Genomic DNA, 438,662 nt, shown 5'->3' on the forward strand with positions numbered 1-438,662 from the left:
TTCTGCGAGAGATCCACATGGTGACCCGCCGACCTTGCCCGATCATGATCAGCTTGTGGTGATCTGACACGCCGAGCGGGCAGGATAGCCCTCGTGCCGACGATCCCCGCCTCCACCAAGACGTCCCTGGCGCAGCGGCTGTGGCTGCATGCCAAGGAGAACTGGCCGCAGCTGAGCAGAGTGGATGTCCGCTATCACGGCCAGTTCGCCTACGTCGAAGGTGAACTGGCCGACAGCGCCCGGCTGCCGTTGATGCGGCTGCGCTACAGCGGCTCGGCTCACTACTGGGGACTGGCGATCCATACCCCCAGCAACGGCAAGTACCAACCCACCCCCTGGTTCATCGGCACCCCACAGGAAGCCCTCGACCTGGCCTGCGACCTCTACGTGACCCCCCTCACGGACTGACCACACCAGATCCGAAAGTCAACCCCCGAGAGACTTCCAGGCAAGGCCACTAAGCCAGGCGGTGGCGGCGGCCGTTGTTCGCTCTGGCCGGCTCGAAGGGGATCGAGTCCGGCTGCTCCGTGCGCTGGCGGCGCTGCTGGACGATGCGGGTCGCCAGGATCGCCGAGGTCAGCAAGGCGATCGTCAAGGAGGTGCCCAGGACGTCCGAGGCGGGCTTCGACGGGCGGATGATCGGCTGGTCGCGCAGGGGAGCCGTGAGGTCCTGGGCGAAGGGGTTGGGCCACAGGAGGTCGATACGCGGCTCGTCGGTGTCGGCCGTCTGGATCTTGATCGGGCTCGCGGTCGTGTCCGGCTCGCGGGGATCGGTCTCGGGCGGTGTCGGGCCGTCCGTCGGGAGGGTCGTCGTCGTCGAGTCCTTCTTCTCCCGCTTGTTCGGCTTCGCCGTCGGAGTGGGCTTGGCGGAGTCCTCGGGGGACGGGGTCTCCAGGACGTGTTCGGGGTCCTTGTTGCGCTGCTGGGCGTCCTGATGCTCGCAGGCCAGCACGGGGAGGCAGACCTCGCTGAGGGTGTTGGGCAGCAGTTCCTGGTCCGAGGGAGTCGGCTGGGGCTGCCCCGACCTGGTGGGGATCGTCGTCGGGACCGCGTCGCCCACCGTGCCGAGAAGATCGTCGGCAGTGCCGCCGACCTTCTTCGTCACGGGTTTGAGCTTGTCGCCCGTGAGGCTGTCGACCGTGCCGGTGACCGCCTCCACGACGTCGCACAGGCCGTTCGTCACCCCGGACAGCAGCCCGTCGCCGCGTTTGCAGTCGACCGCCTCGGCCAGCGCGGGCGAGGAGACGACCGGGATCGCGGCCAGCGCCAGCGCGAGAGCTCCAGCCGAGATCGCGGTCCTGCTGCCCATCCGTCCCCTCCTGCGTCGCTTACGGGGGAAATCTTTATGGACATCGACGGTGTGTCGCAGGCGTTTTCCGGCTAAAGTTGCGATTCGGTATCGACGCGTGACACGCGAGCATGACTCTCGTTCGCTCTCAGTCGAGCGACGACACGTCATCCAGGGCCTCACGTATCTCTCGCGGCAACACCACGTCCTCGGCGGTCAGTGCGCCGGCGAGCTGAGCGTGCGTACGGGCACCGACGATAGCGGAGGCCACGCCCGGCTGGTCGCGAACCCATGAGAGCGCCACCGCCAGCGGCGAGACCCCGAGCCCGTCGGCCGCGGTCATCACGGATTCGACCACACGACGGCTGCGTTCGTCGAGATACGGGCGGACAAAATCGGCGAAATGTGGCGTAGCGGCCCGCGAATCGGCCGGGATGCCCGTTCGGTACTTCCCCGTCAGAACCCCCCTGCCGAGCGGCGACCAGGCCATCACGCCCGCGCCCACGTGCTCGGCGGCGGGCAGCAGCTCGCGCTCCGGCTCGCGGGCCAGCAGGGAGTATTCGGCCTGGGCGGAGGTGATCGGGATGCGGCCCGGGATCGCCCGCTGCATGACCGCGGCGGCGGCCAGCTGCCAGCCGGCGTAGTCGCAGACGCCGGCGTAGACGGCCCGGCCCGAGGAGACGATCGCGTCGAGCGCCGCCATCGTCTCCTCCAGCGGCACCTCGGCGTCGTAGGTGTGCAGCTGCCAGAGATCGATGTAGTCGAGGCCCAGGCGGTTGAGTGAGTCGTCGACCGCGGCGATCAGATGGCGCCTGGAGGCGTCACGCGGCCGGCGGCCCGACGGCGTCACCACCGCCTTGGTCGAGATCACCAGCTCCGAGCGCGGCACCGAGTCGCGCAGCAGCCGGCCGAGCAGCCGCTCGGCGTCGCCGCCCGTGTAGACGTCGGCCGTGTCGACCAGGGTGCCGCCCGCGCTCATGAAGGTGCGCAGCTGCGCCGCCGCGTCGTCGGCGCTGGTGTCACGCCCCCAGGTCATCGTGCCGAGCCCCAGGCGGGACACCGACAGGCCGCTCCGGCCGACATAGCGCTGCTCCATGATCCCGCCAGGTTACCGCCCGGGTGCGTCAAACGCCGTGATCCACGCCTGCGACACTTGGTCGGTGACCACCCTCCTTCTCGCCCGCCACGGGCTCACCGCACTCACCGGGCCGGTGCTGGCCGGCCGCACTCCCGGAGTGCATCTGAGCGAGGCGGGCCGGGCGCAGGCCGCGGCGCTGGCCGGGCGCATCGCGGGCGTCCGGCTCGACGCCATCGTCTCCAGCCCGCTCGAACGCTGCCAGGAGACGGCCCAGGCCGTCGCCGAGGGGCGCGGCATGGCCGTACAGACCGATGAGCGGTTCGTGGAGTGCGGTTACGGAGCGTGGACGGGGCGGCCACTCAAGGAACTGGCGAAGGAGCCGTTGTGGCAGGTGGTGCAGGCGCACCCCAGCGCGGTGACATTTCCGGAAGGGGAGGCCTTGACGGAAATGCAACACAGGGCCGTGGCCGCCGTACGGGAGTGGAATCAACGCCTGGGGGAGAAGGGAGTCTACCTGGCGTGCAGCCACGGAGACGTGATCAAGGCCATCGTCGCCGACGCGCTGGGGCTCCACCTGGATCACTTTCAGCGGATAACTGCAGATCCCGGAGCTCTCACCGTCATTCGCTATGCCCCCTTGCGCCCCTTTGTTCTCAGGCTTAACGATATGGGGGAATTGCAGCTTCCCGAGGATTCGGAGGAGAAAGACGGGGGAGAAAAACTCTCCGGGAGCGATGCCGCCGTCGGCGGTGGACCCGGAACCACGTAAGGTCAGGCTATGCCGGTCTTCGACTACGACCCACCAGAGAGGTTCGTGGCCGGTGCCTTGGGGCAACCGGGCGCGCGAGCCTTCTTTCTGCAGGCCAGAGCCGAGGGCAGACTGACCACGGTAGCGCTGGAGAAGCTGCAGGTGGCGGCGCTCGCGGGCAGGCTGGACGAGCTGCTCGACGAGGTGCTGCGCCGCAGCGGGGGCACCGCGCACGTGCCCGCCATGGCGCCCGCCGACCTGACGGACGACAAGCCCCTAGAGGTGCCTGTCACGGAGGACTTCAGGGTCGGCACCATGGCACTGGCCTGGGATCCCGATACTTCACAGGTGGTGATCGAAGCGCAGGAGATCATCGACGAGGAAGCCGTCGAAGCACCCGAGCCCGCCATGCTGCGGGTGCGGATCAGCGCCGGGGTCGCCCGTGCGTTCACCCAGCGGGCGCTCCAGCTCGTCGCTGCGGGCCGACCGGCCTGTCCCCTTTGCGGGCAGCCACTCGACCCCGAGGGACACGTCTGCGTCCGCCTCAACGGCTATCGCGGGGGTGAGGCGACATCATGAGCGCTCCGGAGAGCGAACCGGCTACGAGGCCGCCGTCGCACCCGTCGCCCATGGAGGACGAGGAGGCGCTCAAGCTGCTGCGCGACGGCCGCCTGGAAGTGGCGGGCCGCCTCGTCGAGGCGACCAACATGACGCTCTACTGCTCGATCACGCTCGGTGAGCGCACCGCCGCCTGCGTCTACAAACCCGTACGCGGCGAGCGCCCGCTCTGGGACTTCCCCGACGGCACACTGGCCGCCCGCGAGGTCGCGGCGTTCGAGGTCTCCCAGGCGACCGGCTGGCAGATCGTGCCGCCGACCGTCCTCCGGGAGGGCCCGTTCGGTCCAGGCATGTGCCAGCTGTGGATCGACACCGAGCGTGAGGTCGACCTCATGCGCCTCGTACGCAGCCGCAACCCGGTGGTGCGGCGGATGGCGGTGTTCGACGCGGTGGTCAACAACGCCGACCGCAAGGGCGGCCACCTGCTGCCGCTGCCCACCGGCCACGTCTACGGGGTCGACCACGGCGTCTGCTTCTCCGCCGAGGACAAACTACGTACCGTGCTCTGGCAGTGGCGGGGCAAGCCGCTGGCCCGCGACGCCGTGACCACGCTGACCAAGCTGGAGCGCGACATCGAGTCGGGTCAGCTCGGCCGCAGGCTGCGCGAGTTGCTCACGCTCGCCGAGGTCGAGGCGACCTGGAACCGGATCAGGCGGCTGCTGGAGACCGGCCTGCACCCCTACCCCTCCCGCGAGTGGCCGGCCATCCCGTGGCCGCCCATGTAGACCGACGCGTCAACTGGCCATCCCCCGGCCGCTCATGGAAAACCGTTTACTACGCTTTGCCCTATGTGCACGGTGATCGTGAAGACGGGTCAGCCGCTGACGCTGATGGGCGTGCGAGACGAGTTCGCCGACCGGCCCTGGGAAGGGCCGGGAGAGCACTGGCCCGAACACCCCGGCGTGGTGGGCGGGCGCGACCTCAAGGCGGGCGGCACCTGGCTGGCCGTCGACCCCGCCCGGCGCCGCGCCGCCGCCCTCCTCAACGGGCACGGACGGCCCGCGGCCGAGGCCACCAAGATCTCCCGCGGCGACCTGCCGCTCCTCGCCGTCGCGGCCAATGACCTGCCCGATGTCGACCTGACCTTCTACGACCCCTTTCACCTGCTGCTCGCCGACCTGACGCGGGTGCGGCTGTTCAGCTGGGACGGGGAACGGCTCAGCGCCTCCGAGGTCCCCGACGGCACCAGCATGATCGTCAACACCGGTCTCAACCCGGAAGACGAACGGGTGGCCGCCTTCCGGCCGCGCTTCGAGAGCGCCGCCGACTGGCGCGAGCTCATCGCCGCCGCCCCCTCCTCCGACCCGGCGGCCCTGATCATCCGGCACGAGCTGCCCGACGGCCGCGTCTTCGCCTCGCTGTCGGTGACCCTGGTCACACTGGCGGCGGAGGGCGTGACGTACGAGTTCACGGACCTGACCGCTGATTCTGGACGGATAGGCTCAAAGGCATGAGATCGTGGTCTGCCCCCGCCATTCCCGCGCTTCCCGGTGAGAGCGTCCCACTGCGGCTCTACGACACGGCGGCCGGGCAGGTCCGGCAGAGCGACCCGGGTCAGACCGCCCGCATGTACGTCTGCGGCATCACCCCCTACGACGCCACCCACCTGGGCCACGCCAACACCTACCTGGCCTTCGACATGGTCGGCAGGGTGTGGCGCGACATGGGCCACGAGGTCCACTACACCCAGAACGCCACCGACGTCGACGACCCGCTCCTGGAGCGGGCCGAGCAGACCGGGGTCAGCTGGCAGGACCTGGCCGAGCGGGAGATCGAGCTGTTCCGCACCGACATGGAGGCGCTGCGCATCGTGCCGCCGCGCGAGTACGTCGGCGTGACCGAGGTCGTCGGCCGGGTGGCCGAGCTCATCGCCAAGCTGGCGGCCAAGGGCGTCACGTACGACCTCGACGGCGACGTCTACTTCAGCGTGGCGGACGCGCCCAAGTTCGGGCAGGTGTCCGGCTACAGCGAGGAGCTCATGGTCGAGCTGTTCGGCGAGCGCGGCGGCGACCCCGACCGGCCCGGCAAGCGCCACCCGCTCGACTGGCTGCTGTGGCGGGCCGAGCGGCCCGGCGAGCCGTCATGGGAGTCGGCACTCGGCCGCGGCCGGCCCGGCTGGCACATCGAGTGCACCGCGATCGCCCTCGACAACCTGGGCGCCGGCTACGACGTCGCGGGCGGCGGCAGCGACCTGATCTTCCCCCACCACGAGTGCGGCGCCTCCGAGGGGCACGCGGCCACCGGGGAGTGGCCGTTCGCCAAGTTCTACACCCACGCCGGGATGGTGGCGCTCGACGGCGAGAAGATGTCGAAGTCCAAGGGCAACCTGGTCTTCGTCTCCAAGCTGCGGGGCCGGCACGACCCGATGGCGATCCGGCTCGTGCTGCTCGCCCACCACTACCGCGAGGACTGGGAGTACGTCCCGGCCCAGCTCGCCGCGGCCGAGGCCCGCCTCGCCAAGTGGCGCTCGGCGGCCGGGCTCGCCACCGCGCCAGAGGCGGGCCGGTTGCTGGCCGAGGTGCGCGAACGGCTCGCCGACGACCTCGACACCCCGGGCGCGCTGGCCGCCGTCGACGCATGGGTCGAGCGAGCCCTGTCCGAGGGCGGCTCGGACCCGGCGGCGGCGGCCCTGGCCCGCGACCTGATCGACGCCCTGCTGGGCGTCGCACTCTAGTCGTTCAGGTGCTCAGCCGGGCCAGCGGCTCGTCGGCGGACAGCTCCGCCGCGAGCCAGTCGATCGTCCGGCGCAGCCCCTCCGCCGCCGGGACCACGGCCCGCCAGCCCAGCCGTTCCGCCGCCAGCGACGTGTCGGGGCGGCGCACCCGGGGATCGTCCGCCGGTCGGTCGATGAACTCGATCGGCGACGACGACCCGGTCAGCTCCTTGATCAGCGCGGCCAGTTCTATCATGGTCAGCTCATCCGGATTGCCGATGTTGACCGGCCCGGCGAAGTCGCTGCCGGCCATGGCCAGGATGCCCGCCACCGTGTCGTCGACGTAGCAGATGGAGCGGGTCTGCGTGCCGTCCCCGGTGATCGTGATCGGCTCGCCGAGCAGCGCCTGCCTGATGAACGTCGGTATCGCCCGGCCGTCGAACGGCCGCATGCGCGGGCCGTAGGTGTTGAAGATGCGCACGATGCCGGTGTCGGTGCCGCGTGAGTGGCGGTAGGCGGTGGTCAGCGACTCGGCGAAGCGCTTGGCCTCGTCGTAGACGCTGCGTGGCCCGACGGGGTTGACGTTGCCCCAGTACGTCTCCCGCTGCGGATGTTCGAGCGGATCGCCGTACACCTCGCTGGTGGAGGCCAGCACGAACCGGGCGCCCTTCTCACGGGCCAGCCCCAGCGCGTGGAGGGTGCCGACGCTGCCCACCCGCAGCGTCTCGATCGGATAGCGCAGGTAGTCGGCGGGCGAGGCCGCGGAAGCGAAGTGCAGGACGAGGTCGAGCCGATCGGGTACGTGCACATACCCGGTCAGGTCGCACTCGATGATCCGGAAGGCCGGCCGGTCGATCAGGTGCTCGACGTTGCGCGGCCCGCCGGTGAGGAAACTGTCCATGCAGACCACCTGCGCCCCTTCGTCCAGCAGCCGCTCGCAGAGGTAGGAGCCCAGGAACCCGGCGCCGCCGGTGACCAATGCCCTCATGACGTGACCTCCAAGGCGGCGTCGACGACTTCGGAGACTTCGATCCTCAGCAGACCCGGGTCGGGCGCCGCGCCGTGCGGGTCGCCGTTGCGGCCCGCCCACAGCGCCACGTGCCGCCACCCCGGCGGCGGGCCCCACAGCGCGGGCGAGACCGGCCCGAACAGCACCACCGACGGCACGCAGAACGCCGTCGCCAGATGGGCGACGCCCGTGTCGCCGCAGACCACCAGCCGGGCCCTGCCGACCAGCTCGATCAGCCCCGCCAGGTCGGTACGCCCGGCCAGCATCCGCTCCGGCGGCAGCCCCGCCAGCTCGGCCACCTCGCGGGCCAGCGGCACCTCGGCCGCGTTCCCCGTGACGACCACGTCGCCCAGGGCGGCGGCGACGCGCGCGAACCGCTCGGGCGGCCAGCGCCGCGCCGGGTAGGCGGCCCCCGGGTGCACGATCACGGGTCCCGTCCGGTCGGAGAGGCCGAGTGTCAGATCCGCCGGATCGGCCTCGATGCCGTACCACCGCAGCAGGTCGCACCAGCGCCGCACCTCGTGCACGCCGTCGCGCCACGGCGGCCCGGTGCCGTGGCTGATCAGCCGTCCCGGATCGGTACGCCGCAGCGCCCCGACGCTCTGCGGGCCCCGGCCGTGCAGGTTGACCGCGATGTCCGGCCGGTCGAACGCGACCGGACCGGGGCCCGACACGTCGATCTGCGCGTCCACGGCCCCGGTCAGGGGCAGCAGGGGGCCGAGCCCGGCGGGCGCGGCCAGCGTGATCCGGTGCTCGGGGAAGCCCTGGCGCAGGGCGCGCAGCGCGGGTACGGCCGTGAGCAGGTCCCCCAGGCCCAGCCCGCGCAGCGCGAGGAGTTCTAGGGCCATGACGTCTCCGTGGAAGGGCAGACGACGAGCTCTCTCACCTCGCATCCGGCGGGCTGGGTGAGGGCGAAGACGATGGTCTGGGCGACGTCGGCGGGGTTGTTCAGGCCCGCCTCGGGCCCCGGCCGGTACTGTTCGGGACGGCCGTCGAAGAAGCCGGTCCGCATGCCGCCGGGGATCAGCAGCGTCACCCCCACCTGCCCGCGCAGCTCGACGGCCAGGGCGCGGGTGAACCCGACGACGCCGAACTTCGAGGCGCAATAGGCGGACGCGTCGCTCAGCGGGCGCAGCCCGAGCGTCGAGGCGCAGGTGACGACCTTGCCGCGGGAGCGCGTCAGGTAGGGCAGCGCCGCCCGTACGACCGAGGCCGTGCCCAGCAGATTGACCATGATCACCCGGTCCCAGTCGTCGGCGGGGACCTCGGCCAGCCGCCCGCAGGCGTCGATCCCGGCGGCGGTGACCACGGCGTCGAGACCGCCGGCCCGCTCGGCCAGCTCCGTGACGGCCCGCTCGGCTCGCGCCCGGTCGGCCAGGTCGGCGATCGCGTGCTCGACGTCCTGCTCGGGCTCCCGCACGTCCACGACCAGCGGCCGCCAGCCCTCCTTGCGCACCGCCTCGGCCGTCGCCAGGCCGAGCCCGGAGGCACCTCCAGTGATCAATATGTTCATCGGATCTCCCTGATGAGGTTGGTCGTCGACCGCCCCGGCAAGGTGCTGAGCACGACGGTCTCGGCGCCGAGCCGCCGCAGCACGGCGGACTCGGGCAGCACGTCGCCCTCGTAGTCGCCGCCCTTCACCCACACGTCGGGGCGGAGCCGCTCGATGACGGCGGCGGGTGTGTCCTCCTCGAACACCAGCACCGCGTCCACGCAGCCGAGCGCCCTGAGCACCTCGACGCGGTCGCGCGCGTCCACGACGGGCCTGGTGGGGCCCTTCAGCCTGCGCACCGACTCGTCGGAGTTGACGCAGACGACGAGCGCGTCGCCGAGCGCCCTGGCCCGCCGCAGCAGGCTCACGTGCCCCGCGTGCAGCAGGTCGAAACAGCCGCCGGTGGCGATCAACCGCCCGCCGTTCGCGTGGGTCAGCTCGGCCACCTCCAGCGCGGTGCGCGGCCGGTCGCCGAGCCGCTGCTCGGCCAGGCGGGCGCCGGGCCCGCGCTCGGCGCCGCCGACGGAGGCGGCACCGCCGCGTTCGATGAAGCGCGAAGCCGCGGCCACGCCGGTCGTGACCGCCTGCTGGGCGTCCGCGCCGCCGCCCAGCGCGAGAGCCGCGGCGCCGGCGAAGCGGTCGCCGGCCCCGCACACGTCGCGGACGGAGGCGAGGACCGGCGCGGGCACCCGCCTGGCCGGGCCGCCGCCCCGCAGCGCCAGGGCGGCGCCCCGGGGACCAAGCGTGACGGCCACCGCCTGGGCGCGCAGGTCGCGCAGCAGGTGGCGGGCCGCCTGGTCCGGCCCGTGGTACGGGTGCGAGCAGAGCTGCCTGGCCTCCGGCTCGCTGGGCGTCAGCAGCGCGCAGCCGGGCACCGGCTCCTCGCCCCTGGGATGCGGGTCCCACACGATCGGCGCCTCGGCCGCGCGCAGCAGCCCGCGCGCCACCCCGGCGACGCCCCGTCCGTAGTCGGAGACCAGCACCACGGCGGCGCGGCCGAGGGCCTCGGCCGTCTGGGAGCCGGGGGCGTACCCGGCCCGGCCGTTGCCCGTGTCCATCCTGAGCAGCGTCTGGTCCCTGGCCCGCACCCTGGTCTTGCGCACCGTGCCGCCGCGCAGCGGGAGGCGTACGAGATCGACCTCCGCCGACAGCAGCCCGCACAGGCGGCGGCCCGGCGGGTCGTCGCCTATGGCGGTGATCAGCACGACCTCGGCGCCGTCGCGGGCGGCCAGCAGCGCGGCCAGCCCCGCGCCTCCCGGGCGGGCGCGCTCGGCGGCGACGTCCAGCACGGGGACGGGCGCGTCGGGGCAGAGCCGTTCGGTCTCGCCCTCGATGTCCAGGTCGAGCAGAGTGTCGCCGACGACGACCAGGGGTCCCCTCATAGGGCCTCCTCGACCGCGTCGCACAGGAGGTGGATCATGGCGAGATGCACCTCCTGTACGGTGCACACCTCCTCGGCGGGCACGGCGACGGCCTCGTCGCACAGGGCGGCCAGCGGGTTCGGGGCCGGCCCGGTCATCGCCCACGCGATCACCCCCCGCTCCTGCGCGGCCAGTGCCGCGGCCAGCACGTTGCCGCTGCCGCCGCTGGTGGACAGGCACACCAGGACGTCTCCGGGACGGCCGTGCGCGCGTACCTGCCGGGCGTACACCTCCTCGGCGCCGAAGTCGTTGGCGATCGCCGTCATCGACGAGGTGTCGGCGTGCAGCGCTATCGCCGAGTACGGCGGCCTGTCGGCCCGGAACCGGCCGACCAGCTCGGCCGTGAGGTGCTGCGCCTCGGCCGCCGAGCCGCCGTTGCCGCAGGCCAGCAGCCTGCCTCCGGCGCCCAGCACCCCCGCGAGCTTGCCGCCCCACGCGCGGACCGTGGCCGCGTGGTCGTCGACCCTCGACAGGGCCCACCAGAGTTTCTCCAGATGCGTGTCCATGTTCAGCCCCCATAGTTCAGCTCGTTCAGCCCCCAAGAGCGGCGAGGCGGCCTACCTTGCCGTCGATCACCTGCGTGTACACGGCCTCGGTCTGCTGCGCGACGCGGGCCCAGCCGTACCTCTCCTGGGCGCGGCGTGCCCCGGCCGCGCCCAGCGCCCGGCGCCGGTCCTCGTCGGCGAGCACGTCGCGCAGGGCCCTGGCCAGCGCGCGCGGGCGGCGGGGCGGCACCAGCACGCCGCAGCCCGCGACCGTGTCGAGGTGGCCGCCGACCGCGGAGGCGACGACCGGCACGCCGCACGCCATCGCCTCGACCGCCACCATGCCGAACGGCTCGTACCAGGGCACGCAGACCACCACGTCCGCCGAGCGCATGAGCGCGGGGACCCGCTCGCGGGAGACGCTGCCGATCACGTGCACCCGGTCGCCGACGCCGTATCCGGCCGCCAGCTCGCGCAGCCGCGCCGCCTCCTCGCCGTCCCGCTGACCGCCGGCGATCACCAGGTCGGCCCCGGGGAGCCCGCGCATGGCCTGGATCACGGTGTCGACGCCCTTGCGCGGCACCTGGCGGCCGATGCTGAGCACCATCGGACGCCGGGCGCCCACCGCCAGGCGCGGCGCGACCGGGCCGCGGGGGCAGAACTCGGTCAGGTCGACGCCGCACGGCACGACCGCGACGCGCTGCTCGGGCACGCCCATCGCGCGCAGCTCGTTCACCTCGTCGCCGCAGGTGGCGATCACTCTGTCGGCGTGGGCGCCGATCTCGCGCTCGGTCGCCAGGCGGTGTGCGGGGCTGGTGTCCGCGCGGCCCTGCCAGCGCCGCTTGACCGTGCCCAGCGCGTGGAAGGTCTGCACCACCGGCACGTCCTCGGTGGCCTGCAGGGCCGCCTGCCCGCTCATCCAGAAGTGCGCGTGCGCGACGTCGGGCCGGCGCACGGCCCAGCGGTCGGCGAGACGGTCGGTGAACTCCGGCATGTACAGCGGGAGATCGTCCTTCGGGATCGGAACCGCGGGCCCGGCCGTGACGTACTCGACCGTGACGCCGGGCGCCAGGGGCGCCGAGTCCGGCTGGGCCGGATCGGAGCGGCGGGTGTGGACGACGACCGTGTGCCCGCGCTCTCCCAGCGCGACGGCCAGCGCGGCGACGTAGACGTTCTGGCCACCTGAGTCGACGCTGCCGATCGCGGCCAGGGGGTCCGCGTGTTCAGAGATCAGATCGACATTCACTGGTCAGCTCCCTCACTGCCTTGACCACCTGCTCGCTTGTCACCTGTGACAGACATGGGTGCCCGGGGATCGGGCACTCGCGTGCCCTGGTGTCCCGGCAGAGGGCTCGCTGATCGCCGAGGAGCACCGTGGGCACTCCGTAGGGGGCCCACCGGGCAGAGGGGACGACCGGGGCGAACAAGCTCACGACAGGCGTACCGACCGCGGCTGCCAGGTGCGCGGGGCCGGTGTTTCCCGCCACGAGCACGCCGGCCCGCTCAATGAGGGCTGCCAGCTGTGAAAGCGTCGTTCTTCCGCCGAGGTCGACCGCAACATCGTGGGCGACATAGGCGGTGAGCTCGCGCTCCTTGCCTGTCACGACGACCCGGTGCCCGTCTTCGGCCAGCTCCCGGACCGCCTGCCGATGCCGTTCGGCAGGCCAGGTCCTGGCGGGAGCTGACGTCCCCGGGTGCACCACTACGTACGCGCCTTCGCCGGCGCCTGTGCCGGTATCTACAAGGTTCCCGATAACGTGCCCGATATCCGGAAGGGGGTGCCGGACAGCGAGTTTTCCCTGATCATCGGGCGGCAATTCGAACCCGGCCGCCCGCGCGAGCGCGAGCATCCGCTCCGCCTCGGGCACGTCGCGGCTCTCGTCCACCACGTGACGGACGTCCAGGAGCGAGCCCGGGTAGTCCTCGCTGATCGCCGAGATCCGCCGTACACCGGCCAGCCGCAGCAGCAGGGCGAGCGGCAGCGCCGACTGGTGGAACGAGGTCAGGATCAGCGCCTCGTCCACCCCTGTGACCTGCTGGACCAGCTCATTGACCCGGTCCATGTCCATCGGCGGCGGGTCGTGGTCGATCCACGGCGCCCGCCACTCGATCACCCGGTCGACGCCGGGCAGCAACTCGGCGGCGGCCCTGCCGCGCGGCCCGGCCAGCAGCACCACCTCGCGCGCGCCCGCCCGTACGGCGCGTACGGCGGGGCCGGCGAGCAGCACGTCGCCCGCGTCGTCCAGCCGGGCCACGAGCACCCGGCCCCGGTCCGGCCCGCCTCCTGGAGGCTGTCGGCGCGTGGACGGCTCCCGGTTCACGGTCGGCTCCTGGTGCGCGGGCGGCTCGCTCGCCGTGGCCGACGTCGTTAGGGCGCCCGGTACATTCATCGCCGGACCCTCCATTCCCCTCGCAGCCGGTGCGCGCAGGCGGTCGGCGGTATCGCCACGCTGGTGACGGCCATCCGCAGGACCTCCGCGGGGGTCCGCGGCCCCGGCGCGATCCGCGACCAGGCGAACTCGGCGCTCAGCACGGCCCACCCGGCGGCGGCCAGAGCCGCGATCACGGCCAAGGGCCCCGGCCCGGCCGGCACGGTCGAGCGCCGCCTCCGCCCGGCTGGCACGGTCAGGCGCCGCCCCCACATGGTCGGTACGGTCAGGCGCCGCCCCCGCACGGGCGGCACGCTTAGGCGCCGTTTTCGCCCGGCCTGCTCCCTGTTACGGGCCGCCCAGGCCGCCGTCAGGGTGGCCGCCGTCAGGGTGGCCGCGGTGCAGCCGAGGCCGGTGGTGAGGGCGTGGCGGCGCAGCCGGCCCGGCGCGCCGCCCAGCGCCGCCCGCCACGACGGCCCGTGCAGCCGCCGCATGAGCGCGTCGTCGGCGTTGCCGCGCTGGAACCGCACGCTCGACCAGAACCCGTCGTCGCGTACCGGGTGGACCGTCACCCGCTCGCCCCTGACCAGCCGGTGCCCCGCGCTGAGCATGCGCAGCGCGAGGTCGGCGTCCTCCCGGTAGGCGCGGGGGAAGCGTTCGTCGAACCCGCCGGTCGCCTCCAGGGCGCTCCTGCGGTAGGCCATGTCGGCGGTGATCCACTCCGCGGCGGACAGCCCGGCGGTGTTCCGCTCGGCGTCCGTCGGCCGGCGGCCGGGCGGTAGCGGCACCTCGACGCGGCCCTGGCTGCCCGCCACGTCATCGGTCAGCTCCGCGAGGTCCGCCCACACGGCCTCGGCCCAGCCCGGCCGCGGGACCACGTCGTCGTCGAGGAAGGCGACCCACGGCGTGTCCGCCGCCCGCCACCCTGCGTTGCGCGCCGCCGCGGGCCCCCGGCCCCACGACCGCACGACCCGTACGCGCTCGGGCACCTCGAGCGGGCCCGCCCGGCTCGCTGGACGGTCGTCCACCACGATGACCGGCAGCCGGGTGCCCACGGCCGCCAGCGTGGCGCCCAGGCTGGGCCGCCCGATCGTGGGGACCACCACGGTGATCACGAGGCGAACACCTGCCCGCGCCGCACCAGGTACGGCCCCAGGGCCAGCACCTCGACCGGCGAGGACCCGAAGCATTCCAGCGCGTCACGCGGATCGTCCACCATGGGCCGTCCCGCCGTGTTCAGGCTGGTGTTGACCACCACCGGCAGGCCCGTACGGGACTCGAAACAGGTCAGCATCCTGGCCAGCAGCGGATCCGCCGCGGGCGAGACCGTCTGGATGCGCGCGGTCCCGTCCACGTGCACCACCGCCGGTATGCGCTCCCGCCAGTCCGGATGGACGTCGTGCACGAACAGCATGTACGGCGAGGGCACCGGCCCCCGCCCGAAGATCTCCGCGGCCCGCGAGTCGAGCACCATGGGCGCGATCGGCCGGAACTGCTCCCTGCCCTTCACGTCGTTCAGCCGCTCGGTGTTGTTCGGGAACCCGGGATGGGCGAGCAGCGAGCGGCGGCCCAGCGCCCGCGGGCCGTACTCCGAGCGGCCCTGGAACCAGGCGACGATCCGGTCGGCGGCCAGCTCGGCGGCGACCGCGGCGGCCAGGTCGGCGGGCCGCGAGTACGGCACCCGCGCCACCTCCAGCCAGGCGCCGAGCTCCTCGTCGGTGAAGCCGCGCCCCAGGTCGGCCCCGGGCATGGGCGCGGCCGGCTCCCCGTACGCCCGCGCCAGGTGCAGCGCGCCGCCCAGCGCGGTGCCGGAGTCCCCGGCGGCCGGCTGGACCCACATCTCCTCGAACGGCCCCTCGGCCAGCAGCCGGGAGTTGGCCACGCAGTTCAGCGCGACGCCGCCGGCCAGGGCCAGCCGCCGCTCGCCGGTGCGCTCGTGCAGCCAGCCGATCAGCTCCAGCAGCACCTCCTCCAGCCGCGCCTGCACGCTGGCGGCCAGGTCGGCGTGGTCGGCGGTCCACGGGGCGCCCCGAGGCAGGGCCTTGGCGTAGGTGTTCCAGTCGACGGGGTCGGTACGGAAGCCGCCGTCGCCGGTCGTCCGGACGAACTCGCGCAGCGACTCCAGGTGGCGCGGCCGGCCGTAGGAGGCCAGGGCCATCACCTTGTACTCGTCGCAGGAGCGCAGGAAGCCCAGGTGCTCGGTGACGTCCTCGTACATCAGCCCCAGAGAGTGCGGCAACTCCTGCGCGGCCAGCACCTCCAGCTCGCCGTCGCGGTAGCGGCCGGCCAGGTGCGAGACGTTCTCGCCGCGCCCGTCACAGACCAGCACCGCGCAGTCCCGGTAGGGCGAGGCGAGCCCGGCCGAGGCGGCGTGCGCCACGTGGTGGGGGACGTAGCGCACCTGGGCGGGGTCGAGGCCGGGCAGGGCGGTGGCCAGGAAGTTCGGCACCCGCACGGCGTACCTGGTGCGCAGGTCCTCCCAGTCGCCGTCAGGGCGCTGGCGGACCAGCGACGGGTCGTAGGAATAGGCGACCGCGTCCAGATCCTCGGGATGGAGACCCGCCTCGCGCAGGCACCAGGCGGCCGCCTGCTCCGGCAGCTCCCACGCCGAGAAGGGCAGCGGGCGCTTGCCGTGCTTGCGGCGGCTGAACCGTTCCTCCTCCGCGGCGGCGACGATCCGCCCGTCGGCGACCAGGGCGGCGGCCGGATCATGAAATATCGCGTTGATGCCGAGAAATCTCACTACGTTCCTCCCCCGGGACGTAGGGAGTGGCTACCGAGAGAAGCGGCTCTCAAACCTGGCCAACCCCTCTGTAGTGCGGAAACAGGCTGACGGTCCTGCGGTTGGTCACGCTGAGTAGTTGTTTGTGGAGGGGGCCCTCGGGTAGCTGGCTGACAGCGCGACGGAGGTGAAAGTTGTTCGAACAACGTCGTCCCGGAGCGGTGCTCTTCGACCGGGACGGGACCCTGATCAAGGACGTCCCCTACAACGGCGACCCCGCCAGGGTCGAGCCGATGCCGGGCGCGCTGGAGGCGCTGGTGCGGCTGCGCCGGGCCGACGTGCCGGTGGCGGTCGTCACCAACCAGTCGGGCGTGGCCAAGGGGTTGCTCTCGCCGGATGAGATGGATCAGGTGAACGCCAGGGTCGAGGAGCTCCTCGGCCCGTTCGACGCGTGGGCCATCTGCGTGCACGACGACTCCGACGGCTGCACCTGCCGCAAGCCCGCGCCGGGCCTGGTGATCAGGGCGGCGGCCGTCCTCGACGTCAGCCCGCGCGACTGCGTCGTGGTGGGCGACATCGGCAGGGACATGGAGGCGGCCAAGGCGGCGGGTGCCAGGGGCATCCTGGTGCCGACCGGCGAGACCCGCAGGGAGGAGATCCAGCAGGCCGCCGAGGTGGCCGAGGACCTGTCCGACGTGGCGGATCGCGTGCTGAGCGCCGTCGCCCAGGCCGGCGAGGCGGCCCGCGTGAGCGCGGGCGCCGCGGTCTGGTCGCCGCTGGTCGGCTGGAGCCGTTGGTGAGGATCCTGCACTGGCATGTGCACGGCTCGTGGACCAGCTCCTTCGTACGCGGCGAGCACGACTACGTGCTTCCGCTCGTCCCCGGCCGGGGACCGGACGGCCGGGGACGGGCGAAAACCTTCGACTGGCCGGAGCGCGCCCGCGAGGTGGCCTGGGACCGGCTGCGCGAGGAGCACATCGACGTCGCCGTCTACCAGCGCCCGCACGAGCCCGAGCTGGCCCGCGAGTGGCTCGGCCGCGACGTGCCGGGCGTCTACGTGGAGCACAACACGCCCGCGGGCGACGTGCCGCGCACCCGCCATCCGCTCGCCGGCCGCGCCGACCTCACGCTGGTGCACGTCACCCACTTCAACGAGCTGTTCTGGGACAGCGGCAGGGCGCCCACCCGGGTTATCGAGCACGGCATCCCCGACCCCGGCCACCTCTACACCGGGGAGCTGCCCAGGGCCGGCGTGGTGGTGAACGAGCCGGTCCGGCGCACCCGGGTGGCGGGGACCGACCTGCTGCCCCGCTTCGCCGCCGAGGTGCCGCTCGACCTGTTCGGCATGGGGGTGGACGGCCTGCCGTACGGGGCCTACGACCTGCCGCAGGCGCGGATGCACGCCGAGCTGGCCAGGCGGCGCGTCTACCTGCATCCCTACCGGTGGACCTCTCTCGGGCTGGCCCTCATCGAGGCGATGACGCTCGGCCTGCCGGTCGTCGCGCTGGCCGTCACCGAGGCCGTCGAGGCGGTGCCGCTCGACGCGGGCGTGCTCTCGACCCGGGTGGACGTCTTGGCCGAGGCGCTCAGAGGCTTCGTCGAGGACCCGAAGCTCGCCGCTCAGACCGGCAAGGCGGCCCGCGCCGCCGCGCTGGCCCGTTACGGGCTGCCCAGGTTCCTGGCCGATTGGGATCGCCTTCTTGAGGATGTATGACCGGAAAAGTGATGGGTAGGGCCATTTGGCATGATGCCAATAGATTGGTCGCATAAGGCCGCCTGCCTGGTCGAAGACCCGGAATTGTTCTTCCCGATCTCGCCCGAGGGGCTGGGCCACGCCGAAGCGGAGCGCGCGAAAGTCATCTGCCGCGACTGCCCGGTACGTGAGCCCTGTCTCGACTACGCGCTCAGCACCGGACAGGCCTACGGCGTCTGGGGCGGCACCGACCCGTCGCAACGACGGGAGATCATCCTGACATCACCTCGGCGAGAAAGCGTTGGCGCTCGCCGTCCTCGAGGTGGTCGCTGAACAGCACGCCGTCGAGGTGGTCGACCTCGTGCTGCAGCACTCTGGCCAGCACACCCAGCGCCCGCACGGTCACGCCCTTGCCGAAGGCGTCGCGGCCCCGAGCCGTCACCATGTACGAACGTTCCAGCGGCCACCACAGGCCCGGCGCCGACAGGCACGCCTCGTCAGCCGTGACACGCCGCTCCGACAGCTCCAGCCGCGGATTGACCAGGCATCCCGACTTGCCGTCGTAGGAATAGACGATCACGCGTAGCGGCACCCCGATCTGGGGCGCGGCCAGCCCGGCGCGGCCGGCTCCCGCGCGCATCGTCGCGGTCAGGGACTTCACCAGCCCCCGGAGTTCGCGGTCGAAGTCGTGAACCGGCGCCGCCACCGAGCGGAGCACCGGATCGCTGAACATGCGAATAGGGCGGACTGTCACCGCAACTCCCCGATAGGCCGCGTGGTCTGCGGTGGTGCTTCCCACGCGCCTTCGGGATCAACCGCCAGGGTTCTGGGTTGTAGCACCGCGGTAACGGTTCTGGGTTGTAGCACAGCGGTAACAAAGGAGACCCAGCGGCGAAACCGCCCGAAAGCACTATCTCATCTGTGATCTCACTTCCGGCTCATGGACCTGTGATGTTTGGCCGGGCGCTCGGGGCCCGGCCAAGCCCACCACCACGGGGGGTGTCCGCGTGAACGCGCTTCCCCTCGACGACCCGGCGCGTGAGCTGGAGACGGCGCCGGACGCGCTGTCCGGCTTCACCGTCGGCGTGACCGCCACCCGGCGGCGCGAAGAGTTCGGCGCGCTGCTCGAACGGCGCGGCGCACGGGTGGTGAGCGCGCCCGCCATCAGGCTGGTGCCGCTCTCGGAGGACTCCGACCTGCTGGCCGCCACCCGGCTCAGCCTGGCCGGCCCGGTGGACGACGTGGTGATCACCACCGGCGTCGGCTTCCGCGGCTGGATGGCGGCGGCCGAGGGCTGGGGCCTGTCGGCCGACCTGGCCGACCACCTGACCAAGGCCCGCCTGCTCACCCGCGGCCCCAAAGCCAGGGGAGCGGTGCGCGCCGCCGGGCTGAACGACCACTGGACCCCCGCCACCGAGTCCTGCGAGGAGGTCAAGCAGTACCTCCTGGCCCAGGATCTGCACGGCCGCCGCATCGCGGTGCAGCAGCACGGCGAGCCGCTGACGGAGTTCGTCGAGGTGCTGCGGGAGGCCGGGGCCGAGGTGATCGAGATCCCGGTCTACCGGTGGCTGCCGTACCGCGACCCATCGCCGCTGCGCCGCCTCATCACCCAGACGCTCTCCGGCGCCGTGGACGCCGTGGCCTTCACCAGCGCGCCCGCCGTACACGCCATGCTCGGCGCCGCCCGCGCCGAGGGGCTGGAGGAACAGTTGCTGGCGGCGTTCGGCGACCGCGTCGTGGCGGCCTGCGTCGGGCCGGTCACCGCCGGGCCGCTGGTCACGCGTGGCGTACCTACCCTGCAGCCCGAAAGGTCCCGCCTCGGCGCCCTGGCCAGGGCACTGGCCAGGCACCTGCCCGAACACGGCGTCACCCGGCTCGTGGCGGGCGGGCACCGGCTGGAGATCCGCGGGCACGCGGTGGTCGTCGACGGCGAGCTCAGGCCGCTGCCGCCCGCGCCGATGGCCGTGCTCAAGCGCCTGGCCGACAAGCCCGGCAATGTGGTCTCCCGCACCGACCTGCGTACCGTGCTGCCGGGCAGCCTGTCGCGCGACTCGGCGGAGCACGCGGTCGAGATGGCGATCACGCGGCTGCGGCGCGCCCTGGGGCCCGCCGGGATCGTCGAGACGGTGGTCAAGCGTGGTTACCGGCTCGCCTGCAGCCACGAGACGGCGTCCCCGTGACGTCGTCCGCGCCCCAGGGGGCCACTCCCGTTTCTGGCGCGCCGATTCCGGGCGCGGCCGCACAGGTCGGTTCGAGCGCGTTGGTGCCGGTCGCGTCGGCAGAGGCCTCTTCGAGCGCTTTGGCGTCGGTTGAGGCTGCGGGGGCTGGTTCGAGCGCTTCGGTGCCGGTCGTGTCGGTGCGGGTCGGTTCGAGCGCGTCGGTGTCGGCTGCTTCTGTGCGGGTCGGTTCGGCCGTGCCCACGTTGGTTCTGGCCGCGCATGGGACGCGGAGTGCGGCGGGGGAGCGGTCTCTGGCCGACCTGGCGGCGGCGGTCAGGCGGGCGCGGCCCCGGCAGCGCGTGGAGTTGAGCTACCTGGAGATCAGCTCGCCCCTGCTGGCCGACGTGCTGCCCGCCGTCCCCGGGCCTGTGGTCGTGGTGCCGCTGCTGCTCGCCGGCGGCTACCACGTGCACATCGACCTGCCGAACGTCGTCGCCGAGCACCGCCCTGACGCGCTCGTCGCGCCGCCGCTCGGCCCGCACCGGCTGCTCACCACCGCGCTCGCCCGCAAGCTGGCCCGCGCGGGACTGGGCCCCGCCGACACGGTCATCCTGGGCGCGGCGGGCTCCTCGGACCCGGCCGGGCTCGCCGACGTCCGTGCCGCCGCCCACCTGCTGGCGGTACGGCTGGGCCGCCCGGTAACGGCCGCGTTCACCTCGGCGGGCAGCCCGTCACTCGGCGAGGCCGTGGAACGTCTCAGGTCGGGTCCGTTGCCAGGCGAGGCCGTGGAACGCCTCCGATCGGGTCCGGCGTCGCGCCTGGCGGTCGCCTCGTACCTGCTGGCGCCCGGCTTCTTCCACGGCCGCCTGGCGGAGGCGGGCGCGGACCTGGTCAGTGATCCGCTGGGAGCCGACCCGGCCGTGGTGGAGCTGATCTGGCACCGCTTCGACCAGACGACGACCCGGGCGGTCGTACCGAACACCTGGAGCGCCGTACAGACCGCTTAGCTCGGCTCACCCGCCGCCGACGGCGTCCCTGGCCGTGACACTTCAGGGCCCGGGACACCCACGGCCGCGCACCCACGGCCGCGCACCCGCGGCCGCAGCGCTCACGGCCGCGACGCCCGCGGTCCCGGCGCTCGCGATCCCGGGGCCCCGATTCCGCCTCCCACGATCCCCGACGCCCGCAACTCCGGCACCTGCGATCCCGACGGACGCCATGGTCGACGGACGTCGTGGTCGGTGGTCGGTAGGGAGGGTGGGCGGTGCAGTCGGGGGAGTGTCAGGCAGGCGTGGGTTCGAGGCGGAGTTCGCGGACGATCTCCTGGGCGCCGGCGTCCCGGGACGGCCCCGCGTCGGCGCCCACGAACATCTCGATGTAGGCGTGGTGGAAGCACCCCGCCAGCAGCAGCCGGGCGGTACTCTCCGGGTCGACGCCGGCGGCCACCCGTCCCAGACGCTGCTCGCCCTCCAGATAGGCGGCCAGCGGGAGGATCTCCGCCATCGGCCCGAGTCCGTGATCGCGTACGGCCTGCCGGAAGCGGACGGTGACGGACGGCGAGGTGAACGCCGGCAGCGCCACGGCCTGCACATCCGTGTAGTAGTCGATGCCCGCCCGCACGATGGGCAGCAGGTTGTCGGTGACGCTGCCCCTGCCGACGCGGTGGGACAGTCCGTGCAGGATGCTGAGCCAGAGCGGGAGCCGGTCCTGCAGCAGGGCGAGGAAATGGTCCACGGAGCCGCCGGGACGGTCATCCCTGAGAGAGAGCGCCATCTCCAGGATGCGTCGCCGGGTGTCCTGACTCCTCTGGTGCGGGTCTACGTGGGAAGTCGCCATGGTTGGCCTAACGTGCGCAGTCACATGGGGAGGTTCACATGGGGAGGTTCGCGTGGAGAGGTTCGCGTGGGTAGGTGCAACGTGGCATTCGCGGCCGGGGTCCTCGTGACGAGCCGGTCCTGGGGTTCCAACTTGGTGCAAAGTTGTATAGCTACTGATTATTACCTGAAACTTCCAGAAAGTTCGGTAAACAAAGGCTGCGAGTCAGCTGTCAGTGTCGCGGTCCCGGCGCCGCAGGTAGCGCTCGAACTCGGCGGCGATCGCGTCGCCGCTGGCCTCGGGCAGCTCGGCGGCGTCCTTGCGCTCCTCGAGCTCCTTGACGTATTCGGCCACCTCGCTGTCCTGGGAGGCGAGCTCGTCCACGCCGTTCTCCCAGGCGCGGGCCTCCTCGTCGAGATCGCCGAGCGGCATCGGGATCTCCAGGAGGTCTTCGAGGCGGCGCAGCAGCGCCAGCGTGGCCTTGGGGTTGGGCGGCTGGGCCACGTAGTGCGGCACCGACGCCCACAGCGAGACGGCGTCGAGGCCGGCGTCGCCGAACGACTGCTGGAGCACGCCCACGATGCCCGTGGGACCCTCGTAGCGGCTCAGCTCCAGGTTGGTCGAGCGGGCCAGGTTTTCGTCCGTGGCGCCGCCCAGGATCGGCACGGGGCGGGTGTGCGGCGAGTCGTTGAGCAGCGCGCCGAGCATCACGGCCAGCTCGACGCCGAGCTCGCGGCAGACCTCGATGATGTCGGCGCAGAACGACCGCCACCGCATGTTGGGCTCGATGCCGCGCAGCAGCACCACGTCACGCTCGACGCCCGGTGGCCGGGCACGCAGCAGCCGCGTCGTCGGCCAGATGATGGAGCGGGTCAGGCCGTCGCCCATCTCCACGACGGGCCGGGTGACCTGGAAGTCGTAGTAGTCGTCGGGATCCAGCTCGACCAGCGGCTCCGCCTTCCAGGCGGACTCGAGGTGGGCGATCACACCACTGGATGCCTCGCCGGCGTCGTTCCACCCTTCGAACGCGGCTATGAGCACCGGGTCGACGAGCTCGGGGAGCCTTTCGAACTCGATCACGTGTCGCCTCCTCTCTCCGCTGTCCAGCTAAGCCTATGCGGTGAGGAGGCGGTCATGTCACGGAGTAACGATGATCAGTCATCGTCGCGGAGCGACCGGTCAGACGCCGCCACGCGCCGACGGCCCGGGCGCCCTCAGGTCAGGCGCTCGCACTCGGTACGGGTGAGGGTCAGGCGCGGAGAAAGCCGGATGCTCGGACTCGGTACGGGGTGAGGGCCAGGCGCGGAGAAAGCCGGACGCTCGCACTCAGTACGGGGTCAGGCGCGGCCGCCGGGGGTGCTGTGGACGATCAGCACGTCGCAGGAGGCGCGGTGGGCCACGTGCGAGGGCACCGAGCCGAGCAGCCGCCCCGCCAGGCTGTTGAGCCCGCGGTTGCCGACGACCAGCAGGTCCGCCTCGTGCGCGGCGGCCAGCGTGATGAGTACGTCGACCGCGTCGCCCTCCTCCGCCGCCAGGACGACCTCGGTCGCGCCGGCGGCGACGGCGTGCTCGCGGGCGGCCCTCAGGGCGTCGTCGGCGGGGGTGGAGCCGCTCACCTTGTAGGCCAGGTCGCCGAGCCGGTCCGCGGCGGCGGCCCGCTCGCCGGCCCGCATGGGCAGGTACGCGCACGCCAGGACGAGGGTGGCGCCGGTCGCGCCGGCCAGGGACGCCGCCGCGGAGACGGCGCGGAAGGAGGAGGCGGAGCCGTCGGTGCCGGCCAGCACGGTGCGGTAGGCCATCGGGAACCCCTATTAGACATTTGGTCAAATTGTCTTCTTGGCAGAATAGCCGTCCGCTCAAGCCTTTCTGCACAGCCGATAAGCTCTAGCCCATGAGCAGCTCCCCGTCCTTCCGTGAAGTGTTGTCCCAGCGAGTGATCGTCGCCGACGGGGCGATGGGGACGATGTTGCAGGCCCAGGACCCCACCCTCGACGACTTCGAAGGTCACGAGGGCTGCAACGAGGTGCTGAACGTCACCCGTCCCGACATCGTGAGCGGCGTTCACGACGCCTACTTCGCCGTGGGCGTCGACTGCGTGGAGACCAACACCTTCGGCGCCAACCTGGCGGCCCTGGGCGAATACGACATCCCCGAGCGGGTCTTCGAATACTCCGAGGCGGGCGCCAGGATCGCGCGCGAGCGGGCCGACCACTGGTCGACGCCCGAGCAGCCGCGCTTCGTGCTCGGCTCGATGGGTCCCGGCACCAAGCTGCCGACCCTGGGGCACCTGCCCTACCACAAGCTGCGCGAGTCCTACCGCGAAAACGCGGCGGGCCTGATCGCGGGCGGCGCCGACGCGTTGATCATCGAGACCTGCCAGGACCTGCTCCAGGTCAAGGCCGCCGTCATCGGCGCCAAGCGGGCCGCCGAGGAGTCCGGGCGCGACGTGCCGATCATCGCCCAGGTGACGATCGAGACCAACGGCGCCATGCTGCTGGGCTCCGAGATCGGCGCCGCGCTGACCGCGATCGAGCCGCTCGGCGTCGACCTGATCGGCCTCAACTGCGCCACCGGGCCGGCCGAGATGAGCGAGCACCTGCGCTACCTGGCCCGGCACTCCCGGCTGAAGCTCTCATGCATGCCCAACGCCGGCCTGCCGGTGCTGACCTCCGACGGCGCGTACTATCCGCTCGGCGCCGACGAGCTCGCCGACGCGCACGAGACCTTCACCCGCGACTACGGCCTGTCGCTGGTCGGCGGCTGCTGCGGCACCACCCCCGAGCACCTGCGCAAGGTCGTCGACCGGGTGCGCGGCAGGCAGCCGGTCGCGCGCCGCCCGCACCCCGAGCCGGGCGCCTCCTCGCTCTACCAGACCGTGCCGTTCCGCCAGGACACCTCCTACCTGGCCATCGGCGAGCGGTGCAACACCAACGGCTCCAAGGCCTTCCGCGAGGCCATGCTCGAAGGCCGCTGGGACGACTGCGTGGAGATGGCCCGCGAGCAGGCCCGCGGCGGCGCCCACCTGCTCGACCTGTGCGTCGACTACGTGGGCCGCGACGGCGTGGCCGACATGAAGGAGCTGGCGTTCCGGCTGGCCACCGCCTCCACCCTGCCGATCATGCTCGACTCGACTGAGTCGGAGGTGCTGCGGGCCGGCCTGGAGATGCTCGGCGGGCGCGCGGTGGTCAACTCGGTCAACTACGAGGACGGCCGCGGCCCCGACTCACGCTTCCACAAGACGATGACGGCCGTACGCGAGCACGGCGCCGCCGTCGTGGTCATGTGCATCGACGAGAACGGCCAGGCCCGCACGGCGGCCGAGAAGGTACGCATCGCGAGCGAGACCATCGACGACCTCGTCGCCAACTGGGGCATGCAGGTGTCCGACATCATCGTCGACTGCCTCACCTTCACCATCGCCACCGGCATGGAGGAGAGCCGCCGCGACGGCCTGGAGACCATCGAGGGCATCCGCGAGCTCAAGCGCCGCTACCCCGACGTGCAGACCACGCTGGGCCTGTCCAACATCTCCTTCGGCATCAACCCGGCCTCGCGCATGGTGCTCAACTCGGTGTTCCTCAACGAGTGCGTCAACGCCGGTCTCGACTCGGCCATCGTCCACGCCTCCAAGATCCTGCCGATGTCGCGCATCCCCGACGATCAGCGTCAGGTCGCGCTCGACATGGTCTACGACCGCCGCCGCGAGGGCTACGACCCGCTGCAGCGCTTCATCGACATGTTCGAGGGCGTCGACGCGACGGCGCTGCGTGAGGGCAAGGCCGAGGAGCTGGCGGCGCTGCCGCTGTGGGAGCGGCTCAAGCGGCGCATCATCGACGGCGAGAAGAAGGGGCTGGAGGCCGACCTCGACGCCGCCCTGGAGCAGCGGCCCGCCCTGGAGATCATCAACAACGTGCTGCTCGACGGCATGAAGACGGTCGGCGAGCTGTTCGGCTCCGGGCAGATGCAGCTGCCGTTCGTGCTGCAGTCGGCCGAGGTGATGAAGACCGCCGTCGCCTACCTCGAACCGCACATGGACCGTGTCGAGGGTGAGACGAAGGGCCGCATCGTGCTGGCCACGGTCAAGGGCGACGTGCACGACATCGGCAAGAACCTGGTCGACATCATCCTGTCCAACAACGGCTACCAGGTGGTCAACCTCGGCATCAAGCAGCCGGTCTCCGCGATCCTGGAGGCGGCCGACGAGCAGAAGGCCGACGTCATCGGCATGTCCGGCCTTCTGGTGAAGTCGACGGTCATCATGAAGGAGAACCTGGAGGAGATGAACTCCAGGGGCATCGCCGACCGCTACCCGGTGCTGCTCGGCGGCGCCGCCCTCACCCGCGCCTACGTCGAGCAGGACCTGGCCGAGCTGTTCGCCGGCGAGGTCCGCTACGCCCGCGACGCCTTCGAGGGGCTGCGGCTCATGGACTCCTTCATGGCCGTCAAGCGCGGCGTCGCCGGGGCCACGCTGCCGCCGCTGCGCGAGCGCCGGGTCAAGACCGGCGCCGTCCTGACCCGCACGCCGGAGGAGGAGCTGCCCGCGCGCTCCGACGTGGCCGCCGACAACCGGGTGCCGGTGCCGCCCTTCCAGGGCGACCGCATCGTCAAGGGCATCTCGCTGAGCGACTACTCCGCCTTCCTCGACGAGCGGGCGCTCTTCCTCGGGCAGTGGGGCCTCAAGCCCACGCGCGGCGGTGACGGCCCCGGCTACGACGAACTCGTCGAGACCGAGGGACGGCCGCGGCTGCGCATGTGGCTCGACCGCATCCAGACCGAGGGGCTGCTGGAGGCGGCCGTCGTCTACGGCTACTTCCCGTGCGTCAGCGAGGGCGACTCGCTGATCATCCTCGACGAGGCCGGAGACGAGCGCACCCGCTTCGCCTTCCCGCGCCAGCGCCGTGACCGGCACCTGTGCCTGTCCGACTTCTTCCGCTCGCGCGAGTCGGGCGAGGTGGACGTGGTCGGCTTCCAGGTCGCCACGATGGGCGGCAAGATCTCCGAGGCGACGGCCGAGCTGTTCGCCAAGGACGCCTACCGTGACTACCTGGAGCTGCACGGGCTGTCGGTGCAGCTCACCGAGGCGCTGGCCGAATACTGGCACGCCCGGGTCCGCGCCGAGTGGGGGATCGGCGGCGAGGAGTCGCTGGACGACATGCTCAAGGTCAACATCCAGGGCTGCCGCTACTCCTTCGGCTACCCGGCCTGCCCCAACCTCGAGGACCAGGTGCAGCTGTTCCAGCTCCTGGACCCAGAGCGGATCGGGGTCACGCTGTCGGAGGAGTTCCAGCTCCACCCGGAGCAGGCCACTTCCGCCCTGGTCGCCCACCACCCGGAGGCGAAATACTTCAACGTCTGAGTACTTTCAACGTCTGAGTACTTTCAACGTCTGACCCGGCCCGAGCGCCGCTCATCCGGGCGGCCTCCGGGCGCTGTGGGGCGCTCGTCCGGCCTCGCTCTCGGTCACGCCCGTGGGTGAGGCCCCGGCGCTCGCGATCTTCTCGTCGGCGGTGAGAATGGCGGGACGGGTGCCGTCGCGGTGCCGTACACGAACTGATCGGGGGATGCATGGAAGCCGTCTTCTTCGACATGGACGGGTTGCTGGTCGACAGCGAGAAGGTGTGGCTGGAGATCGAGACCGAGGTGATGGCGCGGCTCGGCGGCGAGTGGACGCTCGATCACCAGGCGCACCTCGTCGGCGGCTCCATGGAACGCACCGTCGCCTACATGCTCGCCGTCTCCGGCTCGTCCGTCTCCCCGGAGGACCTGCGCGAGTGGATGATCGACGGCATGGTGGCCCGCCTGGCGGACGGCGTGGAGCTCATGCCCGGCGCCTCCGAACTGCTCGACGCCGTACGCGAGGAGGGCATCCCGGTCGCCCTGGTGACCTCGTCGCTCAGGGAGATCGCCGACGCGGTGCTCAAGGGCGTCGGCCGTGACCGGTTCGACGCCATCGTGACGGCCGACGACGTGACTCGCACCAAGCCCGACCCCGAGCCCTACCTGACGGCGGCCGAGCTGCTGGGCGTCGACCCGGTGCGCTGTGTCGTCCTGGAGGACTCGCCCAACGGCGTGGCCGCCGCCACAGCCGCGGGCTGCGCGGTCGTAGGGGTCCCCAGCCTCCTGCCCATCGACCCGGCTCCCGGCCGCCTCGTGGTTCCATCCCTGACGGACGTCACGATTCCCACCCTCCGCGCGTTGATCCCCTGACCCAGCTGATTCCTCTGTACGGGCCGATCCCCCTGTACGGGCCGATCCCCCTGAACAGGGCGGCGGTCCGAGCGGGCCGATTCCCTGGCCGCGCCTCCGGCTGAGGGTTCGTCGAAACCGAGGAGCGCGCGTAACGGCGGCCGGCCACCATCCGGTCAGAGGCCGTATTCCTGGAGGCCCTCCGCCCCGTGCGGCGGGTGGCGGGTTCCCCATGCTTGCCGTACAAAAAAGTAAAGCTTTCACCCCGGCAAGAGGGCGACCCCCAACCGAAGGCAAGCCGATCCCCTAAGGGAGGGCCGGTACTTGGGGAGGAGGGACGGCGGGAGGGAGCGTGCCAGGATGGGGAGCACAGCCACATAACAAAGGGGCGGCGAAATGACTTTTGAGCAGATCTACTGGTTGCCGCTGTGCGCCGGAGTGACCATCGCGGGGCTGGTGCTCAGTTTCCTGGCCTTCCGGCGCAGAGGCGCGGCGGCCGGCATGAGGATGGCCGCGTGGGCGCTGCTCCCGCTGGCCGCCTACCTGACCGGCGCGTTGCAGTCGTTGTGGACCATCGGCGCCACCATCGTGAGTTTCGTGACGAGCCTGATCTTCAACCCCCTTGTCTGGGCGGGCGTCGCCGTGACCGGGTTGTCCGTGGTGCTGTTCGTGGCGTCGGGGTTCATGCGCGGACGGAAGCTGAAGCTGGCGCGCGACGGCAAGCCGGGCAAGGCCGCGGAGGCCCCGGCCGCGCCGCAGCAGCGCGCTGTCGGCCAAAGGGCGGGGCAGCCGGCCGGACAGGCGCCAGGGCAGGCAGCGGGACCGGTAGGAAAGCCTGCCGCGGCAGCGCCGAAGAAGAACAACGACGATGACTTCTCCGACATCGAGGATATTCTCAAGCGCAGGGGCATCAGCTGATCCGAGGTGTGTCACAGTTCCGAGACGCAACCGGGACGGGGTGTAGACAAACTTCCCAAGATCGATACGAATGAGTTTCGCGTCAATCACAGTTGAGCCACATCCCGCCCTGAGGGGCTGGTCATACCAGCTCAGGCCATAGATTCTGCCTCCTGAGGACGCGACTAGCGACTTCACCAGCGCGGCGCATAACCTGATCGGGACCGCCGCCCACTCGGACGACGTCGTCTGGCATCCAGGGGGCCATTGGCATGACCGCACCGCTCGATGTTCCGGGCTCGGCTATCGAAGCCGGACCGGAAACCGTTCTGGAGGGCGCGGACTCCTCAGTCATCCGAGGGCGTTCCCTTGGCCAGATCGCATGGATGCGGCTGAAGCGCGACAAGATCGCCATGATCGGCGGCATCGTCATCGTCGTGCTGATCCTCGTCGCCATCTTCGCGCCGCTGCTGGTGTCGTGGTTCGGCCACCCGCCGGCGGAATGGCACCGGGAGAAGATCGACCCGGCCATCCAGGCGCCGCTCGGCACGTTCGGCGGCATCAGCTCCGACTTCCTGTTCGGGGTCGAGCCCACCACCGGCCGCGACCTGTTCAGCCGGATCCTCTACGGCGCGCGCATCTCACTGCTCATCGCGTTCTTCGCGACACTGCTCTGCGTCCTGCTCGGCACCGTGTTCGGCATGATCGCCGGTTTCTTCGGCGGCTGGATCGACACGATCATCAGCCGGCTCATGGACATCTTCCTCGCCTTCCCGCTGCTGGTGTTCGCGCTGGCGCTCGGCGGGGTGATCCCCGACAAGGCGTTCGGGATGTCGGGTGACACGCTGCGGATCAGCCTGCTCGTGTTCATCATCGGCTTCTTCAACTGGCCCTATATCGGGCGTATCATCCGAGGTCAGACGCTATCTCTGCGTGAACGGGAGTTCGTCGACGCCTCCAGGAGCCTGGGCGCGCGCAACCACATCATCCTGTTCAAGGAGATCCTGCCGAACCTGCTGGCCCCGATCCTGGTCTACTCGACGCTGCTGATCCCGTCGAACATCCTGTTCGAGGCCGCGCTGTCCTTCCTCGGCGTGGGCGTACGCCCGCCGACCCCGACGTGGGGAGGCATGCTGGCCGAGGCGGTCCACAACTACGACGTGGCGCCCAACTTCATGCTCTTCCCCGGCCTCGCGATCTTCGTCACCGTGCTGGCGTTCAACCTGCTCGGCGACGGCCTGAGGGACGCCTTCGATCCCAAGGCTCGATGACCTCGTGAGTTATCCCGCAAATTTTGGACTCCTAGTTACAAGGGGTGTGTCAGGTCGATGAAGATAAAATCCATGGCGTCGGCGGTCGCGATCACCGCTGCTCTCGCCCTGGCCGTCTCCGCGTGTGGTGGCGGCGGCTCTGCCAAGAAGACCGGCGGTGCCACTGCCGAGGCGCCCGCCAGCCAGTACAACGCCGGAGTGACGCAGGTCGTCAACCCGTCCGACAAGACGGGCGGCACGCTCCACATGGGCATGCCGGGCGACTTCGACTCGGTTGACCCCGGCGACCAGTACTACGGCTACGCCTGGAACTTCTCCCGCCTTTACACGCGCGCGCTGACCATGTTCAAGCCGGTGCCGGGCAAGGAGGGCCTCGAGCTCGTCGGTGACCTGGCCGAGGGCCTCGGCAAGGCCAGCGACGGCGGCAAGACCTGGACGTACACGCTGCGCAAGGGCATCAAGTTCGAGGACGGCACCCCGATCACGTCCAAGGACGTGAAGTACGCCGTGGCCCGCTCGCTGGACAAGGAGATCCTGCCCAGCGGCCCGACCTACTTCAACGACTGGCTCGACAACGGCGACTACACCGGCCCGTACAAGATGAAGGACAAGCTCGACTCCTGGAAGGGCGTCGAGACGCCCGATGACCAGACGGTCGTCTTCCATCTGAAGAAGGCCTACGGCGGCTTCGACTACTTCGCCATGCTCCCGTCGACGGCCCCGGTGCCGGCGGCCAAGGACACGGGCACCAAGTACAAGGAGCACCCGGTCGCGACCGGCCCGTACATGTTCAAGGCCCACGAGCTCGGCAAGCGCATCGAGCTGGTCAAGAACCCCAACTGGGACGCGGCGACCGACCCCAACCGCAAGCAGCTCAACGACTCGATCGAGGTGCTGCTCGGCCAGAACGAGGACGACCTCGACCAGCGCCTGCTCTCGGGCAAGATCGACGTCAAGATCAACAGCACCGGCGTGGGGGCCAACGCCCGCAAGACCGTCCTGACCGACGACAAGGTCAAGCAGTACGCCGACTCCGCGCCGCTCGACCGCACCTGGTTCACCAACCTCAACGCCGACGTGCCGCCGCTGGACAACATCCACTGCCGCAAGGCCGTGCTGTACGCCGCCGACCGCTCCGCGATCCAGGGCGCCTACGGTGGTCCCGACGCCGGTGGCGAGATCGCCCTCAGCCTCATGCCGTCGAAGATGACCGGTTACGAGAAGAACGACCTCTACGGCGTCGAGGCCAACCCCGGCGGCGACGTGAACAAGGCGAAGGAAGAGCTGAAGGCCTGCGGCCAGCCCAACGGCTTCAGCACCACCATCTCCTTCCGCGTCGAGCGCGCGGCGGAGAAGCAGACCGCCGAGTCGCTGCAGCAGTCGCTCGGCCGCGTGGGCATCAAGCTGGAGGTCAAGGGCTTCCCGCAGGGTGACTACTTCAAGCTGTACGCCGGCAAGCCCGACTTCGCCAAGAAGAACGGCCTGGGCCTCATGGTCTACGGCTGGGGCGCCGACTACCCCGAGGGCTTCGGCTTCTTCCAGCAGATCGTCGACAGCCGCGTCATCCGCGCCGCCGGTAACACCAACCTCGGCGTGAAGGACCCGGAGATCGACAAGCTGGTCGACCAGGCCGCGGCCGAGCAGGACGCCACCAAGCGCAACTCGATCTGGGCCTCGGTCGACAAGAAGGTCATGGATGACGCGTTCATCCTGCCCTACGTCTGGGCGCACGGCCTGTTCTACCGGCCGCCGACGCTGAAGAACGCGTTCGTCAGCCAGAACTTCGGGATGTACGAGTTCCTGACGCTGAGCACCCAGTAACCCGGTCCGGGAAAACCTCCGGAACGTTCGTCGAAAGCAGGTGAAGGCTTCGGCGGCCGGGCCCACAAGGCCCGGCCGCCATAGCCGAGATCAGTGGCCACATACATCATCAGACGGTTGATAGCGGCCGTCATGCTGCTCTTCGTGGTGAGCATCGCGACGTTCGCCATCTTCTTTCTCGTCCCGCGGCTCGCCGGGATGTCCGCTGACGACCTCGCTTCCCGCTATGTGGGCAAGGCCGCCAACGACCAGATGATCCACGAGGCCGCCGTCAGGCTGGGCTTCAACGACCCGCTGGTCGTGCAGTACGGGCGGTTCGTGAAGGGCATCTTCGTCGGTGTCGACCGCAACTATGGTCCCGGCGTCGAGCACTGCCCCGCCCCGTGCCTCGGCTACTCCTACGTCACCCAGAACCCGGTGCTGCCCGACCTGCTCGACCGGCTGCCGATCACCCTGTCACTGGCGCTCGGCGCCGCCGTGGTGTGGGTGGTGTTCGGCGTCTCGACGGGCGTGCTGTCGGCGCTGCGGCGCGGCAGCTTCTTCGACCGCCTCTCGATGGGTGTGGCCCTGGCGGGCGTGTCGCTGCCCATCTTCTTCACCGGCATCGTGTCGCTGGCCATCTTCCGCGACCAGCTCGGCCTGGTCGGCGACGTCGCCGACTGGGTGCCGTTCTCGGAAGACCCGCTCACCTGGGCGAACAACCTCATCCTGCCGTGGGTGACGCTGGCCTTCCTGTACGCCGCCGGTTACGCCCGGCTCACCAGAGCGGGCATGCTGGAGACCATGTCGGAGGACTACATCCGCACGGCGCGGGCCAAGGGCCTGCCCGAACGCATGGTGGTGGTCAAACACGGCCTGCGTGCCACGCTCACGCCCGTGATGACCATGTTCGGCCTCGACCTGGGCCTGCTGCTCGGCGGCGCGGTGCTGACCGAGAGCACCTTCTCGCTGCCCGGCATCGGCAAGTACGCGGTCGACGCCATCAACAACAACGACCTCCCCCAGGTGATGGGCGTCACGCTGACCGCGGCGATCTTCATCATCCTGGCCAACCTGATCGTCGACCTGCTCTACGCGGTGGTTGACCCGAGAGTGAGGCTGACGTGAGCGAGAGCCCCTTTCTCGACGTCAAGGACCTGAAGATCCACTTCTCGACCGACGACGGCGTGGTCAAGTCCGTCGACGGGCTGTCCTTCAGCCTTGAACGCGGCAAGACCCTGGGCATCGTCGGCGAGTCCGGATCGGGCAAGTCGGTCACCAGCCTGGGCATCCTCGGCCTGCACCGCGGCAAGAGCGCCAACGTCTCCGGCGAGATCTGGCTCGACGGCGAAGACCTCATCACCGCCTCGCAGGAGCACGTACGCCGGCTGCGCGGCCGCAAGATGGCGATGATCTTCCAGGACCCGCTGTCGTCGATGCACCCCTTCTACACGGTGGGCGACCAGATCATCGAGGCGTACCGCCTCCACCACAAGGTCTCCAAGAGCGTGGCCCGCAAGCACGCCATCGACATGCTGGGCCGGGTCGGCATCCCCGAGCCCAAGCGCCGGGTCGACTCCTACCCGCACGAGTTCTCCGGCGGCATGCGCCAGCGCGCCATGATCGCGATGGCGCTGTCGTGCGACCCCGAGCTGCTCATCGCCGACGAGCCGACCACCGCGCTCGACGTGACCGTGCAGGCGCAGATCCTCGACCTGATGCGCGACCTGCAGCGTGAGTTCAACTCCGCGCTGATCATCATCACCCACGACCTGGGCGTGGTGGCCGAGCTGTCCAACGACATCCTGGTCATGTACGCGGGCAAGTGCATCGAGTACGGCTCGGCCGAGGACATCTTCTACCGGCCCGAGCACCCCTACACCTGGGGACTGCTGGGCTCGATGCCCCGGCTCGACCGGGAGCCCACCGAACGGCTCCTGCCCGTCAAGGGCACCCCGCCGTCGCTGATCAACGTGCCATCGGGCTGCGCCTTCCACCCCCGCTGCCCCTACTCCGACCAGACCGACGGTCAGTCCAAGGCGGAGATCCCTGCCTTGATCAACACCGACCCCGGCCACCTGGTGCGCTGCCACCTGAGCAGGACGCAGCGGCGGACGCTGTGGGAGAACGAAGTCAAGCCAGTGCTGGAGACGCAGTGACCACCTCGAACGAGCCGCTTCTTTCCGTCCAGGACCTGGAGAAGCACTTCCCGGTGACCAAGGGCCTGCTCAAGCGGCAGGTCGGGGCCGTCAAGGCGGTCGACGGGATCAGCTTCGACGTGTTCAAGGGTGAGACGCTCGGCCTGGTGGGGGAGTCGGGCTGCGGCAAGTCCACCACCGGCCGGCTGGTGACCAGGCTGCTGGAGCCGACCGCGGGCAAGGTCGTCTTCGAGGGCCGCGACATCACCCACATGAGTCAGGGCAAGCTGCGGCCGCTCCGCCGCGACATGCAGATGATCTTCCAGGACCCCTTCTCCTCGCTCAACCCCCGCCACACGGTCGGCACCATCGTCGGCGCCCCGTTCCGCATCCAGGGCGTGCAGACCGAGCAAGGGATCAAGAAGGCCGTCCAGGACATCCTCCAGCTGGTCGGGCTCAACCCGGAGCACTACAACCGCTATCCCCACGAGTTCTCGGGCGGCCAGCGCCAGCGCATCGGCATCGCCCGCACACTCGCGCTGAAGCCCAAGCTGATCATCGCCGACGAGCCGGTCTCGGCGCTGGACGTCTCGATCCAGGCCCAGGTGGTCAACCTCCTGGAGGACCTGCAGAACGAGCTGGACCTCACCTACGTGGTCATCGCCCACGACCTGTCGGTGGTCCGCCACATCAGCGACCGGGTCGCGGTGATGTACCTCGGCAAGATCGTGGAGATCGCCGACCGCAAGCGCCTCTACAGCAGCCCCATGCACCCCTACACCAACGCGCTGCTGTCGGCGGTCCCGATCCCGGATCCCAAGGCCCGCGCGGACGGCGACCGCATCAGGCTGACGGGCGACGTCCCCAGCCCGCTCAACCCGCCACCGGCCTGCCGCTTCCACACCCGGTGCTGGAAGGCCCAGGACATCTGCAAGACGGTGGAGCCGCCCCTGGAGGAGCTGGCCAGCGGTCACCGGGTGGCCTGCCACTTCCCGGAGAACGCCCCCGCCCAGGCGCCGGAGACTGCCGCCACGACCTCCTGACGCCGGTCGGCGGATGGGAGCCCCACCGCCGACCGGTCTCCTTTGGATCAGCGGATGCCGCCACCACCAGATCGGCGGCCGGCGGCCGTCACGGTGAAGATCAGGAAGCGGCACCCGGTGTCGCGAGGCCGGTCTCATAGGCGAGGACGACCGCCTGCACGCGGTCGCGCAGGCCCAGCTTGGTGAGGACGTTGCCGACGTGCGTCTTGACCGTCGTCTCGCTGACCACCAGCTTCCGGGCGATCTCCGCGTTCGACATCCCCTTGGCGATCAGCCGCAGCACCTCCAGCTCCCGCTCGGTCAGCCGGTCGAGCCGCGCCGGGGTCGCCTGCTCGTACGCCGACGGCAGCCGCTTGGAGAAGCGGTCCAGCAGCCGGCGGGTCACGCTCGGCGCCACGATCGCGTCGCCCGCCGCCACCACCCGGATCGCCTGCACCAGCTCGTCCGGCGGCACATCCTTCAGCAGGAACCCGGAGGCGCCCGCCCGCAGCGCCTCCACGATGTACTCGTCCAGGTCGAACGTCGTCAGCACCAGCACCTTCGGCACGTGCGCCGTCGGCGCCGCCTCCCGCACGATCCTGCGCGTCGCCTCGATGCCGTCGACCCCGGGCATCCGGATGTCCATCAGCACGACGTCGGGCAGCAACGCCCGCGTCTGCTCCTGCGCGTCCTTGCCGTCACCGGCCTGCCCCACCACCGTGATGTCGGACTCGGCCTCGAGTATCAGCCGGAAACCGGTGCGCAGCAGCGGCTGGTCGTCCACCAGCAGCACCCTGATCGTCATGGTGAGTCCTTCAACGGGAACCTCGCGCGCACCTCGAAACCGCCCCCCGGTCGCGGACCGATGCTGAGGATTCCACCATAGAGGGCAACTCGCTCGCGAATGCCCACCAAACCATGCCCTGGCGGCCCGGAGAGGCTCGCCGGCCCCCGCCCGTCGTCCTCCACCCGCACGTCCAGCTCACGCGGACCATGGCATACGGTCACCACCGCCTTGGCACCCGCGCCCGCGTGCCGCAGGCTGTTGGTCAGACCCTCCTGGATCAGCCGGTAGGCGGCCAGATCCACCCCGGCGGGAATCGGCCGGGCATCACCCTCGACCGACAGCCGCGTGGCCAGCCCCGCCTCCCGCATCTGCTCCACCAGCGCCGGCAGATCGTCCATCCCGGGCTGCGGCCCCAGCTCGGCCCGGGCGTCGGTACGCAGCACGCCCACGATGTTGCGCATCTCGCTCATCGCCATCCGGCCCGTGTGCTCGATGGCCGACAACGCCTCACGCGCCATGTCGGGATCGGCGGCCAGCACCCGGCGCGCGGCCGCCGCCTGCACCGTCATCACGCTCACGTGATGGGCCACGACGTCGTGCAGCTCGCGGGCTATCCTCGACCGCTCCTCGGCCCGCGCGGCCCGCGTGTCGGCCGCGTAGGCGCGCTCCAGCCGGGCCGCGCGGTCCTTCAGCTCCTCCAGGTACGCGCGGCGCAGCCGCAGGCTCCGCCCGGCCCCCCAGACCGCGAGCAGCACGATGAACGCCACCAGGTGCTCACTCCAGTTGCCGCCGGTGACCGGGCTCAGCGCCCCGGCGAACGCGTAGGCCAGGAACGACAGCAGCAGCGCGCACAGCGCCACGGCCAGCCCCCGGAGGGAGGCCACCGAGTAGAGCAGCACCAGCACCGGCGCCGCCGCCACGCCGGAACCGTAACCCAGCCCGGTCAGCAGCGTCTCGGGCAGCAGCCCCGCGCACAACGTCGCCAGCGGCCAGCGCCTGCGTACGGCGACCGGCGCGCACGCCAGCAGCACCAGCACGGCGCCGAACGGGTCGGCGCCCCGCGTCTCGCCGACCGCCTGCCCACCACCGGGCTCCAGCAACGCCGAATCGGCGGACAGGAAGAGCCAGACCGAGACCGCGGCCAGCGCCACGGCGAACAGGGTGTCGTGGAACCTGGCCCGATCGATGCGCACCGCTTCACTGTAGGTCCAGGTGAGAGCCCGGAACCTCCTCCCAAGGGAGGAGAGCCGGACTCCTACAGGCTGTCCATGACCGCCCGCCGGCCGCTCCGGACCGTGCCACTCGCACCTCGTTCGTGGCCGCCGGGCGGTTGCTCCGCAGCAGGTGGCCTACAGCTCGTCCGTGGCCGCCCGGCGGTTGCTCCGTACGGTGTCGCCCGGCTGCCGGTCCGGCACCGGCGGCGGGGTGCCGCCGAACTCCGGGCAGATCGCCTGGTGGTCGCACCAGTCGCACAGACGGCTGCGCCGCGCCCGCCACTCGCCCGTCTCCAGCGACCGCTCGATCGCCGTCCACAGCGCCCGCACCTTGCGCTCGGTGGCCAGCAGATCGGCCTCGTCCGGCGCGTACCGCAGCACCTCGCCGCCACCGCCCAGGTAGACCAGCTGCAGCAGCCTGGGCACCTGGCCGCGCAGCCGCCACAGCACCAGCGCGTAGAACTTCATCTGGAACAGCGCCTTGGCCTCGAAGTCGGGGCCCGGCGCGCTGCCGGTCTTGTAGTCGACGACCCGCACCTCGCCGGTCGGCGCCACGTCGAGCCGGTCGACGTAGCCGCGCAGCATGAGGCCGCCGTCGAGGACCGCCTCCACATAGAGCTCCCGCTCGGCGGGCTCCAGCCGCGTCGGGTCCTCCAGCGTGAAATAGCGCTCCAGCATCCCCCGCGCCTGCGCCAGCCAGGTCGCCTGCTCCTCGTCATCGGCGAACATCTCGGCGTAGTGCGGATCATCGGACAGCAGCCGCTCCCACTGCGGCTCCAGCAGCTCCAGCGCCGCCTCCACCGAACGACGCGGCGCGGGCAGGTCGTACAGGCGCTCCAGGACCGCGTGGATCACCGTGCCGCGCACGGCGGCCGCCGAGGGCTTCTCCGGCAACTGGTCGATCACGCGGAAGCGATAGAGCAACGGACAGGTCATGAAGTCGCCCGCCCGGGAGGGGGAGAGGGCTCCGATGATCACCGGTTCGGTCAACGTCATGCACCGCACTCTAGGTCAAGAGCCCGACAGAATAGGGCCCGCGAAGCCGGGAGCACCTCGTCCGGCGCGTAGCATCAAGGCAGCGGACAGCACGTAATGAACGGCAAGGAGCGCGGTGAGCGAGCAGAGCCCGCAGCAGGAATTTTCCGGTCTTCGGATGGGAAAGCCGTTCGGCATCCCGGTTTACGTGTCGTGGACGTGGTTCATCGTCGCGGCCTTCATCACCTGGATGTTCGGTGATCAGGTGCGGGCCATGCTGCCCGAGCTCGACGCCACAGCGGCCTACGCCGTCGCCTTCGTCTTCGCCGTACTCCTCTACGTCTCGGTCCTGCTGCACGAGCTGGCCCACAGCGTGCTGGCCAAGTCCTACGGCCTGCCGGTCCGCCGGATCACCCTCTACCTGCTCGGCGGCGTGTCGGAGATCGAGAAGGAGCCGCCGACCCCCGGCAAGGAGTTCATGGTCGCCGCCGCCGGCCCGGCCCTGTCGCTCGGCCTGGCCGGGATCGGCCTGGCCGCCGACGTCTTCCTGATCAACGGCGGCGGCATCCCTGAGGTACTGATCTGGCAGCTCTGGCTGGCCAACCTCATCGTCGGCGTGTTCAACCTGCTGCCCGGGCTGCCGCTCGACGGCGGCCGGATGCTGCGCGCCGGCGTCTGGAAGCTGACCAGCAACGCCGGCTCCGGCACCATCGCCGCCGCCTGGGGCGGCAGGGTACTGGCCGTGCTGCTGGTGGTCGTGCCGATCGCCGCGCCGCTGATGAGCGGGCAGGAAGTGGACCTTCGCGACGTGCTGTGGCCGCTGGTGCTGGCCTCCTTCATCTGGCTCGGCGCCACCCAGTCGCTGCGCGTGGCCCGCATCCGCGCCAGGATCCCCCAGGTCAACGCCCGTACCCTGGCCCGCAGGGCGATCCCCGTCGTCGCCGAGACACCGCTGTCGGAGGCGCTGCGCCAGGCCGCCGAGAAGCGGGCCGGCGCCCTCGTCGTCGTCGATCATGAGGGCCGCCCCGTCGCGATCGTGCACGAAGCGTCCGTACAGGCCACTCCCGAGCACCGCCGCCCCTGGGTGAACGCCGGCTCCATGGCCAAGTCGCTGGAGCCGTCCATGGTGCTGGCCGCCGACCTGACGGGAGAGGCGCTCATCGACGCCATGCGCGAGTCCCCGGCCGGCGAATACCTGCTCGTGGAGCGCGGCGGCGAGATCTACGGCGTGCTCGCCACGGCCGACGTCAACCGCGTCTTCAGCGGCGTCTGATATGTCCCACTCGTATAACCGGCAGCCCCCGGCTAGTGTCGTGTCCAGTGATCAGGTGATTCCGGATCGCACCCGGCGGTTCGAGGATGAGACGGCTGGCCGATAGTGTTCTGTCCGGCCAGGTTTATTGCGGTCCACCGGTCCACCGGTTCACCGAATCGAGACGGGGGCGGCCGCGACGCCGCCTCGCCGTATGGGTATGCGTATGGCTGGTGGCCGGCACGGCAGTGCGGGTGCCGTGATAACGCCGGCTTCCGGGGAGGAGAATTGAGTGACCGAGCGCAGCGAGGGCACCGATGAGCGCAGCGCGGTCGTCATGAAGGAGGAGTCATGACGGGCCAGGGCTTCGGGGCGGTACGTCCGCTTCCCGGAGATGGGCTGGTCGCCTATCTGGGCGGGCTGTTGCTGGTGTGCGACGCGGCCGAGGCCGCGGCCGATGAACTGCTCAAGGCACTACGCGAGACGGCCGCCGCCGGGGGCGACGGCAGAGCGCTGGCCAGGCGCGCCGCTCAGGTGCTCGCGGCCAACATGACCGGCGACCCCGCCACCTGCGCGGTCGCGGGACCGGTCGACGGCGGCGTGGCCGTCCTGGTCAGCGGCTCCGCCTCGGCCACGGTCACCACGGCCTCCGGCGAGACCCGGCTGGCCGGCAGCGACTCGCTGACCTGGGCCGACCGGCTCATCAACGGGCCGGTCCAACGCGTCTCGCTGAGCCTGCCCGGCGGGGGCGAGCCGCATCCCGCGGTCAGCTTCGACGGCGGCGTGGTGCACGGCGGCGGGCTGATGGGCGACTTCGGTGAGGTCGCCGAGCGGCCCGCGGCGCAGTCCAGGCCGCTGACCAGCGAACTGCCCAACACCGCCCTGCACTTCGAGCCCGACCTGGTCGTGCCGCCTCCGGTGCAGATGGCCCCCTATCCGCTGTCGGGCAACGACCAGCCCGCCACCCCCTCGGCGGCCGGACCCTCGGGCCCTCAGCCTTTGTCAGGCCCGCAGCCGTTGTCGGGCCCCCAGCCCGCCTCAGGGCCGCAGCCGCCGCCTCCCGCGCTGGAGCAGCAGCCGCCGTTCCTGTCTGCGGTCCCGGACCCGCCGCCCCCGGCCGAGCAGCCGAGCGGGTTCCCCACCTACGACGAGCCCGCACCCGCGCACTCCGGCAACGGCACGATGCCCGAGTACGAGCAGCCCTCTTCCCCCTACGACCAGCCGCGTGAGCAGTACGACCAGCCACGCGAACATTTCGAGCAGCCCTCTTCCCCCTACGACCAGCCACGGGAGCACTTCGAACAGCCCCGCGAGCTGTTCGAGCAGCCGCCGCCTCCGCCCGCCCAGGAGGAGCACGGCGACCGGCAGCTCGTCTACGGCGTCGACTGCAAGAACGACCACTTCAACGACCCACGCGTGCCCTACTGCGCGGTCTGCGGCATCGCGCTCGTCCAGCGCACCCTCGTGCCGTACAAGGGGCCGCGGCCCCCGCTGGGCGTCCTCATCCTCGACGACGGCACCGCGCTGCCGCTGGAGAGCGACTACCTGCTGGGACGCGACCCCGAGCGCGCGCCGGAGGTGGCGGGCGGCACGGCCAGGCCCGCCAAGGTGACCAGCCCCGACGGGTCGGTCTCCCGCAGGCATCTGCGGGTGGCGCTCGACGGCTGGGACGTCAACCTCGTCGACCTGGGGTCGGTCAACGGCACCCAGATCCAGCCGCCCGGTGACCCCAACTTCTATGACATCCCGCCCAACGAGCCCGTCACCATCGTCCCGGGCACCACGGTCCGCGTCGGCGTCTCCCGCACGATGCGCTTCGAGGCCCACCGGGGATGAGCCCTTCGTCCTGAACCTTCCCGAATCTTGCTGAACGCCCGTACTCCTGGTGGGAGTGCGGGCGCTCTGCTGTGACCCGCCACCGTGCACCGCCCGCCGACGCGCAAGCCGCCGCCGTGCATTACCCGCCACCGGCCGTAGACGGAGCCGCCGCCGTGCGCCAATGGGCCTGTGCGCTAGGCCTCCGTGCGCCAATGGGCCCGTGCGCCGGGCCCCCGTGCGCCACCGCTGGCCGCCCAGGGCTGAGGGCCTTCAGGAGAGCCTTAAGGAAGGCGACGTCGGTCCTCTCGCCTTGGGGCTTCTCGCTCCTGGGCCCTCGCGTCTCTGGGGCTTCCCGCTCCTGGGACCTCTCCGGTCCCGGGGCTTCTCGTACCTGGGCCCTCGCGTCCTCAGCCCTATCCGCTTCGGCCGTGCCGTCTCGCTTTCGGTCGCGGATCTGGCTCATTTCCGGGCGGCCGACGCCGGTCGGCCAGGAGCGTGCCGGACGTCGCAAAGGGTGCGGTCAGGGGGTCGTCCGGGCGAGGCACGCGCTCTGGAGCTCGTACGGCTGAGGTGCGCGTTCAGGAGGTCGCACGGCTGAGGTGCGCGTTCAGGAGGTCGCACGGCTGAGGTGCGCGTTCAGGAGGCCGTCCGGCCGAGAGTGGGCGTTCACGAGGTCGTACGGGCGAGATAGGCGTTCACCAGGTCGTCGACCGGCAGTGACAGGTCGAGGGCGACGCCGCGTTCGTCGGGGCCGAGTGGTTCGAGGGCCGCGAACTGCGAGGTCACCAGTGACTCGGGCATGAAGTGCCCGGGCCGGTGCGTCACCCGCTTCCTGATCATGTCGATGTCGCCGTCGAGGTGCAGGAAGCTCACCTCGGGGGCGGCCTCCCGCAGCAGGTCGCGGTAGCGGCGCTTCAGCGCCGAGCACGCCATCACGGCCCCGGTGCCGGCGCGCTCGGCGAGCCAGGCGCCCACCGCGCGCAGCCACGGCAGCCGGTCGGCGTCGTCGAGCGGCATTCCGGCGGTCATCTTGGCGACGTTCGCGGGGCTGTGGAAGTCGTCGGCGTCGGCGAACCGCACCCCGAGGCGTTCGGCGAGCGCGGCACCGACGGTGGACTTGCCGCATCCCGTCACCCCCATCACGACGATGAGCTGCGGGCGGGGTGAGTCGTCCATGCGGGGCAACCTCTCGGGCTCGGATGCGCGTCAGACTAGACAGCTTGCGTCATATCAATCAAGCTGAGAAGTCGAATAAATCATACTTTTGAAGCATGTGAGGCGTGTGAGCAGGGGCGTCACGAACGAGAGTCTGCACCGCAGCGTGCTCGGCGAGCTGGGCGCCCTCGTGGTCGCGGGCGACTACGCCACCGGTCAGGTGCTCAGGATCGAGCAGCTGGAGGCCAGGTTCGGGGTGTCTCGTACGGTCGTGCGCGAGGCCGTACGAGTCCTGGAGTCGATGGGCCTGGTCAGCAGCCGCCGGCGCGTCGGCATCACGGTGTCGCCCAGGACCTCCTGGAATTTGTTCGACCCCCGCGTCATCCGCTGGCGGCTCGACAGCGGCGAACGCGCCTCGCTGCTCCGCTCCCTCGGCGAGCTCCGCCGCGGCGCCGAACCCGTCGCCGCCGCGCTCGCCGCCACCCATGCCACCCCCGAGCAGTGCGGCCGGTTGACGGAGGCGGTCATGCGGATGGCCGTCCACGGCAGGTCCGGCGACCTGGAGTCCTACCTGGCCGCCGACATCCTGTTCCACCGGACGCTGCTCGAAGCCTCGGGCAACGACATGCTCGGCGCGCTCACCACGGTGGTCACGGAGGTGCTGGCGGCTCGTACGCACCACCACCTGATGCCGGCCTTCCCGGAGCCGGCGGCGATCCGCCGGCACGCCGAGGTGGCCCAGGCGATCCAGGCCGGAGACCCCGCGGAGGCGCAACGTGCGATGGGTGACATCGTCGACGAGGCGACAAGCGCCATGCTCGGGCCAGACGTCTGACGCGCAGTGGTCGCGGAGCCGGCCGGCCACTGGGCGTCTCAGCAGAGGACGGGCTGACGCGCGCCGGTCACACAGCACAGCTGACACACGCCGGTCGGGGAGCGGCGGCTGACACGCGCCGGTGGCGGAGCGGCAACTGACGCGCTGTCAGCGGAGTGGTGCCGCTGATGCGTGATCGCGTCGGCGATGCGACATTGGCGTGGGCACACTCCTCGTTCCCTAGGGCGGCAAGATGTGAAATATGCCGACGATTACCGCGGTGCCCGGCGGTCGCTGCGGGTGTACGAACTAGGCGGTCCGCAAAGCCGCTTCCGCGGCAAGCAGGCCGGCTATTCGCCAGGTCACGCGCTGATCCGGGCCTCCGGGCCGCCGATCGCCGGGGAGAGCCCCTGAGCAGCGGGGTCGCGCGAGCCGCGACCCCGCCGCAGGCGTCCGGAAGGCCGCCTTCACCCGTTCTGTGGAAATCCCGTAATTTCCAAGTTTGGGCATAGAAAAGCGGCGAAGAATCTCCTGGAACCGCAGCACGGAAACGGCCGCCGCACCCATCGGACTCACCCGTAGGTCATTCGTATTCTTGCGATCCGGCCCGTACCGAACCCGGCCCGGCGGCACCCGTCATCCGCGGGAGAACGCCTGCACGCCGCGTAACAGCCGGATGGCCGCCTCCAGCCCGCTGGCGGCCTCCAGAGCCCGGCCCGAGGCAGTGGCGAAACGGCTCAGCAGGTGCTCCTCCCGCTCCCCGAAGCGGCGCCCCGCCACCCACAGGAACACGTGCTCCCTCGTGGCGAGCGGCACCGGCATGGCCAGGAAACCGGGCTCGCCCATCGACGCGTCCGGCACGATCAACAGCCGGACGGACCGCGTGGCGAGCGTCTTGAGCACCCCGGACTCCTGCAGCCACGGGCGTACCCGCAGCGGATCGACCGGGGGCGCGTGCACATTGACGGCCTGGGCGACCTCCCGTAGCGCGTCCACCCGTACGAATCCCGCGTAGGCCGTTCCGGTGACCGCCGCGGCGGTCCCGCTCAGCCTGTCGATCAGTCCCGCGGGGTCCAGGCAGGAGAACGAGGCGATGAGTTCGCGCATGGCGACGTCGACACGGTTGTAAGTCATCGCTGTATCCCTCAGAGGAGGGGGAAGTGAGATCGCGCAGTATGATCACGCGTATCTCAAGGGCGGTGACCCCGAGTCTCGCCGTCGCCGTGTCACTTGACCAGACCCCAACTGGAAATCGGGATTTCCGGTCAGCGGGGGCGCAGGCGGAGCCACTCCAGCTCGTCCGACCGGGTCCCGTCCTCCCTGGGGAACAGCTCGCGTTGCGTCGACTCCTGGACGAAGCCCGACCGCTCCAGCACCCGCTGCGAAGCCTTGTTGCCCACCTCGGTCCCGGCCACGATCCGGTGCAGCTGGGTGTTGGCGAAGGCCCAGTCCACCAGCAGCCGCACGGCCCGCGTCATGAACCCTCTGCCCCGGAACTCCGACCGCAGCGAATATCCGATCATGCCCTGCCCGATCAGCGGCACCACCTGCACCAGTTGCACGTGCCCCGCGAACCTCCCGGAGATGGCATCCTTGATCGCCAGCTCGATCCGCTGCCCAGACACCCACCAGTAGCCGGTGTAGCGGCAGCGCCGCTCGTTGTCCTCCAGCGTGGTACGCGGCCCGACCGCGTAGGCGGCCACACTCGGCTCCCGCATCATCGCGTGGAACTCGGGGGCGTCGGCCACCTCCATCGGTGTCAGCCGTACCACCCCGTCGCTCAGCTCGCCGCCGTCGAAGAACGGCAGGTAGGACTCGGCCGCCAGGCCGGAGTCGCGCCGGATCCGGGCGAACGTGATGATGTCGGTGCGGCGCCCGTCACGCCCGACCTTGGCGTCACGCCTGCGCCCCTCCTCCTGGAAACCGGCCTTGTAGGCGACTCGCAGGCTGGCGATGTTCTCCACGGCGGCGTGCAACTCCACGCGCTCGACGCCATGGTCGAACAGCCACTCGGTTACCGCCCGCGTCGCCCGGCTCACCACGCCCTTGCCGCGCGCCCACGGCGCGGCCAGGTAGCCGATCGCCGCCACGCCCCACGGATCGGGCGGCTGGACGCCGATGGCACCGACGTAGTGGCCGTTCTCGGTGATCGTGAACTCGGCGCCGCCGTCCGCCCACTTCGCCTCCGCCGCCCGCAGGTAGGCGCGCGCGTCCTGCAACGTGTACGGCGACGGCAGGGTGTACAGAAACCGGGCCGTCACCGGGTCGTCACACGCGCGTACGATCGCCTCGGCGTCGGAATCGGCGGGACGTCGCAACACCAGGGGACCGGTAGAGATCACCTCACGGGGGAACATCCCTCATAGATATCGCGCGTCAAGGCGTGCTCGAAAGCCCTATAACCTTGCCGACATGGGTTTCCGCAGGCATGGGCCGTTCCAGGCGGGGGATCAGGTGCAGCTCACCGACCCCAAGAACAAGCGCCACACGATCACGCTCAAAGAGGACGGCGTCTTCCACACGCACAAGGGCGCCATCCCCCACAGCGACCTGATCGGGCAGCCCGAAGGCTCCGTGGTGCGCTCCTCCGGCGGCACCCAATATCTCGCCTTCCGTCACCTGCTGCAGGACTACACTCTGGCCATGCCGCGCGGCGCCGCCGTGATCTACCCCAAGGACGCCGCGCAGATCGTTGGCATGGCCGACGTCTTCCCCGGCGCCCGGGTGATCGAGGCGGGGGTCGGCTCCGGCGCGCTGACCTGCTTCCTGCTGCGCGCCGTGGGCCCCGAAGGTCACGTCACCTCCTACGAGCGGCGTGAGGAGTTCGCCGACGTCGCGCGCAAGAACGTGGAGAAGTTCTACGGCGGCCCCATGGACGACACCTGGCGGCTCGTCGTCGGCGACCTGGTCGCCTCGATCGACGAGGTGGACGTCGACCGCGTCATCCTCGACATGCTCGCCCCCTGGGAGTGCGTCGACGCCGCCGCCAAGGCCCTCACACCGGGCGGCGTCATCTGCTGCTACGTGGCCACGACGACCCAGATGTCCAAGACTGTCGAGGCGATTCGCGATCACGGGAGTTTCACCGAGCCCCATGCGTGGGAGACCCTGGTTCGCGACTGGCATGTCGAAGGGCTCGCGGTAAGACCGGATCATCGGATGATCGGCCACACCGGTTTCCTCGTCAGCGCCCGTCGCATGGCGGACGGTGTGGCACCGCCACCACGCCGCCGACGACCGAAGGGGACCACTGAGGAACTATGACAATTTGGCCACGAGGGTGCGTTGGTGCGTGACACGGGAACAGATCGCCGTGTTCCTATGCTGCCAGTATTAAACGCACTATTAGGGATTATTCGCCGAACACTGAATGTCACACGACGAACACTGCCCGGCCAGGTTACGGAGGGGCCCGAGATAGGTAAGGTCCTTAGTAGTCGCCCTCGACTGGGAAGGAGGTGACGGGGCGTGGCAGCTCGCGATGATGCTGAGGCTCGAGCCGCGCAGCGCGAACGGGAGGTCGCTGATCTTTCAACACAGGTCTCCTTCCTCCAAGAGGAGATCACCGCGCTGAGGCGGAAGCTGGCCGAGTCACCCCGTCAGGCCAGAGTCCTTGAAGAGCGTCTCCACGAGGCGCAGGCGAACCTCGCGGCCGTCACCGGCCAGAACGAGCGCCTGGTCGCCACACTCAAGGAGGCCAGGGATCAGATCGTTGCCCTCAAGGAAGAAGTCGACCGGCTGGCACAACCGCCATCCGGGTTCGGCACCTTCCTGGAGGCCAGAGAAGACGGCACGATCGAGGTGTTCACCGGCGGCCGCAAGCTGCGGGTGAACGTCAGCCCCGCCGTCGACGTCGACTCGCTCCGGCGTGGCCAGGAGGTCATGCTGAACGAGGCGCTCAACGTGGTCGAAGCCCTCGGCTACGAAGAGGTCGGCGAGATCGTGATGCTCAAAGAGCTCCTCGACCAGGGGCAGCGCGCACTGGTCATCTCGCACGCGGACGAGGAGCGCGTCGTGCGTCTCGCCGAGTCACTGGTCGGGCAGCCGATCAGGGCGGGCGACTCGCTGTTGCTCGAACCCCGCTCGGGCTACGTCTACGAGCGGATTCCCAAGTCCGAAGTCGAAGAGCTCGTGCTCGAAGAGGTCCCCGACATCTCCTACGAGGAGATCGGTGGCCTGATGCGGCAGATCGAGCAGATCAGGGACGCCATCGAGCTGCCCTACCTGCACGCCGACCTGTTCCGCGAGCACAAGCTGCGCCCCCCCAAGGGCGTTCTGCTCTACGGCCCGCCCGGCTGCGGCAAGACGCTCATCGCCAAGGCCGTCGCCAACTCCCTGGCCAAGCAGGTCGCGGAGCGCACCGGCCAGGAAGGCAAGAGCTTCTTCCTCAACATCAAGGGCCCCGAGCTGCTCAACAAGTACGTCGGCGAGACCGAGCGGCACATCCGCCTGGTCTTCCAGCGGGCTCGCGAGAAGGCCTCAGAGGGCACCCCGGTGATCGTGTTCTTCGACGAGATGGACTCGATCTTCCGCACCCGAGGCTCCGGCGTCTCCTCGGACGTCGAGAACACCATCGTTCCCCAGCTCCTTTCGGAGATCGACGGTGTCGAGGGCCTGGAAAACGTCATCGTCATCGGCGCCTCCAACCGCGAGGACATGATCGACCCGGCGATCCTGCGGCCCGGCCGCCTGGACGTCAAGATCAAGATCGAGCGGCCCGACGCCGAAGCGGCGAAGGACATCTTCTCCAAGTACCTCATCTCCGAACTGCCGCTGCACCCCGACGACCTCGCCGAGCACAGCGGTTCCCGCGAGGGCACCATTCACGGCATGATCCAGAGCGTCGTGGAGCGCATGTACACCGAGAGCGAAGAGAACCGCTTCCTCGAGGTGACCTACGCCAACGGCGACAAGGAAGTCCTCTACTTCAAGGACTTCAACTCCGGCGCGATGATCCAGAACATCGTCGACCGGGGCAAGAAGATGGCCATCAAGCAGTTCCTCGAGAGCGGACAGAAGGGCCTGCGGGTGCAGCACCTGCTCACGGCCTGCGTGGACGAGTTCTCCGAGAACGAGGACCTGCCCAACACCACCAACCCGGACGACTGGGCGCGCATCTCCGGCAAGAAGGGCGAGCGGATCGTCTACATCCGCACGCTCGTGTCGGGCAAGCAGGGCGCGGAGGCGGGTCGCTCCATCGACACCGTCGCCAACACCGGCCAATACCTGTAAGAGGCTGCTGAGAAGGGCCGCGCGGATCTCCGCGCGGCCCCTTCTCATGCCGCCCCATCTTCTCCGCGTCGCCGAGGGACCCGTGTGAAAATTGGGACCAACGGAACCAAAGTGATCGTTGTGCCGTCCAACTGGGCGTGCAACCACCCAACCGGCCGAGGCGCTCATCCGGAGAAGGCCGGCTGGCCGAACTCGATCTGCTCAGGTTCGTCGCCGCCCTCGCGGTGCTGGCCTTCCACTACCTGATCGCGTTCGCCTCCGTCTGGGGAGACCGGCCCGCCGAGCTCTTCCCCGCCGTCGCCCCGTTCGCCGGGCTCGGCATCCTGGGCGTGGAGTTATTCTTCGTCATCAGCGGCTTCGTCATCCTCATGAGCGCGTGGGGGAGGGGGCTCGGCGCGTTCGCCCGGAGCAGGTTCGTCCGCCTCTACCCGGCCTACTGGCTCAGCCTCGCCGCCGTCGCCGCTCTCTACGGCCTCACCGGCATCAAGGTGCTCGACCCCAAGCTTTCGCCTGGCGAGTATCTGGTGAACGCCAGTATGTTCCAGCGGCTGTTCAAGGTCCTGGACGCCAGCGGCGTCTACTGGTCCCTCTGGGCCGAACTCCGCTTCTATCTCCTCATGGCCATCCTCGTGATCATCGGTGTCACCTACGGTCGCGTCCTGATCTTCGCCGGTGTCTGGCTGGCCGCCGCGCTCGGCGCCGAACTGCTCGGCAACGAGGTGCTCAACGAGATCGTCATGCCCCGCTACGCTCCCTACTTCGCCGCCGGCATGGCCCTCTATCTCATCCACAAACACCGCAACGCCGTGCTGCCCTGGCTCTACGTCGCCTGCGGCTACGTCCTGGCGGTGCACTCCGCGCTCGAACGCGTCCACGGCCGGATCAAGGTCGCCGGATTCAAGAGCATGCCCGTCAGCGACCTCAGCGTGATCATCACCATCACGGTCATCTTCGCCGCGATGTCGTTCGTCGCCCTCGGCGTGTTCCGGCTACGACCGTCCAGAACGCTCACAGCGCTCGGCGCGACGACCTACCCGCTCTACCTCTTCCACTCGGTCGTCGCCGTGGCTCTCATCCCCATCCTGGCCACCAGAATGGCCCCCTGGGCCACCGCCCTCACCACCACGCTCGCGGCCGTGCTCCTGTCCTACCTTGTCTACTCCCTCGCCGAACGCCCCATCCAGCGTCTTCTTAAGCCCCGCGCGCGTCCACAAACCCCCCCAGTTCCCGCCGTAAAGGTGGAAAAGACTGCGGTGCCATAACTCTGTGACCCTGGGGCACTGTGAAGGGCATAGGCTCGGGCATATAAACGGCGGATAGGCAGATCCGGACGAACAGAGGGTGTTGCATGACGGTGCGTCGGGTGATGGGCATCGAGACCGAGTACGGCATCTCCGTACCAGGTCAGCCAGGCGCCAACGCGATGGTCACCTCCTCGCAGGTGGTGAACGCCTACCTGGCGGCCTCCGCCGCCAGGGCGCGCAGGGCGAGGTGGGACTTCGAAGAGGAGAACCCGCTGCGCGACGCCCGCGGCTTCGACCTGGCCAGAGAGGTCGCCGACCCCAGCCAGCTCACCGACGAGGACCTCGGCCTCGCCAACGTCATTCTCACCAACGGCGCCAGGCTCTACGTCGACCACGCCCACCCCGAATACTCCACCCCCGAATGCACCAACCCGCGCGCCGCCGTCATCTGGGACAAGGCCGGCGAACGCGTCATGTACGACGCCGCCCAGCGGGCCTCCGCGATCCCGTCCAACGCGCCCATCCAGCTCTACAAGAACAACACCGACGCCAAGGGCGCCAGCTACGGCTGCCACGAGAACTACCTCATGCGGCGCGCCACCCCCTTCGCCGACATCGTCCGCCACCTCACCCCGTTCTTCGTCTCCCGCCAGGTCGTCGTGGGCGCGGGCAAGGTCGGCATCGGACAGGACTCGCGCGGCGAAGGCTTCCAGATCAGCCAGCGGGCCGACTTCTTCGAGGTCGAGGTGGGCCTGGAGACCACGCTCAAGCGGCCGATCATCAACACCAGGGACGAGCCGCACGCCGATCCGGAGAAGTACCGGCGGCTGCACGTGATCATCGGCGACGCCAACATGTCGGAAATTTCGACATACCTGAAGTTGGGCTCCACCGCCCTCGTCCTCGCCATGATCGAAGACGGCTTCCTCAGCCGCGACCTCGCCGTCGAGAACCCCGTACAAGCCCTGCGCGCGGTCTCCCACGACCCCACCTGCCGCTACGAGATCCCCCTGCGCGACGGCCGCAAGCTCACCGCCATCCAGCTGCAGATGGAATATCTCGAGCAGGCCCGCAAGTACGTCGAGGAACGCGGCACCGCCCAGGAAGAGATGAACAAGGACATTCTCGACCGCTGGGAATCCGTCCTCACCCGCCTGGCCGAAGACCCCATGCAGCTCTCTCGCGAACTCGACTGGGTCGCCAAACTCGAACTCCTCGAGGGCTACCGCACCCGCGACTCGCTCACCTGGTCCCACCCCCGGCTGCAACTCGTCGACCTGCAATACTCCGACATCCGCCCCGACCGCGGCCTCTACAACCGCCTCGTCGCCCGCGGACGCATGCAGCGCCTGGTCACCGAGGACGACGTCCAGCGCGCCGTCGAGAACCCACCCACGGACACCCGCGCCTACTTCCGCGGCCGCTGCCTGCGCCAATACAGCGAGTCCGTCGCGGCCGCCTCATGGGACTCGGTCATCTTCGACATCCCGGGCCGCGAATCCCTCCAGCGCGTACCGACCCTCGAACCACTGCGCGGCACCAAGGCCCACGTGGGCGAACTCTTCGACCGCTGCCGTACCGCCGCCGACCTGGTCGCCGCCCTCACCGGCGGAGACTAGCCGCCGTACGTCTCCGGGCCGGGCCGCCTCACGTCGCGCGCCCGGCCATGGGTGTTCTTCCAGCCCAAGACTTCCGGCTCCCAGACTTCCGGCGCCCGGGTTTCCCGGCCCCCGGAGGCGTCCGGTCAGAGCAGGCCGATGCCCAGCGTCAGCGTGCCCACCGCCAGCGCCGCGCCGCCCACCACCGTCAGCCCGATGAGCTTGCTCGGCTTGGTGTCGCTGGGACGGACCACCGACAGGAAGAAGCCGAGCGGCATGAGGATCGGGGCGGCCACGATGAGGATGCGGACCAGGCTCTTCAGGCCGTCCGAAAGATCCGCCTGATCCACGTAGAGCATCGCCACGAGGCTGAACAGCACCAGCACGCCCGCGTGAGCGTGGCCGGCCCGCCAGAGGCTGCGGCGCACCGGGTTGTCGTTGTAGCCGGGCACGTTCCGCATGAGGAACGTCAGCAGCGAGACACCGCCGAAGGCCACCGCCGGGACTGTGATGAGAAGCACACCTGCCGTGCTCAGGGACGAGGGGGACATCGAAACCTCCTGTGGGACAGGGGCCTCATTATTGGATAGGGGAACTATCTAGTCAAGTCGGCAAGATCGCGGGGCCTTGGGCGCGAAATGTCGCCCGGTTCGGGGAAGATATGCCTAGAGAGCAGTCCCCCAAGCGGAGGTAGGTAGGACATGGCAAGCAAGGACACGGGTGGCCAGAAGCAGGCCGGTCGGCGCGAGAGCGAGGTCGAGGAGACCGAGGCTTCGGCGGCGCCGGATGTGCAGGAGCGCCAGGAGAAGCTCACCGACGATGTCGACGCGATTCTGGACGAAATCGACGAAGTTCTCGAAGAGAACGCAGAGGAGTTCGTTAGGTCGTATGTGCAAAAAGGCGGACAGTAGGGGATAAAACGGACAAAAAGAGGGGGGAAGTGGGTGGAAGTGGGTGGTGTAACTAAGTGGTGCCCGGACTGTAAGGAGGTGAAGGGAGTTTCTGAGTTCGGGCTCAACAAGCGCATGAGTGATGGGCTTGCACGGTACTGCAGGGAATGCTTCAAGGTCCGCTCTCTTCGGAGCTACCGGAAGCGCAAGGCCGAGCAGGGGAAGACTGTTCGCGAGAAGGTCGAGGTTCCTGCTGGGCACAAGTACTGTCCGCGATGTGCGGAAGTTAAGGCGTTGGATGGCTTCGGGCGCAATCGTGCCAGCAACGATGGGTTGACCGATTACTGCAGGCCGTGTCACTCGCGTGTGATGCTGGAAAACAAGATCAAGAATCATGGCAGCCAGCGGAACTACATGCTCAAGCTCCGCTACGGCATCACCGAGGACGACTTCGAGCGCATGCTTGCCCAGCAGAATGGACTATGTGCCATCTGCCAGGTGGTTCCGGGCGTGTTTGTGGATCACTGTCACGCCAGCGGGCTGGTCCGCGGGATTCTCTGTTTCAACTGCAACAACGGTCTGGGGCATTTCGGTGACAACACCGTCCTGCTCGAGCTCGCGGCCCACTACCTCGACGGCGAAATCTTCTGGCCGGAGTTCGTGGTCCTGCCTGAGCAGCGGCGGAGTGAGATGCCCGTGGCGCCGACCAGGACCTACCACCTGTCCCAGCGTTATCGAATACGTCACGAGGACGTTGAGCGCATGATCGCCGATCAGCATGGATTGTGTGTCGTGTGCTGGGGTCGGCCGCCTGAGCATGTCGATCACTGCCACCGTACGGGCGATGTGCGCCACGCGCTCTGTCTGCCGTGTAACTCGGGCATCGGCCAGTTCAGAGACGACTCGGGCGTGGTGCGGCGCGCGTGGGCCTACATCGAGGCGACGGTCGAGTGGCAGGACATCGAGGATGCGTCTGAGGAGGAGATCCAGGAGTTCATCCGCGCCGATGAGGAGATGCGGTCCGAGTTCTATGAGCGAGCGGTCCGGGTCTGATCCGGTGGGGCGTATTCGACGGCCACGCCGAGGAGGCGGACCGGCCGGTTGAGGTCGAAGCGGTCGAGCACGGTGAGGGCGGCGCGGGACAGCTCGGCCGCGTCGGTGGTGGGTGAGGGGAGCTTCGACTGGCGGGTGCGGGTGAGGAAGGGCGCGAATCGCACCTTTACCGAGACGCGGACGATCACTCGTCCGGCGGCGGTCGCGTCTGAGGCGACCTGTCGGGCCAATGTGGCTATGTGGGTGAATATTTCGGTTCTGTCGGTGAGGTCGTGCGGGAAGGTGATTTCGCGGCTGTGCCCGCGGGCGACCCAGGGAGTGGTGACGACCTCGGCTTCGCCCTTGCCGAGGGCGAGATAGCGATACCAGGGGCCGTTGGTGGGGCCGAAGCGGCGGGCCAGGTCGGCGGGGTCGGCGGCGGCGAGCTGGGCGACCGTGTCGAGTCCTAGGTCGGCGAGCTTTTTGGCGATCTTGGCGCCGATGCCCCAGAGCGCGTCGGTGGGCCGGTCGTTCATGACCTCGGCCCAGTTGTCGCCGGTGAGACGGTAGATCCCGGCGGGTTTGGCGAAGGCGGAGGCGAGTTTGGCCTGGTGCTTGTTGTCGCCGATGCCGACGGAGCAGTACAGGGCGGTTTCGGCCAGGACGGCCTGCTGGAGGGCGGTGGCCAGCGCCTCGGGGTCGTCGGTCCGGGCGCCGATGAACGCCTCGTCCCAGCCCCAGATCTCCACCAGGACGGGAAACCCGCGCAGCGTGGCCATGACGCGCTCGGACGCGGCCTCGTAGGCGGGCGGGTCACTGGGCAGGAAGACGGCGTCAGGGCACCGTTTGAGCGCGGTGCGGAGCGGCATGCCGGAGTGGACGCCGTGTTCGCGGGCTTCGTAGGTGGCGGTGGCGGCGACGGTGCGCGGCTGGGTGGGGTCGCCGGAGCCGCCGACCACGACGGGTCTGCCGCGGAGTTCGGGGTGGCGCAGGATCTCGACGGCGGCGATGAACTGGTCGAGGTCGACATGCAGGACCCAGTCCTTGGTGGACATGTCTCTCAGAGTAGGACGTGCAGCACCCAGTCCCTGGTGGACGCGTCTCTCAGACGGGCCCCAGTCCCTGGTCGACGCGTCTCTCAGAGTTACGACCTCGAGCACGATTGGGAGTAGGACGGCCTTGCCTGAGGTGTTCGGGTGATGGGGGATCACCCCCCGTGACGTTCGGCGGCGCGGTCGGAGACCAGGGGACCGATGGCCCGGATGGTCTCCTCCAGATCGTCACGTTCTCCGGTCCAGCGCAGTAGGACGGCCCATTTCTTGCTTTCGGCGATGGCGTGCTCGACGCATATGCGTTCGGAGGACTGTTGGCGGCGGGCTTGCTCGAAGGCAGCGATGATCTCGGGCGGGGCGTCTTTGCCGGGTCTTTTCGGTGGGACGCTGACCTGGTCGGGGTGAGCGTTGTGCAGGCCGCGGTAGCCGCTGTCCATCTCCACCTGGACGTCGGCGTCCCGGCTTGCCGGCTTGGGACGGCGGACTTGGAGCTCGCTGCCGTCAATGCGCAGCTTGATCCCTTTGGAATGGGCGTAGGCCGACACATCGGCCAGGGTGTGCAGGCGCATTCTCTGCGGGGTGGCATAGCCGCGTCCGGCCAGCAACGGCCGCACTTGGCCGATGGTCGATGGTGGAGCGGTGCACGCCATACAACGCGGCCAAGGCAGTGACCGGCAGTCCGGTGCGCATGAACGCCAACGTCACCAGCGCCCGGTCGACGAAGACCAGCGTGGGCTTGGGACCCGCGATCTACTTGAGACAGATCCCGCCTCGACTGCCAAGATCAAGATCTGCCTGAAATGCTCAGTTGAGCAGCGAACATCGGCTCCAGGGCGTTCAACATAAGCGTTCTGCAGCGCTCCGTTCCGCCGGCAATCCTGCCCGCCATCGCCAGCGAGACGCAGCCGTGCAGGAAGGCCCAGATCGTGTCGACCGCGCCGGGGGGATCGGCCAACTCGGCGCCCCGCATCTGCGCGATGCCCTGCAACGCGAGGCGGAAGATACGAAAGGCGTTCTTGGCCTCCCGTGGGGTCTCGGCTGTGCCGAACGGCACCCCATCCATGCCGTTCATCGCCTGGTAGAGCTCCGGGGAGGCGAACGCGAACGCCCAGTACGCCTCGGCCATCGCGACCAGCCGCCCCTCAGGGGAGCCCTCCGCCGCCAGGCGCAGTTGCTCAGCGAGTTCGGCGAAGCCGAGCATCATCAGCTCGACCAGCAGATCCTCCTTATTGGAGAAGTGCTGGTACAGAATCGGCGCGCTGTATTCGAGCTTGCCGGCGATGCGGCGGATCGTGACTGCGTTCCAGCCTTCCTGGGAGGCGATGACCCGGGCTGCCTCCAGCAGTCGGGCGCGCATCTCCTCCCGCTCCCGCTCACGCCGCTTCTTGCTGGCGCTTGGTTCGGGCTGGGTCTTCGTCGTCACGATGCGTCCTCTCTCTTGACGCCGACATCCTATCGCCGGTCTAATTCCTAACAATGTTAGATCTATGAACATCGTTAGGGGAACAGCATGATCGTCGTGTTCGGCGGGACGGGCAGACTCGGCCGTCAGATTGTGGAACAACTCCGCCAGGAGGCAAAGGCAGTGCGCGTCGTCACCCGCGATCCGGCCACGGCGAACGCGGTCCAGGGCGTTGAGGTTGTCGCGGGCGACGTGCACGACCGGCGCACGCTGGTCCGAGCCGCGACCGGGGCCGAGGCGATCGTCTGCACCGTCCAGGGCGGCAACGGCAAGGGGAACAACGGCCCCAAGGGCATTGAGGGCGCCGGGATCCCCAGCCTCATCGGCGTCGCACGCGACACCGCGGTCGAGAACTTCGTCTACATCTCCTCCGCCAGCGCCCACGCCGACAGCCCCGTCGAGTTCTTCCGGCTCAAGTTCGAGGCCGAGTGCTTACTGCGCACCAGCGGCCTGCCGTACTCGATCCTGCGGCCCACCCACCTGATGGACACCTGGGTGGAGATGCTCACCGAGTCGATCACTAAGCAGGGGAAGGCCACCGTATTCGGCTCGGGCACCAACCCGGTCTCATGGGTAGCCGGCAAGGACGTCGCCAAGGTCGCCGCCGCGCTCGCCATGCGCCCCGGCGAAGGCTGGTCCGCCGACCTCGGCGGCCCCGAGGCGCTACCGCTCACGAAGGTCAACGAGCTCATCGCGGCCTCGCTGGGCCTGAAGATCAAGGGTGAGAACAAGATGCCAGTCGGGATGCTCCGCGTGATGAGCCCGCTGACCAGGCCGTTCAACGCGGTCCTCGCCCGACAGATGCAGATGGGGGCACTGCTGGACACCCGGCCGCAGATCGTCGACTCCAGCGCGGTCTGGGCCCGGTTCGGCGAGCCGCTGTCCCTGCCGACATGGCTGGAGATCAACCACCCGAGCGGCCGGGAACGACTCTGACGTTCTGCCGCCCTCGGCGCGTTCCCCGTCCACCCGCCGCAATTCAGGGAAACGACCATCACTTGAGTCAGCCTGTCAGCAGGTCCCGCCCACTACCTCTCTACACCAGCCCCGATCATCGTGCGAGAGGTCATTAGGACGTGCGGGACCCGGACCCCGGTGGACACCTCTCTCAGAGCAGGCGGCCGTCGCGGTAGAGGAGGGAGCGGCGGGGGAGTGCCCAGGCGGGGGCGCCGATGGGGGGTTCTTCGCCTTCGGGGACGACGGCCTGGATGAGGGCGTCGTCCGTCCCGAGGGTGACCAGGGTGCTGGTGCCGAGGTTCTCCAGGACGGAGACGGTGCCGGGGAAGGCGTCGGGGCGGGCTTGGAGCAGGAGTTCCAGATATTCGGGCCGCGCTCCGTACACGAGATCTCCGCCGGCGATGCCCGCGGGGGCGGGGAGGGTGGCGCCGGCGACGTGGAGGGTGCCGGAGGTGATCTGGCCGGGCAGCAGGTTCATGGGGGTGGAGCCGATGAAGGCGGCCACGAAGGGGGTGGCGGGGCGCTGGAACACCTCGGCGGGGGTGCCGACCTGGGTCATCCGGCCGTGGGACATGACGGCGATGCGGTCGGCCAGGGCGAGGGCCTCGGCCTGGTCGTGGGTGACGAAGACGGTAGTGACGGGCGAGCTCGCGCTGCAGGCGCTTGAGGAAGGTACGGGCGTCGAGACGGAGCCGGGCGTCGAGGTTGGACAGCGGCGGTGCGCAGGAGGGTGGTCTTGCCGCAGCCCGACGGGCCGAGCAGGGCGAAGAACTCGCCGTCGGCGATGGTGAGGTCGAGACCGTCGAGGGCGCGTACTCCGCCGGGGAACACCTTGGTGAGGCCGTGCAGCGAGATCACCGTTTGATCCCTCCGTGGAAGCGGAAGCCGTACCGCTGGGAGACGAACAGGTACATCGCCACCACCGGGAGCGAGTAGAGCAGTGAGAAGGTGGAGATGAGCTCGAGTCTGGGTGAGCCGCCCTCGGTGTAGAGGGTGTAGAGGATGACCGAGCCGGGGGCCTTGTCGGGGTCGCGCAGCAGGATGAACTGGAACAGGAATCCGCCCCACACGCTGGCCAGCGCCCAGACGGCGATGGTGGCCAGGCCGGGCCGTACGAGGGGGATCACGATGTGCCGCAGGATCTGCAGGGATGAGGCGCCGAAGACGCGCGCCGACTCCTCGTAGGTGGTCGGCGTCTCGTCCATGAAGTCCTTGAGGATGAAGATGGCGGCGGGCAGCAGGCCGCCGGAGACGACGAGGATGACGCCGAGGTGGGTGTCGATGAGGTCGAGCCTGGTGGCGAGTTCGAAGATGGGCACCATGGCGGCGGTGCCGGTGACGACGGACGACAGCAGCAGGAGCAGATAGAGCAGCACGTCGCGGCCGGGGACGCGGACCCTGGACAGGGCGTAGGCGGCGAGTGCGGCCAGGACGACGACGAGCGCGGCGGCGCCGCCGCCCTGGATGAGGGAGTTGCGGATGGAGCCGAGGGCGTAGGGGTTGTCCAGGATGGCGGCGAAGTTGCGCAGGGTGAAGTCCGGGATGGAGGTGGTGATCGCTGGGGTGGCGTCGAAGGGGGCGCTGGCCAGCCAGAGCATGGGCAGCGCGAAGAAGGCCAGGACGATGGCGATGAACATGGTGGCGGCGAGCCGTCCGATGGTGTGCCGGATCATGCCGGTGGCCTTCCCGCCGTGCGGCGCCGGCCGCGCAGCAGCCGCAGGTACGCCAGGGCGAAGACGAGGTTGATGAGCAGGATGAGGAAGGACACGGCGGCGCCCACGCCGAGTTCGCCGCCTTTGAGGGCGATGTTGTAGACGTAGACGGGCAGGATCTCCGAGCGTCCTTCCGGCCCGCCGCCGGTGAGGACGAACGGGGTGAAGTCGTTGAAGGTCCAGAGGCTGATCAGCAGCAGGTTGGTCAGCACGTGCCGCCGGATGAGCGGGAAGACGACGTCGCGCAGTTGCTGCGGCACGGAGGCGCCGGCCAGGCGGGCGGTCTCCAGGTGCGAGGGTGGCACGTTCTCCAGCGCGGCGGCGTACAGCATCATCGAGAAGGCGGTGCCGCGCCAGATGTTGAAGACGATGATGGACGGCAGCGGGTAGTCCAGCAGCCAGCCCAGGCCGGGCGTGCGCAGGAGCGCGTTGAGCGTGCCGTCGTCGCGGTCGAGCAGGGCGAACCAGAGGAAGCCGACGACCGTGCTGGGCAGGATCCACGACAGCAGTACGACGCCTTCGACGGCCCGTCGTAGCGGCCCGCGGCGCGTGCGCAGCAGCCAGGCGAGGGTGAAGCCGAGCCCGGCCTGGCCGAGGACGGCCGAGCCGCCGACGTAGACGACGGTGAGCCACAGCGAGCTGAGGAAGCGTGGGTCGGTCAGCGTGGTGATGTAGTTGTCCAGGCCGACGACCTGGGGGTCGGCGGCGGCCAGGCCGGTGAGGCGATAGTCGGTGAGCCCGAGGTAGATCGTCCAGAGGGCGGGGAAGACGAGGAAGACGGCGATGAGGACGAGGGCGGGCAGGATGAACCCGGCCGCTCGCGTCCTGCCGAGCCCCACCGCGTCAGTATCCATGGCGATCCTTCGGATCGCGGTTCGGTCGCTGGGATCCTGTGCCTTCCCTCGTCTCTCCGGTCGCTTCGCTCCCTGCGTTCCTCAGTCCAGGCCCAGGCGCTCCCTCACGGTTCATGGCGCTCTCACCCGGCGACGTGGTCCGCGCCGCCTACCAGTTCTTCCAGCTTGGTCTGGTAGGCGGCGGCCGCCTCGTCGGCGGTTTTGCCGCTGACGATCGCCGCGGTGGCCTCCTGGAGGGCGACGGAGACCTGGGGGTAGACGGCGAGGCCGGGGCGGTAGGCGGTGATGGGCAGCACCTTGTCGGCGATGTACTTCAGCATCGGGTCGGCGGTGAGGACCTCGCTGTTGACGTCGCCGCGGGAGCTGATCCGGGCCTGTCCGGCCAGCTGCGACTTGGTGGCCGCCGCGGAGTGCATGAACGCGAGCAGTTCCCAGGCCAGCTTGGGGTTCTTGGAGAAGGGGTTCAGCACTCGTACGGCGCCGCCCGACATGCTGGCGAAGTCCTGGCCGCGGATGGCGCCGCCGGGGTTCTTGGCGGGGATCTCGGCGTAGCCGACGGCCGAGTCGCGGTCGGCCATGGGGGCGACCCCGGCCTTCGGCTCGATGACGGATCGCCAGAAGTAGTCGCTCTCGGCCAGGATGCCGATCTTGCCGGCGGCGAACTGGGCGAAGGATTTGTCGCGGCCCTTGGCCTCCTGCTGCAGTTTGGGGTCGCTGAGCCCAGAGGCGTAGAGCCGCTGGTAGAAGCCGAGGACGTCCTTCATGGCCCGGGTGGCGCCGGTCCACTTGCCGTCGGCGTAGATCTCGGACCCGGCGGCGGCGAGGAGGGGGAGCACGCCCTGCATGGTGGTGGCCTCGCCCATCGCGGTGCCGGCGTTGATCTGGATGGGGGTGGGCACGCCCGCGGCCTTCAGCCTGCCGCCGGCCGTCAGGATGTCCTCCCAGCTCGTCGGCTGCCATGGGTCGGGCAGGCCGGCCTTCTTGAACAGGGTCTTGTTGTAGAACAGGACGCGCCCGTCGGTGCCCTGGGGCAGGCCGTACTTCTTGCCGTCGAAGACGCCGAGCCCCTGTACGGCCTGCGGGATCTGTGACCAGCCCTCCCAGGAGTCGACGGCGGGCCCGCCCAACTCGACCAGCGGCTTGATGTAGCCGGCCTGGGCGAACTCGCCGACCCAGATGCCGTCGAGGTCGATGACGTCGGCTCCGGCCTTGGACTTGAGGTCGAGCGCGATCTTGGTCTTGTACTGCTCGTCGTCGACCCCGCTGGGCTGGAAGAGCACCTTGACGTTGTGGTGGGTCTGCTCGAAGCCGGGGATCACCCATCGCTTGATCCAGTCGGCGGACTCGGAGTTCTTGCCGCCGGAGATGGAGTTGGCGGTGATGACGAGGGTGATGCCCTCCCCTCCTGCGGGCGCGCCGCTCCCGCAGGAGCAGAGGGACACGATGGCGAGAGCCGCGATCACCGCAGGTCGGCTGGGGAGTCGCATGTCGGCCTCCTGTTCAGGACGTGCAGACATACCGACAATCGCACGGCCTCTACTGGGCGTAAAGAAACGATCTGGTGACCGGTTCGCCGTGGGCTGATCGTGGGAAGTGCAGACAGCGACGCAACATGAGTAGGGTCCCCTTTAGGGACAGTGACGTTTGGGAGGGAGTCGCGTGGCATCGCACAGGGATCTGCCCGTCGGCTTGATGGACCAGCTTTTCCACAACACCGGAAGTTCCTCGTTCACCGAGTTCGTCGGTTCGCGCGCGCCAGGGCTGCTTCCGGTGCGTGGTGAGATTCTGGCCACGCCGATCGGCGACCAGGTTCCGCACGCGACCACGATCGTCGCCGCCACGTTCGCGGGTGGCGTGGTCATGGCGGGCGACCGGCGGGCGACGTCCGGCAACATCATTTCTCAGCGTGACGTGGAGAAGGTGTTCAGGACCGACGATTATTCGTGCATGGGCATCGCCGGCACGGCCAGCACGGGCATCGAGATGGCCAGGCTCTACCGGGTCGAGCTGGAGCACTACGAGAAGCTGGAGGGCCGCACGCTATCGGTCAACGGCAAGGCCAACCGGCTGGCCGCGATGATCCGCGGCAATCTCGGCATGGCGATGCAGGGGCTGGTGGTGGTGCCGCTGTTCGCCGCCTATGACGCGGAGCGCGACGGCGGGCGGATCTTCAGCTACGACGTGGCGGGCGGCCCCTACGAGCGTGACCGGTTCGACGCGATCGGTTCCGGTTCGATTTTCGCGCGGGGGGCGCTGAAGAAGCTCTACCGCGATGGGATGTCGGCGGACGACACGGTGATGGCGTTGATCCAGTCGCTGTACGACGCGGCGGACGACGATTCGGCCACCGGCGGGCCCGATGTGACGCGGAAGATCTGGCCGATCGTCTCGGTGATCGACGCCGACGGCTTCCGCCGGTTGTCGGACGACGAGGTGGCCGGCTACGTCGAGCAGATGCTCGAGCTGCGCCTCATCTCCCCTGACGGCCCCATCGCCCCGCTGCGCTAGAAAGGACCCCTTCCGTGTCCATGCCTTTTGGATATGCGTCCCCTGAGCAGATCATGCGGGACAAGGCCGACTACGCGCGCAAAGGCATCGCGCGGGGTCGCAGCGTCGTCGTGCTGCAGTACGAGGACGGCATCCTGTTCGTCGCGCCCAACCCGTCGCGGGCGCTGCACAAGGTCAGTGAGATCTACGACCGCATCGGGTTCGCGGCGGTGGGTCGTTACAACGAGTTCGAGGAGCTCCGGCTGGGCGGCATCCGCTACGCCGACATCAACGGCTACACCTACGACCGCTCCGATGTGACGGGTCGTGGGCTGGCCAACCTCTACGCCTCCAACCTGGGCCGCATCTTCACCGAGTCGATCAAGTCGCTCGAGGTGGAGGTCGTGGTGGCCGAGGTGGGTGACACGCCGGAGGGTGACGCGATCTACCGGCTGACGTTCGACGGGTCGGTCTTCGACGAGCACGGCTTCGCGGCGATGGGCGGCCAGGCGGAGGCGGTGGCGACGCGGCTGAAGGAGGGCTACCGCGAGGGCATGCCACTGGCCGCCGCGCTGGAGGTGGCGCTGATGGCGCTCACGGAGCCCGGTGGGGAACGCCCGCCGGTGGGGCAGCTGGAGGTGGCGGTGCTGGACCGCAACCGCGAGCACCGCAAGTTCCAGCGGCTCGCGGGGCCGCGCCTGGAGCGTCTCCTCGCCGCCACCCCGCCCGCTGCCACTCCGCCCGCCGCCGGCGGCTCTCCGCTCGAATCCGACGCCGGCTCCGACACCCCGCCTCCGACCGGTCCTGAGGGCGACGTCGACGACGGCTCGCCGCCGCTCTAGGCCACCGCCTCCGGGAGCGCGCGATGAGCCGATGGCCAACGCTCCGGGAGTGCGCGGCCGGCCATGGCCAATGATCCGATGGCCAACGCTCCGGCAGTGCGTGGCTCGGGTGCTCTGATCTCGTCTTGCTCGGGCGGGCGATCTTCGCCCGTCCGAGCTTTTTGTCGTACAGGGCCGGCGTCCGCCCGGCTGGACAGGGGATCGGGCGGACGCCGGCACGAGACGGCCCGCGAGTCCTGGGGAGTGTGACCTGGTTCACACGTATTTGGGCGAACCGTCGAGCGGGAACAAGGATCTCAGAAGGCGTGAAGAACCCGATGCGTACCCTCCTCGCCGGCGCCGCCGCCGCGACCGTCGTCCTTACGGCCGCCACCGCCGCGAACGCCGCCACCACGGGCCTGCCCAAGTTCAAGGCGCCCAAGACCTTCGGCACGACCTTCCAGGCCGACCCGAAGCACGACTTCACCAAGCACATCTCCCCCCGCCACGACGGCATCCTGCGTGGCCTGATCACGCACCTCAGCGGTGACACCGCCGAGTACACGCCGGTCAAGTGGAAGAAGGGCACCATGACGGAGGGGCAGTTCGTCACCCCGCCCGAGGGTGACTCGATGGCCTACTCCTCGCGGATCGCCAAGAACGTGGTGTTCCTGTCGGCGTTCGGCTGCAAGGTGGCCGAAGGCGACCTCACGGTCGGCAAGAAGGACGCTCTCGGCAGCAAGCGCTGCTCGCGGTCGGTCCTGATCAAGCGGCACAAGGGCAACGCCCACCCGTCGCTGATCACGGTCTACAAGGGCGAGATCGTCCAGGTCCAGGAGATCTACACCCCCTGACGCCCCAAGCGGCAGTACGAGCGGAAAATGACGCCGGTGTGACCATCCGGCGGGGCCGCCTCGCGAGACGGACGGAAGCCCGCGAGGGAAACACGGGGAAGATCTCTCCCGCTTGACGATCCGTGGGCATAGTGTGAGGTGATGGATCGTCGCATCTTCGGGCTGGAGAACGAGTACGGCGTGACCTGCACGTTCAGGGGACAGCGCAGGCTGTCCCCCGACGAGGTCGCGCGCTACCTGTTCCGGCGGGTCGTGTCCTGGGGCCGATCGAGCAACGTCTTCCTCCGCAACGGCGCACGTCTTTACCTCGACGTGGGCAGCCATCCTGAGTACGCAACACCCGAGTGTGACAACGTCATCGAACTCGTCACCCACGACAAGGCCGGCGAGCGCATCCTCGAGGGACTCCTCGTCGACGCCGAGAAGCGGCTGCGCGAAGAGGGCATCGCCGGTGACATCTACCTCTTCAAGAACAACACCGACTCCGCGGGAAACTCCTACGGCTGTCACGAGAACTACCTGGTCGGCAGGCACGGCGAGTTCGGCCGGCTGGCCGACGTGCTGATCCCGTTCCTGGTCACCCGGCAGATCATCTGCGGCGCGGGCAAGGTGCTGCAGACGCCGCGCGGCGCGGTCTACTGCGTGTCGCAGCGGGCCGAGCACATCTGGGAGGGCGTCTCCTCGGCGACGACCCGGTCCAGGCCGATCATCAACACGCGCGACGAGCCACACGCCGACGCCGAGCGGTTCCGCCGTCTGCACGTCATCGTCGGCGACTCGAACATGAGCGAGGCCACCATGCTGCTCAAGGTCGGCGCCACCGACCTGGTGCTGCGCATGATCGAGGCGGGCACGGTGATGCGCGACCTGTCGCTGGAGAACCCGATCAGGGCCATCCGCGAGGTGTCGCACGACATGACCGGGCGGCGCCGGGTGCGGCTGGCCAACGGCCGTGAGGCGTCGAGCCTGGAGATCCAGCAGGAATACCTGTCGAAGGCCAAGGACTTCGTCGACCGGCGGGGCGGCGACCCGATCGCGCGCCGGGTGCTGGAGCTGTGGGAGCGGACGCTGCACGCGGTCGAGACCGGCAACCTCGACCTGGTGGCGCGCGAGATCGACTGGGTGACGAAATACCAGCTCATCGAGCGTTACCGCAAGAAGTACGACCTGCCGCTGTCGTCGCCGAGGGTGGCGCAGCTCGACCTGGCCTATCACGACGTGCACCGCAAGCGCGGCCTGTTCTACCTGCTGCAGAAGCGCGGCTCGGTGGAGCGGGTGGCGTCCGACCTGAAGATCTTCGAGGCCAAGTCGGTGCCGCCGCAGACGACCAGGGCGCGGCTGCGGGGTGAGTTCATCCGGAAGGCGCAGGAGAAGCGGCGCGACTTCACCGTCGACTGGGTGCATCTCAAGCTGAACGACCAGGCGCAGCGCACGGTGCTGTGCAAGGACCCGTTCCGCAGCGTCGACGAGCGGGTGGACAAGCTCATCGCCGGAATGTAGCGACTGGTTTACCACGGCCCTACTTCGTTGTCGGATAGGGTGACGCGAATCTGACGTCTTTCCGAGGGAAATCCATGCGCCGCGCTCTGGCCGCTCTGGCCGCCGTGCCTTTGATCTTCTTCGCCGCCGCGTGCGGCGGCTCCGACTCGGGTGCCAACGGAGCCGCCGCCACCGCGAGCAGCGCTCCGGGCAAGGTGCAGGTCACCGGCAATGTGGGCGCCAAGCCCACGGTGACCTTCCCCGCCGGCTCGCCCGCCACCAAGTCCTCCTACGAGGTGCTGACCCCTGGCACGGGCCCGCAGGTGAAGAGCGGCGACAAGATCATCATCAACCTGACCGTCTACAACTGGGACGGCAAGCAGAACGCCTTCCAAGGCTCCTCCTACGACTCCAAGGCGCCGGAGACCATCGCGGTCGACCAGCAGCTGCCGCAGGTGCTGCAGGACGGCTTCTCCAAGGTCAAGCACGGCGGCCGGGTGCTGGCCGTGCTGGCCGCCGACGCCGCTCAGCAGCAGCAGGGCCAGCAGCCGCAGCCGACGAAGGTGTTCGTCGTGGACGTGGTCGGGGCGCCGCCCGCGGCGCTGAAGGCGGCCACCGGCAAGGAGGTCGGCGAGAGCATCAAGGGTGTCAAGGTCGTCAACCCGGGTGGTGACAAGGCGCCCGAGCTGACCACCAAGACCAAGGACAAGCCGTCCAAGGACCTCGTGGTCAAGACCGTGATCCAGGGCACCGGCGCGAAGGTCAAGGAAGGCCAGACCGTGGTCGCCCACTACACGGGCAAGATCTGGGGCACCGACAAGGTCTTCGACTCCAGCTGGACCAAGGGTGAGCCGGCCTCGTTCCCGCTCGCTAACGTGATCCAGGGCTGGCAGAAGGGCCTGGCCGGGGTTCCGGTCGGCAGCCGGGTCGTGATGAGCATCCCGCCGGACCTCGGTTACGGCAAGCAGGAGCAGAACGGCATCCCGGCCAACAGCACGCTGGTGTTCGTGGTGGACGTACTGTCGGCTTACTGACGGGTGATCTGATAACGCGGTAGCATCTCCGGGCCCGGCGACGACACCGTCGCCGGGCCGCCCGCTCGGGAGGGGTCCGATGCGCCGCCGTACCGCCGTGCTGCTGTTACCGCTGGCCCTGCTGACGGCCTGCACCGGCACCGAGACGGGCGATCCCGAGCTGAAGGTGGGCGGCCGGTTCGGCGCCAAGCCCACGATCGTCTTCCCGGCCGGCAAGCCGGCGGCGGGGCTGCAGGTGGACCAGCTCACCGAGGGCAAGGGCGCGCCGCTGGGCAAGGACGACGTGGCGATCGTCCAGTACACCGCGCACGTCTGGGACGGCGGGGAGAACCGGCTCGTCGACTCCAGCTTCAACCGCGGCGCCCCCGCCGCCTTCCCGGTCGGCCGGCTGATGCCCGGCCTGGACCTGGCGTTGCGGGGCCGCAAGGTGGGCAGCAGGGTGATCGCCGCCATCCCGCCGGCCGACGGCTTCGGCGCGAACCCGCCGCAGGGGGTCGGCTCGGGCGACGACCTGTTCTACGTGATCGACATCCTCGGCGCGCACCCGAAGAACGCCTCGGTCAAGGGGCGGGCCGGGTCGCTGGCGGGCGTGCGGGTGACCGGCGGCGCCCGGCCGGGGCTCTCGGTGCCCGCGACCGCGCCGCCCCGCCGGTTCGCCGCCAAGGTGCTGGCCAAGGGGACGGGCCGCCGGACGCGCGCGGGGCAGCTGCTGGTCACCCAGTACGAGGGGGCCGTCTGGGGGCAGCGGCGGATCTTCGACGCCACCTGGAGCACCGGGCAGCCGAAGGCGTTCACGATCGGCGACGGCAGTGTGATCAAGGGCTGGGACCGGGCGTTGGTGGGCGTCCCGGTCGGCAGCCGCGTGCTGATGATCGTCCCGCCCGCCTACGGCTATGGGCCCACGGGCCGGCCCGCCTTCGGCATCCGCGCCGCCGACACGCTGGTCTTCGTGGTGGACGTCCTGGCCGCCTACTGAGACGTCCTGGCGGCCTGCCGAGATGTCCTGACGGTCTGCTGTGATGGTCCTTGTCGTGTGCTGGAGCGAACGGGGCGGGGTCAGGGCGTCCAGACGTACGGCGTGGTCGTGGTCACCGTGTGGAAGCCCAGGCGTCCCAGGATCGGCCGGCTGTCGTCCGAGGCGTCCACCTGGAGATGGTCCACCCCGGCCGCCACGGCGAGCTGGGCGCGCCGGGCGACCAGCGCGCGGTAGATGCCGCGCCCCCGCCACTCCGGCAGCGTGGAGCCGCCCCAGAGCCCGGCGAAGCCGGTGCCGGGCATGTGCACCAGCCAGGCGGCCGACACGACCCGGCCGTCCGCCTCGGCCACCAGTACGGCGATGCCGCCGGGATCGGTCGTGACCCGCTGGATCAGGTCCTCGCCCAGCCAGCTCCAGTCCTCGCCCCAGACGGCCGACTCCATGGCGGCGATGGCCCGCAGGTCGGCGTCGGCGGTCACCTGCCGGATGGTCACGCCCGCGGTCAGGGGCGGCGCGTCCAGCATCTCCTTGGCGACGCCGACCAGCACCGTCTCCCGCTCCTCCGGCGCGAAGCCCGCGCGGACGAGCCGGTCCGGCAGGTCGGCGGGCAGATCGTGGGCGCGGGTCTTCCACTCCACGGCCTCGCCGCGGGCCGCGAAGTGGTCGCGCTGGCGGGCGATCAGCGCGTCCAGCCGGTCGCCTTCGACGCCGAGCACGGGCGGGCCCTCGACGAAGCCGCGGAACCTGCCGGTGACGCGCAGCAGCGGGCCGTCCATCTCGTACGCGAGCCCGTCGGCGGGGTGCTCCGGGACGCGCAACCTGGTGCGGTCGTAGGCGGTGAGAAGGGGGGAGGGTTCGCTCACGGGGAGAAGCCTAGGGGGTGCGGCCTGCGCCGGGAGATGGCGGTACGGCCGCCAGCGGGAGATGGCGGTGCGGTCCGCGGTGGAGAGGGGCGCCTAGACTCCCGCTGTGAGCGATGACGACCTCGAGGCCCTGGCGCTGCTGCACGATCCGGTGCGGCGCAGCCTGTACGAGGCTGTGGCGGGCAGCGGCGGCGACCTGGGCCGGGGAGAGGCGGCCGAGATCACCGGGGTGTCCAGGACGCTGGCCGGGCACCACCTGGACAAGCTCGTCGACGCCGGGCTGCTGGAGAGCGCCTTCAGACAGCAGGAGAAGAAGGGCCCAGGCAGCGGGCGGCCCGCGAAGGTCTACCGCAGGGCCGGGGGAGAGCGGTCGGTGAGTCTGCCGCCGCGTGACTACGTGGCGCTCGCCTCGGTGCTGGCCGAGGTCGTCGACTCCCTCGGCGCCGAGGAGGCGGCCGAGAAGGCGGCGCGCGCGGCGGGGGAGCGGCTGGGCCGGGGGCGCAGTGAGCCCGTCGAGGCGGTGCTGCGTGAGCGGGGTTACGAGCCCTACGCCGAAGGCGGCACGCTGCGGATGCGCAACTGCCCCTTCCACGTGCTGAGCCACGAGCAGCCGCTGCTCGTGTGCTCCATGAACCTGGCCCTGTGCCGGGGGGTGCTCGAAGGGCTCGGCGACGATCCCGGGCGGGCCCGGCTGGATCCGCGGCCGGGCGAGTGCTGCGTAACGCTTTCTAAAACAAAAGAAGATTGACATAGAAGGACGAGGGGTGGTGTGCTGAGCGTCATGCATCTAGCCGAGCTGAACATCGCCCACATGCGCGCCCCGATCGACAGCCCCGAGCTGGCCGAGTTCGTCGCCGCGCTGGAGCCCGTCAACACCCTCGCCGACGGCTATCCAGGATTCGTGTGGCGGATGAAGGAGAGCGACGAGGATCCGACCGCGACCCTCACGCACGACTACGGCGACCACCTGCTGCTCAACTTCTCGGTGTGGGAATCGCTCGACTCACTGTGGAACTTCGTCTACCGCAGCGCCCATCTGGACGTGCTGCGCCGCCGCAGGGAGTGGTTCCTGCGGATGGCCGAGCCGTACATGGTGATGTGGTGGATCCCCGAGGGTCACATCCCGACCCTCGCCGAGGGCATGGCGCGCCTGGAACGCCTCAAGGCCGAGGGACCCAGCCCCGAGGCGTTCACGTACAAGGACTCCTACGACAGCAGCGAGGCCGCGCACCTGCCCGCCGCGGCCGAGGCCAGGAAGTAGGCCAGATCCTCCTCCAGGGACCGGCCCATCGTCGAGAGCCTGACCGGCGAGTCGCGCAGCGCCTCGTGCAGGCCGCCGACCGGCACCGGCACCAGCTCGTGCCGGACGGCCAGCAGCTCGGACTGGTCCCTGACCCGCTCCCCGAACTCCCCGGGCAGCAGCGGCACCGCCACCCGCGCCGGAGCCAGCGCGACGCGGCCGTAGGCGGTCAGCGAGTGGTGCGAGACGCCGAGGTGGCGCTCGCGCAGGTCGCCCTCGCTCACCCGCAGCGCCGCCACCGGGCGCCCGCGCAGCACCGCGGCGGCGTTGACCGCCTCGCCCGCCGAGACGCCCGAGAAGCCCCACCGCGTGCCCGTGCCGAGGTTGCCGGGCCCCTGCGTGACGATCGCCACGTCGGCCTCCAGCACGTGCCTGGCGGCCAGCAGGCCGGTATGGACGGTCACCGCCTCGACGTCGCCGCCGAACGCCTGTCCCACCGTCACCACCCCGGCCAGCCAGTCGATCTCCCGCAACTTCGCGCAGGCCATCGAGAACCAGGCGGGCAGTGCGCCGCCGTCCTGCATCACGTAGGCGACGCGTACGCCCGGGCGCGCCTCGTACAGGCCGCACAGGATCGGCGCCAGGGCCGAGTGCAGGTCGGCGACCACCACCGGCATGCCGTCGACCGAGTCGGCCTCGCGCAGGACCTCGTGGAAGGGCGAGTCCTGCTCGTCGGCGCCGAGCACGGTGGCCTGCAACGGGGTGTAGCGGGCCTTCACCAGGTGCCCGGGTCCCTGCGGATCTTCCGGTAAACGGTTCGGGACTGCCACCACCATGGCGTAACCTCCCGTACCGAGACCCATCGCGAGTGCCGTCGTGTTGAGCAGGACCTCGTCGCCGGGTTCCGGACGGCCCACCAGGAGCGGATAGGCCAGTGCCCGGTACGTCCCGCCGGGTTCGACGCCCGGCTGGTGGTCCCCTCCGGAGACGGCGACGTCCAGTTCCATGGCTCCCGGCCACTCGCGCCGGATCCGCACGACCTCGCCCTTGCGCCATCTGATCACTCGGGCAGGGTAGCGTCGTTGAAGGAGGAGTGAGGCAGGATGTCGCGCCGCAAGACCGAGCGATTGCTGAACCTGGTGATCTGCCTGCTCGCCACCCGCCGCCCTTTGTCGGCCGAGCAGATCCGCCAGGCCGTCCCTGGCTATGACCGGGACGGCGACGAGGCGTTCCAGCGGATGTTCGAGCGCGACAAGAACGAGCTGCGCGAGATCGGCATCCCCATCGACGTGGTGCGCGACCCGTGGGAGGACGAGCCCGGCTACCGCATCGAGCGCCAGTCCTACGAGCTGCCGGAGATCACCCTGGAGGCCGACGAGGCCGCCGTGCTCGGCCTGGCCGCGCAGGTGTGGCAGCGCGCCAGCCTCGCCGAGGCCGCCTCCGGGGCGCTGCTCAAGCTGCGCGCGGGCGGCGTGGCCACCGACGAGACCATCGGCGCCGGAGCGCTGGAGCTGCGCCTGGACACCCGCGACCCGGCCTTCCCCGCGCTGTGGGACGCCGTACGCGACCGGCGCCTGGTGCGCTTCGACTACCGCAGCGCCGGCAGCGAGAGCGTGCGCAGCCGCACGGTCGAGCCCTGGGGTGTGGTCAGCCGCCGGGGCCGCTGGTACCTCGCCGGGTTCGACCGCGGCCGCGACGCGCCGCGCGCCTTCCGGCTCAGCCGCATCACCGGGCAGGTCGCCACCGTCGGCCGCCCCGGCTCGGTCGAGGTGCCGCCCGGCGTCGACCTGCGGGCCATGGTCGGCTTCCCCGAGGAGCCGGTCGAGGGGCGCACGGCCGTCATCCGCGTACGGGAGGGCGCCTGCGAGGGGCTGCGGCAGCTGTCCACGGCCGTGCGGGCGGGCTCGGACGGGTGGGATGAGGTCGAGCTGGGTTTCACCGACCCCGAACGGCTGGCCGGCTGGATGGCCAGCCTGGGCGCCGACGTCGAGGTGGTCGGGCCGCCCGACGCCCGCGAGGCCGTCATCCGCCGACTGAAGGGAGCGCTGGCGTGAGTGGATCCGCCGACCGGCTGCCGAGGCTGCTCGCGCTGGTGCCGTACCTGATGTCGCACCCGGGCGCGCAGCTCGGCGAGGTGGCCGGGGTGTTCGGGCTGAGCGAGAAGCAGCTCATCGACGACCTGCAGCTGGTGTGGATGTGCGGGCTGCCGGGCCACACGCCCGGCGACCTGATCGACGTGTCGTGGGACGGCGGCGAGATCCTCATCGACAACGCCGACACCATCGCCCGGCCGCTGCGGCTGGGCATCGACGAGGCCAGCGCGCTGCTGGTCGCGCTGCGCATGCTCGCCGCCATGCCGGAACTGGCCGAGGTGCCCGGCGACGCGCTGCCCCGGGTGGTCGCCAAGCTGGAGCGGGCCGCCGGGGAGGGCGCGGCGGCCGTCAGCAGCCAGGTCGCGGTCGACGTCGACGCCACCCCCGACGCGCTGCTGCGCGTGCGCGAGGGGCTGACCAGGCGGCGCCGCCTGTCGCTGCGCTACTACGTGCCGGGCCGCGACGAGGTGACGCCGCGCGAGGTCGACCCCATGCGGCTGGTCGTCGTCGACGGCCGCACCTACCTGGAGTGCTGGTGCTATCGGGCCGAGGCGATGCGGCTGTTCCGGTTGGACCGGATGCTCGGCGTCGACGTGCTCGAGGTGGCCGCCGACCCGCCCGCCGAGGCCGAGCCGATCGACGTGGCGCAGGGCGTGTTCCGGCCCTCGCCCACCGACGAGCTGGTCGAGCTGGAGGTGACCGCCGCCGGACGCTGGGTGGCCGAGTACTACCCGTGCGAGGAGGTCACCGAGCTGGGCGAGGGGCGGCTGCGGGTGGCGCTGCGGGCCCGCGACGAGGACTGGCTGCTCAAGCTGGCGCTGCGCCTCGGCGACACCGGCAGGGTGCTCTCGCCGCCCGCGATGGCCGAGCGGGTGCGGGAGGAGGCCGAGCGGGCTCTGAGCCGCTACGCTCACCGGACATGACCTGGATCTTCGTGGCGGCCGGGCTCGGCGTCGCCGGGCTGGCCGCGCTCGGGTTCGCGGGTGTACGACTCCTGTCCGCCGCGCGTAGTCTGAGCAGTGAAGTAGCCGAGGCGCGGGCCCAGCTCGAGCCGAGGCAGGCCAGATTGAGGCACCGGGGGGATGAGACCTACCCTCCGGCAGCGTACGATCGTGGCTGAAACAGCACTCGCTCAAAAAGGACGTTTCATGGGAAACCTCGGACCCACTGAGCTTCTGATCATTGCCGGCGTGCTCGTCCTGCTGTTCGGTGCTAAGAAGCTGCCGGAGATGGCCAGGGGCCTCGGCAGGTCGATGCGCATCTTCAAGTCGGAGACGGCCAAGCTGCGCGAAGACGACTACGACGACCGGCCGGCCACGGTCGAGACGGCGACGCAGACGACCGCCCAGCCGCAGCCCGCGCCTCCGCAGCCCATCCACGCCGCGCCCGCGCTGTCGGTGGAGGAGCAGGCTCGCCAGTTGGAGGAGCAGGCCGCCAAGCTGCGCGCCAGCGCCGACAAGAAAGCCTGACCCTGCCCCTCCTCGCACTCCTGGGACTGCTAGATGGCGCTGCTCAAGAAGTCGAGCGGAGAAGGTTCGGCCCGCGATCCCGAGGGCCGCATGCCGCTCATGGATCACCTGCGGGAGCTGCGTAACCGGCTGCTCATCGCGACGATCGCGGTGGTCGTCGGCATCGTCATCGGCTGGATCTTCTTCGACCCCGTGTGGGCGATCCTCAAGGCCCCTTACTGTGACACCGTCCAGTCGCAGCAGCTCGTCAAGGGCCACTGCAGTCTGGTCTACAGCGGCATCTTCCAGTCGTTCTTCATCACGCTGAAGGTGTCGGCGATGATCGGCCTGGTGCTGGCGTCGCCGGTCTGGCTGTACCAGATCTGGGCGTTCGTCACGCCCGCGCTCTATCGCAACGAGAAGCGCTACACGGTCGTGTTCCTGCTCCTGGCGATCCCGCTGTTCGCCCTGGGCGCGGTGCTGGCCTACATCATCATGCACACCAGCCTGGGCTTCCTGCTGGGCTTCTCGCTCGACGACACGGTCGCCACCATCGGGATCGACGACTATCTCGACTACGTCCTGATCATGATCGCCATCTTCGGGGTGTCGTTCGAGCTGCCGCTCTTCCTGGTGTTCCTCAACGTCATCGGGGCGCTGTCGCACGCGACGGTGGCCAAGCACCGGCGCATGGTCATCTTCATCATGTTCGTGTTCGGCGCGGTGATCACGCCGGGTGGCGATCCCTTCGCGATGATGGCCCTGGCCGCACCCATGATCGTCCTGTTCGCGGCGGCCGAGTTGTTCATGTACGTACGCGAGCGGCGACTGCCCGCCGGCGAGGACTTCTCCCACCTGTCCGACGACGAGGCGTCACCGCTGGAACAGGATTCCGAAGCGGACCGATAGGCGATAAGTTCCGGGCGTGGCCCCTCAACTCGTCCTGCTCGTCAACCCCGCCGCCCGAGGCGGCCGGACGGTGCGCCTGCTCGGACCCGTGGCCCGGCGCCTGCGGGCGGGCGGCGCCGAGGTGTCGGTGATCGTCGGTGACAGTGCGGCCGACGCGCTGGAGCGCGCCTGCGCCGCCGTGGCCGAGCGCCCCGACGCCCTGGTGGCCTTCGGCGGCGACGGCCTGGTCCACCTGGCCGTGCAGGCCGTCGCCGGGACGGACGTGCCGCTCGGCATCATCCCCGTGGGCACCGGCAACGACATCGCCACCGCCCTGGGCGTGCCGCGCAAGGACCCGATCGCGGCGGCCCGTACGGTGCTGCGCGGCCGCTCCCGCCTGATCGACGCCGCCCGCGTACGCGCGGGCCGGGCCGATGAGCTGTTCGCCGGGGTGGTGTGCTGCGGGTTCGACTCCCGGGTGAACGAGCGGGCCAACGGGCTCACCTGGCCGCCGGGGATGGCCAGATACCTGCTGGCCACCGTCCAGGAGCTGCGGCGCTTCCGGCCCATTCCCTTCCGCGTCACCTTCGACGACGGCGAGCCGATCGAGCGGGAGGCCATGCTGGTCGCGGTGGGCAACACCTCCTCCTACGGCGCCGGGATGCGGGTCTGCCCCGACGCCCGGCCGGACGACGGGCTGCTCGACGTGATGATCCTGGAGGCGGTGTCGACGGCCGAGTTCGTCCGGGTCTTCCCGAGCGTCTACCGGGGCTCGCACGTCTCTCACCAGGCCGTGTCCGTCAGGCGGGTGCGGAGCGTCCGGCTGGAGGCGCCCGGCGTGGTGGCCTACGCCGACGGGGAGCGGATCGGGCCGAGCCCGATCACGTGCGAGATCCAGCCAGGGGCGCTGCGGGTCATCACCTGAGATCTACAAGGTAAAGGCGCATGGGCCGTACCAGAGGTCAGACCCCGACCCGTTGCGGGGCGGGCGGGTCGGCGGGCAGCGGGGGGCTGGTCCTGAGGAACACGGCGAGCAGTACGGCGAGGGCCATCACGCCCGCCGCCGACAGGAACACCACGTGCACACCTGACAGCAGCGCGTCCACCACCCGCTCACGCGCCTGCGGCGGCACCGCCCTCGCCAGGCTCCCCGCCCGGGTTCCGGGCGGCAGGCGCGACTCGGTGGCCCGGTTCAGCGCGATGCCGAAGATGGCCGCGCCCAGCGCCGAGCCGAGCACCTGGACGAAGCGGATCGACGTGGTGGCCACGCCGAGCTGGGAACGCGGTGCCGAGTTCTGCACCAGCATGACGACGATGCCCAGCACCATGCCGAACCCGACGCCCATCACGAACAGGTCCAAGCGCAGCGTCCAGGCGGACGTGTCCGTCTCCAGGCGGCTCAGCAGCACCATCGCGGCCGTCACGCAGGCCATGCCCGCGATCAGGAACGGCTTGGTGTCGCGACCGCGCCCGATGAGCAGGCCGGAGATCGTGCCCGACACGACCATGCCGATCGCCATCGGGATGAGGTACAGCCCCGAGTCGGTGGCTTTGACGCCGGCCACCGCCTGCAGGTAGATGACCGTGTAGAAGATGCCGCCCGCCATGCCGAGGCCGGTCAGGAGCTGCAGCGGCAGGGCGATCCTGAGCGTCGGGTGGCGGAACATGGAGAAGGGCAGGATCGGCTCCGCCGCGGTGAGCTGGCGCCAGGCGAACGCGGCGAACAGCACCACGTCCAGGCCGGTGAGCGACAGGATCGTGGCCGAGTCCCAGGCATAGGTCTTGCCGCCCCACTCGACGACCAGCAGCAGCAGGCAGGCCGCCGCCGCGATCAGCGCCGCTCCCGGATAGTCGATGCGGTGGCGCAGCCCGCCGTCGCCGAGCCTGATCGCGATGGCGGCCGACACCAGGACGAACAGGCCGACCGGCAGGTTGAGGTAGAAGATCCAGCGCCAGGTGGCGTGGTCGGTGAACACGCCGCCCAGCAGCGGGCCCGCCACCAGGCCGAGTCCGGCGATGAGGCCGCCCGCGCCGCCCGCCGAGGCCCGCTGCTGGGGCGGGGTGAGGTGGGCGGCGACGATCATGGTGACGCTCATCAGGCCGCCGCCGCCGAGTCCCTGCACCGCGCGGAAGGCGATCAGCTGCCCCATGTCCTGAGCCAGCGCGCACAGCGCGGACCCGGCCAGGAACAGGCCCACGGCGCCCAGATAGACGTGCTTGGCGCCGTAGACGTCGCACAGCTTGCCATACAGCGGCAGGGCGGCGGTGGCGGCCAGGGAGTAGGCGGTCACCAGCCAGGGCAGCCGCTCCAGGCCGTGGACGGGGTCGAGCTCGCGGACGATCGACCAGGACGCGGTCGCGACGATGTTCTGGTCCAGCACGGCCAGGATGAGCGTGAGGAGCACGCCGACCATGGCGATCCGTTTCTGCGCTTCGGTCATATTCGTAGACTGGGTCAAAATTTAGACCTGGTCAACTCCGTTAGGATGGGCGCTGTGGAAGAGGGGTTGCGCGAGCGCAAGAAACGGGAGACCCGGCAGAAGATCCACAACACGGCGATGGAGCTGTTCACCCAGCGTGGATTCGCCGAGGTGTCGGTCCTGGAGATCGCCGAGCGCGCGGGAGTCTCCAAGATGACCGTCTTCAACTACTTCCCCACGAAAGAGGACATCGTCCTCGACGTGATGGGGGAGGGCTTCAACGACATCGCCCAGATGGTGAGCGGCCGGCGGCCGGGTGAGTCGCTGGTCGAGGGGGCGCGCCGCGAGTTCCTGGAGCGGCTGGCCCGCCACGCCCCCGAGACCGGGCTCGACGACGCTCCGGCCTACATGGCACAGCTGCAGCTGTTCAGGAAGACGCCCTCGCTGGCGGCCAGGCTGCTGATGTTCCACATCGCGGCCGAGGCGGCGATGACCGAGGCCATCGAGCGGGAGCGGCCCGGCGACCCGCGCGCGCCGTTCGCCGCCGGGCAGCTCTACGCGCTGCTGCGCACCCTGCAGGTGCAGAACAGCCGGCGCATCTACCTCGGGCAGAGCGCAGAGGAGGCATACCCCGACGCGGTCGCCGCAGCCAACGCCGGTTTCGACCTGCTGCGCGGGGGCCTGGGCGACTATCTGGCGGGCTAGCCGGGACGGACCGGAATAGCGATTTCGGTAGGGTGACGGGTATGACGAGTCCAGCGGAGCGGTACGCGGCCTTCCGCGAGAAATACGGGGACGACGGAGCCGCTCTCGGATCGTTCCGGGGCCTCTACGACTTCGAGCTCGACGACTTCCAGGTCGACGGCTGCCGCGCTCTGGAAGCGGGCGACGGGGTGCTGGTGGCCGCCCCCACCGGCTCCGGCAAGACGGTGGTCGGCGAGTTCGCCGTCCACCTGGCCCTGGAGCAGGGGCGCAAGTGCTTCTACACCACTCCGATCAAGGCGCTGTCCAACCAGAAGTACAACGACCTGGTCAAGCGCTACGGCACGGCCAAGGTCGGGCTGCTGACCGGCGACAACAGCGTCAACGGCGAGGCCCCGATCGTCGTCATGACGACCGAGGTGCTGCGCAACATGCTCTACGCCGGCTCGGCCACGCTGGGCGGGCTGGGCTACGTGGTCATGGACGAGGTCCACTACCTGGCCGATCGCTTCCGCGGCGCCGTCTGGGAAGAGGTCATCATCCACCTGCCCGAGTCGGTCCGGCTGGCGGCGCTGTCGGCGACGGTCAGCAACGCCGAGGAGTTCGGCGAGTGGCTGGGCGAGGTACGCGGCGACACCACGGTCATCGTCGACGAGCACCGGCCGGTGCCGCTGTGGCAGCACATGATGATCGGCAACCGCATCTACGACCTGTTCATGACCGACGACCTGACGCCGCGCATCAACCCCACGCTCATGCGGGTGACCCGCGACACCGAGCGGCTGACCGCCGGGCGCGGCCGGCGCGGCTACGGCCGGCCGCAGCGTTCGCGCCCGCCGGACCGCGCCCAGGTGATCGAGAAGCTCGACTCCGAGGCGCTGCTGCCCGCGATCACCTTCATCTTCTCCCGCGCCGGCTGCGACGCGGCCGTCCTGCAGTGCCTGCACGCCGGCATCCGGCTCACCGACGAGCGGGAGCGGCACGAGATCCGGCAGCTCGTCGACGAGCGCACCGCGCACCTGCCCGACGAGGACCTGTCCGTTCTCGGCTACCTGGAGTGGCGCGACTGCCTGGAGCGCGGCCTGGCCGCCCACCACGCGGGCATGCTGCCGGCCTTCAAGGAGGTCGTCGAGGAGCTGTTCACCCGCGGCCTGGTCAAGGCGGTCTTCGCCACCGAGACGCTGGCGCTCGGCATCAACATGCCCGCCCGCAGCGTGGTCATCGAGAAGCTCGACAAGTGGAACGGCGAGACGCACGCCGACCTCACCCCGGGCGAATACACCCAGCTCACCGGCCGGGCCGGGCGGCGGGGCATCGACGTCGAAGGCCACGCCGTGGTGCTCTGGCAGCCCGGAATGGATCCGTTGTCGGTCGCAGGGCTCGCGGGGACCCGCACCTATCCGCTGCGCTCCAGCTTCCAGCCCTCGTACAACATGGCCGTCAACCTGGTCGGCCAGTTCGGCCGCGAGCGCGCCCGCACGCTGCTGGAGGAGTCCTTCGCCCAGTTCCAGGCCGACCGGGCGGTCGTCGGGCTGGCCAAGCAGCTGCGCAAGCACGAGGAGGCGCTGGAGGGCTACCAGGAGGCGATGACCTGCCACCTGGGCGACTTCCCCGAGTACGCGGCGCTGCGCCGCCGCCTGACCGACCGCGAGGCCGAGCTGTCCAAGCAGCGCGGCGCCGCGCGCCGGGCCGCGGCCGTCAAGTCGCTGGAGGCGCTGCAGCCCGGCGACGTCATCCGCGTGCCGGGCGGGCGCCGGGCCGGGCTGGCGATCGTGCTCGACCCGGGCCGCAACCCGCGCGGCACCGGCCCCAGCCCGCTGGTCCTGACGATCGGCAAGCAGGTCAAGAAGCTCGACCCGGCCGACTTCCCCGTCCCGGTCGAGCCGATCGAGAAGCTGCGCATCCCGAAGAACTTCAACGGCCGCTCGCCGAAGGAGCGCGCCAACCTCGTCTCCACGCTGCTGGCCAAGATCGGCGACCGCGACCTGGGCAAGCCCACCAGGGCCCGCGACCACGCCGTCGAGGACGAGGAGATCAACGAGCTGCGCCGGCGGATCCGCCAGCACCCGTGCCACGGCTGCGACGAGCGGGAGGACCACGCCCGCTGGGCCGAGCGCTACCACAAGCTGCAGCGCGAGACCGAAGGGCTGCGGCGGCGCGTCGAGGGCCGCTCGCACGTCATCTCCCGCACCTTCGACCGGATCTGCTCGGTGCTGGAGCAGCTCGGCTACCTGCACGACGAGGCCGTCACCGACGAGGGCCGCCGCCTGGGCCGCCTCTACACCGAGCTCGACCTGCTCACCGCCGAGTGCCTGCGCAGCGGGCTGTGGGAGCAGCTGGATCCGGCGGAGCTGGCGGCGTGCGTGTCGGCGCTCGTCTTCGAGTCGCGCAACGCCGACGACGCCCGCCGCCCCAAGATCCCCGCCGGGCGGGCACAGGACGCGCTGACGGCCATGATGCGCCTCTGGGGTGAGCTGGAGGGCATCGAGTCCGACCACGGGCTGTCCACGATCCGCGAGCCCGACCTGGGGTTCGCGTGGGCGGCGTTCCGCTGGACCAAGGGGCACAGCCTCGACGCGGTGCTCATGGACGGCATCAACGGCAACGAGCTGGCGGCGGGTGACTTCGTGCGCTGGGTGAAGCAGCTGATGGACCTGCTCGGCCAGCTGGGGCACGCCGCTCCGCAGGGGAGCAAGATCAAGCAAACCGCCGCCAAAGCCATGGACGCCATGCGCCGGGGGGTGGTTGCGTATTCGTCCTTGTCTTGATGCGTTGCGTCTCCGTCTTGATCTGTTGCGGCTCTGTCTTCAGGTCTAAGGGCTGTTTTTCCCTGCTTTACGGCAGAGCACGGTGGGGCCCACCCGCCATACGGGGCGGGCCCCCGTCCAGGGGCACGCTCCTGCGGTTTACGGGGCCGGGCGCCGTGACGTGCGTCCTGTTGGCCAGGGCCTTCCTGGCCGACTGACCGTCCGGTCAAGGTGATGTAGTGGGCTGTATACGCAACGTCACCGTGTAGTCAGTTTCCCGGCGATTCGGTATGGACATGCCCAGGTCGAAGCGGGTTTTGACAAGCCGGAGGTCGCCATGTTCGCTCTCATCGCCGCGGTGCTGTTCCTGCTCGCGCTGATCTTCGAGATCGCCAACGTTGCCGTGGGCGGCGTGCTCACGGCCACCACCCTCAGCACCGCCGGACTGCTCTGCGTCGCGCTGCACCTGATGGGGCTGGGGGCAGCCTGGAAGCCCCTCAAGCGGTAGCCGGAACTCATTGGAGCCGCGTGCGGGCCTGGCCTCCCGTGCGCGGCTCCGTCGCGTCAGGGCACTGCTCTGTTACGCCAGGGCTCTGTTACGCCAGGGCTCTGTTACGCCAGGGCGAAGCGGACCTCGCGGGTGGCCGGGTCGGCCTGGGTCAGGCGTACTGAGACCTGCTCGCCCAGGGGGAGCGGGCCGTCGCAGCGGGCGATCACCGCCGGGTCGGCGATCTGGACCTGGCCGCCCTCGCGGCGCTCGTCGACGTCGATCACCATCGCGTCGAACGCCTGGCCGACACGGTCACGCAGCAGGAACGCCTCCACCAGGTCCACGCAGGCGCGCTCCACCGCGCCCGCGCGGCGGCCGGTCCCGGACATGATCTCCGGCAGGCCCGTCAGCGCCTCCGCCACGTCCTGCGGCACCGGCTCGCCCGCGGCGATCGCCAGGCAGATCTCCGTCGCGTAGCGGTCGACCAGGCGCCGCAGCGGCGCCGTGACGTGCGCGTACGGCGCGGCCACCGCGGCGTGCTCGGCCAGCTTCGGCGGCTCGCCGTTGAAGGCCACGTAGCCGGCGCCGCGCAGCAGCACCCTCGACTCGTGCAGGAACGCCGCCTGCTGCGGGTTCTTCGGATCCAGGTCGTGGACCACGTCGCCGTAGGAGGCGCCGCCGGGCCACGGGACGCCCAGCGCGTCGGCCACCCGGCGTACCTTGTCCAGGTCGCCGCTGCGCGGCGCCGGCAGCACGCGCAGCACGCCGATCTCCGCGTCGAGCATCATCGAGGCCGCCGCCATGCCGGTGAGCAGGGAGATCTGCGCGTTCCACGCCTCGGCGGGAAGCGGCAGCCGGTATTCGAGGCGGTAGCCGTCGCCGTCGGGCACCACCTCCTGCTCCGGGGTGGGCAGGGTGACGCCGCCGCGCTCGCGTTCGAGCTCCAGCCGCAGCCTGCCGATCTCGGCCAGCAGACCCAGCGCGCCGCCCGCGGTGTCGGTGTCGATGGCCGCCTGCACGTAGGCGTAGTCGAGCCGCTCGCGGCTGCGTACCAGGCCCCGTTGTACGTCGGCGCCGACCGTGCGGCCCTCCGCGTCCAGGTCGATCCGCCACACCGCGGCCGGGCGGGTCACGCCGGGCAGCAGGCTGGCCGCGTCCTCCGACAGCACCTTCGGGTGCAGTGGCACCTTGCTCGCGGGCAGGTAGACGGTCTCGCCCCGGGTGCGCGCCTCGGCGTCGATCGCGCCGCCCGGTCGTACGAACGCGCCGACGTCGGCGATCGCGTACCAGACGCGGTAGCCGCCGCGCAGCCGCTCCAGGTGGACGGCCTGGTCGAGGTCCATCGAGCCGAGCGGGTCGATGGTGACGAACGGCAGCTCCGTCATGTCCTTGCCGCCGAACCTGGGCACCGACGCCACCCAGTCGGCCTCGTCCAGCACGGCTCTCGGGAACTCGCCGGGCAGCCGCTGCTCCCGCCGGATCCGCTCGAACCCGTCGTCTAGGCGGGCGGGGACGTCGCTGGGTACCCGGATGTTCGTCACAAGGGCAACCTATCGTCACAAGCTCCTCGGCCTGCTCCGCATGAGCTCCCCAGCGTGGCGGTGGGGGCCTGACGCGCGGTCATGCCTGGCCGAGTGCCTCCAGCAGGCGGTTGAGGGGGCTGTCGAGGCCGTACTGGTCGGCCAGCCGTACGAGGGAGTCGGGGTCGCGGGGCTTCTGCGGGAGCGTCAGGTCGGCCTCGGGCAGCGGCGCGTCCGAGGCGACCGCCACCACGGCGGGGGCGACCCGCAGGTAGTCGCGGGCGGCGGCCAGCTTGGTGCGGCTGCCCGCCGGGAAGCCGTCCGTGGCGCCCCCGTCGAGGGCGTCGAGCAGCGCGCCGAGCGAGCCGAACCGGGTGATGAGCGCGGCCGCCGTCTTTTCGCCGACGCCCGCCACGCCCGGCAGGCCGTCACTGGGATCGCCGCGCAGGGTCGCGAAGTCGGCATAGGTACGGCCGGGAATGCCGTACTTGCCCGTCACGAACGCCTCGTCGACCGTCTGCAGGTTGCGGATGCCCCGCACGGTGTACAGGACGCGCACCGGGCGGGCGTCGTCGACCAGCTGGAACAGGTCGCGGTCGCCCGTCACGATGTCGACCGCCCCGCCGGCGCGGTGGGTCAGCGTGCCGATCACGTCGTCCGCCTCGTAGCCGGGCGCCTCCAGCCGGGCGATGCCGAGCGCGTCGAGCACCTGCTCGATGACCGCGATCTGCGGCACCAGCGCGTCGGGCACCTCCTCGACGTCGCCGTGGGCGACCCGGTGCGCCTTGTACGTCGGGATGGCGGCCACCCGGAAGGCGGGGCGCCAGTCGGCGTCCATCGTGGCGACCAGCTCGGTGGGGGAGTGGTGGCGCACCAGGGTGGCGATCATGTCGATGAGGCCGCGCACCGCGTTCACCGGCGAGCCGTCGGGCGCGGTGATCGACTCCGGGATGCCGTAGAAGGCGCGGAAGTACAGCGACGGGGTGTCGAGAAGCATCAGCACCCGCCTATGGTCGCACCTCCGCAGGTCGGCCGCCCACTCCCGGCCCGGACTCCCCAGTCCCGCTCAGCTCTCGCCCAGCCCCCCGCCCAGTCCCACCGCGAGCAGGCAGGCGTCGTCCTCCGGGTTGGGGCCGCCGATGCCGGCCAGCAGCCGGTCCAGCCCGGCGTCCAGGTCGCGGCCCGGCAGCTCGCAGGCCGCCGCCGTGGCCAGCGCCAGGCCCTCGTCGATGTCGCGGGTGCGCCGCTCCACCAGGCCGTCCGTGAACAGCAGCAGCACGTCCCCATCGCGCAGCCGCGTGGTGGCCAGGCCGTACGGCTGGTCGGTCGCGCCGAGCAGGACGCCCTTCGGCTGGCCCAGCGGGCCCGCCACGCCGTCGCGGACCAGGATCGGCGCCAGGTTGCCCGCCTGGCTCCAGGTGAAGACCCGGCTCGCGGTGTCGAGGTGCCCGATCACCGCGGTCGCCGTGGTCTCGTGCAGCCGGTGCATGACCAGCTCGTTCAGCCAGGCCAGCAGCCGGTTCGGCGGCTCGCCGGTCATCGTCAGGCCGATGAGGGCGTGGCGCAGCTGCGCCATGTGCGCGATGGCGGGCAGGCCGTGGCCCGAGACGTCGCCGATCGCCAGCAGCACTCGGCCGTCGGGCAGCGCCGCGGCCTCGAACCAGTCGCCGCCCAGGTTCGAGGTCTTCTCGGCCGGCACGTAACGGACCGCGATCCGGGTGCATGGCAGGTCGAGGCAGCCGACCGGCTTGGGCAGGATCGCCTCGCGCAGCGCCAGCATCACGTGGCGCTCCTCGGCCGCCTTCTCGCGGGCCTCCAGCAACTGACGGCGCGACTCGGACATGATGCGCTCGGCACGGCGGCGGCCGGTGATGTCCTGGACCACGCCGTGCACGCCCTCCGGCCCGCCGGGCGCCATCAGCGGCTCCAGCACGACGCGTACGTTGCGCAGCTCGCCGCCCCGCCGGATGCGGAACTCGGCCTGCACCGGCTCCACGCCCTGCACGACGCTCCACAGGAGCTGGTCGAGCGCGCCCAGGTCGCCGGGCTCGACGTGCGCCGCCAGGTCGGGCAGGCGGATCGGCCCGTCCTCCCGGTCCCGCCCGAAGATCAGGTAGACGTGGTCGGACCAGGTGGCCGTCCCGGTGTGGAGGTTCCATTCGGCCCAGCCCATGTTGCCGAGGCGTTCGGCGTGCGCCAGGCGTACGGCGAGCATCTCGGCGTCGCGCTCGGCCGCGGGCGGCTCCGCGAGTTGCCGGACCAGGTCGGCCGCACTCATCGGGCGGCGCTGGTGGCTACCCCAGACGTCGACCATGAGCCTCTCTCTCGAAACGCGGGTGGAAGGGGACAATTGACACCACAGTACGTGACCGTCTGTGGGCGGAGTGTAGCCATGGCTTACCGCGTTGTGAGAGCTTTTCGCGGATTTTAGGAGGAGCGGTCCGAGTAGATTGTGCCTGTGACGTCCTCAGACTTGTATCCCGTGTCCCGGCTGGCCGCCGTCCAGGAGGCCACCGCGAAGTCCGGCCTCGACGCCCTTTTGCTCACCCCTGGCCCCGACCTGCGCTACGTGAGCGGCTACGACGCCAAGCCGCTCGAACGGCTGACCTGCCTGGTGGTTCCCGCCGCCGGCGAGCCCTACATGATGGTGCCCCGGCTCGAACTGCCGGCCGCGCAGGCCTCGCCCGCCTCGCGGCTCGGCCTGGACTTCGTGGCGTGGGACGAGACCGACGACCCCTACCGCATCGCCGCCGCGCGGCTCGGCGGGGTGGCCAAGGTGGGGCTGGCCGACCGGATGTGGGCGATGGCGTCGCTGCGCTTCCGCGAGGTCATGCCGGAGGCCGAGCAGGTGCTGGCCGGGAGCGTGCTGCGCGAGCTGCGGATGCGCAAGTCCCCGGCCGAGGTGGCGGCGCTGCGCGAGGCGGGGGAGGCGATCGACTCGGTGCACCGGCGGGTGCCGGAGTTCCTGCGGGCCGGGCGCACCGAGCGTGAGGTCGGCCGGGACATCGCCGAGGCGATCCTGGCCGCCGGGCACGAGACGGTCGACTTCGTCATCGTCGCCTCGGGCCCCAACGGCGCCAGCCCGCACCACGAGGTGTCGGACCGGGTCATCCAGGCGGGCGAGCCGGTCGTGGTCGACATCGGCGGGCAGTTCCACAGCGGCTACTGCTCCGACTCCACCCGTACGTACTCCGTCGGCGCCCCGCCGGCCGACTTCGCCGAGTACTACGAGGTGCTGCGCCGCGCCCAGGACGCCGCCTGCGCCGCCGTACGTCCGGGCGTACCGTGCGAGTCGATCGACGCGGCGGCCCGCGACCTGATCGCCGAGGCGGGCTACGGCGACTACTTCATCCACCGCACCGGGCACGGGATCGGCGTGGAGACGCACGAGGAGCCGTACATCGTGTCCGGCAACGCCGAGCCGATGGAGCCGGGCTTCGCCTTCTCCGTCGAGCCGGGCATCTACCTGCCCGACCGGCATGGGGCGCGCATCGAGGACATCGTGGTGTGCACCGAGACCGGGGGCGAGCGGCTGAACGTCACCTCCCGGGAACTGGTGATCGTCTGACGGTCCCGTGACGCCTGCTCACCGGCCCCGTGGGCGGGCCGGTGAGCGGCGAGCGGGGCGCGCTCTTCAGGCGATGGTGAAGAATTCCAGCAGTTCCGGGGCGAGAGACTCAGGCGCCACGTTGTGGGTCTGGCCCTCCAGGATTCTGTGGACCGTACGGGGCACGGTTTCGGCGACCGCTCTTCCCGCCTCGGCCATCCACCGAGGGCTGTCCCCACCCGTCAGTACGAGCACGGGTTGCGCGATCGAGGCGAGGGCCTCGGCGGGCAGGGCGTTCCCCGGCCCCAGGACGGCGGCCTCGTACGCCAAGGTGTGGGCGATCTCCTCCAGCTGCGGCCAGGAGGGCTGGACACGCATCGCGGCCACCGCCTCGACGGGGACCTCGGCGGCCGCGACCATGAACAGTTCGATCGCCTCCGCGCGCCGGCCCCGCTTGACCAGGTCTTCCAGCCGAGCCGCGAAGTCGTACGGCAGACTGGGTGCGCTGTCGTCGACGTGGTACGGCGGCTCCCACACGGCGAGTTTCGCGATGGCCAGCCGCGGAGCGGCGGCCAGCGCCAGGGCGGCGCCCGAGGAGCCGCCGAACACCATGGCCGACCCGCCCGCCGCCTCGATGAGGGCGGCCAGGTCCTCGATCTCACGCTCGACGGCATAGGGGTGGGTGTCGCCGCTTTCGCCACGTCCGCGACGGTCGTAGTCGAACACGGTGAACCATGACCCCAGCGCCTCGGCCACACCGCGCAGGGTGGGGTGAGTCCGGTCGGTGAACGCGCCGTGGACCAGGATGACGGCCGGCCCGGTCCCGGACCGGCCGAACGCGATCGGCGTGCCGTCGGCCGAGGTGACCTCGCCGGTCACGGGATGGCTCATGGCAGGGCCCCTCAGCCCTCAGGGGTCGCCAGGCACAGAGCGGCCCAGTGGTGACCGTCGAGGTCGGCGAAGCCCCGCTGGTAGCGGCCCGCGACGTTCAGCGGCTCACCGACGGCGGTCGCACCCGCCGCCAGCGCCTTGTCGACCAGCTCGTCGACCTGCGCGGGGTTGTCGAGGCCCAGAACCATGATCACCTGTGTGCTCTTGGTCGGGTCGGCGACCTCCGTCCTGGCGTAGGAGGCGAACGTCGGCTCCGTCAGGAGCATGACCTGGGTCTGCTCACTGATCACCACGGACGCCATGTCATCGGTCGCCCCGAAGAAGGGGAAACCGAGCTCGCCGAAGAACGTCTTCGACCGGTCCAAGTCCTTGACCGGCAGGTTGACGAACAGAGTGGTGGACATCGCTGGGTCCTTTCCTCAGCACCGCGTCTTGCGAACAACTTCAGTCTGCTGATCAGGAGCCCGTGTCGCTTGGACCCTGGCGCCGTCCGATTGGCTTTCCGTGCCAGGGCTCTCAGCCGGCCTGTATGAGGCATGCGCGGCGATACTCGGCGGGCGGCAGCCCGTACGCGTGCCGAAACAAACGGCTGAAGTGGGCCGAGTCAGGCAGCCCCCATCTGGCCGCGATCACGCTCACCGAGGTGTCCCGGAGGGCGACGTCGGCCAGGTCCTTGCGGGACCGCTCAAGCCGCCGATGTCTGATCCAGGCGGCCACCGTGGTGTCCTGCGTCTCGAACAGCCGGTGCAACTGCCGCACGGACACATGGTGCGCGGCCGCGATGGTGGCGGGGTCGAGGCCGGGCTCGCCCAGGTGCTGTTCGATGAAGGTGTGGACGCGCAGCAGCAGCGTTCGTGATCGCGACTCCACCGTCAGCGTGTCGCTCTGCTCGGCGCGTTCGGCGACGGCCGTGGTGACCAAGTCCGTCACCACGGTGGACAGCCGCGCCGCGCTGGCCGGTTGATAGGTCTCCAGATCCAGCGCCACCCTGCGCAGCAGCGGTGCGGCGAGGGCACCTGTTCCGCCGTCCGTGGCGATCGGAACGGCCGTGAGCTTCGCGATGGAATCGACGGGCAGAGCCAGCATCTCCCGGGAAAAACTGAACACCGCCAGATGCACCGCCGAGTCATAGGCCAGCTCGTACGGCCGCGCGAAGTCGTAGATCGCGAACTCGCCGCGCCGAAGCTGCGCCTCCCGGCCGTCCTGCGCCAGAAGCGGCCGGCCCGACATGGCCAGCACCACTCGATAGAGCTCGGGGCTGTCGCGGCGGATCATGCCAGGCGTCCGGTGAACGCTGTGCGGCGTCGAGGTCTGGACGACGCCGACACCCACCGAACCGAGTTGCCCCGCGTCGATCGCGCCCCGCAGCGGCACGTCCGGATCCATCCGCATGTCGAGGGGACCGAGCGTGTCACAGATGATGCTCCGCCACTCGTCGTATCTGCGCGCGGCGGGCACGTCACGGGTACGAATCAGGACAGCCATCCCCACCGCCCTCTCCGTCGGCCAAACCCCGCCAATGCTAATGATGCCTTTCAGCGGCGGACAACGCTGACTGCTGCGCGCATCGGGCGGCTGGAAAGCGGTTACCGCCACTTCGCTGCAGGTTTGCGATGAAAAGAGGTGTATCAGAAGCCTCCGCGCGTGCTCTGGGAAGTCGAGGGGCAACGGAGGGAGAGGGGATGTTCGTCGGGAGAGCAACGGAGCTCGCCCTGGTGCGCGGGGAATTGCGCGCCGCGGGCAAGGGCGCCGTGCGGCGGATGGTCATAGAGGGGCCCGAGGGCATCGGGAAGACGGCGCTGCTCCGCCAGGCGCTCGGTGGAGAGGCGAATGTGCGGGTGCTGGCGGCGAGCGGGGACGAGGCCGAGCGGCACCTGCGGTACGGGATCGTCCGCCAGCTCGCCGACCAGCCGTGGTCCGTCCTGGACGGCACCGGGCCGGCGAGCACAGGACCGACAGCGACCGGACCAAGGGGGGCCGGATCGAGGGGGTCCGGGCTGGGGAGGGCCGGACTGCGGGAGGCTGGACTGCGGGGGATCGGGCTACCGGGGACCGGGCTGAGGAGCGCCAGGCTGAGGCGGAGCGGCTTGGCGGGTGCGGCGACCAGGAGTGCGGCGACCAGGGGCGCGGCGGCGCGGGACCTGTGGTCCGTGGGGGAGGCGCTGTGCGAGCTGGTCGGGCGTCTGCAGGCCGACGGGCCCGTCGTCGTGTTCGTGGACGACGCCCAGTGGGCCGACAGGGCGTCGCTGCGGGCGCTCGGCTACCTGCTGCGCCGCCTGCGCACCGGCCGCGTCCTCGTGGTGGTCAGCTGCCGTGGCACCGCCGCCGCGTGGCTGCCGGAGGGGCTGCGGCGGCTGCTGACCGGCGACGGCGGGCTCCGTCTCGTCCTCGACGGCCTGTCCGCCGCCGACCTGGCCGGGCTTACGCCGGACCCGCTGACCGAGCGCACCGCCCGGCGGCTGTGTGAGCACACCTCGGGCAACCCGCTGTACGCCCGCGAGCTGCTCGCCACCGTCGCGCCGACGACGCTGGCCGACCCGGGTGCCCGGCTGCCCGCTCCCGACGCCTACGCCCGGCCCTTCACTCGCCGCCTGCGCGCGTGCGGTGCGGAGACGCGCGCGCTCGTCGCCGCCTGCACCGTGCTCGGCGAGCCCCATCCCCTGCATGTGGTCGCCTCCGTGGCCGGGATCGTCGGCGAGCCGCTGGCCGCGCTTGAAGAGGCGGTCGACGCCGGGCTGCTCGACGAGCGCCCCGGACGCTTCGTCGCCTTCCCCGACCCGCTCGCCCAGGCCACTGTCTACGGCTCGCTCGGCGCGGGCACCCGCGCACGGCTGCACCTGGCCGCCGCCCGGCTCGTCGAGCACACCGGTACGGCCCTGCGTCATCGCGCCGCCGCGGCCGGTGGACCGGACGAGCAGCTTGCCGAGGAGCTGGCCAGGTACGCCGCCAAGGAGGCCCAGCACGGCCTCTGGCTCGACGCCGCCACCCATCTGGAGCTGGCCGCCGGGCTCTGCGAGTCCACGGCCCGGCGCGACGAGCTGCGTACCGCGGCGCTGAGGCACCTGCTGCTGGGCGGCGACGCCGTCCGCGCGGCCGAGCTGGCCGCGGTCCCCAACGCCGATCCGCGGCCCGCGCGCCGCTACATCCTGGGACGGCTCGCGCTGGCCGCCGGCCGGCTCGACGAGGCCGCCGACCTGCTCGCCGCCGCGTGGCGGAACCGCTCACCCCGCTTGGCCGCCGACACGGCCGAGCAGCTCGCCTGGCTGCACCTGGTCAGGGGGAATCGCGCCGCCGCGGCGACCTGGGCCCGCCTGGCGGCCGAGCAGCCGATCCAGAGCACGACCGGCCGGCCGTACGACGTGCTGGCCCTGAGCACGACCGGCCGGCCGCACGAGGTGCTGGCCCCGAGCGCGACCGGCCAGCTGTTCGACGTGCCGACCCTGAGTGCGACCGGCCGGCCGCACGATGTACCGGTGCCGAGCACGGGTGCCCTCGGTGGCGGACCTGCGGCAGAGGGCATCCAGGCGGCCGTCGGGTTTCTGCGGGAGGGCGAGGCGGGCGCGGCAGCCGACGTGCTGGTCAGGGCCGTCGTGGCGCGGGATGAGGCGGGGCTGCCGCACCACCGCCTGATCGGCGGCGCGCTGCTGGCCGTGGCCGAGCACTGCGAGGGGCGCTGGGCGGACGCGGTGACCAGGGCGGAGCGGGCGCTGGCCGAGGCGGAGGGGCTCGGCCAGCGCTGGCTGCTGCCCACCCTGCACGTCGTCTGCGTCGCCCCGCTGGCCGCGCTCGGTGAGCACGAACGGGCCCTCGCCCACGCCACCGCAGCCAGGGCCATCGCGCGCTGCCAGCGCAACGTGATGGGCGAGACCCAGGCGGACCTGGCGCTGGGTTTGCTCGGTGCCGGTGCTGGTGCTGGTGCCGCGCCGGCGGGCGCCGACGACCCGTTCGTCCCCGACCACCGGCCGCAGCTCATCGAGACCCTGGTCGCGGAGGGACGCCTGGACGAGGCCGAGGCCGAGCTCGCCACCCTGCCCGGCGACGGCGCGCGGGCGCGGGCGCGGCGGGCTCGGCTCTCCGGGCTGCTCTTGGCGGCCAGGAACGTTCCAGCGGAGGCCGAGGAGAGCTTCACCGCCGCCCTGAGCTTGCTGGAGGGCGCCGGCTGCCTGCTGGAGGAGGCCCGCGTCCTGCTGGACCTGGGCCGGTTAATGCGGCGTACCGGAAGACGCAGGGCGGCCGCCGCCCGGCTGCGGGCCGCCGAGGCCGTCTTCACCCGGCTGGGGGCCCGCCCACTCGTGGCCGGCTGCGCGCAGGAGCTGGAGGCGTGCGGCCTGGAACAGCAGGGCACCGTACGGCTGGGACTGACGCCTCAGGAGTACAGCACGGCCAGGCTCGTCTCCGACGGCCTGACCAACCGGCAGATCGCCCGGGAGCTGCTGATCAGCGTCAAGACCGTCGAGTATCACCTGGGCAAGATCTACACCAAGCTCGGCATCGGCTCCCGGGTCGCGCTCGCCGCCAAGCTGGCCGCGCTGGAGGAGAGCGCCTGACGCCCCCCGCTGAGGAGACCACGACGCCTGAGGCCACGACGCCTGAGGGGAACACGACGCCTGAGAAGGCCACGACGCCTGAGAAGGCCACGACGCCGCGCCGGAGGAGGGGACCGGCGCGGCGTCGTACATCTGGTTATATGCGCGTCCATGAGGTGACGATCGGCGCGCCTCCATCGGGGGTGACGCGGAGGCGGAGCGGGCCACGGACCAGACCGTCGGCGGTGAAGCGGCCCAGCTCGTCGGAGCGTACGAGAAGCACCTCGTCGGGCCGCTGGAGGCCGATCTCCGCGGGCCCCTCCGGCGACAGCCGCCCCACCAGGCGGGCCGCGGAGACCTCCAGCTCCACCGCCACGCCGCCCGCCTCGAACGTGAGCAGCCGCGGCTGCCCCGCCCCCCTGACGACCCTGGCCGAGGGCTCCTCGTCCCAGGAGTCGAAGGTGAGCGCGGCCAGCTCGGCGTCGAGCGTCCGCAGCGTGAACGCCTGCATGGCGTCCTCGAGCAATGCGGGCGGGACAGGGTCGAGCACCTCGGCGATCTCCCGAAGCTCGTCTTCCAGCTTGCCTTCCGGATCGCCTTCCAGGTCGGCTTCCAGCTGGTCTTCCAGGTCGAAGCTCTCATCGTTCATTCAGCTCACCTGCGTATTCCGGTCACTCCGCGCTCCGCCACCAGCGTGCGGAGTCGCTGGAGGCAGCGGGCCCTGATCGGGCCGATGCTGCCCACCGCGATGCCCAATCCTGACGCGATCTCCTGATAGGTGGGGCGCGGAGAGGCGATCAGCAGCCGCAGCAGGCGGCGGCAGCGATCCGGCATCTCCTCGAAGGCGGCCCACACCACCAGCGCGCGCTCGGCCTCGGCGACGGCCTCCTCCGCCTCCAGCATCAGGCGCTCGGGGGAGCGCTCGTCGATGTCCGCCCCCAGCAGCCCCATGTCGCTGATGGGCGTGGCCCGCCCGCTCGCACGGATCACCCGCAGCGCCTCGTGCCTGGCCGTACTGGCCAGCCAGGCCCCCACCTTGTCCGGGTCCCTGAGCCGGGTCAGGTTCTCCGCCAGCCGGAACCACGTCGTCTGGCAGACGTCCTGCGCGTCGGACGCGTTGACGAGATAGGCGCGCGCCACCGCCCACACCAGGCCGCTGAGGCGCTGGTAGAGCTCCTTCCAGGCACCGGAGTCCCCTTCCGCGGCTGCTCTGACGAGGGCTGCGGTCTCGTCCACGGCGGTCCTTCCCTGTCCTGGAACATCCTGGAGCATGATATTTCGTGAGACGCTCCAGAACAGGGAGTGGTTGAGTCATCGCAGAAAACCACTGAGATCGGGTATCGCCAGCTGTCCCGCGATGAGCTGCCCGGCCGCCTGCCGAGACGTCACCCCGGCTTCCGACATGCGCGCCGCGATGAGTCCGGCGATGAACGGCGTGGCGAACGACGTGCCGCTCCACTGCGCGATCCCGCTGAACTTGACCACGTCCCCCTCCGCCAGCGGCGCGACGCAGGTACAGCCCGGATACAGCGGGACGACCGGGTGGAAGCGGCAGGTGGTGTTGTGCGGGTAGTCGTACTCGTAGTCGCCCGAGGTATAGGCGTTGATCAGGCGCTCACCCGGCGCGTACACCGTCACCCAGTCGCCGTAGTTGCTGAAGCACGCCCGGCCGAGCCCGTCCTCGCGCAGCGCGCCCACCGAAAGGATCGCGTCGCCGGTGGTGTTCACCGCCTCCGCGGCGAACGCGGCCGGCCAGAAGGGGACGGTGTCGCCGTCGTTGCCGGCCGCGGCCACCAGCAGCGTCTCGGGGTGCGTGGCCAGCTCGTCGATGAAGTCGGCCAGGCCGAGCAGCGCCTGGGCGTCGTTCGTCCTGGTGCCCGCCGACAGTGACAGCACGTCGGGCCAGCCGTGGGTGTCGAGCGTCTGCAGCAGGAGCAGGCCCAGCTGGTCCTCCTCGACCGCGCCGCCGTACGGGAAGCCGTTGAGGACGCGTACGTCCGTACTGGGCGCCACGCAGCGCAGCACGCCCGCGATGAACGTGCCATGGCCGACGTACGGCTTGATGAAACCGTCGGCGTCCACCTCTTCGGCCAGGGTGGTGACGTCGCCGTCGACCATCGGGATGTTCGGCTGGCCGGAGCTCTGCGCCAGCCACTGGTGGTCGAGGTAGTCGTGCACCAGCCCGGTGTCGATCACCGTGACGTGCGCGTTCTCACCCCTGTCGCGGCCCGCGATCGGCGGCTTGAGCGGTTCGCCGCTGGGCACCGGCTCGTCGCCCGGGCACAGGTTGACGCCCGAGACCGTGACGAAGTGGACCAGCGTGCCGGGGATCTTGGCCTGCCTGAGCACGGCCAGGGCGCGGAAGACGTCCCGTGATCCGATGGACAGCCGGCGTACCGTGACCCGCCCCGCGTCCCGGTCCGGCGGCCAGACCACGCGGACCGGCTCCGCCGACGGGAGACTCGCCTGAATGCCCTGGATGGCACGTTCCACGTCAGGCGCGCGTACCAGGACGTGCTCGGCGAGATAGGCGAACTCCGGCAGGACGTCGGAGTCCGGGGTCGCGCCCTGCGGCCCGGCCACCGCCACCCTGCCCGACGGCAGCGCGTCGTTGAGGATCTCGAGCTGTTCCCAGAAACGCATGTCGCGTCCGTTGCGTGGTGTGCTCATCTTTCAGGACCTCCTCGATGGGTGACTGCGGGCCTGCCATGTATGAGCGGCGCACCCCCTTCCTGATACACGTGCCGCGTGGACGCCCGGATGACCCGCATCTACCATCGACTCCGTGTCTGGGGAAACGGCGAGGGATTCCCGGATTCCGGATGATCCGCACGATGTGCTGGCCATGGTGTTCGCGCGTCCGCGACAGGCCATGACGGCCGCCACCGCCATGCTCGCCGACGGCCGCGGGCCGTACGAGAGCTCGATAGCGCGTCAGGCGATCGGCATCCTGCGCCGCGAGTTCGGCGACCTCGACGCGGCGATCCGCGAGCTGCGGCAGGCGGTACGGCTGGCACGGCGCTCCGGCTCGGCCGACCGCGAGGCCGACGTGCTGGCCACGCTCGGCATCGCGCTCCTCCAGCACGGCCGCACCAGGCCCGGCCTGTCCGCCCTCGACACGGCCGCCGCCCTCTCTTTAGGCACCACCCGGGCGCGGGTACTGTTCCGGCGGGCCGGCGCCCGCTGGATCCTCGGCCGGCACGGCGAGGCGCTCGACGACCTCGAGATCGCCGCTCCGGCGCTGCTCGGCGCGGGCGACACCGTGTGGGCGGCCCGCGCGCTGACCCTGCGCGGGCACGTCCGGCTCGCGCGCGGCTCGGTCACCCTGGCGGAGGAGGACTTCCGGGTCGCGCAGCGGATGTTCGCCACCACCAGCCAGGAACACGACTCGGTCGTCGCCGTCCAGAACCGCGGCGTCGTCGCCTTCCGCGCGGGTGACCTGCCGCTCGCGCTGGACCTCCTCGACGAGGCCGACCGTGGCTTCCAGGCGCTCGGCACACCCATGTTCGACCTGGCCGCCGACCGGTGCGCGGTGCTGCTGGCGGCCGGGCTCGCGCGCGACGCCCTGGCGCAGGCCGACGGGGCCCTGCGGCACCTGGCCCGGCTGCGCGGGCAGGCGACCATGCGGGCCGAACTGCTGCTCCTCGCCGCCAGGGCGGCGCTGCTGTCCGGCGATCCGGGTACCGCCCGCGCGCGGGCGGGGGAGGCGCGCACCCTGTTCGCGGGGCAGCGGCGCGCCTGGTGGGCAGCGCATGCCCGGCTCATCCTGGTCCAGGCGGCCCTCGCGGAAGACACGGCCTTGGCCGGGGGCGTGATGCCTTCTGGTTCTGTGGTTGGGCGGGCGGTGTCTTCCGGTCCTGTGGTCGGGCGGGAGGCCGGAAGTGCGGTGTCTTCCGAGTCTGTGGTCGGGCAGGCGGTCGGGGGTGCGGCGCCCGCCAGGCCGCTGGCGGAGGCCAGGCGGGTGGCGGAGAGGAGGCGGTTGGCGGAGGCGCGGCGGCTGGCCGTCAAGCTGGCGGAGCTCGGGTCGCCTGAGGTGTGGCAGGCGCACCTGCTCGCGGGCCGTGCGGCGCTGGCGCTCGGCAGACGGCGGGCGGCCGATCAGCACCTGGCGCAGGCGGCGCGGGCCCGCCACCGCGGCTCCGCGACGGCCAGGGCGGGCGGCTGGCTGGCCGAGGCGCTGCGTGCGGAGGCGGCCGACCGGCCCCGGCGGTTGCTGCATGCCTGCCGGGCCGGGCTGGCGCTGATCGAGGAACACCGCCTCGCGTTCGGTTCGCCGGAGCTGCGGGCCCTGGCGACCGCCCACGGGGCCGAGCTGGTCACGCTCGCCCAGCGGCACTGGCTGCGCGCGGGGCGGCCCCGGAGGTTGCTCGACTGGACCGAACGATGGCGGGCGACCTCGCTGGCCGTGCCCCCCGTACGGCCGCCGGACGACCACTGGCTGCTCGCCCAGCTCGCCGCGCTGCGCGAGACCGACCATCTGCTCGGCCGGGCACGGTCCGAGGGCGCCTCGTCGGCGGCCACGCTGGAACGCGACCGGGACCGGCTGGAGGCACGGGTACGCGCCGCGACCCTGCGCGTGCGCGGCGTCGACGGTCGCGCTGACGGCCGCGCCGATGGTTGCGTCGACGGTTGCGATGACGGCCGCGAGGATGATCGCGGCGACGGGTCGGCCCCCGGCGGTGGGCGGCTCCTGACGGCGGTCGGCGGAGGAGAGCTCCTGGCGGCGATCGGTGGCGGCCGGTTGGTCGAGCTCGTGATCGTCGACGGTGTGTTGCACGCGCTGCTGTGCGGCGATGGGCGGGTACGCCGGTTCACGGTGGGATCGGCCGCGTCGGCCGTCACGGAGATCGAGTTCGCCCGCTCGAGACTGCGGCGGCTCGCGTACCAGAGCCGCGCCGACCCACGCGAACTCGCCCGCCTCGGAGCCCGACTGGAACGCGCCCTTCTGGGCCCTGTAGCGGGCCGCCTGAGCGACGGACGCTCGAGCGGCGAACGATCAGCCCTCGGGCGGCCGGATGGCCGGTCGTCAGTTCTCGGGCGGCAAGACGGCGCACGGTCAGTCCTCGGGCGGTCTGATAGCGAATGGTCAGTCCTGGAGCGGTCGGATGGCCAGTCGCCGGTCTTGGGGCCGTCAAATGGCGGACGGTCAGTCCTGGGGCGGTCGGATGGCCGGTCGCCAGACCTTGGGCGGTCCGGCGGTGGGTCGGCCCCTGCCGGGTCGCGAGCCTGTGAGCCGCTAATCGTGGTGCCGCCCGCGACGTTGCACGGGGCGCCGTGGGGGTTGCTGCCCGCGCTCCGGCGCCGGGCCTTCAGCGTGGCGCCGTCGGCGGCGGCCTGGTTGCGCGCCAGGTCGGTCGTCCCGCCCGCTGACGGGGGCGTGGTGCTCGTACGCGGCCCCGGCGTGGCGAACGCCGACGGCGAGGTACGCTCCATCGCCGCGCTGTACGCCGAAGCCGCAGAGCCAGCCGCTGGTCCGGCCCCAGGCCTCGCCATCGGACCTGCCACAGGCCCTGCCAGCGGGTCCGCCGCTGGTCCGGCCACCGGATCCGCCACCGGACCGACCACCGGCCCCGCCACCAGGTCTGTCACTGCGTCCTCCATCGGGTCCTCCACTGGGTCCGCCGGGCCGGTCACTGTGCTGGCCGATGGTTCGGCGACGGCTCAGGGGGTGCTGGGGGCCATCGACGGGTGTCATCTCGCGCATCTGGCGGCGCACGGGACGTTCCGGGCCGACAGCCCCTCCTTCTCCTCGCTGCTGCTGGACGACGGCCCCCTCACCGTGTACGACCTCGAACGGCTCCGCCGCGCCCCCTACCGGCTCGTGCTGTCGAGCTGCGACTCCGGGCAGGTGGCCGCGGTCGGGGCCGACGAGGTGCTCGGGCCGGCCACCGCGCTGCTCCACCTCGGTACGGCCGGCATCGTCGCGAGTGTCGTCCCGGTGAACGACGCGGCCGCCGTGCCCGTCATGGTGGCTCTGCACGACGGGCTACGGCGCGGGCTCGGCCTGGCGGAGGCGCTCAGTGAGGCCCGCGGCGACGACGTCTCGTTCATCGCGATCGGGGCGGGTTAAGGCGCGGGTTGAGGGGGCGGGTTGAGGCGCGGACTGAGGGGGCGGGTTGAGGAGGCTGAGGAGCAGGCCCACAAGTGGCGGAAAGGATGGCTGACAGAGCGGCCCGAACGGTGGATGCTGAACACGGTGGATGACGTGGGGGTGACAGTGCGGCGTGACTGTGGGGGTGCTGCGGCCGTGTCCTTACCTTGATCAAATGTGGATGATCATGTGAAAATTCGCCAGTAGCGGCAGAAATGCCGGTTTGGGGGGTCGTCGCCCATGATCCGCATGCCGATCGAGCGGCTCTAGGATGCCGGACGACGAGTTGAAAGAAGCGTACGAGCTGGGCTCGGCGTGCGCGCTCGCCGCGGAGTGCGGCCGGGATCTACGTCGTTGCGCCCAGATGTACGGCGGGCTGTTCCCACGGGCGGTCTTCGACTCCGACTTCTACACCGCGCTGGCGCTGACCGGCGCCTTCAGCGCCCCCTGGGCCACGTCCGAAGCGCTCAAGATCGTCAACCGGACGTCGCTCTGGGTGTCGGCCGTCGACCGCCTGGTGGACCACACGACGACGACGCGTTCTCAGGTGGAGGCGCTGATTCGCGACTGTCTGGACGTGGCCGACGGCGCGGCGCCGCGGGCCGCGGTCACCCGCTTCCTGGCCGACCTGCGCGACGAGCTGGCGACGGTCAAGGACTTCGAGGACCTCCACCCGCTCTGGCGCGACCAGCTGGCCGGCATGTTCGACGCGATGGCCAGGGCGTGGGTGTGGCGTGACACCCGGGCCGTCCCCACCTTGGCCCGTTACCTGGACAACGCCGACAGCCGGGGGTCCTGCTTCGTGGATCTGTCGCACTGGATCTACGCGGGCGACGAGTGGGACAGGCGCCATCTGGAGGAGCTGCGGGCCGTCAGCGCGCACGTGCAGCGCTATCTGCACCTGCTGGGCGACCTCGCCTCCTACCGCAGGGACGTCAGCTGGGGCGGCCTGAACGTGCTGATGCTCGGCGTCAGCCACGCCGAGGTCACGAACGCGATGGGGAAGCTGGCGCGCGAGGCGCTGGAACTGCTCAAGCCGGTACGCGAACGCAGTCCGCGCACGGCCGCCTACCTGCGGCGACAGATCGGGTTCAACGCCGGTTTGTACGGTATTTCCGGCTAGGCCCTCTGAAGCCGTTACGGTCTCGCAACCTCCCATGACAGGGGCCTTTACCCTTGGATGAACGGGATGCGAATAACTGGTCTAGATACGACAAACCGTGACATATTGATTCCCGAGGATGATTGTGGCTTGAGTGGAATATGTGGCGTTGCTAGGGTGTCTCGATGCCAGGCACGTGGCTCGACCTTTTCTCTGCGCCTTGACAGGTTCCACTGACCACGGCTCCTCGGGGCGGATTTGTGCATGCGCGGCACGGCCGCGGAGGGATGTACAGGCGGTGCTGGATGGACTTCGGTCGCTCTGATCGATGGCGGTTGCCGACCGCGATCAAGATTCTGATCGCGGGCGGGTTCGGCGTGGGCAAGACCACCATGGTGGGCGCGGTCTCCGAGACCCGTCCCCTGCGTACGGAAGAAGCGCTCACGCATATCGGCGTGGACATCGACGACCTGTCGGGCGTCGAGGCCAAGCCGACCACCACCGTGGCGATGGACTTCGGCCGGATCACGATCCGCGACGACTACATGCTGTACCTGTTCGGCACGCCCGGCCAGGAACGCTTCTGGTTCGTCTGGGACGAGCTGGCGATGGGCGCCCTCGGGGCGGTGGTGCTGGCCGACACACGGCGGCTGGCCGACTCCTTCCCGGCCATCGACTACTTCGAGCGGCGCGGGCAGCCGTTCGTGGTGGCGCTCAACTGCTTCGACGGCGCGCGCCCCTTCACGGTCGGCGAGGTACGGTCGGCGCTCGGCCTCGAACCGGAGATCCCGATCGTGCGCTGCGACGCCCGCAAGAAGGACTCCGGCCGGGAAGTGCTCATCACGCTGGTCGAGCACGCCATGCGCCAGGGAGCCACCCCGGTCGGGACCATGTCGTGACCATCACCGGCTACCTTTGACCGATGGAGGAGATCGACCGCCAGATCGTCACGCTGCTCGCCAGGGACGGCCGGATGAGCTTCACCGATCTGGCCAGGGAGACCGGGCTCTCGGTCTCGGCGGTGCACCAGCGGGTGCGCCGGCTGGAGAAACGCGGAGTCGTGCGCGGCTATGCCGCGATCATCGACTATGACGCGATCGGGCTGCCGATGACGGCGTTCGTGTCCATCAAGCCGATCGACCCTGCCGCCCCCGATGACGCGCCTGAGCGGCTGGCCCACCTGGCCGAGATCGAGGCATGCCACAGCGTGGCGGGCGACGAGAGCTACATCCTCAAGGTGCGCGTCGCCACGCCGCTGGCACTGGAGGAGCTGCTGCAGCACATCCGCGCGTCGGCGAACGTCTCCACACGCACCACCGTCGTGCTGAGCACCCCCTACGAGCACCGGCCGCCCGAGGTGGCGGGCGACGGCGCCGACGGTCCGGCGCCCGCTCCGGCTTCCCCTGCCTGACGACGGGCTGCCGGTCCTGGGCGGGCTCGCGCTGTCCGACGATGGGCCGCCAGACCCGGATGGCCTCGCCTCGTTCGACGACGGGCCCCCGCTGCAGCTAGCGGGATCTGTTCGGCATTGCCGAACTGCGCTACGGTGTGGGGCGTGGGAGAGACCATCCAGTCCGTCGAACGGGCCGCCGGCATACTGAGGCTGCTCGCCTCCGGCCCGCGCGAGCTGGGCGTGGCCGAGCTGGCCCGCGCGATGGGCCTGCCCAAGGGCACCCTGCACGGCATCCTGCGCACGCTCGTCCATGTCGGCTTCGTCGAGCAGGACGAAGCCACGGGCCGTTACCGGCTCGGCGGCACGCTGCTGCACCTGGGCAGCAGCTACCTCGACGTCAACGTGCTGCGCACCCGCTCGCTCAACTGGGCCGACGCGCTGGCCGGGCGCAGCAGGGAGAGCGTGTGGATCGGTACCGCGCACGAGGGCGGCGTCCTGGTGGTCCACCATGTGTTCAGGCCCGACGACAGCATGCAGGTCCTGCAGGTCGGCACCCTGCTGCCCGCGCACGCGACCGCGCTGGGCAAGGTCCTCCTGGCGTACGACCCGTACGGCGACGCGGGCGCGGCATTCCACGCGCCGTCCGCCCCGGAACCCACGGCATCACATCGTACGGCGTTCGCCACAGCGCCCAGCGCAACACCCGGCACACCGTCCGCCATAGCGCCCAGCGCAACACCCGGCATGCCGTCCGCCACAGCGCCCAGTGCGGCGGCAGGCGGCGAGCTCGCCGTCGAGGGGTTGGCCGCCTTCACGCCCAGGACCCTCACCCGCGCCGACGACCTGGCCAAGGAGCTGGAGCTGGTGCGCGGCCGGGGATGGGCCTGCGACGTGGAGGAGCTGGTCGAGGGCGAGGTCTCCATAGCCGCTCCCATCCGGGACGCGCGCGGCGTCACCGTCGGCGCCATCGGCGTCAGAGGCGCGGTCGAGCGGCTGGCCGAGGGCGGCGAGCCGAGCATCACGATCGTCTCCTACGTCCGCGACGCCGCCCGCGCCATCACCCGCGACCTGAGCCGGTGACGTGTTGACACGCCCGGCCCGACCGCAGCTAGGATTTGGCAACCGTTCGGTAATGCCGAACACATCGAAGTGAGGAAGCCGTGCCTGGACCGCATTACGTCGCCGCCATCGACCAGGGCACCACGTCGAGCAGGTGCATGGTGTTCGACCAGGACGGCCGGATCGTCTCGGTGGCGCAGCGGGAGCACCGGCAGATCTTCCCCCGGCCCGGCTGGGTCGAGCACGACGCCGCCGAGATCTGGGAGGCCGTCCAGGGCGTGGTGGCCGAGGCCGTCACCGGCAGCGGCATCGACTTCGGCCAGCTCGTCGCTCTCGGCATCACCAACCAGCGCGAGACCACCGTCCTGTGGGACCGCGACACCGGGCGGCCCGTGGCCAACGCGATCGTCTGGCAGGACACCCGTACCGACGCCCTGGTCCGGTCCCTGTCCGAGCACGAGCAGCTCTTCCGTGAGAGGGCCGGGCTGCCGCTGGCCACCTACTTCGCCGGGCCGAAGATCCGGTGGCTGCTCGACGAGACCCCTGGGCTGCGGGAGCGGGCCGAGCGCGGCGACGTGCTGTTCGGCACCGTCGACAGCTGGCTGATCTGGCGGCTGACCGGTCGCCACGTCACCGACGTCACCAACGCCAGCCGTACGATGCTGATGAACCTCCGCACCCTGAGCTGGGACGACGAGCTGCTCGCCGCGCTCGGCGTGCCACGCGCGATGCTGCCGGAGATCCGCCCCTCCGCCGAGGTCTACGGCACCACCGGCGACGGCGTGCCGGTGGCGGCGGCGCTGGGGGACCAGCAGGCGGCGCTGTTCGGCCAGACGTGCTTCGGGCCGGGCGAGACCAAGAGCACCTACGGCTCCGGCAGCTTCCTGCTGATGAACACCGGCACCGAGCCCGTCGCCTCCAAGCACGGGCTGCTCACCACCGTCGGTTATCAGATCGGCGACGCCCCCGCCACGTACGCGCTGGAGGGCTCGATCGCCGTCACCGGCTCGCTCGTGCAGTGGCTGCGCGACAACCTCGGCCTGATCTCCAGCGCCGCCGAGATCGAGACCCTGGCGGGCACCGTCGAGGACAACGGCGGCTGCTACTTCGTCCCGGCGTTCTCCGGCCTGTTCGCCCCGCACTGGCGCTCCGACGCGCGCGGGGTCATCGCCGGGCTGACCGGGTTCGTCACCAAGGGGCACATCGCGCGGGCCGTGCTGGAGGCGACCGCCTGGCAGACGCGCGAGGTGGTCGACGCGATGAACGCCGACGCCGGGCTCGCGCTCACCTCACTGCGCGCCGACGGCGGCATGACCGCCAACAACCTGCTCATGCAGATCCTGGCCGACGTGCTCGCGGTGCCCGTCGTACGCCCGATGGTGTCGGAGACCACCTGCCTGGGCGCCGCGTACGCGGCCGGGCTGGCCACCGGCTACTGGCCCGATACCGACAGCCTGCGGGCCAACTGGCACAAGGCGGCCGAGTGGCGGCCGAAGATCGGCCAGGACGTCCGCGACCGCGAATACCGCAACTGGCGCAAGGCCATCGACCGAAGCCTCGACTGGAGCACGCCATGACCACGACCGCCTCCCGCGCCGAGACCCGCGAGGAGCTGTCCAGGGGCACCTACGACCTGCTGGTCATCGGCGGCGGGATCCTCGGGACCTCCGTCACCTGGATGGCCGCCCAGGCGGGCCTGCGGGTCGCCATGGTCGACGGCGGCGACTTCGCCGGGGCCACCTCCAGCGCCTCCTCCAAGCTCGTCCACGGCGGCCTGCGCTACCTGCAGACGGGCAACGTCAAGCTGGTCGCCGAGAACCACCGCGAACGCCGGGCGCTGGCCGGCGACATCGCCCCCCACCTGGTCAAGCCGCTCTCCTTCGTGGTGCCGGTCTACCGGGGCGGCCCGCACGGCGCCGCCAAGCTGGGCGCGGGGGTGTTCCTCTACTCGGCGCTGTCGGTGTTCGGCGACGGGCTCGGCCGGGTCATCACCCCGCACCAGGCGCTGGCCAGGGTGCCCGCGCTCCGCTCCGAGGGGCTGCGCGCCGCCGCCGTCTACGGCGACCACCAGATGAACGACAGCCGGGTCGCGGTGATGACCGTGCGCGCCGCCGTCGACGCGGGCGCGGTCGTGCTCAACCACGCCGAGGTCGTCGGCCTGCGCGAGAGCGGCGGCACGGTCTCGGGGGCGGAGCTGCGCGACCGGCTCGACGGTACGGAGTTCGGCATCGGGGCCGGCCTCGTACTGAACGCCACCGGCCCGTGGGTGGACCACCTTCGTCGGATGGAGGACCCCGGGGCCGCGCCGAGCATCCGCCTGTCGAAGGGCGCCCACCTGGTCATGCGCCGCCACGAGCCGTGGAAGGCGGCCCTGACCACCCCGATCGACAAATACCGTGTGTCCTTCGCCATCCCGTGGGAGGACCACCTGCTGCTCGGCACCACCGACGAGGCCTACGAGGGCGAGCCCGCCGACGTGCGCGCCACCGACGCCGACGTGGCCCAGATCCTCGACGAGGCCGGGCACGCCGTACGCGAGTCGCAACTGCGGCGCGAGGACATCACCTACGCCTTCGCCGGGCTGCGCGTGCTGCCGGGCGGCCCCGGCGGCGTGTCGTCGGCCAAGCGGGAGACGGTGCTCAGCCGGGGCAAGGGCGGCATGCTGTCGGTGGCGGGCGGCAAGTGGACCACCTACCGGCACATCGGCAAGCTCGTCCTCGACATGCTCGCCCACCTGCCGGGCCACCCGCTCGGCGACGACCTCGCGGCCATCCTGCCCGCCATGCCGCTGCCCGGCCTGGCCAGCCCGGACGCGGTCGCGATGCGCCTGTGGACCGACCGCGAGCCCGGCACCCGGATGGACCCGCTGGTGGCCCGCCACCTCGCCTCGCACTACGGCTCGATCGCCTTCGACCTGGCCAGGCTCATCCGCGACACGCCCGCGCTGGGTGAGCGGATCCATCCGGACGGGCCGGACATCTGGGCGCAGGCGGTCTACGCGCGCGACCACGAGTGGGCGGCGACGGTCGACGACGTCGTACGGCGCCGCACCACCCTCACGGTCCGCGGCCTCGACACCCCGGAGGTCCGCACCCGCGTCGAGACACTTCTCACGGGCGGCCCGGTTCCCGCGTCCTGACCACCGCGAGGGCCCTCACCGCGAGGGCCCTCACCGCCAGGGCCGGTCGCTGTCCAGGCCCGCTCCCAAAGCGCCCACTGCCAAGGCGCGGCGGGTTCGCGGGCCCGTCAGGTCTGTTCGTAGCGGGCGCGCAGGCGGGTCTTGGCCAGGTCTGTCGCCCCCAGGTGCTCCAGGCCGTTGAGAGCGGCCCCGACGATCGGCGGGACGTCGGCGACCACCAGCTTGGCCCGCGGCGCCCTGGCGGCGAAGGAGGCGTCCAGGAGGGCCGTGAGGAGCGGGTCGCGGGCCCGGAGGATGCCGCCGCCCAGCACCACCTCCGTGGGCGTCTCCAGCAGGTCCAGGCGGCGCAGGCAGACCTCGGCCAGCACGGTGATCTCCTCCGCCTGGCGTTCCACCAGCGATCTGGCGATCGGGTCGCCCGCCGCGGCCGTGGCGAAGACGCCCGGCGTGAGCTCGTGCAGGCGGCCTTCGTCCAGGCGGCCGAAATGGAGCTCCAGGATCAGCTCCTCGACCGTGCGTACGCCGAAGTGCCGCGTGCACAGCTCCGCCAGCGTGGTCGCCGGACCGCGACCGTCCTCGGCGCGGGCGGCGTGCCACAGCGCCTCCTCCGCGACGCCCTGGCCGCCGCCCCAGTCACCGCTGAGGCGCCCGAGGGCGGGGAAGCGGGCCACCTCGCCGGTGGGGGAGACGCCGACCGCGTTGATGCCCGCACCGCACACCACGGCCACGCCCCAGGAGTTCGAGGCGCCCGCCCGGAGCAGGGCGAAGGTGTCGTTGCGGACGGAGATGTCCGGGCCGAAGCCCCGGCGGGCGAACTCGCGGGCCAGGGCCTCCTCCTCGACCGGCAGATCGGCCCCCGCCAGATAGGCCGCCACATGATCGAACCGGCCCACGACAACAGGCCGATCGGGAGAGCGGTCCGGGGAGGGGTCCGGGGGGCGATCAGCGGAACGGTCCGGGGAGGGGTCCGGCGAGCGATCAGCGGAACGGTCCGGGGAGGGGTCGGCGGAGTGGTCCGGCGAGCCGTCCGGGCCGATGGCGCCGTCCGGCGGCAGTTGCGCGAGCGCCTGCCGTACCGCCTCCTCCACCGCGTCCAGCGCCGCCGGAACCCCGTCGCTCTGCGGCGCGAACGGCCCCGCGCGGCCGGTGGCCAGCACGTCGCCGTCCTCCGTGACCAGCGCCACGTCGGTCTTGCTGTTGCCGCCGTCGACCGCGAGGACGAGCCTGCGGTGCTCCACTACCTCACCGTCCACGGAAGGTAGGCGTGGTTGGCCTCCAGCAGCAGGCCGGTCAGCTCCTCGGCGGTCGCGTCCTGCCCGATCAGGGGATGGGCCAGCAGGGCGTCGCGTACGCGGTCCGCGCCGCCATGCAGGGCCGCCTCGAGGGCGAGCGTCTCATAGGCGGACACGTGCGCGATCAGCCCCGCGAACAGCGGCTCGACCGGCGGCACCGGCAGCGGCGCGGCCCCGTCGGCGGTGACGTGCGCGGGCACCTCGATCACCGTCTCGTCGGCCAGGAAGGGGAGCGTGCCGTGGTTGCGGATGTTCACCACATGGGTGCCGGGACGGTCGCCGAGCAGGGAGGCGATCAGTGCGACCGCCGCCTCGGAGTAGTAGGCGCCGCCGCGCTCGCCCAGCAGCGCCGGCTTCTCGACGACCGACGGGTCGGCGTACATCTCCAGCAGCTTCGTCTCCATCGCCGCGACCTCGGCCGCGCGCGACGGCTTGGCCCGCTGTTCCTCCACGACCGCGTCATGATCGTAGAAATAGCGTAAATAGTACGACGGCACCACACCGAGCCGGCGGAGCAGCTCGGGGCGCCCCAGGCCGTCGGCCAGCGACTCCGCGTGCTCGGCGAGCAGCGACGGCAGCACGTCCTCGCCGTCCAGGTACACGGCCCGTTCCCAGGTCAGGTGGTTGAGCCCCACGTGGCCGAGCGAGATCCGCGACGGCGGCACGCCCAGCAGGCCGGCGACGTGGCGCTGGAAGCCGATCGCCACGTTGCACAGCCCGATCGCCCGGTGCCCGGCGTCCAGGAGCGCGCGGGTGACGATGCCGACCGGGTTGGTGAAGTCGACGATCCACGCCTGCGGCGCGTGCGTACGCACCTTCTCAGCGATCTCCAGCACGACCGGCACCGTGCGCAGCGCCTTGGCCAGCCCGCCCGCGCCGGTCGTCTCCTGCCCCACGCAGCCGCAGCGCAGCGGCAGCGTCTCGTCCACGTCGCGCGCCGCCTGCCCGCCCACACGCAGCTGGAACAGGACGACCTGGGCCCCCGACACGCCCTCCTCGACGGACGAGGTGGCCAGCACCCGGGCCGGATGCCCGGCATGTGCCAGCATGCGGCGCGAAATCCCAGAAACAACCTCAAGTCGCGATAAATCGGGATCTATGAGTGCGATTTCCGAGACCGGCAGCTCGTCGCGGAGCCGCGCGAACCCGTCGATCAGCTCGGGCGTGTACGTCGAGCCGCCCCCCACCACGGCCAGTTTCAACCCTTCACTCCCGTCAATGTCACGCCCTCGATGAAGACCTTCTGGGCGAAGAAGAACACGATGATCACCGGTGCCATGACGAGCAGCGTCGCCGCCATGGTCAAATTCCACTGCACGCTGTGCAGCGCCTTGAACGAGGCCAGCCCCACCGACAGGGTCCAGCTGTCGAGGTTGGTGGAGGCGTACAGCAGCGGCCCGTAGTAATCGTTCCAGCAGTAGAAGAACTGGAACAGCGCCACCGCCGCGATGCCCGGCCGGGCCATCGGCAGGATCACCCGGATGAGCGTCCTGAAGTCGGTGCAGCCGTCCACCCGCGCCGCGTCGGTGTACTCGCGCGGGATCGAGAGCAGGAACTGCCGCAGCAGGAAGATCGAGAACGCGTCGCCGAGCAGCATCGGCAGGATCAGCGGCAGCAGCGTCCCGGTCAGGTCCAGCCGCGCCCAGATCAGGTAGATCGGCACCGCGACCACCTGGGGCGGCAGCATCATCATGGTGATGACCAGCAGGAACGCCAGCCTGCGCCCCGGAAAGCGGAACCGGGCCAGCGCGTAGGCCACCGGGATCGACGACACCAGCGTGAACAGCGTGCCGGTCACCGCGTAGATCATCGTGTTGCGCAGCCACAGCAGGATCGGCGACTTGGCGAACACCTCGCCGAAGTTGCCCCAGTTCCAGCTGTGCGGCCATAGTTCGTCGGTGAGCGTCTGGTTGTCGCTCATCACCGCGGTCAGCAGGACGAAGACCAGCGGCCCGATGAACGCGATCCCCAGCGCGACGGCCGTCGCGTGCGTGGCGATCCAGTACAGCACCCTCCTGGTACGGCCACGCCGCTCCCGGGCGCGCCGCCCGGCGGCCCGCGTGGGGCGCGCCACCAGCGTGGCGGTCATTCGGCCACCTCCTCGAACCCGCGGAACTGGCGCAGCAGGATCAGCGTGAACACCATCGACGCCGCGAACAGCACCAGCGCCAGCACACAGGCGTAGCCCATCGCGTAGTCGCGGAAGCCCGTCTGGAACAGCCACTGCGGCAGCGTCAGCGTCGACATCTCCGGATAGCCGGGCACGAACGAGGTGCCCGGCGCGTCGGTGACACCCGCCGCGACCCGGGAGGCGATCATCGCCTGGGTGAAGTACTGCAGCGTGTAGATGACGCCGGTCACCGCCGAGAACATCAGCACGGGACGGATCGTCGGCAGCGTGATGCTGCGGAACTGCCGCCACGCCCCTGCCCCGTCGATGGCCGCCGCCTCGTACAGGTGCTTGGGCACGTCCAGCAGCGCCGCCAGGAAGATCACCATGACGTTGCCGACGCCCCACATGGCCAGCAACGTCAGCCCCGGCTTCGACCAGTCCTTGTCGCCGAACCAGTCGGGCCCGGAGATCCCCACCAGCGCGAGGATCCGGTTGACCGGGCCGGTGGCCGGGTTCAGCAGGAAGACGAACGCCACCGTCCCCGCCGTCACCGGCACCAGCGACGGCAGATAGAACACCGTGCGGAAGAACCCCACGCCCGCCTTCAGCTTCGTCACCAGCTGCGCCACGCCCAGGGCGAACAGCACCTGGGCGGGCACCATGACGACCACCAGCCAGGCCGTGTTCCCGATCGAGATCCAGGCCCGCTCGTCCTGCAGGAAGTAGCGGTAGTTGGCCAGGCCGTTGAACTTCAGCGAGAACAGGTCGTAGTTGAAGAAGGAGAAGTAGACGGTCGCCAGCAGCGGATAGGCGAAGAACACCCCGAACCCCACCAGCCACGGCGACAGCCACAACAGGGCACGGAACCCCTCCCGGCGCCTGAGCGGTACGCCCGCCACCTCAGCCGCCCGACAGCTTGAACTTGGCGTCGATGGTCTTGTCCACGCCCTTCAGCCCCGCGTCCAGGTCCTTGACCGAGCCCTTCTCCCACGAGGTGATGAACCCCTGCAGCGCCTCCTGGTTGAACACGCTGTTGACGTGCGCCGGGATCGTGCTCGTCTTCGGGTTGGCGAAGATGTCGAGGAAGGTCTGGAAGTGCTCGTCCTTCTTCAGCGCGGGCGACTCCAGCGCGGCCTTGGTGGTCGGCACGTTGCGGATCGCGTTGGCCAGCGTGACCAGCGCGTCGGTGTCGGTGGTCAGGTACTTCACCAGAGCCCAGGCGGCCTCGGGGTTCTTGGCGCCCTTCGGCACGCCGATCACGGTGCCCGCGGTGAAGCCGCTGCCGTACAGGTCGGGCTTGGCGTCGTCGACCGGCATGGGGGCGGTGCCGTAGTCGAGCTTCGGCGCCTCGTTGGCGATCATGGCCACCCGCCACTCGCCGTCGATGCCCATGGCGACCTTGCCCTGGTAGAAGGGGTGCTTGCCGGAGAACTCGTCGCCCAGGCTCTTGCGGAACTTGTCCAGGTTGGCGTAGCCGTACCAGTCGACGAGCTCCTTCTGCCAGTTCAGCAGCGTCTTCCAGGCGGGGTCGGAGCCGATCGCCGAGGTGCCGTCGGGGTTGGTCCACTTGGCGCCGACCATCGCGCCCCAGTGACCCGCGGTGTTCTCGTAGTACTGGCCGCTCGGGATGAACCCGGCGACCTTGATGGTGCCGTCGGGGTTGCGGACCGTGAGCTCCTTGGCCAGCTTGGTCAGCTCCGACAGCGTCTTGGGCGGCTGCTTGCCCTTCATCAGGGCCTTGTTGTAGTAGAGGCCGTACGCGTCGGTCAGCAGCGGCATCACGCACCGCTTGCCCTCGTACTGGGTGTAGTCGTTCACGACGGGCGGCAGGCCCGACAGGTCGACGCCGTCCTGCTTGATCACCGGGTTGAGGTCCTGGAACACGCCGCTCTTGCACCAGGTCGCCACCGAGTCGGTGGTGAAGGACGAGGCCACGTCCGGCGGGCGGCCACCGCGTACGGCCTGGGTGATCTGCTCGTCCTGTACGCCCTTGACCAGCTTGACCTTGATCTGCGGGTACTTCTTGTTGAACCCGGCGATGGCGTCGGTGAACGCCTTCACCTCCGAGTCCGCCGAGAACCCGTGCCACAGCTCGATGGAGGCGGCCGGCAGCGCGGTCGGCGCGGTGCCGCTGGGCTTGGACTGGGAGCCGAGAGCAGGACCGCCCTCTTTGCCCGCGGTACACGCGGCCAGAGTCAGGACGGCGAGCCCTGCGGCCGCCAAGGGGACGAAGCGCACGGGGGGTGCCTCCTCATGACGTTACTCATGTGGGTTGTGGAGCTCAGGGGGTTGGGACCGTAGAGCCGAAGACCTCGTCGCGGACGAGGTCGAGGGCGAGGTCGAGCGCGCCGGCGAGGACGGGGTTGCCTTCGACGGACGACAGGCGCAGCCGGGGCCGCGGGATGGTCAACGCGTGCAGCTCGTGCTCGACCAGCTCGCGCAGGGGTTCGCCGCCCGACAGCACCACGCCGCCGGTCAGCACGATGAGCCCGGGATCGATGACGGAGGTGATGGCGGCCAGGCCCACCGCCAGCCGCGCGGCGATGTCGCGCAGCCCCGCCCTCGCGTCGTCGGCCTTCTGGCCCGTCTGGTGGTCGTCCGCCGCGCGCACCGCGTTCGCGATGGCCTGGCGGAAGTCCGTGCCGCGCACGCCGTACGAGCGCAGCAGCTTCAGCACGGCCGGGCCGCCGGTGAGCGCCTGGTAGCCGTGGTTGGCGTAGCGTCCCGCCTCGCGGGCCGTCGGCGCGCCCGGGGTCGGCATGTAGCCGACCTCGCCCGCGCCGCCGGTGGCGCCCCGGTGCATCCGCCCGCCCAGCACGATGGCCGAGCCGATGCCCTCGTCGGCCCACAGCAGCACGAAGTCGGAGTCGCCGCGCGCGGCCCCGTGCGCCATCTCGGCCAGCGCGACCAGGTTGACGTTGTTCTCCACCGACACCGGCACGCCGAGTCCCTTGGCGAGTGTCGGCACCAGGTCGCCGATCTGCCAGCCCGGCATGTCCTTGGCGGTGGCGTAGCCGAGCCGGCCGGTGGACGGGTCGATCGCCGCCTGCACGCCGATCACCACCCGCCGCAGCGGGCCGGGGGAGCCCGCGCCGTCGAGGGCCGCGCGCAGCCTGGCGACCAGCTCGCCGCCCGGCCGGCGCGGGGTGGGCAGCGTGTACGAGCCCACGGTCGTGCCGGTGATGTCGGCGACCCTGGCCTCGATCCGGGCGGGGGTGACGTCCAGCGCGCCCACGTAGGCCGCCGCCGGGTTGATCCGGTAGACCTCCGCGGTACGGCCGGGCAGCCCCTCCCTGATGCCGTCGAGCACCACCAGACCCGCCTCCTGCAGACGGGACAGCAGTTGCGAGGCCGTCGGCTTCGACAGGCCGGTCAGGGTGCCGATCTCGGGGCGGGTCAGCGGGCCGCGCTCCAGGAGGGCCTGCAACGCCGCGCGATCATTGATGGCGCGGAGCAGACTGGGAGTACCTGGTACCGGACCGCTCAACTTTCACCCCTTGACCCGAAGTTAGGAAACTTTCCTAACTTGATGCGAACCTAAGAGGCCCGGAGGGTTTCGGTCAAGGGGTGAAACCAAGCCGTGACCGGATGCGGGCCGGGATGTCGCGCGGGAAGATGGGAGTGCCTCAACAGGCATGCTAATGTCGTCGTTTGTTGTAACAACAAGCAGAATGGCCCGGAGTGTCCCATTAACAACAATAATGGTCAGGCGGCAACTCGTCAAACAGAGCTCGCAAGGGAGCAGGAGTATGTCGCCCGCCTCTATGCCCGCCTCGACGCGTTGCGTGAACGCACCCAGAGCCAGCTGAAGGAGGTGCTCGGCGCCGGCGCCGTCGGTACGCAGCAGAACAGGTCGGAGCGCGACACGTTCGCCGGCATGTACGCCGCCCGGCTGGCCCGGCTCTGGGCGGTGGAGCGCGGGCTGGTGTTCGGCCGGCTCGATCACGTCGACGAGGGCAGGCTCTACATCGGCAAGCTCGGCATCACCGACGACGAGCAGGAGCGGTTGCTCATCGACTGGCGCGCGCCCGTGGCCCAGCCGTTCTACCGCGCCACCCCGGCCGCGCCCATGGGCCTCACCAGGAGGCGGCACCTGCAGACGAAGGGCCGCGCGGTCATCGGCGTCGACGACGACCTGCTCGACTTCGACACGCTGACCGACGAGGACCGCGCCACGCTCAACGGCGAGGCCGCGCTGCTGGCCGCCCTCGACGAGCGGCGCACCGGCCGGATGCGCGACATCGTCGCCACCATCCAGGCCGAGCAGGACCGCGTCATCCGCGCCGACCTCAACGGCGTGCTGGTCGTCCAGGGCGGTCCTGGCACCGGTAAGACCGTCGTGGCCCTGCACCGCGCCGCGTACCTCCTCTACACCCACAGGGAGCGCCTTGAGCGTCGCGGGGTGCTGATCCTCGGCCCCAACCTCACCTTCCTGCGCTACATCGAGCAGGTGCTGCCCTCGCTGGGCGAGACCGACGTGCTGCTGTCGACGGTCGGCGAGCTCTATCCCGGCCTGACGGCCACCGCCAGGGACCGGCCGGAGGTGGCCGCGATCAAGGGCGACCTCCGCATGGCCGAGGTGATCGAGCGGGCCGTACGCGACCGGCAGCGGGTGCCCCGCAAGCCCGTCGAGCTGAACCTGGGCCGCTACACCCTCACCATCGACCGCAACATGCTCGAATCGGCCAAGAACAAGGCCACCCGCTCGCGCCGGGCGCACAACCAGGCGCGCGCGGTGTTCGTCAGGTCGCTGCTCAACGCCCTGGCCAGGCAGGCGGCCAAGAAGCTCGGCAAGGGCCTCATCGACGACGACGAGCTGGCCGACCTGCGTGAGGAGCTGCGCACCGAACAGCCGGTCAAGACCGCCCTGAACAGGCTCTGGCCGTACCTGACCCCGCAGCGCCTGCTCCTCGGCCTGTACGGCGCGCCGGAGCGGCTCGACTACGCGGCCGCGGCCCTGACCCCGCAGGAGCGCGCGCTGCTGCGGCGTGAGGGAGGGGAGTGGACCGAGTCCGACGTGCCGCTGCTCGACGAGGCGGCCGAACTGCTCGGCGAGATCGACGAGCAGGTGCTGCGCGCCAGCGCCCTGCAGGCCGAGGAGGAGCTCGCCGCGGCCCGGCAGGCGGCCGAGCACGAGCGCGAGGCCGAGCTCGCCTACGCCCGCGAGGTGCTCGAACTGACGGGCCTGTCCGACGTCATGGAGGCCGAGCGCCTGGCCGAACGCCAGCGTGGCGAGGGGCCCTACCTCACCACCGCCGAGCGGGCCGCCGCCGACCGCGCCTGGGCCTACGGTCACGTGATCGTGGACGAGGCGCAGGAGCTGTCGGCCATGGCCTGGCGGGTGATCATGCGGCGGGTGCCCACCCGGTCGATGACGATCGTCGGCGACATCGCGCAGACCGGCTCGATGGCCGGGGCCCGCTCGTGGAACCAGGTGCTCGACCCCTACGTGGCGGGCCGTTGGCGCCAGGAGCGGCTCACCGTCAACTACCGCACGCCGGTGGAGCTCATGGAGGTCGCCGCCCGCGTGCTGGCCACCATCGACCCGGCGCTCGAGGCGCCCGCCTCGGTCCGCGACAGCGGCGCCGAGCCCTGGTCGGCGCCGCTGTCCCAGTTGCCGGAGCTGGTCAAGGCCGAGGTCGGGGAGGGCGGCAAGGTCGCCGTGGTCGTCCCCGACGCGCTGCTCGGCGAGCTCGGCAAGGTGATCTCCGACACGGTGGAGGGGGCCGCCGTGGTCTCCTCCCGCGCCACCCGGGGCACCGCGGCGCTCGACGCCCCCGTGGCCGTGCTCGGTGTGACCGATGCGAAGGGGCTGGAGTTCGATTCGGTCATCGTGGCCGAGCCGGACCTGATAGCCTCGCAGTCGCCGCGCGGCCTGAGTGACCTATATGTCGCTCTCACCCGGGCCACCCAGCGGCTCGGCGTCGTCCACGAGCGGCCGCTGTCAGCCCTCCTTTCGGGGGCGCTGGGCGGCTTGCCAAGCCGCGCGTCCGGGCCGACAAATGGGCATTAGATCGCTTTAATGCGACAACGCAAGCATGTCCTACCTGCGGAAACTTGATGTTTCTGCTGATCGGGACACGGTTGACATCTGAGGTGGAGTCGGTAGTTTGCTGCGCAGTCCAGCACGGGACTTGGCCGGTTGGCCGTCTCTGACATCGTCGGATCCTGCGTCCGTGACGGAGCGTGACTCCGTCCACACAGCCAGGTGCAGGGCCGTCGGTCCGTCGAGTCGGGGCACCCCAACCGGGCGGGGGGTTGGACCCGGGACGGGCCCGGGAGCCCAGTAGACAACGGAATTCCGCGCTCGCCGCCGACGAGACGGGTCCGGTCCGAAGGGTTTCCGGGCCCTCTTCCCTCTCGTGCGCAGGATCGCCATCAGCGCCGGGTGGTCCCGTCAGGTCACGGGATCACCCTGCCGCTCCTTTCGCCGCCGCTCCTTTCGCCGCCGCTCCTCGCCGTTCTCGCCGACCCCTATCCTGGGTCGTCCAGCGCCTGGGACCCCTATTTGCGGATCACCGGGTGCCGCGAGGGCCGAATCGCTGCCCGGGGGCGGTAGCGTTTTCGCAAGCAGGCGTGCGAACGGCGAGGAGAATCCCGCGTGGTGCAGGACAAGACGGGCCCACCGCCCACTGGCGGCGGAACCCCGCACACCCCTGACTCGACCACGCCCGAATCCGGCCCGCCCGTTCCGCCCGCGTCTCCGTCCGGCACGCCCGTGCCGGCCTCGGACGGGTCCGCGTCTCCGTCTGGTACGTCCGCTTCCGTCCCCGGTGGGTCCGCTTCCGTCCCCGATACGTCCGCTTCCGTCCCCGGTGGGTCCGTTCCCGTAGGGCGTGGGGTTCGGGAGTCCGGGCGGGTGCTCATGGCCCGGGTGGCCGCCGCTGTGGCCGGTGGGGGACTGCTGTTCCTCGCCTTTCCGCCCATCGACTGGTGGCCGGCCGCGCCGCTCGGCGTCGCGCTGATCGTCGCCGCCCTCTACCGCGTGCGCCCCCGGCGCGCCGCCTGGCTCGGCTATCTGGCCGCCGCCGTGTTCCTGTTCCCCACCCTGGCCTGGGTGCGCGCGATCGGCGACGACGTCTGGCTGATGCTGGTCGGCGTCGAGAGCCTGTTCTACGCCGTGATGGCCGCCCTGGCCGCGCTGGTGTTCCGCCTGCGGTTGTGGCCGCTGTGGTTCGGCGGGCTCTGGGTGGCCATGGAGTGGGCGCGCGGGCTGTTCCCCATCGGCGGCTTCCCCTGGGCGCGGCTGGCGTTCAGCCAGGGCGAGTCGCTGTTCACCGAGTACGCCGCGCTGGGCGGGGCGCCGCTCGTGTCGTTCGCCGTCGCGCTGTGCGGGGCCCTGCTCGCCTACACGCTGCTGCGGCGGCCTCCGGACGCCCGGCGTGTCACCGGGCGGCTCGTCCCGCTCTCGCTCGCTCTGGTCGTGCCCCTGCTGACCCTGGCCGTGCCGAGGCCGGGCGATGAGGGGCGGACGGTCAACATCGGCATCGTGCAGGGCAACGTGCCGGGCCGCGGTATGTACGTCATGGGCGACGAACCCGCCGTTGTCCTGAAAAATCATGCCAACGAGACCAAAAAGCTGGCGCAGGCCGTACGAGACGGGAAACTCGCCAAGCCCGACATCGTGGTCCTCCCCGAGAACTCCACCGACATCGACCCCTACCGCGACGCGACCGCCCGCCAGATCATCGACGACTCCGTGAAGGACGTCGGGGTGCCCACGCTGGTCGGCGCGGTCGTGGCGATCGGCGAGGAGAACCGCGCGACCCGCAGCCTGGTCTGGGACCCGGTGACCGGACCCGGCGCCTACTACGACAAGCAGCAACTGGTGCCGTTCGGCGAGTACACACCCTTCAAGGAGCTCGTGCTGGCCCTGTGGGAGCGGGCCGGTCTGGTGGGCAGGCAGTCGGTCCCGGGCACCAAGCCGGGCGACCTGAAGATGGGGCCGGTGACGATCGGCGCGGTCAACTGTTATGAGGTGGCCTACGACGGCACCGTGCGCGGGACCGTCAAGACGGGGGCCACGCCGCTGGTGGTGCAGACCAACAACGCCACCTACGCCGAGTCCAACCTGCCGCCGCAGCAGCTGGCCATGTCGAAGCTGCGGGCCGTCGAGCACAACAGGGCGGTCGTGACGGCGGCCACCACCGGCATCTCGGCGTACGTCACACCTGACGGTAAGGTCTCCTGGCAGACCCGCGAGCTCGTGGCGGACATGAACGTGGTGAAGGTGCCCGTGCGCACCCAGGCGACGGTCGCGACCCAGATCGGCGCGTTGCCAGAGTGGGCGCTGGCGTTGATGGGAGTGGCGGCCGCCGGGGTCGCCGCGTGGCGTGTCAGGCGCAAGGCGACCGGTGAGGAATGACTGATCATGGAGACTCTTGGCCGGATACTCATCGTCATACCGACCTACAACGAGCGCGACAACCTGCCGCTGATCACCGAGCGGGTGCGCACCGCCCTGCCGGACGCCCACGTGCTGGTGGTCGACGACAACAGCCCCGACGGCACCGGTGAGATCGCCGACAAGCTGGCCGACAAGGACGACCACGTCCACGTCCTGCACCGGGCGGGCAAGGAAGGGCTGGGCGCCGCCTACATCGCCGCGTTCCGCTGGGGCCTCGACGAGGGCTACAACGTGCTGGTGGAGATGGACGCCGACGGCTCCCACCAGCCCGAGGAGCTGCACAAGCTGCTGGAGGCGGTCTCCGACGGCGCCGACCTGTCGATCGGGTCGCGCTGGGTGCCCGGCGGCAAGGTGGTCAACTGGCCCGTCTCCCGCGAGCTCCTGTCCAGGGGCGCCAACATCTACACGCGGCTCATGCTCGGCATGTCCGTGCGCGACGCGACCGCCGGGTTCCGCGTCTATCGCGCCGCGACGCTGGAGAAGATCGGGCTGGCCGACGTCGAGTCGCAGGGCTACTGCTTCCAGGTCGACCTCACCCTGCGGACGACCAGGCACGGCCTGCGGGTGGTCGAGGTGCCGATCACGTTCGTGGAGCGGACCGTCGGCACGAGCAAGATGAGCAGCCGCGTCATGGCCGAGTCGTTCTGGCGCATCGCCGTCTGGGGGCTGTCCGGCCTGCCCGCCCGGCTGCGCGGCAAGCGCGGCTGAGAACCTGTGGCCACCCTCAGGTAGCGGCGGAACGGTTAGGGCGCGCCGGGCGTTGTCATTGTGTACACGGCCTTTAGGTACGTCGTGTGCGCGGTCCTTTGGGTACGCCTTCAGATACGTCGCGTAGATACGTCGCGGGCGCGGATTGGGGAAGACGATGCGGCTCCTGCTTTTCCTGGCCTTCCTGATCGTCCCGGTGCTGGAGATCTGGCTGCTGATCCAGGTCGGCTCGGTGATCGGCGGCTGGACGACCGTGGCCCTGCTCATCGCCGACAGCCTGCTGGGCGCGTGGCTGGTACGGCGTGAGGGGCGCAGGGCGTGGCGGGCGCTGCAGGACGCGCTGCAGTCCGGCCGGATGCCCGACAAGGAGCTCGCCGACGGCGGCCTGATCCTGGTGGGTGGCGCGCTGCTGCTGACGCCGGGGTTCCTGAGCGACGTCCTCGGGTTCCTGTGCGTGCTGCCGGTCACGCGGCCGGCGATGCGGCGCCTGGTGTCCTGGTTCTTCGACCGCCGGGTCAAGAAGATGGCGGCGGCCTCGCCGTACGCGCACCTCTTCTCGGCGCCGGGCGGCGGGCCCGTCGACGGACACGTCAACGCGCGCGGCGCCGGTGTGGTGCACGGCGAAGTGATCAGAGAAGACCGCGAGCCGTCCTGACCGCGAGCCGCCCTACGGCCGGTAAGGCTTGCTGACCGGCGAGCCCCACTGGCCGCGAGACGGGCCGTGAGCAAAAGAGACGGGCCCTGAGCAAACGAGACCGGCCCTGAGCAATGCGAAGCCCCCGGACAAGGTGTCCGGGGGCTTTCACCGTGAGAAGGTGTCAGGCGCTCTTTCGACGCTGGGCCCGCAGGACCGCCAGCCTCTCGTTGAGCACCTCTTCCAGGTCCTCGATGGACCGTCGCTCCAGGAGCATGTCCCAGTGCGTCCGCGGGGGCTTCGTCTTCTTCGACTCCGGCTGCTCGCCGTCGACCCGAACCGCGGTAGCGCCGCACATGCGGCACTCCCAGGTCGCGGGAATCTCGGCCTCGGCGGCAAGCGGAACCTCGAAGCGATGGCCCTTGGGACAGGTGTAGGACACGTCCTGGCGCGGGGCCAGATCCGTGTTACGGTCGTTCTCGTAGCTGGTTGCCCCGAGCCGGGTGCCACGAAGCGCGCGCTCGCCCATGTTTAAATGCCTCCTACAGGGCCCCCATCGTGAGGGGTCTGTCTCCCACGGTGTGTAACGCTTGGTACCGTGATGGGATTCCCCCCTGCGGGGTGATCCAATCGCTCTCTTCCCGAGGAGTTGCCCGCAACCGGGCTTCCGTCGGCGTTTTGGAGCTCCGGGCCACGTGAGGGCCATGGTGGTTCCTGAGACAGTTCGCGAATCGGTCTGACCGCAAGGCGCCCTTTGCTCGCTCCCTGTAATCCGGGACACGATCGGCCGGGTGGTGGTCGCGGGACGGTAGCGCCTGACGGTAGCCAAGGGACGCGGGCCCACAAGACCGCCCCGCCGGGGACGAGCGCCCACCGGCGGGGGACAGCGGGTCTAGCGCACGCCGTACAAGTGCTCGATGGCGAGCTGGTCCAGGTGCTCGAACGCGGCGCCGCGGGCGGCCAGCGCGTCGATGTCGGGGGTGAAGGAGCGCACGTCGCGCCAGCTCTCCCCGTCGGCGAGGGTCGGCACGGCCAGCTCGTCGAGCCGGGCCGCCGCCAGCGCCTCCCGCACCTCAGGGTCGGCGCGGAAGGCCCGCACCTTCTCCCGCAGGATCAGGTAGTTGCGCATGCACGCCGCCGCCGACACCCACACGCCCTCGTCGTCCTCGGTGCGCGGCGGCTTGAAGTCGAAGTGGATCGGGCCGGAGAAGCCGTTGGACTCCAGGACATCAACGGTCCAGAAGGCGCCCCGGGCGTTGCCGGCGCCGAAGCGGAAGTCCTGGTCGTAGCGCGGGCCGTTCTGCCCGTTCAGGTCGATGTGGAACAGCTTGCCGTGCCACAGCGCCTGCGCGATGCCGTGCGCGTAGTTGAGCCCGGCCATCTCCTCGTGGCCCACCTCGGGGTTGAGCCCGACCAGCTCCGGGTGCTCCAGCTCGTTGATGAACGCCAGCGCGTGGCCGATGGTGGGCAGCAGGATGTCGCCCCTCGGCTCGTTGGGCTTGGGCTCGATCGCGAACTTGAGGTCGTAGTTGTGGTCCAGCACGTACGAGCCGAGCACGTCGAAGGCTTCCTTGTAGCGGTCGAGCGCCGCCTGGACGTCCTTGGCCGCGCCGCTCTCCGCGCCTTCCCTGCCTCCCCAGCACACGTACACCTGCGCGCCCAGCTCGGCGGCCAGGTCGATGTTGTCCATCACCTTGCGCAGCGCGAAGCGGCGCACGTCGCGGTCGTTGGAGGTGAAGGCCCCGTCCTTGAAGATCGGGTGCGAGAACAGGTTGGTGGTCGCCGTGGTGACCACCAGGCCGGTCTCCTCCAGCGCCTTGCGGAAGGCGCCGACCCGCTCGTCGCGGTCATGGCCGTCGAAGTCGAACACGTCGTTGTCGTGGAAGTTCACCCCGTACGCGCCGATCTCGGCGAGCTTGCGCACGGCCCGGTCGGCGGGCATGGGCGCCCTGGTCGCCGGTCCGAACACATCGACTCCCGCCCAGCCGACGGTCCAGATGCCGAAGGAGAAGCGGTCCTCGGGGGTGGGCGTGTAGGGGTCTACGCTCATGATCGATCCTCTCGGTGGTGCTGCCAGCCGGCCGTACGGTCGCGCAGCTCGGCGTACTGGTCACGGACATGGGGAGTGGGTGGCCCGTCGTACTCCTGGACCGGCTGGGCCGTCCAGACGGGCGGTTCGGGCGTGCCGGCCAGCGCCCAGGCGGCCTGGCGGGCCGCGCCGAGCGCCACGTATTCGGCCGGCTCGGGGACGGCGACGGGCTTGCCGAAGATCTGGGGGGCGATGCGGCGCACCGCCTCGGACTTCGCGCCGCCGCCGATCAGCAGCACGCGGCGCGGTCGTACGCCCTGCGCGGTCAGGTGGTCGATGGCGTCGGCGAGGGAGGACAGCAGCCCCTCGACCGCCGCCCGCGCCAGGTTCTCGCGCGTGGCGTTGCGGGTGGTCAGGCCGGTGAGCGTGCCCGAGGCGTCCGGCCGGTTCGGGGTGCGCTCGCCGTCGAGATAGGGCAGCAGCGTGAGGCCGCCGGCGCCCGGCGGGGCGGCCAGCGCCAGCTCCGACAGCTCCGCCAGCGAGCAGCCGATCATCGAGGCCGCCGAGGAGAGGATCCTGGCCGCGTTGAGCGTGGCCAGCAGCGGCATGAAGCGCCCGGTCGCGTCCGCGAAACCGGCGACCATCCCCGACTCGTCGGCGGCGGGCACCTCGCTCACCGCGAACACCGTGCCCGAGGTCCCGATGGACACCGCGACGTCGCCGGGCCGCAGCCCGAGCCCGAGCGCCGCGCCCATGTTGTCGCCGGTGCCGGGCCCGATCGCGGCGCCGCCCGGCAGGTGCCCGACGATCTCGTTCGGCGCGGCCACACGGGGCAGCTCGACCTCGTGACCGATCGCGGCCGACACGAACTCGGGCAGATACTCTCCCGTCGCCGGGGACCAGTATCCAGTGCCCGAGGCGTCGCCCCGGTCGGTCGTGAAGGCCCGGCGCTCGCCCAGCCGCCAGGTCAGCCAGTCGTGGGGCAGCAGCACGGCCGCGGTGCGGGCGGCCGACTCCGGCTCGTGCTCGGCCAGCCAGCGGAGCTTGGTGACCGTGAACGAGGCCACGGGCACGCTGCCGGTCAGCTCGGCCCACCGGGCCGGGCCGCCCAGCTCGGCGGTCAGGCGGGTGGCCTGCGGCGCCGACCGCGTGTCGTTCCACAGCAGGGCGGGCCGCACCACCTCGCCGGAACCGTCGAGCGCGACCATGCCGTGCTGCTGGGCCGCCACCGCGACGGCCGCGGCCCGCTCCAGCAGGTGCCGCCCCTTGTCGAGCGCGCTCTCCCAATGGTGGGGATGGCACTCCGTGCCGTCGGGATGCGGGGCCGCGAACTCGTCGACCACTGTGCCGTCACCGGCCCGGCACAGCACGATCTTCGTCGACTGAGTCGAGGAGTCGACCCCGGCCACCAGTGCCTCTGTCACCAGGACTCCATATTAGTCAACTGTATGGATTAAATAGCCTAACAGACCAGCGAATCACCAGGAAGACCCATTAGTCTTAGATTGTGACAAAACCCAGGGAAGGGCCGCTCCGGCACGCCACCATGCGCGAACGCAATCTCGCCGTGGTGCTGGAGCAGGTCGTACGCTGCCAGCCGGTCACCCGTGCCCGGCTCGCCGAGCAGACCGGGTTCACCAAGACCACCGTCTCCAACCTGCTCGCGGTGCTCGAAGGCGCCGGGCTGGTCCAGGACGGCGCGCTGGTCCAGGGCGGCGAGCGCGGCCGGCCCGGGATCGCCGTCTCGGTCAACGGCGACGGCGCCGCCGCGCTCGGGCTGGAGATCAACGTCGACTACCTCGCCGCGTGCGTACTGGACCTGGGCCGGCGCACCCGCTACCACCAGCTCGTGACCTTCGACAACCGGGGGCGTGCGCCCGAGTCGGTGATCTCCTCGCTGGGGCGGCTGGCCGCCGAGGCCGTCGCCGCGGCCGCCGGGCAGGGCCTGGCGGTGGCGGGCGCGACGGTCGCCGTCCCCGGCCTGCTCGACCGGGAGAACGGCCTGGTCCGCCGCGCCCCGAACCTCGGCTGGACCGACGTCCCGGTCAGTGCCCTGCTCCGCGACGCGCTGCCCGACCTGCCGATCCCCGCCACCCACGACAATGAGGCCAACCTGGCCGCGCTGGCGGAGCTGTGGTTCGGCGACGGCGCGCGGCACGGCGGCTTCATCCACGTCTCGGGTGAGATCGGGATCGGCGCCGGCATCGTCATGGACGGTCAGGTGCTGCGCGGCACGCACGGGTTCGCCGGCGAGCTCGGCCACCTCGTCGTGGAGCCGGGCGGCGCGCCGTGCACCTGCGGCGGGCGCGGCTGCCTGGAGCAGATCGCCGGTCAGGACGCCATCCTGCGCGCCGCCGGGCTGCCCGCCGTCACGGCCACCACGGCGGCCAAGCCGGACGGCCCGATCAGGGAGCTCCTTGACCTGCTGGAGCGCTCGGACCAGCGGGCGCTGGCCGCGCTCGACGGCGCGGGCCGGGCACTCGGCGCCACCCTCGCCTCGGCCGTCAACCTGGTCGACCCCGGCGCGATCGTCCTCGGCGGCATCTTCTCGCCGCTGGCCTCATGGATCGGCCCGGCGGTCGAGGCCGCGCTGGGGGAGGGGAGCGGCTCGCTGCGTACCGCCGTACCGCCGGTGGTCGCCTCGGAGCTGGCGGGGAACGCCGCGGTGCTCGGCGCGGCCGGCGTGGTGATCGAACGCGTCATCGGCCACCCGGCCCTCCTGCTGTCCCCCTAGCGCCTTCACCGACGTAGCGCCCTTCACCGACGAGCGCTCACGCCGATGTCGCGCCCTTCACTGCTGGGCTCACCGATGGGCGGCCGCGGGCGTGCGAGTCGGGGAGCTCGGCGCCGTGGATCGTGCGCGCCACAGCGCGACGGCCAGCCAGAGGCCGCCGACGGCGATCAGCGCGCCGTGCGCGATCCGCAGCGAGTACGGCCCGAAGAACTGCGGGATGAACAGCGCGAACCCCACTGCGAACGGCACCCCGCTCCACCTGGCCAGCGTGCCGGACCGCCACACGGCCACCGCCGCCATGACCGCCCCCACGCCCAGCAGCGCGAGCCCGGCGGCGAACATGGTCACCGCCACCGGCCCGAACCGGAACTCCGCGGCCAGCTCCATCAGCGCCGGAGCGTGGTCGCGCAGCGACCGGCGGGCGATGACGTTCAGCCCGAAGTCCTCGGCGCCGTAGTAGGGCAGGGTGAGGCCCGCGCCGATCCACGTCACCGCCGCCGCCCGCAGCGACAGCCGGTCGCCCAGCACCTGGTGCAGTCCCAGGACGGCCAGCCCGGTGAGGATGAAGCCGATCATGGCGGCCAGGTGGCCGTATACCCACGCGCCCGACGCCATGGCGGCCGCGTCGTCGCCGGACGGCCGCACGGCCGGATAGATGAGGAACAGCACACCGCCGGCGGCGAAGGCCGCAGAGGTCAGCCGGGCGTTCATGGTCACTCCAAAGGGGAAGGGCATTGCTCTCTTGTGTGAGCAATGCTCTCCCTTTGGAGCGTTGATGTCAAGAGCGGTGCTCTCGCTTGGCGAGCAGGGGTACGAGGGTGCGGTCGCCGAGGCGGGTCATCGCGGCCAGTGGCTTCGTGGCCGCGCCGACCAGTAGCGGCAGGCCCGGCTTGCCCGTCGCCCTGGCCAGGGCGGGGCCGAGGGCGGCCATCATGGCGGTCAGACCCGGCAGCGGCCTGATCCACATGGTGATCTCCTTGATCAGGCCCTGGTCGTCGAGGTGCAGCAGGGCCGACTCCTCGATCTCCTGGCGGCCCAGGCGGGCGGTGGCGGCGAGCATGCGGGTTCGCTCGTCGCCCACGTCCGTGTGGTAGCGCAGATCGGACAGGGCGCTCATCGCCGCCGTGAACAGGTCGCGTACCTGCTCCTGGCCGTGGAAGGTCGCCGTGGCGCTGAGGGGGGAGTGGAAGATCACGTCCGGCGCCAGGGCGGACATGATCGCGTTGACGTTCTTCGCCTCGCCGGCCTCGCGGTAGGCGCGGGCAGGTGAGTCCTGAATGTGAACTGTCATGAGTTCACTTTATCAACCCACTATGCTGGGGTCGTGAACAGGTTCGGAGAGATGCACTGCTCCATCGCTCAGGCCGTCGGCGTGGTCGCCGAGCCGTGGACGCCGTTGATCCTGCGGGATCTGTTCCTGGGGGTGTGCCGGTTCGACGATCTCGCGGAGGATCTGGGCATCTCGCGCAACCTGCTGACGCGGCGGCTGGAGCGCCTGGTGGAGTCGGGGGTGGTGGAGCGGCGGCCCTATCAGGAACGGCCGGTGCGCTTCACGTACACGCTGACCGAGGCGGGTCGTGACATCGTGCCCGCGCTGTTCACGCTGATGGCCTGGGGGGACCGCTGGGCGACCCCGCCCGGCGGGCCGCCCGCGCTGCTGGTGCACTCCTGCGGCGAGCAGTTCACGCCGGTCGTGACGTGCCCGCACTGCGGGGGGCGGGCCGACGCGGACACGGTGCGGGCCGTAGGCGGCCCCGGCGCCGCTCAGGGGCCCGGCACGATGGTCCTCGCCGCCCCCGGCAGACGCGACGAGCTCGCCCCCGGCGGACGCGACGGGGCCGCCCCGCAAGACGGCGAGGCGGCCCCGTAAGACACGGCAAAGGCGTCAGATCCGCGCGGGCACCTCGTTGCCCGCGTCGCGGATGGCCTTCGGCAGGTTGACCATGGCCAGCAGGACGAAGCCGATCACGAAGAAGATGATCATCGAGATGATGGCGATCCGGTAGCTGTTGGTGAGCTGGATCGCGATCGTCACCGTCAGGGAGCCGATGAACGCCGACCCCTTGTCGCTGATCTGCAGCAGGCTGAAGTATTCGGCCTCCCGCCCCTTCGGGATCACCAGCGAGAACAGCGAGCGCGACAGCGCCTGGGTGCCGCCCAGCACGATCGAGATGGCGAACGCGAGCAGGTAGAACTGCAGGGCGGCCTTCTCCTGCAGGAAGTACGCGATCAGCACGATCACCGTCCACACCACCAGGCTGCCCAGCACCGTGTGCTTGGTGCCGAACCGGCGGGCCAGCCAGCCCATCAGCAGGGCGCCGAAGAACGCCACGAACTGCACCATGAGGATCGCGCTGATCTGCGTCTCCTTGCTCAGCTTGAGCGCCTCGGAGGCGAAGGCCGAGCTGTTGCCGATGACGGTCTGCACGCCGTCGTTGTAGACGAGGTAGGCCACCAGGAACAGCAGCGTCAGCGGATATTGGCGCAGCTCGCTCAGCGTACGGCCGAGCTGCCTGAAGCTGCCGCCGACAGAGCGCAGCGCCGTGCTCTCGTGGGCCGCGACCGGCCGGTTGCGGAGTCTCAGCAGGGGGACGATCGTGAAGATCGCCCACCACAGGCCCGCCGACATCATGCTGATCCGCACCGACATGCCCTCGTCCAGCCCGAAGCTCTCGTGCTTGAGGTAGAGGACCAGGTTGAGCGCGAGCAGCACGCCGCCGCCCAGGTAGCCGATCGCCCAGCCGCGCGAGGAGACGCGGTCGCGTTCCTCGGCGGTGGAGATCTGCGGCAGGAACGAGTCGTAGACCACCACGGACGAGCCGTAGGCCAGGTTGGCCAGGATGAACAGCACCCCGCCCAGCATGTAGCGGTCGCCCTCGAGGAAGTACAGGCCCACGGTGGCCAGCGCGCCCACGTAGGCGAAGCCGCCGAGCATCTCCTTCTTGCGCCCGGTGTGGTCGGCCAGCGCGCCCACGACCGGCAGGAAGAGGATCTGCAGCAGCACCGCCACGGTCAGCGTCAGCCCGAAGAAGGCGGCCGGTCTGATGTCGGCGCCCAGCACGTCCACGTAGCCCAGGCCCGGGTTGGCCTCGGCCAGCTTGTCGAAGTCGGTCGAGCAGGTGGCGGCCGCGATTGAGGGGAAGTCCTTGGCGCAGGCCGCGGTCCTGGCGACCGAGATGAGGTACGGGCTGAGGAAGACCGAGATGATCGTGGTGTAGAAGGCGGAGTTGGCCCAGTCGTAGACGTACCAGCCGCGTTGTTCGCGCCTGCGTGCCGAGGGAGAGTCGGCGGTGTCGTCGGGAGCCGCGGGGGGTGCGGGTACGGGCATGTGTCGTGTCGCTCCTATGCGGCCATGCGGCCCGGATGCCACAGGCCGCGACGCTCCAGCACGTCACGCAGGCCGGTGACGTTGTCGGTCATGACACCGTCGACGCCGAGGTCGAGCAGGTGCTCCATGCGGGCGGGGTCGTTGATCGTCCATACGTGCACCTGCATGCCGATGGCGTGCGCCGTACGGATGAGACGGCCGGTGGTGACGCGCAGGCCGCGGAAGCCCACCGGCACCTGCGCGCAGGGCACGCCCGCGCGCTTGAGCCGGGTCAGCAGCCGGCCGTAGCCGGAGGTGGACGCGGCGGCGCGCAGTGCGGCGACGCCGCGCGGGCCGAGCGCCGAGCAGACCTCCCGGCCGAGCGCGGCCCTGGCCAGCACCAGGCGCTCGTCGGAGAAGGAGGTCAGGCAGATCCGGTCGTAGGCCCCGGTGCGCCGGACCGCCTCGGCGAGCGGCGCGATCGCGGCGGCCTCCTTCACGTCGATGTTGAAGCGGATCTCCGGCCAGCCGCCGAGCAGATCCTCCAGCAGCGGGATCTCGTGCACACCCCCGATGCGCGCCCGCCTGACCGTGCTGTAGGGCAGCTCCGAGATGCGGCCGCGCCGGTCGGTGACCCGGTCGAGGGTGTGGTCGTGGAAGGCGAGCAGCACGCCGTCGGCCGTGGCGTGCGCGTCGGTCTCCAGGTAGCGATAGCCCAGCCGGACGGCCTGCTCGAAGGCCGCGACGGAGTTCTCGGCGCCCTCGGCGGCGCCCCCGCGATGCGCGAAGGCCAGCGGGCCCGGATGATCGAGAAACGCGAAGCGGCGGCTGAGCACGTCCTGAAGTATGCCTTCCGTGGGTGAAAAATAAGGTTACGAATCAGGGAGATTCTGCCATTCCTGGCGCCGGGCCTCGGCCAGCGCGATGGCGGCGGCCACTGAGACGTTGAACGAGCCGACCCGCCCGACCTGCGGGATGTAGCAGACCCCGTCGACGGCGTCGAGCAGGGCCGGTGAGCAGCCGTGGTCCTCGCTGCCGACCACCAGGCACACGTCGCGGCCCAGGTCGGCCTGGTGCAGGGGCACGGCCTCGGCGGTCAGTTCGATGGCCAGCACGGAGTAGCCGTCCTCGCGGGCGGCCTTCACGGCGTCGACGGCGGGGACCGGCTCGTGCCAGGTGACCAGCCGCTCGGTGCCGAGTGCCGTCTTGCCCGCCTTCGGGTTGGTCGGCGGGGTGGCGTTGCCCGCCAGCCAGATCTGGTCGACGCCGAACGCGGCGGCGCTGCGGAAGATCGAGCCGACGTTGAACGGGCCGGTGACCGACTCGAGGATCAGCGACAGCCGGTTCGAGGTGTTTCTGCGCCAGGTGCGGTTGAGCCGCTTGACGTCGGTGGGGCGCAGCTGCCTTCTCATCGGGTTACCTTCAGGATTCGGTAGGCGGCGCGGGAGGCCGCGCGGCCGGCCTGCCAGCCCTGCTCGCCGAGCCAGCGCTGCAGCGAGTCGGAGCCGAGGTGCTTCTGTACGACCAGGTAGGCGACGCCGTCGGGCGTCAGCCGGGTGAGCCAGCGGGTGAGCATCTCGTGCAGGGCGGGCTTGCCAATACGGATAGCGGGATTAGACCAGATAGCCCGAAATTTCACGTCATCGGGTACCTCGTCGATATGCAGCGACCTTACTTTGTCAAGGCGCGCGGCCTGGGCATTGCGCGCCGTGAGCTCCACGCTGCGCCGGTTCACATCCACGGCCCAGACGGTCGCGCCGGGCGCCCGCGAGGCCATGGTCAGCGCGATCGGGCCGTAGCCGCAGCCCAGGTCGAGCAGGTCGCCCTCCTGTGGCGGCGGCGGGACGCTCTCCAGCAGCACGCGGGTGCCGAGATCGACCCGCTCGGGCGAGAACACCCCCCGGTCGGTCTCCAATCGCAGGTGCAGGTCGGGCAGCACCAGGTCGACGGAGCCCGGCCGGCTCGCGGTCCGCGGCTGTTCGGAGAAGTAGTGGGCCACGTGCCAAAACGTTACGGGATCCGGGCACCGAACAGGACCGCGGCACCCGCCACCAGCAGTCCGGCCACGATGGCGGCCACGATGAACCACTGGGTGACCTCCTGGTCCACCAGCTTGAAGCCGAGCGAGGTGCCGATCTGCTCGTAGACGTCACGCAGCTCGCTGCCGGACTCCGCGGCGTAGGCCCGGCCGCTGGTGCCGTCGGACAGTGACTGCAGGGTCTGCTTGTTGACCGGCACGTTCACCGGCCGGCCATCGATGGAGACGGTGCCCTCCTGCGTGCCGTACGCGATGGTGGAGACCGGCACCCGGGCCTGCTGGGCGGCGTCGATGGCCTCGTTGACGCCCCGGCCCGAGGTGTTGTCGCCGTCGGACAGCAGCACGATCGCGGCCGGTGGCGGGTCGGTGGCGGCCTGCTGGTCGAAGGAGCGCACGGAGTCGAGCGAGTTGAACACCGCCTCGCCGATCGCGGTGCCCGGCCGGGTGGTCAGGTTGCCGATCGCGGTCACGACGGCCTGGTGGTCGGTGGTGGGGGCGATGACCACGTTGGCCGAGCGGGCGAAGGAGACCACGCCGACGTTGAAGCGGTCGGGCAGCTCCCTGGCGAACGCCTGGGCGGCCGCCTTGGCGGCGCTGATCCTGTTGGGCTGGACGTCGTCGGCGTCCATGGACAGCGACACGTCCAGCGCGATCATGATGGTGGCCCGGTCGCGCGGCACCTTCACCTGGTCGGCCGGCTTGGCCGCGCCGATGACCAGGAGCGACATCATGGCCAGGAACAGCAGCGGCGCCACGTGCCGCCGCCAGCCGGGGCCCGCGGGCGCGACCAGGTCGAGCAGCGCGAGGTTGGTGAAGCGCACGGTGTAGCGGCGCCGGGCGAACTGCGCCACGACGTATCCGACCACGAGCAGCGCCACCACCGCGAACAGCCACAACCACGCCGGCGACAGAAAGGTCACCCTGCCTCCTTTTTCGGCATAGGGCCATTGTCGCGCTGTTCGACGCTGGTCCTGCTACGCACGTGCCCTCCGATGGGCGAGATGGGTCATGCGCCGCTGGCGGAGGACGAACTGCGCGATGTCGAACACCCAGTCCCTGTCGGTCCGCAGCACCAGGTGCGCCACACCGGCGCGGCGCAGCGCGGCCTTGGTGCCTTCGCGTTGCAGTGCTGCGGCTTCGGCATAGTCTCGGCGTACTTTAGGGGAAAGGTGCACTTCGCGTACGTGCCCGCTCTCGGGGTCGGCGAACGCGACCCGGCCCACATCGGGGAGTTCGAGCTCGCGCGGATCGATGATCTCCACGGCCAGCACCTGGTGGCGGGCCGACAATCGCTTGATCGGCCGCTCCCAGGGCCGCTCGGCGCCGGGGTCGAGCTCGGGCTTGGCGTCGAGGAAATCCGACACGATCAGCCGCATGCCGCGCCGCCTGCGGGTGGCGGCCAGCACGTCGATGCCCTCCGCCAGGTCGGGCGCGTCGGGTACGGCCTGCCCGCGCGGCGCGTCCATCAGCGAGTGCAGCAGCCCGTACAGGGCGGGCCGCCCGGTGCGCGCCGGCATCCGGTGCACGAACTCGTCGTGCAGCACCAGCGCCCCGAACCGGTCGCCCATCCGGCTGGACAGGAACCCGATCGCGCCCACCGCGGCCACCACCAGGTCGCGCTTGTCGCTCTCGGCGGTGCCGAAGTCCATGCTGGGCGACAGATCGGCCAGCGCCCACGTCTCCAGCTCGCGGTCGGCGATCAGGTCGCGGACGTGCGGCACGGTCGTGCGGGCGGTGACCGCCCAGTCCATCCGGCGCACGTCGTCCTCGCCGGGCACGTAGACGCGGCTGTCGCCCGCCTCGCTGCCCGTTCCCGGCAGCAGCCCCAGGTGAGCGCCGTGCAGCAGCCCGTCGAGCCGCCGGGTCACCGTCAGCTCCAGCCGCCGCAGCGCCTGCTCGGCCGTCCTCATCGGCCGCGCTCCGTTTCCGTCATCGGTTCTGGTTCCAGACGACGAGGGGCGGCGGTACGGCGTGCAGGATCTGCCGGACGACCTGTTCGGGATCGACGCCGTCGGCCAGCGCGTCGAAGGTGAGCATCAGCCGGTGCGACATCACGTCGACGGCCACGTCCCGTACGTCGTCGGGCAGCAGGTAGTCACGGCCGCGCAGCAGGGCCAGGGCGCGCCCGGCGGAGACCAGGCCGAGCGTGGCGCGCGGGCTGACGCCGATCTCGATGGTGTCGGCCAGCTGGCCCAGCCCGTACTCGGCGGGCGATCGGGTGGACATGACCAGCCGTACGACATAGTCGGCGACGAGCTGGTGGACCGAGATCTGCTCGGCCGCCTCCTGCAGCGCCATCAGCCGCGTGGGGTCCAGCACGCGCTCGGGCGTCGGCGGGGTGACGCTCATGCGGTGCAGGATCTCCAGCTCCTCGTGTGCGCTCGGGTGCGGCACCCGTACGCGGAACAGGAACCGGTCGCGCTGCACCTCGGGCAGCGGGTAGACGCCTTCGGACTCGATCGGGTTCTGGGTGGCCAGCACGATGAACGGCTTGGGCAGCTGGTGCGTGACCCCGGCCAGCGTGACCTGGCGCTCGGCCATCACCTCCAGCAGCGCCGACTGAACCTTGGCGGGCGCCCGGTTGATCTCGTCGGCGAGCAGGAAGTTGACGAACACCGGACCCAGTTCGACGTCGAACTTCTCGTTGGAGGGATGGAACACGCGGGTGCCGACGATGTCGCTCGGCACCAGGTCCGGGGTGAACTGGATCCGGGCGAACGTGCCGCCCACCACCGTGGCCAAGGTGGACGCGGCGAGGGTCTTGGCGACGCCTGGCACGCCTTCCAGCAGGCAGTGACCGCGGGCCAGCAACGCGACGACCAGCCTCTCGACCATGTGGTCCTGGCCGACGATCACCCGCCGGACCTCGTCAAGGGTCTGACGCAGCACGGCCGCATCGGTTTCGTCTGGCAAATCTTCGGCGACGCTCATGACGCCATTCCACCAAACGTCCCGCAAACGTGCACGGCGCCGGTCTGTGCTTTCATGGCAAACGTGGCCAGTCCGCTGCAGTACGGAGATCCGCCCCGGCTGGGGCCGTTCGTGGTGCAGGCCCGCCTGCACTCGGCGCCGGCCGGTTTCGTCTACCTCGGGCAGGGGGCGGACGGGCGCGCCGTCTCCCTGGCCGTGCTGACCCGGGGCGCCGCCTTCGACGCCGCCGCGCGCGAACGGTTCGTGACCGTGATGCGCGAGGCCGCGCCCGCCGGCATGCGCGGCTGGCTCGGCCGGGCCACCAAGACGCGCGCCGCGGTGCTGGACGGCGCGCCGGAGGTTCTGGCGATGGAGACCGGCACGGCGCCCTGGGTAGCGGTGCCGTACGCGCCGGGCCGGCCGGGGGCCGAGTGGTTCCTGGAGCCGGTGATGGTCGGCGGCACCCTCATCGGCCAGGCGCACGGCCCGGACTTCGTGCCGTACTGGCTGACCGACCGCGCTCCCGCCCTGCCCGGCCAACCGCGCGGCCGCCGGCCGCTCACCGAGACCCGCCGGCGGGTGCTGCTGGCCGCGCTGGCGCTGGCCGTGCTGTTGCTGCTGGCCACGGTGATCGCGTTGCTGCTGATCATGGGCAGGGAGGACGCCGAGCCGCTGCCCAGGCCACTGCCGCCGACGAACTTCCAGCCGACGGCGCCCCCTACGCCGGCCTCGCCGGAGCCGCAGCAGCCGACGCCCAGCCAGACGCCGGCGCCGAGCAAGAGCGGGCAGGGCACGCCGGGGCCGTCGCCCGGCGAGGACACGGGAGACGGCTCGCCGCTCTGACCGCTGTTAAATGGTTTGAGCCTCACGTTACGTGAGGTTCTAGCGTCCGTGGGCATGGAATTCATCGTTCAAGACACGCTCACGCCCATGGCCGAGCTGCTGGCGCAGCCGCTGGAGCGGCGCACCGACCTGCTGCGCGAGCTGCTCGAGCCCATCCGCCAGGTCATCCCGGTGCCTGGCGACATCGTCGACATCCACCACCAGGGCAGCGGCTTCCGGGTGGACGCCGAGGACCCGCGGTATCTGCCCGCGCTCCACGCCATGATGGAGGCGGACGTCCTGGGGCAGATCGAGGGCGAGCTGCACCGGGCCGCCGATCGGCTGTCCCACCTCAAGCTGCCCGAGTCGTTGCGGGTGCTGTTCGTGCTGGGCGATCCCGGCAGCGAGCAGCTGATGAAGGTCACGGGCGGCTACTACGGGATGGGCAGCTCGCCTGGCCTGCTGTACCTGCTCGGCTGGCCGTCGGAGGAGATCATCGGCAGGATCGCGCACTGTGCCGTCCACGAGTTCCACCACCAGGCGCGCTACACCAACGTGCCGTGGCACCCGACGGTGGGGGAGCACGTGATCTCCGAAGGGCTGGCGGAGGCGTTCGTACGGGAGCTGTCGGGGGTCGAGGCCATGGGGCCGTGGTCGTCGATGGTCAGCGGCGAGGAGCTGGAGCGGGCCGACGAGAAGATCATGGCCGACTTCGACCTGGAGGGGATGCACCTCACGTCCGCGTACGTGCTGGGGGACACCACCGTGGCGCGGTTCGGGCAGGAGCCTCGCGGTATTCCGGACATGGCGGGATATGCGGTGGGGTTGCGGCTGGTGGACGCACACCTGGCCGCCACTGGGATGACGGTCGCGGAGAGCACGGCACTACCGCTGTCGCAGCTCGTACGGCGGGGCGAGGCTTCGTCTTAGCCGGGTGAGGCCAGATCTCGGCGGGATGATCTCAGCGGGGCGAGACGAAGCCCGACTCGTAGGCGGCGATCACGGCCTGGGTGCGGTCTCGCGCGCCCAGCTTCGTGAGCACGTTGCCGACGTGCGTCTTGACGGTCTCCTGGCTGACGACCAGCTCGGCGGCGATCTCGCCGTTGGACAGCCCCCTGGTCATCAGCCGCAGCACGTCACCCTCGCGGCCCGTCAGCCGCCCGATGCCGGGCACCGAGGCGGGCCGGGCGGCAGGGGACTGGCGGCCGGCCAGCGTCCGGATCGCCGCCGGGAACAGCAGCGACTCCCCGGCCGCCACCAGCTTGATCGCGTGGACCAGCTCGTCGGGCCTGGTCCGCTTGAGCAGGAACCCGCTGGCGCCCGCCCGCAACGCCTCGTAGACGTAGTCGTCGTTCTCGAACGTGGTGACCACCAGCACCTTGGGCGCCTCGTCCATGGCCACCAGGCGCCGGGTGGCCTGGATGCCGTCCACGGCGGGCATGCGTACGTCCATCAGGACCACGTCGGGCCGCTCGCGGCGCACCACGGGCACCACCGCGGCACCGTCACCGGCCTCGCCGACCACGCTCAGCCCCGGCTCGGCGTCGATGATGACCCGCAGACCGGCCCGGATGAGGTCCTCGTCGTCGGCGATCACGACCTTGAGCGTCACGAGCCCGCCCGCCGGAACGTCGCCCGCCGGGGCGCCGCCCGCCGGGGCGCCGACCGTGGCTGTGCCGATCGCCGGGACGCAGACCGTGGCGATGTCAACCATGAGGGTGTCGACCATGAGGGGGCCGACCATGGGGGTGTCACGGAACCGACCGTAGTGGCAGCCGGACGGACACGCGCCAGCCGCCCTCCACCGGTCCCGCCTCCAGATCGCCGCGCAGCAGCCGGACACGCTCCCCCATACCGGTCACACCCCGACCACCCGACCGGCCGCCGGATCCGGCGGCCGACCGGCTGTCCGGTTCCATGCCCGGCCGCTTGGTCTGCGCGCTTGACCGATGGGTCTGTCTGGTCTGTGCGCTTGACCGACCATCCAACCGGGCGCCGGTCGTGGCGGTCCCGTTGGTGATCTCCACTCTCAGGTCGTCGTCCTGTACGGCGACGGCCAGGCGTACCGGCCCCTGACCGTGTTTGATGGCGTTGGTCAGTGCTTCCTGGACGATCCGGTAGGCCTCCCTGGAGACCACGGCGGGCACGCCGGTCAGGTCGCCCACCTCGGGGCGCACGTCGGCGCCGGTGGCGGTGGCGAGGTCGCCGAGATCGGCCAGTGTCGCCTGCGGCGGCCCGGCCTCCGGGGGTGGGGAGCCGTCGCGCAGGACGCCGAGGACGTGGTCGAGATCGTCCAGGGCGGCGCGGGCCGACTGCTCGATGGCCGCCAGGGCCGTCCTGGCCGTCTCCGGGTCACGGTCGAGCACCCGCCCGGCCGCGGCGGCCTGGAGGGTGACGACGCTCAGGGCGTGACCGACGGAGTCGTGCAGTTCGCGCGCCAGGCGGTTGCGCTCGGCCAGCGTACGGGCCTGACGCTCGGCCGCGGCCAGTCGTTCGCCCGGGGTGGGGCCGAGCAGCGCGGGGGCCAGCCGGGCCAGCAGGGCGCCCCCACCGGCCGCGACCAGCACCACCGCGCCCAGCACGACCAGCCCGAGCAGCGGCCAGCCCAGTGCCGCCCAGCCCGGCTCGACGTCGAACCCCAGCAGGCGCGCGGGCCCGCCGACGAACGGCACCGCGAACGTGAAGACCGTGAACGGAATCCCGGCCAGCGTGAACCCGCTCGCCACGCCGCCGACTCCCAGGTGGAGGGTGTACCAGGCGGTCGTGCGCCACCGTTCCTCCCACGACCGGCGCGCCTGCCTGGGCGGCGTCTCCACGCCGACGCCGAGCAGCCCTTGAGCGGCGCTCACCTCCAGCGCCCGTACCGGCAGGAACAGCCCGGTCAGCGTCACCACCGGCAGCACCGCCACGAACACCCCGAGCTGGGCGGGCAGGAACATATTGACCGACTGGCCCTGGAGCAGGCCCGACGTCAGGACCCCGGCCATCATGTACGGCATCAGCAGCGCGCCGCCGAGGATCAGGCACGCCCATCGCCGGGGCAGGTTCCATCTCACACTCGCGATTGTATGTCGATGGTTATTCGCTCTCGGTGGAATGCGCCTTTAGAGAAATGCGCCCCCAGCGAAAAGGAGCTGGAATTCCGGCGGTCCGGGTCTAGCGTCGTTGAATAGTTCGAGAGAAAGGCGATTCCATGACGGAGACCCAGCGCGCGGCCTGGCCTGACCAGGTAAGCCAGCGCCTGCTGAAGGAGCGCATCCTTGTTCTCGGCCAGGAGGTCGACGACGAGATATGCAATCGGCTGTGCGGCGAGCTCCTTTTGCTGGCGGCTGAGGACCCGAATCGGGACATAACGCTTTACATCAATTCGCCCGGCGGATCGGTGACCGCGGGGATGGCTCTTTACGACATGATGCAGTTCGTCCCGTGCGACGTCGCGACGGTCGCGATGGGCTTCGCCGCCTCCATGGGGCAGCTGCTGCTGTGCGCCGGCGCCCCCGGCAAGCGCTACGCGCTGCCCAACGCGCGGATCGTCATGCACCAGCCGCTCGGCGGCATCGGCGGCTCGGCCAGCGACATCCAGATCCAGGCGGAGAGCCTGCTCTACACCAAGCGCAGGCTGGCCGAGATCATCGCCCAGCACACCGGCCGGCCGTTGGAGCAGATCCAGGCCGACTCCGACCGCGACCGCTGGTTCACCGCGCAGGAGGCGCTCGAATACGGATTCGTCGACCACCTGGCCGAGGGGATGAACTGACATGAGCGGACGTTACGTGCTGCCCTCGTTCACCGAGCGCACCTCTTACGGCATCAAGGAGATGAACCCGTACAACAAGCTGTTCGAGGACCGGGTCATCTTCGTGGGCACGCCGATCGACGACACCAGCGCCAATGACGTGATGGCGCAGCTGCTGACGCTGGAGTCGCTCGACCCCGACCAGGACATCAACATGTACATCAACTCGCCGGGCGGCTCGTTCACCGCCATGACGGCGATCTACGACACGATGCAGTTCGTCCGGCCGGAGATCCACACCGTCTGCATCGGCGAGGCGTCCTCGGCCGCCGCGGTCCTGCTGGCGGCGGGCACGCCCGGCAAGCGCGCCGCCCTGCCGCACGCCCGCATCCTGCTGCACCAGCCCGCCACCGAGGGCGGCCGGGGCCAGTCGAGCGACATGGAGATCCACGCCAGGGAGATCCTGCGCATGCGCGACCAGCAGGAGGCCATGCTGGCCCGGCACACGGGCAGGACGGAGCTGGAGGTCAGGAAGGACATCGAGCGGGACCGGATCTTCACCGCCGAGCAGGCACGCTCGTACCACCTGATCGACGACATCTACGCCTCCCGGAAACGGACACTGACCACCACCCGCTGAGGCGTGGAACCGGACGCTGGCAGCCACGCCCGCTGAAGCACGCAGTGGCCGCCGGCCGCCTCGGCCGGCCGATCACGGCCACGTCGGCCACCTCGGGGTGGCGGCCGAGCACCTCGGCCACCGAGGCGGGCCGCCGGCGGCTGCCTGCTGAAGTGCGGACGCGTGAAGTGCGGACGCGGCCACCGACGGCGAGGACGAGGACGCGCGGGGCGGCCTGCTTTGAGCCTGGTGTGTAGCGGCCGTCCCGCGCCCTTCGGGACCAAAGGGGCATCCCACCTGACCTACTGCGAAAGCAGGACATATACGCTTCTGGCGGTTATCGGGGGAAATCGGGGGAGTGGCGTGCCGCTGGAGCATGTGGTGTTGGTGTTGGTGGCTGCCCTGTGCGCGGGCTGGGTCGACGCCGTCGTGGGTGGTGGCGGGCTGGTGCAGTTGCCCGCGGTGATGGTGACGGGCATACCGCCCGTACAAGCGATGGCCACCAACAAGCTCTCCTCCGTCTTCGGCACCGCCTCGGCCGCCGTGACCTACGCGCGCACCACGAAGCTGGACCGGGCGGTCGCGCTGCCCGGCGTGGGGCTGGCCGTGGTCAGCGCCGGGCTGGGCGCCCTGGCCGCGGCCGCGATCTCGGCCGAGGTGCTGCGCCCCGCCGTGATGGCGGTGCTGGTCGGTGTGGCCGCCTTCGTGACGCTGCGTCCGGCTATGGGCTCGGTGCCGCAGCCCCATCTGCGGACGAACGGCCGCGTCGTGGCGGCGGTGACGATCGCGGGCGTGGGCATCGCCTTCTACGACGGCATCATGGGGCCGGGTACGGGGACCTTCCTGATCATCGCGTTCACCACGATCCTCGGGCTCGACTTCGTGTCGGCCTCCGCCTCGGCGAAGATCATCAATACCGGGACCAATCTGGGCGCGCTGTTCGTGTTCGGCTGGCAGGGTCACCTGCTGTGGGGGCTGGGCCTGGGGATGGCCGTCTGCAACGTGGCGGGCGCGCAGCTGGGCGCCCGCATGGCGCTCAAGCGCGGCACGGGCTTCGTCCGCGTCGTGCTGCTGTGCGTGGTGGTGGCCATGGTGATCAGGCTGGGCTGGCAGCAGTTCGGCTAGGACCCGACCGGCAACCGTCAACCGGTTCCGACCCGACCGGTTCCGACCCGACCGGTCCCGACCCGATCGTTTAGGATCCGACCGGCTCGGTCGTACGAGTGCGTAGCGCGGTCGCGGCCAGCGCCACGAACGCGGCCAGCAGCGCCGGTACGGCCAGTGCCCGCGGCAGCCCGGAGAGTTCGGCGATGCCCCCGATGAGCACCGGCCCGGACAGGAACCCCAGATAGCCGATGCTCGCCACCCTCGCCAGCGCCCGCCCCGCGAACGCCGGGTCACGATGCCCGGCGGCGGAGAACACCTGCGGCACGATGCACGACAACCCCGCCCCGAAGCACCCGAACCCGGCCACCGCCGCCACCGGATGCCCGATCGTCAGGGCCAGTCCCAGCCCGGCGGCGGCCAGCAGCCCGCACCCGCGCACCAGCGCCACCGGCCCGAAGCGGGCGGCCAGCCGGTCCCCGGCCAGGCGTCCCGCCGTCATCATGATGGAGAACGCCGCATATCCCGCCGCCGCGAACCCCGCGGACGCGGCCAGGTCCTCCCGCAGGTAGACCGAGCTCCAGTCGGCCGCCGCGCCCTCGCCCACCAGGCAGCAGAAAGCCAGCACGCCGAGGAAGAGGATGCCCTTGGGCAGCCCCGGGTGTACTCCGTCGGCCGAGATCACCGGGGCAGGGCGGGAGCGTAGCGCCCAGGCCGCCGCCCACGCGGCCAGGAGCGCGATCACCGCCCCGACGGACAGGAACGTGACGGCGGGGGAGAGCGCCAGGTGCGCGAACAGTCCGCCGGCCGCGGCGCCGGCGAACCCGCCGATGCTGAACACCGCGTGGAAGGACGACATGATCGGCCGTCCCCAGGCGCGTTCCACCTCCACCGCGTTGGCGTTCATCGAGACGTCCAGCACCCCGTGCACCACGCCGAACCCGAACAGCGCCGCGGCCAGCGTGCCCAGGTTCGCGGCGTAGGCGGGCAGGACGAGCACGACTCCCTGGAGCAGCGCGGCCGGGATCATGACGCGGCTGCTGCCGTAGCGGTCGACGAGGCGGCCGACCGCCTGCATGCCCACCACCGCTCCGGCGGCGATGGCCAGCAGCGCCAGGCTCAGCCGCCCGTCGCTCAGCCCGAGGTTCTCCTTGATGGCCGCAATCCGGGCCGTCCAGGTGCCCACGGCGGCCCCGGCGAGGAAGAACAGCAGATAAACGGCGACCCGGGCGCGGCTCACGGCGACTCCTGAGCGAGACGGGCGGTGACTCGGGCGCGGTTCAACGGCGACTCCTGGACGAGACGGACGGCTACTCGGGGCCGCTTCACTGGGACTCCTGTACGAGGCGGACGGCGACCCCGGCGGCCGCCAGGGCGTCGTGCTGCTCGCGCGGAATGCCGTCGTCGGTCACCACCACGTCGAGCCGCGAGATCGGGCAGACCGCGCCGAACGCCGTCCTGGCGAACTTGCCCGAGTCGCACGCCACGATCACCCGCCTGGCGGCGGCGATGGCGGCCTGCTTGACGGCCACCTCCGGCAGGTCGTGGGCGGTCAGCCCGTGCTCGGCGGACAGTCCGCAGCAGCCGATCACCGCCGTGTCGAAGCGCAGGGCCTTGATGGAGGTCTCGGTCAGGGGGCCCATGAAGTTCAGCTCGCCCTGCCGTACCTCTCCGCCGGGCAGCACCAGACGTACGCGCGGCGCCGCGGCCAGCAGTGACACCGACTGGAGCGCCAGCGGCAGCACGGTGAGCCGGCGGTCCAGCAGCGCCCGCGCCACTTCCAGCGCGGTCGTGCCACCGTCGAGCAGCACCGCCTCGCCGTCGGCGATCAGCCCGGCCACCTCGGCGCCGATCCGCTGCTTGGTCTCGACCGCCTCGCGCTCCCGCACCCCGAACGGCGGCTCCTCGCCGCGCAGCAGCAGCGACAGAGCGCCGCCTCTGACCCGGCGGAGTACGCCCTGCTGGGCCAGCTCGTCCAGATCGCGGCGGATCGTCATCTCCGACACGCCGTGCTCGGCGGCCAGCTCGGCGACCGAGACGCTGTCGTGGGTGCGGAGGGCGTTCATGATGGACATCACACGTTCCATGTGTTCATACAAACACGAATAATGTGCGCAATACAATGGGGGCCATGCGCGCCAGTCGTCTGCTCTCCCTCCTGCTGCTCCTGCAGGCGCGCGGCCGGATGACCGCCACCGACCTGGCCGCGGAACTGGAGGTGTCGGTCAGGACCGTCTATCGCGACGTCGAGGCGCTGTCGGCCGCCGGCGTTCCGGTCTACGCCGATCGCGGCCCGGCGGGCGGCTACCAACTGCTCGACGGCTACCGCACCCGGCTGACCGGGCTGACGGCAGAGGAGGCGTCGTCGCTGTTCCTGGCCGGCCTTCCCGGGCCCGCGGCCGAGCTGGGGCTGTCGGAGGTGGTGGCGAGCGCGGAGCTGAAACTGCTGGCCGCGCTGCCGCCCGAGCCGCGCTCGCACGCCTCCCGGATGCGCGAGCGCTTCCTGATGGACGTACCCGGCTGGTACCGCGACGCGGACGACGTGCCGCACCTCAGCGAGGTGGCCGCGGCGGTCTGGGAGCAGCGGCGGCTGCGGATGACCTACCGGCGCTGGGGCCAACAGGACGTCGAGCGGGAGGTGAACCCCTACGGGCTCGTGCTCAAGGGCGGCTCCTGGTACCTGATCGCCGCCCCCGACGGGCAGACGCCGCGCACCTACCGGGTGGCGCGCATTCTGACGCTGGAGACCCTGCCCGGCGGGTTCGACCGGCCCGAGGGCTTCGACCTCGGCGACTTCTGGCAGGACTATTCGCGCGAGTTCCGCGAACGCATGTACACCGCCGAGGCCGTCATCAAGGTCGCCCCCGGCACCGACAGCCTGCTCGCGTACACGATGGGCAACGACGTCGTCACCGCCGCGCTGGCCGAGGGCGGCGAGCCGGACGCGGAGGGCTGGCGCACGCTCACCGTACCGATCGAGTCGCTCACGCACGCCCGCTGGCTGCTGCTGCGGCTCGGGGCGAGCGTCGAGGTGCTCGAACCGCCCGAACTGCGCGCGCTGATGGCCGAGGCGATCGCGGAGCTCGGAAAAATCTACGGCTGAATCCGGGAGATTCTGCCACGATGCCCCACATGTATCTCATCGCATTCGTTGGCGCGTGCATCTTGGTGGCGATGGTTCCCGGGGTGAGTACCGCGATCATTCTCAGACAGACCCTGCGGGCCGGGCGCGGTTCCGGCCTGGCCGCCACCCTGGGCAACGAGGCCGGCATCCTGATCTGGGGGCTGGCCGCCGCGTTCGGCCTGTCGGCGCTGGTGCTGGCCTCGCAGGTGGCCTACGACGTGATGCGCGTCGCGGGCGCGGTGCTGCTGGTCGTGATGGGCGCGCAGTCGCTCTGGCAGGCCCGCCGCAAGGACGCGCCGCCGGTCGAGGTGGACGCGGTCAGCGGGCGGCGCAGGTCGTTCCTGGCCGGATTCGGGACCTGCCTGGCCAACCCGAAGGCGGCGGTGTTCGCGATGTCGTTCCTGCCGCAGTTCGTGCCGCGCGGGCAGAACGTCCCGCTCACCCTGGTCACGCTCGCCGTCGTCTGGGTGCTCGTGGACCTGCTCTGGTACGGCCTGCTCATCTGGACCGTCGCCAAGGCCAAGGCGTTTCTGGGCCGCCCGGCGGTCAGGCGGCGGTTGGAGCAGATCTCCGGCGTCGTCCTCATCGGCCTCGGCCTGAGGCTCGTCCTGGATTCGCGATGACGGGCCGCTGGACTACGTTAAGGGGATGACGAACGACCTGGCGACGCTGATGCGGCAGGCGCAGGACGAGGATCCGCTGCGGGCGCTGCAGGCCACCACTGCCTTGCGGCACGAACTCGAGCGCATGGAGGCGGTGCAGGTGCGCCGGGCCAGGGTGGCCGGGCTACCGTGGGCGCAGATCGCCAACGCGATCGGGGTGAGCAAGCAGGCCGTGCACAAGAAGTACGGCAGGGGCTAGCGTTCGGTTCCTCAGCGTGCGCGCCATTTGTCGAGGAGCTGGGGCAACTCCCGCTCCACGAACTCGAAGTAGTCGCGCATTCTGGCCAGGTTCGCGCCGGCCACGGTGCCGTCGCCGCCGACCGCCTCGACCGCGGCCGACGCCTCGCCGGTGATCTGCCGGAAGATCGGCATCTTGGTCAGCGTGAGCTCGTACCAGGCGTCGTCGGGCAGGCGGTAGACGTCGCGGCGGGATCCGGGCACCGGCTCGCGCACCACCAGGTGCATCTGCGTGAGCAGACGCACCGCGCCGGATATGGCGGCCGGGCTGACGCCGAGCCGCTCACCGAGCTCGGCGGCCGTCAGCGTCCGCTCCTCGGCCGCCATCATCGTGAACAGCACCCGCGCGGCCATGGGCGGCAAGCCCCAGTCGGAGAAGATCCGCGCCATCCGCTCGACCGTGTGGCGCACGGCCTCCTCGTCACGACTCACAGGCGGATTCTACGGGCTTCACAAACGGGCGAAACTTCCCGCGTGTTTGCGCAGGGTGAGGGCGGCGAGGATCACCCTCACCGCTTCCGGCCCCTCGTCGCAGCCGAATGCGGAGGGTGCGCCCGTCAGTCAGGGGCCTTCACGGTGGCGATGCCGAGCGTGCTGGTCATCGGGAGAATGCCCGCCTCGAAGACGGCTCCCAGGACGGGCTGGATGAGCTGAGCCAGCCGATCGGCGCGCTGCTCGCCCAGCTGCCGCCACGGCTCGGCGGCCAGGTCGTCGGTCATCCGCTCGACCTGGTCGCGCAGCGCCCGGCCCTGGTCGGTGGCCTGGCCCTCGGTGTCCACCAGGCCGCGCCCGGCCAGCCGGTCCTGGGCGGCGGCCCACTCGCTCTCGCTCCAGCCGCGCCCGGCGAAGTTGGCCACCGGGGCGCCGCCGACCGCGGCCAAGGAGACCAGCGACTCACACGGGTCCAGCTCCGCCGCCTGCAGTGCCACCAGGTGGCCGTCGCCGCGGTGCTCACGCAGCACGGTGGCGGCGTGCCAGAGCGCCAGGTGCGGCTCATCGGGCCAGGGCAGGTCCAGGTTGGCCGCGGCGAACGGCCGTCCGCCCACCGTCACGCTCTCCGCCACCCGCCGGGCCAGCTCGGCGGCCTCGCCGAGCGCCCCGACCCCGTCGCCGAGCAGGGTCCGATAGGTACGGTCCACGGCCCGATGGCGGGCGCGCAGCACCTCTGCGGGACTCGCGGTGTCCCAGACGGCCGGAACGTGTTCGGCGATCGTTCGCGGGCTGAAGCTGTAGTAGGTGGCGAAGGCCAGGTTCGTGCCCGCGCGGCCCAGCGGCGCGGTGCGGTAGGCGAAGTAGCTCGGCCAGCGCGACTCCACGTCGTAGCCGATCGCCGCCGCCTCCTCGAAGGCCTGCGGGGAGAAGTACAGCGCCGCGTGGATCGGCTCCAACTGGTGCCACATGCGCCGGGCGAGTCTGCCATCGATGGACATGCCGATTCCTCACTGTCTAGGTAAGCTATGACAGTGACGATAGACTCCTGGCGCATCACTGGTCAATCGCAAATAGACAGTTATGTTGGCCGGTGGGTGGAGCTCGCCGTCCTCCTGGTGAACGTACTGGCCGTGGGCGAGGCGCATGGGCGCGATCTTGAGCCGCCGACCGGCGGGGCCGCGCGCCGTGCCGCCGTACTCGATGCCACGGCCCGCCTCGAGCGGCCGCCCGCCGGGGCGCTGACCGCCGCCGACGCCGACCACCTGGCGGAGGTGGCCGCCGAGCTGCGGCCCGTCTTCGGCGGCGGTCCCGATTCCGTCGCGTCGCTCAACGCGCTGCTGGTACGGTACGCGGCCGTCGCCCACCTGAGCGGAGAGCCGCCCATGCTGGCCTTCCACCAGCCGGGAGCCTCACTGGTCGACGCGTGGGCCGCCGACATCGGCACGGCGCTGGCCATGGTGATCGGGGTGGGGCAGGGGGTACGGCTCCGGTCGTGCGAGGCGGAGGGGTGTTCGCTGGTCTTCTTCGACGTGACGCGTAACGCCTCGCGGCGGTTCTGCGGGCTGTCGTGCCAGAACCGCGCCAAGGCCAGCGCGTATCGCGCCCGGCGGCGGACCTAGGGTAGCCATGGTTTCCCGGGTGGTTCGTCACGCAACCGGGCTCCATCCGTGTGACGGTCCGTGGTGGCTGGTGCCCTTTTGGAGGGATACCCCCTTCGGGGGGTGGAGAGAGGGCGGTTCGTCGGGGCGGAGGTCCTATGGAGGGACATCCTCTTCGGGGGGTGGAAGAAGGTGGTCCCTCGGGGCAGAGGCCCATGGAAGGGCACCCCCTTCGGGGGAGGAAGAACGGAGCCAGGGCTGGGGGAGTGGCGGGCCAAGCGAGGGCTTGGCTTGGGGGGTAGGCAGGTGTGGCGGGGAGGCTACCGGCGGTTGAGGGCGAGAGGTAGCACGACGTGGTCCACGAGGCGCCGGGCCAGCTCGCTGTCGACGGGCTCGCCGCTCACCAGCGCGCGGAAGAACAGGACCGCCGGGCCCACCTGCCACAGCAGGTCGGTGTCGGCGCTGCGGGACAGCTCGCCCCTGGTCCAGGCCCGCTCGAACACCTCCAGCGTCAACCGGCGGCGCGTCGCGACGTAGTTCTGCTGCACTGCGCGCGCCAGGTCGGCGTTGTGCAGGATCTCCCCGACCAGCCCGGCGACGACGTCGCTCAGCCGGGCCAGCTCGCCCACCAGCGACTCCATCAGCCCGAGCAGATCGGCCCGCAGCTCACCCGTGTCGGGCGCCACCGGCGTGGTGGAGACGGCGTTGACGAATGCCGCGACCACCAATTCCGCCTTGGACGGCCAGCGCCGGTAGACGGTGTGCTTGCCCGCCTTCGCGCGTGCGGCCACGGCGTCGATGGTCAGCCGGTCGTAACCGGTTTCGCGCAGCACATCGAGCACGACGCCGAGCAGTTCGGCCTCGCGCGCCGGCCCGCCCCGCAAGGGCGTCACGGACATGACTTCAAGAGTAGGCGTCAGCGCTGCCAGACTGTCAGGTCCATAGTGATGTAGTTGCTGTCACCCTCGCTGACCTTCGTCACCTTGACCAGACCGATCGTGCTCTGGCCGAAGACGCACACCAGCCTGCCTTTGGCCTGGTCGGCTTCATAGCTGCTCATGTACTTGGTGTTGTCGACGCACGCCTGGTAGGTGCCGTTCTGGCCGGAGTCGAGCACGGCCATCTTGTCCGCGCGCAGGCCGATGGCGCTGTATTCGACGTCGCCCTCGTTCTCCTTCGGGTGAGTGGGGTCGTCGGTGAAGTTGACCCCGTAGTAGCGGGTCACGTCGATGCCCTTGTACGTGCCGAGCAGCGTCCCGGCTTTCGCCCCGGCCACCGAGCCTTCGGTCGCCGTGCCCACGGGACTCGGCGTGGTCTCATCGGTGTCGGGGGAGGGGCCGGTGGTGGCCGTAGTCGCCGGTGCCTGTTGGGTGACCGTGACGGTCGCGGCGGGCTGAGCGAGCGGAGTGCCGTCGGCTGCGCCCGGCATGATCAGCACGGCCGTGACGGCCGCCGCGACCACCGCGGCGGCCACGGCGGCGCCCGCCACGACGCCGAGCCCGAACGTGCGCCGCGTGCGGGCCGGGGGAGGCGAGGGCGGGGCCGCGTAGGCGGGCAGGGCGTGCGTGAGAGGCGGCGGCAGCCACTCGGGCCCAGGGCCGGGCTGCGCGTAGCGTTCGAGCTCGGCGACCAGGGCGCGTGGCGTCGGCCGGTGCGCGGGGTCCTTGGCCAGGCAGCGGGCGATCAGGTCGCGCAGCTCCGGTGGGCAGCCGTCGAGCTGCGGCTCGTCATGCACCACGCGATAGAGCACCGCCGGGTCGGGGCCTTCACCGAACGGCGTACGGCCGGTCGCCGCGAACAGCGCCAGACCTCCCAGCGCGAACACGTCGACCGGCGGCGCGGCAGGATGCCCGAGCGCCTGCTCGGGGGCCATGAACAGCGGCGTGCCGATGCGGATGCCCGTGCCGGTCAGCGGGGTCGCGTCGACGGCCTTGGCGATGCCGAAGTCGATGACGCGGGGACCCTCGGGGGACAGCAGTACGTTCGAGGGCTTGAGGTCGCGGTGCACCACCTGTACGGCGTGGATGGCCTGCAGCGCCTCCGCCACGCCGCAGACCATGGTCAGGACCGTGTGGGGCGGGAGCGGGCCGTGCTGGGCGACGGCCTTGTCCAGCGAGGGCCCGGGTACGTAGGCGGTGGCCAGCCAAGGCGTCCTGGAATGGGGATCGGCGTCGACGACCGGCGCGGTGTAGAGGCTCTGCACCCGCAGAACCGCGGCGACCTCCTGCTGGAACCGCCGCCGGAACTCGGGGTCGCCGGTGTATTCGGCACGGATCACCTTGACGGCCAGGCGCCTGCCGCTCTGGGTGCTGGCGAGGAAGACCTGCCCCATGCCACCGGCTCCCAGCCGCGCCACCAGGCGATAACCGCCGATCTCGGGAGGGTCTTCAGGGGCGAGGGGTGTGAAGGGGGGATTCACCATCGCACTTTACCATGCTAGTAAATCTACATTGTAAAGGCATATCGCCAACATCTCATCAACCCGATTCTGGGCGCGATCTCCTTCGAGCGGGTGCCGCGTCGGCTGCTGGGGCGGGTCAACGCGCTGGGAGACTCGCTGGCCTCGGCTGGGATTCCGCTGGGCCGGCTCATGGCCGCCGCCGGGCTGTCGCCGGTGCTGGTCGTGTGCGGGGCGGTCTACCAGAATGTGGGCCAGTGCTCCGGCGTTCCCGCCAGGGCGCGAGGGTACCCGGACCTTTCGGGTTTGTCTGCAGTTTCCCTCATACAGGTTGTTTCTGCTGCTCGATGTACTGCGTGAGTACGGTGAGCGGTGCCCCGCTGACTGGCCCGGCGAAATAGGAACCAGGCCAGAAATGTCCGCCCTAGAGGTATGTGCGGACGTGTGTGCTGTATTCCTTGCGAAGTATCCGGGCTGATACCCCTTTCAGCGAATTGACGAGTTTGGACAGGGCGACCTTGGGCGGGTGGTGGACCAGCAGGTGGACGTGGTCGTGTTCGCCGTTGAACTCGCGCAGTTCGGCCTCGAAGTTCGGCGCATACCTCGCGCATGAGTTCCTCGCGGCGGACCAGTATCCCGTCGGTGAACACCCCACGCCGGTACTTTGTCACGAACGCCAAATGGGCATGAAGGTTTATAGGCGACATGTCGCCCCCTTTTCAAATCGGTATTGGCATTCCATCGCGGTGACATAAACCAAACGATATGATCAGTGCGTGGAGAAGGTGAAGCGGACTCGTGCGCATGTGGCGCGCTTGGCGTTGGACAAGCGGCAGGCAGCTGTCTTGGACGGTCAAGCCCACACCGCGCGTGCCGTGTGGAACCTGCTGCATGAGTTCGCGACCTTCCGTCAGGGCCGCCTTGCGTCGCTGAAGGAGTGTGACGCGGCGATTCGGCGGGCCCGCCACGAGATCGAGTGGATGGGGCAGTTGCCCGCTCAGGCCGCGCAGGCCGTGCTGAAGACCTACCGGCAGGCGTGGGCGAACTTCTTCAACCCCGCCCACCCGGCCGAACGCCCGACGTTCAAGGGCCGGTTCGGATGCCGAATGGCCGTGGACGTCCCCCAGGCCCGCGACTTGCAGATCGCCAGGATCAACCGCAGGTGGGGTGCGGTGAACCTGCCCAAACTCGGGCGGCTGAAGTTCCGGTGGACCAAAGACCTGCCCGGCCTCACCAAGGGCGGACCAGCAGGGAGGATCACCGGGGCTCGACTGGTGAAAGACGCCCACGGGTGGACCATCGCCTTCCGTACCGAACTGCTCGTCTCCGCTCCCGTGCCGCACGCCGGGCCGAAGGCCGGCATGGACCGGGGCATCGCGGTCCCGCTGGCCTTGTCCACCGGGGAGCATCTTCGGCACGGCCCGTGGCTGTCTGGCGGGCAGCGTGAGCGGTTGTTGCGGTTGGAGCGCAAAAGCGCCCGTCAGCGTGCCAGCCGCGGCAAAGGCGACCCGGTGTCCAACCGGGAACGCCGCACCTACGACCAGATCGCCCGGCTCCGCGCGACAGCCAAGCGCCGAGTGGTCGACTGGCAGCATCAGAGCACGACCGACCTCGCGCGGCGGTTCAGCGCGATCGTGGTCGAAGATTTGAGAGTCACCAGCATGATGGCCTCGGCGTCCGGGACGGTGCAGGAGCCGGGGCGGGGCGTCGCTCAGAAGCGGGGCCTGAACCGGTCGATCGCGGATCAGGCGTGGGGCCGGACGGTGGAGTTGCTGACCTACAAGGCTGCCGACCGCGGCGGCCTGGTCGCCACGGTCGACCCGTACGGCACCAGCCAAGAGTGCCACCGCTGCCACACCACCACGAAAGGATCACGCGAGACGCAGTCGCGGTTCGCGTGCAAGAACCTGGCGTGCGGATGGATCGGCAACGCCGATACCAACGCCGCCCGAAACCAGCTTCATCGGTACAACTCCGCCGCCGGACGGGCGGTCACAGGACGTGGAGACTCCGCGATAGCGGGGCCTGCGAAGCGTCAAGCATCCTGTCCCACAGTCTCGCCCGCACCCGCGCTGCGAGCTGCTGCCTAAGCAGCACAGGAACCCTCCACACTTATGTGGAGGAGCACGTCAATTCCTCACCATCGGGCTGCTGATGACCCGGGTCGCGCCGTGAATGGCGGCAGATGGACCAATCTCGTGGCGCCGTACCCGCATCAGCGGAAAGCACCGGCACGGAGCGCAGCCTCACCTCAGCCCACATGGACGTCCCAGCGGGGGATGCCAGCCCCTGCGGTCTGTCCGGCGAGCACTAATCTGTGGACGTGTCCTCCTACCTCACCCTCAGCGCCGCCATCGAGCACGAGACGGAGGCCCGCCGCTCCCGTTTCGTCTGCGCGGTAGCCCCGGCGAGGACACCAGCGGAAGCCTCGGCCTTCATCGCCGAACGCCGCCACCTGCACCCGAGCGCCTCCCACAACTGCACGGCCTACGTGATCGGCGACGACCGGAAGGGCGACGACGACGGCGAACCAGGCGGCACGGCGGGCACCCCCATGCTCCAGGCCCTGACCGGCAGAGGCTTCAACGACGTGGTGGCGGTGGTGACCCGCTACTTCGGCGGCACCCTTCTGGGCGCCGGCGGCCTGGTCCGCGCCTACAGCTCCGCGGTGACGGAGACCCTGGACCAGGCGGTACCGATCCGCATGATCCCGGCGATGCTCTTCGAGGTGACAGTGGCCCACGACCAGGCGGGCCGCGTAGAGAACGACCTAAGGGCATCGAGACACCCCGTCAGGGAAGTGTCCTACGGCAGCAAGGTCGTCTTCACGGTGGCGGTGGCGGACGACGAGACGGCCACCTTCATGGACTGGCTGGCCACCCTGACGGCGGGGAGGGCTCAGGTGACACCGGGCAACAGAATCCACGTAGCCGGTTGAGAACAACGCCGTAACAGCAACCAGGAGCGTCATCCCTCGAGGGCGTACTGCATGACGCGGAACTTCGCTTGCGCCTCGGCGAGTTCGGAGCTCGGGTCGGAGTCGCCCATGATGCCGGCGCCCGCGAACAGCCGCGCCCGGCGCCCCCGGACGATCCCCGACCGCAGCGCGATCCCCCACTCCCCGTCCCCGTGCGCGTCGATCCACCCGACCGGACCCGCGTAGCCCGCGCGGTCCATCCCCTCCAGCTCCCGGATCACCTTGATGGCGGTGTCGGTGGGCGTGCCGCCCACGGCCGCGGTCGGGTGCATGGCGGCGACCACGTCGAGCACCGACGCGCCGTCGGCCAGGCGCCCGGTCACGTGGCTGGCCAGGTGCTGGACGTTGGGCAGCATGAGCAGTTCAGGCTCGTCGGGCGTCTGCAGCGACGAGCACAGCGGGGCGAGCGTCTCGCGTACGGACGCGATCGCGCACTCGTGCTCGTGCCGGTCCTTGGCCGAGGCGAACAGCGCCGCGCCGCGCGCCAGGTCGTCGGCCGGACCGGTGCCGCGGGGCGTGGTGCCGGCCAGGACGAGCGACTCGATCTCCTTGCCGGTGCGCCGGATGAGCAGCTCGGGGGTGGCGCCGACCAGGCCGGCGACGGAGAAGGTGTAGCAGTCGGGATAGCGCTGTGCGAGGCGGTCGAGCAGGAGGCGTACGTCGATCGGCCGCTCGGCCGTGGCGATCAGGTCGCGGGCCAGGACGACCTTCTCCAGCTCGCCCTCGCGGATGCGCCGGGTGGCCTGGGCGACGACATGCTCCCATTCGGGGGCGGACAGGCTGCCGTCGCCGTAGCTGATGCGGCCCGGATCGCGTACGGGAGTGAGGGGTTCGAGGCGCGCGTCGCCGATGGTGGTGAGCCAGGCGCGGCCGGCACGCCGGGCGAGCACGGCCTGCGGCACGACGAGGACGGAGCCGGCGGCGTTCTCGTCGAAGGTGAAGGAGCCGAAGGCGACGGGCCCGACGCCGGGCATGCCACCGGGGCCGTCGAAATAGCCGTCCATGTGGGCGTCGCCGAACAGGTCGGCGAGCCACCGGCTCGCCCAGGCGAACCGGTCGGGACCTGCGGGAACGGCCACCCGTGCGGCCTCACCCCAGCCGACGAGTCCTTCGCCGTGCCGGATCCAGGCATAGGGGGCGGCGGTCCGGGGCAGGGAGGCCAGCAGGTCACCGGGGTCACCTATGGGGGCGGTGCGAACCGGTAGCGGGCGGGTGGTTCCGAGCGCGACACTCACCCAGACACTCTATGCGGGAACTGAACACGTTCGACTGGGACCCCCGTGAATGACCGGTTACGGTCAATGAACCCAGATAAAGGGGGAACCCGCATGATATTCGGAGCATCCTCATCGGATCAGGACTGTCAAGCAGCGATATGAACACGGTCCCGAGATGGCAGATGTTGCCTTGACGACATAGTCGGCCTCCGCGCCCATCCCTACTTTGGGCCGCATGATCACTCGTCTCGCACCCCTCTTCGCCGCTGCCCTCGTTCTTCTCGGTTCCGGTACGGCACACGCGTCGTCCTCGGCGGAGCCTGTCCCAGAGGTCATGGCGGCGTTGGGAGACTCGATCTCGGCGGGGTTCAACGCGTGCGGCTGGTACGTCTCGTGCACCTCCCGCTCCTGGTCGGCGGGGGACAACGCCGAGGTGACCAGCCACTACCTGCGGCTGGCCGGGCTGAGCCGGACGATCACGGGGCACAACCGCAACTTCGCGGTGCCCGGGTCGACGAGCGCGGACCTGATGGGTCAGGTGAAGCAGGCGATCACCGCCAAGGCGACATACGTCACAATCCTTATCGGCGCTCAGGACGCCTGCAAGCCGGCGGAGAAGGACATGACGCCCGTAAGCGTCTACCGGCAGCGGCTCGACGCGGCTCTGGCGGAGTTGCGGGCCGGGGTGCCGGGGGTCAGGGTGTTCTTCGCCAGCATTCCCGACCTGCGCCGGTTGTGGCAGGTCGGCAAGAGCAACGCGCTGGCGCGCACGTTCTGGACGCTCGGCCGGATCTGCCCCACGATGCTGGCCTCCCCTTCGTCGGCCAAGCCCGCGGACGTGGCGCGGCGGGCCCGGGTGCGGGCGCGCGTGATGGCCTACAACCACGAGGCCGCCCAGGCGTGCGCGACGCTGGGAACCGCGTGCCGTACGGACGGGGGCGCGGTGTTCGCCTACCCGTTCACGCTCGACCACATCAGCAAGTGGGACTATTTCCACCCCAACCCCCAGGGGCAGCGGGCCCTGGCCCAGCTGACGTTCAAGAACGGCTTTGAGTGGATCGACGTGCTCTGAGCGGCGCTGGTCATCTGAGCGGCGGTCAGCGGCACTGGGCGAGCATGGCGTTCTTGTCCGCACGGGTGACGGGCAGGTCGTACTTGAGCGCGACCTGCGCGAAGCGGGTGACGTAGGCGCAGCGGATACGGTGTTGCGGCGGCAGCCAGCCCGCCGGCCCTGAGGCGTCCTTCTGCTCGTTGGCGGCACCGTAGACGGGCAGCAGGTTGAGCGGGTCGTTGGCGAAGTCCACGCGCTTGGACATCGACCAGCGCGGCGTGCCCATCCGCCAGCCGTAGGCGAGCGGGATGACGTGGTCGACCTGGATCTCGTCGGCGTGGTCCTTGCGCCAGTCGATGGTCCGGCCGGTGTAGGGGTCGGTCAGGACGAGGGAGACGACCTCGCAGCGGGAGCCCTGGCGATACTTGACGTCCTGGCCGTCGCGGGCGAGCAGGTCGTCGCGGGTGCGGCAGCCGTTGCGGGCGTACGGGACGCCGGTGGCGGTGTCGGCCCAGTTGTCGCCGTACCTGGTGCGCTCGTAGCCGGTCTTGGGGCCGCGGCCCTTGACCCGGAGCCGCTTGATGAGGGTGCGGGCGCTGGCCCGGTCGGCGTCGGTGGCGATGGGGGCGAGTCCTGGGCGGGTTCCGCTGGTGTTGGTGAGGGGGCTGGCCGCGGTGGCCGGGCTGGTCTTGGTGCCGCCGATGAGGGAGACGACCAGGACGCCCCCTGCCAGGAGGGCGACCGTTTCCTTTGTGCTCAAGTACGCCTCCGGGGATTCTTGGGCACAGGTTCTCTAGAGATCAATTCCCGACATTGTGGTGTTTGACACAGTGAGAGGTTTGAGGCGGCAGAGAGAGGGGTGTGTGGCGCGCGGTCCTGTTGATCCGGATGTGGATCTTCATGGGCGGTGGCCGTTTTCTCAGTTGCGGAGTAATGATGTAAGCAACTGAGAAGGGTGTCGTCATGGATGATTACTCTCGCGTCGTCTCCTCGGTGGCGGCCGAGCTGCTGCCGAGGGTGGCCAGTGTTCGGGCGGATCGGGGCAGCGGGTCGGCGGTGGTCTTCACGGCCGACGGGTTCCTGCTGACGAACGCGCACGTGGTGGGCTCCTCGAGGGCGGGCACGGTGGCGTTCGCCGACGGGTCGTCGGGTGAGTTCCTGGTGGTGGGGCGCGATCCGCTGTCGGATCTGGCGGTGATCAGGGCGCAGGTGCCCACGCCGGAGCCCGCCGTCCTGGGCGACAGCGACGAACTGGTGGTGGGACAGCTCGTGGTGGCGGTGGGCAGCCCGCTGGGGCTGGCCGGTTCGGTGACGGCCGGCGTGGTGTCGGGACTGGGACGGTCGTTACCGGCCCGGAGCGGTCAGGCCGTACGCCTCATCGAGGACGTGATCCAGACCGACGCGGCCCTAAACCCCGGCAACTCGGGAGGAGCGCTGGCCGACTCGCGGGCGCGGGTGGTCGGCGTCAACACGGCCGTGGCCGGCGTCGGGGTGGGGCTGGCCGTGCCGGTCAACAGCACGACGCGGGGGATCATCGCCACGCTGATCAAGGACGGCCGGGTACGGCGGGCCTACCTCGGACTGGTGACCTCGCCGGCGCCGCTGAGCGAGCCGCTCCGCCGGCGGACCGGGCAGGACAGCGCGCTGCGGGTGGTGGAGGTGATGCCCGGATCGCCCGCCGACCGGGCCGGCCTGCGGGCGGGGGATCTGGTGCTGAGCGCGGACCGCCATCCGGTGGGCGACGCGCAGAGCTTGCAGCGGCTGATGTTCGCCGAGGCGATCGGGCGGCCCCTGCCGATCACGGTCCACCGCAACGGGGCGCTGGTGGACGTCATCGCGGAGCCGGTCGAGCTGACGAGCCGCGCTTAGCCGGCCGTCAGGAGGACCACGGAGTCTGCGCGGGCTCGGCCGGCGCCGGTGCGGATTCCGCGGGTGCCGGTTCGGCCGACGCCGGTTCCGCGGGCGTGGGCGGCGTCGGCTTGACGTAGGTGCCGTTGCGGCGGGCCAGGAGCTCCTCGAACAGGGCGTCCCACTGCGCGCCGATGACGTCCACGTCGTACGTGCGCGCCGTCTCCAGCGCCCCGGCCGCCAGGCGGCGGCGCAGTTCCTCGTCCTCGATGACGCGCAGGAGCGAGGTGGCGAGGTTGGCGTTGGTACGCGGCTTGACCAGCAGCCCGTCGACCTCGTCGGTGATCATTTCCTTTGGCCCGTGCGGGCTGTTGAAGCTGACGATGGCCAGCCCCTTGGCCATGGCCTCCAGGATGGTCATCGGGAAGCCCTCGTGGCGCGAGCTGAGCACGAAGACGGACGCCTTCTCCAGCTCGGCGCCGACGTCGGAGGTGGCGCCGGGCAGCTCGATCTGGCCTTCGAGACCCGCGTCGATCACCTGCTGGCGCAGGTTGTCCTCCTGAGGGCCGGCGCCGTAGATGCGCAGCTTCCAGTCGGGGTGGGTCTTGGCGACCTCCTCCCAGGCGACGATGAGCCGGTGGAAGCCCTTGAGGCGGGTCAGTCTGCCGACGGCGATGACGACCTTGGAGTCGAGCTTGGCCACGTCGCCGGTCATCGGCGGCACGGCGTTGGGGATGCGGATCAGCCGCTTCGGCTTCTTGGGCAGGGCGGCGCGGTAGTCGCGCAGGTCGGCCTTGGTGAGGGTGGCCAGCGCGTCGAAGCGGCGGTAGCGCCACTTGATCAGCTCCTGCACCGCCTCCGGCTGGGTACGCAGCGCGACGTGCTCCTGGCCGATGGTGATGACGCTCGGCAGCGCTAACTGGGCCATCGCCAGGTTGAGGCCGGGCCTGGTGGAGATGAGGATCCCGGTGTCGAGCGAGCGGATGTAGCGGGCCAGCTTCAGGTCGGTCCACAGGTTGAAGCGGTGGAACGCCGACTCCTCCGGCGGGATGAGCTTGCTCGGCCGCTTCGACAGCATCGCGCGTACCGGGTCCGGGCCGGGGTTCAGCCGGTCGTCCAGGAAGCGGAACTTGACCCGCGGGTCGATCGGGAAGAAGGGCTCCTCGGCCTCCTTCAGGATGCTGACGATCTCCACGTCGTGGTTCTCGGCCAGATAACTGGCGAGGTTGAAGACGGTCCTGATCGTGCCGCCCATGCCGTACGCGTGCAGGATCAGGATTCTGACCTTGTCCGTGGACGGCGGCGGCGCTTTGCGCACCTTGCGGCGGTTGTAGCCCTTGTACAGCCGGACCATCGCCGACCTGCCCTTGCGTGCCAGTGCGCGCACCTGAGAAGTCCCCCTTGAACCGAGAGTGTCACTACACAAGTGGCCAATGGCGATGTGTGCGAATTCGCCACCGGCTTATTGTCCCGCTTCGGTGGAGTGTCCTGTCCATCCCCGAGGACTAACCCCACGCATGATCTATAGACGTTGCAAATCCTCTTAAGGTTGCATCCGTGGCCGATGTGTTGGATCCGGGGTGTGTGGGGGGTGTTCGGCCAGCAGCCCGAGTATCACGTCGATGGCCTTCTCGAGCTGGGTGTCCGTGCCCGCCGCGTAGTCCTGCGGGGTGATGTCGATCTCGATGTCCGGGTCGGTGCCGTAGTTCTCGACCTGCCAGCCGACGTCGTCGAAGGCGAAGGAGAACTCTGGCTGTGTGGTAACAGTGCCGTCGGCCAGCCGGTGCCGCGGCCAGATGCCGATGACCCCGCCCCAGGTTCGCTTGCCGACGAGCGGGCCGAGGCCGCGCAGCTTGAAGGTGTGGCTGAAGATGTCGCCGTCGGAGCCGGCCCATTCGTTGGTGATGGCGACCAGCGGACCGCGCGTCGACTCCGGCGGGTAGGGCTCGGGATCACCCCAGCGGGGATAGTCGTAGCCGAGTCTGCGGCGGGCCAGCTTCTCCAGCAGCAGCGCCGAGACGTTGCCGCCGCCGTTGAAGCGGACGTCGACGATGAGCGCGTCACGGTCGTGCTCGGCCAGGAAGCCGCGGTGGAACTCGGCGAACCCGTCGGTGCCCATATCGGGAATGTGTACGTATCCGACGCGGCCGTCCGAGCGCTGATGGCAACGGGCGCGGTTGAGGTTGACCCAGTCGCGGTAACGGGCGGGCCCTTCGTCGGCGATGGCGCGGACGACGGCGGTGAAGACGCGCTCGCCGCGCCGCAGGGTGAGCTCGACCTCCTCGTCGGCCTGGTTGACCAGGCGTTCGTTGGGGGTGGCGGTCTCGCCGATGGGGGCGCCGTTGATGGCCAGGACCGCGTCGCCCGGCCGTACGTCCAGGCCGATCCGGTTGAGCGGGGAGGTGGCCTCGGGGTTCCACGCGTCGCCGGTGACGATGGCGCCGATGTGGTAGACGCCGTCGCGATAGTCCCAGTCGACGCCGAGCTTGCCCTGCGTGTAGTCGGGGCCCGGCCGGTACTCGCCGCCGCTCTCGTAGGCGTGGCTGGTGGCCAGCTCCCCGTGGAGCTCCCACAGCAGGTCGGAGAACTCGCCGCGGGTGCTGACGCGTTCGACGAGCGGCAGGTAGCGCTCGTAGACGGCGTGCCAGTCGACGCCGGCCATGTCCTCGGTCCAGAAGTTCTCGAGCTGCAGGCGCCACGCCTCACGGAACATCTGCCGCCATTCCGTCGCCGGGCAGACCGACACCTTGATCCGGGACAGGTCGATCCACCCGGTTTCGCGGCCCGGGGTGTCGCCGTCGTCGTCGGGCGTCTCGGCGGCCTTCAGCACGCGCAGCCGGTCGCCCGCCCGGTACAGGAGCGTTTTGTGATCGCGGCCCAGCTCGAAGTCGCTGACGCCGCGGGCGAAGGTCTCGCGCTCACCCTTGGTGAAGTCGTACAGGTCCAGGATGCTCTCACCCTGCAGCGGGCTGCTGAGAATGAGCGCCTTGCCCGGCAGCCCGGCGACCCGCTCGTAGCGGCCTTCCGGCAGGGGGAACGCGGTGACGCGGCGGGCCAGGCCCTCGAGGTCGACGCGCAGCGGCTCGGGCTCGCCCTCCTCCTCTTCCTCTTCCTCCTCGTCCTTCGCTCCCAGGGGGCGGGGCTGCGGGACGAACGGGTCGGGGACGTCCCGACGCAGCGCGATGGCGTAGGGGCGGGTGCCGAGGGGGAAGCCGAGGTCGAACTGAAGCTGGTCGTAGACGGGGGAGAAGACCCGCTGGCCGATGAAGTAGAGATAGCGGCCGCGCGGGTCGAAGGCGGGGCGGGAGTCTTCGAGCAGGGGCTCGGTGGCGGCGACGGTCTGGCCGGTCGCGGGGTGGTGCAGCATGATCGCGGCGGTGTGGGCGTTCAGCGGGGTGGCGTACGCGAGCCAATGGCCGTCGTGCGACCAGGCGGGGTCCGCCGGCGGGCCGTGCGGGTTGGCCTCGACGAGTACGGCCCGCCCGGTGGCCAGATCGACGAGGTGCAGCTCGTCGCGGTGGTTGGTCACGGCGACGCGGTCATGGGCGGGATCGGGCACGAGCGCGGTGATCCGCCCGAGCCGGGCGATCTCCGGGGCGGCCGGGTCGCCGAGGATGACCAGCTGTTCCTCGTCACCGTCGTCACTGGCGGCGGCGATGAGGCGGCGGCCGTCGTTGAGGAAGGTCAGGAAGCGGTAGCGGACGCCGTCGGGCTCGCCGTGCTGCCGGACCGGACCTTCCCAACCGGCCATGGTGTACGCCTTGCCGCGCGCGGTGACGGCCAGGGCGCTGCCGTCGGGAGTGAGCGTGGCGCTCTCGAGGTAGTCGTCGGCCTCCACGAACCGGCGGTTGCGCTGGGTCCTGGAGCTGGCCAGCCGTACGTCGATCCGCTGGGGCGCGTCCTCCGGATCGAGCAGGTAGAGGTCGGCGCCCGCGTGGTAGACGAGGCGGTGGCCGTCACCGGACAGATTGCGCGCGTAGTAGTCGTCGTGGTGGGTGTGCTTGCGCAGGTCGTCGCCGTCCGGAGTGCAGGAGTAGACGTTGCCGACGCCCTCGTGGTCGGACAGGAAGCAGACGCGGTCACCGCTCCAGCACGGGGACGCCAGATTGCCGGGCAGCCGGATGAGCCGGCGGAAGCGGCCTTCGCCGTCGGGGTCGATCCACAGGTCGCCGACGGTGCCGCCGCGGTACCTCTTCCAGCGCGCGGGGTCGGCGGTGTTGCGGCCCAGGACGATCATGCCGCGGGGGCCGTGGGCGATGGAGTTCGCCGGTCCGTACGGCAGGCGGTGCGGCACGCCGCCCGGCGCGACCCGGTGCAGCCACTTGCGGCCCTCGAACGGCTGGCACTCGTCGCTGGCGTACAGGATGCGGCCCTCGGGGTCCCAGCCGGTCACGGTGCAGCGGGCTCCGTGATAGGTGACCCGCCGGGCCGCGCCCCCGTCGGCGGGCATGACGTACACCTCTTCCGGGCCCTCCTCGCGCCCGACGAAGGCGAGCTGGTCGCCGCGCGGCGAGATGCGCGGGTAACCGGCCTCGGCGAGCCCGGCGGTCAGACGGAAGGCGCGTCCCCCGAGGGCGGAGACCATCCACAGGTCGTCCTCGGCCGCGAAAACGACCACGTCCTGGAAGATAGAGGGGAAGCGCAGGTAGGCGGACATGTGTGCTCCGTGATCAGGCAGCCGGGACTCCGGCCGCGGCTGCCTGATCCTTTCACCGCGTCAAGCCATGTCCGGTTTCTTGGGCTCCTTCTTGGCGTCCTTGGCGTCCTTGTCCTGGCGGGCGGGCTTGATCGTCTGTTTCTTGGTCTTGCCGGTCTTGGCGGCCGGCTTCTTGTTCGTCTGTGCCATTGGTTCCCCCTGAACGGATGATGTGGGATTAGTACATCAACCGCCTTAGTACCCATTTCCGGAAGAAAACCGACATGTGAAGTAACTGTCGGCGGACGACTGGTGACATATCGTTACCTTCGGGCGGGACGATCACCGAAGGGCCGCGACCACCACACGCCCTCGCCATGCGACAGGCCGGGCAGCGCCAGCTCGAACTCGCGCACCGCCAGGGCCGGGATGTCACCGCTGACCAGCCACACCGCCTCCCGCGGCACGGCATCGGCCACCACGGCGCCCAGCGCCGCCAGCCGTACGGTCGCCGCGCTCAGCGACTCCGGCGGCACCTCCAGTTCGAAGCGGTGGCACGGCTCGTACACCCGGGTGCCCGCCTGGCGCAGCGCCCGCCGCAGCACGTTCGTCGTCCGCCCCCGGAAGTCGGCCGCCGTGGTGACCGGGCTGTCGTAACCGGTCCTGGTCAGCGTGACCAGGAGGTCGGTGACCGGCCAGCCGTGCGGGCCCTCGGACAGGGTGTCGCGTACGGTGTCCTCGATGGCCCGGTGGAAGGCCAGCGGCAGCGACCCCAGATCCACGCCCAGCCGGTATCCGACACCGGACCCGATCGCGGCGGGCTCCACCCGCAGGCCGACGGTGGCGACGAAGTCGTTGCGGCCGTGGCGGGCGATCTCCTCGACGACCTCCGCCCGGCGCGCGGGCCGTTCGAGATAGACGGGCCGGGTCGGCTCGAACACCGCCTCCACCCCGAACTCCCCGGCCAGCGTCTCGGCGATGACCTCCTTCTGCACCTCCCCATAGAGCAGGACCGACGTCTGGCCGCCGGGCAGGGCGCGGGTGCCGATCAGCGGATCCTGCTCGGCCAGGGCGGCGAGCGCGGCATGCAGCCGGCCCTCCTGCCCGGGAACCCGCGGCCTGACCACCGTCTCCAGACTGGGCGCAGGGAAGTGCCCACCCTTGGACGCGTCCTCTGGTGAGATGCCCAGGCGCCTGTCCGGCGCGGTGTCGAGGTGGTCGTCTGGTGGGGTGCCGACGCGGCTGCCTGATGGGGTGCTGAGCTGGTCGCTTGGTGGGAGGCCGAGGTGGTCGCCGACCCGGACCTCGGGCACGCCCCACACCTTCGCGATGTCCCCGGCCACCGCCTGCGACTCCGCCGACCCGGCCACGCGTACCGCGGTCGGCCGCCCACCGTACTCCTCCACCGTCCCGTCACGGCGCAGGCGATGGAAGGGCACCCGCTGCCGCGCCCGCAGCACGCCGGACCGCATCCGCAGATAGGCGACCTTCTCCCCGGCGGCGCCCCGCTCGATAGCGAACACGGTCGCTTTGAGCGCCTCACCCGACGCGGCCGTGCCTGACTTAGGCGAGCCCGCCACGGCTGTGCTCGCTCTGGGCGTGCCCGACCCGGCCGTGCCCGCTATGGCGGTGCCCGCTATGGCTGTGCTCGCTCCGGGCGTGTCCGGCATGGCCGTGGCGGGCAGCAGCCGGAACCCGTCGAGCAGATCGCCGACACCCCGCCCGGTCATCGCCGACCCGAACAGCACCGGATGCAGCACCCCGTCGGCGCACTGCCGGGCCATCGCCGCCCACACCCGCCGGCCACTCGGCGCCCGCCCCTCGACGAGCGACTCCAGGATGCCGTCGTCATGCTCGGCCAGCATCTCAGCCACCTCGCCGCCGACCGCCTCACCGCCAAGGAGGGAATCGCCGGAACCGTCCGCCTCGTCCGGGCCGATGATGCGGCGCGTGCGGGCATCCGGACCGCCGATCTCCTCGACGGTGTTCAAGGCGACGGTGTACGGCGAGAGCCATCGCCGGATGTCCTCCAGCAGCTCCCGCTCCCGGGCCCCGGCCCGGTCGATCTTGTTGACGAAGATCAGCGTAGGCACCCGCAGCCTGCGCAGCGTCTTCATCAGCAGCCGCGAGTGCGGCTGAACCCCTTCGACGGCCGACAGCACCAGCACGGCGCCGTCGAGCACGCCGAGCGCGCGTTCGACCTCGGCCACGAAGTCGGCGTGGCCGGGTGTGTCGATGAGGTTGACCCGTAGGTCGCCCACGGTGAAGGAGGCGACGGCGGTGCGGATGGTGATGCCGCGGCGCCGCTCGATGGCCCCGCTGTCGGTCTGTGTGCTGCCGTCGTCGACGCTGCCCAGCCGGTCGATCGTGCCGGTCTGGAACAGCAGCCGCTCGGTCAGGCTGGTCTTACCCGCGTCTACATGCGCGAGGATGCCGATGTTGAGGATGTACATGCGTGGTCGAAGCCTCGAGAACTCTCGTGCCAATGGGGCGCTGGGAGACTCGAAGGCACCGCATTACCTGCTCCTGCTGGTCGGCGTCAGAAACGGCCTCATGATGTCATCTGCGTCGGCCGCGCTGCCAATGATTATTCGCGGCTCACCCGCTCGCCGGCCCGGAGAGGCCGGAGAGGCCGAGCAGTCACAGGCCGGAGAGCCCAGAGCTGATCGCGCCCCACGGGCCGGAGAGGTCGAGGTGCCGCGCTGTCACAGGCCGGGGAGGCTGAGTTGCCGCGCCTGTGGTGCGGGCTCGGGGTGGGCCGGTGGAGCGGGCTCAGCACGAGGCGGGAGGCGGCGGGCTGAAGCCGCGGTCGCCCGGCCGACACCGTGGCGTCGGGCCAGCTCCTTGACCTGGTCGGTGATGCGCTGCTGGTAGGCCTGCGGCGCGTAGGCGCCCCTTCCGTACAGCTCCAGGTAGCGCGGCACGAGCCGGGGATGCTCACGCGACAGCCACTCCAGCCACCACTCGCGCGCCCCGGGCCGCAGGTGCAGGACGATGGGCGCGAGGTGGGTGGCGCCCGCCTGGGCGATCTCCTTGACCGTGCGTTCGAGCTGGTCGGGGGAGTCGGTGAGGTACGGCAGGATCGGCGCCATCAGCACACTGCAGGAGATGCCGTGGTCGTTGAGCGTGGCGCAGACCTCCAGTCGTCGGCGCGGAGCGGGGGTGCCGGGCTCGACGGAGCGCCACACATCGGGGTCGACGAAGCCGACCGACACGCTGGCGCTCACCTGGGTGACCTCGGCGGCCTCGGTCAGCAGGTCGAGGTCGCGCAGGATGAGCGTGCCCTTGGTGAGGATCGAGAACGGGTTGGCGGCGTCGCGCAGGGCGGCCAGGATGCCCCTCATCAGCTGGTAACGGCCCTCGGCCCTCTGGTAACAGTCGACGTTCGTGCCCATGGCGATGGGGCCGCCGTGCCAGCGCGGCGCCGCCAGCTCCTTGCGGGCCAGTTCGGCGGCGTTGACCTTGACCACGATCTTCGAGTCGAAATCGGCGCCGGCGTCGAGGTCGAGATATTGGTGGGTCTTGCGGGCAAAGCAGTAGACGCAGCGGTGGCCGCAGCCCCGATAGGGATTGATGGTGTGCTCGAACGGGACCCGGCTGGCCGCCGGCACCCGGTTGATGATCGAGCGGGCCTGGATCTCGTAGAAGGTCATCCCCTTGAACTCGGGAGTGTCGAACGTGCGGGTGACCGCGCCGCGGGCGAACAGCGGCACGGCCGGATCGTCCCGGCCGGAGTCGGCCAGGCGCAGGTTGTCCCAGCGCATCCCATGATTAGAACAAAGGTTCGACGAAGATCGCAAATGAAAAGAGGTGGCAATTACCTGCTTGGGCGGGGGCTAATGATCTTCATGGTTGGGCAGAAACCCGGCACAGAGCTTGCGTTCCGGAGGTGCACCCATGGCCTGGTCGCAGGACGAGGAGCGGATGCTGGCGCAGATCGAGCAGCACCTCGTCGACGACGATCCGCGACTTGTGGCGAGGTTGGAGTCGTTCAACGAGCGGGCTCGTCGCAGCGAGGAGAAGGTCGACGGGCAGTCCGGCCGCCGGCGCAGGCCGCGCCGCTCGACGGTCATCATCCTGATCAGCTGGCTGTTGATCGCCACTCTGGTCGCGACGCTACTGATCATGGTCCTGCGCCACGAGGCCGCCACGGCACTGGCGCTGGCCGCCTCGCTCTAACGCATCTCCCGAAATATCCGGCGTTTTGTGACGCCCGTGCGCCAGACGCCGTACGTCAGACGCCGTACGTCAGACGCGAGACGCCGTGCGCAGTGCGGTAGACGCCTGACGCAGTGTGTCGGATGCCAGACACCGTGTGCCGTGCCCGCAGGCCGTGATCTCGCCCGCTGGAGACACAAGTCCTATTGCTCCCGGAATACTCGCATGCGTATAGTCGCCCACGAATATTCGTCTACGAGGATGGTGTGGGTGGCGCAACGACGCCGGGTGGCCAATCTGCTGGCCCTCGCCGTGCTCACGGTGGTCGCGGAACGGCCGATGCATCCGTACGAGATGGCATCCGTCCTGCGGGCCCGTGGTAAAGACCGCGAGACGCCCATCAAGTGGGGCTCCTTCTACACAGTGGTACGCAATCTGGAGAAGCACGGTTTGATCAGGGCCACCCAGAGCGCCCGGCAAGGGGGCCGGCCCGAGCGGACCGTCTACCGCATCACCGCCGACGGCCGCGAGGAGGCCGAGGACTGGACGCGCGAGCTTCTGGGGACTCCTGAACGGGAGCCGACGGGGTTCGAGGCCGGGCTGTCGGTGATGGGCGGGCTCGACCCCGAAGAGGTCACCGCGCTGCTCCGGCGGCGGCTCGCCCTGCTTCGTGACCGGATCGCCGTCCAGCGCGAGACTCTGGAGGTCGAGCGCGGCGAGATCCCGCGGCTGTTCCTCATCGAGTCCGAATACGCCCTGGCCATGAGCATGGCCGAGGAGGCGTGGACCGGAGCGCTGCTGGCGGAGCTGACGATCGGCACGTTCCCCGGCATCGACCAGTGGCGGGTCTACCACCAGAACACCCGCCCCGCACCGGTCACGACTGGCCCCGCGACAAGGGGTCACGCGGACGAGATCGGCACGGCGGAAAGAGCCCGCCTGGACAGAGGCGGCCTGGCGGGCTGATCAGGTCACAGGTGGCGCAGGAAGGTGGCCGCCACCGGGGCCGCGACCTTGCCCCCGGTGCCGCCGCCCTCCACCACCACGGCGAAGGCCACGTCACCCTTGAACCCCATGAACCAGGCATGAGTCTTGAGCTTGTCGCCGGTGCCGTACTCCGCCGTGCCCGTCTTGCCGAGCGTGCCAGAGGGCAGCCCGGACGCCTTGGCGGTGCCCTTGGAGACGACGGCGGCCATCATGGCGTGCAGGTTGGTTTTGACGCCCTCGGGCAGCGGCTGTTCGGCCGCCTTCTGCTTCAGGTCGGGCACCAGCGTGGGCGGCCGCCAGGTGCCGTCGGCGATGGCCGCCGCGACCGAGGCCATCGACAGCGGACTGGCCGTGATCCTGGCCTGCCCGAACGATTCGGCGGCCAGTTCGGCGTCCGACTCCGCCTTGGGGAAGCTCGCCTTGGTGGCCGACACCCCGATGTTCAGCGGCTGGTTGAATCCGACGTCCTCAGCCGTCTTGAGCAGCTTGTCGGCGCTCAGGCGCGTCTCGGCGAGCGGCGCGAACGTGGTGTTGCACGAGTGCGCGAAGGAGTCGAGGAACGACAGCGACCCGAACTCCTCCTTCTCCGAGTTGCGGATCTTCAACCCGCCCACCGTCGCGTACATCGGGCAGGTCACCTTGTCCTCGGGCGACATCCCGGCCGCCAGCAGCCCGATCGCGGTGACGGCCTTGAACGTCGAGCCCGGCGGGTATCGGCCGTCGAGCGCCCGGTTGAAGCCGCCCTGGTTGTTGACCACGGCCAGGATCTCGCCGGTGCTCGGCTTGATCGCGACCATCGAGGTGGGCTTCTTGACGTCCTTGACGGCGGCGACCGCCGCGGCCTGCGCGCGCGGGTCGAGCGTCGTCTTCACATCCTCGCCCTCGCTGCCCTCGATCGTCTGCAGCGTCTTGTCGCCGACCTTGATCTCGGTCGCCGGGGTGCCGGCCAGCTGCTTCTGGAACGTCGCCTGCAGCCCGTCCCGGCCGATGGCCTGGCCGACCTGGTAGGAGGAGCCGAGCTTGGCCACGTCCTTCTTGGTCGCCTTCTCGAGGTAGCCGACGAGCTGTTGCACCGACCCGCCGGCCGAGCCGTCGTCGATGCGGCCGCCGTCGGCGTCGGTGATCTTCGCCCGGTCGGGCCAGCGCGTCTTGAGCGCGAACGTGGCGCCGGCGGTCAGCGACGGGTGCAGGGTCTTGGGCGTCCAGTCGACCTTCCAGGCGCGATCGGCCACCTTCAGGTCGATCTGTCCCTCGTAGGTCCAGTCGCCGATGTTCTTCAGCTTCAAGGTCGTGGTGTACGGCACGTGGGCCCTGTCGTCGCCGGACTTGGTGACGGTGCCGAGCTTGACCGAGGTCGACTCGACCGCGAGGCCGGTGCGCATCTGGTCGTACGCCGTCAGTTGCTGCGGCGCGGCCAGCGTGGCGCTCATGGCCGCCTTGTCACCCGACTGCCAGGCGGCGGCGAAGAGCCGCGCCGTCTCGGCGGGTGTGCCTCTCGTATGAAGCACGTAGTACGCGCCACCGGCAGCGGCCCCCGCCGCCAGCACGGTGACGCAGGACACGATCGCGATGGTGCGGCCACGCGCCACTGGTCAGCCCCCATGGTCATCGACAGGTTGCAGAGCTTAGCGACAAATTAGGACATATTGCTGGCAGCTTTGAAGCTCGACGCATAGGTCGGCACGTACTCCTGGCCGGACAGCTCCCGGATCGCGGCCATGATCTCGTCGGTCACCCGGCGGCGGTCGCGGGCCTTGCTGTGGTCGCCCTCGAACCGCATCGGCGCGCCGATCGTGATGCCGATCCTGGCCGGGCGCGGCACCTTGGCGCCGACCGGCAGCACGCGTTCGGTGCCGCTGAGGGCCACCGGCAGCACGGGCGCGCCCGTCTTGAGCGCCAGCCAGGCCACGCCGATCTTGCCGCGGTAGAGGCGGCCGTCGGGGGAGCGGGTGCCCTCGGGGTGGATGCCGAACAACTCGCCGCGGTCCAGCAGGTCGGCGGCGGCGTCCAGCATCTCCTGCGCGGCGTGCGCGCTGTCGCGGTCGGTGGGCAGGCTGCCGCCCAGGCGCATGAACCAGCCGGAGACCGGGTTGCCGGAGAAGTATTCCTTCTTGGCGGCGAACGTCACGTGCCGCGGCAGGAGCGCGGGCAGCAGGTAGGAGTCGAGCACCGACAAGTGGTTGGCGGCGAGAATCGCCGGTCCCGTCCTCGGCACGTGCGCCGCGCCGGAGATGTGCGGGCGGCACATCGCATGGGCGATCGGCGTAGCGGCGAACTTGACCACTTCATATAGCAACGGGCTCTCCTGGATGATCGGCGGTCCGGCCACCCACCCTAGAGCAGGCGCCCCGGCCGGAACCGGGGCGCCTGAAAAGCCTAAGGCCGATGTGGCGGTCGCCTCCTCGGCGAGATGCACAACACGGCTCCAGCCGAACGGTATTCCGTGAAGGCGGTAATTTGCGGCCCGGGGGACACAGACCACATCGGCCATTCGATGCTAACGGACATCCGGCGGCACGTATTCCACCGGCCTAAAAGAAACGGTCAGGTTCTGGTCCAGTGTGGCTGGGCGACGTCGAAGACCCGCAGCTCACGGCCACGCAGAGCGACCTCCGCGAACTGCCACAAAATCGCCCCCGTCGGCGCGTGGACGACGATCGAGGGCCCCAGCGGCATCTGCAGCAGCCCGCCGCGCCAGCGCGGCACCCCCGGCGCCAGGAACCGCTCCAGCGGCACCGCGTGCACCGAGGCCACCTCGTGCGCGTCGGCGACCGGCCGCTGCTCCCCGCCGAAGGCCACCACCGGCGTGATGACGAACCCCGAGTCGGTGACGAAGTCGTCGAGCAGCCCCGCCACCTCGACACCGGTGACGGCCGTCTCCTCGGCCAGCTCCCGCAGCGCCGCCTCGACCGGCTGCTCGCCGTCGTCGAGCCGCCCGCCCGGCAGCGCCCACTGCCCGGGATTGCGTCCGCGCGGCGCCCGCCTGATGAGGATCGTGTACGGCAGGCCGGCCGGATCCTTGAGCACGCACACCGTCACGGCGGCCCGGCGCACCCCCTCGGCCGGCGGCACCTCCCGGCGGTCGAAGGCGGTCAGGCGGGTGGCGACCAGCTCACGCAACTCATCGATCGGAGGAAGCACCAGCACAGGATCTCACGCCCGCTATATCCACCTATGTCATTCGAGACAGCGCTTGCCGGGCGTCCAGAAGGTGTCATTCGAGACGGCGCTTGCCGGGCGTCCGGAAGGTGTCAGTCGAGTCCGCGCTTGCCGGGCGTCCAGAAGGGCTTCGTCCGGACGTCCCCGCGCTGCCAGCCCCGTTCGCGTACGAGATGCGCGCGGACGGCCTGGATCGTCCGGGCCTCCCCGGCGAGGTAGGCCACCCCGGGCTCGTCCGGCAGGTCGAGCTTCCTGACGGCCTCCACCAGCAGCTCGGAGTTCGCGGCGGACGCTCCGTCGCGGCAGACCCGGGTGAGCTCGCGCGGCAGGTCCAGATGGTCACCGGGCCCATCGGCCTCCACGGCCCCGAACACCGTCTCGCCCAGCGGCAGCGCGCGCAGCATCGCGCCGAACGCGACCGACGCCGTCTCCTCCCCGGCGAACAGATGGTAGGGCGCGGGGCGTACCACGAGGCTGCCTTCCGGCTTGGTGAAGGCGATCTCCTGGCCGGGGTGGGCGTTCCTGATCCAGGTCGTGCCCGGTCCGTCGCCGCCGTGGTCGAAGCCGATCAGCTCGATGGTCTGCCAGCTGGGGTCGTGGTGCCAGATCGAGTACGTACGCAGGGCGTCGGTGATCTCGCCCCGTAACCACGTACGGGCGGCGAAGATGTCGTTGACCGCCAGCCGGACGTGCTGGCCGGGGGTCCACTTCAGCTCGCTCAGGGCCTCGCCGCCGATCCTGACCTTCCGCATGCGCGGCGTCACCTGCTCGGTCTCCAACACCTCCCCGACGACGAACAGCCGGTCGCGCAGCGCGCGGGTGATGGTCGTCTTCATTTCCAACTCCTTGCTGAGTGCGGACGCGGGCTTAGTGCGTACGGGCTGCGCGTCTACGCGCTAAGCGCGTACGGGCCGCTGCGCGCGTACGGGCTAAGTGCGTGCGGGCTGTGTGTGTACGGGCTGTGTGCGTACGGGCTGAGCGAGAACGCGCGGGCGGGCTGTGTGCGGACCTGTGGCCGGGCTGAGCGCGGACCTGTGAAGCTGAGCGCGGATGGTCAGCGGCGGCGGGGGTCCAGCTGCTCGATCCGGCGGCGGGCCTCGATGAAGATCGTCTGGATCTCGTCGACCACCCGGGGATCGCCGTGCGCGTGGGCGAGCGTCTTGACCGCGGCCTTCACCAGGCGCAGGGCCGGGCCGATGATCTCGGCCGCCTCGGGCTCGCGGAACATCCCCCATTCGCCCCGGCTGGCCGCCCGCGCCCAGAGCCGGTCGATCTCCTCGGCCTGCTCACCGACCACGCTCTGGCCCGCCTCGGTGATGTGGTGCACCTTGCGGCCCTCGTCCGCCTCGACCCGGACGAGGCCCTCGTCCTCCAGCATCTGCAGCGTCGGGTAGATGGAGCCCGCGCTGGGCTCGTACGTCCCGTTGAACCGGTCGGCGAGGCGGTTCATCACCTGATAGCCGTGGCCGGGCTGCTCGGCGAGCAGGGCCAGGATCGCCAGGCGCAGCTCACCGGGCCCGAAGAAGCGCCCGGTCGGCCCGAGACCGCCTCCGCCGGGCGCGCGGCGTGCGTTCATCATGGCTCGGATGCTATATCGAACGATATAACGAAGTAAACCTCAGCTCCGCGTCAAGGCCAGCCCCTGTGCGTCGTGGCGGACGGGTGGGGGGCACGCTGCTGTGGTCGCAGTGGACCGCGTAAGCCTCAGCTCCGCGTCAAGGCCAGCCCCCGTGCGTCGTGGCGGGCGGTGAGGGTCACGCCGCTGTGGTCGCAGCGAACCGACTGCAGCAGGGGAGTGTTGGACAGGACGGTGACACCGGGGTCCGCCCAGCGCGCGGCCGTGGCCGCCGCGTCCGCGCCGGGCAGGACCAGGCACGCGTACGTGGCGTCGGCCGGCCGCGGGCCGTGGTCGAAGCCGACGGTGAACACCTCGGCGGCCAGCGTCGCGGTGGACCCGGTCGCGGTGATGTCCGCCCAACTGCCGCTCCGGCGCTCCACCCGCGCCGAAAGGGGCTCCCGGTCGGACAGCGGCAGGTAACCGATCTGCCCCTGATGCACGAAGGACCCGGTCGTCCCCGGCCCGGTGGCGAACGGGCCGGTCGTCAACGGGCCGGTTGCCAGGCGCTGGTCGATCGTCGTCACCACCCTGTACGCGGCCGACGGCGCGGTGATCCCGGCCCCCAGCGCGACGAAGACGTCGTCGAAGCAGAACCACGCCTTCCAGCCGTCCGTGATCCGGTCGGTCCCCGCAAGGCGCATCACGGCCACGCCGTGGCGGCCGTCCGTCCAGCCGCCGACGTCCGGTGACGCGCCGTGCCGGTCGTTGGGACGGGGGAGGAGCGCCGCCGGGTCGGGGGGTTGCTCGGCGGTCACACCGGGCAGGCGCGCCCAGTCCCACAGTGGGATGACCCCCCGGTAGCTGTCCTCCGGCCCGTCGCCGACCCGGATGGGGGCGACGCCGTCGCCGAGGTGGCGGCCACGCAGGTTCTCGCCGTTCATGCTCTCGGTGGGCGCGGTACGGGTGGACGACATGCGCACCGACACCGACCAGCCGGGCCGCCGGTGCACGAGGTAGTCGGAACGTGGGTAATAACGACACCCAACGGGCCCGGCAGCGGGTCGTGCGGCCTCGGTCCTGGCAGCGGGCTGTACGCCTTCGGTCCCGGTAGGGAGCCGTGACGCCTTGGACCCGGCACTGGACCCGGGAGCGGGTCCCGCAGTGGCCCCGGGAGTGGAGCTGGGAGCGGGCTCCGCAGTGGTCCCGGCAGTGCGTTCCGCGGTCGGCTGTTCGGCCTCGGCCAGGCGTTGTTCGAACGCCGCCAGTTCGGCCTGCCGGGGCGCGCCGGACGCGCGCAGGCGGCGGATCGCGGTTCGCAGGTCGGGGGTGGGTCGGTGGGCGTCCGCCCGGGTGATGTTGCGGCCCATGGTGGTGAAGTCGAAGGCGCCCCCGTGTATCGCCCACTGCAGGCCCTCCAGCAGGAAGTCGGTGAAGAAGCCCACCTCGGTGCCGCCGAACGCCCACGGTGTGCCGTACACCACATAGATCCACAAGCCCAGGTCGGCGGCCAGCGCGAAGCCGTAGCCGCCGGAGTAGAGCTGCGCGCCGTGCTGGTGGAAGCTGAAGTCGTCCTGGATGCCCTCGCCGTGGGTCGGCCGCAGGGTCGTCGCCATCCGCGCGACCGCCGAGGAGACCAGGTCGGCGTCGTCCACCAGCAGGCCGTGGCGCAGGACGACCGCCTGGGTCCAGACGAGGTTCTGGCCGGTCATCTCCCCATGGCCCGCGCAGCCCGCGAGCCAGGTGCCCCAGGCCGTGCGCTCGGCCGGGTCGAGCCGGTCGGCGAGTAGCAGGAGGGCGTCTCCGGCCAGTTGGGGAGCGGCGATCTCGTTGTACCACCAGTTGGCGCTGCGCGGCCCGCGGCGGCGCCAGGCGTCCAGGGCGGTGAGCGCGCTGGGATGGTGCTGCGGGGAGAGCGCCAGGGAGAGGGCCCTGGACAGGTGTTCCAGCGGTGCCCAGTTCCGGCCGTCGCCCCGGTCGGCGTAGTCGAGGTCCGGCCAAGTGCCATCAGTCCCGAGCCGGTTCACCAGAGGAGTGGGCCCGTCGGCGCCGGGACCGGCCGGTGGGTTGGCGACAAGGCTGGTCGGGAGGCCGGGGATGGGGCCGGTTAGAAGGGCCGGGTCGGCCAGGCCGGTGGCCGCGCCGACTGCGGTGGTGCCGGAGGCGGTGTCCAGCAGTTCGTGCCGCAGCCGGCCCCTGGCCGTTTCGAGGGCCGTGGCGACGGCCGTTTCGAGATCTGGCATGTCGCTCCTCAATCGTGGCGCAGCAGGGCGAAGGCGCGGTCGGTGCGGTGTACGGCCTCCGGCTCTACTTCCGCCAGCGCGCGCCCGTCGGCCAGGGACTGCCAGTTGTACCTGGCCAGTACCCGGTGCGCGGCCAGCACCTGCGCCGCCAGCAGCGAGGCGGTGAGGGCGTCGGGGATCTCCGGGGCCTCCGCGAGCGCGGCGGTCAGGGCGTCCTCATCCATCGACATGTGATGCAGCAGGCGGGCGGCCACGCTGGGCGTGCCGAACACCATGCGGCGAAAGGCGATCACCTCTGGCTGGTCGTTCAGCCCGGTGACCGGGTCGTGCCGGGCCAGGGCGTCGAGGAAGTGCCGGTGCAGCGCCGTCAGCGGATGCTCGCCGGCCGTGCGCTGCCGCACCACCCGCGCGAACTCGCCCTGGTGGTCGCTGATGCGGTGCAGGACGAGGTCCTCCTTGGCCGGGAAGTACTTGAACAGTGTCGGCTTCGACACCCGCGCGGCGGCGGCGATCTCGGTGACGGGGACCTCGTCGAAACCACGCGCCAGGAAGAGCGAGATGGCCGCCGTGGAGATGGCCTCGCGCACGTGTTCCCTCTGCAACTGCCGAAGTCCTGTCATGTGGTCACTCTACCAAAGTGTTAACCTGGTAAAAGTATTAACCGAGTTAACTGGAGGTGGAATGACCACGCTCGACGAGGAGAGGCGATACGTCGAACAGTGCGGAGCCGGGCTGCGCAGGATGCTCGACGCGGCACGGGACAACGTGATCGTCGGCGAGAGCGTGGCGGGCGACCGCTACAGCGCCGAACGGCTCGGCCGCCACCTCAAGAGCCTGGCCAAGGAGCTGAGCGAGGAGCCCGAGGGCCCGCCGTTCTTCGGACGGCTCGACTTCGGCGGCGATTCCGCCGAGCACCGGGGGCGCAGCTACCACATCGGCCGGCGGCACATCACCGGCGAGCACGGCGGCCCGCCGGTGGTCATCGACTGGCGGGCGCCCGTCTCGCGGGCGTTCTACCGGGCCAGCGCCCGCGACCCGCTGGGCGTCGAGGTACGCCGCCGATTCGGCTGGGCCGGCACCACGCTCACGTCGTTCGAGGACGAACGGCTCGCCCAAGGCCAGGAGACCGAGAGCCGGATCCTGGCCGCCGAGATCGAACGGCCGCGCGTCGGCCCGATGCGCGACATCGTCGCCACCATCCAGCCCGAGCAGGACGACCTGGTCCGTGCCGGGCTGGAGGAGTCGATCTGCGTGCAGGGCGCACCTGGCACCGGCAAGACGGCCGTTGGCCTGCACCGGGCGGCGTTCCTGCTGTACGCGCACCGGCAGCGGCTGGAGCGCTCGGGGGTGCTGGTGCTGGGTCCCAACCGGGCCTTCCTCGGATACATCTCGGCGGTGCTGCCCGCGCTGGGCGAGGTCGACGTCGAGCAGACCACGCTGGAGCGGCTGCTGGGCACGGTCGCGGTCACGGCCACGGACAGCCCGGCCGCCGCGCTGGTCAAGCACGACGCGCGGATGGCCGAGGTTTTGCGCAAGGCCCTGTACGGGCGCATCGGCAAACCGGTCGAACCCGTCTCCGTCGCCGACGGCTCCTACCGGTGGCGGGTCGGCGAGGACGAACTGCGCCGCATCGTCGACGACACGCGGCGCGAGGCCATGCCGTACGCGATCGGGCGTGAACGGGTGCGCGCCCGGATCACCGAGCTGATGCGGCGCCAGGCCGAGCTGCGCGGTCACACGGGCAACGCCGTCTGGACGCGCAAGATCGGCAAGGCGCTCACGCCGTTCCTGGACGAGATCTGGCCGGCCGTACGCCCCGAGGAGCTTCTGTGCGCGCTGCTGAGCGACCCGGAACCGGCCGCCCCGATCCTGACGGCCGACGAGCGGGCGGCCATCACCTGGGCCCGGCCGCCGCGCGGCTACAAGAGCGCCAAGTGGTCCGAGGCCGACCTGGTGCTGCTCGACGAGATCGCCGGGCTGCTGGAACGGCCGCGCGGCTACGGCCACGTCATCGTGGACGAGGCGCAGGACCTGTCGCCGATGCAGTGCAGGGCGGTGGCCAGGCGCAGCGAGCACGGCTCGATCACCGTGCTCGGCGACCTGGCGCAGGGCACTACGCCATGGGCGGCCGTCTCCTGGCCGCGGCACCTGGAACTGCTCGGCAAGCCGGAGGCCGGGATCGTCGCGCTGACGACCGGGTTCCGGGTGCCCGCGGTGGTGGTCGGCCCGGCCAACCGGCTGCTGGCGGCGCTCGAGGTGGACGTGCCCGCCACCACGTCGTACCGCACCGACGGCAGGCTGCTCGTCACCGAGGTGATCGAGCTGGAGAAGGGGGTCGTCGCGGCCGCCCGTGAGGCGCTGACCTTCGAGGGGTCGATCGGCGTCATCGCGGCCGACGCCGACGCCGGCCCGCTCACCGACGCCCTCTGGAACGGCGGCCTCGACATCGGCGAGCGGCTGAGCGTGGTGCCCGCCTCGATGGCCAAGGGCCTGGAGTACGACCACGTGGTGCTGGCCGAGCCCGCCGCCATCGTCGAGGCCGAGGCGCGCGGCCTCAACCGCCTGTACGTCGCGCTCACCCGCGCGGTCTCCCGGCTGGATGTGGTGCACTCCCGGCCGCTACCTCTCGATGTCTTTACAGCCCCCGAAATCACCTGAATTACCAGATGTCGTAGCCTGATCCGCTCGACAGGACGACCGACACGGTGTGTGATGGCCTCACGTCAGGAACGGGCCGCCGACTTGGTTGTGTTCTCGAGAGGAGCCCAGATCGTGACCTCCCCCCAGGATCAGCCCCCGGGCGACGATCCGTCCCGCCGTGAGGCCCAGTGGGCGCAGCAGCCGCCCCCCGGGCCGCCGCCTCCGCCCCCCTACGAGCAGGCGCCGTACGCGCAGTCCGGCCAGAAGTCGGCCGGGCAGTTGCTGTCGATCATCGCGTTCGTCTGCGCGGCGATATCCCTGCTGTTCATCCCTATTCTGTTCGGCCTGGCCGGGATCGGGCTGGGCATCGCGGGCCACACGCGCGGCGAGACGCTGGGCAAGTGGGCCGCGGTCACCTCGGGTGTGGCGATGATCCTCGGCATGGTCATCGGCTACATCGTGGTGTCCAACATGAACACCTGATCCCGCCGTCCCCTGCCTGCCGCCCGGCCAGGACGGTGGGCAGGGACAGCACCTGGAAGGTTCAGCGGAGCGGTCGCGCGGCCGGCAGGCGGAGCCGGTCGACGGCCTCGCGGCGGGTCTTCTCCGGGCGGCGGTCGTAGCGGGCCGTGGTCGCCGGTGACGAGTGGCCGACCAGCGCCTGGGCGGTGGCCAGGTCGACGCCCGCGTCCAGCAACTCGCCGATGAAGGTGCGACGGAAGTCGTGCGCCGTACGCCGGGCCGCCCCCGCCTCGCCCAGCCGCCTGGCCAGGATGTCGGCGATGCCCTGCCCGGTCAGCCCGACGGGGCGGCCCTCGCGCATCCGTACGCGGCCCATCCTGCTGATCGGGCTGAACAACGCGCCCGCCTCGTCGCCCCGCACCGCCAGCCACCGCTCGACCAGCCCGATCGCGTCGGTCGTCAGGTAGACCATCCGCTCCTTGTCGCGCTTGCCGCGGACCCGGAGCGAGCGGGCGCCAGGGTCGTAGTCGGACAGCGACAGGCCGCCGATCTCGGCGCGACGGCAGCCGGTGGAGTAGAGCACCGCGATCAGTGCCGCATCACGGATCCCGGCGGGTGAGTCGTCGCAGGCCGACAGGGCCGCCCCCACGACCTCCGGTGGCACGTGGTGACCGGTGGGCAGGCGGCTCTGGCGTACCGGAGCCAGGTCGGAGGCGCGCGCGTAGTCCTCCGCGCTGCTCTGCCCGAGCCGCCACGCCTCCTTCAGCACCCGGCGCAGCGCCACCAGGTGCTTGTTGACGTAGGCCGCCGACCAGCCTTGATCGGTCAGCAGGGTGCGAATGCGTACCGTGTGCTCGTAACGCAGCAGATGCCATGGCTGGCCCGCGCCGCTGGCCGCCTCGTCGCCGGTGAGCAGGCGGGCCAGCCGGTCGAGGCAGCCGCGCATCGTGCGGCGCGACTCGGGGCTGGTCAGCGAGTCGAGATAGACGTGATAGGGGTCGCGGGCCGGCTCGACGAGCGTGGTCGGCGGGCCCGGTACGGCGGGCAGGCTCACCCGGCGATCTTAGCCCCGGGATCACTCTTCGAGGCGGGTCACGGCCTTCAGCAGGCGGTCGACGTCAGAATGGTCGTTGTAGTGCACCAGGCCGACCCGCACCGCGCTGCCGGAGTCGCGGATGCCCAGCGCGCCGGTCAGCTCCCAGGCGTAGTTGTGACCGTTCCACACGTTCACGCGGCGCGCGGCCAGCGCCTCCGCGACCTCGCGAGGGGTGCGCCCGGCGACGGTGAAGTAGGCGGTCGAGGTACGCCTGGCGGGCTTGCCGTACAACGTGACGTGCGGCATCGCCTCCAGGCCCGCGATCAGCACGGCGAACAGCTCCTGCTCGTACACCTCGGCCGCGGACAGCGAGGTGAGCAGCCGCTCCCTGCGCGTCCCCGTGCCGGGGACCATGGTGGCCAGGTGGTTCACCGCGGCAGTCACGCCGGCCAGATCGGCGAAGGGGGACGTGCCCCACTCGAAGCGATCCGGCACGGTGTCGGGGGAGGAGGCCAGCTTGTCCGGTCTGATCGTCTCCAGCAGCGCCGGATCGGCGATGACCGCGCCGATGTGCGGGCCCGACCACTTGTAGGCGCTGGTGGCGTAGAAGTCGGCGCCCAGCTCCGCGATGTCTACGGGGCCGTGCGCGGTGGCGTGCACGCCGTCCACGTAGGTCAGCGCCCCCGCCGCGTGTGCCAGCGTGGTGATCGCGGTAACGTCCGGGCGGGTGCCCAGCACGTTGCTCGCGGCGGTCACCGCCACCAGCTTGGTACGCTCGCCGATCAGGTTCGTGTACTGCTCCACCGGCAGCTCCCCGGTCGCCGGGTCCACCTCGGCCCAGCGGATCGTCGCCCCGGCGCGCGTGGCGAGCTGTATCCAGGGCCGTACGTTGGCGTCGTGGTCGAGCCGCGAGACCACCACCTCGTCGCCGGGGCCCCAGCCCAGGGCCAGCGCGCCGGCCAGGCGATAGGTCAGCGTCGTCATGTTCGGCCCGAGGATCACCCCGTCCGGCAGGCCGCCGACCAGGTCGGCCACGGCCGCGCGGCAGGCCGCCACGATCTCGTCGGCGCGGTGGCTGGCCTCGAAGGCGCCGCCCGCGTTGCCGATACCCGTACGGTAGGCGCTCACGATGGCGTCGATCACCGACTGCGGGACCTGAGTGCCCGCCGCGCCGTCGAGATAGGCGTGGCCGTCGTCCAGCGCGGGATAGGTCGCGCGTACCGATTGAACAGGGAATTTAGCGACCGGAAATTTAGTGGCAAAGGGCATGATGTGTTCATGCTCACCCTGAGAGAGCTCAACCGGGCCACCTTGGCGCGGCAGCATCTTTTGCGCCGCCACCAGGGCGGCGTGGCCGCCGTCGTGCACCGCCTGGCCGGGCTGCAGGCGCAGGAGCCGCGCCCGCCGTACCTGGGACTGTGGACCCGGGTCGACGGGTTCGCCCGCGCCGACCTGCACGCGGCGCTGCGCGCGCGGACGCTCGTGCGCGCCACCATGATGCGCGCCACCCTGCACCTGGTGACCGCGGCGGACTTCGCCGAGTTCCGGCCCCTGTTACAGCCGCTGCTCGCCGCCGCGGCGCGCCGCTTCCCGGAGGTCGACTTCGCCGCCGTCGCGGTAGCGGCGGAGCGGCTGCTGGCCGAGGGGCCGCACACGTTCAACGAACTGCGGCCGAGGCTGGAGAGGGAGTTCCCGGGCGCCTACGACCGGGCGCTCGGCTACGCGGTGCGCATGATGGTCCCGTTGATCATGGTGCCGACCGAGGACCGGTGGAGCTTCCCGCGCGAGGCCGCCTTCGCCCTGCCGGGCATCGAGCTCGCCGCGGAGCCGGACATCGGGACGCTCGTCGAGCGGTACCTGGCCGCGTTCGGCCCGGCCACCGCCGCCGACATGCAGACGTGGTCGGGGCTGAGCGGGCTCAAGGCCGTGCTGAACGGCATGCGCGACCGGCTGGAGGTGCTGGTGGACGAGCGCGGCCGGGAGCTGTTCGACCTGCCCGAGGCGCCCAGGCCGGAGGAGGACGTGCCGGCGCCGGTCAGGTTCCTGCCCGACTTCGACAATCTGATGCTCGGCCACGCCGACCGTACCCGCGTGCTGGCCGAGGAGCACCGCGGCGAGGTCGTCACCAAGAACCTGCGCGTCCGCGCCACCTACCTGGTCGACGGCTTCGTGGCCGGGACCTGGCAGATCAGGCGCACGGGTAAGAAGGCCAAGCTGCTCCTCACGCCCTTCACCCCGGTGCCGACCGAGGCGCTGGAGGAGGAGGCGATGGCCCTGCTGGCCTTCGCCGAGCCGGACGCGGAGGCCCGCTCACTTGAAGTAATGAGCTGATTCTGATTTGTTCGGGGCGGAGGTATGAGCCATGCCGCAGCTGACCGCCCTGGATGCCCAGTTTCTCCATTTCGAGACGGCGACGAACATCGCCAACATCGCCGGCCTGGCCATCCTGGACGGCGATCTCAACCGCGCCGACCTCCAGGCCCTGCTGGAACGGCGCCTGCCGTACGTGCCCGCGTTGCGGCGCAAGCTCGCGTTCGTGCCCCTCGGGCTGGACCACCCCTACTGGGTGCAGGAGGACGACCTCGACCTCGACTATCACGTACGGGAGATCGGGCTGCCGCCGCCCGGCGACGACCGGCAGCTGGCCGACCAGGTGTCCCGGCTGCACGCCCGCCGCCTGGACCGCCGCCGGCCGCTGTGGGAGATCTACCTGATCCACGGCCTGTCCGGCGGCCGCATGGGGCTCTACACCAAGATCCATCACGCGGCCGTGGACGGCATCGGCGGCGCCGACGTACTGGCCGCCCTCCTCGACGTGGGCCCCATACCCGCGCCGGCGCCCGCGGTCGCGCCCGAGCGCGACTCGGAGCCGCCGGGAGCGGCCGAGATGGTCCTGCGCGGGCTCGCCAGGCTGGCCGGCAATCCGGCGCAGGCGGTGCGCTTCGCCGCCCGGGCGATGCCGCACCTGGACGAGATCCCCGTCGTGTCGTCGCTGCCGGGCAGCCGGATGGTGTCGGGGCTGGCCCGCCGGGTCGCCGGCTCCGGGCAGGCCCCGGAACTGCCGTCGCTGCCCGCGCCCAAGACGCCGTTCAGCGGGCCGGTCTCCGAGCATCGGCGCTTCGCGTTCGTCTCCTTGCCGCTGGAGGAGATCAAGCAGGTGCGCAAGGCGTTCGGGGTGACGGTGAACGACGTGGTGATGGCCGTGTGCGCGGGCGCGCTGCGCCGGTGGCTGGCCGCGCACGGCGGCGTCCCGCGTCAGCCGCTGATCGCCGGGGTGCCGTTCTCGCTGCGGGAGGCGGGGACGGGTGGCAACCAGGTGACGTTCATGACGGCGCCGCTGGCCGTCCACCTCGAGGATCCCGTGGCGCGGCTGCAGCAGGTGCGGCTCGCCATGCAGCGGATCAAGGACAGGTTCTCGCTGGCGCCCGCGCGGTGGCTGCGCGAGCTGAGCGAGTCGATGCCCGCCGCCCTCATGGGGCTGGCGTCCAGATCGGCGTTCGGCCTGGTCGGGCAGACCGCGCCGCCCATCAACGTGGCCATCTCGAACGTACCGGGCCCGCAGTTCCCCCTGTACGTGTGCGGCGCCCGGCTGCTCACCCACTACCCGGTCTCGGTGATCACCGACGTGAGCGGCGGGGTGAACATCACCGCCTTCTCCTACGACGGCTCCCTGGACATCGGCGTGGTCACCGACCGGGAGATGGTGCCCGACGCGTGGGAGCTCGCCGACGATCTGCGCGGGGCGCTGGACGAACTGCTCAACGCGGAACGGAACCTGCCGCAATAGCGCACGCTGCCCCGTTTTCTACCGGCGGCTTTTACCGGTCGCCGGGCGGGCGCCGAGCATGGCCGGGCAGCGGGTAGCGTGGAAGACGATGGTGGGACTGAGGCCGGACACGCGTCTCGTCGCCTTAACGAGTATGGCGGCGAGTTCACTCTCGCCCTGCCCCGCGCGGCCACGGCGAACCTCTTACGACGGACAGGTGCCGAATCACCCGCGCGCGGGAAGTAACCGATGATGGCCATCTTCGCCCCCCGGGCCGCGGTCGTCCAGCCGGACCCGCGCATCAGGAGCAGCCGGACAGCGTGGTCGGCGACGACCCGTTGCGTCTCCCGCTCCCTCGCCCCCGAGGGACTTCTTGGTCCGAGATCGATATTCGCCAGTCGAACGACCCGAGCGAGGAGAGTGTCTTGTCCCAAGCAGCAGAGGTTCTCGAGCTAGACGAAAACATCGCCGACGGCGCCCCCGTCGCCGGCGCTGACTCGGTCAAGGCGTACCTGAAGGAGATCGGGCGGGTGCCGCTGCTCACCGCCGAGCAGGAGATCGACCTCGCCAAGCGGATCGAGGCGGGACTGTTCGCCGCCGAGCGCCTCAGCACGGAGGCCGATCTGCCCGGTCAGCTCCGCGCCGACCTCGAATGGATCGCCTGCGACGGCCTGCGGGCCAAGGAACGCATGCTGGAGGCCAACCTGCGCTTGGTGGTGTCGATCGCCAAGCGCTACACCGGCCGCGGCATGCTCTTCCTCGACCTGATCCAGGAGGGCAACCTCGGGCTGATCCGTACGATCGAAAAGTTCGACTACCGGCTCGGGTTCAAGTTCTCCACCTATGCCACGTGGTGGATCAAGCAGGCCATCACCCGGGCGATGGCCGACCAGGCGCGGACGATCCGCATCCCGGTCCACATGGTCGAGATGATCAACAAGGTGGCGCGGGCGCAGCGGCGGCTGTCCGGCGAGCTCGGCCGCGAGCCCACGCCCGAGGAGATCGCCGTCGAGACCGAGCTGCCCATCGACCGGGTCGCCGAGGTGCAGGGCTACGGCCGCGAGCCGATCTCCCTGCACACGCCGCTGGGCGAGGAGGGCGACAGCGAGTTCGGCGACCTCATCGAGGACACCGAGGCCGTCTCCCCGGCCGACGCGGTCTCGTTCACCCTGCTCCAGCAGCAACTGCGGGCCCTGCTCGACGAGCTGTCCGAGCGCGAGGCGGGCGTCATCTCCATGCGGTACGGCCTGAACGACGGCAAGCCGATGACCCTCGACGAGATCGGCAGGATCTACGGCGTGACCCGCGAGCGGATCCGGCAGATCGAGGCCAAGACCATGTCCAAGCTCCGCCACCCGTCGAGGGCTCTGGCGCTGCGCGAATACCTCAGCTAGGACGGGTGGCCCGTACCCCGGCCAGGACGGGCGGCTCAGCTGGGACGGGCGGTCAGCCACGTCCGGTCGGGGGTCAGGAAGCGGTCCACGACCAGCCCGGACTCGGCCAGAGCCGTGGTGAGCTGGTCGTCGCTGAGCGGCCGCTCGACGATCGACTGGGTCCAGAGTCGGCCGTCGGTCTCGTACCTCAGGGTGAGATTCACCAGATCCCGCCCTGACGGGGCGAACTCGGTGATCGTGGTGGTGAACCCGGACCGCCCGAAGGTCGTCCCCACTGACCAGGTGGCGCGTACGTCCAGCGGAATCCACTGGATCACCACCACGCCGTCGTCACGCACGTGGCGGCGGCAGCAGTCGAGGAAGCGCCGCCTGGTCGAGACCAGCGGCACATGAATGAGCAGCGAGGCCAGCAGCACGGCGTCGAAGCGCCGCTCAAGCGCGAGGTCCTCGATCCGCGCGTGTACCCGCTCGGCGCCCTCGACCCTGGCCAGCATCTCGGCCGACTCGTCGACGGCCACCACGTCGTAGCCGAGGGCGGTGAGGGCATGCGTGACCCGGCCCGTGCCCGCGCCCAGTTCGAGGATCGACCCGCCCGCGGGGACGCCCCGCTGAATGATCTCCGGTTCGCCCGCGGCGTCGATCGCGGCGTAGAACTCCACCGGTGAGCCGTCGGAGGTGAACACCCCCGGTCCAGTACCCGTGTTCATAACCGCACTGTAGATCGGAAAGGCGGCCCACCGGGGTAATTCCCATTTCCGCTTCATCCTGTTGAATTCCTGTGAACTCCGTGACGCCGGATGCAATTGACGAACAACATCGGTTGGTTCATGCTGGGCGGTGTTGGCGGCCAACGGCCCCGGGATTCCGCGGCCGACCTGCTATTCCGTGACTAAGCTGCCACGTCCTGTGCCGTTCTCTTTACCATGCGCTTTGTCCGGAGGTGTAATGGAAATCGAGAGCACCATAAAGAAGATTCTGGCGACCGAATTGTTCGTCGAGACGCCGGCCGAGGAAATCAGCGACCACGAGAGCCTGCGCGACATCTACGGGCTCGATTCTCTGGGATTCACCGAACTCCGCGTGCAATGTGAGGACATCTTCGATGTCCGCGTCTCCGACGAGGACTTCGTACCCGAGAACTTCCGTACCATCGCCGCCCTCGCCGCGCTCATCCGGCGTCTGCAGGGCGGCGGGACGTGAACCACGCGGGCCTGACCGCCGCGTCGCCGTCCCACAGCCTGCACCTGGATCACTACGGTGGCAGCCGGCTTCCGTTCGTCTCGGTCGGCGGCCGGGGCGTGCGGCTGCGGCTGGCCGAGCGCGGCGGCGCCGGGGAGCCGTTCGAGGTCATCGACGCCTCCGGCGGGTACGCCAGCGCCTGCCTCGGGGCCGGGCACCCGGCCGTGCTGCGCGCGTTGACGCGCGCGGCGACGGATCTCGGGTACGCGACGGACGAGATCGAGGTCGCCGAACGCACCCGCCTCCTCGCCGCGACGCTCGGCCCCGGCGGGCTGTGGCGCGACCACTTCCCACCGGGCGAATACCACGCGGCCGGCCGCAACTCCGGCTCCGAGGGCATGGAATTGGCCGTGCGGCTGGTCCTGGAGTCGAGATACGACCATCGACGGACGCGGCCCGACCCGGAGCGGGGCGGCCGCGATCTCGTGCTCGCCTTCCAGGGCGCGTGGCACGGATGGACGGGCGCGCTCACGCCGCTGCTCAACCGGCGCCACTTCCGCGCCGGGCTCCCGGGGATGGCCGCCGACGGCCAGTACGGGCTGACGGTGGAGCACCTTCCGTTCGGTGTCCCGGAGCCGTTACGCGAGTTCTTCGACCGCCACGGAGAGCGCCTGCTGGCCGTGGTCGTCGAGCCGGTCCAGGGTGACGCGGGCCTGCTGGTCCCCCCGCCCGGCTACCTGCGGACCCTGGCCGCGCTCGCCGCCGAGCATGGGGCGTTGCTGGTGGCCGACGAGGTCCTCACGTTCGCCAAGACCGGCCGGTTCTTCGCCATGGCGGACGAGGACGGCCCGATTCCCACCGATATCACCGTCATCGGCAAGAGCCTCGGCATGGGCGTGCTGTCCACCTCGATGGTGATCGCCAGGCGGTCGCTGTCCGTACGGCCGTCCGGTGCCGTGGCCACCTCCGACCTGCGTCCGCTGACCTGCGCGGTGATCCACGACGGCCTGCGGCTGATCGAGGAGGAGAAGCTGCTCGAACGCTCGGCCGAGCTCGGCGCGCGGCTGACCGCGCTCCTCGGCCGGGAGGTGCTCGACCGCTTCCCCGAGACCTACCGCGGGCTGCGGGGTACGGGGCTGCTGCAAGGGCTGGAGCTCACGGAGGACGCGGCGGACCGGCTGCGCGAGCTGCGGTCGCACATCATCAGGGCGGGCTGCTACATCGAGTTCATGGCCGGGGCGGGGCGCCGCTCCCACGGCCTGCCGTACGTCTTCCCCACCATGCGCGTGGCGCCACCCCTGGTCACCAGCCCAGCCGAGGTGGAGGAGCTGGTCGCCGCGATTCGGCGGGGAACGGCGACGTTCCTCGGTACGGCGGCTCGGTGAGCGGGCCGATGAGCGCCTCGGTGAGTGGGCCGCGGCCGCTTCGCCGCCGTGTCGAGCACGTGGACACCGACGCCGCGGGGGTGGTCCACTTCACCCGCTACGCCTCGCTCATCGAGACCGCGCTGCTGGAGGACCTGGAGGCGATGGGCGTCGGCACCCGCCTGATGAGCGAGCACCAGCTGCAGCCGGCCGTGACCGAACTACGCATGCGCTACGGAGCCGCCGCCCGTTTCCCCGACCGGATCGAGGTACGCGCCGACGTCGACCATGTGGGCGGGGCCTCATGGCGGGTCTCCGGCACGGTACGCCGCCTGCCCGATCCTCCGGACGACGGGGCCGGGCCGCTGCTCGCCTCGGGCACGCTCGTGCTGTGCCTGGTCAACGCGGCCGACGGCCGTCCGGCGCCGCTGCCCGCCGCCTTACGCGCCGCGCTGCGCGCCCAGCTGAGCGAAGAGAGGGCCGATGGCCGAGACGGGTGACTCGACCCTGGGATTCACGGAGATCAAGCAGTGGCTGCGGCACCGCCACCCCATGATCTACATCGATCGGGTGCTCGACTACGTGCCGGGAGAGTACCTGCGCAGCATGCTGTCGGTGTCCGGCACCATGGACGCCATCGCCGGGCACTTCCCCGAGCGGGGCATCTACCCCGGCAGCCACCTGGTCCAGGCCATCGCCCAGTCGGGCATCATCCTCTACCAGATGAGCACGTCGAAGCTGGCCGACGACGAACTCACGCTCATCGGCTCGGCGCACAGCCGCTTCCACCGCATCGTGGTGGTCGGAGACCAGGTGATCTTCGACGTGCGCAGCGACAGGATCATCGGCAACACCTTCCACTTCTCCTGCCGGGCGACCGTGGAGGGCGAACGGGTGGCGGCCTTCCGCGGCTCCCTCATCCGGGTCACGGTCGAGCAGCTCGGGCGGCGGCTGTGGTGAACGTCTGGGTCACCGGCATGGCCTGGTCCACCGCCCTGGGCGACAGCCTGGCCGGGGTGTGGCAGCGGCTGCTCGACGGGGACGACGGGTTCCGGGAGGTACCGTCGGAGCACCGGCTGCGCAACCCGCTCGCCGCGACCCTGGCCGACCCGTCGCCGGAGCTGAAGCCGTCATCACGGCAGCGGGCCCTGGCGGAGAGCACACTGTCGCGCGCACTCGCCGATGCCGGGCTCACGCCCCGCTCGTTGGACGTCGGCGGGCCGTCCGGGGTCGTCCCTGGCGCGGTGGTGGACCCGTACCCCGTGCTGGGCACCAGTTTCGGGGCGCATCTGGACGACGAGGACGGGGATCTGTACCAGTGGGCGGTCGACGTCGCCGCTGCCGTGGGGCTGCGGCTGCCGCCCGTCGCCGTCAGTACGGCCTGTTCGTCCGGGTCCGACGCGATCGCGGTCGGCGCCGAGGTGGTGCGGTCGGGAGCCGCCGAGGTGAGCGTGTGCGGCGCGGCCGACGTGGTCACCCCGGCCAAGCGGCTCGCGCACACCGTACTGGGCACGATGTCGCCCACCCGGCTGCGCGCGTTCGATCGCCGGGCCGACGGGACGCTGCTGGGGGAGGGCGCGGGATTCGTCGTACTCGAACGCGAGGAGTCCGCCCGCGCCCGAGGCGCCGAGCCGTACGCGGTGCTGGCCGGAACAGGGGTGGCCAACGACGGAGCGGGCATGACGGCGCCCGACCCGGCCGGCAGCGGAGTCGGCCTCTCCGTGCGGCGCTGCCTGGCCGCCTCCGGGATCGCCCCGGAAGACATCGCCGTGATCAACGCCCACGGGTCCGGTACACCTGTCAACGACGCCGCCGAGTCGGCCGCCTTGACCGGGCTGTTCGCGGGGTGCGCGGCGCCGCCTGTGGTGTTCGCGACCAAGGGGGCGCTGGGGCACACCCTCGGCGCCACCGGCGTGCTGGAGGCCATCGCGGTGGTGCTGGCGCTGCACTACGGCACGGTGCCGCCGGTCGCGGGCCTGGAAGAGGTGCTGGAGGGGTTCCCCCTTCCGGTCCCCGCCGGTCGGCCTGGCGGGCTGCGGCCCGGGGCGGGGCTCAGCCTGACGCTCGGCTTCGGCGGGTTCATCACGAGCCTGGCCTTCACCCGGGGAGCGCGGCATGTACGGTGATCGCCCCGGCCTGGCCACCCTGGCGCACGGGCTGTGCGAGACCGGCGACCTGGCGGCGGCCGGGCGCCGGACCGCCTCCTTCTACGCCGACCCGGCGGCCTGGCTCGTGGTGGCCGCGGTCGAGGCGGCGCTGGCCGGGGCACCGGAGGCGGTGCGTCGGCGGGTGGCCGAGATCGGCGCCCTGGCCGTCAGCGACCACGGGACCCGCCCCACCATGCGCTCAGTCGCCGACACGGCCGCCCGGGGCCGCGTCTCTCCGCTACGCTTCGCCGGCGCTAACCCCGGCTCGCTCGCCGGCTTGCTCTGCATCACGCTCGGCTTCCGCGGCCCCAGCCTGCTGGTGTGCATGCCGCCGGAGCGCGCGGGGCCCGTCGTGGCGCTGATCGCGGCCGGCTGGCTGGCGACGGGCCAGTGCCGCTACGTCGCCGTCGCCGAGCACAGCGAGAACAACGGTCACCACACCGTCGCCGCCCGCATCCTGGCCCCGGCAGCAGATCGCCACAACGCCGCCGCGCGGGCGCGAGCAGCGAGGCGCGGCGATGCCGATGGCCAGATCCCAGGTCCGGGATGAGCGCCGACGACCTTGGCCCGACGCTCGGCGAGGTGGAGACCTACCTTGCCGAGCGAGCCGTTGACGTCGACGGCGGTGACGGTGACGGTCGCGACGGCGGTGGCGGCGCAGAGCCTGGCTCGGCGACGCCCGTCGCGGCCCTCGCCGAGGTGTTCGCCGAGCTGACCGATCGGCTGGGGAACGTGGTGGTTCTCGCTCTGCCGAGCGGGACGGCGCTGCTGCGGTATCTGTTCGGCGCGCTCCACGGCGGAGCGGTGCCCGTCGCCGTCCCGCCCGCCATGCCCGCGGGTCGCCTGGTGGAGGTCGCCCGTCGTCTCGGCGCGCGCCTGCTGGTCACCCCGTACGGCAGGGCTGTTCCCGGTACGGCGGTCAGGCGCTTCGGCCGTACCGCTGTCGCCCCGCTCCCCGGTCCCTGGCAGTACCACGAGCCCGGCCACGTGATCATCCTGACCTCCGGGACCTCCGGTATCTTCAGCGGCTGCCTCCACCGGGCCTCGTCCCTGTTCCGGAACGCCGCCAGGCACGCCGGGGCGGTTGGGCTGCGGAGCGACGACACGATGCTGGTCACGCTGCCGCTGAACTTCTCCTACGCCCTGGTTGCCCAGGCGCTGGCGGGCCTGGTCACCGGTGCCCGCCTGGTGGTCACCGGGCCGCCGTTCAGCCCGCGGGGCTACCTCGACGCCGTACGCCGCCACGGCGTGACAAGCTCCTCGCTGACCCCCTTCCTCCTGCGGAACCTGGTGCCCGGTGCGCCGCCCCGGGGCCTGCGCATGCTCACCGTGGGCGGCGACGCCCTGCCGTCGGAGGAGGTCACCGCGCTGGTGCGGGCGCGGAGCGACCTGGAGGTGTACATCACGTACGGCCTGACGGAGGCGGGACCACGGGTCAGCACCCTGGCCGCGCATCTCGAACCCGCCCACCGGCACGGCTCGGTCGGCCGCCCACTGCCCGGCGTCGGGGTGTCCCTGCGGAACGTACGCGACGGGGTGGGGGAGTTGCTGGTGACCTCCGACACCGTGCTCGTGCGGCGGGTCGGCGCCACCGACGGCCGTACCGCTCCAGGGGAGGTCGCCACTGAGGGCCGCGCTCTCGACCGCCATACCGCTCCCGGGCAGATCGCCACTGAGGGCCGCGCTCCTGACCCCCATACCGCTTCGGCGCAGATCGCCACCGGGGATCTGTTCCGTCTCGACTCGGATGGCTATCTCTACTTCGGCGGCCGCATGGGGGACTCCTGCGTCGTGGACGGGGTCAAGGTGTCGCTGCCGTCGGTACGCCGCCTGGCCATGGGGCTGCCCGGAGTCGTGGCCGCGACCACCCGCCTGTGCCCCGGCCGCCGGACTGGGCACGCCAGTGACGATGGGCAGGGCACGCACGCGGGCGAGCACGGGCGCGGCACGTACGCGGGCGACGATCGGCGCAGCAGGTACGCGGGCGACGACGAGCACACCGAGCACGACGGGCAGCGGTTCGTCCTGGAGCTGTACATGCGCGACGCCACCGATGACGCGGTACGGCGCGTCCGGGCCGAGCTGCACCGCTTCCTGCTCCGCGCCGAACGCCCCTGCCGGATCCGGGGCATCCCCGCCCAGGAGACCGCTTACAAGTGAGCCGGCGGCCTACAAGGAAAACGGTCGCCTACAAGCGGGACGGATCATCGTCGATGTAGGCGGCCAGTTCGCGCACGGTGGGATGCTCGAAGACGGCCCGGACGGGTATCTCCACCCCGAACTCCCCGATCACCGCCGCCGCGATCCGGACGGCCATGAGCGAGTGGCCCTTCAGCTCGAAGAAGTCGTCATCGGCGCCCAGTTCCTCGCGCTCGAGCACCTCACGCCAGATCGCGGCCAGCCGCCGCTCGGTCTCGGTCTCGAACGCCCCCCGGGAGCCGGTTCCCGAGGTGAGCGTGTTCGGGTCCGGCAGCCGGTTCCGGTCGATCTTCCCGGTCGCGGTGAGGGGGAGCTTGTCGAGCATGACGTACGCGGCGGGCACCATGTACGCGGGCAGGACGGATGCCACATGGCGATGCAGGCCCCGCACATCCACCTTCGCCGCCGAGACCGGCTCCAGATAGGCGGCGGGATGCACGGTGCCCTGCTCGTCGCTGAAGACGCCGACGGCGGCCTGCGCCACGCCCGGCTCGGCCCGCAGCACGGCCTCGATCTCGGCCAGTTCGACACGGGCGCCCCGGATCTTGACCTGATGGTCGCGGCGGCCGAGGAACACCAGCGCGCCGTCGGGCCGCCTGCGCGCCAGGTCCCCGGTCCGGTACGTACGCAGGCCGGACTCGTCCATCGCCGAGAAGACCGCGGCGGTCTCCGCGGGCCGTCCCAGGTAACCGCGGGCCAGGAACCGGGTCCTGATCCAGACTTCACCCTCGTCATCGGAGGCATCCGATGCATCCGAAGCATCGGATACATCTGACGCATCGGACACATCCGAAGCATTCCACGCATCCGAAGCGTTGTCGGCTCCGCGCAGCAGGGTCTCCACCCCCGGGATGTCGCGGCCGATGGGGATGTCCCCGGCGCAGTCCGGTTCGACCAGGTGGAACGTCGCCACGGTCGTCTCGGCCGGGCCGTACATGTTGTAGACCGCCGTTCGCGGGAAATGGGCGCGTACCTGGTCCACGGTGGAGCTGTGCAACGGCTCCCCGTACAGGCTGACCGCCCGCATCCCGAGGTCGGGCGGCTCGCCCGCGCTCTCCCGGGCCAGCAGCAGGCGGCGGATGAGCGTGGGCACGCAGAACACGTGCGTCACCTCGCGGCCGTCCAGCCACGGCAGGAGCTCGGCGCCGTCGGGCTTCACCGTGGGCGGCGGGATGACGATCGCGGCGCCGGCGTCCAGGGCGCTGAGGATCTCCAGGTAGGCGGCGTCATAGCTGAGGCGGGCCAGCTGCAGCATGTGGGATCCGCGACGCAGCCCCGTCTCCGAGGCGAGCCAGCGGGCGAAGTGCAGGAGGTTCCCGCTGCGCTGGACGATGCCCTTGGGCCGGCCCGTGGAGCCCGAGGTGTAGACCAGGCAGCTGGTGTCCTGTGGCACCGTCTCCGCTCGCGGCCCGGACGGCGCGGCCGAGACGACCGCCGCCTCGTCGCCCTGAACGGTCACCACCGCGGGAGGCGACCCTGCCGCTCGGTTGCCCTGGACGGTCACCCCTGCTGGAGGCGACCCTGCCGCTCGGTTGCCCTGGACGGTCACCCCTGCTGGAGGCGACCCTGCGGCCCCTTCCGCGCCGTTCGGCGTCGTCACCAGGCCCGTCGGGTGACAGTCCTCCAGGATCGCGCGGTGGCGGGCGGCGGGCTGGTCCTCGTCGAGCCAGACGAAGGCGACGCCGGCGGTGAACGCGGCCAGCATCGCGGCGATGCCGGTCGCGCCGTCGGGCAGCGCCATCGCCACCACGTCGCCCGGACGCAGGCCCGCCGCCACCAGCGCCTCGCGGTAGCGTTCCATCCGCGTGGACAAACCGTGGTAGGTCAGGACGCCCTCGGCGGACACGACCGCCGGGCTGCCGGGGGCCTGGGCGGCGTGCTCCGCGACCCGTCGGCCGATCTCCGCGTCGAACATCATTCTCCCTCGGCGATGAGTCCCGCGGCGGCGACGCGGGTGATCTCTTGGACGACGAAAGCCTCTCCTTGCCGTACGACGAAGTGGCCGGTGGGCACCGACCCGACCGAGCAGGCGCCAGTGGTGTAGCGGCGCCACGCGGTGACGTCGTCCGGCGACAATGCCGGGTCCTCGGCGCCCACCAGGACGCGGACCGGACAGGTGAGCCGCGGCTCCACGGATGCCGCGTACCCCTGCAGGAGCCGCAGATCCACCCGCAGATCCCGGAGCACGAGCGCCTCAGCCGCCGGATCGTCCAGCGCCGCGCCCACACCCCCATCGCCGTCACGCAGGTACGACAGCAGGGCCCGATCCGCGCCGTTCGCGGCGTAGAGGTCGAGCGTCTCCGCCCAGCGATGCGGTGGCGCCGACGAGATGAACAGGCAGGCCGTGGGGGGCGTACCCGGCGCCGCCCTGGCCGTCTCGAAGGCGAGCAGGGCGCCCAGGCTCTGGCCCACCATCATGTACGGCGGCGCCACGTCCGTGAGCGCGGCCGCGATCCGGGCGGTGAACGTCGCGAGATCGGCCACGGGGGGTCCGGACCGGTCGCCAGGCCGGGGCATCCGTACGGCCAGGACCTCGACGTCGTCGGGCAGCGCGCGGGCGAGGGAGGCGTACGACAGCGCGTCACCGCCGGCGTGCGGGAAGCAGACCGCGCGCAGTGCCGCGCCGGGTCTGCGGCGCGGCGTCCAGAAACAGGCCGCCGCCGCTGACGTGCTCACGAAGCCTCTCCCGGTGGTTCGGCGGCCACGAAGAACACCATCGGCTCGCCCGGAACCGGCGCGACCGGGCCAGACACATTCGGGCCCGGTGCGGTCGGGTCGGGTGCGTCCAGGTCCGTTGCGGTCGAGCCGGGTGCGGTCGCGCCCGTTGAGGTCAGGTCCGGTGCGGTCAGCTCCGGTGCGTTCGGGGCCGGTGTGGTCAGATCCAGTACGTTCAGGGACGGGGCTTCGGCGGGGGAGGGCTCGCCGTTCCAGAGGAAGGTGCCGGGCACCAGGAAGCCGGGCAGCCGCCGGCGGAGCCGGGCGCGCAGTTCGGGCCGGGCCGGGCGGGTAGCACCGGGCACGGCGGTGAGGCGGGCTGTGAGCTCGCCGCCGTCTCCCATCGACACCTCGGCCGCCGCGACCGACGGTTCGTCGAGCAGCGCCCGCTCGATCACCTCGGCCGACACCCGGCAGCCACGCACCACGAGTTCGGCGTCCGTACGCCCCAGAACATCCAACCCGCCGACGGCCCCCATGCGGCCGAGCAGCCCCGTGGGCGTCTCGTCGAGCCAGACCTCGCCCGGCACCCCGTACGGCAACGACACCCCATGCTCGTCGCGGACCGACACCCGAACCTGCCGCGCACCCCCGCCGAGCAGCGCGTACGCCCCGGACACGGGCTGCTCGGGGTCGCCGCACAGCAGTCGCAGCACCCGCACGTAGTCATCGGCCAGCCCCGTGACCGTCTCCTCGTCGAACAGGTCGGCGTTGAAGGAGACCTCCATGACCATGTCGTCGTCGGCCTGGTCCAGGAGGTGGACCTCCAGGTCGAAGCGGGTGGCGGGCTGCGAGACGTCCCGGCCCCAGAGCCGGGCGCCGAGGTCGCCCCAGCGCGTCTCGGTGCCGTACGCCGGAGTGACCAGCATCTGGAAGATCACCTGGACCAGCGGGATGTAGGAGGGGTCGCGCCGCAGGGACAGCCGGTCGACCAGGACGTCGAAGGGCAGCAGGTCGTTGTCGTAGGCGTCGAACAGCGCCTCGCGGGCCGCGGCGAGCACCGCGAGGAAGCTCGGATCCCCGGACAGATCCATCCGTACCGGCAGCGTGCCCACGAAGAAGCCCACCGTCCCGGCGAACTCCGGCCGCGAACGCCCGGCCACGACCACGCCGATCACCAGGTCGCTCGTGCGGGAGTAGCGGGCGAGCAGGACGGCGAAGGCGGCGTAGGCGACGGTGTACGGCGTGACCCGGTGCGCCGCGGCGAAAGACCGCAGCGTGGCGGTCACGTCCACCGGCACGGGCCTGACGAGCAGGCCGCCGCGGAAGTCCTGGATCCTCGGCCGCGGCCGGTCGGCGGGCAGCGTGACGAGTTCGGGCGCGCCCGCCAGCCGCCGCCGCCAGTACGCGAGCACCCGCTCGGCCGCGGGGGAGCCGGCCAGCTCCTCCTGCCGGCGGGCGTACTCGAGGTAGCCGGCCGGCGGCGGGCCGAGGGGCCGGCCCGCGTACAGCAGCCCGAGCTCTTCGTCGATGATCGGCACCGACCAGCCGTCGATCACGATGTGATGCACGCACAGCAGGAGCACGTGCAGCTCGGGCGTGACGCGCAGGAGGTGGGCCCGGATCAGGTCGTCCCGCGCGAGGTCGAACGGCCGCGCCGACCACAGCCGGGCGAACTCCGTCGCCGCCGCGTCCCAACCAGGCTCGCCCGCGAGATCGGCCGCCGTCGACTCCAAGCCGAGATCGGTGCTGGGCAGCTCGACGTCGAAGGGGGTGCCGCTCACCACCGCGCGGGCCACCCCGCCGTCGGCGGGGAACCTCATGCGTAACGCGACGTGCCGGTCGGCCAGCGCGCCGAGGGCTCGGCGCAGCGCCGCCACGTCCAGCGGCCCGCGCAGCTCGTAGCCCCGGAAGACGTTGTACTGCGGCGAATCCGGCGCGAGCTGCTGGAGAAACCACAGCCGTTGCTGTGCGGGCGACGGCATCGGCTCGTGTTCTTCCGGCATCGTCTCCTCACCTGTGAGAGAGGCGAAGTGGCTGGTGTACCGGAGATCTCTGCAAGGAGGCTCTATCAGCCCTCCGGGCTTGTCAAGCGGCCGGTCGGCGCAGCCCCTCCAGGCAGATCTGGATGATCGGCTCGGCCAGCTCCGCCGCCGGTAGCCCGGGATCCACCAGGCACTGCAGCAGGCAGCCCTCGATGGTCCCCACGATGACGGTCGCGTGGCGCTCGTCCAGGCCCTCACGCAGCACGCCTTCCTTCGCGGCCTGGCGCAGGAGCTCGGTGATCACGGCCCGCGCGTCGCCGTAGACGGCCGCCATGTCCACCAGCGACCCCTCCGCGTCACGGGAGGCCGCCCACAGGTCGACCATGATCCGGGCGGGCTCGCGCCGCGCGGTCAGCACGCCGAGCACCTCGCGTACCATCTCGGCCAGCCGCTCCAGCGCCGGCCCGCACCCGTTGAGCGCCCGGTCGAAGATGGCGGCCGACATGGTCCGGTAGCCTTCGAAGGCGGCTTCCAGCAGCGCGTCCCTGCTGTCGTAATAGAGATAGACGCTGCCCTTGGCGATGCCCGCCTCGGCGGCGATGTCGTCGATGCGGGTGGCGGCGAAGCCCTTGCGGGCGAACACCCGCACCGCCGCGGTGAGGATCTCTTTGCGTCGCGCGGCCTTGTCGACCGTCCTGGGGGACATATGATCATTATGACTGACCAGTCAGTCAATATCCAAATCGGGATGCGGTCTGTCCGTTTCCCCATCTAGGGTGCTGACAGTGAGAGACGTACGGCTGCTGCCCAAAGCCCACCTGCACGTTCACCTGGAGAGCACGGTACGCCCCGAGACCTCGCGCGAGTTCGGCGGGCCGTCCGGGCGGGGCGGGCCGTTCGCGACGTTCCGGGAGTTCGCCGACCATCGGGCGCTGGTGCGCGGGCGGCTGCTCACGGCCGAGCACTTCCGGCGGGTGGCGCTGGAATTCTGCGAGGACGAGGCGGCCCAGGGCACGCGCTACGCGGAGGTGTCCTTCACCGCGGCCTCGCACGGCGAACGGCTCGGCGCGCCGGAGATGCCGCTGGAGGCGGTGCTGGACGGGCTGGCCGAGGGGTCGCGCCGCTACGGGATCGAGTGCCGGGTGCTGCTCGACCACTCCCGGCGGCGCTCCGTCGACCGGCTCTGGCAGACGTTGCGGCTGGCCACCCGTTACGAGGCGGTCGTCGGCATCGGGCTGGCGGGCGACGAGAGCCACCCGGTGGCCCCGTTCGCGGAGGTGCTCGACGCGGCGCGCGACGCCGGGGTGCGCCTGGTGCACCACGCGGGGGAGTTCGGCGGGCCGGACAGCATCCGCGAGGCGCTCGCCATCGGGCACGCCGAGCGGATCGGGCACGGCGTCCGCGTCCTGGAGGACGAGGCGGTGGTCGCCGAGGTGCGGGAGCGCGGGGTGCCGCTGGAGGTCTGTCCCACGTCGAACGTCCTGCTCGGCGTTGTCCCCAGCCTGGCCGAGCATCCACTGCGGCGGCTGAGCGCGGCGGGGCTGGCGGTCACGCTCAACACCGACGGCGAGACCGACCTGGCCGGCGAGTACGCGCTGGCGCGGGAGGTCTTCGGGTACGACGACGCGGAACTGGCCGGGTTCGCCCGGGCCTCGATCGACGCCTCGTTCGCCGAGGAGGAGCTCAAGGCGGAGTTGCGGGCGGGGGTGGACGCCTGGCTGGCGGACCCGGACTCGGACCCGGACTCGGCTTCGGCTTCGGCCTCGGGTCGATAACCCGCCGCGCTCGCTGACGCTGAGGAGGGGTGCGCTGACCGTCGGGGGTGCGGTCAGCGCTCGGCGTCCCCGATCAGTCCGAGTGGCTGTCCTTGGTCACCGTGCCGTCGGTCGCGTCAACCGTCATGTCCTGCTTGGACCCGTTGGGCGGAACCACGTCCACCTCCCAGACGATCTTGTCCCGGTGGCTGTCCAGGTTGATCTCGGTGATGCGGCCCCCCGGCACGGCCGCCAGGATCTTGGCCGCCGCCTGCGCGTAGTCGATCTTGGCGGCCTTGACGCGGTCGAGGTATCGGGCCTTGTCGCCGGCGTTCTCGTCGTCCTCCGCCCTTGGGCCGCTGACGACCTTGGCCTTGTCCGATTCGACGTCCATCTGGTGTTCGACGCCCTTGTCGTCGACGACCTGCACCTCCCAGAGGCCGCCGTTCTCCTCGGTCTCCATCGAGACGAGCGTCGAGCCGGGCACGGCCTTCATCGCGGCCTGCCCCACCTCCTCCAGCTTCTTCTTCTGCGAGTCGGCTTGGGCGCCGTACTTGGGCGTCTCGGTGGCGGCGATGTACGGCGTGGGAGGAGCGCCGAACGGCTCGGTCATTTGACGGGCGTCGCCCCCGCAGGCGGTCGCTGTAAGCAGCGCCGCGCCGGCCAGAGCGCCCCCGATGATCGTTTTAGTCATATGGCGACACTTATCATTTCCGCAGGTCGAACGGTGTGAACGACATGACCGACGCCGCGGCGCGGACTTGGCTGTCCGGCCCGCCGTGTCCGATAGTGGGCGCCATGGCTCCTTCCTTGATCGTCGCCATCGTGGGCGACTTCGACCCGACATTCCCTACGCACGCGGCCACGAACGACGCGCTGCGTCACGCCTCGGCCGAGCTGGGGATCGAGATCGAGATCCAGTGGCAGGCGACCGAGCCGCTGGAACGGGATCTGTCGGCCGTACGCGCCGCCGACGCCTTGTTGTGCGCGCCCGGCAGCCCGTACCGCAGCCTGACCGGGGCCGTCGCCGCCCTGCGTCACGGCCGCGAGCAGGGCGTCCGACGCTGGGCACCTGCGGCGGCTTCCAGCACATGGTGATCGAGTACGCCCGCCACGTGCTCGGGTTCGAGGACGCCCAGCACGGTGAGTACGACCCCTACGCCTCGGAGCTGTTCGTCTCCGCGCTGACCTGCTCGCTCGCCGGCAAGACCATGCCCGTCAGCCTCGTGGAGGGCTCGCGGGCAGCCGAGTTGTACGGCCTCACGGAGGTCGAGGAGCAGTACTACTGCGACTTCGGCCTGGAGCCCGGCCATCGGCGAACCCTGCACGACGGAGGATTCCGGGTGACAGGCGTCGATGAGGAGCAGGAGGCGCGGGTGCTGGAGCTTCCCGGACATCCCTTCTACGTGGCGACGCTGTTCGTGCCGCAGGCCCGATCGACACCGGAACAGCCGCATCCGCTGGTCACCGGGCTGCTGCGGGCGGCTCTTCAGAGCAGGGGCTGAGGGAGGACCTACCCGACCGTGTGATGTGCGAGCGGGTGCGGTCCGACCAGCATGGAGGAGATCGCGGGCCCGTACCCGGAGGGAAGGAACCGTCAGATGACCGAGGAGCGACCCGAGCTGCCGCGCGAGGAATGGCGCCAGTTCTTCGACAACCTGTCAAGGCAGTACGAAGGCTCGGACGTGACCGTCGAGGTGCTGAGCCGGACGTTCGGCGATCTCATGCAGGCCGAGAAGCTCCCGCTCGCCTATCTCGAGTACGACGACAAGGATGACATCTTCACCGTGGCGATAGGCGGGCGGGACGGGCGGTATCCGGTGGTGCTCGCTCACCTCATCCAGCGGCCGCAGACGATATTCGCCGATACCGTGGCGCCCGACATGCCCCGGGCCTTCGACATCGTGGACGCGGAAGGCACGCAGACGATCATCATGCTCCACGATCCCGCGGTGTGGAGCGGCGCGCCGACCTTGTGACCTCAGCTCAGCGCCCCGTCGGCGCGCCGCATGATCGAGGCGATGGCGGCCGGGTGCGTGAGGTGCGGGTGGTGACCGGTGCCCGGGATGGTCGTGACGGTGGCCGGGCCTGGGTCGGCGATCAGCGGATCCAGCTGCCCGGCAACGAGGTGGACCGGGACCGACACCGTCTCGCTGAGCAGGGCTTGGAGAGCGGCGCGTTCGGCGGGCTGGTTCGCGTCCCGGAGCAGGCGGGCCGTACGGTGGGCGACGCCAGGCCGGTGCAGCTGGGTGGCGGCGCTCGCCACGGCCCGGCGGGCTTCGTCCGAGGAAGTGCCATCGCCGAGGAGCGAGGTCGCGAGACGGTCGGCGGAGATCCTCTTGAGGAGCGGCGTGGCGAGCGCCGGTGTGCGGAGCGGTCTCGGGGCCGCCTCCTGGAGGAAATAGGGGGAGACGAGGACCAGGGCACTGAGGCGATCGGGATGGGCGGCGGCGTAGCGGAGCGCCGGTGCGGCGGCCGCGGAGTGGGCGACGATCACGGGCCGGGTCCGTACGGGCGCCAGCAGATCGGTGAGCCAGGCCAGCGGGGTGGCCGAGGTGGGGGCCGAGCGGCCGAGTCCCGGCAGGTCGGCGACGAGGGCGGGTGCTCCGTCCAGTTCGCCGAGCACGCCCTGCCAGGACTCGCCGTCGAGGGGGAGTCCGTGCAGGAGTACGAAGCCGGGCGAGGTCCTGTCCCCGGCGACGTAGGTACGTGATCCGCCGACATCGTGGAAGCCGCCGGGAAGCACGGCCGGAGCCGTCCCGAACCGGTCCGCCACCAGCCGATCGGCCCAGCGGCGCAGCGCGGTCTCGACAGGCGGCTGCCGGAGCCCGGCCGCCTCGGCGACCCGCTCGGCTGAGGCGGTGTCGTAACGGTCCTCGGTCAGGAAGGCCAGGGTCTCGGGGTTGGCTCCGGTCAGCGCGGCCGGGAGGCGGCGAATCAGGGACACGGGCACGAGGGTTTTCGGCGCGCGTACACCCAGGTGGGCCGCGAGCAGGCGCACCAGTTCGGGCAGGTTCGGGGTGTTCTCGTCGAGCACCCAGTGCAGGCCGCCGGGCTTCGGGTCGTGCTCGGGGATCGCGGCCATGAACGACGCGAAGTGATCCACGGTCTCCACGGGCACGAACGTGCGGGCGGTTCCCGGTAGCGCGGGAAGTCGGCCGTTCCACAGGTCGCGGACCACCTCGGCCAGGCCGATGTACTGCCCGGCCTCGCCCGTGGTCGAGTGACCGATCACGGTGCTTGGATTCACCACGGTCAGTGGGACCCCCAACTGCTCCGCGACGACTCGTACGGCGGCGTCCGCCTCGGTCTTGGAGCCTTCATAGGCCCCTTGGCCTCGGTAGAGCTCCGCCAGCTCGGCTTCCGGGAGCGGGTACCGCTCTCGCGGGCCCAGCCCGACCCGGTAGCCCGACACGTGGATCAGCCTGCGCAGGCCGGGCCGGGTCGCGGCCCAGCGCAGCACGTTGAGGGCGCCCTCGACGTTGACCGTCCTGGCCTCCTCGCGCCCCAGCCCGAACCGGTAGACGGCGGCGGCGTTGACGACATCCCGTACCCCGGCGAGCCGCTCGTCGTCCACCGCGCTCAACCCCAGACCCGGACCGCCCGTGAGATCACCGGCCACGACCATGAGCCGCTCGACGTCCGCGCCATGACCTTGCAGCCAGGCTGGCAACTCGCCTCCGCCACCCGCACCCGTACGGTCCCGAGTCGGTTCGCGGATGACGGCCGCGACCGTGCGGCCCTGTTCCAGCAGGCGCAGCACCGTCCACCTGCCGATGAAGCCGGTCGCCCCGAACACCACCGCGTCCGGCTCGCTCCCCGAAGTCTCGCCCATCTCACATTCCTCTCTAGACCGATCTACATAATCTGTGGACAACAAAAAACGCCCGACCTCCAGCGAAAAGGATCAGGCGGTGTCGAGCAGTTTGGCGATACGTCGGCTGGTCTGTTCGATAGGGGTCCGGCTGCGACCGGCGCGGGCCAGCACGAGCGCGCCCTCGATCAGGGCGAGCACCGTAGCCGCGAGCTCATCCGCCTCGGCCGTGTCATGACCATCGGCCCGGAGGGCGTCGGCCAGCGCCCGCTGCCAGCCCGCGTAGATGTCCCCGCAGATCGGCTGCAGGACGTCGTTGGTCGCGGCGACCTCCAGGGCCACCGTCGCCACCGGGCACCCCTTGGCGTAGTCGGCGGCCACCATCCTGTCGGCCAGCGCCGCCATCAGCGCCCTGACAAGATCGCGGGAGCTGGGCGCCGTCGAGGCCAGCTCGACCACGATGCCGTCGACCTCGCGCCCGGCGGCGGCCAGGGCCTCGCTGACCAGCTGGTCCTTGCCGCCGGGAAAGTGGTGATAGAGCGACCCTCGAGGAGCTCCCGCCACCGCGAGCACCTCATTGAGCCCGGTGCCGTGGTAGCCCTTGGCCTCCACCAGCGTCCGAGCCGCCTCGATCAGCCGCGCCCGCGTCTCATCACCCTTGACCGCCACGCCACCGAGAATAGACCGATCTGCATAATTCGCAAATCATCCCATGCCGACGATGGTCTTCACGATGTCGCGCGGCGGGTCGGCCAGCCCGCGTGCCACGGCCTGGGACAACGGAACGGTCTGCGTCGGCAGCCGATCGACCCGGATCTGCCCGCCGTGCAGCAGAGCGACCGCGGCCCGCAGGTCGGTGTCCCATCGGTGGGAGGCCGACCCCACGACCCGCTTCTCGCCCAGCACCACGTCCAGGGTGGGAAAGGCGGCCGGGTCCGGCGACACGCCGAGCAGGACCACGCTCCCGCCGCGCCGGCACAGCGACAGCGCGCTCTCCACCGCGGCCGCCGGCCCCGCGCTCTCCACCACCGCGTCGGCGCCGCGCCCATCGGTCAACTCGCGTACGGCTTCGAGGGCGGCCTCCGGCGCCACGCCGACCAGGCCGAACGACCGGGCCAGCGCGCGGCGGCCCGCATCCGGGTCGACCGCGACGACCGTCGCCGCGCCCCGGCACCTGGCCACCTCGGCGACCAGCAGGCCGACGGCCCCGGCGCCGACGACCGCGACCACGGCCCCGGACACGTCGCCGGCCTTGTCGAGCGCGCGGACGGCGACCGCCGCCGGCTCGGCGAAGACCGCGACGGCGGGGGGCAGGCCATCGGGCAGCGGGACACAGCGCGCGGCCGGCGCCACCAGGTATTCGGCCAGGCCGCCGTCGTCCTGCAACCCGAGCGCCGCGCCACGCTCGCACAGCGGGTACTCGCCGCGGGTACACCACCAGCAGTGGCCGCAGCCCAGCACGACGTCCGGCACGACCGCGGTGCCGGGGGCGAGGCTCACGCCGGGGCCGGCCTCCGCCACCACGCCGACGACCTCGTGCCCCAGGGTGAGCGGCGCGGTCCGGCCGGTCAGCGGGTGCGGTTCGACCGGCACCACGACCGGCCCGAACCGGTATTCCTCGATGTCACTGCCGCACAGGCCGCACAGCGTGACCGCGATCAGGACCTGGCCGGGACCCGGCGCGGGCACCTCGGTCTCGACCAGCCGCACGTCGCCGCGCCCGTACCAGCGCAGCGCCGCCATCCGCCCCCTGCTCGCGGCCGGTTCGCCGACCACGCTCACGGCCGGGTCCCGGACAGGCGGGTGGTGACGTCGGCGCGTTCGGTGAGACCGGGGGCGAGCTCCACCCCCAGCCCCGGTCGTCCCTCCAGGCTCACCCAGCCATCCTCCACCAGCGGCAGGCCGGTCGCCAGCTCTTGGTACCAGGTGTGCTGGAACGCCCGTACGCTCTCCTGGATCAGCGTGTTGGGCTGGCTCAGGGCGAGATGGACGCACGCCGCGAAGGAGATCGGGCCGGTGCAGTCGTGCGGCGCGAAGGGGATGTCGTACGAGTCGGCCAGCGCGGCGATCTTGCGAGCCTCCGTGAGCCCGCCCGCCCAGCCCATGTCGATGATCGCGACCCGGATCGCCGATCGCTCCAGTAGCGCGCGGAAGGACCGCTGCCCGGTCAGCGTCTCGCCGGTGGCCAGCGGCGCGGACGTCGACGCCTGCAGCGTCGCGTAGGAGTCGTGGCTGTCGGCTCGCAACGGGTCCTCCACCCAAAACGGATCGAACCGCTCCAGCTCGCGCACCAGCCCGACGGCCGCGTACAGGCTCCACAGCCCGTGCAACTCGACCATGACCTCCATCTCGGGCACGGCGTTCTTGATCTCGTCGAGCACCCGCAGACCGGCGCGCAGGTCCGCCCGGTCCAGCCGCATGCCGCCGGTACGCTCGGCCGCCTGGTCGAAGGGCCACACCTTCATGGCGCGGAAACCCTCCTCCCACAGGGACTTGGCCAGCTCCGCCGGCCGCTCCAGGAAGCCCCGCAGATCGTCGTACGCCGACGCCGCCGCCAGCCCCCAGTTGGACACGGCCTGGCGCGGCTCGTTCTTGATGTAAGAGGAGCCGGCGCAGGTGTTGTAGACGGGGAGGCGGTCGTGGAAAGGCCCGCCGAGCAGGCCGGACACCGGCTGCCCCGTGGTCTTGCCCAGCAGGTCCCACACGGCGAGGTCGACCGCGCCGTTGCCGCGCGTCTCCACGCCGCTGCCCTGGAAGCCGACATGGCCGGTGAGCAGCCGGCGCAGCCGCTCCGGGCCGGGCACCGGCGCGCCGACGAGGAGGGGTGCGACGGTCTCGTGCAGGTAGGCCTCGACCGCCTCGGCCCCGAAGAACGACTCGCCGAGGCCGGCGTGCCCGTCGTCGGTGTGCAGTCGCACCAGCAGCACGTTGGGCTGAATCGAACAGCGGATGGTCTCCAGTCCGCTCACGACGGCTCGGGTACTCATGATTCCAGGACCGTATCTGGTAAGACCAGTAATCCGCAAGAAACAAATCACTCCCTTGACAGTGGCGCTACTGCCAGCAAAGCTCTAGCAATCTGGTAAGACCACAGTCCGGACGGATGTTGAGAACTATGACGTTGACCGGCAGACCTCTGGCGATCACCATGTGGGACTTCTCCTGGCTCGAACGGCGCTGGGACGGCGCCGGGTACGAGGACTGGGACCGCGCGCTGGACGAGCTCGTCGAGCGCGGCTACGACGCGGTGCGCATCGACGCCTTCCCCCACCTGGTGGCGGCCGATCCGCGGCGGACCTGGCGCCTGCTGCCCGTCTGGCACTTCGAGCAGTGGGGCGCGACCGAGCCGGTGTCCGTGCGGGTGCTGCCCGAGCTGCTGGAGTTCATCCAGGCGTGCGCGAGCAGGGGTCTGCGGGTGGCGCTGTCCTCCTGGTTCCGCCGGGACGAGCTCGACACCCGGTCCCGGATCCGGACCGCCGCCGACCTGGCCGCCGTCTGGGACCTCACGCTCACGGCCATCGAGGACGCCGGTCTGGCCGACGCGATCTACTTCGTCGACCTGGTGAACGAGTGGCCGCTGGCGATGTGGGCGCCCTTCCTGTACGGCAACGACGCGGACGCCGCCGCGCTGTCCCGAGCGGACGAGCGGGTACGAAGCTGGACGCGCGAGGCGATCGGCACCCTGCGCGCCAAGCATCCGCGCCACCGCTACACGCTGTCCTTCGCCACCGAGACCACCGGCGCCGACGGTGAGGACCTCACCGAGCTGGACCTGCTCGAACCACACGTGTGGATGACGCCGCAGGCCACCGGCTTCTACGACGAGATCGGCTACGACCTGGAGCACTCCCAGTTCGACCCGCGCGCCTACGAGCCGCTGTCCGGCCCGGCCGAACGCCTGTACCGGGCCGACCCGGGGCGGTGGGCCGGCGGCCTCACCGACCACATCCAGCGCGTCGCCGAGTGGTCGCGGTCGGCCGGCAAGCCGCTGGTTACGACCGAGTGCTGGGCCATCGTCAACTACAAGGACGGGCCGGGCCGGGACTGGGGCTGGATCAAGGAGCTGTGCGAGGTCGGGGTACGCGCCGCGCTGGCCACCGGCCGCTGGGAGGCGCTGTCGACCAGCAACTTCTGCGGGCCGCAGTTCGCCGGAATGTGGCGTGACGTGGCCTGGCACCGCGGCATGACCGACGCCATACACGCGGGGGCAACCGAATTCACCGCCGTTCCGTGAACGGCCTTCTCCGTGAGCGGCCCTCTCTCTCCGAGCGGCCCCTTCCCTGAGCGGCCCCTTCCCTGAGCGGTCTCACCCCACAACGGCTCGTGTCCTGAGAGGAACGAACACATGAGTGCCATCCCCCGTCGAGACCTCCTGCGCGGCGCCGCCCTGCTCACGCTCGGTGGCGCGGCGAGCCAGCTCACCCTGACCGGGTGCGGGTCGTCCGAGGAGCAGGCCGGCTCCAGCAAGACCGGGCCACAGGGCCAGGTCGTCGTCTGGATGCACGAGGAGCCCGCCAACACCAAGTACTTCAACGCCAAGATCGCCGAGTACCAGAAGCAGTTCCCGAAGGTGTCGATCAAGCCGCTGTACGTCCCGATCGCCAACCTCGACACCAAGCTCTCCACGGCGTTCACCACGGGCGCGCCGCCCGACCTGATCAAGGTCGGCGCCTGGACCCTCGCCGAGCGGGCCTCGAAGCAGCAGCTCGCGCCGTTGCCGCCGGCGGAGTTCGGCGCCGCGTCCATCGACGCGCTCAAGGGGAAGTTCGAGGCCAACGCGTTCGCCGCGCTGACCTACGAGGAGCAGGTCTACGGCACGCCGATCGACTTCAACTCGGTCCACCTGTGGTATCGGCGCGACCGCTTCGAGAAGGCGGGGCTCGACCCCGACAAGCCCCCCACCACCTGGGAGCAGGTCGCCGAGTTCAGTCAGAAGCTCACCAACGCCGACGCCTCCCAGGTCGGGCTCCAGTGGCAGCTCGCCGACAACATCTGGGCGATGCTGAACTTCATCCCGCTGATCCGCGGACTGGGCGGGCAGATCATCGACGAGAGCTCCCGGCGCGGCACGCTGAACACGCCGGAGGGCATCAAGGCGCTCGAATACTACGGCAGCCTCGGCAACCCGAAGCTGAGCGACCCGGTCGGCGCGTTCGGCCTGTTCGCCAAGGGCACCTCGGCCATGCTGATGTCCGGCCGGTTCACCTCGAGCCTCATCCCGGCCATCAACCCCAACGCGAAGCTCGGCCAGACCTTCGACAGCGCCCTCGTGCCCAGCTGGGAGGGGAAGGAGAAAGTGGCCGCCGGCTACTCCTGGGGATGGTTTGTCGCCAAAAAGGCGAAAAATCCGTACACGGCGTGGCATTTCATTAACTGGCTGCTTAACGGGGACAACGTCAACCAGCAGCTGGCCGCCACCGGCCTGGTCACGCCGACGGCCGGCTGGCAGAAGCTGCCCGCCGCGAGTGACAAGGCCAGCCAGCAGCTGGAGCAGCAGATCCCGTACACCGACTTCGGCCCGGTGCTCCCGCAATGGACCGAGACGATCAAGGCGCTGCTCGACGCGCTCGAATCGGTGATCCACAAGCAGGCGCCCGCCCAGCAGGCCGCGACCGCCTTCGACGCCGCGGTGGGACGGATCCTCAAGTGATCGGCAGCAAGGCCCGCACCATGAGCGCGGTCGAGGCCCGCGCCGGCGCGGGCCTCGCCGCCCCGGCGATCGTGTACTTCGTGCTGTTCTGGGCGTTGCCCGCGCTCGCCGCCCTGTACCTGAGCTTCACCTCGTACGACCTCTCCGGCACCCCGCAGTGGGTCGGGCTCGACAACTACCGCGAGATGGTGACGAGCGACGAGTTCTGGAGCAGCGTGTGGGTGACGCTGCTGTACACGGTCTTCGCGGTGGGCCCGACGATCGTGATCGCGCTGGTCGTGGCCGTGCCGCTGGCCAAACCCGGCAGGTTCCGTGCCTGGCTGCGCGGGCTGGTCTTCATTCCCGCGGTGATGCCGCTGGTCGGCGCCACCGTACTGTGGCAGGTGATCTACTCGACCGGCGGCCTGGCCGACGCGCTCGCCGGCGCGGCCGGGGCCGGCCCCCGGCCCTGGCTCACCGACTCCGACTACGCCATCTGGGCGCTGCTCGTGATGGTCATCTGGAAGTACGTCGGCCTGTACGTGATCATCTTCGTCGCCGGGCTGCAGGCCCTGCCCGCCAACGTCTTCGAGGCCGCGGCCATCGACGGCGCCCGCACGCTGCGTACCTTCTTCCTGGTCACCGTGCCGCTGCTGCGCCGGACCTTCACCTTCGTGATCGTCGTGGCGGTCACCGGGGCCATGCAGTCCTTCGTGCCCGCCTACTTGCTCACCAAGGGCGGACCGGTCAACGCCACCCAGGTGCTGCCCCTGTACCTCTACAACAACGCGTTCTCCTTCTCCCGCTTCGGCTACGCCTCCGCGATCGCGATCGTGCTGCTGGTCGTGCTGCTGGTGTTCGCCTTCACCCAGTTCACGTTGGTCAGGAGTGACGAGGAATGAGCGGACGAATGAGAATCGGCCGGTCGCTCAGCGCCGTGGCCCTCATCGGCTTCGTGGCGCTGATGCTGCTCCCGCTCTACTCCATGATCGTGCTCGCGTCGGCGCCGGACGACACCGACCTGTCCGGGCTGCGGTTCACCGGTTTCGCGCTGTTCGGCAACATCGGCGAGATCATGTCCGACGGCCGGTTCCCGCGCTACCTGATGAACAGCGTCCTGATCGCGTCGGCGGTCTCCGTGCTCGACGTGGCGATCTCGGCCGCCGCCGGGTACGCGCTGGCCCGGCTGCGCTTCCCCGGCCGGGCCGCCCTGCTCAACCTGGTGGTCGTCGCGCTGTCCCTGACCCCGGCGATCGTCATGATCCCGGTGTTCGTCATGCTCAGCGAGATCGGCTGGCTCAACAGTTACCAAGGGCTGATCGCGCCGTTCGCCGCCAGCGCGCTGGGCGTCTTCCTGGTGCGGCAGTTCGCGCTGGGCATCCCCGTGCAGATGCTGCACGCCGCGCGGGTGGACGGCGCCAGTGAGCTGCGCATCTTTCTCCGCATCGCCGTACCGCTGCTGCGGCCGGCGCTGCTCACCGTGCTGCTGCTGCAGTTCCTCGCCCAGTGGGACAACCTGATCTGGCCCTTGATCGCGGCCAGTGAGCAGGACCTGTGGACGCTGCCGCTGGCGCTGTCGTCCTTCGAGGGGGAACACGGGATCGTCTACCACCTCCAGACCGCGGCGGCGCTCATCTCGATCCTGCCTCCGCTCGTCCTGTTCTCCTTCCTGCAGCGTTACTACGTCTCAGGTCTCACCCTCGGAGGGGTCAAACGATGACCGACGGCATCCGCGTCGAGCGGGTCACCAAGCGCTACGGCAACCAGGTGCTGTTCGCCGACATCGACCTGCACGTACGGGACGGGGAGTTCCTGGTGATCGTCGGCCCGTCCGGCTGCGGGAAGTCCACGCTCATGCGCATCGTCGCCGGCATCGAGCCGGTCAGCGCCGGCCGGGTGACGGTGGGCGGGCGGGACGTCACCCACGCTCACCCCGGCGACCGCGGGATCGGCATGGTCTTCCAGGACTACGCCCTGTACCCGCATCTGAGCGTCGAGGGCAACCTGGCGTTCGGGCTGCGCGCCCACCACGTGCCGAAGGAGGTCATCCGTCAGCGGGTGGCCGACACCGGTCAGGCCCTCGGGCTCACCGACCAACTCAAGAAGAAGCCCGGTCAGCTCTCCGGCGGCCAGCGGCAGCGGGTCGCGCTCGGCCGCGCCATGATCAGGGAGCCGGCCGCGTACCTGATGGACGAGCCGCTGTCCAACCTGGACGCCGCGTTGCGCGTGCAGATGCGGGCCGAGCTGATCGAGTTTCACCGCCGCACCCGGGGCACCGTCCTGTACGTGACGCACGACCAGGTCGAGGCCATGACCATGGGAGATCGGGTCGCGGTGCTCAACGAGGGCGAGTTCGCGCAGATCGGCACCCCGGCCGAGATCTACGAGAAGCCGGCCAGCGTGTTCGTCGCCACGTTCCTCGGCAGCCCCCGGATGAACCTGCTCGACGCCACCGTACGCCCGGCCGACGCGCACATGGAGCTGACCAGCGGCGAGCTGAGCTGGCGGCTGCCGCGCGAGGGATTGCCCGCGGACCTGCCCGAGTCGGTGCGGATCGGCTTCCGGCCCGAGTCGGTACGGCTGCCCGTCGACACCGGTACTCCAGCCTATGAGCTGGCGGCGACCGTGTCGTACCGAGAGAACCTCGGCAACGAGAGCATCTTCCACCTCCGCGACAGCACCGGACGGACCATCATCGCCCGCCTGCCGCCCCGCAGCGGGCCGCGCGACGGCGAACACGCGACCTTCCAGGTGCCGCTCGCCGATCTTCATCTCTTCGGCCCTGATGGGCGGGCGTGCTGGCACGGCACCGAACTCGCCGACGACGGCCAGCCGCTACCGTGGTCGGCATGACCGCTGGGCGGGGGAGAAAACCGTCGACGACGAACCTCGGCACACTCATCGCCGTACTCGAGAACCGGATCCTGACCGGACAGTGGGCACCCGGTGCCCGGCTGCCGTCCGAACGCGATCTGGCGGCCGAGTTCACCGTCAGCCGCCCCGTCATCCGGGAGACGCTGAAGGCCCTGCAGGAGCGCGGGCTGGTCGAGGTCTCGCCGCAGCGCGGCAGCTTCGTCCGCCAGTACACGGCCGAGAACCTGATGCGGCCGATGAACCTCGCGGCCCGCGCGGCGGGCGTCACGGCCCGGCAGCTCATGCGGGCCCGCGTCATGCTGGAGACCGAGGCCGCCGGCCTGGCCGCGACCAACGCCACCAAGCAGGACCGGACCGACCTGCTGCGGATCCACCAGCTGTTCGCCCAGCCGGGCAACGTGCACGCCAGGGCACGCGTCGACCTCACCTTCCACGAGACCATCGCGCGGGCCTCCGGCAACCCGGTGATCCACATGATGTTCACCGCGATCCAGGACCTCACCTACGGCCTGATGCTGCGCAGCCTCAGCGACCGCGAGGTACGCGCCGCCGGTGAGCCCCTGCACACCGTGATCCTGGAACACATCCTCGACCGCGATCCCGACGGGGCCCGCGAGGCGATGCGACGGCACCTCGACATCGCCGGAGACCTCTATGGGCCGGACATGGACACGAGCCTGGCCGAGGTCATCGAACACCAGCTCGCGGCGCCCTCGGCCGAGCTTTTGGCCGACGACAACGTGACGGCGGACTCCACACCCGCCTGACACGTCACCATGGCACCGCCGTGTGGAGATGATGTAGGAGACCAGCGCCGGGGCTGCGCGCCGCGCTGGAGCATGCCTGCGCCGAAGCGGCCTGGCCCCCGACGTACGCGCCGAGACCGACGACCTGGCCCTGCTGGCCGAATTGGTCGAGCACGGCTTCGGCATCGCCGTCATGCCGCGCTCGGCCGCCCGGCGTCTGGGCCCGCGTCTGGTCACGCTCCCCCTGCGCCACCCCGCCCCGGGCCGCCCTCTGACGCTGATCTGGCGCCGGGACCACGTCACCGCCCAAGCCTCCCGTCACCGGCCATCGGTAGGGCAGACCGGCCGCCGCGCGGCCCAGCACACCCCGGTGCCTGTACGGGCTTGTACGGATGATTCGGCCAGGGCTTCACCGGCCACCGCGTTCTCGTCAGCGTGGTTCCGGCAACCACCCGTCGCGGAGCGCATGGGCTTCGCGCGAGCAGAGAGGGGAACCCCGTTGTCCAGACTCGTCAAGGTCGCGTCCGCCGTGGCGGCGCTGTCCGGAGTTCTCGCGCTGACGGTCACGGCGGCCCAGGCCGTGGCCAGCTCCCAAACAGGCACACAGACCAGCGCGCAGTATTTCACCGGCGAGAGCGGCCCCTGGACCGCCCAGACCATCGGCGCCTGGGGGAACATCCCGACGGCGTCCGTCAACATCACCGTGCCCACGGGGACGACGCGGTTCGTCGACGCCCGCTTCACCGCCGAGTCCGTCTGCGTCGGCACAGCCGGCGCATGGTGTTCCGCGCGCATCGTCGTGGTCAACTCCGCCGGGACGACCACCGAGCTGCAGCCGGTCGCGGGCACGGACTACAAGTTCGACAGCCCCGACGGCGCCGAGGAGGCGCATGCCCTCGAGCGTTTCTCCCCCTCTCTGGGCCCCGGCACCTACACGGTCCGGGTGCAGGCCCTGCGCATGTCGGGCATCAGTCAGTTCATCCTCGACGACTACGCGTTCACGGTCGGTCTCGTCGAGCCCTGAGGCGGGCTGGGAAGCTGCCGGGACATGACCCCGTTCGTCCCGGTCACGGGCAGGGGGGACGGTAGGGCAGACCGGGCATCCGGCGGGCCCATTCCGCCGGGCTGATCACAGGGTAGGCGAGCGCGCATGCCTGCCGGGCGGCGCGGCCGGGGTCGGTCTCCCAGAGACGGACGGTCGCGTCGACGCCGCCGGTGGCCAGCGTGCGGCCGTCCGGGCTGAACGCGGCGGCGTACACCCGGTCGGTGTGGCCGCTCAGCGTGACCGTGGCGTCCGGCTGGCCGGCACGCGTGAGGTCCCACAGGTGCACGGTGCCGTCGAAGCCGGCGGAGGCCAGCAGTTGGCCCCCCGGGTGGAAGGTCACGGCGGCGACGGCGCTGGTGTGGCCGATCAACGGCACGGGCGGCCGCCGGGCGGGCCGGGCGGCGATGTCGTGGAGCAGGACCACGCCGTCGGCGCCCGCCGAGGCCAGCCGGCGGCCGTCCGGGCTGAACGCCACGTCGTTGACGGCGTTGCGGTGGCCGGTCAGAGTGGCGGTGACGGCCGGGTGGCGGGTGTCGGTGACGTCCCACAGCCGTACGGTGCGGTCGGCGCCTCCGGTGGCCAGGGTGCGGCCGTCGGGCGAGAAGGCCACCGCGAGGACCGTGTCGCCGTGCCCGGTGACCGTCGCCAGCGGCCGCGGGTGTCGCGGATCGGCGACGTCCCACGTGCGCAGGGTGCGGTCAGCGCCCACGGTGGCCAGGGTCCGCCCGGACGGATCGAAGGCGGCCGAGTACACGTTGTCGGTGTGGGCCTTGATGGTGGAGAGTGGGCTGGCGCGCCGGCCGTCGCGCACCTGCCAGAGCCGGACGGTGAAGTCGAGGCCGGCGGTGGCGAGTACCTTGCCGTCCGGTCGCCACACCGCCCGGACGATGCCATCGGTGTGGCCGACCAGGACGGCCCGTGGCGTGGGCGGGCGCCCGGGGGCCAGGCTCCACAGCCGCGCTGTCCGGCCGGCCCCCGTGACCAGGGTGCGGCCGTCGGGGCTGATGGCGACCGTGTAGACGGTGCCGTCTTGCCCGCCGATCAGCGGCGCCCGCAGGTCCCACAGCCGGATGCTTCCGTCTCTGGAGGTGGTGGCGAGCGTTTCACCGGAGGGCTGGAATTCTGCGGCGAGGACCGTGTCGGCGTGCCCGGTCAGGGTCAGGGGGATGCTCGCGGGCCGCTGGAGGTCCCACAGCCGTACGGTCATGTCGTAGCCGCCGCTGGCGAGGCGCCGGCCGTCCGGGCTGAACGCCAGCGCCGCGACGCCGTTGGTGTGTCCGGTGAGGGTGCCGATCGGCTTCGGCGCCCGCGGGTGGGCGACGTCCCACAGCCGTACCGTGTTGTCGAAGCCGGCGGTGGCGAGCGTGCGGCCGTCCGGGCTGAACCGCGCGGCCAGGATCGCGGCGGTGTGGCCTTCGAGGTCGGCCAGGCGCCGGGGACGGCGCGGGTCGGCGACGTCCCACAGACGCGCGGTGTTCCCGGGCCCGGCGGTGGCCAGGACGTCCGCGGCGGGGGCGAAGACCGCCGTGGTCATCGTGCCGGGCTCGACGGGCAACTCGGCGGCCAGGTGCGGACGCGAGGGGTCGGACACGTCCCACAACCTCGGAACGCCGTCATGGCCCGCCGTCGCCAGGGTGCGGCCGCTCGGGCTGAACGACACGTGCCGGATGCCCTGGGCGTGGCCGGTCAGCACGGCCAGCGGGCGCGGCGCGCGCGGGTCGGCCACGTCCCACAGCCGGACCGTGCGATCGTCACCGGCCGTGGCCAGCACGCGGCCGCCGGGGGCGAACGCCACCGCCAGCACCGCCCCGAGGTGGCCGCGGAGCACCGCCAGAGCCCGCGGACGATGCGGACGGCGCACGTCCCACAGGCGCGTTGTCTGGTCGGTGCTCGCCGTGGCCAGCAGGCGCCCGCCGGGCTGGAACGCGGCCCCGTAGACGGCGTTCTCGTGGCCGGTCAGCAGGGTCGCCGGCATTCCGGCCACCGCGCTGAGCAGGCCGCCTCTGGCCTCGGCGGTGGGGAGCAGCCGGTAGGCGGCCAGGGCGAGCTGCGCGGCCAGGCCCGGGTCGGTGACGCGCAGTGCGCCGGTGTCCGTCGCCGTCTTCCGCGAGAGCGCCTGGTCGCGCTGGTACGTGGCGGTGCGCTCCGCGTCGGCGGCGGCACGCTGCGCGCGTACCGCCACACCGGACGCGACCAGGGCCAGAACCAGCAGGGCCGCGAGCGTGGCGACGGCCTGGTGCAACCGGCGGGTCCGGCGCCGGGACTGGCGAACGCCCGCCTCCAGGAACTCCCGCGCGTCCGCCGGGAGCCGCCCGCCATAGCCGGCGGCCCACTCCTGCGCCGCGACCAGGCGCCCGCCGCGATACAGCGCGTCGGGGTCGCGATGGAGGCGTGCCCAGGCCGCGGCGTCGGCGGCAAGCCGGCGCGCGACGACCAGCCCGGCACGGTCGGCGTCCACCCAGGACCGCAGCAGCGGCCAGGCGCGCAGCAGGGCCTCATGGCTGATCTCGACAGTGTCCTCGCCCGCGGTAATGAGCCGCCGCGCGACGAACCGGTCGAGTACCTCCTCCATCTCGGCCGCCTCCTCGCCGTCGCAGCCGTCGAGCAGCTCGGCCACGGTGGCCCTGCGCCGGGTGTCGGCGGCATCGGGCGCGACATGCACCAGGTGCAGGAAGAGGCGGCGGGCCAGTTCGCGGCGGCGGCCGATGAGCCCGTCGTGGACGGCGTCCGCGCTGGCCGCCACCGCACCCTCGATGCCGCCCACCGCGTGGTAGGCGGCCACGGTCAGGCTCCGGCCCTGACCCTGGCGCCAGGTGGTGTACAGGGCGTGCGACAGCAGCGGGAGCACGCCGACCTCGTGCGCCCCGCCGTCCGCGGCGACACCCCCGGACGGGGCGACCTGCCGCAGCAGCAGCTCGACCAGGCCGTCCTCGATCTCGACGCCGGCACGCCTGGCCGGCTCCACGATGGCCTCGCGCAGTTCGGCCTCCTCCATCGGGCCGACGGCGAGCTGGCCGTCCTGCGCGAGCGCGACCAACTCCGGATGCCGCAACGCCGCCGCGTAGAAGTCGGCACGCAGCCCCAGCAGCACGAGCGCGCCGCCGGGCGGCGCGGCCGCGGCACGCACGGCGGCGATGAAACCGCGCCGCTCCGCCTCGTCCCCGCACTCGGTGAACACCTCCTCGAACTGGTCCACCACCAGCACCAGCGGCCGATCGCCGGCCCCGGCCCGGCCGGCGTACCGGGCGGCGGCCCCGGGATCCTCGCGGACGACCGCGGCGATCTCGCCCGCCGGCACGTCGGCCAGGGCCGCCAGCCGGGCGGCCAACTCGGCCACCGGCCGCGCACCGGGGACGGTCACGACCATCGGCCAGTGCGCGGAATCGGGCAGGGCGCCATCGCGGAGGGCCGCGACCACGCCGGCCCGCAGCAGGGAGGACTTGCCCGACCCGGAGGGCCCCACTACCAGCCGCACGCCTCCGCCCGCCGCCCTCATCCCGGCCACCTGCTCGAGCAGCCGGCCGGTCAGCGCGCGCCGCCCGAAGAACCAGCCCGCGTCCTCCGGCTGGAAGGCGGCCAGCCCCCGATACGGCTCGGGACCGGCGACGCGGCGGCCGGGAGCCCGCCGTACCCGCCGCCAGGCGGCCAGCCACGCGCCGGCCTCCGCCGGATCGGCCACCCCGCACACTTCCAGCACCCGTACCAGCAGGTCACGCGACGACGTGGCCGGTAGTCCGCGGCCCGCGAACCAGTCGCCGAGGGTGCTGTGCGCGCCGTACGCGCCGGCCTTGGTCGCCACTTGCCGTACGGTCAGACCAGCCCGCTCGCGCAGCGACGAGAGCTCGCGCGCGAACTCCTGGCGGGTGGCGATCCTGCCCGGATCAGAACGGCCCGGATCGGCGTCGGCGGACTCGGACACACGGCCTCCTCTGCAGTCATGCGGCTACGCGCCATCGGCCGGCGCCACCTTTATGTCGCTGGCTGATCACAACTGGTTACAGCCGCCCTGTACGGGCTTGTACGGATGATTCGGCGGCCGTTGCGGAGCGGGGGCATGACGCCTCACGGTCGGCATATCGGCGGCCGGTATCCGGAGCCGACCACCCTCACTCCTGGTCCCGGACAAGTCAGTCGAACATTCACGGAGGGTCCACGCCAATGACAGCATCGACTTCCGCTCACGGCCGGCTCGACGTGCGGCGAATACGGCGGCGAGCGGCATCGTTCATCGCATCCGCGCTGATCGTCGCGGCCGTTCTCCCCGCCGACGCGGCCCGCGCCTTCGCGGACGTCGCCGTGAACCTGCAACTGCGCGGCGCCTACGGCTCTGTGAGCATCCGCGTCAACGGATCACCGACCGGCACCTGCTCCGTCTCGAACTGCCAGTACATGGTGCCCGTCGGATCAACCGTGCGATTGACCCCCGACGGAGACATCACTTCCTGGGGTCCCGGGCCCTGCCAGTACGTGTTCGGCACCCAGCCCTGCAGCTTCGCGGCGCTGTCGAACACCAGTTTCCAGGTGGTCTTCCTCGGCTAGGACGTTCCCTTCCCGGCCTTTTCGCAGTCCACCTTTCGATGGATCCTCACGCGAGCAGCCGGCTGTCGGCCTCAGCGTGACACCGACGGCGATGAGATCGGTCAACGTCAAGCGTGGCCGCCCACGGTGATCGGGCCGAGCGTCAGCTGCGGCTCGCCCTCCAGGATCTGTCCGGTGAGCGCCACCTGCTCGTCGAGTTCGCGCAGCTGGGCGGGGGTGAGCTCGCGCAGCGACTCCACCGTGAAGGCCAACCGGCGGCCGGACCGCCGCTGGTGCCACACCCCCGCCACCTGCCCGTCCACGAGCAGCACCGGGAAGTTGCCCGCCTGGCCGCCGTTCAGCGCCCGCGCGGCGGCCGGGCCCGGGTATAGCAGCTCGCGCGGCCTCCCGGCCACGACATAGGCATCGAAGTACGGCAGCAGCCGTACACCCCTCGGCGGCTCGTCCGGTACCTCGGTGTCACCGGCCGCCACCCAGGCCGGAACACCATCGAACAGCACCTGCTCCGGCCCGGCCGCCGCGAAGCCCGCGGCCGCCCACTTGACCGGCGCCCCGATCCACTTGGCGAACTGCTCGGGCGTGGCGGGACCGTACGCCCTCAGATAGGCGTTGACCAGCTCAACCAGACAGTCGTCGACCGGCTTGACTGTGTGGCAATCCGTGGGCGGGGCGATATAGGTGACCTTGCGCCCCCTCGCCGGGCCGAACACGAACGACCCCCGGTGCGCCGCCGTCGCCATGGCCTGCCGCCAGCGCGGCCACATGGTCTGGAAGGCCGGCATGACGAGGTCTCCGGCCCACGGTCCCGTGGTGGCCACGACCGCGTCGCTCAGCTCGTCGATCGTCAGGGCCGCTCCGGTCATCAGCACCTCGCGGATCGCCTCCACGACCTGGTCGGTCTGCGCGGAGGTCAGGCGTACGTCGTGGGCGAACACCGAGTGCGCGACCGGTAGCGTCGACAGGGCTCCCACCCACACCGGCAGGTCGCGGGCGGGCAGCAGGTGTACGGTGCCGCGCGGGCCGTGCGTCTTGACCAGAGTGCGCTCGCCCCACAGCGCCTCGCGCACCCCGGCGCGCGTGACGCCCTCCAGGCGAAGGCCGATCGACAGCTCGGCCGCCGACATCACCTGGGCATGGGCGCCGCACATGGCGGCGACCACGTTTGCCGGAGTGGCGTCCTTCGCGGGGGCGGCCAGGCCGTGCCGCTCCAAACGCCTGGCGCTGACCTGGGACCACGACATCTTCATCATGAGACCGACCCTAGGGAGGAATGCGGCAAGATTCGTTCCGCGTTTCGGGCGGTCGCCGGGCCGTTTGGTTCCGCTTTACGAGCGGGCTCAGGGCCGGTGGGCGCGGACGATGAGGTCGGCGGCTTCGGCGGCGATGGCGTGCCGTCGTGCGGCTGGCAGGGGCAGCATGCCGTACGCCGTCTCGACCCGCGCGTCGGTGATCACCAGGTGCAGGAACTGGCGGGCCGCCCTGGCCGGATCCGGCACCCGCAGCCTGCCGTCACCGTCGCAGGCGCGCAGGTAGTCCCCGACGTCGCTGTCCAGCGACGAGGAACTCGCCCGCCAGGTGCGCTGCAGCTCCGGATGGTGACCCACCTCCGCGATGGTCAGCCGGTGCAGCGCCGCCACTCGCGGCGACAGAGCGATGTCCAGCGTCCGCTCCCCGAGCGCGGTCAGGTCCGCTCCCGGATCGCCGGTGAGGGCTACGGCCTGGCCCGGCGTGCCTCCCATCGCTGACCTTGCCTCCTGGATGGTGGCGAGGAAGAGCTGTTCCTTGTCGCCGAAGTGGCCGTAGACGGTCTGTTTGCCCACGCCCGCCGCCGCGGCGATCGCGTCGACGCTCGCACGGGCGTAGCCCAGGTCGGTGAAGACCTGGATGGCGGCGTCGAGGATGGCCCGGCGCTTGGCCGGTGAGCGTCGCGGGCCGTGGTCGGCCATGGCTTGTCCCCACTTTCGTCGAATAGGTACTAGTCTACGAGACTAGACGGTCTAGTCTAGTTTGGAGGGCGCATGGACGCCGATGTTGTGGTGGTCGGAGCCGGACCTGTGGGTTTGCTGCTCGCCGCCGAGTTACGGCTGGCCGGGGTAACGCCGCTGGTGCTCGACCGGCTCGCCCGGCCGACGAGCGAGCCGAAGGCACGCGGAATCGGGCCGCTGGCCGCGGAGGCGCTGCGCCGCCGCGGGCTGGGGGACGACCTGGCGAAGTTCCAGGAACAGGGGCTCGCCGACAAGGCACGCGACCACGGAAGTGAGAAAGGGCACTTCGCCCAGATCCACAAGATCGACCCCGACCTCCAGGAGGAACCCGAGCGGATCGGCGCGCTGATCTGGCAGCCGGACCTGGAACGGATCCTGACCGAGCACCTGGCCTCGCTCGGCGTCACGGTCCGGCGCGAACACGAGGCGACGGACCTGGACCAGGACGACTCCGGCGTCACCTTGACCGTACGGACGCCGGAGGGGGAGCGGCGCGTCCGCGCGGCGTACGTGGCGGGCTGCGACGGCGGCCGATCGACCGTACGGAAGCTGGCCGGGTTCGACTTCCCCGGCACCGCCCCCACGAGCGTCGTACGGCGGCTGATCGGCGACATCTCGGGCATGGAGCGGCTGCCCGCGCCGGGCTGGCAGCCGGCGGGGATGTTCATGAGCGCGCCCGGCATGGTGGCGACGGTCGAGCACGACGGCTTCCCCGAGGACCGCGACGTGCCGCTGACCGGGGAGGAGATGCGCGACAGCCTGCTCAGGGTGACGGGCGTGGAGGTTGAGGTGACAGCGGTCCGCGACACCCTGCGCTTCACCGACGTCGCCCGTCAGGCGGCTACCTACCGGCTCGGCCGGGTCCTGCTCGCGGGCGACGCCGCCCACGTCCACTCTCCCAACGGCGGCCAGGGACTGAACCTGGGGCTGATGGACGCGGTCAACCTGGGCTGGAAGCTGGCCGCCACGGTCACCGGGCGCGCACCGGACGGCCTGCTCGACACCTACACCGCCGAACGTCACCCCGTAGGCGCCGCCGTCCTGCACAACACCCGCGCCCAGTCGGCGCTGCTGCGACCCGGAGCGCACGCGGCGGCCATGCGCGACATCGTGTCGGACCTGCTCGACCTGCCGGAGGTCAACCGCTACTTCGGGCGGCTGCTGAACGGGCTCGGCACCCGCTACGACCTCCCGTACCCGGCAACCCATCCCCTGGCCGGCCGCCCCTGCCCCGACCTGCGGCTCACGCTGCCTTCCGGCGGCACGCGGGCCCTCGCCGAGCTCGCCACGTCGGGCCGGCCGCTGCTCGTCCACGCGCCGTCGCAGCCCGAGATCGCGCAGGCGGCGGCCGCTTGGCGAGGCGCGCTGGATATCGTCGAGGCGACCGTCGAGGACCGTGACGGCCTGTCGGCCGCCTTCGTCCGCCCCGACGGCACGGTCGCCTGGGCGTCCGGCCCCGGCCCGGCCGACACCACCACCCTGATGGCGGCCTTCCACGCTTGGCTGCCGCCTGCCTGACGCCTCAAGCGGCGGGTCGCTATGGGGCATGGTCGGTGGTCCGTATGGCGTGACGCCTTCTGCCCGGCGGTCGGCGAGGCATGGCCGATCGCCGAGCATCCAGAATTTCTTGACAACAACTTTTTTCGGTGCCATCGTTTCACCATGTACGAAGTGGCGGTGATCGAAGACCCCGCGGCAGCCGAGGCGTCGCTCGACCCGATGCGGTCGAAGCTGCTGGCCGAGCTGGTCGAGCCCGGCTCGGCCACGTCGCTGGCGGCCAGGGTCGGCCTGGCCAGGCAGAAGGTCAACTACCATCTGCGCACGCTGGAGCGGCACGGGCTGGTCGAGCTGGTGGAGGAGCGCAAGAAGGGTAACGTCACCGAGCGGGTGATGCAGGCCACGGCCGCCTCCTTCGTGATCTCCCCGGTCGCGCTGGCCGCGGTGCAGCCCGATCCCGAGAAGGCGCCCGATCGGCTGTCGGCCCGCTGGCTGCTCGCCGTCGCCGCTCAGCTGGTCCGCGACGTCGGGACGCTCATCACCGGCGCCACCGAGGCTCGCAAGCGGGTGGCGACGTTCGCGATCGACGGCGAGGTACGGTTCGCCTCGGCGGCCGACCGCGCGGCCTTCGCCGAGGAACTGGCCGACGCCGTGACCGCGTTGGTGAGCAAATACCACGACGAGACGGCCGAGGGCGGTCGCGACCACCGGTTGGTCGTCGCCGTGCACCCGTCGCTGAAGGAGCGCTGAGGTGGGACATTCCTTCGAGCTTCCCCAGGAGGCCGAGGTCGGGGCGACCCCCGAGGAGGTGTGGGCGGCCATCGCGACCGGCCCCGGCATCGACTCGTGGTTCATGGGCCGCAACGAGGTGGCCGACGGCGTCGTGCGTACCGCCTTCGGCCAGTACATCCCCGAATCGACCGTGACCGCCGAGGAGCCGCCCGCCCGGTTCGCGCACACCAGCGCGACGGCGGAGGACGGCCGGTTCGTCGCCTACGAGTTCCTCGTCGAGGGGCGCGATCAGGGCAGCACCACGCTGCGCATGGTGACCAGCGGCTTCCTGCCGGGCGACGACTGGGAGGCCGAGTTCGAGGCCATGTCCAGAGGGCTGGAGATGTTCTTCGCCACCCTGGTCGCCTACCTGACACATTTCCGCGGCCGGACCGCCACGCCCGTCACCGAGTTCGGGCCGCCCGTCGCCGACTGGCCGCGCGCCTGGGAGATCCTGTACGACGCGCTCGGCACCCCGGGCCACGCCAAGCCGGGCGACACCGTACGGTTCGCGCCCGCCGGGCTCCCCCCGATCGAAGGCGTCGTCTACTACGCCAACGCCCAGACGCTCGGTGTTCGGACCCCGGACGCGCTCTACCGGTTCCTGCAGGGGTTCGGCGGCTCGATGGTCGCCGCGCACCACCTTTTCGCCGGCCCCGGCGACCAAGGACCGGCCTGGCACGCCTGGCTCGATCATCTTTTCGCCGAGCGAAAAGCCTGAACAAGGTCACAGCCCACGTAGAGGACCTGTCGTCGGGCGCCGCCCTGGCCCTGCGCGGCGGGGGAGGCGGTGCCCGGCGAGCGGAGTTCATTCCACCTACGGCGGTCGCGTGACGCTCAGTCCAGTGCGGCCACGTGCTCGGCCAGCGCGGCCGCCAGGGTCCGCTCGCAGGTGGCGGCGTCGTCGGCGGCCCAGCACACGTAGCCGTCGGGCCGCAGCAGCAGGGCGGCCGCGCCCAGGTCGTCCGCGCACTTGGCCCGTACGAGATCGACCCGCGCGGGCAGCCGGAACTCGGCGGGGACGATCCCGGCCAGGTCGAGCAGGACCGCGTGCCCGGCGCCGAACAGCCCGGACAGCCGGGTCGACGCCGAGCCGACGAGCAAGTCGGCGTCCGGCACCCGCTGCCCGGCCAGCGGATGCTCGCCGCCGAGGTCGTAGCCCAGCGACAGGCCGGACATCAGGCCCGCCATGTGGCGGTTGGCGTCCGGCAGCCGCAGCAGGTCGCTGAAGATCTCGCGCAGCGCGGCCACGTCCGCGCTGGGCCGAGGCATGCTCAGTACGCGCTGAGCGGACGTGTGGTGCAGCACCTGGGCGGCCACCGGATGCCGTTCGGCCTGGTAGCGGTCCAGGAGGCCTTCGGGCGCCCGGCCCTGGAGGGTCGCGGCCAGCCGCCAGCCGAGGTTGATCGCGTCCTGCACGCCGAGGTTCAGGCCCTGCCCGCCGAACGGCGGGTGGATGTGCGCGGCGTCGCCCGCGAACAGCACGCGCCCCGCCCGGTAGTCCGCCAGCTGCCGCGTCGCGTCGGTGAAGCGCGAGGAGTTGTCCACCGCGCGCAGCACGGTCTCCTCGCCGTAGACGGCCCGTAGCGCGGTGGCGACCTCCTCCTCCGTGACCGGCGCGTCGCGGTCGTAGTGTCCCTGCTCCTCGCTGCCGAACGTCAGCCGGTAACGCTCGCCACCGATGGGAACCAGCATCGCCCAGTAGCCGCCGCCCTCGCGGACCAGGCTGCTCATGTGGCCCAGCGCCGTGGGGACCGACGCCGACGTGGCGGACAGCCGGACGTCGGCCAGCACCGCCACGAACGTCCCGTCCCGGCCGGGGAAGGGCAGGCCCAGCAGCTTGCGTACGGTGCTCCGCCCGCCGTCGCACGCCACCAGGTAGTCGGCCCTGAACCGCCGCTCACCGGTGCTCACCGTCACCCCGTCGCCGTCCTGCTCGACCGCGGTGACCCCCGCGTCGCGCAGGACGCGCGCGCCCCGGGCGGTCGCGGCCTCCTCCAGGACCTCCTCGATCTCCCACTGAGGAACCGCGATCGGGTACGGATGCCGGGTCCGCCACGGCTCGCAGTCCAGCGGCACCGGCAGGGCCGCGAAATGGCCACCGATCGGTTCGCGTACCAGAGCCCGGCTCAGCAGCGGCTCCACCAGCCCGCGCAGCTCCAGCAGCTCCAGTGTGCGGGGCTGGACGGCGCCGCCCTTCATCTGCTCGATGCGCTGGGGCAGCTTCTCCAGCACGAGCGTGTCGACCCCGGCCAGCGCCAGCTCGTACGCCAGCATCAGGCCGGTCGGCCCGGCACCCGCGATGACCACCTCGAAGTCCTTCATGACCCGCCCTCTTCCCGTGGTTTGATCGTCTGAGTGCGAATATATACCCAGTGCAGAAAAAGTCCAAGTGCAGATTTCTGGTAAGGTGACGAGCGTGACGAACGAGCCCGGACTGCGCGAGCGTAAGAAGCAGCGGACACACGCCGCGATCTCCGAGGCGGCGATCGAGCTGTTCCTGCGGCACGGGTACGACCAGGTGTCGGTGGCCCAGGTGGCGGAGGCGGCCGAGGTGTCCAGGCGCACGCTGTTCGCCTACTTTCCGGCCAAGGAAGATCTCGTGGTGCAGCGGTTCGCCGACCACGAGACGGAGAGCGCCCGGGTGGTCGAGTCCCGCGCGGCGGACGTCACACCGCTGGAGGCGCTGCGGGTGCACTACCTCGACGCGCTGGCCAGGCGTGATCCGGCCAGCGGGCTCAACGACATACCCGCGATCGTGGCGCTCTACCGGATGGTCTTCGAGACCTCGTCGCTGGCGGCCCGGATGCACCGGTTCCAGGCGGCGGCCGAGCAGGCACTCGCCAATGCGCTGCGGGAGACGGCGGGCGTCGATGAGCTCAGCGCCCGCGTGGCGGCCGTCCAGATCCAGGCGGTCCACTGGACGCTGACGATTGACAACGCCATGCGGCTGGCGGGCGGCGAGAGCGCGGACGAGCGCTACCCGGGCGCGGTGAGCGACGCCGAGCGGGCATACGCCCTGCTGGCCAACGGGCTGGGCCACCTGGGCGCGCCAGACCGGGCCTGAGCCCCCTGGGCGCCGCCGTTCGGCGAATCGGGGAGCGGCGTGGAGAGCGGTCGCCGGTCGGTGAATCGAGGAGCGACGTACCGGGTGAACCGGGTCATGGGTGGCTGCCGTTCGGTAACGGCAGCCACCGTTGTTCGTTACGCCGCGAGGGCGTTCTCCAGGAGTGGCCGGTGGCGCAGCATCCACGCCGCCGCCCGCGCCTGCCAGGCCAGGGCCCACAGCGGGTCCGGGTCCGTACTCTCGGGCGTGATCCGCGACTTGACCGCCACGAACGCGCAGTCACGGATGGCGAACTCGATCATCCGCGTGACGAAGACGGTCCCGTGTTCCGATGGCTGATGATCGCATCGGGCGCGGAGCTGTGGAACGGCCACCGCTGCCACACCGCGTCCGGCGGCGGCCGGAACCCGGCCGTCGCGTCGTGGAGTTCGCGCAGCAGGCGGCCCGCCTGCCACACGCCCTCGTCGGACCAGGCGTGCGGATGGACGAAGTCGCCGTCGATGTAGGTCACGGCGTCTCGTCCCTCCTCGTCGTAACCGTCGCCGACCAGGCGGGGGCTCCCGCTGAAGCCCGCGTTCTCCAGGTGCAGCAGCAGCGCGTGGACGCTGTCCGTCCACGGCCCGGCCGGGCGCAGCACGACGTCGCCGTGCCGGACCACCGGCGTGGGATTGCCCTCGGCGCCCAGCAGGGGCTCGAAGGATGGTTGGGAAGACACTCTTGCTCCTCGTGATCGTGATGGAAGATCACTCCAACGCGAGGAGCCCGGTACGCCTCAGGCGACCTCTCGCGTCGAAGTGTGAGCCGAGACTTCGCCGAGGACCTTGGTGGCCATGTGCCACACCTCCTGCCGGATCGCGGGGTACCGTCCTGGCCGACGCTGCCACAGCCGGGGAGGGCTGAGCAACGCATTTGTCCGCCGGTGCGGAGAAGCCCGGCGGGCGTGGCAATTCGGGTCGTGACCGCTTTCGGTCGGCATCGGGTTTGGACCGGTATCGGGTTTAGGCCGGTATCGTCGTCAGGCGTCGGGCCGATGATCTAGGGGGATCCGTGACCGAGCCGAGCCTGCTGTGCGTGCACGCGCATCCTGACGACGAGGCGTTGTGGACCGGTGGAACGCTTGCCCGGTTCGCCGACGCGGGCGCCAGGACGGGCGTCGTCACCTGCACGTGGACCGAGGGCACGCGCCGGGTCGCCGAGCTGGCGCGCTCGCTGGAGATCCTCGGCGCGGGCGAGCCGCGGCTGCTCGGGTACGCCGATGGCAACGCCGGGCTGTCGGCGCCGGGCGCCGCCCGCTTCGTCGACGCGCCGCTGGACGAGGCGGTCGGGCGGCTGGTCGGGCACATCCGAGACTTCCGGCCCGATGTGGTGATCACCTATGACGGGTACGGCGGTTACGGCCATCCGGATCATGTCCACACGCACCGGGTGACCCTGGCGGCCGTCGAAGCCGCCGGGTACGACCAGCTCTATCCCACCGCCGGCCCAGCGTGGCGGCCGGGTGCGCTCTATCTGGTGACCCTGCCCCGGTCGATCGTACGGTCCGCCTGGGAGGACCTCTTCGGAGCCGCGCCCGGCGGCGACCAGACGCTTCCCGGGATACCCGACGACGAGATCACCGCCACCGTGGACGTCCAGCCATGGGTGGAGCGCAAGTGGGCGGCGGTGCGGGCGCACGAGTCGGAGATCGAGCGCGGCGCGTCGATGGGGCTGCTGACCGCGCTGCCCGAGGCGACACGCGACCGGCTGCTCGCCACCGAGTGGTACACCGGCGGCGACCCGAAGCTCAGCCTGCTGGTCTGACGCCCGCGCGAGCGATGGCCGCCTCGATCCCGTCGAGGACCACGGTGAGCCCGGCGGCGAAGGCCGGTCGCGCCTTGTCTTCCAGGTATGTCGTGGCCTGCCCGGACCGCGGGGTTTCACGGGACGGTGGGGGAGGCGGGTCGTCGGTCTCGATCCAGGCGACCATCGGGAATCGTTCGGCGAAACCGGGGGCGACCTCTTCGAGCAGGGCCGATCGGGCGTACCACCACTCCTCGTCGGACACCCCGGTCGCCGCCGGCGCCTGCCGTGACTCCGCGACCGTCCTGGCCGCGCCCCGGACGAAGTCGGTCAGCAGCGAGACGACGCCCCGCAGCGGTCCGGCGCGCAGCCCGGTCGCGCGCAGGACGCCCACCATCGTCTCCATCATCACGAACTCGTTGGGCCCCAGCACCGGCCGCGCCTGCGACACCTGCAGCACCCACGGATGACGTACGTAGAACGCCCGGACGTCCTCGGCCCACGACGTCACGGCCGCCCGCCAGCCCGGTCCGAGGTCGTAGCCGGTGGGCAGCTCGGCCAGGGCGCGGTCGTGCATCAGGTCGATCAGCTCGCTCTTGCTGGGCACGTACGTGTAGAGGGCCATCGCCGTACGGCCGAGGCGTTCGCCCACCGCGCGCATGGACAGGGCCGCCATGCCCTGCTCGTCGGCGACCGCGATCGCGGCGTCCACGATCATGTCCACGCTCAGCCCCGGCTTGGGGCCGGGACCGGTGCGCGGCTCCGGCCCCGTCGCCCGCCACAGCAGGGCCATTGAGCGGCGCGCGTCTCCCTGGCCGGCGAAGACCACCACCTGACAACCCCCTGCGGACGCGATAATCCCTAACGCCATAATCTCCTTACGCCATAAGGATATCAGCGGTGATCGCCGAAGCGCGGAACGGTGCGCGGTGGCTGCCGGGGCAGGCTGATCAGGCGCAGGCCGGCCGACACCATGGTCCAGCCGAGCGCCGTCACGCCGGCCGCCCACCTGGGCGGGAGCTCACGCCGGCAGTCTCGGAGCAGGCGCCACCTGGTGGCCTCGGCCCGTAACTCGGCGGCCCTGTGGCGTTCGGTGTAGAGGTGCATGTCGGGGTGCATGTGCCGACCTCCTGGAAGTCTCGGGGGCCATGACGCTCAGGCCCGGAACGGGAATCCGAAGAACTGCAGGGCGACGTGCTCGCGCCCCTCGGTGTCGCCCGCCGCCTCGGCGGCTTTGCCGCGCGCCCACCACTTCTCGGCGACCGCGTCCATCTCCTGGCCGAGCAGTCGCAGCTCCTCGGCGGTGAGCGAGGCCAGGTATTCGCTGGCGAACGCGGCGCCGCGCCACTCGGCGGGCCAGGCGGGCTGCTCGTCGAGGTAGCGCTGGTACATCTCGTCCTGGAGCCGGGAGGCCACGCGGGACAGGGCGGTGCGGGCGGCGACGATCTCCGGGCCCTCCTCCGGGGCCGGGGCCCGGGCGCTGACGTGCTGCGCGGCGATTTGCCACCAGCGCTCCCTGCCGTCGCCGGTCTGCGGCGCGGCCTCTTCGATGAGGCCGTGCGCGGCGAGTTTGCGCAGGTGGTAGCTGACCAGGGAGACGGCCTCGTCGACCTGGTCGGCCAACTGGGAGGCGGTCGCCGTGTCCGCCACGATCAGAGCCCGGTAGAGCTTCAACCGCAGTGGGTGCGTGAACGCCTTGAGCTCGTCGAGATCGCTGAGGCGGCGGGTCTCGTGCTTGGCCATGGCTCCACCCTAGAAGCGAAAGAAAAATTGCGCAAATAAAGTTGCGCATAACAAGCCATCGCCCAGAGGGCCGTGGGTGGTTCGGGGGCCCACTGCACCGTGGTGGGTTCGAGGGCCGACTATCGCGGGCCCAGTCGCGGGCCGGCATGGCCAATCGCCTCGACCGGCTGGAGGCGGCGGGGCTGGTCGAGCGGCGTCTCGACCCGGCCGACCGGCGCAGCTTCCGCATCGCGCTCACCGAGGAGGGGCGGCGGGTCATCGACGCCCCGCTCACCGAGCACGCCGCCAACCTGGCCCGGCTGGCCGCCGGCCTGCCGCCGGACGACGCGACCGAGCTCACCCGCATCCTGCGCGGCCTGCTGACCCCACCCGGATAGAGCCGCCCGCCTGGAGTTCCTGTGTGGCCATTGACATAAAAACCCTCTTTTCCTACTGTTTATGTAGGCATTCAAGGGAGGCGCGATGTCCCACTCCACTCACCCGAACCTCCGCGACCAGTGACGCGCAAGCGGATCCATCTCGCGGCCCACTTCCCCGGCGTGAACAACACCACGGTCTGGGCCGACCCCCGCTCCGGCAGCCAGATCGACTTCGCCTCGTTCGCCCACCTGGCCAGGACGGCCGAGCGGGGCAAGTTCGACTTCTTCTTCCTGGCCGAAGGGTTGCGGCTGCGCGAGCTCAAAGGCCGCATCCACGACCTCGACGTGGTCGGCCGCCCCGAGGCGCTCACCGTGCTGAGCGCGCTCGCCGCCGTCACCGAGCGCCTCGGGCTCGCGGGCACCGTCAACGCCACCTTCAACGAGCCGTACGAACTGGCCAGGCGCCTGTCCACGCTGGACCACCTCAGCGACGGCCGGGCCGCCTGGAACGTGGTGACCACCTCCGACGCCTTCACCGGCGAGAACTTCCGGCGCGGCGGCTACCTCGACCGCGCCGACCGCTACACCCGCGCCGCCGAGTTCGTCCGCCTCTCGCGCGAGCTCTGGGACTCCTGGCAGCCGGGCGCGCACCTCGTCGACAAGAGCCAGGCCCAGTTCGTCCGCCCCGCCGCCATCGGAACCGTCCACCACGAGGGCCCGCACTTCACCGTCGAAGGGCAGTTCACCCTGCCGCGCGGCCCTCAGGGGCATCCCGTCATCATCCAGGCGGGGGACTCCGACGAGGGCAGGGAGTTCGCCGCCGCCACGGCCGACGTGATCTTCAGCCGCCACGGCACGCTGGAGGACGGCCGGGCCTTCTACGCCGACGTCAAAGGCCGCCTGGCGCGCTATCACCGGGAGCCGGACCAGCTGAAGATCATGCCCGCGGCCACGTACGCGCTGGGCGACACCGAGGAGGAGGCCGCCGAGAACGCGGCCGCCATCCGCCGCCAGCAGGTCGGCCCGCAGACCGCGACCGCCTTCATCGAGCAGGTGTGGGGTCGTGACATGTCGGCCTACGACCCGGACGGGCCGCTGCCGGACGTCGAGCCCGACCTGTCGGAGGGCGTCTCGCAGGGGCGGGTGCCGTTCGGCGACCGGGCGGCGGTGGCCGCCAAATGGCGGGCGCTGGCCGAGGAGAAGAAGCTGACGATCCGCGAGCTGGTGATCGAGGTGACCGGGCGGCAGACGTTCGTCGGGACTCCGGCGGGCGTGGCCCGGCAGATCGACGAGCATGTGCAGGCGGACGCGGCGGACGGGTTCATCCTGGTGCCGCATCTGACGCCCGGCGGGCTCGACGAGTTCGTGGACCGCGTGGTGCCGCTGCTGCAGGAACGCGGCGCCTTCCGTACCGACTACACCGGCACCACGCTGCGCGAGCACCTGGAGCTGCCGTGACAGCGAGCACCGTGACAGCGAGCACCGTGACCATGCCCACCAGAAGGATGGTGCCCCAGTGACCCTGCATCTCGCCGTCGCGCTGGACGGCGCCGGCTGGCATCCCGCCGCCTGGCGCGAGGCGTCCGCGCGGCCTGAGGCGATCTTCTCGGCCCGCTACTGGGCGGCGCTCGTGGCCGAGGCCGAGCGGGGGCTGCTCGACTTCGTCACGATCGAGGACTCGCTCAGCCTCCAGTCGACCCTGCCGGACGGGCCCGACGCGCGGGCCGACCAGGTGCGCGGACGCTTCGACGCGGTACTGCTGGCCGCCCGGCTGGCGCCGCTCACCAGCCGGATCGGGCTGGTGCCGACGGCCACGACCACGCACACCGAGCCGTTCCACGTGGCGATCGGCATCGCCACGCTCGACCACATCAGCGGCGGCCGAGCCGGGTGGCGGCCGCAGATCTCGGTCAGAAGCACCGAGGCGGCGCATTTCGGGCGCCGCCCGTTCCCCCGGCTGGACGGGCCCGTCTCGATCGATGACGAGCACGTCCGGGCGCTGTTCGAGGAGGCCGCCGACGCGGTCGAGGTCGTACGGCGGCTCTGGGACAGCTGGGAGGACGACGCGGAGATCCGCGACCTGCCGACCGGCCGTTTCATCGACCGGGACAAGCTTCACTACATCGACTTCGCCGGGCGGTTCTTCTCGGTGCGCGGGCCGTCGATCACGCCTCGGCCGCCGCAGGGCCAACCGGTGGTCACGGCGCTCGCCCACGCCCGCCTGCCGTACGAGTTCGCCGCGGGCGGCGCCGACGTCGTGTACGTCACGCCGCACTCCGCAGACCAGGCACGCGCCATCGTCGAGGAGGTCAGGGAGCTGTCGGCGGAGCTGCGGGTCTTCGCCGACCTGGTGGTGTTCCTGGGCGATGACGCGGCGGAGCGCAAGGCCCGCCTCGACGGGCTCGACGGGGCCGAGCTGCGCTCCGATGCCGCGATCTTCACCGGTACCCCGGAGGAGCTGGCGGAGCTGCTGCTCCAGTGGCGGCGGGCCGGGATCGAGGGGTTCCGGCTGCGTCCCGGCGCGCTGCCGTACGACCTGGAGGCGATCACCCGGGGGCTGACGGCGGAGCTGCGCGGGCGCGGGGCGTTCAGGCGCTCGTACGAGGCCACGACGCTGCGCGGGCTGCTCGGCCTGCCGCGCCCGGCCAGCCGCTACGCGGAGGTGTCATGAAATTTCTGGCCATCACGTTAATCGTCCATAACGACCAGCGGTCGCACACCGAGCGGTTCCGCGAGGTCGTCGACAACGCGGTGCTGGCCGAGGAACTGGGCTTCGACGGGTTCGGGGTGGGGGAGCGGCACGAGCGGCCGTTCATCTCCTCCTCGCCGCCGGTGGTGCTGAGCCACATCGCGGCCAAGACGTCCAGGATCCGGCTGTTCACCGCGGTCACCACGCTGAGCCTGCTCGATCCCGTACGAGCCTTCGAGGACTACGCCACGCTCGACCACCTCTCCGACGGCAGGCTGGAGCTGATCATCGGCAAGGGGAACGGGGCGGCGCAGGCGCAACTCTTCCACGTCACCGCCGAGGACCAGTGGGACCGCAACCGCGAGGGGTACGACCTGTTCCGCCGCCTCTGGCGGGAGGACAAGGTCACCTGGGCGGGCCGGTTCCGTCCCGCGCTGACCGAGGCCGAGACCTGGCCCCGGCCGCTCCAGCGGGCGATCAGGGTCTGGCACGGCAGCGCCACCAGCAAGGAGTCGGTGGACCTGGCCGCCTACTACGGCGACCCGCTGTTCTCCGCGAACGTCACCAACCCCATCGAGCCGTACGCCGACCTGATCGACTACTACCGGAAGCAGTGGGTCCGTTACGGGCACGACCCGGCCGACGCGCTGGTCGGGGCGGGGACGGCGGGCTACTACGCGGCCCGCACCTCGCAGGAGGCGATCGAGACCTACCGGCCGATCTTCGACGCCCGGCTGGCGCTGTTCGCCAAGCTCGGGATCGAGCCGGTCTTCGCCACGCTGGAGGACGCCATCGAACGCAGCTCGATCCTGGTCGGCAGCCCGCAGCAGATCATCGACAAGGTCCTGCGCTATCACCAGCGGTTCGGGCACGAGGTCATGCACCTGCACGCCGACGCCGACGGGCTCACGCCCAAGCAGCACCGGGACGCGCTGGAGCTGTTCCAGGCGGAGATCGCGCCCGTACTGCGCCAGGAGATCCCCAGCAGGCCGTTCCCCGGAGGTGCCGCGTGACCCTGTCCATCCTCGACCTCGCCCCCATCCCCTCCGGCGGCACCGCGCGTGACGCGCTGCTCAACACCCTCGACCTGGCCCGGCGGGCCGAGACGTTCGGTTATCGCCGCTACTGGCTGGCCGAGCACCATTTCGCCCCCGGCGTGGCCAGCTCGGCCCCGGCCGTGCTCATCGGCCTGGTGGCGGCGGCCACCGAGCGGATCAGGGTCGGATCGGGAGCCGTGCAGCTCGGGCATCAGACGCCGTTGTCGGTGGTGGAGCAGTTCGGGCTGATCGACGCGCTGTATCCGGGCCGGATCGACCTCGGCATCGGCCGCTCCGGCCAACGCCGCGCCGAACTCGCCGCCGAGGCCGCCCCGGCCAAGCCCGCGCCCGCCACCCTGGCGAAGCCCTCACCTCACGGGGAGGCGGGGCGGGTCGTCGATGGGCTGCTCATTCCGCCGCCGTTCGACTGGTCCAGGCTCGCCGCCCACCCGCAGCTGGCCTTCCACGCCTCGCTGCTCCAGCAGCCCGGCGCTCAGACGCCCGACTTCGCCGAGCAGATCGACGACGTCATCGCGTTCCTGAACGGCGACCACCAAGCGCACGCCGTCCCCGGCGAGGGGGCGGAGGTGGAGCTGTGGATCCTCGGCAGCAGCGGCGGCCAGAGCGCCCAGGTGGCGGGCGAACGCGGGCTGCCGTTCGCGGCCAACTACCACGTCAGCCCGTCCAGCGTGCTCGAAGCCGTCGAGGGCTACCGGAAGGCGTTCAAGCCGTCGAAGGCCCTGGCCGAGCCGTATGTGATCGTGTCGGCCGACGTCGTCGTGGCCGACGATGACGCGACCGCGCGCGAGCTGGCCAAGCCGTACGGGCTGTGGGTACGCAGCATCAGGACCGGGGCGGGCGCCAGGACGTACCCGACACCGGAGGAAGCCGACGCGCACGTCTGGAGCGCCGAGGACCTGGCGCTGGTGAAGGACCGGATCGACACGCGGTTCGTCGGCACGCCCGAGGCCGTCGCCGAGCGGCTGCGCGTGCTGCGGCGGGTGACGGGCGCCGACGAGCTGCTGGTCACGACCATCACCCACGACCACGCCGCCCGCGTACGCTCCTACGAGCTGCTGGCCGACGCCTGGGACGGCCGCGCATGAAGCGGACCCTGGTCGTCCTCATGCTCGCCCTGGCCGCCTGCGGTTCCCAGCCGTCCGCCCAGCAGGCCCAGAGCACCACCCTGACCTGGGCGATCGAGACGCAGCCCATCACCCTGAACCCGCAGCAGTGGGCGCAGAACAAGGTCAGGCTGCTGGTGTTCAACCAGTTCGACGCGCTGCTGTCCCGCGGTCGCGACGGTTCGTTCCAGCCGTGGCTGGCGAAGTCATGGAAGGTCTCGGCCGACGGGCTGACCTACACCTTCGAGCTGCGCGACGACGTGACCTTCCACGACGGCACGAAGTTCGACGCGGCGGCGGTCAAGGCCAACCTGGAGCAGTTCCTGGTGCCGGGCTACAACGCGGCGGTCGCGGCGATCCAGCTGGCCGCCTTGGACAAGGCCGAGGTGGTCTCGCCCACCACGGTGAAGGTCACGCTCAAGAAGCCCGACGGGCTGTTCCTCGACTTCCTGTCCTCGCCGTACGGCGGGCAGGTCTCGCCCAAGTCGCTGAAGACGGCCAAGAACCTCAAGTTCGGCGGCACCGACCTGGTGGGCACCGGGCCGTTCATCCTCGACCGGTACGTACAGGGCCAGGAGCTCCACTACCACCGCAACCCCGCCTACAAGTGGGCGCCGCCGAGCGCCGGGCACCAGGGGCCCGCCTACCTCTCCGAGATCACCTACCGCTTCCTGCCCGAGGCCGCGGTCCGCGTCGGCGCGCTCACCTCCGGCCAGGTGCAGGTCATCGAGGGCGTCCCCGCGACCGACGTGAACCTGATCAAGAAGGAGCACGCCTTCCAGACCGCGCTCAACTCGGGCACCTCCTTCATCTACTACTTCAACGTCTCGCATGCCCCGTTCGACGACCAGCGCGTACGGCAGGCCTTCCGCGAGGCCGTGGACGTCGACGCCGTCCTCGCCTCCGTCTACCAGGGCACCGCCACCAGGGCGTGGAGCATCGTCGGCAAGGCGAGCCCGTTCTACGACCCGTCGCTGGAGCACACCTTCGGCGGCGACACCGCCAAGGCCAACGCGCTGCTCGACGAGGCCGGCTGGCGGCAGCGCGACAGTGAGGGCTTCAGGGTCAAGGACGGCAAGCGGCTCACCGTACGCAGCGTTTCCGCGGCGCCGTACGTCAGGGACCGCCGCGACATCCTCGCCCAGGCCATCCAGGCCCAGGTCAAGCAGAGCGCGGGCATCGACTTCCAGGTGAAGATCGTCGACCAGGGCACGGCGCAGAAGGCCGTGGACGAGAACCAGTACGAGATCTTCGAGAACTCCCGCGGCGACTCCGACGTCGGCGCCGCGCTCAACCTCATCCTGCCGAGCAAGGGGGCCATCAACCGCACCCACTTCTCCGACCCCCAGGTGGACAAGTGGCTGACCCGGGCGTCCACCACCGCCGACCAGGCACTCCGCAAGGACCTCTACACGCGGGTGCAGCGCGCGGTGGTGACGGAGAAGGCCGTCGCCTTCCCGATCTACGTGCCCGCCGACCAGCTGGCCGCCCAGAACAGCGTGCGCGGTCTCGGCTTCGACCCGGGCTCGGGGACGCCGCGCAACGCCTATGACGTCCAGGTCGGCACATGATCAAACGTCTGGGCACCGGGCTGGCCGTGCTCTGGGCCGCCGCCACCTCCTCCTACGTCGCGCTGCTCCTCGCCCCGGGCGACACCATCGACATCCTGATCGGCGACGGCGCCGACACCCCGGAGATCCGGGCCAGGATCGTCGCCGAATGGGGGCTCGACCGTCCCGAGGTGGTCCAATACCTGTCCTACCTGTGGCGGCTGCTGCACGGCGACCTCGGCCGCTCCTACCAGCTCCAGCGCGGTGTCGGCGAGATCCTCGCCGCTCAGGTGGGCCCGACGCTCCAGCTCACGCTCGCCGCCGCGGCGAGTGGGGTGACACTCGCCGGGGTCATCGCGCTGGCCACCGCGGGCCGGGGCCGCTGGTCGCGCGGTACGGCCTCGGCCGTCGAGCTGGTGTCGGTCTCGGTGCCGCCGTTCCTCATCGGGATCGTGCTGCTGTCGGTGTTCTCGTTCACGTTCGGCTGGTTCCCGGTCTCCGGCGCCTCGGGGCCGCAGGCGCTCGTCCTGCCCGCGCTGGCGCTCGGCCTGCCGATCGCCGGCGTGCTCGGGCAGGTGCTGCGCGGCGGGCTCGAACGCGCGCTGGAGCAGCCGTTCGCGGTCACGGCCAGGGCGCGCGGGCTGACCGAGCGGGCCCTGGTCGCCAGGCACGCGCTCAGGCACGCGCTGATCCCGGCCGTGACGCTGGCCGGGTGGTTCACCGGCACGCTGCTCGGCGGGACGGTGATCACCGAGGTGCTGTTCGGCCGCCCGGGGCTCGGCCAGGTCGCGATGCAGGCCGTCACGGGCCGGGACATGCCGGTCGTGATGGCCGTGGTGCTGCTGTCGGCGATCGCGTACGTGACCATCAGCACGCTGCTCGACCTGGCCTACCGCGCCATCGACCCCAGGATCGGGGGCTGAGCGTGCCGGCCAGGATCCTCGTACCCGTTGTCTTCCTGATCCTGCTGGCGCTGGCCGTCGCCGTGCCCGGCCTGCTCACCGGCGTGGACCCGCTGTCGGCCGACCCGCTGCGCGCGCTGACCCCGCCCGGCGGGGCGCACTGGTTCGGCAGCGACCACCTCGGCAGGGACGTGCTGTCCAGGGTGGTGTACGGCGCCCGGCACTCGCTCAGCATCGGCGTCTCGGCCACCGCCGTGGCCGTGACCTCCGGCATCCTGCTCGGCCTGGCCGCCGGGCTGTCGCCCAAATGGCTGGACGAGGCGCTGGCCCGCTCGTTCGACGTGCTGTCGACCCTGCCCGAGCTGCTGCTGGCGCTGCTCGTCATCGCGATCACCGGCCCCGGCACCGGGAGCGTGATCTTCGCGATCGCCGTCGCGCAGATCCCCAACTACGCCCGGGTGATCCGGGCCCAGGCCTTCGTGGTCCGCCACGCCGGGTACGTCGAGCAGGCCGTGACCTTCGGCCGCTCCCGCGCGGTCATCACCGCCCAGCACGTGCTGCCGAACGTACTGGGCCCGATCCCGGTGCTGGCCACCATCGGGCTCGGCCAGGCCGTCATCGGCGCGTCGGGGCTCAGCTTCCTCGGCATGGGACCCCAGCCGCCGGCCGCAGAGTGGGGCGCCATGCTCGCCGAGGCCCGCAACTACCTGCGCGTCGCCTGGTGGGAGGCGCTGTTCCCGGGCGTCGCGATCACCTTGACCGTCGTCTGCCTGACCGTGCTGGGCCGGCGGCTGCAGCGCCGCTTCGAGGGAAGGACGCCATGACCACGTTCCAGGAAGAGCACGCGGAGACCGGCCGCGCGCCCGTCTCGGACATTCCGCTGGTGTCCGTGGCGGATCTGCGGGTGAGCTTCGGCGGGACCGAGGTGGTGCGCGGCGTCTCGCTGTCGGTCGCGGCGGGGGAGTGCGTGGCGATCGTCGGCGAGTCCGGCTCCGGCAAGAGCGTCACCGCCCGGTCGCTGCTCGGCCTGGCCGGGCCGGGCTCCCAGGTCGAGGCCCGGACGTTCGACCTGTCCGGCAGGGACGCCCGCGCCTTCCGCCCGGCCGACTGGCGGCGGCTGCGCGGCGGGTTCGCCGGGCTGGTGCTGCAGGACGCGCTGGTCTCGCTCGATCCGCTGCGTACCGTGGCCGCCGAGATCGGCGAGGTGCTGACCGTACACGAGGTCGTTCCCCGCGCCCGGCGCCCGGAACGGGTGCTGGAGCTGCTCGACGCGGTCGGCGTCCCCGACCCGGCCGCCCGCGCCCGTCAGCACCCGCACCAGCTGTCCGGCGGGCTGCGGCAGCGGGTGCTGATCGCCTCGGCCATCGCCGCCGAGCCCAAGCTGATCATCGCGGACGAGCCCACCACCGCGCTCGACGTCACCGTACAGGCCCAGATCCTGCGGCTGCTCGCCGAGCGCAAGGCCGCCGGGACGGCACTGCTGCTGATCAGCCACGACCTCGCCGTGGTCGCCTCGATCGCCGACCGGATCCTGGTCATGAAGGACGGCCGGGTGGTCGAGGAGGGGCCCGTCCGGAGCGTGCTGTCGGCGCCCGCGCACGACTACACCCGCTCGCTGCTCGCCGCCGTCCCCTCCGCCGCCTCCAGGGGCACCCGCCTGTCGGGCGGCCCGCCGCTCCCGCGCCGCGCCCCGAACCCGTCCGCCCAGGTCCTCGCCGCCACCGCCCTGACCAGGTCGTACGGACCGCGCCGGGTCGTGGACGACGTCTCCTTCACCCTGCACGAAGGCGAGACGCTCGGCATCGTCGGCGAGTCCGGCTCCGGCAAGACCACGCTCGCCAGGCTCGTCCTCGGCCTGCTCGAACCCGAGACGGGACGGGTGAGCCTGCACCAGCGGCAGTGGAGCGGGCTGCCGGAACGCAAGCGGCGCCCGATGCGGCAGCGCGTCCAGCTCATCTCCCAGAACCCGCTCGACTCCTTCGATCCCCGCCACACCGTCGGCCGCCTGGTCGCCGAGCCGCTCGCCCTGCCCCGCCGTGAACGCCGGGCGCGGGCGCTGGACCTGCTGGAGCGCGTCGGCCTGCCCGCCGCGTACGCCGACCGCCACCCCAGAGAGCTGTCCGGCGGCCAGCGCCAGCGCGTCGCCATCGCCAGGGCCCTCGCCCCCCGCCCCGACGTGCTGGTCTGCGACGAACCCGTCTCGGCGCTCGACGTCTCCATCCAGGCCCAGGTGCTCGACCTGCTCGCCGAGATCCAGGCCGAGTACGGCACCGCCCTGCTGTTCATCTCCCACGACCTCGGCGTCGTCCACCACGTGAGCGACCGGGTGCTCGTCATGAAGGACGGCCGGGTGGTGGAGGAGGGCGCGGTCGAGCAGGTGTTCCAGCGGCCCCGACACCCCTACACCCGCGCCCTGGTGGACGCCGTGCCCCGCCTCGGGTAGTGGAAGGTGGAGTGTGCCGGCTCGGCCTGCCTCAGGCCGACGGTGGTCATCGCCGGGTGCCGGCCGTACTGGCGTACTCGAACGGTTCGTGAGCTCAGTCCAGCTGGATCACCGACAGCCAGTTGCCCGCCGGGTCCTTGAACCAGGCGATCAGCGGGCCGCTCACCCGGTTGACGCCCTTGTCGTCGGTGCCCTCCAGCCGCTCGAAGACCACGCCGCGCGCCACCAGCTCGTCCACGGCTTTGTCGATGTCACTGACCGGGAAGTTGAGTATCGTGAACGTCGCCGGCGTGTGATCCTTTTTCGGGTAGACGATCGTGTCGCGGTCGCCCGCGATGTGCAGTGTGAGGATCCCGTGGTCCTCGGAGACGCGCAGGCCGAGCGTTTCGCCGTAGAACCGCTTGGCGGCCGGGATGTCGTCGGTGGAGAAGCCGCTGAAGGCTCTGGTGTTCTCGAACATGATGGTTTCCTTCCGTCACAGGGGACGTAGAACCCGGGCCGCCGAATTCGACACGTTTCGAGGGGGAAATTTTGGACGGGCTGCTGCGAGAGCTGGCGCCGCAAGTCCTCGGCGCGGTCGTCCGGCGCTACGGCGACTTCGACCTGTGCGAGGACGCCGTGCAGGAGGCTCTGCTCGCGGCCGCCGTCCAGTGGCCCGACGAGGGTGTGCCCGCCAATCCCAAGGGCTGGCTGATCACTGTCGCCGCCCGCAGACGGATCGAGCTGTGGCGCAGCGAGTCCGCCCGGCGGCGCAGGGAGGAGTCCGCCGCCGCCCTGGCACCGCCGGAGCCGGACCCCTCGCCCACCGTGGACGACACGCTCACACTCCTGCTGCTCTGCTGCCATCCCGCGCTCACCACGGTCTCCCAGGTGGCGCTGACACTGCGCGCCGTCGGCGGGCTGACCACCGCCGAGATCGCCCGCGCGCTGCTGGTGCCCGAGCCGACCGTGGCGCAGCGCATCAGCCGCGCCAAGCAGCGCATCAAGAGCAGCGGCGCCGAGTTCACGCTGCCCCCGGAGGACGAGCAGGCCGAGCGGCTGGCCGCGGTGCTGCACGTGCTGTACCTGATCTTCAACGAGGGCTACACCGCCAGCTCCGGCGGGACGTTGCACCGCGTGGAGCTGTCCAGCGAGGCCATCCGCCTGACCCGGCAGCTCCACGACCGCCTGCCCGGCGACGGTGAGGTGGCCGCGCTGCTCGCCCTGATGCTGCTCACCGACGCCCGCCGCCCGGCCCGCACCCGGCCCGACGGCGAACTGGTGCCGCTGGCCGAGCAGGACCGCGGCGAATGGGACGCCGAGGCCATCGCCGAAGGAGTCCAGCTGATCACCAAGACGCTGGCCGCCGCGCCGCTCGGCCCCTACCAGGTGCAGGCGGCCATCGCGGCCGTGCACGACGAGGCGCCGCGGGCCGAGGACACCGACTGGCGGCAGATCCTCGCCCTGTACGACCTGCTCGACGGCATCGCGCCCGGACCCATGGTCACGCTCAACCGGATCGTCGCCGTCGCCATGGTCCACGGGCCGCTTGCCGGGCTGGAGGGGCTGGCGAAGGCGGAGACCGATCCGGCGCTCGCCGGGCATCATCGGGTGCCGGCCGTACGCGCGCATCTGCTGGACCTCGCGGGCGACCGGGAGGCGGCGCGCACCCAGTACGAGCTGGCCGCCCGCCGCACGCTCAGCCTCCCCGAACAGCGCTATCTGGAGTCACGCGCCGCCCGGCTCTGACCGGCCTCGCCTCAGCCGTCGAGGTGGCGCAGGATGGCCAGCACCCGTCTGCTGTAGGCGGGGGTCACCGGCAGGTCGAGCTTGTCGAAGATGGCGTTGACGTGCTTCTCCACCGTGCTCAGGGAGACGTGGAGGTTCGTGGCGATCGCGGCGTTGGTGAAGCCCTCGGCGAGCTGCCGCAGCACCTGCGACTCGCGTTCGCTGAGCGTACGCAGCGGGTCCACGCGGGTGGTGCGGGCGAGGAGCTGCCTGACCACTTCGGGGTCGATGACGGTGCCGCCCGCGCGGATCCGCTCCAGGGAACCCAGGAAGTCCGCCACCTCCGACACGCGGTCCTTCAGCAGGTAGCCCATGCCCTCGGTGGCCTCGGCGAGCAGCTTGGCCGCGTACGTCTTCTCCACGTACTGCGACAGGACCAGCACACCCACCGAGGGCCAGCGCGCGCGGATCTCCAGCGCCGCGCGCAGGCCCTCGTCGGAATGGGTGGGCGGCATCCGCACGTCCACCACCGCGACCTCCGGCCGGTGCTCGGCCACCGCCTCGATCAGGGACTCCGCGTCGCCGATCGCGGCCACGACCTCGTGCCCGGCCTCCTCCAGCAGCCTGATCAGGCCCTCACGCAGCAGTACGGCGTCGTCGGCGAGGATCAGCCGCACGATGCCGCCTTCGGGAGGGTCGCGCAGATCCTGGTGCCGCCGCCGGGCGGGCTGTCGACCTCGAACCGGCCGTCGAGCGCCATCACCCGCCTGGCCAGCCCCGACAGTCCGCCGCCCGCCGGGTCGGCGCCGCCGCGGCCGTCGTCGGAGATCACCACGCGGACCGCCCGCTCGTCCTCGCTCAGCACGACCAGGATGTCCCGCGCCCGCGCGTGCTTGACCGCGTTGGTGATCGCCTCCCTGGCCACGAAGTACAGGGCGGTCTCCACCTCCGAGACGGGCCGTCCGGCCAGGCCGTAGTCGACGGTCACCGGCACGCACGAACGTTCGGCGACACCGGCCAGCGCCGTGCGCAGGCCCAGCTCGTCGAGCGCGGTCGGGTAGATCCGCCACGCCACGCTGCGCAGCTCGTCGAGCAGTTGCCGGGACTCGGCGTACGCCTGGTCCACCAGCTCGGCCGCCCCGGCGGGGCTGTGCCGGGCCCGCCCGAGCAGCATGGCCAGCGCCACGCCGCGCTGCTGCACGCCGTCGTGCAGGTCCCGCTCGATCCTGCGCCGCTCGTCGTCGACCACCCGCACGATGCCGGACCGGCTGACGGTCAGCTCGGCGATGCGCCGCCGCATCAGCTCCTGCGGCCCGGGACCGAGGAAGCGTACGGCCAGCCGCCGCTCGGTCGCCACCAGCAGGCGGCACCAGAACCCGCCCAGGGCCAGCATCAGCACCCCGCAGGCCAGGCCGACCGCCCAGCTGTGCATCGACAGCTTGATGCCCGGCAGGTCCAGCGCCACCGGCGCGTAGTCGCCGGAGAACAGCACCCACGTGCTGCCGCCCAGGAACAGCAGGGCCAGGAACAGCAGCGCCAGCGCGAGATAGCCCCCGAGCACGCCGACCAGGGCACGCAGCGCGAGATAGCCGTGACCGGACGCGGCCCCGTCGGTCTCCTGCCCGAACCAGGCGGCCAGCCGGGCCCGTTCGAGCGCCACCATTCCCGGCGCCCACCTGTTCCGGTACGGCCAGGCGAAGGTCCACAGGGCGAGGGCGGCGGCTCCGGTGACCAGCCCGGCCAGCACTCCGGTGAGCTGCCTGAAAACAATGCCTGCCACGGACGCGAAGTCTAGGCGCTGCGGCGGTCCGGCGGCGTGGCACGCCCGGCGAGCAGGCGTGGGGCGCCGGTCAGGCGTCGACTTGTCCGTGCCGCCGGTCAGGTGTTGACTTGTCCGTGCTGCGCCGGTCAGGCGTCGACGGGCAGGCGGCGGGCGGCCACGCCCGCCCAGCCGAGGCCCAGCGCGGTGATCAGGAGCACTCCCGCGGCCCCCGCGCCCGCCGCCACCAGCCCGGCCGCGCCCGGGATGAGGATCTGCCCGGTACGGTTGCCCGCGAGCCGGAGCGACATCGCCCGCCCCCGCAGACCGGGGGGCGCGGACTCGGCGAGCCACGACATGGTCATCGGCTGTCCCACCCCGAGCCCGAACCCCAGGACGAGCAGCACGCAGGCCAGCAGCCACAGCGGCATCGGCAGCGGCGTGAGCGCCATGGCCAGGGCCGCCGCGACGGTGCCGGCGACCAGGAGGCGCCGTCTGCCGAAGGCGTGCGAGAGGCGGCCGAGGAAGAAGCGCGACCCCATGGAGGCCACGCCGCGGATCGCCAGCAGGACGCCCACCACGCCTGAGGCGAGCCCTTGCTCGGCGCCCAGCGCCGGCAGGTAGACGAGCGTGATGTCGACCGCGGCCAGCACCACGCAGCTGGTCACGAGCGCGTGCGCGAGACCCGGCAGCCGCAGCAGCGAGCGCACCCCCGTGGCTTCGCCGCCGGCCCGCGCGGTGGCCCGCGGACTGCCGGTCAGCAGCGCCGACAGCCCGACGAGCGCGGCGGCGAGCCCGCAGGTCCACAGGTAGATCCGGCCGGTGTCCGGGATGGCGTGGGCGCCGCCGAACACGATGATCAAAATCGGGCCCATGGCCTGCCCGAGCGAGGCGGCGAAGGTGTAGTGCCCGAAGGCGGTGTCGTGGCGGCCACGCTCGGTCATGTTGGCCACCATCGCCTGCTGGGCGATGACACAGCCGAGATGCCCAGTGCCGAGCAGGACGCCGCCGGCGATCAGCCCGGGGATCGTGTGGCCGAAGGCGAGGAAGGCGGCGCAGGCGGTCGTGAGCAGGATCGCGCCCGCCACGGCCATGCGCCGCTCGCCGTACCGGTCGGCCGCCTGACCGGCGGGGATGGCCAGGAGGAGCGGCGCGACGGCGAAGCTGGCGCCCAGCACGCCCAGCCACGCCGCTGAGACGTGCAGCTCGATCGCCCCGTACGACATGGTCGGCCGCAGCACGAACGTCACCACCTGCGTTCCCACTGAGTGGGCCAGCAGCAGGGCCATCTGATTACGCCGATGCCAGGTGATCACGCACTCCAGCCGGTCGCGCGCCTTCTCCACGGCCACCTGTACGTCACGGCCTCAACCTATCGCAACAACCCCATAAGGCGAGAAAGGGCGAAATGTCGGATAAAACGCCATCGGTGGGAACAGGCCTTCCGGTGGCATCTGGCCGGGCCGTGGTCTACCGCTACGTCAAGGGGCGGTTCATGAGGGAGGTCAGCTGGTGAATGTCGTGGCGGGCCCGCAGGGCCGCGATCGCCTCTTGATCGGGTGGCTGGGTGGCGGCTATTAGATCGGCGAGTTCGCGGAGGTAGTGCTCGTGGCCGGACGGGGAGACGAGGAAGAGCATTCGCGCAGGCTTGGGGCCGGGGTTGAAGAAGGCGTGCGGGCAGCCGGCGGGTACGAACATGACGCTCCCCGGACCGCCTCTGAACACCGGCGTGCCGGTGTCCGACTCCCACGTCCGCCAGTCGCCGTCGGCCTTCTCGCGTGGATGGAAGGCGAGCAGGTCGAGCTCCCCGTCGAGGATGTAGAAGACCTCCTCGGCCGCATGATGCAGATGCGCCCCGACGTCGAATCCCGGTGCGATGTCCGCCTCGAACATGGACCAGCGGTTCGACCGCTCCGCACCTAACTTGACCGTCATGCCGGCGGTCTGGATCCGGTGTCCGGCGCCAGGCCCGAGCAGCAGTCCATCGGTCGGGTTCGGGTCGTTCATGGCTTCCATCCGGTTGCCTCCAGCCAGTTCTCCAGCGTCATCAGGCCCGGGTGGGCGGCCCGTAGCGCTGGGAAGTCGGGTTCGTCGTCGTCGCGGTCGCCGAGCCAGGCGAACATCCCGGCCACCTGCTCGTCGAAGGCCCGCACCTGCTCGATGGGCACCTGATGGAAGCGGCTGGGCAGGCCGCCGGCCCGGCCGAAGGCCTCGGCGATCGCCTGAGCGGACAGGCAGTCCCCGGCGATCTCGAGTTTCCGGTCGATGAACTCGTCGGGCTGGTCGAACGCGATCGCGGCGAAAGCCCCGATGTCCTGCGTCGCGATCAGCCGTACCCGCGTCTCTGGCCGTACGGCGAGGTTGACCGCCAGCTCGTCGCCGTCCACGACCGGGCGGGTGAGGGAGGTGAAGTTCTCCATGAACATGACAGGCCGCAGCACGGTGGCCGGTAGCCCGAGCGAGTCGACGCGTTCCTCGATGCGGGCCTTGCTGTCGTAGTAAGGGATGCCGCTCACCAGGCCGGCGCCGCTGATCGAGCTGTAGACGAGATGCCCGACGCCGGACTTCTTGGCGATCTCCGCCACCGCCTTGCCACGCCGTTCCTCGGCGATCACTCCTTCAGGGGTCACCTTGGGCCCGGTGAGCATGGTCAGCACCAGGAAGACGCCGTACGCGCCGTCCATCGCCGCCCGAAGCGACGCCGCGTCGTCCAGGTCGCCGGTGACGAGGGTGGCTCCCGCCGCCTGCAGCGTTTCAGCGCCCGGCGAGCCGGGATTCCGCACCAGGGCGCGCACCTCCCAGCCACGATCGAGCAGCTGGCGCGCGGCCGCGCCACCCTGCTGGCCGGTGGCCCCGATCACCAGCACCGGTCCCTTCTGCTGTGCCATATGCCCTCCTTCGCCCGAAAGTGACAATGATCAGGCTAACGACGAAGAGGCGGCCGATCCTGGTACAGATACTGCTAACCTGCCGGTCGGTTCACCGTCCACGGGAGCTGTGTGGAAAGCGGCCACGACAACGGACAGGCGGCGCGGCGCGCCGAGCTGGGTGCCTTTCTGCGCGCCCGGCGAGCCCGGCTGCGGCCGGGAGACGTGGGGCTGCCGGAAGACGGCATACCGGGGCGACGCCGGACCGCCGGCCTCCGGCGCGAAGAGGTCGCCGAGCTGTCCGGCGTCGGTGTCACCTGGTACACCTGGCTGGAGCAGGGCCGGAACATCTCCACGTCGGCCCAGGTGATCGACGCGCTGGCCCGCGCGCTCCTGCTCGGCCCGGACCACCACCGGCACCTTCGGTACCTCGCCGGTCTCGCCGCCCCGGACCGGGAAACCCCCTCCGATGACGTACGTCCGCGACTGCGCCGCTTGGTCGACGCCGTGGCTCCGAACATCGCCTCCATTTATGACGGCCATTTCGACTACCTGGTGTGGAACCGGGCGTACGCGCTAGTCCGCCACGATCCAGATAGGTTTCCCGCCGATCGGCGAAACCTGCTGTGGATGATGTTCACCGACGAGGAGAACCGGGCCCGCATGACCCGATGGGAGCCGGCGGCGCGGGCCGTCCTCAGCCAATTCCGGGCCATGGTGGGGCAGCGTCCGGACGACCCACGGTTCGCCGACATCGTGGCCGGATTGACCGCGGCGAGTTCGGAGTTCCGGGAATGGTGGCACGAATACCCGATCCGCTCCTTCAGACCCGCGACGATCGAACTCGATCACCCCGAGGCCGGGCGGATCGAACTGGAGATGTTCCAGGTCCGTTTGGTCGAGCGCCCCGACCTGGTGATGGTCGTACAGGTGCCGGCGAGTCACGCGATGCTCCAGCGGGTCACCTCCATGCTCGAAGCCCCATGATCTCCGTGGCGGGCGCGAGGGATCAGCCCTTGTAGTTGAAGATCTGGCGCAGCGTGTGTTGCACGGTGACCAGGTCCTTCTGATCTTCCATGACCTGGTCGATCGACTTGTACGCTTCCGGGTGCTCGTCCACCAGCGCCCCGGCGCGGTCGGCGTTCCAGACGCGGCTGCCCATCGCCTCGGTGAGCGAGGCGGCGGTGAGCTTCTTGCGCGCCTCGGTGCGGGACATGCGCCGTCCCGCACCATGGGAGCAGGAGTTGTAGGAAGCGGCGCTGCCCAGGCCGGTCACGATGTAGGAGCGGGTACCCATGGAGCCGGGGATGATTCCCTCGTCCCCGCTGGCCGCCTTGATCGCACCCTTCCGGGTGATCCACATGTCGCGGCCGTGGTGGCGTTCCATCTGGGTGAAATTGTGATGGGCGTTGATCGTGCGCAGCGCGGCACCATGACCGACGACCTGGAACAGGGAGGCGACCAGCACCTCGGCCATGCGGGCGCGTGAGGCCATGGCGTAGCGCTGGGCCCACAGCATGTCCTCGATGTAGGCGGTGAACTGCGGCGTGCCCTGCACGAGGTAGGCCAGATCCGGGTCGGCCAGCTCGATGAACCACTGCTTCATCAGCTTCTTCGCCTGCGTGATGTGCATGGTGGCGAGCTGGTTGCCGATGCCGCGCGAGCCGGAGTGCAGCACCGTCCACACACGGTCGCGCTCGTCCAGGCAGACCTCGACGAAGTGGTTGCCGGAGCCGAGCGTCCCGAACTGCGCGATGACCGTGTGCTCCTGCTTGCCCGTCAGCGAGGTGCCGGGTGTGCCGATCGCGTTGAGCGAGGCGTCGGTGGACGGGTCGTCATGGCCCTGGCCGACGCCGGCCGGGATGCGCTGCTCGATGAGCGGCATGAGCGCGGCCAGGGTGTCGGGCAGGTCCGCGGCGGTCAGGTCGGTCTCGGTGGCGACCATGCCGCAGCCGATGTCCACGCCCACGGCCGAGGGGATGATGGCGCCCTGGGTCGGGATGACGGAGCCGACGGTGGCGCCCATTCCGACATGGGCGTCCGGCATCAGCGCGACGTGGCTGGGGACGAAGGGCAGGCGGGCGGCGCGGGCGGCTTGTTCGATGGCGTCCGGCTCGATGTCGCTCGCCCATGAGATGAGTCCGGGTGCTACCCGCTGCGGCATGAGGGGCTGCCTTTCTGGTCGATGATCTCGTAGCAGCGTATTCGACGGGAGTGCGGTGATCGCTACTGGTTTGTTGGGCGGCGAGCCACCACGGAGAGGACGGAGCTCCGCCAACCGCGCTCGGGGCGGTCGGCTGTGGCACCTTGGGCGGTGGTGGGCGAAGGTTCCCGCCATCGGAGGAGTGATCACTATGCGGCATCTCGGCATCCTCGCCCACAGCACCGAAGGGGCGGCCCTGTGCTTCCTGGCCTACTGCCAGGAGGGGTTTCGCCGGGTGGGCCGGCACGAGCATCCCGACGTGACCCTCGACTACATCGCCTTCGGCTACAGCATGCCCGCCTGGGACGCGGGCGACCACGACTCGATCAGGGCCACGCTGGCCGTCAGCGTCGGGCGCCTCGCCCGCGCCGGGGCCGACTTCTTCGCCTGCCCGGACAACACCGCCCACCTGGCGCTCGAACGGCCCGGCGAGGACCTCGCCCTGCCCGGCCTGCACATCGCCGAGGTGGTCGCCGACCAGGCCGTTCGTGAGGGGCGGACGAAGGTCGGTGTCCTGGGTACGGCGTACACGATGGACGGCCGGCTCTATCCGGAGGCGCTCGCCGCGCGTGGGATCGCGGCGGAGGTGCCGGATCCGGACGACCGGCGGATCATCAACGAGATCATCTTCGCCGAGCTCGTGAGCGGGGTGTTCACCGAGGAGTCGCGGCGGGAGTACGTCCGCGTCATCTCGCGGCTCGCGGAGCGGGGGTGTGACGCCGTGGCGCTCGTCTGCACCGAGATCCCGCTCCTGGTGACACCCGAGGCGTCGCCGCTGCCGACCCTCGACTCCACCCGCCTCATGGCCGTCGCCGCGTACGAGGTCGCGGCCGGTCACCGGCCGCTGCCCACCTGGCGTGGCGGGGTTTCGGCCACTCCCCGGAGCTGACCGGTCTTTGTCAGGTAGGCAGAGGAGAAGTCCGAGAAGGGCATGATGCTGTCGGACAGATTTGCTCCGAAAAGCTCGGCTCCGGCGAGGAACACGCCGTACATCCTGGCTCGCGGCAGGTAGGCGTCGCTCAGGTCGGCGTCGCCGAGCCGGGCGTGTGACAGGTCGATCCACTCCTGCTTCGGGTGGGCCGGACGGACCCGGCCCAGCACGGTGAGCATGGCCCGAACATCTCTGGCCTGCCCGTAGTTCTTCTTGGTCGACGTGCGGCCGTTTCCCACGACATAGCTGGCGAGAACGTCAACGGTCGTCTGCCGGTAGTCGGGGACATCCCTGCCGATGTTCTCGAGGGCGTAGGCGGCGCCGATCCGCACCTCCATGCTCGCGCTGCCGAGTTGTTCGACGGCCTTGGTGAATCGGTCGGTGACCTGGCCCTTCTGCGCGACTTCGAGGCCCTTCCTGGCGATCAGCAACTCCTCACGGGAGGCCTCGACCGATTTCGCGGTCTGCGCCAGTCCCTGCGCCGTCAGCAGCAGTCCGCCCAGCACGGCGATGGTCGCCGGGATCTGCAGCAGGGTGGTGACGAACTGGCGCCGGCTGTCTTGGGCCGCGCGGTGCAGCTCAGCGCGTTCTATGGGTTGGAGAGTGGCGAATTCCGCCCGGGATAATGGAGCGGTCGCCCGTTCTTCGGGACGCCAACGGAACCACGTCATGAGCGGATCGTGCGCTCAGGTCCGCCCGTTGGCGAGAGTAGACCCCTACTCAAGTTGAGCGGTGACGACGCTCGCGGGCGAATGTTGTGGCATCCCTCCATGCGTGTCCCGGGACGTTGTGGTGTGAGATCAGATCCGCACCTACGAGAAGTTCCACGCACCCACGAGAAGCACCTATGAGAAGTGGAGGCGGCGACATGCCGAGGCTCACCGGGGGAAAGGGTTTCCCCACCGGCGACATCGCCCGGATCAGCGTCTTCGCGGCGCTGATCGCCGCGCTCGGCCTGCCGGGCACCCTGAACCTGTTCGGCAACGCGGTCCCGATCACGCTGCAGACGTTCGGCGTCATGCTGGCGGGCACGATCCTGGGCTCGTGGCGGGCCGCCCTGGCCGTCGCCGTACTGCTCGTGCTGGTGGCCGTCGGCCTGCCGTTGCTGGCGGGCGGGCGTGGCGGGCTGGGCGTGTTCGCGGGGCCGTCGGCCGGGTACCTGATCGGCTGGCTGCCCGGCGCGGCCGTGACCGGCTGGATCGTCGAACGCGGCGGCCATCGCCCCGGCATCGTACGGCTGGTGGTGGCCTGTGTGGTCGGCGGCATCGGGGTGATCTACCTGATCGGTCTGCCCGTGCAGGCGGCTGTCACCGGCGTCCCGCTGGGCCGGACGGCGCTGCTCAGCGCCACGTTGTTCCTGCCCGGTGACCTGATCAAGGCGGTGCTGGCGGCGATTGTGACGAAAGGTACTCAACGGGCATACCCTGACGCGGTCCCGGCCGTGCATCGCGAACGGCTCCGCGCCAGCAAGGAGGGCTGAACCGGTCATGCCGGTCGCCGCACAGGTATTGCGCCACGCTTCCGACCACCCGCACCGTCTCGCGGTGTGCGGCCCGGCGGGCGAACTGAGCTACGCCGAGCTCGCCCGGCGCGTCCGCGACACCGCGGCGCACCTGACCGCGCCGGGCTTGGCTCGCGGGGCGCTGGTCGCGATCAGTCTGGCCGACCCGGTGGACCAGCTCATCGCCGCACTGGCGACGGACCTGGCGGGGGGTACGCCACTGCTGTGCGACCCGGCCTGGGACGAACGCGTACGGGCCGCGATCCCCGCGGACCGCCACCTCGACAGCCTCCCGCCCGCTGGGGCGAACGACGTTCTGTCACCCGCCGAGGCGGGCGCGGGGTCATCCGCTGAGACGGGCACGCTGGTTTCTCATGCGGCGGCGTGGCCGCAGCCGGAGGACGGCGATCGGGCCTGGGCGTGTTTCAGTTCCGGGAGCACCGGCCGTCCCCGGGCCGTGGTGCGCACGCGCGCGTCCTGGACCGCGTCGTTCCCGTGGGTGAGCGAGCTGGCCGGGATCGGGCCCGGCGACGTCGTCCTGGTGCCAGGACCCCTGGGCTCCTCCCTGTACGGCTTCGCGGCCGTGCACGCGCTGGCCGTCGGCGCCACGGCTCTGGTGCCGGGCCGCTGGTCGCCCGGCGCCCTGGGCGAGCAGCTCAGCCGGGCGACCGTGGCCCACCTGGTGCCGCATTGCCTGCCGGCCGTACTGGACGCATTGGAAGAGGGCGCCCCGCTGCGGACCGTCGTGATCGGCGGGGCGGCGCTGCCGGCCGGGCTGCGGGAGCGGGCGGCGGACGTCGGCGTACGGGTGGTGTCCTACTACGGCGCGACCGAGCTGTCCTTCGTGGCCGCCGACGCCGACGGCGCGGGGCTGCGCCCTTTTCCGGGTGTGGAACTCCAGGTCAGGACCCTGCCGGGCCAGACGCTCGGCGAGGTGTGGGCGCGGTCGCCCTGGCTGGCCGAAGGCTATCTGGCCGGTGCGGCGGGCCCGCTGAGGGTGGACGGCGAGGGGTGGATGAGCGTCGGCGACGTGGCGGAGCCGTACCTGCCGGGTGAGGTCCTGCGGCTGCGCGGCCGGGGCGACGGCGCGATCCAGACCGGCGGCGCCACGGTCGTGCCGGAGGACGTCGAAGAGGTGCTCAGGAGCGTGCGGGGGGTGGGCGACGTCGTGGTGGTCGGCTCGCCGCACCCGGACCTGGGCGCGGTGGTCACGGCGATCGTCGAGGTGGGCGCCGGGACCCCGCCCTCCCGGGCCGCGCTCGAGGCCGTGGCCCGCGGCGGGCTGGCCGCGGCGCAACGGCCCCGCCGCTGGTACGCGGTGGACAGCCTGCCCCGCACCTCGGCGGGCAAGCCGGCCCGCGGCCTCCTCACCGCCCGCCTGGCCGGCGGCGACCCTGACCTGTGGCGGCTCACCTGATGCGATCGGACATCGCGCCGGTCATCGTGGCCGCGCGCCGTACGGCGATCGGGACCGCCGGGCACGCCTTCAAGGAGGTGACCGCCGACATGCTGGCCTCGCCCGTCATCGAGGCGCTGGCCGGTGACGTCGCCGGCCTCGGCGTGCCGATCGAGGACGTGGTGCTCGGCAACTGCATGGGTCCGGGCGGGAACCTGGCGCGCGTGTCGGCGCTGGGCGCGGGGCTGGGCGAGGCCGTTCCCGGCGCCACGGTGGATCGGCAGTGCGGCAGCGGGCTGGCCGCGATCCTGATGGCGGGTCAGGCCGTGGCCAGCGAAGAGATGGAGCTGGTCATCGCCGGTGGGGTCGAGAGCGCCTCCACCGCGCCGCTGCGGGCGTACCGGGGGAGCCCCGCCGTGCCGTACGAGCGGGCGCCCTTCACCCCGGCGGGCCACCCGGACCCGGACATGGGCGCCGCGGCCGAGGCGCTGGCCGCGGCGCGTGGCGTGGATCGGGCCCGCCAGGACGACTACGCGCGCGCGAGCAACGCCAAGGCGGTGGCCGCGCGGGAGGCGGGACGGTTCTCGGCGGAGGTCGTCGAGGTCAAAGGGCGGACGGAGGACCAGCGGCCCCGGGTGTTGCGGCCGGAGTCGATGTCGCGGTTGCCCGCGGCGTTCGTCCCCGGAGGGACGGTGACGGCCGGGAACTCCTCGCCGGTCAGCGACGGGGCGGCGGCGGTCGCCCTCACCACGGAACGCCTGCGCGCCAGAGCCGGGCTGCCGGGCCTCCGGCTGCGGGGCGGGGCCGTCGTCGGCTGTGATCCCGCCTTGCCCGGCTGGGGTCCGGTGCCCGCCGTACGACGGCTGCTCGGCCGTACCGGAGTGAGCATGGAACAGATCGCGGCGGTGGAGATCGTGGAGGCGTTCGCGGCCCAGACGCTGGCCGTCACCGACGCGCTCGGGCTCGACCCGCTCGGCGCCGACCGGGACCGGGTCTGCGCCGACGGCGGCGCGCTGGCGCTCGGCCATCCGTGGGGGGCCACCGGAGCCGTTGTGGTCACCCGGCTGTTCACGCGGCTCGTACGGTCGGGCGCGCCGCCGGGGACGTTGGGGCTGGCGACGGCGGCGGTCGGGGGCGGCCTCGGCGTCGCCGCCCTGTTCGAGGTGGTGTGAGCCAATGAGCGAGCCGGTTGAGATGCCTGAGCGGTGTGAGCCGGTCGAGATGCGTGGGTGGTGTGGGTGATCGAGCTGGACGGCGTGCGGGTCCGGCTCGGGCAGCGTGAGGTGCTGTGCGGCGTCACGGCCCGCCTGCCCGAGCGGCGTATCGGGGTGATCGGGGCCAACGGGTCGGGCAAGAGCACGCTGGCCCGGCTGCTGAACGGCCTGGTCCTGCCGACTTCCGGCACCGTCACCGTCCTCGGCGACGACACCCGCCGCCACGCGGCCAGGATCAGGCGGCGCGTCGGGTTCCTGTTCACCGACCCGGACGCGCAGATCGTGATGCCGACCGTGGCCGAGGACGTCGCGTTCTCCCTGCGCCGGCACAAACTGCCGCGCGAGGAGGTTCAGCGCCGGGTCACGGCCGTGCTGGACAGGTACGGCCTGGCGGGCCACGCCGACCACCCCGCCCACCAGCTGTCCGGCGGCCAGAAGCAGCTGCTCGCCCTCTGCTCGGTCCTGGTGCTCGAACCCGAGATCCTCGTCATGGACGAGCCGACGACCCTCCTGGACCTGCGCCACTCCCGGCTGGTCGCCGACGTGCTGCGCCATCTGCCGCAGCAGGTGGTCGTGATCAGCCACGACCTGGCACTGCTGGCGGACTTCGACCGCCTGCTGGTGATGGACGAGGGACGGATCGTGGCCGACGCCGCGCCGCCGGCGGCCATCGACCACTACCGGAAGCTCATGTCGTGAACGGGCTCACCGGCGCCTACGTCCCGGGCGGCTCGCCGCTGCACCGCCTGCCCGCGGGGGCCAAGCTCGCGGGCCTGGCGGCGTGCTGCACGGTGCTCGTCCTGCTGCGCCCACCGGTGTCGATGGCGGTCGCCGCGCTCGTGGTGGGGGTGCTGTTCGCCGTCTCGGGGGTGGGCGCGGCGGCGGCCTGGGCGCAGGTGCGGCCGGTCCGCTGGTTCGCGGTGGCGCTGTTCGCCGTGCAGACGGTGTTCGCGGACCTGCCGTCGGCGATCACCTCGGTGTCCCGGGTCGTCCTGGCCGTCGCCCTGGCCGGGCTGGTCACCCTGACGACGCGGACGGAGGCCATGATGGCGTTCCTGGAACGCTGCCTGTCGCCGGCGCGCTGGGTGGGGCTGGACCCGTTCCGGCTGTCGTTGCTGCTGTCCCTCACGATCCGCAGCGTGCCGGTCATGGCCGAGCTGGCGACCCGCGTACGGGAGGCGCAGCGCGCCAGGGGAGTGCAGTGGAGCGTGCGGGCCTTCGCCGTGCCGCTGGTGGTGAGCGCGCTGCGGCACGCGGACGCGCTGGGCGAGGCCCTCAGCGCCCGCGGCCTGGACGACTGACCGGCCGAGCGACTGGACGATTGACGGCGGTCACGTGTCGATGGGCAGGCGTCGGGCGGTCACGCCTGCCCAGCCGATTCACCGGGCCAGCAGGCGCGCCACCGCCGTGCTGAGCATCCGTACGCCGAGGGTCGACCCGGGCTCGAGGCCGGTCACCTTGCGGGCGCGCTGCAGCCGGTAGTCCAAGGTACGCGGATGGATGCGCAGCGCCGCCGACGCGGCCGCGCGGTTCATGTTGTGGCGGTAGTAGGCGTGCAGGGTCGACACGAGGTCCGGCCCGTTGGACAGCCGCCGGGCGAACGCGCGCAGCCACGCGTCGATTTCCGGCGTGTTCGCGACGGCCATCTCGACGAACAGGTCGGCGAGGACGTACAGGCGCGCCGGCCGGTCCTCCGTCGGCGCGACCCGGCTGGCCTCCCGCGCCCAGGTGAGGGATTCGGCGAGCCGGCCGGTCACGCCCTCCACGGAAGCGATCTGGCAGGGCCGCCCGAGCAGCGCCACCGCCGAGCGCACTTGGTGCAGCGCCACCGTACGGTCCACGGTGCCGGGCGTCAGGATGGCCAGCTCGCCACGGCTCAGCCAGGCGACCAGCGAGCCGGCGGCGAGCGCGCTCACCACGGCGGAGCGGTCCTGCTCGGGCACGGCGGGGGCGGGGACACGCACCACCGTCAGCGCGTAGTGGGCGGCCACCAATGGCCGCAGCGAGTCGGCCAGCCGCGGCTCCACCGGCTCGTCCGCGAGCAGCGCGCGGGCGAGCAGCTCGTTGCGGGTGGCCAGCGTCCGTGACCGGCCCACCCCATCGGTGTACCCGTGCAGGTACGCGCTTCTGGCGCGGACGCCCTGCGCGCCGATCCAGCCGAGCATCCGCAGCAGGTCGTCGCCGTCCTCCGGGCCGGCCACCCGGTGGATCTCCTGGAGCGTGAGGTGCGTGTGCAGCCCGAGTACCCGCTGCTGCGACAGGACGGACAGCCCCAGCTCGGCACGCTGGCGGCCCACCGACGAGATCGTCGACAGGTCCTCGTCGTTGAGCGGCAGCCGCGCCGGCGCCAGGTCGAGTCTGCGGGACCGGATGAAGACCGCGAAATCGTACATGCTCGCCTGGTGGTCGCGCTCGCCGCCAATAGTCGGGATGTCCTGGTATTCAGGGATTTCGCGCAGATACGCCGACACGGCGTTTCGCGCGTTGTCCTCCACCTGCTCACGTAACGACGCGAACAGTCCGCCCACGTTCCGTTTCCCCGTTTTCCCCGTCAACCCGTGCCCCCTTCAACGGTCAGGTTCGGTGCTTGCCCCCCGCGTATTCGTCGGCCCGCTCGTCGTGGATCAATGCTCCTTACGCGAACGCGCAACAGCGCGTGTGACCTTGTGTCGCCGCCACGAAGACCTGCTCGCCGGGCGGATTTGATACTTGGCAGGCCGCGGCGTGGTTCGGCTGCGGCGCCATCGACCGCTCGACGAAGGGATCGGTATGCGACTGCGTCATCTCGTCCTGACCGTGCTGCTGGCGTGCCTGGGCGCGACCTGGCTGGGCGCCTCACCCGCCCAAGCCGCACCGCTCACAGTCCAATCGGTCGACGCCTACCTGGGCGGCGTCGACCTCAACGGTTACTGCAGGTCGATCGGGTACGACCATGCCAAATTGGTGGGCACCCATTTCGATGGCTGGCGGTGCGTCAGCGGCAACGACGAAGTCGGCCTCTCGGTGGCCAGTGCCTGCCAGTGGCAGTTCAGTCCGCTCGTGGCCGCCGGCTATCCGGTCACCGCGTCGACCAACGGCACCAGCGCCGGCGAGTGGAAGTGCCATGCCACGCCGGGAGTGACCGAGTTCTACAAGGGCATGAACCTCGCCGGTTTCTGCCAGTCGATCGGCTACAACGGCGCGAAGCACTTGGGCGACAACGTGACCGGCTGGGTCTGCACCAGGAACGACGGTCAGATCCGCCTCGACCTGCATGCGGCCTGCACCTGGCAGCACGCTGACAAGGTCGCCCAGGGATGGACCTTGGTAGGGGTCTGGGAAGGCTACGGCGACTCGTTCAAGATCAATTGTCGGGGCTTGCACGCCTGACGCTCACCTGATCAGCGCGCCGGTGGTGCCGATACGGGTGCCACCGGCGCGCGCTCATGCGTTGAGCGGGCCGCTCGGCGTCACCGTTATAAGCCTGGAAAAGCTGAAATTTCGGATAAAACGCTATAGGTGGGAACGCGCCTCACGGCGAGCTGCTGGTGTGGGAGCATTTGGGCACCATGCGAGCCATGCTGCCGTTGCGATTAGCGCGGTCGGCCCTCTTCGCGGCCGTCTGTGTGACGCTGGCCGCCCTGGCCCACTGGTTCGCCGACGGCACTCTGCCGGGCCCCGGCCATCTCGCGCTCGGCGCCGGGCTAGTAACGGCGGGCGCCGCCGCGCTGGCCGGCCGGGAGCGCGAACCGGTCCTGATCGCTGTCCTGCTCGGCTCGGCGCAAGTCCTCCTGCACGGGCTGTTCTCCTGGCACGACGCACCCGCGCCCATGCCGCCTGGACACGGACCGGCCGCCGACATGGGCATGGTGCTCTGCCACCTCACCGCCGCTCTGGTGACCGGATGGTGGGTGGCCAGGGGCGAGACCGCGCTGTGGGCGGTGTTGCGGCGGCTGGCCGTACGCCTGCTCCTGGTCCTGCCGTCGTGCCCCGCATACCCACTCACTCCACCGGCGCCCGCCTATCGCTCACCCGGCGGACCGTACGAAAGCGTCCTGCGTCACGCGGTCGTCCGGCGTGGACCCCCGCTCCCGGCTGCCCTCTGAACCCCGTCCCGCAGCCACGTGGAGATCACCATGCCGTCAACCCCCCAACGCCGTCGACCCCTGCCCTTCGGCACCTGAGCAGCCGTGTCCACTTTCCGAGGCGGGGCGACGCCGGCCCGCCGATACGCCGTCGTCGCCGTGGCCGCCGGAGTCCTGGTGCTGGTCGCGGCCCTGCTGTTCGGCGGAAGCGTGCCGCAGCCGTCGATCCCGGGCCTGCCCAAGGCGGGACCGTTCACCGACTGGGGGATGCCCCTGGCCCGGTTCGCCTATGACCTGTGCGCCTTCGCCACCGTCGGAACACTGGTGGCCGCCGTGATCCTGGCGCCGCGCGGCACGCCGCAGGCCGCCGCCTGCCTGCGCGCGGCCGGCCGCTGGGGGCTGGGCTGGGCCACCGCCGCGGTGGTGACGTACCTGCTGACGATCTCGGAGGTCGTCGGCCTGCCGCTCACCGACCTGTTCGAGAGCCCGTCGATCCTGTCGTTCGGCACGACCGTCCCGCAGACCCAGGCGCTGCTCATCGTGGCCGCGGCGGCGGGGATGGTGGCGATCGGCACCAGCCTGTGGCGTTCGCCCTGGTGGAACGCCTTCCTGCTGGCGGTCGCCGTCTTCGCGATCCTGCCGCCCGCCTACGTCGGCCACGCCGCCTCGGCGGGCGACCACGACATCGCGATCTCCGCGCTGATGGCGCACCTGGCGGCGGTGGCGGTGTGGGTGGGCGGCCTGGCCGCCGTCCTGGTCCACTTCCGGCGGTCGGACCGGCTCACGGAGGTGGTGCCCAGGTTCAGCACGCTGGCCCTGGCCTGTTTCGGCGCGGTGGCCGTGTCGGGCGTGGCCAGCGCCTGGGTACGCCTCGACGCCGTCGCGCAGCTGTGGCAGACCCGTTACGGCCTGCTCATCCTGGCCAAGGCGGCCGCGCTGGTGGCTCTGGGCGTCTTCGGCCGGAACCATCGCCGCCGTACCGTCGCGGGCCTGGCCGAACGCCCGGTGCGGCGCACGTTCGTCCGACTGGCCACTGGTGAGGCGATCGTCATGGCGGCGGCCGTCGGGCTCGCGGTCGCCCTGTCACGCACCCCGCCGCCGCCTTCGGAGGGCGGCGGCGGCCACGATCACCTCCTGCTGGAGTACAACCTGCCGCCCTTCTCGATCGGCGGCCTGCTCACCGAGATCAGGCTGGACCCGCTGATCCTGCTCCTGCTGGCCGGCCTCGCGATCGGCTACCTCGTCGGGCTGCGCCGCCTGGCCCGCGACGGGATCGTGTGGCCGCCGGGCCGTACCGCCGCGTGGCTCGCCGGGCTCGCGGTGCTGGCGTTCGCCCTGCTCAGCGGGGTGGGCGGCTACGCCCGCGCGATGCTGTCGGCGCAGGCGCTGCAGTACGGCCTGGTCGCGCTCGTGGCGCCGCTGCTCCTGGCGCTCGGCGCGCCGCTGACGCTCGCCGCCCAGACCACCACGGACCGGTCCCAGTACGGCGACGTGACCCGCGCGATCCTGGACAGCCGCCTGGCCTCGCGGCTCACCCACCCGGTGACCGTCGCCGCCGCGCAGATCGTGCCGATGGCGGTGCTGTACGGGACCGGCTGGCTGGGGCAGTCGTTGTACAGCTACGCGCTCCATCTGCTCACCCTGGCGGTGCTCTTCTGTGCCGGGGCGTTGTGCTTCTGGGTGCTGGCCGGGGTGGATCCGCTGCCGCGCCCGATCACCTGGGTGGCGCGGGTGCGGCTGCTCGCGGTGGTCGCCGTGGCGCAGTTCGCGCTCGGGCTGGCCCTGCGGTTCGGGGCGGGGGTGGGCGTGGACTGGTTCACGCTGGTGTCGCCGCCGGGGGTGTCGGACCTGTCCGCCGACCAGCGGACCGCCGGGCTGACGGTGCTGGTCGTCGCGGTCGTGGTGCTCGTGGCGCCGGTGGTACGACTGACGTCATGGCGGCGGGCCGCTCAGCGGAGAAGGGCGCTCGTCTGAACGACGGTGGTCAGCCGCCGGTCGGTACGTTCGTCTGATCGACGGTGGTCAGCCCGCCGCTCAGTGGAGGAGGACACTCGTCTGATCGACCGTGGTCAGCCGCCGTTCGGCGCCGGTGATCTCGTACACCGGCCCGGTCAGTGTCACCGACCTCTCGGCGACGACGTCGGTGACGGAGCGGCGGACGGTCACCGTCACCTCGCCGGGCTCGACGACGCGTCGGCCGTCGCGCCCGGTGAAGGCCAGCAGCCGCGTCGGCACCTCGAAGCCGACCGACACCCGCTCGCCGGGCGCGAGCTCGACGCGCGCGTATCCGACCAGCTGGGCGACGGGCCGGGTGACCGAGGCGACCACGTCCGACGCGTAGATCTGCACGATCTCCGCGCCCGCCCGCTCACCCGCGTTGCGGACGACGACCGAGCAGCGGATCGACCCGTCCGCCGCCGGAGCGGTCCCGGCCACGGACACCTCGTCGTAGGCGAAGCTCGTGTAGCTCAGCCCGTGACCGAACCCCAGCTCCGGAGCGGGGTCGATGTTGCTCACCGAACCGGCCGCGCCGAGCCGGGGATGCAGATAGCTGTACGGCTGGCCGGCGGCTGAACTGGGCATGCTCATCGGCAGCCGCCCCGACGGGTTGACGGCTCCGCTGATCACCCGGGCTATGGCGCCCGCGCCCTCCTCGCCGGGGAAGAACGCCTGCACCACGGCGGCGGCCTCGCGGAGGATGCCCGGCACGGCGTAGGCCCGGCCGGTCAGCAGGACCGCCACGACCGGAGTCCCCGTGGCGAGGACCGCGTCGGCGAGTGCCTGCTGGGCGCCGGGCAGGTCGAGGGTGTCCACGTCGCAGCCCTCGCCGGAGGTGCCCCGGCCGAACAGGCCGGACCGGTCGCCGAGCACGAGGATCACCACGTCGGAGGCGGCCGCCAGATCCACGGCTTCGCCGAACCCCGCGCGGTCGCCGTCGTCGACACCCGTGCCGTGCGCGACCCGCAGCACCGCGTCCGGGAACTCCGCCCGCAGGGCCTCGAGCAGCGTGGGCGACTCGATGCCCGGCTCGACCTCGGGAAAGTGCGGCAGGACGTGGTTGACGAAGGAGTAGCAGCCGAACAGCGCGGTGACGCTGTCCGCGTTCGGGCCTATGACGGCGATGCGCTGTCCATTGCCGTCGCCGAGGGGGAGCAGGCCGTTGTTGGTCAGCAGCACGATGGACTCTTCCGCCAGCCGCCGCGCCAGCGCCCGGGATTCGGCGTCGTCCAGGTCGACGGGCCCCGAAGGAGCGGGCTCGTAGTTGTCGTCGAGCAGGCCGAGCTTCGCCTTCTGCAGCAGCACCCGGCTCAACGCCCGGTCGATCAGCGATTCGGCGATCCGCCCGCTCGACACGGCCTGCTTCAGCGGCGCCAGATAGGCCACCCCGGTGGGGAGCTCGACGTCGATCCCCGCCGTGAGCGCCTGTACGGCGGCGTCCTCGGCGTCGGTGGCGACGGCGTGCAGCGTGTGCAGGAAGGCGACCGCGAAGTAGTCCGCGACGACGGTGCCGTCGAAACCCCACTCGTCACGCAGGATCCGGGTCAGGTAGTGGTCGTCCGCGGCGATCGGGATCCCGTCGATCTCGGCGTAGGAGTTCATCACCGAGCCCGCCCCCGCGTCCCGGATCGCCACCTCGAACGGGAGCAGCAGCACGTCGGCCACCTCACGCGGCCCCGCGTGGACCGGGGCCAGGTTCCGCCCGGCGCGGGAGTTCGAATAGCCGACGAAATGCTTCAGCGTGGCGATCACGCCCGCGGACTGGAGCCCCCGCACGTACGCCGCCCCGATCGTCGCGACCTCGTACGGATCCTCGGACACGCACTCCTCGACCCGCCCCCACCGCTGGTCGCGAATCACGTCGAGCACGGGAGCGAGCCCTTGATGAATACCGAGCGCGGCCATGCTCGCCCCGATCCGCCGGCCCATCCGCTCGACCAGCTCGGGGTCGAAGGACGCGCCCCAGGCCGGCGGGACCGGATAGGTCGTCGCCTGCCAGGCCGCCAGCCCGGTGAGGCATTCCTCGTGCGCCAGTGCCGGGATGCCGAGGCGGGTGTGGTCGAGGAGCCATCGCTGCCGCGCGGCCAGCAGGGTGCTCGCCCACTCCGGATCGACGGGCCGGGTCCCGTAGTGCCGGGTGATCTGCCCGAGTCCGTGGCGGGCGAACTCCTCGAACGCGACGTCCTCGCCCTGCATCGAATCCTGCAGCGGCGCGACGACACCCTCTTCGCGATTGACGTTCAGCCACACGCCCACGAGCTGCGCGAGCTTCTCGTCGAGCGACATGTCGGCCAGCAGGTCGCCGACGCGTCGCGCTCGACGCTCATCGATCGTCATGCACGCACCCTCACTGTTGATCCGGCGCGCCCGGTTCGGCGCGGGCTTCCGTCATCGCATCGGAAAGTTTCCGGATAGTTTTCCGAAAGAATGCCGTGACATTGCCGTTTCGTTACGGTAGATTCCGACTTGTAGTCGTGTCAACACTTGCCGCATGCGCCTCATCAGCCCAGTTGGATAAGCGTCTGCGGGCCAGACGATTTTCCGAAAGTCGGCAAACGGGAGGTACTGTGCCCCGACCCACGCTCTCCGATGTCGCGGCGGCGGCCGGGGTGTCGGTCCCGACGGTCTCGAAAGTGCTGAGCGGCAAGAAGCACGTCTCCGCCGCCACCCGCGGCAAGGTGCTCGAAGCGGTCCGCGCCTCCGGGTACGAAGCGCTCCGCCCGCCCAGCGCCCCGCAAGTCGGCCTGGTCGACCTGCTCATCGACGGGCTCGGCTCGCCCTGGGCTGAGGTCCTGGTCAAGGGTGCGGAGCAGGCGGCCGCGCGCTGGGGGTTCTCACTCGTCGTGACCTCCTCCGCGCGCGCCGACTTCGACCTGCGGCGCTGGATCGGGATGGTGCGCAAGCGCGGCACCGACGGCATCGTCCTGGTGCTCTCGCGCGCCAACCAGGAGGAGATCGCGGCGGTCGAAGAGCTGCTGCGGGTCCCGCTGGTGCTTCTGGATCCGGTCGGCAAGCGCGACCCCCGGCTCTCGACCGTGGGCGCGACCAACTGGTCGGGCGGGGTGATGGCGACGACCCATCTCCTGGAGCTGGGGCACGAGCGGATCGGCTTCATCGGCGGGCCGCTCGACACGCAGTGCACCCTCGACCGCTACGAGGGCTATCTGGCCGCGCACCGCACCTTCGGCGTCGAGCCGTCGGCGGACCTCACGCGGTTCGCCGACTTCCAGGTCTCCGGCGGCAAGACGTTCGGCGCCGAGCTGCTCGACCACCCCGACCGGCCCACGGCCATCTTCGCGGGCTCCGACCTGCAGGCCGCGGGCGTCTACCAGGCGGCGGCCGAGCGTGGCATCCGCATCCCCGACGAGGTGTCCGTGGTCGGCTTCGACGACTCCCCGCTGTGCGAGATGCTGTCCCCGCCGCTCACCACGGTCCGTCAGCCGCTCGACGACATGGCCAACGAGGCGGTCCGGCTGATCACCGAAGAGCTGGCCCACCGCAGGGGCTCGGCCGGCACCCGGATCGAGCTCGCCACGAGCCTCATCGTCAGAGGCAGCGCGACGCGCCGACCCGGGTGACGCCGGGGTCCAGAGGCAGCGCGGCGCGCCGACTCGCGTGACGTCGGGGTCGATCAGCGAGCGAAGCTGGGGAAGTGCTCGTCGGGCAGCGGCAGGCCGGGGGTGAGGCCGAGGGGGTCGGTCAGCACGTGCGCCGGTTCGGCGGCGAAGACCGCGTCGGCGTCCATGTAGATGACCACGTGCGCGATGCGCGGGTCGTCGGTGAAGTTGGGCGTGGCGCAGTGCGCCAGGTACGAGTTGTGGAAGGTGCAGTCTCCCGCCTTCAACGGGACGGTCACCCGCTGCCGCCACCGCAGCTCGGGCGCGATCCGGAAGAGGTCCTGGCCGTCCGTCAAGTCCTGGGCGCGCAGGTCCTGGAGATCCTGCGAGCCGGGCACGAACGTCATGCAGCCCCGCTCGACGGGCACGTCGACCAGCGCGATCCAGGCCGACAGGGCGTGCCGCGAGCCGGTGTGCGGCCAGTACGGCTGGTCCTGGTGGAACTCGGTGGCCGCGCCGTTGTGCGGCTTCTTGATCAGCAGCTGGTCGTGCCAGAGCCGCAGCGGCACGCCCGCCAGCTGGGTCGCGAGCGCGGCGAGCCCCGGGTGCAGGGTGAGCTCGCGCAGCGTCTCGTCGTGCTGCCAGAGCTGCAGCAGCTGGACGAAGATGTCGCCCTCCCGGTTGTCCCGCACGGTCTCCTGCGCGGCCAGCGCCGCCTTGGCGTACCGGGCGGCCTCCGCACGCGAGATCACCTGCGGCAGGTGGATGAAACCGTCACGTCGGTACGCGGACACCTGAGCGTCGTCAAGCATGTTCTTCTCCCTTGTCGGTGGTGCCTCCACTCTTGCCGGGCGGTGCCGGGGCGGGCTAGGACGGGGGTTGCTCGCATGTAGCACAATCCTGATGTGCACCGCGTACGACGTGACGACGTCTTCACCCCCGACCGGCCGCCCGTGGTGGCGGAGCGGCACGAGCTGGCCGCCGACAACAGCGCGCACAGTCACGACTTCCTGGAGCTGGCCGTGGTCACCAGGGGGACGGCCACGCACGTCTCGGCCATCGGCGAGCAGGAGCTGAGCCGCGGCTCGGTCGCGCTGCTGCGACCGGGCGACTGGCACGGCTACCACGACTGCCGCGGACTGGTGGTGCACAACGTGTATGTCGGTCCGGAGATGTTCCAGCGGGAGCTGGCCTGGCTGCGGGCCGAACCCCACATCGGCAGGCTGCTGCACCGTTCGGGGCATGTGTCGCGGCTGGACGACGGGGCGCTCGCGGTGGTGGAGGCCGCGCTTCCGGCGGCGGTGGGCGGGCACATCACGCAGGTGGGAGCGCTGCTGTGCCTGCTGGGCGGGGCGGCGGCCTCACTGGCCTCACTGGCCTCGCTCGGTGAGCCCGCCGCCGGGAGCGCGGGGACGCATCCCGCGGTGCTGCTGGCCGTACGGGAGCTGGAGGGCGACCCGCGGCGGGACTGGTCGGTGGACGACCTGGCGGCGCTCGCGCGCGTCTCGGCCGCGCACCTGGCCAGGACGTTCACCGCCCAGCTCGGCATCTCGCCGATGGCCTACCTGAACCGGCTGCGCGCCGAGCGGGCGGCGGCGTTGCTCATCGAGACGGACCTGCCGGTCGCGGCGATCGGCAGGCAGGTGGGGTGGAGCGACCCCAACTACGCCAGCCGCCGCTTCCGGCAGTTCTTCGCGATGAGCCCGTCCGGCTACCGGGCCAGGTTCAGCGCACCTGCGCCAGCGCCGTGACCAGCGCCATGATCAGCGCCATGACGAGCGCGGTGGCGGGCGAGGGTCAGCGCACCTCCTCCAGCTCGATGACCAGCGCGGTGGCGGGCTTCAGCGCCGGGGACGGCAGACCGAGCCCGGCCAGGACCGAGCCCCGCAGGCGCACCGGGGCGGCCGTCCACTCCGGCAGCCCGACACCCGTGGGCAGGCGGCCGGCCACCCGCACCTCATAGACGGCCTCGGGGTCCAGTCCGGGCAGGCGCAGCGGGGCCGGCCCCATGGCCACCCGGGAGGCGAGCTGGACGCAGGCGAACACCGCGTGCCCGCCCCGGACCACGCCGTGCAGCAGCACCGCCGGGTCGGGATGGTCGGCGCGGACCACGGTCCCGCCGTGCAGCGTCGGCCGCAGCCGCTTGTGCAGGGCGATCCATTCCGCGAGCTCCTCGCGTTCGGCCTCGCTCGTCGAGGTCAGGTCCCACTCGACGCCCATGTGGCCGAACAGCGCGGTGGCGCAGCGGAACGACAGCGGCAGCGACCGGCCGGTGACGTGGTCGCGGGGCGCGCCGACGTGGCTGCCCATCAGCTCCGGCGGCACGAGCAGGCCGGTCCAGCGCTGGATCGCCTGCCGGTCGAGCGCGTCGTTGCTGTCGGAGGTCCAGACCCGGTCGGTACGGGCCAGGATGCCGTAGTCGATCCGCGCGCCGCCGGACGAGCACGACTCGATCTCCAGCCCGGGATGGCGGCGGCGCAGCTCGTCGATCAGCCGGTACGCGGCCACGGTCTGCGCGTGCACACCCGCCACGCCGTCGTGGACGGGCTCGGCGATGTCGCGGTTGTGGTCCCACTTGATGTAGTCCAGCTCGTACTCGCCCACCAGCGTGCTGATCCGGTCCAGCAGGTAGGCGAAGACCTCCGGCCGGGCCAGGTCGAGCACGTGCTGGTTGCGCTGCGGCGGCGGGAGCCGGTCGGCGCGGCCGAGCACCCATTCGGGATGTTCGCGGGCGAGGTCGGAGTCGAGATTGATCATCTCCGGCTCGAACCAGAGCCCGAACTGCATGCCGAGCTTGCGCACGTGCTTGGCCAGCGGGTGCAGGCCGTCGGGCCACACCCCCTCGTCCACGTACCAGTCGCCGAGCCCGGCCTTGTCGTCGCGGCGGTGCCGGAACCAGCCGTCGTCGAGGACGAACCGCTCGATCCCCACCTCCGCGGCCCGGTCGGCCAGCGCCAGCAGCCGGTCGAGGCCGTGGTCGAAGTAGGTGGCCTCCCAGTTGTTCAGGGTGACCGGGCGGGCCGGGCGCGGGCCGCGCGAGCGCAGGTGACCGTGCAGCCGCCCGGCCGCCGGGTCCAGCCCGGAGTCCGACCAGGTGAAATAGACCAGCGGCGTCTCGTACGTCTCGCCCTCGCCCAGGATGATCTCGCCGGGCGCGAGCAGCTCGCCGGCCGCCAGCAGCGTCACGCCCTCCGGCAGCCGCTCGACGTAGTGGATGTGGTCGCCGCTCCATCCGGCGTGCGCCGCCCACACCTCGCCGTGCCGGAACCCGAACCCGCCCGTTCCCGCCACCAGCAGGCCCGTGCCGTCGTGCCCGGTGCGCCCGCGCCGGTTCTCCCGCGACCAGACGCCGTAGGCCAGCGGCCGGCGCTGCGGCACCTTCTCCAGCGCCCACCGCCCGGTGAAGTCGAGCAGCTCATCCGCCCGCGCGGGCAGCGGCAACGCGCAGGTCAGCTCCTCCACGCGGTACGGTTCGGCGGCGGTGTTCGTCAGCGCGTGCCGCATCGTGACCACGCCGTTGGCGTCCATGGCCAGCTCGCTCACCAGCCGGAGCCCCGCCCGATCGTCGGTCGCGGTCACGGTCACACTGCCGCCCGCACCGGGTACGGCCCGCGTCTCGACCGGGCCGTAGAGGTTCCACCTGACCGGCCGATGCGCGGACGTACGGGCTCCTGACAGGCCCGGTCGGCCGTACCAGCTGTCGCCCTGGAGCGGCACCAGCGGCGGCGCCGGCGTCAGAGAGGCCAGCGCGGGCAGGAGCTGCTCCTCGGCGACCGCACCGATGTCGGCACCGAAATGGCGCACCCGCGGCAGGCCGGAGCCCGCGACGTCAAGGACGAGACAGGTGCCTGCGGCGGAAAGGATCACGGGGGACACGTCGGGCTCCTCACACTCGGACGGGCGCCGGGCCCGCTTTCGTGTAAGAGGTTCGCACGGTGCGCCGGTCGACCGGCGAGCAGGTGCCGCAATCGGCGCGCCGGGCGACAAATCGCAGCCTCCCGCTCGCGGAACCGGCACGGAAGAAGAACGGAAGAAAAACGGAAGATCATTCTCTTAACGTCGGCCACGACCTGGTAGACGAAGCGATGACCGAGGGCCGGTGCCTCATGACGGCACCGGATGAAGATGGAAATCGGGCGCATGGCCATCGCGGCCGGCCAGGACGGGACGGGGACCCTCCGGCTCACCCCGCGTCACGACGGCGTGCTGAACCCCCCACAGATTGCCCCAATAGCCGCACACCAGTCCCGACTCGTCCCGCAGAATGGGTGAGCTCAATGGATGAACCGTCCGAGTTAGACCTGCCCGAATCCCACTGGAATCGTTTTCAGCAACCAGCACGTCCATCGCCATGGCCGCGGCGGCTGGCGACCATCCTGGCCGTCATCATGGTCGTGCCGCTGACGCACGCGATGCCCGCGAGCGCCGCGCCGCGCTCGGCCCCGGTCACGCAGAAGGACACCCCGGTCCGCGGGCGGGCGGTCCCGGTGCTGCCCATGACGCCCGATCAGGCGGCGAAACAGGCGTGGAAGGCCCCACCCGGCATCACCTGGCCGAAACCACAGGCCGTCGAGCTGGACGCGACCGGCAAGACGCAGACCCTGACCGCCGGCTTCCCGGTGCGGCTCGCCACACCGAAGGCTGAGGCCAAGACGACTGCGGACGAGACGACCAAGACGGACAAGACGGCCAAGACGGCTGAGGCCGAGGTGGCCACTCCTGATCGGGTCCGCGTCGAACTGCTCGACACCGCGCCGACGGGCCTGCTCGGGCTCGCACTGCGGGTCTCGCCAGGTCAGGGCCTGGCGGCCAAGAGCGGGAAGACCCGTCTGGAGATCGACTACTCCGGCTTCCGTTACGCGTTCGGCGGCGACTACGGCGCCCGGCTGCGCATGGTGCGGCTGCCGGAATGCGCGCTGACCGCCGCGGCCGGGTGTCCCCGCCCGGAGCCGGTACCCAGCGACAACGACACGAAGACCGGCAAGCTGTCCGCCGACGTCGACCTGCTGGCACTGTACGCGGTGACGGCCGCGCCGTCGGGCTCGTCCGGCGACCACTCCGCCACCTCGCTCGCCCCCTCCGCCGACTGGAGCGTCGGCACCCAGTCGGGTGACTTCAGCTGGAGCTACGAGCTGCGGGCGCCGCCGGCGCTGGGCGGTGACGAGCCGGAGATGTCGATCGCCTACTCCTCGCAGAGCGTGGACGGCCGCACCGCCGCCACCAACAACCAGCCGTCGTGGGTGGGGGAGGGCTTCGAGCTGACCCCGGGCGGTTACATCGAACGTCGCTACAAGTCGTGCATGCTCGACGGCAAGAAGACCGGCGATCTGTGCTGGGACCAGGAGAACGCGACGCTGTCCCTCGGCAGCTCGTCCGTGGAGCTGGTCAAGGACGCCACGACCAAGCAGTGGCGGCCCAAGCGCGACGACGGCACCCGGATCGAATACCTCACCGGAGCCGTGAACGGCGACAACAACGGTGAGTACTGGCGCGTCACGACCGCCGACGGCACCCAGTACAGCTTCGGGCTCAACCGTCTGCCCGGCTGGGCGTCGGGCAAGCCGGAGACGAAGTCCACCTGGACGCATCCGGTGTTCGGCAACAACAGCGGCGAGCCCTGCTACTCCAGCACCCCGGCCAACGCCTGGTGCCAGCAGGCGTACCGGTGGAACCTCGACCTGGAGGTCGACACCCACGGCAACGCCATCACCTACTGGTACGAGGCGGAGAAGAACTTCTACGGCCGCAACATGAAGCCCGAGCTGGGCACGGAGTACGTGCGCGGCGGCTACCTGACCCGCATCGACTACGGCTACCTGCGCAACGAGCTGTTCACCAAGGCGCCCGCGGCCCGCGCGGTCTTCGACGTGGCCGAGCGGTGCGTCCCCGGCGGGACCGTCACCTGTGCCGCCGACCAGCTCAAGAAGGAGACGGCGAGCCACTGGCCGGACGTCCCCTTCGACCAGATCTGCGGCTCGGGCCAGAAGTGTACCGACCGGCTCGCGCCGACGTTCTTCAGCCGCAAGCGGCTGGCGAAGGTCACCACGCAGGTGGTCAACACCGACACCGCCAAGTGCGGTGGCGCGCAGTACTGTCCGGTGGACTCCTGGGCGCTGGCGCACCAGTTCCCCGCCACGGGTGACGGCCTCAGCCCGTCGCTGTGGCTGGCCTCGATCCAGCAGAGCGGTCACGTGGGCGGCACGATCACGCTGCCGAAGATCACGTTCATCGGTGTCCAGCTGCCCAACAGGGTGGACGCCAACGAGGGCCGCGCGCCGCTGGTCAAGTGGCGGGTCCAGGCGGTGAACAACGAGAGCGGCGGCGAGCTCCGGATCAACTACGCCCCGGCCGACTGCAAGCCGGGCGACCTGCCGGCCGCCGACAAGAACACCCGGCTCTGCTTCCCGCAACGGTGGGCACCGCCGGACGAGGGCGAGGTCACCGACTGGTTCCACAAGTACGTCGTCAAGCAGACCCTCGAGGTGGACCGGGTCGCCGGTTCGCCGCCGGTGGTCACCGACTACGAGTATCTCGACGGGGCCGCCTGGCGCTACGCCGACAACATCCTGGTCAAGCCCGCGCACCGCACGTGGTCGGACTGGCGTGGGTTCGGCCGGGTGCGCGTCCGCGAAGGCAATGGCCAGGACGGCAAGCGCACGCTCACCGAGCTCAGGTACTTCCGCGGCATGGACGGCGACCGCCTGGCCGACGGGTCCAAGCGCGACGTCCAGGTGGTGGACTCCGAGGGCGGCAAGCTGGACGACCTCGACCAGTACGCCGCCATCCAACGGGAGGAGATCCTCTACGACGGCGACGGCGGCCCGATCCTTTCCGCGACGGCGGAGGAGCCGTGGTCGCTGAAGACCGCCCAGTCGACCCAGGACGGTGTCACCAAGACCGCGTACATCGTCGAGAAGAAGTCGATGGTCAACCGCGAGGCACTGGCGGGCGGCAAGTGGCGGCGCGTCGGCGAGACCCGCTCCTTCGACGAGCACGGCCTGCTCACCCAGGTGGACGAGCAGGGCGACCTGGGCACCTCCGACGACGACCAGTGCACGCGCTTCACCTACGCCCGCAACGACACGGCCTGGATGCTCGACTACACCAGCAGGATCCAGAAGGTCGCCGCCGGCTGCGGCGCCGGAGTGGCCAAGCTGGCCGCCGGTGACGTGATCTCCGACGAGCGGGTGCAGTACGACGGCAAGCCCTACGGCCAGGGGCCGGTCAAGGGCGACGTCACCACCATCCAGCAGACGTCCGGAGACGGCACGACCATCACCAACTCCGTCCTGACCTACGACACCTACGGGCGCACGACCAGCGAGACCGACGCGGTCGGCACCAAGGACACCACCACCTACTCACCGGCCTCCGGCGCCCCGGCGACCGAGGTCAGGGAGACCAACCCGCTCGGGCACATGGAGCGCACCTTCCTCGAACCGGCCTGGGGCGAGCCGGTGGCCGAGATCGACGCCAACGACCGGCGCACCGACATGGAGCACGACGCGCTGGGCCGCCTGGTCAAGGTGTGGCAGGCCGACCGGAGCAAGGCGGCGGGCCAGTCGCCCAACACCGAGTACTCCTACCTGACCCGCACCGACGGCCCGAACGTCGTCACCACCAAGACGCTGCGCGGCGACGGCGGCTACACCACCAGCTACGAGCTGTACGACGGCCTGCTGCGCGACCGGCAGACCCAGGAGCCCGCCCCGCGCGACGACCAGACGCAGGACCCGGAGCTGCGCGACGGGCGCACGATCACCGACACCTTCTACAACTCCTTCGGCGAGGTGACCAAGAACAACAGCGGCTACTTCAGCCCGGGCGAGCCGTCCACCGACCTGATCGGGGTGGCCGACACGGACGTGCCCACCCAGATGGGCTACCTGTACGACGGCGCCGGCGACATGAGCGCCCAGGTCCTCCGGGCCAAGGGCGTGGAGAAGTGGCGGGCCAGTGTCACGCAGGAGGGCGACCGGGTGCACATCACGCCTCCGCCCGGCGGCACCGCCGTCACCCGCATCGGCGACGCCGACGACCGGCTCATCGAGCTGCGGCAGTACAAGGGCGCCACGCCGACCGGCGAGTACGACGCCACCAAGTACGCCTACGACAACGCGGGCCGGCTGTCCACCGTGACCGACGCCGCCGGCAACGTCTGGCGGCACACCTACGACCTGCGCGGACGGGAGATCAAGACCGAGGACCCGGACAAGGGCGTCACCACCTTCACCTACAACGACGCCGACGAGATGCTCACCTCCACCGACGCGCGCGGCAAGACCCTCGCCTACGACTACGACGTGCTGGGCCGCAAGGTGGCCACCCACGAGGGCTCCAAGGACGGCCCGCTGCTCGCGGAGTGGAAGTACGACGAACTGGCCAAGGGGCACCAGAACGCCAGCATCCGTTACGTCGGCGGGCAGGCGTACAAGGCGGAGATCAACGCGATCGACGCCGAGTACCGCGCCCTGCGGGAGACCGTCACCGTCCCGGAGCGGGAAGGCAAGCTGGCCGGTTCGTACGTGCTCAACACCCGCTACACCCTCGACGACCAGGTCCAGTCGGTCAGCTTCCCGGCCGCGGGCGGGCTGGCCGAGGAGTCGGTCGTCTACACCTACGACGAGCTGAGTCAGCCGACCAAGGTCGCCGGCCTGTCGTCGTACGTCACGGCCGCCCGCTACTCCAAGATGGGCGAGACCCTTCAGTACGAGCTGAGCTCCGGCGGCAAGAAGAGCTGGCTCACCTTCACCCACGACGAGGTCACCCAGCGGCTGACCCGGACGCGACTCGACCGCGAGAACGCCCCGGAGAGCGATCTGGATCTCAACTACACCTACGACCCGGCCGGCAACATCACCAAGATCGCCGACAGGGCGGGTGGCCAGTCGCCGGACACCCAGTGCTTCACCTACGACTATCTGCGCCGCCTGACCTCGGCATGGACCGCCACCGACGACTGCGCCAGCGGCACCCCGCAGTCCGGCAAGATCGGCGGCGTGGCCCCGTACGCGACCAGCTACGCCTACGACGTCACGGGCAACCGGATCAAGGAGACCAAGCACGCCTGGGGCGGCGCGGCCGAGACGGTCCGCACCTCCACCTACCCCGAGCCCGGTGAGAAGCAGCCGCACGCCCTCCAGTCGGTGGGAGCCGACACCTTCGCCTACGACGAGACGGGCAACACCACCAGGCGCAAGGTCGGAACCGCCGACCAGAGCCTCGTCTGGGACTCCGAGGGCAACCTCGAGTCGGTGACGGAGGCGGGCAAGACCACCTCGTTCGTGTACGACGCCGACGGCGACCGGCTCCTGCGCAAGACGCCGACGGACTCGACGCTTTACATCGACGACATGGAGCTGCGCCTCGACAACGCCAAGGACGTCGTCGAGTGCACCCGCTACTACACCATCAACGGCGAGCCGGTGGCGGTGCGCACCCCCGACAACAACGTCTACTTCCTGGCCTCCGACCACCAGGGCACGGCGCAGGCCGCCGTCAACGCCGGCACCGGCGAGGTCGCCGTCCGGAGGATGACGCCGTTCGGCGAGGACCGCGGCACTCCGCCACCGTGGTGGCCCGGCCAGCGCGGATTCGTCGGCGGCGTCCAGGATCACTCGATCGGGCTGGTCCAGCTCGGAGCCCGCGAGTACGACGCCAAGAACGGGCGGTTCCTGTCCGTCGACCCCGTCATCGACGAGGAGGACCCGCAGCAGTTCAACGCCTACGCCTACGCCAACAACAGCCCCGTCACCATGAGCGACCCCGACGGGCAGTGGGTCTGGATCGCCGCCGCCGTCATCGCCAGGCTCGCGGCGCGGGCGCTGGCCAGAAAGCTCGCCCAGCAGGCGCTGAGGCGGGCGATCGCCGCCCGCCGGGCCCTACTGCGGGCCCTCGCCAAAGCGGCCAGGAAGTTGAAGGAGGCACTGGCCAAGAAGAGAAAGGCGCTGAAGGAGGCGAGGGAGGCCGCGGCGAAGGCCAAGAAGAAGGCGAAGGAACTGGAAAGGCGGAAGAAGGCGGAGGAGGCCAAGAAGAAGGCGGAGGAGATGCGCAAGAAGGCCGCCGAACAGGCGCGCAAGCGCAGAGCCGCGAAAGCCGCACGGCAGGCCAAGAAGGTCGCGAGGCAGACCAGGAGGCACGTGAAGAAGGTGACCAACGGGCGGGTGACCAGGCTCCCCTCCAGACAAGCATCACGTGCGCGTCCTGCCAGGAGACCGACCAGCCACCGGGCGGCGCAACGGCAGTCGCCGCCCAAGGCGACCCGCTCGGCCGCCGTGCGGCCGGGACAGGTCTACGGCAACAACGGAGTGTCGCAGCCGACCCAGTCCGTCTCGGTGTTCCGCAACGGGAAGATGTATCCGGATGGGGAACCGCCACCCAACCTGGTCCCGCCCTCGAATTCGGGTCAGGGCATGAGACAGGACTACAAGCCGATGGAGCAGGAGCCGCCGATGACGAAGACCGGCACCGTCAGCGACACCACGGGCCGTTTCATCCGTTACTTCGACCAGAGCGGCCTCGACGACTTCTTCGGAGGACTGTTCTGATCCGACCGGCGCGTCTGATCTGACCGGCGCGGGGCCCGGGGCCCCGGGGCCCCGCGCCGACCCGCCGACTTAGCGCGCTGAGCCGCACATAGCCGTCTTCAGGGCTTGGCTTCAGGGCTTGGCCTCAGGGCGTGGCGAGGTCGAGGACGTGCCGGGCCGTGGCGTCCAGGAGCTCGGGGCCGGGCGGGCCGCCGTGGACGAGCGCCTGGTAGTAGAGCGGGCCGAGCAGCACGCTCAGCAGGGTGTCCACGGTCGGCTCGGTCACCGGGCGGCCGGTGTGGCGTTCGAGCACGGCGCGCAGCCCCTGCAGGTCGCGTTCGCGCTGCTCACGCAGGAACTTCTCGCGTAGCGCCTCGGCGGTGGCCTGGTCGGTCTGGGCGTGGCCGAGCAGCGCCCGCAGGACCTGGCCCGCCGGCTCCTGGAAGAACCCCGCGATCCGGCGGAGCTGCGCTTTCAACTCCTCCTCGGCGTCTTCCCCGCCACCTGGCCAGGCCAGCGCGTCGCGGGCGTCGTCGGCCAGGGTGTCGAGGAGGATGTCGACTTTGGACTTCCACCAGCGGTAGACGGTCTGCTTGGCGACCCCGGCCCGGACGGCGATGCCCTCGATGGTCACCCCGTTGAACCCCCGCTCGACCAGGAGATCGTCGGCGGCGTTGAGCACCGCGAGCCGGATGCTCTCGCTGCGCTTGGGGCCCGTCCGGCTCACCACGGCCGTCCGTCCGGCGGCGGGCTCGGCGTTTCGGTCGGCGGGGATGGTCATTCGTCCTCTCGGGTACGGCTCGGCACCTCGATTCTGGCATGCCCCCGGTCCGTGGAACGCGATGGAACGCCCTTCGGAGAGACCACTACTCAATCAGCTGGAGTGAATCCATGTCCGAGTCGGTGTGGCGAGACGGCCCGCCCTACGGCCACCTAGCGCAGGAGTTGCTCGCGGGGCGCTGGCGGCGGCTGTTCGCCGGTGTCTGCGACGCCGTCCTCCTGGGCGTGCTCACCCGGCCTCTCCTGGCGCGGGCCGGCGTCTTCGAGCCGATGGACCCGGCGAAGGACTTCGCCGATTTCGTCTTCCACCTGGACTGGCGCTGGCTGATCGCCGGGGCGTTCGTGTGGTACGCCTACCACTGGCTGCTGGTCGGCTACTGGAACGGCCAGACCGTCGGCAAGAAGGCGTTCGGCATCCGCGTGGTGCGCGAGAACGGCGCCCGGCTCACCCCCGCCATGGCGGCGGGACGCGCGCTGATGACCGGCTTCTTCGCCGCGCTGGGCCTGACCGTGATCGACCTCCTCTGGATCGTCCTGACCCACCGTAGGCACGCGCTGCACGACCTGGCCGCCAACACGGTCGTCATGATCGACTAATCCAGGAAGTCCAGGACGGCGGGACCCGCGACCTCGCGGAACTCCTCGAAGTAGGCGTGCCTGGCGCCGGGGATGAGACGGAGCGTCGCGCCGGGGATGCGGCCCGCGAGCAGGGGCGCGTTGGCCGCCGGATTGAAGACGTCGTCCGTGCCGTGCAAGATCAGCGTGGGCGCGGTGATGCCGGGCAGCGCGTCCCAGGCGTCGTGCCCCGCGCTGGCGGCCAGGTGCCGCCGCCGGGCGAAGGCGGGCATGCCGGGATCGCCGAGGGTGGTGTACGGGCCGGGGTGGGTGGCCAGCCAGGCCGGGGTGTACATCAGCTCCAGCAGCGCCCGCCGCGCCGCCTGCCGGTCGGGCTGGGCCAGCGACCTCTTCACCGTGTTGTCCCGTTCGAGGCCGTGCGGGCCGCCGGGCGAGGTGCAGCCGAGGATCAGCGACCCCACCCGGTGCGGGTGGTCGGCCGCCAGCCACTGGGCCACGCGCCCGCCCATCGAGGTGCCGTACACGTGGGCCCGGTCGGCGCCCAGGTCGTCGAGGACGGCGACCACGTCGGCCGCGAAGCCGCGGGTGGTGTAGGGGACGTCGGGCTTGTCGCTGTCCCCGGTGCCGCGGTAGTCGAGGGTGACGGTGGTGTGGCGGTCCTCGAAGTCGTCCCTGACGCCGTCCCACCAGTGGTGGTCGTTGGCCTGCCCGGCCAGCAGGACGAGGGGCTCGCCCCGGCCGCGGATCTGGTAGGAGACGGCGACGCCGTCCCCGGTGACGGCTACCGGCATGATCGTGTGTCGAAGCGGCGGGCCAGGTCCAGCAGGAACCCGGCGCCGACGAGCAGCCCGACGGAGACGGTGATCACGCTCGACCAGCCGCCCGTCTCCCACCGGTAGGCGGCCAGCGAGCCGAAGATCGAGCTGCCCGCGTAGTAGGCCAGCAGGTACAGCCCCGCGGCCTGGCCCACGCCGACGCCGACCCGGTGGGCGCGGTCGGAGACCCAGCCGCTGACCACGGAGTGCGTACCGAGGAAGGCGAAGGTCACCAGGGCCAGTCCGATCACGATGGCGGGGAGTTGGGGTGCGGCGGTGAGCAGCGTACCGGTCACCAGGAGCGCGACACCGAGCAGGGCGGCCAGGCCGAGCCCGCGCCGCAGCGCCAGCCGCCCGGCGGCCAGCGGCCCCGGCACGCCCACCGGGTAGGCCAGGAACACCAGCGCGCCCGCGCCGCCCAGCAGATAGGGCGCCGCCTCGAGGCGGAAGGTCAGCGCGTTGCACAGCCCGACGAACGCCCCCATCGTCGCCGCGCCGACCAGGCACAGCGCCACCAGGGACGGGTCCCGCAGGGTGAGCGCGGTGTTGCGCAGCAGGTCGCCCAGCCGCGGGCTGGAGCGTTCGAAGTGCCGCGACGGCGGCAGCAGGACCCACAGGCCGATGGCGCAGAGCAGCGTGACGACCCCCACGACGGCGCTGGCACCGCTCCAGCCCCACACCGCCTGGACCGGGCCGGGCAGCAACCGCCCCGCCGCCCCGCCGAGGGCCGTGCCGGTGATGTAGGTGGCGTTGGCCCGTACGTGGGATCCGTCGAGCATCTCCTCACGCAGGTAGGCGAGCGCCACGGCGGGCAGCCCGGCCAGCGCGACGCCCTGCAGCCCGCGCAGGACCAGCAGCGCGTGCCAGGTGGGCGCGAACGCGGTGGCGATGCCCAGGACCGCGCAGCCGGTCAGCGACCACCGCATGATCACCACCCGGCCCACCACGTCGGAGATCGGGCCGACGAACAGCAGCGCGACCGCCATCGTGATCGTGGCCAGCGACAGCACCGCCGTCGACTCCGCGGCGGAGACCCCGAAGTGGTCGGCGACGCCGGGCAGCAACGGCTGGACGTAGTAGAGCGCCAGGAAGTTGGCCAGGCCGCCGAACATCAGCCCGTACCTGATCCGGAGGGAGGCGCGATCCCCTGACACGCGAGTCGAGAGCACCCGTCGAGCGTGCCCGCTCAGCGCTGATGCGCAAAATGCATAATTTGCCGAAGCTGATGCGAAAGGGGCATCATCGCAGGATGGAGCTGCAGACCCTGCGCTGGTTTCTGACGCTGTGTGACACGGAGAACATGCGCGACACCGCGGCGATGGAGGGGATCAACCAGTCCACGCTGTCGCGGGCGCTCGCCCGGCTGGAGGCCGACCTGGGGGTCGAGCTGTTCCACCGGCACGGGCGCCGGCTCGCGCTCAACCGGTTCGGCCTGCTGTTCCGCGAGCACGCCGCCCGCGCCGTGGACGAGCTGCAGGGCGCGCGCCGCCGCATCGACGCCCTCACCAACCCGGACACCGGCCTGATCCGGCTGGGCTTCCTGCACTCGGTGGGCCGCTGGCTGGTGCCGGAGATCCTGCGCGACCTGCGGGCGGGCACGCCCGGCATCCGCTTCGAGCTGCACCAGGGCTTCGCCAGGGAGCTGTTCACCTGGCTGGCCCAGGGCGACATCGACGCCGCCCTGGTCACCCCGCCGCCGGAAGGCAACCCCGCGCGCTGGCACCCGCTACGTGAGCAGCGGCTCTGTCTCGCCCTGCCCGTCGAGCACCCGCTCGCCGCCGTCCCGGGGCTGACGCTCGCCGACGTACGCGACGAGCCGTTCGTCGCCTTCGCCCCGACGACGGACCTGCGCCGGGTGATCGACCGGCTGTGCGAGGAGGCCGGGTTCGAGCCGGTCATCGCCTTCGAGAGCGAGGAGATCGCCACCGTACGCGGCCTCATCGGCGCCGGGCTCGGCGTGGGCGTCCTGCCGCTGCCCGCCTCGCTGGAACACGACGACCCCACCTACCGTCCGCTCGTCCCGGCCCAGCACCGCCCCATCGGCCTGGCCTGGAACCCGCTGCCTGCCCCGACCGCGGCTACGGCCCTGTTCGTCGACCACGTGACGGCCGGCTGACACCAGGCACGGCCCGCTGAGAGGCGCGGCTTACTGCGAGGCGCTCTTGACGGCGAGCGGCTCGGCGGGGGCCTCGGCCTTGGCGGCTGCCATGCGTTCGCCGAGCTCCTGCAGCTCCTTGCGCCCCATCGCGGCGCGGACCTGCGGGAACCAGTCCTTCTCCTCCTCCTCGACGTGGTGCCGGACGTTCTCGATCAGCACCGTGACCTTCGCTTTGAAGTGCTCGTCCTTCGGGTCGAGGTCCTTGAGCTCGGACAGCAGCCAGACCACCACGTGGTGCTCCTCGACGCTCTCCAGCACGTGATCGCTGGTCTCCGGCACCTTGGCGCGGGCGGCCGGGTAGAAGTACTCCTCCTCGATGTAGGCGTGCGTGACCAGTTCCTTGGTGATCTGGTCCACGAGGCGGCGCTTCTCGGTGTAGGCCCGCTCTCCGGCCTGCTCGAACTTCTTGAACAGCCCTTCGACCGTCTTGTGGTCGTCCTTCAGCAGCACGATGGCGTCCATCGGGTCTCCTTCCCTCCGTCGTCCGGCTGCTGGCGTCTGCCCGGGGCCGATCGGCTAAAACCGCACGTCGTGGACAGTAAGAGGGAATGGCAAGAACCGCGCTGGTCATCATCGACATGCTGAATCCGTACGAGCACGACGACGCCGAACCCCTGTGCCGCAACGTAGCGAAGATCATCGAACCGATGGCGAAGCTGGTGGCGCGGGCGCGTACCCGCGACGAGGTCGAGCTGGTGTACGTCAACGACAACTACGGCGACTTCACCCGAGATCGGCGCGAGATCGAGGCCCAGGCCCTCAACGGCCGCCGCCCGGACCTGGTGGAGCCGATCCTGCCGCCGCCGGACTGTGCGTTCCTGCCCAAGGTCCGCCACAGCGCCTTCTACGGCACCTCGCTGGAGTACCTGCTGGGCCGCACCGAGGTCGACACCGTCGTCCTGGCCGGCCAGGTGACCGAGCAGTGCGTGCTCTACAGCGCCCTGGACGCCTACGTACGGCACTACGCCCTGACGGTGCCGCCCGACTGCGTGGCCGCCATCCACCAAGACCTCGGCGAGGCGGCCCTGCGCATGATGGAGCGCAACATGTCCGCCCGCCTCGCCCTCTCGGCCGAGTGCCTGGACCGGTGAGCCTCACTCCTCCGGCGGCGGAGGGTGGCGGAAGGCGGCCTGGACGCCCGCCTGGAAGCGGGTGTGGGCGCCGAGCCTGCTCATCAGGTTCGCGATGCGCCGCTCGGCCGTACGGTAGCCGACGCCGAGCTGCCGGGCGATGGCCTCGTCGGTCAGTCCGGCCACCAGGAGCGCGATCAGCCGCTCGTCGTCGTCCGCGGCGGCGCGCGCTCGCGCGGGCGGGGCCGCGCCGGGCGCCGGAGGCCGCAGGCGCAGCGGCAGCGCCCGCTGCCACAGCCCTTCGAACAGCCGGCTCAGCGCCTCCAGCAGCCCGGACGGGTGGACCACCAGGGCGGCGTCGGCGTCGGGGTCGTCCGGGTGGTGCCGTAACAGCAGCAGGGCGAAGCGGTCGTCCATGAGGTAGAGCTTCATGGGCAGGCTGGGCAGCACCCGCGCCTGCTGGCCCGCCCCGACCATCGTCTCGATCTGACGCAGCGCCCCGATCCGGTCGACGAACCCCCGCTCGTAGATCATGCGGCTCGTGACGCCCCGCTCCAGCAGCTCGCGCTGGGCCGCCACGCTGCCCGGCGGGTCGAAGTAGGGCGGCTTGGACAAGCAGCGCAGCTGGTGCCAGGCGGCCCGCTGGATCTGGGCGTGCCGCTGCTGGACCGCCCGCTGCCCGGTCACGACCTCGACGACCGCCGGCGGCGTCTCCCCGGCCGCCCGGCGGCGCTGGAAGGCCTGATCGAGCTCGCCCGCGCGCTCGCGGGCGCGCAGCAGCTCCCGCTCCGCGGTGACCAGGAGCACGTCGAGCGCGGCCTCCGGGGCGACGGCGGCGTAGTGGGCGCCGGATCGGGTGACCAGCCCCTTGGCCTCCAGCGCGGCGAGCACGGCGGGCAGCTGGTCGGCACGGAGCCCGGCCGGCGCGCCCAACGACGCGATCCGGGCGGTGGTGGCCGGTGAGCCGTCGATGAGCAGCTCGTACACCGCCTCCTCGTCCGGGGTGAGCCCGGCCGCGCCGAGCGCGCCCGCGCCCTCCCTGTCATTCCGGCTCATCGTGTACGCCCTTCTCATCGGCCAGCCAGCCGCGCAGGACGGCCTGGTAGCCCGCCTGGAAGCGGGTCTGGGCGTCCAGCTGGATCATCATGGCGTGCACGTGCCGGCGTACCGTGCGGTCGCTCCAACCGAGATGGGCCGCGATGGCCTTATCCGTCTGGCCGGCCACCAGCCGGGCCAGCAGGTCGCGCTGCGCGTCGGTCGGGCTCCTGGTCTCCGGCAGCCGGGCGCGGCCATGGCTGACGTGCAGGGGCACGGCGCGCTCCCAGTACATCTCGAACAGCGCCGCCAGGGCATCGAGCAGCGTCGAGTCGTACACGACCAGGGCCGACTCGACCATCTGCAGATCATGCCGGAGCGGTACGAGGGCCATGGGGTAGTCGCTGAGCACCAGCTTCATCGGCACGTCGCCGACGCGCACCTGCTCACCCGCGGCGATGTAGTCCACGATGGTCTTCAGCGTGCCGCGCATCTCGATGGCCCGCCGGTCGTAGACCACCCGGTAGTCCACGCCGCGGCTCAGCAGGTCGAACTCCTGGGTGTTGCCGCCCACCACGCCCGCGTACGGGGGCGCGTCGAACATCCGGATCTCCCGCCGGGTGCCGCGCTGCAACTGCTCGAACCGGCGCAGCACCGCCTCCCGCCCGATCACCACCTCCACAAGCCCGCCCGACTCCTGGGCCGGCGTGGTGAGGTGATAGCGGGTGGACAGCTGGGCCACCCGCAGCCGGGCGTCGGCCAGGGCGCGGGCCCGCTCGCGGATGAGCGCGTCCAGCCCCATCTCCGGCGGTACGACGACGAACCGGGGCGGGTCCTCGGGCAGGCGGGCGATCAGCCCCAGCTCCTCCAGCCCGACGGCCAGGCCGGGAGTGCCGGCGAGCTCGTCCAGCTCTTCGAGGGTGACGGGGGAGTGCTCGACCAGAGCCTCGTAGAGAGCCTGTTCCGCCGCTGACAGGCCGAGGATGCGCAGCATCTCAACATGATCACCCAAAACCCCGCTCCCCGGCCGTCCTTTTCCCGTCATTGGCGGGAAAAGGACGACGAGTCATCTTCTCAGGATATTTCTTGACATGTCATGGTTCGGGAGAGTCGATCATGCCTGCTATCCCGCGAGGAGAACCATGACTCGTCCACGATGGCGCAACCCGTCCATCGGGCTTTTAGCGCTGGGGCTGGTGCTGTCGACCGGTATGGCCGTAGAGCCGCCGGCCTCGGCCACCCCCGCACCCGCCCTTTCCGGCCAGACCGCCGCCGCCGTCGAGTCGTCCGGAACGCCGGCCAAGGACGCGCCGAAGATCACGCTGATCACCGGTGACGTGGTCGCCTACGACACCGGCCCCGGCGGTACCCCGCGCTACCAGGTCACCCCCGCCAAGCGGCCCGACGGCGCCCCGGTGAACTTCATCTCCGTCCGCGATCGGGACTCCTACTACGTCTTCCCTTCCGACGTGATGGACCTGGTGTCGTCGGGCCGCATGGACAAGGGCCTGTTCGACGTCGCGTACATGGCCAAGAACGGCTACACCGACAAGGAGAGCGCCGGCCTGCCGCTGATCGTCCAGTACGGTCAGGCCAAGCAGGCGGCCAACACCCTGTCGGCGCAGGCCGACGCCCTGCCCGCCACCTCCGCGCCACGCGGGCTGCCCAGCGTGGGCGGCGCGGCGATCCGGGTGGACAAGCAGGCGGTCCAGCAGTTCTGGAGCGCCGTCGATCCTCCCGCGAGCGACAAGAACGCCACGGCCAAGCTCGACCGGGGCGTCTCGGCCATCTGGCTCGACCGCAAGGTGCAGGCCGTACTCGACAAGAGCGTGCCGCAGATCGGCGCGCCCGAGGCGTGGGCCGCCGGGCTGAAGGGCGAGGGCGTCAAGGTCGCGGTCCTCGACACCGGCATCGACCTCGGCCACCCCGACCTCGCCGGCCGCGTCGTGGCGAGCGCGAACTTCACCGCCGAGGCGGACGTCCAGGACGGCCACGGGCACGGCACCCACGTCGCCTCTACGATCGCGGGCAACGGCGCCGCCTCCGACGGCAAGTACACCGGCGTCGCGCCCAAGGCGTCGCTGCTCGTCGGCAAGGTCATCGACAAGAGCGGCAACGGGTTCGAGTCGGACATCATGGCCGGCATGGAGTGGGCGGTCGGCCAGCAGGCCAGAGTGATCAGCATGAGCCTCGGCGGCTGCTGCTACACCGGGCCCGACCCGATGAGCCAGGCGGTCGAGAACCTCAGCGCCCAGTCGAAGTCGCTGTTCGTCATCGCGGCGGGCAACGACTACCTCAACCGGAAGATCGCCTCGCCGGGCTCGGCACCGTCGGCGCTGACCGTCGCCGCGGTGGACGGGTCGGAGAAGCTCGCCGAGTTCTCCAGCAAGGGCCCGGTGCTGGCCGACTACAGCCTCAAGCCGGACATCGCCGCCCCCGGCGTCGGCATCGTGGCCGCGCGCGCCGCGGGCACCACGATGGGCACGCCCGTGAACGACCGCTACACCGGCGCGTCGGGCACCTCGATGGCCACCCCGCACGTCGCGGGCGCGGCCGCGCTCCTGGCCCAGAAGCACCCCGACTGGACCGGCGCCCAGCTCAAGAACGCGCTCACCAGCACCGCCCGCGACGACGGCTACGGCTCGTACGAGCAGGGCGCGGGCCGGGTGGACGTGGCGCGCGCCGTGAAGCAGGCGGTCACCGCCTCGGGCGGCATCGACTTCGGCCTCATGGCCTACCCCCACACCGCTCCCGTCACCAAGACGCTCACCTACACCAACGACGGCGACCAGCCGGTGACGCTGACGCTCAAGACCGGGCTCAAGGCCCACAAGGGCACCGCGCCCGCGCGTACGCTCACCCTGGACCACGACACGGTCACCGTCCCGGCGCACGGCACCGCGCCGGTCGCCGTCACCTTCGACCCGTCGGGACCGGATACCTGGTACGAGGGCTTCGTGCACGCCACCGACGCGAGCGGCGTGAGCGTCAACACGGCCGTCGGCGCGTTCGTCGAGCCCAAGAAGGTCACCATCAAGACCCGGATGGTGCTGCCCGACGGCGCGACCGACGTGCAGGCCATCCCCTGGGCGATCATGCGCACCGACGACCGCGACGACCTCGACGTCGAGTGGTACCCCGGCAGTGGCACCGAGACCGAGACGCGGGTGTACGCGGGCACCTACAGCGCGAACTCCGGCATCAGCTGGCGTGGCAGCGACGGGCAGTGGAACATCGGCCTGCCGTCGCAGCCGGAGTTCGAGGCCACCAAGGACATCACGATCACCCTCGACATGCGCAAGGCCCGCCAGGTCACCCAGAAGACCCCGGACCCCACGGAGGTCTACAACTCGCAGTACGCCTCCGAGCGTGAGGCGGCCAACGGCGTCGGGTCCGTCCGCTTCGAGTCCGCCTCCCCCACCTACGGGCTGCACAACTACTGGCTGCTGCCCACCCGCTCGATCACCCAGGGCACCTTCGACGTCGCGGGACAGATCCTGCGCGGCGCCCCCGTGATCAGCATGAAGGCCGACAAGCTCACCCTGAGTCCCCGCTACCAGAGCTTGGCGGAGGACGTTCCCAAGCTGACCGGCCGCAGCACGCTCACCCTGGTGTCCGGGGGTCGCGGCCAGGCCGCCGAACTCGCCGGCGCCGGTGTACGCGGCAAGCTCGTCCTGCTCGACCTGTCCGACCTGTGCCCGGCCACCGGCTGCACGGGCGACGCGCTCGACCGGGTCAAGGCCGCGGCCGACGCCGGCGCCGCCGGGGTGCTCGGCTACGGGGCGGTCAACCGGCCCTTCCTCGACCTGGCGAAGTACTGGCCGATCTACCCGATCCCGACCATGAGCCTGCCCGCCGGCGAAGGCCGCGCGCTGGCCGCGCTGCTCGCCAGGCGGCCGGTGAGCATCCAGGCCGAGGGCGTCACCGCCACGCCGTACATCTACTCGCTGCTCCTTCACGAGCGCCTGCGCGTCCCGGCCAAGCTCGACTACGAGGTCGGCAGGCGCAACCTGTACGAGATCAAGAACCGTCTGCACGCCGACCGGCCCGCCCACGCCTCCATCATCTGGTCGGCGACCGTGGTGACCCACCCCGGCTGGCTGCTCGGTCCGCGGTTCGGCTCCTCCTGGCCCGCGCAGAGCACCGTGACCGAGTATGTCGGGCCGGTCTCGCGGGACGTGTCGTGGACCCGCGAGACCCAGCTGACCTACCCCGAAGGCGACGCCTCCGGCCAGAGCTCCGGAATGTGGGCGACCGCCGTGGACGTCTACCCGACGGCCGGGGGGAAGACGGAGGAGTGGGGCGCCCAGCCGCGCGTTCCCGGCAATCCGGTGTTCTCCGACCTGACCCGCTCCGCCGGGAACACCACGTGCTTCCCCTGCCGCAACGGCGACACCTTCTTGGCGGCCCTGCCGATCCTGGGCCCGGAGCCGAACCACCAGGAGGCGTTCACCTGGAACGCGCGCTTCTACGAGGAGCGCGGCGGCAAGGACGAGCTGCATCTCTACCGTGACGGCCAGGAGATCCCCATGGTCGAATCGGGCACCAGCGGCCCGGTCCTGATCCAGATGCCGAGGTACGAGCTGCCGGAGGGCGAGGCCCGCTATCGCCTCACCGACAAGTTCCACACCCCGCAGCCGCTGCAGAAGTACGCCACCGACGTGGCGACGGAGTGGACGTTCAAGTCCAAGCGCCCGACCGGCGGGCTGCAGACGCCCAGCGACGGTCTGTGCGTCGGCTGGTTCTTCGCCAGCACCCTCGCCCCGTGCGAGCCGGTCCGCCGGCTCAACCTCCGCTACGACCTCGACCTCGGCCTCGACAACACGACCCCGGCGGCCAGGCCGCACAAGATCACGATCACCGGCTACCAGGGCTCCTACGACGTGCCCGACGCACGCCTCGGCAGCCTGAAGCTCTGGGTCACCTACGACGACGGCGCCCACTGGAAGCCCGTCACCACCGCCAAGAAGAACGCCACCTCCTACACCGCGACCATCGCCCACCCCGCCCTGTCGGCCACCAACGGCACCGTCGGCATCCGCGCCCAGGGCGTGGACGCCGAGGGCAACACCGTCGACCAGACGATCACCCGGGCCTACGGCCTGAAGTAACGCGAAAACGGATCGGCACGCCCCGGGCGTGCCGATCCGTTCCGCTTTATTCGCTCTGCTGGTTGTACAGGCCGTCCATGGCCTGGAGAAGCGGCGCGGGGTACGAACCCGACCCCGCGTCACTCCGCTGCCCGCCCCACGACGCCTGCCACGCGCCGGTCGAGGTCGTCCGCATCGCGGTGTGACTCAGCGTCCCGCCGTCCGCGTTCTTGTCATAGACCGCCCAATGATGGGCAGTGCGCTTGTTGGTCGCCGAATCGACGCCGACCGTGTCGTCATGACTTGAGGCGAGGAAGGTGTAGTCCGTGCCCATCTGGGAGAGTGGCTGCTTCGACAGCCAGCTCAGGAAGCCGCTGCCCGGGCGCATGTCGCTGCACTGCTCGTGGGTGATGGCGCACGCGGTCACCAGCGCGCTGCCGATGCCCAGGTGCGGCGTGGAGAGCGTGACCATGTCCTCGATGTACAGGTACGGGGGCCAGCCGCTGGGCCACCCGGCCGCGCCGATGTTGTTCAGATCGACATTCAGCCCGCTCAGGTCGGGCGGCGTCTTGCCCACGCCGTACCTGTTGACGCCCTCGATCGCGGCCTTGGCGACCAGGCCGCCCATGGAGTGCGCCACGACGTCGATCGCCGTGTCATGGCTGGAGTAGAAGTAGTACACGGTCCACGCGAACTGGCGGCCGATCTCCTGGATGCGGGAGTCGGTGGTGCCCTGATATCTGATGTCGCAGTTGGTGGCCTTGTTGTAGTAGCCGAACGTGCGGACCTCGCCCCAGCCGTTGGCGTTCAGCAGGTTCTTGGCGTCCTTCCAGCTGCTGGCGCAGTTGGTGTCGGCCTCACGGTCGAAGCCGTGGACCAGGAGGGTGACCCGCTGCCCGTCCTCGCGCGCGGGCGCGGCGGAGGCGGCCGGTGCGGTGGCGATGAGGGCGGCCGCGACCAGGACCCCGACCAGGGGCAGGGATAAGCCGGATCTGACTAGTCTGTGCATCCACGCGCTCCGTTTCCGTGAGGTCGGAAGCACGGTAAAGCGCGGGCGATCATCCGCGAATCGGTCGGCGCGCGGCGCCTCGCCGGTCATGCGGGCTCGCGACTAAGTAGCCGCGGTCACTCACCTAGGTCGAGGTCGCCGAGCTGGGCTCGGGAAGCCACACCGAGCTTGGGAAACGCTTTGTACAAATGATGTCCCACCGTACGCGGGCTGAGGAACAGCCGCGCGCCGATCTGCCGATTGGAAAGCCCCGTCGCCGCCAGCCGTACCACCTGACGCTCTTGCGGCGTCAGCCGGTCGAGCAGGCCGCCGCTCCTGGACACGGCCGCCTCGCCGGCCGCCTCCAGCTCGCCGTGGGCGCGGCGGGCCCACGGCGCGGCGCCGAGCGCGTCGAAGGCCTCGAAGGCGGCGCGCAGCCGCCGCCGCGCGTCAGAACGGCAGTGCGCGCGCCTGAGCCACTCGCCGTACAGCAGCTCGTTGCGCGCCTGCTGGAACGGCTGGTCAGCGGGTACGGCCACGGCCCGCGCGAAGTGCCTGCCCGCCTCGTCACCCTCGGCCAGCAGCCCCCTGAGCCGGGCGGCGACCGCGTTCGCCCACGGGCGCTCCACGACGGCCGCCCAGCCCGCGAACCTGGCCGCCGCCCCCTCCGCCAGATCCGCCCGCCCGGCGCGGACCGCCGCCTCGACCAGATCGGGCGCCGCGCAGAGCGCGACCACGGGATGGCGGTGCCCCGCCGCCTGGAGATGGTCGAGAGCGGCCCCGGCCCTGCCTTGGCCCAGCTGGGACAGACCGAGCGCCCAGGCGGCGAGCGCCCTGGTGGCCTCGACGTCGCCGTCCGCCTTCGCGGCCAGCTCCAGGCAGCGCTCCTCGGCACCGCCGACGGCGGCCAGCCAGGCCAGCAGCCCGTGCAGATGCCCGGCCCGATGGGCCTGGTGGATGTCGGAGGCGACGGTCAGGGCCTCGGACGCGGCGGCCGACGCCTCGCGGTGCCTGCCGCGCAGCATCTGGGCCTGCGCGAGCAGCGCCAGCGCCTGGGGGAGCAGGCCGATCAGGCCGCGCTCGCGGCAGCGCGCGACCAGCGACTCGGCCAGCCCGTGGGCCGTGACCTCGTCGCCCGAGACGATGCTCAGGGAGGCGGCGAGGGGCAGCAGGTCGGGGGAGTCGCGCGCTAGCTGGGCGGCCGCGCGGATGGGGGAGAGTTCAACCACGGCCTGGCCCTCCACGAGCCGCGCCATGACCGCCATTCCGGCGGCGAGCACCCCGGGCCTTTGGGGTAGCGGCTGCGGCCCTTCCGGCTGCGGCGGTTGCGGCCCTTTTGGGAGCGGCAGTGCGAGTGCGCCGAGTCGGTGGTCGGCGTCGTGGGCGAGCTCGGGGTCGGCGGCGAAGGAGGCGTAATGGATCGCCTCGGCCAGCATGCGGGCCGCGAGCGCGGGGTCGGCGGTCCGTACGTGCTCCGCGCCCTCGGCCAGGATCCGGCCCGCCGCGCTCGGCGAGCCCTGCTCCACCACCACGCAGGCACGTACCTGGGCCAGGCAGGCGAGCTCGGCCGGGGTCGTAGCGAGTGTCGTGGTGAGCGGCGCCGCCCGGTCGGCCAGCCCGGCGGCCCGCTTCAGCTGACCCGCCTGGACCGCCAGCTCCGCCGCCGCGATCAGCCTGCGCGCCGTGCGGGCGGTGTCGGCGGTGAGATCGGCGGCCCGCTCGTACGCCACGGACGCGGCGGCCGTGCCCTGCCGGTCGCGCGCCCGTAAGGCGGCGCGCTCCAGTTCCCCGGCGACCCTCTCGTCAGGGCCGGTCGCGGCGGCGGCCCGATGCCAGGCCCGCCGATCGGCCCGCGCCTGGCCGTCGAGCGATTCGGCCGCCCGATCGTCCAGGAGCGGCGTCATCCGGCCGTCCAGGGGTCTGCCCATGGGGTCGCCCAGACACCTGCCCGTCTGGTCGCTCAGCGACTCCGCCAGCGCTAGGTGGGCCGCGACCCGGCGGAAGTACGGCGCGCCGCGGTAGGCCGCGCTCCTGATCAGCGGGTGCCGGAACGACAGCCCGGCCGCCGAGAGCTCGATCAGCTCCTCGCGTTCGGCCAGCGCCAGGTCCGCGACCGTCGCGCCGAGACGGGCGGCGGCCCGCAGGATCAGGTCCAGATCCCCGGTGTCGTCGGCCGCCGCGACGAGCAGTGCCGCCCTGGCCGGCTCGGGGAAGCGGTCGATGTAAGCCTCGAACGTGGTCCGCACCCGGTCCGACAGCGGCCCCGACTCGCCCGCGAACGGCAGCGGGCTCAACCGGCCCGCCCGCTGCTCAGGGGTCAGTACGGCGGCGAACTCGATCAGCGCCAGCGGGTTACCCGCCGCCTCGTCGAGGACCCGGCGCCGCACCTGCGGCGCCAGATCGCGAGCCCGATCGGCCAGAAACTCCGCGGCCACCGCCGCCTCCAGCCTGCCCAGCCGCAGCTCGGGCACCCCGTGGGTGGCCAGCGCCTCCAGGCGCGACGGTGTCACTTGGGGCGTGGCCTCTCGGTGCTGCGAGATCATTCCGGGCGTGGCCATCGCTCCACGGCGCGGGGTGGCCGCGCCCTCCCGGAGGGCGAACAGCATGACCACGCCCTCGGCGTCGAGCCGCCTGGCCGCGAACAGCAGCGCGTCGGCGGAGGCGTCGTCGAGCCACTGCGCGTCGTCGACCAGGCACAGGATCGGCCCGTCGCCCGCCAGATCGGACAGCAGCGTGAGCGCGGCCAGTCCGACGAGGAACCGGTCGGCCACCTCGGCGGGCGCCGCCCCGATCGCACCGCGCAACGCCGCCGCCTGGCCGGGCGGCAACCGCTCGGCATACCCGAGCACCGGCCGCAGGAGCAGATGGAGAGCGGCGAACGGCAGCTCGGTCTCCGACTCCACCCCCAGCGTGCGGAGCACCGGCCAGCCGGCGGCCCGCCCGGCGGCGTAGCCGAGGAGCGCCGACTTGCCGATGCCGGTCTCGCCCTTGACGACGACCGCGCCGCTGCGTCCGGCTCGGGCGGCGGCGAGCAGCGCGTCGATCTCAGCCTGCTCGGCGCCGCGTCCGTACAACATCTGGCCTCCCGACGATCAAGTCAGGGAGTCAGTATGGAACCTCGACAAGCCAGGAAGGAGTAAGACGGAGGCGTCATCGCGGACGTTATCCGCAGTTGTCCCACTTCGCACGGCCCCCGCTGGCGACGGCCGGGTCGTGGCCGAGCGGCTTGATCGTGCCCCAGAACTTCACGCACCTGCCCTGAGCCCAGTACTTCACCGGCCCCGCGTAGGACTTGAAGTTGCCGCGGTCGGAACGCACGATCGGGCTCTGCTTCGTGTCCTTGATCGGCTTGGCCATGATCGTGAGCTCGGCGGTGACCGGGGTCTTCGTGCCGACGAAGCTCGACTTGATGGTGACCACGCAGTTGTAGCCGTTGCCGCGGTTGTAGAGCAGGTAGACCGTGCCGTACCGGCGGCCGCTCGAGGTCTTGACCGGCTGCGTGCCGCCGGTGATGCGCGCGTAACCGGAGCCGCAGATGCTCTCCGGGCTGGCGGCCGCGGCGGCATTCGCCGGGCTCGTTATGACACCGCTGAGGCAGAGTGCCGCCGTAAAGATTGCCGCCTTTGTCGGCATTCTCACCTGATTGTCCCTTCATAGGCCACTTTACTAATGATCTCGACAAGCATGCCCGAAACTTGGTTATCGGTCCAGGCTCTAGCGATTAACGGTGGGTGTCGGCCCATGCGCGGGTGTGATGTCAGCGCGGCTCAGTCGCCTTGCCGTTCGTGGGCTGCCTGGGCGGCGAGGATGGCGCTCGCGTGATCCCGGATCCAGTCGGACAGCGCCTGGAGGGGCTCGGTGATCCCCTGGCCGAGGTCGGTCAGCGCGTAGCTGACCTGCGGCGGAGTGGAGGGCGTGACGGTGCGCAGGACGAAGCCGTCGCGAACCAGCGTGCGCAACGTCTGGGAGAGCATCTTCTCGCTGATCCCCTCGATCTTGGCGCGTAGCTCGTAGAACCGCAGCGGCCGCTCGCGCATCGCCGTCAGGACCAGCACTCCCCAGCGGCTGGTCACATGATCGAGCACCATGCGCGCCGGGCAGTCTCTGTGAAAAGCGTCACTCACCCGTCACTCCCTGCCTCTGTGATCTGAAAGCCGACCCGTTAGTAAGGGACGAACTCCAAGGTACGTACTTACTTTCAGAAAGCCCAAAACCTATCGTCAGCCCCGATACCCAGGCAACGGAGGCATGACATGCAACGCATCGCCCTCATCACCGGCGCGGGCCGCGGCATCGGGGCCGCGACCGCCCTCGAACTGGGCCGGCGCGGGTTCCACGTGATCGTCAACTATCACCGCGACGTGGCGGCGGCCGCCTCGGTGGCGGCGGAGATCGCGGCGAGTGGCGGCAGCGCGCAGGCCGTTCAGGCGGACGTGTGCGAACCCGGCCAGGTGGCCGACCTGGTGGCCGCCTGCGAGCGGGTCGACGCGCTCGTCTGCAACGCCAACATCAGCCCGCCCTTCGCGCCGCTGACCGAGCTGTCCTGGCCGGACTTCTCGGGCAAGGTCATCGGGGAGCTGTCAGCCGTCTTCCACATCACCCGGCAGGTCCTCGACCTCATGCGGAAGCAGGGCGAGGGCCGGATCGTCTACGTCTCCAGCCTCAGCGCCGACCTGGTACGCCCCGGCGCCATCGCGCACGCGACCGCCAAGGCCGCGCTCAACACCTTCGCGCAGCACGTCGCCGCCGAAGCCGGCGGGTGGGGGATCGCCGTCAACACCGTGGCCCCCGCCGGCGTACGTACCGAGGGCAGCGCGGCCATGCGCACCCCTCAGACGGAAGCGGCGCTGGCCCGCCGCTCGGTCCTGGGCCGGATGCTCGACCCGTGGGATGTGGCCGCGGTGATCGGTTCGGTCATCGACGGCGGCTTCGGCGCTGTGGTGGGTGCCCACATCCCCGTGGACGCCGGCTACCGCGTCCTGCCCGGCTGAGGACAGGACGCGGTAAGGGCGTCACCTCTCGAACGCGACCGCCCGGCCCTGTCGCAGTCGGCCTTGTGACTGCCTGGCCCGTCGCAGTCGGCCTTGTGACCGGCCGGCCCGTTACAGCCGGCCGCTCTCGATGGCCTCCTTCAGTGCCACCTGGGTCTGCTGGTGGGAGGAGACGCCGTTGGTCACGGTGAAGTCGATGAGCAGGACGTTCGCCTCGAACGTGAGGTGCTCGGTCACCCGGGTCCGGCCGCCGCCCAGGTCGGTGAAGTCGATCCGCTGGTGGGTGACGACGTTGGGCATGGTCCAGGTGTCGGTCGTGTAGAAGTACTCCGCCGCGTGGACGCGCTGCTGGGCGTGCGTGTTGACGGTGACGGGCACCCCGTCGGTGACCGGGACGTCCTCGACGGCCGTGAAGTTGACGTAGCGCAGCCCGTCCTGGATGTAGTCGGCGTGGGTGGCGACGCGCTTCAGGAAGGGGTGCAGGCCGATGTGGTGGTTGATGTCGGAGTACGCCGCGAAGACGTGGTCAAGGGGGGCGTCGATGTCGATCGGGAGGTCACGGGTGACCGCGGTCCGGCCGTCCAGGGGGAGAGGGCCGGTCAGGTGCTCGTAGAACCGGTAGGTGTCCCAGGCGAGCTGCCACTGGGTGGCGAGCACCGGGTCGCTGTCGGCGCGGGCGGGGGTGCCGGTCAGGACGAGGGTCACGATGAGCAGCGGGGTGGTTAACAGGCGCAGAAGTCTCGACACGGTTACCTCATGGAGCTGAGTTCGATGGTACGAGTACCTTCTACCCAAAGATCGCCGGTTGGCGATCACTTGAGGGTGAGCGCGCCCGCGCCACCGGCCAGCACGGCGATCACCGAGAGGGTGGCCAGCGACAGGACGCTCGAGACCAGGATGGTGTCGCGGGGCAGTTCGGTGGGCCGCCCGTACTCGGCGGCGTAGACGTAGGTGTTCTGCGCGGTGGGCAGCCCGGCGAACAGGACGGCCGCGAACAGCGCGTGGCCGTCGAGATGAAGCAGGAACCGCCCGACCAGGAACGCCACCAGCGGCTGGACCAGCAGCTTGAGCGTCACCACCGGAGCGACCCGGCGCCAGGCGACGGCCGAGCCGTTCAGCGACATGCCCAGCGCGAACAACGCCAGCGGCACCGCCGCGCCGCCGAGCAGGTTAAGCGGCCGCATCACGGGTTCGGGCAGCTGCCAGCCGAGGGCGGACATGCCCAGACCGAGCACCGAGGCCACCACGATCGGCATCCGCAGCGGGGCCAGCAGGGAGGAGCGTTCGACGCCCAGGCCCAGGAAGATCAGCGGAGACATCACCAGCACCTGGAAGATCAGCACCGACACCACGAAGGTCGCGTCGTGCAGGACGTACAGGCCGATGGGGATGCCGAGGTTGCCGGCGTTGACGTAGGCCGACGACATCGCCCCGATCACCCGGTCGGGCAGCTTGCCGCGCAGCGTCACGAGCGCGAGCACGCCGACGAAGACGGTGCTGATCGCGAAGGCGAGCAGCGGCCGCGGCTGGATCTGGCTGAGCGGTGTACGGCTGAGCGTGGTGAACAGTACGGCGGGCATGGCGATGGTGAACGTGAACCCCGTGAGCGCCTGCTGGAACTGCCCGCTCGCCACCCGGAAACGCCCGGTCAGCCACCCGAGAGCGCCGATGATCCAGATGGGGGTGAACGCCGTCACTACCGTAAGCATTGGACACACCGTACCGATCGCCGAAACGCGCGCCGAGGGCGGGTCGTCCTGCGGAGTCCTGGTCAGCGGCGGGGTCGGCCGAGACGCACAAGCGCGGGCCGACCTTGATCGGTCGGCCCGCGCGATATCGGGGGGCTTACCAGCCGCCGCCGTGGAGCTGGCCGCGCACCGCGCCGCCGGGGAACTCGCCGGTGTGCAGGTTGACGTACCAGTTCTTCGGGTTGTGCTTGATCCCGCCGGCCACCTTGGCGGAGGTGCTCGCCGTGCCCGCGATGCCGTTGATCCCGGCGGGCAGGCCGTTGGCGGCGCTGAAGAAGTTCACGACCACGGGGCCGTTCTTGCCCTTCTTGCCGCGGTGGATGTGCCCGTTCGTCGGCGCGGCGATCTTCTTCCAGGCGGTGGCGAAGTGCACCTGGGTGCCCTTGACCCAGACGAGCCAGGCGGCCCGCCCGTCCTTGTCGCCGACCTTCGTACCGGGCGCCGGGACCTCCTGGCGGCCGTCGGCCGAGGCGGTGAGGGTGGAGCGTGAGCCGTTCGCCAGCACCGACTCGAGCGCCACCGGGTGGATCTTGTAGAGCTGGGCGCGGACGGCGCCGCCGGGGAACTCGCCGGTGTGCAGGTTGGCGTACCACTTCTTGGGGTTGCTCGTGATCCGGTTGAGCAGGCCGGAGTCGCTGACCTTGACGGTCCCCTTCACGGCGCTCAGGCTGCCGGGCAGCGCCTCGCCGAAGAACGGGATCTTGACGTCGCCGTTCTTGCCCGCCTTGCCCTGGTGGATGTGGAACGCGGTCGGGGCGGCGATGTTCTGCCAGCGGATGGCGTAATCGACCTGGTTGCCATGGATACGGAACACGGCGATGGCGCTGCCGTTCTTGTCGCCGACCTTCGCGCCCGCCGCGGGCACCTCGTTCTTGCCCTGCAGCGAGGCGGCCAGGTAGACATCGGAGCTCGTACTCGCCTGCGCCGCGGTGGGCGCGAGGCCACCTGCGACCAGAGCGGTAGCGAGAACCAGGCCGGGGACGGTGAGGATGCGCTTCGTCATGATGACCCTTTCAAGCGCCTCGAGGGTGAGGCTCATAGCTGTGTTGACGCACGGTTGTACGGGGTGCGGCAGCAGCCGGGTTCAACGACGGAACGTGTAGAAATACGCATTGGAAAAGCGCCCAAGATGTTGATTTACCTTGTAAAGGCGTACGCTGCTTATAGCGATCTTGTGGGGCCGGAGATCCGATCTGACTAAGCCGCGTAGACGGGCGCGAGGTCGATGAAGATGCGGTAGTCCGAGATCAGTCCGTCGTCACGAGTGCGCCAGATGGACACGGCCGCGACGCTGACGTCCTTGCCGTCGAGCCGCCGGTAGGTGACCTCGGTCTCGGCGATGGTGTCGGCGTCCACCTGCCAGCTCCTGACGATCCGGTGCCGCAGGCCGCCGATGGTGGAGAAGAACGTCCGCAGCCCGGCGGCGATGGCCGCGCGCCCCACCGTCGGCTCGGCGTTGCCGAACACCAGCGTGGCGTCCTCGGTCAGCAACTGGGCGAACTTGTCGGGGTCGAATGTGTCGACCACCTGGAAAACGCGTCGCGCCACATCGTCGGACATGTCGATCGTTCCTTACGTGGTCGTCGGGGCCGCTGGTGAGGACGATACGGAATCAAGCGCCATGCGCAACTGTCACGAAGGTGGTTGTCTCGTCGCCGGGTGAATCGGCTGATCGTTCGCCGCGAATTCCCGGCTCCTGGTGAATAACGGATAGGCGATCTATGTTTGGTCTGATCGTGCGACCCTCAAAAAGATGTTCGCCAAGGAGATGTTCACGGTGAAGAGACTTCTCGAAGGAACCCCATTACGCACCGGTGTCGTCGCGGCCGTCGCGCTGGCCGGTGGCCTGCTGACCGCTTCCCCGGCCGCCGCCACCGTGGCCGACGAGCGTACCGTCGCTTCGGTTTCTCAGACGGCCGATTCGGCCGCCGCTTCGCGTCCTCGCAATGGCAAGATCCTTTACGACCGCGTCAGTGGCGGCCAGGGCACGCTCAAGATCAAGAACGGCACCTCCAGGGACGGCGTCGTCACGCTGGTCAAGGGCAGGACCAAGGCGATCAGCATCTACGTACGCGCCAGATCCAGCGCCAGCGTCAGGGACGTCAGGGACGGGACGTACCGGGTCTACTTCACCACCGGCTCCCGGTTCAGGGTGTCGAAGGGCAGGTTCAGCCAGAGCGCCGTGTACCAGCGGTTCAACGATCGGCTGAGGTTCACCACGACCGCCACCTCAAGGAGCGTCTGGACTCTGACCCTCAACCCGGTCAGGGGCGGCAACGCGCGGACCACCTCGATCAACCCCAAGGACTTCCCGGCGTGAGCGCGCGGCCGGCCGTCAGGGCGCAAGGCGGCCACCGGAGCGCCTGAGCTGCCGTGAGATCCTTCTTTCGTGACGACGACCGAGCCCGCCGAGCCGACCCCGCGCCGTGGTCGTGGCCGTCCCGGCTACGACCAGGCCGCGATCCTGCGCACCGCCGTGGAGCTGTTCAACCGCAAGGGGTACGACGCCACGAGCATGGGAGACCTGGCCAAGGAGCTCGGACTGACGAAGCCGGCCATCTACCACCACGTCACGAGCAAGGAGCAACTGCTCAGCCAGGCATTGGACGACGCTCTCGACGAGCTCACCGCCGTCGTGACCGCGGCCGCTCGCGATCGGGCCGGGGCGACGGCGTACGAACGCCTGCGTGAGGTGGTGCGGCGCAGCGTCGAGGTGCTCGTGGCACACCAGCCTTCCGTCACGCTCCTGCTCCGGGTGCGCGGCAACAGCGGGATCGAGCTGGCCGCCCTGGAGCGGCGTCGCTGGCTCGACGACCGCCTCGCCGCGCTCGTCGCGGACGCCGTCGCGGAGGGCTCGCTGCGCGACGACGTACCGCCGACGCTCGTGAGCCGGCTGCTGTTCGGCATGGTGAACTCGCTGGTCGAGTGGTATCGCCCGGACGGTGTGTACGACGCGGCGACGGTCGCCGACGCCATCACGGTCATCGCCTTCGACGGCTTGGCCCGCCACCAACCCTGAACTCCCCGCGCGACCCGCCGACACTGAAGTCTCAGCCCACGCGACCGACACTGAAGTCTCAGCCCGCGCGACCGCGCCCACCTCAGCGCCTGCCTGCTCACCACACATAAAAGCCCTGGCCCGTCTTGCGGCCCAGATGCCCGGCGGCCACGAGGCCGCGCAGGATCCGCGGCGGTTCGAAACGGGGTCCCAGCTCGCGCGCCAGGTGTTCGGCGATCGCGAGCCGCACGTCGAGTCCGACCACGTCGGTGGTCCGCAGCGGTCCCATCGGGTGGCGGTAGCCGAGTGTCATCGCCGTGTCTATGTCGGCCGCGCTCGCGACGCCCTCCTCCAGCATTCGCATCGCCTCGAGCGCGAGGCAGACGCCGAGGCGGCTGCTCGCGAAACCCGGCGAGTCCGCGACGGTGATCGGCGTCTTGCCGAGGGCCGTCACCCACTCCTGAGCCCGCGTCACGAGCGCCGGCTCGGTGTGAGGCCCGGTGACGATCTCGACGAGGTCGCTCACCGGGACGGGGTTGAAGAAGTGCAGCCCGAGAAAGCGGCCCGGCGAGGCCAGAGCGGCGGCGAGCCCGCCGATCGACAGGCTGCTGGTGTTCGAGGCGAGCACCGCGTCCGGCGCCCGCCGCTCGACCAGGGCGAGCACCTCGGTCTTGAGCGCCGCGTCCTCCGGAACCGCCTCGACGACGAGCTCGCACGGGGCCAGGTCGCCCGGATCGGTGGTCGTCCGCAGCCGGGCCAGGGCGTCCGGGAGCGGGATCTCGAGCTTGCCTTTGGCGTGGGCCTTGGCCAGGCTGTCGCCCACCCGGGCGTTGGCCTGGTCAGCCGCTTCGGGGCCGTTCTCCACGACGATCACGTGGCTGCCCGAGGCCAGGAACGCGTGCGCGATCCCGGACCCCATCCGCCCACCGCCGAAGACACCCACCGTCCGTGGCAGGGCACCACTGGTCGCGTACTGCGTCTGCGTCTGCGCCTGGGCGTCGCCGGTCATGAGCTTCGCTCCTGTCGCCGGTTCAGGAATGCCGTCATGCGGGTGTGTTTCTCCTCCGTCTCGAACAGGACCGCCTGCGCGACGTCGTCGACGAACGGGTGCGCGGCCCGCGGGGCGTGGAAGACGGCCTTGGTCAGCCGCGTCGCCAACGGTGCCCGCGCGGTGATGCGGTCGGCGAGCCGATGTCCCGCGGCCAGCAGGTCTTCGGGCTCCACGACGTCGTTGAGCAGGTACACGGCCCGCGCCTCCTCAGCCGTGAGAACACGGCCCGCGAGCAGAATCTCCTTGGCCAGGGGTTCCCCGACGAGCTCGGCGAGGCGCCAGGCCGCGCCGGCCGCCGCGACGATGCCGAGGTCCGTCTCCGGGTTGCCGATCCGCGCGCGCGGCGTGCCGATGCGGAAGTCGCAGGCGTACGCGAGCTCGGCCCCGCCGCCCAGGGCGTACCCGTCGATGAGGGCCACGGTCGGCATCGGCAGCCGGTGGATGCGGTCGAAGATCTTCGAGTTGATGCCCCGCAGCGCGTCGTCCCGGTTCCGCTCGCGGAGCTGGGCGATGTCCGCTCCGGCCGCGAAGGCCGGGCCCTCGCCGGTCAGGAGTACGACGCGCGGCTCCTCTTCGACGGCGGCGCACGCCTGGTGGAGCGCGGCGACCAGCTCGCGGTCGATCGCGTTGCGGACCTCGGGCCTGTTGAGCCGCCACACGACCCGGTCGGCCCCTTCCTCGACGATCAGCGTCATGGCCGCTCCACCAGGAGAGCGCTGCCCTGGCCGACACCGACGCACATGGTCGCCAGCCCGCGCCGGCCGCCGGAGCGTTCGAGCCGGCCGAGCAGGGTGACGAGAATCCGGGCCCCGGACGCGCCCAGCGGGTGCCCGAGGGCGATGGCTCCGCCGTCGGCGTTGACCACGTCGAGGTCGAGCCCGAGATCGCGGACGCAGGCGAGGGACTGCGCGGCGAACGCCTCGTTGAGCTCCACGGCGTCGAGGTCGTCCACGCTCCACCCGGTGCGCTCGAGCACCTTGCGGGTCGCCGGGACCGGGCCGATCCCCATGATCTCCGGCGGCACTCCGGCGTTCGCCGCCGCCACGAGCCGGGCCCGCGGGGTCAGGCCGGACTGTTCGAGGAAGCGCTCGCTCACCACGACGACGGCCGCGGCGCCGTCGTTGAGCGAGCTGGAATTGCCGGCGGTGACGACCCCGTCAGGACCGTTGACCGGTCGCAACCGGGCCAGCCGCTCCAGGCTCGTGTCCGGCCGCGGCCCCTCGTCGACGTCGACGACGCCTGCGCCGACCGGTACGGGGACGATCTCGTCGGTGAACCAGCCCTCCTTGATCGCCGCGACGGCCCGCTCGTGGGAGCGCAGCGCGAACGCGTCGAGCTCGTCGCGGGTCAGACCCCAGCGCCGCGCCACCGTCTCGGCGGTCTGCGGCATGGAGGCGGTCGTCGCGGCGTCGAAACGGGGGTTGGTGAACCGCCAGCCGATCGAGGTGTCGAAGGACGCACCCGGCTTGGCGAACGCCTTGGCCGGTTTCTCGGTCACCCACGGCGCCCGGGTCATCGACTCCACCCCGCCCGCGACGACGACATCGACGTCACCCGCCGCGATGAGGGCGCGCGCCGTCGCGACCGCGGTGAGGCCGGAGGCGCAGAGCCGGTTGACCGTGAAGCCGGGCACCGTGTCGGGCAGGCCCGCCAGGAGAGCGGCCATCCGGGCGACGTTGCGGTTGTCCTCGCCGGCCTGGTTGGCCGCGCCGAAGACCACCTCATCGACGAGACCAGGGTCGATGTCCGCCCGTGCGACGGCCTCACCCACGACGAGGGCGGCGAGATCGTCGGGGCGGACGTGGGCCAGCGCGCCGCCGTAGCGGCCTATCGGCGTCCGTACGCCGGAGACGACGAAGGCTTCGGTCACGAAGAGCTCCTGTGATCGGGAAACGCAGAGAACATCGGACAGTGAAAGCGAAGGTCAGGCGTCGTAGTCGACCGTAACGTTCTCGCTGACGGGAAACGTCTGGCAGGTGAGCACGAACCCGGCCGCCACCTCGGACTCTTCGAGGGCGTAGTTACGGCGCATGTCCACCTCACCCTCGCGAACGACCGCGCGGCACGTCCCGCAGACCCCACCCTTGCAGGCGAACGGCAGGTCGGCCCGCGTCGCCTGGGCGCCGTCGAGGAGCGTCGTCTCCCGGGAGACGGTAGAGGTCGTACGCAGGCCGTCGAGCACCGTCGTCAGCACGCTGCTCGCGCCGGTCGTCATCCTGTCCGCCCGCCGCGGCGGTGGCGGGGGCGCGTCGGCATAGAAGAGTTCGACGTGGACGTTCCGCGCGGGGACGGCGAGTTCGGTGAGTACGGTCCGCGCGTCCTCGACCATGCGCAGCGGCCCGCACAACCAGACGTGATCGAACGTCTCAACCGGAACCAGCTGGGTGAGCAGGCGACGCAGCCGGTCGCCGTCGAGCCGCCCCGAGAACAACTCGACCTCGCGTGGCTCGCGCGACAGCACGTGGACGACCTGGAGCCGAGGTCCGTACCGGTTCTTCAGGTCGCCGAGTTCCTCCGCGAACATCACGGTACGGCTCGTCCGGTTGCCGTACAGAAGCGACACCCGGGCGCCGGGATGGGCCAGCACCGTGGAGGCGACCGACAGCATCGGGGTGATGCCCGACCCGGCGGCTATGCACAGGTGCCGCTCTCCCAGCGCCGGGTCGGCCCGCCACGAGCCGGTCGGGGCCTGCACCTCGATCCGCGTTCCCGGCACCACCTCGTGGACGAGCCAGGAGGAGAAGAGCCCGTCCGGTATCTCGCGGACCCCGATACGCGGCGGGGCGCCGGCCGGTGCGCAGATCGAGTAGGACCGCCGGTGCTCCTGACCGTCCACGAAGCGGCGGAGGGTGAGCGACTGCCCGGCCCGGAAGTCGTACACCTCGCGCAACTCCTCCGGCACCGCGAACGTGATCGCCACGGCGTCCTCGCACAGGTGGTCGACCGCCGCCACGGTCAGCTGGTGGAAAGCGGCGGACGCCCGGGTCGTCGCGCGGCCGGGCGCGAGCGTGCTCATCTCATATCTCCTTGACATGCTCGAACGGCTCAAGGCAGTCGGTACAGCTGTAGAGGGCCTTGCAGGCGGTGGCGCCGAATTCGGAGACCAGGCGGGTGGCCGTCGAAGCGCAGCGCGGACAGGCCGGGGCGAGCCGCCGCGGCCCGAGCGTGAGCGCCACCGGCCCGCTCTGCCGACGGGCGGGGCCGGGGGCCGACAGCCCGGCCTCCCGCAGGGCGGCCCGTCCCCGCTCGGAGATCCAGTCGCTCGACCAGGGCGGATCGAGCACGACACGCACCTCGACATGGGGGAATCCCGCGTCGGTCAACCGATGGACCAGGTCGTCGCGCATGGTGCCCATGGCCGGGCAGCCGGTGTAGGTAGGGGTGATCGAGGCGACCACGACCTCGTCGCCGTCCGCTGTCCGCTCGACGTCGACACCGCGCAGCACACCGAGATCGGCGAGGGTCAGCATCGGCATCTCGGGATCACGCACCTGCCCGGCGACCTCGACGGCCCGCTCTCGGCCACTCACGGGCACCCCCTCAAACCCGGCGGCTCGCTCTTGGGCGGTCACCAGCGCCCGCTCGGGTGTGCGCGTGCGACCACCTGCATCTCGGCGAGCAAGCCGCTGAAAGCCTCGGTGTGCGTGCCGTGCCGCCCGCCGTCGCCCGTCAGGGGCGGACGGTCCGGGCGGACGACGCCGCTCATGGCGAGCACCTGGTCGAGGATGCCGTCCACCTCAGCGCGGACGGTCGCGGGGTCGACACCGACCCCGGCCCGCGCGAGCGAGCGCTCGACGGGGTGCGTGGCGACCAGTTCCGGCTGGTACGGCCACAGGTCGCCGAGGGCGGTGATGAGTCTGCGGCGCGACTCCTCGGTGCCCTGCGCCAGCGTGAGGAACCAGCGAGCCGCCCAGTCCCGGTGGTAGGTGAGCTCCTTGACGCCCTTGGCCGCCACGTGGGCCAGCACCGTGTCGGTGCTCGCGCGCAGCCGTTCCAGCAGCGCGAGCCGCGCCACCGAGAACAGCAGCAGACGTACGACGACGTGCGCGAAATCGCCGTTCGCCACCTCGGCCAGGCGCACGTTGCCGAACTGCCCGGCGTCACGGAAGAACGCCAGCGCGTCCTCCGCGGGCACCGGCGAGCCCTCCGGGAGGGCGGGCACGACGCCGGGGTCGGCGGCGGCCGCCCGCGCCAGGAGCAGGCGCGCCTGCCCGAGGAGGTCGAGGGCGATGTTCGCCAGGGCGATGTCCTCTTCGAGGTCCGGCGCCCGGCTGCACCACTCGGACAGGCGCTGCGACATGATCAGCGCGTCGTCGCCGAGCATGAGGCAGTACGCGGCGAGTTCGGCGTGGTCGACGCCCTCGGGCACGGTCGTGTCGACGCCGGCCAGCGGGTCCTCGAAATCGGTGCCGAACGCCCACTGCGCGGAATCCCCGCCGATCAGGCCGTCGAAGACGCTGCCGTGGTCGTCGCTCATGGTGGTCCGCCTTCCGGACGTGTCGGTGGATTGAAGTGGACTGGATGGATCGGGTGGCTCGGACTGGACTGAATGGTCTGGATGGCCGGAAGAGTGGTCGGCCGGGTCACATGTGCGGCACGTTCTCGGGGATCTCGTAGAACGTCGGGTGCCGGTAGACCTTGTCGCCGTTCGGCGCGAACAAGGGATCCTTCTCGTCCGGGCTGGAGGCCGTGATGGCGTCGGCCCGTACGACCCAGATGCTCACGCCCTCGTTGCGCCGCGTGTAGACGTCGCGCGCGTGCCGCAGGGCCATCGCGTCGTCCGGAGCGTGCAGCGACCCGACGTGGACGTGGTTGAGCCCGCGCTTGCTACGGACGAACACCTCGTAAAGCGGCCATTCCCGCCGGTCGGGGCTCATCGCGCACCGCCCTCGTCGGACGGGCCCACCGACGTCGAGCCGTTCGCTTCGGCGGAGCGGTTCGCGAATGCCGACGCCGCCTCGCGTACCCAGGCACCGTCCTCGTGGGCCGTCCGGCGGTGCCGCAGACGTTCGGCGTTGCACGGCCCGTCGCCGCGGATGACCGCGGCGAGCTCCGCCCAGTCCGGGTCGCCGAAGTCGTGGTGCCCGCGCTCCTCGTTCCAGCGCAGGTCGGGGTCGGGCAGCGTCACCCCGAGGGCGTCGGCCTGCGGGACCGTCATGTCGACGAAGCGTTGGCGCAGCTCGTCGTTGGAGTTGCGCTTGACGCCCCACGCCATCGACCGCGCGCTGTTGGGGGACTCGCCGTCCGGCGGCCCGAACATCATCAGCGACGGCCACCAGAACCGATCGACCGACTCCTGGACCATGGCACGCTGGGCGTCGGTGCCGCGCATCATCGTCATGAGCAGCTCGTAGCCCTGCCGCTGGTGGAAGGACTCCTCCTTGCAGATGCGGATCATGGCGCGCCCGTACGGTCCATAAGACGTGCGGCAGAGCGGCACCTGGTTGCAGATCGCGGCTCCGTCGACGAGCCAGCCGATCGTGCCGACGTCGGCGTAGGACAGCGTCGGGTAGTTGAAGATCGAGGAGTACTTCTGCCGGCCGGCCAGCAGCAGCTCGGTCAGCTCGAGGCGGGAGACGCCAAGGGTCTCGCACGCCGAGTACAGGTAGAGGCCGTGCCCGGCCTCGTCCTGCACCTTGGCCAGGAGGATCGCCTTGCGGCGCAGGGATGGGGCGCGGCCGATCCAGGCGCCCTCGGGCTGCATGCCGATGATCTCGGAGTGCGCGTGCTGGGCGATCTGGCGTACGAGCGTCCTGCGGTAGTCGTCCGGCATCCAGTCGCGGGGCTCGATCCGGTCGTTGCGCGCGATGGTCGCGTCGAACCCGGCCTGCAGCCGCTCCTCCAGTTCCGGCTCCGCCGGAGTCGTGGTCATCGTTCCTCCGAGACATCGGTGACATCGGTCGTATTTACTTATCGCTCGGTCAGTAATACCATCGCATGGGTCGGGGGTCCCGCGCAACAGGTCGCGGTGACGGGGAATGTTCTAGAGGACCGATGCCCCCCGCCAACCGCGGAACCGCAGAACCGCAGAGAGGAGACAGCGTGAGCGCGCTGCTGGAGAGCTACGCCGCCGGACGGTGGTTCCGGGCGGCGGACGACGGGCAACCTCTGCTCGACGCCGCCACGGGTGAGGAGGTCGCGCGAATCTCAAGCCGGGGGCTGGACGTCGCCGCGATGGTCCGGCACGCCCGGGACAACGGCGGACCCGCGCTGCGATCCCTGACCTTCCACGAGCGGGCGGCCCTGCTCAAGGCGCTGGCCAAGCACCTGATCGCGCGGAAGGAGGAGCTCTACGCACTGTCCGTACGGACCGGAGCCACCTCACGGGACACGATGGTCGACGTGGACGGCGGCATCGGCACCCTGTTCAGCTACGCCAGCAAGGGGGTCCGCGAGCTGCCGAACGACACGGTGTTCCTCGACGGCGGCCTCGAACGCCTGGGCAAGGGCGGCACCTTCGTCGGCCAGCACGTCTACACCTCGCGGCCGGGTGTCGCGGTGCAGATCAACGCCTTCAACTTCCCGGTCTGGGGCATGCTGGAGAAGCTGGCTCCGGCCTTCCTCGCCGGGCTGCCGTCGATCGTCAAGCCCGGGAGCCAGACCGCGTACCTCACCGAACTCGCCGTCCGGCTGATCATCGAGTCGGGGATCCTGCCCGAGGGGACGCTCCAGCTCGTCGCCGGCGGCGCGGGTGGCCTGCTCGACGAGCTGACGATCCAGGACTCCGTCGCCTTCACCGGTTCGGCGCACACGGCGGGCGTCCTGCGCCGCCACCCGAACGTGCTCGACGGCGGCGTCCTGCTCGGCGTCGAGGCCGACTCGCTCAACTGCTCGATCCTCGGGCCGGACGTGCTGCCGGATGATCCGGAGTTCGACCTGTTCGTCAAGGGCGTCGTCACCGAGATGACGGTCAAGGCGGGGCAGAAGTGCACGGCCATCCGCCGGGTGCTCGTACCCGAGGCGATGGCCGACCAGGTGGTCGACGCGCTCACCGCCCGCCTGGCGAAGGTGACCGTCGGCGACCCGCGCAACCCGGACGTACGGATGGGCCCGCTCGCCGGGCTCGCCCAGCGCGACGAGGTGCGCAAGGCCGTCGAAGCGCTCACGGCGGGTGCCGAGGTGGTCTTCGGCGACCCCGAAGGCGCGGCCCTGCTCGACGGCGACCCCGAGCGCGGCGCCTTCATGACCCCGCTCGTGCTGCGCGCGCGCCCCGGCGCCGGCGAGCCGCACGACGTGGAGCCGTTCGGCCCGGTGAGCACCGTGCTCACCTACGACGGCGTCGAGGCGGCCGTCGCCCTGGCCGCACGGGGCAAGGGGAGTCTTGTCGCCTCCGTCGTCACCCACGACCCGCAGGTCGCGCGGTCCGTCGTGCTCGGGCTGGCGCCCTGGCACGGTCGCGTCCTCGTCCTGGACAGGGACGACGCCGGGGAGTCCACCGGACACGGCTCGCCGCTGCCCGTCCTGGTCCACGGCGGCCCCGGCCGGGCCGGGAGCGGTGAGGAACTCGGCGGCATCCGAGGGGTCCTGCACCACATGCAGCGCACCGCCGTACAGGCATCCCCGGACCAGCTCACCGCGATCACCGGACGGTGGACGACGGGCGCCGCGCGCGTCGACTCCGGTGTCCACCCCTTCCGGAAGTCCCTGGCGGAGCTGCGCGTGGGCGACACGATCGCCTCCGCGCCGCGGACGGTGACGCTCGCGGACGTCGAGCACTTCGCCGAGTTCACCGGGGACACCTTCTACGCGCACACCGACGCCGCGGCCGCCGCGCGGAACCCGCTGTTCGGCGGCATCGTCGCCCACGGCTACCTCGTCGTGTCCCTGGCCGCCGGTCTCTTCGTCGACCCGGCACCCGGACCGGTCCTGGCGAACTTCGGCGTCGACGGACTCCGCTTCCTCACCCCGGTCAAGCCCGGCGACGCGATCGACGTGGCGCTGACCGTCAAGCAGATCACTCCGCGCGGCGGCGCGGACTACGGCGAGGTCCGCTGGGACGCCGTCGTGTCCAACCAGGACGGCCAGGCGGTCGCCACGTACGACGTGCTGACCCTCGTGGCGAAGACCTGGCCGGCGACGTCCGCGCCGGAGGCCTGACATGTCCGCACCCAGCCAGGACGCGACCCCGGTCGTCCTCGAACGTGACGCGACCACGGTCATCTTCGAGCGTGACGGGGCCGTGGCCGTTCTCACCCTGAACCGCCCGGATCGCCGCAACGCGCTGGACGCCGGGACGAAGACGGCGTTGCGCCGGGCGCTCGAGGAGGCCGCGTCCGACGACGCCGTCCGTGCCGTACTGCTGACCGGCGCGGGCAGCGCCTTCTGCGTCGGTCAGGACCTCGCCGAGCACGCGGCCGCCCTGCGCGCCGACGCGGAGCACGCGTTCGACACCGTCGAGGAGGACTACGCGCCGATCATTCGGCTCGTGGCCACGATGGGCAAGCCGGTCGTCGCGGCCGTCAACGGTACGTGCGTCGGCGCGGGGCTGGCTCTCGCGCTGGCCTGCGACCTGCGCGTCCTCGCCGAGGAGGCCGTCTTCGCGACGGCGTTCACCGGGATCGGGCTGACGTGCGACTCCGGGCTGTCCACGACGCTCACCCGCGCGGTCGGCGAGGCGCGGGCCAAGGAACTCGTCCTGCTCGGCGAGTCCTTCACCGCTCAGCAGGCCGTCGCGTGGGGGATCTCCGGTCGCGTGGTCCCACGCGCGGACGTCGGTACGGCGGGCCGTGAGTTCGCGGCCCGGCTCGCGGCGGGGCCGACCGCCGCCTACGCCGCGTCCAAGCTGCTGATCGCACAGTCCTGGGGCCGGGACCTCGGGACGGTGCTCACGGCCGAGGCGCACGCCCAGGCCCAGCTGGGCCTGACCGCCGACCACACCGGAGCAGTCGAGGCGTTCCTCGCCAAGCGCAAGCCCGCCTTCGAGGGGCACTGAGCTCGCGCCTCTCCAGTACGGCGTTCGCCCCGGTCACCAGTGAGGTGACCGGGGCGAACGCGGGCTGCCGGACCGGGGCTCAGCCGTGGGAGGCCCGCTGAGCGGATGCGGCGTGGGCGAGGTCGATGGCGGTCCACGCCATCGCGGTGGCGCCGTCCAGGACCGCTCTGTCGGCGGCCGGAGTGGCGCAGGCCGCGGTGAACTCGGGCTGATGGTTGACCGCGGGCAGGCAGTCCAGCCCCAGCATGGGATGGATGCTGGGAACGACATGGGAGACGTTACCCATGTCCGTGGCCGCGCCGGCCGGAGCACCGCCGGGCAGGTCCGGGAAGACGCGCCCCAGCGCCTCGGCGTTGGCCCGGTCCAGCCGGAGCATCCCCGCATCGGGCCGCAGGTCGGCGTAGTCGGGGCCCAGGGGAGTGACCGTCAGCTCGCACCCGGTGGCCACCGCTCCCGCCTCGAAGCACCGCCGCACGCGTGGCTTGAGCTCGGCCAGGGCCTCCAGCGTGGAGGCTCGGACGATCCACCGCCCGTGGCTGGCGTCGGGGATCACGTTCGGCGCGGTGCCGGCCTGGGTGACGATGCCGTGGACGCGGTCACCGGCGCCCGTCTGCTGGCGCAGCAGCCCGATCGCCACCTGCGCGACGGTCATCGCGTCGGCGGCGTTGACGCCCAGCTCCGGGTACGCGCCCGCATGGGCGGGCTTCCCCCGGTAGGAGGCCTCGAACTGGGCGACGGCCGAGCCGGGCATCGCCGCCATCTCGACCGCGGCGGGATGGACCATCATCGCCGCGTCGAGCCCCGCGAACGCGCCGCGCTCCAGCATGAGGATCTTGCCGCCGCCGCCTTCTTCGGCCGGAGTGCCGAGGACGGTCACCGTCAGTCCGAGATCGTCGGCCAGCCCGGCCAGTCCGACTGCGGCGCCCACTGCCGCGGCGGCGATGATGTTGTGCCCGCAGGCGTGCCCGATCTCGGGCAGGGCATCGTATTCGGCGCAGATCCCGATGTGCAGCGGACCCGTTCCCACGCTCGCCCGTACGGCGGTGGGCAGGTCGTAGCAGCCGTGCCGGACGTCGAAACCGGCGGCGCTCAGCGCGTCCGCCACCCACGCGCTGGCCCGCGTCTCCTCGAAGGCCGGCTCGGGGTGGGAGTGGATGCGATGGGACAGCTCGACCAGGCGGCTGCTCCAGGCGCCGACGGCGTTGGCGGCATGCCGCTTGGCGCCGCCCGCCGCCCCACCTTTCACCCCAGCCACGTCCCCGGCGCCCATTCCCGCTGAGTCCACTCCCCTTGGGTCCGTCACGCGGACGGGGCGGTGTGGATCGAGACAGGGCGGGTGGCCGCGTCATAGGCGGCCCGGGACCCGGTCGCCCCCATGCCGCTGTCACCCGCCGGCTCGTACAGCCGCTCGGGCCCGCCCCCCTGCCACTGGTTGACCCACACGACCCCGGCCGGGATGTCGCGAGCCGCGGCCATGTGCGCCGGGTCGTTGGTGTACACGGTGGCGGCGAGGCCGAAACGGGTGCCGGCCGCCTTCTCCAGCCCCTCCTCGAAGGAGGAGACGACCTCGACCGGGGCGAGCGGGCCGAAGGTCTCCTCGGTCATGACCAGCATGGAGTCGTCCACGCCGGTGAGCACGGTGGCGGGGTAGAAGAAGCCCTTGCCCTCGGGCACGGTCCCGCCCGTGCGGACGGTGGCGCCGCGGTCGACCGCGTCGGTGACGTGCCGGTCCACGATGTCGCGCTGACGCCGGTCGACCAGCGGGCCCAGCACCGTGCTCTCGTCGCGCCCGTCTCCCAGGGCGTAACCGTTGGCGACCTCGACGAGGGCGTCGACGAACGCCTCGGCGATGTCCTGGTGCACGTAGACGCGTTCCATGGACGTACAGATCTGGCCGGAGTTGGCGAACGCGCCGAACGCGACCGCCGCGGCGGTCGCGGCCGGGTCGACGCCCGCGTCCACTACCACGGGGTCCTTGCCGCCGAGTTCGAGGATCGCCCGGTGCAGCAGGGCCCCGCTCTCCGCGCCGACCCGGCGTCCGGCCTCGACCGAGCCGGTGAAGTGGACGAGCCCGATCCGTTCGTCCGCGACCAGCGGCGCGCCGGCCCGGGAGTCGCCGAGAACCAGGTTCACCACGCCGGCCGGCAGGTCCATCAGTTCCAGCAGCCGTACCGCCGACATGGGGGAGCGTTCGGACGGCTTGAGCACGACGGTGTTGCCCGCCGCCAGCAGCGGGCCGAGCGCCCCCAGCGCCATGGGCACCGGGAAGTTCCACGGCACGATGACCGCCGTGGCGCCGAGCGGCTTACGCAGGATCGTGGTGGCGCTCCCGCCAGGACCGGCGACGGTCTCCTCGAACGGATAGTCCAGGGCCTCGGCCACCGCCGCCTTGAATCCTTGCGCCGCGCCCCCGATGAAGGTACGGCCGAGCGCGACGGGCTTGCCCATCTCCCGGCATTCGAGCTCCGCCAGCTCCCCGGCGTGCTCGGCGATCGTGTCCGCCCACCGGGACAGGCGCTCCACGCGCTCGGCGACCGGCAGGGCCGCCCAGGCCGGCTGCGCCTGGACGGCCGCGTCGACGGCCAGGCGGACGTCCTCCGGCGAGCCGCCGGGGGAGCGGCCGACGACCTCTTCGGTCGCCGGATCGATCACGTCGTGGAACGCGTCACCACGGGAGTCCTCCCACATGCCGCCGATCAGGTTCTGCAGGGTCTTCACGAAATGGTGCTCCTTGCGAAGTAAGTGGGGGCGGACTCAGCCGAGGCGGTCGGCCATGAGCTCGCCGACCATGATCGCTGCCAGGTTGGTGTTGGCCCGTGGGACCGAGGGGAAGATCGAGGCGTCGACCACGCGCAGCCCGTCGACCCCCAGCACGCGGCACGACGGATCGACCACCGTGGCGGCGTCACCGGGTGCGCCCATCCGGCAGGTGCTGGTGCCGTGCTGGGCGTCCACCGCGGTGGCCAGGAGGTGGTCGTCGAGTTCGGCCTCGTTGTCCAGCACCGCGAACAGGCGGCTGTTGCGGGCCTCGACCGAGCCGTCGAGGATCGGGGCGACCTCGGGCCCGCGCGCCATCTCGACCAGGGCGCGGACCCCCTGGCGCAGCCGCTCCAGATCGCGGGCGTCCGACAGCATCCGCTCCCGCACCTCGGGCTGGGCTTCGGGGTCGGCGGAGGTCAGCGACAGTACGCCGCGCGAATGGTTCTGGTTCAGCCACACGCCGAAGCCGCCCGCCGGGAACCGGGTGTCGGCGGCCTCCATCGACAGGACGTTCTGGTTCAGCGAGACGAACATCATGTCGTGCGGCAGACCCCCGGGGCCGCTGGTGTAGCGGACGCAGACATTGGTGTGGCGGTCGTCGGCCGTCTTGATGGCGGCCTCCGAGGTCAGCGGCAGCTCGACGACGATCATCGGATGGTCCTGCATGCCGAGGCCGACCGGCAGGTCCCGGCGTACCGTGATCCCCAGCCGGCGCAGGTCGGCGGCCGGGCCGACCCCCGACCGCAGCAGGATCGCGGGGGAGTGGATGACGCCCGCGCTGAGCACGATCTCGTCCGCGTACTCGGTCGTCGCCGTCCCGTCCACGATCACCCGGACGCCGGTGGCGCGGTCGCCGTAGAACACGACCTGGTCCACCAGGGCTCCGCCGCGTACGGTGAGGCCGGGCAGGGACCGGCCCGGCTCGAGGTAGCCGTCGTTGACCGTGACCCTGCGCCCGGCGCGCGAGTTGATCGGGTAAGGCGAGACCCCGCTCGCACCAGGCGCGTTCACGTCCGGGGCCCACGGGTGTCCGGCGGCCAGCGCGGCGGCCGACAGGGCGGAGTCCACCGCTCCCCACTGCTCCCGAGGCATCCGGAAGATCGGTGTCGGCCCGCCGCGCCCGTGGTACGGCTCGTCCCCGAACTCCGCGTCGTCCTCCAGCTTCGCGAAGTAGGGCAGCACGTCTTGCCATGACCACCCGGCGCACCCCGCCGCGGCCCAGTCGTCGAAGTCCTCCACCGGCGGGCGGATCGCGATCTGCCCGTTGATCGACGAGCTGCCACCCACCCCACGCCCGCGCCAGTACGGCGCCTGCGCCTGCTTGTCGGTCCGGGAGGAATTGACGCCCATCCAGACCAGGCCCTCGGTAGCGCTGGGATCCAGCAGCGCCCGGACGGGGTTCGGCGACCGCCACGCCTCGTGCATCTGCGCCGACCGGTAGTCGGGCCCGGCCTCCAGCAGCAGGACGCGCTTGCCCCGCTCGGCGGAGCGGACGGCGAGTGCCGCGCCGGCGGAACCGGCTCCCACGACGATGATGTCCCAGCCCGTGCCTGTCACGGCGAACCTCCTGCATTCAGGCAGCGCGGCTCCAGACATGCCCGAACCGCTGTTAGCCGGTAGACTGCCCTCCAGCGGAAAGTTCAGTCAATAGTGAAAGTTCATTTTTTTCTGAGCGATGGGAGTCCGGTGGTGTCCAGCCCGGTCGGCGACGATGCGGTGAATCCCCTGATCGACGACTTCGGACTGCACATCGGCCGGGCGATGGGCTGGCCGCCGATGGCCGGACGGGCCGCGGGCGTCCTCATGCTCAGGGAGGCGCCCATGACGATGACGGAGCTGCAGGAGGCCCTGGACGCGAGCAAGGGCTCGGTGTCGGAGACGACGCGCCTGCTGATGGTCAGCGGAACCGTGCGGCGCTTCAAGCAGCCGGGTTCCCGGCAGTACGTCTACGAATGGCGCGACGACGCCTGGAGCGGCTGCCTGCAGCACCAGCTGGAGCAGACGACCGAGTTGCTGACCCTGGCCGAGAGCGCGCGGCGCCGCGCCGCCGACCTGCCCGAGCGGCAGGGGGCGCGCCTGCGGGAGATGCACGAGTACTACACCTTCATGGTGCGCAGCCTCGACGCGCTCCTGGAGGAGTACAAGGCGTCCCGGGAAACACGCTAGCTCTCCCGTGCCCCCCAGTCCGTGCCCCGCCCACGGGCCTCGTCGAACACCAGCCAGGTGCGGGTGGCCCGGACGCCGGGGACGTCCTGGATGCGTTCCAGCACCACCTGCCTGAGCGCCGCGTTGTCCGGCGTCCTGACCAGGACCAGGACGTCGTAGTCGCCGCCGACCATCGCGAAGTGCTCGACGTACGGGATGCTCCGGAGCCTGGCCGACACCGTACGCCAGGAGTTCTGCTCGATGGTGACCGAGACGTACGCGCTGGTGCCCAGACCGGCCTTGTGCGGGGCGAGTTCGGCCGTGAAGCCGGTGATCACTCCGTCGTCCATCAGCCGCGTGAGGCGTGCGTAGGCGTTGGCGCGGGAGATGTGGACGCGCTCGGCGAGCGTCCGCATCGACATCCGGCCGTCGCGCAGCAGCTCGGCGATGATCGCGCGGTCCACCCCGTCCAATTTGCTGGCCGAATGTCCCGGCCAGCCCCCCTCAACGCCCTCGTCCGCTGACATTTGGCCCTCCCCGCGTCCCCATTGAACCCATTTGTCGCTCATCATGCCTGATGTCTTGAACAGATGGTTCTGGAGGTCGACGCTTTCCTTGTCAAACGTCCAGAGAAAGAGAGCGTCGCCATGTCCGTGCGGACGCGCCGTCAAGCGGTCGACGGCCTTCTCCCCTCACCCGAGCCAGTGCGCTTCATCGCCGAGGACGGTACGGCCGTGCGAGCGCCCGCCGGTTACCCGGCGCCCGCCGATGAGCAGTTGCTGGAGGCGTACCGCCGGATGGTCCTGGGCCGCCGCTTCGACCGTCAGGCCACCGCGCTGACCAAGCAGGGCCGGCTCGCCGTCTACCCGTCCAGCCGCGGGCAGGAGGCCTGCCAGATCGCCGGCGTGCTCGCGCTGCGCGAGGACGACTGGCTGTTCCCCACCTACCGGGACTGCGTGGCCCTGGTCTCCCGCGGCATGGATCCCGTCGAGGTGCTCACCCTGCTGCGGGGCGGCTGGCACTGCGGGTACGACCCCGCCGCCACGCGGGTCGCGCCGCAGTGCACGCCGCTGGCCACCCAGACCATCCACGCGGTCGGCATGGCCGAGGCCCTGCGCCGCAAGGGCGAGGACGGCGTCGTCATGGCCTTCATCGGTGACGGCGGCACCAGCGAGGGCGACTTCCACGAGGCGCTCAACTACGCCGCGGTCCTCCACGCCCCCGTCGTGTTCTTCGTGCAGAACAACAAGTACGCGATCTCGGTGCCCCTGGCCAGGCAGACCGCGGCTCCCGCGCTCGCGTACAAGGGGATCGGCTATGGCATCCCGTCCGAGCAGGTGGACGGCAACGACCTCGTCGCGGTGCTGTCCGTCCTGACCGAGGCCGTGCGGCGGGCGCGGACCGGCGGCGGCCCCTTCCTGGTCGAGGCGCACACCTACCGCATGGACGCCCACACCAACGCCGACGACGCCACCCGGTACCGGCAGACGGAAGAGGTCGAGCGGTGGGAGTCGGCCGACCCCCTCGCCCGCCTGGAGACCTATCTGCGCGGCCGGGGCCTCCTGGACGCCGAGGCCGTCGCCGCCGCGCACGCGGCCGCCGAGGAGTACGCCGCCCGCCTGCGCGACGAGATGAACGCCGACCCGGAGACGAACCCGTTCGAGCTGTTCGACCACGTCTTCGCCGAGCCCACACCCCAGCTGCGCGAGCAGCGGGCGCTGCTGGCGTCCGAGCTGACCGCCCCGGAGGACTGACATGACCACGATGACGATGGCGCAGGCGCTGAACACCGCGCTGCGGGACGCGCTGCGCGAAGACGAGCGGGTTCTCGTCTTCGGCGAGGACGTGGGTCCGCTGGGCGGCGTCTTCCGCGTCACCGACGGGCTGACCAAGGAGTTCGGCGAGGATCGGTGCTTCGACACCCCGCTGGCCGAAGCGGGGATCGTGGGCCTGGCCGTGGGCATGGCCATGGGTGGGTTCCGCCCGGCGGTCGAGATGCAGTTCGACGCCTTCGCCTACCCGGCCTTCGAGCAGATCGCCTCACACGTGGCCAAACTCCGCAACCGCACGCGCGGGCGGCTGTCGTTGCCGATGGTGATCCGGATTCCGTACGCGGGCGGCATCGGCGGTGTCGAGCACCACTGCGACTCCAGCGAGGCCTACTACGCGCACACTCCGGGGCTGAAGGTCGTGACCCCCGCGACCCCGGACGACGCGTACTGGCTGCTGCGCGACGCCATCGCCGACCCCGACCCGGTGATCTTCATGGAGCCCAAGCGCCTGTACTGGTCCAAAGGCGACATCACGCCCGCCGACCGGCGGGCCGGGGGGTTCGGGCAGGCGGTGGTACGGCGCGAGGGACGCGACGCGACGCTGGTCGCCTACGGGCCGAGCGTCCCCGTGGCCCTCCAGGCCGCCGAAGCCGCTGCCCAGGACGGCATCTCCCTGGAGGTGGTGGACCTGCGGACGATCGTCCCGTTCGACGACGAGACCGTCGTGGCCTCGGTACGCAAGACCGGCCGCTGCGTGGTGGTCCAGGAGGCCCAGGGGTTCGCCGGGGTGGGCGCGGAGATCGCGGCCCGCGTACAGGAGCGCTGCTTCCACTCCCTGGCCGCCCCCGTGCTGCGTGTCTCGGGATTCGACATCCCGTACCCGCCGCCCATCCTCGAGCACGCGCATCTGCCCGACGTCGACCGGATCCTCGACACGGTCGACCGGCTCCAGTTCGGCGACGAGCCCGATCTCCTGCACCTGGCTCGGGAGGCGTCATGACGACCACTGCCGCGCGGCAGGTGTTCCGGCTGCCCGACCTCGGCGAGGGCCTGACGGAAGCCGAGATCGTCGTATGGAAGGTCGCCGTCGGCGACAGGGTCGAGATCGACGAGATCGTGGTGGAGGTCGAGACCGCCAAGGCGGCCGTGGAGGTGCCGGTCCCCTTCGCCGGGACCGTCCTGCGGCTCCACGCGCAGGCGGGCACCGTCCTGACGGTCGGCGAACCACTCATCGAGGTCGGCCCCGCGGCCGCCGACAAGGACACGGCCACCGTCGACCAGGACACGGATCCCGCGGCGGCCCGCTACCGCGAGGAGGAGCAGGCCGGCTCCGGCAACGTCCTGATCGGGTACGGCACCGGCCGCACGTCCGGCACGCGGCGGCGCCGGGGCGGCTCCCGGCGCACCGACCGCAGGACCCCCGAAACGGCACCGGAAGCGTCCGCCGCTCCTCTTGCCGCCGGACCGGAGCGTGCGGCTCGACCCGAGCGTGCGGGCGAGCCGGAGCTTGTGGCCGAACTCGAGCTTGCGCCGGGGCACGCGCCGGAGCGCGCGCCGCAGCACGCACCGGGACAGGCGCCGCGCGTGGTCTCGCCGCTCGTCCGCCGGATCGCCCGCGAGCACGGACTGGATCTCGCCGCCATCACCCCCACCGGACCTCGCGGCGTGATCCTTCGTCGCGACGTCGAGCAGGCCATCGCCGACCTCGGCAAGGCACCCGGGGACTCCGCGGCATCGCCCGCGCCCCCGCTCTCCGCGACGGGAACGGCGTCCGCGTCTGCGCTGCCTGCGACGGGAACGGCGTCCGCGTCTGCGCTCCCTGCGACCGGAACGACGCCCGCCTCTCCGGGCGGCGCGACAGGAGCGGTGCCGCCCGCGTCTGTGCTCGGCTCGGCCGGGACGGCGTTGACGGCGGAGCGCATCCCCCTGCGCGGGCTGCGGCGGGTGGTGGCCGACAAGCTGGCCCGCAGCCGCAGCGAGATCCCCGACGCCACCACCTGGGTGGACGTCGACGCTACCGGCCTGCTCGCGGTGAAGGACGCGCTGCGCCAGGACCGCCCGGAGCTCGGCATCGGCCTGCTCGCGCTCCTGGCCCGCATCTGCGTGGCCGGCCTGCGACGCTTCCCCGAGCTGAACTCCTCGGTCGACACCGCCCGCGCCGAGATCGTCCGGCACGGTCACATCAACCTCGGCTTCGCCGCGCAGACCGATCGCGGTCTCGTCGTGCCGGTGGTCCGGGACGCGCACCTGATGACGACCGCGGAACTCGCCGCGGAGCTGACTCGCCTCACCGGCCTGGCCCGCTCGGGCGGACTGCCTCCCACGGCGCTGACCGGGGGTACGTTCACGCTCAACAACTACGGGGTCTTCGGCGTGGACGGATCCACCCCGATCATCAACCATCCCGAGGCCGCGCTCCTCGGCGTCGGCCGCATCATCGACCGCCCCTGGGTGACCGGCGACGCGGTCGTACCCCGCAAGGTCACCCAGCTGTCACTGACCTTCGACCACCGCGTCTGCGACGGCGGCGCCGCCGGCGGCTTCCTGCGCTACGTGGCCGACTGCGTGGAGAACCCCGCGATCCTGCTCGCCCACGTGTAGCGACCGGCACAGACGTGTAGCGACCGGCCCCGAAAGGAAGTGAGACCCACGTGGTCCATGTACGCCCGTCCCTGATCGGACTCCAGTCCTACGTGCCGGGACGCAAGGTGCCCGGAGCCGTCGTCCTGGCCAGTAACGAATGTCCGTACGGTCTGCTGCCCAGCGTCGCCGCCCGGCTCGCCCGGCTGACCGGCGGCCTGTCCCGTTACCCGGACATGGGCGCCGGCCGCCTGCTCCAGGCGCTCGCCGACCACCACGGCGTGACCACCGACCGCGTCGCCGTGGGAGCGGGCTCCTCCGAAGTCTGCGGGCAACTGCTGCACACGGTGTCGGCGCCGGGCAGTGAGGTCGTCTTCGGCTGGCGGTCGTTCGAGGCGTACCCCATCCTGACCGCGGTGGCGGGCGGAACGGCCGTACCGGTGCCGCTGCGCGACCACGTCCAGGACCTTCAGGCCATGGCGGCGGCCATCACCGACCGGACCCGGCTGGTCTTCGTCTGCAACCCCAACAACCCGACCTCGACGCCCGTCGGCGAGAGCGCCCTGCGCGCCTTCGTCGACCGGGTGCCCGAGCACGTGCTGATCGTCGTCGACGAGGCCTACCACGAATATGCCGATCCGTCCGTCGTACCGGACGCGCTCGCGCTCTTCGGCGACCGGCCGAACGTCGTCGTCCTCAGAACCTTCTCCAAGGCGTACGCGCTGGCGGGGCTGCGGATCGGTTATTGCGTCGGCGCGCCCGAGATCATCGCGCAAGTACGCAAGACGCAGACGCCGTTCAGCGTCAGCGCGCTCGCCCAAGAGGCGGCGGTCGCCGCGCTCCAGGAGCACGAGGAGGTCGCCAGGCGGGTCGCCCGCACGGTCGAGCAGCGCGAGCGCGTCACTCGTGAGCTCCGGGCCCTCGGCTATGACCTGCCCGCCTCCCAGGCGAACTTCGTGTGGCTGCCGCTCGGCCAGGACAGCACGGCCTTCGCCGACCACTGCCTCGCCAACGGGGTCATCGTCCGCGCCTTCTCCGGAGAAGGCGTCCGCGTCACCATGGGACTGCCGGAGGAGAACTCGGCCTTCCTCACCCTGGCCGAGACCTGGAGACCGGCCTTCACCTAGCCCATCCAGCTGATTGACAAGGTTGGGCGCGTCGCAGAACAGCCGGTCGGCCGGCACCACCGGCTCGAGCGGCTGATCCGTCGCGCCCTGAGGCTCGCAGTTTGCTTCGAGGCTCGAAGCTGTTACTTTGTTCCTTGCTTTGAGGTTCGAAGTAAATGGCGACACCGAGCACGAGGAAGCGATACGCCCATGTACAGGTACGCAGGCATCACCGCGCTCGTCACCGGCGCCTCGAAGGGTCTCGGCGTGGCGTACGCCCGTGAACTCGCCCGACGAGGGGCCGATCTCGTACTCGTGGCCCGCTCCGGCGACGCGCTGCGCCGGGTCGCCGACGAGATCCAGCAGGAGCACGGGGTCGACGTAACGGCCGAAGTGGCCGATCTCGCCGATCCCGACGGGGTGGCACGTCTGACCTCGGAACTCGACCGACAGGGCCGCACCATCGATCTTCTGGTCAACAACGCGGGCGCGGGCGCCATCGGCCCGTTTCTGAGCTCCTCGCTGCGGCGCAACGTCGACTCCGTCGAACTGAACGCCATCGCCCTGATGAGCCTGACTCACGTACTCGGCAACCGCATGGCGGAGAGGGGGCGCGGCGGAATCATCAACGTGGCCTCCACGGCCGCCTTCCAGCCGATGCCGTACCAGGCCAGTTACGCGGCGACGAAAGCGTTCGTGCTGTCGTTCACCGAGGCGCTGGCCGAGGAGCTGCGCGGCACCGGGGTGCGGGTCATGGCGGCCCACCCCGGAGCCACCGCCACGGCATTCTTCGACGCCACCTCCGCCACCATGAATCCGGCGTTCACCGACGCGCCGGAGGATGTCGCGGTCAAGACCCTCGACGCCTTCGCCAAGGGCGCCGTCAACTCCTACCCCGGGCGGGCGATCAACAGACCGGCGACCTGGCTCTCCCGCGCGTTGCCCCGCACCACGGTCACGAGGTTGACCGGGCGCGTGAACCGGGCCACGGGGTTGCACCGCGCCCAGGACCTCGACGTCTCGCCGTGATCGCGTGCCCTTGAAGGCAGCGCCACATGCTGAGCGCTGAAGTGGCAACGTTCCGGTAACAAGCCGTTGACGTGGGAGTGGAGTTACCGGAGACTCCTGACTACGTAGTCAACAGCTCCCGGAGCGTGACCCATGCGCGATACAGGTCGCGGCCCCCGCCGCCCGGCCGGCAGCATGGACGTCGCGCGGCTGGCCGGAGTGTCGCAGAAGACCGTCTCCCGGGTGATCAACGGCGAACCCAACGTCCGCGAGCACCTGCGCGAGCGCGTGCTGCAGGCCGCGCGAGAGCTCGGCTACCGCCCCAACACGGCCGCGCGGGCGCTCATCAAGGGCCGATTCCACCGCATCGGGGTCGTCTCGCTCGGCAGCACCCTGTACGGCCCCGCCGCGACGCTGGTCGCGCTGGAGCGAGCGGCCCGCAGGACCGGTTACTCACTCAGCATCGTGTGCACCCTCGAAGGCGAGCCGGGCGGCATCAGCGCCGCCATCGACTCGCTGATCAGCCAGGGCGTGGACGGCATCGTGCTGTCGGAGCCCATAGACGAGGGACAGGACCTGGCCCTGGACCCGGACGTGCCGGTCCTGAGCTTCAACCAGCTGAGCCCGCCGTACGCCGACAACGGCGTGTTCATCAGCGGTGGCGGCGTCGCCGCCGGACGCGCGGCCACCGAACACCTGCTGTCCCTGGGCCATGCCACCGTCTGGCATGTCGCGGGGCCGCAGCGCTGGTGGGCCGCGCGTGACCGGCTGGCCGGCTGGCGCGAAGCGCTGGCCGCGGCCGGCGTGCCCGAGCCGCCGGTCCTGGAGGGCGACTGGTATCCCGCGTCGGGCTACACCGCCGGCGTCGAGCTGGTCGCGGCCGGCGATGTGACCGCCGTGTTCGTCGCCAACGACGACATGGCGATAGGCGTCATGCGGGCGTTCAGCGAGGCCGGGCTGCGCGTGCCGGAGGACGTCAGCCTCGTCGGCTTCGACGACTCGCCGCACGCCGCCTACCTGGTCCCGCCCCTGACCACCATCCACAGCGACTTCGAGGGCGCCGCGGTCCGCGGCCTTCAGCTGCTGGTGGAGCGGATCGAGGGGGCCACGGGCCCGGCGGTGCTGGAGGAACCACCGGCCGAACTCATCCCGCGCGGCTCGACCGCGCCCCCGGAATCGAGGTGACCGGCTGACACCCTGACCCCTTCACAGCGTGCGCGCTCTGCGACGGCGCGCCGCTGACATGACCGAAGCCGGGGCGACCGTTTCGCCGACCCCCCGGCTTCGGCCTGCTCGGAGCTCGGACCTGCGACGTCCGGCTCCTTGTGCTCAACACACGAGAAATGAGTCTAGCAATGATCATCAACAAGCGGTGGCTCCCCGTACTGGCCGGGCTGAGCCTGGCCCTGAGCGCCTGCGCCGGTTGTGTGGACGAGGTGCGCTTGTGGTGTGGGTGTTGGGTGGCGGATGTGTCGCTCACATGTTCGACTCAGCGGTAAACTTCTGGTAGCCTAACGGTCACTGTAAGCGAAGGTCTGCAGTGGGTCGCGGGTGATCCTGGTGTGTCGGTGAGGTGATGGCGTGGAGGTGCCGATCGCGTGGTGCGCCCGCCGCTGCGGCTGCCATTGTGGTCGCTGGCCGATGGGTTTGCCGGCCCGTATGGCGATGGGGGCGACCGGTCATGGCTGAGCGGTTGCGGCCGATCGCTGCGTCGTTCGTGGCTGCCGGGCCGTGCGGGGTGGCTGTCCGTGACCGGCTCAAGGGTTTGACGGCGCGCGATGAGCTGGTGTTGCGCCGGGTGGGGGCGTATCTGGGTGTGCTGGCGTCGCGGGATTTGGCTGTGCGTTGTCGTGCTGGGCTGGAGCATTCGGCTCAGGCGTGGGCGGAGCGTAAGCGGGAGTTGACGCCGCTGTCGTCGTCACGGTGGGCGGGGGCGATCACCAAGGCCAGCCATGATCAGTGGGCGCTGGCCCGCCGCTGCCATCTGGCCCACATCCGCACGCTTGAGTCGGGTATCGCGGTGATCGCGCATCGGCTGTCTCAGCCGATCGGCGCGAAGGGTTCGAAGAAGGCGCCGGGTGGTTACCGCAGCAGGCGGGAGTGGCATGCCAAAACCCGCCGCCTGCACGTGCTGACCGACCGGCTGCAACGCGAGCGGGCCGACTACGAGGCCGGGCGGGTGCACATCGTGCGGGGCGGCAAGCGACTGCTCAACAGCCGTCACCACCTGGCCGCCGCTCAGCTCACCGAGGCCGAATGGCGCGAGCGGTGGCAGGCCGAGCGGTGGTTCCTGCAAGCCGATGGAGAGTCGGGCAAACGCTACGGCAACGAAACCATCCGCCTCACCCCCGACGGCCAGGTCAGCATCAAACTCCCGGCCCCGCTGGCTCACCTGGCCAACGTCGGGCACGGCCGCTACGTGCTCGCCGCGCGGGTGCGCTTCGCGCACCGCAGACAGGAATGGGCCGACCGCATCGACGCCGACCGGGCCGTCGCCTACCGCATCCACCTGGAGGTGGCGCGTGGCCGCTGGTATCTGACCGCCTCCTGGCAGCATCAGCCGACCCCGATCATCCCACTCCAGGCAGCGCTGGCCGGCGGGGTGATCGGGGTGGACACCAACGCCGATCACCTGGCCGCCTGGCGGCTGGACGTGCACGGCAACCCGATCGGCAACCCGCGCCGCTTCGGCTACGACCTGTCCGGCGGCGCAGGTCACCGCGACGCCCAGGTCCGGCACGCCCTGACGCGCCTGCTGCACTGGGCCCGGGGGTGCCAGGTGATGGCGATCGCCATCGAAGACCTGGACTTCGCGCAGGAGGCGACCCGCGAGAAGCACGGCCGCAACAAGCGGTTTCGGCGGCTCATCTCCGGCATGCCCACCGGCAAGCTGAAAGCCCGGCTCACCAGCATGGCCCAGACGGCCGGGATCAGCGTCGTCGCGGTGGATCCCGCTTACACCTCCCGGTGGGGGGCCCAGCACTGGCAGAACCCTCTGACCAGCCGGACACGCCGGACCAGCCGCCACGACGCCGCCGCCGTGGCGATCGCACGACGCGCCCAGCAGCACCCGATCCGGCGGCGGACGCCACCGCCCCCGCACGACCAGAGCGATCGTGCGGGGCATCGGAGCGTCCAGGCCGAACCGTGTGCCGCCGGGTGTGAGGAAACCCGCCACCGCACACCGGACCACGCACACGATGCGCCGGGCCCGGATACGGCCAGAACGCGGGCAACCAGCACGCCCAACACCGTTCGGGGCACGCCAGTGCAACTCACGTTCACTGTTCAGGAACGGTCAAGCAATGACCCGGATGGGAGAACGTGTTGCTACCCGAGCAGGTGCTCTTCGGCGCCGCCTACTACCACGAGTACCAGCCGTACGAGCGGTTGAAGACCGACCTCGACCTGATGGCCGGGGCGGGCTTCTCGGTCATCCGCGTGGGCGAGTCCGTCTGGTCCACCTGGGAGCCGGAGAACGGCCGGTTCGAGCTGGACTGGCTGCGGCCGGTGCTCGACGGCGCGCACGAGCGCGGCATCCACGTCGTACTGGGCACCCCGACGTACGCCGTGCCCCCGTGGCTGGCCCGCCAGTACCCCGAGATCGCCGGGGAGCGGCGGACCGGCGAGCGCATCCCGTGGGGGGCCAGGCAGGAGGTCGACTTCACCCACCCCGCCTTCCGCTTCCACGCCGAGCGGGTGATCCGGGAGATCGTCGCCCGCTACGCCGATCACCCGGCGGTCATCGGCTTCCAGGTGGACAACGAACCGGGCCTGGAACTGCTCCACAACCACGGCCTCTTCCAGCGCTTCGTAGACCATCTGCGCCGCCTCTACGGCGACGTCGAGACGCTGAACCGTGAATGGGGCCTGGTCTACTGGTCGCACCGCCTGTCCACCTGGGCAGACCTGTGGACTCCCGACGGCAACCTCCAGGCCCAGTACGACCTGGCCTGGCGCCGCTTCCAGGCCGACCAGACCGCCGAGTTCATCGACTGGCAGGCCGGCATCGTGCGGGAGTACTCGCGGCCCGGGCAGTTCGTCACCACCTGCATCTCCTACAACCGGCCCGCCTTGGCCGACGACCGGCTGACCCGCCACCTGGACGTCACCGCCGGTAACCCGTACTACGCGATGCAGGACGGCCTGGCCCTGCCCGACACCGGCGCCGGCCCGCAGGGCTGGACGACCAGCGGGACCTGGGCGCTCTACCACAGCGCCGACCGGATGTACTCCTCCCGCCAGGAGCCCTTCCTCGTCACCGAGACCAACGCGCAGGCGATCGGCGCCCCCTGGATGAACCGCCCCGCCTACGACGGGCAGTGGCGCCAGGCGGCCTACGCCCTGGTGTCGCGCGGGGCCGGCATGATCGAGTACTGGCACTGGCACACGCTGCACTTCGGTGCCGAGACGTACTGGGGTGGCATCCTGCCGCACAGCGGCCGGCCGGGGCGCGTCTACCAGGAGATCGCGCGCATCGGAGCCGAGCTCAGGAGCGCCGGGGACCTGATCGCGGGGCTCACGCCGGACGCCGACATCACGATGCTCTACTCCGCGCCGAGCAAGTGGGCGCTGGAGTTCTACCCGCCGCTCGCCGACGGCCAGAGCGGGCCGGACCGGCGCTCGTACGAGGGCATCTTCGACCCGTTCTACCGAGGCGCCTTCGACGCGGGCCTCCAGGTGCGGATCATGCACACCGGGCAGCTCACCGAGCAGGAGGCGGCGGACGCCGCCGGCCGGCATCCCGTCCTGGTCGTCCCCGCGCTCTACATCGCCGACGACGCCACGCTCGACTGGCTCGCCGCCTACGCCGCCGCCGGAGGGCACCTGGTGCTCGGACCGCGCACCGGCTACGGCGACCTGGAGGCGCGGGCTCGTACGGACGTCATGCCGGGCCGCCTCGCGGAGCCCGCCGGCATCTCGTACGAGGAGTTCGCCAATCTGGACGCCGACCTCCCGGTCCACGCGCCCGAGGGCTCGCCGCTGGCGCTTCCGCCCGGCGCGGCGGCCACGCGCTGGGCGGACGGGGTACGGGTGGATGGCGAGCGCTGGGCGGGCGAGGTGCGGGTGGAGACGGCGCGGGTGCTCGCCCGCTACGAGCACCCGCACTACGGCCGGTGGCCCGCCGTCACCAGCCGCGCCCACGGCGAGGGGCGGATCACCTACGTGGGGACCGTGCCGGACACCGTCCTGGCCCGCGCCCTGTTCGACTGGATTGTCCCGGCCGAGTCGTCGGGCTGGCGGTTCGGGGCCGCGAGCGTGACGTCCACGGGCGCCACCTCCCGGGACGGGCGGAAGGTCCGCTTTGTGCACAACTGGTCGTGGGATCCGGTCGCGGTCCGGCTGCCTGTGGCGGTGCGGGACGTACTCGATGGAAGTGACCACGAGGCCGGCGGGGAGCTGACGCTCGGACCCTGGGACGTGCGGATCCTCGTGGAGAGCTGACGCCACGGGGGGCGCCCGCCGTGCGGACGCCCCCCGTAGTTCGCTCAGCTCAGCACACGATGAAGATGCTCTGCCAGCCGACCGGCGTCCGCTGCTCCGCGTTGCGGTTGGAGGGCAGCTCGAAATGCATCACGCCCTGCGCGTTGGGCTGGTTGTACATGCGCCCGGACTGGCCGTCGCCGTACCACTTGTAGGACCCGTGGAAGGGGATGTTGGACACCCCGCACGCGTCGAGGACGACGGACCTGCCGGTGAAGCCCCGGCCTTCGTAGGCGATGTACTGCGAGGCGTAGGCGGCACTGGCGGTGAGGGCGATGATTCCGGCGGTCAGGGCGGGTACGAGGAGGATTCTCTTCACACTGCTCCTTGGTGCAAGTTTCCGCTGGGCGAGCCTGGCTCGCCGTAGGACGCCCTCCATCATGTACGGAAAGTAGCCGAGAAGACACTTACTGTGACGACAGGCTGTGGTCGCCACCGCCACGGGTTCAGCGCAGGTACGAGGCGCCGTTGAGGTCGAGCACCGTACCACTGACGAACTCCGCCTCGGCCGAGGCGAGATAGCGCACCGCCGCCGCGACCTCCTGCGGCTGGGCGATCCGGCCGAACGGGCTCTGCGCCTCGACGCCGGCCCGGTTCTCCTCGGTCAGAATGGCGGCCGCCATGTCGGTCTCCACGAAACCCGGCGCCACCGAGGAGACCGCGATGCGGTGCGGGGCGAGCGCGATGGCCAGCGACTGACCCATCGCGGTCAGGCCGGCCTTGGCGGCGGCGTATCCCGGCGCCTGCGGCTCTCCCCGGTAGGCGCCGCGGGAGGCGACGTTGACGATGCGCCCGCCGCGGCCGCGCTCCACCATGTGCCGGGCCACGCACCAGGAGACGTTCGCGGCGCCGAGCAGGTCCACCTCGACGGTCCGGCGCCAGATTCGCTGCCAGGAGGCGTAGTCCACGGTCAGCGGATCGTGGAAGAGGTAGACGGCGGCGTTGTTCACGAGCACGTCGATGCCGTCGAGGGCGTCGATCGCCGCCGAGACGAACGCGGCGACGGCCTCCGGATCCGCTATGTCTCCCTGGACGACGGCGTGGCCATCGCCGTCGAGCGCGGATCTGACCTCCTCCGCCTCGCGGGGGGAGTCCCGGTGGTGGATCGCGACCCGGTCGCCGCCGCCGGCGAAGATCTTGGCGATCTCACGGCCGATCCCACGCGACGATCCGGTTACGAGCACGCCTCGACTGTCCACGATTGACCTCGTTTCCCAACAGATTTCCGGCGGTACGCCGTCCAGACACGCTAGTGCGGGTCGCCGGACAACCAAGCTGCGGGGTGGATCCGCAGGAGAAGGCACAACGCCTCCGCTTCCTCGAAGGCGTTGTGCCGTTGGGCTGGGAGTCAGCAGGAGGCGAGCATGCTCTGTCGCAGGGGCTTGAGCCCAGCGTAGGTCAGGATCGGCTAGCGCTCAGTCGCCGGGTGAGGAACTGCTCGAACGTCAGCAGTTCCGGATGCCGACGGCGCAAAGCCACGATATCGGCCCGGTAACCCTCTTCAGCGAACCACTCGAACATGCGCTCATCGATCGGCAGTGCCTCGAACCTGGTCGGAGTGCCGGTGACGCGCTCATAGATCTCCGCGACCTCGGGGAAAGTGAGCTCGTCGCCGGCAAGTTCGATCTGCCGGCCGATGAACCGTGCGGGATTGTCGAAGGCGTCAGCGGCGAAGACCCCGATGTCGTCGGTGGCGATGAGCTGCATCGGCTTGTCCGGCTTAACCGGCAACGCCAGGAGCCGCTCGCCCACGGCGTTGGCGTAGTGGAGAAGGTTGTTCATGAAGAACACCGGCCGCAGGATGGTGGCGGGCACGCCGAGGGTCAGGACGTGCTGCTCGATCTCGGCCTTACTTTCGAAGTGGTCGATGCCGGTCTCGCGTTCGGCGCCGCCCACGGAGCTGTAGACCAGGTGAGCGACGCCGCTGTCGCGGGCGATGTCGGCCACGGTCTTGCCATGGCGGACCTCGGCGGCCAAGGTCTCGGGCTCGTAGGCCAGCGCCTGGACGCTGAACACGCCGTACACGCCGCTCATCGCCTCGCGCAAGGAACCGGGGTCGTCGAACTCGCCCTGGACCAGCTCCGCGCCCTGCTCGCGCAGCGCTTGCGCTGCGGGCTTACGCGGATCACGGACGAGCGCGCGGACGGCCCAGCCGCGAACCAGCAGCTCGCGGGCGGTGGCTCCGCCCTGGTTGCCGGTCGCGCCAGTGACGAGAACAACACGGGAAGCAGACATGGTCAGATAACCGCCTCTTACTCGGAGCGTTTTGCTCCGGGTAATGTAACTCGGAGCGAAGCGCTCCGCAATCGGTATCCTGTGGTCCATGTCCGACCCCGTGACTCGCCGCAAGCGAGGCCCGCAGGCCTTGGCGGCCCGCAACGACCACGCGCTGATCGAGGCCGCCCGCCACGTGTTCACCACTCAGGGATTCGATGCGCCCGTATCAGCCGTCGCCGAGCATGCGGGCGTGGGCATGGGCAGCCTGTACCGCCGCTACCGCACCAAGGAAGAACTCCTCCAACGGTTGTGCGTCGACTCGATGGAACGCGTCGCGGGCGCCGCCCAGGACGGCCTGGCTCACGAGGACCCCTGGCAGGGACTGGCCTCCTACATCCAGCAATGCGTGGCCTTCGGCTTCGGCATCCTGGCCCCGCTGGCCGGCGCCATCGAGGTCACGCCCGAGATGCGGCGCGCCAACCAGCGAGCCCAGCACCTGGCCGACGAACTCATCGCCCGCACTCACCGCGCAGGAGTGCTTCGCACGGACGTGTCCACCATGGACATCTCCCTGCTCATCGGCCAGTTCAGCCGCACAGCCCCGCACCTGCCCGGGCACGGCGAAGAAGAGATCCGCTCCCGGCTGCTGGCCATCGCCCTGGACGGCTTGAAAGCCCACAACACCGGCCCGCTGCCCGGCAAACCACCCAGCGTGCAGCGCTACCAGGCCCTGTGGGATACCTGATGAGCGCAACCTCTGACGACGGTAGGCGCTCTTGATGTCGGCACTTGCCGGCGATATGTTGCTCACGCCTCGACCAGGAGCTTCCGATCACATCTGCGCGGCGGGCACAGATACCAGGTGGTCGATGTCGACGTCGGAGGCGGCGGTCCAGGTCGCGCCGCGTTCTCAGGTAGGTGAAGCCGGCTCGGCCGGCCACCGCCGCCGAGGCGGTGTTCTCCGGATCCACCCTGATGACCGCTTGGGTCGCCCCGGCGGCTGCCGCGTGCAGGCAGGCCAGCCCCACCGCGCGGGTGGCGATGCCACGGCCGCGCCAGGCCGGGTAGAGCCCGTAGGCGAGATTGACCTGCCCGGGGACCAGATACGGCTGGTCGAACTGCACGTCGATCGTCCCCGCGAGGATTCCCGCTGAATGTATCCCGAACGTACGGACGGGCCCACCGGCCGCCCACTGCTCCAGACATCGGCGTATGTGCGTCTCGACCGTGGCCCGGGTCCCTGGTCCTCCGTTGAGCCAGCGCACCAGTTGGTCGTCTTCCCCGGCCAGGTGGGCGTCGATGTCATCCAGGCACAAGGGGGAGAGGGTGACCGTGCCGTCGGACAATCTCCAGCTCTCCCGCATACGGCGAGTCTTCGCCGACCCGTACGGGTCGCGCCACTGAATAATTGCCTGCCTGCCTGCCTGCCTGCCTGCCTGCCTCGGGAGGTTTCTCAGCTCGCGGGAGCGAAGTCGGCGAACCGTGGGGCGTGTGGCTCGTGGGGCACGCGTGCCGCCGTGGCGGCGAAGCTGATCGCGTGGTACCAGCCGCAGAGCATGAGGAGGTCGAGGAGTTGGCCGTCGTCCATGACCTCCGCGAGCCGGGCCCACAGTGCGTCGTCGATGTCGCAGCTGTCGTGCAGGGCGTCGACGGCCTCGATCAGCAGGCGTTCTCGCGGAGACTCCCAGCACGGATCGCTGTGCGTCCCGTGCGTCACCGAGACGATCTGCGCGGTGGTCAGCCCGACCCGCTCGGCGAACATCGACACATGGACGCCCCACTCGTACTCGCAGCGGCACCGCGCACACGTACGGGCGATCGTGATCTCCCGCTCCCGCATGGTCAGCGTCAGCTGACGGCCCAACTCGTAACGGCCCCATCCGTGCATCGCACCGGTCATCGGAAGATTGCGGGCGAACATCCGGAACAGCCCGATCGGCGGGACACCCGCCGGCATCATGCTCTCCAACTGCGCCCCGACTTCGGGCTCGTACGGCGGTTCCACCAGAGCTATGCGCGGCATCCACCCTCCCTCTGAGTGTTTCGGAAATCGAAACGGAACGCCCCGATGCTAATGTTTCGGAAATCGAAACGCAAGGAGGGGTATGTCGACGAATCGGACTCCGCTTCCTGGCCGGCCCGTTCGCGGCTCCGCGACCGGCCGGCCGCTGATGGCCGCCATGGACCTGCTGAGCCGACGCTGGGCGCTGCGGATCATCTGGGAGTTGCGAGACGGCCCGCTCGGCGCGCGCCCTCTGCTCGCCCGCTGCGAAGGGCTTTCCTCTAGCGTCCTGTACCAGCGCCTCGACGAACTGACGACCGCCGAACTGGTCGCTCCCAGCCAGGCGGGCTACACGCTGACCGTCGTAGGGGCGTCGCTTGGCCCCGCACTTCGGGAGCTCAACGTCTGGGCCGACACCTGGGCCGAGACCATCCACGCACGCTCACCTGAACAGCCCCACTGACCTGGCCGCCTGAGGCTCGGACGGGCGGCGGCGGGACCGTGCCTCAGGGGGCCAAGGCGCTGGAGGCGGGCGATGCCGGAGCGGTCGAGCCGCGGACGATCAGTTCGGTGGCGAGTTCCACGTGGTGGGAGTCGATCTTCTCGCCGGCCGCCAGGCGCAGCGCCGTGCGCAGGGCGACGCCGCCCATCTCGCGCAGTGGCTGGCGGACGGTGGTCAGCGGGGGTGAGGCCATCGGGGCGAGCTGGGTGTCGTCGAAGCCCACGACACTGAGGTCCTCGGGGATGCGCAGGCCGCGCGCCCGGGCGGCCTCCATGACGCCCAGGGCCATCTCGTCGTTGGCCGCGAAGATCGCCGTCGGAGCCTGGGCCAGGTCGAGCACCGCCGCGCCGGTGACCATGCCGTCCGGGTAGTGGAAGTGCCCCGTCTGTACATAGGCGGGCGGCACGGGCACTCCCTCGGCCTCCATGGCGGCGCGGTAGCCGTGCAGGCGGGCCTGGTTGCAGGCCGCGGACGCCGGGCCGCCGAGGTAGGCGATGCGCCGGTGCCCGAGGGAGAGCAGGTGCTGGGTCGCGGCGAAGCCGCCCGTGAAGTTGGTCGACCCGATGCTGGTCACGCGGACGCTGGGCAGGTTCAGCGGGTCGATCACGACCAGCGGCAAGTGGGCCCGGGACAGGGCGGTCAGTTGTGCCGAGGTCAGCTCGCTGGTCACGGCGATCAGCGCCCGCCGACCGGCGGAGATCAGGGAGCGGACCCACCCGGGGGTACGCTCCCTGCCCCTGCGGATGCTGATGACGACCCCGATGCCGACTTCGGCCCCGGCCTCGACCGCGCCTTGGATGATCTCGGCGGAGTACGCGGTCAGATCCGTATCGAACTGCACCTCGATCGTGCCGACCCCGGTCGCCTCGGTCCGGCGCGGTGACGGCGCGACGTAGTCGTGCTGCTGCAGCAAAGACTGCACCAGGGAGCGGGTCGCCGGCGCGACGTCGCTGCGGCCGTTGAGCACCTTGGAGACGGTCGCGACGGACACGCCGGCCGAGGCCGCCACGGTGGCCAGCGTGGCCCGCCTAGGACTGACCGGCATCTCTGCCCTCCTGTTTCCCTGCGACTTTCCCTGTGACGGGTTCCCCGGCGACGGGTTCCCCGGCGACGGGGTCCCCAGCGACGGGTTCCCCGGTGACGGGTTTCCCGGCGACGGGGTCCACGTCCACGGGCGTGACGAGCCGCCGGTCGCGACCGACGACCCGCAGCGGGCCGGTCAGCCGGACGACGCCGCGGCACGGCAGGTCGGCGGCGGAGGTGCCGACGAGCACCTCGACGTCCCCGGGCTCGACGATCCGCCGCAGGTCACGGCCGGTGAAGGCGGTCCGGTCAGCGTGTACGTGAAAGCGTACGCACGCACTCGTACCCGCCTCCAACCGGACCCGCGCGAACCCGGCCAGCTGCCGCACCGGCCGGGTGACCTGGGCGAGCACGTCGTGCAGGTACAGCTGGACGACCTCCTCGCCCGCCCGGCCACCGGTGTTGCGGACGCGGACCGACACCGTGAACTCCCCGTCCGTGGGCACCTCGGCGTCGCTGATGAGCAGGTCGCCGACCTCGAAGGAGGTGTAGGAGGTGCCGTAGCCGAAGGGGAACAGCGGAGTGGGATCGAGGTTGCTGATGCCGTGACTGTTGAGGCCCAGCGGCGGCTGCAGATAGGTGCCCGGCTGCCCGCCCGGCCGGCGGGGAATCTGTACGGGCAGCCTGCCGCCTGGCTGTACCCGGCCGGACAGCACCCCGGCGATGGCCGCCGCGCCCTCCTCACCGGGCATGAACGCCTGGACGAGCGCGGCGGCCCCGGCGTGCACCTCGCCCAGCGCGTACGGACGGCCCGAGACGACGACCACGACGACCGGCGTCCCCGTGGCGGCGAGCTCGGCCAGCAGGTCCTCCTGCACCCCGGGCAGCCGCAGGTCCTCGGCGTCGCAGCCCTCGCCCGAGGTCCCCTGCCCGAACAGGCCCGCGAGGTCGCCCACGACGGCCACGCACAGGTCCGCCGCGCGGGCCGCGGCCGTCGCGGCGGCGAAGCCGGATCGGTCCTCGCCTCGCACGTCGCAGCCGGGTGCGTGGACGATCTCGGTGTCCGGCAGCTCGGTCCGCAGGGCGTCGAGGACGCTGGGCGCCTCGAGGCCGAGCCCGAGGCCGGGGTGGCGGGGCAGGACGTGGTTGGGGAAGGCGTAGCAGCCCATGAAGGCGCGCGGCTCGGCCGCGGCGGGCCCGACGACCGCGACGCGGCGCAGCTCCTCCGCGCGCAGGGGCAGCGCGGTACCGCCGTCGAGCAGGACGATGGACCGCTCGGCCATCTCGCGGGCCAGCGCCCGGTTGTCCGGCGAGTCCAGGTCCACCGTGGCCCCCGCGGACACTGAGCCCTCGGGCGTCCAGTCCTGGTCGAGCAGCCCCAGCTGGACCTTCTGGGTGAGCAGGCGGCGCGCCGCCCGCTCCACCAGGGCTTCGGGCAGCTCGCCCCGGCGTACCCGCTCCACCAGGTGCGGGCCGAAACCGAGGGTGTCGGGCAGCTCGACGTCGATGCCCGCGCTGAGCGCCAGGACGCCGGCCTCGTCGGTGTCGGCGGCGACCTCGTGCATGGTCGCCAGGAACGGCACGGCCCAGTAGTCCGAGACGACGGTCCCGGTGAATCCCCACTCCTCGCGCAGCAGGTCGGTCAGCAGCCAGGAGTCGGCCGCGGCCGGGACGCCGTCCACGTCGGAGTAGGAGTTCATCACCGAGCGCGCGCCGCCCTCGGCGATGGCGGTCTCGAAGGGCGGCAGGATCATGTCCATCAGTTCGCGGCGGCCCATCGGGACGGGACCGTGGTTGCGGGCCGCCCGCGCGGCGGAGTAGCCGGCGAAGTGCTTGAGCGTGGCGATGATCCCGGCGCTCTCCAGGCCGCGGACGTAGGCGGCGCCGAGCATCGAGACGAGATAGGGATCCTCGCCCATCGTCTCCTCGACCCTGCCCCAGCGGTAGTCGCGCACGACGTCCAGCACAGGGGACAGGCCCTGGTGCACGCCCACGGCGCGCATGTCCCGTCCGATGGCGGTGGCCATCCGCTCCACGAGGCCGGGGTCGAACGTGGCACCCCACGCGATGGCGGCGGGGTAGACGGTCGCGCCGTACGTCGTGAACCCGGTCAGGCACTCCTCATGGACCAGCGCCGGAATGCCGAGCCGGGACCGTTCGACGACCAAGCTCTGCAGGCGGACCACCTCCGCCGCACCCTCGGCGGCGGTGACCGGTCCGCTGCCGAAGACGCGGGTCAGGTGACCGAGCCCGTGGCGGCTCGCCTCCTCCAACGGGATGGTCCCGGACGCGGCGAACACGTCCTGCATCGGCGCCACATTGAGGGTCACGTCCGGGTCCGGATCGGGCTGGTCGGCCGGCCGGCTGTCATTGCCCACCCACCGGCTGCCGAGCTGGCCGACCTTCTCCTCCAGGGTCATCTCGGCAAGGAGGGCGTCGACCCGTTCGGCCACGGGGAGCGTCTGGTCCTGCCACGGGCGGAGAACCCGCGCCGCCGCGAGGGGCCGATCTACAGCCGTCATCTGCTGCTCTCCTTAGTGCCGCAATATTTCGCAATGTTTCGGCGCCGTCAAGTGATCTTTACGGGTCGTGCTTGCCGGGCGTTCCTGGGTCTTGACACGTCAACAGCCGAAATCTAGATTGACGGCCGCGCGGTCATTTCGCAAATGTTTCGAGAACCTACTTAAAAGGCGGATTGGGGGAGAGGCATCGGGGGGTGCTGCTCCACGACCGCCGGCCACCGCATCCGATGATCAACGAGCCGCGGCCCGCCCCCGGCATTCGAGTACGGAGATCAGCGTGGAGTCCAGGACAACGTCTCGCCGCACCTTCCTCAGCCTCTCGATGGGCCTGCCCCTGGGGGCCGCGCTCGCCGCCTGCGGCAGCTCCGGCCCCACCAAACCCGGTGCCAGCAGTGGTGGTGGTGGCGCCAAGGCCACCTACTGGTACCTGTCCACGCAGCCGCAGGAAGGCATCCGCACCGCCGCCATGGAGCGGTTCAACAAGGCCAACCCCAACGGCCAGATCGCCGGGACGACCTTCCAGAACGACGCCTTCAAGACGAAGATCAAGACGGCGATCGGGGCCGGCCAGGCGCCCACCATCATCTGGGGCTGGGGCGGCGGCGGCCTGCGCAGCTACGTCCAGGCCGGCCAGGTCGAGGACCTCACCTCGTGGTTCGGGCAGAACGCGGCGGTCAAGGACCGGTTGTTCCCGTCCTCGTTCGGGGCCGCGACGGTGGACGGCAAGATCTACGCGATGCCGTGCGAGACCGTGCAGCCGATCGTCCTGTACTACAACAAGAAGCTCTTCGAGCAGATCGGCGCCCAGCCGCCCCAGTCCTGGGGCGACATCATGGACCTGGTGCCCAAGTTCAACGCCAAGGGCATCGCGCCGTTCTCCCTCGGCGGGCAGTCCCGCTGGACGAACATGATGTGGCTGGAGTTCCTCTTCGACCGCATCGGCGGCTCCGAGGTGTTCCAGGCCGTGTTCGACGGTCAGAAGGACGCCTGGTCCAACCCGGCCGCCATCGACGCCCTGACCAAGATGCAGGAGCTGATCAAGGCCAACGGGTTCATCAAGGGCTTCTCCTCGATCACCGCGGACTCCAACGCCGACCAGGCGCTGCTGTACACCGGCAAGGCCGCGATGATGCTCCACGGCGGCTGGACGTACGGGAGCATGTCCAAGGACGGCGGCGACTTCGTCTCCGGTGGCAGCCTCGGCTACATGAACTTCCCGCCGGTCGACGGCGGTAAGGGCGACCCCAGCGACACGGTCGGCAACCCCGGCCAGTACATGTCGATCTCCTCCAAGGCGACCCCGGAGCAGAAGGAGATCGCCAAGAAGTTCTTCGCCTCGTTGCTCTCGGACGAGGAGATCAAGGCGTGGGTCGGGGCCGGCTCGGTGCCGATCGTCAAGGGCGCCGACAGCGCGTTCACCTCCTCCAAGGACGCGGAGTGGCTGAAGTTCGTCTACGGCATCGCCAGCAATGCCAAGACCTTCGCCCAGTCCTGGGACCAGGCGCTCAGCCCCACGGCGGCGGAGGTGCTGCTCGACAACATCGCCAAGCTGTTCCAGCTGTCGATCTCACCGCAGCAGTTCACCACCAACATGAACGCGGTCATCGGCAAGTGACCACCATTCCGACCTCCGCCGGACCAGGTCAGCCATCGGCCCGGGCGCGAGGGGGACGCAACCTCCCCCTCGCGTGGCTGACCGTTCCGGCGCTGGTGTTCTTCGTGGGCTTCGGGGTGATCCCGCTGATCGGGGTCCTCGCGCTCAGCTTCACCACCTGGGACGGCATCGGCGACATCCACTTCTCGGGCTTCACCAGCTGGCACGCCGTCCTCACCGACCCCGGCCTGCCGCACGCGCTGTGGGTGACGTTCCTGATCATGGCGCTGTCCTGGCTGGTGCAGACGCCGGCGAGCATCCTGCTCGGGGTGTTCCTGGCCGGGGCCCAGCGCTACCGCGCGGTGCTGTCGGTGCTGTACTTCATCCCGCTCCTGCTCAGCTCGGCGGCCATCGCCATCACCTACAAGGCGCTGCTCGACCCGAACTTCGGCCTCGGCGCCGGACTGAAGATCGAGCTGCTCAGCCAGGACTGGCTCGGCCGGCCCGGCCTCGCCCTCGGCGTCGTGGTCTTCGTGGTGTCCTGGCAGTTCATCCCGTTCCACTCGCTGATCTACCAGGGCGGCGTACGCCAGATCCCGAAGTCGATGTACGAGGCCGCGGAGCTGGACGGCGCCGGGCGGGTGCGCAAGTTCTTCAGCATCACCCTGCCGCAGCTGAAGTACACGATGATCACGTCCACGACCCTCGTGCTCGTCGGCTCGCTGACCTTCTTCGACCTGATCTTCGTGCTGACCGCCGGGGGTCCGGGCGACGCCACCCGGGTGCTCGCCCTGGACATGTACAAGCGGGGCTTCCAGGCCAACCTCATGGGCCCGGCCAGCGCGATCGCCCTCATCCTCGTCCTCGTGGGCCTCGCCCTGTCGCTGTTGCTGCGCCGGCTCGGCGGCGGCAAGGCCGACCACAGCCAGATGGAAGGGGCCTGACATGGGGACGACCCTGACAACACGCCCTGAGCGGACCAGCGCCCAGAAGCCCCGGCACGAACGCGACGCGCCCGCCCGGCACTGGAACTGGCTGGGCGGGGCGACCGGGTGGCTCTGGCTGGTCGTCGTGGTGGTGCCCGTCTACTGGATCGTCATCACCAGCTTCAAGACGCAGAGCAACTACTACGCGATGAACCCGCTGGCGCCGCCGACCGAGCCGACCCTGGCCAACTACCGCATGGTCATCGAGTCCGACTTCATCCAGTACTTCGTCAACAGCCTCATCGTCACCGTCGGCGCGGTGATCCCTGCCGTCGGCGTCTCCTTCATGGCGGCCTACGCGATCGTCCGGGGCTCCTCCTCCCGCCGGTTCATCCGGTCGGTCAACTCCCTGTTCCTCATGGGCCTGGCCATCCCGCTGCAGGCGACGGTCATCCCGATCTACCTGATCATCATCCGGCTGCACCTCTACGACACCCTGCTGGCGATGATCCTGCCGTCGATCGCCTTCGCGATCCCGCTGTCGGTGCTGGTCCTGTCCAACTTCATCCGCGACGTCCCGAAGGAGTTGTTCGAGTCGATGCGGATGGACGGCGCCACCGAATGGGGGACGCTCTGGCGCCTGGCCTTCCCGCTGTCCCGGCCGGCCGTGGTGACGGTGACGATCTACAACGCGCTGACGATCTGGAACAACTTCCTGCTGCCGCTGATCCTCACGCAAAGCCCGGACAAGCGGACCCTGCCGCTGGCTCTGTGGACCTTCCAGGGCCAGTACAGCATCAACGTGCCGGCGGTGCTCGCCTCGGTTGTCCTGACCACGCTGCCGATCCTGACCCTGTACGTGGTGGGCCGGCGCCAGCTCCTCAGTGGCCTGATGGCGGGCTTCAGTAAATAATCGCGTGGAATATCTCTTTTGGTTAATGAATCGCCCAATACACCATTCCGAATACTGACCGGGAAATGCGATAAACTCATCCCACCGAGGACATCTCGTGCGTTGGCACCCAGGTCAGCGTCGCCCACGGCGATCGACCGCTCACGGGTTTCTCCAGAGATCTGGACAGGGCACGCTGAGCTCGGACCTCGATGGGGGAATCATCATGACCATCACGCACGCCATACCGCTTCCCAGAGCCGGCGGAACATCCGCTCCGACCACGATCCAGGTGAGCGGTGAGATCGACATCTTCACCAGCAAGGAGCTCCGTCAGAACCTCGTGACGGCCCTGACGACGTGCACCGGCACGCTCATCATCGACCTGTCGGGGGTGTCGTTCTGCGACGCCACCGGCCTGGGCATCCTGGTCGGCATCCAGCACCGCGCCCGTGCCCAGGGCATCACGCTCGCGCTGGCCGGGCCCCGCCCGTTCATGCTCGCTCTCCTGCACATGTCCGGGCTGGACCGCAGCCTGCCGATCATGCTGTGACCCGTCCCCGCGTCCTGAGGTGATCGGAAATCGGTAACGGTCAGTCGGCGATGTAGCCGATCGACTGGACGTCGTACCCGCGAGTGACCGAGCCCTTGAGGTGCATCAGCAGGGCGCCGCCGTCGTAGGAATAGGCGCAGCTGTAGCCCTTCGGCTCCTTGGTGCAGCCCTGGAAGTAGTAGGTCACGCCCTTGGGGTCGTACTTGACTCGGAAGAGTCTGGCGACCGCCTGCTGAGAGGCGACCTCGAGGCCGAGGTTGCGGTCGTCCTTCTGCCACGCCGTGAGCAGCTGCTTGGCGGCCACCGCCGGCTTGGTCACGTGGCGCGACTGGTAGACCCGGGTGACCTTCGAGCCTGAGACGATCATGAGCAGGCCGTTGAGCCCGCCCGGTACCCGCACGCTGGTGTGGACGAACCGGCACGCGTTGCCGGCGCAGCCCGCGAACTCGTCGGGCGCGCGGTAGACGTAGGAGAAGATCGAATTCACCGCCGCGGGGGTGCCCACCTTCGCGGCCGCCGCGCGGTCGCGCCGCAGCCACGCGTGGAACAGCTTGTTGGACACCTTCGCCGGAGTGGCCGCCGGTGCCGCTGTGTTCTGGGTGGCGGCACCGGCCGCCGCCGGGGAGGATGTGACCAGCAGCGCGGCGACCGCGGTCGCCGCGCCGGCACCGAATAACCATCGTTGTGACATACCGGCGACGCTAACGAGAGCCGCTTGCACGCAGATTGACACCGGCTTGGCAGCGGGTGCGCGCCGCCGGTCGGCCAGGACCGTGGCTAACAGGACCGTGGCTAAAGGGCGGAAGACTCCTCCGTCACCAGGGCCCCGCTGGAGGTGTCGACCCGCATGTGCACCGGGCCGCTGATGAGCGACGGGTCCACGTGCAGCGCCCGCAGCGCGGCGTAGTCCAGCCCGCGATCCCTGGCCAGCGCGAGCGCCCGCTCGGCGACCACGCTCTCCGGCGTCTCCTCGACGCCCTCCATGTCCACGACGTGATGGACGTGCTGGATCACGCCGTCGGCGTCATACAGGACGCAGCTCTTGACGTAGGCGACCCGACCGCCGCCCGTTGACCTGAATTCCATCTCTCACCCCCAGAAGTCGAGCCGCGCGAGCAGCCAGCCGGTCTGATCCGTGCCCGTGGCGATCGCCAGAGTGACGCTGCTGACGCGGTCGAAGACCAGCGGCGGCCACGAGGGCCACTCGCCGAAGTCCACGTCCTGATCGGCGCCGGAGTCGAGCCTGCGCCGGAAGTGCTTGATCCCCGCGTACTGCGTCCCGCCCCCGGTCGCGCCGTACAGCGAGACCGACGTGCCGACCAGCGCCGGGGGAAGGTTGACATCGACCGTGTGGTAACCGTTTCCCCAGGCGGAGAACCAATGCCAGTCGATTCGAGTGACGGCCATCGCGCCCCCTCTCTCTTGGTTGTGCCGTTAAGCCAAGAGTGAGGAGGAATGGGGCGCCGCACCTGAGTAGTCCCCTACCCATTCGGGCGTCAGGAGTGGACGGCGCGGATCTCCGTGACGATGAACTCGTCGACGATGTGCTGGTTCTGCAGCAGGAACCCGACCATGCCCGCCACCGCCTCCGCGCCCAGTTCGGCGCGTATCTGCCCGCTCAGCAGGTAGACCAGGGGGGTCGACGGCTGGTCCAGCGCGAAGCGGCGGCCGTGGCGGTGTACGTCGTGCAGGGTCCTGATCGGGATCGGCCGCGCCGAGGTGAACCAGACCGCGACCTCCCACAACGGCAACGCCGGATCGGCGTCGGCCGAGACCTCGTAGCAGGTGACGCAGCCGTGCCCGGCGTGCTGCCCGTGCGGGCAGGTCCACTGGGCGATGTCGGCCCGGCTCTGGTCGTGGCTGCTGAGGATCGCCGCCTCCGTCACGCGCCGGCGCGCCGATCGCCGTGGGCCCTCGGACGAGGGAAAGTAGTCGTTGACGATGATCGGGTCCCTTCTCTCCCACATTTCCGATCTATTGAGCCTAGCTCCCACGCGACGCTCCGCGACGACCCCGCGCCCGACGGTCGCCCGTCGCCGGTCAGCCGCACCACCCGCCGACCGCCAAGCCCGTTATGCACCAAAGGCGGCCCAGAAGGGCATCCGAGGGCCATTTCAAGGAGGTTGCCTTAATAAAGCAGCCGACTTAAGGTGAGTGCGATCAGGTTCCCGAACTGGAGGGCACGATGACTGCTGAGGCGATTCCTGACTATCCCTTCACCCGGGCCACGGCTCTGGAGCCGCCCGCGGAGCTGGCGGAGCTGCGCGAGCAGTGCCCTGTCGCGCACGTCCGGCTGCCCAGCGGCGACGTGGCCGGGCTGGTGACCCGGTACGACGACGCCCGTGCGGTGATCTCGGACCCGCGGTTCAGCCGCAACCTCGCCCGTGAGGGCGCCGCCCGCATGTCCACCACGAAGGACGGCGGCCTGTTCAGCCGGCGCCGGATGGGCAGCGAGAACATCAGCGAGGGGGAGGGGCACCTGCGGTGGCGGCGGCTGCTCAGCCGCTGGTTCACGGTCCGGCGGATGGAGGTGTGGCGCCCCAGGATCCAGGCGATGACCGACGACCTGGTGGACGGCCTCGTGGCCAAGGGCTCCCCGGCGAACCTGTCGGCCGGGCTGGGACTGCCGCTTCCGGTGCGCGTCATCTGCGCGCTGGTCGGCGCGCCCAGCGAGGACCAGGACAAGTTCGCCCACTGGTCACGCACCATGCTGACCCTGACGCGTAACACCCAGGAGGAGGTCGACCAGGCGTACGAGGAGTTCAACGCCTACGTCTCCGACCTGATCGACCGCAACCGGGCCAACCCGGGCGACGATCTGCTCAGCGAGCTGACGCAGATCACCGACAGCGAGGACGGCCGCCTCAGCCACGCCGAGCTGATCGCCACCGTGCGCGGGCTGCTACTGGCCGGGCACGAGACCACGTCGAACATGATCGCCATCATGGCGGCGATGGTGCTCTCCGAGCGGGAGCGCTTCGAGGCGGTGATCGACGACCCCGAGCTGATCCAGGGCACGGTCGAGGAGGTCCTCCGCATGGACAGCACGCTCTCGGCGATCGGCGTGCCCAGGTTCATCACCGAGGACGTCGAGCTGAGCGGCGTGACGGTGCCCGCGGGGACGACGCTGATCCCCAGCGCGCCCTCCGCCAACCGGGACCCGCGCAAGTTCCCCGACCCCGAGCGGTTCGACCCGCGCCGGCAGGCCAACCAGCACCTCACCTTCGGCGCGGGGCCGCACTTCTGCATCGGCCAGCCCCTGGCCAGGATGGAGCTTCAGGTCGTGCTGGGCACGCTGGCCCAGCGGCTGCCGAGCCTGCGGCTGCGGGATGCCCCTGACGAGCTCAAGCTCCGTACCGGAGGGCTCTCCGGCGGGCTGCAGGACGTCTGGGTCACGTGGTAGCTGGAGGGTCCGTCATGAAGGTGATCGCCGACCAGGACCTGTGTTGCGCCAGCGGGATGTGCGTGATGACCGCCGACCAGGTCTTCGACCAGCGCGAGGAGGACGGTGTCGTCGTCGTGCTGGTCGAGGCGCCCCCGCCGGAGCAGCATGAGGCGGTGCGCGTCGCGGCCGCGGGCTGCCCCGCCTCGGCCATCCGCCTCCTGGAGTGACATCCGCCCATCAGGGAGTGGCGCTGACCGGGGCCAGCCACAGGCCGGTGATCGCGTCGATCATCCCCGTCGCGGCGGCGTCCCAGGTCGCGTGCGGGGTGGCCGTGCCCTCGTGCAGCGCGCGTTCCCGCTCGGCGCACATGTGCACCAGCAGGTGCCGGATCATGTCCTTGCGCTCCTGTCGTACCTGCTCGGGCAGGTCGGGTACGAGCCGGGAGATCCCGTCGAGGGTCTGCCGCAGCGACGAGGACGTGATCGTCTCGTCGGTGACGAGCTTGCGGAAGGCGGGGTCGGTGGTGACCTGGGCGGCGAACCGGGCGTACCAGGTCGGGGTGCCCAGATCGGCTATGTGTTCGGTGACGGGGCGTACGAGGCAGGCGATCCACTCGTGCAGGCCGGCCGAATCCGTGATCGTCGTGAGCATCTCGGCGCGCCGCCGCTCCATCGGCTCGGCGTGCCGGCGGACGATCGCGAGTACGAGATCGGTCTTCGTGCCGATGTGGTAGCCGACCGCGGAGTTGTTGGCCTGCCCCGCCGCCTCGCTGACCTGGCGGTTGGACACCGCCGCCACCCCGTGCTCGGCGAACAGCCGCTCGGCCGTCGTCACGAGCAGCTCACGGGTCTCGCCGCCACGCTCGGGCTTGGTCGTGGTCACCATTACCTCCGCACGGTCGTGGGAGCACCGTAGAGGGATCGCCTTGATTAAGTCAACTGCTTGACTCTATTGAGGCGATCGCCTTACGGTTGGGATGGCCGCCGCGCGATCTTCGCGTACCCGAAAGTGGGTGCGGGCGTGAGCGCGGCGCACAAGGGGGAGTGGTCATAGAGCCCCATAGCGCAACGATCGAGACAGGACGTCGATGACGACGCTGGTCCCTGGGACCGAGGTGCGGGCGCCACGCGGCGGCCTGACAGTGGCGGTGCTGGCGTTCGCCGGCATCGTGGTCGCGCTCATGCAGACCTTGGTCATCCCGTTGGTCCCGCAGCTGCCGACCCTGCTGCACGCCACCCCGTCGAACACCTCCTGGGCCATCACCGCCACTCTGCTGGCCGGCGCCGTGGCCACCCCGGTGTTCGGAGGGCTGGGGGACATGTACGGCAAGCGGCTGATCCTCGTGCTCTGCCTCGGGCTGCTGGTGACCGGGTCGGTCGTCTGCGCGCTCAGCAACTCGCTGGCCCCGATGATCGTGGGCCGGGCACTCCAGGGCGCGGCCGCCGGTGTCATCCCGCTGGGCATCAGCATCATGCGTGACGAACTGCCCCCCGAGAAGCTCGGCTCGGCGATCGGGTTGATGAGCTCCTCGCTGGGCGTCGGCGGCGCGCTGGGCCTGCCGAGCGCCGCGCTGCTCGCCGAGCACATCGGCTGGCACGTGCTGTTCTGGGTCTCGGCGGCGCTCGGCGCCGTGGTGGCCGGACTGGTGCTGGCCATCGTGCCGGAGTCGCCGCTGCGCACCGGTGGCCGCTTCGACGTGCTGGGCGCGGTCGGGTTGACGGCCGGACTGGTGTGCCTGCTGCTGGCCATCTCCAAGGGCGGCGACTGGGGCTGGACCAGCGGCACCGTTCTGGGGCTGTTCGCCGCCGCCGCGGTCATCCTGCTGCTGTGGGGTGTGTGGGAGCTCCGCGCGCGGCGGCCCCTGGTGGACCTGCGGATCACCGCCCGCCGCCGGGTGCTGGTGACGAATCTGGCCTCCATCACGGTCGGCTTCTCGATGTTCGCGATGTCGCTGGTGCTGCCCCAGGTGCTGGCGATGCCGGCGGCCACGGGATACGGCCTCGGCCAGTCGTTGCTGGTGATCGGCCTGTGCATGGCGCCGGGCGGGCTGGTGATGATGGCCACCTCGCCGCTGGCGGCGCGGCTGTCGGCCGCGCGGGGTCCGAAGGTGTCGCTGATGGCGGGCTCGCTGGTGATCGCCGTCGGCTACTTCCTGGGCATCGTGCTCATGAGCGGGGTCTGGCAGATCGTCGTGTTCACCTGCGTCATCAGCGCCGGGGTCGGCATCGCGTACGCCGCCATGCCCGCGCTGATCATGTCGGCCGTCCCGGCGTCGGAGACCGGCGCGGCCAACGGCCTGAACGCCCTCATGCGCTCGATCGGCACCTCCACCTCCAGCGCGGTGATCTCGGTCGTCCTGGCCAACATGGTCATCCGCTTCGGCCCCGCCGAACTGCCGTCCCTCACCGGCTTCCGGGTCGCCATGCTCATCGGCGGCGGCGCGGCGCTGGCCGCCTTCCTGATCGCCGCGTTCATCCCGAGCGGCCGCGATACGGGTAATCTGGCCCCGGTGGAGGCAGGGACCGCGACCAGAGCGCGGTGAACCAGAGCGAGGTCAGGCAACGGTCATGAAGGTCAGTGCAACATGACGCTCTCCGAGACGGCCGCCTCGATCTCGCCCCGCTCCGCGCTCGCCAGGGACAAGCTGATGCACACCGCGGAGCGGCTCTACGCGGAGCACGGGTTCGCGAACGTGTCGATCAGGAAGATCGGCGAGGCGGCGGGCCAGCGCAACAAGTCGGTGGTGCAATACCACTTCAGCACCCGTGACGAGCTCATCCACGCGATCCTGGCCCGGCACATGGCCGCGATCGAGAAGCACCGCGTCGCGATGGTGGCCGCGCTGGGCGAGTCGGGCGAGATGTCCCTGCGAGACTGGGCCACCTGCCTCGTCCTGCCGAGCATCGAGCATCACATCGACGTGGGCACGCCGTCCTGGTACGGCCGGTTCCTCGCCCAGGCCGTCGTGGAGCCCAGCCTGCGCGAATACACGATCCAGGCGCATCTGAACATGCCGTCGTTCCGCCGCCTGGAAGAGCTCGGCCAGCCGCCCGGGCGGGCCGCCGACCCTGAGCTCTCCGCGCAGCGGGGCGCGATGATCCGGCAGCTCATCGTCCACATGAGCGCCGAGCTGGAAGCCGACTTGGCCGACCGCCAGGCCGACCCTGGAACCGCCGAGCGGTCTTGGCGGCGGCTGGGGGACAACCTGATCACCGCCATCACCGGGCTCAGCTCCGCCCTGCGGGAGTAGTGCTGGCTGTGGTGGCCGAGGCGGCGGCGAACCGCTAGCCGTGGTGGCCGCGTGTGCGCCGTACGCCTAGCCGTGGTGGCCGAGTACGCGCCGTACGCCTGCCGCCACCCAGATCGTGGCCAGCCCGGCGTACACGCTCAGCAGCGCCACGCCCGGCGCGGCCAGGATCGTCGCCGTGACGATGGCCACGACGAGCAGGACCGTCCAGCCGTACAGGATCGCCCGTCCGCGCGCCGAGCCGGTATGTACGGCTTCCTGTACCGCGGTGACCAGGGCCATGACGGCCACGCCCGCGGTGCCGACCGTGTCCTGGCCGAGCGCCACGCCCAGCACGAGCACCGCCGCGCCCACGGCCACCAGACCGCAGCACAGCACGGCCACGCGGGCCTCGGCGCCCTCGAAGAGCAGCCGGGTGGCCTTGGCGCGGGCCAGCCGCAGCGTGGTCCACGCCTCGGCGACCCACGCCGCCCAGTGCAGGACCGCGATGATGATGAAGACCACGATGAGCGGCGGGACCGCGGGCAGCAGGAACACCAGCCGGCCGCCACGGAACCCGCCCCGCAGCCGCGCGAGCCGCCGGTAGAGCGGATTGCGCTGCTTCAGCGCCGTCACCAGGAGATCCCTGGCCTGGTCGAAGCCGGGGTCGAGGCGGAGCACCTCGCGGAAGGCGTCCGCCGCCCGCCGGGGATCGCCGAAGGCCAGCGCCGCCCGGCCGTACGCCAGGTGCGCGATGGCGCTCTCCGGGTCCAGCCCCACGGCGTGCGCGGCGGCGGCCGTGGCCTGCTCCGCCTCCCCGAGCTCGGTGAGCGCCACCGCCAGCAGGCTCACCAGGTCGGATTCCTGCGGGTCGATGGCCAGCCCGCGCCGCGCCGCCTCGGCCGCCTGGAGCCACTGACTCTTGGACACGTGGACGCGGGCCAGCAGCTCCCAGATCGGGGCGTACTCGGGCTCGAGCTCAAGGGCCACGTGGAGCGCGGCCATCGCCTCGTCGGGGCGGCGGGCGAGCTGATGCACCTGTCCGGCCACGTAGTGCGTGAGCCACTGGTCGGGCGCCAGCCGGATCGCCTCATGCGCCTCCTCGACCGCCTCGGCCACGACGCCCTGCTGGGCGAGGGCGAGCGCCAGGAAGGAGTGCGCGGTGATGTGCTGCGGATCCTGGGCGAGCGCGCCGCGCAGCTCCCGCTCGGCCTCGGCCGGACGGCGCATCCCCAGCAGGGTCCGCGCCCGCTGTACCGGATCTGCGGTGGTCACCACTTGGCTTTGACCCAGGGCAGCAGCTCGTCCCAGGCGCCGGAGTCGTTGGAGTGCATCACGTAGTTGCGCGCGGTGGCCATCCATTCGCGCACCGCGGTCGGCCGTACGCTCTGAGCCGCGGCCAGCAGATCGGGCGTCGACAGCGGGATGGGACGGCCCGCGCTGATCGACTGCTGGAGCTTGACCTCCACCGCCCGGTCCACCACGCCCTTCAGATCGGCGCCGACGAAATGGTCGGTGACCCGCGCGACCGCGTCGAAGTCCATCTCGGCCAGGGGCTTGTCGCGGCACAGCAGGCGCAGGATGGCCGCGCGGGCCGCCGGGTCGGGCGGCGGGACGAACACCGGCTGGTCCAACCGGCCGGGACGGCGGAACGCCACGTCCACGTACCAGGGGGCGTTCGTGGCCGCCAGCACCAGGACCCCCTCGTTGGCGTTCTGGTCCACGCCGTCGAGCTCGGCCAGGAACTGGTTGACCAGCTGCCGCGTGTGCGCCTGGCGCATGTCCGAGCGGCGGGCGGCCAGCGCGTCGACCTCGTCGAAGAACAGCACGCACGGCCGGTTGCGCCGGGCCAGCTCGAAGGTGGCCCGCAGGTTGCGCTCGCTGGAGCCGATGTACATGTCCAGGATGTCGGCCAGGCCCACGTTGACGAACGACGCGCCGAGCTCTCCGGCGGCGGCCCTGGCCAGGTGCGTCTTACCCGCTCCCGGCGGGCCGTACAGCAGCACTCCGCCACCGGCGCGCTTGCCGTAGGCGGCGAACAGATCCGGCTGCTGGATGGGCAGCAGGAGCTTGACGCGCAGCGACTCCTTGACCGCCTCCATGCCGGCCACGTCGGCGAAGTTGAGCTTGGAGCGCTCGACCTCGGCAGTGGCCCCGTCCACCTGCGCGGGCGCCGACGTGGGCGCCGGCGCGGCATAGGACTGCCCGGGAGGTGCCGCTGCTCCGTACGGCGAGGCGGGCGGTGCCGGTGCCCCGTACGGTGGGGCGGGCGGTGGCGTTGTCCCATACGTCGGGGTCGGCGGGGCCGACAGCCGGGCGGCCAGGTCGGCGTCTCCCACGGACGGATCGCGGGAGACCGCCTCGTGGTAGCGGTAGCCCGCCCGCGCCATGTCCCCCTCGCCGAGCAGCGCCCGAGCCGCCAGCACGCCCACCTTGGGCGGGTAGCCGGGCGAGGCCAGCAACGGCTCGAGCGCGGCCAGCGCGGCGCCGTAGGCGCTCTGCCGGACGAACGCCTCCGCCAGCCCGGTTATGATGCCCGCGTCCTTGGGCGCGAGCACGAGCGCGGCGCGGTATTCGGCCTCGGCCTCGCCGAGATACCCCTTGGCCAGGAGCTGCCCGGCCAGGTGCTGCCGCAGGGGAAGGTTGTCCGGGGATAGGCGGGCCGCCTCGCGGAGCGCCTGGAGACCGGCATCGTCGAGCACGTGCCGTCCCTTCTGTAGCGGGTGGTTTCGGTCGGTCCTGAACTACGCAAGATACCGAAATCAGCTCATACAGGGGCGCATGGGGCGTGAGCCCGGCAGCTCCGACACCAGGGGCGGTCGCCGGGCGCTTCCCCACGAAGAGCCGGGCCACCGCCCTGGGCTGGACCGCCGGGATGGGCTGCTTCGGCGCGGTCTTCGGTCCCTGGCTCGGCTTCGAGGTTTTTCGCTGTCCCCGGGAACAGTTAACCGTTAACGGGTAACATTTACCGTCTACAGCAAGCAACGATAGTCTCCGTCCGGGTGGGACAACATGGGAGGAGAGCCGGTGACGATCATCAATCCGTTGCGCAATCCCCCGCTCGGAGATCAGCTACTCGTCCAGCTCCGCTCGCTCATCGTGCGCGGCGAGCTGGGTGTGGGCACGCATCTGGTCGAAGGCAGGATCGCGGAGCGCTTCGGGGTGAGCCGCGGGCCGGTCCGCGACGCGCTGCGCCAGCTGGAGATCGAAGGGCTGGTCGAGACGCGCAAGCGGGGCGTCTTCGTCCGCGGGCTGTCCGACAAGGACCTCCTGGAGCTTTACTCGCTGCGCGGCGCCCTGGAGAGCCTGGCCATCCGGGAGGCGATCGTCCGCCTTGAGACCGCCGACTGGGGGCAGATCGACGAGGCTCTCGACCAGATGCGAATCGCGGCCGACCCCGCCGATCCCGCCAAGTTCGCCGCCGCCGACCTCGACTTCCACAGCGGGTTCTACACGCTCGGCGGCAACCGCTGGCTCACCGCCACCTGGGCGCTGCACCGGCCGCTGTTCGCGGCGGTGATGGAGATCACCAACACCGACCGGGACCTGGCCGGCGTCGCCGACGACCACGTCGTCCTGAGGGACGTCGTTCGCTCGGGCGACGTCGACGCCGCGCTGGCCGCGCTCACCGCCCATCTCGACGGCTCCTGCAGCCGGATCCGCACGACGCTGAGCGAGCGCCCGCGCCCACAACCGGCCTTCTGACACGCGCGCCTGGCTGCCCCTCGCCGCCGTGGATCCGAGGACGTCCTGACCGGCGCTCGCTCAGCCGGCCGACCAGCCGCCGTCCACCGGGACGATCGCGCCGTTGATGAACGAGGCGGCGTCGGAGGCGAGGAAGAGGGCGGCGTCGGCCATCTGCTCCGGCTTGGCCATGCTCTCGCCCAGGGCGAGCACGGGGGCGAGGCGGGCGGCGCCGGCCGGGTCGAAGGTGGTGTTGGTCGCGATGCCGGTCATGGTGGGGCCGGGCAGGATGGCGTTGCAGCGGATGCCGCTCTTGGCGTACGCCCAGGCCACGCTCTTGGTCAGGCCGACCACGCCATGCTTGGAGGCGGTGTAGGCGGCCCCGGCCGTGCCGCCGCGGATGCCGGCCTCGGAAGCGGTGTTGACGATCGCGCCGCTGTTCTGGCTCAGCATGTACGGCAGCACCGCGTGCGTGACCAGGAACGTGCCGGTCAGGTTGACGCGCAGCACCCGCTCCCACAGTGAGAGCGGGATGTCGGCGGGCAACGCCATGGTGTCCATGATCCCGGCGTTGTTGCACAGCACGTCGATGCGCCCGTACGCGCTGATCGCGCTCTCGACCAGCGCGGCCACCGAGGCCTCGTCGGAGATGTCGGCCGCCACGCCGATCGCCGCGTCACCGAGGTCGGAGGCGGTCCGCTCGGCGCTGCCGGAGTCGATGTCGCAGGCCACGACGCGGGCGCCGGCCTTGGCGAAGGCGACCGCCATGGCCTGGCCAATCCCGGAGCCCGCTCCGGTGACCAGGGCGACCTTGTTGTCAAAGGTGCTCAAAGAGATGGTCCTTTCAATAAGGCAAGCGGTGGCAGGCTATAACCGGACAATAGTGTCCGGTGACAACGTAACCGTTGGGTCTGATAGGTGTCGAGAGGAGCGCGTGCATGAAGTCGAACATTCGGACTCTGATGTCCGGTTGCTATCGTTGCTGCCATGCCTGACGTACGCCGGATGAACAGAGGCCCCGGCGCCGCGGCCGGGAACCGCGCGGCGCTGATCGCGGCGGCCCGCGACGTGTTCGCCACCGCGGGCTACGACGCGCCGCTCAGCATGGTCGCCCGCACGGCCGGCGTCGGCCAGGGCAGCCTGTACCGGCACTTCCCCGACCGCGTCAGCCTCGCGCTCGCCGTGTTCGAGGAGGGGGTGACCGCGCTGGAGGCGCTGGCCGCCGAACCGGGCGCCACGCTCGACGACGTACTGGCCTTGATCACCGAGCAGGCCATCGCCTCGACCGCGTTCATCGACATGGTGCGCGTGCCCCCCGCGGACCCCCGCCTCATCGCGGTGCGCGACCGCGTGGCGGACCTGCTGACGGACAAGCTCGCCGAAGCCCAGCGCGCTGGGCGGATCCGTCCGGACCTCACTCCCGAGGACCTGGTCATGGCCGTCGGCATGCTCGCGGCGGCCCTCGTCCAGCGGCCGGCACCTGCCCGCCGAGTCGCCGCCGCACGGGCATGGGCGCTGTTGCGCAAGGGGCTGGACGCCTGACCGCCTGCTCTTTTTAGGTCCGCCGGATACTCCATGACCTCAGCTAATGACTATCAGTAGTCATTGGATTACTCTTTGCATGGGCAAAGTTGATGGGCATCAGGAGATGGCGTGCGACCACGGCTGCGGGACGACGTCCGCTACGTGCCCTGTGACGAGGGCGCGTACATCCATGCCGACCACGGGGCATGCACGCTGAAAGGCGCACAGGCGTACGAACTGCTCAAGAAGCTCGCCCCCTACCTGACCGGCGAACACAGCCTGACCGAGCTGACCGCCGCGCTTCCCGCCGACCGCCGCCTGATGGTCGTGCGCCTGGTCGAGACGCTGGCCGGTCAGGGATTCGTCGTCGATGCGGCGGATGAGGAGCCGCACGGCCTGAGCGAGTGCGAGCGGCGGATCTACGCCGCCGAGATCGCCTTCATCCGCTACCGTTTGGCCTCGGCCGAGCGACGGTTCGAGCGGCTACGCGAGGCGCGCGTCACCCTGGCCGGGCACGGCCCGGTGCTGCTCGCCCTGCTGGAAGCGGGCCTGGTCTCCGGCTGGCGGCAGGTCCGCGTGGCGGCCCCCGCCGAGGAGGCCGCCAAGCTGGAGCAGGCCGCGGCACGGGCTCGGCGGGACGAGGCGCAGCGGGTACGCGTGGACCCCGCCCCACCGCTGTGGGCCGACGCCGACGTGGTCTTTCAGATTGGCACGGAGACGGCCGACCTGCTCACGACGGCTCAAGCGTGCCCGCCGGACGTTTCGCTGGGCCAGATCCTGCTCCGCCCCACCGAGGCATGGATCGTCGGCCCCGGCCCAGCGGCCTCGGCCGTCTCGTGCTGGCTCCGTCTGGGCGGTCTGCCGTACCACGATGAGTACGACGATGGCACAGACCTGCTCGCCGGTCCGGTCCCGGCGGTGCTGGTCGCGCAGCCTGCCCTGTCGTGCTTCGCCCGCCTCACCGGCTTGGCGGAGGGGCAGCAGGGGCACGCAACGGCTACCCGGGTGGACCTGCACACGCTGGAGATGTGCCGTCATCGGGTGGTGCCATGGACGTCCGCTGTTCCGTACCGCGACGGCAGGGTGGTTTCGGCGCTCGGCGTAGAGGGTGGCGACGCTGACGGGTTGCGCGCGACGGTCGAGCGACTCCAGGCGGCCGAGCCGATTTCGCCGGAGGAGTTGCTCGAACGGGCGACGCGGTATGTGGACCCCCGCACCGGGCTGCTGAGGACCTTGGATGAGGAAGACCTGGTCCAGGTCCCGGTGTCGGTGTGCCGGGCCGTCGTCTCCGACCCGCGCCGGATCTTGCCCAGCTGGGCGCCCGCGCCGCGAGTTGTCGGCTGGGGCCGGGATCGGCGAACCGCGCGGGTGCGCGCCCTGCTGGCCGCCTGTGCGACGTACGGCGTCCTGACCGCCGAGAACGCCGAAATGTGGGGTTTTGAGCCGCTCACCGGCCGCACACGCCGGGTGCCTGCGCCCGTCTTCTCCGCCGCTGGCCGACCGCCGATCGGGGTGGGCGCGGGATTGTCGTGGTCGGCCGCGCTGGCGGCTGGGCTGCGTTCGCATGCCGAAATGCTGCTGGACACGGACTCCACGACTGGGGAGTGGTCGCGTACCGAGGTGTTGCCGGACACCCATGTCACGGTCGGTGCTCGCGTATCGCCGGACGATGTCGCGGACGCCGAGGTCGCCTACCTGCTCGCACTGCTGCGGACTGCGGGGGAGCGACTTGAGATCCGCGACCTCACCGGTGTGCTCCAGATCCCCGCCTATGCGGTGGCCTGCGGATCCGCGATCTCGATGGCCTGCGCCTCCACACCGGTGCTGGCGTTGCGGGACGCGGTCGAGCGCGCGCTGCTGGCCTGGCAGGCGCGCACCGCGCGCCAACCGGCCTACGGCGACCCGGTGCCGTCGTGGTGGGCGGGCGAGGAGCCGCCAGAGTGGAAGCTCCTCGCGGAGGCGCTGCAGGCGGCCGGGCACGTGCCGGTGGTGGTGCCCATGCACCAGGACGCGGCCGCGGTCGAACTGCTGCCGTACGTGGTGCGAGTGGTGCTGTGTGATGACTGACGCGCCGGCCGACCCGGCGCCGACCGGTGAGTCGCACCCTGTACTGGCCAGCCTCCTGCCGACAGGGGAACACCGCACTGCGCCGCTGCGAGTGGCTCTGCTGGGGTCCGGCCGCCTGCGCGACGCCATCGGGTCGGCGCTGCCGCAGCCGCCCATCCCAAACCACGCCCCTCTCACAGACGCCCGGTCGACGGATGCTCCATCGACGGATGCCTGGCTGTCGGACGTCTCACGGCCGGACGTCCCACTGCCGGATGCTCCGCTGCCGGGCGCTCCACTGACAGAGGCCACCTACGACATCGGCACGCCGGACGTGCTCGTGACGGCCCACGATGCCGACGACACCCGCCACTACCAGCGCGTCTACCGGCAGGCCGTCGCCGCGCGTATTCCCTGGCTGCCCGTACGGACAGATACCGGCTGGGTGCTGATCGGCCCGGCCGCCCGGCCGCCGCGACCGGGCTGCCCCCTCTGCGCCGAGCGCCGCCGCGCGAGCAACCGGGCGGACGCGAGGGCCCGTCGCGCGCTGCGAGAGCAGTACGGTCAGGAGCTGGTCGCCCGGCCATGCGCCTTGGTGACGCCCTTGCTGGCCGCCGCGGTCGGGGCGCTGGTGGCGGCCGAAGCCGACCGGTTGCACCGCGATCCGGCCTCCGCGCGTACCGATCGGGCGCTGTTGCGGATCTCCATCGAGACCGGACTGCTCACCCGGCATTCCGTGCTGCCCGACCCGCTCTGTCCGGACTGCGCCGACCTGCCGGAGGATCGCCCTCGTGTCCCGGCCTTCGGCCCGTCACCCAAATCCGACCCGTACGTCTTCCGGCTACGGAGCCTGACCGGGCGTCAGGCGGAGCTGGAGCGGCTGTACGTGGACGCCGAGACCGGCTTGATCCAATCCCTGGCAACGGGGACGGCGCTTGGCAGCGCCACGGCCGTCGCCCACCTGCGCCCGGTCATCGCCCGCCACGACAGCAATCACGGCTACGGCCGATCCCGCGACTTCGCCTCGGCGCGGTTCACCGCGATGGCCGAGGCGCTCGAACGTCACGCGGGCCTGCGCCCCCGAGGCCGCCGCACCGCCGTCCACGCCCCTTACGCGGAGGTGGCCGATCGAGCCCTGGATCCGCGCACGCTGGGCCTGTTCCCGGACGAGTGGTACGGCCGGCCGGACTTCCCCTTCGTCCGCTTCGACCCGGTACGGCCGACAGCCTGGGTATGGGGCTACTCCTTCGCCCGTGCCGAGCCGCTCCTCGTGCCGGAGAGCTACGCCTACTACGGCCCACGGCCCGAGGGCGATCCCGGATTCGCCTATGAGTGCTCCAATGGATGCGCGATCGGCGGCTGCCTGGCCGAAGCGGTCTTCCACGGCCTGCTGGAGGTCGCCGAACGGGACGCGTTCCTGGCCACTTGGTACGCCCGCTTGCCCGCCCCGCGAGTTGACCTGGACTCGGCTGCGGACCGGAGCATCCCGATGACCGCCGCCCGGATCCGTCACGACCTCGGCTACGAGGTGATGGCCTTCGACATCACCCTGGAGCAGGGCGTCCCGGCCTTCTGGACGATGGCGGTGGACCGGGTCGCCGGCCCCGGCCGGCCGTACACAATGTGCGCCGCCGCCGCCCACCCCGACCCCGAGCATGCCCTGGCCTCGGCGCTGGCCGAACTCGGACCCGGCATCGAGGGTCTGGCGCGCCGCTACGACGCCGAGCAGGCCGCGTGCCTGCTGGCCGCGCCCGACCGAGTACGCGAAATGGACGACCACGCCCTGCTCTACGGGCATCCCGACGCCTTCCGTCGGCTGGCGTTCCTGCCCGCCGACGGGCCGCGCCTGCCGATCGCTGGGACCTGGCCCACCAGAGACGACCTGGCCGGTGACCTCGCCGAGCTGGTCGGCCGCTATCTGGCGACCGGGCTGGACGTGATCGCCGTCGACACCACCGGTCCCGAGCAGCGCGCGGGCGGCTTCGCCTGCGCGAAGGTGCTGGTGCCCGGCACCGCGTCGATGACCTTCGGCCACCGCTTCCGCCGTACCCACGGTTTGCCCCGTCTGCTGTCGCTGCCGCGCCTGCTCGGCTATCGGGAGCGCGACCTGTGCCCCGGCGAGCTCAACCCCGACCCCCACCCGTTCCCATGACGACCGCCATGGACGCGGCGGGCGCGGCGATCCGCACCTATCTGGAGGCCCTGCGGGGTCGCGCGCCAGGCCCGGCCGACTGGAGCGCCGCCCCGGCGCGGTACAAACGCTACTTCGGTGCCACCCGCCTCCCACTGCCCTCCGGCCCGGTCGGCGAACTGCTGCGCGACCTGCTCGGCCTGGTCCGCGTCGACTGGGTTCATCCGGTCGACGAGCAGGGGCGGCCGGTCGAGGGAGCGCCGAGGATCACCGTGGGCCGTCCGGCGCCCTCTGGCGGCGGGCTCTATCCGATCGAGGGCTACCTCGCCGGGGGCGGTCCCGGTCTGCCCAGCGGCTTGTTCCACTACGACCCGGTGCATCACGCCCTGGAGACGCTGCATCTCGGCGACCACCGCCAGGCACTCACCGGCCTGCTCGCCGCGCCCCCTCCCGAGCCACCCGATCTGGTGCTCGTGCTGTCCGCCGTCTTTTGGCGTACCGGGTTCAAGTACGGCGATTTCGCGTATCGCCTGCAATGTCAGGAGATCGGGGCCCTAACCGCCCAGGCCCTCGCGCTGGCCGAGAAGCAGAGTCTGGGGGCATCGGTCCACCTGCTGTTCGACGACGCTGCGGCTGACCGGCTGCTTGGTCTGGACACCGCCGCGGAGAGCGTGCTGGCCGTGCTCACTCTCACAGGCACCCCCCATGAGCCGGTACGGCAGGACGACGCCGCCCACCCCCCGCGTCGGTCCCCAGCCGATGATCTCGCCCCCCGGCCCGCCCACTCCCGGCGTCGGCCCACAGCTGATGGTCTCGCCCCCCGGCCCGCGGACCCGCCGCCGATCAACGACCGGCTGCCCTACCTGGCCGCTCTACATGCCGCCACTCGGACCACCACATCGGTGCGCGATGGCGGTCTCGCCAGTCCCGAGCCTGTCGCCACTCGGACCACGGCCTTGGCCTGCGACCTTGCCGATCCCGAGCCCACCGTCGCCTGTACCAGCGCCTCGGCCTCCGATGTCTGTCCCGCTGATCCCGAGCCCACTGCGCCGCCAGGAGGAGGAGAAGAAGAGTTCTCGCTGCCGGACATCACCCCCATACGGCTCGCCGACGGCATTCCCCACCGGGCCTCGCCCATCATCGGATACCGGCCCGAGCCGATCAGCCCCCAGACGCTCGCTCAGATCCTCGCCGCCGCCTCCGCCACCTACCCCGGCGACCTGTCCAGCATCTCGCCGACGATCACGCTGTACGTGCTCGCGCTGCGTGTCCATGGCCTGCCGGTGGGGGCCTACCACTACAACGCCGAACGGCGGGCCCTGCTACGGATCGCCGCCGAGCCCGCCGCACGGATCACCGGCGGACCGCTGGCGCCCAACACCCGCGTCGGTCTGCGGAGTGCGGCGGCGGTACTCGTTCCGGTGGGCGACCCGGTGGGTGGCGTCCGGTGGTTCGGTGACCGCTGGTACCGCCTCCAGCAGGCCGAGACGGGCCTGGCCGTCCACCGCGCCACGCTGGCCGCCGCCGCGCTCGGTCTCACCTCACGCATCCACTCCGACGGCACCACCCCCGCCACTGAGGCGGCACTCGGTCTGACGGGCAGTCGCAGGCAGGCGTTGAGCTTCCTGCTGCTCGGCAGGCCCCCCGCAGGCCCGTCGCTCATCCGGCGTCTCCCCGCCCCGGCGGTGGACGGCGTCGGCTCAGGCGACGGCACCACACCTACGACAAGCGTGGGTGCCATCCATCCCCCATATGAAGGGAGAAAGGAAAACCATGTCCGACAAAATCCAGCTCGACCTTGACGGTCTGGTGGTGGACAGCATCGAGGTGCTGCCCGCCGACTCCATCGAGTTCCTCACCACGGGCCACGGCATGACCGAGAACGCCGCGTCGTTCGGCTGTTTCTGCGGCGGCGGTAGCTGCCTGGCCCTCCCGTCCGACGAGATCTGACCGAGATCACGTCCTGATCAGGTGTGCCCGAGCCCGAGGGCGCGGGCACACCGCTCCGCCGTCGCGAAAGCCGGGAACGTCCCGAACGGCCCGGCCAGCTTGAACGGCTCGAAAGGTGATGCGCATGCCCCAGAGCAGTCACGCGGACCAGGGCGAGGCTCGCTCGGTTCTCTCGCCGGTGTTCGGGGTTCGAGTGGCGGGGATGGCGGTCGGCGACCTGGAGGACCTGCGCTTCACCCGCACCTGGTCGCTCGTCGACGAACTGCTGGAAACCTCGGCCATGGTGGCGAGCGAGGGCGCGGCCCTGTCCGAGGCACTGCACGAGGTGATCGGCGACAATGCTCGGCCCGACCTCAAACCGCTGCTGGTCGCGCTGCGCCGGGCGCTGTTCAGTGCGCGTGCCCCGCGGGCTCGTACCCGATCGGAGGAGGTGATCCGGGCACTGCCGGACGGCCTTGACCAGCGGATCACAGCGTGGCTGGGCCATCTGGAGCGGCGCGGCGCGCTGGAGGGCGCGCTGCCCGGCGTGCTGGCGGCTGAGCGGCGCGAGAAGACGACGCGGCTGCGCGAGGTCGTCGCCGCCGACGCCTTCCGCCAGGGCCTGGCCCAGAGCAGCCCGGTGCTGTCGGCCGAGCTGGACAAGTGGCTGGCCGGCCGGGCGGACGCCGTACCTGGGCGGCAGACACTTCTGCGGCTGACCCGCTATGTGGCCCGGGTGGCGGCCAAGACCAGCCCGTACGCGACCTTCACGGCCGCCGGGTTCGGCCACTGGACGGAGCACGGACCAGCGGTGGTTCCCGCTCAACGTCTGGTACGTCGGGGTGTGGCCGAGCTGCACCCGTTCGTCGTCGAACGGATCTGGCAGGCGCTCGCCGACCGGCCCGAGCTGATCGACCGGGTACGGCTGCGGGTCAATCCCTCGGCTACAGAGGACGAGGGCCGGATCTGGTTCCTCGGCGCTGGTCCGAGCGAGCCGATCAGAAGCGTCCCGGCCGTCGACGCCGTACGCGCTGTGCTGGACGCCGTCCGTACCGCGACGTACCCGACCGAGCAGGCGCTGCGTGCTCGCTTCGGACACGACGGGCAGGTGGCGCGGGTCGTGGCGGTCCTGCTGGAGGCGGGGCTGCTGGAACGGCGGCGTCCCTACGCCGACCAGTCCGGCGACCCCCTCGGCGAGCTGATCGCCTGGCTGCCCGCCGGCCATCCCGCCGCCGGCGCGCTGCGGCGGCTCGAGGAGGCGGTGGCCACCTACCCCGAACTGACCTGTGCGGCCGAACGCGCCCACCGGGCCCAGCAGATCGACGAGCAGGCGCGGGGCCTGAGCCTGGGGGAGGGGCCAGTGGGACTCGTCACCCCGAGTCCGGAGACGACCCTGTTGATCGGCGGCGTGACCCGATGCGGCAAGGAGCGGTGGCGGGCGGTGTTCGACGATCTGGACGCCGTACGCGAACTGCTGGGGCTGCTGGACATGGACCTGCCGGTCAAGCTGGCAGCCACCGCTCTGTTCCGGGAGAAATACGGGCCGTCCGCGTCGGTACCGTTCCTGAGGTTCTACCGGCAGGCCCACCAGGCCGCCGAACTGCGAGCCTTGCTGCACCCGCCGCCGGGCGGGAACTCCGGGGACGGCGCGCCCGCACTCGCCGAGCTGCGCCGCCAGACGTGGCGGACGCTGCGGGCCGCGGGCGAGGACCCGTCGGGGGCGATCCGGGTCGATCCCGCGCTGGTGCGCAAGCTCGCCGCCGGTTGGCCGCGCTATGTTCGCGCGCCCCGCTCCATCTGCTGTTACGGCCAGGCGCTGACCACGCCGCAGGGGCCGGGCTTGGTGGTCAACACCATCGCCTGCGGGTACGGCAGGGGGCTGGGCCGCCTGCATCACCTGCTGGCGCGGGTCACCGACGGGATCTCCGTGCTGGACCGCCACGAGATCTCCGCGCCGGACCGCTACGAGATCTCCGCGCTCGACCGCCACGAGGTGGATGAGTGCCTGGGGGCGTTCGGTACCAGTCTCAATCTGCGGCCGGCGGTGGGGCGGGCGATCGACTATCCCTTCACCACGGACGACAGCCCGGACGCCCTGACACCGGCGGAACTGCGGGTCGCCTACGAGGCCGAGCGTCAGCTGGTCGTGCTGCGCGATGCGGACGGTTCCGAGGTACGTCCGATGCATCTGGGGCTGCTCGCCCCCTATCTGCTGCCTCCCGCGTACTCGTTTCTGGTGCGCGTTTTCGGTGAGCCACCGGTGGCCCTGCCGCCCGGCCGACGGCTGGGTGGCAGCCAGGAGGGCGGTGGCCAGGAGAGTGGTGGGTGGCGGTGGCCGCGGTTGGAGGTGGGGCGGGTCACGCTGGCCCGCGCCCACTGGCGGCTGCCCGCCGGGGAGCTGCCCACCCCCGGGAAGGGGGAGAGCGAGGCGGCCTACCTGGTGCGGTTCGCCCGTTGGCTGGCCGAGCACGGCATCCCGCGCCGGTTCTTCGCCCGGGTCATCCCCGCGGACAGGGCGAAGGGCTTTTTCACCAAGGCACGCAAGCCGCTGTACGTGGACGTGGCCAACTGCTTCCTGCTGTTCGACCTGGCTCGTGCCGCGAGCGACCCCGGCGATCTGGTGGTGCTGGAGGAGGTGCTGCCCGACCTCGCGGACAACCCGCGCTACGGCGACGACGGGACGCGTGTCACCGAGTACATGTTCCAGCTCACCGCCACGGGAGAGCGCCCATGACCATTCCCGTGGAACCTGGGGTGGTGCCGGGTTGGATCAGCGCCCACCTTTTCCATGCGGGGTCCTTCGACGACCTGATCGCGCAGGTGATCGCGCCCCTGGAGGGGGAGTTGCGGGAGGAGCTGGCCGGGTTCTTCTTCCTGCGCTACTGGGAGGGTGGCCCCCACCTGCGGCTCAGGGTGAAACCGCGGGGTGGCGCCGACGCCGGGCGGATTCGCGGCCTGATCCGGCGGCGGGCCGACGCCTACTTCGCCGAGCATCCGTCGGCGCGTGGCCTCCCTTCCGCCGACTACCAGGCGCTGGCGGCCCGCCTTGCCCACGCCGAACGCCGGGCCGACCACGACGACCGCCTGTACCCCAACGACTCGGTGGAGTTCATCGCCTACCTGCCCGAGCACGACGTCTACGGCGAGGGAGCCTGTATCGCGGCCGTGGAGGAGCATTTCACCGACTCCAGCCGCCTGGCGTGCGGGATCCTCGCCACCGGTCCCGATCAAGGGCGGCGGGCGGCGATCGGCTTGGCCGCCTACACCCTCACCATGGCCGCCTGCCTCCCCGACCCGCAGGCCGCGGCACAGGCCTTCGCGCTGCGGCTCGGGGCCACTCCGGTGCCACCTGACGTGGAAGAGGTCTTCCGGAGCGAGGCCGACGGCCTGCTGCGGCAGACCCGGCGGCTGTGGAACCGGCCGGTCTCAGGGCCGCTGGCAGCCTGGTCGTCCTCCATCCGTACCCTGCGCGACCGCCTGACCAACCTCGGCGCCGCCCTGCCCGACCCGGCCGACCTGGGATCACCGGCGGCCTTCCTGGCCGGCGCACCGGAGCCCCCAAGCCTCACGGCCCCTGCCGTCCCGTACATCCTGTTGCGCTGCACGCATCTGCTGCACAACCGGCTGGGCATCACCCCCGCCGCCGAAAACCGCCTGGCCCTGCTGACCTTGCGCACCCTGGCCGCACTTCACGAGAGGTGAATTCGCCATGACCCCCCTCCAGCCGTCCCGCTGGCACAGCGTCCACATCTCCTACCACGACGTGCCAGGCCAGGACGACCTGCTGCTGGACGCCGTCGGCCCGCTGTTGCGCCACTTGAGCGGCACCGTCGAGGCCGTCAACGTGCTACGGCACTGGCGCCGGGGTCCCCACCTGCGGCTGAACGTCAAGACCGACCCCGCCACCTGGGCGGACACCGTACGGCAGGCCATCGACGAAATCATCGGCTCCTACCTGCGCGCGCACCCCTCCACCGCGGTCCTCGACCAGCGTGCGCTGCTCGCCCAGCACCGGGTGCTCGCCGAACAGGAGAAGGACCCCGGCCCGCTCACCCCCTGGTATCCCGACAACTCCCTCCACAACGCCCCCTACGACGCCCGTCACCAGGCCCTGGACGAGGACGCCGCCGACCTGCTGGCCGACTTCTACTCCGACAGCACCCCGCTGCTGCTCGACACGTTGCGACATGTCCGTTCGGGCCGGGACACCAAGGAGGGGCTGGCCATGGCGCTGATGCTGGCCACCTCCCACACCGCCATGGGTCCGATCACCCGCAGCTTCGTCTCCTACCGCTCCCACGCCGAAGGCTTCCTGGCCCGCTGCGCCGACCCCGACGCCATACGGGCCGGCTTCGAACGGGATTACCAAGCCAGGCGAGAGGAGCTGACCGGCAGGGTGCGCGCGGTCATCGCGACCCTCGACGGCACCACCGGTGTGCCCGTCCCTTTCGTCCGCGAATGGGCCGCTCTGATCGCCGAGTACGGCCGCCGCGCCCAACCGCTGATCGCCCGCGGCCGGCTCATCCGCCCCGGATCCCACCAGGAAGCACTCGCCATCCCGAGGCTCAGCGACTTCCACCGGCTGATGTTCTCCAGCCAGACCTACCACGACCGCGTCTTCGCCGATCCGGACTTCCTGCGCTACCGCGTCCTGATCAACTACACCTACCTGCAGAACACCCGGCTCGGCATCACGCCGCCGACCCGCTTCCGCATCTGCCACCTGGCGGCCAACGCGGTGGAGGAGGTCTACGACCTGTCGGCGCTCGGCCTGATTCGCGCGTTCGTCGAGGCCCACCCGTGAAATTCCGCGCGTTCGTCGAGGCCCGCCCCTGAAACCTCCACCCGCTGTCATCCCCGGGATGAGGCATGGGACATCCTCACATAGTGCCGATCGTGAGGGAGACCATGGAAAACGCGGACGATGTCACGGCCTCGCCCGAGACGATGCTCGACGTGCTGGAGCGTCGCGCGGCCGTCGCGCCGGAGGCGGAGCTCGTGCGGTTCGAGGATGGCACGTCGCTCCGCGTCGAGGAGTGCCGGGCGCGGGCCACCGCCGTCGCGCGCGGGCTCGCGGGTCTGGTGTCCCCTGGCGATCGGGTCGTCACGTGCCTGCGTCCTGGTCCGCGGTTGGTCGAGGTGATGTTCGCCCTGGCCAGGCTCGGTGCCGTCGAGGTGCCGCTGGCGCTGGACGCCCGGCTTCCCGCGGCTCGGCACCTCACCGGGGCCACGGGGGCGCGCGTGCTCATCGCCGGGACGGACGCCGTACATGACAATCCCGACCTCGGCGCCCTGGCCGCGGAGATGGAGCGCGTGGTGCTCGTGACCGAGCGGGCGCGGGCCGAGCTGGCGGGGTCGGTGGACATGGACGACCTGCTCGCCGCGCCGCGCCGCCTGCCGGAATGGCGTCCGGGACCGGCGGATCCGGCCGTCGTCATGGCGACCTCGGGCACCACCGGCCGGGCCAAGGGCGCGCTGTTGCCACATTTCGCCGGCGTCCGGCAGGCCCGGCGGGTGGCCAGGGCCATGGGGTACGAGCCAGGGGACGTGCTGTTCAACGTGTTCCCCTGGAACCACATCAACGTCAGGCACGCGGGGTTGCTGCCCGCGTTGATCTCCGGCGCCACGCTGGTGGCCCACTCGCGCTTCTCCGCCTCCCGGTTCTGGGACATCTGCCGACGGGAGGGGGTCACGGCGTTCAACTTCATGGGCGCCGTGGCGGCCATCCTCGAACGGGCTCCGGCCACCGAGTCCGACCGTCTCCACCAAGTGCGCCGCGCCTACGGGGGACCGGCGCCGGAAGCCCTGACGAGGCGTTTCCAGGACCGGTTCGGCGTGCCGCTGCTGGAGGCGTACGCGTGCACCGAGCTCGCCGACGTGGCGGTGAGCACGGCCGGTGTCCGGCGGCCGGGCTCGGCCGGCCGGCCCGTCCCGGAGTACGAGGTGGTGATCAGGGACGAGGACGGCCGGCCGCTTCCGGCGGGACAGGTCGGGCAGATCACCGCGCGGCCCAGAGCGGGGTCGATCATCTTCAGTGGGTACGCAGGCGACGACGCCGCCACGGGGAAGGTGCTGCGCGACGGCTGGTTCACGACCGGGGACCGTGGCCGGCTCGATGACGACGGCTTCCTCTATTTCGCCGGCCGCCGCGCCGACGTCATCAGGCGGCGCGGCGAGAACATCGCCACCTGGGACGTGGAGCAGGTGGTGGCCGCGATGCCGGGCGTCCTCGACGTGGCCGCGGTGGGTGTTCCCTCCGAGCTGACCGAGGAGGAGGTGCTGGTGGCGGTGAGCGCCGCGCCCGGAGCCGTCGTCCGCGCGCCGGAGGTGTACGCCTGGTGCCTCGACCGGCTCCCGCGCCACGCCGTTCCGCGTTACGTGCGCGTACTCGACGACCTGCCGCGCAACGCCGCCACGAAGGTGGTCAAGGGTGAGCTGCGCGGCGACGGCGTGCCACCGGACGCGTGGGACGCCGACGCGGGGATCGCCTGACCGCGCGGGCCGTCGGACAGGCGGTCGTCTGACCGCACGAGCCGCCGGACAGACCGGCATGGCCGGCCGGACCGCTGGACAGACCGGGATGGTCGCGCCCCGGCGATCCCGCGCTCTACGTTCGAGCCGTCAATACGTGCCGCTGAAAGGAGCGGGTGTGCCGGACAGGTTGCGGGTTCTGGACCTCACCGACGAGCTGGCCTTCAACGGGGCGAGGCTGCTGGTGGGGCTCGGGGCCGACGTCGTACGCGTCGAACGTCCGGCCGCTGCGGTGCTGTCGCGCGCGGAGACCCTGCACTGGCACGCGGGCAAGCGGATCGTGGGCGTACCCGAGAGCGCCGAGGTCCTCGACGGGCTCGTGGAGCAGGCGGACGTGGTGATCGAGAGCGGCCCGCTCGAAGAGCTCGCGGGCGTGCGCGCGGGATCCGGCGCGGTGTCGTCGCGCTGGCCGCAGGCCGTCCACGTCGTGGTCACGCCGTTCGGCATGAGCGGCCCCCGGAGCGCCTGGCGAGCCGACGATCTCGTGGCCGCGGCCGCCGGTGGCATGGGCTGGCTGGGCGGGCAGCCCGGTGGGCAGCCCAAGCCGCCGCCCCGCGAGCAGGCAACCCAGCTCGCGGGGGCGCACGCGGCCATCGCGGCGCTGCTCGGCGTCATCGCCCGCGACCGTACCGGGCGGGGGCAGCTCATCGACGTCTCCGTGCAGGAGGCGGTGGCCGCCACGCTGGAGACGGCCGCCATCTCCTGGATCCACGCCGGCCGGTACCCCTCCCGTAACGGCGGGGTGTACGAGCACGTGGCGCACCGCGTCTTCCGTACCGCGGACGGTCATGTCGCGGGCGGATACTCCGGCAGTGACCGCATGTGGACGGATCTGCTCGCCTGGATGGCGGAGTCGGGCGAGGCGGCGGACCTGACCGAGGAGAAGTGGTCCGATCCCGTCTTCCGCTGGCGGGGCCGTGAGCACGTGGACGAGATCGTGGCCAGGTTCGTGGCCAAACGCTCCGCCGCGTCGGTGGCCGAGGAAGGACGCGCGCGGGCGCTGCCGTGGGCCGAGGTCGCCACGGCCGCGCGCCTGCCCGCCAACCCCCAGCTCGTCGCGCGCGGCTTCTTCACCCGCATCCTGGGCGAGGGCCTGCCTGCGGACGGTGTCACGGACGTGGGCTTCCCCTTCCCCGCCGCGGAGCCACCGCGCCCGGTACGCCTCACCGAACCGCGTCCCGCTCCCATTGAGGCCCCCTGGCGGACCGCGCACCCCCGGGGCCGCCGGGCGGCGACGGGCACCGGACGTCCGCTGGCGGGGGTCCGTGTTCTGGACCTGACCTGGGTGCTCGCCGGCCCGTACGCGACCAAGACGCTGGCGGAGCACGGCGCGGACATCATCAAGATCGAATCCCGGCACCGGCAGGATCCCACGCGCTTCGCCCCGTCGATGAGGCTGCGCCCCGACGCCGGGTTCGACGACAGCGGCTACTTCATCAACTTCAACCGGGGCAAGCGCGGCGTCGCGCTCAACCTGCGTACCGAGCCGGGCCGTGAGGTGCTGCGGCGGCTCGTCGCCGAGTGCGACGTGGTCATCGAGAACTTCAGCCCCGGCGTGCTCGCCAAGTGGGGGCTGTCCTACGACCAGATGGCGGAGCTGAATCCCGGCGTCATCCTGGTGTCGATGGCCGGGGTCGGGCAGAGCGGGCCGTGGCGGGACGCGGTGACCTTCGCCGACACGCTCGCCGCCATGTCCGGGCTCACCAGCGAGACCGCCGATCCCGGGGAAGGCCCGCAGGGGCTGACGTTCGGGCTGGGGGACATGGTGGCCGCCAACTCGGCCGTCCTGGCCGTGCTCGACATGATCACGGCTGGTCGGGCGGGGCATGTGGATCTCTCCCAGCTGGAGGCGATGGCCGCGTCCATGGGACCGGCCGTACTCGAAGCCGAGCTCGGGGACTCGCGTGCCGGAGGCGAGGTCGGCGGCTCGCGCGCCGAAGCCGAGCCCGGCGATTCGCGTGCCGAAGGCGAGTCCGGGGACCCGCGTGCCGTGGTGCGGCCCAATCGGCATCCGCGGATGGTGCCGCACGGTGTCTATCCGACCAGTGGCGATGATCGCTGGCTCGCGCTGGCCGTACGCGGGGACGAGGAATGGCGGCGCCTCGCCGAGCACGCCGGAATTCCGGAGCTGGCCGCGCTGGCGTCTGCCGGGCTGGAGGAGCGCCGCGGGCGCGAGGACGAGATCGACGACGCCCTGGCAGTCTGGTGCTCGCGACACGACGGCGCGTCACTGGCGGCCGAGCTGCAAGGGCTGGGCATCGCCGCCGCCGTCGTCGCCACCGGGCGGGACCTGGTGGAGGGCGACGAGCACCTGGCCGCGCGTGGCTTCTACCCGGTGCTGGATCACCCGATCGCGGGTCCGGTACGGCACGAGGGCATCGTGATCCGCATGTCCGACACCCCCGGAGCGCTCACGGCACCGGCGCCACTGCTCGGTGAGCACACCGACGCGGTGCTGAAGGAGCTGCTCGGCATGGACGAGGAAGAGCTCGCCCGGCTACGCGACGCCGGCGTCCTGGAATGACACCCGCCCCCTGACCACGACCTTCTCCCCGCGGCTGAAGTCCGGGGCCTCGACACTCAGGAGTTTCGATGAACCAGCCGGTCCTGGACGTACGGCGCGACGGAGGGACGGCCACGATCGTCATCGACCGGCCGCCCGCCAACGCCGTCGACCCCGCGATGATCGAGGAGTTCTTGGAGATCATCCCCGAACTGGCCAAGGACGTCACGGTCCGCTGCCTCGTCATCCGCGGCACCGGCCGCTTCTTCGTGGCGGGGGCGGACATCGCCGTGATGCGGGACCTCTCGACGGCCAACCACGTGAAGATGCGCCGCTGGATCGAGGTGCAGCGCCTGCTCGAACTGGCACCCAAGCCGGTGATCGCGGCGATGAACGGTCACGCCCTGGGCGGCGGCGCCGAGCTGTCCCTCGCCTGTGACCTGCGCATCCTGGCGGCCTCGGCGACGATCGGCTTCCCCGAGATGAACCTGGGCCTGTTCCCGGGGGCGGGCGGCAGCCAGCGCCTGCCGCGCCTGCTCGGTCCGCATCGGGCCAAGCGGCTGATGATCGACGGCACCCGCCTGCCGGCCGGTGAAGCGCTCGACCTGGGGCTGGTCGACGTGGTGGCCGACGACCAGGACTTCGACCGGGTGGTGGCCGAGCACGCCGAGAGTCTGGGGGCCAAGCCGACCGGGACGATCGGCCTGCTCAAGCACGTCGTGGACGCCGGGTACGCCCTGCCGATCGAAGAGGCGCTCGAAGTGGAGCGTGAGGCGGTCATGGAGCTGATCCACACCGACGATGCCGCCGAAGGACTCCAGGCCTTCCTGGACAAGCGCCCGCCCCGGTTCACCGGACGCTGATGGCCGCGGATGTCCGGTGCTGATCCCGGACAAGCGCGCCAAGGTTCACCGACCGTGGATGTCCGAAGTGCTCACTCCGGACATCCGCGGTTTTCAGCCGTCGTAGCCGGTCACCAGCGCGGTGTCGGTGTTGAGGTCGCCGACCTTACGGGCGCCTCCCGGGTTGCCGAGCGGCTCGTCGCGGCCGGCCAGCACCTCGCTGAAGAAGTCCTTGGCGTCCTGGAGGAAGAGCGTGCGCGTCTCGTCGCCGCGCGCCGTACGGTCGACGAAGATCGCCTCGACCGGGCACTCCGGCTCGCAGGCCCCGCAGTCGATGCACTCGGCGGCGTTGATGTAGCTCTTGCGGTCGCCGACGTAGATGCAGTCGACGGGGCACACGTCCACGCACGCGCGATCGTTGACGTCGATGCAGGCCGGGCCGATGACATAGCTCATGGATCTCTCCTGTCTTCTGGGTGGGGTACGGGGTCAGGCGGCGTCCGTGGAGTGGCCGGGGAAGAGGGCCAGTTCGGGGTCGAGTTCGACGGCGGCGTTGTTCACCGCGGTGGCCACCTCGCCGAAGCCCACCGACATCAGGCGGACCTTGCCCGCGTGCTCGGTGAGGTCGCCGGCCGCGTACACGCGGGGCAGGTTCGTCCGCATGCGCTGGTCCACCAGGACGGACCTGCCGCGCAGTTCCAGGCCCCAGCCCGCGAGCGGGCCGAGGTCGCTGATGAATCCGAGGGCCGCGATGACGGAGTCCGCGGGCAGGGCCCGGTCCCCCTCGCCTCGCGTACGCAGGTGCGCCTTCTCGACCCGCTCGCCGCCGGACAGGGAGACCACCTGGCTGTCGACCACGATGCGTACCCCCGCGACCCGGGCGGCCTCGACGCCCGCGGCGTGCGCGCGGAACGCGGCCCGGCGATGCACCAGGGTGACCGACCTGGCCAGGGGCGCGAGGGCGAGCGACCAGTCGACCGCGCTGTCCCCGCCGCCCACGACCACGACATCGTGGCCGGCGTGTTCCGACGGGTCCGGCACGAAGTACGTCAGCCCCCGGCCGAGCCATTCCTCACCGGCCGGCAGCGGACGCGGGGTGAACGTCCCGATGCCCGAGGTGAGGATGACGGCCTGCGCGTGTACGGCCGTGCCGTCGGACAGCACCACCACAGGCCGTTCATTCTCGTCGCGGCGCAGCTCGACGGCCTGCCTGCCCAGCAGGTAGACCGGGTCGTAGGCCGCCGCCTGGGCCGTCAGCGCGTCCACCAGCGAGCGCCCGAGTATGCCGGGGATGCCGGCCACGTCCCGTACTTCCTTCTCCGGGTACAGCGCCGAAATCTGCCCGCCGACCTGAGGCAACGCGTCCACGACCACGGACCGCAAGCCGCGGAAGCCCGCGCAGTAGGCCCCGTAGAGGCCGGTCGGTCCCGCTCCGATGATCACGATGTCGGTCTGGATCATGCTGATTCCACCTGGGTCCTCCCGGTAGTCGCCTGTCAAGCCACGGAAGCTACACACCCCGGCGACGGGAACTCGCAGGTCGCGGACCGCTGACCGGAACGCGGCTCGCTCAGTGGGACACGGTCCGCTGGGCGGGATGATCCGCTGGGCCGCCCGGCCGGGCCGGTGGTGAACTGCGTGTCGTGGTCGAGCGGCGCATCTGAGCGCCTCTACCGGCCACCCGACAAGCCATGGGAAGCGGAGGCGAGAATGAGTGCAGAGGCGGGTGCGCCGGCTGCGAGCGGGGGTGTCGCCAGACGCCGGCCGTCACGACGGGGCAAGCTGCCCGGACGCCAGGACTGGTCGAGCTGGCCCCACTACCAGGGTGCCGACAGCGGGTTTCGCGGCTACTGGTATCCGGTGGCGTTCTCCTCGCACATCACGGGAAAGCCCAAGGCGATCACCCTGCTCGGCGAGCGCATCGTCGTCATCCGTGACGGCGGCAAGGCGTACGCGCTCAAGGACCGGTGCCCGCACCGGGGCGTGCCGCTGAGCTACGGCAATCAGCAGTTCCCCGGCACGATCTCGTGCGCGTACCACGGCTGGACCTTCGACCTGGAGACCGGCGATCTGAAGGCGGCGATCACCGACGGGCCGCAGTCGCCGATCTGCGGGAAGGTGACCCAGCCGACCTACGAGGTCGAGGAGCGCCTCGGCATGGTGTGGATCTTCGTGGGGGACGGTGAGGACGCGCCGCCCATCGACGATCAGCTCCCCGAGGAGCTGCGCGACAACCCCGCCGTGATCGGCGCGCGGATCCAGGCGCGCGAGGGGAACTGGCGCTTCGCCTGCGAGAACGGCTATGACGAGGGGCACGCGAAGTACCTGCACCGCACCGCGCTGTGGCGGCTGTTCAAGGCCATGCCGGTGTGGAACGAGACGCGGATCGAGCGCCGCGGCCGCTGGATCTACCGGGTGCAGGAGGCCCAGCACTGGGACGCCGACTTCCCGGGTCTCGGCCGGTGGAACAACCAGGCGTGGTTCAAGCTCAAGCCGCCGAAGCAGGTCGCCAACATCGGCAACACGGGCAGCCACCGGAAGGTGAACCCGGCCATCGCCGCCGAGGACTTCCCCGGCTTCGCCTCGGTGAGCATGCCGGGCGTGCTGCGCATCGTCTACCCGACCTTCATCCACTACGAGTTCTACGTGCCCGTCGACGCCGACAACCATCTCTATGTCGGCGCGATGGCCAACTTCGAGAAGGGCGTCAAGACGCTGCCCTTCTACGCCAAGTATCTCGGCGCCGTCCGCTGGCTCTTCCACGGCCAGTTCTCCGGCCAGGACAAATGGATGGTCGAGGTGACCGACGCGCCGCCGGAACGGCTCTATCGTCCCGACGACTCGCTCCTGCAGTGGCGCAAGCTCGCCGAGGACGTCACAGAGGAGCGCATCGAACGGCTGCGCGCCTCCGGGCTCGCCGTCGACGACCCCCGGCCGCCAAAACAGGACGCCCGGCCTCCGAAGCAGGCCGGCTGATGGCCAGGATCGTCCTGGGCGTGGGCGCGTCCCACTCCACGCTCATGAACACGCACTGGGACCAGGTCGAGCACAAAGACGACGCCGAACGCTTCCGCGACGCGCTCGGCACGGCCCGCGACGCCCTCGCCGCGGCCCGTCCCGACGTGGCGATCATCATCGGCTCGAACCACTTCCGGGGCTTCTGGCTGGACCTGATCCCCGCCTTCACCCTCGGGGTGGACCAGGTCGTCTCCTCCGGAGAGGCCGGGACGCCGTCCGGACCCCAGCGCACCAACCCGGCCGTCGCCCAGGCCGTCGCCGAATCCCTGGTGGCGGCGGGCACCGAGGTGGCGATCTCGGCGAAGCTGCAGATCGACCACGGTCAGAGCCACGCGATCCAGTACCTCCTGCGTGACCTCGACGTGCCGGTGATCCCGCTGGTGGTCAACGTGTTCGCCACGCCGCTGCCGCTCATGCGGCGCTGCGTCGAGCTCGGGCGCAACATCGCCGCCGCGGTGGCGGCGCTGCCGGACGAGCTGCGGGTCGCCGTCATCGCCTCGGGCGGCCTGTCGCACCGGCTCCCGTGGCCGAGCCGCTGGCAGGACCCCGAAGGAGAGGACGAGGAGTTCCTGGTGGAGGCCTGGCGCGAGGGCCGGGGCGACTGGCAGCGGTACGACGCGCGCCGGCGGCAGATCATCACCGCCGCCCGGCCGACCATCTTTCCCGAGTTCGACGAGGAGTTCCTCGCCGCGCTGGAGAAGGGCGAGCTGGCGCGGTACGCGAACCTGTCAACGGCGGAGATCGAGGCGGTGGCCGGCAACGGCGGCCAGGAACTGCGTACCTGGCTGACCATGGCGGCGGCGCTGGGCTTCGCACCCGGCCGGACGCTGGCCTACGCGCCGATGCCGGAATGGCTGACCGGCATGGGGGTGGCCATCATCGAGCCCGCCGGATCGATATGAACAAGGACGAGCGCGAGCGGATGGTGGCCCAGGCCCTCGCCACGATCACCGAGGCCCGGCTGCGCAAGGCCGCAGTGGAGGTCACCTCCATCGCCAGCCCCACCGGAGGGGAGGAGCCGCTGGCCCGGCGGCTGGCCGAACGGCTCGCCGCCGCGGGCCTGGAGTCGCACCTGCAGCGCATCGACGACGGCCAGGCCAACGCGATCGGCCGGCTGAGGGGCGACGGTACGGGCGCCGACCTGATGCTGTACGCCCCGATCGACACCCTGACCACCGGCGACCCGGACGAAGACGTGCCGTGGATCGGCCCCGGGCTGCGCCCCGACATGCGGGCCGAGGCACAGTGCGACGGCCCCTACGTCACCGGCCTCGGCGCGAGCAACCCCAAGGGCCACGCGGCGTGCGTCCTCATGGTGGGCGAGGCCCTGGCCTCGGTGGGCGCGCGGCCCGCCGGAGACCTGCTGGTCGCCTTCGGAGCGGGCGGCATGCCGACCAACGCCATCGACGGCACCGGCCGTCTGAACACCGGGCAGGGCGTCGGCTGCTCCTTCCTGCTCGAACGCGGCTGGCAGCCCGACTACGCCGTGATCGCCAAACCGGGTGACTTCGTCGCGCACGAAGAGGTCGGTCTGTGCTGGTTCGAGATCGTCGTACCGGGGATCCACACCTACGCCGGCAGCCGGCACCGCCTGCCGTACCAGAATCCGATCGTGACCGCCGCCAAAGTGGTGACGCGCCTGGAAGGGTGGCTGGCGGCCTATCCCGAGCGGCACCGCACCGCGACGGCCGCGCCTCAGGGGATCATCGGCTCGATCGCCGGCGGCTGGGAGCGCATGCCGGCCGTCACGCCCGCGGCCTGCCGCATCCGCCTCGACCTGCGGATCGCGCCCGGCACGACGCCGCTGGCGGCCAAGCGGGAGCTGGCGGAGTACGTCCGCGCGCTGTCGGCCGAGCTGGGCGTGGAGCTGACGGTCGAGATGGTGCTGGCCATCCCGGGCACGCGCACGCCGCCGGAGGACTGGGTCGTCCGCAGTGCCGTTCGTGCCTGGGAGAGCGTGGCCGGGCGCCCGCACGAGCCCATCGACGGCAACAGCGGCGCGACCGACGCCAACATCCTGCGCGCGCGGGGGATCCCGACCGCCCGGGTGGGCATGCCGAAGGTCGTCTCCACCGAGTTCGACGTCGACTTCGCCCGTGGGATGAACACCGTCGACGTCAGAGCCATGCGCCGCCTGTGCGAGGTGCTCGTACGGGTGGCGGTCGACACCACCACACGGACGCGCGCCGAGATCGACGAGCTTAATGACGGCGAGACCGATGATTAAAGGAGGCGATATGGAACCCCCCACCGGTTCGTACGCCGACGCCGACGGCGTCAAATACCACTACCTCGACCTGGGCTCGGGGGCGGACACGATCTTCCTGCACGGCGGCGGCCCCGGCTGCACCGGATGGAGCGACTTCGGCCCGGTGGCGCCGCTGTTCGCCGCCGACCGCCGCTGCCTGATCGTCGACATCCTGCAGTACGGCAAGTCGGAGAAGTGCCTCATCACCGGCCCGATGTGGGACTTCCACGCGGCCAAGACCGTCGCGCTCATGGACACGCTGGGTGTGGAGCAGGCCGACTTCGTCTGCAACTCCTGGGGCGGCACCATCGCGCTGTGCCTGGCCGCCCGCTACCCCGAAAGGGTGCGTTCCCTGGTCATCACCGGCAGCATGCCGGTGTTCTACGGCCCGCTCGCGCCGCTGCCAGAGAACGGCCGCCGCGGCCGCGCAGCCCGGGACGCCTACTACGGCGGCGAGGGGCCCACGCGGCAGAAGATGCGCGACCTCATCACCCGGCTGGAGTGGTACGACGGCGACAAGTTGCCCGAGACCACCCTGGACCTGCGCTACGAGCAGAGCCTTGACCCCGGTGAGCGAGAGCTGGCCGCGATGTCGGACTCACCCCGTGGCGAATGGCAGGACCTCACCGCCGAACTGGGCCAGATCCAGGCGCCCGCGCTGTTCATCTGGGGCATGCAGGACGCCTTCCTCACCCCCGACTATCCGCTCATGCTCGCCCGCATGGTGCCGCGCGGGAACCTGCACATCATGGACCACGCCTCGCACCACCTGCAGGAGGAACGACCGGGCGCCTACCACGCGGTGGTCACCGGGTTCCTGAACTCCCTCAAGGACCCATGGAGATGAGCATGTCCAGATCGACGAAGCTGCTGATCGCCGTGCCGGTCGTCGCGCTGGCCGCGATCCTGGGCCGCCTGCTCGCGGCCCGCAGCAACACCCAGGTGCACCGCATCAACCAAGACAAGCCCGCTCTCGACCGCTGAAGGTGACGATGAGTATCTGGACCGAACTGAGCCCCCTGAGCCTGAGCGTCTCGTACGTGGACGCCGGAGGAGTGCGCACCCGCAGCCTCCGGGCCGGGTCGGGCGAGCCCGTGGTGTTCCTGCACGGGACCAGCGGCCACCTCGAGGCGTTCACCCGCAACCTGCCCGCGCACGCGGCGGACTACGAGTGCCACGCCATCGACATGCTGGGCCACGGCTACACGGGCAAGCCCGACTACGCCTACGAGATCCCGCGCTACGTCGACCACCTGCTGGCCTACTTCGACGCGGTGGGCATCGAGCGCGCCCACATCGTGGGGGAGTCGCTGGGCGGCTGGGTCGGCGGACGTACCGCCATCGACCACCCCGACCGTGTGGCCAGCCTGCAGCTGCTCTGCGCGGGCGGGACCGTGGCCAACCCCGAGGTCATGAAGCGGATCCGGACGAGCACCCGCGAGGCCGTGGTCAGCGATGACGTGGAGCTGACCCGCAAGCGGCTGCGGCTGCTGATGGCCGACCCGGCCGACGCGACCGAGGAGCTGGTGGAGGTGCGCCACGCCATCTACCACGAGCCCGAGTTCGTCGACAACCTCGACAATCTGCTATGCCTGCAGGACATGGACACCCGCCTGCGCAACATCCTTCGCCGCGACGATCTGGCCAAGATCACCCAGCCCACGCTGATCGTCTGGGGCCGCAAGAACCCGTTCGGCGACGTGCCGGAGGCCACCGCCATGCACGAGGCCATCGCGGGCTCGGAGCTGGAGCTGTTCGAGGAGTGCGGCCACTGGCCGCAGCACGAGCAGGCCGCCCGCTACAACCCGCTCAGCCTGGCCTTCCTGGCCAAGAGCTCGGCGGCGGGCTTCTCCGGCAAGGGGCGCGGCTGATGCGCGCGGCCCGCTTCCACGAGTGGGGGGCCGCGCCGGTCGTGGAGGAGCTGCCCGAGCCCGTACGCAAGCCAGGAGAGGTGCTGGTCGAGGTACGTGCGGCGGCGCTGGGGCATCTGGACCTGACCGTCGCCGGCGGGTCTTTCGGTATGAAGCCCCCGCTTCCGTACGTGGGCGGTGTCGAGGCCGCCGGGGAGGTCCTGGAGTCCGACACCCTGGCTCCGGGCACGCAGGTGCTCCTTCGCGGTGGCGCGCTCGGCCTGCTGCGCGACGGCTGCTGGCGCGAACGCCTCAGCGTCTCTCCCAAGGCCGTCACCCCGCTGGCGTCGCCGCTGCCCCCGGAGGTCGCGGCGTCGTTCTTCGTACCGACCACCACGGCGTACGTCGCCCTGAACGACGTCGCCCGCCTGGAGCCGGGCGAGGAGGTCATCGTGACCGGCGCGGCCGGCGCGGTCGGCGCCATGGTGGCTCAGCAGGCCCGGCTGGCCGGAGCCACGGTGACCGGGGTGGTCGGCCGGGCCGACCAGCTCGGTCAGGTGCCCGAGGGGATCCGCGGGGTGGTCACCGACGACGCCGAGGCGGTCGCGGAGCTGGCGGCGGCGCGCTCGGCGTCCCTGCTGGTCGACACGCTCGGTGGGAGCGGACTGGTCGAGCGCTCGCGGTGGGTCCGTCCCGGCGGCCGGGCCGTCGTGATCGGCTACGTGCTGGGGGCGTCCGTCACCGTCGATCTGCCGTCCTGGCTGCTCGACGACGTGGCGCTGCTTCCGGTCAACATGGTCCGGCACGAGCGGCGCGCTCGCGAGGTGGCCCCGGCGCTGATCGAGCGTCTGGCCGCGGGGGAGCTCAGTGTGGAGGTCGAACGGTTCGACCTGTCCGAGATCGCGAAGGCCCTGGAACTGCTGCGCGACGGCAGGTTGCGCGGCCGTGCCGTGGTCGAGTTCGGCGTGGAAGCCTGACCCGCGGCGGGCTGTCGCCGGTCTGGACGATCCGCGGGTTCGGCTGGAGCGCCCGCGCGATGGTGGAGCCACGTAGCCGTCCTCACGGTCCGTAGGGCATCCGCCAGCGCCCGTCGAACCAGTCGGTCAGATGCTGCTGCATCTGGACGACATCATCACCGCTGCCATGTGGTGGCCGATCATGTCCTCGAGAAACGTTCGATCCAGTGCGTCGCCCGACAGCTTGGACAGATCGCGCATCATCGGCCGGTAACTCGCGGCCGCGCGGCCCGGGTACCACGTGGCCAGCCATGCCTTCATGGTGGTGATCTCGGCAGTCTGCGTCTTGACGATGGAAGCGCCCAGAGCGCGCATCTCGGCCCGGCCCGAACGCTGCAACTGGCCGGCCGCCTCGACCGCCTCCTGGTGATGGGGCACCATCTGGGTCAGGTAGTCGGTCTCGTTGTTCAAGGTAACTCGTCGCATCCCACCCATCGGCCCGCCGGTCTGCGGCCATCCCGCCGCGGTTGCGGTGGGCTGGTGGTGGGCGGTGGCGAGGGCGGCCCCGCCGACGGCGGCGGCGGCGAGCAACGCCCCGGCGGCGATTGCCGCCGTTGTCGAAGGTCTCATCTCGCTCCTCCGCTCCTGCAGGTGTCCTGCTTCCAACGTGGCGCTCGGTCCGTGGCCAGGACCAGGGCCGTTGGGCCTTCATCCCCCGGGACCAACGCCGCCCGATCGGGATGGCTGGGCCGGGGTGCGTCTCCGGAGGGGGCGGGCGCAGAGATCGCCGATGGCCTGGAGGTGGTGGTGGATCAGCGGCTTCTTGCGCCAGGGGTTGGCGGCGGAGATGGGACGACGATGCCATTCATGGCCCCTGCGCTCTGCTGCGGAGCTTGCACGGTGCCGCAGTCCGGGCGGGCCGAGGACGCCGGGAACGCGGTGTAGCACTCATCGAGATCCGGCGTGTGGCTTCGACAATGAAGCGCTTCGCTCCCATCTACTACGACTAATAGTAGCAGGTTGGTGGGACTTTCGACCCTTATCATCAGGACGTTCTGCTATAGCCGCCGGCGAAGTCTCCGTCACATGCTGGTGAAAACATAGTAGAGAAGGACGGAGAGAAACCGACGTGCTTGGTATTTCTCAGCATCCTCGTGCTCATCGTGTTCGCGATGACGGTCCCGGAGTCGATCCGCCAACGGCATGCACGCGACAACCCACGGAGGCCATCATGATGAAGCAGCACCTGATCATGGCGGCTGTCGCCGCCGTGGCCGCGATCGCGGCCGTCTGGGCCGGCGCCCCGCCGAGTACGGTCCTGCTCGTGGTCATCCTGCTGGGCTGCCCGCTCATGATGCTGATGATGATGCGATCCATGAGCGGCCACGACGGCGACACGCAGCATGACCGTCAGGGCGAGGATCACAAGGGGGCAGGGCAGCCGTGACCTCCACCGACTGGGTCGTGATCGGTATCTCCCTGGCCTTGCTGGGTTTCCTCGGCTGGTACTTCTTCGGGCCGAGGAAGAGCAGCCTGGCCGAGCTGCGTGACGGAGTACAGGAGATCGAGATCGTCGTACGGGGCGGCTTCTCGCCGGACATCATCCGGGTACGGCAGGGCACCCCTGTGCGGCTGACCTTCAACCGGAGAGAGAGCGGGGATTGCACCTCCCGGGTGGTGTTCGCCGATTTCGGCGTCAGCCGGACGCTGCCTGCCTTTGCCAAGACCACCGTGGAGTTGCCGCCGGGCAGTGCGGGGGAGTACGGCTTCGCCTGCGGGATGAACATGGTGCACGGCCGCCTGATCGTCGAACCGGGCTCCGACGGCGGTCACGATGTCGCCGCGGGTACCGCACCTTCGTTGGCCGAACAGCCTTCGCAGGATGTCGAGGCGACGGAGCGGCGTGCCGAGATCGCCGACCTGTCGCGTCGGGTCCTGGTCGGGGCTGTGCTGACCCTGCCTGTGGCGATCGTCGTCATGGCGCATGAGCTCTTCGGGGCGGGATGGATCCCGGAGTTCCTGCTCAACCGCTGGGTGCAGCTCGCGCTGATCGCGCCGGTGATGTTCTATACCGGCTGGCCGATCCATCGCGTGGGCTGGCTCGCTCTGCGGCACCGCTCGGCGGACATGAACAGCCTGATCACGCTGGGTACGAGTGCCGCCTTCTGCTACAGCCTGTTGGCCACGGTCGCGCCCGGCTTGCTGCCGGAGGGGGTCCGTGACGTCTATTACGAGGCCGTCGGGGTCATCCTGACGCTGATCCTGCTCGGCCGTTTGCTGGAGGTACGGGCCAAGGCGGGCACGGGCGAGGCGATCCGCAAGCTGATCGGTCTGCAGGCCAGGACTGCCCGGGTCCAGCGCGACGGTGCGGAGATCGAGATTCCGATCGCGGACGTCGTGCCGGGCGATGTGGTGGTCGTACGGCCGGGCGAGAAGGTTCCGGTCGACGGGGTCGTCGTCAAGGGGCGCTCGACGCTGGATGAGTCGATGGTGACCGGCGAGTCGATCCCGGTGGACAAGGGTCCGGGCGATGAGGTGGTGGGCGCGACGGTCAACCAGACGGGATCGTTCACGTTCAGGGCCGAGAAAGTGGGCGCGGAAACGGCGCTGGCTCAGATCATCCGTCTCGTCCAGGCCGCCCAAGCCTCCCGTGCGCCGATCCAGCGGCTGGCCGACCTGGTGTCCGGCTATTTCGTCCCGGTGGTCATCGCCATCGCGATCGTGACGTTCGCTGTGTGGTTCGTCGCCGGACCGGCGCCGGCGTTGACGCTGGCATTGGTGGCGGCGGTAGCCGTACTGATCATCGCCTGTCCATGCGCGCTTGGGCTGGCCACCCCGCTTTCGATCATGGTGGGCACCGGGAAGGGGGCTCAGTCCGGCATCCTGATCCGCGACGCCGAAGCCCTGGAAACCGCGTGCAGGCTCGACACGATCGTCCTGGACAAGACCGGCACCATCACTCGTGGCAAGCCGGCGCTCACGGACGTCGTTCCGTACGGTGACTGGGCAGCCGATGAGGTGCTCCGCCTGGCCGCCTGCGCCGAACGTTCCTCCGAGCACCCCCTGGGCCAGGCCGTGGTCGAGGGCGCGACCGGGCGCGGCCTGATCCTCACCGAGCCGTCGGAGTTCGAATCGGTCACGGGGCAGGGCATCGCGGCGACCGTTGAGGGGCGTCGTGTGCTGGTCGGCGGGAAGCGTCTGCTCGGCGATACCTCGGCGCTTGAGGAAGAGGCCGATCGCCTCGCCCGGGCGGGCCGTACCCCGATCATGGTCGCTGTAGACGGCGAGCCCGCTGGGGTGATCGCGGTGGCCGACACCGTCAAGGACGACTCCCGCCAGGCCGTCGCGACTCTGCAACGGCTGGGACTTCAGGTGGTGATGATCACTGGGGACAACCGGCGGACGGCCGAGGCCATCGCCCGCCAGGTCGGCATCACCCGGGTGCTGGCCGAGGTGTTGCCCGCGCACAAGTCTGCCGAGATCGCCCGCCTGCAGGGAGAAGGGGCGCGGGTCGGCATGGTCGGCGACGGCATCAACGACGCGCCCGCGCTGGCCCAGGCCGATGTCGGCTTCGCCATCGGCACCGGCACCGACGTGGCGATCGAGGCCTCCGACATCACGTTGATCTCCGGCGCGCTCGGCGGAGTGGTTACCGCGGTACGGCTGTCGCGGACCACGATGCGCAACATCCGGCAGAACCTGTTCCTGGCATTCGTCTACAACGTGGTCGGCATCCCGGTCGCGGCGGGGGTGCTCTACCCCTTCCTCGGCATCCGGCTCAGCCCGGTCTTCGCTGCCGCCGCGATGGCACTGTCGTCGCTGTCGGTGGTGGGCAATGCCAACCGGCTGCGCCGCTTGACCCCGCCGGCGTTGCTCCCGGCGCCGCCACTCCCGCCCGATCAGCACGTCACCGTCGAAACGGGAGCCGAGTCCACCGCTGTCACCGACCCGGTTGTGCGGGATGGTGGTGATTCCGAGTCCAACCGAGATACCGGCAAGACCGGGCATGAGTCGATGACCTGAACGCGCGGCTGGAAGTCATGGAGATGGAACTCGCAGAGGCTACCGGCGCGCCGGAGTAGGTGCGTCCTTGGCGCGCACCACCGTCACCGTGCAGTGTGCGTGGTGCAAGACGCCTCGGCTGACCGAGCCAAGGACGATCGACCCGATCGCGCTCCTGCCATGCGAGCCGACGACCAGCAGGTCGGCTCGGTCACCGGCGGCGGCGAGCGCATCGACGGGGTGGGCACACCGCACGTCCGCGATCACCTTGACCTGTGGGTATCTCTCCCGCCACGACGCGAGTTGTTCCTCGGCGACGCGCTGTTGGGCCTCACGCAACGCTTCGAAGTCGCAGGAGAAGCCGGCGGCCAGTGCGAACGGCAGGGCCCAGGCGTATACCGCCCGCAATGTGCTTCCGCGCAGTTCGGCTTGCCGGAAGGCATAGGCCAGGGCGGGCTCGCACGTGGGGGAGCCATCGAGACCGACGACGATCTCACCGTGGGCCACAGCGGCCCTTGGCCGGACGACGACCACCGGAACCGGCACCTGGCCCGCGACGTTCATGCTGACCGAGCCGAGTACAGCCCCGGCGAAGCCACCCAGCCCTCTACCACCGACCACCAGCTCGATTGCGTCGCCGGCCTGCTCGCGAAGGACGGCCGCCGGTGTTCCGGTCATCAGCTCGGTGCTCACCTCGATAGTAGGCTGACGTTCGCGCGCGATCTCCTCGGCTTGTGCCAGGACCTTCCGCGAGTTCTCGATCAGCGCCTCGTCCCACTCAGGTGCGGGAATCTGCGGCACCTGGTACGGCCAGGTTTCCACCACACCGACGTTACGCAGCGGCACATGCATCCGAAAGGCGTCGTCGGCCGCCCATGCCACGGCGTCGAATCCGGGCACCGAACCATCGACACCCACCACGATCAGATCAGGCATCGTACATTCCCCCTTTTCCATTTCAGCCCGTCGGTGGCTAACCGGGCAGGGCCAGAAGCCCCAAAACTTGGAGATGATGGACCAACGGCATCCGGTGTCAGCCTGGATGAGGCTGTACTGCGCCGAAGCGCTCCAGGCCGCCAATCGGGCGCGCGAGCCGGCGCCGGGTGCGGAGGTGACCACGGACCTGCGCAAGGGCAACGTCACCTGCCCGGTCGCGGTGGTCCGGCCCCGGAGTGAGCGGGCGTCATGAGTCGTCGGGCTCCGGGCCAGGACAACGGGGCCCGGACGGGCCGCGGCGGGGAGCCGGCCAGGACCACGCAGATCGGAGCGGATCAACCTTTCAGGTGCTGGCCACGCCGTGGGCGCGGAATTGAGCGTGCACGCGGTTCCTTCGTAGTGCGGCCGGACCGGCGTCAACCGCGGGACAGGACCACCTTGAGAGCTCCGGTCGCCGCCGGGTCGGCGAACGTCTCGTAGGCGGCGGCCATGTCCTGCAGGGCGAAGCGGTGGGTGATGAACCTGGCGGGGTCCAGCCGTCCGGCGGCGATCATGTCCAGGAGGGTCGGCGTGGAGTAGGTGTCGACCAGGCCGGTGGTGATGGTGAGGTTGCGGATCCACAGGTCTTCGAGGTGCAGGGTGGCCGGTGTGCCGTGGACGCCGACGTTGGCGACGTGGCCGCCGGGGCGTACCAGGCGGGTGCAGAGTTCGAAGGTTTCCGGGAGGCCGACGGCTTCGATGGCGACGTCGGCGCCCAGCCCTCGGGTCAGCTCGGCGATCGCGCCGGCCGGGTCGTCGCCCGCGCCCACGACCAGGTCCGCGCCCAGCTGCTTGGCGGCCTCCAGCCGTGAGGGGGCGGGGTCGACGGCGACGATGTGGCTGGGCGTGAACAGCTGCGCGGTGGTGATCGCGGCCAGGCCGATCGGCCCGGCTCCGACGATCACGACCGTGTCGCCTGGCCGTACGTGGCCGTTCAGCACGCCGACCTCGTAGGCGGTGGGCAGGATGTCGGCGAGCATGAGCGCGGCCTCGTCGGTGACGCCGTCGGGCAGCAGGTGGGTGGAGGTGTCGGCGAACGGCACGCGGACGTGTTCGGCTTGGGTGCCGTTGACGCGGTGGCCGAGGATCCAGCCGCCGCCGCCCAGGCATTGGCCGAACATGCCGATACGGCAGTAGCGGCAGCGCCCGCACGCCGAGATGCACGACACCAGCACCCGGTCTCCCGGCTTGGCGGTGCCGACCGAGTTTCCGGTCGCCGTGACGGTGCCGACCGCTTCGTGGCCGAGGATCGTGCCCGGCTCGACAGTGGGCACGTCGCCCTTGAGGATGTGCAGGTCGGTGCCGCAGATGGTGACCGCGTCCACACGGACGATGGCGTCGGTGGGCTCGATCAGCTGCGGATCGGGAGTCTCCTCCCAGGACCGCCGGCCGGGACCGTGGTAGATGAGCGCCTTCATCATGCCTCCTGGTTGTCTTCACCTTTCACGTTTGCCGGAACGGGTCGGCCTGAATAGGGACGAAGGTCCCGTTCCATCGCTGCCTTTCGGCCGCGCCTACAGCCCGATCAAAGTCCTGCGCGCCGGCTAGCTCTGGGACCAATGGCACTCGGATTCGGGACTTCGTCCTCCGGCGGCCGGCCGCCTGTTTCGCGAGGCTGGAGGTGTGAGTTGAGCTCGTGAAGGAGATGCGTGATGACCGGACGGATCGTGGTCGGTGTGGACGGGTCCGCGCCGGCGACAGCAGCAGTGGAATGGGCCGCCGCCGACGCGCGGCGCAGAGGGCTCGACCTGCGGCTCGTACATGTGTGCGAGCAGTGGCCGCACGGGGTCGGCGAGCTCAGCACGAAGTACTGCGCGGGTGCGCTGGAGGTCGCCGCTGACCGGGCGCGTGAGCTGGCCCGCGGGGTCCAGGTGACGACGGAACTGCGTGCCGGGAACGTGATCGACGATCTGATCGATGAGTCCGCGTCGGCCGACAGCGTGGTGCTGGGCAGCCGGGGGCTCGGCGGTTTCGGCGGCATGGTGCTCGGCTCGGTCAGCATGGCCGTCGCCGGCCACGCGCGGGGCCCGGTCGTGATCGTACGCGGGCCCGGCCAGGAAGAGCACGGCCGGATCGTCGTCGGCTACGACGGGTCCGAGCACTCCGAAGCCGCCATGCAGTACGCCGTCGAGCAGGCCCGGGCCCGGCAAGCGCGGCTGCATGTCCTGTATGCCTGGCAGCAGCCGATCTTCTCGCCGTACGCAGCCGCCTACAACAGCTTGCTGGAGAAGGCCTTTCAGCACGAGGTCCGGATAGCCGGCGAGCGGGTGGTCCCCTGGCGTGAGAAGAACCCCGACGTCGAGATCACCGACGCGCAACTGTGGGAGCACCCGGCCGGCGCCCTGATCAACGCCGCGACCACGGCCGACCTGGTCGTCGTCGGGTCGCGCGGGCTGGGTGGCTTCGCCTCGGCGGTGCTGGGCTCGGTCGGTCACGCCGTACTGCACCACGCCACTTGCCCGGTCGCGATCGTCCGGCCCCGCGAGGAGAGGCCATGAACATCGAGTCGCTGACCGCCGAGCAGGTGATGAGCCGCATCCTGGTGGCGGTCAAGCCGGATGAGTCGCCGCTGATGGCCTGGGAACTGATGCGCCGCGCCGGTGTGCACCACTTGCCGGTCGTCGAGGGGCAGCACGTGGTGGGCCTCCTATCGCGCGAGCATCTGGCCGCCTCCTGGTCGGGTGGTCCGCAGGAACAGTCGAACCGCCAGGTGGGCGAGCTGCTGGCCGGTGAGCGCAGGCCGCGGGTGCAGCCGGACGACCCGCTGACCCAGGTCGCGGCCGTGATGACCGACGCCGGCTGTGACGCCGTACCCGTGGTGTCCGGTCAGGGACTGGTCGGGATGATCACCGCCCGCGATGTCGTGTCGGCGGTGGCCGGACGTAGCCATCACCTGAAAGAGGGCGGCGAGGTGGTGACCGGCATGTTCCACCTCGAACCTGTGATACCGGCGCGGAGCTGACTTCGAAGGAGGCAGGAGATGTACGCGCTGATCGTGTACGAGTCCATGTTCGGCAACACCAAGCAGATCGCCGAGGCGGTGGCGGAGGGGCTGGCCACCACGATGAGGACAGAGGTCCTGGAGGTCGGCTCCGCGCCCGCCTCGGTCGGGGAGGACCTCGGCCTGCTCGTCGTCGGCGGCCCGACGCACGCCTTCGGGATGAGCAGGGCCTCGACCCGGCAATCGGCCGCCCAGCAGGGCCGGGTGCTCTCCCAAGGGCAGGGGGTGCGGGAGTGGCTGGCCACTGTTCGGTCGCCGTCGGCCAGACTCGCCTCGGCCGCCTTCGACACGCGGATCGCCAAGCCGCGCGCGGTGTCGCCAAGCGACTGCGTCGGCTCGGCCTGGCCTTGGCCTCGCCCGCCGAGAGCTTCTACGTCACCGGAACTCAGGGGCCGCTGGTGGTCGGCGAGGTGGAGCGGGCCAGGCAATGGGGCAGGCACCTCGCCTCGTCCTTCCCTGTCCCGGCGTCCTGAGACCGTCATGGAGCCGCGGGCCGATAGGTGTGTGCTGGAGGTAAGGAAACCGGGGGCGTGTGCCACATCCGGGCGGAGAAACCCGAAGGAGGATGACGATGAGCAGAGCGATCGTGGTCGGCGTGGACGGATCGCCATCGGCCGGATCGGCGCTCGGCTGGGCCGCCGATGATGCCTCCCGCAGGGGGCTTCCGTTGCGGATCGTGCTCGTGCGAGAGCCATGGGCGGCGGAGCATCCGTCCGCCAGGGCCAGTGACCGGCAGACTCTGACCGAGCGGTGCACGTACCTGCTCGACCAGGCCGCGGAGCAGGTACGGAGGCTCACTCCCGAACTGGAGGTCTCGACGGCTGTGGTCACGGGCTCGGTGATCGAGCGGCTGAAGGGCGAGTCGGAGACGGCCGACAGCGTGGTCGTGGGCAGCAGAGGGCTCGGCGGATTCGCCGGACTGGTGCTGGGCTCGGTGGGTCTCGGCCTGGCCGGGCACGCGCACAGCCCGGTGGTCGTCGTCCGGATGCCCGTCCCCGGCAGCCATCGGGAGATCGTGGTCGGCTTCGACGGCTCCCCGTTCGCGGAGTCGGCGCTGGAATACGCCCTGGAACAGGCTGGGGCGCGGCGCGCGCCGGTTCGTGTCGTGTACGGCCAGAGGACACCGAGGCTCGCCCCACATCCCGCGGGGTACGGCCCGTTCCTGACCGGTGCGCCGGGCGAGGAGGTGGCGGAGATCCGGCTGCGCCTGGCGCCGTGGCATGAGAAGTACCCGGACGTCGAGGTGATCGAGTCGATCGTCCCGGGCCACCCGGTCCCGGTCCTGGCCAGGGCGTCCGAGAAGGCGGCGCTCGTGGTGGTCGGATCACGCGGACTGGGCGGCTTCGCCTCGGCGGCACTCGGGTCGGTCAGCCACGGTGTCCTGCACCGGGCCTGCTGCCCGGTGGCCGTGGTACAGACTCCTTGGCGGCGGTCATGAGTGTCATCGTCGCCCCGCCGTACATGACCGAGACCGCCTGCCACGACTGGGACCTCCTGCAGGCGCAGACCAAGGATGCCCAGGAGTTCGACCCCGCACAGGCCGGCCACCTGCCGGAACCGGCGCGCCGCTGGGTGCTGCACGCCATCGCTCCGGGGACACCCCTGTTGCGTGCGGTGGTGCTGGACATGCACGGCTCCATCCGGCTCAGCACCTGGCGCGACTTCCGCGCCCAGCAGGTACTCCTGCCGATGGAGGGCTTCGTGTGGTCGGCAACTGCGTACCTGGGATTGCTACCCGTGCACGGGTTCGACCGGTATCGCGCCGGTCAGGGGGAGATGCGCTGGCGGTTGCTGGACCTCATCCCCGTGATGTCGGGTGCCGGCCCGGACATCACCAGAAGCGCCGCCGGGCGGCTGGCATGTGAGTTCGTCATGGCGCCCGCCGCCGCACTCGACCCGAGGATACGGTGGAAGCCGATCGACGACCGCCATGCCATCGCCAGCCTTCCCGTGGGAACCGAGGATCACGACGTGACCCTGACCATCGCGCCCAGCGGCGCGCTGGAGCGCGTCACGATGTCCCGCTGGGGTGATCCCGGGGAGGGCCGGTACCGCGACCACGTGTTCGGGGTGGAATGCGGACGCGAGATCGAATTCGACGGTTTCACCATTCCGGCCTACCTGGCGGGCGGCTGGTGGCCCGGCACCGATCGGTGGGCCGAGGGCGAGTTCATCCGCTTCACCGTCGACGACGCCCTGTTCCGATAGCGCTGAAAGTCCCGCTGCCGACTGTCTTGTTCGGGGTGGTTTGATCAAGCAGCGGTTGTTGGTCGGCTAGGACCCAGCGGGCGCCTTCCCCTGCACGCGGGCGGTGTCTTCGTACAGCCTGTCGAGGACGTCTGACTCGGGCTCGCGGCGTCTGGAACGGGAGGGGTCGCCCGGACGGAGTACGGCGGTCGATCTCGGGTCGAGGTCGTGCCGGCTTCGGGCGCATGGTGATCTGGGTGGTCCGCATCTCCGTCAGCTCCTCTGGCATGTCGTTGGCGTGCTGCCAACTCTGCCGCGCCCCCCGGCGCCCGAGCAGATGCGCCAGTCCTCTCCGCGGGGACCGGAGGACCCGTGAAGACGGGTTGTTCTACGCCTCCGGGAAGAGGACGTTCGCCCCTAGAGCATGACTGTCAGAGGTGGTGGATGCGGCGGCCCGTGATCTGGTGCGGGACGATGCGGACGTACAGGTGGCGCTCGCCGCCCGCCCACGGCGTGACGTCGGCGATCTCCGGCAGTTCGTCGGGGGATATGTGATGGGCGGGGCCCTGGATGAGGACGCTCCATCCCTCGCGCTGGGCCTCGTCGATCCGGTCCACCTCGAAGCCGACCTTGATCTCCACGCCTTCAAGGCCGGTGCGCAGGTCCTGGTCCATGGGGCCGCCGGATGCGGTGCGGAAGACGATGGAGCCGTGGTGCAGCTTGTAGTTGACGGGCAGTACGGTCGGGCCGTGGGAGCCGTTGAAGGCCACCCGGCCGATGCCGCCGGGCTCGATCAGCTTGAGGCATTCGTCGCGGTCCAGGCTCTCCAGCGTGGGAGCCGCCTTGGCGCGGCCGCGGCCGGGAGGCCGATCGACGCCGCCGCCGAGGAGGTCTTCGGTGGTGGTCTCCAAGGCTCCGGCCAGGCGGTATATGGCTTCGGCGGTGGGCGTGCCGGGCTGCTCTTCCAGGTATTGCAGGTAGCCGGGTGAAATGTCCGCGCGTTCGGCGACCTGTTCGACGGTCAGACCGAGTCGTTCGCGGTGATGGGCGATGCGACGTCCGAGGTCGCCGGTGGCTGCCATGATCGTGTCTCCTTGTTCGCTGGTGAAGGTCGGTCCTGCCACGCCGTTGATGCGTGCCTGCCGGTGGTCGGCGTCGATGAAGAGCTCGGAGCCGCGGAAGCGGATCGGCATGGACAGCACACCGAGCCGGTCGGGAAGCAGTGGGTTGAGGTGCAGGCCGTCGCGGTGGATCTCCAGGCCCAGGTAGCAGCGCTCCAGGAGGTCGAGCGTGCCGGCCATGGCGCCGAGGTGGATGCCCTCGGCCGTGGTGCCGTGCTGGACGTCCTTGATGTCGCCGAACAGCGCCTCGGCGAAGTACTGCCAGGAGCGGGCCCGGTCGGAGCGGGAGAGTACCCAGGCGTGTACGACGGCGCTCAGCGTGGAGCCGTGGCTGGTGCGGTCGAGGTAGTAGCCCACCATGCGGGGGATCAGGCCAGGTTCCACCGGATAGCCCAGCCGATTCAGAATCCCGACCAACTCGTCGGAGGTGAGCAGGTAGCACAGCATGAGCGTGTCGGCCTGCTTGGCCGCCCTGTAGCGGTTGACGTCGTCGCCGTCGGCCTCCAGGGCCCGGTCGAGGCGGCGCACACCGCGGTAGCGGGCCCAGTCCAGCTCCAGCAGGTCGGCGTAGCCGGTGAACTGGCTGATCACGCCGTCGTGGAAGTCGACCCGCATGCGCCGGGTGATGTCGTCCCAGCGGGCCCGTTCCCGCGCGGAGGCCGTGGGTTCGGGCAGCAGGTCCAGGGTGTCCCGGGCGCGCAGCAGCAGCCACACGGTCATGACGTTGGTGTAGGCATTGTTGGCCAGGCCGGGTGAGGAAGCACCCGGGTAGCGCTCGTGATACTCGTCGGGTCCCATGACGCCGCGGATCTCGTACCGTCCCGATGCGGGGTCGAGTACGGTCAGCGAGGCGAAGAACCTGGCGATCTCCATGAGCAGCTCCGCACACCAGAGTGGCATCGAGCCGGTCGCCAGGTAGTACTGCCACACGTTGTAGGCGATGGCCAGCCCCACGTGCCGCTGCAAGTGAGAGCCATCGGGCAGCCAGCGTCCCGAGGCGGGGTTGAGGTGCGACATCGGGGTCTCTTCGCGTCCGTCGCTGCCGCTCTGCCAAGGGAACATCGCCCCGTCATACCCGGCGTCCCGGGCCGCAGCGCGAGCCTCGGGCAGCCGCCGGTACCGATAGCGGAGCAGGGCGAGCGAGGTCTCGGGGAAACGCAGGTTCAGCCAGGGCAGGACGAACAGTTCGTCCCAGAACACGTGTCCCCGGTAGGCCTCGCCGTGCAGCCCGCGGGCGGGCACGCCCACGTCCAGGTCCGCGGTGTGCGGGGAGAGAGTCTGCAGCAGGTGGAAGACATGCAGGTGAACGATCTGCGCCAGATCCGGGGCGTCCATCTCGACCCGGGCGCGTTGCCACAGCCGCTCCCAGGCCGCCGCGTGTGGCGCCGCCAGCGCGTCGAATGGCCGAGCCATCCGTACGGCTCGGATCGCCGTGGAGCGGGCATCGCGGATGGCGGAGTCGCGCGAGGTCACCAGGGCCACGGTCTTGGTCAGTGTGGCGGGTTCGCCCTGCGCGAGGTCGAGCACATGGTCCGTGCCGATCCGGCCCCCTTCGCGGATCATCTCGCGGGCGGGGAAGGCGGCGTCGGTACGGGAGGCGAGCGCCACGGTGATCTGGGAGGAGCGGGTGACGGCGGTCAGCCAGGTGAGGCCGTTCTGGTCGCCGGTGTCATGACCGGTGAGGTGGTCGCCGCGCAGCTCGCGGTAGCGGGCCACGCCGCTGTTGGTGACCCTGCCGTCCAGGGTGGCGCGGACGCGGAGCGGGCCCGACCAGTTCTCGGCCGTGAAGGTGGTTTCCAGGGCGGCCAGGCGCGGGTCGGCCATGGACACCAGGCGGCGTTGCCGTATCGCGGTGACGCGGCCTGAGCCGTCGCGCCAGCGCAGCGCCCGGTAAAGGATCCCGTGCCGCATGTCCAGTTTCTGGCGGTAGTCCAGCAGGTCGGCCCGCTCTGGGCGGAACCAGTCCGACCCCTGGGTGGCGAAGGTGAGTGGCAGCCAGTCGGGGAGGTTGACCAGGTCCTCGTTGGTCACCCTCTGCCCTGCGACGGTGGAGTCCAGGCGGTCGTAGCAGCCCGCGACGTAGGTGCCCGGTGTGCGCAGCTCGCCGTCAGGGGTCGCGCCGCGCGTGGCGAACCGGCCGTTGCCCAGCGTGCACAGCGCCTCGCGCAGCCTCTCGGAGGCGGGGTCGAAGCCCTCGTAGGACAGGACCCATGGGTTCATGACCGGCTCGCGGACAGACCGGGCACGCCGCCGACCGGATCCTCACCGCCGGGAGGGCGGAGCACGCACAACTGGAGCCCGAGCCGACTGGAACCCCCCGCCCTTGGCCGCGAGGAGCGCTTCGAACAACCCATGTCAGGACGCTACCCGTGGCGAGGTCGGACGGAACACGACCGCCAGCCCGCTGTCGAGGTGACGCCGCAGGTCAGGACCTAGGCCCTCGGCGATGTGGGACGTTCGCCGCTACCGACCTTCGCCGCTGGAGCGGACCCTGGGAGGTGAAGGAGAGGTGAGAACGATGACAATCGAGGTCAAGGACGTCATGGGACGCGTGGCCATCGCCGTCCTCGAAGACGCGCCGTTCGCCGAGATCGTGGGGGCGATGAAGCGGTATGCCGTCGGCGCGGTCACCGTGATCGACGCCGACCGGCGGCCTGTGGGCGTGGTCTCCGAAGAAGATCTGCTGCTGAAGGAGACCGACACCGTACGGCACAGCGTCTCGATCTTCGAGTCGCGCCATCAGCGCCAGGAACACCACAAGGCCGCGGGCATCAAAGCGGAAGAGCTCATGACCACTCCGGCGATCACCGTCACGCCCGGCGCGTCCGTCCGCGACGCGGCGCGGCTCATGCACGACAAGCGCGTCAAGCAACTGCCCGTGATCGACCCGGTCACCGGGCGCATCATCGGCACGCTGCATCAGCGTGACGTACTGCGGGTCTTCACCCGTCCGGCCGTCGACCTGATGGCGGACATCACCGCGCTGCTGCCTGACCGCGAGGCGTTCTCGATCGAGCTCGACAAGGGCGTCGTGACGCTCGGTGGCAGGGTCGAGTGGAACTCCCAGGCCACTGCCCTCGTGGAGTCGATCCGCGGTGTGGAGGGCGTCGTAGACGTCGTCAGCGAACTGACCTTCGACAAGGAAGACCTCATCGTCGTGCCGTCCCTGCTCTGAGACCTCTCATGAGGCTGGATTCGACCACGGAGGTGCCCGCCACCAGCTGGAACGGTGGCGGGCATTGGGCGGCTGGGTATCAGGCCGGCCACGTCCACTCGCTGATTTCGGGCGCGTCCTCGCCGTGTTCACGCGTGTGGGCGCGGGCGCGCAGGCGCGTGTCCGTCATCAACTGGCGGAGGTGAGCCGCACTGCTGCCGAGCCCCGGGGTGCGGTCGATCACATCGGTGACCAGGTGGTAGCGGTCGATGTCGTTGAGCATGGCCATGTCGAAGGGTGTGGTGGTGGTGCCTTCCTCCTTGTAGCCGCGTACGTGCAGGTGGGCGTGGCCGTGGCGGCGGTAGGTGAGGCGGTGGATGAGTGAGGGATAGCCGTGGAAGTTGAAGATGACCGGCTTGTCGGTGGTGAACAGGGTGTCGTATTCGTTGTCCGGCAGGCCGTGCGGGTGTTCTGAGGGTGGTTGCAGGCGCATCAGGTCGACCACGTTGATCACGCGGACGCGTAGTTCGGGCAGGTGCTCGCGGAGCAGGGCGGCGGCGGCCAGGGTTTCCAGGGTGGGGATGTCACCGGCGCAGGCCAGCACCACGTCGGGATCGGTGCCCTCGTCGGTGGAGGCCCAGGGCAGGATGCCCAGGCCGCGGGTGCAGTGGGCGATGGCCTCGTTCATGGTGAACAGGTCGAGGATCGGCTGCTTGCCGGCCACGATGACGTTGACGTAGTCGCGCGAGCGCAGGCAGTGGTCGCCGACCGACAGCAGGGTGTTGGCGTCCGGGGGCAGGTAGACGCGCACCACGCTGGCCTTCTTGTTGATCACGACGTCGAGGAAGCCGGGGTCCTGGTGGGAGAAGCCGTTGTGGTCCTGGCGCCAGACGTGCGAGGACAGCAGGTAGTTCAGCGATGCCACCGGCAGGCGCCACGGGATGCCTTTCGCTGTTTCCAGCCACTTGGCGTGCTGGTTGAACATCGCGTCGATGATGTGGATGAACGCCTCGTAGCAGTTGAACAGGCCGTGCCGCCCGGTCAGCAGGTAGCCCTCCAGCCACCCCTGGCACAGGTGCTCGCTCAGCACCTCCATCACCCGGCCGCCGGGGGCCAGGTTCTCGTCGGTCGGCTCGAGGCGGGCGTTCCAGGCCCGGTCGGTGGCCTCGAACACGGCCGACAGGCGATTGGACGCGGTCTCGTCCGGGCCCATCAGCCGGAAGGTACGCGGATTGGCGGCGATCACATCACGCAGCAGCCCGCCCAGCACTCGGGTGGGTTCGCTGAACTGGGTCGCGGGCGACTTGACTTCCACCGCGTGCTCGCGGAAGTCCGGCAGCCTGAGAGGTTCGAGCAGTGCACCGCCATTGGTATGGGGGCTGGCACTCATCCGGCGATCTCCCGGCGGCACCGTCTCCCGGATGGAGGCCACTGGCCGGCCGTCGTCGTCGAACAGTTCCTCGGGCCGGTAGGAGCGCATCCATTCCTCCAGCATCGCCAGGTGCTCGGGGTTCTCCCGTACCTTGGCCAGCGGCACCTGATGGGCGCGCCAGGTGCCCTCCACCGGCAGGCCGTCCACGACGCGGGGCCCGGTCCAGCCCTTGGGCGTGCGCAGGATGATCATGGGGAGCCGGTCGGAACGGCGCTGTTTGTACTCGGCGATCTGGTCGAAGACGGTGTCGAGGGTGTCGGCCATCTCCTGGTGGTCGGGGCCGACGATATGCGGCCGGTAGCCGTACCCCTCCATGAGCTTGAGCAGGTCGTTCTCCGGGATCCTGGCCAGGACGGTCGGGTTGGCGATCTTGTAGCCGTTCAGGTGGAGGATCGGCAGCACCACGCCGTCATGGGCCGGGTCGAGGAACTTGTTGGAATGCCAGCTCGCGGCCAGTGGTCCGGTCTCGGCCTCGCCGTCGCCGATGACGCAGGCCACGACCAGTTCGGGGTTGTCGAAGGCGGCTCCGTAGGCGTGCGCGAGGGAGTAGCCCAGCTCGCCGCCCTCGTGGATGGAGCCGGGTGTCTCCGGCGCGACATGGCTCGGGATGCCGCCGGGGAAGGAGAACTGCCGGAACAGCCGTTGCATCCCGGCCGCGTCCTGGGAGATGTCCGGGTAGCGCTCGGAGTAGGTGCCCTCCAGCCAGGCGTGCGCTACTGCTGCGGGGCCGCCGTGGCCGGGGCCGGCGATGTAGATCATGTCCTGGTCGCGTTCGCGGATGATCCGGTTGAGGTGGGCGAAGCAGAAGTTCAGGCCCGGTGTGGTGCCCCAATGACCCAGCAGGCGCGGTTTGATGTGCTCAGGGAGCAGCCGCTCCGTCAGCAGCGGATTGTCCAGCAGGTATATCTGGCCCACCGACAGGTAGTTCGCCGCGCGCCAGTACGCATCGACCTGACTGAGTACATCCATCAGTGCTCCTTACGTCAGTGAGATCGACGCCGATCAGGCGCCGCCCCACATCGGGACTTCGATGACGTCGTCGTGCTTCCAGGTGAGCTCGTCGTGGACGGCGACGACGCCGTCGATGCTCTCGGCCATGCGGACGGCGGCGATGGCTTCGGTGTGCCTGCTGACGATCCCGTTCAGGGTGACGACGCCTTCGGTCACCTCGACGTCCAGGCCCTTTGGGTCGGTCCACATGGCGCTGGTCGGGATCCCGGCCAGTACCAGCGCCCGGATCTCCTCGTCGGCGCGGAGGAAGACCTTGAGCAGGTCACGGCGGCTGACGATGCCGACTAGCCTGCCGTCCGCGTCGACGACGGGCAGGCGCTTGACGCCATAGCGGTCCATCAGCCGGGCGGCCGCCACGACGGGGGAGCCGGGTGTGGTGACGTGGGCGGACGCGGTCATCAGCTCGCCGGCGGTCTCGCCGAGCGCCTTGTAGGAGCCGGTGCCCTCGCTGCCCATGGCGTGGCGGATGCGGGCGCGTAGTGGCGGCCGGTAGGCGTCGTCGTAGTAGAGCTCTTTGAATTCCTCCTTGGCCAGCAGGTCGGCCTCGGATACGACGCCGAGCACGTGGTTGTCGTCGTCGAGTACGGGCACGCCGCTGACGGCTTTGCTGATGAGCAGGTCGGCGACGGTGCGGAAGGAGGCTTTGTGGTTGACGGCGGTGACGTCGGTGGTCATCACGTCCGCGACGGTCGTTCTCATGGCGATCACCTCAGGTGTCTGACCCGGACGATGCCGGGCACAGTGCGGGCGAGCACGTCGGCGATGTGGTCGGCGGAGGTGTCCACCCACAGCCCTCGGTCGAGGATGTCCTCGCGCACCTCGGCGGCGATGTCACCGGCGGCAACGGTGACGACCTTGGCGGTCATCACGTCGGCGACGGTCCTGCGCTTCACGGCTCAGCCCTTCTCGTCCGCTGCTGTCATACCTTCAGCACAGCCCTGCGGCAGTGCGCCTGGTAGGGCCGTAAGTCCCGAACGGGGTGGTCGTTGGTCAGCGCAGGCGGCGCAGCAGCGGAGACTGCGGCGGAGCGCAGGGCGCGATCCTGATCCGCACGTCCACCGTCGTGACGCGGTCGGCCGTGACGATGACCGGGTTCAGGTCGAGCTCGGCCACCTCGGGCAGGTCTTCGAGCAGCTTGCTCACCCGTACGAGCTGGTCGGCCAGGGCATCCACCCGGACGAGCGGCGAGCCGCGGTAGCCGTGCAGCAGCGGCGAGCAGCGCAGCTCCTCGATCATTTCGGCGGCGTCGGTGACCGGGGGGACCCGGAAGGCGCGGTCGGCCAGCAGCTCCGCTGTCACACCGCCCATCCCGACCATGGCCAGCGGCCCGAACGCAGGGTAGTTGACGCCGCCGATGATGATCTCGACCCCGCCGGGCAGCATCGGCTGGAGGACCGCGCCGGTCATCTCCGAGCCGATGCGTGACGACATTTCGTGATACGCCTGCCGTACCTCCTCGGCTGTCCGCAGGTTCAGGCGGACGCCGCCGACGTCGCTCTTGTGCACGGGACCTGCGGCCTTGAGTACGGCCGGCAGCCCGAGACGGACGGCGGCCTCGGCGGCGTCATCCGGCCCGCTCACATCCGCGGACTCCACCAGGCTCAGGCCGTAGCAGGCGAGCAGCCGGAGAGCGGCTGTGGGGGAGAGCCAGCGGCCGTCCGGGGCCAGGGCCAGCTCGGCGTGGACGATCTGCCGTGCGGCGGCGGTGTCGACGGACGGAGGTTCGGCGGCGGGCACGGCCGGGCGCGCCCGCCATTCGGCGTAGCGCACTACGTGGGCGAGCGCCCCGACGGCCTGCTCCGGGAACACGTAGGCGGGAACCCGGCCGTCGATCAGCCCGTCATGGCCGACGACGCAGGCCAGCACGGTTGTGGCGGCGTCCTTGGTCGCGGCGGCGATGGCCTGACGGGTCTCCTCCAGACCGGAGCCGAACGGCGGGGTGTAGATGATGAGCACCACGTCCACGTCGGAAGCCTCGACGAGCGCTTTGACAGCTCCACCGATCTCGTCGGCGGTCGCGTCGGCGGTGAGGTCCACGGGATTGCCGAGCGCGGCGGCGGTGCGGGCCGCCAGCAGCCCAGAGGGCAGCTCGGGTACGACCAGACCGTGCCGCTCGCAGGCGTCGGCGGCCATCGCCTCCGGCCCGCCGGAGTTGCCGACGATCGCCACGCGGCGACCCTTGGGGAGGGGCTGGCAGGCCAGCAGCCGGGCGGTGTCGATCAGGTCGCGCACGCTGTCGAGCCTGATCACCCCGCAGGCGCGGGCGAGCGCGTCCACCGCCACGTCCGGAGTGGCCGCCGCCGCGGTGTGCGAGCGGACAGCCCGGTCGCCCGCGCCCGAGCGGCCGCTCTTGACCAGCAGGATCGGCTTCTTGGCCGCGACGCGGCGGGCGATGCGGGCGAACTTGCGCGGGTTGCCGAACGACTCCAGGTAGAGCGCGATCACGTCGGTGTGCTCGTCGTCCTCCCAGTACTCCAGCAGGTCGTTGCCGCTGACGTCGGCCTTGTTGCCGACCGAGACGAACGACGAGACCTCCAGCCGTTCCAGCAGCGCGGCGCCCACCGCACCCGATTGCGACATCAGCGCGACGCGGCCGGCGGCGGGGGAGCGCGGCAGGAAGCTGGCATTGAGGCGGACGGCGGTGTTGACGATGCCCAGGCAGTTCGGGCCGACCAGCCGCATCCCGCCGGTGCGGCAGATCTTCAGCAGGTCCGCCTCCACGTCGCCCTGCCCGCTTTCGGCGAACCCGGACGTCAGCACGACGAGCCCGGCCACTCCCGCCTCGGCGCAGTCACGGGCCACCTCCAACACATGCCTGGCGGGAACGGCCACGACGGCCAGATCTACGCCATCGGGAACCCTCGCGTGGCAGGTCAACCCGGCCACCACGGCCGCGTTGGGGTTGACCGGGAAGAGCGGCCCGCCGAAGCCGCCGTCGATCAGGTTGCGCAGCACCCGGTGTCCCACGCCTGACGGGTCGCGCCCGGCGCCGATCACCGCCACGGACCGCGGTTCCAGCACGCGGGTCAGCGAGGCCCGCTCGGCCTCGTGATCACGCGCCTCGACGCCCGCCGCCAACCGTGCCGTCGGTCGTGAGGCGATGCTGAGGTGCAGCGTGCCGCCATCGCAGTGCCGCGTCATGTCCAGGCCGAGATCGCGCAGGACATTGATCATCGGCCGGTTCTCGGCGAGCACGTCGGCCACCAGTTCGCGTACGCCATGACCGCCCGCCTCCAGAGCCACGTGCTCCAGCAGCAGCGTGCCGAGCCCGTGGCCGTGTACGGCGTCGTCCAGGAGGATCGCCAGGTCGGCGCTGCCGTCCCGGGCGGGGATGTATTCGGCGACGGCGACCAGCCGCCCTCGCATGGTGGCCACCAGCGCGTGACCGCCGTACTTCTCCGCGGTGATGCGGTCCATATAGGAGTGGGCGGTGTTGCGGCCGCCGGTGAAGAAACGCAGGTAGGCCGACCGTTCTGAGGAGCGGTCCACCAGCCTGTGCAGGGCTTGGCGGTCGGCGGGGAGAAGTGGGCGCACGTGGGCGATGCCGCCGTCACGCAACAGCACGTCATAGCCGTCAGGCATGGTGGGTCTCCAGTTCGCCGGCCGGGCGACGCGGTGGACGGGCCCCGTACGGGCCATAAGCGAGTCGGATGATCGAGCGGTCGATCGCCGGGAGTGGTGAGCGCCGCGGCAAACTGATCTCCTCACCGGACACGGCGAAGCGCCACGGCTGGGTGTTGTGCACGGAAGGCGCCTGACCGGCTGCGATGAGCAGCCGCCTGACGCCGAGTTCGGCGGCGAGTGATGGGGACACGACGCACCTCCCGCCACCCACGCTGCCGCAGGTGCCGCGCCCTCCGGCAGTGCCGTACGGCCTCGGCCTTCGTGCCGAAGGTCCCGGCCATCGGGTCCGCGGCGAGCGTTCAACGAGGGCTGATGCCTCTAATGGGGCGGGACCTTCGGCCCTGCCCGGCCGCCTTGCCGATGTGATGCGCTGGTGTCATCACCGAGTGGAGGTGCTGTCATGGTCGTCACTCATACGGCACAGCATCGGGAGCGTGCCATCCAGGCGGCGTTGCAGGCCGCACGCTGGGCTCCTTCCGTGCACAACACGCAGCCCTGGTCTTTCGGCGCGCATGGTGAGGAGATCAGTTTGCGGGCCGACACCGCCAGGAAGCTGCTCATCGGCGACAGTGCCGGCAGGGAGTTGCTGATCAGTTGCGGGGCCGCCCTTTTCACCGTCCGTACGGCGCTGCGATGTGCGGGTTATGAGCCGTCCGTGCGTGTGCTGCCGGACCCGGACCGTCCCTCGCTGCTGGCCACGATCAGGCTGGGAGCGGAGGTGGAGGCCGATGAGGACACGCGGGCGCTCGGCGGGGAGATCGAGCGGCGCCGGACTCACAGGGCGGGGTTCACCGATCTGCCCGTGCCTGAGCGGCTGGTCGAAGGGCTGGTCAAGGACGCGAGGTGTGAGGGGGCCAGGCTGACGCCGGTCGGCTCGGTGGCCGCGGTGGGCATCATCGCGGCGCTCACCCAGGCGGCGCAGGCGGCGCAGTCGCAGGATCGGGTGCTCAGCCTGGAGGTGATCCGCTGGGCGCGGCCGCCGGGCAGTGCCCGCAAGGACGGGGTGCCGGCCGAGGGCTACCCGCGCCGGGCGGCCCGGACGGACCCGGACTTCCCGCAGCGTGACTACGCCTGGCGCCATGATTGGGGCAGTCAGGCCGATCAGCGTGCTTCCACGGCCACCGGAGCCGTGGCACTGCTCACCACCCCGGGCGACACCCGGCAGGAATGGATCGCAACGGGACAGGCATTGCAGAGCGTCCTTCTGCACGCCTCCGCCTACGGTGTCAGCGCCGCCTTCCACACCCAGGCGCTGGAGATGTACCACCTGCGCGAGTTCCTCAGGCAGGAGCTGTGCTCGCAGGAGTACCCACAGATGATCATGCGGCTGGGCATCACCTTCGACGACAAGGAATCCGTCCGGCGGCCACTGTCCGACATGCTGGAGTAGGAGCCGAGCGCTTATCGACCCGTGGGTGATGGTCGTGGGCGCGTCTCGGTGTAACACTGATCTTTATGATGGAAGGCGAGCATCGCCCGTTGATGCCGAATATGCGGCTGGATGAGTTGCTGGCCGAGCTGCAGGTGCGGCTGAATGCCGTGCTGGCCACCCGCGACAGGGTGCACGCGCTGCTGGAAGCCGTCGTGTCGGTGGGCAGCGACCTGGATCTGGAGACGGTGCTGCGCCGGATCGTAGAGACCGCGACCGAGTTGGTGGACGCCAGTTATGGTGCGCTGGGCGTGGTCGGGCAGGAGAACACGCTCCTGCAGTTCATCCCGGTCGGGTTGAGCGAGGAGGAGATCGCTCGCATCGAGCACTGGCCGCACGGGCTCGGCCTGCTCGGGCTGCTGATCAAGGATGCCCGGCCGCTGCGCCTCGGCCGTATCTCCGATCATCCCGAGTCCTACGGCTTCCCTCCCGGGCACCCGCCGATGGGCACCTTTCTCGGCGTGCCCGTACGGGTGCGCGATGAGGTGTTCGGCAACCTGTATCTGACCGAGAAGCGCGGCGGCGGCGAGTTCGATGAGGAGGATGAAGCGATCGTCATCGCGCTGGCCACCGCCGCCGGTGTCGCGGTGGAGAACGCCCGGCTGTTCGAGGAGACCCGGCGGCGCGAGACCTGGCTGCAGGCCTCCTCCGAGGTCACCACCAGCCTGCTGTCCGGGGCCGACCCGCACGAGGTGCTCACCCTGATGGCGGCCCGCGCCCGCCAGATGAGCGACGCCGACCTCGTGAAGATCCTCATGCCGGAGGCGGGTGGCCGGTCCCTGGTGGTGGAGTACGTCGATGGCGAGCACGCCGATCAGGTGGCGGGCCTGACCTTCGATCTGGAGGCCACCGCGGCCGGTCAGGTTTACACCCGTGGCGAGGCGGTGTCCGCGCAGGACCTGAACCGACGAACTCACCGTTGCGTCATTTGGGCTTCGGCCCCGAACTGCTGATGCCCTTGGGCGTAGGGGAGAAGGTACGTGGTGTGGTGGCGGTGGCGAAACGGTCGGGCCGGTTGCCGTTCAGCGCGGCGGACCTGCGCATGCTGGGGGCGTTCGCCGGGCAGGCCGCCATCGCGCTGGAGTTGGCCGAAGCCCGCCGGGACGCCGAACGCCTCGGCCTGCTCGAAGATCGCGACCGTATCGCCAAGGATCTGCACGACGTGGTCATTCAGCGGCTGTTCGCGATCGCGATGACGCTGATGAGCACCGTCCGGCTGGTGGACAATCCCGAGGTGTCGAGCCGGATGCGGCATGCGATCGACGAACTGGACGAGACCATCCGGCAGATCCGTTCGACCATCTTCGCCCTGCAGGGGTCGCGCGAGACGGGCGGGCCGAGCCTGCGCGCGCAGATCGTGGAGTTGGTGGAATCGGCTCGTGGCCATCTCGGCTTCATGCCGGGCCTGCTGATGGAGGGCCAGCTCGACAACCGCGTGCCTGAACCCGTCGCCGAGCATCTGCTGGCCGTCCTGCGCGAAGCGCTGTCCAACCTGGTCCGCCACGCCAAGGCCTCCCAAGCTGATGTTTCCGTCGAAGTGGCGGATGACGTTCTCACGCTGGCCGTTCAGGACAACGGCGTCGGACTGCCCGCCGGTGGCAGGCGAAGCGGCCTGCGCAACCTGCAGGAGCGTGCCACCGCGCTCGGGGGGTCCTTCGACGTCATCTCTCCAGAGGCCGGGGGGACCGCTCTTCGCTGGAGTGTTCCTCTCTGATGCGCTCAGATTCGCCGTCGCACTGAGGACGAAGGCCCGTCAGTCGCGCCGATCCGCCCGCAGCCGTGCCGACAGCGCCGCCGCCTGGGTGCGGCGTTGCATGTCGAGTTTGGACAGCAGGTTGGACACGTAGTTCTTGACCGTCTTCTCGGCCAGGAACATCCGCTCGCCGATCTGCCGGTTCGTCAGCCCTTCGCCGATCAGGTCGAGGATGTTGCGCTCCTGCTCCGACAGCGCCGCCAGCGGGTCCCTCCTGGCGGCCTGCTCCCGAAGCCGGTGCAGCATCGCCGCGGTGGTCTGCGGATCGAGCAGCGACTGCCCCGAGGCGACCGTACGCACCGCGCCGACCAGGTCGGAGCCGTGGATCTGCTTGAGCACATAACCGGCGGCGCCCGCCATCACCGCCTCGAACAACGCGTCGTCGTCGGCGTAGGAGGTCAGCATCAGGCACGCCAGCCGCGGCAGCCTGGACCGGGCCTCGCGGCACACGTCCACGCCGTTACCGTCGGGCAGCCGGACGTCCAGCACCGCCACGTCCGGCTTGAGCGCCGGGATGCGGGCGATCGCCGACTCCGCGGTCCCGGCCTCGCCGATCACCTCTATGTCGTCCTCGGCGTCCAGCAGGGCGGCCACGCCCCGCCGTACCACCTCATGATCGTCAACGAGGAACACCCGAATCATGCTCCGACGCTAACCAGTTCAGCCCACCACAAGAAAGGGGCCAAAGCCCCTATTCAGCACAGCGGTTTCCCTGAGATGACGAGTTCGCTCCTCCGAGCCCTTCTCAGGTTCGGCGGCTTTCGTCCGAGAGGCATTCGGTGCCAGGCCGCCGCGGCGGCGCTGGTGCGAGTAGGCCACGCGCGTACTCCGGTACTCGCCGGGCAGGCGAGTCAGGCGGTCTACGGTCGCCACCGACGAGGGCGATCGGCAGCCGTCACGGGACTTTGGTCCCTAACCCGTCAGGTAGGGTGCTGACAGGCTGACGGTATGAAACTCGACTCGGCCGGCCTGCAGGTGCTCTCCCACGAGGAGTGCATGCGCCTGCTGCCCACCCGCCCGATCGGGCGGATCGTCTTCACCGACAGCGCCCTGCCGGCCGTGCAACCGGTCAACTTCTGCCTGGACGGGGAGGACATCGTCATCCGCACGGCGGCCGGTTCTAAGCTGGCCGCCGCCACACGCCATGCGGTTGTGGCCTTCGAGGTGGACGACTTCGACTCAGTGGAGCGCACGGGCTGGTCGGTCACCGTCGTGGGGCTGGCTCGGGTAGCCGACGATCCTGCACAGATCGCCCGGCTGGAAAGCCTGCGGCTGACGCCGTGGACACGCAGCCCCGACCACTTCATCGTCATCACCACGGTGGAGGCCACCGGCCGGCGCATCCAGCGGCCCGCCTGACCGTCCAGATCCGGCAAGCAGCTCGCCGACGGTCAGCTTGTCGATGATGTCGACGACGCCATTGACGCGGTGGGCCATGCGTGTCGCGAGCATGGTTTCGCCGCGTCGGTCCATCCAGCCGCTCAGTGTTACCACACCCCGGTCGACGTGTACGGCAACGCCTGAGGTCTCCATGCACAACGAGCCCTCCAGAACCTCTTCGCGGATCTCGCGGGCGATGTCATGAGCTCGGCGGCCGTGTCACCCACCGCCTTCCGCCGGAGGCTGCCTCCTTCCTGCGCCATCAGATGACGTAGCCGTGCGCGCAGCGGCGGTTGGTAGGCGTCGCCGTAATACTGTTCGCGGAACTCCTCCTTGCACAGCAGGTCCGCCTCGGACACGACGCCGAGGACGTAGTTGCTCTCGTGAACCACCGGCACGGCGCTGACGCCGTGCGTTATGAGCGCCTCGGCGATGTCCTTGAACGACGTTCTGCTGTTGACCGAGACGACCTGCGCGGTCATGACGTCTTGCACCGTGGTCCGCATGATGGACCCTCCTTCGGATGTCGTCTCGATCCCACCGCCTTGCGCTCCGGACCGATAGGGGCGGAAGTCCCGGGGCGCCCGGTCCTTGGTCCGTATGGGCGCTGCGATGACGGTGCGGATCTCCCCGAGACCGGCGTCGCCGTACGAAGTGCCGAAAGTCCCGCCATGGCGGGTCGTACGGCACTGCCCGCCGATCACCGGAGACGGTGTGATCGAGGTGTGAGAAGAGCAGCCAATCCGCACTGAAAGGGGGCCGTCATGGCCACCACACGTTCAACCCCCATGAACGTCGACACGAGGGACAGCGCCACCCGCCCGGTCGATTATGTCTGGGCGATCGCCCGGATCTCGATCGGCTGGATCTTCCTGTGGGCGTTTCTGGACAAGACCTTCGGCTGGGGCTTCGCCACCCCGGCCAACCGCGCCTGGATCTCCGGCGGCAGCCCCACCACCGGCTTCCTCAAGGGGACCGGCGAGAACGCGCTCGGCGGCTTGTTCTCCGGCCTGGCCGGACAGCCCTGGGTGGACTGGCTGTTCATGCTCGGCCTGCTCGGCATCGGCGCCGCACTCATCCTCGGCGTCGGCCTCCGGATCGCCGCCATCACTGGCAGCCTCATGCTGGTCCTCATGTGGGCCGCCGAACTACCCCTGGCCAACAACCCCTTCATGGACGAACACATCGTCTACGCCATCGTCCTGGTCGGCCTCGCCCTCGCAGGCGCCGGCACCACCCTCGGACTCGGCAAGCTTCCCATCGTCCAGCGCAACCCGTACCTCAAGTAGCGGGCCCGTCGATGCCCACCCTCCAGCCCGAGGGCGGGCATCGCACTGTGTCGGCACCTACCCGCTCACGGATCGGGTACAACGGCGGGCCGCCCGGGGACCTTGTGCCCTGACCGCCGCGCCGGCACGGGACGACGCTGGGGGCACATCGACACGTGCAGAGGTGGAGACGGTCATGGCCGATCACATGAGCCCGCTGAATGCGGTATTCCTGGATCTCGAAGACGAGGAACCCGAGGTGTCCCTGGCGACCGCATCGATTGTCGTCTTCGAAGGACCTGCGCCCGCCACGGAGAAGTTCCTCACGGCCATGGGAACCAGGCTTCGGCTGATGCCGCGCTATCACCAGAAGGCTCGCCAGGTGCCGCTCGACCTCGGCTCGCCGGTCTGGGCGGACGACCCCGCGTTCGATCTGACCTATCACGTCCGGCGGGTGGCCCTTGCCCCACCGGGGGACGACCCGGTGCTCCACGAGCGGATCGGCGACATCATGTCGCAGCGACTCGATCGAGCCCGGCCCTTGTGGGAGTACTGGGTGATCGAAGGCTTGTCCGGCGGCCGGTGGGCGCTGTTGTCGAAGGTACACCCTTGCCTGGCCGACGGAGTGTCCGGCACGCACCCCAACCAGGCGATCTTCGACAGGTCGCCCGCAGGCGGGGTGGAGCCACCGCAGGACGTGCGGCCTCCGGACCCCGAGCCGTCCACTCTGATCCTGGCCGCCGGCGCGCTGCGCGACCTGCTCCTCAATCCGGTCGAACAGGCGCGCATGATCGGCAGGGCGCTGGCCGCACCACGCGCCACCATCCGGCGCGTCGCGGAAACCGCGCGTGGTCTGATCGCTCTGACCGGCGCGCTGCGGCCCGCGAACGCCTCCACCCTGACCGGCCCGATCAGTGCGTACCGGCGTTACGCCGTGGCCCGCGCGTCGCTGACCGACGTCAAGAAGATCGCCCAACGGGCGGACACCACCTTCGACGACGTGGCACTGTCCGCGATCAGCGGCGGTTTCCGCCACCTGCTGCTCCAGCGCGGTGAGGAGCCGCACGCGCGCGCGGTGCGTTCGCTGGTCCCGGTCTCGGGACGTGCCCGCGGGGAGGAGGGCGGGCGCGCGAACCGGGTTTCGCTGATGCCGGCGTTCCTGCCGGTGCACGTGGCCGATCCCGTCAAGCGGCTGCGCGTCGTGCATGAGCACCTCGTCGAGTTGAAGGCGAGCGGACAGGCCCAGGTCGCGGAGGCGATGGCCGCACTGGCCGGGCACGAGCCGTTCCCGCCCATCTCCTGGGGGTTGCGGCTGGCCGCGCACCTGCCGCAGCGCCACATCGTCACGGTCACCACCAACGTGCCCGGGCCGCCCGAGCCGCTGTACCTGCTCGGCCGGCGGGTGCTGGAGATCCTCCCGTACGTCCCGATCGCCTTGCGGCTGCGTACCGGCGTGTCGATCTGCACGTACGGTGATCAGGTCGCTTTCGGCGTCACCGGCGACTACGACGGGGCGCCCGAGGTCGAGCCGCTCGCCCGCACCATCGAGAACGAACTCCAAGCGCTGAGCCTCGCTTACCGCCCAAACCCCGCCCTGCCGGCGGTCACACCGCTGCGTCCCAAGGGTGCCCGGCCGCGAAGGGTGGCCAAGCGTCCATCGACCGGCACGAAGGCGAAGGCGGCGGACCGCCGGCCGAGGTAGCCGGAAGGAGAGATCCATGTTCGACCTCGGTCGCCGAGAGCCGCAACGCCGGTAAGCTGATCTGGGGCACAGTGGCGGTGTCGCGCTCGCCGTGGACGACGTAGGCGACCAGCCGATTACGGGTCCTGGGCATGGTCGGCAGGACGACGTGCCGGCGCGGTTCATCTCGGTGGGAGTCGCGGTCTCAGATTGGCGGTGGGGATCACCACGACCGGGCACCAGGCTTCGAGCAGTGCGGTCTGGGTGACCGGTCCCAGCAGAAGGCAGCTGGGTGACTCGTTCCCCCGGTTGCCGAGCACGAGGAGCGTCGCATCTTTGGCTGAGTCGATCAGTGCGCGCTGGGGCCGCTCGATCACGAATTCCGTCGTGACCGGTACGTCGGGATGTCTGCGCGCCAGTTGGGATGCGACTTCATGGAAGCGAGCCTCGGCTCCCCTGCGCAGCGCGTGCGAATCCACCGACCACGACCCGGATCTCCTGGCTGCCCGGTGATGGGAGGGGCCGGAGCCAGGTTCCGGGCACGGCGGACACCATCGTCCACCACGCCGCCGGCGACCTGCTCGATCTGCGCCAAAACTTCCGGCGCGACAGGCCTGAGGGCGTATGGCCAGTGCCAGACATGGCAGACCAGTAGGGGGAGCCTCCGCAGCCGCGCCTCTTCGACTGCCCAGCGCAGTGCCTGCCCGCTCTCAGGCGAATCGTCGTAGCCGACCAGAATAGGCCGACCGGCATATCGATCGCTCACTGCCACCCTCCGGAGGAGGAATTCTCTGGCTTTGCCGCATAAGCTTTCCCCCAGCCGGTGAGATGAGACCCAATGGCGATGAAACTCCTGGCCTCATCTCGCTTGCTGTAGACCGTCTTGGACGCGCTCTTGACCTGGTCCGCAGTTCGTGAATCGGAATTCTCGGAACAGGACTCAGCATTCGAATATTCATCTTTAATATTCGTTACCCTTCCGCCGGATCTCACCAGGCAGGTACGGCACGAGCCGACCGAAGTCAGACGATCATCGTGGCACAACGTGGGCAACTCGATGCCTGCCGCGCGCACGACATCGAGCACCGAGGCGTCATCCGCCATCTGGGCGGTCACACCTTCGACCTGAACCCTCACCGCCCCCACCCCCCGAGCCGTTCGCCGTAGGCGCGGGCGAGGCAGCGTACCGCTGCTGGTACGCGCCGCCCGAAGGCACACAGGCTGGCCTCACCCATGACCCGGCGCAGCCTCGCGGCCCGCCCAGACGTCCGCCCGCAAGGGGGCGGGACCGCCGTTAGCGCCGGTGACGGCCGGGCTCACCATGTGCGGCTCGGCACGGCCAAATCCGCGAGTTCGGTAATGTCGTGCTGCGTGACGAGGGCCAGCCTCTCGGCGAGATCCGCCAGGGCGCGTGAGGTCGCCAGCTCGTCGCCGATCTCGGGCTCGGCGGGCTCGGCCGGGTCGCGGGTCACGCGCGGGATTGATCACTGTGGCCGGGCTGGTGGGCATGGGCGGGGGCGCCTGGTGGGAGGGGCTGTGGCGGGCGGGAGCGGTGCAGGATCCGATCAAGCCGGACGGCGGCGTAGCCGAGGGTGGACAGCGCGGTGACGATCAGCAGGTCGCCCAGGGGCAGTGGTTCGGTGCCGAGCAGTTCGCGTAGCGGCGGCATGTACAGTCCGGCGAGCTGCAGGGCGAACGCGCCGGCGACGGCGAGTAGCAGCATGGGGTTGGCCGACGTGCCGGGCCTGGTGCGGGAGCCGAGCGCGACGCCGAGTTGGGTGGCGCCGAGGGCGAAGAAGGCCATGCTCTGCCACGGTCGTCCCGTCTGGTGGGCCCAGAGGGCGACGCCCAGGGTGACGGCGGTCAGGACGACGGCGATCCGGATCACGCGCTGCCACAGCCCGGCGCCCAGGATGCTCTGGGAGGGCGGCCGTGGTGGGGTGGTCATGGCGCCGGGCACGGCCGGTTCGCCGCCGAGGGCCACGCCCGGCAGTCCATGGGTGAGCAGGTTGATCCACAGGATCTGGGCGGGAAGCAGGGGGAGCGCGAGGCCGGCGAAGGGCCCGAGCAGCATCACCGCGATCTCGGCGGCGCCGCCCGAGAGGCCGTAGACCAGGAACCGGCGGATGTTGGCGTAGACGCGGCGGCCCTCCTCGACAGCCGCGACGACGGTGTCCAGGTTGTCGTCGGCGAGTACGAGGTCGGCGGCTTGGCGGGCGACTTCGGTGCCGCGTCTGCCCATGGCCACGCCGATGTCGGCGCGTCGTAGCGCCGGTCCGTCGTTGACGCCGTCGCCCGTCATGGCGAGGGTCTCGCCGCGTTCTCGCAGTTCCTGGATGATCTCGAGCTTCTGCTCCGGGGTGGCCCGGGCATACACTCCGGCCCCGGCCTGATCGAAGGGGTCTCGGCAGTCCACGACCGGGTCGCCGGCGGTGATGATGCCCAGCTCGGTGGCGACGGCGCGAGCGGTTCCGGGGTGATCGCCGGTGATGAGGAGTGGTCTGATGCCGGCCTGTTTGCAGGCGGCGATCGCGGCGGAGGCCGCAGGACGCGGTGGATCCAGGATCGCGACCAGTCCGAGCAGCGACAAGCCGCTCTCCCGCGCTGTTTCCGGGACGGTGTCCAGGTCGGTGCTCGCCACCGCCAGGACCCGGTATCCGGCCTGGGCGAGTTGCTCGGCTCGTTCGGCCGCGCGGGCCAGCAGCGCCGGGTCGTCGATCAGGACAGGGGGGTGGAGCAGCGCTTCGGGTGCTCCCTTGCAGATCACCCGGCCGCCGCCGCCGGGTAGGCGGTGCCCGGTGGTCATCCGCTTGCGTTCGCTGTCGAAGGGGCGCTCGGCGACGCGTGGGAAGCGGCCCTGCAGTTCCTTGCGGTCCAGGCCGAGCTTGGCGGCGGCGGTGAGCAGGGCCGCCTCGGTCGGGTCGCCCAGCGCCGTCCACTCCTCGCCGGCCTCCCGCGGCGGCGCCAACCGCGCGTCATTGCACAGGACGGCCGCCGTCAGCAGGTCGGTGAGGCCCGCTCCGCCGAGCGGGCCGTCGGCTACGACCTCGCCGTCGGGTGCGTATCCGGAGCCGGTGATCGTGGCCTCCCCTGTGGGGGTCCAGAGGTGCCGGGTGACCATCCGGCCCTCGGTGAGAGTCCCGGTCTTGTCGGTGGCGAGCACCGTTACGGAGCCCAGCGTTTCCACGGCGGACAGCCTGCGTACGAGCGCGTCGCGCGCGGCCATCCGGCGAGCTCCCAAGGCCAGGCTCAAGGTCACGACGGCGGGCAGCGACTCGGGCACGGCCGCGACCACCAGGCTGATCGCGGTCACCACCATCAGCTCGACCGGTTGCCCACGGACCAGCCCCAGGGCCAGCACCACCGCGGACAGCGACACTGTGACGCCGGCCAGCAGGCGGCCCACTCCCATGAGCCGCTGTTGCAACGGCGTCAGGCTGGCTCCCTTGACCATCATGGACGCGATACGGCCGCTCGCGCTGGCCGCCCCGACGGCCGTGACCACCGCCCGGCCACGCCCTCTCACCACGACGGTGCCCGAGGAGAGCGGATCGCCGCCGGCCTTGTCCACCGGCGCCGACTCGCCGGTCAAGGACGACTCGTCGATGAGCAACGCCGCCGACTCCACCACTCTGGCGTCGGCCACGATGATGTCGCCTTCGGCCAGCACCAGCAGATCTTCCACGACGACCTCGGCTGCCGGAACCTGCGCCTGGGATCCGTCGCGGACCACGCGGGCCACCGGGGCCGTGAGCTGTGACAACGCCGTGATGGCCCGGTCGGCGCGCACCTCCTGCGCGACCCCGACGGAGGTGTTGACCACGACCACGAGCAGGATGACGGCGGTGTCGGGCCAGTCGCCCGTGACGATGGTCAACGCCGCCGCCACGAGCAGGACGACGATCAGCGGATCGCGAAGCTGGGTGAGCACCCGCCGCCACAGCGGAACGGGCGGCTTCTGCGGGAGCAGGTTGGCCCCGTCCCGCTCCAGACGCACGGCCGCCTCCGCGGCGGACAACCCAGCGGGCGCGGGAATCACCATGTCTTCCTCTCTGACCTGCTGTCTTCGGGTCGGCCGCATCGGGGGCGCCGCATCATTTCCCTATCTGTTGTCGCACGGGATGAGCAGTCGAACCAGAAGCGAAGGTCCCATCCGGCCAGGGCCGAATGGCAGGCATCTCGTACCCCGTCTTCATCTGATCTAGCAGTGCGTGAGGTGAAAGGGCAGGTCAGGACTGCGGTCGACGGTGTGTGGCGATCGCAGGTGGAGCGGCGGCGTGACGGGACAGATGCCGAGGGGCCGTGGACAAGGATCTGGTCGCCGCGCACCTCGCTGGACGTGTCGGCCGGGGGGCCGAAGATCAACATTGTCAGCGCATTCAGCCGCGCAACGGAACGTCCCGCGGTTCGGGGCACGCCTGCCTCTCCTGTGCCGCCGCATGGCCGTGTGCACCCGCGTTAGCCGCAGCCTTCATGCTCGATCTGCACGCCGCCTGATGAACATCGACGTTGGGAAGGTGCCCACATGCGTGCAGGTAACGCACCGTGGCGGCCTGGGCGTGAGCTTCGACGAGATTGGTGTCACTGGTGCCCTTTTCGACAGGCACCTCAGGACAGACTTCTGAGGGCCGAAGGTCCCCCGCTGTGGAGACTTCTGGCCCTGCTGGATACCGACCAGACCCTGCAGAAATGGAGGCGAGTGATTACCACCGTCTTGTACTCGGAGAAGAGGAGAACGCCATGAAGGCCGCAGTGGGTGATCGGCTGATCGTGGAGGCCACGCGCGGCACCAGCACCCGCCCCGAAGGATTCATCATGAAGGTGAACCACCTGGACGGCTCCCCGCCCTACCTGGTCCGCTGGCTGACACCGAACGCGAGACCCTCGTCTTCCCCGGCCGCGACGCACGAGTGGTCCAAGCCGCGCGATGACCAGTGCCGGTGAGCCGTTGGATGCGGCGCTGCTGCGGCCAGGGAGGTTCGACCGGCAGGTCACCGTGCCGCTGCCGAACCAGAGCGAGCGCGACGGCCGGCATACTGAGTGAAGGCCAGGCGCTCGATCAGGTCGTCCGCGGAAAGGGGCGGCCGACGTAGCCGGGTGATGACCCGCAGGTCTCCCGTACGGTCGGCTCGGGGTAGGTGACGGGCGCCTCGACCAGCTAACCGACCTTGGCCCGTTGAGGCCGAGCAGGGCGTAGATCCGTCCCGGCTGCTGTCTCGCTGCTGTCTCGGAGGAGAGCTTCACGAACGATCCCAGATGACAGGCAGTTCCAGGACGTCGTCTTCCTGCCAGGTGAGAGCTCTCTGGACGTCGACGATCCCGTCCAACCCTTCGGCCGTGCGGACGGCGGTGGCCGCCTCGCTGCGCTTGCCCGTGTGGCCGGACAGCGTGACGATGCCGTTGTGGACCTCCACGATGATCCCGTCGCGGTCGTTCCACCGGGCAGGCGATGGGATGCCTTCGACGACGCGCCGCCTGATCTCGTCATCGTCGCGCAGGTACATCCTGAGCAGGTCCCGTCTGCTGACGATGCCTTGCAGCCTTCCCTCGGCATCGACCACGATCAGCCGCTTGACGCCGCACTCGTCCATGATGCGGGCGGCCTTGGAGGTCGAGGCGGATGCGGTGACGGTCACTGCGGGCGTGGTCATCAGGTCGGCTGCGGTATCCCCTGCGGCCTTCCTTCTCCCATTCTCCACCTGACCGGTCATCCGCCGGCGCATCCGGGCGTACAGCGGCGGCTGGTAGCTTTCGCCGTAGTACTGCTCCCGGAACTCCTCCTTGCGCATCAGGTCTCCTTCGGACACCACGCCAAGGACCTGCTCATCGCCGTCCACCACGGGCACGGCGCTTATGCCCTTCGCCACCAAAACCTCGGCGACGTCCTTGAACAAGGTGTCCGCCATGACCGAGGTGACCTGGGTGGTCATGACATCCCTCACTGTGATCCGCATCGTGGACCCTCCTTCCGATCCTCCCTTCCATGAGATCGCCATCCGCGGGCGCCATCGTAGGGGCGAAAGCCCCTGGCCCTGCCTGCTTTGGAAATGCCGAAAGTCCCACGTCGGCGCACGGCCGGCGCCTCTGCTGCCGGTCAACCCACGAGGCCGAGGGAGGGACGCGGCTGCGCCGGCGAATCCCTCTGTGAGGTTGGGCCCATCAGAGCATGCCCAAGGTCCCTAGACCGCGGATGCGGCTCCGGAAACCATCGGAGGGGAGTGTCGCCCGGCTCTTGCGACCCGCGGGGGATGCCACCGCCAATGGCCGTTTCACGCGGTGCAGGCGGACAGGTAGAGGAGGGTTCGATGAGGGAGAGGAAACGCCGGGACGTGATGCCGGCCCAAGCCGATATGGACCGCGCCGGCGCCGGCGACCTGTTCAACCTCGCAGTGACGTCGGTCCCGTTCCTGTGCAGGTCGGCGCGTGCCTGATCCTCGATACCGGACCCCGCTTCGACCTGAAGCGGGCGCGGCGGCTCATCGCCGAGCGCGTCGGTACGGTGCCGCGGCTGCGGCAACGGCTGGGCCCCGGCGCGATCTTCCTGCACTGCCTGCCCGCCCACCGCGGCGAGGAGGTCACGGCGGAGGTGATCGACGGCCCCGCGTCCCAGGTGTTCCACCAGGCGGCCAACCGGCTGCCCACGGCGCAGGCCGTACTCGAAGCACTGCTCAAGCGCGACCTGGCAGGGGAGTTGTGAGGATCGTCATCGCGCTCGGCGGGAACGCGCTGCTGCACCGCGGCGAACGCGCCGACGCCGCGACGCAGATCCGCAACGTCGCGACCGCCGCCGAGCAGATAGCGCGCGTGGCCGAGCGCCACCAGGTCGTCATCGTGCACGGCAACGGCCCCAGGTGGGGCTGCTGGCCGAGGAGAGCGAGCGCGACCCCACGCTGGAGCGCGGCTACCCCCTGGACACCCTGGTGGCAGAGACGCAGGGCATGATCGGCTACTGGCTGGCGCGCAGCGTCGGCCGCCGCCTGCCCGACACCCAGGTGGCCGCGCTCATCACCCAGGTACGCGTGGACGCCGCCGATCGCTCCTCGCCGAGCAGGTCGGGGCCGACCTGCTGGCCGTTCTCACCGACGTGCCCTGCGTGTACGCCGAGTACGGAACGCCCCGCGAGCATCCCATCGTGCACGCCACGCCTGACGAGCTGGACGCCGGATCGTTCGCGGCCGGATCCATGCGGCCGAAGATCAAAGCTGTCTGCGCGTTCAGCAGCGCCACCGGACGACCCTCGGCCATCGGCGCCCTCGACGAACTGGAGGCGGTCGTGACCGGCGCCCGCGGCACTCGAATCCAGCCAGCACCTGCTCAATTCCACACCGGAGGCCCGAAATCCCCTGAAGACGAGGGACGCCCCGAGCGACACGGCCCGTCCGGGAGACGGTGAAAGGAGGGCGGTCAAGCGGAGGACACGAGGAGGGGTCGAACTAGGCGTGGGGGGCTGCGACGCGCTCTGCTCGGATCCGTCAGCCAGGCCATGGGGCGCCACGCTCCCTGCCCCGTCGCGGTGATGCACGAACCGTCGAGGTGACCCGGTGCGGGGCTCGCCAGGTTCATGGCCGAGCAGAGCGCCGCACCGCGACCTTCGACACCTGCGCGCGCCGGACCGTCAGGCGTCCTCCTCATCCCACAGCAACTCGTCTCGCACGTCTACGACGCCATTGACTCGGGCCGCGCGACGGTTGATGAGCGAAACGTCGGTGCGGTGCCTGTGCGTCCGTCCAGTGCAATGACGCCATCCTTCACCGCCACCTCGACATGAGAGGTGTCCACCCAGGCCAAGTGGTCGAGCTCCTCCCGAATCTCGTCGGCGATGTCCTCGTCCGGGCGGAGGAACACCTTGACCAGGTCGTGCTGGCTGACGACGCCGACCAGGCACCCCCGGTCATCGACGACGGGCAGGCACACGACGCCATACTCGTCCATCAGTCGCATCGCGTACACGATGGCGTGCTGCGGCCGGATGGTGATCGCCGGTGCGGTCATCAGCTCGGCCGTGGTGCCCGCGCCGATCTTCTGCATGGTCCGCCTGCCGCCCGGAGACAGACGCCGCCGGAGGCGGGGCCGGATCGGCGGTGGGTAGCTCTCTCGGGAGTACTGCTCCTTGAACTCCTCCTTGGGCAGCAGATCCGCCTCGGACACGATTCCGATCTCCCATGACAGCGGGAGAACTTCGGCCGGACGAGTGCCGTTGGTCCTGACTGCGAGGGCCGGACGATCAGTACGCGGGAAAGGACCTGGTGGAACAGTGAGACTGGTCCCGGTCGGGGCGATGTGGTGCTCGCGGACGATGGCCGCCATCCTCCGGCCTCGTGATGGATGGTCTCGGCGTTGCGCAGATCGGCTCGGAGCGAACGCGATCGCTGTGCTTGCCCGATGTCGACGGTCATGGAGTCGGCGCCGGCTGTCTGCGCTCGGGGGTGGGGGCCGCGGCCAGGCGGACACCGATGAGGATCGGCGTGGTGCCGGAGAGCAGGAGGACCACTGCGGCGATGAACAGCCCTGCCGTGAGCCCGGCCAGCCAGGGCAGGGTGGCGGCCAGCTTGAGATCGGCGGCTACCGGGGAGGTGCCGTCTGCGTTCATGATCACGACGGTCCAGTCGCCCGGCTGGACGTCCCACTCCAGGTTCCCGGAGCCGCTGGCCGCCCAGAAGGTCTTCGAGCCGGGCAAGGTGTCCGGTCTGCCGCCGGGGTGGTGCTGGTAGCCGATGTCGTCGCCGGTGCCGCGGGTGATCTGGTCGTGGGCCACACCGTTCAGGTAGGAGTCGGCGTCGGCTCGGCGGGCGATGCCCACGAATAGCGGCGTGCTGGTGCCGGTGGCCTCGACGCGGACCCGGCCCACCAGGTCACGCAGGAAGTCCACCCCCAGGCCGCTGACGGCGATCTGCTCCGTGGTCAACGCGTACGTCGCGGTCGTGACCCGTCCGGCGTTCGTGGCGACGAAGCCATCGCTGCTGCGAGCTCGGTCCAGGAGACCTGAAGCGGTGCCCGCCGCGGCGGTGCCGATCGCGCCGAAGGCCAGCAGGGCGCCCATGGTGATGGCCACGATCGAGCCGGCGCCGTGCCGTACGGGAATGTGGGCGGCCGGAGCCGGGGATTCGAGGCTGGGCAGTTCGTGGCCGCCCTGCTCCAGGCGGAACGGCGGGTAGGCATCGGTCATGAGGCAGGCGTAGGCGGCCACGCGCAGTGCCCACCGGTTCAGGCCGAGTACGAGGTCGAAGATGCCGTGCGGGTAGCGGCCGGTGAACAGCAGGAAGGCGGCGGCGATGAGGACGAGCAGCCCGATCAGGCCGCCCCAGTCCAGGGTGTAGAGCACGCCGTCGGCGTCGGGTAGGCCGCTCCGCCAGGAGATGACGCTGCCGCTGGTGAACAGTCCCACGATCAGGTACTGCGGGATGGCCAGCAGCCACCATTTGATCAGCACCAGCCCCCGCGAGAGCCGCTCGGGGTAGTCGATCTCCAGCGTGGCCGGGTAGTCCGGGGCCGGGCCGAGGGTGAAGGGCGGGTAGCGGTCGGTGCCTAAGGCGCCGTAGCTGTAGTAGGCCACCCGCCAGGTCCAGCGCAGCACACCCAGGTTGAAGTCGAACAGCGCCCGCGGATAGCGGCCGGTGAACAGGATCGCGAAGAACGCGATCACCGTGAGGACACCGAAGGCGATCCACAGGAAGCCGAGCACGATGTAGTGGGGAATCGCCAGGAACCACTTGACGATCCACAGGCCCCGGTTGAGCGGTTCTTCCAACCTGGCCTCGACACGCACGGGATAAGGGTTCATCCATCCAGCCCATCATCCGGCGCACCAAGTGGCAGGTGCCGAAAGTCCTCAGTATGAGCGCTGTTGGACCTCTGTCGCGGCGGCTCACCGAGTCCGTGCCCTGCCCGCGACTTGCGCCAGATCCGCTGCCGCACGCCGTGCAGGACGTGGGGCTAGGTCACCCTGACGCACCTTGGCGGGCAGGAACTCGGGCCGGGCCTCGCTCCATCCTCGCCTCCCGGCCGGAAAGGCCGAAAGCCTCCTAGAACAGGGACTTTCGCCGCTGTCGACGGGTGCGTTCCGTTGCGACCCTGACCTTGAGCGGAGGCTTCGCTCAAGGAGGAAGGCACTCAAGGAGGAATGACATGGGAGTCATGAATTCCCCCGCCGGCCCTTGGAACGGATGGGGCCACATGTGGGGCAGTGGATCGGGATGGATGTGGGGCGGCTTCATGATGCTGTTCTGGATCGGCCTCATCGCTCTGGTGGTGTGGCTGGTCGCGCGGGCGTTCACAGGCCAGGACCTCAGATCGTCGCTTGAACGCTCTGGTCTCGAGCGGGCGCATGAGGTGCTCGCCGAGCGGTACGCCAGCGGCGAGATCTCCACCGATGAATACCGGGACAGGCTCGATCATCTCGACCATACGGGATAGCCCGGCAAGGACGTGGACGTGATCGTCCGGGTTTCCGCCTCAGGAGACGCGTGGAACTGGTCATCGACGCCACCGGTCGCTTCCGGACCAGGGATGCGCTGGCCGGCCATCTGAAGGCGGGTGCCCGCAGGGTGCTGTTATCGGCTCCCGGCAAGGGCCTGGACGTCACCATCGTGCCCGGCGTCAACGACGCCGCCTACGACCCGGCCCGGCACGAGATCGTCTCACTGGCCTCGTGCACCACCAACTGCGTCGCTCCCATGGTCAAGGTGCTTCACCAGAGCTTCGGCCTGGTGCGCGGGTTCATGACCACCATCCACGCCTACACCGGTGACCAGATGCTGCTGGACGGGCCGCACAAGGACCCGCGCAGAGCGCGTTCGGCCGCGGTGAACATCGTGCCGACCACCACCGGCGCGGCCCGCATGGTCGGCCAGGTGCTGCCCGAGCTGGACGGCAGGCTGGACGGCATCGCCATCAGGGTGCCCGTCGAAGACGGCTCGATCACCGACCTGAGCGCCCAGCTCTCCCGACCGGTCACCGCGCAGGAGGTCAACGACGCCTTCGCCACCGCTGCCGCGGGTGAGCTGCACGGCATCCTGCGCTACAGCACCGATCCGCTCGTCTCCCGCGACATCGTCGGTGACGCCGCCTCGTGCGTGTTCGATTCCGGGCTCACCCAGGCAGGCGGCGATCTGGTCAAGGTGTTCGGCTGGTACGACAACGAGTGGGGTTACGCCAACCGGCTGGTCGAAATGGCTCAGCGAATGGCATGACGCGCGGAAGCGCCTTCTGGTTCGGGATCTTCGTCCCTTCGGCTCACCGGCCGTGGATGCGGCGGCCGGTGATCTGGTGCGGGACGATACGGATGTAGAGCTGCCGGTCGCCACCGGCCCACGGGGTGATGTCGGAATCGGTGACCTTGGCCAGCTCATCCGGCGGCACGTGGTGGGCAGGGCCCTGAATGAGGACGCTCCATCCCTCACGCTGGGCCTCGTCCAACCTGTCGACCTCGAAACCGATTTTGATCTCTACGCCTTCCAGACCGGTGCGCAGGTCCTGGTCCATCGGGCCGCCCGGCGCGGTGCGGAACACGATGGCGCCGTCGTGGAGCTTGTAGTTGACGGGCAGAATCGTCGGCCCGTGCGAGCCGTTGAACGCCACTCGGCCGACCCCGCCGGGCGCGATCAGGCGCAGGCATTCCGCGGGATCAAGCACTTCCAGGGCCGGGTCGGCCGAGGCGGAGCCGCCACCCGGCGGACGATCTTGACCGCCACCCAGCAGGTCTTGAACGGTGGTCTCCAGCGCGGCGGCCAGGCGCGCCAGTGCTTCGATGTTCGGGGGGCTCAGGTGCCCTTCGAGGTACTGGACGTACCCGGTGGACATCTCCGCGCGGTCGGCGACCTGCTCGTGGGTGAGGCCCAGCCGCTCGCGATGGTGAATCATGCGACGTCCGAAGTCGCCGGTGCCTGTCATGAACGTCTCCTTGTCATCAGCGGTGAAGGTGCGGCTGGTGCCGCGTGGCAGGGTGACGCCGTCGACACGTGTTCTGTCGTGATCAACGTCGATGACCAGTTGATGACCGCGGTAGCAGATCGGCATGGACAGTGAGCCGAGCCGGTCGGGCAGGAGCGGGTTGAGGTGCAGGCCGTCGCGCCGCAGCTCCAGGCCCAGGTAGCAGTGCTGCAACATATCCAGCGTGCCGGCCATGGCGCCAAGGTGGATGCCCTCCGCGGTGGTGCCGTGCTGGACGTCGTTGATGTCGCTGAACAGCGCTTCGGTGAAGAACTGCCAGGAGCGGGCCCGGTCGGAGCGGGAGAGCACCCAGGCGTGTACGACGGCGCTGAGGGTGGAGCCGTGGCTGGTGCGGGCCAGGTAGTAGCCGATGGTACGAGGGATCAAGTCCGGCGTGGCCGGGTAGCCGAGCCGGTCCAGGATCGCCAGTAACTCCTCGGCGCTCAGCAGGTAGCACAGCATCAGCGTGTCCGCCTGCTTGGCCGCCCTGTAGCGGTTGACGTCGTCGCCGTCGGCTTCGAGCGCGCGGTCCAGGCGGCGCACGCCGCGGTAGCGGGCCCAGTCCAGCTCTAAGAGGTCCGCGTACCCGGTGAACTGGCTGATCACGCCGTCGTGGAAGTCGACACGCATGCGCCGGGTGATGTCGTCCCAGCGCGCCGACTCCCCAGGATCGGCTTTCCCGGTGTCGAGCGCGCGTGAGAGCAGCCACACGGTCATGATGTTGGTGTAGGCGTTGTTGGCCAGGCCGCGGGAGCCGGTCCCTGGGTAGGCAGTATGGTATTCGTCGGGTCCCATGACGCCGTGGATCTCGTACCGTCCCGATGTGGGGTTGAGCACGGCTAGTGAGGCGAAGAACCTGGCGATGTCGATGAGCAGTTCCGCGCACCACGGAGGCATCGTGCCGGTGGCCAGGTGGTACTGCCACACGTTGTAGGCGATGGCCAGGCCGATGTGCCGCTGCAGGTGGGACACGTCGGGCAGCCAGCGGCCGGAGGCAGGGTTGAGGTGGAGCGTCTGGGTCTCTTCACGCCCGTCGCTGCCGCTCTGCCAGGGGAACATCGCGCCGTCATACCCCGCGTCGCGGGCCGCCGCCCTGGCTTCGGGCAGCCGCCGCCACCGGTAGCGGAGCAGGCCGACTGAGATTTCAGGGAAGCGCAGGTTCAGCCAGGGCAGGACGAACAGCTCGTCCCAGAACACGTGCCCGCGATAGGCCTCGCCGTGCAGGCCCCGGGCGGGCACACCGACATCGAGGTCGGCGGTGTGCGGAGAAAGCGTCTGCAACAGGTGGAAGATGTGCAGGTGGACGATCTGCGCCAGTTCCGGGCCGTCCACATCCAGCCGGGCGTCCTGCCACAGGCGTTCCCATGCCGCCACGTGCCGGGCGAGCAGCTCGTCGAAACGCGGTGCCAGCCGTAATCGGCGCAGGGCCGCAGAGCGGGCGTCGTGGATGGCGGGATCGCGTGAGGTCAGCAGCGCCACGACCTTGGTCACCGTCGCGGGCACGCCCTCGACGACGTCGAGTACGTGCTCGGCGGCGATCCGGTCAGGCGAGCTGGTCACCTCGGGTGCCGCCGGCGCGTCCAAACGCGCGGCGAGCGCGACCGCGATCCGGGAGGAGCGGGTGACCGTGGTGAGCCAGGTCAGCTCGTCTTGCGTGCCGGTCGCGTGGCCGGTCAGATGATCGCCGCGCAGGTCACGATAGCGGGCCACGCCGCTGTTGGTCACCCGGCCGTCCAGCTCCGCGCGCACGCGCAGCGGGCCGGACCAGTTCTCCGCGGTGAAGGTGGTGTCGAGTGCGGCCAGGTACGGGTCGGCCATGGACACCAGACGGCGTTGCCGTACCAGGGTGACGCGGCCTGCCTCGTCACGCCAGCGTAACTCGCGCCGCAGCACCCCCTGCCGGAGGTCGAGCTCCTGGCGGTAGTTCAGCAGGTCGGCCCGCTCCGGGCGGAACCACGCTGAACCGGGGGTGGCGAACGTCAGTGGCAGCCAGTCGGGCAGGTTGACCAAGTCCTCATTGGTGACCGTGCGGCCCGCGACCGTGGAGGCCAGTCGGTCGTAGCAGCCCGCGGCATAGGTGCCGGGCGTGCGCACCTCGCCGTCAGGCGTCGCGCCGCGCGTGGCGAACCGGCCATTGCCCAGCGTGCACAGAGCCTCGCGTAACCCCTCCGAAGCCAGGTCGAACCCCTCGTAGACGAGCGTCCAGGGATTCATCGCCGTATGACAGGGACGCGGCCGGTGATGGCCAGTTCGGCCAGGTCCGTCACGACGACGTCCGCTCCGGCGCGGCGCATCGCGGCTCTTCCCGAGCCCGTCCGGTCCACCCCGACGACCAGGGCGAAGGCGCCTCTGCGCCCCGCCTCGACACCGGGCAGCGCGTCCTCCACGATCGCCACCTCGTCCGCCGGAAGCTCCAAGCGCTGGGCGGCCTCCAGGAACAACGCCGGGTCGGGCTTGCCGGGCAAGCCCAGCCGGGCGGCCTCGGCGCCGTCGACCAGCACGTCGAACAGGTGCGTCAGCCCCGCAGCCGAAATCACCGCGCGGCAGTTCCTGCTCGCCGACACCACGGCGGTACGGCAACCGCGCCGCCGCAGCTCGTGCAGCAGATCGACGGTTGAGCCGAAGGCGGCCACCCCATGCTCGGTGATCTCCTGGACGAACAGTGCGTCCTTGGCCAGCCCGAGCCCGTGCACGGTCGGCGCGCCCGGCTCGTCCTGTGGCCCGCCTTCGGGCAGGCAGACGCCGCGGGAGGCCAGGAACGTGCGGACCCCGTCCAGACGCGACCGCCCATCGACGTAGCGCAGGTAGTCGGCGCGGATGTCGAACGGGGTGGAACGGTCGCGCAGGAAGACGTCGAACACGTGCTTCCACGCCGCCGCGTGCACACGGGCGGTGTCGGTGACCACACCGTCGGTGTCGAAGACCACGCCACGGAGCCGTGTCAGATCGATGGCTGCCATGCCCATCACGCTACGCACCCGTCACTGGGGCAAACAGGGTCCTTCGGCTCTTGCCTGACGGACTTCCGGCCCTGCAACGATGCGCCGTGAGCGAGTCCGATGGAGAGATGACGAAGGAGGACGGATCATGATCATTGTAGGGGTGGACGGCTCGACGACCGCGCGGGCCGCGGTGGAGTGGGCGGTCAACGACGCTCTGCGGATGGGGGAGCCGCTGCGGATCGTGCACGCCGTGGACCGCTCGCCGTACCAGATCGGCAAGTTCCCCGATGCCGCGCTGCCTGACACGCTGCTGCGCGAGGGGCATCGGATCCTGCGCGAGGCGCTGGCTCTGGCTCACGAGCGCCAGCCCGACGTCGAGGTCACGACGCGGGACATTGAGGGCGCGCCGGCCGAGGTGCTGCGCGAGCAGGCCAAGGAGGCGACTGAGATCGTGCTCGGCAGCCGCGGGCTCGGCGGGTTCGCCGGCGCGCTGCTGGGCTCGGTCAGCACACACGTGGCCGGCCACGTTCACGGCCCCGTCGTGGTCGTACGCGGCGACCACCAGCCGGTGCGCGGGGAGGTCGTGGTCGGCGTGGACGACTCGCCCGAATGCGAGCCCGCGCTGGCCTACGCCTTCCGGCAGGCTCAGCTGCGGGGAGCCGTGCTGAGGGTGGTGCACGCCTGGCAGCCGGTGCACGCGTTCGCATCCGGGGTGCCGTACGACATGGACGAGGTTCGCATCGCGCAGCACCAGGTCGTCCGCGACCGGGTGGGAACGTTCAAGAAGCACTACCCGCAGGTGACGGTCGTCGAAGACGTCCAGCCGGCGCAGCCGGTGGAGGCCCTCACCGATGCCTCCGCCCGAGCCGATCTGCTGGTGGTGGGCTCGCACGGTCACGGCGCGGCGGGCGCGCTGCTGCTCGGCTCGGTCAGCCGCGGCGTCCTGCACCACGCCCGCTGCCCGGTGGCGGTGGTACGCGCATAGGGGCCCTCTCTGTCGACGGGGAAGACGTCCCGTGGCCCGTGCTCCACGTCTAGCAGGGACCAAGGGCTCTGCGGCGAAGGACGTTCGCCCATGCCGCCCGTGGTCGCCCAAAGCGCATCGTTGCGAGAGAGATGAGGAGGCCACCATGTCCATCAAGGTCAGGGACGTCATGAGGAACGTCGGCATCGCGGTTCGCGAGGACGCGTCGTTCGCCGAAATCGTGCGCACGATGCGCCGGTACACCCTCGGGGCGATCAGTGTGATCGATGCCGGTGGCCGGCCTGTGGGGGTCGTCTCCGAAGACGATCTGTTGCTCAAGGAACTGGACCCGGTACGACACAGCGCCCCGATCTTCGGCAGGCGCAAGCGGCGCGAGGAGCAGGAGAAGGCGGCCGCGGTCACCGCGTCGGCGCTCATGACCACGCCCGCGATCACGGTGACTCCGGGAACCCCGGTTCGCGACGCGGCGCGGCTGATGCACGAGAAGCGGATCAAGCAGCTGCCGGTGATCGATGCGGCCACCGGGCGCATCATCGGCATTCTGCACCGGTCAGACCTGCTGCGTGTCTTCGGTCGTTCCACGGGCGAGTTGGAGAGGGAGATCAGGGCCGTGATCGGTGACCTGACGTCGGTGTCGGTAGGCATCTCTGGTGGTGTGGTGCGGCTCAGCGGCCGGGTGGCGCGCGGCTCCGAGGCCATCCGGTTGGTGGAGGAGATCCGCCGGGTGGAGGGCGTGATCGACGTCGTCTCCGAGCTGACCTACGACAGGGCCGACCGGATCGTCGTCCCGCCGCTGCTGTAGGGGCCGACATGGAAGCCACCTGGCGGGCTGGTGCCGTCTGGTGGATCCGCAAGGCCATCCGACAAGGGCTGGAGCAGGCCCCCACGCTGCGGTTGCCGATCGGACGCGGACCGGCTCGCCAAGGTCGCCCGTGCGGAGATGAAGATCACGCATCGGCTCGGCCGCACGCCCACGGAACGCGAACTGGCCGAGGAGACGGGACACGAGCCGGCGAAGCTTCTCACCTCGCTCATCGACGTAAGGAGCTGTGGTGGCTGGGCATCTTCGTCCAGCCGATCGGACCCATCGCTTACCTGATGTGCGGGCGGCGGTCCCGGTGCGGGCGCTAGGCCGGCTGCAGACCCGGCTGGTCACCCGATCGTCGCATGGGTACTGCGTACCCCGTTGCACGACCTGCTGTCGCGATGGGTAGTGCTCGCGGAGATCACCGGCCGCAGGAGTGGCGCGAGGTTGTCCGTGCCGGTCCAGTACAGCCAGGAGGGGGACACGCTCACGGTGATCAGCCACGGCTCCCGACTGTGGTGGCGCAATCTTGAGGGTGGCGCGCCGTTGCAGGTCACCTTGCGCGGTGCGACGCATGCGGGTCATGCGACGGTCAGCCGCATATGCGCTCCGGGTCGCTCTGCCAGGGGTCGGCACCGTGGAATGGGTACGGGCAACGGCTGGAGGCGCCGGGATCGCGTGGGCGATCGGGGCGCTGCCCGTCGTACTCGGCGAGCGGGTCATGAGCTGGCATCCGGCAGCGCTCATCGTGCTGGGAGTGGTCCTGCTGGCGTCGATGGGGTTGTTGCAGTGGCGGGTGCTGCGCCCGCACGTTCCAGGCGCCTGGCGGTGGGTGGCGGCGACCGCGGGAGCGTGGCTGGTCGCGCTCGGCGCGTTCACGGCGGTGACCACGCCGTTGTGGCAGCCGGGTCAGCCGGGCTGGCTCATCGCCGCCATAGGGGTGCTCGGCGGTGCGGTCATGGCGGCCACGGTCGCGGCGCTCACCGGTGCCGCTCTGGTGCGCCTGCTACGCCGTGGCCAACAGCTGTAGGACGATGGGGACAGTTCCTCGTCGTGCAAACGTGAGAACGTGTGCCGTGCACACGGCGCCGAACGCTCGGCACTCGCCGTAGGAGGACGGTACGACGACCGGCCGGGCGGCATGGCGCCTTCGGGTCGGCTCGGTGCGCTCAGTCGCTCGGAGCCACGCCGGCTGACGCGGGGTGCAGGTTCTCCACGATCCGGACGAGCGTAAGGTTTGCCGCGGTCAGCGTCCGGACCAGCTCCTCCAGCTTCTCGACCCGCCTCTTCAACGACAGCAGTTCGACGTCGAGCGCCGACGACTCCATGACCATTCGTCCGCCGATCATGATCGGCTCACCTCCATAAGACGGTACAAGCACATGGTGGGCGCCCGCAGCCGTTGTGCGACAGCGGCGAACGTCCCCGGGTGGCAGGACCAAAGACACTGGCCGCACAGATCCGGTGAGCGGATGCCCGGGGGAAAGGAGGTGACAGTGATGAGGCCGACTTGGATGGACGCCACGGCGACAGTGGTCGCCGGGGCGAATGTCGCCATCTACCTGGAGGCATGGACGTGATCACGCAGGCCCTTTGGGGCGCTGAACGACGCCGAGGCGGCACGCCTGCCGTTCGGACAGATCGTCCGGGTCGAGGACTACATCGCCGACGGCCGGTACGTGCTGCGCGCTGAGCTGCCCGGAATCGACCCCGACAAGGACGTCGAGGTCACCATGGGTGACGGCGTACTCCACATCCGGGCAGAGAGGACCCGCAAGGTCTCCGAGGCGCACCGATCGGAATTCTCCTACGGGTCGCTGTCGCGATCGGTGACGCTGCCGGCCGCGGCCAAGACGGATGACGTCAAGGCCACCTACAACGGCGGCGTCCTGGAGGTCAGTGTGGGGCTGGCCGACGGCAAGTCTCGTAGGAAGTCCCGGACGGACCGGCCAATGGCCGGCGTAGATGAGGCGGCATCGGCCGGGGTCCGAGCACAGCCCGCTTCTGGGTACGGCCGGGCCTCACAGGCAGTGCCGGACGGCCCGTGGGTTGGTGCCGAAAGTCCCTGCCCAACGCAGGGGGCCGCGGCAAGAGTGGTGGTCATGACCATCCTGTCGCAATCCCGTTGCGGGCTCAGCGCCGTCGAAGCGGCGGAGCGGCTGGCCGCCGCCGGCCCGAACGCCCTGCCTGTGGCTCGCCACGTCTCGCCTGTGGTGTTGCTGCTGCGCGAAATGGTGCATTTCTTCGCTCTGCTGTTGTGGGGCGCCGCCGCGCTGGCCGTGTTGGCCGGGATGCCGCAGCTGGCCGTGGCGATCGCGGTGGTCGTGGTGCTCAACGGTGGCTTCGCCTTCGCCCAGGAGTACCGTGCCGATCGGGCCACGCAGCGGTTGCGGGAGCTGATCCCGGCCAACGTGGTGGTCCGGCGGGACGGCAGGCGCATGCTGATCGGCGCGGCTGATCTGGTGGTCGGGGACGTCGTGCTGCTGGAGGCGGGGGATCGGATCTCAGCCGACCTGGAGCTGGCCGAGGTGCATGCGCTGGCCGTCAACGAATCCATGCTGACCGGGGAGAGCCGTCCCGCCCGGCCACGGGAGGGTGGCCCGGCCTACGCGGGCACGTTCGTGGTCGAGGGGGAGGCCGAGGCCGTCGTGGTGGCCACTGGGGCGCGTACCCGGCTCGCCGCGATCGCCAAGCTCACCCGGGAGGCGATCAGGCCGCCCAGCCCGCTGGCCGTCCAGCTCGGCAAGATCGTCAAGATCGTCGCTGGGATCGCGGTGGCGGTCGGCACCGTGTTCTTCGGGCTGGCTGTGCTGCTGGGGATGGACCCGGGACAGGGATTCCTGTTCGCCATCGGCGTCACGGTCGCGCTGGTACCCGAAGGGCTGCTGCCCACCGTCACACTGTCCCTGGCCCGCGCCGCCCAGCGGATGGCCGCCCGCAACGCCCTGGTACGCCACCTGGAAGCGGTCGAGACGCTCGGCTCGGCCACGTTCATCTGCACCGACAAGACCGGCACGCTGACCCGCAACGAGATGACCGTGGCCGAGGTGTGGGCGCCGTCGAGCTCACCGGCCGAGGTCATGCGCACGGCGGTGCTGAGCTCCACCGGCCGCCTCAGCGGCGGCAAGCCCGTGGGCGACCCGATGGAGGTGGCCCTGCACGTCGAAGCGCTGCGTCTTGGTGCTGACGTGGAAGGGCAGGTCACCCGGCGCTTCCCGTTCGATCCGGTACGGCGCCGCGCCTCCGTCCTGGTGGACGGCGGGCTGCATCTGAAGGGCGCACCGGATGCCGTGCTGCCGCTGTGCCGGGTCGTACCCGGGGCCGATGAGGCGCTGGCCCGGATGAGCGACCATGGTCTGCGGGTGCTCGCCGTCGCGCGTGGCCGCACGGCCGAGGAGTCGGAGCTGGAACTTCTCGGTTTGGTCGGGCTGTACGACCCGCCACGCGAGGATGTGGCCGAGGCGATCGGGAAATGCCGCATCGCCGGGATCAAGCTGGCCATGGTCACCGGCGACCATCCGCGCACCGCCCGCGCCATCGCCGCCGAGGTAGGGCTGCTCGGCCCGGACGAGCTGGTGGTCACCGGGGCCGAGCTGCCCGCCGACGATGCCGCACTGGGCGAGCTGCTCGACCACGACGGCGTGGTGATCGCCCGCGTGACGCCCGAGGACAAGCTGCGCATCGCCCGAGCCTTGCGCGGGCGCGGCCACGTGGTGGCGATGACCGGTGACGGCGTCAACGACGCGCCGGCGCTGCGCGAGGCCGACATCGGCATCGCCATGGGCAAGTCGGGCACCGACGTCGCCCGTGAGGCCGCCGACCTGGTGCTGCTGGACGACCACTTCGCCACCATCGTCGGCGCGGTCGAGCTGGGCCGGGCCACCTACGCCAACGTGCGCCGCTTCCTCACCTACCACCTGACCGACAACGTCGCCGAACTCACCCCGTTCGCCATCTGGGCGCTGTCCGGCGGCACCATCCCGCTGGCCCTGACCGTGCTGCAGGTGCTCGCCCTCGACATCGGCACCGACCTGCTGCCCGCCCTCGCCCTGGGCGCCGAACCGGCCAACCCGCGCACCATGCACGGCCCCGCCCGCACCGGAAACCTCATCGACCGGCGGCTACTCATCCGCGTCTTCGGCGTGCTTGGGCCCGCCCAGGCCCTGGCCGAGATGGGCGCGTTCATCGGCGTCCTGCTGCTCGGCGGCTGGCAGGTCGGCACCGCCCCGAGCCTCGGCCTGCTCGCCGCAGCCTCCGGTACGGCCTTCGCCGCCGTCGTGCTGGGCCAGTTCGCCAACGCCTTCGCCTGCCGCAGCGAATCCCGCTGGATCGGGCGCATCCGCTGGCGCACCAACCCCCTGCTGCTCGGCGCGATCGCCGTCGAAGCCGTGCTGCTGCTGGCCTTCCTCGGCCTGCCGCCCGTCTCGCACCTGCTCGGCGGCGCCTTCCCACCCGCCGCGGGATGGGCCCTGGCCGCGATGGCGATCCCCATCATGATCCTGGCCGACACCGCGCACAAGGCGTGGCAGGCAAAGCGCGCGCGTGAGGACGCGGGCTCTCCGTCGGAGACGACCGGATCAGCATCTGTTATGGCGGCACCGCCGCCTGTAAGGAGGCAACTGCCATGAACCACATCGTGCTCGGCTACGACGGCTCGGACTTCTCCGTGCAGGCCCTCGACTGGGCGCTGGACGAGGCCGAACTCAGAAGACTCCCGCTGACCGTCGCCCACGCCTGGCAGTGGCCCTACGGCGAAGCCGACGAGGAGACCAAGAACCACCTGCGCAAGGCCGCCGACCACGTACTGTGGCACGGTGCCGACTGCGCCCGCGCGACCAGTTCGGTCGTCGGCATCGAGACCGACCTGCACGAGGGCCCGGCGGCACAGCGGCTCGTCGAACTGTCCAGCGGCGCCGCCCTCGTCGTGGTCGGCTCGCGAGGGCTGCACGGGTTGCCCGGGGCCCTCGTGGGCTCGGTGGCCCGATACGTCGCCGCGCACGCCGAATGCCCGGTGATCGTCGTACGCGGACCAGGCCCGCTGCCCGCCCCCGCGCATCCAGGGCCGATCGTGGTCGCCGACAAGGAACCGACCGCCTCGGTCCTGGAGTTCGCCGTCGGCGAGGCGGACATGCGCCGGCTCGCCCTGGTCACCACCGCCGAACCTCAGACCTGGCAGGAGAGCCATCCGAACGTCGCCTCCAGAGTTCAGGAAGCGCGCGAGACGCCGGCGCTCATCGTGGCCGGTCGCAAGAGGGCTGACCATCTCGGAATGATCGCCTCGCTCCTCCAGCACGCTCCGTGCCCGGTCGCCGTGGTGGGTACCTCTATGGGCAAAGGCCCTCGGGACTGAGGGTATGTCCTGTGCGCCGATCAGCCGGGGGATCAACCTGCGGGCGTGATGCGTGTGTCCGATGGTGGCCCATCCCGGTGCACTGCGCGGGGGACAGGTAGTTCGAGACCGTCGAAATCGGCGCTGAGAAGAATCACGTGGGGCTGTCTCGCTCACCGGAACAGTCCCGTTGAACGAAACCGGACATTGGCCTGATTATCACCCAATGTCCCTTATTTACCCGTCGTCGTCTCCCCTCCCCGTCTCCGATGCCGACGGTGAACCCCAGCCGGTGGCGATCGCCTCCCCGGCCGAGCCCGACGGGTCGGCGAACAGCGTGCTGGGCAAAGTGCGGCTGATCCTTGAGGCGTTCGGCCCGGATGACGAGAGCCTCGGCCTGTCCGAGATCGTCCGCCGCACCGGCGTCGCCAAGGCGTCGGTCCACCGGCTGGCGCAGGAACTGCTGCAATGGGGCCTGCTGGAGCGGCGCGGCTCCGAGTACTGGCTGGGCATGCGCCTGTTCGAGATCGGGCAGCGCGTGCCGCGCCAGCGGATTCTGCGCGACGCGGCACGGCCCTTCATGGAGGATCTCTACCAGGCGACGGGCGAGACCATCCATCTGGCGGTGCTGGACGGGCTGGAAGTGATCTACCTGGAGAAGGTGTCGGGTCACGGCCAGGTGTCCAGGCCGTCGCGCATCGCCGGTCGCATGCCGCTGCACTGCACGGCGACCGGCAAGGCCCTGATCGCCTTCGGCCCGGGGGCGCTCTTCGGCGACGTCGTGGCCACCTCGCTGGCCCGCGTGACGCCCCGTACGATCACCGCGCCCAAGCTGCTGGCCCAAGAGATCCAGCAGGCGCGCAAGGCCGGGTACGCCATCGAGCGGGAGCAGACCCGCGTCGGCTATCTCAGCGTGGCCATCCCGCTGACCGGCGCCACCGGGACGGTGGTCGCGGCGCTGTCGGTGACGGCGCCGACCTTCCGCGCCGACGTCAACAAGTACGTGGGGCTGTTGAGCATGGTGAGCAGGCGCATCACGAAGTCGATCATGGTCGCCGACGGCGGCAGAAGCTGACACCGGCCACGAAGCGCCCTCGACCGGCCAGGGCCGCAGGTTACGAGGCGTCCTCGACCGGCGGGTCCGTCAGGAACATCGTCACGATCTCGGCCACCTCCGCGGCCTTGTGCTCCATGAGCGGGATCATGCCGCCGTCGATCACGGCCGACGTCACGCTCAGCGCCGCGGTGAGGTTCTCCCGGAGCGGGGCCATGGCCGGCAGCGCGAACGGGTCCGCCGCGGCGCCCAGCAGCAGCACGGACGTCTTGACCGAGCCGATCTTGTCCTCCATGTAGTAGCGCGCGCACGCCCGATGTCCCTCCGCGGGATCGACTCCGGGAGCCAGGGCGTCGTGGACGAACCGGTCGAGCAGGCCGGTGGCCGGCTCGGGATAGTACGGCTGCCGCAGCCGCCACAGCGTGAGCAGGTGGTCGCCGCCGGGGGAGCGCACGGCCTCGTCCACCCCCGGACCGTCCGCGTGGGACCGGCGGAATCGGGAGTCGGTCCACGGAGTCGACGACAGGACGAGCAGCCCGACCCGCTCCGGCGCGGACGCCGCCAGCTCGACGGCCACCACGCCGCCGGTGTGGTGGCCCAGGACGTCGGCGCACTCGATGTCCAGGGCGTCCAGCAGGGCCAGCGCGCCGGCCGCGAAGAGCTCGATCGTGTGCGGCGCCGGGGCCTTCGCGCTGGCCCCGAAACCGACCATGTCCATGGCGATGACGCGCCGGTGCGGCGCCAGGAGGGGGATCAGCTCCCGGAACTCGTCCCAGGACCTGGGGGTCTGATGCAGGAGCAAGAGAGGGCGGCCCGCGCCCTGCTCGGCGTAGTGCAGCTGGCCGAACGGCGAGTCGGCGTACCCGAATCGAAGGGGCGGCGTAATGTCCAAAACGTCCTCTTATGTCGGCCGGAGGTAAGGTTGGCTTTCCCATCCGGAGTCTTGCCGGGCGCATCGGCGATCACTACCGGAGGGGACCGGTGACCGGACCGGCGTGAAGGAGTCCCGATGTCGTCACAGATGTTCGCTGAGGCGTCCGGCTCCGGCGATGGCGCGGACTATCCCAACTCGGTCCTCGGCAAGGCCCAGCTCCTGCTGGGCGCCTTCGAGTCGGGGGCCTTCGAGCTCCGGCTCAGCGAGCTCAGCCGGCGCTCAGGGGTGCCGAAGGCGTCGGCGTACCGGCTCGCGCAGGAGCTGGTGCAATGGGGGCTGCTCGAACGCAGGGGGGACGTCTACCAGCTCGGCATGCGGGTCTTCGAGCTGGGGCAGCGGGTGCCGGTGGCGGCGGTGCTGCGCCGGGTGGCCCGGCCCCTGCTCATCGACCTGTTCGCCGCCACCCGGGCGACCATCCACCTGGCGGTCCTCGACGGCGGCCATGTGCTGTACGTGGAGAAGGTCGCGGGGGAGGCGAACGTCCACACGCACTCCCTGGTGGGCGGGCGGCTGCCCGCGTCGTGCACGGCGACGGGGAAGGTGCTGCTCGCGACGTGCCCCGACAGGGAGGAGCGGCTCCGCCGCCTCGCGCTGACCGGCTGGCCCTCCCTGACGCCACGGACGGTCGGGTCCGTCGAAGACCTGCGGCGCCAGCTTGAGGTGGTCCGGGAACGCGGTTACGCGGTCGAGACGGAGGAGATCCTGCTGGGGTTCGGCAGCATGGCGGTGCCCGTCGCGCTCGCCGACGGAACGGTCGTCGCGTCGGTGTCGGCCGCGGCACCGCTTGCGCGCCTGGTGACCAGGCGGCTGCTGCCCGAACTCCGCGCGACCGCCGCGGGCATCGCCCTGGCCATCGACCGCCGGACATGACCTGGCCGAGCCAGCGGACCGCCTCGGCCTCGGAAGCTCAGGCGACGCGGTCCCGGTCGGCGGCGAGTTGGAGGGCCACGTCGATGATCATGTCCTCCTGCCCGCCGACATACCCCGCCTCGCCGACCCGCTGCAGGATCTCGTGCGCGGGCACGTCGTACCTCAGCGCGGCCCGCTCGGCGTGCAGCAGGAAGCTGGAGTACACCCCGGCGTACCCCTGGGTGATCGCGGAGCGGTCGGCGAACGGCAGGCGCGGCAGGAACGGCTTGACCACGTCCTCGGCGGCGGCGAGCGCGCCCTGGACGTCCACGCCGGTCGGGACGCCGAGCCGTTCGAAGGTGGCGACCAGCACCTCGGTCGGCGCGTTGCCCGCTCCGGCGCCGAGCGCGCACAAAGCGCCGTCGATCTGGCGGGCGCCGTTCTGGGCGGCCAGGACCGAGTTGGCCACGCCGAGAGACAGGTTCTGGTGGCCGTGGAAGCCGACCTGCGCCTCGTGGCCGATCTCGGCGACCAGCGCGCTGACGCGCGCCTGTGCCTCGCCGAGCACGAGGGCGCCGGCGGAGTCCACCACGTAGACGCACTGGGCGCCGCCGTCGACCATGATCCGCGCCTGCCGGGCCAGCTCGGCCGGGCCGACGCGGTGCGACAGCATGAGGAAGCCGACGGTCTCCATACCCAGCTCGCGAGCGGCGGCGAAGTGCTGGAGGGAGACGTCCGCCTCGGTGCAGTGGGTGGCGATCCTGGCCACCGACGCGCCCGCGCCGTGCGCCTGCTTGAGGTCCTCCACCGTGCCGAGGCCGGGCAGCAGCAGTACGGCGATCTCGGCGGAGACCGCCTCGTCCACCGCGGCGGCGACGAGCTTGATGTCGTCCTCGAGAGAGAACCCGTAGTTGAAGGACGAACCGCCGAGACCGTCACCGTGCGTGACCTCGATCACCTCCACCCCGGCCTGGTCCAGGGCGTGGACGACACCACGTACCTGCTCCTCGGTGAAGCGGTGGGCCATGGCGTGGCTGCCGTCACGCAGTGTGGAGTCGGTAATCCTGATCTTGTCGCCAAAACTCTTGTCAGTCACGCGGAGACCTTTCCGAGCGCGAGCTGCTCGCCCACGCGGGCGGCCGCGGCGGTCATGATGTCGAGGTTGCCGGCCCACGGCGGCAGGTAGTCGCCGTTGCCGCGCACCTCCAGGAACACGGCCACGCGGGCATGACCGTTCCAGACCTCGCGCGGGCCGTCGAACTGGGGATCGGCGCGCAGGGCGTAGCCGGGCACGTACGTGGCGACGTCGGCCACCATCGCGTGGATCGAGGCGGCGATGGCGTCGGTGTCGGCGTCGGCGGGGATCGCGCAGAACACGGTGTCCCGCATGATCATCGGCGGATCGACGGGGTTGAGGATGATGATCGCCTTGCCGCGGTCCGCGCCGCCGACCTGTTCGATCGCGCGGGCGGTGGTCTGGGTGAACTCGTCGATGTTGGCCCGGGTGCCCGGCCCGGCCGAGCGGGAGGCGATCGAGGCGACGATCTCGGCGTACGGCACCGGCACCATGCTGGAGACCGCGTGCACGATCGGGATCGTCGCCTGCCCGCCACACGTGATCATGTTGAGGTTGGGCACGTCCGACAGACCGGCCAGGTTCACCGGAGGGCACACGAACGGTCCGGCGGCCGCGGGCGTCAGGTCGATGGCCTTGATCCCGGCCTCGGCGTAGCGCGGGGCGTTGGCCAGGTGCGCCTTGGCCGAGGTGGCCTCGAAGACCAGGTCCGGCAGCCGGTCCTGGGCCAGGAGCCAGTCCACGCCGCCCGCGGAAGCCTCGACGCCGAGGGCGCGGGCACGGGCCAGGCCGTCGGAGGCCGGGTCCACCCCGACCATGGAGTGCACGTCGATCGCTTCGCTGCGCAGCAGCTTGACCAGCAGGTCGGTGCCGATGTTCCCGGGGCCGACGATGGCGGCGCTCAGCCTGGTCAAGCGATCTCCTCCTGGAAACGGGCGGTCACGGTGCCGATCCCGGCGAAGGTGGCGCTGACGATGTCCCCAGCGGTGACCGGGATGGCCACGGTGATCGAGCCGGGCAGGACGACGTGTCCCGCCTCCAGGGCGACACCCTGCTCGCCGAGGGTGTTGGCCAGCCAGACCAGCGCGTTGAGCGGGGAACCGAGCACGGCGCCGCCCGCCCCCGTCTGGACAAGGTCGCCGTTGCGGTGCAGCAGGCAGCCGGCCAGCGCCAGGTCCACGGTCTCCAGCCGGACCGGGCGGGTGCCGAGCACCACGCCGCCGCTGGAGGCGTTGTCGGCGATGGTGTCGGCCAGGGTGATCCGCCAGTCCGCGATCCGGGAGTCGATGATCTCCAGAGCGGGCAGCAGGAAGTCCACCGCCGCGACGGCCTCGGCCGTGGTCACCCCGGGCCCGGACAGGGGGCGCTTGAGCACGAAGGCGATCTCCGGCTCGATCCGCGGCTGCAGGAAACGGCGGGTGTCGATCGGGGCGCCGTCCAGGTGGAACATGGAGTCCAGCAGGTGTCCGTAGTCGGGCTGGTCCACGCCGAGCTGGCGGCGCATCGCCGCCGAGGTCAGGCCGACCTTGTGACCTTTGACGACCGCGCCGTCCGCGACCAGGGCGTCGATCTGGTGGCGCTGGATGGCGTACGCGTCCGCCACCGACAGCTCCGGATAAATGGTGGTAAGTGGCTGGATCGGGTCGCCGGTACGGTACGCCGCCAGCAGATCGGCGGCGGCCTTCTCCACGGAGCCTGGCTCCACAATCGCTCCTCTCGCAGTTCTTGACATGGGTCGTTCAGAAGTGCCGACGCGGCCGAAGGGGCCGCGCCGGCGGTGGGCGTCAGCCCTGGGTCTGCGAGGGGAACGTGCTGTGCATCCAGCGGGCCGACACCTGAGCGCTCTCGTAGGGGTCGGCGATGTCGGGACGGTCCACCTCGACCATCAGCCACCCGTCGAAGTCGCCGGGCAGGTTGCCGATGATGCCGGGCAGGTCGAGCTCACCCCGGCCGGGTTCGACCCACAGCCCGGCGAGGACGGTCTGCTGGTAACCCCAGTCCTTCTCGCGCCCTTCGGCGGCGACGCTGAGCCGGCAGTCCTTCACGTGCACGAACGGGATCCGCTCGGCGTAGTCCTTCACGAACCGGCCGACGTCGGCGCCGGCCCACGCCAGGTGCCCCGTGTCGGGCAGGAAGCCGAGCCGGGACGCCGGAATGGCGTCGAGCACCGCCCGGCCCTCCTCCTCGGTCTCGATCCAGGTGCCGACGTGCGGGTGCAGCGACGGCCGGACGCCCTCGGCGACCATGGCGTCGGCGATCCGCCCGATCAGCGCCGTCACCGCCTCCACACGGGAGTCGTCGGCGTCGTACGCCTGCGCGGGGTGCGCCACCCGCGGCTTGTCCTTGCCCATGCCCATGCCCAGACCGATCTCGGTCAGGCCGAGCCGGGCATGCTGGCGGGCGGTCTCGGCGGCACCGGCCACGACGTCGTCCTCGGTGCCGTCCCTGCCGTCCGAGCGGCAGACGAAGTAGCCGGGAGCGAGCGTCAGGCCGGTCTCGTCCAGGAGCGCCTGGTACTGCTCCACGGTCCAGCCGGCCGGGACCTCCGCCATGACGACGTCGAATCCGGCCTGCTTGATCAGGGACAGCCGCTGCTTCGGCTCGGGCGCGAGGGACGGGTCCAGCCATCCGTCGGCGCTGGCCATCCATTGGATCGGGTTGAGCGCGATCTTCGGTGTGCCGGACATATGGCTTCCTTTCAATAGATGGGGGGTCAGGATGTGGGGGCGAGTTCGCCGGCGAAATGGCAGGCGGCCCGCTGGCCGGTGGCCGTGAGGGTGAGCTGAGGGTCGACCTCGGTACAGATCGTCCGCTCCGGGTTCGCCAGCGGGCCGATCGGGCACCTGGTACGGAACCGGCATCCGGAGGGCGGGTTCGCCGGGCTGGGCAGATCACCGGGCAGCACGATGCGCTCGCGCGAGCGCGCCGAGACCGTGGGGACGGGCGACGACGACAGCAGGGCCGCGGTGTAGGGGTGCTGCGGGTTGCCGTAGACGTCGGCGGCGTCGCCGTGCTCCACGATCCGGCCGAGGTACATCACCGCGACGGTGTCGCTGAGGTGACGCACGACCGACAGGTCATGGGCGATGAACAGGTAGCCGAGCCCGAGTTCGTTCTGCAGCTTCTCCAGCAGGTTGATGATCTGCGCCTGGATCGACATGTCCAGCGCCGAGACCGGCTCGTCGAGGATGAGCGCGCGCGGCTGCCGGGCCAGCGCGCGGGCGATGCCGATCCGCTGGCGCTGGCCGCCGGAGAACGCGTGGGGGTAGCGGTCGAGGTACTCGGGGCGGAGCCCGACCTGCGTCATCAGGGATCGCGCCTCGTCCTCGCGCTCCCGCCGGCCGATGCCTCTGAACGCGAGCGCCTCGGCCAGCGACTGCCGGATGGTGCGGCGCGGGTTCAGCGACGCGTACGGATCCTGGAAGAGGTACTGCACCGAGGAGCGGACCCGGCCCAGATCCTCCTCGCCCAGACCGCTCACGTCGGCGCCGTCGATGAGGATCGACCCGTCCGCGACCTGGTTGATGCCGACGATGCTGCGCGACAGCGTCGACTTGCCGCAGCCGCTCTCGCCCACGAGCCCGAGCGTGCGGCCCTGGTGCACCGTCAGGCTCACCGAGTCGACGGCGTACACGGGTGGCTCGCGGTGGAACAGCCCGCGCCGCCGGGATCCGACGTCGACCTTCAGGTCCCGTACCTCCAGCACGGCCGTGGCCGCAGGGGGAACGGCCTGCTCGGTCTGTACGGTGACGGTGGGTTCGTCCTCCACAGGCGCGGCGGGTTCGTTGACCGAGATGTCCACGGCCCGCTGGGCGACGAAGCAGGCCGCCGCCTGACCCGCGTCACCGATCTGGAGCAACGCCGGTGGCTCCTGCTCGCAGGCTTCCTCGGTGAAACGGCACCGAGGGGCGAACGGGCAGCCGGGTGGCGGCGCGGCGGGGTCGGGCGGCGCTCCCGGGATCGCGGGCAGCGGCCGGCCGATCCGGTCGTCGTCGAGGCGGGGCATGGCCGCCAGCAACGCCGCCGTGTAGGGATGGCGCGGACGCTCGAAGACCTGCTCGACGGTCCCCTTCTCGACCGTGCGGCCGCCGTACATGACGACGACGTCCGTGCAGAGCTCGGCCACCACTCCCATGTCGTGGGTGATGATCGCGATGGCGATGCCCAGCTCGGTGCGGAGCCTGGCCAGCAGACGCAGGATCTGCGCCTGGATGGTGACGTCGAGAGCCGTGGTCGGCTCGTCCGCGACCAGCAGCGCGGGGTCGTTGGCCAGGGCGATCGCGATGACGACGCGCTGGCGCATGCCGCCGGAGAACTGGTGCGGATAGTGGTCGATCTTCGTCTGGACGTCAGGGATGCCGACCTGCTCCAGGAGTTCGATCGCGCGCTCGCGCGCCGCCCGCTTGTCGACGCCGTGTACCGTCATGGCCTCGACGATCTGGTCGCCCACCTTCATGACGGGGTTGAGCGCGGACTGCGGGTCCTGGAAGACCATCGCCACCTTGCTGCCGCGCCGGCGCCGCATCTCGCGTTCGGGCAGCGTGAGCAGGTCCTCGCCGTCGAAGCGGATGGAGCCGGCGACGACCTCGCCCGGCGGGCGGAGCATGCGCATGATCGATCGGGCCGTCACCGACTTGCCCGAGCCGGACTCGCCGACGATGCCCAGCACGTCGCCCGGGTAGATGTCGAAGCTGACGTCGTTGACGGCCTTGACGCCGCCCTTCTTCAGGCGGAACTCCGTACGCAGGCCCTCGACCCGCAGGAGCGGCATGCCCTTGCCCGTCGCCGGCAGCGGTGACTCGGTGGTGTTGGGGGAGGTCATCGGCGGTTCACCGCCTCGTTGAGCGCGTCCGACAGCAGGCTGAAGCCGATCGCGAGCAGGAGAAGGAGCAGGGCGGGGCCGATGATGTACGTCGGCGCCTGGGTGACGAAGCGCAGGCCGTTGTTCAGCAGCACGCCGAGCGAGGGCGTCGGCGGCTGCACGCCGAGGCCGACGATGCTCAGTCCGGCCTCGATGTAGACGCCGACGACCATCCAGACGGCGCCGTTGACGACGATCGCGTCCATCGCGTTCGGCAGGACGTGGCGGACGAGCAGCTGCCGGCGCGAGACGCCGATCACCCGGGCGGCCAGGACGTACTCCCTGCTCTGCTGGCTCAGCCACGCGCCGCGGGCCAGACGCCCGGCGGTGGGCAGGCCGCTGATCAGAATCGTCAGGAAGAGCGCCGGCCAGCCCGGCTGGAGGATGGCGACCAGGCAGATCCCCAGGATCAGGCCGGGGAAACCGATGATCACGTCGAGCAGTCGCTGCACGGCGGCGCCCAGGCGTTCGGAGATCGCGCCGGTCAGACCGAGCAGCGTGCCGATCGCCATGCTGAGGGGGACCGCGGTGAGGATGAGGCTCAGGTCGATGCGCAGGCCGTAGACGCTGCGGACGAAGATGTCCCGGCCGAACTCGTCGACGCCGAAGATGTGCGCGCCCGACATCCCGGTCAGCGACTGCGGGCCCTGCTGGTCGTAGCCCCCCGGGAACAGCACGGGCGCCAGCAGCGCGGCCAGTCCCAGGAGAAGGAGCATCGACAGCCCGACCACGCCCTTCGGTGTACGGAAGGCGGACAGGTAGCGAGCCAGGGTCGGGTTCAGCCGACGGCGGGCCTGTGGCGGCGCCGCGTCGGAGGTTGCCAAGGGGCCAGATGTCAGGGGAAGGTCTGCCATCCCTACTCTCCCAGTTTGATGCGCGGGTCGAGGGCCGCCAGGACGACCTCGGTGAGGATCTGACAGATCACCGCCACGAAGACGATGGCGAGGATCAGTACCTGCAGCACGGTGAAGTCGCGGGTCTGCACGCTGGAGACGGCCAGCTGGCCGAGGCCGTTGCGGTTGAAGATCGCCTCGATGATGACCGCGCCGGCCAGCAGGTTGCCCACCTGGAGCCCGACGGCGACGACCGCCGTGCCCACGCTGTTGCGCAGCACGTGCCGGACGGTGATCCGCGCGGCCGACGCGCCCTTGCTCAGCGCCAGGTCGACGTAGTCCTCGTTCTTGGCGGCGAGCATCTCCGCCTGCAACAGGCGGGCGACGACCGCCGCCGAGGGCAGGGCCAGCGCGATGGCCGGCAGGATCAGGAACTGGAAGCCGATCACCGGATCGTCGACGAAGCTGACCTCGCCGCTGACGGGCAGCCAGCGGTTCAGTACGCCGAAGACGAGGATCAGCGCCAGCCCGGTGAGGAACGACGGGATGGCGACGAAGAAACTGTTGATCAGGTCGAGGCCGGCCCGCGCCCAGCGGCGTCTGGCCGAGCCGACCAGGACCCCTAGGAGCGTTCCACCCAGGATGACCAGCAGCGTCGCGAACACCGACAGCTCCACGGTGCTCTTGAGCCGGTCGCCGATCAGGCTCGCGACGCTGCGGTGCAGGAGGTAGGACTCTCCGAGGTCGCCCTGGAGGAGCCCGGCGATCCAGTCCCAGTACTGGAGCACCAGGGGCCGGTCCAGCCCCAGCTGCTCCCGGATCGCGGCGATGGTGGCCGCGGTCGGATCCGTGCCGGCGAGGGTGACGGCGACATCCCCCGGTGCCAGGCGAGGCAGGGCGAAGGCGACGATCGAGCTCGCGAAGAGCACGAACACCAGCGATGGGATCTTGCGTATCAGGAACCGGACCATCGTCTCGATACCGCCAGTCGGTCTAGAGGTCGATTACTTGGACAGCCAGGCCCGGCTGATGTCGAGGAAGCCCATCTGGGTCGGCGCGAGGCCGTTCAGGGCGTTGGAGCGCACCGTGAGGGTGGGGCGCGTGATCAGCGGGAGCACGAACGCCTGGTCGGCGAAGTAGGCGCTGTAGTCGTGGAGCGCCTTCTGCTGGTCGGGCGTGGTGCTGGCGGTGGTGACCGCCTTCACGAGCTTGGTGTACTCGGGGCTCTTGAAGTGCGAGACGTTCTCGTCCGCCAGCAGCTCCGGGCGGCTCACGACGGCGCTGGCCGGCGAGAGGCCGTTGCTGTTCATCATCAGGAAGGCGGGCGTGCCCATGTCCTTGGCCGCGACCTTGGCGTCATAGTCGGCCGTGGCGATGACCGGCTTGGCCTCCAGCCCGACGGCGGCCAGGTTGTTCTTGACGATCTGGAAGACTCCGGTGGCCTCGGGCGTGTTCAGCATGGTCACCTCGAACGAGGTGCCCGCCTTCACACCCGCCGCGGCCAGCATCTGCTTGGCCTTGTCCGGCTGGTAGGTGTACTGCTTGGTCTGCGCGGCGTCGTAGCCGATCGTGGAGGGCCGCCACGGCAGGTTCGTCGCCTGGGCCTGCCCGCCTTCGACCTGCTGCACGATGCGGTCGCGGTCGATCGCGTAGTGGATCGCCTGGCGCACGGCCTTGTTGTCGAACGGCGGCTTGGTCACGTCGAACCCGAGCGGGATCGCCGCGCCGCCGGAGGACACGAGGGAGAAGCCCGGCTGCTGGCTCAGGCTTCGCGCGTCCAGCCCCGCCAGGCCGACGCCGTACTGGACCCGGCCGCTGCGGATGGCCGCGACCATCGCCGTCGGGTCCTTGATGAGGTTGACCTCGATGCTGTCCAGGCGGGTGTTCTGGACATCGCGGTACTTGGCGTACTTGGTGAGCTGGAGCTTGCCGCCCGGGGTCCACGACTTCCACTCGAAGCGCCCGGTGCCGTCCACCTTGGTGCCGGCCGCGTAGTCGGCGTAGGCGTCCTTGTTCGGGATCGGCATCGTCTCGAAGAGGTCGAAGATGTTCGGCAGCGGCTGCTTGAAGGTGAGCGTCAGCTCGTAGTCGCCCTTCGCCTTCATCTCGGAGATCTGCGCGGCGATCGACTGGTTGGCCGCCCCGGTCTTCGGGTCCTGGACCTTCTCGATGGCGAAGGTGACGTCGGCCGCGGTCAGCTTGCGGCCGCTGTGGAAGGTCACGTCGTCACGGAGCTTGATGTCCATGCTCTTGCCGTCGGGAGCCAGGGTCCACGACTCGGCCAGGACACCGTTGGGCTGCCCGGTCTTGGTATCGATGAGGGTCAGCGTCTCGAAAACGGCGTACTCCCACAGGATGTTGCCGAAGGAGGTCTTGAGGAAGGAGCCCGGCTCGGCTTCGGTGGTCTGCCCGACGACCAGGTTGCCGCCCTGAGTGGCCGGGCCGGCGGAGGCGGAGTTCCCCGGGGCGCCCTGGGTGGCGGCGCTGCACGCGGCGGACGCGAGCAGCGCCGCGCCGGCGGCGCTTGCTGTGAGCCGGCGGCGCCAATTCGTCACTGACATCGATACTCCTCGAGACGTTCTGGGGGGTGTGTATGCCGGGGTGTCGGGAATTGTACAGTCGGCCCGATTTGTCCCCTGGCGAGGAGCATGGTTCGCGACTCAGACAGGCACAACCCGCCGCTTTTAGTTTTGTTCCCGTCATAAAGGGAGCGTTTTCGGTACGGCCACGCCATCCGTAGCCGAGGACGGCCGAGATGATCACCAGGTGCCGAACGGGTGTCGGCAGCGTGATCGCCAGGCATTCGCACCGTCGCGTCACCGTCCTTCAGGTGGTGGCCTCACACCCTAGGACCGGAGGATTCCGACGTACCCCCGCACCGGTTCGCTCACCGGAACAGCCCATCCGTGGTCCCCGCCCCTGCTCGCCGGTTCACTGACCGAGACGGGGCGCCACGCCGGTCGGCCGGAGCCGGGTAGCCTCCGGGATCATGCCTCTGACATACGCGTTCATCGAGTACGGCGGTCCGGACGTCCAGCGTTTCCTGGACGTTCCCGCGCCCGAGCCGGGCGAGGGCGAGGTGCTCGTCGAGGTGCGCGCGGCCGGCGTCAACCCGGTGGACTGGAAGGTCCGTGAGGGCATGCACCGTGCCTTCCTGCCGCTGCGGCTGCCCGCGACCCTCGGCCGCGAGGTCGCGGGGACCGTGGTGCGGACCGGCCCCGGAGTGGCCGGCCTCGCCGCCGGTGACCGGGTCTTCGGCAGTACGGTCGGCGGCAGCGGCGGGTACGCCGAACTGGCGCTGCTGCCGGCCGCCAAGGCGGCGCGCATGCCGGACGGACTGTCCTTCACGGACGCGGCGGCGCTGCCGATCGCGGCGGGCACCGCCTATGAGAGCCTCGCCGAGCTCGGCCTGGCTCCGGGGCAGAGGCTGCTGATCCTGGGCGCCGGTGGGGGAGTGGGCACGATCGCGGTCCAGCTCGCGGCCATGGACGGAGTCGCCGTCGTGGGCACCGCGAGCGCGGCGAAGCGCGCGTTTCTCCTGTCCCTCGGCGCCACGGCGGTGGCCTATGACCGCGACGACGTCGCCGATAGGCTCCGTGATCTACTTCCGGCGGGCGCCGACGCCGTGCTCGACCTGGTCGGTGGTGACGCGCTGACCGGCGTGGCGGGCGTGATCACCGAACGGACACGGGTGACCACCGTGGCCGACGAGAAGATCGCCGCCCGCTTCGGCGCGCGCCCGCTGAAGCGGACGGGTGGTACGGGGACGCTGCCGGCCTTGGCCGAGCTCGTGGCCGCCGGGAAGCTGGATCCGTGTGTCGGCCGGGTGTTTCCGCTGGCCGAGGCGGCTGAGGCGCTGGCGCTGGTGGAGTCCGGCCACGTGTCCGGCAAGGTCGTGCTCGACGTCGCCGGGCGTCGCTGAGACTCACTTACCTTTTCGCCGGCGGCTCGTTGAGAGCCGTGCTCACCACTCCGCGCAGAGCCGTTCGGTCGCGCGGAAGGCGAGGGCCATGATCGTCAGAACCGGGTTGACGCCGCCGTTGGTGACGTGCACCGAGGCGTCCACGACGTAGAGGTTGTCATGGCCGTGGACCCGGCCCCACCGGTCGACGACCGACGTCCGCTCGTCGTCGCCCATCCGGCACGTGCCCGACTGATGCTGTCCGCCGTGCAACGCCAAGGGAACCGGCCCGCTCCACGTCCGGCGCGCGCCCGAGGCGACGAGCCATTCGCGGGCCCGTTCCCGGAGGTGGGCGGCGGTCCGCAGGGTCTCGGGATGAGTCGTGCCGGACAGACGGGCGACCGGGATGCCCCAGCGGTCGCGTACATGGCGGTCGAGCCGGGTCCGCGCGTGCGGGCTGGGGATCTCCTGGACCGGCCCTCCCACGCGCATGACACGCCGGTAATTGTCGCGCATGTACCGCTTGTTGAGCGCGCCCCAGCGGGGCAGGTCCGGCGGCAGGTTCCGCGCCCAGAAGGCGATGGGCAGCACCGTGAACTCGTCCGCGAGCATCGCACCGCCGACGACGCCGTCGTTGTGATGCGCGAAGTCGAGCGTCGCGACCGAGACCCCGGGGCCGCGTCCGTCGTGCACGGGCTCGTCCATCTCGGCCAGCGCCCACACGTAGGCGTGACCCTGCAGATGCCGCCCCACCTGATCGTGGTTGTTGCCCAGCCCGTACGGCTCGCGCCGGGTCGGTGAGTTCTGCAGCAGCCGGGCGGTCTCGATCGCGCCGGCGGCGCAGACCACCACCTCGGCCTCGACCACGTGACGTGCCCCCGAGCGGTCCACCCAGCGGACGCCGGTGACGCGGCCCCCAGCGTCGCAGATGACGCGTTCGGCGACCGCCTCCGGCTGCAGCCGGGCGTGGCCGGTGGCGAGGGCGCGGCGCAGGACGGTGTTGTGCGAGCCGTTCTTGGCGTCCACCGGGCAGGCGAAGCCGACGCAGTGCTGGCAGCGGGTGCAGGCGGCCCGCCCGGCGTACGGCACCGAGTTGATCAGCAGCGGCACCGGCAGCACGTCCCAGCCGAGGGCGGCCGCGCCCCGCCGCAGCGCCCTGGCCTGCAGTCCCTCGGGAAGCGGGGGCATCGGGTACGCCTTCGCGCGCGCCCAGTGACGGCTGCTCGCCGCGTGGTCGCCGCACACCCCGATCTCCCATTCGGCGCGCTCGTAGTGGGGTGCCAGGTCGTCGTAGCCGATGGGCCAGTCGGCCAGGCTGCTGCCCGCGGGGACGCCGTACGTGCCGGCCATCGCGAAGTCGGCGGGCAGGAAGCGCCACGCCTGGGCCCCGTAGAGCCGGGTGCCGCCGCCGACCAGCGTGGCGTTGCCGTGGAAGCCCGGCTCGTGTGCTCGTACCAGCTGCTCGCGGCCCGTCATGTCGACGGCGACGCGTGCGCTCCCCTCGAGGTCCGGTCCGGACTGGTGCGGATAGCGGGCGATCCGGTGATTGCGCAGGTGGTCGCGGCCGATCTGCTCGTAGGTGAGGTCGCGACCGCGCTCCAGGACGAGCACCCGCTTGCCCGCCTGAGCGAGGACCGCGGCGGCCACCCCGCCGCCGGCGCCCGACCCGATCACCACCGCGTCCACCCGCTCGCCCCGCCCGGCGTCTTCCCGCATCAGTCGCTCACCTCGAACCCGATCATCCGCCATGAGACGGCGTCGTGGTTGCCGCCATTGCCCGGATCGCCGTAGAAGCCCTCCATGACGTGCTCCACCACTGTGCTCACGAACGCCGGCGCGTCGAACGGCCATGGCGTGCGCGTCTCCCCGGCTTCGACGGCGCGCAGCAGAGCCTCCCGCCGGTCGGGTTCGAGCAGGCCGAACCGCACGCCGTACGTCTGGCCGGCCTCGGCGTCGAGGGCGTCGAGGCCGGCGCCGTAGTACGCGCGCAGACCCGCCAGGTCGCGCCCGAACTGCCCCTCGAGGTAGTCGAGGACACCGGCCTCGACGCCGCCCGGATGCTCGTCGGCGGGGACGATCGTGTCGACGACCGCGCTCAGGGTCGCGACCTGTAAAGCGGTCAGGTCCGCCATCACGGTCAGCTCTCGAAGCGGCCCGCCGGACGCTCACACGTGCTCTCCAAGGTGACGACCTGCGCGGATCCGTCGATCGCGGACAGCGCCTCGAGCACGTGGAAGGCGAACGCGGCGTTGGCGCGGTGCGGGCCGCCCTCAATCGCGTCGGCCAGATCCCGTACGCCGAGCCCCCGGCGGGCCTGCTCCTTGGTGCCGACCGCGCCGAACAACTCCACGACCGGCGGCAGGACGGTCCAGTCCGCCTCGCCGTGCCGCCGCACCCGGACGTCGCCGTCGAAGTGGTTGGGGTTGGGCACCGACAGCGTGCCTTCGGTGCCGTAGATCTCGATGGCGGGCAGATCGCTGTCCCAGACGTCGAAGCTCATCAGCGTCGTGCCGATGACCCCGGAATCGAAGACGAGGACGCCTGAGGCGTGGGTGGCCACCTCGACGTCGATGTGGTCCACGGCCCGGTCCGGCGCGGTCACCGTGCGTACGGGGGCGCCGATGCGGGCGGCCCCCGCCACGGACCTGATGGGGCCGAGCAGGTTCACCAGTATGGCGAGGTAGTACGGGCCCATGTCCAGCACCGGGCCGCCGCCGGCCTGGAAGAGGAAGCGCGGGTCCGGATGCCAGGTCTCGGCCTTGCTGTGCCGGATGAACGCCGACGCGCCGATGGGCTCGCCGATCAGCCCGTCGTCGAGCGCCTTGCGCGCGGTCTGGCTGGCGCTGCCGAGGAAGGTGTCCGGGGCCGAGCCCAGAACGCGCCCGCTGGCCGCGGCCGCCGCCAGCACCGTCTTCGCGTCGGCGACGGTCGTGGCGATCGGCTTCTCGACGTAGACGTGCTTGCCGGCGTCGAGCGCCCGCATGATGGTGCTCGCGTGGTGCGCCGGCGGGGTCAGGTTCACCACGATGTCGATCGAGTCGTCACCGTAGAGCTCGTCGGCGTCCCCCCACCCCGGGATGCCGTGCTCGCCGGCGGCCCGCTTGGCCCGGTCGACGTCGATGTCGCCGACGCGGACGATCTCGAGCTCCGGGTAGCGGGCCATGCCGGTGACGTACCGGCCGAAGATGTTGCCGCTGCCGAGGATGCCGATGCGGTGGTGTGTCGCCATGTCTTCGCTGTCCTTCCTTAGGGGATTCAAAGGTGCCTGATCGTGAGGGCCTGCCTCACATGCGTGCTGGGGCCCGCTCGACCACGGTCCAGGCGAGGCTGTCGTCGGCACGCAGCACCGCGTCGATCAGGTGCGCCGAGCGGACACCGTCCGCGGCCGTCGGCAGTCCCTCCACCTGGTGGCCGGCCATGGCCGAGTAGGCGTCGTCGACGAACGCGCGGAAGCAGTCGCCGTACCCCTGGGAGTGTCCCGACGGAAGCGTGGCCAGGCGGCGCTGCTCGGCCGAGCCCCGGCCCGGGTCCCGTACGACCAGCCGGGCGCCGTCGGCGTCGCCGAGCCATACCGACTCGGGGTTCTCCTGGTCGAACACGGCGCTGCCGTCCGCGCCGTCGAGCTCGAACCAGAGGCGGTTCTTGCGTCCGGCGGAGACCTGTGACACCGTCAGCGAGCCCAGGACCCCGTCGGCCGTCCGCAGCAGGACGGCGGCGACGTCCTCGGTCGAGACCGGCCGCAGTCCGTTCGTCCCGCTCTCCGGACCGTCCGGACTGCTTGTTCCACTGTCCGGACCATTCGCACTAAAAGTGTCGCCGCTGCCCGCCGGGCGCGCCGGGATGGTGACGCCGAGCCGGGCCGTCACCTCGTGGAACCGTACCCCGGCCACCCACTCGACGAGGTCGCACCAGTGCGACCCGATGTCGGCGAAGGCGCGGGAGGGCCCGCCCCGCGCGGCGTCGACGCGCCAGTTCGTGGTGCCGGTGTCGAGCATCCAGTCCTGCAGGTAGCTGCCGTGCAGGAGTTGCCAGGCGCCGAAGTCGCCGCTCATCCGGCGGGCCCGGATCTCGCGTACCAGGGGGTGGTAGCGGTAGACGTACGGGACGGCGAGCGTCCGGCCGGTCTCGGCGGACACCGCGGCGAGCCGCTCGGCGTCGGCGAGCGACGTCGCGATCGGCTTCTCGCAGATCACGTGCTTGCCGGCCCGCAACGCCGCCGCCGCCTGGTCGGCGTGCAGCGCGTTCGGCGTGCAGATGTGCACCACGTCGACCGCGTCATCGGCGAGTACGGCCGCCAGGTCCGGGTAGCGCGCCGGGACGTTCCACTCGTCGGCGAGCGCGGCCGAACGGCTCGGGGTGGAGCCGACGACGCCGCGCACGGTCGCGCCGACGCCGCGCACGGCCGCCGCGTGTACCGAACCGATGAAGCCGGCGCCGACGATCACGGCTTGAATATGCGGATGCGCCACGTTCAGACCTCCGGACAGGTGTATTGCCGTATAAGAGCATGATTGAGGCCATTGACAGCCACAAGATGCCGTCTTTAGTTTCGTCGCATGCAAAAAGACGACGAGCACGGGCCGACACCTGTGGCCATCGCGCTGCGCAAGGTGCTCCGTATGATCGCCACCGGCGAGGCGACCAGCCGCGCGGCTATCGCTCGGCTCACCGGCCTGGCCCGATCGACGGTGAGCCAGCAGGTGGACAGGCTGATCGAGCTCGGCATCGTCGAGGAGACCGAGTCGAGCCAGTCCGTACGCGGGCGGCCGCCACGAGCGCTCACCATCAGCCCGCGCGCCGGCACCATCGCCGTGGCCGACGTGGACGTCTCCGCGACCCAGCTGGCGATCGCCGACCTCAGCGGCACCGTCATCGCCCGCGACACCGTCGACATGTCTGTCGACGGCGGCCCCGAGAAGCTGCTGGCCGTGGTGTCCGAGCGGCTGCGCTCGATGCTCGACGAGCACGACCATGATCCGGCTCGGGTACGCCACGTCGTCGCCGGCCTGCCCGCACCGGTCGACTTCCAGCGCGGCTGCGCGGTACGCCCGCCGATCATGCCCGGATGGGACGCCTACCCCGTCGGGGACTACCTGCGCGGGCAGTTCGGCGCCGCGGTCACGGTGGACAACGACGTGAACCTGATGGCCCTGGGCGAGGCGACCCAGGAGATGGCCGACACGCCCCTGCTGTTCATCAAGGTCGCCTCGGGCATCGGCGCCGGCATCGTGACGGCCGACGGCTCGGTACATCGCGGCGCCGACGGCGCGGCCGGCGACATCGGGCACATTCGGGCGCCCACGCGCCGCGACGTCGTCTGCAGATGCGGCAAGACCGGCTGCCTGGAGGCAGTGGCCAGCCATCGCGCGGTCCTGACCGACCTCGGCATCACGCCGTCCTCGTTCGACGACCGGCTGCACGCCTCGCGCGAGCTGGCCCGCCTGGTCGCCGACAGCGACACCAGCGCACTGCACCGCATCCGCCAGGCGGCCACCGACATCGGCGAGGTGGTGGCGATGCTGATCCACACGCTGAATCCGCGCACGCTGGTGCTCGGCGGCCCGTTGAGCGAGCTGCAGGACGAGATCCTGTCGGGGGTACGCGCCGCGGTGTACGAACAGGCGTTGCCGCTGGCCACGCGCAAGCTCATCATCATGCCGAGCCAGCTCGGCGCCGACGCGGGGATCTTCGGCGCGATCGCGCTGGCCAGCCGGGAGGCCTTCAGCCAGGCGGGGGTGGGCCGCCTGCTCGCCGAGGTGTGACCGTTCGCCTTTGGCTACGGATGCCTGGTCATGGCTTTCGCGGTCATTCGCGAGCTCGCACCCCGTCGAGCACGATGCGGAGCAGGTGCCGGGCTCTGCTGTCCCACTCGGTCTCCTCAAGGCGGGTCAGATAGCCGATGAGGAGTATGACGTCACGGGCGTCGACGTCGGAACGGATGGTTCCGTCGGCCTTGCCGGCGTCGAGGAAAGTGGTCAGCGCGTCACCGATCGGTCCCAAGCTGTGCGCCGCGAGGCCCTGCCACACCGACGCTTCCACGGCGGCGAACACCCCGCGTTTGACCTGCGCGTAGTCGACGACCCGGTCGAACCAGCGAGCCAGCGCCGTGAGCGGCTCGTGCTCGCCGAGCAGTGCCGGCGCTACCGCCACCAACTCGTCGACCTCCTCCCGGTAGACCTCGATGAGCAGCGCCTCCCGGGTCGGAAAGTGGCGATAGAGGGTGCCCTGCCCGACCCCTGCTTGCTTGGCGATCGCGTTGAGCTTGATCTCGTCCGCGTTCGCGATGACCGCCCGTGCGGCCTGAATGATCCGGTCGCGGTTGTCGGCGGCGTCGGCTCGGCGCCCGGTGGGGTTCATCGATTCCCTACTTTGCTAAGCGGACACGTGTCCGGTAACTTTGAGTTAAGCGGACACGTGTCCACTTTATCTGAAGGGGATTCCTATGACTGCCATCGAGGGCCAGGTCGTCGCCATCACCGGAGCGAGCAGTGGCATCGGTGAGGCCACGGCACGCCTGCTCGCCGAGCGTGGGGCGGCGGTCGTCCTCGGCGCGCGCCGGACAGAACGCCTTGACCACCTCGCACGGGACATCCGCGATCGTGGCGGACGCGCCATCGCCTGCGCCACGGACGTCACCCGGCGCGGGGACCTCGAACGACTTGTCGGCCAGGCCGTGGCGGAGTTCGGGCGGCTTGACGTGCTGGTGGGCAACGCCGGCATCGCCCGGATCGGCCCCGTGAGCGACCTCGACGTCGATGGCTGGGACGCGATGATCGACGTCAACCTGCGGGGAGTGCTGTACGGCATCGCCGCCGCCATGCCGGTGTTCCGCCGGCAGGGCCACGGCCATCTGGTGACCACGGTGTCGACGTCGGGCCTGAAGATCGTGCCTACGCAGGCGGTCTACGCGGCGACGAAGAACGCCGTACGCACCCTGTTGGAAGGCCTTCGGCAGGAGTCGACCGACGGTGTGCTGCGGACGACGGCGATCTCGCCGGGCTTCGTCCGTACCGAACTCACCGGCTCGATCGACGACGCTCAGGCCCGTGAGGAGGTTCGCCGCAACATGGACGGGTTCGGCATCGATCCGGAGGCCGTCGCCCGCGTTGTCGCCTTCGCCATCGAACAGCCCCGGGATGTCGAGATCGGCGAGGTCACCATCCGCCCGACCGTCCAAGGCTAGGAACGCTCTGGCCTGCTGAGCCGGTGGGCGATAGATGGCCCGCCGAAGTGACAGCCGGCGCGCGTCCCCACTGGGCCCACCGGCCCGGGCCCCTGCGCCGCCCGCCCAGCCGTTACGGGGTAGTGAGCGGTTCGGCCTGGTACGCCCGGCGCAGGGTCGCCTCGAAGGCCGGCGCGTCGGGCAGAGGCACGGAGCCGATTCGACGCACTGGTACGGCCGGCGTCCACGAGTTCATCACCACGGCCCCGGCCATTCCTGGCAGGTCGGCGGGCCGGATCTGCTGAACGCGCTGGGGAACCCCGAGCCGGTCGAGCTGCCGGCGGACGATGCCCATCGTGGTCCCGGTCAGCATCTCAGCTTCTGGCCACACCACCGCTGTCCCGTCCCAGAAGGCCAGGTTCCAGATCGACGCTTCGCTGAGCCGCCCCCGGCGGTCGATGAAGGCGGCGTCGTCGAAGCCCTCCATGACGGCTTGGCGGAGATAGTACGTCTTGGCCACCTCCCCGACGTGCTTCACCGCCGGAAGCGCTCGTTCGTGCTCCACCACCGCCAGCGCCAGCGGCCACCGGGGGCCGGACGCCGCTGGTCCGGTACGGACGAGCAACTCGGGCTCGGCGTCCGCCGGCGTGTACTCTCCTGCGGGCGAGAACACCGTGGCCGTCAGAGAGAGGTCAGCCGGTCCGGCCTGGACGGCCGCCCGCAACAGGGCTCGCACCCGGTCGTCGGGCACCGCGCGCCCGAAGAGCGTCGCGGAGGCCGTCCGCAGCCTTTCCAGGTGCAGGTCCAGCCCCCGGACCCGGCCGCCGCGCACCTGCATGGCGGTGAAGTGGGCGTACCCGGCGAATGCGAGCGGCGCAAGGTCCACGGCGTCGGCCACCCGACCGTCACGTTGCACAACGAAAGAAGACATACCTCGCTCCAGCAGTATGGAATGTGCGTTTCCCGAGCGACGTTAAGGCTTGACATCGATGGCAAGGTCAACCTGGGAGTGGAGCCGGCGCATGCTGATCGGTGAGTTGTCGCGGCGCACCGGGGTGAGCACACGGCTGCTGCGGTACTACGAGGCGCAGGGAGTGCTGGAGGCCGGTCGCGGCGCGAACGGCTATCGCTTCTACGACGAGAACTCCGTGGTCACCGTGCGTCAGGTGCGCGCGCTGCTGAAGGTGGGTCTGTCGACCGAGGTGATCCGCGTGGTGTTGCCGTGCGTGCGCGGCGAGCGTCCGGACTTCGAGTGGTGTGCCGAGCTCTGGGACATTCTGACCGGCGAGCTCGAGGCCATGGATAAGCGCATTGACGATCTCCAGCGCAGCCGCGGCGCCCTGGCGGGCTTCCTCACCCGGCCCTGACCGATCAGGACGGCGGCGCTCGCTGAACGACGGGACTCCGGTCACCGCCCGACTCCTTCGTCCGGGTGCGTTCTCTGGCACCAGGAAGTGGGGCGAACCTTCCGCTCGCCCCGAACTTTCAAAATCCCGGCGCGACGGGAGGAATGTCATGCACAGTGTGATCATGATAAATCGCCGGTAACCCCGGACCACCACCTGATGCAGAAGCACCGCCTCTGCCGCTGGACGGCACGAGTCGGTAACCGACCGTATCGGAGCACCAGATCAACACATCACATCGCCCTGGCATGGACGACCGGCGCCGCATCCCGTTAGCCCGCTCGCTCGCCCGGAGCTGCCTCTCCGCCGCCCTCGCCCTCGCCTTCCTCGCAGCCGCCCTTTCCACGAGCGTCGTCCCCGGCGACTTGCGAACGAGCGGGGCGGAAGAGACCGTCAGCGCCATCGACGCCCGGCCCAACGACGGCTCCGGCTACTGGCCGGACTTCTCGAACACCGGCTATGCCAACACCCCGGCCAACGCCGGAGGGCTGGGCCTGGGCGCGTACCCGGGCAAGCTCACCGACTACGCGTCGGGCATGAGCGCCGACAAGCCGCTGAGGCTCGAGTTTCCGGACAACAGCGTCATCTCCTACAAGCGCTTCCTGGGCTTGAAGGTGCTGATCTACGGCGACAACCTGACGTTCGTCGGCTGTCTGTTCGAGGGCACCAACCCCAACGACAACCTCGTCCAGATCTACTCCGACAACAACATCAAGTTTCTCTACTCGACGTTCAAGCCGAACTCCTACGCGATGCCTCCCGGCAACGACGGCACCGTCTCGTCGTCCCACTCCAAGCCCGGCACGCCCTTCGACAAGTCCTGGCAGCTGGCCACGACGATGAAAGAAGCCGTGGCCGTCATGGACCACAACGACATCTGGGGCAACGCGGGCATGATCATGGTGACGGGATTCCCGGGCCGCCCGTCGACCTGGACGAACAACTACATCCACGACATGGCCGACACCTCACATGACGTCTACCACCACGACGGCATCGGCCCGCAGAGCGAGGGCGACGGCGGTCCGATGATCGTCGACCACAACACCCTGGCCTCCGTGGGGAACACCAACGGCCTGGCCCTGCAGGGCAGCGGCGTGTACGACCACATCTCGGTCACGAACAACTACGTCTCCGGCTGGGGTTACGCGCTCTCCATCGGCGTGACCAACAACGCCACGAACATCACCGTCACCGACAACGTCTTCTCGGCGGAGCTCGAGCAGCTGTACGGCTTCCTGTACGGCAACATCTGGGGCGGGTCGGCGCGTGGCTCCACCTGGCGCCGCAACCTCATCCAGGCCCGTACGGGAGACGACAACCGCACCTATACGACGGCCGACCACGGCAAGTATCTGTGGCCGACCGGCCAGACCCATACCACCGACTACACGGGCTGAGACTCTTCCCATGTGACGCCCGCGGGACCACTCGCTGCTCTTCGCGATCCATACCGCCCGAAGAGCAGCGAGGCCACGACCGGCCACCGCTTTATGGAGAGCCCTTACAGAACGGACGCTTTCTGGAGGGCCCTTACGGAACGGACGCGCCGACCGGTCGGTGATCGACGACCTTTGCCGACCGATGAACTACAGTCGTCCGCCATGGCCGAATCCTCCTCCTATCTGACCGCGACGGCGGACGCCTACGACGCCGTCGCCGACCTCTACGCCGATCTCGCCCGAGACTCGCTCGACCGCCTGCCCCTGGATCGCGCGATAGTCGCCGCGTTCGCCGAACTCGTACGGGCCGCCGGGCCCCGGCCCGTCGCCGAGGCCGGCTGCGGTCCCGGGTACATGACGGCACACCTGCGCAACCTCGGACTGGACGCCTTCGGCGTCGACCTGTCTCCCGCACTGATCGACATCGCCCGCAGAGACTACCCCGACCTGCGTTTCGAGGTCGGTTCGATGGGCGCCTTCGACGTGGCCGACGGCGAGCTGGGCGGTCTGCTCTCTTGGTACTCCCTCATCCACATCCCACCACCGGAACTGCCGCCATACTTCGCCGAGTTCCGCCGGGTGCTGGCTCCGGGTGGTCACCTCCTGCTCGGCTTCTTCGAATCCGAGGGCGGTCCGGTGCTGGAGTTCGACCACAAGGTCACGCCGGCCTACCGGTGGCCGATCGACGACTTGGCCGACCTGGCCCGCAAGGAGGAGTTCGTCGAGGTGGGGCGGATGTTGCGCGAGCCTTTGGAGGATGAACGATTCCGCCGTGGCCACTTGCTGATGCGCAGACAAGCCGCCGCCATGTGCTGATGCGCGCACGTTAAGGCCTCTTTCTTAGATCTACTGACTAGTTGTGGCGATGTTGTCACGTAGCGCATGGGACTTGGTGGCTTGACGCCGAGTGGGAGTGGCTCCGGCCGCTGCTGCCCGAAGGCGGCCAGCGGGGCGGGCGATGGAACGACCGCCGTCAGACGATCAATGGCGTGTTGTACCGGGCCCGGACCGGGCTGCCCTGGCGTGACTTTCCCCAACGGTTCGGTCCCTGGATCACGGTCTACAAGCGGCATCGCCGCTGGTCGGCCGATGGCACCTGGCAGATGCTGCTGACCGCGATCCAGGCCGGGCAGGACGCCGAGGGGCGCCTGGATGGGGACATCGCAGTGGACTCCACCATGGTGCGGGCGCACCAGCACGCCGCGGGCGCGCCCCGCACACCGCCCTCGCCGCCTGCCGCGCCGGGGCGGCAAAAGGGGGACGCCGTAAGGACAAACCGGGGCGATCCGGTGTTGGCCACACTGGCCGCCCGGCTGGCGGAGGTGGTCAGACTGGGGAGTGCCTAGGCTGCTCCCGAGGCGGCTTCACCACCAAGATCCACTTGTCCGCGCGGACGGCCGCTGCCGGGCCTTGTCGCTGGTCCTGACGCCGGGCCAGTACGGCGACAGCCCGCAGTTGCCTAAGGTGCTGGGCGCCATCCGCATCCCTCGGCCGGGCTTCGACGCCGACCACTACAAGCACAGGAACGTCGTCGAACGGGCGACCCTTGACCGATGGCAAAACCTACGACAAGGAGTTCTCCGGCCAGTACGTCCGGACCCCGCACAAGCAGGACCCGCAGATCGCCATGATCCCGCTGCTGTCCTTCGGCCTGGCCGACACCGTCCGCTGCCTGCTCGGCCCCCGGATCGTGCTGCGCAACTCGAACGTGCGCGTCACCCGCCCACGTACCGGGGACGGAACCGTGTGGCACACCTCGCCACCGTCGCGGCTGGTATCCGCGCCGACCGTGATCGCCTGCCTGATCTACCTCGACGCGGCGGACGAGCAGACCGGGCCACTCCTGATGGTGCCGGGCAGCCACCACCGTCCCGACCGGCCGCCGGCCGCCGACGACCCCTTCGACGACCAGGTCACGATTCAGGTTCAGCCTGGCGAGGTCGTCCTGATGGACGCCGCCCTGTGGCACCGCGGCGGAACGAACCACAGCGAGCGGGCGCGCCGCCTGCTCACTCTGCAACTGTCGTCGATCTTCATGCCGGAGTTCAACTTCGAGCCCAGTCTCCCCTCAGCCGACTATCAGCGGCTGCTCGAACAGGCTCGATCGAGCGAGGACGAGCCGCTGCTGGAACTGCTCGGCCATGGCGGGCTCAATCCGATCAGCGCCCGCTACTGGCCGCACCGCAGGAGGACAGATGATTCTTTACCGCGTGGCCGTCACTGCTGACCCTGGCCATCTGGAGCGCGCTCGCCGCATGTTCTACGAATTGGCCGACGCCAGCCGTCGAGTCCCAGGGGTCATCAACTTCGACATCTTGCAGGACCCCGACGAGCCGCACCGGTTCGTGTCGATCGAGGTCTACGCCGATGAAGAGGCGGTGGATCGCTAGGGCAAGCTGCCGCAGCTCGATGCGGTGATGGAGGCGTTCCCCACGCTGCTGAGCGCGGGGCCCGAGGGAAGAAGGTTCGTCGTGTCGGGCAGTGAGCCGTGGCCGTCGTGACGGCCCGAACCCCTACAGCTACGGCCATCCGCCACAGCTCCCCACCACACGCGGAGCGCTGCTCTACTGATCGTTAACGTGCGGGAATATCTCTTCCCGTACGCGTGAACCGTACGGCGTACACTTCACGAAACGACGGGCGTAATGCCGTCCGCGACTGGGCTCTCCAGGGCGCCTGGGCCGCCTCTGGGGGTGCGGCCGGGACACGACCAGAAAGGGGCCACCACTTGATCACGTGTTCGTGTTGCTCGACGATGACAAGGACGCCCCTCAGGGGCAGCGAGCACGAGACCACGGATACGGCGGGTCCCTCATCCGGGAGGGACGTGCGCAGGACGGAGCGGGAACATGTCATGGCAGGCGTATGTGGATACCAGTCTTCTAAGCAGTGGCCAGATCGACGCAGGGGCGATCTTCAGCGTTGCCGGCGATGCGGTCTGGGCCGCTAGCCCTGATTTCCGCGTCACCCTCGAGGAGGTCAAGACGATCGTCGGCGCGTTCAGCGACTCGTCCAGTGTGCAGACCAACGGTTTTCACGTTGACGGCGACAAGTACATGTACGTCCATCATGACGACCGCTCAGTGATGGGCAGGAGGCACGACTATGCCGTGATCATCTGGGTGAAGACCAAGCAGGCCCTCATCGTTGGGAGAACCCCGCCGGGTAGCCATCCACAGGCAGCCGAAAAGGTGGTCGAGGCTCTCGCCGACTACCTCATCAGCCTCGGCTACTGAGGGCCTGATGTCCCCTCACGTCCGTTGGGCGAGGCGCCGACACTTGTGCGGCCGCCCATTCCCGCAGCCGATCTCAACCGAGTGGCGCCGACCCTGGCGGCTTCCCATGCGCTCGCCCATCTGCCCGCTTGGCAGCGCCACGACCACGGAGTGTGAAAGTCTGGCCGCCTAGCGTGCTGCCGGTCTTGACGACCGCGATGCCCCACAGCGGCTCTGCCCCCAGCGGGTTGGCGCGGGCAGAGTCCTTCTCGGAGAAGTACACGGGACCGTACGACAGTTCGGCGTCCCAGGTTGTCCAGGTCAAAGGCATGGTGATGCGCTCCCGTTGTGTCGATGGGCCCACCAATAGATGGCCTTGCCGGATTGGACGCACCGCGACCGGCCCCATGTTGCCCTGCATCGTGGGCCCGTAATTGATCTCCATCCCAGTCCAACCGGAGCTGGCGATCCGTGACCTGCGTGGACGCCCCACGTGCTCGATGCGAACGCGGAGTCCCACCATTTGCCGTAGTGGGTCGTCATCCCGGAGGCGTCGAACCACATGAACTGGTTATCGCTGTTGTCGTTGTCGTAGCCGATCCGGCTGTAGTCCTCGGCCGACTCCAGGAAGCCGCCGTTGGGGTTGGAGGTGCTCGGGCTCAGCACTTCGAGTTTCGTCCAGCCAGCTGCCACGGTGAAGAACGTCCGCGTCGTCATGCCCGTGTTGGTGTCGGACGTGATGCGGAAGGTCGCCTCACCGGCGAAGTCGTCGTCGCTGGTCCACAATCGGCTGTAGTTGGTGTTGCCGTCCGGATAGAAGCGGACATCCATTGAGCCAACGGCGACCAGGTCACGGTGGCCTGGCCGCGTGCGTAGCCGTGCTCATCCAGGTAGGCAGCCGGCTCGACGATGAGGCCCTGCGGCGCGGCCGGGGTCCGGTTGTTCGTCTCCGGAGCGGGACCGCCGCCGGATCCGCCCGATGACCCCCCGCCGTCGAGGATCCCGGCGGCCTGCCGAGCCAAGCGGATTTCCCTCTCCAGGAAGCGGTCATTCAAGACGACGTTTCCGCCGACCTGGCCGTCCGTATCCACTGACAGGGTGATCTGCCGCAGCCGAAGCGACTGCATCGCCCCTCACGGTGGGCACCCGTTCCGCAGGCCATCCGATCGACCCACAACGCGAACGACTCGCCGTATGCCGGTGTCACCACCAGCGCCAGTCGTCGGGGCCAGACCACCGTCATTCCGGCCGAACCTCCTGCCGTACACGCCTCTACCGCCAACTGACATTGGGGGCGTTAGTTGGCCCATGGGAGCGGTAGATGGCCCGGCTGTCGAGGCGCTGGGAGCGAGATTGAGCCGAAGCACGGTAGTCATCA

The 438,662-nt window shown here is 70.8% G+C and carries 406 protein-coding genes and 9 pseudogenes; 216 read left to right on the forward strand and 199 right to left on the reverse strand.

What is annotated here, in order from left to right; all coding sequences use genetic code 11:
* The first annotated feature begins 93 nt into the window (after positions 1–93).
* Entirely contained in the window at positions 94–408 is a 315-nt protein-coding gene (locus tag ACGFJ2_RS45495; RefSeq protein ID WP_358204666.1) for a hypothetical protein, read from the forward strand.
* A 49-nt stretch (positions 409–457) separates the two neighbouring features.
* On the opposite strand, the gene ACGFJ2_RS45500 is transcribed toward ACGFJ2_RS45495, so the two are convergent.
* Both ACGFJ2_RS45500 and ACGFJ2_RS45505 read right to left on the reverse strand, forming a co-directional pair.
* On the reverse strand, positions 458–1,309 hold the full coding sequence (locus ACGFJ2_RS45500; RefSeq protein ID WP_393479296.1) for a hypothetical protein: 852 nt from the start codon (positions 1,307–1,309) through the stop codon (positions 458–460).
* 127 nt (positions 1,310–1,436) lie between these two features.
* Positions 1,437–2,384, reverse strand: coding sequence for an aldo/keto reductase (locus ACGFJ2_RS45505; RefSeq protein ID WP_358204678.1), 948 nt, complete (start codon positions 2,382–2,384; stop codon positions 1,437–1,439).
* Positions 2,385–2,448: 64 nt separating this feature from the next.
* Between ACGFJ2_RS45505 and ACGFJ2_RS45510 the strand changes: the two genes are divergently transcribed.
* The 5 genes from ACGFJ2_RS45510 to mshC all read left to right on the forward strand — a co-directional run bounded on the left by ACGFJ2_RS45510 (position 2,449) and on the right by mshC (position 6,406).
* On the forward strand, positions 2,449–3,135 hold the full coding sequence (locus tag ACGFJ2_RS45510; RefSeq protein WP_358204684.1) for an MSMEG_4193 family putative phosphomutase: 687 nt from the start codon (positions 2,449–2,451) through the stop codon (positions 3,133–3,135).
* Positions 3,136–3,144: 9 nt separating this feature from the next.
* The gene (locus ACGFJ2_RS45515; RefSeq protein WP_219528509.1) at positions 3,145–3,693 is read left to right on the forward strand and encodes a DUF3090 domain-containing protein; all 549 of its coding nucleotides are present in this window, start codon (positions 3,145–3,147) and stop codon (positions 3,691–3,693) included.
* Entirely contained in the window at positions 3,690–4,457 is a 768-nt protein-coding gene (locus tag ACGFJ2_RS45520; protein WP_357951628.1) for an SCO1664 family protein, read from the forward strand. The genes ACGFJ2_RS45515 and ACGFJ2_RS45520 overlap by 4 nt, the downstream gene beginning before the upstream one ends.
* 63 nt (positions 4,458–4,520) lie before the next feature.
* On the forward strand, positions 4,521–5,186 hold the full coding sequence (locus tag ACGFJ2_RS45525; RefSeq protein WP_393479300.1) for an NRDE family protein: 666 nt from the start codon (positions 4,521–4,523) through the stop codon (positions 5,184–5,186).
* A complete protein-coding gene (gene mshC, locus ACGFJ2_RS45530; RefSeq protein ID WP_357951632.1) occupies positions 5,183–6,406 on the forward strand; it encodes a cysteine--1-D-myo-inosityl 2-amino-2-deoxy-alpha-D-glucopyranoside ligase in 1,224 nt (407 codons plus the stop codon). Before ACGFJ2_RS45525 ends, mshC begins: the two co-directional genes overlap by 4 nt.
* Positions 6,407–6,410: 4 nt before the next feature.
* Here mshC and ACGFJ2_RS45535 read toward each other — a convergent pair whose 3' ends face one another.
* Genes ACGFJ2_RS45535 through ACGFJ2_RS45575 form a run of 9 tightly spaced genes read right to left on the reverse strand, consistent with a single transcriptional unit; the run spans position 6,411 to position 15,904 of the window.
* Positions 6,411–7,373, reverse strand: coding sequence for a UDP-glucuronic acid decarboxylase family protein (locus ACGFJ2_RS45535; protein ID WP_357951634.1), 963 nt, complete (start codon positions 7,371–7,373; stop codon positions 6,411–6,413).
* The gene (locus ACGFJ2_RS45540; protein ID WP_358204697.1) at positions 7,370–8,242 is read right to left on the reverse strand and encodes a glycosyltransferase family 9 protein; all 873 of its coding nucleotides are present in this window, start codon (positions 8,240–8,242) and stop codon (positions 7,370–7,372) included. Before ACGFJ2_RS45540 ends, ACGFJ2_RS45535 begins: the two co-directional genes overlap by 4 nt.
* Entirely contained in the window at positions 8,233–8,907 is a 675-nt protein-coding gene (locus ACGFJ2_RS45545) for an SDR family oxidoreductase (RefSeq protein ID WP_357951638.1), read from the reverse strand. The genes ACGFJ2_RS45540 and ACGFJ2_RS45545 overlap by 10 nt, the downstream gene beginning before the upstream one ends.
* The gene (locus ACGFJ2_RS45550) at positions 8,904–10,268 is read right to left on the reverse strand and encodes a PfkB family carbohydrate kinase (protein WP_393479305.1); all 1,365 of its coding nucleotides are present in this window, start codon (positions 10,266–10,268) and stop codon (positions 8,904–8,906) included. The genes ACGFJ2_RS45545 and ACGFJ2_RS45550 overlap by 4 nt, the downstream gene beginning before the upstream one ends.
* A complete protein-coding gene (locus ACGFJ2_RS45555) occupies positions 10,265–10,813 on the reverse strand; it encodes an SIS domain-containing protein (protein ID WP_357951642.1) in 549 nt (182 codons plus the stop codon). Before ACGFJ2_RS45555 ends, ACGFJ2_RS45550 begins: the two co-directional genes overlap by 4 nt.
* Positions 10,814–10,838: 25 nt before the next feature.
* Positions 10,839–12,038 (reverse strand): glycosyltransferase, encoded by a 1,200-nt coding sequence (locus tag ACGFJ2_RS45560; protein ID WP_393479308.1) that lies wholly within the window; start codon positions 12,036–12,038, stop codon positions 10,839–10,841.
* Positions 12,016–13,182: a glycosyltransferase family 9 protein gene (locus ACGFJ2_RS45565; protein ID WP_393479311.1), complete on the reverse strand. Its 1,167-nt coding sequence runs from the start codon at positions 13,180–13,182 to the stop codon at positions 12,016–12,018. Before ACGFJ2_RS45565 ends, ACGFJ2_RS45560 begins: the two co-directional genes overlap by 23 nt.
* The gene (locus tag ACGFJ2_RS45570; RefSeq protein ID WP_393479314.1) at positions 13,179–14,276 is read right to left on the reverse strand and encodes a glycosyltransferase family 2 protein; all 1,098 of its coding nucleotides are present in this window, start codon (positions 14,274–14,276) and stop codon (positions 13,179–13,181) included. The genes ACGFJ2_RS45565 and ACGFJ2_RS45570 overlap by 4 nt, the downstream gene beginning before the upstream one ends.
* Entirely contained in the window at positions 14,273–15,904 is a 1,632-nt protein-coding gene (locus tag ACGFJ2_RS45575) for a carbamoyltransferase C-terminal domain-containing protein (protein WP_358204727.1), read from the reverse strand. The genes ACGFJ2_RS45570 and ACGFJ2_RS45575 overlap by 4 nt, the downstream gene beginning before the upstream one ends.
* Before the next feature lie 173 nt (positions 15,905–16,077).
* Between ACGFJ2_RS45575 and ACGFJ2_RS45580 the strand changes: the two genes are divergently transcribed.
* From ACGFJ2_RS45580 to ACGFJ2_RS45590, 3 genes are read left to right on the forward strand one after another with little or no spacing between them, the layout of a single operon-like run.
* Entirely contained in the window at positions 16,078–16,683 is a 606-nt protein-coding gene (locus ACGFJ2_RS45580) for an HAD family hydrolase (protein ID WP_357951652.1), read from the forward strand.
* Positions 16,680–17,597 carry a glycosyltransferase gene (locus ACGFJ2_RS45585; RefSeq protein ID WP_393479318.1) on the forward strand — a complete coding sequence of 306 codons (918 nt, stop codon included), beginning with the start codon at positions 16,680–16,682 and terminating at the stop codon, positions 17,595–17,597. The genes ACGFJ2_RS45580 and ACGFJ2_RS45585 overlap by 4 nt, the downstream gene beginning before the upstream one ends.
* Before the next feature lie 33 nt (positions 17,598–17,630).
* Positions 17,631–17,909 (forward strand): WhiB family transcriptional regulator, encoded by a 279-nt coding sequence (locus tag ACGFJ2_RS45590; RefSeq protein ID WP_357952182.1) that lies wholly within the window; start codon positions 17,631–17,633, stop codon positions 17,907–17,909.
* On the opposite strand, the gene def is transcribed toward ACGFJ2_RS45590, so the two are convergent.
* A complete protein-coding gene (def, locus tag ACGFJ2_RS45595; RefSeq protein ID WP_357951656.1) occupies positions 17,848–18,330 on the reverse strand; it encodes a peptide deformylase in 483 nt (160 codons plus the stop codon). The genes ACGFJ2_RS45590 and def overlap by 62 nt on opposite strands.
* A gap of 253 nt (positions 18,331–18,583) precedes the next feature.
* On the opposite strand from def, the gene ACGFJ2_RS45600 reads away from it, so the two are divergent.
* On the forward strand, positions 18,584–19,756 hold the full coding sequence (locus ACGFJ2_RS45600) for a uroporphyrinogen-III synthase (protein ID WP_393479322.1): 1,173 nt from the start codon (positions 18,584–18,586) through the stop codon (positions 19,754–19,756).
* 233 nt (positions 19,757–19,989) lie between these two features.
* Positions 19,990–20,742, forward strand: a complete 753-nt coding sequence (locus tag ACGFJ2_RS45605) for a sirohydrochlorin chelatase (protein WP_393479324.1) — start codon at positions 19,990–19,992, stop codon at positions 20,740–20,742.
* 274 nt (positions 20,743–21,016) lie between these two features.
* Here ACGFJ2_RS45605 and ACGFJ2_RS45610 read toward each other — a convergent pair whose 3' ends face one another.
* The 3 genes from ACGFJ2_RS45610 to ACGFJ2_RS45620 all read right to left on the reverse strand — a co-directional run bounded on the left by ACGFJ2_RS45610 (position 21,017) and on the right by ACGFJ2_RS45620 (position 23,349).
* Positions 21,017–21,508, reverse strand: coding sequence for a hypothetical protein (locus tag ACGFJ2_RS45610; RefSeq protein WP_358204743.1), 492 nt, complete (start codon positions 21,506–21,508; stop codon positions 21,017–21,019).
* 267 nt (positions 21,509–21,775) lie between these two features.
* Positions 21,776–22,630 carry a PAC2 family protein gene (locus ACGFJ2_RS45615; protein ID WP_357951663.1) on the reverse strand — a complete coding sequence of 285 codons (855 nt, stop codon included), beginning with the start codon at positions 22,628–22,630 and terminating at the stop codon, positions 21,776–21,778.
* A 257-nt stretch (positions 22,631–22,887) separates the two neighbouring features.
* Positions 22,888–23,349, reverse strand: a complete 462-nt coding sequence (locus tag ACGFJ2_RS45620; RefSeq protein ID WP_357951664.1) for a universal stress protein — start codon at positions 23,347–23,349, stop codon at positions 22,888–22,890.
* Positions 23,350–23,441: 92 nt separating this feature from the next.
* On the opposite strand from ACGFJ2_RS45620, the gene metH reads away from it, so the two are divergent.
* From metH to ACGFJ2_RS45660, 8 genes are all read left to right on the forward strand, one after another.
* Positions 23,442–26,906, forward strand: coding sequence for a methionine synthase (gene metH / locus ACGFJ2_RS45625; RefSeq protein WP_393479328.1), 3,465 nt, complete (start codon positions 23,442–23,444; stop codon positions 26,904–26,906).
* A 209-nt stretch (positions 26,907–27,115) separates the two neighbouring features.
* Complete coding sequence (locus tag ACGFJ2_RS45630) at positions 27,116–27,757, forward strand: HAD family phosphatase (protein WP_357951667.1); 642 nt, start codon at positions 27,116–27,118, stop codon at positions 27,755–27,757.
* A 375-nt stretch (positions 27,758–28,132) separates the two neighbouring features.
* Positions 28,133–28,654: a cellulose synthase gene (locus ACGFJ2_RS45635; RefSeq protein WP_393479331.1), complete on the forward strand. Its 522-nt coding sequence runs from the start codon at positions 28,133–28,135 to the stop codon at positions 28,652–28,654.
* Between the two features lie 251 nt (positions 28,655–28,905).
* Positions 28,906–29,904: an ABC transporter permease gene (locus ACGFJ2_RS45640; RefSeq protein ID WP_357951671.1), complete on the forward strand. Its 999-nt coding sequence runs from the start codon at positions 28,906–28,908 to the stop codon at positions 29,902–29,904.
* Positions 29,905–29,961: 57 nt separating this feature from the next.
* Positions 29,962–31,725, forward strand: coding sequence for an ABC transporter substrate-binding protein (locus tag ACGFJ2_RS45645; protein WP_357951673.1), 1,764 nt, complete (start codon positions 29,962–29,964; stop codon positions 31,723–31,725).
* Between the two features lie 93 nt (positions 31,726–31,818).
* A complete protein-coding gene (locus ACGFJ2_RS45650; protein WP_357951675.1) occupies positions 31,819–32,832 on the forward strand; it encodes an ABC transporter permease in 1,014 nt (337 codons plus the stop codon).
* Positions 32,829–33,863, forward strand: a complete 1,035-nt coding sequence (locus ACGFJ2_RS45655; protein ID WP_357951677.1) for an ABC transporter ATP-binding protein — start codon at positions 32,829–32,831, stop codon at positions 33,861–33,863. The genes ACGFJ2_RS45650 and ACGFJ2_RS45655 overlap by 4 nt, the downstream gene beginning before the upstream one ends.
* The gene (locus ACGFJ2_RS45660; RefSeq protein ID WP_357951679.1) at positions 33,860–34,885 is read left to right on the forward strand and encodes a dipeptide ABC transporter ATP-binding protein; all 1,026 of its coding nucleotides are present in this window, start codon (positions 33,860–33,862) and stop codon (positions 34,883–34,885) included. Before ACGFJ2_RS45655 ends, ACGFJ2_RS45660 begins: the two co-directional genes overlap by 4 nt.
* Positions 34,886–34,985: 100 nt before the next feature.
* Here ACGFJ2_RS45660 and ACGFJ2_RS45665 read toward each other — a convergent pair whose 3' ends face one another.
* The 3 genes from ACGFJ2_RS45665 to ACGFJ2_RS45675 all read right to left on the reverse strand — a co-directional run bounded on the left by ACGFJ2_RS45665 (position 34,986) and on the right by ACGFJ2_RS45675 (position 37,861).
* The gene (locus ACGFJ2_RS45665) at positions 34,986–35,669 is read right to left on the reverse strand and encodes a response regulator transcription factor (protein WP_357951681.1); all 684 of its coding nucleotides are present in this window, start codon (positions 35,667–35,669) and stop codon (positions 34,986–34,988) included.
* Complete coding sequence (locus ACGFJ2_RS45670; RefSeq protein ID WP_357951683.1) at positions 35,666–36,844, reverse strand: sensor histidine kinase; 1,179 nt, start codon at positions 36,842–36,844, stop codon at positions 35,666–35,668. Before ACGFJ2_RS45670 ends, ACGFJ2_RS45665 begins: the two co-directional genes overlap by 4 nt.
* A gap of 156 nt (positions 36,845–37,000) precedes the next feature.
* The gene (locus ACGFJ2_RS45675; protein WP_357951685.1) at positions 37,001–37,861 is read right to left on the reverse strand and encodes a RecB family exonuclease; all 861 of its coding nucleotides are present in this window, start codon (positions 37,859–37,861) and stop codon (positions 37,001–37,003) included.
* A gap of 115 nt (positions 37,862–37,976) precedes the next feature.
* On the opposite strand from ACGFJ2_RS45675, the gene ACGFJ2_RS45680 reads away from it, so the two are divergent.
* Both ACGFJ2_RS45680 and ACGFJ2_RS45685 read left to right on the forward strand, forming a co-directional pair.
* Positions 37,977–39,113 carry a site-2 protease family protein gene (locus tag ACGFJ2_RS45680; RefSeq protein ID WP_357951687.1) on the forward strand — a complete coding sequence of 379 codons (1,137 nt, stop codon included), beginning with the start codon at positions 37,977–37,979 and terminating at the stop codon, positions 39,111–39,113.
* A gap of 330 nt (positions 39,114–39,443) precedes the next feature.
* Positions 39,444–40,928, forward strand: coding sequence for an FHA domain-containing protein (locus ACGFJ2_RS45685; protein WP_393479338.1), 1,485 nt, complete (start codon positions 39,444–39,446; stop codon positions 40,926–40,928).
* A gap of 648 nt (positions 40,929–41,576) precedes the next feature.
* Here the strand turns inward: ACGFJ2_RS45685 and ACGFJ2_RS45690 are convergent.
* The gene (locus tag ACGFJ2_RS45690; protein ID WP_393479340.1) at positions 41,577–42,086 is read right to left on the reverse strand and encodes a gluconokinase; all 510 of its coding nucleotides are present in this window, start codon (positions 42,084–42,086) and stop codon (positions 41,577–41,579) included.
* A 106-nt stretch (positions 42,087–42,192) separates the two neighbouring features.
* Between ACGFJ2_RS45690 and ACGFJ2_RS45695 the strand changes: the two genes are divergently transcribed.
* Together ACGFJ2_RS45695 and ACGFJ2_RS45700 are read left to right on the forward strand one after the other, a co-directional pair.
* Positions 42,193–42,900, forward strand: a complete 708-nt coding sequence (locus tag ACGFJ2_RS45695) for a FadR/GntR family transcriptional regulator (protein WP_393479343.1) — start codon at positions 42,193–42,195, stop codon at positions 42,898–42,900.
* A 234-nt stretch (positions 42,901–43,134) separates the two neighbouring features.
* Complete coding sequence (locus tag ACGFJ2_RS45700) at positions 43,135–43,293, forward strand: hypothetical protein (protein ID WP_393479345.1); 159 nt, start codon at positions 43,135–43,137, stop codon at positions 43,291–43,293.
* A 222-nt stretch (positions 43,294–43,515) separates the two neighbouring features.
* Here ACGFJ2_RS45700 and ACGFJ2_RS45705 read toward each other — a convergent pair whose 3' ends face one another.
* Both ACGFJ2_RS45705 and ACGFJ2_RS45710 read right to left on the reverse strand, forming a co-directional pair.
* Complete coding sequence (locus tag ACGFJ2_RS45705) at positions 43,516–44,013, reverse strand: hypothetical protein (RefSeq protein ID WP_358204794.1); 498 nt, start codon at positions 44,011–44,013, stop codon at positions 43,516–43,518.
* A gap of 131 nt (positions 44,014–44,144) precedes the next feature.
* Complete coding sequence (locus tag ACGFJ2_RS45710) at positions 44,145–45,236, reverse strand: GNAT family N-acetyltransferase (protein ID WP_393479348.1); 1,092 nt, start codon at positions 45,234–45,236, stop codon at positions 44,145–44,147.
* A gap of 55 nt (positions 45,237–45,291) precedes the next feature.
* Here ACGFJ2_RS45710 and ACGFJ2_RS45715 point away from each other — a divergent pair, with 55 nt between their 5' ends.
* The 4 genes from ACGFJ2_RS45715 (at position 45,292) to dop (ending at position 50,974) form a co-directional block, all read left to right on the forward strand.
* Complete coding sequence (locus ACGFJ2_RS45715; protein ID WP_225291278.1) at positions 45,292–46,143, forward strand: tRNA (adenine-N1)-methyltransferase; 852 nt, start codon at positions 45,292–45,294, stop codon at positions 46,141–46,143.
* Positions 46,144–46,347: 204 nt separating this feature from the next.
* Positions 46,348–48,111: a proteasome ATPase gene (gene arc, locus ACGFJ2_RS45720; protein WP_225291277.1), complete on the forward strand. Its 1,764-nt coding sequence runs from the start codon at positions 46,348–46,350 to the stop codon at positions 48,109–48,111.
* 137 nt (positions 48,112–48,248) lie between these two features.
* Positions 48,249–49,373 (forward strand): acyltransferase family protein, encoded by a 1,125-nt coding sequence (locus ACGFJ2_RS45725; RefSeq protein ID WP_393479352.1) that lies wholly within the window; start codon positions 48,249–48,251, stop codon positions 49,371–49,373.
* Between the two features lie 86 nt (positions 49,374–49,459).
* Complete coding sequence (dop, locus tag ACGFJ2_RS45730; protein ID WP_263654939.1) at positions 49,460–50,974, forward strand: depupylase/deamidase Dop; 1,515 nt, start codon at positions 49,460–49,462, stop codon at positions 50,972–50,974.
* Positions 50,975–51,099: 125 nt separating this feature from the next.
* Here dop and ACGFJ2_RS45735 read toward each other — a convergent pair whose 3' ends face one another.
* Positions 51,100–51,504, reverse strand: coding sequence for a hypothetical protein (locus ACGFJ2_RS45735; RefSeq protein WP_357951700.1), 405 nt, complete (start codon positions 51,502–51,504; stop codon positions 51,100–51,102).
* A gap of 150 nt (positions 51,505–51,654) precedes the next feature.
* Here ACGFJ2_RS45735 and ACGFJ2_RS45740 point away from each other — a divergent pair, with 150 nt between their 5' ends.
* Positions 51,655–51,864, forward strand: coding sequence for a ubiquitin-like protein Pup (locus ACGFJ2_RS45740; RefSeq protein ID WP_219463784.1), 210 nt, complete (start codon positions 51,655–51,657; stop codon positions 51,862–51,864).
* Between the two features lie 348 nt (positions 51,865–52,212).
* On the forward strand, positions 52,213–52,896 hold the full coding sequence (locus tag ACGFJ2_RS45745; protein ID WP_393479356.1) for an endonuclease VII domain-containing protein: 684 nt from the start codon (positions 52,213–52,215) through the stop codon (positions 52,894–52,896).
* Here ACGFJ2_RS45745 and ACGFJ2_RS45750 read toward each other — a convergent pair.
* The 3 genes from ACGFJ2_RS45750 to ACGFJ2_RS45760 form a co-directional block, all read right to left on the reverse strand.
* Positions 52,872–53,930: a DNA polymerase IV gene (locus tag ACGFJ2_RS45750; RefSeq protein ID WP_393479359.1), complete on the reverse strand. Its 1,059-nt coding sequence runs from the start codon at positions 53,928–53,930 to the stop codon at positions 52,872–52,874. The two genes, ACGFJ2_RS45745 and ACGFJ2_RS45750, sit on opposite strands and share 25 nt — an antisense overlap.
* A gap of 152 nt (positions 53,931–54,082) precedes the next feature.
* Positions 54,083–54,541, reverse strand: a complete 459-nt coding sequence (locus ACGFJ2_RS45755; RefSeq protein WP_393479361.1) for a hypothetical protein — start codon at positions 54,539–54,541, stop codon at positions 54,083–54,085.
* A gap of 170 nt (positions 54,542–54,711) precedes the next feature.
* Positions 54,712–55,350: a TetR/AcrR family transcriptional regulator gene (locus tag ACGFJ2_RS45760; protein WP_357951706.1), complete on the reverse strand. Its 639-nt coding sequence runs from the start codon at positions 55,348–55,350 to the stop codon at positions 54,712–54,714.
* Positions 55,351–55,437: 87 nt separating this feature from the next.
* Here ACGFJ2_RS45760 and ACGFJ2_RS45765 point away from each other — a divergent pair, with 87 nt between their 5' ends.
* On the forward strand, positions 55,438–56,325 hold the full coding sequence (locus tag ACGFJ2_RS45765; protein WP_393479364.1) for an SDR family oxidoreductase: 888 nt from the start codon (positions 55,438–55,440) through the stop codon (positions 56,323–56,325).
* A 172-nt stretch (positions 56,326–56,497) separates the two neighbouring features.
* On the opposite strand, the gene ACGFJ2_RS45770 is transcribed toward ACGFJ2_RS45765, so the two are convergent.
* From ACGFJ2_RS45770 to ACGFJ2_RS45790, 5 genes are all read right to left on the reverse strand, one after another.
* A complete protein-coding gene (locus ACGFJ2_RS45770) occupies positions 56,498–56,920 on the reverse strand; it encodes a TOBE domain-containing protein (RefSeq protein WP_393479367.1) in 423 nt (140 codons plus the stop codon).
* Positions 56,902–57,204: an ATP-binding cassette domain-containing protein gene (locus tag ACGFJ2_RS45775; protein WP_357951712.1), complete on the reverse strand. Its 303-nt coding sequence runs from the start codon at positions 57,202–57,204 to the stop codon at positions 56,902–56,904. The genes ACGFJ2_RS45770 and ACGFJ2_RS45775 overlap by 19 nt, the downstream gene beginning before the upstream one ends.
* On the reverse strand, positions 57,201–58,019 hold the full coding sequence (locus ACGFJ2_RS45780; protein ID WP_357951714.1) for a carbohydrate ABC transporter permease: 819 nt from the start codon (positions 58,017–58,019) through the stop codon (positions 57,201–57,203). The genes ACGFJ2_RS45775 and ACGFJ2_RS45780 overlap by 4 nt, the downstream gene beginning before the upstream one ends.
* Positions 58,016–58,912, reverse strand: a complete 897-nt coding sequence (locus ACGFJ2_RS45785; RefSeq protein ID WP_393479371.1) for a carbohydrate ABC transporter permease — start codon at positions 58,910–58,912, stop codon at positions 58,016–58,018. The genes ACGFJ2_RS45780 and ACGFJ2_RS45785 overlap by 4 nt, the downstream gene beginning before the upstream one ends.
* Positions 58,913–59,034: 122 nt before the next feature.
* Positions 59,035–60,399, reverse strand: coding sequence for an extracellular solute-binding protein (locus ACGFJ2_RS45790; protein ID WP_357951717.1), 1,365 nt, complete (start codon positions 60,397–60,399; stop codon positions 59,035–59,037).
* Positions 60,400–60,571: 172 nt separating this feature from the next.
* Between ACGFJ2_RS45790 and prcB the strand changes: the two genes are divergently transcribed.
* From prcB to ACGFJ2_RS45820, 6 genes are all read left to right on the forward strand, one after another.
* A complete protein-coding gene (gene prcB, locus ACGFJ2_RS45795; protein WP_393479375.1) occupies positions 60,572–61,420 on the forward strand; it encodes a proteasome subunit beta in 849 nt (282 codons plus the stop codon).
* Positions 61,421–61,440: 20 nt separating this feature from the next.
* Positions 61,441–62,241: a proteasome subunit alpha gene (prcA, locus tag ACGFJ2_RS45800; protein WP_357952185.1), complete on the forward strand. Its 801-nt coding sequence runs from the start codon at positions 61,441–61,443 to the stop codon at positions 62,239–62,241.
* A gap of 305 nt (positions 62,242–62,546) precedes the next feature.
* Positions 62,547–63,074: a hypothetical protein gene (locus tag ACGFJ2_RS45805; RefSeq protein WP_357951718.1), complete on the forward strand. Its 528-nt coding sequence runs from the start codon at positions 62,547–62,549 to the stop codon at positions 63,072–63,074.
* Positions 63,075–63,215: 141 nt separating this feature from the next.
* Positions 63,216–64,574, forward strand: coding sequence for a Pup--protein ligase (gene pafA, locus ACGFJ2_RS45810; protein WP_357649547.1), 1,359 nt, complete (start codon positions 63,216–63,218; stop codon positions 64,572–64,574).
* Positions 64,575–64,648: 74 nt separating this feature from the next.
* The gene (locus ACGFJ2_RS45815; RefSeq protein WP_357951720.1) at positions 64,649–65,587 is read left to right on the forward strand and encodes an FKBP-type peptidyl-prolyl cis-trans isomerase; all 939 of its coding nucleotides are present in this window, start codon (positions 64,649–64,651) and stop codon (positions 65,585–65,587) included.
* 79 nt (positions 65,588–65,666) lie between these two features.
* Entirely contained in the window at positions 65,667–66,563 is an 897-nt protein-coding gene (locus tag ACGFJ2_RS45820; protein ID WP_393479379.1) for an FKBP-type peptidyl-prolyl cis-trans isomerase, read from the forward strand.
* An 80-nt stretch (positions 66,564–66,643) separates the two neighbouring features.
* Here ACGFJ2_RS45820 and ACGFJ2_RS45825 read toward each other — a convergent pair whose 3' ends face one another.
* The gene (locus ACGFJ2_RS45825; protein ID WP_393479381.1) at positions 66,644–67,426 is read right to left on the reverse strand and encodes a GNAT family N-acetyltransferase; all 783 of its coding nucleotides are present in this window, start codon (positions 67,424–67,426) and stop codon (positions 66,644–66,646) included.
* Between the two features lie 106 nt (positions 67,427–67,532).
* Between ACGFJ2_RS45825 and ACGFJ2_RS45830 the strand changes: the two genes are divergently transcribed.
* Both ACGFJ2_RS45830 and ACGFJ2_RS45835 read left to right on the forward strand, forming a co-directional pair.
* Positions 67,533–68,174 carry a helix-turn-helix domain-containing protein gene (locus tag ACGFJ2_RS45830; protein ID WP_357951725.1) on the forward strand — a complete coding sequence of 214 codons (642 nt, stop codon included), beginning with the start codon at positions 67,533–67,535 and terminating at the stop codon, positions 68,172–68,174.
* 33 nt (positions 68,175–68,207) lie between these two features.
* A complete protein-coding gene (locus ACGFJ2_RS45835) occupies positions 68,208–68,687 on the forward strand; it encodes a DUF3291 domain-containing protein (RefSeq protein WP_393479384.1) in 480 nt (159 codons plus the stop codon).
* Here ACGFJ2_RS45835 and ACGFJ2_RS45840 read toward each other — a convergent pair.
* On the reverse strand, positions 68,633–69,673 hold the full coding sequence (locus tag ACGFJ2_RS45840) for a DUF3866 family protein (protein WP_393479900.1): 1,041 nt from the start codon (positions 69,671–69,673) through the stop codon (positions 68,633–68,635). The two genes, ACGFJ2_RS45835 and ACGFJ2_RS45840, sit on opposite strands and share 55 nt — an antisense overlap.
* Before the next feature lie 96 nt (positions 69,674–69,769).
* Here ACGFJ2_RS45840 and ACGFJ2_RS45845 point away from each other — a divergent pair, with 96 nt between their 5' ends.
* From ACGFJ2_RS45845 to ACGFJ2_RS45870, 6 genes are read left to right on the forward strand one after another with little or no spacing between them, the layout of a single operon-like run.
* Positions 69,770–70,720 carry a WYL domain-containing protein gene (locus ACGFJ2_RS45845; protein WP_358185986.1) on the forward strand — a complete coding sequence of 317 codons (951 nt, stop codon included), beginning with the start codon at positions 69,770–69,772 and terminating at the stop codon, positions 70,718–70,720.
* Positions 70,717–71,682 (forward strand): WYL domain-containing protein, encoded by a 966-nt coding sequence (locus ACGFJ2_RS45850; protein ID WP_357951731.1) that lies wholly within the window; start codon positions 70,717–70,719, stop codon positions 71,680–71,682. Before ACGFJ2_RS45845 ends, ACGFJ2_RS45850 begins: the two co-directional genes overlap by 4 nt.
* Positions 71,679–71,879, forward strand: a complete 201-nt coding sequence (locus ACGFJ2_RS45855) for a hypothetical protein (protein ID WP_393479388.1) — start codon at positions 71,679–71,681, stop codon at positions 71,877–71,879. Before ACGFJ2_RS45850 ends, ACGFJ2_RS45855 begins: the two co-directional genes overlap by 4 nt.
* Positions 71,880–71,907: 28 nt before the next feature.
* Positions 71,908–72,228: a Sec-independent protein translocase subunit TatA gene (gene tatA / locus ACGFJ2_RS45860; protein WP_363994143.1), complete on the forward strand. Its 321-nt coding sequence runs from the start codon at positions 71,908–71,910 to the stop codon at positions 72,226–72,228.
* 33 nt (positions 72,229–72,261) lie between these two features.
* Positions 72,262–73,116, forward strand: coding sequence for a twin-arginine translocase subunit TatC (gene tatC / locus ACGFJ2_RS45865; protein ID WP_225291256.1), 855 nt, complete (start codon positions 72,262–72,264; stop codon positions 73,114–73,116).
* A 16-nt stretch (positions 73,117–73,132) separates the two neighbouring features.
* A complete protein-coding gene (locus tag ACGFJ2_RS45870) occupies positions 73,133–74,020 on the forward strand; it encodes a YegS/Rv2252/BmrU family lipid kinase (protein ID WP_358185994.1) in 888 nt (295 codons plus the stop codon).
* Positions 74,021–74,057: 37 nt separating this feature from the next.
* On the opposite strand, the gene ACGFJ2_RS45875 is transcribed toward ACGFJ2_RS45870, so the two are convergent.
* Positions 74,058–75,536 (reverse strand): MDR family MFS transporter, encoded by a 1,479-nt coding sequence (locus ACGFJ2_RS45875; protein ID WP_393479392.1) that lies wholly within the window; start codon positions 75,534–75,536, stop codon positions 74,058–74,060.
* A gap of 54 nt (positions 75,537–75,590) precedes the next feature.
* Here ACGFJ2_RS45875 and ACGFJ2_RS45880 point away from each other — a divergent pair, with 54 nt between their 5' ends.
* From ACGFJ2_RS45880 to ACGFJ2_RS45890, 3 genes are all read left to right on the forward strand, one after another.
* Positions 75,591–76,220 (forward strand): TetR/AcrR family transcriptional regulator, encoded by a 630-nt coding sequence (locus tag ACGFJ2_RS45880; protein WP_393479394.1) that lies wholly within the window; start codon positions 75,591–75,593, stop codon positions 76,218–76,220.
* 41 nt (positions 76,221–76,261) lie between these two features.
* Positions 76,262–78,985, forward strand: coding sequence for a DEAD/DEAH box helicase (locus ACGFJ2_RS45885; RefSeq protein ID WP_358186000.1), 2,724 nt, complete (start codon positions 76,262–76,264; stop codon positions 78,983–78,985).
* 316 nt (positions 78,986–79,301) lie between these two features.
* On the forward strand, positions 79,302–79,472 hold the full coding sequence (locus ACGFJ2_RS45890; RefSeq protein WP_357951746.1) for a hypothetical protein: 171 nt from the start codon (positions 79,302–79,304) through the stop codon (positions 79,470–79,472).
* A 104-nt stretch (positions 79,473–79,576) separates the two neighbouring features.
* Here ACGFJ2_RS45890 and ACGFJ2_RS45895 read toward each other — a convergent pair whose 3' ends face one another.
* The 3 genes from ACGFJ2_RS45895 to ACGFJ2_RS45905 form a co-directional block, all read right to left on the reverse strand.
* A complete protein-coding gene (locus tag ACGFJ2_RS45895) occupies positions 79,577–80,995 on the reverse strand; it encodes an RNB domain-containing ribonuclease (protein ID WP_393479398.1) in 1,419 nt (472 codons plus the stop codon).
* 79 nt (positions 80,996–81,074) lie between these two features.
* Positions 81,075–81,971, reverse strand: a complete 897-nt coding sequence (locus ACGFJ2_RS45900) for a 5'-3' exonuclease H3TH domain-containing protein (protein ID WP_393479902.1) — start codon at positions 81,969–81,971, stop codon at positions 81,075–81,077.
* A gap of 69 nt (positions 81,972–82,040) precedes the next feature.
* Complete coding sequence (locus ACGFJ2_RS45905; protein WP_393479400.1) at positions 82,041–83,288, reverse strand: PP2C family protein-serine/threonine phosphatase; 1,248 nt, start codon at positions 83,286–83,288, stop codon at positions 82,041–82,043.
* Positions 83,289–83,432: 144 nt separating this feature from the next.
* Between ACGFJ2_RS45905 and ACGFJ2_RS45910 the strand changes: the two genes are divergently transcribed.
* Positions 83,433–84,542: a M24 family metallopeptidase gene (locus ACGFJ2_RS45910; RefSeq protein ID WP_393479403.1), complete on the forward strand. Its 1,110-nt coding sequence runs from the start codon at positions 83,433–83,435 to the stop codon at positions 84,540–84,542.
* Positions 84,543–84,608: 66 nt separating this feature from the next.
* Here ACGFJ2_RS45910 and ACGFJ2_RS45915 read toward each other — a convergent pair whose 3' ends face one another.
* The 3 genes from ACGFJ2_RS45915 to ACGFJ2_RS45925 all read right to left on the reverse strand — a co-directional run bounded on the left by ACGFJ2_RS45915 (position 84,609) and on the right by ACGFJ2_RS45925 (position 86,897).
* A complete protein-coding gene (locus ACGFJ2_RS45915) occupies positions 84,609–85,412 on the reverse strand; it encodes an alpha/beta fold hydrolase (RefSeq protein WP_393479405.1) in 804 nt (267 codons plus the stop codon).
* Positions 85,413–85,423: 11 nt separating this feature from the next.
* Complete coding sequence (locus ACGFJ2_RS45920; protein WP_393479408.1) at positions 85,424–85,816, reverse strand: VOC family protein; 393 nt, start codon at positions 85,814–85,816, stop codon at positions 85,424–85,426.
* A 112-nt stretch (positions 85,817–85,928) separates the two neighbouring features.
* Positions 85,929–86,897 (reverse strand): helix-turn-helix domain-containing protein, encoded by a 969-nt coding sequence (locus ACGFJ2_RS45925; protein WP_393479411.1) that lies wholly within the window; start codon positions 86,895–86,897, stop codon positions 85,929–85,931.
* Positions 86,898–87,094: 197 nt separating this feature from the next.
* On the opposite strand from ACGFJ2_RS45925, the gene ACGFJ2_RS45930 reads away from it, so the two are divergent.
* Entirely contained in the window at positions 87,095–89,959 is a 2,865-nt protein-coding gene (locus tag ACGFJ2_RS45930) for an AAA family ATPase (protein ID WP_393479413.1), read from the forward strand.
* Positions 89,960–90,095: 136 nt separating this feature from the next.
* Here the strand turns inward: ACGFJ2_RS45930 and ACGFJ2_RS45935 are convergent, their stop codons facing one another.
* From ACGFJ2_RS45935 to ACGFJ2_RS45945, 3 genes are all read right to left on the reverse strand, one after another.
* Positions 90,096–90,587, reverse strand: coding sequence for a hypothetical protein (locus ACGFJ2_RS45935; protein ID WP_357951761.1), 492 nt, complete (start codon positions 90,585–90,587; stop codon positions 90,096–90,098).
* A 5-nt stretch (positions 90,588–90,592) separates the two neighbouring features.
* Complete coding sequence (locus ACGFJ2_RS45940) at positions 90,593–91,174, reverse strand: sigma-70 family RNA polymerase sigma factor (protein ID WP_357951763.1); 582 nt, start codon at positions 91,172–91,174, stop codon at positions 90,593–90,595.
* A 75-nt stretch (positions 91,175–91,249) separates the two neighbouring features.
* Positions 91,250–92,608, reverse strand: a complete 1,359-nt coding sequence (locus ACGFJ2_RS45945; protein ID WP_393479417.1) for a S8 family serine peptidase — start codon at positions 92,606–92,608, stop codon at positions 91,250–91,252.
* Positions 92,609–92,723: 115 nt separating this feature from the next.
* On the opposite strand from ACGFJ2_RS45945, the gene ACGFJ2_RS45950 reads away from it, so the two are divergent.
* The 7 genes from ACGFJ2_RS45950 to ACGFJ2_RS45980 all read left to right on the forward strand — a co-directional run bounded on the left by ACGFJ2_RS45950 (position 92,724) and on the right by ACGFJ2_RS45980 (position 102,722).
* Positions 92,724–96,008 carry a CHAT domain-containing protein gene (locus ACGFJ2_RS45950; RefSeq protein WP_393479420.1) on the forward strand — a complete coding sequence of 1,095 codons (3,285 nt, stop codon included), beginning with the start codon at positions 92,724–92,726 and terminating at the stop codon, positions 96,006–96,008.
* A gap of 307 nt (positions 96,009–96,315) precedes the next feature.
* The gene (locus ACGFJ2_RS45955) at positions 96,316–97,152 is read left to right on the forward strand and encodes a terpene synthase family protein (RefSeq protein WP_358186043.1); all 837 of its coding nucleotides are present in this window, start codon (positions 96,316–96,318) and stop codon (positions 97,150–97,152) included.
* 284 nt (positions 97,153–97,436) lie between these two features.
* A complete protein-coding gene (locus ACGFJ2_RS45960) occupies positions 97,437–98,030 on the forward strand; it encodes an ATP/GTP-binding protein (protein ID WP_357951771.1) in 594 nt (197 codons plus the stop codon).
* A 23-nt stretch (positions 98,031–98,053) separates the two neighbouring features.
* Positions 98,054–98,542 carry an Lrp/AsnC family transcriptional regulator gene (locus ACGFJ2_RS45965; RefSeq protein WP_357951773.1) on the forward strand — a complete coding sequence of 163 codons (489 nt, stop codon included), beginning with the start codon at positions 98,054–98,056 and terminating at the stop codon, positions 98,540–98,542.
* A 144-nt stretch (positions 98,543–98,686) separates the two neighbouring features.
* Positions 98,687–99,604 (forward strand): IclR family transcriptional regulator, encoded by a 918-nt coding sequence (locus tag ACGFJ2_RS45970; RefSeq protein WP_393479424.1) that lies wholly within the window; start codon positions 98,687–98,689, stop codon positions 99,602–99,604.
* 80 nt (positions 99,605–99,684) lie between these two features.
* Positions 99,685–101,160: a glycerol kinase GlpK gene (gene glpK / locus ACGFJ2_RS45975; protein ID WP_357951777.1), complete on the forward strand. Its 1,476-nt coding sequence runs from the start codon at positions 99,685–99,687 to the stop codon at positions 101,158–101,160.
* Positions 101,157–102,722, forward strand: a complete 1,566-nt coding sequence (locus tag ACGFJ2_RS45980) for a glycerol-3-phosphate dehydrogenase/oxidase (protein WP_357951778.1) — start codon at positions 101,157–101,159, stop codon at positions 102,720–102,722. Before glpK ends, ACGFJ2_RS45980 begins: the two co-directional genes overlap by 4 nt.
* Positions 102,723–102,829: 107 nt before the next feature.
* Here the strand turns inward: ACGFJ2_RS45980 and ACGFJ2_RS45985 are convergent, their stop codons facing one another.
* The 6 genes from ACGFJ2_RS45985 to ACGFJ2_RS46010 are packed head-to-tail and all read right to left on the reverse strand — an operon-like array spanning position 102,830 to position 109,614.
* Entirely contained in the window at positions 102,830–103,975 is a 1,146-nt protein-coding gene (locus ACGFJ2_RS45985) for an N-acetylglucosamine kinase (RefSeq protein ID WP_393479427.1), read from the reverse strand.
* A complete protein-coding gene (locus ACGFJ2_RS45990) occupies positions 103,960–105,216 on the reverse strand; it encodes a 6-phospho-beta-glucosidase (RefSeq protein ID WP_393479430.1) in 1,257 nt (418 codons plus the stop codon). Before ACGFJ2_RS45990 ends, ACGFJ2_RS45985 begins: the two co-directional genes overlap by 16 nt.
* The gene (locus ACGFJ2_RS45995; RefSeq protein WP_393479432.1) at positions 105,213–106,103 is read right to left on the reverse strand and encodes a carbohydrate ABC transporter permease; all 891 of its coding nucleotides are present in this window, start codon (positions 106,101–106,103) and stop codon (positions 105,213–105,215) included. Before ACGFJ2_RS45995 ends, ACGFJ2_RS45990 begins: the two co-directional genes overlap by 4 nt.
* Entirely contained in the window at positions 106,100–107,026 is a 927-nt protein-coding gene (locus ACGFJ2_RS46000; RefSeq protein ID WP_357951785.1) for a sugar ABC transporter permease, read from the reverse strand. Before ACGFJ2_RS46000 ends, ACGFJ2_RS45995 begins: the two co-directional genes overlap by 4 nt.
* A 1-nt stretch (position 107,027) precedes the next feature.
* Positions 107,028–108,365, reverse strand: coding sequence for an ABC transporter substrate-binding protein (locus ACGFJ2_RS46005; protein ID WP_393479435.1), 1,338 nt, complete (start codon positions 108,363–108,365; stop codon positions 107,028–107,030).
* Between the two features lie 43 nt (positions 108,366–108,408).
* A complete protein-coding gene (locus ACGFJ2_RS46010; protein WP_357951789.1) occupies positions 108,409–109,614 on the reverse strand; it encodes an ROK family transcriptional regulator in 1,206 nt (401 codons plus the stop codon).
* Between the two features lie 294 nt (positions 109,615–109,908).
* Here ACGFJ2_RS46010 and ACGFJ2_RS46015 point away from each other — a divergent pair, with 294 nt between their 5' ends.
* The 4 genes from ACGFJ2_RS46015 to ACGFJ2_RS46030 all read left to right on the forward strand — a co-directional run bounded on the left by ACGFJ2_RS46015 (position 109,909) and on the right by ACGFJ2_RS46030 (position 115,897).
* Positions 109,909–112,140 carry a HelD family protein gene (locus tag ACGFJ2_RS46015; protein WP_393479438.1) on the forward strand — a complete coding sequence of 744 codons (2,232 nt, stop codon included), beginning with the start codon at positions 109,909–109,911 and terminating at the stop codon, positions 112,138–112,140.
* Between the two features lie 852 nt (positions 112,141–112,992).
* The gene (gene lnt, locus ACGFJ2_RS46020; protein WP_357952187.1) at positions 112,993–114,492 is read left to right on the forward strand and encodes an apolipoprotein N-acyltransferase; all 1,500 of its coding nucleotides are present in this window, start codon (positions 112,993–112,995) and stop codon (positions 114,490–114,492) included.
* A 6-nt stretch (positions 114,493–114,498) separates the two neighbouring features.
* Positions 114,499–115,242: a polyprenol monophosphomannose synthase gene (locus ACGFJ2_RS46025; RefSeq protein ID WP_358540843.1), complete on the forward strand. Its 744-nt coding sequence runs from the start codon at positions 114,499–114,501 to the stop codon at positions 115,240–115,242.
* Positions 115,243–115,399: 157 nt separating this feature from the next.
* Positions 115,400–115,897, forward strand: a complete 498-nt coding sequence (locus ACGFJ2_RS46030; RefSeq protein ID WP_357951794.1) for an FxsA family protein — start codon at positions 115,400–115,402, stop codon at positions 115,895–115,897.
* A 163-nt stretch (positions 115,898–116,060) separates the two neighbouring features.
* Here ACGFJ2_RS46030 and ACGFJ2_RS46035 read toward each other — a convergent pair whose 3' ends face one another.
* The 3 genes from ACGFJ2_RS46035 to xylB all read right to left on the reverse strand — a co-directional run bounded on the left by ACGFJ2_RS46035 (position 116,061) and on the right by xylB (position 119,329).
* Complete coding sequence (locus ACGFJ2_RS46035) at positions 116,061–116,405, reverse strand: RNA polymerase-binding protein RbpA (protein ID WP_103962598.1); 345 nt, start codon at positions 116,403–116,405, stop codon at positions 116,061–116,063.
* A 363-nt stretch (positions 116,406–116,768) separates the two neighbouring features.
* Positions 116,769–117,926, reverse strand: a complete 1,158-nt coding sequence (xylA, locus tag ACGFJ2_RS46040; RefSeq protein ID WP_357951795.1) for a xylose isomerase — start codon at positions 117,924–117,926, stop codon at positions 116,769–116,771.
* Positions 117,923–119,329 (reverse strand): xylulokinase, encoded by a 1,407-nt coding sequence (gene xylB, locus ACGFJ2_RS46045; RefSeq protein WP_357951797.1) that lies wholly within the window; start codon positions 119,327–119,329, stop codon positions 117,923–117,925. The genes xylA and xylB overlap by 4 nt, the downstream gene beginning before the upstream one ends.
* A gap of 83 nt (positions 119,330–119,412) precedes the next feature.
* Here xylB and ACGFJ2_RS46050 point away from each other — a divergent pair, with 83 nt between their 5' ends.
* Entirely contained in the window at positions 119,413–120,639 is a 1,227-nt protein-coding gene (locus tag ACGFJ2_RS46050; protein WP_393479444.1) for an ROK family protein, read from the forward strand.
* Between the two features lie 69 nt (positions 120,640–120,708).
* Here ACGFJ2_RS46050 and ACGFJ2_RS46055 read toward each other — a convergent pair whose 3' ends face one another.
* Positions 120,709–121,350, reverse strand: coding sequence for a hypothetical protein (locus ACGFJ2_RS46055; RefSeq protein WP_393479446.1), 642 nt, complete (start codon positions 121,348–121,350; stop codon positions 120,709–120,711).
* A 67-nt stretch (positions 121,351–121,417) separates the two neighbouring features.
* Positions 121,418–121,930: a nuclear transport factor 2 family protein gene (locus ACGFJ2_RS46060; protein ID WP_357951803.1), complete on the reverse strand. Its 513-nt coding sequence runs from the start codon at positions 121,928–121,930 to the stop codon at positions 121,418–121,420.
* Between the two features lie 33 nt (positions 121,931–121,963).
* On the opposite strand from ACGFJ2_RS46060, the gene ACGFJ2_RS46065 reads away from it, so the two are divergent.
* Positions 121,964–122,509, forward strand: a complete 546-nt coding sequence (locus ACGFJ2_RS46065; protein ID WP_357951805.1) for a helix-turn-helix domain-containing protein — start codon at positions 121,964–121,966, stop codon at positions 122,507–122,509.
* Positions 122,510–122,524: 15 nt separating this feature from the next.
* Here the strand turns inward: ACGFJ2_RS46065 and ACGFJ2_RS46070 are convergent, their stop codons facing one another.
* From ACGFJ2_RS46070 to ACGFJ2_RS46100, 7 genes are read right to left on the reverse strand one after another with little or no spacing between them, the layout of a single operon-like run.
* A complete protein-coding gene (locus tag ACGFJ2_RS46070) occupies positions 122,525–123,967 on the reverse strand; it encodes an MFS transporter (protein ID WP_357951807.1) in 1,443 nt (480 codons plus the stop codon).
* Between the two features lie 14 nt (positions 123,968–123,981).
* A complete protein-coding gene (locus tag ACGFJ2_RS46075; protein ID WP_357951809.1) occupies positions 123,982–124,782 on the reverse strand; it encodes a glycerophosphodiester phosphodiesterase family protein in 801 nt (266 codons plus the stop codon).
* A 36-nt stretch (positions 124,783–124,818) separates the two neighbouring features.
* The gene (locus ACGFJ2_RS46080) at positions 124,819–125,358 is read right to left on the reverse strand and encodes a TrmH family RNA methyltransferase (RefSeq protein WP_358186117.1); all 540 of its coding nucleotides are present in this window, start codon (positions 125,356–125,358) and stop codon (positions 124,819–124,821) included.
* On the reverse strand, positions 125,355–125,945 hold the full coding sequence (locus tag ACGFJ2_RS46085; protein WP_357951811.1) for a methyltransferase: 591 nt from the start codon (positions 125,943–125,945) through the stop codon (positions 125,355–125,357). Before ACGFJ2_RS46085 ends, ACGFJ2_RS46080 begins: the two co-directional genes overlap by 4 nt.
* A gap of 11 nt (positions 125,946–125,956) precedes the next feature.
* Positions 125,957–126,904, reverse strand: a complete 948-nt coding sequence (locus tag ACGFJ2_RS46090) for a VWA domain-containing protein (RefSeq protein ID WP_357951813.1) — start codon at positions 126,902–126,904, stop codon at positions 125,957–125,959.
* Between the two features lie 54 nt (positions 126,905–126,958).
* The gene (locus tag ACGFJ2_RS46095; RefSeq protein WP_357951815.1) at positions 126,959–127,894 is read right to left on the reverse strand and encodes a DUF58 domain-containing protein; all 936 of its coding nucleotides are present in this window, start codon (positions 127,892–127,894) and stop codon (positions 126,959–126,961) included.
* A gap of 19 nt (positions 127,895–127,913) precedes the next feature.
* Entirely contained in the window at positions 127,914–128,915 is a 1,002-nt protein-coding gene (locus ACGFJ2_RS46100; RefSeq protein WP_357951817.1) for a MoxR family ATPase, read from the reverse strand.
* Between the two features lie 54 nt (positions 128,916–128,969).
* Here ACGFJ2_RS46100 and ACGFJ2_RS46105 point away from each other — a divergent pair, with 54 nt between their 5' ends.
* Both ACGFJ2_RS46105 and ACGFJ2_RS46110 read left to right on the forward strand, forming a co-directional pair.
* Positions 128,970–129,737 (forward strand): hypothetical protein, encoded by a 768-nt coding sequence (locus tag ACGFJ2_RS46105; RefSeq protein ID WP_357951819.1) that lies wholly within the window; start codon positions 128,970–128,972, stop codon positions 129,735–129,737.
* 54 nt (positions 129,738–129,791) lie between these two features.
* A complete protein-coding gene (locus ACGFJ2_RS46110; protein ID WP_393479452.1) occupies positions 129,792–130,646 on the forward strand; it encodes a DUF2268 domain-containing protein in 855 nt (284 codons plus the stop codon).
* Positions 130,647–130,677: 31 nt separating this feature from the next.
* Here ACGFJ2_RS46110 and ACGFJ2_RS46115 read toward each other — a convergent pair whose 3' ends face one another.
* Entirely contained in the window at positions 130,678–131,328 is a 651-nt protein-coding gene (locus ACGFJ2_RS46115) for a response regulator (protein ID WP_393479905.1), read from the reverse strand.
* Positions 131,329–131,467: 139 nt separating this feature from the next.
* Positions 131,468–132,772 carry a sensor histidine kinase gene (locus tag ACGFJ2_RS46120; protein ID WP_393479455.1) on the reverse strand — a complete coding sequence of 435 codons (1,305 nt, stop codon included), beginning with the start codon at positions 132,770–132,772 and terminating at the stop codon, positions 131,468–131,470.
* A 137-nt stretch (positions 132,773–132,909) separates the two neighbouring features.
* Here ACGFJ2_RS46120 and ACGFJ2_RS46125 point away from each other — a divergent pair, with 137 nt between their 5' ends.
* The 3 genes from ACGFJ2_RS46125 to ACGFJ2_RS46135 all read left to right on the forward strand — a co-directional run bounded on the left by ACGFJ2_RS46125 (position 132,910) and on the right by ACGFJ2_RS46135 (position 135,196).
* Entirely contained in the window at positions 132,910–133,473 is a 564-nt protein-coding gene (locus tag ACGFJ2_RS46125; RefSeq protein WP_357951824.1) for an ATP-dependent Clp protease proteolytic subunit, read from the forward strand.
* Between the two features lies 1 nt (position 133,474).
* A complete protein-coding gene (locus tag ACGFJ2_RS46130) occupies positions 133,475–134,092 on the forward strand; it encodes an ATP-dependent Clp protease proteolytic subunit (protein WP_357951825.1) in 618 nt (205 codons plus the stop codon).
* Between the two features lie 342 nt (positions 134,093–134,434).
* Positions 134,435–135,196: a TSUP family transporter gene (locus tag ACGFJ2_RS46135; RefSeq protein WP_393479458.1), complete on the forward strand. Its 762-nt coding sequence runs from the start codon at positions 134,435–134,437 to the stop codon at positions 135,194–135,196.
* A gap of 70 nt (positions 135,197–135,266) precedes the next feature.
* On the opposite strand, the gene ACGFJ2_RS46140 is transcribed toward ACGFJ2_RS46135, so the two are convergent.
* The gene (locus tag ACGFJ2_RS46140; RefSeq protein WP_393479461.1) at positions 135,267–136,415 is read right to left on the reverse strand and encodes an MFS transporter; all 1,149 of its coding nucleotides are present in this window, start codon (positions 136,413–136,415) and stop codon (positions 135,267–135,269) included.
* 85 nt (positions 136,416–136,500) lie between these two features.
* Complete coding sequence (locus ACGFJ2_RS46145; protein WP_358186136.1) at positions 136,501–137,250, reverse strand: DeoR/GlpR family DNA-binding transcription regulator; 750 nt, start codon at positions 137,248–137,250, stop codon at positions 136,501–136,503.
* Between the two features lie 56 nt (positions 137,251–137,306).
* On the opposite strand from ACGFJ2_RS46145, the gene ACGFJ2_RS46150 reads away from it, so the two are divergent.
* The 3 genes from ACGFJ2_RS46150 to ACGFJ2_RS46160 all read left to right on the forward strand — a co-directional run bounded on the left by ACGFJ2_RS46150 (position 137,307) and on the right by ACGFJ2_RS46160 (position 139,160).
* Complete coding sequence (locus ACGFJ2_RS46150) at positions 137,307–138,278, forward strand: helix-turn-helix transcriptional regulator (RefSeq protein WP_393479463.1); 972 nt, start codon at positions 137,307–137,309, stop codon at positions 138,276–138,278.
* 71 nt (positions 138,279–138,349) lie between these two features.
* Complete coding sequence (locus ACGFJ2_RS46155) at positions 138,350–138,922, forward strand: LysE family translocator (protein ID WP_357952189.1); 573 nt, start codon at positions 138,350–138,352, stop codon at positions 138,920–138,922.
* A gap of 25 nt (positions 138,923–138,947) precedes the next feature.
* Positions 138,948–139,160 carry a hypothetical protein gene (locus ACGFJ2_RS46160; protein ID WP_225291204.1) on the forward strand — a complete coding sequence of 71 codons (213 nt, stop codon included), beginning with the start codon at positions 138,948–138,950 and terminating at the stop codon, positions 139,158–139,160.
* Positions 139,161–139,171: 11 nt separating this feature from the next.
* On the opposite strand, the gene ACGFJ2_RS46165 is transcribed toward ACGFJ2_RS46160, so the two are convergent.
* The gene (locus tag ACGFJ2_RS46165; protein ID WP_357951833.1) at positions 139,172–139,630 is read right to left on the reverse strand and encodes a MarR family transcriptional regulator; all 459 of its coding nucleotides are present in this window, start codon (positions 139,628–139,630) and stop codon (positions 139,172–139,174) included.
* Positions 139,631–139,755: 125 nt separating this feature from the next.
* Positions 139,756–140,628: a hypothetical protein gene (locus ACGFJ2_RS46170; protein ID WP_393479466.1), complete on the reverse strand. Its 873-nt coding sequence runs from the start codon at positions 140,626–140,628 to the stop codon at positions 139,756–139,758.
* A 96-nt stretch (positions 140,629–140,724) separates the two neighbouring features.
* Here ACGFJ2_RS46170 and ACGFJ2_RS46175 point away from each other — a divergent pair, with 96 nt between their 5' ends.
* Positions 140,725–141,249, forward strand: a complete 525-nt coding sequence (locus ACGFJ2_RS46175; protein ID WP_393479468.1) for a CGNR zinc finger domain-containing protein — start codon at positions 140,725–140,727, stop codon at positions 141,247–141,249.
* 299 nt (positions 141,250–141,548) lie between these two features.
* Here the strand turns inward: ACGFJ2_RS46175 and ACGFJ2_RS46180 are convergent, their stop codons facing one another.
* The 3 genes and pseudogenes from ACGFJ2_RS46180 to tnpA form a co-directional block, all read right to left on the reverse strand.
* Positions 141,549–142,127 carry a TetR/AcrR family transcriptional regulator gene (locus ACGFJ2_RS46180; RefSeq protein WP_357951839.1) on the reverse strand — a complete coding sequence of 193 codons (579 nt, stop codon included), beginning with the start codon at positions 142,125–142,127 and terminating at the stop codon, positions 141,549–141,551.
* Positions 142,128–142,144: 17 nt separating this feature from the next.
* Entirely contained in the window at positions 142,145–143,650 is a 1,506-nt protein-coding gene (locus tag ACGFJ2_RS46185; RefSeq protein ID WP_393479471.1) for a serine/threonine-protein kinase, read from the reverse strand.
* A 298-nt stretch (positions 143,651–143,948) separates the two neighbouring features.
* A pseudogene (gene tnpA / locus ACGFJ2_RS46190) lies at positions 143,949–144,379 on the reverse strand (IS200/IS605 family transposase).
* 53 nt (positions 144,380–144,432) lie between these two features.
* Between tnpA and ACGFJ2_RS46195 the strand changes: the two are divergent.
* Entirely contained in the window at positions 144,433–145,716 is a 1,284-nt protein-coding gene (locus tag ACGFJ2_RS46195) for an RNA-guided endonuclease InsQ/TnpB family protein (RefSeq protein WP_393479908.1), read from the forward strand.
* A 233-nt stretch (positions 145,717–145,949) separates the two neighbouring features.
* On the forward strand, positions 145,950–146,564 hold the full coding sequence (locus ACGFJ2_RS46200; protein WP_393479474.1) for an IMPACT family protein: 615 nt from the start codon (positions 145,950–145,952) through the stop codon (positions 146,562–146,564).
* Positions 146,565–146,593: 29 nt separating this feature from the next.
* Here the strand turns inward: ACGFJ2_RS46200 and ACGFJ2_RS46205 are convergent, their stop codons facing one another.
* Positions 146,594–147,838, reverse strand: coding sequence for an isochorismate synthase (locus tag ACGFJ2_RS46205; protein ID WP_357951849.1), 1,245 nt, complete (start codon positions 147,836–147,838; stop codon positions 146,594–146,596).
* A 217-nt stretch (positions 147,839–148,055) separates the two neighbouring features.
* On the opposite strand from ACGFJ2_RS46205, the gene ACGFJ2_RS46210 reads away from it, so the two are divergent.
* A complete protein-coding gene (locus ACGFJ2_RS46210) occupies positions 148,056–148,892 on the forward strand; it encodes a GDSL-type esterase/lipase family protein (RefSeq protein ID WP_358186181.1) in 837 nt (278 codons plus the stop codon).
* Between the two features lie 25 nt (positions 148,893–148,917).
* Here the strand turns inward: ACGFJ2_RS46210 and ACGFJ2_RS46215 are convergent, their stop codons facing one another.
* The gene (locus ACGFJ2_RS46215; protein ID WP_358186183.1) at positions 148,918–149,631 is read right to left on the reverse strand and encodes an HNH endonuclease family protein; all 714 of its coding nucleotides are present in this window, start codon (positions 149,629–149,631) and stop codon (positions 148,918–148,920) included.
* 203 nt (positions 149,632–149,834) lie between these two features.
* Here ACGFJ2_RS46215 and ACGFJ2_RS46220 point away from each other — a divergent pair, with 203 nt between their 5' ends.
* Entirely contained in the window at positions 149,835–150,740 is a 906-nt protein-coding gene (locus tag ACGFJ2_RS46220) for a trypsin-like peptidase domain-containing protein (RefSeq protein ID WP_357951855.1), read from the forward strand.
* Between the two features lie 7 nt (positions 150,741–150,747).
* On the opposite strand, the gene ACGFJ2_RS46225 is transcribed toward ACGFJ2_RS46220, so the two are convergent.
* The 5 genes from ACGFJ2_RS46225 to ACGFJ2_RS46245 all read right to left on the reverse strand — a co-directional run bounded on the left by ACGFJ2_RS46225 (position 150,748) and on the right by ACGFJ2_RS46245 (position 159,119).
* A complete protein-coding gene (locus ACGFJ2_RS46225) occupies positions 150,748–152,106 on the reverse strand; it encodes a glycosyltransferase family 4 protein (RefSeq protein ID WP_357951857.1) in 1,359 nt (452 codons plus the stop codon).
* Positions 152,107–152,262: 156 nt separating this feature from the next.
* Positions 152,263–155,376 (reverse strand): S41 family peptidase, encoded by a 3,114-nt coding sequence (locus ACGFJ2_RS46230; RefSeq protein ID WP_393479479.1) that lies wholly within the window; start codon positions 155,374–155,376, stop codon positions 152,263–152,265.
* A gap of 60 nt (positions 155,377–155,436) precedes the next feature.
* Complete coding sequence (locus ACGFJ2_RS46235) at positions 155,437–155,565, reverse strand: hypothetical protein (protein WP_357951861.1); 129 nt, start codon at positions 155,563–155,565, stop codon at positions 155,437–155,439.
* 113 nt (positions 155,566–155,678) lie between these two features.
* Positions 155,679–157,808: a GTP-binding protein gene (locus tag ACGFJ2_RS46240; RefSeq protein WP_393479482.1), complete on the reverse strand. Its 2,130-nt coding sequence runs from the start codon at positions 157,806–157,808 to the stop codon at positions 155,679–155,681.
* A 252-nt stretch (positions 157,809–158,060) separates the two neighbouring features.
* Complete coding sequence (locus tag ACGFJ2_RS46245; protein WP_393479484.1) at positions 158,061–159,119, reverse strand: Rv2578c family radical SAM protein; 1,059 nt, start codon at positions 159,117–159,119, stop codon at positions 158,061–158,063.
* 133 nt (positions 159,120–159,252) lie between these two features.
* On the opposite strand from ACGFJ2_RS46245, the gene ACGFJ2_RS46250 reads away from it, so the two are divergent.
* Together ACGFJ2_RS46250 and ACGFJ2_RS46255 are read left to right on the forward strand one after the other, a co-directional pair.
* Positions 159,253–159,534 (forward strand): DUF3040 domain-containing protein, encoded by a 282-nt coding sequence (locus ACGFJ2_RS46250; RefSeq protein WP_357951866.1) that lies wholly within the window; start codon positions 159,253–159,255, stop codon positions 159,532–159,534.
* 249 nt (positions 159,535–159,783) lie between these two features.
* A complete protein-coding gene (locus tag ACGFJ2_RS46255) occupies positions 159,784–160,479 on the forward strand; it encodes a PadR family transcriptional regulator (RefSeq protein WP_393479487.1) in 696 nt (231 codons plus the stop codon).
* A 5-nt stretch (positions 160,480–160,484) separates the two neighbouring features.
* Here the strand turns inward: ACGFJ2_RS46255 and ACGFJ2_RS46260 are convergent, their stop codons facing one another.
* From ACGFJ2_RS46260 to ACGFJ2_RS46290, 7 genes are all read right to left on the reverse strand, one after another.
* The gene (locus tag ACGFJ2_RS46260) at positions 160,485–162,062 is read right to left on the reverse strand and encodes a penicillin-binding transpeptidase domain-containing protein (RefSeq protein ID WP_393479489.1); all 1,578 of its coding nucleotides are present in this window, start codon (positions 162,060–162,062) and stop codon (positions 160,485–160,487) included.
* A gap of 74 nt (positions 162,063–162,136) precedes the next feature.
* The gene (locus tag ACGFJ2_RS46265; protein WP_357951870.1) at positions 162,137–162,796 is read right to left on the reverse strand and encodes a lysophospholipid acyltransferase family protein; all 660 of its coding nucleotides are present in this window, start codon (positions 162,794–162,796) and stop codon (positions 162,137–162,139) included.
* A 248-nt stretch (positions 162,797–163,044) separates the two neighbouring features.
* On the reverse strand, positions 163,045–163,641 hold the full coding sequence (locus tag ACGFJ2_RS46270; RefSeq protein ID WP_393479493.1) for an NUDIX hydrolase: 597 nt from the start codon (positions 163,639–163,641) through the stop codon (positions 163,045–163,047).
* 110 nt (positions 163,642–163,751) lie between these two features.
* Complete coding sequence (locus tag ACGFJ2_RS46275) at positions 163,752–164,495, reverse strand: siderophore-interacting protein (protein ID WP_393479495.1); 744 nt, start codon at positions 164,493–164,495, stop codon at positions 163,752–163,754.
* A 218-nt stretch (positions 164,496–164,713) separates the two neighbouring features.
* Positions 164,714–165,238: a PadR family transcriptional regulator gene (locus ACGFJ2_RS46280; RefSeq protein WP_393479498.1), complete on the reverse strand. Its 525-nt coding sequence runs from the start codon at positions 165,236–165,238 to the stop codon at positions 164,714–164,716.
* Between the two features lie 125 nt (positions 165,239–165,363).
* The gene (locus tag ACGFJ2_RS46285; RefSeq protein WP_393479500.1) at positions 165,364–167,457 is read right to left on the reverse strand and encodes a polysaccharide lyase family 8 super-sandwich domain-containing protein; all 2,094 of its coding nucleotides are present in this window, start codon (positions 167,455–167,457) and stop codon (positions 165,364–165,366) included.
* 8 nt (positions 167,458–167,465) lie between these two features.
* Positions 167,466–168,077: a TetR/AcrR family transcriptional regulator gene (locus ACGFJ2_RS46290; RefSeq protein WP_393479503.1), complete on the reverse strand. Its 612-nt coding sequence runs from the start codon at positions 168,075–168,077 to the stop codon at positions 167,466–167,468.
* A gap of 61 nt (positions 168,078–168,138) precedes the next feature.
* Here ACGFJ2_RS46290 and ACGFJ2_RS46295 point away from each other — a divergent pair, with 61 nt between their 5' ends.
* Together ACGFJ2_RS46295 and ACGFJ2_RS46300 are read left to right on the forward strand one after the other, a co-directional pair.
* Complete coding sequence (locus ACGFJ2_RS46295) at positions 168,139–170,115, forward strand: HelD family protein (protein ID WP_393479505.1); 1,977 nt, start codon at positions 168,139–168,141, stop codon at positions 170,113–170,115.
* 114 nt (positions 170,116–170,229) lie between these two features.
* Positions 170,230–170,580 (forward strand): hypothetical protein, encoded by a 351-nt coding sequence (locus ACGFJ2_RS46300; protein WP_357951881.1) that lies wholly within the window; start codon positions 170,230–170,232, stop codon positions 170,578–170,580.
* Between the two features lie 61 nt (positions 170,581–170,641).
* On the opposite strand, the gene ACGFJ2_RS46305 is transcribed toward ACGFJ2_RS46300, so the two are convergent.
* A complete protein-coding gene (locus tag ACGFJ2_RS46305) occupies positions 170,642–171,613 on the reverse strand; it encodes a tyrosine-type recombinase/integrase (RefSeq protein ID WP_393479508.1) in 972 nt (323 codons plus the stop codon).
* Between the two features lie 21 nt (positions 171,614–171,634).
* A complete protein-coding gene (locus ACGFJ2_RS46310) occupies positions 171,635–172,864 on the reverse strand; it encodes a cysteine desulfurase-like protein (RefSeq protein WP_393479511.1) in 1,230 nt (409 codons plus the stop codon).
* Positions 172,865–172,873: 9 nt separating this feature from the next.
* On the opposite strand from ACGFJ2_RS46310, the gene ACGFJ2_RS46315 reads away from it, so the two are divergent.
* From ACGFJ2_RS46315 to ACGFJ2_RS46325, 3 genes and pseudogenes are all read left to right on the forward strand, one after another.
* The gene (locus ACGFJ2_RS46315) at positions 172,874–173,926 is read left to right on the forward strand and encodes a winged helix DNA-binding domain-containing protein (RefSeq protein ID WP_393479514.1); all 1,053 of its coding nucleotides are present in this window, start codon (positions 172,874–172,876) and stop codon (positions 173,924–173,926) included.
* Between the two features lie 31 nt (positions 173,927–173,957).
* Positions 173,958–175,382 (forward strand): wax ester/triacylglycerol synthase family O-acyltransferase, encoded by a 1,425-nt coding sequence (locus ACGFJ2_RS46320; protein WP_357951888.1) that lies wholly within the window; start codon positions 173,958–173,960, stop codon positions 175,380–175,382.
* Positions 175,383–175,846: 464 nt separating this feature from the next.
* Positions 175,847–176,755 (forward strand): annotated as a pseudogene (locus tag ACGFJ2_RS46325) (RNA polymerase sigma factor); the annotation flags it as partial.
* Positions 176,756–176,790: 35 nt separating this feature from the next.
* Here ACGFJ2_RS46325 and ACGFJ2_RS46330 read toward each other — a convergent pair.
* Positions 176,791–177,462 (reverse strand): class I SAM-dependent methyltransferase, encoded by a 672-nt coding sequence (locus ACGFJ2_RS46330; protein ID WP_393479517.1) that lies wholly within the window; start codon positions 177,460–177,462, stop codon positions 176,791–176,793.
* A 238-nt stretch (positions 177,463–177,700) separates the two neighbouring features.
* Between ACGFJ2_RS46330 and ACGFJ2_RS46335 the strand changes: the two genes are divergently transcribed.
* From ACGFJ2_RS46335 to ACGFJ2_RS46365, 7 genes are read left to right on the forward strand one after another with little or no spacing between them, the layout of a single operon-like run.
* Entirely contained in the window at positions 177,701–177,955 is a 255-nt protein-coding gene (locus tag ACGFJ2_RS46335; RefSeq protein ID WP_357951892.1) for an acyl carrier protein, read from the forward strand.
* Positions 177,952–179,319, forward strand: coding sequence for an aminotransferase class III-fold pyridoxal phosphate-dependent enzyme (locus tag ACGFJ2_RS46340; protein WP_393479521.1), 1,368 nt, complete (start codon positions 177,952–177,954; stop codon positions 179,317–179,319). The genes ACGFJ2_RS46335 and ACGFJ2_RS46340 overlap by 4 nt, the downstream gene beginning before the upstream one ends.
* 8 nt (positions 179,320–179,327) lie before the next feature.
* Complete coding sequence (locus ACGFJ2_RS46345) at positions 179,328–179,798, forward strand: acyl-CoA thioesterase (RefSeq protein WP_393479524.1); 471 nt, start codon at positions 179,328–179,330, stop codon at positions 179,796–179,798.
* Positions 179,782–180,258, forward strand: coding sequence for a 3-hydroxyacyl-ACP dehydratase FabZ family protein (locus tag ACGFJ2_RS46350; RefSeq protein ID WP_393479527.1), 477 nt, complete (start codon positions 179,782–179,784; stop codon positions 180,256–180,258). The genes ACGFJ2_RS46345 and ACGFJ2_RS46350 overlap by 17 nt, the downstream gene beginning before the upstream one ends.
* On the forward strand, positions 180,255–181,424 hold the full coding sequence (locus ACGFJ2_RS46355) for a beta-ketoacyl-[acyl-carrier-protein] synthase family protein (RefSeq protein WP_393479530.1): 1,170 nt from the start codon (positions 180,255–180,257) through the stop codon (positions 181,422–181,424). The genes ACGFJ2_RS46350 and ACGFJ2_RS46355 overlap by 4 nt, the downstream gene beginning before the upstream one ends.
* Positions 181,414–181,995 carry a hypothetical protein gene (locus ACGFJ2_RS46360; RefSeq protein WP_393479533.1) on the forward strand — a complete coding sequence of 194 codons (582 nt, stop codon included), beginning with the start codon at positions 181,414–181,416 and terminating at the stop codon, positions 181,993–181,995. Before ACGFJ2_RS46355 ends, ACGFJ2_RS46360 begins: the two co-directional genes overlap by 11 nt.
* Positions 181,992–183,605 carry an AMP-binding protein gene (locus ACGFJ2_RS46365; RefSeq protein WP_393479536.1) on the forward strand — a complete coding sequence of 538 codons (1,614 nt, stop codon included), beginning with the start codon at positions 181,992–181,994 and terminating at the stop codon, positions 183,603–183,605. Before ACGFJ2_RS46360 ends, ACGFJ2_RS46365 begins: the two co-directional genes overlap by 4 nt.
* Before the next feature lie 28 nt (positions 183,606–183,633).
* Here the strand turns inward: ACGFJ2_RS46365 and ACGFJ2_RS46370 are convergent, their stop codons facing one another.
* The 4 genes from ACGFJ2_RS46370 to ACGFJ2_RS46385 form a co-directional block, all read right to left on the reverse strand.
* Complete coding sequence (locus ACGFJ2_RS46370; protein ID WP_393479538.1) at positions 183,634–185,562, reverse strand: AMP-binding protein; 1,929 nt, start codon at positions 185,560–185,562, stop codon at positions 183,634–183,636.
* Positions 185,559–186,320, reverse strand: a complete 762-nt coding sequence (locus ACGFJ2_RS46375; protein WP_357951908.1) for an alpha/beta fold hydrolase — start codon at positions 186,318–186,320, stop codon at positions 185,559–185,561. The genes ACGFJ2_RS46370 and ACGFJ2_RS46375 overlap by 4 nt, the downstream gene beginning before the upstream one ends.
* A complete protein-coding gene (locus ACGFJ2_RS46380) occupies positions 186,317–188,305 on the reverse strand; it encodes a condensation domain-containing protein (protein ID WP_393479541.1) in 1,989 nt (662 codons plus the stop codon). Before ACGFJ2_RS46380 ends, ACGFJ2_RS46375 begins: the two co-directional genes overlap by 4 nt.
* An 82-nt stretch (positions 188,306–188,387) precedes the next feature.
* A complete protein-coding gene (locus ACGFJ2_RS46385; RefSeq protein WP_393479543.1) occupies positions 188,388–188,990 on the reverse strand; it encodes a TetR/AcrR family transcriptional regulator in 603 nt (200 codons plus the stop codon).
* Between the two features lie 79 nt (positions 188,991–189,069).
* Between ACGFJ2_RS46385 and add the strand changes: the two genes are divergently transcribed.
* Positions 189,070–190,059 carry an adenosine deaminase gene (gene add, locus ACGFJ2_RS46390; protein ID WP_393479546.1) on the forward strand — a complete coding sequence of 330 codons (990 nt, stop codon included), beginning with the start codon at positions 189,070–189,072 and terminating at the stop codon, positions 190,057–190,059.
* A 73-nt stretch (positions 190,060–190,132) separates the two neighbouring features.
* Here the strand turns inward: add and ACGFJ2_RS46395 are convergent, their stop codons facing one another.
* Positions 190,133–190,732, reverse strand: coding sequence for a PepSY domain-containing protein (locus tag ACGFJ2_RS46395; protein WP_393479548.1), 600 nt, complete (start codon positions 190,730–190,732; stop codon positions 190,133–190,135).
* A gap of 104 nt (positions 190,733–190,836) precedes the next feature.
* Between ACGFJ2_RS46395 and ACGFJ2_RS46400 the strand changes: the two genes are divergently transcribed.
* The 3 genes from ACGFJ2_RS46400 to ACGFJ2_RS46410 all read left to right on the forward strand — a co-directional run bounded on the left by ACGFJ2_RS46400 (position 190,837) and on the right by ACGFJ2_RS46410 (position 192,017).
* Complete coding sequence (locus ACGFJ2_RS46400) at positions 190,837–191,136, forward strand: hypothetical protein (RefSeq protein WP_393479551.1); 300 nt, start codon at positions 190,837–190,839, stop codon at positions 191,134–191,136.
* Positions 191,130–191,543 (forward strand): hypothetical protein, encoded by a 414-nt coding sequence (locus ACGFJ2_RS46405; protein WP_393479554.1) that lies wholly within the window; start codon positions 191,130–191,132, stop codon positions 191,541–191,543. Before ACGFJ2_RS46400 ends, ACGFJ2_RS46405 begins: the two co-directional genes overlap by 7 nt.
* A 96-nt stretch (positions 191,544–191,639) precedes the next feature.
* On the forward strand, positions 191,640–192,017 hold the full coding sequence (locus ACGFJ2_RS46410; RefSeq protein ID WP_357951919.1) for a DUF5335 family protein: 378 nt from the start codon (positions 191,640–191,642) through the stop codon (positions 192,015–192,017).
* 2 nt (positions 192,018–192,019) lie between these two features.
* Here ACGFJ2_RS46410 and ACGFJ2_RS46415 read toward each other — a convergent pair whose 3' ends face one another.
* The 4 genes from ACGFJ2_RS46415 to ACGFJ2_RS46430 form a co-directional block, all read right to left on the reverse strand.
* A complete protein-coding gene (locus ACGFJ2_RS46415) occupies positions 192,020–193,873 on the reverse strand; it encodes an alpha/beta fold hydrolase (protein ID WP_393479556.1) in 1,854 nt (617 codons plus the stop codon).
* Positions 193,874–193,945: 72 nt separating this feature from the next.
* Positions 193,946–194,521 (reverse strand): TetR/AcrR family transcriptional regulator, encoded by a 576-nt coding sequence (locus tag ACGFJ2_RS46420; RefSeq protein WP_357951923.1) that lies wholly within the window; start codon positions 194,519–194,521, stop codon positions 193,946–193,948.
* Between the two features lie 36 nt (positions 194,522–194,557).
* Positions 194,558–195,634, reverse strand: a complete 1,077-nt coding sequence (locus tag ACGFJ2_RS46425) for an alcohol dehydrogenase catalytic domain-containing protein (protein ID WP_357951925.1) — start codon at positions 195,632–195,634, stop codon at positions 194,558–194,560.
* On the reverse strand, positions 195,631–196,839 hold the full coding sequence (locus ACGFJ2_RS46430; RefSeq protein WP_357951927.1) for a mandelate racemase/muconate lactonizing enzyme family protein: 1,209 nt from the start codon (positions 196,837–196,839) through the stop codon (positions 195,631–195,633). Before ACGFJ2_RS46430 ends, ACGFJ2_RS46425 begins: the two co-directional genes overlap by 4 nt.
* Before the next feature lie 128 nt (positions 196,840–196,967).
* Here ACGFJ2_RS46430 and ACGFJ2_RS46435 point away from each other — a divergent pair, with 128 nt between their 5' ends.
* From ACGFJ2_RS46435 to ACGFJ2_RS46470, 8 genes and pseudogenes are all read left to right on the forward strand, one after another.
* A complete protein-coding gene (locus ACGFJ2_RS46435; protein ID WP_393479560.1) occupies positions 196,968–198,086 on the forward strand; it encodes a cellulase-like family protein in 1,119 nt (372 codons plus the stop codon).
* Between the two features lie 111 nt (positions 198,087–198,197).
* Positions 198,198–199,502: an extracellular solute-binding protein gene (locus tag ACGFJ2_RS46440; protein ID WP_358186386.1), complete on the forward strand. Its 1,305-nt coding sequence runs from the start codon at positions 198,198–198,200 to the stop codon at positions 199,500–199,502.
* Positions 199,499–200,383 (forward strand): carbohydrate ABC transporter permease, encoded by an 885-nt coding sequence (locus tag ACGFJ2_RS46445; RefSeq protein ID WP_393479563.1) that lies wholly within the window; start codon positions 199,499–199,501, stop codon positions 200,381–200,383. Before ACGFJ2_RS46440 ends, ACGFJ2_RS46445 begins: the two co-directional genes overlap by 4 nt.
* Before the next feature lie 8 nt (positions 200,384–200,391).
* The gene (locus ACGFJ2_RS46450; protein ID WP_357951933.1) at positions 200,392–201,201 is read left to right on the forward strand and encodes a carbohydrate ABC transporter permease; all 810 of its coding nucleotides are present in this window, start codon (positions 200,392–200,394) and stop codon (positions 201,199–201,201) included.
* Positions 201,198–202,334 carry an ABC transporter ATP-binding protein gene (locus ACGFJ2_RS46455; RefSeq protein ID WP_357951935.1) on the forward strand — a complete coding sequence of 379 codons (1,137 nt, stop codon included), beginning with the start codon at positions 201,198–201,200 and terminating at the stop codon, positions 202,332–202,334. The genes ACGFJ2_RS46450 and ACGFJ2_RS46455 overlap by 4 nt, the downstream gene beginning before the upstream one ends.
* Complete coding sequence (locus tag ACGFJ2_RS46460; protein ID WP_357951936.1) at positions 202,331–203,122, forward strand: FadR/GntR family transcriptional regulator; 792 nt, start codon at positions 202,331–202,333, stop codon at positions 203,120–203,122. Before ACGFJ2_RS46455 ends, ACGFJ2_RS46460 begins: the two co-directional genes overlap by 4 nt.
* 124 nt (positions 203,123–203,246) lie before the next feature.
* Positions 203,247–203,351, forward strand: a pseudogene (locus tag ACGFJ2_RS46465) (hypothetical protein); the annotation flags it as partial.
* 249 nt (positions 203,352–203,600) lie between these two features.
* On the forward strand, positions 203,601–204,125 hold the full coding sequence (locus tag ACGFJ2_RS46470; protein ID WP_393479567.1) for a hypothetical protein: 525 nt from the start codon (positions 203,601–203,603) through the stop codon (positions 204,123–204,125).
* Positions 204,126–204,168: 43 nt separating this feature from the next.
* Here ACGFJ2_RS46470 and ACGFJ2_RS46475 read toward each other — a convergent pair whose 3' ends face one another.
* A complete protein-coding gene (locus ACGFJ2_RS46475; RefSeq protein ID WP_393479569.1) occupies positions 204,169–208,065 on the reverse strand; it encodes a helix-turn-helix domain-containing protein in 3,897 nt (1,298 codons plus the stop codon).
* 239 nt (positions 208,066–208,304) lie between these two features.
* Between ACGFJ2_RS46475 and ACGFJ2_RS46480 the strand changes: the two genes are divergently transcribed.
* Positions 208,305–208,685 (forward strand): hypothetical protein, encoded by a 381-nt coding sequence (locus tag ACGFJ2_RS46480; RefSeq protein WP_393479572.1) that lies wholly within the window; start codon positions 208,305–208,307, stop codon positions 208,683–208,685.
* 107 nt (positions 208,686–208,792) lie between these two features.
* Here ACGFJ2_RS46480 and ACGFJ2_RS46485 read toward each other — a convergent pair whose 3' ends face one another.
* Both ACGFJ2_RS46485 and ACGFJ2_RS46490 read right to left on the reverse strand, forming a co-directional pair.
* On the reverse strand, positions 208,793–209,935 hold the full coding sequence (locus ACGFJ2_RS46485) for a winged helix DNA-binding domain-containing protein (RefSeq protein WP_393479575.1): 1,143 nt from the start codon (positions 209,933–209,935) through the stop codon (positions 208,793–208,795).
* Between the two features lie 87 nt (positions 209,936–210,022).
* Positions 210,023–210,631: a TetR/AcrR family transcriptional regulator gene (locus ACGFJ2_RS46490; protein ID WP_393479577.1), complete on the reverse strand. Its 609-nt coding sequence runs from the start codon at positions 210,629–210,631 to the stop codon at positions 210,023–210,025.
* A gap of 72 nt (positions 210,632–210,703) precedes the next feature.
* Here ACGFJ2_RS46490 and ACGFJ2_RS46495 point away from each other — a divergent pair, with 72 nt between their 5' ends.
* The 3 genes from ACGFJ2_RS46495 to ACGFJ2_RS46505 all read left to right on the forward strand — a co-directional run bounded on the left by ACGFJ2_RS46495 (position 210,704) and on the right by ACGFJ2_RS46505 (position 213,659).
* Positions 210,704–212,188: an FAD-dependent monooxygenase gene (locus ACGFJ2_RS46495; RefSeq protein WP_393479580.1), complete on the forward strand. Its 1,485-nt coding sequence runs from the start codon at positions 210,704–210,706 to the stop codon at positions 212,186–212,188.
* A 144-nt stretch (positions 212,189–212,332) separates the two neighbouring features.
* Positions 212,333–212,917, forward strand: coding sequence for a helix-turn-helix domain-containing protein (locus tag ACGFJ2_RS46500; RefSeq protein ID WP_357649752.1), 585 nt, complete (start codon positions 212,333–212,335; stop codon positions 212,915–212,917).
* Position 212,918: 1 nt separating this feature from the next.
* Positions 212,919–213,659: an SRPBCC domain-containing protein gene (locus tag ACGFJ2_RS46505; RefSeq protein WP_357951961.1), complete on the forward strand. Its 741-nt coding sequence runs from the start codon at positions 212,919–212,921 to the stop codon at positions 213,657–213,659.
* A 116-nt stretch (positions 213,660–213,775) separates the two neighbouring features.
* Here ACGFJ2_RS46505 and ACGFJ2_RS46510 read toward each other — a convergent pair whose 3' ends face one another.
* Positions 213,776–215,263, reverse strand: coding sequence for an FAD-dependent monooxygenase (locus ACGFJ2_RS46510; protein WP_358186467.1), 1,488 nt, complete (start codon positions 215,261–215,263; stop codon positions 213,776–213,778).
* Positions 215,264–215,357: 94 nt separating this feature from the next.
* Between ACGFJ2_RS46510 and ACGFJ2_RS46515 the strand changes: the two genes are divergently transcribed.
* Positions 215,358–216,005 (forward strand): TetR family transcriptional regulator, encoded by a 648-nt coding sequence (locus tag ACGFJ2_RS46515; protein ID WP_357951964.1) that lies wholly within the window; start codon positions 215,358–215,360, stop codon positions 216,003–216,005.
* A gap of 137 nt (positions 216,006–216,142) precedes the next feature.
* On the opposite strand, the gene ACGFJ2_RS46520 is transcribed toward ACGFJ2_RS46515, so the two are convergent.
* Both ACGFJ2_RS46520 and ACGFJ2_RS46525 read right to left on the reverse strand, forming a co-directional pair.
* Positions 216,143–216,307, reverse strand: a complete 165-nt coding sequence (locus ACGFJ2_RS46520; protein WP_393479584.1) for a hypothetical protein — start codon at positions 216,305–216,307, stop codon at positions 216,143–216,145.
* Positions 216,304–216,720 (reverse strand): hypothetical protein, encoded by a 417-nt coding sequence (locus ACGFJ2_RS46525; protein WP_393479587.1) that lies wholly within the window; start codon positions 216,718–216,720, stop codon positions 216,304–216,306. Before ACGFJ2_RS46525 ends, ACGFJ2_RS46520 begins: the two co-directional genes overlap by 4 nt.
* 332 nt (positions 216,721–217,052) lie before the next feature.
* On the opposite strand from ACGFJ2_RS46525, the gene ACGFJ2_RS46530 reads away from it, so the two are divergent.
* Positions 217,053–217,805, forward strand: coding sequence for a PIG-L family deacetylase (locus ACGFJ2_RS46530; RefSeq protein WP_357951968.1), 753 nt, complete (start codon positions 217,053–217,055; stop codon positions 217,803–217,805).
* Here ACGFJ2_RS46530 and ACGFJ2_RS46535 read toward each other — a convergent pair.
* The 3 genes from ACGFJ2_RS46535 to ACGFJ2_RS46545 form a co-directional block, all read right to left on the reverse strand.
* Positions 217,789–218,616, reverse strand: coding sequence for a TetR/AcrR family transcriptional regulator (locus ACGFJ2_RS46535; RefSeq protein ID WP_357951970.1), 828 nt, complete (start codon positions 218,614–218,616; stop codon positions 217,789–217,791). The genes ACGFJ2_RS46530 and ACGFJ2_RS46535 overlap by 17 nt on opposite strands.
* 62 nt (positions 218,617–218,678) lie before the next feature.
* Positions 218,679–218,903 carry a hypothetical protein gene (locus tag ACGFJ2_RS46540; protein WP_393479591.1) on the reverse strand — a complete coding sequence of 75 codons (225 nt, stop codon included), beginning with the start codon at positions 218,901–218,903 and terminating at the stop codon, positions 218,679–218,681.
* A gap of 36 nt (positions 218,904–218,939) precedes the next feature.
* Positions 218,940–219,527 carry a helix-turn-helix domain-containing protein gene (locus ACGFJ2_RS46545; protein WP_358186486.1) on the reverse strand — a complete coding sequence of 196 codons (588 nt, stop codon included), beginning with the start codon at positions 219,525–219,527 and terminating at the stop codon, positions 218,940–218,942.
* A 146-nt stretch (positions 219,528–219,673) separates the two neighbouring features.
* On the opposite strand from ACGFJ2_RS46545, the gene ACGFJ2_RS46550 reads away from it, so the two are divergent.
* The 9 genes from ACGFJ2_RS46550 (at position 219,674) to ACGFJ2_RS46590 (ending at position 229,631) form a co-directional block, all read left to right on the forward strand.
* A complete protein-coding gene (locus ACGFJ2_RS46550; RefSeq protein ID WP_393479594.1) occupies positions 219,674–219,904 on the forward strand; it encodes a MarR family winged helix-turn-helix transcriptional regulator in 231 nt (76 codons plus the stop codon).
* Between the two features lie 120 nt (positions 219,905–220,024).
* Positions 220,025–221,344 carry an NtaA/DmoA family FMN-dependent monooxygenase gene (locus tag ACGFJ2_RS46555; protein WP_358186496.1) on the forward strand — a complete coding sequence of 440 codons (1,320 nt, stop codon included), beginning with the start codon at positions 220,025–220,027 and terminating at the stop codon, positions 221,342–221,344.
* 58 nt (positions 221,345–221,402) lie between these two features.
* A complete protein-coding gene (locus tag ACGFJ2_RS46560; protein ID WP_358186500.1) occupies positions 221,403–222,557 on the forward strand; it encodes an LLM class flavin-dependent oxidoreductase in 1,155 nt (384 codons plus the stop codon).
* On the forward strand, positions 222,554–223,588 hold the full coding sequence (locus ACGFJ2_RS46565; RefSeq protein ID WP_357951980.1) for an LLM class flavin-dependent oxidoreductase: 1,035 nt from the start codon (positions 222,554–222,556) through the stop codon (positions 223,586–223,588). The genes ACGFJ2_RS46560 and ACGFJ2_RS46565 overlap by 4 nt, the downstream gene beginning before the upstream one ends.
* A complete protein-coding gene (locus ACGFJ2_RS46570) occupies positions 223,585–224,718 on the forward strand; it encodes an MsnO8 family LLM class oxidoreductase (RefSeq protein WP_393479599.1) in 1,134 nt (377 codons plus the stop codon). Before ACGFJ2_RS46565 ends, ACGFJ2_RS46570 begins: the two co-directional genes overlap by 4 nt.
* Entirely contained in the window at positions 224,715–226,307 is a 1,593-nt protein-coding gene (locus ACGFJ2_RS46575; protein ID WP_393479601.1) for an ABC transporter substrate-binding protein, read from the forward strand. Before ACGFJ2_RS46570 ends, ACGFJ2_RS46575 begins: the two co-directional genes overlap by 4 nt.
* Positions 226,304–227,209: an ABC transporter permease gene (locus ACGFJ2_RS46580; protein ID WP_393479604.1), complete on the forward strand. Its 906-nt coding sequence runs from the start codon at positions 226,304–226,306 to the stop codon at positions 227,207–227,209. The genes ACGFJ2_RS46575 and ACGFJ2_RS46580 overlap by 4 nt, the downstream gene beginning before the upstream one ends.
* Before the next feature lie 2 nt (positions 227,210–227,211).
* On the forward strand, positions 227,212–228,012 hold the full coding sequence (locus tag ACGFJ2_RS46585) for an ABC transporter permease (RefSeq protein WP_357951987.1): 801 nt from the start codon (positions 227,212–227,214) through the stop codon (positions 228,010–228,012).
* On the forward strand, positions 228,009–229,631 hold the full coding sequence (locus tag ACGFJ2_RS46590; protein ID WP_393479607.1) for a dipeptide ABC transporter ATP-binding protein: 1,623 nt from the start codon (positions 228,009–228,011) through the stop codon (positions 229,629–229,631). The genes ACGFJ2_RS46585 and ACGFJ2_RS46590 overlap by 4 nt, the downstream gene beginning before the upstream one ends.
* A gap of 94 nt (positions 229,632–229,725) precedes the next feature.
* Here ACGFJ2_RS46590 and ACGFJ2_RS46595 read toward each other — a convergent pair whose 3' ends face one another.
* Positions 229,726–230,091 carry a VOC family protein gene (locus ACGFJ2_RS46595; RefSeq protein ID WP_357951991.1) on the reverse strand — a complete coding sequence of 122 codons (366 nt, stop codon included), beginning with the start codon at positions 230,089–230,091 and terminating at the stop codon, positions 229,726–229,728.
* Between the two features lie 68 nt (positions 230,092–230,159).
* On the opposite strand from ACGFJ2_RS46595, the gene ACGFJ2_RS46600 reads away from it, so the two are divergent.
* Entirely contained in the window at positions 230,160–231,359 is a 1,200-nt protein-coding gene (locus ACGFJ2_RS46600; protein WP_393479911.1) for an RNA polymerase sigma factor, read from the forward strand.
* An 11-nt stretch (positions 231,360–231,370) separates the two neighbouring features.
* Here ACGFJ2_RS46600 and ACGFJ2_RS46605 read toward each other — a convergent pair whose 3' ends face one another.
* The 5 genes from ACGFJ2_RS46605 to ACGFJ2_RS46625 form a co-directional block, all read right to left on the reverse strand.
* On the reverse strand, positions 231,371–232,015 hold the full coding sequence (locus ACGFJ2_RS46605; RefSeq protein WP_357951992.1) for a response regulator transcription factor: 645 nt from the start codon (positions 232,013–232,015) through the stop codon (positions 231,371–231,373).
* Complete coding sequence (locus ACGFJ2_RS46610) at positions 232,006–233,118, reverse strand: histidine kinase (RefSeq protein ID WP_357951994.1); 1,113 nt, start codon at positions 233,116–233,118, stop codon at positions 232,006–232,008. The genes ACGFJ2_RS46605 and ACGFJ2_RS46610 overlap by 10 nt, the downstream gene beginning before the upstream one ends.
* 128 nt (positions 233,119–233,246) lie before the next feature.
* Positions 233,247–234,443 carry an MFS transporter gene (locus tag ACGFJ2_RS46615; RefSeq protein WP_393479612.1) on the reverse strand — a complete coding sequence of 399 codons (1,197 nt, stop codon included), beginning with the start codon at positions 234,441–234,443 and terminating at the stop codon, positions 233,247–233,249.
* A 130-nt stretch (positions 234,444–234,573) separates the two neighbouring features.
* A complete protein-coding gene (locus ACGFJ2_RS46620; RefSeq protein ID WP_358186559.1) occupies positions 234,574–235,113 on the reverse strand; it encodes a cupin domain-containing protein in 540 nt (179 codons plus the stop codon).
* Positions 235,101–235,985, reverse strand: a complete 885-nt coding sequence (locus ACGFJ2_RS46625; protein ID WP_358186566.1) for an NmrA/HSCARG family protein — start codon at positions 235,983–235,985, stop codon at positions 235,101–235,103. The genes ACGFJ2_RS46620 and ACGFJ2_RS46625 overlap by 13 nt, the downstream gene beginning before the upstream one ends.
* A gap of 111 nt (positions 235,986–236,096) precedes the next feature.
* Between ACGFJ2_RS46625 and ACGFJ2_RS46630 the strand changes: the two genes are divergently transcribed.
* Positions 236,097–236,951, forward strand: a complete 855-nt coding sequence (locus tag ACGFJ2_RS46630; protein WP_393479614.1) for a helix-turn-helix transcriptional regulator — start codon at positions 236,097–236,099, stop codon at positions 236,949–236,951.
* 22 nt (positions 236,952–236,973) lie between these two features.
* Here the strand turns inward: ACGFJ2_RS46630 and ACGFJ2_RS46635 are convergent, their stop codons facing one another.
* A complete protein-coding gene (locus tag ACGFJ2_RS46635) occupies positions 236,974–238,128 on the reverse strand; it encodes an RtcB family protein (RefSeq protein ID WP_357952003.1) in 1,155 nt (384 codons plus the stop codon).
* Between the two features lie 190 nt (positions 238,129–238,318).
* On the opposite strand from ACGFJ2_RS46635, the gene ACGFJ2_RS46640 reads away from it, so the two are divergent.
* Positions 238,319–239,056: an amino acid racemase gene (locus ACGFJ2_RS46640; protein ID WP_357952005.1), complete on the forward strand. Its 738-nt coding sequence runs from the start codon at positions 238,319–238,321 to the stop codon at positions 239,054–239,056.
* Here ACGFJ2_RS46640 and ACGFJ2_RS46645 read toward each other — a convergent pair.
* Complete coding sequence (locus tag ACGFJ2_RS46645) at positions 239,002–239,769, reverse strand: pentapeptide repeat-containing protein (RefSeq protein ID WP_393479617.1); 768 nt, start codon at positions 239,767–239,769, stop codon at positions 239,002–239,004. The two genes, ACGFJ2_RS46640 and ACGFJ2_RS46645, sit on opposite strands and share 55 nt — an antisense overlap.
* 197 nt (positions 239,770–239,966) lie before the next feature.
* Between ACGFJ2_RS46645 and ACGFJ2_RS46650 the strand changes: the two genes are divergently transcribed.
* From ACGFJ2_RS46650 to ACGFJ2_RS46670, 5 genes are all read left to right on the forward strand, one after another.
* Positions 239,967–240,578 carry a biotin transporter BioY gene (locus ACGFJ2_RS46650; protein ID WP_358541115.1) on the forward strand — a complete coding sequence of 204 codons (612 nt, stop codon included), beginning with the start codon at positions 239,967–239,969 and terminating at the stop codon, positions 240,576–240,578.
* Between the two features lie 7 nt (positions 240,579–240,585).
* On the forward strand, positions 240,586–242,016 hold the full coding sequence (locus ACGFJ2_RS46655) for a class I adenylate-forming enzyme family protein (RefSeq protein WP_393479620.1): 1,431 nt from the start codon (positions 240,586–240,588) through the stop codon (positions 242,014–242,016).
* Positions 242,016–243,167, forward strand: a complete 1,152-nt coding sequence (locus ACGFJ2_RS46660; protein WP_393479623.1) for a thiolase family protein — start codon at positions 242,016–242,018, stop codon at positions 243,165–243,167. The genes ACGFJ2_RS46655 and ACGFJ2_RS46660 overlap by 1 nt, the downstream gene beginning before the upstream one ends.
* Before the next feature lie 66 nt (positions 243,168–243,233).
* Positions 243,234–243,908 carry an energy-coupling factor ABC transporter ATP-binding protein gene (locus ACGFJ2_RS46665; protein ID WP_393479626.1) on the forward strand — a complete coding sequence of 225 codons (675 nt, stop codon included), beginning with the start codon at positions 243,234–243,236 and terminating at the stop codon, positions 243,906–243,908.
* The gene (locus ACGFJ2_RS46670) at positions 243,905–244,510 is read left to right on the forward strand and encodes an energy-coupling factor transporter transmembrane component T family protein (RefSeq protein WP_393479628.1); all 606 of its coding nucleotides are present in this window, start codon (positions 243,905–243,907) and stop codon (positions 244,508–244,510) included. Before ACGFJ2_RS46665 ends, ACGFJ2_RS46670 begins: the two co-directional genes overlap by 4 nt.
* 78 nt (positions 244,511–244,588) lie before the next feature.
* Here the strand turns inward: ACGFJ2_RS46670 and ACGFJ2_RS46675 are convergent, their stop codons facing one another.
* Complete coding sequence (locus ACGFJ2_RS46675) at positions 244,589–245,737, reverse strand: helix-turn-helix domain-containing protein (protein WP_357952019.1); 1,149 nt, start codon at positions 245,735–245,737, stop codon at positions 244,589–244,591.
* Between the two features lie 241 nt (positions 245,738–245,978).
* Here ACGFJ2_RS46675 and ACGFJ2_RS46680 point away from each other — a divergent pair, with 241 nt between their 5' ends.
* From ACGFJ2_RS46680 to ACGFJ2_RS46690, 3 genes are all read left to right on the forward strand, one after another.
* Positions 245,979–246,578, forward strand: a complete 600-nt coding sequence (locus ACGFJ2_RS46680) for a hypothetical protein (RefSeq protein ID WP_357952020.1) — start codon at positions 245,979–245,981, stop codon at positions 246,576–246,578.
* 188 nt (positions 246,579–246,766) lie between these two features.
* Positions 246,767–247,294, forward strand: a complete 528-nt coding sequence (locus ACGFJ2_RS46685; protein WP_393479631.1) for an MFS transporter — start codon at positions 246,767–246,769, stop codon at positions 247,292–247,294.
* Between the two features lie 84 nt (positions 247,295–247,378).
* Positions 247,379–249,247, forward strand: coding sequence for a bifunctional copper resistance protein CopD/cytochrome c oxidase assembly protein (locus ACGFJ2_RS46690; RefSeq protein WP_393479634.1), 1,869 nt, complete (start codon positions 247,379–247,381; stop codon positions 249,245–249,247).
* 60 nt (positions 249,248–249,307) lie between these two features.
* Here ACGFJ2_RS46690 and ACGFJ2_RS46695 read toward each other — a convergent pair whose 3' ends face one another.
* Positions 249,308–251,608 carry a glycoside hydrolase family 3 N-terminal domain-containing protein gene (locus tag ACGFJ2_RS46695; RefSeq protein WP_393479637.1) on the reverse strand — a complete coding sequence of 767 codons (2,301 nt, stop codon included), beginning with the start codon at positions 251,606–251,608 and terminating at the stop codon, positions 249,308–249,310.
* Positions 251,609–251,838: 230 nt separating this feature from the next.
* Between ACGFJ2_RS46695 and ACGFJ2_RS46700 the strand changes: the two genes are divergently transcribed.
* Positions 251,839–252,849, forward strand: coding sequence for a LacI family DNA-binding transcriptional regulator (locus tag ACGFJ2_RS46700; RefSeq protein ID WP_393479639.1), 1,011 nt, complete (start codon positions 251,839–251,841; stop codon positions 252,847–252,849).
* 53 nt (positions 252,850–252,902) lie between these two features.
* Here ACGFJ2_RS46700 and ACGFJ2_RS46705 read toward each other — a convergent pair whose 3' ends face one another.
* The gene (locus ACGFJ2_RS46705) at positions 252,903–253,640 is read right to left on the reverse strand and encodes a phytanoyl-CoA dioxygenase family protein (protein WP_357952030.1); all 738 of its coding nucleotides are present in this window, start codon (positions 253,638–253,640) and stop codon (positions 252,903–252,905) included.
* Between the two features lie 93 nt (positions 253,641–253,733).
* On the opposite strand from ACGFJ2_RS46705, the gene ACGFJ2_RS46710 reads away from it, so the two are divergent.
* Positions 253,734–254,579, forward strand: a complete 846-nt coding sequence (locus ACGFJ2_RS46710; RefSeq protein WP_393479642.1) for an AraC family transcriptional regulator — start codon at positions 253,734–253,736, stop codon at positions 254,577–254,579.
* A 46-nt stretch (positions 254,580–254,625) separates the two neighbouring features.
* On the opposite strand, the gene ACGFJ2_RS46715 is transcribed toward ACGFJ2_RS46710, so the two are convergent.
* On the reverse strand, positions 254,626–256,704 hold the full coding sequence (locus ACGFJ2_RS46715) for an alpha-galactosidase (protein ID WP_393479644.1): 2,079 nt from the start codon (positions 256,702–256,704) through the stop codon (positions 254,626–254,628).
* A gap of 401 nt (positions 256,705–257,105) precedes the next feature.
* Here ACGFJ2_RS46715 and ACGFJ2_RS46720 point away from each other — a divergent pair, with 401 nt between their 5' ends.
* Entirely contained in the window at positions 257,106–263,375 is a 6,270-nt protein-coding gene (locus ACGFJ2_RS46720) for an RHS repeat-associated core domain-containing protein (RefSeq protein WP_393479647.1), read from the forward strand.
* 124 nt (positions 263,376–263,499) lie between these two features.
* Here ACGFJ2_RS46720 and ACGFJ2_RS46725 read toward each other — a convergent pair whose 3' ends face one another.
* A complete protein-coding gene (locus ACGFJ2_RS46725; protein ID WP_393479650.1) occupies positions 263,500–264,135 on the reverse strand; it encodes a TetR/AcrR family transcriptional regulator in 636 nt (211 codons plus the stop codon).
* A gap of 110 nt (positions 264,136–264,245) precedes the next feature.
* On the opposite strand from ACGFJ2_RS46725, the gene ACGFJ2_RS46730 reads away from it, so the two are divergent.
* A complete protein-coding gene (locus ACGFJ2_RS46730) occupies positions 264,246–264,731 on the forward strand; it encodes an RDD family protein (protein ID WP_357952046.1) in 486 nt (161 codons plus the stop codon).
* Here ACGFJ2_RS46730 and ACGFJ2_RS46735 read toward each other — a convergent pair.
* Both ACGFJ2_RS46735 and ACGFJ2_RS46740 read right to left on the reverse strand, forming a co-directional pair.
* Entirely contained in the window at positions 264,728–265,501 is a 774-nt protein-coding gene (locus ACGFJ2_RS46735) for an alpha/beta fold hydrolase (RefSeq protein WP_357952048.1), read from the reverse strand. The two genes, ACGFJ2_RS46730 and ACGFJ2_RS46735, sit on opposite strands and share 4 nt — an antisense overlap.
* A complete protein-coding gene (locus tag ACGFJ2_RS46740; RefSeq protein WP_393479654.1) occupies positions 265,492–266,694 on the reverse strand; it encodes an MFS transporter in 1,203 nt (400 codons plus the stop codon). The genes ACGFJ2_RS46735 and ACGFJ2_RS46740 overlap by 10 nt, the downstream gene beginning before the upstream one ends.
* Before the next feature lie 80 nt (positions 266,695–266,774).
* Between ACGFJ2_RS46740 and ACGFJ2_RS46745 the strand changes: the two genes are divergently transcribed.
* The gene (locus ACGFJ2_RS46745; RefSeq protein ID WP_357952052.1) at positions 266,775–267,641 is read left to right on the forward strand and encodes a LysR family transcriptional regulator; all 867 of its coding nucleotides are present in this window, start codon (positions 266,775–266,777) and stop codon (positions 267,639–267,641) included.
* A 30-nt stretch (positions 267,642–267,671) separates the two neighbouring features.
* Here the strand turns inward: ACGFJ2_RS46745 and ACGFJ2_RS46750 are convergent, their stop codons facing one another.
* Positions 267,672–268,145: a hemerythrin domain-containing protein gene (locus tag ACGFJ2_RS46750; protein ID WP_357952054.1), complete on the reverse strand. Its 474-nt coding sequence runs from the start codon at positions 268,143–268,145 to the stop codon at positions 267,672–267,674.
* A gap of 86 nt (positions 268,146–268,231) precedes the next feature.
* On the opposite strand from ACGFJ2_RS46750, the gene ACGFJ2_RS46755 reads away from it, so the two are divergent.
* On the forward strand, positions 268,232–268,774 hold the full coding sequence (locus ACGFJ2_RS46755; RefSeq protein WP_357952056.1) for an isochorismatase family cysteine hydrolase: 543 nt from the start codon (positions 268,232–268,234) through the stop codon (positions 268,772–268,774).
* 3 nt (positions 268,775–268,777) lie between these two features.
* On the opposite strand, the gene ACGFJ2_RS46760 is transcribed toward ACGFJ2_RS46755, so the two are convergent.
* Entirely contained in the window at positions 268,778–269,809 is a 1,032-nt protein-coding gene (locus ACGFJ2_RS46760) for a LuxR C-terminal-related transcriptional regulator (protein ID WP_358206456.1), read from the reverse strand.
* Positions 269,796–270,782 carry a LuxR C-terminal-related transcriptional regulator gene (locus ACGFJ2_RS46765; protein WP_358206401.1) on the reverse strand — a complete coding sequence of 329 codons (987 nt, stop codon included), beginning with the start codon at positions 270,780–270,782 and terminating at the stop codon, positions 269,796–269,798. Before ACGFJ2_RS46765 ends, ACGFJ2_RS46760 begins: the two co-directional genes overlap by 14 nt.
* Positions 270,783–270,930: 148 nt before the next feature.
* On the opposite strand from ACGFJ2_RS46765, the gene ACGFJ2_RS46770 reads away from it, so the two are divergent.
* The gene (locus ACGFJ2_RS46770; protein WP_393479657.1) at positions 270,931–274,899 is read left to right on the forward strand and encodes a S8 family serine peptidase; all 3,969 of its coding nucleotides are present in this window, start codon (positions 270,931–270,933) and stop codon (positions 274,897–274,899) included.
* A gap of 46 nt (positions 274,900–274,945) precedes the next feature.
* Here ACGFJ2_RS46770 and ACGFJ2_RS46775 read toward each other — a convergent pair whose 3' ends face one another.
* From ACGFJ2_RS46775 to ACGFJ2_RS46790, 4 genes are all read right to left on the reverse strand, one after another.
* Positions 274,946–275,887, reverse strand: coding sequence for a hypothetical protein (locus ACGFJ2_RS46775; protein ID WP_358206237.1), 942 nt, complete (start codon positions 275,885–275,887; stop codon positions 274,946–274,948).
* A gap of 116 nt (positions 275,888–276,003) precedes the next feature.
* Positions 276,004–278,943 carry an AAA family ATPase gene (locus tag ACGFJ2_RS46780; protein WP_393479659.1) on the reverse strand — a complete coding sequence of 980 codons (2,940 nt, stop codon included), beginning with the start codon at positions 278,941–278,943 and terminating at the stop codon, positions 276,004–276,006.
* 85 nt (positions 278,944–279,028) lie between these two features.
* On the reverse strand, positions 279,029–279,505 hold the full coding sequence (locus ACGFJ2_RS46785; protein WP_393479663.1) for a hypothetical protein: 477 nt from the start codon (positions 279,503–279,505) through the stop codon (positions 279,029–279,031).
* Positions 279,506–279,633: 128 nt separating this feature from the next.
* Entirely contained in the window at positions 279,634–279,990 is a 357-nt protein-coding gene (locus ACGFJ2_RS46790) for a helix-turn-helix domain-containing protein (RefSeq protein ID WP_357952065.1), read from the reverse strand.
* A gap of 129 nt (positions 279,991–280,119) precedes the next feature.
* Here ACGFJ2_RS46790 and ACGFJ2_RS46795 point away from each other — a divergent pair, with 129 nt between their 5' ends.
* The gene (locus ACGFJ2_RS46795; protein ID WP_393479666.1) at positions 280,120–280,857 is read left to right on the forward strand and encodes an SDR family NAD(P)-dependent oxidoreductase; all 738 of its coding nucleotides are present in this window, start codon (positions 280,120–280,122) and stop codon (positions 280,855–280,857) included.
* A 111-nt stretch (positions 280,858–280,968) separates the two neighbouring features.
* Here ACGFJ2_RS46795 and ACGFJ2_RS46800 read toward each other — a convergent pair whose 3' ends face one another.
* The 4 genes from ACGFJ2_RS46800 to ACGFJ2_RS46815 all read right to left on the reverse strand — a co-directional run bounded on the left by ACGFJ2_RS46800 (position 280,969) and on the right by ACGFJ2_RS46815 (position 284,165).
* Entirely contained in the window at positions 280,969–281,604 is a 636-nt protein-coding gene (locus tag ACGFJ2_RS46800) for an SRPBCC family protein (RefSeq protein WP_393479669.1), read from the reverse strand.
* A gap of 65 nt (positions 281,605–281,669) precedes the next feature.
* Positions 281,670–282,566, reverse strand: a complete 897-nt coding sequence (locus tag ACGFJ2_RS46805) for an AEC family transporter (protein WP_357952068.1) — start codon at positions 282,564–282,566, stop codon at positions 281,670–281,672.
* Between the two features lie 136 nt (positions 282,567–282,702).
* Positions 282,703–283,608: a CHRD domain-containing protein gene (locus ACGFJ2_RS46810; RefSeq protein ID WP_393479672.1), complete on the reverse strand. Its 906-nt coding sequence runs from the start codon at positions 283,606–283,608 to the stop codon at positions 282,703–282,705.
* A 194-nt stretch (positions 283,609–283,802) separates the two neighbouring features.
* Positions 283,803–284,165: a nuclear transport factor 2 family protein gene (locus tag ACGFJ2_RS46815; RefSeq protein ID WP_357952070.1), complete on the reverse strand. Its 363-nt coding sequence runs from the start codon at positions 284,163–284,165 to the stop codon at positions 283,803–283,805.
* Between the two features lie 193 nt (positions 284,166–284,358).
* On the opposite strand from ACGFJ2_RS46815, the gene ACGFJ2_RS46820 reads away from it, so the two are divergent.
* Positions 284,359–284,925, forward strand: coding sequence for a hypothetical protein (locus ACGFJ2_RS46820; RefSeq protein WP_393479675.1), 567 nt, complete (start codon positions 284,359–284,361; stop codon positions 284,923–284,925).
* A 69-nt stretch (positions 284,926–284,994) separates the two neighbouring features.
* Complete coding sequence (locus ACGFJ2_RS46825; RefSeq protein ID WP_357952072.1) at positions 284,995–285,624, forward strand: TetR/AcrR family transcriptional regulator; 630 nt, start codon at positions 284,995–284,997, stop codon at positions 285,622–285,624.
* Positions 285,625–285,721: 97 nt separating this feature from the next.
* Here ACGFJ2_RS46825 and ACGFJ2_RS46830 read toward each other — a convergent pair whose 3' ends face one another.
* From ACGFJ2_RS46830 to paaA, 8 genes are all read right to left on the reverse strand, one after another.
* The gene (locus ACGFJ2_RS46830) at positions 285,722–286,612 is read right to left on the reverse strand and encodes a 3-hydroxyacyl-CoA dehydrogenase family protein (protein WP_393479677.1); all 891 of its coding nucleotides are present in this window, start codon (positions 286,610–286,612) and stop codon (positions 285,722–285,724) included.
* The gene (locus ACGFJ2_RS46835; protein WP_357952074.1) at positions 286,609–287,349 is read right to left on the reverse strand and encodes an enoyl-CoA hydratase/isomerase family protein; all 741 of its coding nucleotides are present in this window, start codon (positions 287,347–287,349) and stop codon (positions 286,609–286,611) included. The genes ACGFJ2_RS46830 and ACGFJ2_RS46835 overlap by 4 nt, the downstream gene beginning before the upstream one ends.
* The gene (locus tag ACGFJ2_RS46840) at positions 287,346–288,524 is read right to left on the reverse strand and encodes a thiolase family protein (protein ID WP_357952075.1); all 1,179 of its coding nucleotides are present in this window, start codon (positions 288,522–288,524) and stop codon (positions 287,346–287,348) included. Before ACGFJ2_RS46840 ends, ACGFJ2_RS46835 begins: the two co-directional genes overlap by 4 nt.
* Before the next feature lie 54 nt (positions 288,525–288,578).
* Positions 288,579–289,670, reverse strand: a complete 1,092-nt coding sequence (paaE, locus tag ACGFJ2_RS46845) for a 1,2-phenylacetyl-CoA epoxidase subunit PaaE (protein WP_357952076.1) — start codon at positions 289,668–289,670, stop codon at positions 288,579–288,581.
* Between the two features lies 1 nt (position 289,671).
* Positions 289,672–290,184 carry a 1,2-phenylacetyl-CoA epoxidase subunit PaaD gene (gene paaD / locus ACGFJ2_RS46850; RefSeq protein ID WP_357952077.1) on the reverse strand — a complete coding sequence of 171 codons (513 nt, stop codon included), beginning with the start codon at positions 290,182–290,184 and terminating at the stop codon, positions 289,672–289,674.
* 38 nt (positions 290,185–290,222) lie between these two features.
* On the reverse strand, positions 290,223–291,131 hold the full coding sequence (gene paaC, locus ACGFJ2_RS46855) for a 1,2-phenylacetyl-CoA epoxidase subunit PaaC (RefSeq protein ID WP_393479681.1): 909 nt from the start codon (positions 291,129–291,131) through the stop codon (positions 290,223–290,225).
* 106 nt (positions 291,132–291,237) lie between these two features.
* On the reverse strand, positions 291,238–291,531 hold the full coding sequence (gene paaB / locus ACGFJ2_RS46860; protein WP_357952079.1) for a 1,2-phenylacetyl-CoA epoxidase subunit PaaB: 294 nt from the start codon (positions 291,529–291,531) through the stop codon (positions 291,238–291,240).
* On the reverse strand, positions 291,528–292,526 hold the full coding sequence (paaA, locus tag ACGFJ2_RS46865; protein WP_357952080.1) for a 1,2-phenylacetyl-CoA epoxidase subunit PaaA: 999 nt from the start codon (positions 292,524–292,526) through the stop codon (positions 291,528–291,530). The genes paaB and paaA overlap by 4 nt, the downstream gene beginning before the upstream one ends.
* Positions 292,527–292,696: 170 nt before the next feature.
* On the opposite strand from paaA, the gene paaZ reads away from it, so the two are divergent.
* Entirely contained in the window at positions 292,697–294,751 is a 2,055-nt protein-coding gene (gene paaZ, locus ACGFJ2_RS46870; protein WP_393479686.1) for a phenylacetic acid degradation bifunctional protein PaaZ, read from the forward strand.
* Position 294,752: 1 nt separating this feature from the next.
* Positions 294,753–295,586, forward strand: a complete 834-nt coding sequence (locus tag ACGFJ2_RS46875) for an enoyl-CoA hydratase/isomerase family protein (RefSeq protein ID WP_393479689.1) — start codon at positions 294,753–294,755, stop codon at positions 295,584–295,586.
* A 79-nt stretch (positions 295,587–295,665) separates the two neighbouring features.
* Here ACGFJ2_RS46875 and ACGFJ2_RS46880 read toward each other — a convergent pair whose 3' ends face one another.
* Genes ACGFJ2_RS46880 through ACGFJ2_RS46890 form a run of 3 tightly spaced genes read right to left on the reverse strand, consistent with a single transcriptional unit; the run spans position 295,666 to position 299,903 of the window.
* Positions 295,666–296,841 (reverse strand): M20 family metallopeptidase, encoded by a 1,176-nt coding sequence (locus tag ACGFJ2_RS46880; RefSeq protein ID WP_393479691.1) that lies wholly within the window; start codon positions 296,839–296,841, stop codon positions 295,666–295,668.
* A 44-nt stretch (positions 296,842–296,885) separates the two neighbouring features.
* Positions 296,886–298,304, reverse strand: coding sequence for an aldehyde dehydrogenase family protein (locus ACGFJ2_RS46885; RefSeq protein ID WP_357952084.1), 1,419 nt, complete (start codon positions 298,302–298,304; stop codon positions 296,886–296,888).
* Positions 298,305–298,340: 36 nt separating this feature from the next.
* Positions 298,341–299,903 carry a GMC family oxidoreductase gene (locus ACGFJ2_RS46890; RefSeq protein WP_393479695.1) on the reverse strand — a complete coding sequence of 521 codons (1,563 nt, stop codon included), beginning with the start codon at positions 299,901–299,903 and terminating at the stop codon, positions 298,341–298,343.
* A gap of 132 nt (positions 299,904–300,035) precedes the next feature.
* On the opposite strand from ACGFJ2_RS46890, the gene ACGFJ2_RS46895 reads away from it, so the two are divergent.
* On the forward strand, positions 300,036–300,512 hold the full coding sequence (locus tag ACGFJ2_RS46895) for a hypothetical protein (protein ID WP_357952086.1): 477 nt from the start codon (positions 300,036–300,038) through the stop codon (positions 300,510–300,512).
* On the opposite strand, the gene ACGFJ2_RS46900 is transcribed toward ACGFJ2_RS46895, so the two are convergent.
* The gene (locus ACGFJ2_RS46900) at positions 300,509–301,018 is read right to left on the reverse strand and encodes an Lrp/AsnC family transcriptional regulator (protein ID WP_357952087.1); all 510 of its coding nucleotides are present in this window, start codon (positions 301,016–301,018) and stop codon (positions 300,509–300,511) included. The two genes, ACGFJ2_RS46895 and ACGFJ2_RS46900, sit on opposite strands and share 4 nt — an antisense overlap.
* Positions 301,019–301,138: 120 nt before the next feature.
* Between ACGFJ2_RS46900 and pdhA the strand changes: the two genes are divergently transcribed.
* The 8 genes from pdhA (at position 301,139) to ACGFJ2_RS46940 (ending at position 312,402) form a co-directional block, all read left to right on the forward strand.
* On the forward strand, positions 301,139–302,245 hold the full coding sequence (gene pdhA / locus ACGFJ2_RS46905) for a pyruvate dehydrogenase (acetyl-transferring) E1 component subunit alpha (protein ID WP_357952088.1): 1,107 nt from the start codon (positions 301,139–301,141) through the stop codon (positions 302,243–302,245).
* Position 302,246: 1 nt separating this feature from the next.
* Positions 302,247–303,263 (forward strand): alpha-ketoacid dehydrogenase subunit beta, encoded by a 1,017-nt coding sequence (locus tag ACGFJ2_RS46910; RefSeq protein WP_358199947.1) that lies wholly within the window; start codon positions 302,247–302,249, stop codon positions 303,261–303,263.
* Entirely contained in the window at positions 303,260–304,864 is a 1,605-nt protein-coding gene (locus ACGFJ2_RS46915; RefSeq protein WP_393479699.1) for a dihydrolipoamide acetyltransferase family protein, read from the forward strand. The genes ACGFJ2_RS46910 and ACGFJ2_RS46915 overlap by 4 nt, the downstream gene beginning before the upstream one ends.
* A 50-nt stretch (positions 304,865–304,914) precedes the next feature.
* The gene (hisC, locus tag ACGFJ2_RS46920) at positions 304,915–305,970 is read left to right on the forward strand and encodes a histidinol-phosphate transaminase (protein ID WP_393479702.1); all 1,056 of its coding nucleotides are present in this window, start codon (positions 304,915–304,917) and stop codon (positions 305,968–305,970) included.
* 189 nt (positions 305,971–306,159) lie between these two features.
* Entirely contained in the window at positions 306,160–306,978 is an 819-nt protein-coding gene (locus ACGFJ2_RS46925; protein ID WP_393479704.1) for an SDR family NAD(P)-dependent oxidoreductase, read from the forward strand.
* A gap of 132 nt (positions 306,979–307,110) precedes the next feature.
* Positions 307,111–308,142 (forward strand): LacI family DNA-binding transcriptional regulator, encoded by a 1,032-nt coding sequence (locus ACGFJ2_RS46930; protein WP_357952093.1) that lies wholly within the window; start codon positions 307,111–307,113, stop codon positions 308,140–308,142.
* A 496-nt stretch (positions 308,143–308,638) separates the two neighbouring features.
* Positions 308,639–310,351: an IS200/IS605 family accessory protein TnpB-related protein gene (locus tag ACGFJ2_RS46935; RefSeq protein ID WP_393479708.1), complete on the forward strand. Its 1,713-nt coding sequence runs from the start codon at positions 308,639–308,641 to the stop codon at positions 310,349–310,351.
* Complete coding sequence (locus ACGFJ2_RS46940; protein ID WP_393479711.1) at positions 310,282–312,402, forward strand: beta-galactosidase; 2,121 nt, start codon at positions 310,282–310,284, stop codon at positions 312,400–312,402. Before ACGFJ2_RS46935 ends, ACGFJ2_RS46940 begins: the two co-directional genes overlap by 70 nt.
* A 49-nt stretch (positions 312,403–312,451) precedes the next feature.
* On the opposite strand, the gene ACGFJ2_RS46945 is transcribed toward ACGFJ2_RS46940, so the two are convergent.
* From ACGFJ2_RS46945 to ACGFJ2_RS46955, 3 genes are all read right to left on the reverse strand, one after another.
* Complete coding sequence (locus ACGFJ2_RS46945) at positions 312,452–312,760, reverse strand: MiAMP1 family antimicrobial peptide (protein WP_225291077.1); 309 nt, start codon at positions 312,758–312,760, stop codon at positions 312,452–312,454.
* Between the two features lie 127 nt (positions 312,761–312,887).
* Entirely contained in the window at positions 312,888–313,625 is a 738-nt protein-coding gene (locus ACGFJ2_RS46950; protein WP_358199859.1) for an SDR family oxidoreductase, read from the reverse strand.
* A 214-nt stretch (positions 313,626–313,839) separates the two neighbouring features.
* Entirely contained in the window at positions 313,840–314,676 is an 837-nt protein-coding gene (locus tag ACGFJ2_RS46955; protein WP_393479715.1) for an NmrA/HSCARG family protein, read from the reverse strand.
* Positions 314,677–314,764: 88 nt separating this feature from the next.
* Here ACGFJ2_RS46955 and ACGFJ2_RS46960 point away from each other — a divergent pair, with 88 nt between their 5' ends.
* Entirely contained in the window at positions 314,765–315,403 is a 639-nt protein-coding gene (locus tag ACGFJ2_RS46960) for a TetR/AcrR family transcriptional regulator (protein ID WP_393479718.1), read from the forward strand.
* Between the two features lie 184 nt (positions 315,404–315,587).
* On the opposite strand, the pseudogene ACGFJ2_RS46965 reads toward ACGFJ2_RS46960, so the two are convergent.
* Together ACGFJ2_RS46965 and ACGFJ2_RS46970 are read right to left on the reverse strand one after the other, a co-directional pair.
* Positions 315,588–316,022: pseudogene (locus ACGFJ2_RS46965) on the reverse strand (GNAT family N-acetyltransferase); the annotation flags it as partial.
* 89 nt (positions 316,023–316,111) lie between these two features.
* Positions 316,112–316,681: a carboxymuconolactone decarboxylase family protein gene (locus ACGFJ2_RS46970; RefSeq protein ID WP_357952102.1), complete on the reverse strand. Its 570-nt coding sequence runs from the start codon at positions 316,679–316,681 to the stop codon at positions 316,112–316,114.
* A gap of 82 nt (positions 316,682–316,763) precedes the next feature.
* Here ACGFJ2_RS46970 and ACGFJ2_RS46975 point away from each other — a divergent pair, with 82 nt between their 5' ends.
* A complete protein-coding gene (locus tag ACGFJ2_RS46975; protein ID WP_357952103.1) occupies positions 316,764–317,123 on the forward strand; it encodes a helix-turn-helix domain-containing protein in 360 nt (119 codons plus the stop codon).
* A gap of 43 nt (positions 317,124–317,166) precedes the next feature.
* On the opposite strand, the gene ACGFJ2_RS46980 is transcribed toward ACGFJ2_RS46975, so the two are convergent.
* Both ACGFJ2_RS46980 and ACGFJ2_RS46985 read right to left on the reverse strand, forming a co-directional pair.
* Entirely contained in the window at positions 317,167–318,207 is a 1,041-nt protein-coding gene (locus ACGFJ2_RS46980; RefSeq protein WP_358199792.1) for a substrate-binding domain-containing protein, read from the reverse strand.
* Entirely contained in the window at positions 318,191–320,707 is a 2,517-nt protein-coding gene (locus ACGFJ2_RS46985; protein WP_393479723.1) for a glycoside hydrolase family 3 N-terminal domain-containing protein, read from the reverse strand. Before ACGFJ2_RS46985 ends, ACGFJ2_RS46980 begins: the two co-directional genes overlap by 17 nt.
* 277 nt (positions 320,708–320,984) lie before the next feature.
* Here ACGFJ2_RS46985 and ACGFJ2_RS46990 point away from each other — a divergent pair, with 277 nt between their 5' ends.
* The 4 genes from ACGFJ2_RS46990 (at position 320,985) to ACGFJ2_RS47005 (ending at position 324,672) form a co-directional block, all read left to right on the forward strand.
* The gene (locus tag ACGFJ2_RS46990) at positions 320,985–322,322 is read left to right on the forward strand and encodes an extracellular solute-binding protein (protein WP_357952106.1); all 1,338 of its coding nucleotides are present in this window, start codon (positions 320,985–320,987) and stop codon (positions 322,320–322,322) included.
* Entirely contained in the window at positions 322,319–323,245 is a 927-nt protein-coding gene (locus tag ACGFJ2_RS46995; protein WP_357952107.1) for a sugar ABC transporter permease, read from the forward strand. The genes ACGFJ2_RS46990 and ACGFJ2_RS46995 overlap by 4 nt, the downstream gene beginning before the upstream one ends.
* Before the next feature lies 1 nt (position 323,246).
* A complete protein-coding gene (locus ACGFJ2_RS47000) occupies positions 323,247–324,140 on the forward strand; it encodes a carbohydrate ABC transporter permease (RefSeq protein WP_358199759.1) in 894 nt (297 codons plus the stop codon).
* Between the two features lie 205 nt (positions 324,141–324,345).
* Positions 324,346–324,672: an STAS domain-containing protein gene (locus tag ACGFJ2_RS47005; RefSeq protein WP_357952109.1), complete on the forward strand. Its 327-nt coding sequence runs from the start codon at positions 324,346–324,348 to the stop codon at positions 324,670–324,672.
* A gap of 40 nt (positions 324,673–324,712) precedes the next feature.
* Here the strand turns inward: ACGFJ2_RS47005 and ACGFJ2_RS47010 are convergent, their stop codons facing one another.
* From ACGFJ2_RS47010 to ACGFJ2_RS47025, 4 genes are all read right to left on the reverse strand, one after another.
* The gene (locus tag ACGFJ2_RS47010) at positions 324,713–325,363 is read right to left on the reverse strand and encodes a hypothetical protein (RefSeq protein ID WP_393479727.1); all 651 of its coding nucleotides are present in this window, start codon (positions 325,361–325,363) and stop codon (positions 324,713–324,715) included.
* A 101-nt stretch (positions 325,364–325,464) separates the two neighbouring features.
* On the reverse strand, positions 325,465–325,758 hold the full coding sequence (locus tag ACGFJ2_RS47015) for a hypothetical protein (RefSeq protein WP_393479730.1): 294 nt from the start codon (positions 325,756–325,758) through the stop codon (positions 325,465–325,467).
* Between the two features lie 3 nt (positions 325,759–325,761).
* A complete protein-coding gene (locus tag ACGFJ2_RS47020) occupies positions 325,762–326,079 on the reverse strand; it encodes a hypothetical protein (protein WP_357952112.1) in 318 nt (105 codons plus the stop codon).
* Positions 326,080–326,168: 89 nt separating this feature from the next.
* Positions 326,169–326,639 (reverse strand): hypothetical protein, encoded by a 471-nt coding sequence (locus tag ACGFJ2_RS47025; protein WP_357952113.1) that lies wholly within the window; start codon positions 326,637–326,639, stop codon positions 326,169–326,171.
* A 218-nt stretch (positions 326,640–326,857) separates the two neighbouring features.
* Here ACGFJ2_RS47025 and ACGFJ2_RS47030 point away from each other — a divergent pair, with 218 nt between their 5' ends.
* Complete coding sequence (locus ACGFJ2_RS47030; RefSeq protein WP_357952114.1) at positions 326,858–328,075, forward strand: cytochrome P450; 1,218 nt, start codon at positions 326,858–326,860, stop codon at positions 328,073–328,075.
* 14 nt (positions 328,076–328,089) lie between these two features.
* Positions 328,090–328,284, forward strand: coding sequence for a ferredoxin (locus ACGFJ2_RS47035; RefSeq protein WP_357952115.1), 195 nt, complete (start codon positions 328,090–328,092; stop codon positions 328,282–328,284).
* Positions 328,285–328,294: 10 nt separating this feature from the next.
* Here the strand turns inward: ACGFJ2_RS47035 and ACGFJ2_RS47040 are convergent, their stop codons facing one another.
* Positions 328,295–328,942 (reverse strand): TetR/AcrR family transcriptional regulator, encoded by a 648-nt coding sequence (locus ACGFJ2_RS47040; protein WP_357952116.1) that lies wholly within the window; start codon positions 328,940–328,942, stop codon positions 328,295–328,297.
* A gap of 202 nt (positions 328,943–329,144) precedes the next feature.
* Here ACGFJ2_RS47040 and ACGFJ2_RS47045 point away from each other — a divergent pair, with 202 nt between their 5' ends.
* Together ACGFJ2_RS47045 and ACGFJ2_RS47050 are read left to right on the forward strand one after the other, a co-directional pair.
* Complete coding sequence (locus tag ACGFJ2_RS47045; RefSeq protein ID WP_357952117.1) at positions 329,145–330,599, forward strand: MFS transporter; 1,455 nt, start codon at positions 329,145–329,147, stop codon at positions 330,597–330,599.
* A gap of 42 nt (positions 330,600–330,641) precedes the next feature.
* Positions 330,642–331,307: a helix-turn-helix domain-containing protein gene (locus ACGFJ2_RS47050; RefSeq protein WP_357952118.1), complete on the forward strand. Its 666-nt coding sequence runs from the start codon at positions 330,642–330,644 to the stop codon at positions 331,305–331,307.
* Between the two features lie 66 nt (positions 331,308–331,373).
* Here ACGFJ2_RS47050 and ACGFJ2_RS47055 read toward each other — a convergent pair whose 3' ends face one another.
* Both ACGFJ2_RS47055 and ACGFJ2_RS47060 read right to left on the reverse strand, forming a co-directional pair.
* On the reverse strand, positions 331,374–332,558 hold the full coding sequence (locus ACGFJ2_RS47055; protein WP_357952119.1) for a tetratricopeptide repeat protein: 1,185 nt from the start codon (positions 332,556–332,558) through the stop codon (positions 331,374–331,376).
* Positions 332,555–333,985 (reverse strand): AAA family ATPase, encoded by a 1,431-nt coding sequence (locus tag ACGFJ2_RS47060; protein ID WP_357952120.1) that lies wholly within the window; start codon positions 333,983–333,985, stop codon positions 332,555–332,557. Before ACGFJ2_RS47060 ends, ACGFJ2_RS47055 begins: the two co-directional genes overlap by 4 nt.
* A gap of 325 nt (positions 333,986–334,310) precedes the next feature.
* On the opposite strand from ACGFJ2_RS47060, the gene ACGFJ2_RS47065 reads away from it, so the two are divergent.
* A complete protein-coding gene (locus ACGFJ2_RS47065; RefSeq protein ID WP_357952121.1) occupies positions 334,311–334,988 on the forward strand; it encodes a GntR family transcriptional regulator in 678 nt (225 codons plus the stop codon).
* A 60-nt stretch (positions 334,989–335,048) separates the two neighbouring features.
* Here the strand turns inward: ACGFJ2_RS47065 and ACGFJ2_RS47070 are convergent, their stop codons facing one another.
* A complete protein-coding gene (locus tag ACGFJ2_RS47070) occupies positions 335,049–335,798 on the reverse strand; it encodes a glucose 1-dehydrogenase (RefSeq protein ID WP_357952122.1) in 750 nt (249 codons plus the stop codon).
* Positions 335,799–335,954: 156 nt separating this feature from the next.
* Between ACGFJ2_RS47070 and ACGFJ2_RS47075 the strand changes: the two genes are divergently transcribed.
* The 11 genes from ACGFJ2_RS47075 to ACGFJ2_RS47125 all read left to right on the forward strand — a co-directional run bounded on the left by ACGFJ2_RS47075 (position 335,955) and on the right by ACGFJ2_RS47125 (position 352,494).
* Positions 335,955–336,509 carry a helix-turn-helix domain-containing protein gene (locus ACGFJ2_RS47075; protein ID WP_357952123.1) on the forward strand — a complete coding sequence of 185 codons (555 nt, stop codon included), beginning with the start codon at positions 335,955–335,957 and terminating at the stop codon, positions 336,507–336,509.
* A 111-nt stretch (positions 336,510–336,620) separates the two neighbouring features.
* Positions 336,621–338,558 carry a hypothetical protein gene (locus ACGFJ2_RS47080; protein ID WP_357952124.1) on the forward strand — a complete coding sequence of 646 codons (1,938 nt, stop codon included), beginning with the start codon at positions 336,621–336,623 and terminating at the stop codon, positions 338,556–338,558.
* Positions 338,551–340,689 carry a TOMM precursor leader peptide-binding protein gene (locus ACGFJ2_RS47085; protein WP_357952125.1) on the forward strand — a complete coding sequence of 713 codons (2,139 nt, stop codon included), beginning with the start codon at positions 338,551–338,553 and terminating at the stop codon, positions 340,687–340,689. Before ACGFJ2_RS47080 ends, ACGFJ2_RS47085 begins: the two co-directional genes overlap by 8 nt.
* Positions 340,686–342,470: a SagB family peptide dehydrogenase gene (locus ACGFJ2_RS47090; RefSeq protein WP_393479739.1), complete on the forward strand. Its 1,785-nt coding sequence runs from the start codon at positions 340,686–340,688 to the stop codon at positions 342,468–342,470. The genes ACGFJ2_RS47085 and ACGFJ2_RS47090 overlap by 4 nt, the downstream gene beginning before the upstream one ends.
* A complete protein-coding gene (locus tag ACGFJ2_RS47095) occupies positions 342,442–342,618 on the forward strand; it encodes a thiomuracin/GE37468 family thiazolyl RiPP peptide (protein WP_357952127.1) in 177 nt (58 codons plus the stop codon). Before ACGFJ2_RS47090 ends, ACGFJ2_RS47095 begins: the two co-directional genes overlap by 29 nt.
* A 124-nt stretch (positions 342,619–342,742) precedes the next feature.
* Complete coding sequence (locus ACGFJ2_RS47100) at positions 342,743–345,331, forward strand: lantibiotic dehydratase (RefSeq protein ID WP_393479742.1); 2,589 nt, start codon at positions 342,743–342,745, stop codon at positions 345,329–345,331.
* Positions 345,328–346,299, forward strand: a complete 972-nt coding sequence (locus tag ACGFJ2_RS47105) for a lantibiotic dehydratase C-terminal domain-containing protein (protein ID WP_393479744.1) — start codon at positions 345,328–345,330, stop codon at positions 346,297–346,299. Before ACGFJ2_RS47100 ends, ACGFJ2_RS47105 begins: the two co-directional genes overlap by 4 nt.
* Before the next feature lie 7 nt (positions 346,300–346,306).
* Positions 346,307–347,401, forward strand: a complete 1,095-nt coding sequence (locus tag ACGFJ2_RS47110) for a thiopeptide maturation pyridine synthase (RefSeq protein ID WP_357952130.1) — start codon at positions 346,307–346,309, stop codon at positions 347,399–347,401.
* Positions 347,402–347,493: 92 nt separating this feature from the next.
* Positions 347,494–349,089: an AMP-binding protein gene (locus ACGFJ2_RS47115; RefSeq protein WP_393479748.1), complete on the forward strand. Its 1,596-nt coding sequence runs from the start codon at positions 347,494–347,496 to the stop codon at positions 349,087–349,089.
* A 157-nt stretch (positions 349,090–349,246) separates the two neighbouring features.
* Complete coding sequence (locus ACGFJ2_RS47120) at positions 349,247–351,652, forward strand: CoA transferase (RefSeq protein WP_393479750.1); 2,406 nt, start codon at positions 349,247–349,249, stop codon at positions 351,650–351,652.
* A 68-nt stretch (positions 351,653–351,720) separates the two neighbouring features.
* Positions 351,721–352,494 (forward strand): enoyl-CoA hydratase/isomerase family protein, encoded by a 774-nt coding sequence (locus tag ACGFJ2_RS47125; RefSeq protein ID WP_393479753.1) that lies wholly within the window; start codon positions 351,721–351,723, stop codon positions 352,492–352,494.
* Positions 352,495–352,587: 93 nt separating this feature from the next.
* Here ACGFJ2_RS47125 and ACGFJ2_RS47130 read toward each other — a convergent pair whose 3' ends face one another.
* Positions 352,588–352,929, reverse strand: coding sequence for an indolepyruvate ferredoxin oxidoreductase subunit alpha (locus ACGFJ2_RS47130; RefSeq protein ID WP_393479755.1), 342 nt, complete (start codon positions 352,927–352,929; stop codon positions 352,588–352,590).
* Between the two features lie 33 nt (positions 352,930–352,962).
* Positions 352,963–353,934, reverse strand: coding sequence for an NAD(P)/FAD-dependent oxidoreductase (locus ACGFJ2_RS47135; RefSeq protein WP_393479758.1), 972 nt, complete (start codon positions 353,932–353,934; stop codon positions 352,963–352,965).
* A 249-nt stretch (positions 353,935–354,183) separates the two neighbouring features.
* On the opposite strand from ACGFJ2_RS47135, the gene ACGFJ2_RS47140 reads away from it, so the two are divergent.
* From ACGFJ2_RS47140 to ACGFJ2_RS47170, 7 genes are read left to right on the forward strand one after another with little or no spacing between them, the layout of a single operon-like run.
* Complete coding sequence (locus ACGFJ2_RS47140) at positions 354,184–355,449, forward strand: Rieske 2Fe-2S domain-containing protein (protein ID WP_393479760.1); 1,266 nt, start codon at positions 354,184–354,186, stop codon at positions 355,447–355,449.
* Positions 355,449–356,393, forward strand: coding sequence for a hypothetical protein (locus ACGFJ2_RS47145; protein ID WP_393479763.1), 945 nt, complete (start codon positions 355,449–355,451; stop codon positions 356,391–356,393). The genes ACGFJ2_RS47140 and ACGFJ2_RS47145 overlap by 1 nt, the downstream gene beginning before the upstream one ends.
* The gene (locus ACGFJ2_RS47150) at positions 356,390–357,718 is read left to right on the forward strand and encodes a M20 family metallopeptidase (RefSeq protein ID WP_393479765.1); all 1,329 of its coding nucleotides are present in this window, start codon (positions 356,390–356,392) and stop codon (positions 357,716–357,718) included. Before ACGFJ2_RS47145 ends, ACGFJ2_RS47150 begins: the two co-directional genes overlap by 4 nt.
* Before the next feature lie 10 nt (positions 357,719–357,728).
* Positions 357,729–358,586: an alpha/beta fold hydrolase gene (locus ACGFJ2_RS47155; RefSeq protein ID WP_393479768.1), complete on the forward strand. Its 858-nt coding sequence runs from the start codon at positions 357,729–357,731 to the stop codon at positions 358,584–358,586.
* 2 nt (positions 358,587–358,588) lie between these two features.
* The gene (locus ACGFJ2_RS47160; protein WP_358199462.1) at positions 358,589–358,723 is read left to right on the forward strand and encodes a hypothetical protein; all 135 of its coding nucleotides are present in this window, start codon (positions 358,589–358,591) and stop codon (positions 358,721–358,723) included.
* Between the two features lie 8 nt (positions 358,724–358,731).
* The gene (locus ACGFJ2_RS47165) at positions 358,732–359,610 is read left to right on the forward strand and encodes an alpha/beta fold hydrolase (protein WP_357952141.1); all 879 of its coding nucleotides are present in this window, start codon (positions 358,732–358,734) and stop codon (positions 359,608–359,610) included.
* The gene (locus ACGFJ2_RS47170) at positions 359,610–360,566 is read left to right on the forward strand and encodes a zinc-binding dehydrogenase (RefSeq protein ID WP_357952142.1); all 957 of its coding nucleotides are present in this window, start codon (positions 359,610–359,612) and stop codon (positions 360,564–360,566) included. Before ACGFJ2_RS47165 ends, ACGFJ2_RS47170 begins: the two co-directional genes overlap by 1 nt.
* 126 nt (positions 360,567–360,692) lie before the next feature.
* On the opposite strand, the gene ACGFJ2_RS47175 is transcribed toward ACGFJ2_RS47170, so the two are convergent.
* Entirely contained in the window at positions 360,693–361,175 is a 483-nt protein-coding gene (locus ACGFJ2_RS47175; RefSeq protein WP_393479772.1) for a DUF305 domain-containing protein, read from the reverse strand.
* A gap of 601 nt (positions 361,176–361,776) precedes the next feature.
* Between ACGFJ2_RS47175 and ACGFJ2_RS47180 the strand changes: the two genes are divergently transcribed.
* Together ACGFJ2_RS47180 and ACGFJ2_RS47185 are read left to right on the forward strand one after the other, a co-directional pair.
* Complete coding sequence (locus tag ACGFJ2_RS47180) at positions 361,777–361,992, forward strand: DUF2933 domain-containing protein (protein WP_225291029.1); 216 nt, start codon at positions 361,777–361,779, stop codon at positions 361,990–361,992.
* Positions 361,989–364,568: a heavy metal translocating P-type ATPase gene (locus ACGFJ2_RS47185; RefSeq protein ID WP_393479775.1), complete on the forward strand. Its 2,580-nt coding sequence runs from the start codon at positions 361,989–361,991 to the stop codon at positions 364,566–364,568. The genes ACGFJ2_RS47180 and ACGFJ2_RS47185 overlap by 4 nt, the downstream gene beginning before the upstream one ends.
* A 39-nt stretch (positions 364,569–364,607) precedes the next feature.
* Here the strand turns inward: ACGFJ2_RS47185 and ACGFJ2_RS47190 are convergent, their stop codons facing one another.
* Positions 364,608–365,483 carry a universal stress protein gene (locus tag ACGFJ2_RS47190; protein WP_393479777.1) on the reverse strand — a complete coding sequence of 292 codons (876 nt, stop codon included), beginning with the start codon at positions 365,481–365,483 and terminating at the stop codon, positions 364,608–364,610.
* Between the two features lie 106 nt (positions 365,484–365,589).
* On the opposite strand from ACGFJ2_RS47190, the gene ACGFJ2_RS47195 reads away from it, so the two are divergent.
* Positions 365,590–365,736 (forward strand): hypothetical protein, encoded by a 147-nt coding sequence (locus tag ACGFJ2_RS47195; protein ID WP_393479780.1) that lies wholly within the window; start codon positions 365,590–365,592, stop codon positions 365,734–365,736.
* Between the two features lie 163 nt (positions 365,737–365,899).
* Here ACGFJ2_RS47195 and ACGFJ2_RS47200 read toward each other — a convergent pair whose 3' ends face one another.
* Entirely contained in the window at positions 365,900–366,943 is a 1,044-nt protein-coding gene (locus ACGFJ2_RS47200; protein WP_357952148.1) for a zinc-dependent alcohol dehydrogenase family protein, read from the reverse strand.
* A 231-nt stretch (positions 366,944–367,174) separates the two neighbouring features.
* On the opposite strand from ACGFJ2_RS47200, the gene ACGFJ2_RS47205 reads away from it, so the two are divergent.
* The 5 genes from ACGFJ2_RS47205 to ACGFJ2_RS47225 are packed head-to-tail and all read left to right on the forward strand — an operon-like array spanning position 367,175 to position 370,731.
* Positions 367,175–368,020: a universal stress protein gene (locus ACGFJ2_RS47205; RefSeq protein ID WP_393479782.1), complete on the forward strand. Its 846-nt coding sequence runs from the start codon at positions 367,175–367,177 to the stop codon at positions 368,018–368,020.
* Positions 368,017–368,484, forward strand: coding sequence for an HPP family protein (locus tag ACGFJ2_RS47210; RefSeq protein WP_393479785.1), 468 nt, complete (start codon positions 368,017–368,019; stop codon positions 368,482–368,484). The genes ACGFJ2_RS47205 and ACGFJ2_RS47210 overlap by 4 nt, the downstream gene beginning before the upstream one ends.
* Positions 368,485–368,502: 18 nt before the next feature.
* On the forward strand, positions 368,503–369,168 hold the full coding sequence (locus ACGFJ2_RS47215) for a flavodoxin family protein (RefSeq protein WP_393479787.1): 666 nt from the start codon (positions 368,503–368,505) through the stop codon (positions 369,166–369,168).
* Complete coding sequence (locus tag ACGFJ2_RS47220; protein ID WP_393479790.1) at positions 369,095–369,961, forward strand: universal stress protein; 867 nt, start codon at positions 369,095–369,097, stop codon at positions 369,959–369,961. Before ACGFJ2_RS47215 ends, ACGFJ2_RS47220 begins: the two co-directional genes overlap by 74 nt.
* Positions 369,958–370,731 (forward strand): DUF6544 family protein, encoded by a 774-nt coding sequence (locus ACGFJ2_RS47225; RefSeq protein ID WP_358199357.1) that lies wholly within the window; start codon positions 369,958–369,960, stop codon positions 370,729–370,731. The genes ACGFJ2_RS47220 and ACGFJ2_RS47225 overlap by 4 nt, the downstream gene beginning before the upstream one ends.
* Positions 370,732–371,141: 410 nt before the next feature.
* Here the strand turns inward: ACGFJ2_RS47225 and ACGFJ2_RS47230 are convergent, their stop codons facing one another.
* Positions 371,142–374,051, reverse strand: a complete 2,910-nt coding sequence (locus tag ACGFJ2_RS47230; protein WP_393479792.1) for a pyridoxamine 5'-phosphate oxidase family protein — start codon at positions 374,049–374,051, stop codon at positions 371,142–371,144.
* A gap of 298 nt (positions 374,052–374,349) precedes the next feature.
* On the opposite strand from ACGFJ2_RS47230, the gene ACGFJ2_RS47235 reads away from it, so the two are divergent.
* Entirely contained in the window at positions 374,350–375,006 is a 657-nt protein-coding gene (locus ACGFJ2_RS47235) for a CBS domain-containing protein (RefSeq protein WP_358200016.1), read from the forward strand.
* A gap of 79 nt (positions 375,007–375,085) precedes the next feature.
* On the opposite strand, the gene ACGFJ2_RS47240 is transcribed toward ACGFJ2_RS47235, so the two are convergent.
* The 5 genes from ACGFJ2_RS47240 to ACGFJ2_RS47260 form a co-directional block, all read right to left on the reverse strand.
* On the reverse strand, positions 375,086–377,386 hold the full coding sequence (locus tag ACGFJ2_RS47240) for a phosphoketolase (protein WP_393479795.1): 2,301 nt from the start codon (positions 377,384–377,386) through the stop codon (positions 375,086–375,088).
* A 33-nt stretch (positions 377,387–377,419) separates the two neighbouring features.
* Positions 377,420–378,127, reverse strand: coding sequence for a CBS domain-containing protein (locus tag ACGFJ2_RS47245; RefSeq protein WP_393479797.1), 708 nt, complete (start codon positions 378,125–378,127; stop codon positions 377,420–377,422).
* A gap of 5 nt (positions 378,128–378,132) precedes the next feature.
* Positions 378,133–378,321, reverse strand: a complete 189-nt coding sequence (locus ACGFJ2_RS47250) for a hypothetical protein (protein ID WP_393479799.1) — start codon at positions 378,319–378,321, stop codon at positions 378,133–378,135.
* Positions 378,322–378,418: 97 nt separating this feature from the next.
* Positions 378,419–381,010 carry a GNAT family N-acetyltransferase gene (locus ACGFJ2_RS47255; RefSeq protein WP_393479802.1) on the reverse strand — a complete coding sequence of 864 codons (2,592 nt, stop codon included), beginning with the start codon at positions 381,008–381,010 and terminating at the stop codon, positions 378,419–378,421.
* Complete coding sequence (locus ACGFJ2_RS47260) at positions 381,003–381,242, reverse strand: hypothetical protein (RefSeq protein ID WP_358199304.1); 240 nt, start codon at positions 381,240–381,242, stop codon at positions 381,003–381,005. Before ACGFJ2_RS47260 ends, ACGFJ2_RS47255 begins: the two co-directional genes overlap by 8 nt.
* Before the next feature lie 210 nt (positions 381,243–381,452).
* Between ACGFJ2_RS47260 and ACGFJ2_RS47265 the strand changes: the two genes are divergently transcribed.
* Together ACGFJ2_RS47265 and ACGFJ2_RS47270 are read left to right on the forward strand one after the other, a co-directional pair.
* Positions 381,453–382,442 carry an Acg family FMN-binding oxidoreductase gene (locus ACGFJ2_RS47265; protein ID WP_393479804.1) on the forward strand — a complete coding sequence of 330 codons (990 nt, stop codon included), beginning with the start codon at positions 381,453–381,455 and terminating at the stop codon, positions 382,440–382,442.
* A 65-nt stretch (positions 382,443–382,507) separates the two neighbouring features.
* Positions 382,508–384,195: pseudogene (locus tag ACGFJ2_RS47270) on the forward strand (GAF domain-containing sensor histidine kinase).
* A gap of 39 nt (positions 384,196–384,234) precedes the next feature.
* Here the strand turns inward: ACGFJ2_RS47270 and ACGFJ2_RS47275 are convergent.
* The gene (locus tag ACGFJ2_RS47275) at positions 384,235–384,876 is read right to left on the reverse strand and encodes a response regulator transcription factor (RefSeq protein ID WP_357952161.1); all 642 of its coding nucleotides are present in this window, start codon (positions 384,874–384,876) and stop codon (positions 384,235–384,237) included.
* A gap of 306 nt (positions 384,877–385,182) precedes the next feature.
* On the opposite strand from ACGFJ2_RS47275, the gene ACGFJ2_RS47280 reads away from it, so the two are divergent.
* Positions 385,183–385,593 (forward strand): pyridoxamine 5'-phosphate oxidase family protein, encoded by a 411-nt coding sequence (locus tag ACGFJ2_RS47280; RefSeq protein ID WP_357952162.1) that lies wholly within the window; start codon positions 385,183–385,185, stop codon positions 385,591–385,593.
* Between the two features lie 84 nt (positions 385,594–385,677).
* Here ACGFJ2_RS47280 and ACGFJ2_RS47285 read toward each other — a convergent pair.
* Together ACGFJ2_RS47285 and ACGFJ2_RS47290 are read right to left on the reverse strand one after the other, a co-directional pair.
* Positions 385,678–385,755, reverse strand: a pseudogene (locus ACGFJ2_RS47285) (hypothetical protein); the annotation flags it as partial.
* Entirely contained in the window at positions 385,722–386,120 is a 399-nt protein-coding gene (locus ACGFJ2_RS47290) for a CBS domain-containing protein (RefSeq protein ID WP_357952163.1), read from the reverse strand. The gene ACGFJ2_RS47290 and the pseudogene ACGFJ2_RS47285, both read right to left, overlap by 34 nt.
* 282 nt (positions 386,121–386,402) lie before the next feature.
* On the opposite strand from ACGFJ2_RS47290, the gene ACGFJ2_RS47295 reads away from it, so the two are divergent.
* On the forward strand, positions 386,403–386,903 hold the full coding sequence (locus ACGFJ2_RS47295; protein ID WP_393479807.1) for a hypothetical protein: 501 nt from the start codon (positions 386,403–386,405) through the stop codon (positions 386,901–386,903).
* Between the two features lie 175 nt (positions 386,904–387,078).
* Positions 387,079–388,584 (forward strand): wax ester/triacylglycerol synthase family O-acyltransferase, encoded by a 1,506-nt coding sequence (locus ACGFJ2_RS47300; RefSeq protein ID WP_393479810.1) that lies wholly within the window; start codon positions 387,079–387,081, stop codon positions 388,582–388,584.
* A gap of 161 nt (positions 388,585–388,745) precedes the next feature.
* Here the strand turns inward: ACGFJ2_RS47300 and ACGFJ2_RS47305 are convergent, their stop codons facing one another.
* The 5 genes from ACGFJ2_RS47305 to ACGFJ2_RS47325 all read right to left on the reverse strand — a co-directional run bounded on the left by ACGFJ2_RS47305 (position 388,746) and on the right by ACGFJ2_RS47325 (position 392,605).
* Positions 388,746–389,042 (reverse strand): universal stress protein, encoded by a 297-nt coding sequence (locus ACGFJ2_RS47305; RefSeq protein ID WP_393479812.1) that lies wholly within the window; start codon positions 389,040–389,042, stop codon positions 388,746–388,748.
* On the reverse strand, positions 388,937–389,335 hold the full coding sequence (locus ACGFJ2_RS47310) for a universal stress protein (RefSeq protein ID WP_393479815.1): 399 nt from the start codon (positions 389,333–389,335) through the stop codon (positions 388,937–388,939). Before ACGFJ2_RS47310 ends, ACGFJ2_RS47305 begins: the two co-directional genes overlap by 106 nt.
* The gene (locus tag ACGFJ2_RS47315; protein ID WP_357952166.1) at positions 389,326–389,700 is read right to left on the reverse strand and encodes a 2Fe-2S iron-sulfur cluster-binding protein; all 375 of its coding nucleotides are present in this window, start codon (positions 389,698–389,700) and stop codon (positions 389,326–389,328) included. Before ACGFJ2_RS47315 ends, ACGFJ2_RS47310 begins: the two co-directional genes overlap by 10 nt.
* 179 nt (positions 389,701–389,879) lie before the next feature.
* Positions 389,880–390,035: a dsRBD fold-containing protein gene (locus tag ACGFJ2_RS47320; protein ID WP_357952167.1), complete on the reverse strand. Its 156-nt coding sequence runs from the start codon at positions 390,033–390,035 to the stop codon at positions 389,880–389,882.
* The gene (locus ACGFJ2_RS47325) at positions 390,032–392,605 is read right to left on the reverse strand and encodes a cation-translocating P-type ATPase (RefSeq protein WP_393479818.1); all 2,574 of its coding nucleotides are present in this window, start codon (positions 392,603–392,605) and stop codon (positions 390,032–390,034) included. The genes ACGFJ2_RS47320 and ACGFJ2_RS47325 overlap by 4 nt, the downstream gene beginning before the upstream one ends.
* A gap of 698 nt (positions 392,606–393,303) precedes the next feature.
* Between ACGFJ2_RS47325 and ACGFJ2_RS47330 the strand changes: the two genes are divergently transcribed.
* On the forward strand, positions 393,304–393,507 hold the full coding sequence (locus ACGFJ2_RS47330) for a DUF1918 domain-containing protein (protein ID WP_225302609.1): 204 nt from the start codon (positions 393,304–393,306) through the stop codon (positions 393,505–393,507).
* Positions 393,508–393,803: 296 nt separating this feature from the next.
* Here ACGFJ2_RS47330 and ACGFJ2_RS47335 read toward each other — a convergent pair whose 3' ends face one another.
* Positions 393,804–394,517: a CBS domain-containing protein gene (locus ACGFJ2_RS47335; RefSeq protein ID WP_357952169.1), complete on the reverse strand. Its 714-nt coding sequence runs from the start codon at positions 394,515–394,517 to the stop codon at positions 393,804–393,806.
* Between the two features lie 455 nt (positions 394,518–394,972).
* Here ACGFJ2_RS47335 and ACGFJ2_RS47340 point away from each other — a divergent pair, with 455 nt between their 5' ends.
* Both ACGFJ2_RS47340 and ACGFJ2_RS47345 read left to right on the forward strand, forming a co-directional pair.
* The gene (locus ACGFJ2_RS47340) at positions 394,973–395,260 is read left to right on the forward strand and encodes a hypothetical protein (protein ID WP_357952171.1); all 288 of its coding nucleotides are present in this window, start codon (positions 394,973–394,975) and stop codon (positions 395,258–395,260) included.
* Positions 395,257–395,505: a hypothetical protein gene (locus ACGFJ2_RS47345; RefSeq protein WP_393479822.1), complete on the forward strand. Its 249-nt coding sequence runs from the start codon at positions 395,257–395,259 to the stop codon at positions 395,503–395,505. The genes ACGFJ2_RS47340 and ACGFJ2_RS47345 overlap by 4 nt, the downstream gene beginning before the upstream one ends.
* Positions 395,506–395,509: 4 nt before the next feature.
* On the opposite strand, the gene ACGFJ2_RS47350 is transcribed toward ACGFJ2_RS47345, so the two are convergent.
* Positions 395,510–395,701 (reverse strand): hypothetical protein, encoded by a 192-nt coding sequence (locus ACGFJ2_RS47350; RefSeq protein WP_393479917.1) that lies wholly within the window; start codon positions 395,699–395,701, stop codon positions 395,510–395,512.
* Between ACGFJ2_RS47350 and ACGFJ2_RS47355 the strand changes: the two genes are divergently transcribed.
* Both ACGFJ2_RS47355 and ACGFJ2_RS47360 read left to right on the forward strand, forming a co-directional pair.
* Positions 395,657–395,956: a hypothetical protein gene (locus tag ACGFJ2_RS47355; protein ID WP_393479825.1), complete on the forward strand. Its 300-nt coding sequence runs from the start codon at positions 395,657–395,659 to the stop codon at positions 395,954–395,956. The two genes, ACGFJ2_RS47350 and ACGFJ2_RS47355, sit on opposite strands and share 45 nt — an antisense overlap.
* 45 nt (positions 395,957–396,001) lie before the next feature.
* Positions 396,002–396,100, forward strand: a pseudogene (locus tag ACGFJ2_RS47360) (universal stress protein); the annotation flags it as partial.
* A 119-nt stretch (positions 396,101–396,219) separates the two neighbouring features.
* Here the strand turns inward: ACGFJ2_RS47360 and ACGFJ2_RS47365 are convergent.
* Positions 396,220–396,711 (reverse strand): CBS domain-containing protein, encoded by a 492-nt coding sequence (locus ACGFJ2_RS47365; RefSeq protein WP_393479828.1) that lies wholly within the window; start codon positions 396,709–396,711, stop codon positions 396,220–396,222.
* A 244-nt stretch (positions 396,712–396,955) separates the two neighbouring features.
* Positions 396,956–398,344, reverse strand: coding sequence for a DUF4389 domain-containing protein (locus tag ACGFJ2_RS47370; RefSeq protein WP_393479831.1), 1,389 nt, complete (start codon positions 398,342–398,344; stop codon positions 396,956–396,958).
* Positions 398,345–398,760: 416 nt separating this feature from the next.
* Here ACGFJ2_RS47370 and ACGFJ2_RS47375 point away from each other — a divergent pair, with 416 nt between their 5' ends.
* Both ACGFJ2_RS47375 and ACGFJ2_RS47380 read left to right on the forward strand, forming a co-directional pair.
* A complete protein-coding gene (locus ACGFJ2_RS47375; RefSeq protein ID WP_358199146.1) occupies positions 398,761–398,976 on the forward strand; it encodes an SHOCT domain-containing protein in 216 nt (71 codons plus the stop codon).
* Positions 398,977–399,026: 50 nt separating this feature from the next.
* A pseudogene (locus ACGFJ2_RS47380) lies at positions 399,027–399,752 on the forward strand (type I glyceraldehyde-3-phosphate dehydrogenase); the annotation flags it as partial.
* A 43-nt stretch (positions 399,753–399,795) separates the two neighbouring features.
* Here the strand turns inward: ACGFJ2_RS47380 and ACGFJ2_RS47385 are convergent.
* Positions 399,796–402,705, reverse strand: a complete 2,910-nt coding sequence (locus ACGFJ2_RS47385; RefSeq protein WP_393479834.1) for a pyridoxamine 5'-phosphate oxidase family protein — start codon at positions 402,703–402,705, stop codon at positions 399,796–399,798.
* Positions 402,702–403,451, reverse strand: coding sequence for an HAD family phosphatase (locus tag ACGFJ2_RS47390; RefSeq protein ID WP_225302617.1), 750 nt, complete (start codon positions 403,449–403,451; stop codon positions 402,702–402,704). Before ACGFJ2_RS47390 ends, ACGFJ2_RS47385 begins: the two co-directional genes overlap by 4 nt.
* A 127-nt stretch (positions 403,452–403,578) precedes the next feature.
* Here ACGFJ2_RS47390 and ACGFJ2_RS47395 point away from each other — a divergent pair, with 127 nt between their 5' ends.
* From ACGFJ2_RS47395 to ACGFJ2_RS47410, 4 genes are all read left to right on the forward strand, one after another.
* Positions 403,579–404,418 (forward strand): universal stress protein, encoded by an 840-nt coding sequence (locus tag ACGFJ2_RS47395; RefSeq protein ID WP_393479837.1) that lies wholly within the window; start codon positions 403,579–403,581, stop codon positions 404,416–404,418.
* 145 nt (positions 404,419–404,563) lie between these two features.
* Positions 404,564–405,220, forward strand: coding sequence for a CBS domain-containing protein (locus tag ACGFJ2_RS47400; RefSeq protein ID WP_357952180.1), 657 nt, complete (start codon positions 404,564–404,566; stop codon positions 405,218–405,220).
* A 30-nt stretch (positions 405,221–405,250) separates the two neighbouring features.
* The gene (locus tag ACGFJ2_RS47405; RefSeq protein WP_393479840.1) at positions 405,251–405,517 is read left to right on the forward strand and encodes a sigma-70 domain-containing protein; all 267 of its coding nucleotides are present in this window, start codon (positions 405,251–405,253) and stop codon (positions 405,515–405,517) included.
* A 289-nt stretch (positions 405,518–405,806) separates the two neighbouring features.
* Positions 405,807–406,253 carry a hypothetical protein gene (locus ACGFJ2_RS47410; RefSeq protein WP_393479842.1) on the forward strand — a complete coding sequence of 149 codons (447 nt, stop codon included), beginning with the start codon at positions 405,807–405,809 and terminating at the stop codon, positions 406,251–406,253.
* A gap of 139 nt (positions 406,254–406,392) precedes the next feature.
* On the opposite strand, the gene ACGFJ2_RS47415 is transcribed toward ACGFJ2_RS47410, so the two are convergent.
* Positions 406,393–406,572: a hypothetical protein gene (locus ACGFJ2_RS47415; protein ID WP_225296999.1), complete on the reverse strand. Its 180-nt coding sequence runs from the start codon at positions 406,570–406,572 to the stop codon at positions 406,393–406,395.
* A gap of 330 nt (positions 406,573–406,902) precedes the next feature.
* Between ACGFJ2_RS47415 and ACGFJ2_RS47420 the strand changes: the two genes are divergently transcribed.
* The 3 genes from ACGFJ2_RS47420 (at position 406,903) to ACGFJ2_RS47430 (ending at position 411,627) form a co-directional block, all read left to right on the forward strand.
* A complete protein-coding gene (locus tag ACGFJ2_RS47420) occupies positions 406,903–409,851 on the forward strand; it encodes an HAD-IC family P-type ATPase (protein WP_357954341.1) in 2,949 nt (982 codons plus the stop codon).
* The gene (locus tag ACGFJ2_RS47425) at positions 409,848–410,573 is read left to right on the forward strand and encodes a universal stress protein (RefSeq protein WP_357954339.1); all 726 of its coding nucleotides are present in this window, start codon (positions 409,848–409,850) and stop codon (positions 410,571–410,573) included. Before ACGFJ2_RS47420 ends, ACGFJ2_RS47425 begins: the two co-directional genes overlap by 4 nt.
* A gap of 205 nt (positions 410,574–410,778) precedes the next feature.
* A complete protein-coding gene (locus tag ACGFJ2_RS47430) occupies positions 410,779–411,627 on the forward strand; it encodes an IclR family transcriptional regulator (RefSeq protein WP_393479846.1) in 849 nt (282 codons plus the stop codon).
* Between the two features lie 40 nt (positions 411,628–411,667).
* On the opposite strand, the gene ACGFJ2_RS47435 is transcribed toward ACGFJ2_RS47430, so the two are convergent.
* Entirely contained in the window at positions 411,668–412,498 is an 831-nt protein-coding gene (locus tag ACGFJ2_RS47435) for an alpha/beta fold hydrolase (RefSeq protein ID WP_393479849.1), read from the reverse strand.
* Positions 412,499–412,615: 117 nt separating this feature from the next.
* Between ACGFJ2_RS47435 and ACGFJ2_RS47440 the strand changes: the two genes are divergently transcribed.
* Positions 412,616–413,410, forward strand: coding sequence for an IclR family transcriptional regulator (locus ACGFJ2_RS47440; protein ID WP_393479851.1), 795 nt, complete (start codon positions 412,616–412,618; stop codon positions 413,408–413,410).
* Positions 413,411–413,447: 37 nt separating this feature from the next.
* Here the strand turns inward: ACGFJ2_RS47440 and dmpG are convergent, their stop codons facing one another.
* The 8 genes from dmpG to ACGFJ2_RS47480 form a co-directional block, all read right to left on the reverse strand.
* Positions 413,448–414,485, reverse strand: a complete 1,038-nt coding sequence (gene dmpG / locus ACGFJ2_RS47445; protein ID WP_393479854.1) for a 4-hydroxy-2-oxovalerate aldolase — start codon at positions 414,483–414,485, stop codon at positions 413,448–413,450.
* Positions 414,482–415,378, reverse strand: a complete 897-nt coding sequence (locus tag ACGFJ2_RS47450; RefSeq protein WP_393479856.1) for an acetaldehyde dehydrogenase (acetylating) — start codon at positions 415,376–415,378, stop codon at positions 414,482–414,484. Before ACGFJ2_RS47450 ends, dmpG begins: the two co-directional genes overlap by 4 nt.
* Positions 415,375–416,169: a 2-keto-4-pentenoate hydratase gene (locus ACGFJ2_RS47455; RefSeq protein WP_393479858.1), complete on the reverse strand. Its 795-nt coding sequence runs from the start codon at positions 416,167–416,169 to the stop codon at positions 415,375–415,377. The genes ACGFJ2_RS47450 and ACGFJ2_RS47455 overlap by 4 nt, the downstream gene beginning before the upstream one ends.
* Before the next feature lie 79 nt (positions 416,170–416,248).
* Positions 416,249–417,151, reverse strand: coding sequence for a sugar phosphate isomerase/epimerase (locus tag ACGFJ2_RS47460; RefSeq protein WP_357954324.1), 903 nt, complete (start codon positions 417,149–417,151; stop codon positions 416,249–416,251).
* Between the two features lie 26 nt (positions 417,152–417,177).
* Positions 417,178–419,286: a dipeptide ABC transporter ATP-binding protein gene (locus ACGFJ2_RS47465; RefSeq protein ID WP_393479861.1), complete on the reverse strand. Its 2,109-nt coding sequence runs from the start codon at positions 419,284–419,286 to the stop codon at positions 417,178–417,180.
* On the reverse strand, positions 419,283–420,149 hold the full coding sequence (locus ACGFJ2_RS47470; RefSeq protein ID WP_393479864.1) for an ABC transporter permease: 867 nt from the start codon (positions 420,147–420,149) through the stop codon (positions 419,283–419,285). Before ACGFJ2_RS47470 ends, ACGFJ2_RS47465 begins: the two co-directional genes overlap by 4 nt.
* Before the next feature lie 32 nt (positions 420,150–420,181).
* Entirely contained in the window at positions 420,182–421,129 is a 948-nt protein-coding gene (locus ACGFJ2_RS47475; RefSeq protein WP_357954316.1) for an ABC transporter permease, read from the reverse strand.
* A gap of 33 nt (positions 421,130–421,162) precedes the next feature.
* On the reverse strand, positions 421,163–422,719 hold the full coding sequence (locus ACGFJ2_RS47480) for an ABC transporter substrate-binding protein (RefSeq protein WP_393479867.1): 1,557 nt from the start codon (positions 422,717–422,719) through the stop codon (positions 421,163–421,165).
* 428 nt (positions 422,720–423,147) lie between these two features.
* On the opposite strand from ACGFJ2_RS47480, the gene ACGFJ2_RS47485 reads away from it, so the two are divergent.
* Positions 423,148–424,080, forward strand: a complete 933-nt coding sequence (locus ACGFJ2_RS47485; protein WP_393479870.1) for an NADP-dependent oxidoreductase — start codon at positions 423,148–423,150, stop codon at positions 424,078–424,080.
* A 42-nt stretch (positions 424,081–424,122) separates the two neighbouring features.
* Here the strand turns inward: ACGFJ2_RS47485 and ACGFJ2_RS47490 are convergent, their stop codons facing one another.
* From ACGFJ2_RS47490 to ACGFJ2_RS47505, 4 genes are read right to left on the reverse strand one after another with little or no spacing between them, the layout of a single operon-like run.
* A complete protein-coding gene (locus tag ACGFJ2_RS47490; protein ID WP_393479873.1) occupies positions 424,123–425,775 on the reverse strand; it encodes a GMC oxidoreductase in 1,653 nt (550 codons plus the stop codon).
* Positions 425,775–426,191, reverse strand: coding sequence for a gluconate 2-dehydrogenase subunit 3 family protein (locus ACGFJ2_RS47495; RefSeq protein WP_357954309.1), 417 nt, complete (start codon positions 426,189–426,191; stop codon positions 425,775–425,777). Before ACGFJ2_RS47495 ends, ACGFJ2_RS47490 begins: the two co-directional genes overlap by 1 nt.
* A gap of 5 nt (positions 426,192–426,196) precedes the next feature.
* Positions 426,197–427,288, reverse strand: coding sequence for a Gfo/Idh/MocA family oxidoreductase (locus tag ACGFJ2_RS47500; RefSeq protein ID WP_357954307.1), 1,092 nt, complete (start codon positions 427,286–427,288; stop codon positions 426,197–426,199).
* Between the two features lie 55 nt (positions 427,289–427,343).
* Positions 427,344–428,504, reverse strand: a complete 1,161-nt coding sequence (locus ACGFJ2_RS47505) for a Gfo/Idh/MocA family oxidoreductase (RefSeq protein WP_358184124.1) — start codon at positions 428,502–428,504, stop codon at positions 427,344–427,346.
* Positions 428,505–428,615: 111 nt separating this feature from the next.
* Here ACGFJ2_RS47505 and ACGFJ2_RS47510 point away from each other — a divergent pair, with 111 nt between their 5' ends.
* Positions 428,616–429,821 (forward strand): ROK family protein, encoded by a 1,206-nt coding sequence (locus ACGFJ2_RS47510; protein WP_393479877.1) that lies wholly within the window; start codon positions 428,616–428,618, stop codon positions 429,819–429,821.
* 43 nt (positions 429,822–429,864) lie between these two features.
* Here the strand turns inward: ACGFJ2_RS47510 and ACGFJ2_RS47515 are convergent, their stop codons facing one another.
* Positions 429,865–430,416: a TetR/AcrR family transcriptional regulator gene (locus ACGFJ2_RS47515; RefSeq protein WP_393479880.1), complete on the reverse strand. Its 552-nt coding sequence runs from the start codon at positions 430,414–430,416 to the stop codon at positions 429,865–429,867.
* A gap of 85 nt (positions 430,417–430,501) precedes the next feature.
* Here ACGFJ2_RS47515 and ACGFJ2_RS47520 point away from each other — a divergent pair, with 85 nt between their 5' ends.
* Positions 430,502–431,242 carry an SDR family oxidoreductase gene (locus tag ACGFJ2_RS47520; protein ID WP_357954276.1) on the forward strand — a complete coding sequence of 247 codons (741 nt, stop codon included), beginning with the start codon at positions 430,502–430,504 and terminating at the stop codon, positions 431,240–431,242.
* A 112-nt stretch (positions 431,243–431,354) separates the two neighbouring features.
* Here the strand turns inward: ACGFJ2_RS47520 and ACGFJ2_RS47525 are convergent, their stop codons facing one another.
* Positions 431,355–432,152, reverse strand: coding sequence for an aminotransferase class IV family protein (locus ACGFJ2_RS47525; protein ID WP_393479883.1), 798 nt, complete (start codon positions 432,150–432,152; stop codon positions 431,355–431,357).
* Positions 432,153–432,243: 91 nt separating this feature from the next.
* Between ACGFJ2_RS47525 and ACGFJ2_RS47530 the strand changes: the two genes are divergently transcribed.
* The 7 genes and pseudogenes from ACGFJ2_RS47530 (at position 432,244) to ACGFJ2_RS47560 (ending at position 437,305) form a co-directional block, all read left to right on the forward strand.
* Positions 432,244–432,588 (forward strand): MerR family transcriptional regulator, encoded by a 345-nt coding sequence (locus ACGFJ2_RS47530; RefSeq protein WP_393479886.1) that lies wholly within the window; start codon positions 432,244–432,246, stop codon positions 432,586–432,588.
* Positions 432,589–432,875: 287 nt separating this feature from the next.
* Positions 432,876–434,027, forward strand: coding sequence for a hypothetical protein (locus ACGFJ2_RS47535; protein WP_393479889.1), 1,152 nt, complete (start codon positions 432,876–432,878; stop codon positions 434,025–434,027).
* Positions 434,028–434,231: 204 nt separating this feature from the next.
* The gene (locus ACGFJ2_RS47540; protein ID WP_393479891.1) at positions 434,232–434,885 is read left to right on the forward strand and encodes a class I SAM-dependent methyltransferase; all 654 of its coding nucleotides are present in this window, start codon (positions 434,232–434,234) and stop codon (positions 434,883–434,885) included.
* Positions 434,886–434,926: 41 nt separating this feature from the next.
* Positions 434,927–435,638: pseudogene (locus tag ACGFJ2_RS47545) on the forward strand (IS5 family transposase); the annotation flags it as partial.
* 58 nt (positions 435,639–435,696) lie between these two features.
* On the forward strand, positions 435,697–436,296 hold the full coding sequence (locus ACGFJ2_RS47550; protein WP_393479914.1) for a phytanoyl-CoA dioxygenase family protein: 600 nt from the start codon (positions 435,697–435,699) through the stop codon (positions 436,294–436,296).
* Positions 436,280–436,459, forward strand: coding sequence for a putative quinol monooxygenase (locus ACGFJ2_RS47555; protein ID WP_393479894.1), 180 nt, complete (start codon positions 436,280–436,282; stop codon positions 436,457–436,459). The genes ACGFJ2_RS47550 and ACGFJ2_RS47555 overlap by 17 nt, the downstream gene beginning before the upstream one ends.
* A gap of 459 nt (positions 436,460–436,918) precedes the next feature.
* The gene (locus tag ACGFJ2_RS47560) at positions 436,919–437,305 is read left to right on the forward strand and encodes a profilin (RefSeq protein WP_393479896.1); all 387 of its coding nucleotides are present in this window, start codon (positions 436,919–436,921) and stop codon (positions 437,303–437,305) included.
* Between the two features lie 300 nt (positions 437,306–437,605).
* Here ACGFJ2_RS47560 and ACGFJ2_RS47565 read toward each other — a convergent pair whose 3' ends face one another.
* Entirely contained in the window at positions 437,606–438,115 is a 510-nt protein-coding gene (locus ACGFJ2_RS47565) for a hypothetical protein (RefSeq protein WP_357954260.1), read from the reverse strand.
* Positions 438,116–438,662 lie beyond the last annotated feature (547 nt).

Origin of the sequence: Nonomuraea sp. NPDC049028 (assembly GCF_043197735.1) — a bacterium.
GTDB lineage: Bacteria > Actinomycetota > Actinomycetes > Streptosporangiales > Streptosporangiaceae > Nonomuraea.

Bases quoted from the DNA above. Each gene is read 5' to 3' on its own strand.
- ACGFJ2_RS47145 (WP_393479763.1), top strand. From the start codon at position 355,449: ATGGCCAGGATCGTCCTGGGCGTGGGCGCGTCCCACTCCACGCTCATG.
- ACGFJ2_RS46565 (WP_357951980.1), top strand. From the start codon at position 222,554: ATGAAATTTCTGGCCATCACGTTAATCGTCCATAACGACCAGCGGTCG.
- ACGFJ2_RS46145 (WP_358186136.1), bottom strand. From the start codon at position 137,250: ATGTCCATCATGAACGCCCTCCGCACCCACGACAGCGTCTCGGTCGCC.
- ACGFJ2_RS45610 (WP_358204743.1), bottom strand. From the start codon at position 21,508: ATGGCGCTCTCTCTCAGGGATGACCGTCCCGGCGGCTCCGTGGACCAT.
- ACGFJ2_RS46155 (WP_357952189.1), top strand. From the start codon at position 138,350: ATGGTTCCCGGGGTGAGTACCGCGATCATTCTCAGACAGACCCTGCGG.
- ACGFJ2_RS45500 (WP_393479296.1), bottom strand. From the start codon at position 1,309: ATGGGCAGCAGGACCGCGATCTCGGCTGGAGCTCTCGCGCTGGCGCTG.
- ACGFJ2_RS47550 (WP_393479914.1), top strand. From the start codon at position 435,697: ATGATCCCGCTGCTGTCCTTCGGCCTGGCCGACACCGTCCGCTGCCTG.
- ACGFJ2_RS47465 (WP_393479861.1), bottom strand. From the start codon at position 419,286: ATGACCTCCCCCAACACCACCGAGTCACCGCTGCCGGCGACGGGCAAG.
- ACGFJ2_RS46590 (WP_393479607.1), top strand. From the start codon at position 228,009: ATGACCACGTTCCAGGAAGAGCACGCGGAGACCGGCCGCGCGCCCGTC.
- ACGFJ2_RS47295 (WP_393479807.1), top strand. From the start codon at position 386,403: ATGAACGTCGACACGAGGGACAGCGCCACCCGCCCGGTCGATTATGTC.
- ACGFJ2_RS47175 (WP_393479772.1), bottom strand. From the start codon at position 361,175: ATGAGACCTTCGACAACGGCGGCAATCGCCGCCGGGGCGTTGCTCGCC.
- ACGFJ2_RS46810 (WP_393479672.1), bottom strand. From the start codon at position 283,608: ATGACGAAGCGCATCCTCACCGTCCCCGGCCTGGTTCTCGCTACCGCT.
- ACGFJ2_RS47105 (WP_393479744.1), top strand. From the start codon at position 345,328: ATGACCATTCCCGTGGAACCTGGGGTGGTGCCGGGTTGGATCAGCGCC.
- ACGFJ2_RS47195 (WP_393479780.1), top strand. From the start codon at position 365,590: ATGAGGCTGTACTGCGCCGAAGCGCTCCAGGCCGCCAATCGGGCGCGC.
- ACGFJ2_RS46440 (WP_358186386.1), top strand. From the start codon at position 198,198: ATGAGTGCCATCCCCCGTCGAGACCTCCTGCGCGGCGCCGCCCTGCTC.
- ACGFJ2_RS47535 (WP_393479889.1), top strand. From the start codon at position 432,876: ATGGACGACCGGCGCCGCATCCCGTTAGCCCGCTCGCTCGCCCGGAGC.
- ACGFJ2_RS46490 (WP_393479577.1), bottom strand. From the start codon at position 210,631: ATGGCCGACCACGGCCCGCGACGCTCACCGGCCAAGCGCCGGGCCATC.
- ACGFJ2_RS46105 (WP_357951819.1), top strand. From the start codon at position 128,970: ATGGCAAACGTGGCCAGTCCGCTGCAGTACGGAGATCCGCCCCGGCTG.
- ACGFJ2_RS47125 (WP_393479753.1), top strand. From the start codon at position 351,721: ATGAACCAGCCGGTCCTGGACGTACGGCGCGACGGAGGGACGGCCACG.
- ACGFJ2_RS45885 (WP_358186000.1), top strand. From the start codon at position 76,262: ATGACGAGTCCAGCGGAGCGGTACGCGGCCTTCCGCGAGAAATACGGG.
- ACGFJ2_RS45545 (WP_357951638.1), bottom strand. From the start codon at position 8,907: ATGAACATATTGATCACTGGAGGTGCCTCCGGGCTCGGCCTGGCGACG.
- ACGFJ2_RS45770 (WP_393479367.1), bottom strand. From the start codon at position 56,920: ATGTCCCACGGCCGGATGACCCAGGTCGGCACCCCCGCCGAGGTGTTC.
- ACGFJ2_RS46025 (WP_358540843.1), top strand. From the start codon at position 114,499: ATGGAGACTCTTGGCCGGATACTCATCGTCATACCGACCTACAACGAG.
- ACGFJ2_RS45540 (WP_358204697.1), bottom strand. From the start codon at position 8,242: ATGGCCCTAGAACTCCTCGCGCTGCGCGGGCTGGGCCTGGGGGACCTG.
- ACGFJ2_RS45520 (WP_357951628.1), top strand. From the start codon at position 3,690: ATGAGCGCTCCGGAGAGCGAACCGGCTACGAGGCCGCCGTCGCACCCG.
- ACGFJ2_RS47245 (WP_393479797.1), bottom strand. From the start codon at position 378,127: ATGAGAACGACCGTCGCGGACGTGATGACCACCGACGTCACCGCCGTC.
- ACGFJ2_RS46725 (WP_393479650.1), bottom strand. From the start codon at position 264,135: ATGACCATCCCCGCCGACCGAAACGCCGAGCCCGCCGCCGGACGGACG.
- ACGFJ2_RS47460 (WP_357954324.1), bottom strand. From the start codon at position 417,151: ATGTCCGGCACACCGAAGATCGCGCTCAACCCGATCCAATGGATGGCC.
- ACGFJ2_RS47485 (WP_393479870.1), top strand. From the start codon at position 423,148: ATGCCTCTGACATACGCGTTCATCGAGTACGGCGGTCCGGACGTCCAG.
- ACGFJ2_RS46350 (WP_393479527.1), top strand. From the start codon at position 179,782: ATGGCCGAGACGGGTGACTCGACCCTGGGATTCACGGAGATCAAGCAG.
- ACGFJ2_RS47170 (WP_357952142.1), top strand. From the start codon at position 359,610: ATGCGCGCGGCCCGCTTCCACGAGTGGGGGGCCGCGCCGGTCGTGGAG.
- ACGFJ2_RS45635 (WP_393479331.1), top strand. From the start codon at position 28,133: ATGACTTTTGAGCAGATCTACTGGTTGCCGCTGTGCGCCGGAGTGACC.
- ACGFJ2_RS46285 (WP_393479500.1), bottom strand. From the start codon at position 167,457: ATGCCAGATCTCGAAACGGCCGTCGCCACGGCCCTCGAAACGGCCAGG.
- ACGFJ2_RS45930 (WP_393479413.1), top strand. From the start codon at position 87,095: ATGTTCGTCGGGAGAGCAACGGAGCTCGCCCTGGTGCGCGGGGAATTG.
- ACGFJ2_RS47095 (WP_357952127.1), top strand. From the start codon at position 342,442: ATGTCCGACAAAATCCAGCTCGACCTTGACGGTCTGGTGGTGGACAGC.
- ACGFJ2_RS46220 (WP_357951855.1), top strand. From the start codon at position 149,835: ATGGATGATTACTCTCGCGTCGTCTCCTCGGTGGCGGCCGAGCTGCTG.
- ACGFJ2_RS46915 (WP_393479699.1), top strand. From the start codon at position 303,260: ATGACGACCACTGCCGCGCGGCAGGTGTTCCGGCTGCCCGACCTCGGC.
- ACGFJ2_RS46185 (WP_393479471.1), bottom strand. From the start codon at position 143,650: ATGGTGAATCCCCCCTTCACACCCCTCGCCCCTGAAGACCCTCCCGAG.
- ACGFJ2_RS45835 (WP_393479384.1), top strand. From the start codon at position 68,208: ATGCATCTAGCCGAGCTGAACATCGCCCACATGCGCGCCCCGATCGAC.
- tatA (WP_363994143.1), top strand. From the start codon at position 71,908: ATGGGAAACCTCGGACCCACTGAGCTTCTGATCATTGCCGGCGTGCTC.
- ACGFJ2_RS46240 (WP_393479482.1), bottom strand. From the start codon at position 157,808: ATGTACATCCTCAACATCGGCATCCTCGCGCATGTAGACGCGGGTAAG.
- ACGFJ2_RS46815 (WP_357952070.1), bottom strand. From the start codon at position 284,165: ATGTCCGACGATGTGGCGCGACGCGTTTTCCAGGTGGTCGACACATTC.
- ACGFJ2_RS47130 (WP_393479755.1), bottom strand. From the start codon at position 352,929: ATGAGCTATGTCATCGGCCCGGCCTGCATCGACGTCAACGATCGCGCG.
- ACGFJ2_RS46735 (WP_357952048.1), bottom strand. From the start codon at position 265,501: ATGCCGGTAGCCGTCACCGGGGACGGCGTCGCCGTCTCCTACCAGATC.
- mshC (WP_357951632.1), top strand. From the start codon at position 5,183: ATGAGATCGTGGTCTGCCCCCGCCATTCCCGCGCTTCCCGGTGAGAGC.
- ACGFJ2_RS47540 (WP_393479891.1), top strand. From the start codon at position 434,232: ATGGCCGAATCCTCCTCCTATCTGACCGCGACGGCGGACGCCTACGAC.
- ACGFJ2_RS47030 (WP_357952114.1), top strand. From the start codon at position 326,858: ATGACTGCTGAGGCGATTCCTGACTATCCCTTCACCCGGGCCACGGCT.
- ACGFJ2_RS46730 (WP_357952046.1), top strand. From the start codon at position 264,246: ATGTCCGAGTCGGTGTGGCGAGACGGCCCGCCCTACGGCCACCTAGCG.
- ACGFJ2_RS47215 (WP_393479787.1), top strand. From the start codon at position 368,503: ATGTACGCGCTGATCGTGTACGAGTCCATGTTCGGCAACACCAAGCAG.
- ACGFJ2_RS46980 (WP_358199792.1), bottom strand. From the start codon at position 318,207: ATGCCGGTCAGTCCTAGGCGGGCCACGCTGGCCACCGTGGCGGCCTCG.
- ACGFJ2_RS46765 (WP_358206401.1), bottom strand. From the start codon at position 270,782: ATGCTGCGCATCCTCGGCCTGTCAGCGGCGGAACAGGCTCTCTACGAG.
- ACGFJ2_RS47300 (WP_393479810.1), top strand. From the start codon at position 387,079: ATGGCCGATCACATGAGCCCGCTGAATGCGGTATTCCTGGATCTCGAA.
- ACGFJ2_RS46900 (WP_357952087.1), bottom strand. From the start codon at position 301,018: ATGTCAGCGGACGAGGGCGTTGAGGGGGGCTGGCCGGGACATTCGGCC.
- ACGFJ2_RS47325 (WP_393479818.1), bottom strand. From the start codon at position 392,605: ATGGTGATTCCCGCGCCCGCTGGGTTGTCCGCCGCGGAGGCGGCCGTG.
- ACGFJ2_RS45750 (WP_393479359.1), bottom strand. From the start codon at position 53,930: ATGTCCACCAAGGACTGGGTCCTGCATGTCGACCTCGACCAGTTCATC.
- ACGFJ2_RS46055 (WP_393479446.1), bottom strand. From the start codon at position 121,350: ATGAACGCCCGGCTGACCTCTGCGGCCTTCGCCGCCGGCGGTGTGCTG.
- ACGFJ2_RS45765 (WP_393479364.1), top strand. From the start codon at position 55,438: ATGATCGTCGTGTTCGGCGGGACGGGCAGACTCGGCCGTCAGATTGTG.
- ACGFJ2_RS45710 (WP_393479348.1), bottom strand. From the start codon at position 45,236: ATGTTCCCCCGTGAGGTGATCTCTACCGGTCCCCTGGTGTTGCGACGT.
- ACGFJ2_RS45550 (WP_393479305.1), bottom strand. From the start codon at position 10,268: ATGAGGGGACCCCTGGTCGTCGTCGGCGACACTCTGCTCGACCTGGAC.
- ACGFJ2_RS46150 (WP_393479463.1), top strand. From the start codon at position 137,307: ATGCGCGCCAGTCGTCTGCTCTCCCTCCTGCTGCTCCTGCAGGCGCGC.
- ACGFJ2_RS47370 (WP_393479831.1), bottom strand. From the start codon at position 398,344: ATGAACCCTTATCCCGTGCGTGTCGAGGCCAGGTTGGAAGAACCGCTC.
- ACGFJ2_RS45630 (WP_357951667.1), top strand. From the start codon at position 27,116: ATGGAAGCCGTCTTCTTCGACATGGACGGGTTGCTGGTCGACAGCGAG.
- tatC (WP_225291256.1), top strand. From the start codon at position 72,262: ATGGCGCTGCTCAAGAAGTCGAGCGGAGAAGGTTCGGCCCGCGATCCC.
- ACGFJ2_RS47010 (WP_393479727.1), bottom strand. From the start codon at position 325,363: ATGTCACAACGATGGTTATTCGGTGCCGGCGCGGCGACCGCGGTCGCC.
- ACGFJ2_RS46745 (WP_357952052.1), top strand. From the start codon at position 266,775: ATGGAGCTGCAGACCCTGCGCTGGTTTCTGACGCTGTGTGACACGGAG.
- ACGFJ2_RS46415 (WP_393479556.1), bottom strand. From the start codon at position 193,873: ATGGGCGAGACTTCGGGGAGCGAGCCGGACGCGGTGGTGTTCGGGGCG.
- ACGFJ2_RS46235 (WP_357951861.1), bottom strand. From the start codon at position 155,565: ATGGCACAGACGAACAAGAAGCCGGCCGCCAAGACCGGCAAGACCAAG.
- ACGFJ2_RS47515 (WP_393479880.1), bottom strand. From the start codon at position 430,416: ATGAACCCCACCGGGCGCCGAGCCGACGCCGCCGACAACCGCGACCGG.
- ACGFJ2_RS47395 (WP_393479837.1), top strand. From the start codon at position 403,579: ATGATCATTGTAGGGGTGGACGGCTCGACGACCGCGCGGGCCGCGGTG.
- paaE (WP_357952076.1), bottom strand. From the start codon at position 289,670: ATGAGCACGCTCGCGCCCGGCCGCGCGACGACCCGGGCGTCCGCCGCT.
- ACGFJ2_RS46435 (WP_393479560.1), top strand. From the start codon at position 196,968: ATGACGTTGACCGGCAGACCTCTGGCGATCACCATGTGGGACTTCTCC.
- ACGFJ2_RS46635 (WP_357952003.1), bottom strand. From the start codon at position 238,128: ATGCCGCAGCGGGTAGCACCCGGACTCATCTCATGGGCGAGCGACATC.
- ACGFJ2_RS46410 (WP_357951919.1), top strand. From the start codon at position 191,640: ATGACCGAGGAGCGACCCGAGCTGCCGCGCGAGGAATGGCGCCAGTTC.
- ACGFJ2_RS47520 (WP_357954276.1), top strand. From the start codon at position 430,502: ATGACTGCCATCGAGGGCCAGGTCGTCGCCATCACCGGAGCGAGCAGT.
- ACGFJ2_RS46755 (WP_357952056.1), top strand. From the start codon at position 268,232: ATGGCAAGAACCGCGCTGGTCATCATCGACATGCTGAATCCGTACGAG.
- ACGFJ2_RS47290 (WP_357952163.1), bottom strand. From the start codon at position 386,120: ATGCGGACCACGGTGCAAGACGTCATGACCGCGCAGGTCGTCTCGGTC.
- ACGFJ2_RS46545 (WP_358186486.1), bottom strand. From the start codon at position 219,527: ATGGCCAAGCACGAGACCCGCCGCCTCAGCGATCTCGACGAGCTCAAG.
- ACGFJ2_RS46830 (WP_393479677.1), bottom strand. From the start codon at position 286,612: ATGACCGGCGACGCCCAGGCGCAGACGCAGACGCAGTACGCGACCAGT.
- ACGFJ2_RS45675 (WP_357951685.1), bottom strand. From the start codon at position 37,861: ATGACGTTGACCGAACCGGTGATCATCGGAGCCCTCTCCCCCTCCCGG.
- ACGFJ2_RS46775 (WP_358206237.1), bottom strand. From the start codon at position 275,887: ATGCACAGACTAGTCAGATCCGGCTTATCCCTGCCCCTGGTCGGGGTC.
- ACGFJ2_RS46030 (WP_357951794.1), top strand. From the start codon at position 115,400: ATGCGGCTCCTGCTTTTCCTGGCCTTCCTGATCGTCCCGGTGCTGGAG.
- ACGFJ2_RS46400 (WP_393479551.1), top strand. From the start codon at position 190,837: ATGGCTCCTTCCTTGATCGTCGCCATCGTGGGCGACTTCGACCCGACA.
- ACGFJ2_RS46485 (WP_393479575.1), bottom strand. From the start codon at position 209,935: ATGATGAAGATGTCGTGGTCCCAGGTCAGCGCCAGGCGTTTGGAGCGG.
- ACGFJ2_RS47205 (WP_393479782.1), top strand. From the start codon at position 367,175: ATGACCGGACGGATCGTGGTCGGTGTGGACGGGTCCGCGCCGGCGACA.
- ACGFJ2_RS46550 (WP_393479594.1), top strand. From the start codon at position 219,674: ATGGCCAATCGCCTCGACCGGCTGGAGGCGGCGGGGCTGGTCGAGCGG.
- ACGFJ2_RS45535 (WP_357951634.1), bottom strand. From the start codon at position 7,373: ATGAGGGCATTGGTCACCGGCGGCGCCGGGTTCCTGGGCTCCTACCTC.
- ACGFJ2_RS47430 (WP_393479846.1), top strand. From the start codon at position 410,779: ATGTCCCTTATTTACCCGTCGTCGTCTCCCCTCCCCGTCTCCGATGCC.
- ACGFJ2_RS47005 (WP_357952109.1), top strand. From the start codon at position 324,346: ATGACCATCACGCACGCCATACCGCTTCCCAGAGCCGGCGGAACATCC.
- ACGFJ2_RS45965 (WP_357951773.1), top strand. From the start codon at position 98,054: ATGGAGGAGATCGACCGCCAGATCGTCACGCTGCTCGCCAGGGACGGC.
- ACGFJ2_RS46385 (WP_393479543.1), bottom strand. From the start codon at position 188,990: ATGTCCCCCAGGACGGTCGACAAGGCCGCGCGACGCAAAGAGATCCTC.
- ACGFJ2_RS45565 (WP_393479311.1), bottom strand. From the start codon at position 13,182: ATGAATGTACCGGGCGCCCTAACGACGTCGGCCACGGCGAGCGAGCCG.
- ACGFJ2_RS47275 (WP_357952161.1), bottom strand. From the start codon at position 384,876: ATGATTCGGGTGTTCCTCGTTGACGATCATGAGGTGGTACGGCGGGGC.
- ACGFJ2_RS47110 (WP_357952130.1), top strand. From the start codon at position 346,307: ATGACCCCCCTCCAGCCGTCCCGCTGGCACAGCGTCCACATCTCCTAC.
- ACGFJ2_RS45980 (WP_357951778.1), top strand. From the start codon at position 101,157: ATGACCACGACCGCCTCCCGCGCCGAGACCCGCGAGGAGCTGTCCAGG.
- ACGFJ2_RS45995 (WP_393479432.1), bottom strand. From the start codon at position 106,103: ATGACCGCCACGCTGGTGGCGCGCCCCACGCGGGCCGCCGGGCGGCGC.
- paaA (WP_357952080.1), bottom strand. From the start codon at position 292,526: ATGACCACGACTCCGGCGGAGCCGGAACTGGAGGAGCGGCTGCAGGCC.
- ACGFJ2_RS45705 (WP_358204794.1), bottom strand. From the start codon at position 44,013: ATGACTTACAACCGTGTCGACGTCGCCATGCGCGAACTCATCGCCTCG.
- ACGFJ2_RS47510 (WP_393479877.1), top strand. From the start codon at position 428,616: ATGCAAAAAGACGACGAGCACGGGCCGACACCTGTGGCCATCGCGCTG.
- lnt (WP_357952187.1), top strand. From the start codon at position 112,993: ATGGCCCGGGTGGCCGCCGCTGTGGCCGGTGGGGGACTGCTGTTCCTC.
- ACGFJ2_RS46070 (WP_357951807.1), bottom strand. From the start codon at position 123,967: ATGCCCGTACCCGCACCCCCCGCGGCTCCCGACGACACCGCCGACTCT.
- ACGFJ2_RS47335 (WP_357952169.1), bottom strand. From the start codon at position 394,517: ATGCGGATCACAGTGAGGGATGTCATGACCACCCAGGTCACCTCGGTC.
- ACGFJ2_RS46095 (WP_357951815.1), bottom strand. From the start codon at position 127,894: ATGAGGACGGCCGAGCAGGCGCTGCGGCGGCTGGAGCTGACGGTGACC.
- ACGFJ2_RS46100 (WP_357951817.1), bottom strand. From the start codon at position 128,915: ATGAGCGTCGCCGAAGATTTGCCAGACGAAACCGATGCGGCCGTGCTG.
- ACGFJ2_RS45935 (WP_357951761.1), bottom strand. From the start codon at position 90,587: ATGAACGATGAGAGCTTCGACCTGGAAGACCAGCTGGAAGCCGACCTG.
- ACGFJ2_RS47235 (WP_358200016.1), top strand. From the start codon at position 374,350: ATGACAATCGAGGTCAAGGACGTCATGGGACGCGTGGCCATCGCCGTC.
- ACGFJ2_RS47390 (WP_225302617.1), bottom strand. From the start codon at position 403,451: ATGGCAGCCATCGATCTGACACGGCTCCGTGGCGTGGTCTTCGACACC.
- ACGFJ2_RS47025 (WP_357952113.1), bottom strand. From the start codon at position 326,639: ATGTGGGAGAGAAGGGACCCGATCATCGTCAACGACTACTTTCCCTCG.
- ACGFJ2_RS46910 (WP_358199947.1), top strand. From the start codon at position 302,247: ATGACCACGATGACGATGGCGCAGGCGCTGAACACCGCGCTGCGGGAC.
- ACGFJ2_RS46405 (WP_393479554.1), top strand. From the start codon at position 191,130: ATGGTGATCGAGTACGCCCGCCACGTGCTCGGGTTCGAGGACGCCCAG.
- ACGFJ2_RS46960 (WP_393479718.1), top strand. From the start codon at position 314,765: ATGTCCGACCCCGTGACTCGCCGCAAGCGAGGCCCGCAGGCCTTGGCG.
- ACGFJ2_RS46320 (WP_357951888.1), top strand. From the start codon at position 173,958: ATGCCGCAGCTGACCGCCCTGGATGCCCAGTTTCTCCATTTCGAGACG.
- ACGFJ2_RS47045 (WP_357952117.1), top strand. From the start codon at position 329,145: ATGACGACGCTGGTCCCTGGGACCGAGGTGCGGGCGCCACGCGGCGGC.
- ACGFJ2_RS46540 (WP_393479591.1), bottom strand. From the start codon at position 218,903: ATGCACCCCGACATGCACCTCTACACCGAACGCCACAGGGCCGCCGAG.
- ACGFJ2_RS47160 (WP_358199462.1), top strand. From the start codon at position 358,589: ATGTCCAGATCGACGAAGCTGCTGATCGCCGTGCCGGTCGTCGCGCTG.
- ACGFJ2_RS46345 (WP_393479524.1), top strand. From the start codon at position 179,328: ATGAGCGCCTCGGTGAGTGGGCCGCGGCCGCTTCGCCGCCGTGTCGAG.
- ACGFJ2_RS46395 (WP_393479548.1), bottom strand. From the start codon at position 190,732: ATGACTAAAACGATCATCGGGGGCGCTCTGGCCGGCGCGGCGCTGCTT.
- ACGFJ2_RS45855 (WP_393479388.1), top strand. From the start codon at position 71,679: ATGACCTGGATCTTCGTGGCGGCCGGGCTCGGCGTCGCCGGGCTGGCC.
- ACGFJ2_RS45685 (WP_393479338.1), top strand. From the start codon at position 39,444: ATGACGGGCCAGGGCTTCGGGGCGGTACGTCCGCTTCCCGGAGATGGG.
- ACGFJ2_RS47135 (WP_393479758.1), bottom strand. From the start codon at position 353,934: ATGATCCAGACCGACATCGTGATCATCGGAGCGGGACCGACCGGCCTC.
- ACGFJ2_RS46130 (WP_357951825.1), top strand. From the start codon at position 133,475: ATGAGCGGACGTTACGTGCTGCCCTCGTTCACCGAGCGCACCTCTTAC.
- ACGFJ2_RS46645 (WP_393479617.1), bottom strand. From the start codon at position 239,769: ATGACGTGGTTCCGTTGGCGTCCCGAAGAACGGGCGACCGCTCCATTA.
- ACGFJ2_RS46705 (WP_357952030.1), bottom strand. From the start codon at position 253,640: ATGCTTGACGACGCTCAGGTGTCCGCGTACCGACGTGACGGTTTCATC.
- ACGFJ2_RS45515 (WP_219528509.1), top strand. From the start codon at position 3,145: ATGCCGGTCTTCGACTACGACCCACCAGAGAGGTTCGTGGCCGGTGCC.
- ACGFJ2_RS47035 (WP_357952115.1), top strand. From the start codon at position 328,090: ATGAAGGTGATCGCCGACCAGGACCTGTGTTGCGCCAGCGGGATGTGC.
- ACGFJ2_RS45590 (WP_357952182.1), top strand. From the start codon at position 17,631: ATGCCAATAGATTGGTCGCATAAGGCCGCCTGCCTGGTCGAAGACCCG.
- paaC (WP_393479681.1), bottom strand. From the start codon at position 291,131: ATGAGCGACGACCACGGCAGCGTCTTCGACGGCCTGATCGGCGGGGAT.
- ACGFJ2_RS47220 (WP_393479790.1), top strand. From the start codon at position 369,095: ATGAGCAGAGCGATCGTGGTCGGCGTGGACGGATCGCCATCGGCCGGA.
- ACGFJ2_RS47165 (WP_357952141.1), top strand. From the start codon at position 358,732: ATGAGTATCTGGACCGAACTGAGCCCCCTGAGCCTGAGCGTCTCGTAC.
- ACGFJ2_RS47150 (WP_393479765.1), top strand. From the start codon at position 356,390: ATGAACAAGGACGAGCGCGAGCGGATGGTGGCCCAGGCCCTCGCCACG.
- ACGFJ2_RS45785 (WP_393479371.1), bottom strand. From the start codon at position 58,912: ATGGATACTGACGCGGTGGGGCTCGGCAGGACGCGAGCGGCCGGGTTC.
- ACGFJ2_RS46795 (WP_393479666.1), top strand. From the start codon at position 280,120: ATGCAACGCATCGCCCTCATCACCGGCGCGGGCCGCGGCATCGGGGCC.
- ACGFJ2_RS46380 (WP_393479541.1), bottom strand. From the start codon at position 188,305: ATGCCGGAAGAACACGAGCCGATGCCGTCGCCCGCACAGCAACGGCTG.
- ACGFJ2_RS46975 (WP_357952103.1), top strand. From the start codon at position 316,764: ATGTCGACGAATCGGACTCCGCTTCCTGGCCGGCCCGTTCGCGGCTCC.
- ACGFJ2_RS45780 (WP_357951714.1), bottom strand. From the start codon at position 58,019: ATGATCCGGCACACCATCGGACGGCTCGCCGCCACCATGTTCATCGCC.
- ACGFJ2_RS46820 (WP_393479675.1), top strand. From the start codon at position 284,359: ATGTTCGCCAAGGAGATGTTCACGGTGAAGAGACTTCTCGAAGGAACC.
- ACGFJ2_RS45915 (WP_393479405.1), bottom strand. From the start codon at position 85,412: ATGAGCCATCCCGTGACCGGCGAGGTCACCTCGGCCGACGGCACGCCG.
- ACGFJ2_RS46250 (WP_357951866.1), top strand. From the start codon at position 159,253: ATGGCCTGGTCGCAGGACGAGGAGCGGATGCTGGCGCAGATCGAGCAG.
- ACGFJ2_RS46480 (WP_393479572.1), top strand. From the start codon at position 208,305: ATGACAGCATCGACTTCCGCTCACGGCCGGCTCGACGTGCGGCGAATA.
- ACGFJ2_RS46935 (WP_393479708.1), top strand. From the start codon at position 308,639: ATGGCTGAGCGGTTGCGGCCGATCGCTGCGTCGTTCGTGGCTGCCGGG.
- ACGFJ2_RS46460 (WP_357951936.1), top strand. From the start codon at position 202,331: ATGACCGCTGGGCGGGGGAGAAAACCGTCGACGACGAACCTCGGCACA.
- ACGFJ2_RS46640 (WP_357952005.1), top strand. From the start codon at position 238,319: ATGCGGCATCTCGGCATCCTCGCCCACAGCACCGAAGGGGCGGCCCTG.
- ACGFJ2_RS45645 (WP_357951673.1), top strand. From the start codon at position 29,962: ATGAAGATAAAATCCATGGCGTCGGCGGTCGCGATCACCGCTGCTCTC.
- ACGFJ2_RS47375 (WP_358199146.1), top strand. From the start codon at position 398,761: ATGTGGGGCGGCTTCATGATGCTGTTCTGGATCGGCCTCATCGCTCTG.
- ACGFJ2_RS47240 (WP_393479795.1), bottom strand. From the start codon at position 377,386: ATGGATGTACTCAGTCAGGTCGATGCGTACTGGCGCGCGGCGAACTAC.
- ACGFJ2_RS45815 (WP_357951720.1), top strand. From the start codon at position 64,649: ATGCGCCGCGCTCTGGCCGCTCTGGCCGCCGTGCCTTTGATCTTCTTC.
- ACGFJ2_RS47480 (WP_393479867.1), bottom strand. From the start codon at position 422,719: ATGTCAGTGACGAATTGGCGCCGCCGGCTCACAGCAAGCGCCGCCGGC.
- ACGFJ2_RS47565 (WP_357954260.1), bottom strand. From the start codon at position 438,115: ATGGATGTCCGCTTCTATCCGGACGGCAACACCAACTACAGCCGATTG.
- ACGFJ2_RS46210 (WP_358186181.1), top strand. From the start codon at position 148,056: ATGATCACTCGTCTCGCACCCCTCTTCGCCGCTGCCCTCGTTCTTCTC.
- ACGFJ2_RS46080 (WP_358186117.1), bottom strand. From the start codon at position 125,358: ATGAGAAGGCAGCTGCGCCCCACCGACGTCAAGCGGCTCAACCGCACC.
- ACGFJ2_RS47075 (WP_357952123.1), top strand. From the start codon at position 335,955: ATGCCTGACGTACGCCGGATGAACAGAGGCCCCGGCGCCGCGGCCGGG.
- ACGFJ2_RS46230 (WP_393479479.1), bottom strand. From the start codon at position 155,376: ATGTCCGCCTACCTGCGCTTCCCCTCTATCTTCCAGGACGTGGTCGTT.
- ACGFJ2_RS46720 (WP_393479647.1), top strand. From the start codon at position 257,106: ATGGATGAACCGTCCGAGTTAGACCTGCCCGAATCCCACTGGAATCGT.
- ACGFJ2_RS45875 (WP_393479392.1), bottom strand. From the start codon at position 75,536: ATGACCGAAGCGCAGAAACGGATCGCCATGGTCGGCGTGCTCCTCACG.
- ACGFJ2_RS47475 (WP_357954316.1), bottom strand. From the start codon at position 421,129: ATGGTCCGGTTCCTGATACGCAAGATCCCATCGCTGGTGTTCGTGCTC.
- ACGFJ2_RS46760 (WP_358206456.1), bottom strand. From the start codon at position 269,809: ATGAGCCGGAATGACAGGGAGGGCGCGGGCGCGCTCGGCGCGGCCGGG.
- ACGFJ2_RS45735 (WP_357951700.1), bottom strand. From the start codon at position 51,504: ATGTCCCCCTCGTCCCTGAGCACGGCAGGTGTGCTTCTCATCACAGTC.
- ACGFJ2_RS46520 (WP_393479584.1), bottom strand. From the start codon at position 216,307: ATGATCGAGTTCGCCATCCGTGACTGCGCGTTCGTGGCGGTCAAGTCG.
- ACGFJ2_RS47525 (WP_393479883.1), bottom strand. From the start codon at position 432,152: ATGTCTTCTTTCGTTGTGCAACGTGACGGTCGGGTGGCCGACGCCGTG.
- ACGFJ2_RS47415 (WP_225296999.1), bottom strand. From the start codon at position 406,572: ATGATCGGCGGACGAATGGTCATGGAGTCGTCGGCGCTCGACGTCGAA.
- ACGFJ2_RS45690 (WP_393479340.1), bottom strand. From the start codon at position 42,086: ATGGACGACTCACCCCGCCCGCAGCTCATCGTCGTGATGGGGGTGACG.
- ACGFJ2_RS46110 (WP_393479452.1), top strand. From the start codon at position 129,792: ATGGAATTCATCGTTCAAGACACGCTCACGCCCATGGCCGAGCTGCTG.
- ACGFJ2_RS47410 (WP_393479842.1), top strand. From the start codon at position 405,807: ATGCGACGGTCAGCCGCATATGCGCTCCGGGTCGCTCTGCCAGGGGTC.
- ACGFJ2_RS45790 (WP_357951717.1), bottom strand. From the start codon at position 60,399: ATGCGACTCCCCAGCCGACCTGCGGTGATCGCGGCTCTCGCCATCGTG.
- ACGFJ2_RS46290 (WP_393479503.1), bottom strand. From the start codon at position 168,077: ATGACAGGACTTCGGCAGTTGCAGAGGGAACACGTGCGCGAGGCCATC.
- ACGFJ2_RS46625 (WP_358186566.1), bottom strand. From the start codon at position 235,985: ATGGCACAGCAGAAGGGACCGGTGCTGGTGATCGGGGCCACCGGCCAG.
- ACGFJ2_RS45840 (WP_393479900.1), bottom strand. From the start codon at position 69,673: ATGGAACTGGACGTCGCCGTCTCCGGAGGGGACCACCAGCCGGGCGTC.
- ACGFJ2_RS47085 (WP_357952125.1), top strand. From the start codon at position 338,551: ATGACTGACGCGCCGGCCGACCCGGCGCCGACCGGTGAGTCGCACCCT.
- ACGFJ2_RS46495 (WP_393479580.1), top strand. From the start codon at position 210,704: ATGGACGCCGATGTTGTGGTGGTCGGAGCCGGACCTGTGGGTTTGCTG.
- ACGFJ2_RS46295 (WP_393479505.1), top strand. From the start codon at position 168,139: ATGACCACGCTCGACGAGGAGAGGCGATACGTCGAACAGTGCGGAGCC.
- ACGFJ2_RS46695 (WP_393479637.1), bottom strand. From the start codon at position 251,608: ATGACGATCGATGAGCGTCGAGCGCGACGCGTCGGCGACCTGCTGGCC.
- ACGFJ2_RS47180 (WP_225291029.1), top strand. From the start codon at position 361,777: ATGATGAAGCAGCACCTGATCATGGCGGCTGTCGCCGCCGTGGCCGCG.
- ACGFJ2_RS45740 (WP_219463784.1), top strand. From the start codon at position 51,655: ATGGCAAGCAAGGACACGGGTGGCCAGAAGCAGGCCGGTCGGCGCGAG.
- ACGFJ2_RS46875 (WP_393479689.1), top strand. From the start codon at position 294,753: ATGTCCGCACCCAGCCAGGACGCGACCCCGGTCGTCCTCGAACGTGAC.
- ACGFJ2_RS47100 (WP_393479742.1), top strand. From the start codon at position 342,743: ATGCCCCAGAGCAGTCACGCGGACCAGGGCGAGGCTCGCTCGGTTCTC.
- ACGFJ2_RS47050 (WP_357952118.1), top strand. From the start codon at position 330,642: ATGACGCTCTCCGAGACGGCCGCCTCGATCTCGCCCCGCTCCGCGCTC.
- ACGFJ2_RS46370 (WP_393479538.1), bottom strand. From the start codon at position 185,562: ATGATGTTCGACGCGGAGATCGGCCGACGGGTCGCGGAGCACGCCGCC.
- ACGFJ2_RS46170 (WP_393479466.1), bottom strand. From the start codon at position 140,628: ATGTCCATCGATGGCAGACTCGCCCGGCGCATGTGGCACCAGTTGGAG.
- ACGFJ2_RS46335 (WP_357951892.1), top strand. From the start codon at position 177,701: ATGGAAATCGAGAGCACCATAAAGAAGATTCTGGCGACCGAATTGTTC.
- ACGFJ2_RS46780 (WP_393479659.1), bottom strand. From the start codon at position 278,943: ATGTTGTACGGACGCGGCGCCGAGCAGGCTGAGATCGACGCGCTGCTC.
- ACGFJ2_RS45620 (WP_357951664.1), bottom strand. From the start codon at position 23,349: ATGGCCTACCGCACCGTGCTGGCCGGCACCGACGGCTCCGCCTCCTCC.
- dop (WP_263654939.1), top strand. From the start codon at position 49,460: ATGACGGTGCGTCGGGTGATGGGCATCGAGACCGAGTACGGCATCTCC.
- ACGFJ2_RS46450 (WP_357951933.1), top strand. From the start codon at position 200,392: ATGAGAATCGGCCGGTCGCTCAGCGCCGTGGCCCTCATCGGCTTCGTG.
- ACGFJ2_RS46930 (WP_357952093.1), top strand. From the start codon at position 307,111: ATGCGCGATACAGGTCGCGGCCCCCGCCGCCCGGCCGGCAGCATGGAC.
- paaB (WP_357952079.1), bottom strand. From the start codon at position 291,531: ATGAGCCCCGACCGGCGGGAATGGCCGCTTTACGAGGTGTTCGTCCGT.
- ACGFJ2_RS47225 (WP_358199357.1), top strand. From the start codon at position 369,958: ATGAGTGTCATCGTCGCCCCGCCGTACATGACCGAGACCGCCTGCCAC.
- ACGFJ2_RS45820 (WP_393479379.1), top strand. From the start codon at position 65,667: ATGCGCCGCCGTACCGCCGTGCTGCTGTTACCGCTGGCCCTGCTGACG.
- ACGFJ2_RS45925 (WP_393479411.1), bottom strand. From the start codon at position 86,897: ATGGCTGTCCTGATTCGTACCCGTGACGTGCCCGCCGCGCGCAGATAC.
- ACGFJ2_RS46275 (WP_393479495.1), bottom strand. From the start codon at position 164,495: ATGAAGACGACCATCACCCGCGCGCTGCGCGACCGGCTGTTCGTCGTC.
- ACGFJ2_RS45900 (WP_393479902.1), bottom strand. From the start codon at position 81,971: ATGCTTCTCGACACCCCGTCGCTGTACTTCCGCGCCTTCTACGGCATC.
- ACGFJ2_RS46955 (WP_393479715.1), bottom strand. From the start codon at position 314,676: ATGTCTGCTTCCCGTGTTGTTCTCGTCACTGGCGCGACCGGCAACCAG.
- ACGFJ2_RS46655 (WP_393479620.1), top strand. From the start codon at position 240,586: ATGCCGGTCGCCGCACAGGTATTGCGCCACGCTTCCGACCACCCGCAC.
- ACGFJ2_RS47560 (WP_393479896.1), top strand. From the start codon at position 436,919: ATGTCATGGCAGGCGTATGTGGATACCAGTCTTCTAAGCAGTGGCCAG.
- ACGFJ2_RS46035 (WP_103962598.1), bottom strand. From the start codon at position 116,405: ATGGGCGAGCGCGCGCTTCGTGGCACCCGGCTCGGGGCAACCAGCTAC.
- ACGFJ2_RS46160 (WP_225291204.1), top strand. From the start codon at position 138,948: ATGACGAACGACCTGGCGACGCTGATGCGGCAGGCGCAGGACGAGGAT.
- ACGFJ2_RS45525 (WP_393479300.1), top strand. From the start codon at position 4,521: ATGTGCACGGTGATCGTGAAGACGGGTCAGCCGCTGACGCTGATGGGC.
- prcA (WP_357952185.1), top strand. From the start codon at position 61,441: ATGCCTTTTGGATATGCGTCCCCTGAGCAGATCATGCGGGACAAGGCC.
- ACGFJ2_RS46580 (WP_393479604.1), top strand. From the start codon at position 226,304: ATGATCAAACGTCTGGGCACCGGGCTGGCCGTGCTCTGGGCCGCCGCC.
- ACGFJ2_RS46650 (WP_358541115.1), top strand. From the start codon at position 239,967: ATGCCGAGGCTCACCGGGGGAAAGGGTTTCCCCACCGGCGACATCGCC.
- ACGFJ2_RS45505 (WP_358204678.1), bottom strand. From the start codon at position 2,384: ATGGAGCAGCGCTATGTCGGCCGGAGCGGCCTGTCGGTGTCCCGCCTG.
- ACGFJ2_RS47530 (WP_393479886.1), top strand. From the start codon at position 432,244: ATGCTGATCGGTGAGTTGTCGCGGCGCACCGGGGTGAGCACACGGCTG.
- ACGFJ2_RS45715 (WP_225291278.1), top strand. From the start codon at position 45,292: ATGGGTTTCCGCAGGCATGGGCCGTTCCAGGCGGGGGATCAGGTGCAG.
- ACGFJ2_RS47385 (WP_393479834.1), bottom strand. From the start codon at position 402,705: ATGAATCCCTGGACGCTCGTCTACGAGGGGTTCGACCTGGCTTCGGAG.
- ACGFJ2_RS46595 (WP_357951991.1), bottom strand. From the start codon at position 230,091: ATGTTCGAGAACACCAGAGCCTTCAGCGGCTTCTCCACCGACGACATC.
- ACGFJ2_RS46245 (WP_393479484.1), bottom strand. From the start codon at position 159,119: ATGCGCTGGGACAACCTGCGCCTGGCCGACTCCGGCCGGGACGATCCG.
- ACGFJ2_RS45640 (WP_357951671.1), top strand. From the start codon at position 28,906: ATGACCGCACCGCTCGATGTTCCGGGCTCGGCTATCGAAGCCGGACCG.
- pafA (WP_357649547.1), top strand. From the start codon at position 63,216: ATGGATCGTCGCATCTTCGGGCTGGAGAACGAGTACGGCGTGACCTGC.
- ACGFJ2_RS46835 (WP_357952074.1), bottom strand. From the start codon at position 287,349: ATGACGCTGATCGTCGAGGAAGGGGCCGACCGGGTCGTGTGGCGGCTC.
- ACGFJ2_RS47210 (WP_393479785.1), top strand. From the start codon at position 368,017: ATGAACATCGAGTCGCTGACCGCCGAGCAGGTGATGAGCCGCATCCTG.
- ACGFJ2_RS45665 (WP_357951681.1), bottom strand. From the start codon at position 35,669: ATGACGATCAGGGTGCTGCTGGTGGACGACCAGCCGCTGCTGCGCACC.
- ACGFJ2_RS46750 (WP_357952054.1), bottom strand. From the start codon at position 268,145: ATGGACGCCATCGTGCTGCTGAAGGACGACCACAAGACGGTCGAAGGG.
- ACGFJ2_RS46310 (WP_393479511.1), bottom strand. From the start codon at position 172,864: ATGCCCTTTGCCACTAAATTTCCGGTCGCTAAATTCCCTGTTCAATCG.
- ACGFJ2_RS45920 (WP_393479408.1), bottom strand. From the start codon at position 85,816: ATGTCCACCACTCTGTTCGTCAACCTGCCGGTCAAGGACTTGGACCGG.
- ACGFJ2_RS47255 (WP_393479802.1), bottom strand. From the start codon at position 381,010: ATGCCTGACGGCTATGACGTGCTGTTGCGTGACGGCGGCATCGCCCAC.
- ACGFJ2_RS45745 (WP_393479356.1), top strand. From the start codon at position 52,213: ATGCTGGAAAACAAGATCAAGAATCATGGCAGCCAGCGGAACTACATG.
- ACGFJ2_RS46180 (WP_357951839.1), bottom strand. From the start codon at position 142,127: ATGTCCGTGACGCCCTTGCGGGGCGGGCCGGCGCGCGAGGCCGAACTG.
- pdhA (WP_357952088.1), top strand. From the start codon at position 301,139: ATGTCCGTGCGGACGCGCCGTCAAGCGGTCGACGGCCTTCTCCCCTCA.
- ACGFJ2_RS46125 (WP_357951824.1), top strand. From the start codon at position 132,910: ATGACGGAGACCCAGCGCGCGGCCTGGCCTGACCAGGTAAGCCAGCGC.
- ACGFJ2_RS47440 (WP_393479851.1), top strand. From the start codon at position 412,616: ATGTCGTCACAGATGTTCGCTGAGGCGTCCGGCTCCGGCGATGGCGCG.
- ACGFJ2_RS47000 (WP_358199759.1), top strand. From the start codon at position 323,247: ATGGGGACGACCCTGACAACACGCCCTGAGCGGACCAGCGCCCAGAAG.
- ACGFJ2_RS47230 (WP_393479792.1), bottom strand. From the start codon at position 374,051: ATGAACCCATGGGTCCTGTCCTACGAGGGCTTCGACCCCGCCTCCGAG.
- ACGFJ2_RS45945 (WP_393479417.1), bottom strand. From the start codon at position 92,608: ATGAGCACACCACGCAACGGACGCGACATGCGTTTCTGGGAACAGCTC.
- ACGFJ2_RS47495 (WP_357954309.1), bottom strand. From the start codon at position 426,191: ATGGCGGACCTGACCGCTTTACAGGTCGCGACCCTGAGCGCGGTCGTC.
- ACGFJ2_RS46970 (WP_357952102.1), bottom strand. From the start codon at position 316,681: ATGCCGCGCATAGCTCTGGTGGAACCGCCGTACGAGCCCGAAGTCGGG.
- ACGFJ2_RS47190 (WP_393479777.1), bottom strand. From the start codon at position 365,483: ATGCCTGATCTGATCGTGGTGGGTGTCGATGGTTCGGTGCCCGGATTC.
- ACGFJ2_RS45845 (WP_358185986.1), top strand. From the start codon at position 69,770: ATGTCGCGCCGCAAGACCGAGCGATTGCTGAACCTGGTGATCTGCCTG.
- ACGFJ2_RS46455 (WP_357951935.1), top strand. From the start codon at position 201,198: ATGACCGACGGCATCCGCGTCGAGCGGGTCACCAAGCGCTACGGCAAC.
- ACGFJ2_RS45555 (WP_357951642.1), bottom strand. From the start codon at position 10,813: ATGGACACGCATCTGGAGAAACTCTGGTGGGCCCTGTCGAGGGTCGAC.
- ACGFJ2_RS46680 (WP_357952020.1), top strand. From the start codon at position 245,979: ATGCGACTGCGTCATCTCGTCCTGACCGTGCTGCTGGCGTGCCTGGGC.
- ACGFJ2_RS47330 (WP_225302609.1), top strand. From the start codon at position 393,304: ATGAAGGCCGCAGTGGGTGATCGGCTGATCGTGGAGGCCACGCGCGGC.
- ACGFJ2_RS47425 (WP_357954339.1), top strand. From the start codon at position 409,848: ATGAACCACATCGTGCTCGGCTACGACGGCTCGGACTTCTCCGTGCAG.
- ACGFJ2_RS46925 (WP_393479704.1), top strand. From the start codon at position 306,160: ATGTACAGGTACGCAGGCATCACCGCGCTCGTCACCGGCGCCTCGAAG.
- ACGFJ2_RS46805 (WP_357952068.1), bottom strand. From the start codon at position 282,566: ATGCTTACGGTAGTGACGGCGTTCACCCCCATCTGGATCATCGGCGCT.
- ACGFJ2_RS47020 (WP_357952112.1), bottom strand. From the start codon at position 326,079: ATGGCCGTCACTCGAATCGACTGGCATTGGTTCTCCGCCTGGGGAAAC.
- ACGFJ2_RS46330 (WP_393479517.1), bottom strand. From the start codon at position 177,462: ATGAACACGGGTACTGGACCGGGGGTGTTCACCTCCGACGGCTCACCG.
- ACGFJ2_RS46620 (WP_358186559.1), bottom strand. From the start codon at position 235,113: ATGGAAGCCATGAACGACCCGAACCCGACCGATGGACTGCTGCTCGGG.
- ACGFJ2_RS47200 (WP_357952148.1), bottom strand. From the start codon at position 366,943: ATGATGAAGGCGCTCATCTACCACGGTCCCGGCCGGCGGTCCTGGGAG.
- ACGFJ2_RS47400 (WP_357952180.1), top strand. From the start codon at position 404,564: ATGTCCATCAAGGTCAGGGACGTCATGAGGAACGTCGGCATCGCGGTT.
- ACGFJ2_RS46365 (WP_393479536.1), top strand. From the start codon at position 181,992: ATGAGCGCCGACGACCTTGGCCCGACGCTCGGCGAGGTGGAGACCTAC.
- ACGFJ2_RS45890 (WP_357951746.1), top strand. From the start codon at position 79,302: ATGTTCGCTCTCATCGCCGCGGTGCTGTTCCTGCTCGCGCTGATCTTC.
- ACGFJ2_RS46360 (WP_393479533.1), top strand. From the start codon at position 181,414: ATGTACGGTGATCGCCCCGGCCTGGCCACCCTGGCGCACGGGCTGTGC.
- ACGFJ2_RS46575 (WP_393479601.1), top strand. From the start codon at position 224,715: ATGAAGCGGACCCTGGTCGTCCTCATGCTCGCCCTGGCCGCCTGCGGT.
- metH (WP_393479328.1), top strand. From the start codon at position 23,442: ATGAGCAGCTCCCCGTCCTTCCGTGAAGTGTTGTCCCAGCGAGTGATC.
- ACGFJ2_RS46660 (WP_393479623.1), top strand. From the start codon at position 242,016: ATGCGATCGGACATCGCGCCGGTCATCGTGGCCGCGCGCCGTACGGCG.
- ACGFJ2_RS45960 (WP_357951771.1), top strand. From the start codon at position 97,437: ATGGACTTCGGTCGCTCTGATCGATGGCGGTTGCCGACCGCGATCAAG.
- ACGFJ2_RS47265 (WP_393479804.1), top strand. From the start codon at position 381,453: ATGGTCGTCACTCATACGGCACAGCATCGGGAGCGTGCCATCCAGGCG.
- ACGFJ2_RS46060 (WP_357951803.1), bottom strand. From the start codon at position 121,930: ATGACAGTTCACATTCAGGACTCACCTGCCCGCGCCTACCGCGAGGCC.
- ACGFJ2_RS45905 (WP_393479400.1), bottom strand. From the start codon at position 83,288: ATGGTCGACGTCTGGGGTAGCCACCAGCGCCGCCCGATGAGTGCGGCC.
- ACGFJ2_RS46430 (WP_357951927.1), bottom strand. From the start codon at position 196,839: ATGAGTACCCGAGCCGTCGTGAGCGGACTGGAGACCATCCGCTGTTCG.
- ACGFJ2_RS47500 (WP_357954307.1), bottom strand. From the start codon at position 427,288: ATGGCGACACACCACCGCATCGGCATCCTCGGCAGCGGCAACATCTTC.
- ACGFJ2_RS47090 (WP_393479739.1), top strand. From the start codon at position 340,686: ATGACGACCGCCATGGACGCGGCGGGCGCGGCGATCCGCACCTATCTG.
- ACGFJ2_RS46985 (WP_393479723.1), bottom strand. From the start codon at position 320,707: ATGACGGCTGTAGATCGGCCCCTCGCGGCGGCGCGGGTTCTCCGCCCG.
- ACGFJ2_RS46280 (WP_393479498.1), bottom strand. From the start codon at position 165,238: ATGATGAACGCACGCCGCGCGCCCGGCGGAGGCGGTCTCGGGCCGACC.
- ACGFJ2_RS47040 (WP_357952116.1), bottom strand. From the start codon at position 328,942: ATGGTGACCACGACCAAGCCCGAGCGTGGCGGCGAGACCCGTGAGCTG.
- ACGFJ2_RS46510 (WP_358186467.1), bottom strand. From the start codon at position 215,263: ATGAAGGACTTCGAGGTGGTCATCGCGGGTGCCGGGCCGACCGGCCTG.
- ACGFJ2_RS46685 (WP_393479631.1), top strand. From the start codon at position 246,767: ATGCTGCCGTTGCGATTAGCGCGGTCGGCCCTCTTCGCGGCCGTCTGT.
- ACGFJ2_RS46770 (WP_393479657.1), top strand. From the start codon at position 270,931: ATGACTCGTCCACGATGGCGCAACCCGTCCATCGGGCTTTTAGCGCTG.
- xylA (WP_357951795.1), bottom strand. From the start codon at position 117,926: ATGAGCGTAGACCCCTACACGCCCACCCCCGAGGACCGCTTCTCCTTC.
- ACGFJ2_RS46315 (WP_393479514.1), top strand. From the start codon at position 172,874: ATGCTCACCCTGAGAGAGCTCAACCGGGCCACCTTGGCGCGGCAGCAT.
- ACGFJ2_RS47155 (WP_393479768.1), top strand. From the start codon at position 357,729: ATGGAACCCCCCACCGGTTCGTACGCCGACGCCGACGGCGTCAAATAC.
- ACGFJ2_RS47140 (WP_393479760.1), top strand. From the start codon at position 354,184: ATGAGTGCAGAGGCGGGTGCGCCGGCTGCGAGCGGGGGTGTCGCCAGA.
- ACGFJ2_RS47490 (WP_393479873.1), bottom strand. From the start codon at position 425,775: ATGCGGGAAGACGCCGGGCGGGGCGAGCGGGTGGACGCGGTGGTGATC.
- ACGFJ2_RS46500 (WP_357649752.1), top strand. From the start codon at position 212,333: ATGTACGAAGTGGCGGTGATCGAAGACCCCGCGGCAGCCGAGGCGTCG.
- ACGFJ2_RS47015 (WP_393479730.1), bottom strand. From the start codon at position 325,758: ATGGAATTCAGGTCAACGGGCGGCGGTCGGGTCGCCTACGTCAAGAGC.
- ACGFJ2_RS47280 (WP_357952162.1), top strand. From the start codon at position 385,183: ATGAAACTCGACTCGGCCGGCCTGCAGGTGCTCTCCCACGAGGAGTGC.